General features: G+C 72.1%; 406 protein-coding genes, 7 tRNA genes, 3 rRNA genes, 2 pseudogenes and 1 riboswitch (2 of these 419 only partly in view). Of the genes and pseudogenes, 150 read left to right on the top strand and 268 right to left on the bottom strand.

Annotation, left to right across the window (positions count from 1 at the left end):
* From J2S55_RS33820 to J2S55_RS33805, 4 genes are all read left to right on the top strand, one after another.
* Positions 1-3,811: the 3' portion of a type I polyketide synthase gene (locus J2S55_RS33820; RefSeq protein ID WP_306869223.1), read on the top strand. Its footprint begins 722 nt before the window's first position; only the last 3,811 of its 4,533 coding nucleotides appear in the window; its start codon lies off the left edge, out of view; its stop codon occupies positions 3,809-3,811.
* Positions 3,808-4,572 (top strand): thioesterase II family protein, encoded by a 765-nt coding sequence (locus J2S55_RS33815; RefSeq protein ID WP_306869220.1) that lies wholly within the window; start codon positions 3,808-3,810, stop codon positions 4,570-4,572. Before J2S55_RS33820 ends, J2S55_RS33815 begins: the two co-directional genes overlap by 4 nt.
* A 47-nt stretch (positions 4,573-4,619) precedes the next feature.
* Positions 4,620-5,831: a cytochrome P450 gene (locus J2S55_RS33810; protein WP_306869217.1), complete on the top strand. Its 1,212-nt coding sequence runs from the start codon at positions 4,620-4,622 to the stop codon at positions 5,829-5,831.
* Between the two features lie 145 nt (positions 5,832-5,976).
* A complete protein-coding gene (locus J2S55_RS33805; protein WP_306869214.1) occupies positions 5,977-6,819 on the top strand; it encodes an SAM-dependent methyltransferase in 843 nt (280 codons plus the stop codon).
* Positions 6,820-7,150: 331 nt separating this feature from the next.
* Here J2S55_RS33805 and J2S55_RS33800 read toward each other — a convergent pair whose 3' ends face one another.
* The 7 genes from J2S55_RS33800 to J2S55_RS33770 all read right to left on the bottom strand — a co-directional run bounded on the left by J2S55_RS33800 (position 7,151) and on the right by J2S55_RS33770 (position 14,495).
* Positions 7,151-9,880, bottom strand: a complete 2,730-nt coding sequence (locus J2S55_RS33800) for a DEAD/DEAH box helicase (protein WP_306869212.1) — start codon at positions 9,878-9,880, stop codon at positions 7,151-7,153.
* A gap of 175 nt (positions 9,881-10,055) precedes the next feature.
* A complete protein-coding gene (locus J2S55_RS33795) occupies positions 10,056-10,931 on the bottom strand; it encodes a diacylglycerol kinase (protein WP_306869210.1) in 876 nt (291 codons plus the stop codon).
* 17 nt (positions 10,932-10,948) lie between these two features.
* Complete coding sequence (gene tatC / locus J2S55_RS33790) at positions 10,949-11,767, bottom strand: twin-arginine translocase subunit TatC (RefSeq protein ID WP_442480492.1); 819 nt, start codon at positions 11,765-11,767, stop codon at positions 10,949-10,951.
* 129 nt (positions 11,768-11,896) lie between these two features.
* The gene (gene tatA / locus J2S55_RS33785; RefSeq protein WP_306869206.1) at positions 11,897-12,223 is read right to left on the bottom strand and encodes a Sec-independent protein translocase subunit TatA; all 327 of its coding nucleotides are present in this window, start codon (positions 12,221-12,223) and stop codon (positions 11,897-11,899) included.
* 65 nt (positions 12,224-12,288) lie between these two features.
* Positions 12,289-12,477: a hypothetical protein gene (locus J2S55_RS33780; protein WP_306869203.1), complete on the bottom strand. Its 189-nt coding sequence runs from the start codon at positions 12,475-12,477 to the stop codon at positions 12,289-12,291.
* Between the two features lie 22 nt (positions 12,478-12,499).
* Complete coding sequence (locus tag J2S55_RS33775; RefSeq protein WP_306869201.1) at positions 12,500-13,456, bottom strand: helix-turn-helix transcriptional regulator; 957 nt, start codon at positions 13,454-13,456, stop codon at positions 12,500-12,502.
* A 79-nt stretch (positions 13,457-13,535) separates the two neighbouring features.
* Entirely contained in the window at positions 13,536-14,495 is a 960-nt protein-coding gene (locus J2S55_RS33770) for a helix-turn-helix transcriptional regulator (protein WP_306869198.1), read from the bottom strand.
* 57 nt (positions 14,496-14,552) lie between these two features.
* On the opposite strand from J2S55_RS33770, the gene J2S55_RS33765 reads away from it, so the two are divergent.
* Positions 14,553-15,674: a DUF3866 family protein gene (locus tag J2S55_RS33765; protein ID WP_306869195.1), complete on the top strand. Its 1,122-nt coding sequence runs from the start codon at positions 14,553-14,555 to the stop codon at positions 15,672-15,674.
* On the opposite strand, the gene J2S55_RS33760 is transcribed toward J2S55_RS33765, so the two are convergent.
* The 8 genes from J2S55_RS33760 to prcB all read right to left on the bottom strand — a co-directional run bounded on the left by J2S55_RS33760 (position 15,620) and on the right by prcB (position 22,682).
* Positions 15,620-16,096 (bottom strand): DUF3291 domain-containing protein, encoded by a 477-nt coding sequence (locus J2S55_RS33760; RefSeq protein ID WP_306869192.1) that lies wholly within the window; start codon positions 16,094-16,096, stop codon positions 15,620-15,622. The genes J2S55_RS33765 and J2S55_RS33760 overlap by 55 nt on opposite strands.
* Positions 16,097-16,145: 49 nt before the next feature.
* Positions 16,146-16,784: a helix-turn-helix transcriptional regulator gene (locus J2S55_RS33755; protein ID WP_306869190.1), complete on the bottom strand. Its 639-nt coding sequence runs from the start codon at positions 16,782-16,784 to the stop codon at positions 16,146-16,148.
* Between the two features lie 57 nt (positions 16,785-16,841).
* Positions 16,842-17,744: an FKBP-type peptidyl-prolyl cis-trans isomerase gene (locus J2S55_RS33750; protein WP_306869187.1), complete on the bottom strand. Its 903-nt coding sequence runs from the start codon at positions 17,742-17,744 to the stop codon at positions 16,842-16,844.
* Positions 17,745-17,873: 129 nt separating this feature from the next.
* On the bottom strand, positions 17,874-18,794 hold the full coding sequence (locus J2S55_RS33745) for an FKBP-type peptidyl-prolyl cis-trans isomerase (RefSeq protein ID WP_306869182.1): 921 nt from the start codon (positions 18,792-18,794) through the stop codon (positions 17,874-17,876).
* 129 nt (positions 18,795-18,923) lie between these two features.
* Positions 18,924-20,282: a Pup--protein ligase gene (gene pafA, locus J2S55_RS33740; protein WP_031161482.1), complete on the bottom strand. Its 1,359-nt coding sequence runs from the start codon at positions 20,280-20,282 to the stop codon at positions 18,924-18,926.
* 129 nt (positions 20,283-20,411) lie between these two features.
* Complete coding sequence (locus J2S55_RS33735) at positions 20,412-20,921, bottom strand: hypothetical protein (protein WP_306869178.1); 510 nt, start codon at positions 20,919-20,921, stop codon at positions 20,412-20,414.
* A 113-nt stretch (positions 20,922-21,034) separates the two neighbouring features.
* Positions 21,035-21,808, bottom strand: coding sequence for a proteasome subunit alpha (prcA, locus tag J2S55_RS33730; protein ID WP_306875687.1), 774 nt, complete (start codon positions 21,806-21,808; stop codon positions 21,035-21,037).
* A 25-nt stretch (positions 21,809-21,833) separates the two neighbouring features.
* Positions 21,834-22,682 carry a proteasome subunit beta gene (gene prcB / locus J2S55_RS33725; protein ID WP_370879724.1) on the bottom strand — a complete coding sequence of 283 codons (849 nt, stop codon included), beginning with the start codon at positions 22,680-22,682 and terminating at the stop codon, positions 21,834-21,836.
* Positions 22,683-22,867: 185 nt separating this feature from the next.
* On the opposite strand from prcB, the gene J2S55_RS33720 reads away from it, so the two are divergent.
* From J2S55_RS33720 to J2S55_RS33690, 7 genes are all read left to right on the top strand, one after another.
* Entirely contained in the window at positions 22,868-24,250 is a 1,383-nt protein-coding gene (locus J2S55_RS33720; protein WP_306869176.1) for an extracellular solute-binding protein, read from the top strand.
* 69 nt (positions 24,251-24,319) lie between these two features.
* A complete protein-coding gene (locus tag J2S55_RS33715) occupies positions 24,320-25,204 on the top strand; it encodes a carbohydrate ABC transporter permease (protein ID WP_306869173.1) in 885 nt (294 codons plus the stop codon).
* Entirely contained in the window at positions 25,201-26,025 is an 825-nt protein-coding gene (locus J2S55_RS33710) for a carbohydrate ABC transporter permease (RefSeq protein ID WP_306869170.1), read from the top strand. The genes J2S55_RS33715 and J2S55_RS33710 overlap by 4 nt, the downstream gene beginning before the upstream one ends.
* The gene (locus tag J2S55_RS33705) at positions 26,022-27,077 is read left to right on the top strand and encodes an ABC transporter ATP-binding protein (RefSeq protein WP_306869167.1); all 1,056 of its coding nucleotides are present in this window, start codon (positions 26,022-26,024) and stop codon (positions 27,075-27,077) included. The genes J2S55_RS33710 and J2S55_RS33705 overlap by 4 nt, the downstream gene beginning before the upstream one ends.
* Entirely contained in the window at positions 27,074-28,279 is a 1,206-nt protein-coding gene (locus tag J2S55_RS33700; RefSeq protein ID WP_306869164.1) for a CehA/McbA family metallohydrolase, read from the top strand. Before J2S55_RS33705 ends, J2S55_RS33700 begins: the two co-directional genes overlap by 4 nt.
* Positions 28,270-29,337, top strand: coding sequence for a Gfo/Idh/MocA family protein (locus J2S55_RS33695; protein ID WP_306869162.1), 1,068 nt, complete (start codon positions 28,270-28,272; stop codon positions 29,335-29,337). Before J2S55_RS33700 ends, J2S55_RS33695 begins: the two co-directional genes overlap by 10 nt.
* Positions 29,327-32,107, top strand: a complete 2,781-nt coding sequence (locus J2S55_RS33690; RefSeq protein WP_306869160.1) for a glycoside hydrolase family 38 N-terminal domain-containing protein — start codon at positions 29,327-29,329, stop codon at positions 32,105-32,107. The genes J2S55_RS33695 and J2S55_RS33690 overlap by 11 nt, the downstream gene beginning before the upstream one ends.
* Positions 32,108-32,496: 389 nt before the next feature.
* Here J2S55_RS33690 and J2S55_RS33685 read toward each other — a convergent pair whose 3' ends face one another.
* A complete protein-coding gene (locus tag J2S55_RS33685) occupies positions 32,497-32,706 on the bottom strand; it encodes a ubiquitin-like protein Pup (RefSeq protein ID WP_306869159.1) in 210 nt (69 codons plus the stop codon).
* 229 nt (positions 32,707-32,935) lie between these two features.
* On the opposite strand from J2S55_RS33685, the gene J2S55_RS33680 reads away from it, so the two are divergent.
* The 3 genes from J2S55_RS33680 (at position 32,936) to J2S55_RS33670 (ending at position 35,363) form a co-directional block, all read left to right on the top strand.
* The gene (locus J2S55_RS33680; protein WP_306869156.1) at positions 32,936-33,340 is read left to right on the top strand and encodes a hypothetical protein; all 405 of its coding nucleotides are present in this window, start codon (positions 32,936-32,938) and stop codon (positions 33,338-33,340) included.
* Positions 33,341-33,440: 100 nt separating this feature from the next.
* Complete coding sequence (locus J2S55_RS33675; RefSeq protein WP_306869153.1) at positions 33,441-34,262, top strand: serine/threonine-protein kinase; 822 nt, start codon at positions 33,441-33,443, stop codon at positions 34,260-34,262.
* Between the two features lie 216 nt (positions 34,263-34,478).
* On the top strand, positions 34,479-35,363 hold the full coding sequence (locus J2S55_RS33670; protein ID WP_306869150.1) for a serine/threonine-protein kinase: 885 nt from the start codon (positions 34,479-34,481) through the stop codon (positions 35,361-35,363).
* Positions 35,364-35,435: 72 nt separating this feature from the next.
* Here J2S55_RS33670 and J2S55_RS33665 read toward each other — a convergent pair whose 3' ends face one another.
* The 10 genes from J2S55_RS33665 to J2S55_RS33620 form a co-directional block, all read right to left on the bottom strand.
* Complete coding sequence (locus J2S55_RS33665; protein WP_306869147.1) at positions 35,436-36,788, bottom strand: cobyrinic acid a,c-diamide synthase CobB; 1,353 nt, start codon at positions 36,786-36,788, stop codon at positions 35,436-35,438.
* Positions 36,782-37,384: a cob(I)yrinic acid a,c-diamide adenosyltransferase gene (gene cobO / locus J2S55_RS33660; protein ID WP_306869144.1), complete on the bottom strand. Its 603-nt coding sequence runs from the start codon at positions 37,382-37,384 to the stop codon at positions 36,782-36,784. The genes J2S55_RS33665 and cobO overlap by 7 nt, the downstream gene beginning before the upstream one ends.
* A gap of 33 nt (positions 37,385-37,417) precedes the next feature.
* Complete coding sequence (locus J2S55_RS33655) at positions 37,418-39,523, bottom strand: putative cobaltochelatase (protein ID WP_306869143.1); 2,106 nt, start codon at positions 39,521-39,523, stop codon at positions 37,418-37,420.
* The gene (locus J2S55_RS33650; protein ID WP_306869140.1) at positions 39,520-40,083 is read right to left on the bottom strand and encodes a histidine phosphatase family protein; all 564 of its coding nucleotides are present in this window, start codon (positions 40,081-40,083) and stop codon (positions 39,520-39,522) included. The genes J2S55_RS33655 and J2S55_RS33650 overlap by 4 nt, the downstream gene beginning before the upstream one ends.
* Positions 40,080-40,829 carry a CbtA family protein gene (locus J2S55_RS33645; protein WP_306869137.1) on the bottom strand — a complete coding sequence of 250 codons (750 nt, stop codon included), beginning with the start codon at positions 40,827-40,829 and terminating at the stop codon, positions 40,080-40,082. Before J2S55_RS33645 ends, J2S55_RS33650 begins: the two co-directional genes overlap by 4 nt.
* 7 nt (positions 40,830-40,836) lie before the next feature.
* Positions 40,837-41,031: a CbtB domain-containing protein gene (locus J2S55_RS33640; protein ID WP_306869134.1), complete on the bottom strand. Its 195-nt coding sequence runs from the start codon at positions 41,029-41,031 to the stop codon at positions 40,837-40,839.
* A gap of 30 nt (positions 41,032-41,061) precedes the next feature.
* A riboswitch (cobalamin riboswitch) is annotated at positions 41,062-41,178 on the bottom strand.
* Between the two features lie 138 nt (positions 41,179-41,316).
* A complete protein-coding gene (dop, locus tag J2S55_RS33635; protein ID WP_306869132.1) occupies positions 41,317-42,831 on the bottom strand; it encodes a depupylase/deamidase Dop in 1,515 nt (504 codons plus the stop codon).
* Positions 42,832-42,918: 87 nt separating this feature from the next.
* Entirely contained in the window at positions 42,919-44,100 is a 1,182-nt protein-coding gene (locus J2S55_RS33630; RefSeq protein ID WP_306869130.1) for an acyltransferase family protein, read from the bottom strand.
* A gap of 311 nt (positions 44,101-44,411) precedes the next feature.
* Positions 44,412-46,175 carry a proteasome ATPase gene (gene arc, locus J2S55_RS33625; RefSeq protein WP_306869126.1) on the bottom strand — a complete coding sequence of 588 codons (1,764 nt, stop codon included), beginning with the start codon at positions 46,173-46,175 and terminating at the stop codon, positions 44,412-44,414.
* Positions 46,176-46,380: 205 nt separating this feature from the next.
* Positions 46,381-47,250 carry a tRNA (adenine-N1)-methyltransferase gene (locus J2S55_RS33620; RefSeq protein ID WP_306869123.1) on the bottom strand — a complete coding sequence of 290 codons (870 nt, stop codon included), beginning with the start codon at positions 47,248-47,250 and terminating at the stop codon, positions 46,381-46,383.
* Positions 47,251-47,369: 119 nt separating this feature from the next.
* Here J2S55_RS33620 and J2S55_RS33615 point away from each other — a divergent pair, with 119 nt between their 5' ends.
* Positions 47,370-48,473, top strand: a complete 1,104-nt coding sequence (locus J2S55_RS33615; RefSeq protein ID WP_306869121.1) for a GNAT family N-acetyltransferase — start codon at positions 47,370-47,372, stop codon at positions 48,471-48,473.
* Positions 48,474-48,491: 18 nt separating this feature from the next.
* Here J2S55_RS33615 and J2S55_RS33610 read toward each other — a convergent pair whose 3' ends face one another.
* Complete coding sequence (locus J2S55_RS33610; protein ID WP_306869117.1) at positions 48,492-49,715, bottom strand: aminotransferase class III-fold pyridoxal phosphate-dependent enzyme; 1,224 nt, start codon at positions 49,713-49,715, stop codon at positions 48,492-48,494.
* A gap of 73 nt (positions 49,716-49,788) precedes the next feature.
* Positions 49,789-50,703, bottom strand: a complete 915-nt coding sequence (locus J2S55_RS33605) for a carbohydrate kinase family protein (protein ID WP_306869114.1) — start codon at positions 50,701-50,703, stop codon at positions 49,789-49,791.
* 81 nt (positions 50,704-50,784) lie between these two features.
* Between J2S55_RS33605 and J2S55_RS33600 the strand changes: the two genes are divergently transcribed.
* Complete coding sequence (locus tag J2S55_RS33600; protein ID WP_306869112.1) at positions 50,785-51,384, top strand: TetR/AcrR family transcriptional regulator; 600 nt, start codon at positions 50,785-50,787, stop codon at positions 51,382-51,384.
* On the opposite strand, the gene J2S55_RS33595 is transcribed toward J2S55_RS33600, so the two are convergent.
* Positions 51,366-52,154, bottom strand: coding sequence for a serine/threonine-protein kinase (locus J2S55_RS33595; RefSeq protein WP_306869110.1), 789 nt, complete (start codon positions 52,152-52,154; stop codon positions 51,366-51,368). The genes J2S55_RS33600 and J2S55_RS33595 overlap by 19 nt on opposite strands.
* A 112-nt stretch (positions 52,155-52,266) precedes the next feature.
* Between J2S55_RS33595 and J2S55_RS33590 the strand changes: the two genes are divergently transcribed.
* Both J2S55_RS33590 and helR read left to right on the top strand, forming a co-directional pair.
* Complete coding sequence (locus J2S55_RS33590; protein WP_306869108.1) at positions 52,267-54,432, top strand: cation:proton antiporter domain-containing protein; 2,166 nt, start codon at positions 52,267-52,269, stop codon at positions 54,430-54,432.
* Between the two features lie 746 nt (positions 54,433-55,178).
* Entirely contained in the window at positions 55,179-57,326 is a 2,148-nt protein-coding gene (helR, locus tag J2S55_RS33585) for an RNA polymerase recycling motor ATPase HelR (protein ID WP_306869106.1), read from the top strand.
* Between the two features lie 284 nt (positions 57,327-57,610).
* Here the strand turns inward: helR and J2S55_RS33580 are convergent, their stop codons facing one another.
* The 4 genes from J2S55_RS33580 to J2S55_RS33565 form a co-directional block, all read right to left on the bottom strand.
* Entirely contained in the window at positions 57,611-59,044 is a 1,434-nt protein-coding gene (locus J2S55_RS33580; protein ID WP_306869103.1) for an FHA domain-containing protein, read from the bottom strand.
* Entirely contained in the window at positions 59,041-59,478 is a 438-nt protein-coding gene (locus tag J2S55_RS33575; protein ID WP_306869101.1) for a hypothetical protein, read from the bottom strand. Before J2S55_RS33575 ends, J2S55_RS33580 begins: the two co-directional genes overlap by 4 nt.
* 13 nt (positions 59,479-59,491) lie before the next feature.
* Positions 59,492-61,027 (bottom strand): hypothetical protein, encoded by a 1,536-nt coding sequence (locus J2S55_RS33570; protein ID WP_306869099.1) that lies wholly within the window; start codon positions 61,025-61,027, stop codon positions 59,492-59,494.
* 162 nt (positions 61,028-61,189) lie between these two features.
* Positions 61,190-62,278: a site-2 protease family protein gene (locus J2S55_RS33565; RefSeq protein WP_306875682.1), complete on the bottom strand. Its 1,089-nt coding sequence runs from the start codon at positions 62,276-62,278 to the stop codon at positions 61,190-61,192.
* Positions 62,279-62,445: 167 nt separating this feature from the next.
* Here J2S55_RS33565 and J2S55_RS33560 point away from each other — a divergent pair, with 167 nt between their 5' ends.
* The 3 genes from J2S55_RS33560 (at position 62,446) to J2S55_RS33550 (ending at position 65,357) form a co-directional block, all read left to right on the top strand.
* On the top strand, positions 62,446-63,315 hold the full coding sequence (locus tag J2S55_RS33560) for a RecB family exonuclease (RefSeq protein ID WP_306869096.1): 870 nt from the start codon (positions 62,446-62,448) through the stop codon (positions 63,313-63,315).
* 159 nt (positions 63,316-63,474) lie between these two features.
* The gene (locus J2S55_RS33555; RefSeq protein ID WP_306869093.1) at positions 63,475-64,674 is read left to right on the top strand and encodes a sensor histidine kinase; all 1,200 of its coding nucleotides are present in this window, start codon (positions 63,475-63,477) and stop codon (positions 64,672-64,674) included.
* On the top strand, positions 64,674-65,357 hold the full coding sequence (locus J2S55_RS33550) for a response regulator (protein ID WP_306869091.1): 684 nt from the start codon (positions 64,674-64,676) through the stop codon (positions 65,355-65,357). The genes J2S55_RS33555 and J2S55_RS33550 overlap by 1 nt, the downstream gene beginning before the upstream one ends.
* On the opposite strand, the gene J2S55_RS33545 is transcribed toward J2S55_RS33550, so the two are convergent.
* Positions 65,354-66,238, bottom strand: a complete 885-nt coding sequence (locus tag J2S55_RS33545; RefSeq protein WP_306869089.1) for a LysR family transcriptional regulator — start codon at positions 66,236-66,238, stop codon at positions 65,354-65,356. The genes J2S55_RS33550 and J2S55_RS33545 overlap by 4 nt on opposite strands.
* A 376-nt stretch (positions 66,239-66,614) precedes the next feature.
* Here J2S55_RS33545 and J2S55_RS33540 point away from each other — a divergent pair, with 376 nt between their 5' ends.
* The 3 genes from J2S55_RS33540 to J2S55_RS33530 all read left to right on the top strand — a co-directional run bounded on the left by J2S55_RS33540 (position 66,615) and on the right by J2S55_RS33530 (position 68,635).
* A complete protein-coding gene (locus tag J2S55_RS33540; protein WP_306869087.1) occupies positions 66,615-67,337 on the top strand; it encodes an AzlC family ABC transporter permease in 723 nt (240 codons plus the stop codon).
* A gap of 174 nt (positions 67,338-67,511) precedes the next feature.
* Positions 67,512-67,814, top strand: a complete 303-nt coding sequence (locus J2S55_RS33535; protein WP_306869085.1) for an AzlD domain-containing protein — start codon at positions 67,512-67,514, stop codon at positions 67,812-67,814.
* Positions 67,814-68,635: a GNAT family N-acetyltransferase gene (locus J2S55_RS33530; protein WP_306869083.1), complete on the top strand. Its 822-nt coding sequence runs from the start codon at positions 67,814-67,816 to the stop codon at positions 68,633-68,635. The genes J2S55_RS33535 and J2S55_RS33530 overlap by 1 nt, the downstream gene beginning before the upstream one ends.
* Positions 68,636-68,796: 161 nt before the next feature.
* Here J2S55_RS33530 and J2S55_RS33525 read toward each other — a convergent pair whose 3' ends face one another.
* The 13 genes from J2S55_RS33525 to metH all read right to left on the bottom strand — a co-directional run bounded on the left by J2S55_RS33525 (position 68,797) and on the right by metH (position 85,890).
* Positions 68,797-69,864, bottom strand: a complete 1,068-nt coding sequence (locus tag J2S55_RS33525) for an ABC transporter ATP-binding protein (protein ID WP_306869081.1) — start codon at positions 69,862-69,864, stop codon at positions 68,797-68,799.
* Positions 69,861-70,841, bottom strand: a complete 981-nt coding sequence (locus tag J2S55_RS33520) for an ABC transporter ATP-binding protein (RefSeq protein ID WP_306869078.1) — start codon at positions 70,839-70,841, stop codon at positions 69,861-69,863. Before J2S55_RS33520 ends, J2S55_RS33525 begins: the two co-directional genes overlap by 4 nt.
* 3 nt (positions 70,842-70,844) lie before the next feature.
* Positions 70,845-71,744, bottom strand: coding sequence for an ABC transporter permease (locus tag J2S55_RS33515; protein WP_306869076.1), 900 nt, complete (start codon positions 71,742-71,744; stop codon positions 70,845-70,847).
* 31 nt (positions 71,745-71,775) lie between these two features.
* Complete coding sequence (locus tag J2S55_RS33510; RefSeq protein WP_306869075.1) at positions 71,776-72,780, bottom strand: ABC transporter permease; 1,005 nt, start codon at positions 72,778-72,780, stop codon at positions 71,776-71,778.
* A 3-nt stretch (positions 72,781-72,783) separates the two neighbouring features.
* On the bottom strand, positions 72,784-74,463 hold the full coding sequence (locus J2S55_RS33505; RefSeq protein WP_306869072.1) for an ABC transporter substrate-binding protein: 1,680 nt from the start codon (positions 74,461-74,463) through the stop codon (positions 72,784-72,786).
* A 259-nt stretch (positions 74,464-74,722) separates the two neighbouring features.
* Positions 74,723-75,772 carry an ABC transporter ATP-binding protein gene (locus J2S55_RS33500; protein ID WP_306869069.1) on the bottom strand — a complete coding sequence of 350 codons (1,050 nt, stop codon included), beginning with the start codon at positions 75,770-75,772 and terminating at the stop codon, positions 74,723-74,725.
* Entirely contained in the window at positions 75,769-76,809 is a 1,041-nt protein-coding gene (locus tag J2S55_RS33495) for an ABC transporter ATP-binding protein (RefSeq protein ID WP_306869066.1), read from the bottom strand. The genes J2S55_RS33500 and J2S55_RS33495 overlap by 4 nt, the downstream gene beginning before the upstream one ends.
* Complete coding sequence (locus J2S55_RS33490; RefSeq protein ID WP_306869063.1) at positions 76,806-77,819, bottom strand: ABC transporter permease; 1,014 nt, start codon at positions 77,817-77,819, stop codon at positions 76,806-76,808. Before J2S55_RS33490 ends, J2S55_RS33495 begins: the two co-directional genes overlap by 4 nt.
* An 81-nt stretch (positions 77,820-77,900) precedes the next feature.
* Positions 77,901-79,679 carry an ABC transporter substrate-binding protein gene (locus J2S55_RS33485; protein WP_306869060.1) on the bottom strand — a complete coding sequence of 593 codons (1,779 nt, stop codon included), beginning with the start codon at positions 79,677-79,679 and terminating at the stop codon, positions 77,901-77,903.
* Positions 79,680-79,738: 59 nt separating this feature from the next.
* Complete coding sequence (locus J2S55_RS33480; RefSeq protein ID WP_306869057.1) at positions 79,739-80,749, bottom strand: ABC transporter permease; 1,011 nt, start codon at positions 80,747-80,749, stop codon at positions 79,739-79,741.
* Positions 80,750-81,014: 265 nt separating this feature from the next.
* The gene (locus tag J2S55_RS33475; RefSeq protein ID WP_306869054.1) at positions 81,015-81,527 is read right to left on the bottom strand and encodes a cellulose synthase; all 513 of its coding nucleotides are present in this window, start codon (positions 81,525-81,527) and stop codon (positions 81,015-81,017) included.
* 226 nt (positions 81,528-81,753) lie between these two features.
* Positions 81,754-82,404: an HAD family hydrolase gene (locus tag J2S55_RS33470; protein ID WP_306869052.1), complete on the bottom strand. Its 651-nt coding sequence runs from the start codon at positions 82,402-82,404 to the stop codon at positions 81,754-81,756.
* A gap of 21 nt (positions 82,405-82,425) precedes the next feature.
* A complete protein-coding gene (metH, locus tag J2S55_RS33465) occupies positions 82,426-85,890 on the bottom strand; it encodes a methionine synthase (protein ID WP_306869049.1) in 3,465 nt (1,154 codons plus the stop codon).
* Positions 85,891-85,985: 95 nt separating this feature from the next.
* Here metH and J2S55_RS33460 point away from each other — a divergent pair, with 95 nt between their 5' ends.
* The 3 genes from J2S55_RS33460 (at position 85,986) to J2S55_RS33450 (ending at position 88,173) form a co-directional block, all read left to right on the top strand.
* On the top strand, positions 85,986-86,444 hold the full coding sequence (locus J2S55_RS33460) for a universal stress protein (RefSeq protein ID WP_306869047.1): 459 nt from the start codon (positions 85,986-85,988) through the stop codon (positions 86,442-86,444).
* 65 nt (positions 86,445-86,509) lie between these two features.
* The gene (locus J2S55_RS33455) at positions 86,510-87,364 is read left to right on the top strand and encodes a PAC2 family protein (protein ID WP_306869044.1); all 855 of its coding nucleotides are present in this window, start codon (positions 86,510-86,512) and stop codon (positions 87,362-87,364) included.
* A 287-nt stretch (positions 87,365-87,651) separates the two neighbouring features.
* Positions 87,652-88,173 (top strand): hypothetical protein, encoded by a 522-nt coding sequence (locus J2S55_RS33450; protein ID WP_306869040.1) that lies wholly within the window; start codon positions 87,652-87,654, stop codon positions 88,171-88,173.
* On the opposite strand, the gene J2S55_RS33445 is transcribed toward J2S55_RS33450, so the two are convergent.
* The 7 genes from J2S55_RS33445 to J2S55_RS33415 form a co-directional block, all read right to left on the bottom strand.
* Positions 88,077-88,829: a sirohydrochlorin chelatase gene (locus J2S55_RS33445; RefSeq protein WP_306869037.1), complete on the bottom strand. Its 753-nt coding sequence runs from the start codon at positions 88,827-88,829 to the stop codon at positions 88,077-88,079. The genes J2S55_RS33450 and J2S55_RS33445 overlap by 97 nt on opposite strands.
* Before the next feature lie 49 nt (positions 88,830-88,878).
* Positions 88,879-90,048 carry a uroporphyrinogen-III synthase gene (locus J2S55_RS33440; protein WP_306869035.1) on the bottom strand — a complete coding sequence of 390 codons (1,170 nt, stop codon included), beginning with the start codon at positions 90,046-90,048 and terminating at the stop codon, positions 88,879-88,881.
* Between the two features lie 121 nt (positions 90,049-90,169).
* Positions 90,170-90,523, bottom strand: a complete 354-nt coding sequence (gene nirD / locus J2S55_RS33435; protein ID WP_306869032.1) for a nitrite reductase small subunit NirD — start codon at positions 90,521-90,523, stop codon at positions 90,170-90,172.
* Positions 90,524-90,646: 123 nt separating this feature from the next.
* Positions 90,647-93,100 (bottom strand): nitrite reductase large subunit NirB, encoded by a 2,454-nt coding sequence (nirB, locus tag J2S55_RS33430; RefSeq protein WP_306869030.1) that lies wholly within the window; start codon positions 93,098-93,100, stop codon positions 90,647-90,649.
* Positions 93,097-94,500 carry an FAD-dependent oxidoreductase gene (locus J2S55_RS33425; protein ID WP_306869027.1) on the bottom strand — a complete coding sequence of 468 codons (1,404 nt, stop codon included), beginning with the start codon at positions 94,498-94,500 and terminating at the stop codon, positions 93,097-93,099. Before J2S55_RS33425 ends, nirB begins: the two co-directional genes overlap by 4 nt.
* Entirely contained in the window at positions 94,497-96,572 is a 2,076-nt protein-coding gene (locus J2S55_RS33420; RefSeq protein WP_370879722.1) for a molybdopterin oxidoreductase family protein, read from the bottom strand. Before J2S55_RS33420 ends, J2S55_RS33425 begins: the two co-directional genes overlap by 4 nt.
* Before the next feature lie 108 nt (positions 96,573-96,680).
* Positions 96,681-98,003: an MFS transporter gene (locus J2S55_RS33415; RefSeq protein ID WP_306869024.1), complete on the bottom strand. Its 1,323-nt coding sequence runs from the start codon at positions 98,001-98,003 to the stop codon at positions 96,681-96,683.
* Positions 98,004-98,205: 202 nt separating this feature from the next.
* Here J2S55_RS33415 and def point away from each other — a divergent pair, with 202 nt between their 5' ends.
* Together def and J2S55_RS33405 are read left to right on the top strand one after the other, a co-directional pair.
* The gene (gene def, locus J2S55_RS33410; protein ID WP_306869023.1) at positions 98,206-98,718 is read left to right on the top strand and encodes a peptide deformylase; all 513 of its coding nucleotides are present in this window, start codon (positions 98,206-98,208) and stop codon (positions 98,716-98,718) included.
* A 253-nt stretch (positions 98,719-98,971) separates the two neighbouring features.
* Complete coding sequence (locus J2S55_RS33405; protein ID WP_306869021.1) at positions 98,972-99,175, top strand: cold-shock protein; 204 nt, start codon at positions 98,972-98,974, stop codon at positions 99,173-99,175.
* Positions 99,176-99,325: 150 nt separating this feature from the next.
* Here the strand turns inward: J2S55_RS33405 and J2S55_RS33400 are convergent, their stop codons facing one another.
* Positions 99,326-101,437: an alpha-galactosidase gene (locus J2S55_RS33400; RefSeq protein WP_306869018.1), complete on the bottom strand. Its 2,112-nt coding sequence runs from the start codon at positions 101,435-101,437 to the stop codon at positions 99,326-99,328.
* An 80-nt stretch (positions 101,438-101,517) separates the two neighbouring features.
* Here J2S55_RS33400 and J2S55_RS33395 point away from each other — a divergent pair, with 80 nt between their 5' ends.
* On the top strand, positions 101,518-102,114 hold the full coding sequence (locus J2S55_RS33395) for an ROK family protein (RefSeq protein WP_306869015.1): 597 nt from the start codon (positions 101,518-101,520) through the stop codon (positions 102,112-102,114).
* A 233-nt stretch (positions 102,115-102,347) separates the two neighbouring features.
* Here J2S55_RS33395 and mshC read toward each other — a convergent pair whose 3' ends face one another.
* The 5 genes from mshC to J2S55_RS33370 all read right to left on the bottom strand — a co-directional run bounded on the left by mshC (position 102,348) and on the right by J2S55_RS33370 (position 106,472).
* Positions 102,348-103,571 carry a cysteine--1-D-myo-inosityl 2-amino-2-deoxy-alpha-D-glucopyranoside ligase gene (mshC, locus tag J2S55_RS33390; RefSeq protein WP_306869012.1) on the bottom strand — a complete coding sequence of 408 codons (1,224 nt, stop codon included), beginning with the start codon at positions 103,569-103,571 and terminating at the stop codon, positions 102,348-102,350.
* Positions 103,572-103,662: 91 nt separating this feature from the next.
* Complete coding sequence (locus J2S55_RS33385) at positions 103,663-104,379, bottom strand: NRDE family protein (protein ID WP_306869008.1); 717 nt, start codon at positions 104,377-104,379, stop codon at positions 103,663-103,665.
* A gap of 33 nt (positions 104,380-104,412) precedes the next feature.
* The gene (locus tag J2S55_RS33380) at positions 104,413-105,174 is read right to left on the bottom strand and encodes an SCO1664 family protein (RefSeq protein WP_306869005.1); all 762 of its coding nucleotides are present in this window, start codon (positions 105,172-105,174) and stop codon (positions 104,413-104,415) included.
* On the bottom strand, positions 105,171-105,764 hold the full coding sequence (locus J2S55_RS33375; protein ID WP_306869003.1) for a DUF3090 domain-containing protein: 594 nt from the start codon (positions 105,762-105,764) through the stop codon (positions 105,171-105,173). Before J2S55_RS33375 ends, J2S55_RS33380 begins: the two co-directional genes overlap by 4 nt.
* A 9-nt stretch (positions 105,765-105,773) precedes the next feature.
* Positions 105,774-106,472 (bottom strand): histidine phosphatase family protein, encoded by a 699-nt coding sequence (locus tag J2S55_RS33370; protein ID WP_306869000.1) that lies wholly within the window; start codon positions 106,470-106,472, stop codon positions 105,774-105,776.
* Between the two features lie 65 nt (positions 106,473-106,537).
* On the opposite strand from J2S55_RS33370, the gene J2S55_RS33365 reads away from it, so the two are divergent.
* Both J2S55_RS33365 and J2S55_RS33360 read left to right on the top strand, forming a co-directional pair.
* Positions 106,538-107,482, top strand: coding sequence for an aldo/keto reductase (locus J2S55_RS33365; RefSeq protein WP_306868997.1), 945 nt, complete (start codon positions 106,538-106,540; stop codon positions 107,480-107,482).
* A 214-nt stretch (positions 107,483-107,696) separates the two neighbouring features.
* Entirely contained in the window at positions 107,697-108,590 is an 894-nt protein-coding gene (locus J2S55_RS33360; protein WP_306868993.1) for a hypothetical protein, read from the top strand.
* Between the two features lie 37 nt (positions 108,591-108,627).
* Here the strand turns inward: J2S55_RS33360 and fabI are convergent, their stop codons facing one another.
* Positions 108,628-109,392, bottom strand: coding sequence for an enoyl-ACP reductase FabI (gene fabI / locus J2S55_RS33355; protein ID WP_306868990.1), 765 nt, complete (start codon positions 109,390-109,392; stop codon positions 108,628-108,630).
* Position 109,393: 1 nt separating this feature from the next.
* Positions 109,394-110,098, bottom strand: a complete 705-nt coding sequence (locus J2S55_RS33350) for a beta-ketoacyl-ACP reductase (RefSeq protein WP_306868987.1) — start codon at positions 110,096-110,098, stop codon at positions 109,394-109,396.
* 77 nt (positions 110,099-110,175) lie between these two features.
* On the opposite strand from J2S55_RS33350, the gene J2S55_RS33345 reads away from it, so the two are divergent.
* Together J2S55_RS33345 and J2S55_RS33340 are read left to right on the top strand one after the other, a co-directional pair.
* Positions 110,176-111,675, top strand: a complete 1,500-nt coding sequence (locus J2S55_RS33345; protein WP_306868984.1) for a TldD/PmbA family protein — start codon at positions 110,176-110,178, stop codon at positions 111,673-111,675.
* A gap of 130 nt (positions 111,676-111,805) precedes the next feature.
* Positions 111,806-113,173: a metallopeptidase TldD-related protein gene (locus J2S55_RS33340; protein ID WP_306875678.1), complete on the top strand. Its 1,368-nt coding sequence runs from the start codon at positions 111,806-111,808 to the stop codon at positions 113,171-113,173.
* Here the strand turns inward: J2S55_RS33340 and J2S55_RS33335 are convergent.
* Both J2S55_RS33335 and J2S55_RS33330 read right to left on the bottom strand, forming a co-directional pair.
* Complete coding sequence (locus tag J2S55_RS33335; RefSeq protein ID WP_306868981.1) at positions 113,170-114,222, bottom strand: linear amide C-N hydrolase; 1,053 nt, start codon at positions 114,220-114,222, stop codon at positions 113,170-113,172. The genes J2S55_RS33340 and J2S55_RS33335 overlap by 4 nt on opposite strands.
* A gap of 52 nt (positions 114,223-114,274) precedes the next feature.
* Complete coding sequence (locus J2S55_RS33330) at positions 114,275-114,487, bottom strand: dodecin (RefSeq protein WP_306868978.1); 213 nt, start codon at positions 114,485-114,487, stop codon at positions 114,275-114,277.
* A gap of 119 nt (positions 114,488-114,606) precedes the next feature.
* Between J2S55_RS33330 and J2S55_RS33325 the strand changes: the two genes are divergently transcribed.
* The gene (locus tag J2S55_RS33325; protein ID WP_306868977.1) at positions 114,607-114,918 is read left to right on the top strand and encodes a DUF3099 domain-containing protein; all 312 of its coding nucleotides are present in this window, start codon (positions 114,607-114,609) and stop codon (positions 114,916-114,918) included.
* A 243-nt stretch (positions 114,919-115,161) separates the two neighbouring features.
* Here the strand turns inward: J2S55_RS33325 and J2S55_RS33320 are convergent, their stop codons facing one another.
* The 5 genes from J2S55_RS33320 to J2S55_RS33300 all read right to left on the bottom strand — a co-directional run bounded on the left by J2S55_RS33320 (position 115,162) and on the right by J2S55_RS33300 (position 119,473).
* Positions 115,162-115,401: a DUF6457 domain-containing protein gene (locus tag J2S55_RS33320; protein WP_306875676.1), complete on the bottom strand. Its 240-nt coding sequence runs from the start codon at positions 115,399-115,401 to the stop codon at positions 115,162-115,164.
* Positions 115,402-115,476: 75 nt separating this feature from the next.
* Positions 115,477-116,046 carry a molybdenum cofactor guanylyltransferase gene (mobA, locus tag J2S55_RS33315; RefSeq protein ID WP_306868973.1) on the bottom strand — a complete coding sequence of 190 codons (570 nt, stop codon included), beginning with the start codon at positions 116,044-116,046 and terminating at the stop codon, positions 115,477-115,479.
* On the bottom strand, positions 116,043-117,032 hold the full coding sequence (gene moaA / locus J2S55_RS33310; protein ID WP_306868972.1) for a GTP 3',8-cyclase MoaA: 990 nt from the start codon (positions 117,030-117,032) through the stop codon (positions 116,043-116,045). The genes mobA and moaA overlap by 4 nt, the downstream gene beginning before the upstream one ends.
* A gap of 153 nt (positions 117,033-117,185) precedes the next feature.
* Positions 117,186-118,373, bottom strand: coding sequence for an RtcB family protein (locus tag J2S55_RS33305; RefSeq protein WP_306868970.1), 1,188 nt, complete (start codon positions 118,371-118,373; stop codon positions 117,186-117,188).
* A 74-nt stretch (positions 118,374-118,447) separates the two neighbouring features.
* Positions 118,448-119,473 carry a UbiA family prenyltransferase gene (locus tag J2S55_RS33300; protein WP_306868968.1) on the bottom strand — a complete coding sequence of 342 codons (1,026 nt, stop codon included), beginning with the start codon at positions 119,471-119,473 and terminating at the stop codon, positions 118,448-118,450.
* A gap of 117 nt (positions 119,474-119,590) precedes the next feature.
* Here J2S55_RS33300 and J2S55_RS33295 point away from each other — a divergent pair, with 117 nt between their 5' ends.
* Genes J2S55_RS33295 through J2S55_RS33285 form a run of 3 tightly spaced genes read left to right on the top strand, consistent with a single transcriptional unit; the run spans position 119,591 to position 122,223 of the window.
* Positions 119,591-120,646, top strand: a complete 1,056-nt coding sequence (locus tag J2S55_RS33295) for a type III polyketide synthase (protein ID WP_306868966.1) — start codon at positions 119,591-119,593, stop codon at positions 120,644-120,646.
* A 6-nt stretch (positions 120,647-120,652) separates the two neighbouring features.
* Positions 120,653-121,213 carry an isoprenylcysteine carboxyl methyltransferase family protein gene (locus tag J2S55_RS33290; RefSeq protein ID WP_306868963.1) on the top strand — a complete coding sequence of 187 codons (561 nt, stop codon included), beginning with the start codon at positions 120,653-120,655 and terminating at the stop codon, positions 121,211-121,213.
* On the top strand, positions 121,210-122,223 hold the full coding sequence (locus tag J2S55_RS33285) for an NAD(P)/FAD-dependent oxidoreductase (protein WP_306868961.1): 1,014 nt from the start codon (positions 121,210-121,212) through the stop codon (positions 122,221-122,223). The genes J2S55_RS33290 and J2S55_RS33285 overlap by 4 nt, the downstream gene beginning before the upstream one ends.
* Positions 122,224-122,259: 36 nt before the next feature.
* Here the strand turns inward: J2S55_RS33285 and J2S55_RS33280 are convergent, their stop codons facing one another.
* Positions 122,260-122,922 (bottom strand): TetR/AcrR family transcriptional regulator, encoded by a 663-nt coding sequence (locus tag J2S55_RS33280; RefSeq protein WP_306868958.1) that lies wholly within the window; start codon positions 122,920-122,922, stop codon positions 122,260-122,262.
* Between the two features lie 94 nt (positions 122,923-123,016).
* On the opposite strand from J2S55_RS33280, the gene J2S55_RS33275 reads away from it, so the two are divergent.
* Positions 123,017-124,570, top strand: a complete 1,554-nt coding sequence (locus J2S55_RS33275) for an FAD-dependent monooxygenase (RefSeq protein ID WP_306868956.1) — start codon at positions 123,017-123,019, stop codon at positions 124,568-124,570.
* 19 nt (positions 124,571-124,589) lie between these two features.
* Here the strand turns inward: J2S55_RS33275 and J2S55_RS33270 are convergent, their stop codons facing one another.
* Together J2S55_RS33270 and J2S55_RS33265 are read right to left on the bottom strand one after the other, a co-directional pair.
* On the bottom strand, positions 124,590-125,492 hold the full coding sequence (locus J2S55_RS33270) for a COG1361 family protein (protein ID WP_306868955.1): 903 nt from the start codon (positions 125,490-125,492) through the stop codon (positions 124,590-124,592).
* A gap of 131 nt (positions 125,493-125,623) precedes the next feature.
* On the bottom strand, positions 125,624-127,459 hold the full coding sequence (locus tag J2S55_RS33265) for an AMP-dependent synthetase/ligase (RefSeq protein WP_306868953.1): 1,836 nt from the start codon (positions 127,457-127,459) through the stop codon (positions 125,624-125,626).
* A 178-nt stretch (positions 127,460-127,637) separates the two neighbouring features.
* Between J2S55_RS33265 and J2S55_RS33260 the strand changes: the two genes are divergently transcribed.
* A complete protein-coding gene (locus tag J2S55_RS33260) occupies positions 127,638-129,149 on the top strand; it encodes a peptide MFS transporter (protein WP_306868951.1) in 1,512 nt (503 codons plus the stop codon).
* Between the two features lie 33 nt (positions 129,150-129,182).
* Positions 129,183-129,794 (top strand): trimeric intracellular cation channel family protein, encoded by a 612-nt coding sequence (locus J2S55_RS33255; protein WP_306868950.1) that lies wholly within the window; start codon positions 129,183-129,185, stop codon positions 129,792-129,794.
* A gap of 3 nt (positions 129,795-129,797) precedes the next feature.
* Here the strand turns inward: J2S55_RS33255 and yczR are convergent, their stop codons facing one another.
* Entirely contained in the window at positions 129,798-131,231 is a 1,434-nt protein-coding gene (yczR, locus tag J2S55_RS33250; protein WP_306868947.1) for a MocR-like transcription factor YczR, read from the bottom strand.
* Between the two features lie 75 nt (positions 131,232-131,306).
* Between yczR and yczE the strand changes: the two genes are divergently transcribed.
* The 4 genes from yczE to J2S55_RS33230 all read left to right on the top strand — a co-directional run bounded on the left by yczE (position 131,307) and on the right by J2S55_RS33230 (position 135,222).
* Positions 131,307-131,912 (top strand): membrane protein YczE, encoded by a 606-nt coding sequence (gene yczE, locus J2S55_RS33245; RefSeq protein WP_306868945.1) that lies wholly within the window; start codon positions 131,307-131,309, stop codon positions 131,910-131,912.
* A 41-nt stretch (positions 131,913-131,953) separates the two neighbouring features.
* Complete coding sequence (locus J2S55_RS33240; protein WP_306868942.1) at positions 131,954-133,714, top strand: glycoside hydrolase family 15 protein; 1,761 nt, start codon at positions 131,954-131,956, stop codon at positions 133,712-133,714.
* A gap of 116 nt (positions 133,715-133,830) precedes the next feature.
* Entirely contained in the window at positions 133,831-134,085 is a 255-nt protein-coding gene (locus J2S55_RS33235; RefSeq protein WP_306868940.1) for a hypothetical protein, read from the top strand.
* A gap of 87 nt (positions 134,086-134,172) precedes the next feature.
* Positions 134,173-135,222: a nucleotide exchange factor GrpE gene (locus tag J2S55_RS33230; protein WP_306868938.1), complete on the top strand. Its 1,050-nt coding sequence runs from the start codon at positions 134,173-134,175 to the stop codon at positions 135,220-135,222.
* A gap of 5 nt (positions 135,223-135,227) precedes the next feature.
* Here J2S55_RS33230 and J2S55_RS33225 read toward each other — a convergent pair whose 3' ends face one another.
* A complete protein-coding gene (locus J2S55_RS33225) occupies positions 135,228-135,776 on the bottom strand; it encodes an RNA polymerase sigma factor (protein WP_306868937.1) in 549 nt (182 codons plus the stop codon).
* A gap of 200 nt (positions 135,777-135,976) precedes the next feature.
* On the opposite strand from J2S55_RS33225, the gene J2S55_RS33220 reads away from it, so the two are divergent.
* From J2S55_RS33220 to J2S55_RS33210, 3 genes are all read left to right on the top strand, one after another.
* Positions 135,977-136,240, top strand: coding sequence for a hypothetical protein (locus tag J2S55_RS33220; RefSeq protein WP_306868934.1), 264 nt, complete (start codon positions 135,977-135,979; stop codon positions 136,238-136,240).
* Positions 136,237-138,081 (top strand): dynamin family protein, encoded by a 1,845-nt coding sequence (locus tag J2S55_RS33215; protein WP_306868932.1) that lies wholly within the window; start codon positions 136,237-136,239, stop codon positions 138,079-138,081. Before J2S55_RS33220 ends, J2S55_RS33215 begins: the two co-directional genes overlap by 4 nt.
* 64 nt (positions 138,082-138,145) lie before the next feature.
* Complete coding sequence (locus tag J2S55_RS33210; RefSeq protein WP_306868930.1) at positions 138,146-140,074, top strand: dynamin family protein; 1,929 nt, start codon at positions 138,146-138,148, stop codon at positions 140,072-140,074.
* A 313-nt stretch (positions 140,075-140,387) separates the two neighbouring features.
* On the opposite strand, the gene J2S55_RS33205 is transcribed toward J2S55_RS33210, so the two are convergent.
* From J2S55_RS33205 to J2S55_RS33195, 3 genes are all read right to left on the bottom strand, one after another.
* Positions 140,388-143,156: an Hsp70 family protein gene (locus tag J2S55_RS33205; RefSeq protein WP_306868928.1), complete on the bottom strand. Its 2,769-nt coding sequence runs from the start codon at positions 143,154-143,156 to the stop codon at positions 140,388-140,390.
* 185 nt (positions 143,157-143,341) lie between these two features.
* Positions 143,342-144,298: a hypothetical protein gene (locus J2S55_RS33200; RefSeq protein WP_306868925.1), complete on the bottom strand. Its 957-nt coding sequence runs from the start codon at positions 144,296-144,298 to the stop codon at positions 143,342-143,344.
* 39 nt (positions 144,299-144,337) lie between these two features.
* On the bottom strand, positions 144,338-145,285 hold the full coding sequence (locus tag J2S55_RS33195) for a S66 peptidase family protein (RefSeq protein WP_306868923.1): 948 nt from the start codon (positions 145,283-145,285) through the stop codon (positions 144,338-144,340).
* Positions 145,286-145,315: 30 nt separating this feature from the next.
* Between J2S55_RS33195 and J2S55_RS33190 the strand changes: the two genes are divergently transcribed.
* Positions 145,316-146,197: a sulfotransferase family protein gene (locus tag J2S55_RS33190; RefSeq protein WP_306868922.1), complete on the top strand. Its 882-nt coding sequence runs from the start codon at positions 145,316-145,318 to the stop codon at positions 146,195-146,197.
* A gap of 10 nt (positions 146,198-146,207) precedes the next feature.
* Here J2S55_RS33190 and J2S55_RS33185 read toward each other — a convergent pair whose 3' ends face one another.
* The 5 genes from J2S55_RS33185 to J2S55_RS33165 all read right to left on the bottom strand — a co-directional run bounded on the left by J2S55_RS33185 (position 146,208) and on the right by J2S55_RS33165 (position 151,829).
* On the bottom strand, positions 146,208-148,079 hold the full coding sequence (locus J2S55_RS33185) for an ABC transporter ATP-binding protein (protein ID WP_306868921.1): 1,872 nt from the start codon (positions 148,077-148,079) through the stop codon (positions 146,208-146,210).
* Positions 148,080-148,130: 51 nt separating this feature from the next.
* Entirely contained in the window at positions 148,131-148,940 is an 810-nt protein-coding gene (locus tag J2S55_RS33180; RefSeq protein WP_306868919.1) for an enoyl-CoA hydratase/isomerase family protein, read from the bottom strand.
* A 131-nt stretch (positions 148,941-149,071) separates the two neighbouring features.
* The gene (locus J2S55_RS33175) at positions 149,072-149,287 is read right to left on the bottom strand and encodes a helix-turn-helix domain-containing protein (protein ID WP_012892441.1); all 216 of its coding nucleotides are present in this window, start codon (positions 149,285-149,287) and stop codon (positions 149,072-149,074) included.
* A 114-nt stretch (positions 149,288-149,401) separates the two neighbouring features.
* Positions 149,402-151,000, bottom strand: coding sequence for an ABC-F family ATP-binding cassette domain-containing protein (locus J2S55_RS33170; protein ID WP_306868918.1), 1,599 nt, complete (start codon positions 150,998-151,000; stop codon positions 149,402-149,404).
* Between the two features lie 172 nt (positions 151,001-151,172).
* Complete coding sequence (locus J2S55_RS33165; protein WP_306868916.1) at positions 151,173-151,829, bottom strand: acVLRF1 family peptidyl-tRNA hydrolase; 657 nt, start codon at positions 151,827-151,829, stop codon at positions 151,173-151,175.
* Positions 151,830-151,962: 133 nt separating this feature from the next.
* Between J2S55_RS33165 and J2S55_RS33160 the strand changes: the two genes are divergently transcribed.
* Entirely contained in the window at positions 151,963-153,057 is a 1,095-nt protein-coding gene (locus J2S55_RS33160) for an EAL domain-containing protein (RefSeq protein ID WP_306868915.1), read from the top strand.
* Positions 153,058-153,289: 232 nt separating this feature from the next.
* On the opposite strand, the gene J2S55_RS33155 is transcribed toward J2S55_RS33160, so the two are convergent.
* A complete protein-coding gene (locus tag J2S55_RS33155; RefSeq protein ID WP_306868912.1) occupies positions 153,290-153,874 on the bottom strand; it encodes a TetR/AcrR family transcriptional regulator in 585 nt (194 codons plus the stop codon).
* 152 nt (positions 153,875-154,026) lie between these two features.
* On the opposite strand from J2S55_RS33155, the gene J2S55_RS33150 reads away from it, so the two are divergent.
* Positions 154,027-154,875 (top strand): siderophore-interacting protein, encoded by an 849-nt coding sequence (locus J2S55_RS33150; RefSeq protein ID WP_306868910.1) that lies wholly within the window; start codon positions 154,027-154,029, stop codon positions 154,873-154,875.
* A gap of 64 nt (positions 154,876-154,939) precedes the next feature.
* On the opposite strand, the gene J2S55_RS33145 is transcribed toward J2S55_RS33150, so the two are convergent.
* The 6 genes from J2S55_RS33145 to J2S55_RS33120 all read right to left on the bottom strand — a co-directional run bounded on the left by J2S55_RS33145 (position 154,940) and on the right by J2S55_RS33120 (position 159,552).
* Entirely contained in the window at positions 154,940-155,545 is a 606-nt protein-coding gene (locus J2S55_RS33145; protein WP_306868908.1) for a response regulator transcription factor, read from the bottom strand.
* Positions 155,542-156,687 (bottom strand): sensor histidine kinase, encoded by a 1,146-nt coding sequence (locus J2S55_RS33140; RefSeq protein WP_306868905.1) that lies wholly within the window; start codon positions 156,685-156,687, stop codon positions 155,542-155,544. Before J2S55_RS33140 ends, J2S55_RS33145 begins: the two co-directional genes overlap by 4 nt.
* Positions 156,684-157,406 carry an ABC transporter permease gene (locus tag J2S55_RS33135; protein ID WP_306868903.1) on the bottom strand — a complete coding sequence of 241 codons (723 nt, stop codon included), beginning with the start codon at positions 157,404-157,406 and terminating at the stop codon, positions 156,684-156,686. Before J2S55_RS33135 ends, J2S55_RS33140 begins: the two co-directional genes overlap by 4 nt.
* Positions 157,406-158,290, bottom strand: coding sequence for an ABC transporter ATP-binding protein (locus J2S55_RS33130; RefSeq protein ID WP_306868902.1), 885 nt, complete (start codon positions 158,288-158,290; stop codon positions 157,406-157,408). The genes J2S55_RS33135 and J2S55_RS33130 overlap by 1 nt, the downstream gene beginning before the upstream one ends.
* A 92-nt stretch (positions 158,291-158,382) precedes the next feature.
* Positions 158,383-159,228, bottom strand: coding sequence for an ATP phosphoribosyltransferase (gene hisG, locus J2S55_RS33125; protein WP_306868900.1), 846 nt, complete (start codon positions 159,226-159,228; stop codon positions 158,383-158,385).
* A 60-nt stretch (positions 159,229-159,288) separates the two neighbouring features.
* Entirely contained in the window at positions 159,289-159,552 is a 264-nt protein-coding gene (locus tag J2S55_RS33120; RefSeq protein WP_012892448.1) for a phosphoribosyl-ATP diphosphatase, read from the bottom strand.
* Positions 159,553-160,012: 460 nt separating this feature from the next.
* Here J2S55_RS33120 and J2S55_RS33115 point away from each other — a divergent pair, with 460 nt between their 5' ends.
* The gene (locus tag J2S55_RS33115) at positions 160,013-160,321 is read left to right on the top strand and encodes a hypothetical protein (RefSeq protein WP_306868897.1); all 309 of its coding nucleotides are present in this window, start codon (positions 160,013-160,015) and stop codon (positions 160,319-160,321) included.
* Positions 160,322-160,538: 217 nt separating this feature from the next.
* Here the strand turns inward: J2S55_RS33115 and J2S55_RS33110 are convergent, their stop codons facing one another.
* On the bottom strand, positions 160,539-161,036 hold the full coding sequence (locus J2S55_RS33110; RefSeq protein WP_306868896.1) for a MarR family winged helix-turn-helix transcriptional regulator: 498 nt from the start codon (positions 161,034-161,036) through the stop codon (positions 160,539-160,541).
* 293 nt (positions 161,037-161,329) lie between these two features.
* On the opposite strand from J2S55_RS33110, the gene J2S55_RS33105 reads away from it, so the two are divergent.
* A complete protein-coding gene (locus J2S55_RS33105) occupies positions 161,330-162,244 on the top strand; it encodes a slipin family protein (protein ID WP_306868895.1) in 915 nt (304 codons plus the stop codon).
* 142 nt (positions 162,245-162,386) lie between these two features.
* On the opposite strand, the gene J2S55_RS33100 is transcribed toward J2S55_RS33105, so the two are convergent.
* The 11 genes from J2S55_RS33100 to J2S55_RS33050 form a co-directional block, all read right to left on the bottom strand.
* Positions 162,387-164,081, bottom strand: coding sequence for a DEAD/DEAH box helicase (locus J2S55_RS33100; RefSeq protein WP_306868893.1), 1,695 nt, complete (start codon positions 164,079-164,081; stop codon positions 162,387-162,389).
* Positions 164,082-164,451: 370 nt separating this feature from the next.
* A complete protein-coding gene (locus J2S55_RS33095) occupies positions 164,452-164,817 on the bottom strand; it encodes a metal-sulfur cluster assembly factor (RefSeq protein ID WP_306868891.1) in 366 nt (121 codons plus the stop codon).
* Positions 164,814-165,251: a Fe-S cluster assembly sulfur transfer protein SufU gene (gene sufU, locus J2S55_RS33090; protein WP_306868889.1), complete on the bottom strand. Its 438-nt coding sequence runs from the start codon at positions 165,249-165,251 to the stop codon at positions 164,814-164,816. The genes J2S55_RS33095 and sufU overlap by 4 nt, the downstream gene beginning before the upstream one ends.
* A 19-nt stretch (positions 165,252-165,270) precedes the next feature.
* Positions 165,271-166,530: a cysteine desulfurase gene (locus tag J2S55_RS33085; RefSeq protein ID WP_306868888.1), complete on the bottom strand. Its 1,260-nt coding sequence runs from the start codon at positions 166,528-166,530 to the stop codon at positions 165,271-165,273.
* Positions 166,530-167,261, bottom strand: coding sequence for a Fe-S cluster assembly ATPase SufC (sufC, locus tag J2S55_RS33080; protein ID WP_306875674.1), 732 nt, complete (start codon positions 167,259-167,261; stop codon positions 166,530-166,532). The genes J2S55_RS33085 and sufC overlap by 1 nt, the downstream gene beginning before the upstream one ends.
* A 44-nt stretch (positions 167,262-167,305) precedes the next feature.
* Positions 167,306-167,623 carry a non-heme iron oxygenase ferredoxin subunit gene (locus J2S55_RS33075; RefSeq protein WP_306868887.1) on the bottom strand — a complete coding sequence of 106 codons (318 nt, stop codon included), beginning with the start codon at positions 167,621-167,623 and terminating at the stop codon, positions 167,306-167,308.
* Positions 167,620-168,738, bottom strand: coding sequence for a Fe-S cluster assembly protein SufD (gene sufD / locus J2S55_RS33070; RefSeq protein WP_306868886.1), 1,119 nt, complete (start codon positions 168,736-168,738; stop codon positions 167,620-167,622). Before sufD ends, J2S55_RS33075 begins: the two co-directional genes overlap by 4 nt.
* The gene (gene sufB / locus J2S55_RS33065) at positions 168,738-170,150 is read right to left on the bottom strand and encodes a Fe-S cluster assembly protein SufB (protein ID WP_306868883.1); all 1,413 of its coding nucleotides are present in this window, start codon (positions 170,148-170,150) and stop codon (positions 168,738-168,740) included. Before sufB ends, sufD begins: the two co-directional genes overlap by 1 nt.
* Positions 170,147-170,941: a helix-turn-helix transcriptional regulator gene (locus J2S55_RS33060; protein ID WP_306875671.1), complete on the bottom strand. Its 795-nt coding sequence runs from the start codon at positions 170,939-170,941 to the stop codon at positions 170,147-170,149. The genes sufB and J2S55_RS33060 overlap by 4 nt, the downstream gene beginning before the upstream one ends.
* A gap of 104 nt (positions 170,942-171,045) precedes the next feature.
* The gene (locus J2S55_RS33055) at positions 171,046-172,281 is read right to left on the bottom strand and encodes a multidrug effflux MFS transporter (protein ID WP_306868882.1); all 1,236 of its coding nucleotides are present in this window, start codon (positions 172,279-172,281) and stop codon (positions 171,046-171,048) included.
* Positions 172,282-172,560: 279 nt separating this feature from the next.
* Positions 172,561-173,256, bottom strand: coding sequence for a VOC family protein (locus tag J2S55_RS33050; RefSeq protein ID WP_306868881.1), 696 nt, complete (start codon positions 173,254-173,256; stop codon positions 172,561-172,563).
* A 180-nt stretch (positions 173,257-173,436) separates the two neighbouring features.
* On the opposite strand from J2S55_RS33050, the gene J2S55_RS33045 reads away from it, so the two are divergent.
* From J2S55_RS33045 to J2S55_RS33030, 4 genes are all read left to right on the top strand, one after another.
* Complete coding sequence (locus tag J2S55_RS33045; protein ID WP_306868880.1) at positions 173,437-174,345, top strand: ABC transporter ATP-binding protein; 909 nt, start codon at positions 173,437-173,439, stop codon at positions 174,343-174,345.
* 43 nt (positions 174,346-174,388) lie between these two features.
* Positions 174,389-175,156, top strand: coding sequence for an ABC transporter permease (locus J2S55_RS33040; protein WP_370879721.1), 768 nt, complete (start codon positions 174,389-174,391; stop codon positions 175,154-175,156).
* 82 nt (positions 175,157-175,238) lie between these two features.
* Positions 175,239-176,735: a glycosyltransferase family 39 protein gene (locus tag J2S55_RS48730; protein WP_306868879.1), complete on the top strand. Its 1,497-nt coding sequence runs from the start codon at positions 175,239-175,241 to the stop codon at positions 176,733-176,735.
* Positions 176,736-176,775: 40 nt separating this feature from the next.
* Positions 176,776-177,693: an EamA family transporter gene (locus J2S55_RS33030; RefSeq protein WP_306868877.1), complete on the top strand. Its 918-nt coding sequence runs from the start codon at positions 176,776-176,778 to the stop codon at positions 177,691-177,693.
* Between the two features lie 208 nt (positions 177,694-177,901).
* On the opposite strand, the gene J2S55_RS33025 is transcribed toward J2S55_RS33030, so the two are convergent.
* The 14 genes from J2S55_RS33025 to J2S55_RS32960 form a co-directional block, all read right to left on the bottom strand.
* On the bottom strand, positions 177,902-178,582 hold the full coding sequence (locus J2S55_RS33025; RefSeq protein WP_306868876.1) for a GntR family transcriptional regulator: 681 nt from the start codon (positions 178,580-178,582) through the stop codon (positions 177,902-177,904).
* Positions 178,583-178,593: 11 nt separating this feature from the next.
* The gene (locus J2S55_RS33020) at positions 178,594-179,520 is read right to left on the bottom strand and encodes an ornithine cyclodeaminase family protein (protein ID WP_306868875.1); all 927 of its coding nucleotides are present in this window, start codon (positions 179,518-179,520) and stop codon (positions 178,594-178,596) included.
* Complete coding sequence (locus J2S55_RS33015; RefSeq protein ID WP_306868874.1) at positions 179,517-180,575, bottom strand: proline racemase family protein; 1,059 nt, start codon at positions 180,573-180,575, stop codon at positions 179,517-179,519. The genes J2S55_RS33020 and J2S55_RS33015 overlap by 4 nt, the downstream gene beginning before the upstream one ends.
* A gap of 13 nt (positions 180,576-180,588) precedes the next feature.
* Positions 180,589-181,296, bottom strand: coding sequence for an ABC transporter ATP-binding protein (locus J2S55_RS33010; RefSeq protein ID WP_370879720.1), 708 nt, complete (start codon positions 181,294-181,296; stop codon positions 180,589-180,591).
* Positions 181,289-182,056, bottom strand: coding sequence for an ABC transporter ATP-binding protein (locus J2S55_RS33005; protein WP_306868872.1), 768 nt, complete (start codon positions 182,054-182,056; stop codon positions 181,289-181,291). Before J2S55_RS33005 ends, J2S55_RS33010 begins: the two co-directional genes overlap by 8 nt.
* Complete coding sequence (locus tag J2S55_RS33000; RefSeq protein WP_306868871.1) at positions 182,053-183,021, bottom strand: branched-chain amino acid ABC transporter permease; 969 nt, start codon at positions 183,019-183,021, stop codon at positions 182,053-182,055. The genes J2S55_RS33005 and J2S55_RS33000 overlap by 4 nt, the downstream gene beginning before the upstream one ends.
* Entirely contained in the window at positions 183,018-183,911 is an 894-nt protein-coding gene (locus J2S55_RS32995) for a branched-chain amino acid ABC transporter permease (protein WP_306868870.1), read from the bottom strand. Before J2S55_RS32995 ends, J2S55_RS33000 begins: the two co-directional genes overlap by 4 nt.
* Positions 183,908-185,080 carry a branched-chain amino acid ABC transporter substrate-binding protein gene (locus J2S55_RS32990; protein WP_306868869.1) on the bottom strand — a complete coding sequence of 391 codons (1,173 nt, stop codon included), beginning with the start codon at positions 185,078-185,080 and terminating at the stop codon, positions 183,908-183,910. The genes J2S55_RS32995 and J2S55_RS32990 overlap by 4 nt, the downstream gene beginning before the upstream one ends.
* Positions 185,081-185,248: 168 nt before the next feature.
* Positions 185,249-186,631, bottom strand: a complete 1,383-nt coding sequence (locus J2S55_RS32985; RefSeq protein WP_306875666.1) for an aldehyde dehydrogenase family protein — start codon at positions 186,629-186,631, stop codon at positions 185,249-185,251.
* 5 nt (positions 186,632-186,636) lie between these two features.
* Positions 186,637-187,638 carry a proline racemase family protein gene (locus J2S55_RS32980; RefSeq protein WP_306868867.1) on the bottom strand — a complete coding sequence of 334 codons (1,002 nt, stop codon included), beginning with the start codon at positions 187,636-187,638 and terminating at the stop codon, positions 186,637-186,639.
* 99 nt (positions 187,639-187,737) lie between these two features.
* Positions 187,738-188,631, bottom strand: a complete 894-nt coding sequence (locus tag J2S55_RS32975) for a dihydrodipicolinate synthase family protein (RefSeq protein WP_306868866.1) — start codon at positions 188,629-188,631, stop codon at positions 187,738-187,740.
* A gap of 6 nt (positions 188,632-188,637) precedes the next feature.
* A complete protein-coding gene (locus J2S55_RS32970) occupies positions 188,638-190,011 on the bottom strand; it encodes an FAD/NAD(P)-dependent oxidoreductase (protein ID WP_306868864.1) in 1,374 nt (457 codons plus the stop codon).
* Positions 190,008-190,346, bottom strand: coding sequence for a (2Fe-2S)-binding protein (locus tag J2S55_RS32965; RefSeq protein ID WP_306868862.1), 339 nt, complete (start codon positions 190,344-190,346; stop codon positions 190,008-190,010). The genes J2S55_RS32970 and J2S55_RS32965 overlap by 4 nt, the downstream gene beginning before the upstream one ends.
* Positions 190,343-191,485 (bottom strand): NAD(P)/FAD-dependent oxidoreductase, encoded by a 1,143-nt coding sequence (locus J2S55_RS32960; protein WP_306868861.1) that lies wholly within the window; start codon positions 191,483-191,485, stop codon positions 190,343-190,345. The genes J2S55_RS32965 and J2S55_RS32960 overlap by 4 nt, the downstream gene beginning before the upstream one ends.
* A gap of 210 nt (positions 191,486-191,695) precedes the next feature.
* Between J2S55_RS32960 and J2S55_RS32955 the strand changes: the two genes are divergently transcribed.
* Both J2S55_RS32955 and J2S55_RS32950 read left to right on the top strand, forming a co-directional pair.
* The gene (locus J2S55_RS32955) at positions 191,696-192,685 is read left to right on the top strand and encodes a COX15/CtaA family protein (protein ID WP_306868859.1); all 990 of its coding nucleotides are present in this window, start codon (positions 191,696-191,698) and stop codon (positions 192,683-192,685) included.
* A gap of 68 nt (positions 192,686-192,753) precedes the next feature.
* Positions 192,754-193,434, top strand: a complete 681-nt coding sequence (locus J2S55_RS32950) for a SanA/YdcF family protein (RefSeq protein ID WP_306868857.1) — start codon at positions 192,754-192,756, stop codon at positions 193,432-193,434.
* Between the two features lie 79 nt (positions 193,435-193,513).
* Here the strand turns inward: J2S55_RS32950 and J2S55_RS32945 are convergent, their stop codons facing one another.
* Together J2S55_RS32945 and J2S55_RS32940 are read right to left on the bottom strand one after the other, a co-directional pair.
* The gene (locus J2S55_RS32945; protein ID WP_306868855.1) at positions 193,514-194,728 is read right to left on the bottom strand and encodes a PrsW family intramembrane metalloprotease; all 1,215 of its coding nucleotides are present in this window, start codon (positions 194,726-194,728) and stop codon (positions 193,514-193,516) included.
* 89 nt (positions 194,729-194,817) lie between these two features.
* Entirely contained in the window at positions 194,818-195,771 is a 954-nt protein-coding gene (locus J2S55_RS32940) for a heme o synthase (RefSeq protein ID WP_306868854.1), read from the bottom strand.
* 322 nt (positions 195,772-196,093) lie between these two features.
* Here J2S55_RS32940 and tkt point away from each other — a divergent pair, with 322 nt between their 5' ends.
* The 7 genes from tkt to J2S55_RS32905 all read left to right on the top strand — a co-directional run bounded on the left by tkt (position 196,094) and on the right by J2S55_RS32905 (position 205,250).
* Positions 196,094-198,190, top strand: coding sequence for a transketolase (tkt, locus tag J2S55_RS32935; RefSeq protein WP_306868852.1), 2,097 nt, complete (start codon positions 196,094-196,096; stop codon positions 198,188-198,190).
* A 2-nt stretch (positions 198,191-198,192) separates the two neighbouring features.
* The gene (gene tal, locus J2S55_RS32930) at positions 198,193-199,296 is read left to right on the top strand and encodes a transaldolase (protein ID WP_306868851.1); all 1,104 of its coding nucleotides are present in this window, start codon (positions 198,193-198,195) and stop codon (positions 199,294-199,296) included.
* Positions 199,297-199,301: 5 nt separating this feature from the next.
* Positions 199,302-200,930, top strand: coding sequence for a phosphoglucose isomerase-related protein (locus J2S55_RS32925; protein WP_306868850.1), 1,629 nt, complete (start codon positions 199,302-199,304; stop codon positions 200,928-200,930).
* On the top strand, positions 200,931-202,613 hold the full coding sequence (gene zwf / locus J2S55_RS32920) for a glucose-6-phosphate dehydrogenase (protein ID WP_306868849.1): 1,683 nt from the start codon (positions 200,931-200,933) through the stop codon (positions 202,611-202,613).
* On the top strand, positions 202,614-203,525 hold the full coding sequence (locus tag J2S55_RS32915) for a glucose-6-phosphate dehydrogenase assembly protein OpcA (RefSeq protein WP_306868846.1): 912 nt from the start codon (positions 202,614-202,616) through the stop codon (positions 203,523-203,525).
* Between the two features lie 69 nt (positions 203,526-203,594).
* Positions 203,595-204,368 (top strand): 6-phosphogluconolactonase, encoded by a 774-nt coding sequence (gene pgl, locus J2S55_RS32910; RefSeq protein WP_306868845.1) that lies wholly within the window; start codon positions 203,595-203,597, stop codon positions 204,366-204,368.
* A 222-nt stretch (positions 204,369-204,590) separates the two neighbouring features.
* Entirely contained in the window at positions 204,591-205,250 is a 660-nt protein-coding gene (locus J2S55_RS32905; protein WP_306868844.1) for a class I SAM-dependent DNA methyltransferase, read from the top strand.
* A gap of 252 nt (positions 205,251-205,502) precedes the next feature.
* Here J2S55_RS32905 and J2S55_RS32900 read toward each other — a convergent pair whose 3' ends face one another.
* From J2S55_RS32900 to add, 4 genes are all read right to left on the bottom strand, one after another.
* Positions 205,503-206,492: a BtrH N-terminal domain-containing protein gene (locus J2S55_RS32900; RefSeq protein WP_306868843.1), complete on the bottom strand. Its 990-nt coding sequence runs from the start codon at positions 206,490-206,492 to the stop codon at positions 205,503-205,505.
* Complete coding sequence (locus tag J2S55_RS32895; protein ID WP_306868841.1) at positions 206,489-206,818, bottom strand: MerR family transcriptional regulator; 330 nt, start codon at positions 206,816-206,818, stop codon at positions 206,489-206,491. Before J2S55_RS32895 ends, J2S55_RS32900 begins: the two co-directional genes overlap by 4 nt.
* 170 nt (positions 206,819-206,988) lie before the next feature.
* Positions 206,989-207,321: a YnfA family protein gene (locus J2S55_RS32890; protein ID WP_306868839.1), complete on the bottom strand. Its 333-nt coding sequence runs from the start codon at positions 207,319-207,321 to the stop codon at positions 206,989-206,991.
* Positions 207,322-207,542: 221 nt separating this feature from the next.
* The gene (gene add, locus J2S55_RS32885) at positions 207,543-208,565 is read right to left on the bottom strand and encodes an adenosine deaminase (RefSeq protein WP_306868838.1); all 1,023 of its coding nucleotides are present in this window, start codon (positions 208,563-208,565) and stop codon (positions 207,543-207,545) included.
* 248 nt (positions 208,566-208,813) lie between these two features.
* Between add and J2S55_RS32880 the strand changes: the two are divergent.
* Positions 208,814-209,269, top strand: a pseudogene (locus J2S55_RS32880) (Clp protease N-terminal domain-containing protein); the annotation flags it as partial.
* A gap of 192 nt (positions 209,270-209,461) precedes the next feature.
* Here the strand turns inward: J2S55_RS32880 and J2S55_RS32875 are convergent.
* On the bottom strand, positions 209,462-210,496 hold the full coding sequence (locus J2S55_RS32875; RefSeq protein ID WP_306868837.1) for a GNAT family N-acetyltransferase: 1,035 nt from the start codon (positions 210,494-210,496) through the stop codon (positions 209,462-209,464).
* A gap of 166 nt (positions 210,497-210,662) precedes the next feature.
* Here J2S55_RS32875 and J2S55_RS32870 point away from each other — a divergent pair, with 166 nt between their 5' ends.
* The 4 genes from J2S55_RS32870 to J2S55_RS32855 all read left to right on the top strand — a co-directional run bounded on the left by J2S55_RS32870 (position 210,663) and on the right by J2S55_RS32855 (position 215,524).
* Positions 210,663-212,063 carry an NAD(P)/FAD-dependent oxidoreductase gene (locus J2S55_RS32870; RefSeq protein WP_306868836.1) on the top strand — a complete coding sequence of 467 codons (1,401 nt, stop codon included), beginning with the start codon at positions 210,663-210,665 and terminating at the stop codon, positions 212,061-212,063.
* 55 nt (positions 212,064-212,118) lie between these two features.
* Complete coding sequence (locus J2S55_RS32865) at positions 212,119-213,732, top strand: amidohydrolase (protein WP_306868834.1); 1,614 nt, start codon at positions 212,119-212,121, stop codon at positions 213,730-213,732.
* A 128-nt stretch (positions 213,733-213,860) separates the two neighbouring features.
* Complete coding sequence (locus J2S55_RS32860) at positions 213,861-215,120, top strand: MFS transporter (protein ID WP_306868832.1); 1,260 nt, start codon at positions 213,861-213,863, stop codon at positions 215,118-215,120.
* Between the two features lie 41 nt (positions 215,121-215,161).
* Positions 215,162-215,524: a DUF488 domain-containing protein gene (locus tag J2S55_RS32855; RefSeq protein ID WP_306868831.1), complete on the top strand. Its 363-nt coding sequence runs from the start codon at positions 215,162-215,164 to the stop codon at positions 215,522-215,524.
* 45 nt (positions 215,525-215,569) lie between these two features.
* Here J2S55_RS32855 and J2S55_RS32850 read toward each other — a convergent pair whose 3' ends face one another.
* The 3 genes and pseudogenes from J2S55_RS32850 to J2S55_RS32840 form a co-directional block, all read right to left on the bottom strand.
* On the bottom strand, positions 215,570-216,736 hold the full coding sequence (locus tag J2S55_RS32850) for a UDP-N-acetylglucosamine--N-acetylmuramyl-(pentapeptide) pyrophosphoryl-undecaprenol N-acetylglucosamine transferase (RefSeq protein WP_306868829.1): 1,167 nt from the start codon (positions 216,734-216,736) through the stop codon (positions 215,570-215,572).
* Between the two features lie 449 nt (positions 216,737-217,185).
* Positions 217,186-218,142: pseudogene (locus J2S55_RS32845) on the bottom strand (RNA polymerase sigma factor); the annotation flags it as partial.
* 62 nt (positions 218,143-218,204) lie between these two features.
* Complete coding sequence (locus J2S55_RS32840; RefSeq protein ID WP_306868826.1) at positions 218,205-218,417, bottom strand: hypothetical protein; 213 nt, start codon at positions 218,415-218,417, stop codon at positions 218,205-218,207.
* A 116-nt stretch (positions 218,418-218,533) separates the two neighbouring features.
* Here J2S55_RS32840 and J2S55_RS32835 point away from each other — a divergent pair, with 116 nt between their 5' ends.
* Positions 218,534-219,181 carry a TetR/AcrR family transcriptional regulator gene (locus J2S55_RS32835; RefSeq protein ID WP_306868824.1) on the top strand — a complete coding sequence of 216 codons (648 nt, stop codon included), beginning with the start codon at positions 218,534-218,536 and terminating at the stop codon, positions 219,179-219,181.
* 250 nt (positions 219,182-219,431) lie between these two features.
* Here J2S55_RS32835 and J2S55_RS32830 read toward each other — a convergent pair whose 3' ends face one another.
* The 12 genes from J2S55_RS32830 to uvrA form a co-directional block, all read right to left on the bottom strand.
* Positions 219,432-219,779: an RNA polymerase-binding protein RbpA gene (locus J2S55_RS32830; protein WP_012892502.1), complete on the bottom strand. Its 348-nt coding sequence runs from the start codon at positions 219,777-219,779 to the stop codon at positions 219,432-219,434.
* A gap of 97 nt (positions 219,780-219,876) precedes the next feature.
* The gene (secG, locus tag J2S55_RS32825; RefSeq protein ID WP_306868819.1) at positions 219,877-220,107 is read right to left on the bottom strand and encodes a preprotein translocase subunit SecG; all 231 of its coding nucleotides are present in this window, start codon (positions 220,105-220,107) and stop codon (positions 219,877-219,879) included.
* Between the two features lie 135 nt (positions 220,108-220,242).
* On the bottom strand, positions 220,243-221,004 hold the full coding sequence (tpiA, locus tag J2S55_RS32820) for a triose-phosphate isomerase (protein ID WP_306875663.1): 762 nt from the start codon (positions 221,002-221,004) through the stop codon (positions 220,243-220,245).
* Positions 221,005-221,125: 121 nt separating this feature from the next.
* Positions 221,126-222,313, bottom strand: coding sequence for a phosphoglycerate kinase (locus tag J2S55_RS32815; RefSeq protein ID WP_306868817.1), 1,188 nt, complete (start codon positions 222,311-222,313; stop codon positions 221,126-221,128).
* On the bottom strand, positions 222,313-223,317 hold the full coding sequence (gene gap, locus J2S55_RS32810) for a type I glyceraldehyde-3-phosphate dehydrogenase (RefSeq protein ID WP_306875660.1): 1,005 nt from the start codon (positions 223,315-223,317) through the stop codon (positions 222,313-222,315). The genes J2S55_RS32815 and gap overlap by 1 nt, the downstream gene beginning before the upstream one ends.
* Before the next feature lie 484 nt (positions 223,318-223,801).
* Positions 223,802-224,782 (bottom strand): DNA-binding protein WhiA, encoded by a 981-nt coding sequence (gene whiA, locus J2S55_RS32805; protein ID WP_012892507.1) that lies wholly within the window; start codon positions 224,780-224,782, stop codon positions 223,802-223,804.
* A 92-nt stretch (positions 224,783-224,874) separates the two neighbouring features.
* A complete protein-coding gene (locus tag J2S55_RS32800; RefSeq protein ID WP_306868814.1) occupies positions 224,875-225,810 on the bottom strand; it encodes a gluconeogenesis factor YvcK family protein in 936 nt (311 codons plus the stop codon).
* Positions 225,807-226,682, bottom strand: coding sequence for an RNase adapter RapZ (gene rapZ / locus J2S55_RS32795; protein ID WP_306868812.1), 876 nt, complete (start codon positions 226,680-226,682; stop codon positions 225,807-225,809). Before rapZ ends, J2S55_RS32800 begins: the two co-directional genes overlap by 4 nt.
* The gene (gene uvrC, locus J2S55_RS32790) at positions 226,679-228,628 is read right to left on the bottom strand and encodes an excinuclease ABC subunit UvrC (RefSeq protein ID WP_306875656.1); all 1,950 of its coding nucleotides are present in this window, start codon (positions 228,626-228,628) and stop codon (positions 226,679-226,681) included. Before uvrC ends, rapZ begins: the two co-directional genes overlap by 4 nt.
* Positions 228,629-228,767: 139 nt before the next feature.
* Positions 228,768-229,223 carry a Rieske (2Fe-2S) protein gene (locus tag J2S55_RS32785; RefSeq protein WP_306868810.1) on the bottom strand — a complete coding sequence of 152 codons (456 nt, stop codon included), beginning with the start codon at positions 229,221-229,223 and terminating at the stop codon, positions 228,768-228,770.
* 122 nt (positions 229,224-229,345) lie between these two features.
* Entirely contained in the window at positions 229,346-229,753 is a 408-nt protein-coding gene (locus J2S55_RS32780; protein WP_306868809.1) for a Rieske (2Fe-2S) protein, read from the bottom strand.
* A 107-nt stretch (positions 229,754-229,860) separates the two neighbouring features.
* A complete protein-coding gene (gene uvrA / locus J2S55_RS32775) occupies positions 229,861-232,701 on the bottom strand; it encodes an excinuclease ABC subunit UvrA (protein ID WP_306868808.1) in 2,841 nt (946 codons plus the stop codon).
* A 230-nt stretch (positions 232,702-232,931) separates the two neighbouring features.
* On the opposite strand from uvrA, the gene J2S55_RS32770 reads away from it, so the two are divergent.
* Together J2S55_RS32770 and J2S55_RS32765 are read left to right on the top strand one after the other, a co-directional pair.
* Positions 232,932-233,738 (top strand): maleylpyruvate isomerase family mycothiol-dependent enzyme, encoded by an 807-nt coding sequence (locus J2S55_RS32770; protein ID WP_306868806.1) that lies wholly within the window; start codon positions 232,932-232,934, stop codon positions 233,736-233,738.
* Complete coding sequence (locus J2S55_RS32765; RefSeq protein WP_306868804.1) at positions 233,735-234,376, top strand: MBL fold metallo-hydrolase; 642 nt, start codon at positions 233,735-233,737, stop codon at positions 234,374-234,376. Before J2S55_RS32770 ends, J2S55_RS32765 begins: the two co-directional genes overlap by 4 nt.
* A gap of 298 nt (positions 234,377-234,674) precedes the next feature.
* On the opposite strand, the gene pssA is transcribed toward J2S55_RS32765, so the two are convergent.
* From pssA to J2S55_RS32700, 13 genes are all read right to left on the bottom strand, one after another.
* Positions 234,675-235,505, bottom strand: a complete 831-nt coding sequence (gene pssA / locus J2S55_RS32760) for a CDP-diacylglycerol--serine O-phosphatidyltransferase (RefSeq protein ID WP_306868802.1) — start codon at positions 235,503-235,505, stop codon at positions 234,675-234,677.
* Positions 235,492-236,139, bottom strand: a complete 648-nt coding sequence (locus J2S55_RS32755) for a phosphatidylserine decarboxylase (RefSeq protein ID WP_306868801.1) — start codon at positions 236,137-236,139, stop codon at positions 235,492-235,494. Before J2S55_RS32755 ends, pssA begins: the two co-directional genes overlap by 14 nt.
* 128 nt (positions 236,140-236,267) lie before the next feature.
* Complete coding sequence (locus J2S55_RS32750; protein WP_306868800.1) at positions 236,268-237,260, bottom strand: TerC family protein; 993 nt, start codon at positions 237,258-237,260, stop codon at positions 236,268-236,270.
* A 196-nt stretch (positions 237,261-237,456) separates the two neighbouring features.
* On the bottom strand, positions 237,457-238,578 hold the full coding sequence (locus tag J2S55_RS32745; protein WP_306868798.1) for a glycosyltransferase family 4 protein: 1,122 nt from the start codon (positions 238,576-238,578) through the stop codon (positions 237,457-237,459).
* Positions 238,571-240,220: a murein biosynthesis integral membrane protein MurJ gene (gene murJ / locus J2S55_RS32740; RefSeq protein ID WP_306868796.1), complete on the bottom strand. Its 1,650-nt coding sequence runs from the start codon at positions 240,218-240,220 to the stop codon at positions 238,571-238,573. The genes J2S55_RS32745 and murJ overlap by 8 nt, the downstream gene beginning before the upstream one ends.
* A complete protein-coding gene (locus J2S55_RS32735) occupies positions 240,217-241,083 on the bottom strand; it encodes a hypothetical protein (protein WP_306868795.1) in 867 nt (288 codons plus the stop codon). The genes murJ and J2S55_RS32735 overlap by 4 nt, the downstream gene beginning before the upstream one ends.
* Positions 241,084-241,087: 4 nt before the next feature.
* On the bottom strand, positions 241,088-242,059 hold the full coding sequence (locus tag J2S55_RS32730; RefSeq protein WP_306868793.1) for a copper transporter: 972 nt from the start codon (positions 242,057-242,059) through the stop codon (positions 241,088-241,090).
* A complete protein-coding gene (gene steA / locus J2S55_RS32725; RefSeq protein WP_306868792.1) occupies positions 242,056-243,267 on the bottom strand; it encodes a putative cytokinetic ring protein SteA in 1,212 nt (403 codons plus the stop codon). The genes J2S55_RS32730 and steA overlap by 4 nt, the downstream gene beginning before the upstream one ends.
* Positions 243,268-243,385: 118 nt before the next feature.
* Entirely contained in the window at positions 243,386-245,098 is a 1,713-nt protein-coding gene (recN, locus tag J2S55_RS32720) for a DNA repair protein RecN (protein ID WP_306868790.1), read from the bottom strand.
* Between the two features lie 90 nt (positions 245,099-245,188).
* Complete coding sequence (locus tag J2S55_RS32715; RefSeq protein WP_306868788.1) at positions 245,189-246,094, bottom strand: NAD kinase; 906 nt, start codon at positions 246,092-246,094, stop codon at positions 245,189-245,191.
* A 25-nt stretch (positions 246,095-246,119) separates the two neighbouring features.
* Positions 246,120-246,938, bottom strand: a complete 819-nt coding sequence (locus tag J2S55_RS32710; protein ID WP_306868785.1) for a TlyA family RNA methyltransferase — start codon at positions 246,936-246,938, stop codon at positions 246,120-246,122.
* Positions 246,935-247,108 carry a hypothetical protein gene (locus J2S55_RS32705; RefSeq protein ID WP_306868783.1) on the bottom strand — a complete coding sequence of 58 codons (174 nt, stop codon included), beginning with the start codon at positions 247,106-247,108 and terminating at the stop codon, positions 246,935-246,937. The genes J2S55_RS32710 and J2S55_RS32705 overlap by 4 nt, the downstream gene beginning before the upstream one ends.
* Before the next feature lie 413 nt (positions 247,109-247,521).
* The gene (locus tag J2S55_RS32700) at positions 247,522-247,713 is read right to left on the bottom strand and encodes a hypothetical protein (RefSeq protein ID WP_306868781.1); all 192 of its coding nucleotides are present in this window, start codon (positions 247,711-247,713) and stop codon (positions 247,522-247,524) included.
* A gap of 203 nt (positions 247,714-247,916) precedes the next feature.
* On the opposite strand from J2S55_RS32700, the gene J2S55_RS32695 reads away from it, so the two are divergent.
* Complete coding sequence (locus tag J2S55_RS32695) at positions 247,917-248,264, top strand: SCP2 sterol-binding domain-containing protein (RefSeq protein WP_306868779.1); 348 nt, start codon at positions 247,917-247,919, stop codon at positions 248,262-248,264.
* A gap of 99 nt (positions 248,265-248,363) precedes the next feature.
* On the opposite strand, the gene J2S55_RS32690 is transcribed toward J2S55_RS32695, so the two are convergent.
* Positions 248,364-249,380: an HAD-IIA family hydrolase gene (locus tag J2S55_RS32690; RefSeq protein WP_306868777.1), complete on the bottom strand. Its 1,017-nt coding sequence runs from the start codon at positions 249,378-249,380 to the stop codon at positions 248,364-248,366.
* A 25-nt stretch (positions 249,381-249,405) separates the two neighbouring features.
* Entirely contained in the window at positions 249,406-249,837 is a 432-nt protein-coding gene (locus tag J2S55_RS32685; protein WP_370879803.1) for a tetratricopeptide repeat protein, read from the bottom strand.
* A 119-nt stretch (positions 249,838-249,956) separates the two neighbouring features.
* On the opposite strand from J2S55_RS32685, the gene J2S55_RS32680 reads away from it, so the two are divergent.
* Positions 249,957-251,288, top strand: coding sequence for a DUF1015 family protein (locus tag J2S55_RS32680; RefSeq protein WP_306868774.1), 1,332 nt, complete (start codon positions 249,957-249,959; stop codon positions 251,286-251,288).
* Between the two features lie 166 nt (positions 251,289-251,454).
* Here the strand turns inward: J2S55_RS32680 and J2S55_RS32675 are convergent, their stop codons facing one another.
* Positions 251,455-251,970 carry a single-stranded DNA-binding protein gene (locus J2S55_RS32675; RefSeq protein ID WP_306868773.1) on the bottom strand — a complete coding sequence of 172 codons (516 nt, stop codon included), beginning with the start codon at positions 251,968-251,970 and terminating at the stop codon, positions 251,455-251,457.
* Between the two features lie 110 nt (positions 251,971-252,080).
* Between J2S55_RS32675 and J2S55_RS32670 the strand changes: the two genes are divergently transcribed.
* Positions 252,081-253,007: an MBL fold metallo-hydrolase gene (locus J2S55_RS32670; protein WP_306868772.1), complete on the top strand. Its 927-nt coding sequence runs from the start codon at positions 252,081-252,083 to the stop codon at positions 253,005-253,007.
* 51 nt (positions 253,008-253,058) lie between these two features.
* Here J2S55_RS32670 and J2S55_RS48725 read toward each other — a convergent pair whose 3' ends face one another.
* The 14 genes from J2S55_RS48725 to argC form a co-directional block, all read right to left on the bottom strand.
* The gene (locus tag J2S55_RS48725) at positions 253,059-255,794 is read right to left on the bottom strand and encodes a heme biosynthesis protein HemY (RefSeq protein WP_503167704.1); all 2,736 of its coding nucleotides are present in this window, start codon (positions 255,792-255,794) and stop codon (positions 253,059-253,061) included.
* 591 nt (positions 255,795-256,385) lie between these two features.
* Positions 256,386-256,502: ribosomal RNA gene (gene rrf / locus J2S55_RS32655) — 5S ribosomal RNA — on the bottom strand.
* A gap of 145 nt (positions 256,503-256,647) precedes the next feature.
* A 23S ribosomal RNA gene (locus tag J2S55_RS32650) occupies positions 256,648-259,771 on the bottom strand.
* 416 nt (positions 259,772-260,187) lie between these two features.
* Positions 260,188-261,710 (bottom strand): 16S ribosomal RNA (locus J2S55_RS32645).
* The 16S, 23S and 5S rRNA genes sit together here, the layout of an rRNA operon.
* 694 nt (positions 261,711-262,404) lie before the next feature.
* Positions 262,405-263,673 (bottom strand): tyrosine--tRNA ligase, encoded by a 1,269-nt coding sequence (gene tyrS / locus J2S55_RS32640; protein WP_306868768.1) that lies wholly within the window; start codon positions 263,671-263,673, stop codon positions 262,405-262,407.
* Positions 263,674-263,847: 174 nt separating this feature from the next.
* Positions 263,848-264,498 carry a DNA-3-methyladenine glycosylase gene (locus tag J2S55_RS32635; protein WP_306868765.1) on the bottom strand — a complete coding sequence of 217 codons (651 nt, stop codon included), beginning with the start codon at positions 264,496-264,498 and terminating at the stop codon, positions 263,848-263,850.
* Complete coding sequence (gene argH / locus J2S55_RS32630; RefSeq protein ID WP_306868763.1) at positions 264,498-265,916, bottom strand: argininosuccinate lyase; 1,419 nt, start codon at positions 265,914-265,916, stop codon at positions 264,498-264,500. Before argH ends, J2S55_RS32635 begins: the two co-directional genes overlap by 1 nt.
* A 40-nt stretch (positions 265,917-265,956) precedes the next feature.
* Entirely contained in the window at positions 265,957-267,156 is a 1,200-nt protein-coding gene (locus J2S55_RS32625; RefSeq protein WP_306868761.1) for an argininosuccinate synthase, read from the bottom strand.
* A 70-nt stretch (positions 267,157-267,226) separates the two neighbouring features.
* Positions 267,227-267,730 carry an arginine repressor gene (locus tag J2S55_RS32620; protein WP_306868760.1) on the bottom strand — a complete coding sequence of 168 codons (504 nt, stop codon included), beginning with the start codon at positions 267,728-267,730 and terminating at the stop codon, positions 267,227-267,229.
* The gene (argF, locus tag J2S55_RS32615) at positions 267,727-268,740 is read right to left on the bottom strand and encodes an ornithine carbamoyltransferase (RefSeq protein ID WP_306868758.1); all 1,014 of its coding nucleotides are present in this window, start codon (positions 268,738-268,740) and stop codon (positions 267,727-267,729) included. The genes J2S55_RS32620 and argF overlap by 4 nt, the downstream gene beginning before the upstream one ends.
* The gene (locus J2S55_RS32610; RefSeq protein ID WP_306875654.1) at positions 268,733-269,881 is read right to left on the bottom strand and encodes an acetylornithine transaminase; all 1,149 of its coding nucleotides are present in this window, start codon (positions 269,879-269,881) and stop codon (positions 268,733-268,735) included. The genes argF and J2S55_RS32610 overlap by 8 nt, the downstream gene beginning before the upstream one ends.
* Before the next feature lie 56 nt (positions 269,882-269,937).
* Positions 269,938-270,906 carry an acetylglutamate kinase gene (argB, locus tag J2S55_RS32605; RefSeq protein WP_306868756.1) on the bottom strand — a complete coding sequence of 323 codons (969 nt, stop codon included), beginning with the start codon at positions 270,904-270,906 and terminating at the stop codon, positions 269,938-269,940.
* Complete coding sequence (gene argJ, locus J2S55_RS32600; RefSeq protein WP_306868755.1) at positions 270,903-272,057, bottom strand: bifunctional glutamate N-acetyltransferase/amino-acid acetyltransferase ArgJ; 1,155 nt, start codon at positions 272,055-272,057, stop codon at positions 270,903-270,905. Before argJ ends, argB begins: the two co-directional genes overlap by 4 nt.
* Positions 272,054-273,076 (bottom strand): N-acetyl-gamma-glutamyl-phosphate reductase, encoded by a 1,023-nt coding sequence (argC, locus tag J2S55_RS32595; protein ID WP_306868753.1) that lies wholly within the window; start codon positions 273,074-273,076, stop codon positions 272,054-272,056. Before argC ends, argJ begins: the two co-directional genes overlap by 4 nt.
* 268 nt (positions 273,077-273,344) lie before the next feature.
* On the opposite strand from argC, the gene J2S55_RS32590 reads away from it, so the two are divergent.
* Together J2S55_RS32590 and J2S55_RS32585 are read left to right on the top strand one after the other, a co-directional pair.
* Positions 273,345-275,006, top strand: a complete 1,662-nt coding sequence (locus tag J2S55_RS32590; protein WP_306868752.1) for a class I adenylate-forming enzyme family protein — start codon at positions 273,345-273,347, stop codon at positions 275,004-275,006.
* 127 nt (positions 275,007-275,133) lie between these two features.
* The gene (locus tag J2S55_RS32585; RefSeq protein ID WP_306868750.1) at positions 275,134-276,441 is read left to right on the top strand and encodes an MFS transporter; all 1,308 of its coding nucleotides are present in this window, start codon (positions 275,134-275,136) and stop codon (positions 276,439-276,441) included.
* Positions 276,442-276,609: 168 nt separating this feature from the next.
* Here J2S55_RS32585 and J2S55_RS32580 read toward each other — a convergent pair whose 3' ends face one another.
* The 8 genes from J2S55_RS32580 to infC form a co-directional block, all read right to left on the bottom strand.
* Positions 276,610-276,855, bottom strand: coding sequence for a hypothetical protein (locus J2S55_RS32580; RefSeq protein WP_306868748.1), 246 nt, complete (start codon positions 276,853-276,855; stop codon positions 276,610-276,612).
* Positions 276,856-276,930: 75 nt separating this feature from the next.
* Positions 276,931-279,447 carry a phenylalanine--tRNA ligase subunit beta gene (gene pheT / locus J2S55_RS32575; RefSeq protein ID WP_306868746.1) on the bottom strand — a complete coding sequence of 839 codons (2,517 nt, stop codon included), beginning with the start codon at positions 279,445-279,447 and terminating at the stop codon, positions 276,931-276,933.
* Positions 279,447-280,496: a phenylalanine--tRNA ligase subunit alpha gene (pheS, locus tag J2S55_RS32570; protein ID WP_306875652.1), complete on the bottom strand. Its 1,050-nt coding sequence runs from the start codon at positions 280,494-280,496 to the stop codon at positions 279,447-279,449. The genes pheT and pheS overlap by 1 nt, the downstream gene beginning before the upstream one ends.
* A 119-nt stretch (positions 280,497-280,615) precedes the next feature.
* On the bottom strand, positions 280,616-281,698 hold the full coding sequence (locus J2S55_RS32565; protein ID WP_306868744.1) for a sensor histidine kinase: 1,083 nt from the start codon (positions 281,696-281,698) through the stop codon (positions 280,616-280,618).
* A gap of 51 nt (positions 281,699-281,749) precedes the next feature.
* Complete coding sequence (locus J2S55_RS32560; RefSeq protein ID WP_306868743.1) at positions 281,750-282,580, bottom strand: TrmH family RNA methyltransferase; 831 nt, start codon at positions 282,578-282,580, stop codon at positions 281,750-281,752.
* A 73-nt stretch (positions 282,581-282,653) separates the two neighbouring features.
* Positions 282,654-283,037, bottom strand: coding sequence for a 50S ribosomal protein L20 (rplT, locus tag J2S55_RS32555; protein WP_012892552.1), 384 nt, complete (start codon positions 283,035-283,037; stop codon positions 282,654-282,656).
* Positions 283,038-283,061: 24 nt separating this feature from the next.
* Positions 283,062-283,256 (bottom strand): 50S ribosomal protein L35, encoded by a 195-nt coding sequence (gene rpmI / locus J2S55_RS32550; RefSeq protein WP_306868740.1) that lies wholly within the window; start codon positions 283,254-283,256, stop codon positions 283,062-283,064.
* Positions 283,257-283,386: 130 nt separating this feature from the next.
* Positions 283,387-284,055, bottom strand: coding sequence for a translation initiation factor IF-3 (infC, locus tag J2S55_RS32545; protein WP_442480491.1), 669 nt, complete (start codon positions 284,053-284,055; stop codon positions 283,387-283,389).
* Between the two features lie 338 nt (positions 284,056-284,393).
* On the opposite strand from infC, the gene J2S55_RS32540 reads away from it, so the two are divergent.
* On the top strand, positions 284,394-284,762 hold the full coding sequence (locus J2S55_RS32540; protein ID WP_306868738.1) for a PadR family transcriptional regulator: 369 nt from the start codon (positions 284,394-284,396) through the stop codon (positions 284,760-284,762).
* Positions 284,759-285,727, top strand: coding sequence for a hypothetical protein (locus J2S55_RS32535; RefSeq protein ID WP_306868737.1), 969 nt, complete (start codon positions 284,759-284,761; stop codon positions 285,725-285,727). The genes J2S55_RS32540 and J2S55_RS32535 overlap by 4 nt, the downstream gene beginning before the upstream one ends.
* Here J2S55_RS32535 and J2S55_RS32530 read toward each other — a convergent pair.
* From J2S55_RS32530 to J2S55_RS32495, 8 genes are all read right to left on the bottom strand, one after another.
* Entirely contained in the window at positions 285,702-286,526 is an 825-nt protein-coding gene (locus tag J2S55_RS32530; RefSeq protein WP_306875646.1) for a shikimate dehydrogenase, read from the bottom strand. The genes J2S55_RS32535 and J2S55_RS32530 overlap by 26 nt on opposite strands.
* Entirely contained in the window at positions 286,526-287,686 is a 1,161-nt protein-coding gene (gene mltG / locus J2S55_RS32525; protein ID WP_306868736.1) for an endolytic transglycosylase MltG, read from the bottom strand. The genes J2S55_RS32530 and mltG overlap by 1 nt, the downstream gene beginning before the upstream one ends.
* 594 nt (positions 287,687-288,280) lie before the next feature.
* On the bottom strand, positions 288,281-288,784 hold the full coding sequence (ruvX, locus tag J2S55_RS32520; protein ID WP_306868734.1) for a Holliday junction resolvase RuvX: 504 nt from the start codon (positions 288,782-288,784) through the stop codon (positions 288,281-288,283).
* Positions 288,785-288,829: 45 nt separating this feature from the next.
* Complete coding sequence (gene alaS / locus J2S55_RS32515; RefSeq protein ID WP_306875645.1) at positions 288,830-291,502, bottom strand: alanine--tRNA ligase; 2,673 nt, start codon at positions 291,500-291,502, stop codon at positions 288,830-288,832.
* 1 nt (position 291,503) lies between these two features.
* The gene (locus tag J2S55_RS32510; protein WP_306868732.1) at positions 291,504-291,758 is read right to left on the bottom strand and encodes a hypothetical protein; all 255 of its coding nucleotides are present in this window, start codon (positions 291,756-291,758) and stop codon (positions 291,504-291,506) included.
* On the bottom strand, positions 291,755-292,141 hold the full coding sequence (locus J2S55_RS32505; RefSeq protein ID WP_306868731.1) for a DUF948 domain-containing protein: 387 nt from the start codon (positions 292,139-292,141) through the stop codon (positions 291,755-291,757). Before J2S55_RS32505 ends, J2S55_RS32510 begins: the two co-directional genes overlap by 4 nt.
* Before the next feature lie 274 nt (positions 292,142-292,415).
* Complete coding sequence (locus J2S55_RS32500) at positions 292,416-293,726, bottom strand: replication-associated recombination protein A (RefSeq protein WP_306868729.1); 1,311 nt, start codon at positions 293,724-293,726, stop codon at positions 292,416-292,418.
* Between the two features lie 219 nt (positions 293,727-293,945).
* On the bottom strand, positions 293,946-294,407 hold the full coding sequence (locus tag J2S55_RS32495; RefSeq protein WP_306868727.1) for a DUF2231 domain-containing protein: 462 nt from the start codon (positions 294,405-294,407) through the stop codon (positions 293,946-293,948).
* 202 nt (positions 294,408-294,609) lie between these two features.
* On the opposite strand from J2S55_RS32495, the gene J2S55_RS32490 reads away from it, so the two are divergent.
* On the top strand, positions 294,610-295,494 hold the full coding sequence (locus J2S55_RS32490; RefSeq protein WP_306868726.1) for a peptidylprolyl isomerase: 885 nt from the start codon (positions 294,610-294,612) through the stop codon (positions 295,492-295,494).
* Positions 295,495-295,778: 284 nt separating this feature from the next.
* Positions 295,779-296,987, top strand: coding sequence for a cytochrome P450 family protein (locus tag J2S55_RS32485; protein ID WP_306868724.1), 1,209 nt, complete (start codon positions 295,779-295,781; stop codon positions 296,985-296,987).
* A gap of 64 nt (positions 296,988-297,051) precedes the next feature.
* Here the strand turns inward: J2S55_RS32485 and aspS are convergent, their stop codons facing one another.
* From aspS to J2S55_RS32470, 3 genes are read right to left on the bottom strand one after another with little or no spacing between them, the layout of a single operon-like run.
* Positions 297,052-298,788, bottom strand: coding sequence for an aspartate--tRNA ligase (gene aspS, locus J2S55_RS32480; protein ID WP_306868722.1), 1,737 nt, complete (start codon positions 298,786-298,788; stop codon positions 297,052-297,054).
* The gene (gene hisS, locus J2S55_RS32475; RefSeq protein WP_306868721.1) at positions 298,785-300,050 is read right to left on the bottom strand and encodes a histidine--tRNA ligase; all 1,266 of its coding nucleotides are present in this window, start codon (positions 300,048-300,050) and stop codon (positions 298,785-298,787) included. The genes aspS and hisS overlap by 4 nt, the downstream gene beginning before the upstream one ends.
* Positions 300,051-300,052: 2 nt before the next feature.
* A complete protein-coding gene (locus J2S55_RS32470) occupies positions 300,053-300,748 on the bottom strand; it encodes an MBL fold metallo-hydrolase (protein ID WP_306868720.1) in 696 nt (231 codons plus the stop codon).
* 148 nt (positions 300,749-300,896) lie between these two features.
* Between J2S55_RS32470 and J2S55_RS32465 the strand changes: the two genes are divergently transcribed.
* On the top strand, positions 300,897-301,751 hold the full coding sequence (locus tag J2S55_RS32465; protein WP_306868718.1) for a peptidylprolyl isomerase: 855 nt from the start codon (positions 300,897-300,899) through the stop codon (positions 301,749-301,751).
* A gap of 38 nt (positions 301,752-301,789) precedes the next feature.
* Entirely contained in the window at positions 301,790-303,040 is a 1,251-nt protein-coding gene (locus J2S55_RS32460; RefSeq protein ID WP_306868716.1) for a DUF349 domain-containing protein, read from the top strand.
* A 240-nt stretch (positions 303,041-303,280) separates the two neighbouring features.
* Here the strand turns inward: J2S55_RS32460 and J2S55_RS32455 are convergent, their stop codons facing one another.
* From J2S55_RS32455 to pgsA, 21 genes are all read right to left on the bottom strand, one after another.
* Complete coding sequence (locus J2S55_RS32455) at positions 303,281-305,476, bottom strand: RelA/SpoT family protein (RefSeq protein ID WP_306868714.1); 2,196 nt, start codon at positions 305,474-305,476, stop codon at positions 303,281-303,283.
* Between the two features lie 239 nt (positions 305,477-305,715).
* Positions 305,716-306,234, bottom strand: coding sequence for an adenine phosphoribosyltransferase (locus tag J2S55_RS32450; RefSeq protein ID WP_306868713.1), 519 nt, complete (start codon positions 306,232-306,234; stop codon positions 305,716-305,718).
* 67 nt (positions 306,235-306,301) lie between these two features.
* A complete protein-coding gene (gene secF / locus J2S55_RS32445; protein ID WP_306868711.1) occupies positions 306,302-307,336 on the bottom strand; it encodes a protein translocase subunit SecF in 1,035 nt (344 codons plus the stop codon).
* Entirely contained in the window at positions 307,336-309,096 is a 1,761-nt protein-coding gene (gene secD / locus J2S55_RS32440; protein ID WP_306868709.1) for a protein translocase subunit SecD, read from the bottom strand. Before secD ends, secF begins: the two co-directional genes overlap by 1 nt.
* Before the next feature lie 87 nt (positions 309,097-309,183).
* Positions 309,184-309,540 (bottom strand): preprotein translocase subunit YajC, encoded by a 357-nt coding sequence (gene yajC, locus J2S55_RS32435; protein ID WP_306868707.1) that lies wholly within the window; start codon positions 309,538-309,540, stop codon positions 309,184-309,186.
* 226 nt (positions 309,541-309,766) lie between these two features.
* Positions 309,767-310,825: a Holliday junction branch migration DNA helicase RuvB gene (gene ruvB, locus J2S55_RS32430; protein WP_306868706.1), complete on the bottom strand. Its 1,059-nt coding sequence runs from the start codon at positions 310,823-310,825 to the stop codon at positions 309,767-309,769.
* A gap of 304 nt (positions 310,826-311,129) precedes the next feature.
* Complete coding sequence (gene ruvA, locus J2S55_RS32425; RefSeq protein WP_306868705.1) at positions 311,130-311,750, bottom strand: Holliday junction branch migration protein RuvA; 621 nt, start codon at positions 311,748-311,750, stop codon at positions 311,130-311,132.
* Positions 311,747-312,334 carry a crossover junction endodeoxyribonuclease RuvC gene (gene ruvC / locus J2S55_RS32420; RefSeq protein ID WP_306875643.1) on the bottom strand — a complete coding sequence of 196 codons (588 nt, stop codon included), beginning with the start codon at positions 312,332-312,334 and terminating at the stop codon, positions 311,747-311,749. Before ruvC ends, ruvA begins: the two co-directional genes overlap by 4 nt.
* A 102-nt stretch (positions 312,335-312,436) precedes the next feature.
* Positions 312,437-313,594, bottom strand: coding sequence for a GNAT family N-acetyltransferase (locus J2S55_RS32415; protein WP_306868703.1), 1,158 nt, complete (start codon positions 313,592-313,594; stop codon positions 312,437-312,439).
* A gap of 71 nt (positions 313,595-313,665) precedes the next feature.
* Positions 313,666-314,940: a cation:proton antiporter gene (locus tag J2S55_RS32410; RefSeq protein ID WP_306868701.1), complete on the bottom strand. Its 1,275-nt coding sequence runs from the start codon at positions 314,938-314,940 to the stop codon at positions 313,666-313,668.
* 131 nt (positions 314,941-315,071) lie between these two features.
* The gene (locus J2S55_RS32405) at positions 315,072-315,824 is read right to left on the bottom strand and encodes a YebC/PmpR family DNA-binding transcriptional regulator (protein WP_306868699.1); all 753 of its coding nucleotides are present in this window, start codon (positions 315,822-315,824) and stop codon (positions 315,072-315,074) included.
* Between the two features lie 3 nt (positions 315,825-315,827).
* On the bottom strand, positions 315,828-316,418 hold the full coding sequence (pdxT, locus tag J2S55_RS32400; RefSeq protein WP_306868697.1) for a pyridoxal 5'-phosphate synthase glutaminase subunit PdxT: 591 nt from the start codon (positions 316,416-316,418) through the stop codon (positions 315,828-315,830).
* A 70-nt stretch (positions 316,419-316,488) separates the two neighbouring features.
* The gene (locus J2S55_RS32395; protein WP_306868695.1) at positions 316,489-317,697 is read right to left on the bottom strand and encodes an MFS transporter; all 1,209 of its coding nucleotides are present in this window, start codon (positions 317,695-317,697) and stop codon (positions 316,489-316,491) included.
* Positions 317,698-317,894: 197 nt separating this feature from the next.
* The gene (locus tag J2S55_RS32390) at positions 317,895-318,311 is read right to left on the bottom strand and encodes a MarR family winged helix-turn-helix transcriptional regulator (RefSeq protein ID WP_306868694.1); all 417 of its coding nucleotides are present in this window, start codon (positions 318,309-318,311) and stop codon (positions 317,895-317,897) included.
* A gap of 81 nt (positions 318,312-318,392) precedes the next feature.
* Entirely contained in the window at positions 318,393-320,084 is a 1,692-nt protein-coding gene (locus J2S55_RS32385) for an alkaline phosphatase D family protein (RefSeq protein ID WP_306868693.1), read from the bottom strand.
* A 127-nt stretch (positions 320,085-320,211) separates the two neighbouring features.
* The gene (gene pdxS / locus J2S55_RS32380) at positions 320,212-321,126 is read right to left on the bottom strand and encodes a pyridoxal 5'-phosphate synthase lyase subunit PdxS (protein WP_306868691.1); all 915 of its coding nucleotides are present in this window, start codon (positions 321,124-321,126) and stop codon (positions 320,212-320,214) included.
* Between the two features lie 212 nt (positions 321,127-321,338).
* Positions 321,339-322,352: a DUF3048 domain-containing protein gene (locus J2S55_RS32375; protein ID WP_306868690.1), complete on the bottom strand. Its 1,014-nt coding sequence runs from the start codon at positions 322,350-322,352 to the stop codon at positions 321,339-321,341.
* A 119-nt stretch (positions 322,353-322,471) separates the two neighbouring features.
* Entirely contained in the window at positions 322,472-323,011 is a 540-nt protein-coding gene (locus J2S55_RS32370) for a LemA family protein (RefSeq protein WP_306868689.1), read from the bottom strand.
* Positions 323,008-324,135 (bottom strand): glycosyltransferase family 4 protein, encoded by a 1,128-nt coding sequence (locus J2S55_RS32365; RefSeq protein ID WP_306868687.1) that lies wholly within the window; start codon positions 324,133-324,135, stop codon positions 323,008-323,010. Before J2S55_RS32365 ends, J2S55_RS32370 begins: the two co-directional genes overlap by 4 nt.
* Positions 324,136-324,326: 191 nt before the next feature.
* On the bottom strand, positions 324,327-325,241 hold the full coding sequence (locus tag J2S55_RS32360; protein WP_306868685.1) for a phosphatidylinositol mannoside acyltransferase: 915 nt from the start codon (positions 325,239-325,241) through the stop codon (positions 324,327-324,329).
* 11 nt (positions 325,242-325,252) lie between these two features.
* Positions 325,253-325,870 (bottom strand): phosphatidylinositol phosphate synthase, encoded by a 618-nt coding sequence (gene pgsA, locus J2S55_RS32355; protein ID WP_306868684.1) that lies wholly within the window; start codon positions 325,868-325,870, stop codon positions 325,253-325,255.
* A gap of 196 nt (positions 325,871-326,066) precedes the next feature.
* Here pgsA and J2S55_RS32350 point away from each other — a divergent pair, with 196 nt between their 5' ends.
* From J2S55_RS32350 to J2S55_RS32340, 3 genes are all read left to right on the top strand, one after another.
* The gene (locus J2S55_RS32350) at positions 326,067-328,199 is read left to right on the top strand and encodes an elongation factor G-like protein EF-G2 (RefSeq protein ID WP_306868683.1); all 2,133 of its coding nucleotides are present in this window, start codon (positions 326,067-326,069) and stop codon (positions 328,197-328,199) included.
* Between the two features lie 129 nt (positions 328,200-328,328).
* On the top strand, positions 328,329-329,927 hold the full coding sequence (locus tag J2S55_RS32345) for a glycoside hydrolase family 10-like protein (protein ID WP_306868682.1): 1,599 nt from the start codon (positions 328,329-328,331) through the stop codon (positions 329,925-329,927).
* 119 nt (positions 329,928-330,046) lie between these two features.
* Positions 330,047-332,164, top strand: coding sequence for a hypothetical protein (locus tag J2S55_RS32340; RefSeq protein WP_306868680.1), 2,118 nt, complete (start codon positions 330,047-330,049; stop codon positions 332,162-332,164).
* Here J2S55_RS32340 and J2S55_RS32335 read toward each other — a convergent pair.
* Positions 332,107-332,658: an HIT family protein gene (locus J2S55_RS32335; protein ID WP_306868679.1), complete on the bottom strand. Its 552-nt coding sequence runs from the start codon at positions 332,656-332,658 to the stop codon at positions 332,107-332,109. The two genes, J2S55_RS32340 and J2S55_RS32335, sit on opposite strands and share 58 nt — an antisense overlap.
* Positions 332,659-332,896: 238 nt before the next feature.
* Here J2S55_RS32335 and J2S55_RS32330 point away from each other — a divergent pair, with 238 nt between their 5' ends.
* Positions 332,897-333,496, top strand: coding sequence for an Asp23/Gls24 family envelope stress response protein (locus J2S55_RS32330; RefSeq protein ID WP_306868678.1), 600 nt, complete (start codon positions 332,897-332,899; stop codon positions 333,494-333,496).
* A gap of 262 nt (positions 333,497-333,758) precedes the next feature.
* Here the strand turns inward: J2S55_RS32330 and thrS are convergent, their stop codons facing one another.
* Both thrS and J2S55_RS32320 read right to left on the bottom strand, forming a co-directional pair.
* Positions 333,759-335,732 (bottom strand): threonine--tRNA ligase, encoded by a 1,974-nt coding sequence (gene thrS, locus J2S55_RS32325; RefSeq protein ID WP_306868676.1) that lies wholly within the window; start codon positions 335,730-335,732, stop codon positions 333,759-333,761.
* Positions 335,733-335,801: 69 nt separating this feature from the next.
* Complete coding sequence (locus tag J2S55_RS32320; protein WP_306868675.1) at positions 335,802-336,407, bottom strand: glycoside hydrolase family 25 protein; 606 nt, start codon at positions 336,405-336,407, stop codon at positions 335,802-335,804.
* Positions 336,408-336,500: 93 nt separating this feature from the next.
* Between J2S55_RS32320 and dapD the strand changes: the two genes are divergently transcribed.
* Positions 336,501-337,478 (top strand): 2,3,4,5-tetrahydropyridine-2,6-dicarboxylate N-succinyltransferase, encoded by a 978-nt coding sequence (gene dapD, locus J2S55_RS32315; protein WP_306868672.1) that lies wholly within the window; start codon positions 336,501-336,503, stop codon positions 337,476-337,478.
* Between the two features lie 125 nt (positions 337,479-337,603).
* Entirely contained in the window at positions 337,604-338,206 is a 603-nt protein-coding gene (locus J2S55_RS32310; RefSeq protein WP_306868670.1) for a hypothetical protein, read from the top strand.
* A gap of 46 nt (positions 338,207-338,252) precedes the next feature.
* Here the strand turns inward: J2S55_RS32310 and J2S55_RS32305 are convergent, their stop codons facing one another.
* Positions 338,253-340,013, bottom strand: coding sequence for an acyl-CoA dehydrogenase family protein (locus tag J2S55_RS32305; protein ID WP_306868668.1), 1,761 nt, complete (start codon positions 340,011-340,013; stop codon positions 338,253-338,255).
* A 76-nt stretch (positions 340,014-340,089) separates the two neighbouring features.
* On the opposite strand from J2S55_RS32305, the gene J2S55_RS32300 reads away from it, so the two are divergent.
* Both J2S55_RS32300 and J2S55_RS32295 read left to right on the top strand, forming a co-directional pair.
* Positions 340,090-340,827 (top strand): PaaX family transcriptional regulator C-terminal domain-containing protein, encoded by a 738-nt coding sequence (locus J2S55_RS32300; RefSeq protein WP_306868666.1) that lies wholly within the window; start codon positions 340,090-340,092, stop codon positions 340,825-340,827.
* Between the two features lie 50 nt (positions 340,828-340,877).
* Positions 340,878-341,261 (top strand): hypothetical protein, encoded by a 384-nt coding sequence (locus J2S55_RS32295; RefSeq protein ID WP_306868664.1) that lies wholly within the window; start codon positions 340,878-340,880, stop codon positions 341,259-341,261.
* Here the strand turns inward: J2S55_RS32295 and J2S55_RS32290 are convergent.
* The 3 genes from J2S55_RS32290 to J2S55_RS32280 form a co-directional block, all read right to left on the bottom strand.
* A complete protein-coding gene (locus J2S55_RS32290; protein WP_306868661.1) occupies positions 341,245-342,141 on the bottom strand; it encodes a TIGR03564 family F420-dependent LLM class oxidoreductase in 897 nt (298 codons plus the stop codon). The two genes, J2S55_RS32295 and J2S55_RS32290, sit on opposite strands and share 17 nt — an antisense overlap.
* 146 nt (positions 342,142-342,287) lie before the next feature.
* On the bottom strand, positions 342,288-342,950 hold the full coding sequence (locus J2S55_RS32285; RefSeq protein ID WP_306868658.1) for a potassium channel family protein: 663 nt from the start codon (positions 342,948-342,950) through the stop codon (positions 342,288-342,290).
* Positions 342,951-343,220: 270 nt separating this feature from the next.
* Positions 343,221-343,292 (bottom strand) — tRNA-Val (locus tag J2S55_RS32280).
* Between the two features lie 459 nt (positions 343,293-343,751).
* Here J2S55_RS32280 and J2S55_RS32275 point away from each other — a divergent pair.
* Positions 343,752-344,168, top strand: coding sequence for an SsgA family sporulation/cell division regulator (locus J2S55_RS32275; RefSeq protein WP_012892610.1), 417 nt, complete (start codon positions 343,752-343,754; stop codon positions 344,166-344,168).
* A gap of 159 nt (positions 344,169-344,327) precedes the next feature.
* Here J2S55_RS32275 and J2S55_RS32270 read toward each other — a convergent pair whose 3' ends face one another.
* Positions 344,328-344,936 (bottom strand): DUF305 domain-containing protein, encoded by a 609-nt coding sequence (locus tag J2S55_RS32270; RefSeq protein ID WP_306868651.1) that lies wholly within the window; start codon positions 344,934-344,936, stop codon positions 344,328-344,330.
* A gap of 211 nt (positions 344,937-345,147) precedes the next feature.
* On the opposite strand from J2S55_RS32270, the gene J2S55_RS32265 reads away from it, so the two are divergent.
* Positions 345,148-346,416, top strand: a complete 1,269-nt coding sequence (locus tag J2S55_RS32265; protein ID WP_306868648.1) for an LVIVD repeat-containing protein — start codon at positions 345,148-345,150, stop codon at positions 346,414-346,416.
* A 4-nt stretch (positions 346,417-346,420) separates the two neighbouring features.
* Here the strand turns inward: J2S55_RS32265 and J2S55_RS32260 are convergent, their stop codons facing one another.
* Genes J2S55_RS32260 through J2S55_RS32250 form a run of 3 tightly spaced genes read right to left on the bottom strand, consistent with a single transcriptional unit; the run spans position 346,421 to position 349,162 of the window.
* Positions 346,421-347,251 carry an aminotransferase class IV gene (locus tag J2S55_RS32260; RefSeq protein ID WP_306868645.1) on the bottom strand — a complete coding sequence of 277 codons (831 nt, stop codon included), beginning with the start codon at positions 347,249-347,251 and terminating at the stop codon, positions 346,421-346,423.
* A complete protein-coding gene (locus tag J2S55_RS32255) occupies positions 347,248-348,270 on the bottom strand; it encodes a chorismate-binding protein (protein ID WP_306868642.1) in 1,023 nt (340 codons plus the stop codon). The genes J2S55_RS32260 and J2S55_RS32255 overlap by 4 nt, the downstream gene beginning before the upstream one ends.
* 4 nt (positions 348,271-348,274) lie before the next feature.
* Complete coding sequence (locus tag J2S55_RS32250) at positions 348,275-349,162, bottom strand: LysR family transcriptional regulator (protein ID WP_306868639.1); 888 nt, start codon at positions 349,160-349,162, stop codon at positions 348,275-348,277.
* A gap of 73 nt (positions 349,163-349,235) precedes the next feature.
* On the opposite strand from J2S55_RS32250, the gene J2S55_RS32245 reads away from it, so the two are divergent.
* Positions 349,236-350,444, top strand: a complete 1,209-nt coding sequence (locus tag J2S55_RS32245) for an NAD(P)-binding domain-containing protein (RefSeq protein ID WP_306868636.1) — start codon at positions 349,236-349,238, stop codon at positions 350,442-350,444.
* Here the strand turns inward: J2S55_RS32245 and hutH are convergent.
* Positions 350,425-351,972: a histidine ammonia-lyase gene (gene hutH / locus J2S55_RS32240; RefSeq protein ID WP_306868633.1), complete on the bottom strand. Its 1,548-nt coding sequence runs from the start codon at positions 351,970-351,972 to the stop codon at positions 350,425-350,427. The genes J2S55_RS32245 and hutH overlap by 20 nt on opposite strands.
* A gap of 210 nt (positions 351,973-352,182) precedes the next feature.
* Here hutH and J2S55_RS32235 point away from each other — a divergent pair.
* The 5 genes from J2S55_RS32235 (at position 352,183) to J2S55_RS32215 (ending at position 353,764) form a co-directional block, all read left to right on the top strand.
* A tRNA-Gly gene (locus J2S55_RS32235) sits at positions 352,183-352,254 on the top strand.
* Between the two features lie 26 nt (positions 352,255-352,280).
* Positions 352,281-352,351 (top strand) — tRNA-Cys (locus tag J2S55_RS32230).
* 13 nt (positions 352,352-352,364) lie between these two features.
* Positions 352,365-352,439, top strand: a tRNA-Val gene (locus tag J2S55_RS32225).
* A 118-nt stretch (positions 352,440-352,557) separates the two neighbouring features.
* Positions 352,558-352,872: a VOC family protein gene (locus J2S55_RS32220; protein WP_306868632.1), complete on the top strand. Its 315-nt coding sequence runs from the start codon at positions 352,558-352,560 to the stop codon at positions 352,870-352,872.
* Between the two features lie 214 nt (positions 352,873-353,086).
* Complete coding sequence (locus J2S55_RS32215; RefSeq protein ID WP_306868629.1) at positions 353,087-353,764, top strand: pyridoxamine 5'-phosphate oxidase family protein; 678 nt, start codon at positions 353,087-353,089, stop codon at positions 353,762-353,764.
* Here the strand turns inward: J2S55_RS32215 and J2S55_RS32210 are convergent.
* The 5 genes from J2S55_RS32210 to J2S55_RS32195 all read right to left on the bottom strand — a co-directional run bounded on the left by J2S55_RS32210 (position 353,715) and on the right by J2S55_RS32195 (position 356,433).
* On the bottom strand, positions 353,715-354,056 hold the full coding sequence (locus J2S55_RS32210) for an ABC transporter permease family protein (RefSeq protein WP_306868626.1): 342 nt from the start codon (positions 354,054-354,056) through the stop codon (positions 353,715-353,717). The genes J2S55_RS32215 and J2S55_RS32210 overlap by 50 nt on opposite strands.
* Before the next feature lie 136 nt (positions 354,057-354,192).
* Positions 354,193-354,324: a hypothetical protein gene (locus J2S55_RS32205; RefSeq protein WP_306868624.1), complete on the bottom strand. Its 132-nt coding sequence runs from the start codon at positions 354,322-354,324 to the stop codon at positions 354,193-354,195.
* A complete protein-coding gene (locus tag J2S55_RS48400) occupies positions 354,272-354,484 on the bottom strand; it encodes a hypothetical protein (protein ID WP_370879719.1) in 213 nt (70 codons plus the stop codon). The genes J2S55_RS32205 and J2S55_RS48400 overlap by 53 nt, the downstream gene beginning before the upstream one ends.
* Before the next feature lie 81 nt (positions 354,485-354,565).
* Complete coding sequence (locus J2S55_RS32200) at positions 354,566-355,231, bottom strand: response regulator (RefSeq protein WP_306868622.1); 666 nt, start codon at positions 355,229-355,231, stop codon at positions 354,566-354,568.
* Positions 355,228-356,433 carry a sensor histidine kinase gene (locus J2S55_RS32195; protein WP_306868619.1) on the bottom strand — a complete coding sequence of 402 codons (1,206 nt, stop codon included), beginning with the start codon at positions 356,431-356,433 and terminating at the stop codon, positions 355,228-355,230. Before J2S55_RS32195 ends, J2S55_RS32200 begins: the two co-directional genes overlap by 4 nt.
* Positions 356,434-356,607: 174 nt before the next feature.
* Between J2S55_RS32195 and J2S55_RS32190 the strand changes: the two genes are divergently transcribed.
* The gene (locus tag J2S55_RS32190) at positions 356,608-359,694 is read left to right on the top strand and encodes an efflux RND transporter permease subunit (RefSeq protein WP_306868617.1); all 3,087 of its coding nucleotides are present in this window, start codon (positions 356,608-356,610) and stop codon (positions 359,692-359,694) included.
* Here J2S55_RS32190 and J2S55_RS32185 read toward each other — a convergent pair.
* Positions 359,682-360,407, bottom strand: a complete 726-nt coding sequence (locus J2S55_RS32185) for a CGNR zinc finger domain-containing protein (RefSeq protein ID WP_306868616.1) — start codon at positions 360,405-360,407, stop codon at positions 359,682-359,684. The genes J2S55_RS32190 and J2S55_RS32185 overlap by 13 nt on opposite strands.
* Before the next feature lie 24 nt (positions 360,408-360,431).
* Here J2S55_RS32185 and J2S55_RS32180 point away from each other — a divergent pair, with 24 nt between their 5' ends.
* Positions 360,432-361,667, top strand: coding sequence for an MFS transporter (locus J2S55_RS32180; RefSeq protein ID WP_306868615.1), 1,236 nt, complete (start codon positions 360,432-360,434; stop codon positions 361,665-361,667).
* Here the strand turns inward: J2S55_RS32180 and J2S55_RS32175 are convergent.
* Positions 361,587-362,180, bottom strand: coding sequence for a TetR/AcrR family transcriptional regulator (locus tag J2S55_RS32175; protein ID WP_306868614.1), 594 nt, complete (start codon positions 362,178-362,180; stop codon positions 361,587-361,589). The genes J2S55_RS32180 and J2S55_RS32175 overlap by 81 nt on opposite strands.
* A 65-nt stretch (positions 362,181-362,245) precedes the next feature.
* Between J2S55_RS32175 and ureA the strand changes: the two genes are divergently transcribed.
* From ureA to J2S55_RS32155, 4 genes are all read left to right on the top strand, one after another.
* Positions 362,246-362,974 carry an urease subunit gamma gene (ureA, locus tag J2S55_RS32170; protein ID WP_306868613.1) on the top strand — a complete coding sequence of 243 codons (729 nt, stop codon included), beginning with the start codon at positions 362,246-362,248 and terminating at the stop codon, positions 362,972-362,974.
* Positions 362,971-364,620 carry an urease subunit alpha gene (locus J2S55_RS32165; RefSeq protein ID WP_306868612.1) on the top strand — a complete coding sequence of 550 codons (1,650 nt, stop codon included), beginning with the start codon at positions 362,971-362,973 and terminating at the stop codon, positions 364,618-364,620. Before ureA ends, J2S55_RS32165 begins: the two co-directional genes overlap by 4 nt.
* 218 nt (positions 364,621-364,838) lie before the next feature.
* On the top strand, positions 364,839-365,825 hold the full coding sequence (locus J2S55_RS32160) for an agmatine deiminase family protein (RefSeq protein WP_306875642.1): 987 nt from the start codon (positions 364,839-364,841) through the stop codon (positions 365,823-365,825).
* 346 nt (positions 365,826-366,171) lie between these two features.
* Positions 366,172-367,965, top strand: coding sequence for a tetratricopeptide repeat protein (locus tag J2S55_RS32155; RefSeq protein ID WP_306868610.1), 1,794 nt, complete (start codon positions 366,172-366,174; stop codon positions 367,963-367,965).
* Between the two features lie 213 nt (positions 367,966-368,178).
* Here J2S55_RS32155 and J2S55_RS32150 read toward each other — a convergent pair whose 3' ends face one another.
* The gene (locus J2S55_RS32150; protein WP_306868609.1) at positions 368,179-368,679 is read right to left on the bottom strand and encodes a MarR family winged helix-turn-helix transcriptional regulator; all 501 of its coding nucleotides are present in this window, start codon (positions 368,677-368,679) and stop codon (positions 368,179-368,181) included.
* Between the two features lie 97 nt (positions 368,680-368,776).
* On the opposite strand from J2S55_RS32150, the gene J2S55_RS32145 reads away from it, so the two are divergent.
* Together J2S55_RS32145 and J2S55_RS32140 are read left to right on the top strand one after the other, a co-directional pair.
* Complete coding sequence (locus J2S55_RS32145; RefSeq protein ID WP_306868606.1) at positions 368,777-370,018, top strand: flavin-dependent oxidoreductase; 1,242 nt, start codon at positions 368,777-368,779, stop codon at positions 370,016-370,018.
* A complete protein-coding gene (locus tag J2S55_RS32140) occupies positions 370,015-370,470 on the top strand; it encodes a DUF3237 domain-containing protein (RefSeq protein ID WP_306868603.1) in 456 nt (151 codons plus the stop codon). Before J2S55_RS32145 ends, J2S55_RS32140 begins: the two co-directional genes overlap by 4 nt.
* Positions 370,471-370,491: 21 nt before the next feature.
* Here the strand turns inward: J2S55_RS32140 and J2S55_RS32135 are convergent, their stop codons facing one another.
* Positions 370,492-371,541, bottom strand: a complete 1,050-nt coding sequence (locus J2S55_RS32135; RefSeq protein WP_306868600.1) for a LacI family DNA-binding transcriptional regulator — start codon at positions 371,539-371,541, stop codon at positions 370,492-370,494.
* Positions 371,542-371,703: 162 nt separating this feature from the next.
* Between J2S55_RS32135 and J2S55_RS32130 the strand changes: the two genes are divergently transcribed.
* From J2S55_RS32130 to J2S55_RS32100, 7 genes are all read left to right on the top strand, one after another.
* Positions 371,704-373,329 (top strand): ABC transporter substrate-binding protein, encoded by a 1,626-nt coding sequence (locus J2S55_RS32130; RefSeq protein ID WP_306868598.1) that lies wholly within the window; start codon positions 371,704-371,706, stop codon positions 373,327-373,329.
* An 8-nt stretch (positions 373,330-373,337) separates the two neighbouring features.
* Positions 373,338-374,288, top strand: coding sequence for an ABC transporter permease (locus tag J2S55_RS32125; RefSeq protein ID WP_306868595.1), 951 nt, complete (start codon positions 373,338-373,340; stop codon positions 374,286-374,288).
* A complete protein-coding gene (locus J2S55_RS32120; protein ID WP_306868593.1) occupies positions 374,285-375,148 on the top strand; it encodes an ABC transporter permease in 864 nt (287 codons plus the stop codon). Before J2S55_RS32125 ends, J2S55_RS32120 begins: the two co-directional genes overlap by 4 nt.
* A complete protein-coding gene (locus tag J2S55_RS32115) occupies positions 375,145-376,116 on the top strand; it encodes an ABC transporter ATP-binding protein (RefSeq protein WP_306868590.1) in 972 nt (323 codons plus the stop codon). The genes J2S55_RS32120 and J2S55_RS32115 overlap by 4 nt, the downstream gene beginning before the upstream one ends.
* Positions 376,109-376,936: an ABC transporter ATP-binding protein gene (locus J2S55_RS32110; RefSeq protein WP_306868589.1), complete on the top strand. Its 828-nt coding sequence runs from the start codon at positions 376,109-376,111 to the stop codon at positions 376,934-376,936. The genes J2S55_RS32115 and J2S55_RS32110 overlap by 8 nt, the downstream gene beginning before the upstream one ends.
* On the top strand, positions 376,933-378,348 hold the full coding sequence (locus J2S55_RS32105; RefSeq protein WP_306868585.1) for an amidase: 1,416 nt from the start codon (positions 376,933-376,935) through the stop codon (positions 378,346-378,348). Before J2S55_RS32110 ends, J2S55_RS32105 begins: the two co-directional genes overlap by 4 nt.
* A 244-nt stretch (positions 378,349-378,592) precedes the next feature.
* Positions 378,593-380,221, top strand: a complete 1,629-nt coding sequence (locus J2S55_RS32100) for an amidohydrolase (RefSeq protein WP_306868583.1) — start codon at positions 378,593-378,595, stop codon at positions 380,219-380,221.
* A gap of 13 nt (positions 380,222-380,234) precedes the next feature.
* On the opposite strand, the gene J2S55_RS32095 is transcribed toward J2S55_RS32100, so the two are convergent.
* Together J2S55_RS32095 and J2S55_RS32090 are read right to left on the bottom strand one after the other, a co-directional pair.
* Complete coding sequence (locus J2S55_RS32095; protein ID WP_306868581.1) at positions 380,235-381,011, bottom strand: class I SAM-dependent methyltransferase; 777 nt, start codon at positions 381,009-381,011, stop codon at positions 380,235-380,237.
* A gap of 79 nt (positions 381,012-381,090) precedes the next feature.
* Positions 381,091-382,164, bottom strand: a complete 1,074-nt coding sequence (locus tag J2S55_RS32090) for a phosphotransferase enzyme family protein (protein ID WP_306868578.1) — start codon at positions 382,162-382,164, stop codon at positions 381,091-381,093.
* Positions 382,165-382,284: 120 nt separating this feature from the next.
* Here J2S55_RS32090 and J2S55_RS32085 point away from each other — a divergent pair, with 120 nt between their 5' ends.
* Together J2S55_RS32085 and J2S55_RS32080 are read left to right on the top strand one after the other, a co-directional pair.
* Entirely contained in the window at positions 382,285-382,686 is a 402-nt protein-coding gene (locus J2S55_RS32085; protein ID WP_306868574.1) for a GlcG/HbpS family heme-binding protein, read from the top strand.
* 270 nt (positions 382,687-382,956) lie between these two features.
* Complete coding sequence (locus tag J2S55_RS32080; RefSeq protein ID WP_306868572.1) at positions 382,957-383,100, top strand: hypothetical protein; 144 nt, start codon at positions 382,957-382,959, stop codon at positions 383,098-383,100.
* Here J2S55_RS32080 and J2S55_RS32075 read toward each other — a convergent pair.
* The 10 genes from J2S55_RS32075 to J2S55_RS32030 form a co-directional block, all read right to left on the bottom strand.
* Positions 383,097-384,257 carry a CaiB/BaiF CoA transferase family protein gene (locus J2S55_RS32075; protein ID WP_306868571.1) on the bottom strand — a complete coding sequence of 387 codons (1,161 nt, stop codon included), beginning with the start codon at positions 384,255-384,257 and terminating at the stop codon, positions 383,097-383,099. The two genes, J2S55_RS32080 and J2S55_RS32075, sit on opposite strands and share 4 nt — an antisense overlap.
* A 311-nt stretch (positions 384,258-384,568) precedes the next feature.
* Positions 384,569-385,468, bottom strand: a complete 900-nt coding sequence (rbsK, locus tag J2S55_RS32070; RefSeq protein ID WP_306868568.1) for a ribokinase — start codon at positions 385,466-385,468, stop codon at positions 384,569-384,571.
* Positions 385,465-386,862, bottom strand: a complete 1,398-nt coding sequence (locus J2S55_RS32065) for an ADP-ribosylglycohydrolase family protein (protein ID WP_306868566.1) — start codon at positions 386,860-386,862, stop codon at positions 385,465-385,467. Before J2S55_RS32065 ends, rbsK begins: the two co-directional genes overlap by 4 nt.
* On the bottom strand, positions 386,859-388,073 hold the full coding sequence (locus J2S55_RS32060) for an ADP-ribosylglycohydrolase family protein (protein ID WP_306868563.1): 1,215 nt from the start codon (positions 388,071-388,073) through the stop codon (positions 386,859-386,861). The genes J2S55_RS32065 and J2S55_RS32060 overlap by 4 nt, the downstream gene beginning before the upstream one ends.
* A complete protein-coding gene (locus J2S55_RS32055; protein WP_306868560.1) occupies positions 388,070-389,035 on the bottom strand; it encodes an ADP-ribosylglycohydrolase family protein in 966 nt (321 codons plus the stop codon). The genes J2S55_RS32060 and J2S55_RS32055 overlap by 4 nt, the downstream gene beginning before the upstream one ends.
* Positions 389,036-389,038: 3 nt before the next feature.
* On the bottom strand, positions 389,039-390,007 hold the full coding sequence (locus tag J2S55_RS32050) for an ADP-ribosylglycohydrolase family protein (protein ID WP_306868558.1): 969 nt from the start codon (positions 390,005-390,007) through the stop codon (positions 389,039-389,041).
* 2 nt (positions 390,008-390,009) lie between these two features.
* Complete coding sequence (locus J2S55_RS32045) at positions 390,010-391,302, bottom strand: ABC transporter substrate-binding protein (RefSeq protein WP_306868555.1); 1,293 nt, start codon at positions 391,300-391,302, stop codon at positions 390,010-390,012.
* 26 nt (positions 391,303-391,328) lie between these two features.
* Complete coding sequence (locus J2S55_RS32040) at positions 391,329-392,147, bottom strand: carbohydrate ABC transporter permease (RefSeq protein ID WP_306868551.1); 819 nt, start codon at positions 392,145-392,147, stop codon at positions 391,329-391,331.
* A gap of 1 nt (position 392,148) precedes the next feature.
* Positions 392,149-393,060 (bottom strand): carbohydrate ABC transporter permease, encoded by a 912-nt coding sequence (locus J2S55_RS32035; RefSeq protein ID WP_306868549.1) that lies wholly within the window; start codon positions 393,058-393,060, stop codon positions 392,149-392,151.
* Entirely contained in the window at positions 393,057-394,070 is a 1,014-nt protein-coding gene (locus J2S55_RS32030; protein ID WP_306868546.1) for a LacI family DNA-binding transcriptional regulator, read from the bottom strand. Before J2S55_RS32030 ends, J2S55_RS32035 begins: the two co-directional genes overlap by 4 nt.
* A 554-nt stretch (positions 394,071-394,624) precedes the next feature.
* On the opposite strand from J2S55_RS32030, the gene J2S55_RS32025 reads away from it, so the two are divergent.
* Positions 394,625-395,416, top strand: coding sequence for a TNT domain-containing protein (locus tag J2S55_RS32025; RefSeq protein ID WP_306868544.1), 792 nt, complete (start codon positions 394,625-394,627; stop codon positions 395,414-395,416).
* A gap of 167 nt (positions 395,417-395,583) precedes the next feature.
* On the opposite strand, the gene J2S55_RS32020 is transcribed toward J2S55_RS32025, so the two are convergent.
* On the bottom strand, positions 395,584-396,477 hold the full coding sequence (locus tag J2S55_RS32020; RefSeq protein WP_306868542.1) for a LysR family transcriptional regulator: 894 nt from the start codon (positions 396,475-396,477) through the stop codon (positions 395,584-395,586).
* An 80-nt stretch (positions 396,478-396,557) separates the two neighbouring features.
* On the opposite strand from J2S55_RS32020, the gene J2S55_RS32015 reads away from it, so the two are divergent.
* Complete coding sequence (locus J2S55_RS32015; protein WP_306868540.1) at positions 396,558-397,811, top strand: MFS transporter; 1,254 nt, start codon at positions 396,558-396,560, stop codon at positions 397,809-397,811.
* Between the two features lie 247 nt (positions 397,812-398,058).
* On the opposite strand, the gene J2S55_RS32010 is transcribed toward J2S55_RS32015, so the two are convergent.
* Positions 398,059-398,706: a response regulator transcription factor gene (locus tag J2S55_RS32010; protein WP_306868538.1), complete on the bottom strand. Its 648-nt coding sequence runs from the start codon at positions 398,704-398,706 to the stop codon at positions 398,059-398,061.
* Entirely contained in the window at positions 398,697-399,944 is a 1,248-nt protein-coding gene (locus tag J2S55_RS32005; protein WP_306868535.1) for a sensor histidine kinase, read from the bottom strand. The genes J2S55_RS32010 and J2S55_RS32005 overlap by 10 nt, the downstream gene beginning before the upstream one ends.
* Positions 399,945-400,128: 184 nt before the next feature.
* Between J2S55_RS32005 and J2S55_RS32000 the strand changes: the two genes are divergently transcribed.
* Both J2S55_RS32000 and J2S55_RS31995 read left to right on the top strand, forming a co-directional pair.
* Positions 400,129-401,460 carry an acyltransferase family protein gene (locus tag J2S55_RS32000; protein ID WP_306868533.1) on the top strand — a complete coding sequence of 444 codons (1,332 nt, stop codon included), beginning with the start codon at positions 400,129-400,131 and terminating at the stop codon, positions 401,458-401,460.
* Positions 401,461-401,557: 97 nt separating this feature from the next.
* Positions 401,558-404,050, top strand: a complete 2,493-nt coding sequence (locus J2S55_RS31995) for a DEAD/DEAH box helicase (RefSeq protein WP_306868532.1) — start codon at positions 401,558-401,560, stop codon at positions 404,048-404,050.
* Between the two features lie 65 nt (positions 404,051-404,115).
* Here J2S55_RS31995 and J2S55_RS31990 read toward each other — a convergent pair whose 3' ends face one another.
* Positions 404,116-404,796 carry a hypothetical protein gene (locus J2S55_RS31990; protein WP_306868529.1) on the bottom strand — a complete coding sequence of 227 codons (681 nt, stop codon included), beginning with the start codon at positions 404,794-404,796 and terminating at the stop codon, positions 404,116-404,118.
* Between the two features lie 123 nt (positions 404,797-404,919).
* Here J2S55_RS31990 and J2S55_RS31985 point away from each other — a divergent pair, with 123 nt between their 5' ends.
* Positions 404,920-405,435 (top strand): DUF2087 domain-containing protein, encoded by a 516-nt coding sequence (locus tag J2S55_RS31985; protein ID WP_306868526.1) that lies wholly within the window; start codon positions 404,920-404,922, stop codon positions 405,433-405,435.
* On the opposite strand, the gene J2S55_RS31980 is transcribed toward J2S55_RS31985, so the two are convergent.
* On the bottom strand, positions 405,402-406,358 hold the full coding sequence (locus J2S55_RS31980; RefSeq protein WP_306868523.1) for a helix-turn-helix transcriptional regulator: 957 nt from the start codon (positions 406,356-406,358) through the stop codon (positions 405,402-405,404). The genes J2S55_RS31985 and J2S55_RS31980 overlap by 34 nt on opposite strands.
* 63 nt (positions 406,359-406,421) lie before the next feature.
* Between J2S55_RS31980 and J2S55_RS31975 the strand changes: the two genes are divergently transcribed.
* Positions 406,422-408,674 (top strand): ATP-binding cassette domain-containing protein, encoded by a 2,253-nt coding sequence (locus tag J2S55_RS31975; RefSeq protein ID WP_306868521.1) that lies wholly within the window; start codon positions 406,422-406,424, stop codon positions 408,672-408,674.
* On the opposite strand, the gene J2S55_RS31970 is transcribed toward J2S55_RS31975, so the two are convergent.
* The 3 genes from J2S55_RS31970 to dusB all read right to left on the bottom strand — a co-directional run bounded on the left by J2S55_RS31970 (position 408,665) and on the right by dusB (position 412,803).
* Positions 408,665-409,633, bottom strand: a complete 969-nt coding sequence (locus tag J2S55_RS31970) for a TAXI family TRAP transporter solute-binding subunit (RefSeq protein ID WP_306868519.1) — start codon at positions 409,631-409,633, stop codon at positions 408,665-408,667. The two genes, J2S55_RS31975 and J2S55_RS31970, sit on opposite strands and share 10 nt — an antisense overlap.
* Positions 409,630-411,552, bottom strand: a complete 1,923-nt coding sequence (locus tag J2S55_RS31965) for a TRAP transporter permease (RefSeq protein WP_306868517.1) — start codon at positions 411,550-411,552, stop codon at positions 409,630-409,632. Before J2S55_RS31965 ends, J2S55_RS31970 begins: the two co-directional genes overlap by 4 nt.
* Positions 411,553-411,681: 129 nt before the next feature.
* Positions 411,682-412,803, bottom strand: coding sequence for a tRNA dihydrouridine synthase DusB (dusB, locus tag J2S55_RS31960; RefSeq protein WP_306868514.1), 1,122 nt, complete (start codon positions 412,801-412,803; stop codon positions 411,682-411,684).
* 93 nt (positions 412,804-412,896) lie between these two features.
* On the opposite strand from dusB, the gene J2S55_RS31955 reads away from it, so the two are divergent.
* The 4 genes from J2S55_RS31955 (at position 412,897) to J2S55_RS31940 (ending at position 413,881) form a co-directional block, all read left to right on the top strand.
* Positions 412,897-413,547 carry an ACT domain-containing protein gene (locus tag J2S55_RS31955; RefSeq protein ID WP_306868512.1) on the top strand — a complete coding sequence of 217 codons (651 nt, stop codon included), beginning with the start codon at positions 412,897-412,899 and terminating at the stop codon, positions 413,545-413,547.
* A gap of 76 nt (positions 413,548-413,623) precedes the next feature.
* Positions 413,624-413,695: transfer RNA gene (locus J2S55_RS31950), tRNA-Gly, on the top strand.
* 27 nt (positions 413,696-413,722) lie between these two features.
* Positions 413,723-413,793, top strand: a tRNA-Cys gene (locus tag J2S55_RS31945).
* Positions 413,794-413,806: 13 nt separating this feature from the next.
* Positions 413,807-413,881: transfer RNA gene (locus J2S55_RS31940), tRNA-Val, on the top strand.
* 171 nt (positions 413,882-414,052) lie between these two features.
* Here the strand turns inward: J2S55_RS31940 and J2S55_RS31935 are convergent.
* Positions 414,053-415,651: an ABC-F family ATP-binding cassette domain-containing protein gene (locus J2S55_RS31935; RefSeq protein WP_306868510.1), complete on the bottom strand. Its 1,599-nt coding sequence runs from the start codon at positions 415,649-415,651 to the stop codon at positions 414,053-414,055.
* A gap of 280 nt (positions 415,652-415,931) precedes the next feature.
* Here J2S55_RS31935 and J2S55_RS31930 point away from each other — a divergent pair, with 280 nt between their 5' ends.
* Positions 415,932-416,534: a DUF4291 domain-containing protein gene (locus tag J2S55_RS31930; protein WP_306868506.1), complete on the top strand. Its 603-nt coding sequence runs from the start codon at positions 415,932-415,934 to the stop codon at positions 416,532-416,534.
* A 73-nt stretch (positions 416,535-416,607) separates the two neighbouring features.
* Here the strand turns inward: J2S55_RS31930 and J2S55_RS31925 are convergent, their stop codons facing one another.
* Entirely contained in the window at positions 416,608-417,189 is a 582-nt protein-coding gene (locus tag J2S55_RS31925) for a hypothetical protein (RefSeq protein WP_306868504.1), read from the bottom strand.
* 115 nt (positions 417,190-417,304) lie between these two features.
* Positions 417,305-418,603, bottom strand: coding sequence for an NAD(P)/FAD-dependent oxidoreductase (locus tag J2S55_RS31920; protein ID WP_306868502.1), 1,299 nt, complete (start codon positions 418,601-418,603; stop codon positions 417,305-417,307).
* Between J2S55_RS31920 and J2S55_RS31915 the strand changes: the two genes are divergently transcribed.
* Positions 418,562-419,062 carry a hypothetical protein gene (locus tag J2S55_RS31915; RefSeq protein ID WP_306868501.1) on the top strand — a complete coding sequence of 167 codons (501 nt, stop codon included), beginning with the start codon at positions 418,562-418,564 and terminating at the stop codon, positions 419,060-419,062. The genes J2S55_RS31920 and J2S55_RS31915 overlap by 42 nt on opposite strands.
* Here the strand turns inward: J2S55_RS31915 and J2S55_RS31910 are convergent.
* The 3 genes from J2S55_RS31910 to J2S55_RS31900 all read right to left on the bottom strand — a co-directional run bounded on the left by J2S55_RS31910 (position 419,059) and on the right by J2S55_RS31900 (position 425,767).
* Complete coding sequence (locus J2S55_RS31910) at positions 419,059-423,201, bottom strand: hypothetical protein (protein WP_306868500.1); 4,143 nt, start codon at positions 423,199-423,201, stop codon at positions 419,059-419,061. The genes J2S55_RS31915 and J2S55_RS31910 overlap by 4 nt on opposite strands.
* 217 nt (positions 423,202-423,418) lie before the next feature.
* Entirely contained in the window at positions 423,419-423,919 is a 501-nt protein-coding gene (locus J2S55_RS31905; RefSeq protein ID WP_306868498.1) for a hypothetical protein, read from the bottom strand.
* Entirely contained in the window at positions 423,920-425,767 is a 1,848-nt protein-coding gene (locus J2S55_RS31900; RefSeq protein ID WP_306868496.1) for an alpha/beta hydrolase, read from the bottom strand.
* A 682-nt stretch (positions 425,768-426,449) separates the two neighbouring features.
* Here J2S55_RS31900 and J2S55_RS31895 point away from each other — a divergent pair.
* Positions 426,450-426,791 carry a hypothetical protein gene (locus tag J2S55_RS31895; protein ID WP_306868494.1) on the top strand — a complete coding sequence of 114 codons (342 nt, stop codon included), beginning with the start codon at positions 426,450-426,452 and terminating at the stop codon, positions 426,789-426,791.
* A 128-nt stretch (positions 426,792-426,919) separates the two neighbouring features.
* Here J2S55_RS31895 and J2S55_RS31890 read toward each other — a convergent pair whose 3' ends face one another.
* The 3 genes from J2S55_RS31890 to J2S55_RS31880 all read right to left on the bottom strand — a co-directional run bounded on the left by J2S55_RS31890 (position 426,920) and on the right by J2S55_RS31880 (position 428,570).
* The gene (locus J2S55_RS31890) at positions 426,920-427,294 is read right to left on the bottom strand and encodes a hypothetical protein (protein WP_306868492.1); all 375 of its coding nucleotides are present in this window, start codon (positions 427,292-427,294) and stop codon (positions 426,920-426,922) included.
* Between the two features lie 215 nt (positions 427,295-427,509).
* The gene (locus tag J2S55_RS31885; RefSeq protein ID WP_306868490.1) at positions 427,510-427,749 is read right to left on the bottom strand and encodes a DUF397 domain-containing protein; all 240 of its coding nucleotides are present in this window, start codon (positions 427,747-427,749) and stop codon (positions 427,510-427,512) included.
* Positions 427,740-428,570, bottom strand: coding sequence for a helix-turn-helix domain-containing protein (locus tag J2S55_RS31880; RefSeq protein ID WP_306868489.1), 831 nt, complete (start codon positions 428,568-428,570; stop codon positions 427,740-427,742). Before J2S55_RS31880 ends, J2S55_RS31885 begins: the two co-directional genes overlap by 10 nt.
* 81 nt (positions 428,571-428,651) lie before the next feature.
* On the opposite strand from J2S55_RS31880, the gene J2S55_RS31875 reads away from it, so the two are divergent.
* The 7 genes from J2S55_RS31875 to J2S55_RS31845 all read left to right on the top strand — a co-directional run bounded on the left by J2S55_RS31875 (position 428,652) and on the right by J2S55_RS31845 (position 437,657).
* A complete protein-coding gene (locus J2S55_RS31875) occupies positions 428,652-429,113 on the top strand; it encodes an ATP-binding protein (RefSeq protein WP_306868487.1) in 462 nt (153 codons plus the stop codon).
* A gap of 252 nt (positions 429,114-429,365) precedes the next feature.
* The gene (locus J2S55_RS31870; protein ID WP_306868485.1) at positions 429,366-430,442 is read left to right on the top strand and encodes a DUF2332 domain-containing protein; all 1,077 of its coding nucleotides are present in this window, start codon (positions 429,366-429,368) and stop codon (positions 430,440-430,442) included.
* A gap of 295 nt (positions 430,443-430,737) precedes the next feature.
* Positions 430,738-434,475, top strand: coding sequence for a Pls/PosA family non-ribosomal peptide synthetase (locus tag J2S55_RS31865; RefSeq protein ID WP_306868483.1), 3,738 nt, complete (start codon positions 430,738-430,740; stop codon positions 434,473-434,475).
* A gap of 44 nt (positions 434,476-434,519) precedes the next feature.
* Complete coding sequence (locus tag J2S55_RS31860) at positions 434,520-435,803, top strand: M1 family metallopeptidase (RefSeq protein ID WP_306868482.1); 1,284 nt, start codon at positions 434,520-434,522, stop codon at positions 435,801-435,803.
* 117 nt (positions 435,804-435,920) lie between these two features.
* Positions 435,921-436,235, top strand: a complete 315-nt coding sequence (locus J2S55_RS31855; protein WP_306868481.1) for an L-rhamnose mutarotase — start codon at positions 435,921-435,923, stop codon at positions 436,233-436,235.
* Positions 436,236-436,402: 167 nt separating this feature from the next.
* Positions 436,403-436,855, top strand: coding sequence for a ribosomal maturation YjgA family protein (locus J2S55_RS31850; RefSeq protein WP_306868479.1), 453 nt, complete (start codon positions 436,403-436,405; stop codon positions 436,853-436,855).
* Positions 436,848-437,657 (top strand): Fpg/Nei family DNA glycosylase, encoded by an 810-nt coding sequence (locus J2S55_RS31845; protein WP_306868478.1) that lies wholly within the window; start codon positions 436,848-436,850, stop codon positions 437,655-437,657. The genes J2S55_RS31850 and J2S55_RS31845 overlap by 8 nt, the downstream gene beginning before the upstream one ends.
* Here J2S55_RS31845 and J2S55_RS31840 read toward each other — a convergent pair whose 3' ends face one another.
* Entirely contained in the window at positions 437,658-438,524 is an 867-nt protein-coding gene (locus J2S55_RS31840) for a 4-hydroxy-tetrahydrodipicolinate synthase family protein (protein WP_306868476.1), read from the bottom strand.
* A 71-nt stretch (positions 438,525-438,595) separates the two neighbouring features.
* Here J2S55_RS31840 and J2S55_RS31835 point away from each other — a divergent pair, with 71 nt between their 5' ends.
* Entirely contained in the window at positions 438,596-439,534 is a 939-nt protein-coding gene (locus J2S55_RS31835) for a LysR family transcriptional regulator (RefSeq protein ID WP_306868474.1), read from the top strand.
* A 57-nt stretch (positions 439,535-439,591) separates the two neighbouring features.
* Here the strand turns inward: J2S55_RS31835 and J2S55_RS31830 are convergent, their stop codons facing one another.
* The gene (locus J2S55_RS31830) at positions 439,592-440,446 is read right to left on the bottom strand and encodes a tryptophan 2,3-dioxygenase (RefSeq protein WP_306868473.1); all 855 of its coding nucleotides are present in this window, start codon (positions 440,444-440,446) and stop codon (positions 439,592-439,594) included.
* Between the two features lie 141 nt (positions 440,447-440,587).
* On the opposite strand from J2S55_RS31830, the gene J2S55_RS31825 reads away from it, so the two are divergent.
* On the top strand, positions 440,588-441,022 hold the full coding sequence (locus J2S55_RS31825) for an Lrp/AsnC family transcriptional regulator (RefSeq protein WP_306868471.1): 435 nt from the start codon (positions 440,588-440,590) through the stop codon (positions 441,020-441,022).
* A 17-nt stretch (positions 441,023-441,039) separates the two neighbouring features.
* On the opposite strand, the gene J2S55_RS31820 is transcribed toward J2S55_RS31825, so the two are convergent.
* A complete protein-coding gene (locus J2S55_RS31820; RefSeq protein WP_306868469.1) occupies positions 441,040-441,582 on the bottom strand; it encodes a hypothetical protein in 543 nt (180 codons plus the stop codon).
* Positions 441,583-441,725: 143 nt separating this feature from the next.
* Positions 441,726-442,394, bottom strand: a complete 669-nt coding sequence (locus tag J2S55_RS31815) for a TetR/AcrR family transcriptional regulator (protein WP_306868467.1) — start codon at positions 442,392-442,394, stop codon at positions 441,726-441,728.
* 109 nt (positions 442,395-442,503) lie between these two features.
* Here J2S55_RS31815 and J2S55_RS31810 point away from each other — a divergent pair, with 109 nt between their 5' ends.
* Both J2S55_RS31810 and J2S55_RS31805 read left to right on the top strand, forming a co-directional pair.
* Positions 442,504-443,703: a cytochrome P450 gene (locus tag J2S55_RS31810; RefSeq protein WP_306868465.1), complete on the top strand. Its 1,200-nt coding sequence runs from the start codon at positions 442,504-442,506 to the stop codon at positions 443,701-443,703.
* An 11-nt stretch (positions 443,704-443,714) separates the two neighbouring features.
* A complete protein-coding gene (locus J2S55_RS31805) occupies positions 443,715-443,906 on the top strand; it encodes a ferredoxin (protein WP_306868463.1) in 192 nt (63 codons plus the stop codon).
* On the opposite strand, the gene J2S55_RS31800 is transcribed toward J2S55_RS31805, so the two are convergent.
* Positions 443,892-445,043: an alpha/beta hydrolase gene (locus tag J2S55_RS31800; RefSeq protein ID WP_306868461.1), complete on the bottom strand. Its 1,152-nt coding sequence runs from the start codon at positions 445,041-445,043 to the stop codon at positions 443,892-443,894. The two genes, J2S55_RS31805 and J2S55_RS31800, sit on opposite strands and share 15 nt — an antisense overlap.
* 268 nt (positions 445,044-445,311) lie before the next feature.
* On the opposite strand from J2S55_RS31800, the gene J2S55_RS31795 reads away from it, so the two are divergent.
* Complete coding sequence (locus J2S55_RS31795) at positions 445,312-445,869, top strand: GNAT family N-acetyltransferase (RefSeq protein WP_306868460.1); 558 nt, start codon at positions 445,312-445,314, stop codon at positions 445,867-445,869.
* 49 nt (positions 445,870-445,918) lie between these two features.
* Here the strand turns inward: J2S55_RS31795 and J2S55_RS31790 are convergent, their stop codons facing one another.
* The gene (locus J2S55_RS31790; RefSeq protein WP_306868458.1) at positions 445,919-446,302 is read right to left on the bottom strand and encodes a hypothetical protein; all 384 of its coding nucleotides are present in this window, start codon (positions 446,300-446,302) and stop codon (positions 445,919-445,921) included.
* Positions 446,303-446,623: 321 nt separating this feature from the next.
* On the opposite strand from J2S55_RS31790, the gene J2S55_RS31785 reads away from it, so the two are divergent.
* Positions 446,624-447,415, top strand: coding sequence for a sirohydrochlorin chelatase (locus J2S55_RS31785; protein WP_306868456.1), 792 nt, complete (start codon positions 446,624-446,626; stop codon positions 447,413-447,415).
* 140 nt (positions 447,416-447,555) lie between these two features.
* Here J2S55_RS31785 and pgeF read toward each other — a convergent pair whose 3' ends face one another.
* Complete coding sequence (gene pgeF / locus J2S55_RS31780; protein WP_306875641.1) at positions 447,556-448,242, bottom strand: peptidoglycan editing factor PgeF; 687 nt, start codon at positions 448,240-448,242, stop codon at positions 447,556-447,558.
* Positions 448,243-448,338: 96 nt separating this feature from the next.
* On the opposite strand from pgeF, the gene J2S55_RS31775 reads away from it, so the two are divergent.
* Positions 448,339-448,701, top strand: coding sequence for a PH domain-containing protein (locus tag J2S55_RS31775; RefSeq protein ID WP_306868455.1), 363 nt, complete (start codon positions 448,339-448,341; stop codon positions 448,699-448,701).
* A 53-nt stretch (positions 448,702-448,754) separates the two neighbouring features.
* Here the strand turns inward: J2S55_RS31775 and glgA are convergent, their stop codons facing one another.
* Positions 448,755-449,933 carry a glycogen synthase gene (gene glgA / locus J2S55_RS31770; RefSeq protein ID WP_306868453.1) on the bottom strand — a complete coding sequence of 393 codons (1,179 nt, stop codon included), beginning with the start codon at positions 449,931-449,933 and terminating at the stop codon, positions 448,755-448,757.
* Between the two features lie 48 nt (positions 449,934-449,981).
* Between glgA and glgC the strand changes: the two genes are divergently transcribed.
* From glgC to J2S55_RS31755, 3 genes are all read left to right on the top strand, one after another.
* The gene (gene glgC, locus J2S55_RS31765; protein ID WP_306868451.1) at positions 449,982-451,208 is read left to right on the top strand and encodes a glucose-1-phosphate adenylyltransferase; all 1,227 of its coding nucleotides are present in this window, start codon (positions 449,982-449,984) and stop codon (positions 451,206-451,208) included.
* 144 nt (positions 451,209-451,352) lie between these two features.
* Entirely contained in the window at positions 451,353-452,138 is a 786-nt protein-coding gene (locus J2S55_RS31760; RefSeq protein WP_306868450.1) for a TetR/AcrR family transcriptional regulator, read from the top strand.
* A gap of 10 nt (positions 452,139-452,148) precedes the next feature.
* A complete protein-coding gene (locus J2S55_RS31755) occupies positions 452,149-452,523 on the top strand; it encodes a VOC family protein (protein ID WP_306868448.1) in 375 nt (124 codons plus the stop codon).
* Between the two features lie 16 nt (positions 452,524-452,539).
* Here the strand turns inward: J2S55_RS31755 and J2S55_RS31750 are convergent, their stop codons facing one another.
* Positions 452,540-453,295: an enoyl-CoA hydratase/isomerase family protein gene (locus J2S55_RS31750; RefSeq protein ID WP_306868446.1), complete on the bottom strand. Its 756-nt coding sequence runs from the start codon at positions 453,293-453,295 to the stop codon at positions 452,540-452,542.
* A 187-nt stretch (positions 453,296-453,482) separates the two neighbouring features.
* Between J2S55_RS31750 and J2S55_RS31745 the strand changes: the two genes are divergently transcribed.
* On the top strand, positions 453,483-455,054 hold the full coding sequence (locus tag J2S55_RS31745; RefSeq protein WP_306868444.1) for a pentapeptide repeat-containing protein: 1,572 nt from the start codon (positions 453,483-453,485) through the stop codon (positions 455,052-455,054).
* A gap of 224 nt (positions 455,055-455,278) precedes the next feature.
* Here the strand turns inward: J2S55_RS31745 and J2S55_RS31740 are convergent, their stop codons facing one another.
* The gene (locus J2S55_RS31740) at positions 455,279-455,872 is read right to left on the bottom strand and encodes a hypothetical protein (protein WP_306868442.1); all 594 of its coding nucleotides are present in this window, start codon (positions 455,870-455,872) and stop codon (positions 455,279-455,281) included.
* A gap of 935 nt (positions 455,873-456,807) precedes the next feature.
* A protein-coding gene (locus J2S55_RS31735) for a mechanosensitive ion channel family protein (RefSeq protein ID WP_306868440.1) crosses the window boundary here: on the bottom strand, positions 456,808-457,525 show its 3' portion. It continues 338 nt past the right edge of the window; 718 of the gene's 1,056 nt are visible here — the last part of the coding sequence; its start codon lies beyond the right edge, outside the window; it ends in the stop codon at positions 456,808-456,810.

Raw genomic sequence — 457,525 nt, 5'->3', positions numbered from 1 at the left:
CGACCGGGACGCCTCGGGCTTCGTCCCCGCCGACGGCCTCGGAATCGTGGTCCTGCGCAGGCTCGCCGACGCGCTGGCCGACGGGGACCGCATCTACGCGGTGGTCAAGGGGAGCGCCGTCAACAACGACGGCTCGGACAAGCTCAGCTACGCGGCACCGGGCGTCCGTGGGCAGCAGGCGGTGGTGGAGGCGGCGCTCGCGGTCTCCGCCATCGGTCCGGACACCGTCTCCTACGTCGAGGCCCACGGGACGGCCACCGCGATCGGAGACGCGGTGGAGGTCGCCGCGCTCACCCGGGCATACCGGGCCACCGCCGCGGCGGGCCGGGGGTACTGCCGCGTGGGTTCGGTGAAGTCCAACATCGGGCACACCGACGCGGCGGCCGGAGTGGCGGGTCTCATCAAGGTCGCGTTGATGCTGTACCACGGCCGGATCCCGCCGAGCCCGCTCATGCCCCTGCGCCCCAACCCCGAGATCGACTTCGAGACGAGCCCGTTCCGCCCCGCGACCGAGGCCGAGGACTGGCCGGAAACCGGCGCCCCGCGCCGGGGAGCCGTCAGCTCCTTCGGCATCGGAGGCACCAACGCTCACGTGATCCTCGAACAGCCGCCGCCCCGCCCAGCCGGGCCTCCCGCCCGCCCGTGGCAGCTCATGGCCCTGTCGGCGCGCGACGAGGCGGCCCTGGCCGAGATGGCCCGCTCCTGCGCCGACGCGCTCCAGGACGCCTCCGACGCCGAGCTCGCCGATCTCGCCTACACCCTGGCGGACGGACGCCGCCGCTTCTCCCACCGGTACGCGGGAGTCTTCCGCGACCGGTCCCACGCCGTGGCGGCTCTGCGGGAGCGGGCGGCCGGAGCGCCGTTCTCGCGCGCCTGGGCGGCACGGGGCGATGTGGTGTTCATGTTCCCGGGAGGGGGGACGCAGTATCCCTCGATGGGGCGGGAGCTCTACCACGACGAACCGGTCTTCCGCGCGGCCGTGGACGAGTGCCTGGGCCTGCTGCCCGACCGCACCACCGCCGGGCGGCTCCACGCCCTGTGGGCCGTGCACGGTGAGAAGAGCACGGCTGAGGAGACCGACCCCTCGCTGGCGCTGCCGGCCGTGTTCGTCATGGAGATCGCGCTGAACCGGCTCGTCGAATCCTTCGGGGTCAGGCCCGCCCTGCTGATCGGGCACAGCCTCGGGGAGTACGCCGCGGCCTGCGTCGCCGGCGTGGTGTCGCTGCGCGACGCGCTGGCGATCGTGGTCAAACGCGGTGAGCTCCTGTCTCGGTTGCGCGACGGAGCGATGCTCTCGGTCTCGGCCCCGGCGCAGGAGATCGAGCCCTTCCTCGACGCCGAGGTCTGCCTGTCAGCCGTCAACGGACCGAACATCTGCGTGCTGGCCGGCCTGTCCGCCCGTATCGCCGAGGTCCACCGGTCCCTGGACCGGCAGGGGATCGTCTGCCGTCTGCTCCCGCTCGGCACCGCCGCCCACTCCCCCCTGGTCGACCCCGTCCTCGGCGAGTTCCGCGCCTTCCTGGACGGCATCGAACTGCGCGCCCCCTCGGTGCCCGTGGTGTCCAACGTGACGGGGGACGACAAGGCCGATCTCAGCGACCCCGAGTACTGGGTCGCCCACCTGCGCCGGACGGTCCGGTTCGACGCGGGGCTCGGCCACGTTTTGGCCCAGGGCCCGAAGGTCCTCGTCGAAGTGGGACCCGGAACCACGCTGACCACGCTGGCCGGGGCCCAGGCAGGGCAGGACTTCGTCGTCGTCAACACCACCCGCCACCCGCTGGACGAGCGCCCCGACAGGGAGGTCCTGCTGCGCGCGCTGGCCCGGCTGTGGGAGGCCGGCGTCGAGGTCGACCTGCCCGCGCTCTGGCCGCGGCCGCGCCGGCGACACCCCGCGGTCCCCTATCCCTTCACCCCCACCCTCCACCTGCCCGGACCGGCGCGCGCCACGGAACCCGCGCCCGCGGAGCGTTCACCTGAGGGGCTCTACGGGGTCACCTGGAAACGCGCCGTGGAAACGCGCCCGGCGGTTCTCGAAGCCACCGTGGAGGAGACGGGATGGGTCCTGTTCTCCGACTCCTCCCCCCTCGCCGATGCGATCACCGCCGTGCTGGAGAAACGGGGAGCCCCCGTCGCCGTCGTCACCCCGGGGCGGGAGTTCCGGCGCGGGTCCTCACCTCGGGTCACGGCCGTCCCGCGGCGTCCCGAACACTGCGAGATCGACCCTCGACGTCCCGAGCACTACGAGCGGCTGCTGAAAACGGCCCGGCCCGGGCCGGGCGGACCGCTGCGGATCATCTGCCTGTGGGGGGCGGCGCTCCCCGCGGACGTGTGCCCGCCGCTGAGCGAGGTCACCGGCCTGGCCCACGCCTTGGGCGGCCGCCTCGGGAGGACGGATCTCTGCCTGGTAACCAGAGGAGCGCTGGAGATCACCGGAGCCGAACGGCTCGATCCTCGGGCGGCTCTCACGATCGGGGCCGCCGGACCGCTCCGCTGCGAGCTGACCGATGTGCCCGTCCGGCTCGTGGACGTGGACGCCGACGACAGCGCGGACCAGAGGTGGCGGGCCGGGCAGATCCTCGGCGAATTCTCCCGTCCTCCGCGGCAGGACCCCGTCGGCCTCCGGGGGGGCCACCGGTGGCTGCGGGGATTCGACCCGCTGGAGACGCCGCCCGGCACGGTCCCCTCACTTCGCCCGGGCGGAACCTATGTGATCACCGGCGGCATGAGCGGGATCGGACTGCGGCTGGCCGGGCATCTGGCACGCGCCCACTCGGCGCGGCTCGCCCTCGTCGGGCGGGGCACGCGCGGCACGCCACCGGCGGACGGGCCCGGCGTGGACGGGGAGACGCTGCTCGCGGGGCGGGAGGGCGACATCCTGCTCCGCCACGCGGACGTCGCCGACCCGGCGGCCCTCGGAGAAGTCCTGGAAGAGGTCCGGTCGCGGTTCGGCGCGATCCACGGCGTGATCCACGCCGCCGGCGTGCCGGGCGGCGGCATGGCGCAGTTCCTGGACAGGGAGAGCATCGACGCCGCTCTGCGGGCGAAGACCACCGGAACCGCCGCGTTGCTCTCCGCCCTCGCCGAGACGGACACGCATCCCGACTTCATCATGTTGTGCTCCTCACTCGCCGCCTTCTCCGGCGCTCCCGGCCTGGCCTGCTACGGCGCGGCCAACGCCTTCCTGGACACCTTCGCGCTGCGCGCGCGGCGCGACGGAACACCGGTCCTGTCGGTCAACTGGGATCGCTGGAACGGCGTCGGGATGGCCCGCGAGGTGGAACGCCACCACCGCGAACTCACCGGCGAGGCGCTGAGCGGCGGACTGAGCCCCGACGAGGGAATCGCGGCCTTCGAAAGGTGCCTGACCGCCGTCTGCCTGGGCCAGGTCGTCGTGTCCGCCCGCCCTCCCGGGGCCGCCCACGTCCCGGACCCGGTGTCCGCCGCACCCCGGCCCGGACGCTCCTCCGCCCTCACCGGACCCGCCGCCGACGGCACCGGCGGGTCCGGTGAAACCGGCGGGTGGAGTCCCCGCGAGCTGGAACTCCTGGCGGTGTGGCAGGAGGTGCTCGGCGCCGGCGCCATCGGCAGACATGACGACTTCTTCAGCCTGGGCGGACATTCGCTGAGCGCGCTGCAGGTCGTCCAGCGCTGCAGGGAACGGCTCGGGGTGCGGCTCTCGGTGAAAGCGCTCTTCGGCGCCCCGACGATCGAGGGCCTGGCCAAGGAACTCGCCGAGGCCCCGGCGGCCGGCGAAGAGGAGCCGGGCGGAAGGCGGCTCCTGATGGATCTCGAAGGAAGTGACGACTCATGACCGAGACGATCCCGGACGGCTCCCGGCTCTGGCTCCGTCGACAGCGCCCGCTCCCCGGACCACGGCTGCGACTCATCTGCATGCCCCATGCCGGCGGCACCCCGGCCTTCTACCGAGGCTGGCAGGCCCGGCTCCCCGCCGACATCGAGTTCGCCACCGTGTGCTATCCGGGACGGCAGGACAGGATCGGTGAACCTCCGATCACCCGTATGGACCTCCTCTCCGACCGTATCTGCCAGGCACTGGCACCCCTGGCCGACCGGCCGCTCGCCCTGTTCGGGCACAGCATGGGGGCCGTGGTCGCCTACGAGGTCGCGGTCCGGCTCGCCACGCGGCAGGGCGTCACTCCGGCCGCGTTGCTGGTGTCCGCGCACATCGCGCCGCAGGTGCACGGCAGCGGCATAGGGAAGATCCCTCTCCGTGACGACGAGCTCGCGGCGCAGGCCCGCTCCGCCGATCCGCTGCTGCGGCGCTTCCCCGAGCTGATGAGCGTGGTGCTGCCCGCGCTACGGGCGGACCACGATCTCCTGTACGCCTACCGGCCCGCGTGCACTCCGCGGCTGCCCGTCCCGATCACCGCCTACCGGGGGGCGGACGACGAGCGGGTGAGCCAGGAGGACATGCGCGCCTGGAGCCCTGTCACGGATGCCGGCATCGAGTTCCGCACCTTCCCCGGAGGGCATTTCTACCTGTTGCAGGCGGAAGCGGACCTCGTCGCCGACATCGGCGACCGCCTCGGCTCGATTCCGGCAACCCGCTGAGGCCGTCCGACCGGTCAGTCCCATCCGAGAAACGAGGCCCCACGACCGTGACCCCGCCCCACCCGACCGCTCCGATCTTCGTCCGCCGGTCGAGCACCTGCCCGTTCGACCCGGCCGAAGAACTCACCCGCCTCCGGGCCCGGGAACCGGTGACCCGCATCACCCTGTCCACCGGGGCGAGCGCGTGGATGGTCACCCGCTACACCGACGTACGCCAGGTGATCTCCGACCAGGCCCGGTTCAGCTCCGAAGCGGCGATCGACGGCCCGATCCCCCCGCCCATGCCGCAAGGAGGCTTTCCCCCACCGCGTCCGGGGTTCTTCTCGACCTACGGTCCCCGCGAGCACGCCCGCGTCCGGCGGATCCTCAACGCCGAGTTCAGTGCGCGCCGGATGCGGGAGTTCCGCCCGCGGGTCGAGACCGTGGTCGACGAGGAGCTGGACGCGATCGACCGTCTGGGACCTCCCGCCGACCTGGTGGCGGACTTCGCGCTCGCCGTCCCGTCACGGCTGTTCTTCGAACTCCTCGGGATCCCGGAAGTGGATCGGTCCGGGCTCCTGCCGTACGTGGGCACGTTGCTCGACTTCACCGCGGCCCCGCAGGACCAGGCGGTCGCGTTCGGCGAACTGGACGGGTACATGCGCGGCTTCGTCGACGAGTGCCACCGCGCCCCGGGGCGCGGCCTCATCGGCAGGACGATCGCCTCGCACGGGGCGGAGCTGTCCGACGCCGAGATCGCCGGGATCGCCGCCCAGTTGCTGCTCGCGGGATACGCGACGACGTCCGGGACGATCGCCCTGGGCGTCCTGCTGCTGCTGCGCCACCCCGACCAGGCCGCGGCGCTGCGTGACGGCTCCGCCGACCCGCAGCGCGCCGTCGAGGAGCTGCTCCGTCACCTGTCGGTGGTCGCCTTCGGGAAGGTGTTCACCGCCGCCGGGGACACCGTGGTCGGCGGCAAGGAGGTCAAGGCCGGAGAGTACGTCCTGTGTCAGCTGCCCTCCGCCAACCGCGACAGCGACCTGAGCCCCGGCCTGGACCGGTTCGACATCACCCGCGAACCGCCGCCGCCCCATCTCGCCTTCGGGCACGGCGTGCGCCACTGCCTGGGCGCCGAGCTGGCCAGGATGGAACTGCGGATCGGCATCCCTCGTCTCCTGCGCCGCTTCCCCGGCCTGCGCCTGGCCGTCCCGTTCGACGGACTGCGGTTCACTCCGATGAACGCGGCATACAGCGTCGAATCGCTTCCGGTGTCGTGGTAGCGCCGCGCGGGAGACCGGAGCGCCATCCGGACCGGACAGCGGGCGGAGATCACTGAACGGAGCGGCAGGAGATCGTCACCGCGCGGAGAACCGGTGCGGTGCCGGACGGTCGCCTCAACGGACCCTTTGAAACGACGGAGGAGAAATGTCGAGCAGATCGCTCCCCAGGATCGAGGATGTCTCCAGCTCTTACGAGTACCTGGCCGCACTGACCGAAAAGGTCGGCGGCCCCGACCTGCACTACGGGTACTGGTCGGGGCCGGAGGACCGGTCCTCGATCGAGGAGGCCACCGCGCGGCTGACCCGCGTGGTGATCGAAAGGCTGAGAGCGGGCGTCGGTGAGCATGTGCTGGATGTCGGGTGCGGGAACGGACGCCCCGCCGTGGCGGTGGCCGAGACCACTGGAGCGCGGGTGACGGCGATCGACGTCAACGAGCACGCCCTGGAACGTGGAAGGGCCTGGGCGCGTGAACGGGGCGTGGGGTCGTCGGTGTCCTTCGAACGGTGCGACGCGCTGGCCATGCCCTACCCCGAAGCCTCGTTCGACGCGGCGCTGATCCTGGAGTCGACACCGCACTTCATGCCGGAACCGCTGTTCGCGGAGGTCGCCCGGGTGCTGCGGCCCGGCGGACGGGTCGTGGTGGAGACCCCGTGTCTGCGCGTCCCCCTCACCGAGGAGATGCGGTCCCGGTTGACGACGTACTTCGAGATGTTCCAGGTCCTGTCCATAGAGCCCGAGGAGGTCTACGTGGAGGCCCTGTGCGCCACGGGATTCGAGCTCGAAGCCGTGGCGGACCTCACCGAGCACACCGAGCCCTTCTACGGCCGGGTCCTTGAGCGGCTCGACCGCCACCGGGACGGACTCACCGCTGAGTACGGGGCCGAGGCCGTGGAACGAGTCGAGAGCGGGATCCTCAACTGCACCGAGATCTCCGGGATGGGCAGCATCCTCATCACCGGGTCCACGTCTGTTCTCCGGTCTCCCTGAGGCGGTGTTCGTCGCCGAGCACACGGCCTCGGCGGAGCCGCGCCGCGAGATCCACGAGGGCGCAGGCGGTGGAGGAGCCGGAACCCGGCCGACGCCGACCTGTTCCACGGCCGACCGGCACCGGCGGCGCCGCCCGGAAGAACCGGGAGGTGTCCGTGCTCGCCCTCCACCCGCCGCGGTCCGCGCCCGCGGGCCGGGCCCTGCCCTTGCGGGGGCTTCTCCCGGATGTGCTCGCGTCCGGGTTCCGCCGTTGCGGCGAAGGACGCGGACAGGGCCGCCGGCCGAGCAGACGCTCAGCTGAGCGGTGACGGGGCCGCCGGCCGGGCCGGCCTCAGCTGAGCGAGGAGTAGGCCACCACCCCGCGCCGGAGCGCGTCCATCGCCTTGCCCGCGTGCTGCTTGACCTTGCTGCCGCGCGGGGCGGCGTCGGAGATCTGGCCGAGCAGGTCGAGCAGTTGCTTGATCCAGCGGACGAAGTCACCGGCGGCCAGCTCGGTCCCGTTGATCCCCTCCGACAGCACGGCGTCCAGGTTGTGGCCCTTGGCCCAGCGGAAGGCCGCCCAGGCGAAGCCGAAGTCGGGTTCCCTGATGAAGGACAGGCCGTGATCGCCCTCGATCGACTCCAGCTCGCCCCAGAGGCGGACCATGTCCCCCAGCGCCTTCTGCACGCCGCCCGCCGGGATCCTCGGCTGGCGGGCGTCGTCGGCCTGCCTGGACTCGAAGACCAGCGAGGAGACCACCGCCGCCAGTTCGGCCGGGTCCAGCTCCTCCCAGAGCCCGGCCCGCAGGCACTCGGCGGTCAGCAGATCCAGCTCGGTGTAGAGCTGGGCCAGGCGGCGGCCCTCGGCGGTGACGCTCTCGCCTTCGAGGTAGCCGAGCTGGTCGAGCACGCCGCAGACCTTGTCGAAGGTGCGGGCGATGACATGGGAGCGGCCCTCGACCCGGCGGCGCAGCCCCTCGGTCTCGCGCAGCAGCTTGTAGTAGCGCTCGGCCCAGCGGGCGTGGTCCTCACGCTCGTCACAGCCGTGGCAGGGGTGCTGGCGGATCGCCCTGCGCAGGCTGTTGACCTCGTCGTCCTCGGCCGCGTGGTCACGTGCCCTGACCGGCTTGCCGAAGTCACGGTCACCGATCTTGGCGTGGACGGAGGCGACCAAGTTGGCCCGCTCCTTCGGCGAGCGCGCGTTGAAGTTCTTCGGGATGCGCAGGTGCTCGACCGGCTCCACCGGGACCGGGAAGTCGGCCGGCGAGAGCTTCTTGACCTGCTTGCCGATGGTCAGCACCAGCGGGGAGGGCCCCTCGCCCCGGGAGTTGAGCCCGGGGTCCAGGACGACCGCCAGTCCGGCGCGGCGCCCCCCGGGGACGCGGATGATGTCACCGGGCTTCAGCAGTTCCAGCGAGCGCAGCGCCTGCGCCCTGCGGGCCGCCCCGCGCCGGCGCGACAGCTCGGCCTCCCGGTCCGACAGCGCCCGGCGCAACGCGGCGTATTCTCCGAAGTCGCCCAGATGGCAGGTCATCGCCTCGCGGTAGCCCTCCAGGGCCTCCTCGGCACGGCGCACCTGCTTGGCGATGCCGACCACGGCCCGGTCGGCCTGGAACTGCGCGAAGGAGGATTCCAGGAGGGTCCGGGCACGTTCCCTGCCCACCTGGCCGACCAGGTTGACCGCCATGTTGTAGGAGGGGCGGAAGCTGGAGCGCAGCGGGTAGGTGCGGGTGCTGGCCAGGCCCGCGACCTGCAGCGGGTCCATGCCCGGCTGCCAGTGGACCACCGCGTGGCCCTCGACGTCGATGCCGCGCCGCCCGGCCCGGCCGGTGAGCTGGGTGTATTCGCCGGGCGTGAGGTCGGCGTGGGTCTCGCCGTTCCACTTGTCGAGCTTCTCGATGACCACGGAGCGGGCGGGCATGTTGATGCCCAGCGCGAGGGTCTCGGTGGCGAACACGGCCTTGACCAGGTTGCGGGTGAACAGCTCCTCGACGACCTCCTTGAAGGCCGGGAGCATGCCCGCGTGGTGGGCGGCCAGGCCGCGCTCCAGGCCGTCACGCCATTCGAGGTAACCGAGCACGGCCAGGTCCTCGTCCGGCAGGTGCGCGGTGCGCTCGTCGACGATCTGCCGGATCTGGTGGCGTTCGGCGTCGGTGGTGAGCCGGATCCCGGCGTACAGGCACTGCATGACGGCGGCGTCGCACCCGGCGCGGGAGAAGATGAAGGTGATCGCCGGCAGCAGGCCGCTGGCGTCGAGGCGCTCGATGGCCGCGGCCCGGTCGGGCGGTGCGGCCCGGCGCGGGCGGGAGTAGCCCCGGCGGCCCCTGCCGTAGGACTGGCGCTCCTCGTCCCTGGCGATCCGCATCAGGTTGGGGTTGACCTGCGGCCGGCGGCCGTCCTCGTCCGTCAGGAACAGGTCGTAGAGGCGGTGGCCGACGAGCATGTGCTGCCAGAGCGGGACCGGGCGGTGCTCGTCGACGATGACGCTGGTGTCGCCGCGGACCTCGCCCATCCACTCGCCGAACTCCTCGGCGTTGCTGACCGTGGCCGACAGGGCGACCAGCCGGACGGACTCGGGCAGGTGGATGATCACCTCTTCCCAGACCGCACCGCGGAACCGGTCGGCCAGGTAGTGCACCTCGTCCATCACGACGAATCCGAGCCCCGCCAGGGTGCCGGACCCGGCGTAGAGCATGTTGCGCAGGACCTCGGTCGTCATGACGACGATCGGGGCGTCGCCGTTGACGCTGTTGTCGCCGGTGAGCAGGCCGACCTTGGCCGCGCCGTAGCGCCTGACCAGGTCGTTGTACTTCTGGTTGGACAGCGCCTTGATGGGGGTGGTGTAGAAGCACTTGCGGCCCTGCTCCAGGGCCAGGTGCACCGCGAATTCGCCCACGACGGTCTTGCCCGAGCCGGTCGGAGCGGCCACGAGGACCCCGTCGCCGGCTTCCAGGGCCCGGCAGGCGTCCAGTTGGAAGTCGTCCAGCCCGAAGTCGTACAGACCGCGGAACGAGGTCAGCGCCGGCCCGCTCTCGGCCTGGCTCTGACGGAAAGCAGCGTAGCGTTCCGCTGGGGTCGTCATAGCTCCACCCTACCGATATCGGGATTCCGGTCCGCCCGCCGCGTCAAGTGACGGTCAAGTCCCGCCCCGGGACGCGGGGGGCGCACTCCGGGAGCGGCCCGGCCGCGGGCGGCGCCTCCGGCCGCTACGGAGCCGCCGCGGGGCCACCGCAGGGCCACCCTGGGGCGCCGTCGGACTAGGTGAGCACCCGCAGCGAGCCCGGGACGACCTCGCAGGTGAGCGGGACCGGCCCGACCCGCTCGCCGTCGGCGTAGGCGACCACGCCGGGGGCCTCCAGGGTGATCCGGCGGGCGCGACGCATCGTGACGGCGGGGTGGCCCGCGTGGGAGCCCTTGTAGACGCGGGGGAAGGTACGCAGGAACTCGCCCTTGGGCACCGCCCCGAGGATCGTCACGTCCAGCAGCCCGTCGTCGGGGACGGCGTCCGGGCAGACCCGCATGCCGGCGCCGTAGGAGCTGGTGTTGCCGACCGCGACCAGCATGGCCTCGCGCTCGATCACCTCTCCGTCGAGATCGAGCCGGAACGGGATCGGCCGGAAGGAGCGCAGCTCCTCGGCCAGCGCCACCAGATATTTGGCCATGCCGGGCGGCCAGGTCATCCGGTTGGCCCGCTCGTTGACGCGGGAGTCGAACCCGCAGCAGACCACCCCGGCGAACCACTCGTCCGGACCGATCCTCGCGGCGTCGATCACCCGGGGCGCGCCCTTGAGCACGATGTCGGCGGCGGCGAGGGTGTCCTTCTTCGGCAGGCCGAGCGCGCCCGCGATGTCGTTGCCGGTCCCGGCGGGGATGACGCCCAGCGGCACGTCGGTCCCGGCGACCGCCTGGACCGCCAGGTGGACCAGGCCGTCGCCGCCGAAGGCGACCAGCGCGTCGGGCCCCTCGGCGACGGCCGTGCAGGCGCGCTCCAGCGCGTCGTCGGCCGACTCCCCGACGATCACCGAGACCTCGGCGCCGTCCCGCCGGAGCCTGTTGAGCACGGGTTCGAGCAGGCCGCGCGAGCGGCCGCCACGGGCGGCGGGGTTGGCGAGGACAGCGATCTCTCCGGGCACAGACCGGAACTTATCGCCTACTTGGCCGGGTCGGTATCCGTCGTGCCCAAATCGAGAGGAGAGTCGTCGTCGTCGAGACGGGAGGCCTCGTCGTCGGACAGGTGGGAGAAGTCGTCGCCCTTCGGCGCTCTCCGCTCCCGTACGTACATGAACCCCTCGGCGAGGGCGAACAGCACGACCATGGGGATGGCCAGCGCGATCATCGAGAACGGGTCGGTGCTGGGGGTGGCGATCGCGGCGAACAGGAACATGATGAAGATGACCATGCGGCGGTGCTTGGCCACCGTGGCACGGGGCAGGACGCCGATCACGTTCAGGAACACCATCAGCAGCGGCAGCTCGAAGGAGACGCCGAAGATGATGAGCATCACCAGCGCGTAGCTGAGGTATTCGTCCATCTCCAGCAGCGGGATCGCGTTGGTGGGCGCGAAGCCGAGCAGGATCGCCAGGCCGGTGTCCATGATGAAGTAGGCCAGCGCGGCGCCGGCCAGGAACAGCGGGATCGCCAGGGCGAGGAACGAGATCGAGTAGCGCTTCTCGTTGCGGTAGAGGCCGGGGGTCACGAAGGCCCAGATCTGATACAGCCAGACGGGCGAGGAGACCACCAGCGCGAACATCGCCGCGACCTTCAGGTTGACGAAGAACGCCTCGAAGACCCCGCGGATGGCGAAGGTGCACTCGCCCTCCCGCAGCAGGTGCGAGGCGGGCAGGTCGCAGTAGGGCTCGGTGATGAAGGTCCAGATCGGGTCGAAGAAGATGAACCCGACGACGATGCCCGCGACCAACGCGAGCAGCGCGATGACCAGCCGGTTGCGCAGCTCACGGAGATGCTCCATGAGCGGCATGCGCCCCTCAGCCGAGTCCGTGGACGACACCGGCCCGTTCGAGCCCGGCTTGGGCCATTTCAGCAGCGCCATTGACGAATCCCGGTCCGAGGAGTGAGTGATCAGGGGCGGGCCGGAAGCCTACTGGGGCTTCGGGGCACCGGCCTGAGCGCGCAGCCTGGCGGCCTGCTCCTCCAGGGCGCGGGCCTGCTCCTCGGCCGACGGCGCCGGAGCCGGGGCCGTGGCGAGCGGCTGCGGGGCCGGGGCGGCGGGCTGGGGCTGTGCCTGGACGACCGTGGCCGTCGGGGCGTCGGCGTCGTCGTCGTCGCGGAGCTTGGAGGTCTCCGCCTTGAAAATGCGCAGCGACCGGCCCAGTCCTCGAGCGGCGTCCGGCAGCTTCTTGGCACCGAACAGCAGCACCAGGATCAACCCGATGATGATCAGCTCAGTGGGTCCCAGGTTGGGCATGACACATCCTTAAGCCGAGCGACATGCAATCTCTGCCCCGATCGTACGCTGCCCGGGACACAGACTCATCCCTTCGGGGCCCGGATTGTCCCGGTCTTCTCGCTGAACAGGACCTGTGCGGGCTCCAGTCTGCGGCGCGTCCTGGCCACCTCCCGGCCCAGTTCCCGCACCGCCAGCAGCACGCGGACGCCCAGGAAGGCGAGGACGACCAGTCCCGCGAAGGCCAGCGCGACCGCGGCGAAGATCCAGCTCATTCGTGAGATCTTAACCTGGACGTCAGGAGACCGACTCGTAACGGTTGAGCGCGGACGTCGCGGCCCGCCGCACGCTCTCGGCCAGCGAGTCCGGTGACAGCACCCGCCCGCTGTCGCCCAGGCGCAGCGCCAGCCGTACCAGCCAGCCCTGGTCGCGCGCCCGCAGCGCCACCCGCAGCCGGCCCCCGCCGAGCTCCTCCACCCGCTCGCACGGGTAGTATTCGGCGACCCAGCGGCCGGCCGGGGTCAGCTCCAGCTCCACCAGCTCGTCGGTCGGGGAGGGCCGGAAGACCCCGGGGGTGACCTCGTCGGGCACCGCGCCGGCCGGCGGGTCGGCGGCCACGTCGAGGATGTCGACGGTGAGCATCCGGTCCAGCCGGAACAGCCGCACCGCCTCGGCGCGGTAGCACCAGCCCGACAGGTAGGAGCGGCCGTCCACCACGACCAGGCGCATCGGGTCGACCTCGCGCGGGGTGATCTCGTCGCGGCCCGGCACGTAGTAGCGCAGCGACAGCCGCCTGCCGCGGCGCAGCGCCTCGTTCACGGTGGGCAGCGCGTCCGGTGTGGCGTCGACCTCGACCGCGACCTGGCTGCTGACCGCGGCCGCGCCCGCCACGGAGGCCTGCTCGAACTTGGCGATGACCCGCGTCAGCGCGTCGCGCTCGCCGAACTCGGGCATCTCGGCGAGCATCCGCAGGGCCACCAGCAGCGCGCTGGCCTCGTCCACGCCCAGCCGCAGCGGGCGGGCGATGGTGTCGGCGTTGTCGATGACGATCTCGCCGCCGTCCCACGACACGTCGATCAGGTCGCCGGGGGTGTGGCCGGGCAGCCCGCACATCCACACCAGTTGCAGGTCGTCGATGAGCTGCTTCTCGCTGAGCCCGAAGATCTTCGCCACCTCGGGCACCTGGGCCCCGGGGTGCGACATCAGGTAGGGCACCAGTGCCAGCAGTCTGGGCAACCGGTCGGCCGTGCTCATGCTCCGCTCCACTCCGCGTCCGCGACGCCCCGCTCGCTCACTCGCCACTCCCCCGTGCCCGGCACGGCCCCGTCCCGCCTCACGCCAGCGCACCCTTCAGGCGGCAGATCACGGCGTCGCGGGCCTCCGGCGGCCCGGTCACCTCGGCGTCGGCGGCGAAGCCGACGACCCACCCGGCCAGCCGCTCGGGGTCGGTGAAGTCGACCTCCAGCTCGTCCCATCCGCCGGAGCCCGGCCGGACGGCCTTGGCCACCTGGCGCAGCCCCTGGCAGGTGCCCTCGCGGACCCGGATGAGGGCGGTACGCTCCCGGACCGTCAGGTCGTCGCCGTAGCCGACCATCGCCTTGATGTCGACGCCCTCGGGCACCACCACCGCGCCGGGGCGGCCCACCGGGGCGACCGGGCCACTGATCCGGCTGAGCCGGAACACCCGGGGGGCGTCGCGGTCACGGTCGTGGCCCACCACGTACCATCGGCCGCGCCGGCTGACCACGCCCCACGGCTCCACCGTGCGGGTCAGCACGCTCTCGCTGGCCGCCGCCCGGTAGGCGAAGCGGACCGCGCGCCGGTCGCGCACGGCCTCCCAGAGCGCGGGGAAGGCCGGGTCCTGGGTGTCCACCCGCAGTTCCAGCGCGCCGCCGAGCATCCCGCCCGCCTCGTCGGTCTCCACTCCCCCGGCGCGCAGCTTCAGCAGCGCCCCGCTGGCCGCCTCGGCCAGACTGGCCCGCTGCCACACCTGGGCCGCCAGGCCCACCACGGCCGCCTCGTCGGGCTCCAGGGTGATCTCGGGCAGCTCGTAGGCCTGCGGGACGATCCGGTAGCCCGGATCCTCCTCCCAGGGGTCCTTGTGGACCTCGATCGGTATGCCGATCTCGCGCAGCTCGTTCTTGTCGCGTTCGAACATCCGCTGGAAGGCCTCGTCGTTGGCGGCGTCGTAGCCGGGCACCGCCTGGCGGATGTGCTCGGCGCTGAGCGGCCGCCGCGTGGCCAGCAGGCAGATCACAAGGTTCAGCAACCGCTCTGTCTTCCGGCGCGACATCCGGCCTCCCTCCCTGTTCGAATGACGCTGTGTTCAGGTGACGCTACTCTTCCCCGCGTGATCAGATGGCGCAGGGGCGAGGTAGTACGGATCCGGCGCGAGTGGCCGGGGGCGGTGGAACTCGACGTCACCACCGAGGATGGCAGCGCGCGTGCGCTGGCCTATCCCGCCCTGGTGGGACGCCCGGAGCCCGGCGACGTGGTGCTGCTCAACACGACCGCGCTCGCGATGGGTCTTGGTACGGGAGGTTACGCCATGGTGGTGGCACTCCCTGACCGTTTACCGGAAGATCCGCAAGGCCCCGGACACCTGGTGAAGGCACGCTACACCCCGTTGCAGACCACCGTGCTCGGCGCGGACGAGCAGGACTCCCCCTTCCACGAGGCGCTGCGCGAGGCCGACTCCCTGGACGGCATGCCGGTGATCGTCGCCGACCTGCACTCGGCGCTCCCGGCGATCCTCTGCGGCCTGTACGGCGCGCACCCCCCGGGCGGGCCGGCCGGGGCGGGAGAGGCCGGGCCCGGGACGGGGGAGCCGAGACCTCCCCGGGTCGCCTACGTGATGCTCGACGGCGGCGCGCTGCCCGCCTGGTTCTCCATGTCGTGCGCCCAGCTCAGGGAGGCGGGCTGGCTGGACGGGGTGGTCACGGTGGGCCAGGCCTTCGGCGGCGACGTGGAGGCCGTGACGGTGCACACGGGCCTGCTCGCGGCCCGGCACGTCCTGGGCGCCGACGTGGCGGTCGTCACCCAGGGGCCGGGCAACCTGGGCACCGGCACCCGCTGGGGCTTCTCGGGCGTGTCGGCCGGGGAGGCGGTCAACGCCGCCGCAGTCCTGCGGGGGCGCCCGGTGGCGGCGCTGCGGGTCAGCGAGGGCGACCTGCGCGAGCGCCACATCGGCGTGTCCCACCACTCGCTGACCGCCTATGGCCGGGTCGCCCTGGCCCCGGCCCAGGTCGTCGTGCCGGAGCTGCCGGGCGACTTCGGCAGGCGGGTGGCCGAGCAGTCGCAGCCGCTGGCCGAGCGGCACGAGCTGGTCGGGGTGGCCGTGGACGGGCTCCACGAGGCGCTGCGGGGCTCTCCGGTGCGGCTGTCGACGATGGGCCGGGGGCTGGAGGAGGACCTGGCCTATTTCCTGACCTCGGCCGCCGCCGGACGCCACGCCGCCTCGCTGCTGTCGTAGAAGTCCTTGAAGGTGAAGGCCCGCGGGGTCGGGCCTTCGGCCTTCAGCAGCTCCAGGCGCTCCATCCCCTCGGCCAGGGTCGGGACGTGGTCCCGGGGGATCCACCACATCACGCTGTAGGGCTCCGCCATGCGCAGGAACCACTCCCTGCGCCGCTGCAGGACGCCCAGGTGCGCGCTGCGGTAGGTGAAGTCCCACAGCGTGTCGCGCGACTCCCACACCGAGAAGTTGATCAGCAGATGGTCGCCGTAGTCGTGCTCGACGGTGTCCTGGGGGGCGTCGCCGCCCTTGAGCCGCCACACGAAACCGGGCGCCTCGTCGGAGAGCCGGTTGATGGGGTCGAGGGCCGCGACGAAGTCGGCGAGCTCGGGCGAGTCCTTGGGCGCGCGCATGTGGGCGATGTTCAGCTGGGCCAGGTGCATGACGGTCAGCAGACCACCCCGCCCCCTTCTATGTCAATTTTTATTATTTTTAGAGATCCTCCTTGGAGAAGGCGACACAGCACTCCCCCGGGCGCGGGTCCAGCCGGGCCGCCACGGCTTCCTCGCCGAGCCCCGCCAGCAGCCCCTGGCACAGCGCCAGGTTCACCGAGCAGACCAGCAGCGGATGCTCCTCGGCGAGCAGGTGGAAGGGGCAGTTGCGCAGCCGTAGCCGCCCCTCCTCCTCGTACGGCTCGTAGCCGCGCCGGCGCAGCACCTCGCCGAGGTCCTCCCCCGGCCCGGCGAGCCCGGCCCCGGCCCGGCGGGCCACCCGCTCGGCCTGCTCGTCCCCGCCCAGCAGGTCCACCACCTCGGCCAGCGTCCGCGCCAGCGTCCGGTAGTCCCTGGCCGGGACGCTGACCTGCCACTCCCCCGGCGCCCGGCGGTAGACCTTCGACGGACGGCCGCTGCCCGGGCCGGTCCTGTCCGTCAGCCGCTTGAACCCCGCCTCCAGCAGCCCGGCCTCGACCAGCTTGTCCAGGTGGAAGGCGGCCAGGGTCCGCTGCACCCCCACCGCCTCGGCGGCCTCGTTGCGCCCCACCTCGCACCCCCGGGAGGCGACGTAGTCGTAGACGGCCCGCCGTACCGGATCGTGCAGGGCCGCCACCGTGTCGAGGTCATCGCTGCTCACAGCCCGGATTCTAGGGCGGGGCCGGGGCCGCCGCGCCGTACGGGGAAGGCAGCCCGGTCAGTAGGCGGCGAGGACGTCGACGACGAAGACGAGGGTGTCGGACGGCTTGACCAGCGGCGGCAGGCCGTCGCGGTAGCCGAGCGCCGGGGGGACGACCATGGCGACGCGGCTGCCGACCGGGACGCCGACCAGGGCCTTGTCCCAGCCGGGGATGACGCTGCCGTCACCGATCCGCACGGCCTTGGGCTGCCCGTCGCCCCACGTGGACTCGGCCGCGCCCGTGCCCCAGACCCTGCACTCGTACTGGGTGACCAGGAGCTGCCCGGCCTGGATCCTGGGCCCGTCGCCCCGGATGAGGACCTTGCTCCGCAGCTCCGCGGGCGGCCTGGCGTCCGGCAGGCTGACGGCCGGGCGCTCGCCGGACCCCCCGCCGATCTCGACCCCGGCGAGGGCGCCGGGGCCGCCCCTGCCCCGGGCCGCGGCATCCGGCGAGAACGCGCCCAGGACGTCGACCACGTAGAACAGCTCGTCGTCGGCGGTCATCCCGCCGGGCGGGTTGGGGCCGTAGCCCTCCCCGGGCGGGATGGCGGCCACGACGCGGCTGCCGACCCGGCGCCCCTGCAGGGCCTTGCCCACCCCGGAGATGGACCGGCCCAGCGGGAAGGAGGCGGGCGCGCCCTGGTTGAAGCTGGAGGCCAGCAACCGGTTGTCGGCACCGTCCCACACGTGCGCGGTGTAGTGGGCGACGACCAGGTCACCCCCCTTGATCACGTTCCCGGTGCCGGCCATCTGCTCGCGGATCCGCAGGTCGCCGGCGGGCTCGCCCTCGGGGAAGACGACCTTGGGCCTGACGCCGAAGTCTCCGAGCACCTCGATGTCCGGGCCCGGCCGCCCGCCGGCGGAGGTGCAGGCGGCGGCCAGCACGAGCGAGAGCGCGGCGAGCAGTGGCGGGGTACGCATGCGACTCCCAGGGCCGGGGGATGAGCCAACCCTAACGCCCTATTGGGAGAATTGTCAGTAGAGCGCGGAGCCCGGCCGTGCGGGCGCACGGCCGGGCTCCGGCGAGATCCGCGGCTGTCCGCGGAGCCGTCAGTAGGCGGCGACGACGTCCACGAGGAAGACCAGGGTGTCGGTGCCCTTGATCTTCTCGCCGGAGCCCTGCTTGCCGTAGCCGAGGTCCGGCGGGATGCTCAGCAGCACCCGGCTGCCGACCGGGACGCCGACCAGCCCCTGGTCCCAGCCCTTGATGACCTTGCCGGTGCCGATCTGGAACATGATCGGCTCACCGCCGCGCGACCAGCTGCTGTCGAACTCCAGGTCCGAGCCCCAGATCTTCCCGGCGTACTGGACCAGGATCGACTGGCCGGACTTGACCTCCGGCCCGCTGCCCTTGATCACCGTCTTGGCGACGAGCTCCTTGGGCGCCTTCTCCTTGGTCTTGGTGGTCAGCTTGGGCGCGGCGTCGCCGCCCGGGTTGTCCACCTTCACGCCCTTGAGGCCCGGGTCGGTCGCCTCACCCTTGGCCGCCTTGCTCTCGGGGACGCCCACCACGTCGACCACGAAGACCTGCGACTGGCCCGCGGGCGCCTGCGCCTGCTGCGCGGCGGGCAGCGCGTCCTTGGCGACGACCGACAGGAAGCGGCCGCCCCCCTTGGTCTCGGCGAAACCCTTGCGCAGGATCTGCGGGACCTGCTCGTTCATCGTGATGAGCTGGGGGCCGCCCTCGTCGTAGGTCGAGCCGGCCAGCTTGTTCTCCTTGCCGTCCCAGGTGTAGACGGTGAAGTTGGCCACCACGCTGCCGCCCTCCTTGGCGGCGGCGCCGACGGTGCCGGGCGTGATCACCTGGTAGGAGGAGGTCTCGACGACTTTCGCGGGGAAGGCCACCGTCGGCTTGGCGTTCGCCGCACCCGTCACCTTCAGCTCTGAGACCGCGCCGGCGGGGCTGCCGGAGGCGGTGCCGGTGGCGGCACCGCCTCCGGAGCCGCAGGCTGCGGCGAACAACAGAGGCACTGAGGCCAGGACGGCCAGGCTGCGGCGGCGCATAGGTATCCCTCAAGCAGACGTCAGGTTCGCGCCACATTACCCGTCCGGGCATACGGAAGAGTTAAGCCAGGGACCGATCTTGCCGAAGCGTGACCATCACATTCCCGCGATCAGTTTGTCCACCCTTTCGTCCACGCTGCGGAAGGGGTCCTTGCACAGCACGGTGCGCTGCGCCTGGTCGTTGAGCTTCAGGTGCACCCAGTCGACGGTGAAGTCGCGGCGCTTCTCCTGCGCCTTGCGGATGAACTCCCCGCGCAGGCGCGCCCGGGTGGTCTGCGGCGGCACCGACTTGGCCTCGAAGATCTTCAGGTCGGAGGCCACCCGCTCCACCGCGCCGCGCTTCTGCAGCAGGTAGAACAGGCCGCGGCGGCGGTGCACGTCGTGGTATGCCAGGTCGAGCTGGGCGACCCGGGGGCTCGACAGGGGCAGGTCGTACTTCTTGCGGTAGCGCTCGATCAGCTGGTATTTCGTCACCCAGTCGATCTCGCGGGCCACCAGGTCCAGGTTGCCGGTCTCGACGGCGTTGAGCGTGCGCTCCCACAGCTCCAGCACCCGGTGGCTGGTCTCGTCGCCGCCGCGGCGGTCGACGAAGTCACGGGCCTTGGAGAGGTATTCCTGCTGGATCTCCAGCGAGGACGCCTCGCGGCCGTTGGCCAGCCGCACGCGCCGCCGCCCGGTCATGTCGTGGGAGACCTCCCGGATCGCCCGGATCGGGTTCTCCAGCGACAGGTCGCGCATCACCGTGCCCGCCTCGATCATGCGCAGCACCAGGTCGGTCGCGCCGACCTTGAGCAGCATGGTCGTCTCGCTCATGTTGGAGTCGCCGACGATGACGTGCAGGCGGCGGAAGCGCTCGGCGTCGGCGTGCGGCTCGTCGCGGGTGTTGATGATCGGGCGCGACCGGGTGGTCGCGCTGGAGACGCCCTCCCAGATGTGCTCGGCCCGCTGGGAGACGCAGTAGACCGCCCCACGGGGGGTCTGCAGCACCTTCCCGGCACCGCAGACGATCTGCCGGGTCACCAGGAAGGGGATCAGCACATCGGCCAGGCGGCCGAACTCGCCGTGCCGTCCCACCAGGTAGTTCTCGTGGCAGCCGTAGGAGTTTCCGGCCGAGTCGGTGTTGTTCTTGAACAGGTAGATGTCGCCGGCGATGCCCTCCTCGCGGAGCCGCTTCTCGGCGTCGACGAGGAGACCCTCCAGGATCCGCTCCCCCGCCTTGTCGTGGGTGACGAGCTCCACGACGTTGTCGCACTCGGGGGTGGCGTATTCGGGATGGCTGCCCACGTCCAGATAGAGACGGGCGCCGTTGCGCAGGAAGACGTTGCTCGATCGGCCCCATGAGACGACCCGGCGGAATAGATAACGCGCGACCTCGTCGGGTGACAGCCGCCGCTGCCCCCTGAACGTGCAGGTGACGCCGTACTCGTTCTCAAGCCCGAAGATGCGACGATCCATTGCCTCACACTATTCGCCGAACCCCTCTTGCGGGAGGGATCAATGAGGTTTTCGGTCGTACGGCTTATGCCCCGGGCGATGTAGTGCTAAGCACGGGCACGGCCGCGCGCGGCGGCCGTGCGGACGGGCTCAGGGGGTGTAGATCTCCTGGAGCTTGACGATCTCCCCCCGGTAGACGGTGATCAGCGACGGGCGCCGGTACTCCTTGACCCGGGCCAGCAGCGTCGCGCGGGAGCAGCGCTTGGCGCCCAGACCCTGCCTGTTCACGGTGAAGCCCGCCAGATCGGCCGAGCAGCCGAAGGCGCTGAGGAAGACGACTTTCTTGGCCACAGGCGAGGCGTAGGCGGCGACGTGGCCCTCCGACGGGCCCACGAAGTGGCCCTCGGTGTATTTGTCCTTCACCCACTTGATCGGCGTGTACTCCACCTGGCCGGTGCTCACGTGGGTGATCCAGCCTCGCAGGATGCCGTCCTTGCGGGGGCTGATGCGCTTGGTGAAGTCGTGGCCGGGGTCGGCCTGGAATGTCGTGCCGAAGATCTTCGGCACGGGGAAGTCGGGGACCGTCGCGGCCTCGGCGGGGACCGCCCCGGCCAGGGCGAGGGCGAACACGGCGGCGACAGTCGGCAGGGAGCGCTTCATGCCCGATACGACGACGGCTGCGGGGGTCCGGTTGCCCGGTGATCAGGTGATCCACATCACACGGCGAGCGCCGCGCCCCCCACGCGAGGGGCGCGGCGCTCGCCGTCGCGTGGTCAGCCGCCCGAGCCGGTGTCGATCTCCCCCTCGGGGGCGGTGGGCGGAGCGTCGGCCGCCCCGGGCTCGGGGGCCGGCGCGGCCGCCCCGGCCCCCTCGGCCAGCAGCCGCTCCAGCCTCGGGCCGGTGAGCCGCAGGAACTTGCGGTGCGGCCGGTTGCGGTCGAGCACCGCGACCTCGAGCTGGCTCGCCGGGGAGCGTTCGCCGCCCGGTTCGGTCAGCGCGAACAGCGCCGCCTCCAGCGCCTCGGCCAGCGGCAGGCCGTCGCGGTAGCGCTCCTTGAGCCGGCCCGCGACCGCCTCGGCCTGGCCGCCCATCGCCACCAGGCCGGTCTCGTCGAAGACCGAGCCGTCGAAGGTGAGGCGGTAGATGTGGTCCTCGTCGGAGGAGTCGCCGACCTCGGCGACCACGATCTCGACCTCGAAGGGCTTCATCGACTCGGTGAAGATCTGGCCGAGGTTCTGCGCGTAGAGGTTGGCCAGGCCCCGCGCGGTGACGTCGTCGCGGGCGTAGTTGTAGCCGTTGATGTCGGCGTAGCGGATGCCGCCGAGCCGCAGCGCCTCGAACTCGTTGTAGCGGCCGACCGCGGCGAACCCGATCCTGTCGTAGATCTCACTGATCTTGTGCAGGGCACGCGAGGGGTTGGGGGCGACGAACAGGATGCCGTGCTCGTACTGCAGAACGACGACGCTACGGCCCCGCGCGATCCCCTTGCGCGCGTAGTCCGCCTTGTCCCGCATCTGCTGCTCGGGCGAGACATATCCAAAAGGCATGGACACCTGGGGTGTTCCTCTCGTGTTAGCGCAGCGGGGCGGCGGGGCCGTCGGGGGAGCTCATCCGCTCGTCGATGACGGTCTGGACGTATCCGGCCACCTCGTCGTCGGACAGGCGGCGGAAGCCGTCGGCGGTGATCAGCGCGACGACGGGCCAGATCTTGCGGGTGACGTCGGGGCCGCCGGTCGCCGAGTCGTCGTCGGCGGCGTCGTAGAGCGAGTGGATGAGCGCCAGCACGGTGTCCTCCGGCGAGGCGTTCTCCCGGTAGAGCTTCTTCAGGGCGCCGCGCGCGAAGATCGAGCCGGAGCCGATCGAATGGTATTGCTGCTGTTCGTAGGGGCCGCCTCCGACGTCGTAGCCGAAGATCCGGCCGCCGTCGATCTCGGGGTCGTAGGCGGCGAACAGCGGCACCACGACCAGTCCCTGCATCGCCATGCCGAGGTTGCCGCGGATCATGGTGGCGAGCCGGTTGGCCTTGCCCGCCACCGAGAGCGTGCGGCCCTCCATCTTCTCGTAGTGCTCAAGCTCGACCCGGTAGAGCCGGGCCATCTCGATGCCGGTGCTCGCCGCCCCGGCGATGCCCATGCACGAGTAGTCGTCGGTCCGGAACACCTTCTCCATGTCCCGCTGGGAGATGATGTTGCCCGAGGTCGCCCGGCGGTCACCGGCCATCACCACACCGCCCGCGCAGGTCGCCGCGACGATCGTGGTGGCATGGGGAATCCGGTCGCCGACCGGCGCCGCCAGGGCCTCGTTCCGGCCGGGCAACAAGTCCGGCGCGTAGGAGCCGACGAACTCGGTGAACGAGGAAATGCCGCTGTTCGTGAAGATGTGATTCACCATGCCGGCGGGCAGGTCCCTGTGCGATCCCACGCGACTCCCTCCAAAGGTGCGGTCCTTTAAGGCCCGACCTTACTCATCTTGCCGTGCTGCTTGCACTTCCCTGGATCAGCTCAGCGCGAACCACCTCCGATCGGATCTTTGAATCTTTACGCCCGGGTAAGCCCGTGTAATTGTCGAGTTGTCGTGACATGCCTAACCCTCAAGAAGAGGTCACCGTGAGACTCTTCCGCCGACCGGTCCTGATTGCGACACTTACCGCCGCCGTCCTCACGCTGCCCGCCTGCGGCTCCGGCGCCCCCGCCGGGGAAGGCGGCACCACCCTGACCATCACCGCCAACTCCATCTCCGGCGGCAAGAACGCGGCCGGCGCCGACTGGATCAAGCAGTGGGTCATCCCCCGGTTCGAGGCCGCGCAGAAGGCCGCCGGACACGAGGTCCGCGTCCTGTTCCAGCCGAACGGCGTGGACGACGAGCAGTACAAGACGAAGGTCGCGCTGGATCTGAAGTCGAGGACCGGCGCCGACGTGATCGACCTCGACGGGATCTGGGTGGGCGAGTTCGCCCAGGCCGGATACGTCAAGCCGCTCGCCGAGGTGGGCGGGGCGGCCGTGGAGACGTGGGAGGGGTGGAGGCAGATCCCCCAGGCCGTGCAGGGGCTGGGCATCTTCGACGGCAAGAAGTACGGGCTGCCGCAGGGGACCGACGGGCGGGTCCTCTACTACAACAGGGAGCTGTTCCGGAAGGCCGGCCTGCCGGAGCGGTGGCAGCCGGGCAGCTGGCAGGAGATCCTCGACGCGGGGGCCGCGCTGAAGAAGATCCCCGGCGTGACGCCGATCCAGCTCAACGCGGGCACCGCGATGGGCGAGGCGACCGCGATGCAGGGCGCGCTGCCCCTGCTGGCCGGCGCCGGCGCGGAGATCTACGCCGGCGGCAAGTGGGCCGGCTCCTCCCAGGCGGTCAAGGACGTGCTGGGGTTCTACCGGCAGATCTACGCGGGCGGGCTGGGCGACCCGAAGCTCCAGCAGGAGGCCAAGGGCCGCGACAAGTCCTTCGCCGAGTTCGCCGACGGCAGGATCGGCATCCTCGCCGAGGGTGACTACTTCTGGCGGGCGGTGATCGACCCCAAGGTGGGCGTGGCCCCGATGGCCGACCGCGACCGGGTGGTGGGCTACGCCAAGATCCCCGCCATACGGCCCGGCGCCGGGATCCGCGGCCAGGACTTCGTCAGCATGTCCGGCGGAGCCGTACGGGTGCTGAACCCCTTCTCCAGGAACCCCCGGCAGGCGTGGGAGCTGCTGTCGTTCATGCACTCGGCCGAGGCGGTCAAGGCCGAGCTCGCCGGGGCCGCCCGCGTCACCTCCCGCTCCGACGTCAACGCCGACGTCCTCGCCGCCGACCCGATGCTGAAGTTCATCTCCGAGGAGGTCCTGCCGATCACCGCCTACCGCCCCGGCCTGGCCGTCTACCCCCAGGTGTCGGCCGCCCTGCAGGAGGCGACGGCGGACGTCGTCGCCGGCCGGACCGCCGAGCAGGCCGCCACCGCCTACCGGGCCAAAGTGGAAGGACTGGTCGGTGGCTCCGGCAACCTCGCCGACTGACCCCAAGGCCGTACCGGCCGACCGGACCGAGGAGCGAGGGAGCCCGCGTGGGCACTCCGTGAGCACGCCGTGAGCACCGACGCGGCGGGGCTGGGCCGGGCGCGGGCGGTCGGGTTCGTGCTGCCCGCGCTCGTGCTCATCGGGGTTTTCCTGATGTTCCCGGCTGTCTGGACGATCTATCTCGGGCTCACGGACTACCGGCTGACCGGCCTGGCGGCGGCGGAGCCCCGGCTGGTGGGGGCCGACAACTACGTCACGGCCCTCGGCGACGGGCGGTTCCGGAACTCGCTCCAGCTGACCGTGCAGTACGTGCTGGGGTCGGCGATCATCGGGCAGGCGGGGCTGGGGTTCGCCCTCGCGTGGATCATGCGCGACCGGCGCGGGCCCGTGCGGCGGCTCGTCGAGGGGCTGGTGCTGCTGTCGTGGATCCTGCCGGGATCGGTGGTGGCGTTCCTGTGGATCGCCCTGCTGGACCGGGACGGCGGCACGCTCAACGCCCTGCTCGGCACCCCCGGCGCGGCCTGGCTGCTCGACCACCCGATGCTGTCGATCATCGTGTTCAACACCTGGCGGGGCACCGCCTTCTCGATGATGCTCTACGCGGCGGCGCTGGAGAACGTGCCCCCGTCCCACCTGGAGACCGCCCGCCTGGCCGGGGCGTCGACCTTCCAGCAGCTGCGCGACGTGGTCCTGCCCCGGATCAAGGGACACGTGCTCACCAACGTGCTGCTGACCAGCCTGTGGACCTTCAACGACTTCACCCCGTTCCTCATCACCGCGGGCGGGCCCGAGGGCCGGTCGGAGATCCTGCCGTTCTACGTCTACAGCACCGCCCTGCGCGGCGGGCAACTCGGCTTCGGCGCCGCCGTCTCCTTCCTCATCCTCCTGATCAACCTCGTCTTCGCCCTGGCCTACCTGCGCCTGCTGCGCGACCGGCGGGAGGTCTCCGGGTGAACCTCGTCGGGCACGTGCTGGGCCGGCTCGCCTCGGCCGCCTTCCTCGCGGTCGTCGCCGCCTTCTTCGCGCTGCCGATGCTCTGGCTGGCCTCGGCGCCCTTCGACGCGCACCCCTCCGTCACGGTGTCGCCGCCGGAGTTCACGCTGGACAACTTCCGCGCCATCCTCGACAACCCCTACGCGCTCGGCTCCATCGGCAACTCCGTGATCCAGGCGGGCGGCGCGGCGGTCACCGTGGTCGTCCTGGCCGCGCTGGCCGCCTACGCCCTGTCCCGGGTCCGGGTGCCCGGCCGCGACGCCCTGCTGTACGTACTGTTGCTGCTCTCGTCGGTCGTCACGGGCACCGCCGCGATGGTGCCGATCTTCGAGCTGGCCACCCGGCTCGGCCTCGTCGACACCCACCTCGGGGTCGTCCTCGTCGTCTCCGGCGGTCTGCTCCCGGCGGCGATCTTCATCCTCAAGGACTTCATGGACGCCACCCCCACCTCCTACGAGGAGTCCGCGCGGGTCTTCGGCGCCTCCCCGCTGCAGATCCTGCGGCACATCGTGGTCCCCCTCGTGCGGCCCGGCCTGGCCACGGTCGCGGTGTGGGCGGTGGCCAGCGTGTGGGGCGGCTTCCTGATGCAGTACATCCTGCTGCGCGACCCCGGCAAGTCCCCCAGCGCGGTCGTCCTCTACACCCTCTACACCGAGGGCGGCCAGCCCGACCTCGCCCTCATCTCGACGTTCTCGCTGCTCTACTCGCTGCCGGTGGTACTGATGTATCTGTTCGTCAGCAGCAGGTACGGCTTCCGCTTCCATGGAGGGATCAAGCGGTGATCTCCGTGCAGGGTCTGACCAAGGTGTTCCCCGGGGGAGCGCGGGCGCTCGACTCCCTCGACCTCGACGTCGGGGAGGGGGAGTTCTTCGCGCTGCTGGGCCCGTCGGGCTGCGGCAAGACCACGCTGCTGCGGAGCATCGCCGGCCTGGAGACCCCCACCTCCGGAAGGATCGCCATCGGCGGGAGCGACGTGACGGCGCTGCCGCCCGGCCGCCGCGACGTCGCCATGGTCTTCCAGGACTACGCCCTCTTCCCCCACATGGACGTCACCGCCAACATCGCCTACCCTCTGCGGATCAAGAAGACGCCCCGCGCCCGGCGGGAGGCCAGGGCCGCCGAGGTCGCCGCCAGGCTCAGCCTGACCGAGCTGCTCGGCAGGCGTCCCGGGCAGCTGTCGGGCGGACAGCAGCAGCGGGTCGCGCTCGCCCGGGCCATCGCCTGCCGTCCCCGGGCCTTCCTGTTCGACGAGCCCCTGTCCAACCTCGACGCCCGGCTCCGCCTGGAGGCCCGCACCTTCCTCAAGCGCCTGCAGGACGAGCTCGGCGTCACCACCGTGTTCGTCACCCACGACCAGAGCGAGGCCCTCGCCCTGGCCCACCGGATCGCGGTGATGGACGCCGGGCGGATCGCCCAGGTCGGCACCCCGGCCGAGATCTTCCACCGGCCCGCCACCACCTTCGTCGCCTCCTTCATCGGCGCCACCCCGATGAACCTGCTGCCCGGCGAGGCCGGCGGCGGCGCGCTCCACGTGGCGGGGGCGGTGCTGCCCGCGCCCGAGGGGCTGCCCGACGGCGAGCGGGTCGTGTACGGCGTGCGCCCGGAGTACACCGACCTGTCGGCCACCAGGAGGGACGACGGGTTCGCCGGGGAGGTCGCCGTGCTGGAGAACCTCGGCACCGCGACCCTCGTCACCCTGGAGGGCGCCGGCCACCTCGTCCAGGCCGTCGTCCCCGAAGGTCACGAGCCCGCCGTCGGCGCGGCCGCCTGGGCGGTCCCCCGGCGCGGGCGCGCCCTGGTCTACCGCGACGACCGACTGGCCGGACAGGCATGAGGGCGCTGCGCGTAACCGGCCGGTGGACGTTGGAGGACCGGCTGGCCGCCCCCGTCCACGACGTCCCGTTCGAGCTGCCCGCCGACGCCCGGGGCTTCACCGTCCGGCTGTCCTACGACCGCTCGGCGGGTGTGCTGGACCTCGGCTGCCACGGGCCGCTGGGCTTCCGCGGCTGGTCCGGCGGCGCCCGCTCCGAATACACGATCACCCCCGCCTGGGCCACTCCCGGCTACCTGTCCGGCGAGCCCGAGCCCGGCCTCTGGCGGGTCCTCCTCGGCCTCCACCGCGTCCCGCCGGGCGGCCTGCCGTACGAGCTGAGGGTCATCCCGCATCTGTCCCCGCCCCTCACCCCGCCCGCCCGGCCCGGCCTGCGGCCCCCTCCCCCGCCCCGCGAGCCGGCCGCGACCCGGCGCGGCCTGCCCTCGCTCGGCGGGCTGCGCTGGCTGGCCGGGGACCTGCACGCCCACACCGTCCACTCCGACGGCTCGCTCAGCGTCTCCGAGCTGGCCTGCCTGGCCGCCGACCGGGGCCTGGACTTCCTCGCGGTCACCGACCACAACACCGTCAGCCACCACGCCGAGCTGCCCGCCGCCGCCACCTTCGCCTCCATCACCCTCGTCCCCGGCCAGGAGGTCACCACCGATCTCGGCCACGCCAACGCCTTCGGCGACATCGGCTGGATCGACTTCCGCCAGAGCCCGGACCGGTGGGCCCGGGAGGTGCGCGACAGGGGCGGGGTGCTGTCGATCAACCACCCCGTCGCCGGCGACTGCGCCTGGCGCCACCCCATGACCGCGCGGCCGCCCGCCGTCGAGGTGTGGCACTGGAGCTGGTGGGACCGGACCTGGGGCGCGCCGCTGGCCTGGACCCAGATCTGGTCGGCGGGGGCGGCGATGGTCGGCGGCAGCGACTACCACCGGCCCGAGGAGGGCCATCCGCCCGGCGACCCCACCACCTGGGTGCTCGGCGGCGACCCCCTGGAGGGGCTGCGCGCCGGCGCCACCGCCGTGTCCGCCACCCCCGACGGGCCGCTGCTGCTCCGCCACGGCGACGACTTCCTGGTCGTCGGCGGCGACGGGCTGGTGCTGTGGGGGCCGGACATGCGGCGGGCCGTCGTCGGCGACCGGGTCACCGTCCCGGCCCGGCCCGGCCCCCACCGGCTGGAGACCTTCCGCAACGAGGTGATGGCACTGTGCACGTGAGGATCGCGGTCGCCGGGCTCGGCGTCGCCGCGCAGGTCATATACCTGCCGCTGCTGGCCAGGCGCCGGGAGTTGTTCGAGGTGACCGACGTGTGCGACCTCGACCCCGCGCAGGCGGAGTCCGTCGGGCGGCGGCTCGGGGCGCGCTGGTGCGCCGACCCCATGGCGATGCTCGACCGGGGCGGCTTCGACGCGCTCGTCGTGCTCACCGCCGGGACCCACGGGGCCCTCGTCGCCGCCGCCCTGGAGCGCGGCCTCGCCGTACTGTGCGAGAAGCCCCTGGCCTACAGCCAGGCCGAGGCGCGCGCGCTGAAGAACGAGACGCGGCTGATGGTGGGCTACATGAAACAGTACGACCCGGCCGTGCGGCGGGCGGTGGCGCTCCTGGAGGGGCGCACCGTCCGGCACCTGGACGTCACCGTGCTGCACCCCACCGGCGAGGCCCAGCTCGCCTTCGCCCGCGTCCGGCCCTCGCGGCCGTCCCCGACGGCCCTCGGACCGTGGATCAGGGCCGACGAGGAGGCCCTGGACACCGCCCTCGGGGCCGCGCCCGCACCGATCAGGTCGCTGTATTCGGGGGTCGTGCTCGGCAGCCTCTGCCACGACCTCGCGCTCATGCGCACCTTCAGCGGCCCGCCCGCCACCGTCGAGCACACCGCCGTGTGGGAGGGGCCCTCCATCGAGGTCGGCGGAGCCCTGCGGCAGGGCCGCTACAGCCTGCGCTGGCACTACCTGCCCGGCCACCCCGCCTACCGGGAGACCGTCAGCGTCCACCACGAGGAGGGCACGCTGGAGCTGGTCTTCCCCTCCCCCTATCTGATGAACGCCCCCACGGTCCTGACCGCCAGCTCCCTGGACGGGACGACGGAGGTCAGGACCGTCCACCGCGACGTGTCCGAGGCGTTCGAACGCCAGCTCGAGGCCTTCCACGCCCTCGCCACCGAGGGCACCGCCCCACTCACCGGGCTCGCCGGCGGCCTGGCCGACATCGTGACAGCCCAGAGAATCATCAGGTCGGTCGCCGGACCGGCGATCGGAGGCGAGGCGCATGACGCCTGACATCGTGGTCGTCCCGCACACCCACTGGGACCGCGAGTGGTACCTGCCGTTCCAGCGGTTCCGGCTCGGCCTGGTCCGCATGCTCGACGAGGTCCTCGACACCATGGCCGCCGACCCCGACTACCGGTTCACCATGGACGGCCAGCTCGCCGCCCTGGAGGACTATCTGGAGATCCGCCCCGAACGGCTCCCCGAGGTGAGGGGGCTCATCGCGCAGGGCCGCTTCGCCGCCGGACCGTGGCTCATCCTCGCCGACGAGTTCCTCTGCGCCGGGGAGACGCTGATCCGCAACCTCGAGTACGGCATGCGCGGCGCCGCCGAGCTCGGCGGCGTCATGCGGGTCGGGTATCTGCCCGACCAGTTCGGGCACTGCGCCCAGATGCCGCAGATCCTGCGCCAGGCCGGCCTCGGGCACGCCTGCCTGTGGCGCGGCGTGCCCGCCTCCGTCGACCGCGACGCCTTCGCCTGGGTCGGCGCCGACGGCACCGCGATCCGCACCCAGTATCTCCCCGGCGGGTACGGCAACGCCGTCGCCCTGTTCAGCGGCCCTCCGGAGGCGCTCGCCGACCGCCTCGCCGCCTTCACCGAGACCATGCGCCCCTGGCGCCCCACCGGCCCCCTGCTGGCCATGTACGGCGCCGACCACAGCGCCCCGGCCGCCGACATCACCGCCGCCGGGCTGCGCGTCGCCACCCTCCACGACTACGTCACCGCCCAGGACCCCGCCGTCACGGGCCTGCCGGCCGTCCACGGCGAGCTGCGCTCCCACGCCCGGGCCAACATCCTGCCCGGCGTCCTCTCGGCCCGAATGCCCGCCAAACAGGCCATGGCCCGCGCCGAGCGCGTCGTCACCCGCTACGCCGAACCCCTGGCGGCGCTCTGGCTGCCCGGCAGCACGGCCGCCTCGAAACTGCTCGACATGGCCTGGCGCCGCCTCATCGCCTGCAGCGGCCACGACTCCATCACCGGCTGCGGCGCCGACGAGACCGCCCAGCAGGTCGCCGCCCGCATCGCCGAGGCCGAGCAGATCGGCCAGGCCGTCGTCGACATGGTCAGCGCCTCCCTCGCCGACCGGGCCGGCCGCGACGACCTCGTGGTCGTCAACCCCTCGCCCTTCCCGCGCACCGCCCTGGTCCTGGCCGACCTGCCCGACAGCCGGGCCGCCCTGTCGGCCCCGGACGGCGGCCGGGTGCCGTCGCAGCGGCTGGAGCTGGCCCCCACCCTCCTCGACGAGACCGTCATGGACGACCTCACCCGGCTCCTCGGCCGGGTTCACGAGCGCGAGCTGTTCGGCCTGCAGATCGTCTCCTGGTCCGCCTCCGCGGAAGGACTCCCGGAGGGCCCCACGGCCGGCTCCGTGGACGGACCCGTGGGCCCCGGCGCGGACGGGCCGGCAGGCCGCTCCACGGACGCCTCCGGGAACGTCTTCACCATCGTCGTCGGCCGCCACGCCACCCCCGGCTACGACTACGCCGACCTCCGGGCCGCGGTGCTGCGCGGCGCCGCGGCCCGGCCGGGCCCCTGGCGGGTGCGCACCCTCGCCGAGCCCGTCGTCACCGTCGCCGCCCACGTCACCGTCGCGCCGCTGGGCCGTACCGTGCTGACCTCCGCACCCGCGCGGGCCGCCGCGCCGGACCCGCCCGGCTGGGAGCGCCCGGCCGACGGCACGCTCGACAACGGCCTGCTCCGCGTCACCGTCGCCGCCGACGGGACCCTGTCGCTGTCGTCGGCCGGCGCCGAGGCCCACGGCGTGGGCCGCGTCGTCGACGGCGGCGACGCCGGCGACACCTACAACCACGCCCCGCCCCGCGCCGACGCCCTCGTCGACACCCCCGTCAGGGTCGAGGTGGAGAGCGTCTGCGCCGGACCGCTGGTGTCGGTGCTGGAGATCCGCCGCGAGTACGCCTGGCCGGCCGGCAGCACGCTGCAGGCCCGCTCGGAGACCACCGAGAACGTCACCGTCACCACCCGGGCCGAGCTCCGGGCGGGCGAACCCTACCTGCGCCTGGAGATCTCCTTCGACAACCGCTGCCGCGACCACCGGGTCCGCTGGCACGCGCCGCTCCCCCGGCCGGCGGCGGAGTCCTTCTCCGAGGGGCAGCTCGCGGTGGTGCGGCGCGGCCTGACGGGTGAGGGCGGCTGCGGCGAGACCCCCCTGCCCACCTTCCCCGCCGAGGGCTTCGTCACCGCCGGCGGCCTGGCGGTCCTGCTGGACCAGGTGACCGAGTACGAGCTGACCGGCGGCGAGCTGGCGCTCACCCTGATCCGCTCGGTGGGGCTGCTGTCGAGGGACCGCAACGCCTACCGCGACGAGCCCGCCGGCCCCCAGCTCCCCACCCCCGCCGCCCAGTGCCCCGGGCCGGTCACGACGCGCTTGGCCGTACTGCCCCACGCGGGCGCCTGGCACGAGGCGGGACTGCCGCGCCTGGCGGAGGAGTATCGGCACGCGCTGCTGGCCGTGCCGGGGTCGGGCCGCCTCCCCGCCGCCTCCCCGGGCGCGTCCGCCGGGAGCGCCGGCGCGCCCATCGCCGTCGAGGGCGCGGGAGTGGTGCTCACGGCGCTGCGCGAGCGCGGCGACGTGCTGGAGATCCGTCTCGTGGCCGAGCACCCCTCGGCCACCGAGGCCGTCATCCGCGGCCCGTTCGCCACCGCCCGCCACGCCGACGTGCTCGGCGTGGCGGGCGGGCGGTTGGAGGTCGCCGGCGGCGTGGTGCGGCTGCCGCTGCGCCCCTTCGAGATCGCGACCGTTCACCTGACGAGATCGGGCTGAGCGCGTCCCTTCTCACCCTGCGGCATGGCCGGTGATCCCACCGGAGCGTGTCAGGTGGGTGCGGCCGGGCCCCCGACAAGTGGCATGCCCGTCAGACTGTGATTGATTACGGCTGAAATTCGGTGTGCGAACCGGCGCTTCTGTGTTTCGGACAGTATTCGTCCCTTCGGAAACCCCGGGCCGCACCCGGAGAGTCTTCCCCCGCTCAGCCCTCCGTTTACGGCGGTCCGAGGTGGAGCCCCTTCGGGAAGTGCTCCTCGCAATGGCGGGCGCGGCCGTCCGCCATCCGCGTGCCGGCCCGGACCCGGCGACCGGCCCGCGGCCGGGACGGGTTTCCGGACTGACCGTTGAATCCACCTCACCCCTGACCGTTTGTCCGGACCCGTTTTCTACTCGCCGCCCTTTTGGACGTAACTCCTCACGAACTCCTCGGCGTTCTCCTCAAGGACCTCGTCGATCTCGTCGAGGATCGAGTCGACGTCGTCCGAGAGCTTCTCGTTGCGCTCCTGGACGTCGGAGGTGTCCACCGTGGTGGTCTCCTCCACGTCCTTGTCGCTCCGGCTGCCGTGCTTCTGCCCGCCGGTCTCCTTGCTCGCCATCTGTGGCACCTCCGCTTGGGGGACGCTTGTGCTTCATATCTTCCCCGAACCGGGAGACATTTCGCGCGGATCGTCCCGCGATCTTCGCGAGAACACGTCGCGGCCGCTCCGAGGTCCTGCCTGTCAGAGAACCCGCTCCCGCCCCTCCGAGGCAAATCCTTCCCCACTTGACTGGATAGCGGTCCTATCCAATAATTGGCTAGCGCAGCTATCCAATGGAAGGACCCCCATGTCACCCGCATCGCTGAGCACCGCCGGAGTGCTCCTGATCACCGTTCCCACCATCGCCTTCGGCGGCGTCTCCCTGCTCGCGCACATCATGCGCGGCATCCCCGGCTACCTGGACAACCCGGTACGGCGGGGCCTGTGGCGGGCTGGGCACGCGCACGCGGGCATCCTGGTGCTCTTCGCGCTCGTCGCGATGGTCTACGTCGACCAGGCCGACCTGTCCGACGGCCTGAAGACCCTCACCCGCGTCCTGATCGTCGCGGCACCGATCCTGATGCCGATCGGCTTCTTCCTGTCAGTCGTCCGCCCCTCCGACACCAAGCCGAACAGGCTGATCTGGCTGACGGTCCTGGGCGGGGTATCCCTGGGCACCGGGACGTTGCTACTGGGCATCGGCCTCGTCTGACCGCCTTTACTATGTAGATTCATATATTTCCGTGTTCTTACTGACACGCCCGGACCGCTCCGGTTAGGCCCGAGGGGGGCGAAACTGCGATCATTGGCAGGTGAGCACCATCGTCGCCAGCCGGTACAAACTCGTCTCCCCCGTCGGCCGTGGAGCGACCGGCGTCGTCTGGCGCGCCTACGACCTGCTGCTGGAACGAGAGGTGGCGCTCAAGGAGATCGTCCTCCCACCCGGCCCCGAGGCGGCCGAGCGGCGGCGCCTGGTGGTGCGCGAGGCGCGGATGGCGGCGCGGCTGAGCCACCGGGGCATCGTCACGGTGCACAACCTGGCCGAGGAGGCCGAGCGGCTCTGGATCATCATGGAGTTCCTGGAGGCGCTGACCCTGCACGACACGCTGGTCCAGGCCGGACCGCTCCCGGCGGACCTGGTGGCCGCGATGGGCCGCCGCCTGCTGGAGGCGCTGCGGCACGCGCACGACGGCGGGGTGATCCACCGCGACATCAAACCGGCCAACATCATGCTGACCGGCGACCGGGTGGTGCTGGCCGACTTCGGCTTCGCCGCGCCCGAGGGGGCGACCAACACCTCGATGCGGGGCACGCCGGCGTTCATCGCGCCGGAGGCGCTGCACGGCCGGGGCGGCACCCGTGAGGCGGACATGTGGTCGTTCGGGGCGACCCTCTACATGGCGGTGGAGGGCCGGACCCCGTTCCGCACGGTCAACTCGATGGCCGCTCTGGTGGAGGCGCTGCGGGAGCCGGCGCGCGCGCCGCGCCGGGCGGGCCCCCTGGAGCCGGTCCTGCGCGGGCTGCTGCGCAAGGACCCCAGGGCGCGGCTGAGCGCCGAGCAGACCTCGGCCATGCTGGCCAACGTGGCCGTCCCGGCGCGGCCTGGTCTGGTGCGGCCGGACAGCGCGGCCTGACCCGGTGCGGCCCGGCCGCACCGCCGGACCGCACCGATCACCGATTGCCGCCGGAATTAAGAAGGCAATCAAAACTCCGCCGCATCCCTTCAATACTCGGCTATCCGTGCTACTCAATCGTTATGCGCGATCGCCTATGGCGGCGGCGGGGTGCACCGTTCCAGATGTAAACATGAATCAGCTGAGGGGCCCGGCTTCTACTGCAACGGATGGTTCATGGGAACGGGAACGGGAAAGACACGGCTACTGGGTGGCCGTTATCAGCTGATTTCACCGATCGGGCGGGACGGCGTGGGCATCATGTGGCGTGCCCACGATTCACGGCTCCGCCGGAATGTGGCCATCAAGGAAATTCAGCCGCTGTTCCGGGAACACGGGGCGGACCTGCAGGAGGCGCGACACAGGGCGCTGCGCGAGGCGCGCTCGGCCGGGCGGCTGAACCACCCGGCGGTGGTCTCGGTGCACGATCTGCTGGAGGAGGGCGGGCGGCTCTGGATCGTGATGGAGCTGCTGGAGGCCCTCACGCTGAAGGAGACCGTGCGGCACCTGGGCCACCTGCCGGTCCACTGGGCGGCCTGGATCGGCTTCCAGCTGCTGTCGGGACTACGGCACGCCCACGGGGCGGGTGTGCTGCACCGCGACATCAACCCGGGCAACGTCCTGCTGACCGGCGACCGGGTGGTGCTGTCGGACTTCGGGATCGCGGCGCTGAGCGGGGAGGCGAGCGCGTCGACGACCGTGCCGATCGGCTGCGCGCCCGGCTACCTGGCGCCGGAGCGGCTGTGGGGAAGGCCGGCGACCCCGGCGGCCGATCTGTGGTCGTTCGGGGCGAGCCTGTATTTCGCGGTGGAGGGGCGCGCACCGTATCCGGGCTCCGACTCCCCGGCGGTGCTGGGCACGGCGATGACCAGGAATCCGGACCCGCCGGCGAAGGCCGGACCGCTCCGGGCGGTCCTGGAGGGGCTGCTCCGGCGCGATCCGGCGGCCCGCATGAGCGCCGGGCAGGCCGCGCGCCTGCTGTCGGAGGTCCTCCGGCTGGAGGGGGTGGCGGTCGCGTCTCCGAGGTTGCCCACGGCCCGGCCCCAGCACTTCACATCGTAGATCAGCCTGCCCTCGCGAGAGACGCGCGACCGGTACCGGCCGGGGCCGGCCCGCCCGAGGAGGGACCGGGCGCTAGCGGCACGCCGCCACGAACCGGGTGGCCAGGTGGGGACCGCCGGCCCAGTGCAGGTGCAGGTAGGAGGCGACCACCCGGCCGTCGGCGAACCCGTCGCCGCCGCCCCGCCAGCGGAACAGGGGCCGCTCCGGCACGGGCCGGACGGTGGTGCGGTGGAACTCGTGACCGCGGTACCGCTCGCCCTCCCTGGTCAGCACCGAGTCCCGGACGGCCACCGCGTCCCGGTATCCGAGGGTGAGCGCGCCGGTCATCCCGGCCTCGACGTCCAGGACCCCGCACATCGGCCTGCCGTCCAGCTCCCGGGCGAGATACAGCAGGCCCGCGCACTCGGCTGAGATCGGCCCGTCGAAGGCGGCGACCTCCTTGCGCAGCGGCTCGTTGGCCGACAGCTCGGCCGCGTAGACCTCGGGGAAGCCGCCGCCGATGACGATCCCCCGGCTCCCCTCGGGCAGGGCCTCGTCGGTGAGGGGGTCGAAGGTGACGACCTCCGCTCCGGCGGCCGTCAGGAGTTCGGCCTGTTCGGTGTAGCCGAAGGTGAACGCCTGGCCGCCGGCGACCGCGATCCTCGTCGTGGCCGGCGCGGTCCCCGTGGCCGCCGTCCCCGGTGCGTCCGCCACGACGGGCCCGGCCGGGCCGGGGCTCCACGGGCGGGCGCGCAGCGGCGGCGCGGTGCGCGCCAGCCGTACCAGCTCCTCCAGGTCGCAGGAGCCGGCGACGAGGGCGGCGACGGCGTCGACGGCCTGGGTGGCCTGCGTCCGGCGTTCGGCGGCGGGGACGAGGCCGAGATGCCGGGAGGGGACGGAGACGGCGTCGCTGCGGCGGATCGCGCCCAGCACCGGGACGCCGCTCTCGGCGAGGGCCTCGCGGCAGAGGTCCTCGTGCCGGGCCGAGCCGATCCGGTTGAGGATCACCCCGCCGAACCTGAGCCGGGTGTCGTAGGAGGCGAACCCGTGCACGAGCGCGGCCACGGACCGGCTCTGTTTCGCCGCGTCCACGACCAGGACCACGGGGGCGTCGAGCAGCCTGGCGACGTGCGCGGTGGAGGCGTATTCGCTCGCGCCCGCCCCGTCGTACAGGCCCATCACCCCCTCGACCACCGCGAGGTCGGCCCCGGCCGCGCCGTGCAGGAACAGCGGGGCGACGAGCTCCTCCCCCACCAGCCACGGGTCGAGGTTGCGCCCGGGACGGCCGGTGGCCACGGCGTGGTATCCGGGATCGATGTAGTCGGGCCCCACCTTGTGCGGGGAGACCGCCATCCCCCGGCGGGCCAGCGCGGCCATCAGGCCGGTGGCCACGGTGGTCTTCCCGGCCCCCGAGGCCGGGGCGGCGATGACCAGGCGGGCTACCATTCGATGCCCTTCTGGCCTTTCTGTCCGGCGTCCATGGGGTGCTTGACCTTGCCCATCTCCGTCACCAGGTCGGCGGCGGCGACCAGGCGCGGGTCGGCGTCGCGTCCGGTGACGACGACGTGCTGGCCGCCGGGCCGCCGGGCCAGGGTGTCGACCACCTCGCCGGCGTCGATCCAGCCCCACTTCATCGGATAGGTGAACTCGTCGAGCACGTACAGGCGGAACGTCTCGGCGGCGAGGTCGCGTTTGATCTGTTCCCAGCCCTCGCGGGCGTCGGCGGCGTGGTCCTCCTCGGTGCCGGGCCGCTGGATCCAGGACCAGCCCTCCCCCATCTTGTGCCAGGAGACCGGCCCGCCCTCCCCCGAGTCGCCGAGCACCCGCAGGGCGCGTTCCTCGCCGATGCGCCATTTGGCGGACTTGACGAACTGGAACACCCCGATCGGCCAGCCCTGGTTCCAGGCGCGCAGGGCCAGGCCGAAGGCGGCGGTGGACTTGCCCTTGCCGGGGCCGGTGTGCACGATCAGCAGCGGCCGGGTGCGGCGCTGCCTGGTGGTCAGGCCGTCGTCGGGCACGCTGACCGGTCTGCCCTGAGGCATCGTTGATCACCTTTCATCGTCGTGCGGGCGCCGTCATGCGGCGCTCCGGCGCTCACGGATCATCCCGGCGAGGTCGGTGAGGTCGTCCAGGCGCACGGTCTCGGCGCCCATCCGCTCCGCCAGGGAACGGGCCAGGCCGAGGCGGACGTGCCCGCCCTCGCAGTCCACCACCACGCCCGTCACCCCGGCCAGCAGCCCGGCGGCGCGGTGGGAGTCCTCGACGGTGCCGGAGGTGGCCCGCCCGTCGGTGACCAGGACCACCAGCGGGCGTCTGGCCGGGTCGCGCAGGCGCTCCACCCGCAGCACCTCGGCGGCCCGCAGCAGCCCCGCGGCGAGGGGCGTGCGCCCGCCGGTGGGCAGCTCGCGCAGCCGGGCGGCGCCCACCTCGACAGAGGAGGTGGGCGGCAGCACGAGGTCGGCGCGGCTGCCGCGGAAGGTGACCAGCCCGACCTTGTCGCGCCGCTGGTAGGCGTCGAGCAGCAGGCCCAGTACGGCCGTCTTGACCGCGCGCATGCGCTGCCGGGCGGCCATGGACCCGCTCGCGTCCACGACGAACAGCACCAGGTTGCCCTCGCGGCCCTCGCGGACGGCCTCCCTGAGGTCGTCGCGCCGCAGCAGCAGGCCGGGCCCGCTCCGGCCCCGGCTGATCTGGTACGGCGCGGCCGCGCCGACGGTCGCCTTCAGGTGCAGGGAGGCGGGGCGGCCCCGGGGGACCCGGGCGCCGGTGGTCCGGCCGAGGGGGGTCGTGGCCCGTGACCGCCGTCCGGGGGCGCCGGCTCCCACGCCGGGGACGGTGAACAGCCTGGCGGGCCGCGCCGGGTCGGCGTCGAAGGCGTCGAAGGTCTGGTCGCGGCGGGCGTCGCCGGGCCGCGCGGGGCCGGCGGCCGGCGTGCCGGGCTGGGCGTGGTCGGCACCGGCGGCGTCCCGGCCGGAGCGGTCCGCCGGGCCGTCCTCCCCGCGGCCGTCGTCCACCGAGGCGTCCCGGCCGGGGCCGTCCCCCGCGGGACCCCCCTCCCCCGGACCGTCCCCGCCCGAGCCGCCCCCGCCCGAGCCGTCTGAGCCGCCGGGGTCCGGGCCGTCCGGATCGTCGTCGGGGCCGTCTGGGAACCGGTCGAGGATCTCCTCCAGTTTGGACTCGTCCAGGCCGGGGGCGTCGAAGGGGTCGCGGCGGCGGCGGTGCGGGAGGGCGAGCCTGGCGGCCTCCCGCACGTCGTCGGCGGTGACGGCGGTACGGCCCTGCCAGGCGGCGTGGGCGATCGCCGCGTTCGCGGTGACCAGGTCGGCCCGGAGGCCGTCCACCTCGAACGCCGCGCAGACCGTGGCGATCTGCCGGAGCGCGGAGTCCGGCAGGACCACCTCCGCCACCCGGGCCCGCGCCTCGGCGATGCGTGCCGCCAGCGCCCGCTCCTGCCCGGACCAGCGGGCGGCGAACGCGGCCGGTCCGGCCTCGAACTCCAGACGCCGCCGCACCACCTCCGCCCGCTGCGACGGCTCCCGCGACGCCCGGACCTCCACGGTCAGCCCGAAACGGTCGAGGAGCTGCGGGCGCAGCTCTCCCTCCTCCGGGTTCATGGTGCCCACCAGCAGGAACCGGGCGGCGTGCCGTACCGACACCCCTTCGCGCTCGACGTAGCAGGTGCCGAGCGCGGCGGCGTCGAGCAGCAGGTCGACCAGGTGGTCGTGGAGCAGGTTGACCTCGTCGACGTAGAGGACGCCCCGGTGGGCGGCGGCCAGCAGGCCCGGTTCGAACGCCTTCACCCCCTCGGTGAGCGCGCGTTCGAGGTCGAGGGAGCCGGCCAGGCGGTCCTCGGAGGCGCCGACCGGCAGCTCGACCAGGCGCGCGGGCCGCGCGGCCGCCGTCCGGTCCCGGTGCGGCCCGTCCGGGCACTCGGGGTCCGGCGCGGCGGGGTCGCAGGAGAAGCGGCAGCCGTCCACCGCCTCGACGGCGGGCAGGAGCGCCGCCAGCGCCCGCACGATCGTGGACTTGGCGGTCCCCTTCTCGCCCCGGACCAGCACCCCGCCGACGCGGGGGGAGACGGCGTTGAGGATGAGCGCGAGTTTCAGCTCCTCCGACCCCACGATCGCGGTGAAGGGATAGCGCGGGTCACGCACTTTCGGGATCTCCTTGGATGTCGTCACGCCGGGTAGCTCAGCCGCCAGCGCCCGCCGCGCCCGGTGAGCGCGACGCGGGCCAGCGGCGCGACGTCGACGCGCCAGAAGGCGGGGGCGGGGGCGCCGAGGGCGTGGACGACCGCGGCGCGGATGAACGAGGGGTGGGTGATCGCGACGGTCCGGCCGGGGGCCCGGTTGGAGAGCCAGCCGGCCACCCGGCCGAGGAGCCCGGCCACCGACTCCCCTCCATGGGGCGCGGCGCCGGGGTCGGTGAGCCAGGCGGCGAGGGCCTCGGGTTCGGCGGCCTCGACCTCCTCCAGCGTCCGGCCGCTCCAGCGTCCGTGGTCGCAGTCGGCCAGCAGCGGGTCGGGGTCGATCCGCAGGCCGAGCGCCGTGGCCGTCTGTGTGCAGCGCAGCTCCGCGGCGCAGGCCGCCGGGCCGTGGCCGAAGTGCCCGGCCAGGCCGGCGGCCTGGCGCAGGCCGCGTCCGTCGAGTGGTTCGTCGCTCGGGAACGCGGCCCGCACCGTCGCCTGGGTCGAGGCGTGGCAGACCAGCAGCAGCCGCGTGACCCCCGAGGGGGCCGTCACACCGGGCTGCGCCTGCGCGCGGCGAAGGCGAACAGGGCGCCGACGCCGAGCCAGAAGACCGCCTGGGTGCCGATGGAGGCGATCCGGAAGTCCCACAGCAGGTCGGCGGGGAAGCCCTGGGGCACCTCGCTGATCTCCGGCAGGAGGATCCAGGCCGCCGCGACCGGTATCAGGACCGCGGCGCCGGCCGCCGTCCAGCGCAGCCACGGCTCGCTCCGGTCGGCGTAGCGGTGGGTGGCCGCGCCCGCGGCGACGGAGAGGATCCCGATGGCCACGGCGACCAGGTAGAGCACGGTGCGCTGGTTGATGGTCTCGGGGTCGCCGACGGCGGGTGGGTTGGCGGGATACTTCAGGAAGGGCACCAGGACGATCGCGGTGAACGCGGCGGCCGCGAGGGTGACCGCGAGCGCCGGTTCCGACCTGGGCCCGGCCCGGCCGCGCAGGGCCGCGTAGGCGAGGGCGAACAGCCCGCCGACGGCCAGCCCGTACAGGCCGAGGGCGAGGAAGAGTCCGAAGCGCTGGCCGTCCCTGCTGACCAGCGCCTCGTCCTCGCCGTGGGAGTGCCCCGCGGGCGCTGCCTCGCCGTGGGAGTGGGATCCGGTGGCCGGGGCGGCGGCCGCGGCCGCCTCCTCCAGCGCGATGGCCCGGTCGATGCGCGGCTCGCCCACGGTGTAGGCGAAGGCGGCCGCGATCAACCCGGCGAGCAGCCCGACGAGCATGCCCCGGACGATGAGTTTGATGATCACTTGCGGCTCAGTGGCACGGGACGCCGAGCAGATGGCGCCCGTCGTGCATGAGTTCGTGCAGGTAGTTCCCGGCCTGCGAGATCGCTCCCTGGTCGAAGGCGACCAGGTAGGCGATGAGCAGCAGCACCGGTACGGCGAGCAGCCAGCGGGTGAGGGAGATCCATGGGATGGGCTGGGCGTGCGGAGCCGAGATCTGGCTCACGGCCACCTCCTTCGGGATTGACGCGTCCCTTTTCGTAGGTCGGTGGCGGCCGAGTGACCTGGCTCCCGGCCCCTGGGCCGGTTACAGTGGCGCGACCGCACCGGAATCTCACCGGATTTCCCTCGCACCGCCACAAAACACCCGGAACGTACCCCGGTTCTCCACCGCCCGTCAATCCGGGCGGCGCCGGGGACCCGGGTGGGACACGCCGTCCGCGCCCTCGGCGGGCACGGGCCGGGGGGGGCGGCGGCCCGCTCCGGCCGGCGCCCCGCGACAGGATCGGCCCTACTCGCCGGTGAGCGCGTTCACCAGGTCGGCGGCCGTGCGGCAGCGGTCGAACAGCTCGCCCACGTGGGCCTTGGTGCCGCGCAGCGGCTCCAAGGTCGGGACGCGCTGCAGGGACTCGCGGCCGGGGATGTCGAAGATGACCGAGTCCCAGGAGGCGGCCGCGACCGACTCGCTGAACTGGCTCAGGCAGCGGCCCCGGAAGTAGGCCCGCGTGTCGCCGGGCGGCGCCTCGATGGCCCGCTGGACCTCCTCCTCGGTGACCAGGCGCTGCATCCGGCCCCGGGCGACCAGCCGGTTGTACAGACCGCGGTCGGGGCGGATGTCGGAGTATTGCAGGTCGACGAGCTGCAGGCGCGGGTGGGACCAGGCCAGGCCGTCGCGGGTGCGGTAGCCCTCCAGCAGCTCCAGCTTGGCCACCCAGTCCAGCTCCCTGGACAGCTGCATCGGGTCTTCGGCCAGGCGGGTCAGGACCGACTCCCAGCGGTCCAGGACGTCCTTGGTGAGCTCGTCCACGCCGTTGCCGCTGCGCTCCTCGGCGTATTTGCGGGCCAGCTCCAGATACTCCATCTGGAGCTGGACGGCGGTGAGCTTGCGGCCGTCGCGCATCGCGATCTCGTATCGGAGCGTCGGGTCGTGGGAGACCGCGCGCAGCGCCTGGACGGGGTTCTCCACCGCGAGGTCGCGGGTGAAGTAGCCGTCCTCGATCATGGCCAGCACCAGCGCGGTGGAGCCGAGCTTCAGGTAGGTCGAGATCTCCGACATGTTGGCGTCGCCGATGATGACGTGCAGGCGGCGGTATTTCTCCGGGTCGGCGTGCGGCTCGTCCCGGGTGTTGATGATCGGCCGCTTGAGCGTGGTCTCCAGGCCCACCTCGACCTCGAAGAAGTCGGCCCGCTGGCTGATCTGGAAGCCCTCGCCCCGCGAGTCCTGGCCGATGCCGACCTTGCCGGCGCCGGTGACGACCTGCCGGGAGACGAAGAACGGCGTCAGGTGCCTGACGATGTCGGCGAACGGCGTGGCCCGCCGCATCAGGTAGTTCTCGTGGCAGCCGTAGGAGGCGCCCTTGTTGTCGGTGTTGTTCTTGTAGAGCTGGATCGGGGCGTTGGTCGGGATCGCCGACGCGCGGACCGCGGCGTCGTGCATGACCCGCTCCCCCGCCTTGTCCCAGATCACCGCGGCCCGCGGGTTGGTGCACTCGGGAGTGGAGTATTCGGGATGGGCGTGGTCGACGTAGAGCCGAGCGCCGTTGGTGAGGATCACGTTGGCCAGGCCCAGGTCCTCGTCGGTGAGCTGGCTCTGGTCGGCCACCTCCCTGGACAGGTCGAAGCCCCGGGCGTCGCGCAGCGGGTTCTCCTCCTCGAAGTCCCACCGTGCCCGCCGCGCCCTGGCGGCCGAGGCGGCCAGATAGGCGTTGACGACCTGGGAGGAGGTCACCATCGCGTTGGCCCCCGGCTGTCCGGGCACGGAGATGCCGTATTCCGTCTCGATGCCCATCACCCGCCGTACCGTCATGCGCACCCTCTGTTCATCCGGGACTTGACTTCTCCGCCGTATATATCCCCGACCCTAGACCCTTCACTATGCCCGGTGACCAGACAGTTATGGCACCGAGGCCGTTTCGCCCGTCGCGAAGGGCGTCCGGAAGGGCGGGGAGGGCGGTGCGGACGGCGGTGCGGACGGCGGTGCGGACGGCGGTGCGGACGGCGGTGCGGCCCCGCGGCGGCGCCTGGCCTTGACGAACTCCTGAACGGGCCGTTCGACCAGCCGGTACACCAGATAGGAGAAGGCCATCGCGGCCAACGTGGTGACCACGGCGGTCAGCCAGGGCGGCAGCGTGTCCCGCAGGGCGGGGATGATCAGGACGGCGGCCGTGGTGTGGAACAGGTAGAGCGGGTAGGTCAGGGCGCCCAGGACGACCAGGCCGCGCCAGCGCAGCCGGCTCAGCCAGCCGAGCGCCACCATCGCCATGAGCACGTAGAAACCGATCACGGTGGCCGCGACGGCCCACTCCGGCACGGGCATGGCGGCGTAGCCGACCTTCTCGATCCGCCCGGCGACCCGGTCGAGCGCCGAGTTGACCGCCAGGCCGGCGCTGATCCCGGCCAGGCACCACAGGACCAGCTTGGGCCCGTGCTTGGTCATCAGGAAGAAGGCCATGCCGCCGACGAAGTACGCCGCGTACTTGGGCATCACCACGAGGTCGACCCACTTGTCCTCGCTGCCGGTGAAGAACCCGGCCGCCAGCAGCCAGACCCCCATGAAGACGAGGCAGCGGTTGAACGTCACCCCGACGAGCACCAGGACCGAGATCAGCACGTAGAAGCGGAGCTCGGCCCAGAGCGACCAGTAGACGCCGTTGGCGTCGTAGACGCCGAAGGCGCGCTGGAGCATCGTGAGGTTGACCCCGTACTCCCCGGCGCTGAGCTTGGGGTCCAGCGCGGTGGCGGCGCTCAGGCCGTAGACCGCGGCCGTGGCGCCGACGCTGACCCAGTAGGCGGGGAACAGCCGCACCAGCCGGGACAGGGCGAAGGCGCCCAGCCCCCGGCCCCAGATGCTCATCAGGATGACGAATCCGCTGATCATGAAGAACAGCTCGACGCCCAGGATGCCGAGGCCGGACAGCGTGGAGATCGCCGGGAACAGCTCCGACGGGCGCTCCCCCCACACCGAGGCGAAGGCGATGAAGTAGTGGAAGGCGAGCACCGCCATGGCGGCGACGAAACGCAGGAGGTCGAGTTCGGCGAGGCGGCCGCTCCCCCGAGCCGCTCCACGGGACCCCACGCCGGTCACCTGACGACCGGGCCGAAATGTTCACGCACGCCACTTGGACGGCGTTTAGATCATTTGGGTTCCATGTGACGCCGCTTGACTTGCGGGACGGACGGGACGGCGCCCCCGCGGCGGGCCGGGTGCGGGCAGCGGGCTCCGGACCCCGGACGGCGCGGCCCTCCGGAGGGGCGCCGCGCCGGCGCGGGCGCCGCCGGGAACGCCGACGGCGCGGCTCTCCGGAAGGAGCGCCGCGCCGCCGTGGGTGGTGCCGGGAACGCCGGTGGCGCGGCCATCTCGGGGAACGCCGCGCCGCCGTGGGTGGGTCAGAGGTATTGGCCGGTGTTGGCCACCGTGTCGATGGACCGGCCGGCCTCGGTGCCCTGCTTGCCCGTCACGAGGGTGCGGATGTAGACGATCCGCTCGCCCTTCTTGCCGGAGATGCGGGCCCAGTCGTCGGGGTTGGTGGTGTTGGGCAGGTCCTCGTTCTCGGAGAACTCGTCCACGCAGGCCGCCAGCAGATGCTGGATCCGCAGGCCCTTCTGCCCGGACTCGAGGAACTGCTTGATCGCCATCTTCTTGCTGCGGTCGACGATGTTCTGGATCATGGCGCCGGAGTTGAAGTCCTTGAAGTACAGGACCTCCTTGTCGCCGTTGGCGTAGGTCACCTCGAGGAAGCGGTTCTCCTCGCTCTCGGTGTACATCCGCTCGACCACCCGCTGGATCATGCCCGAGATGGTGCCCTCGCGACTTCCGCCGTGCTCGGCGAGGTCCTCGGGGTGGAGGGGGAGGTCTTCGATGAGGTACTTCGAGAAGATGTCCTTGGCCGCCTCGGCGTCCGGCCGCTCGATCTTGATCTTGACGTCCAGGCGGCCGGGCCGCAGGATCGCCGGGTCGATCATGTCCTCGCGGTTGGAGGCGCCGATCACGATCACGTTCTCCAGGCCCTCGACGCCGTCGATCTCCGACAGGAGCTGGGGAACGATGGTGTTCTCGACGTCGGAGGAGACGCCCGAGCCGCGGGTCCGGAAGATCGAGTCCATCTCGTCGAAGAACACGATCACCGGGGTGCCCTCGGAGGCCTTCTCACGGGCCCGCTGGAAGACCAGGCGGATGTGCCGCTCGGTCTCACCGACGTATTTGTTGAGAAGCTCGGGACCCTTGATGTTGAGGAAGAAACTCTTTCCGGACTGGCCGGTCTTCTCCGCGACCTGCTTGGCCAGGGAGTTGGCGACGGCCTTGGCGATGAGCGTCTTGCCGCAGCCGGGCGGGCCGTACAGCAGCACACCCTTGGGCGGACGCAGTTTGTGCTCGCGGAAGAGGTCGGCGTGCAGGTAGGGAAGCTCGATCGCGTCCCGGATCTGCTCGATCTGCCGCATGAGCCCGCCGATCTCCTCGTAGGAGATGTCGGGCACCTCCTCCAGGACGAGCTCCTCGACCTCGGACTTGGGGATGCGCTCGTAGACGTAGCCCGAGCGCGGCTCCAGCAGCAGTGAGTCGCCGGCCCGGACCGGCTGGCCCAGCAGCGACTCGGCGAGCTTCACCACCCGCTCCTCGTCGGCGTGCGAGATCACCAGCGCGCGCTGGCCGTCCTCAAGGAGCTCCTTGAGCATCACGATCTCGCCGATGTCCTCGTATCCGAGGGCCTCGACCACGTTGAGCGCCTCGTTGAGCATGACCTCCTGGCCACGCTTCAGCGAGTCGGCGTCCACCGCTGGACTGACGTTCACCCGAAGTTTGCGGCCACCGGTGAAGACCTCCACCGTGCCGTCTTCCCTGCTTTCGAGGAACACGCCGAATCCGGATGGCGGCTGCGCCAACCGGTCGACCTCCTCCTTCAGCGCGACGATCTGGTCTCTGGCCTCCTTGAGGGTGGCCACCAGACGCTCGTTCTGGCCGGTGACGGCCGCCAGATTCGCCTGCACTTCATGGAGACGCTCTTCGATGACCCTGGCCTGCCGGGGAGACTCCGTCAGCTTCCGACGTAGCGCGGTGAGCTCCTCCTGCAGGAAGGAGACCTGTGTTGTGAGGTCAGCGACCTCCCGTTCGCGCTGCGCGGCTCGAGCCTCAGCGTCGTCGCGAGCTGCCACGGCGTCACCTCCTTCCCAGTCGAGACCGACTACTCAAAACCCTACCCATCTGGGGGCTGTCCGTTACCTGGTAGAGCAGTGTTCGTATGGCTACATTAAGTGGGCAATGATTAATCCCTTATGGTGCGTTTAGCCCTGGGAGCATGAGAACACGTCGATCTGTTCCCTTGTCACGGGTAAACGTACCGTCGTGGCCGAATCGTCATCATCTGGTGGAAGAACCGGGCTCTTCGCCATGTGCCCCCTTTGCCGGACGCCTACGACGGGGTGGTGGCGTCACCCCGTCCGCCATGCGGCGGGCGGTGACGAGGAAGCCGGTGTGCCCGACCATCCGGTGATCGGGCCGTACGGCCAGGCCCTCGACATGCCAGTCGCGAACCAGGGTCTCCCACGCATGGGGCTCGGTGAAACTCCCGTGTTCGCGGAGAGTTTCGACCGTGCGCGACAGCTGGGTGGTGGTCGCCACGTAGCAGCAGATGACACCGCCCGGCGTGAGCGCCTTGGCGGCGGCGTCGACGCACTCCCACGGAGCGAGCATGTCCAGGATGATCCGGTCGACGTCGCTCTCGTCGAGCGCCTCCACGAAGTCGCCCACCACCAGGCGCCACTGGTCCATCGGACCGCCGTAGAACTTCTCCACGTTCTTGGTGGCGATCTCGGCGAAGTCCGCACGCCGCTCGTAGGAGGTGACGCTGCCCTCGCCGCCGACGGCGCGCAGCAGGAAGCACGTGAGCGCCCCGGAGCCGACGCCCGCCTCGACGACGCGCGCGCCGGGGAAGATGTCGGCCATGGCGACGATCTGCGCCGAGTCCTTCGGATAGATGACCGCCGCGCCGCGGGGCATGGACAGCGTGTAGTCCTGGAGCAGGTGCCTGAACGCGAGATACTGGGTGCCGCCGGAGGAGCGCACCACCGACCCCTCGGGCTGGCCGATCAGCTCGCTGTGCGGGATCCCGCCCTTGTGCGTGTGGAAGACCCCGTCTTCCTTCAGCGTCACCGTGTGACGCTTGTTCTTGGGGTCGGTGAGCTGAACCTGATCCCCGGCCTGAAACGGCCCATGCCTGCGAAAACCCATGCCCGCAAGGTTATCGGCGTACGGCCGCCGCCCGGTCCGGCCCGGAGCCGCGCGCCCCCTGTTCAGGGGGGATCGGAAATGATTCGCCCACGATAGGGGTAGCTGATAGCACTTGAAGGGTGTTTCCTCGAGACGTGATCCCCGCCGGCCCGGTCGTCATGCGGGCACTCAGCACCGACGACGTGGAGCTGATCGCCCGCGCCTGCGCCGACCCGCAGATCCGGCGCTTCATCCCGACCGTGCCGGTGCCCTACACCCACGACGACGCGGTCTCCTACCTGAAGGTCGCCGAGCAGCTGTGGGAGAGCGGCGGCGCCTCCTTCGCCGTGGCGGACGCCGGCACGGGCGAGTGGCTGGGCAACATCGGGCTCAAGCCCCTCGACTCGCGCGGCAACGGCGAGATCGGCTACCTGATCGCGCCGTGGGCGCGGGGCCGCGGAACCGCCACGGCGGCCACCAGGGCGCTGACCGAGTGGGCCTTCGCCCACGGGGTGCGGCGCATGGAGCTGCTGGCCGACGTGGAGAACCTGCCCAGCCAGCGGGTCGCGCTGGCCGCCGGCTTCCACCGCGAGGGCGTGCAGCGCTCGGCCGAGGACCGGCGCGACGGCACCCGCGGCGACCTGGTCTCCTTCGCCAGGCTCTCGGACGACTCCGGTGACCGCACGCGGCCGTATCTGCCCCCCTTCCCCGGCGGCTCGCTGTCCGACGGCGTGGTACGGCTGACGCCGCTGGCCGAGGCCGACGCCGACGACTACCACGCGCTGCAGAACCTGCCGGAGGTCGTGGCCTACAGCGTGCCCCCGCAGGCCCCCGATCCGGTCGAGAGCGAGACGGCCTGCCGGGAGGCGGGCATGCGCTGGCTGGCGGGCGACCGGGTCGAGGTGGCCGTCCGCGACGCCGGGACCGGCGTCTTCACCGGGCACATCCAGCTCACCTCGGTCATCCCGCCGCTGGGCCAGGCCATGGTGGGCTACAGCACGCTGCCGGAGTTCCGCGGCCGGGGTTTCACCACCCGGGCGGTGAGCCTGCTGGTGGAGTGGGCCTTCGAGCACACGCCCCTGGCCCGGATCGTCGCGGGCACCTCCCCGGACAACGTCGCCTCGCACCGGGTGCTGGAGGGCGCGGGCTTCCACCGGGAGGCCCTCCTGCACGGGCTGCTGCCGGGTCCCGACGGCACGCGCCTGGACGACCTGCAGTGGTACCGCCTGCGCCCCCCGGGGTAGCCACGCGGCGAGGGGCCCTCAGTCGGCGCCGAACTCCGTCCTGAGCCTGGCGAAGGCCGCGTCGGTGCCCTGCAGGGCGCGGTCGATGTCGGCGTCGGTGTGGGCGGCCGACAGGAACCAGTTGTGCCAGGGGTGGAGGTAGACCCCCTCCCGCAGGCAGGCGGCCGACCAGAACATGCCCTTCTCCAAGGTGGCGTCGCCCTCGAAGGAGAGCCACGGGATCTGCGCCGGGCCGGTCTGGTTGACCACGAAGCCGTGGGCGGCGGCCTGCGCGGCCAGTCCCTCGCGCAGGCGGGTGCCCGCCCGCTCCATCAGGGCCACTCCGCCGATGTCGCGCAGGGTCTCGATGGTGGCCTTGGCCGCGGCCATCGGCGCCGCGTTGAACCAGAACGAGCCGGTGGAGTAGATGGTCTGGGCCGGGCCCCGCAGGGAGTCCACGCCCGTGACGGCGGCGATCGGGTGGCCGTTGGCCATGGCCTTGCTGAAGGCGTACAGATCGGGGCGGACCCCCAGGGTCTCCCACGAGCCGCCGAGGTCGAGCCGCCAGCCGCCGCGCACGTCATCGATCACCAGCGCCGCGCCGATCCGGTCGGCCAGGGCCCGCAGGCCCCGGGCGAACTCGGCGGCGGCGAGCTCCTGGTCCTCGAAGGAGTCGTGCTTGAAGGGCGTCACGATGATCGCCGCGACGTCGCCCTCCGCCCGGGCCGCGGCCTCCTCCGCGCTCGCCAGGTCGTTGTAGGCGTATTCGATCAGGTCGGCGCGCTCGTTGGGGGTGGTGCCCGACGGGCTGGGCGTGCACCAGGGGTCGGCCCCGTGGTAGGAGCCGTGGGCCATGAGCACCTTGGTCCGGCCGGTGGCGGCCCGGGCGACCATCAGCGCCTGGGTGGTGGCGTCGGTGCCGTTCTTGGAGAACATCACCCAGTCGGCCTGCGGGATCGTCTCCACCATGAGCTCGGCGAGCTCCACGTAGACCGGGCCGGGCCCGTTGAGGCAGTCGCCGGCGGCGAGCTGGGCGGCGACGGCGGCCTCCACGGCGGGGTGGCGGTGGCCGAGCACGACAGGGCCCCAGGAGCACATGAGGTCGATGTACTCGCGGCCGTCCGCGTCGAGCTGGCGGCATCCCTGGCCGCCGACGAAGAACTGCGGGTAGCCGGGGCCGTGCAGGGCCGCGTTGAGGTGGCCGTACATGCCGCCCGGGACGACCCTGGCGGCCCGCTCACGGAGGTTGGCGTCGATGGACATGTGTCGTCCTTTCACAGTTGGGACGGTCGCGGCCGGACGGCCGGGGCCGCGCAGGCGGCCGGCACCGGCCGGCTCATCGGCTCTCCCGTAGTTCCTGTGCCCCGTCGAGGCCGGCGTCCGAGCCGAGCCCTCCGGCGACCCGGGCGGCCACCGCGGTGCCGAGTTCCGCGGCGCCGGTCACGTCGCGGCCGTCGACCAGGCCGGCGATGAACCCGGCGCAGTAGGCGTCGCCGCAGCCGGTGGTGTCCACCACGGGGACGTCGAGGGCGGGCAGCCGGGTGAGGCCCGACGCGGTGGCGATCAGGCTGCCCTCGCCGCCCAGTGTGACCAGCACCGCCCTGGGCCCCTCGTCCAGCAGCGCGAGCGCGGCCTCCTCCACGCCGGCCGCGCCGCTCATCATGAGCGCCTGCTCCTCGTTGGGCAGCAGGTAGTCCACATACGGCAGAAAGCTCCGTGCGCCCGGCATCAGATCGGCCATATTGGACAGTAGGTCCATCGTGATGACCGTGCCCGCCCCCCGCGCCTCGGCCAGCAGGGCGAAGAAGTCCGGGTCGTGCAGGCCCCAGGTCGCGTCCATGCCGCCCAGGTGCACGACCCGCGCGCCGCTGACGCGCCCGCGGTCGAGGTCGGCGAGGGACAGGCCGAGGTTGGCGCCGGGCACGTGGAAGGAGGGGCGCCCCCCGTCGGGCCTGATGGGCAGGATCGAGGCGGCGGTCTGCTCGCCGTCCTTGCGGACGACGCCGGTGACGTCCACCCCGCGCCGCTCCATGATCATGAGGAGGAGATCGCCGAGCTCGTCGCCACCGACCGCCCCCATCGAGGCGACCGGGACGCCGAGCCCGGCCAGGCAGACGGCGGTCCCGGCGGCGGCGCCCGCCGCGGTGACGCGGATCTGCTCCAGCAGGTGGGTGTCCTGCCCGGCCGGGATCGACTCCACCGGCCGGGCGAGCACGTCCACGATGTGCACCCCGAGGGTGACGACAGTCATAGTGAGCCCTCCTCATGTCTTCAGCGGATAATAGACGGGCGCCCGAATACCGTGTCAACGAGGGAAACCAGGGAGGGCCGGATGCCGAAGATCGTCGACCACGGGGAACGCCGGGAGGAGGTCGTCGAGGCCGCCCGCCGCATCATCCTGCGCGAGGGTATCGAGGCGGCCACGACCAGGGCCATCGCCAAGGAGGCCGGTTACTCCAACGGCGTGCTCACCCACTACTTCGCCGACAAGGACGACATCATGCTGTCGGCGCTGCGCTCCTCGCACCGGCGCATCGTGGAACGGCTGCACGGCAAGCTCTCCGGCCGCGGCGGGCTGGCCGCGCTCCGCGAGCTCCTGCTCGACAACCTGCCGCTGGACGACGAGCGCGCCCGGGAGAGCGGGCTGGAGATCGGCTTCTGGAGCCGGAGCCTGACCAGCCCGGCGATGCTGGAGGCGCAGCGCGCCGAGGCCGAGGAGCTGCGCTATCTGGTGCGCAGCCTGCTCGGCGCGGCGGCCGAGGCCGGGGAGATCTCCACCGGGGAGGATCTCGGCGACGTCACCGAGCGGCTGCTGGCCCTGGTGGACGGGCTGAGCGTGCGCAGCCTGCTCTACCCCGACCGGCTCGGCGCGCAACGCCTGGAGAGGCTGCTCGGCGCCGAGCTGGACCGGCTTCAGGCCACCAGCGCGTAGAGCCGGTCGGCCAGCCCCCCGGCGGTGGGCCGCCCGGCCACGTCCCCGATACAGGCGTGCACCAGCTCGGCCAGCTCGGGCCCCAGGCCGGGGTGGAGCGACGGCGGCGTGCTGTAGACCTTGCGCAGGGTCAGCAGCGGGTCGTGGACGGGCAGCTCGCCGTACAGGCCGGTGCGGGTCACCGCCCAGTGCAGCGTCGCGCCGAGCGACCACACGTCCCCGGCGGGAGCGGGCCTGTCGCCCTGCAGCAGCGCCGGGTCGGTGAACTCCACCGAGCCGATGCCGCCCATCCCGGTCACCGTCGCCCCCGGCATCAGCACCTGCGACAGCCCCAGGTCCGAGAGCTTGCCCCCCTCGTCGGTGAGCAGCACGTTGCCGGGGCGGATGTCGCGGTGCACGATGCCCTCCTCGTGCAGCGCCTGCGCGGCGTGGGCCACGCAGGCGACCGAGCGCAGCGCCCGCTCCCGCGACGGCGGCTCGGCGGGCCTGCCCAGCGAGCCGCCGGGCAGATACTCCATCGAGTAGTAGAAGACCCCGCCCTGCTGGCCCGCGTCGTAGAGCGTCACCAGGTACGGCGAGCGCACCGCGGCGAAGGCCTTCAGCTCGCGCGTGGCCCGCCGGAAGGCGTCGCCGCCGGTACCCCCCACCACCTTCACCGCGACGTACTCGGCCTCGACCGGCAGGCGGCCTGGCCTCCTCGCCAGATAGAACTCGCCATGGTTGCCCGCCCCCAGCGAGCGGACGAACTCGTAGTCGGCGATGCCGTCCACCGATATCTCCCCTCCGCGCCTCACGCGCCCCTCGCGGCCACGTCCCGCACACGGTAACGTCGCCATGGTCATTCTCGGGGCTTTTCATTACGTACGGGAAGCGTGTTCGCAAGTGCTCCACGTGGATCTGCTCCTGCTCGACCTGGTGATCGTCCTGGCCGCCGCGCGACTGCTGGGGGCGCTCGCCAGACGGCTCGGCCAGCCTCCGGTCGTCGGTGAGATCGTGGCGGGCATCCTGCTCGGCCCCACGCTCCTCGGCCCGCTCATCGGCGAGAAGCTGTTCGGCGCGGAGATGCGCCCCCCGCTCCAGGCGCTGGCGAACGTCGGCCTGGTGCTGTTCATGTTCGTCGTCGGCCTGGAGCTGGACCAGAAACTGGTCAGGGGCAAGGGCCGGATCGCGGTGACCGTGGCGCTCGGTTCCACCGTGCTGCCGTTCGTCCTGGGCTGCGCGCTCGCGCTCGGCATCGCCGGCGACCACGTGGGCGGCGCCAAGACGCTCGCGTTCGTGCTGTTCATGGGCGCGGCGATGGCCGCCACCGCCTTCCCGGTGCTGGCGCGCATCCTCACCGACCGCGGCATGCAGCGCATCGCGCTCGGCGGCCTGTCGCTGGCCGCCGCCGCGGTGATCGACGTGCTCGCCTGGACGGTGCTCGCCGTGGTGGTGGGCATCGCCGGGGCCGGCGACGCCGAGGGGCAGTGGAAGGTCCTGCTCGCCGTGCCGTACGCGCTGGTGATGTTCCTGGTGGTCCGGCCGCTGCTGGCCCGGCTGGTGCCGGCCCACGAGAAGGCGGGGCGGCTGACGCCGAGCCTGCTGTCGCTGGTGCTCATCGGCCTCATCGGCTCGGCCTGGGCCACCGAGTGGATGCACGTGCACTTCATCTTCGGGGCGTTCATGTTCGGCGCGGTGATGCCCCGCGAGGGCGCCGAGCGCCTCAACCACGAGATCCTGGAACGGCTGGAGCAGCTCGCGGTGCTGTTGCTGCTGCCGATGTTCTTCGTGGTGGCGGGGCTCAACGTCGACCTCCGCGCGCTGGACCTGTCCAGCCTCGGCACGCTGGCCGCGATCCTGGCGGTGGCGGTCGGCGGCAAGCTGCTCGGCTCCTACGCGGCGGCGCGGGCGCAGCGGCTGCCCAACCGGCAGTCCTGGGCGATGGCCACCCTGCTCAACACCCGCGGCCTGACCGAGATCGTCATTCTCACCGTCGGCCTGCAGAAGGGCGTGCTCGACAACGAGCTCTACTCGCTGATGGTGGTGATGGCCCTCGTCACCACCGCGATGACCGGCCCGCTGCTGCGCTGGGTGTATCCCGAGCGGCGGGTGGCCCGCGACATCGCCGAGGCCGAGCGGGCCGCCCTCGGCGAGAGCGCCGCCCACCGGGTGCTGGCCGTCGTCCCGGGCTCCCCCGCCGAGCAGGGGCCGCTGGCGGACCTGGCGGCCACCCTGGCCCGGGCCGCCTCCCCGTCGGAGGTGGTCCTCGCCCACCTGCGCCCCTACCCGCGGGGCCGCCTGGAGGTCGGCAACGGCCTGTCCTTCGAGCTCGCCGAGCTGGCCGAGACCCTCCACGAACTGGAGAGCCTCGCCGCCACGGCCCGCCGCCACGGCTCCGAGGCCAAGGTCGTGAGCCGGTTCAGCGGCGACGTGGCGGCCGAGCTGCCCGAGCTGGTCGGCGGCGCGCAGCCCGATCTGGTGGTGCTGCCGGCCGGCGCCCCCGGCTACGCCGGGATCCGCGCCGCCGCCGTCTGCCGCGTGGTGACGGTCTCCGCGCTCCCGGAGGCTCCCGGCCCCCAGGATGGCCCCCTGGGCTCTGCGGCCTCCCCGGACGTCCCCGGCCGCCCCCAGGCGCCCCTGGACGGTCCCGGCCACCAGACAGCCGCGGGGCCGCCGGCCTCCGCCGGTCTCCGGACCTCCCCGGACGGCCCCGGCGCCCCGGGCTCCCCGGACCCCTCCGGCCAGGTCCTGGCCGCGGCGGGGCCGATCGCGGTGCACCACGGCGCCGGCGACGCCGCGGCCCACGTGGCGCTCACCCTCGCCCTCCTGCAGGGGCGCCCGCTGGTCGTCGCCGGCGGCGGCCGGGCCTCGGCCCTGGCCCAGCGGCTGGCCAGACTCGGGGTGGCGGCCACCTCCGGCCCGGTCCCGGCCGGCGCGCTCGTCGTGGCCCCCGACACCGGGACAGCCGTGGACGGCGCCCACCTGCTGGTCCGCGCCGAGCAGGACGCCGACCCGGTGGACTGGGCCGCGGCCGTCTCCGCCGTGCGCGCCCCCGCGGACCGGCCCTGACCGGGGCGACGGCCGCTCCTGCTCCCGCTGCTGCTCCCGTTCCGGCGAGCGGGAGCGGGAGCACGGGCATCACCCGGGTCACGCCGCGCCGGGACACCCCCGCAAGGTCTTGTCACGGGCTCCGAGGAGGGTGAGGGACCTCTCGTCCGGCGGCCGCGTCCGCAGGCCCGTGGGAGATCCTCCTGGGCCGGCGGCACCTCCGTACGCGGCGCGCCGTCGCTCTGCGAGGAGGAGGTCGTCCGACCGCGGCGGACGGTGAGGGAAAGGGGAGTGCCCGCTCCTTTCCACTCTTAACGTATAGCGCACCGGGGGGCTTGCCACAAGACCCGGGTCGTGCCGCAGAATCATCGGCCGAGGCCGGAACCTGCGGAAATCGGGAGTCACGGAGTGCGTGTGTTGTCGTCGACGTATGGGTCGCGCGGGGGACGTCGAACCGCTGGCGGGACTCGCGGTGAGTTTGCGGGAACCCCGCGCGGAGGTGCGGGTGTGCGCGCCGCCGGACAGGGAGTCCGCGGTGCCGCCGGCCGGTGCCGGCGTGCCGCCGGTGCCCGCGTGAGCCACGCGGGGCCGCCGAGCCAGGACCCAGAACACCAGAACCCGCAGGACCCTGGCGGCCTGAACCGGCAACGGCCACGGGGCCACCTCAGGCGGAGCGCCGCCCGTCATGGCCACCAGGTCCGTCACGCCGGTCCGGACGCCTTGCCACGCGTAACGGCCGCAAGCCACCTCTAATCGGAGCTGATACCGTGAACCCGCTGACCACCAGCGCGTTTGACCTTCCCGACCATCTCTCCCCCAAGGCCGACCCGGCGCTGATCGCCGGCGACGAGCAGCACTTCGCGGCCATCGCGGAGAGCCTTGAGCAGTCGATAGCCGACCTGTCCGACCGCCTCGACACCGAGCGCAGGGCGCCCGGCGGCATCGGCCGGCAGGCGATGGACCGGGACTTGGAGATCCACCGGCTGACCGCTCGCCTGCGAGCCCTGCGCCGCTTCGGTCTGGACCTGTGCCTCGGGCGCATCGTCGGCGCGGACGACCCCGAGCCCGTGTACATCGGACGGCTCGGCCTCACCGACAGCGCGGGCCGCCGGCTGCTGCTCGACTGGCGCTCCCCCGCGGCTGAGCCGTTCTTCGGCGCCACCCACGCCAACCCGATGGGGCTGGCGAGCCGCCGCAGGTACCGCTGGACCCGCGGCCGGATCAGCGACTACTGGGACGAGGTGTTCACCTCGGACGGGTTCGAGGGGCACGCCGCGCTCGACGACCAGTCCGCCTTCATCGCCAGCCTGGGCGGCAACCGGTCGGCCCGGATGCGAGACGTGCTCGGCACCATCCAGGCCGACCAGGACGCCATCATCCGCGCGGGATCCCGCGGCGCTCTCGTCGTCGACGGCGGTCCGGGTACGGGGAAGACCGTCGTCGCGCTGCACCGCTCCGCCTACCTCCTCTACTCCGACCCCCGCCTCGGTCACCGCCGGGGCGGCGTGCTGTTCGTCGGTCCGCACCAGCCCTACCTGGCCTACGTCGCCGACGTCCTCCCCAGCCTCGGAGAGGAGGGCGTGCAGACCTGCACCCTGCGGGACCTCGTCACCGAGGGAGCCGCGGCGGCGATCGAGACCGACCCGGAGGTGGCTCTCCTGAAGTCGTCGGCGGACCTGCTGAAGGCGATCGAGCCGGCCGTCAGGTTCTACGAGAACCCGCCCACCAAGGGGATGACGGTCACGACCCCCTGGTCCGACATCTGGCTGAGCGCCGACGATTGGGCCGAGGCGTTCGAGGCACCGGAACCCGGTACTCCGCACAACGAGGCGCGTGACCGGATCTGGGAGGAACTGCTCACGATCCTGATGGACAAGCACGACGACGACGTCTCGGCCGACCTGCTCCGGAAGTCGCTGCTGCAGGACAGGGAGCTGCTCACGACCTTCAACAGGGCGTGGCCGCTGATCGAAGCGGCTGACCTCGTCGGAGACCTGTGGTCGGTACCCGCCTACCTGCGGAAGTGCGCTCCCTGGCTCAGCCCCGACGAGGTCCGGAAGCTGCAGCGCGGGGACGCCCAGGCCTGGACGGTGTCCGACCTGCCGCTCCTGGACGCGGCACGGCAGCGGCTCGGCGACCCGGAGGCGTCACGGCGCAAGCGCCGGCAGGAAGCCGCTCTCGCCGCCCAGCGCGAGCACATGGCCCAGGTCGTCGAGAACCTGATCGAGGCCGACGACGACGGCGAAGGGCTCGTGACGCAGCTGCGCCGAGCGGACCTCCAGCGGAATCTGGTCGACGAGTCCGAGCTGCCCACCCTCGACCCGGACCTGCTCGCCGGCCCGTTCGCGCACATCGTCGTGGACGAGGCCCAGGAGCTGACCGACGCGGAGTGGCAGATGTTGCTGCTCCGGTGCCCGTCCCGGAGCTTCACCATCGTCGGGGACCGCGCCCAGGCCAGGCACGGGTTCACGGAGTCGTGGCAGGAACGGCTCGACCGGATCGGGCTCGACCGGGTCGACCTGGCCTCCCTGAGCATCAACTACCGGACGCCGGAAGAGGTCATGGCGGAGGCCGAGCCGGTCATCCGGGCCGCGCTCCCGGACGCCAACGTGCCGACCTCCATCCGCAGCAGCGGTGTCCCCGTCGTGCACGGATCCACTTCGGACCTGGGCTCGGTCCTCGACGCCTGGCTCGCCGCGCATGCCGACGGGATCGCCTGCGTCATCGGTGATCCCACGTTCCGGGCGACGTCCCACGTCCGGTCGCTGAGCCCGGAGCTGTCGAAGGGGCTCGAGTTCGACCTGGTCGTCCTCATCGACCCGGAGGCGTTCGGCGAGGGCATCGAAGGAGCGGTCGACCGCTATGTCGCGATGACCCGGGCGACCCAGCGGCTCGTCATCCTCACGAGCTCCTGACGTCGGCCGGACGGCCCCCGCTCCCGGTGTGGACCTCGGCGTGCTCATCCGCGCCGGAGCTGTCGTGGTGCGCGGCGACGGCGGTGGCGCGGGTGCGTGCGGGCTACGCGTCCCTGGTGTTCCACCATCGCAGTCCGCGGGACGTGGGCGGCCCGTGGTCGTGGGGCCACGCGCTGGAGGACACGGCGGCGGTCGTGGCCGGACTGCGCGACATGGAGGCGGCCGGCGACTCGTGGCGGCCGGCCGGGCGGCACGGCGTGGGCCGTGCCGCCCGGCCGGACCGGCTAGCGGTTGCGGTGCGACTCGTAGCGCATGGTGCGGGAGACGCCGATCCGCACGGTCGTGCCGGGCAGGATCGCCACCGCCTCGTTCGGCGGGATGTCGTAGAAGTTGGGGTCGCCCGGCGGCTGGATCTGGGTGCCGTTGACCGACCCCAGGTCGACCAGGTTGACGTCCCAGCCGTCCAGCGCCACCCGCAGGTGACGGCGGGACACCGAGCCGTCGGGACTGGTGACCTTGGCGGGGCGGACGGAGCCGTCGGCGACCTCGGGGGCCCGCTCGGGGTCGCGGCCGACCAGGTAGTCGGTGTCGAGGCGGAGCGTCATGCCGTCGTCGAGGAGCAGCACGCCCAGCGGCGGGCGCGGCCCCTTGTAGGGGACGAGCGTGCGCTGCACCAGCGCGATGCCGCAGACCGCGCAGTATGGCACCCGGGGGTCGTTGAAGTGGTCGTTCTTGCAGTCGACCCCGTAGACCAGCGGCCGCGACTCCGGCTCGGCCGGCTCCGGCCCGGACGGCTGGGGCTCGGGCGCGGCCTGCGGACCGCCCGGGGTCAGCAGTTCGTACTCGAACGGCTGGTCGCGGACGTCGACGGGGTCGCCGCCGATCCCGCTCACCCTGGCGGCCTCCCCCTCCTCCTGCTGCGGGACGGCGGCCGGCAGGGGCCCGGACGGCGGACCCGGGACGGGGTCGGGCTGCCAGGCCGCCGGGGGCGCGGAGAACTGCGGCTCCGGCGCGGGCTGCGGGGCGGGGGCCGGAGGGTAGTGCTCGGGAGAGCTCATCGGATAGGGCGCCGGAGGCGGACCGTCGGCCGCCGGAGCCGGCCGCTCGGGATACGCCGCGGCCTGCGGCGCCTCCGTCTGAGGGACGGCCTCCACGGGGACGACCTCCACCGGTACGGCCGGCGGCCGGGCGGCCGGCGCGGCGGCCTCCGCCCGGGACGCGGAGCGCTGGGCGGCCGGTGGCGCCCCGGCCTCGGTCAGGTCGCACGAGACCCCGCCGGCGACGATCACACCGCTGTCCAGCCGGGCGAGCGGGTGCGCCGCGCCGGCGTCGGGCAGGCGCAGCTCCACCCGGGTCACCGGGCCGGGCACCAGCCGATCGGACCAGGTGAGCGCGTCACGGCCGGCCAGCTGGACCTCTCCACCGGAACCGGTGACCGACGCGTACGCCGGGCCGCTGACCAGCACGGCCACTCCCCCGGCGACGGGACCGGCGACGGCGCACGCCACGGGCTCGCCCATCATGACGGCCAGCACCTGGGCGATCCGGCGGGCGAGCGCGCGGCCGTCCCCGCCGGAGGCCGCGGTCTCCCGCAGCGCCCCCAGCAGATCGTCCACGACGGCCTCGGCCGCGTCACACACCAGCAGCAGGCCATCCACGTGGGCGACCAGCCCGTTGCCCGGAAGCGGACGCACCACCCCGAAGCCCTCGTCGGTCACAGAACTCTCCCTCCCCGAAAACGCCATCGGATGAACGGCACGCGCATCGGACCGTTCGCCACCAGCCAGACGCATACCCAGACGACCGTGAAATGCGTCCAGAACGCGGCCGGCGGGACCGGGTCGATGAAATCGGCTGCATCGGACCGTAGCAAAAAGTACAGCAGAAGACCTTCGGGAACGAGCGTCAGCAAACCGAACAGCGTCGGCCAGTCCTTCTCCCATCGGAACTGCATGAGGAAGTGGTAGACCAGCTCCCAGCCGATCCCCAGCACGGCGACCGCGGCCAGGACCACGAAGCCGGTGGCGTAGCGGTCGCCGAGCGGCCCGGAGAGGCTGGGCAGCACCGGCACGATCAGCAGCGTGATGATCGCGCCCACGGTGGCGAGCAGGAAGAGGCGCGTCTGGATGCGCCCCATCAGAGTCGGAACCACGGGGGATTACTCCTTACACCGGCGAGTTGAAGGCCCATTTGAACCACTGCGAGGTCGACCGCAGCGGTCCCATCTTGCGGACGAACCCCCGTCTGGCCAGGTCGTCGGCGATCTCCTGGGCCGCGATCTGCAGCCCGAGGAAGGTGTCGACACCGGGGAAGTAGCCGCCCAGCGTCGCCGATCCGGAGGCGTACAGGGCGCCGTCGCCGCTGGCCGTACCCTTCACCTCGAAGTGGCGCTCCACCTCCAGCCGTCCGACCGGGTTGCGGTAGGCCCCGCCGTGCCGGAGCAGGTCCTCGTAGATCCGGTGCTCGGCGATGTCGGCCTCGAGACCCGTGCAGTCGATGATGTAGTCGGCCACCGGCTCGCGGACGATGCCGTCGCTGCTGCGCACGTAGCTGACCAGCCGCCCGTCGGGGGCGCGCTCCACCCGGTCCACGGTGCCCTGCACCGGGTGGTAGTAGCCGCCGCTGCGGCCCGCCCGCATCTGCTCCTGCCAGCGCCGGCGGTAGGGGGTGTTGGTGCCGCCCATCTCCTTGTACTTGGCGGCCCGCTCGGCCCCCTCCAGCTTGCGCATCTGCGCCTTGAGCTGGCCGCCCCAGACCGACTTGGGGTAGTTGAAGCCCTGGTAGGCCCAGCCGTCGCCGCCCTTGCGGCGCGCCCAGATGTGCGGGCCGTGGGAGCCGCTGACGAAGGTCCGGAAGATGTGCACGATCTGGGTCTGCAGCCGGAACTTCTCCCGGTCGTCGAACAGGCGCTGCAGCACGCGGGAGGCCACGATGCCGCCGCCCCGGATGACCACCGTGCCGGGCCGGGTCTTGAGGAACTCGTAGACCTGCTCGTGCGGCTCGTAGGCGTTCACCACGTGCTGGTAGTCACCGTGCTTGGTACGGAACTCCTGCAGGTCGGGCAGGAACTTCAGACCCGGGTAACCGATCGCGATGTGCACGAAGCGCGAGCGGAAGATGATCCGCTTGGTCGGCGCCGTGCCCTCCGGCGGGGTGACCACGGTGAAGTAGCCGCCGCCAGCCCGGCGGCGGACCATCCGGACCTGGCCCTTGACCAGCATGTCCCAGTAGTTGATGCGCTTGGCCTCGCGTTCGAGGCTCTCGAAGACCGTGCCGGCGCGCGGCGTCCAGTAGTCGTTCAGGAGCGGCTCGGTCAGCAGCTGCCACAGGTAGGCCGGGGTCTTGTCGGTCCAGGTCTCCTGCAGGGCGTAGGAGGGGAAGCCCCAGAGGTTGTCGGGGCGCGAGGAGGAGTCGGAGCGGATCCGCTCGGAGCGGGGGATCTGCGAGCACCTGGTCAGGAACTCGTAGGTCTGCCACGGATGGTCGATGTTGGAGACCACCCGCATCTGGGAGGTGGGCACGCCGTAGACGCGCAGGTAGTCCAGCGTCACGAAGGAGCCCATGCCGCCGCCGACCGTCAGGAAGGGGATGTCGTACATGGGGATCCCGGCTGCCGCGACCAGCTGGTCGCTCCACTCGGGCGTGTTGATCAGCTCCGGAGTGAGGTCACCGGCCGACGCCGGCGTGTTGGGGGGTGCCAATTGTGCGTCCCTTAGCTACATGGCCAACCGGTCAGGTCGTCCAGAACACTAGTCGTGGTGCGCACCGAAAACGAGAGGACGGACGGTGCGTTCTTCCCCCCGCACCGCCGCCTCGTCACAGCACGCAACCAGTGAGACGCCCGAAGTCCCCCGATGGTTCGCTCAGACCCCGCTGAACACCCGGTTCACATCCGACGTGGCCAGCACTCCGAAGATCTCGCCGCCGCGTTCCACGAGGAGGTATTCCCCCGCCGGGGCCTCGCGCATGGCGTCGATCAGGGACTCCCCCGACAGGTCGGCGGCCAGCACCAGCGACGGTTCGAGGCTGCGCGCCAGCGAGCCGGCCGTCACCCAGGGACGGCGGTTCTCCGGGGTGGACTCCACCGCGACCTCGTTGACGATCCCCGTCGGACGGCCCTCGTGGTCGACCACCACCATCGCGCCCGCCTGGGCCTCCGCGGCCCGGCGCAGGGCCTCGGCCAGCGGCACGTCGCCGGTCACCGCGATGGCCCGCCGGGCCAGGGCGCGGGCGTTGACCTGCGGGATGCGGGCGCGGACCCGGGCCCCGCGCAGCGCCTGGGTGGCGCCGAGCCAGATGAAGGAGGCCAGCAGCACCGACCAGATGAGCTCCCAGCCCGGCGTCTGCCCGCTCATCAGCGCCAGACCGACGGGCACCGCGACCAGGACGACGGCCAGCACACGGCCCACCCAGGCGGCGGCGATCGTGCCCGAGCCGGGGTTGCGGGTGGCCTTCCAGACCCCGGCGCGGAGCATGCGCCCGCCGTCGAGCGGCAGCCCCGGCAGGAGGTTGAAGATGCCGACGATCAGGTTGGCGAACCAGAGCTGGAAGGTCAGCACCCCGAGGATGGTGCCCGGGTCGATGACCTGGTAGGCGGCGAACCCGATCCCGGCCAGCCCGAGCGAGAGCAGCGGCCCGGCGAAGGCCACCATGAACTCCCGGCCCGGGGTCTCCGGCTCGCGCTCGATCTCCGAGACGCCGCCGAGCAGGTAGAGCGTGATGCGGCGGACCGGCAGGCCGTACATCCTGGCGACCACGCAGTGCGCCAGCTCGTGCAGCAGCACCGACACGTACAGCAGCACCGCGAACAGCAGCGCCACGGCATATGTCGTCGGGACGGCCAGCTCGGGCAGTTGGGCGATCACGATGGGCTGGTAGGTGAAGGTGATGAACGCCGCCACGATGAGCCAGGTCGGCGAGACGTAGACCGGGATGCCGAACGGCCGGCCCATCCGCAGCCCTGGGCTGTTCTGACGCGGGCTCTCGCTGCTCACCGCTGGCTCACCACTCCTCGTTCGCTGCGCCTTCGGCCTTGATGCTACGCGCCATCGGGCCGTCCGCAGACGTCGCGAGGCCACCTTGAGCACAAACTGTCGTCAGTGTGACCTACAGTGCGGACATGTCACTGACCGAGCCCACGATCATCGGAGCGCTGTCGCCCTCCCGCGCCGGTGACTTCATGACGTGCCCGTTGCTCTACCGCTTCCGGGTGATCGACCGGCTGCCCGAGCCGCCGTCGCCCGCCGCGGTGCGCGGCACGATGGTCCACTCGGTGCTGGAGCGCCTCTACGACCTCCCCGCCCCCGGGCGCACGGTCGCCGCGGCCCTGGAGCTGCTGGAGCCGCAGTGGCGCAGGCTGCTGGCCGAGGACCCCTCCTACGGCGGCATGTTCGCCGACGAGCGGGAGCAGGCCCAGTGGCTGTCCCAGGCCCGCTCCATGCTGGAGCGCTACTTCACCCTTGAGGACCCCACCTGCCTGGAGCCCGCCGAGCGCGAGCTGTACGTGGAGGCGGTGCTCGACAGCGGCCTGATGCTGCGCGGCTACATCGACCGGCTGGACGTCGCGCCGACCGGCGAGGTGCGCGTGGTCGACTACAAGACCGGCAGCGCTCCCGGACCGGCCTTCGAGGCCAAGGCGCTGTTCCAGATGAAGTTCTACGCGCTGACGCTGTGGCGGTTGCACGGCTCGGTGCCCCGCCTGCTGCAGCTGATGTATCTGGGGGGCGGCGGCGAGGTGCTGCGCTACGCCCCCGACGAGGCCGACCTGCGCGCCACCGAGCGCAAGGTGCAGGCCCTGTGGACGGCCATCGAGCGGGCGATGGAGACCGGCGAGTGGCCCCCCAGGCCCGGCCGCCTGTGCGACTGGTGCAGCTACAAGGAGCTGTGCCCGGAGTTCGGCGGCACTCCCCCGCCGCTGCCCGAGCGGCAGCCGGGCGACACCGTGCGCAGCACCCGCGGCGCGCCCAGGGCCGCCACCGACGAGCTCTGAGCGGCACGGGCCGGCGCGCGAGGGCGTGAGAGGCCCCGGGGACGGCGCCCGGCGCCGGACCGGTCCGCAGTACGGATCCCCGCGGGTCATCCGTGGGGATGAGGGCGATATCCCCCTGCAGCAGGGTGGCTGTGAGAGTGGGACGCCTAAATTGATTGTGTGCGCAACACCCCGGACGGCCTGCGGGCCTGGCTCCACCGACACCCGCTGATCCCCGACGCCGTCCTGGCCGGGATGCTGGCGGCCGCCGCGGTGCCCTGCGCCTACGCCCCCTCCCTGGCCGGCTTCGACGCCCCGGCCGGGCTCCGGGAGCCCGGCGCGCTGAGCCTCGCCCTGACCCTGGCCGGCTGCCTGTCCACGGCGCTGCGCCGCAGCCGGCCGTTCGCGATGCTCTTCCTGGTCGTCCTCGCCGAGGTGACGCTGGCGTCGCTGGACCAGAGCGGCTCCCTGCTGTGGGTGGCCGCGCTGGTGCTGGTCTACACGGTCGCCGCCCACCGCGGCCTGGCGCTCAGCCTGTGCGCGCTGGCGCTGAGCCTGACCTGCCGCGCCCTCCTGGCGGTGACGGTCACCGGGCCCGCCGACCGCACGGCCCACCTGTTCGTGGCCGTGCTGACCATGACCCTGTGGATCGCCGGCCGGGGCGCCCGGCTGCGCCGGGCCTACCTCGCCGAGCTGCGCGAGCGGGCCGCCCGGACGGAACGGGCCCGGGAGTCCGACACGCGGGCGGCCAGGGCCGAGGAGCGCTCCCGCATCGCCCGCGAGCTGCACGACGTGGTCGCCCACCACGTGAGCGTGATGACCGTCCAGGCGTCCGCGGCGCGCCGGGTGCTGGCCACCAACCCCGACGGCGCCCGGGAGGCGCTGTCGGCGATCGAGGAGATGGGCCGGACCGCGATGGCCGAGATGCGCAACATCGTGGGCGTGCTCAGGACCGACGCGGCGCCCGCCGAGCGCAGCCCCCAGCCGGGGGTGCAGGAGATCCCCACGCTGGTCGACCAGATGCGCGAGGCGGGCCTGCGGACGCAGCTGTGGATCGAGGCCGAGGGAGGTCCGCTGCCGCCCGGTGTCGATCTGGCCGCCTACCGGCTGGTCCAGGAGGCGCTGACCAACAGCCTGCGGCACGCGGGGCCCCGGGCCCGCGCCTGGGTGACGGTCCGGCAGGGCCCGGGCGAGCTGGCCGTACAGGTCGAGGACGACGGCCGCGGCGCCGAGCCGCCCGCCCCCGCCACCGACCGGACCGGGCACGGGCTGGTCGGCATCCGCGAGCGTGTGGCCCTCTATGGTGGAATCCTGAGGATCGGCCCGCGTCCGGAGGGCGGATTCGAGGTCAATGCCCGGTTCCCCCTCAAGGACGTGTGATGACGATCAGAGTGTTACTGGTGGACGACCAGCCACTGCTGCGTACCGGCTTCCGGCTCATCCTGGAGGCCGAGCCGGACGTCACCGTGGTGGGCGAGGCCGGGGACGGCAAGGCCGCCCAGGACCAGTCGCGCGCGCTGATGCCCGACGTGGTGCTGATGGACATCCGGATGCCGGGCGTGGACGGCATAGAGGCGACCCGCCGGATCGTCCGGGAGGCCACCGGCGGGGCCCACGTGCCGAGGGTGCTGGTGCTGACGACCTTCGACCTGGACGAATACATCGTGGAGGCGCTGCGCGCCGGGGCCAGCGGCTTCCTGCTCAAGGACGTCCCGCCCGACGAGCTGGTGCAGGCCATCCGGGTGGTCGCGGCGGGCGACGCCATCGTCGCGCCGAGCGTGACCCGGCGGCTGCTGGACAGGTTCGGGGCGCGCCTGCCCTCGGCGCACCAGCAGTCCACCCCGGCCCGCCTGGACCGGCTCACCGAGCGTGAGATGGAGGTGCTGCGGCTGATCGCCCGGGGCATGTCGAACGCGGAGATCGCCGCCGAGCTCGTGGTGAGCGAGACGACGGTCAAGACCCACGTCGGCAACGTGCTCACCAAGCTCGGCCTGCGCGACCGCGTCCAGGCGGTGGTCCTGGCCTACGAGACCGGTCTGATCACCCCGGGCGCCATCCCCTAGCCTCCCTGCGGGAGGAGGGCCTCGGAGCGGAGCCCGGCGAGGATCCGGGCGAGCACCGGCCGGGTGTCGGCACGCCGCCAGGCGACGGCGGTGGTGCAGCGGCAATCCTCGGCCAGCAGGACGAACACCACTCCGGCGCGGGCGTAGTGCTCGTCGGTGCCCTCCGAGAGCAGGGCGACGCCCTGGCCGGACGCGACCAGCTCCAGGGTCTCCTCGATCGCCGAGGAGCCGACCTCCCCCGCGATGTCCGTCACCCCGATGAAGGCCGGGTGGCGGAAGGCCCGCCAGACCGGGTCGGGGCTGCGGGGCACCACCCAGACGCGGCCGGCCAGGTCGGCGGGGCCGGCCACGGGCAGCCGGGCGAGCGGGTCGCCGACCGGCACCGCGACGGCCCGCCGGTCGCTGCCGAGGATCAGTGTGTCCAGGGCGTCGCCGGTGGTCAGCGGCGGCCACACCACGGCCAGGTCGCTGGCCCCGGTCAGCAGGCCGCAGGCCGGGTCGTCGAAGTCGAAACGGCGCAGCCGGACCTGCCCGCCGGAGGCGCGCCGCACGCCGTCGAGGAGCCGGGAGGTGCTCGCGCCGGCCGCCTCGCCCATGAAGCCCACGGTCAGCTCGGTGCCGCCCCCGGCCAGCAGAGCCGTGAGCTCGTCGGCGGCGGCCGTCACCGCCGCCGCGTGGGCCAGCACCCGGCCGCCCAGCTCGGTCAGGCGCACGCCGTCGCGGTCGCGGACCAGCAACCGCCGCCCGGCGGTGGCCTCCAGCCGCTTCACGGCGGTGCTCACGGTGGGCTGGCTGACCCCGAGCGAGATGGCCGCCTCCCGGAACGATCCGGTGCGGGCCACCGCGACGAACGCCCGCACGGCCGGCAATGTGACGTCCATCCCGCAAGGATAGCCATCGGCTATCGGCATAGCCGCAAACTATTAACCCGGGTCGAGCTACCCGGCCGACGATTGACCCATGACAGACCAGCCGGGCGCACGGACGTCCGAGACCGGGCGGCGGAGTCAGGCCGATCCGGCCACCGCCCCTCCGGCGCCGCCCGGCGCCCCCATGCCGGACGCTGAGTCCCGGCGGGGTGACACGCGACCGGCCCCCGGATCCGCACCGGACACGCGGACCCCGCAAGGGGACACGCGACGGGACCTCGGATCCGTGCCGGACGTGGAGACCCCACAGGAGGACACGCGACCGGACCTCGGGCCCCTCCCGGGCACGCAGACCCCGCAAGGGGACACGCGACGGGACCTCGGATCCGTGCCGGACGTGGAGACCCCGCAGGGGGACACGCGGTCGGACCTCGGGCTCGCGCTGGGCGCGGCGGCGGGGGCGGCCACCTACTCGGCGGTGTTCGGCGCGGCGGCGGTGGAGCAGGGCTGGTCCTCGTGGGAGGCGGTGCTGGCCAGCGCCGTGGTGCACGCCGGGGGCAGCCAGATCGTCGGGCTGACCGCACTGGGCGGCGGCGCCCCCGAGGCGCTGGGCGGCGCGGCGGGGGCCGCCGGGCCGGGCGGCGGCGCGGTGGCCGCGGCGGTGGTCGCCGCGTCGCTGGTCAACCTGCGGCTGACCGCGTTCGGGCTGGCGCTGGGCGACGTCTTCCGGACCAGGTGGGGCCGGTGGCTGGCCGCACATCTGGTCTCCGACGAGTCAGTGGCGGCCGCGGTGTCACGCGGGGCCCCGGCCGCGCGCAGGCGGACGTTCCTGCTGGTCGGGACGGTGCTGTTCACCGGCTGGGTGGGTGGCACGGCCGCCGGGGCGGTGCTCGGCTCGGTGCTGCCGGCCGGAGCCCGGGGAGCGGTGGACGGGGCCGCCGCGGCGGCCTTCGCCGCGCTGCTCGTCCCCCTGCTCCGCACCCGTCGCCAGACGGCGGTCGCCGCGGGGGCCGCGGCCCTGGCGCTGGTGGCATCGTGGTGGCTGCCACCGGGCCTGCCGATCCTCGTCGCCGCGCTGGCCGCCGTCCCGGCCGTGGTGAGGTCCGCGTGAACACCGCCCCGCCCGCCCACAGCCCTGTCCGCAGCCCCGTCCGCGCCCCTGCTCACAGCACCACCCCGCCCCCCATGGAGACCACCTGAACGCCGTCCCACCCATCCACGGCCCTGCCCGCACCCCTGCTCACAGCAGGGCCCGACCGGCCACCCCGACCCCCATGGAGACCATGTGAGCGCCGTTCTGCTGTTCGTCGCGGGGCTGGCCGCCGTGACCTACCTGCTCCGGCTGGCCGGGGTGAGCACGGCCGCCCGGGCCGGGATGGACGGGCGCTGGAGCCTGTTCACCGCCCTGCTGCCGGTGGCGCTGCTGGCCGCCGTCGTGACCGTCCAGGCGGCGCCCGCCGGCCGTCCGGCGGTCCACCTGGCCGTCGCCGCCGTCGTGGCGGGGGTGGCCGCCCGGCGCCTCGGATTCCTGCCCGCCATGCTCCTCGGCACCGCCGCCGGAGCACTCGTGAGCCTTGGAGGCTTTTGATGATCATACGTGAACTGGACCCTGACGACCTCGGCGCCTGCCTGCGGCTCGCGGAGGACCGGCAGTGGTCGCGAGAGGAGCGCAAATGGCTCTTCCTGCTCCAGGGCGGGGAGGGCTACGGGATCGTCGACCCGGACGGGGAACTGGTGGCCTCCGCCGTACTGACCCGCTACGGCACGCGCACCGCGGCGGTCAGCATGGTGCTGGTGGCCTCGCGTCACGGGGGGCGGGGGCTGGGCAGACGCCTGATCGGCCATGTGCTGGAGCAGGCGCGCGGCGCGACCGTCTTCCTGAACGCGACCGAGATGGGCCGCCCCCTCTACGAGCGGCTCGGCTTCCGGGTGACGGGTGGGGTCGCCATGCATCTGGGGACCTTCACCGGGCAGGCGTCCGGCGCGTCCCGCGCCGCCTCCCCCGAGGATCTGAAGGCGATCGCCGACCTCGACGCCGAGGTCGTCGGCGCTGACAGGTCCGCCCTCCTGGCGAGGTACGCGGGCTTCGCCGAGCAGCTCCGGGTGATCGAGAACGGGCGGGGGATCTCGGGGTACGCCGGGATGTGGCGCAACGTGGGCAGCACGGTCGTCGGGCCGGTGATCGCGGCGAGCCCCGCCGACGCCCGGTCCCTGATCGCCGATCTCGCCTCCCAGGTCGACGGCCCGGTCCGGCTGGAGATCGAGGACCGTAACGCGCCGCTGGCGCGGTGGCTGGCCGGGCACGGGGTGGTCGCGGGGATGCGGACCTCGGACATGGTCGCCGGCGGGGAGTCCCTGCCCGGCGACCGGAGCCGGTTCTTCGCGCCGGTCATGTCCGCGCTGGGCTGACGGACCCGCCTCACAGGCCACCCGGCCGGACCCCCACCCGGTCACGCCCACACTGAACCGACGGACCCACCCCACTAGCCACCCGGCCGCCCCCCACCCGGTCACGCCCGTCGGACGGCGGGCACGGGCCCGTGCCGGGATGCCGGGCCGACCCCGTCCGGTCAGGTCCAGGCCGAGGTGACGGGGGTGCCCACCTCCGTCGCGGTGGGGTCGTGGGCGCTCGCGGCGGCCTGGATGCTCCCCGCCGCGATCTCCTCGGCCCAGTGGCAGGCGACCTTCCGGCCGGGACGTATCTCCCGCAGCTCGGGTGGCTCGTCGGCGCACCGCTCCGGCCGGCGGAACGGGCAGCGGGTGTGGAAGCGGCAGCCGGCCGGGACGTCCACCGGGGACGGCAGGTCCCCGGTGAGCAGGATCCGCCGCCTGCGCTCCTCGACCTCGGGGTCCGGGATCGGGATCGCCGACATCAGCGCGATCGTGTAGGGGTGCAGCGGCTCGGCGTACAGCTCGTCGGAGGAGGCCTCCTCCACCAGCGCGCCGAGATACATCACGCCGATGACGTCGCTGACGTGGCGCACCACCGCCAGGTCGTGGGCGACCACGATGTAGGTGAGGCCGAGCTGCTCCTGCAGGTCCTCCAGCAGGTTGACGATCTGGGCCTGGATCGAGACGTCCAGGGCGGAGACCGGCTCGTCGGCGATGATCAGGGCGGGGTTGAGGGCGATCGCCCTGGCGATGCCGACGCGCTGGCGCTGGCCGCCGGAGAACTCGTGGGGGTAGCGGCCGGCGGCCGCGGCCGGGAGTCCCACCAGGTCGAGCAGCTCGCGCACCCGCCGTGGCCTGCTGCCGGTGAAGCCGTGGGCCCGTAGCGGCTCGGTGAGCACCGACTCCACGCTCTGGCGGGGGTCGAGGCTGGCCAGGGGGTCCTGAAAGATCATCTGCATGTGCCGCCGGAGCAGGCGCATCCGCTCCGGGCCCAGCGTCCCGACGTCGGCGCCGTCGAACAGGACGGTCCCGGCCGTGGGCTCCACCAGCCTGAGCACGGCCTTGCCGAGCGTGCTCTTGCCGCAGCCCGACTCCCCCACCAGGCCGTAGGTCATGCCGCGCCGTACGTCGAGGTCGACGCCGTCGACAGCCCGGACGTGGCCCGCGACCCGTTGCAGCAGGACGCCTTTCCTGACCGGGAAGTGGACCTTCAGCCCCCGGACGGACAGCAGCGGCTCCGGGCTCATGGGGTGACCACCTCGGCCTCCAGCGGGTTGAAACAGCGCAGGCCGTGAGGGTCTCCGCGCAGCTGGGGGGCCGCGGTGGCGCACTCGGCGATCCGGTTGCGGCAGCGGGGGGCGAAGGCGCAGCCCCGCGCCCAGGGGATGGTGTCGCGGGGCGAGCCCTGGATGGGTTCGAGGCGTGTGCCGCGCGGCCGGTCGAGACGGGGGACGGAGGCGAGCAGGCCGCCGGTGTAGGGGTGGCGGGGGCGGCGGAAGAGCTCGTGGCGGGGGGCCCGCTCGACGATCCGGCCGGAGTACATCACGTGCACCGTGTCGCACATCCCGGCGACCACCCCGAGATCGTGAGTGATCAGCACGAGGGCGGTGCCGGTGTCGGAGACCAGGGCCTTGAGCAGTTCGAGGATCTGCGCCTGGATGGTGGCGTCCAGCGCCGTGGTGGGTTCGTCGGCGATGAGGAGCCGGGGGCGGCAGGCCAGCGCGGTCGCGATCAGCGCGCGCTGGCGCATGCCTCCGGAGAGCTGGTGGGGATACTCCCGCAGCCGCCGCGAAGGGTCGGGGATGCCCACCCGGCGCAGCAGCCCGGCGGCCTCCTGCCGTGCCTCGCCCGAGCTCATCGCGCGGTGGCGGACGAGCACCTCGGCCACCTGGACCCCGATGGGCACCACCGGGTTGAGCGAGGTCATCGGGTCCTGGAACACCACGGCCAGGTCCCGCCCGCGCAGGGTGCGCAGCTTGTCGGCGGGCAGGGAGAGCAGCTGGGTCCCGTCGAAGGCGACGCCGCCCTCCACCAGGACGCCGCGCCGCGGCAGCAGGCCCATGACCGCCAGGGAGGTGACGGACTTGCCGCAGCCCGACTCCCCCACCAGGCCGACGGTCTCACCCGGGGCCACCGTGAAGCTGACACCGTCCACGGCGCGCACGTCGGCGCGGCCCCGCTGCCGGAAGACCACGTTCAGGTCCTCGACCTTGAGCAGACTCACACGTCACCGCCGATACTTGGGGTCGAGGGCCTCGCGCAGCGACTCCCCGAGCAGGGTGAAGCCGAGCGCCGCGAAGACGATCGCCAGCCCGGGGAAGACCGCGAGCAGCGGCGCGCTGGACAGGTAGCGCTGGGTGTCGGCCAGCATCCGGCCCCATTCGGGGATGCCGGGGTCGTTGCTGGACAGGCCCAGGAAGGCCAGGCCGGCCGCGTCCACGATCGCGGTGGCCAGGGTCAGCGTGCCCTGCACGATGACCGGGGTCAGCGAGTTGGGCAGGATGTGGCCGAGCACGATCCGCCGCCGCCGCACGCCGACCGCCCTGGCCGCCAGCACGTAGTCGGACTGGCGCTGGGCCAGCATCTGGCCGCGCAGCAGGCGGGCGAAGATCGGCATGTTCACCACCGCGATGGCGATCATCACGGCGTCCAGCCCCGCCCCCAGCATGGCCGCGACGCCGATGGCGAACAGCAGGCCGGGGACCGACAGCACCATGTCGACCAGGCGCATCACGACGGTGTCGACCACGCCTCCGAAGGTCCCGGCGAGCAGCCCGAGCAGCAGCCCGCCCGCCATGCCGAGCAGCAGCGAGACCACGCCGATGACCAGGGACCAGCGGGCCCCCCACAGGACGCGGGTGAGCTCGTCGCGGCCCAGGTCGTCCAGGCCGAACCAGTGCTCGGCCGACGGGCCCGGGATGGAGGTGGGGGTGACCTGGCCGACCGGCCGGTCCGGCGGGAAGGGCGCCAGCCACGGGGCGAGCAGGGCGACCGCGACGAACAGGAACACCAGGAGCGCGCCGGTGATCGCGACGGGGTTGCGCCGCAGCCGGCGCCAGGCGTGCCCGCCGAGGCCGCCGCCGGCCTCCTCCGGCGCGATGGCCGCCTCGGCCTGGGACAGGCTCATGCCGCCCACCTCGCCAGGACGCCTCGACCGTTCACGCCACCCTCACTCTCGGGTCGATGAGCCCGTAGGCGATGTCGACCAGCAGGTTGACCAGTACGAAGACCACGGCGGTGAACAGGATGAAGCCCTGCAGCACGGCGTAGTCCCTGGCGGCGATCGAGTCGGCCGTGAACTTGCCGAAACCCGGGAAGGCGAAGACGGTCTCGGTCAGCACGGCGCCGCCGAGCAGCAGCCCGACCTGCAGGCCGACGATCGTGGTGACCGGGAGCATGGCGTTGCGCAGCACGTGCCGCCCCCGGATCGTGGACCGCCTGAGCCCCTTGGCCTCGGCGGTGCGCACGTAGTCCTCGTGGAGCACGTCCAGCACGGAGGCGCGGGTGATGCGCACCACGATCGCCAGTGGGATGGTCCCGAGCGCGACACCGGGCAGGACCAGGTGCGCCAGCGCGTCCCAGAACGCCTCCGGGTTGCCGGTGACCAGCCCGTCCAGCACGTAGAACCCGGAGGGGTGCGCGGTGTCGAGCAGCGGGTCCTGGCGGCCGTCGGTGGGCAGGATCCCGAGCTTCTCGGCGAAGACGAACTTGAGCATGTAGCCGAGGAAGAAGACCGGGATCGTGATGCCGAACAGCGATCCGGCGACCGAGACGTGGTCGAGCCAGGTGCCGTGGCGGCGGGCGGCGAAGTAGCCGAGGGGGATGCCCACCCCCACCGCGAAGATCATCGCGGTGAGGGAGAGCTCCACCGTGGCGGGGAAGGTCCGCAGCAGTTCCTCCAGGACCGGGTGCTGGGTCCGGCTGGACACGCCCAGGTCTCCGCGCAGGGCGTTGCCCGCCCAGGTGAGGTACTGCTCGTACCAGGGGCGGTCCAGGCCGTAGAGCCTCTTGACCCGCTCGACGGCCTCCGGTGTGGCCCGCTCCCCGAGCAGCGCCTCCGCGGGCCCGCCCGGCAGCGCCCTGACCCACAGGAACAGCAGGATCGACAGTCCCAGCAGGATCGGGACGAGCAGTGCCAGCCGCCTGACGACGAACCTGAGCATCTGTCAGGACAGCGAGATCGCGGCGAAGACGTCGTTGAGCACCGGGCTCGGCACCCAACCCTGGACGTTCTTGGCCGCGGCCGAGAACGAGGGGCTCTGCGCGTACGGCACGCCCGGCACAAACTCGGCGATCAGCGCGTTCGCCCGCTTGTACAGCTCCTCGCGCTTGGCCTGGTCCGGCTCCCGTTCGGCGTCGTCCAGCACCTTGAAGATCGCCTCGTTCCTGAACGACCACTGGCTGGAGAAGGACTGGAACAGGGTGCCGAGGAAGTTGTCGGGGTCGCCGTAGTCGCCGTTCCAGCCGAGCATGTACAGCGGGCAGTCGCCGGCCTGGGAGATGTTCAGGTAGTCGGGGCTCCACGGCGAGGTCTTCGGGGTGACCTTGAAGCCGGCGGCCTCCAGGTCGGCCTTCATCAGCTGGAAGTTGCCGGCCGGGTCGACCATGTAGGCGCGGCTGACGCCGCTCGGGTAGCAGAACTCCAGCGTCGGGTTCTTCTCCCCGGACTCGGCGATGAGCTGCCGGGCCTTGTCCACGTTGTAGTCGTATCGGGTGAAGTCCTCGGTGTAGCTCCACAGGCTGTCCGGCATGAACGCGTTGGCGACCTTGGCCCCCGCGCCGTACTTGGTCTTCACCACGTTCTCGCGGTTGATCGCGTGGGCGATCGCCTGCCGGATCTTCTGGTTCTGCATGATCTTGGTCCGCTGGCTGAACCCGAGGTAGCCCAGGTTGAACGGGGCCCGCTCGATCACCTGCACCCCGGCGCTCTTGAGCGACTCCAGGTCCGCCGGGTCGGCGTAGTCGAAGGCGTGGACCGAGCCCGCGCGCAGCGCCTGCGCCCGGTCGGCGGCCTTCTCGATGGGACGGAATATGATCTTGCTGAGCTTGGCCTTCTCGCCCCAGTAGTCGTCGTTGCGGACCAGCTCCAGCTTGTCGCCGCGGGTCCAACTGGAGAATTTGAACGGCCCGGTGCCGACCGGGTGCTCGGTGCCGAAGGTCCCGGTGAACTGCGGCGACTCGGCGGTCCCGCTCACCTCGTCGGCCTTGTAGTCCTTCAGCGCCTTGGGGCTGGCGATGCCGAAGGACGACAGCGTCAGCGCCGACAGCACCGCGGCGGAGGGCTCGGTGAGCTTGAGCTCCACGGTGCCGTCGCCCTTGGCCGCGCACCCGCCGTACAGGCTCTTGCCGAGGCTGTCGGACTCGTTCTTGGCGAAGCCCCGGAAGACGGTCACCCAGTAGTAGGAGACCGAGTCGGACTGCGAGAGCCCCGTGAAGTTGTACCAGCGCTCGAAGTTGGCGCACACGGCCGCGGCGTCGAAGGGCTCGCCGTCGTGGAACCTGACCCCCTTGCGGAGCGTGAAGGTGTAGGTTTTGGCGTCCTTGCTGACCTTCCAGCTCTCCGCCAGGCCGGGCACGATGCCGGTGCCTCCCTTCTCGGTCGCCACCAGCGTCTCGAAGATCTGGTTGGTCACCCGGGAGGACTCCCCGTCACTGTGGTAGGCCGGATCGAGGATGCTGGGATCGGCCGACGAGGCGAAGATGAGGGTCGAGCCCTTCGCCGCGTCGGTCGCGGTGGCTCCCGGCTCCGCACCGCCTCCACCGCCACAGGCCGCCGTGGAGACGGCCAGGGCCGTCCCCACGATCACCGCCGCCGTACCGCGCAGGGGCACACCGTCTCGTCGCATGCTGCACCTCATCGCCGTCTCGCGGCCGGGTCGCGGCCGTCATGCGGACCTACCTTGATCGCAGGATCCACGGGGAGGCCGGGGCTGACCAGCCCCGGCGAGAGGCTGTGGCGCAAATGTGACAGTCGCCGGTCAAGAGCGGCAATGGAGCGTTGCAAAACGCCTGAACGCCTCCGCCGTACGGCATGCCGTACGGCGGAGGCGTTCAGCGGGCGCTCAGGTCGCGCGGTTCACCGGCCGGACCGGCGCGGCCGGCCGCTCAGGCGGTCGTGGCCTCCACGGTCTGCTGGGCCGCCGGCGCGTTCTCCGGGAAGTGGCAGGCCACCTGGTGGCCGGCGGCGAGCTCGACCAGCGGCGGCTCCACCGTCTTGCAGACCGCCTGGGCCTTCCAGCACCGGGTGTGGAAGCGGCAGGCGGGCGGCGGGTTGAGCGGGCTCGGCACGTCGCCCTGGAGCCGGATGCGCTCGCGGTCCTTGCGCCGGGCCGGGTCGGGGACGGGCACCGCCGACATCAGGGCGTTGGTGTAGGGGTGCATGGGCGATTCGTACAGGGCCTTGCGGTCGGCCAGCTCGACGATCTTGCCCAGGTACATGACCGCGACCCGGTCGCTGATGTGCCGGATGACCGACAGGTCGTGCGCGACGATGACGTAGGTCAGGTCGAGCTCGTTCTGCAGGTCCTCCAGGAGGTTGACCACCTGGGCCTGGATCGACACGTCCAGGGCGGAGACCGGCTCGTCGGCGATGATGAGCTTGGGCTTGAGGGCCAGCGTGCGGGCGATGCCGATGCGCTGGCGCTGGCCGCCGGAGAACTCGTGCGGGTAGCGGTTGTAGTGCTCGGGGTTGAGCCCGACCAGCTCCAGGATCTCCTGGACCGCCTTCTTGGTGCCCTGCTCGGTCTGGATGCCCTGGATCCGGTACGGCGCGCCGACGATGGCGCCCACCGTGTGGCGGGGGTTGAGCGACGAGTAGGGGTCCTGGAAGATCATCTGCATGTCGCGGCGGAGCGGCCGGATGGCCGACTGCGACATGTGCGTGATGTCGTGGCCCTCGAAGACGACCTTGCCGCCGGTGGGCTCCAGCAGGCGGGTGATCAGGCGGCCGGTGGTGCTCTTGCCGCAGCCCGACTCGCCCACCAGGCCGAGCGTCTCGCCCTTGCGGACGTCGAAGCTGACGCCGTCGACGGCCTTCACCGCGCCGATCTGACGCTTGAGCAGGCCCTTGGTCACCGGGAAGTGCTTCTGCAGCCCCTGGACGGACAGCAGCGCCTCGGGATCGGTCACAGCCGCGCCCTTGTCATCAACCGTCACGTGCTCTCCATCATCGGCTTGATCTCGTTTTCCCAGATGGCCCGCCGTTCCGCGCGCGGCAGGTGGCAGCGGACCAGGTGACCGCCCTCGGTCTCCAGGAGCTCGGGCACCTCGGTGGTGGCCTTGCCACCGGTGCGGTCGTCGTAGGCGCACCGGGGGTTGAAGGCGCACCCGGCCGGCACGTTGATCAGGGAGGGCGGGGTGCCCTTGATCGGGAGCAGCCGCTCGGTGGGCTCGCGGTCCAGGCGGGGCATCGACCCCAGCAGACCCCAGGTGTAGGGGTGCTCGGGCCGGTAGAAGATGTCCTCGGCGGAGCCGTACTCGATGCACTTGCCGCCGTACATCACCAGGATGTCGTCCGACAGCTCGGCGACCACGCCGAGGTCGTGGGTGATGATGATCAGCGCGGAGTTGAACTCGCGCTGCAGGTCCAGCATCAGGTCCAGGATCTGTGCCTGGACCGTCACGTCGAGGGCGGTGGTCGGCTCGTCGGCGATCAGCAGCTCGGGGTCGCACGACAGCGCCATGGCGATCATGGCGCGCTGGCGCATGCCGCCGGAGAACTCGTGGGGGTAGCTGTCGACGCGCTTGTCGGGCTGCGGGATGCCCACCCGGCCGAGCATGTCGATCGCGTGCTTGCGCGCGACCGCCTTGCTGACGTTGTGGTGGATCCGGTACGCCTCGATGATCTGGGCGCCGACGGTGTAGAAGGGGTGCATCGACGACAGCGGATCCTGGAAGATCATCGCCATCTTCTTGCCGCGCAGCGTGCGCACGTGGTCGCCGCTCGCGCCGACGAGCTCCTCGCCGTCGAGCCAGATCTCACCGGAGATCCTGGCCCGGCCGCCCTTGTGCAGCCCCAGGATGCCGAGGCTGGTCACGCTCTTGCCGGACCCCGACTCGCCCACGATGCCCAGGGTCTTGCCCCGGTCGAGCTTGAAGGACAGGCCGTCGACGGACTTGACCAGGCCGTCTTCGGTCGGGAAGTGGATGCGCAGGTCGCGCAGCTCCAGGAAGGAGTCGGGCGCAGTCGTCATGACAGCCTCACCCTCGGGTCGACCACCGCGTACAGGACGTCCACGATGAGGTTGGCCAGGACGATGAAGAAGGCGGCGAACAGGGTCACACCCAGCACGATGGGCAGGTCGTTGCCCCGGATCGCGTCGATGACCAGCTTACCGATGCCGGGGATGGAGAAGGTGCTCTCGGTGAGCACCGCGCCGCCCAGCAGCAGGCCGAGGTCGAGGCCGAAGATCGTGAGGATCGGGGTCAGCGTGGCGCGCAGGGCGTGCTTGGTGACCACCGTGCGCTCCTTGAGGCCCTTGGCGCGAGCGGTGCGGATGTAGTCCTCGCCCATCGTCTCCAGCATGCCCGCCCGGGTGAGCCGGGCGTAGAGGGCCGCGTAGAGGAAGGCCAGGGTGATCCAGGGGAGCACGAGCGACTGGAACCACATGATCGGATTCTCGGTGAGCCCGATGTAACTGCCTCCGCCGGGGAAGATCCCGAGCGTGTAGGCGAACACCGACAGCGAGACCAGGCCGGTGAAGTAGATCGGCAACGACACCCCGGCCAGCGCCACCGTCATTGCCGCGCGGTCGAGCGCGGTGCCGCGTCTCAGCGCGGAGACGACGCCGATGCTGACTCCGACGGCGAGCCAGGTGATGGCCGCGCCCAGGGCGAGCGACAGGGTCGCCGGGAGCCGGTCGAGCAGCGTCGGCCAGACCGGCTGGTTGTTGTTGAAGGAGAAGCCAAAGCAGGGCGCCGGGCACTCGGCCTTCTTCGGACCGAGCGAGTAGTCCTGGCCGACGACGATGCCCTGGGCGAACCGGCCGTACTGCACGATGAGCGGGTCGTCCAGGTGGAGTCTCTTGACAGCGCCCTGGATCGCCTCGGGCGTGGCATCCCGCCCGACGTAACGCGACGCCATGCCCTCAGGGGTCTGTCCCAGGGCACGCGGGATGAGAAAGAAGATCGCGAAAGTGGCCACGCTGACGATGACGAGCATCAGCACGGCCGCGATCACGCGGCGGACGATGAAAGCGACCACGATCGTTCGGCCGGGGCGCCCGGGAGGATCGCTCCCGGGCGCCGTCAGGCCTTCACCTGCCTTTGGCTAGCTAGAGAAGGACTACTGCTTGACGCCGAGCCACGTGTAGTCGTACATGCCGTAGGCGGGGTGCACGTACACGTTGGTCAGGTTCGCGGGACGGAAGATGAGGGTCTTCTCGTAGACGAACGACATGAACGCCGCCGACTCCATGACCTTCTTGTCCACCTCGGCCCAGATCTCGTTGCGGGCCGCGGTGTCGGTGGTCTGGATGCCCTTGTCGAGCAGCTCGTTCACCGACTGGTCGTTCAGCTCCATCATGTTGTAGTTGCCGGAGGCCTTGATGAAGCGGCCGTCGACGATCTGCGACAGGAAGCCGAAGCCGGACGGCCAGTCGGCGCCCCAGCCCGCGATCATGATGCCCAGGTTGTTCTTGTGCACGAACTCCGGCTTGCCGGCGTACTGCGCGCTCCAGTCACCCGAGGGGTACTTCTTGATCGTGGCCTTGATGCCGACCCGGTCGAGCGAAGCCTGCAGGGCCTCGGCGACCTGGACCTCCTTGGTCCGGTCACCGCGGACCGCGATGTTGGCCGTGAAGCCGTTCGGCTGGCCACAGGCCGCCAGGTGCTCCTTGGCCTTGGCCAGGTCGCCCTTGTGGTCGGCGCCGTTGGGGTAGAGGTCGAACTGCTTGTAGCCGACCGTGGTCGGGGTCATCGCGGTGGTGCCGATCTCACCGCCGAGCGGGCCACCCCACGGCGCCTGGGTGGCGACCTTGTCGGTGGCGTACTGGACGGCCTTGCGGCAGTCGATGTTGTCGAACGGCTTGACGGCCGTCGACATCATCGCGTAGCGGTTGAAGGGCGTGAACGGGTTGTCCGTCGAGTCCTTCAGCTTGGGGTCGGCGACGATCTTGGCGCGGGCCGCGGTCTGGACACCGGTGCCGGCCAGGTCGACCTGGATCTGCCCGGCGAGCAGACGCTGGTCGATGTCCTCGGCGTTCTGCTTGAACTGCACCTCGATGCGGTCCGGCAGCTGCTTGCGGGTGGTGTCGGTGGCCGGGTCCCAGTTCTCGTTCTTCACGAGGTTGAACTGCTTGCCGACCTCGTGGCTCTCGATCTTGTAGGGACCGGTGGAGGCCACGGTCTTCTCGTAGTCGAGACCGGTGTCCTTGGCCTGCGGCACCGGCGCGGACTGCGGGTTGGCCGTCAGGAAGTCGAACTCGGCGAACGGGTCCTTGAGCTTGAAGACGACGGTGTAGTCGTCCGGCGTCTCGACACCCTTGAAGTCATCGAGGTTCTTGTCCTTGTAGGGACCCTTGTAGTCACCGGCGTCGAGGTACTGGGCGAAGTACTTCGGGCCGTCGGTGAGCTCGGAGGTGAAGTTGCTGCGGGCGATGGCGTACTTGACGTCCGCGGCCTTGACCTCGGTGCCGTCGTCGTACTTGATGCCCTTCTTGATCTTGTAGGTCCAGGTCTTGCCGTCTTCGCTCGGCACACCGGGGCCCTCGGCCAGGTCCGGGACGAGCTTGAGGCCCGCCTCGCCCGGCGCGGCGGCGTAGGTCATCAGCGGACGGGAGTACAGACGCGAGAAGTTCCAGTTCCACGCGTAGTAGGTGTTACCCGGGTCCATGGAGTCGGGCTCGTCCGACAGGGCGAACTTGAGCGTGCCGCCCTTGGCGTCGGAGGCGTTGACGACCTTGGTGTAGCCGTCGTTGTGCTTGGCGCCCGATCCGGCGGCACCGGCGCCCTTGTCCCCGGAGCTCGTGTTGCCACCGCCACCGGCCGTGCCGCCGCAGGCGGCCAGACCCATGGTCAGCGCAGTGCCCAGCGCGGCGAGCGCCAGAGCGTTGGTCTTCCTCATCGTGGTTGTACACCCCTTGTCATGAGTGACGGTGATATAGAGGAGCGGAAGCGTTGCCGCTACCGGGCTCGAGGGTCGAGGGCGTCCCGGAGCCCGTCGCCCAGCAGGTTGAAGGCCATCACGGTGATGAAGATCGCGAGGCCCGGGACGATCATGAAGTGCGGGGCTATCTGGTAGTAGTCCACCGCGCGGGTCAGCATGCCGCCCCAGGACGCCTGCGGCTCGGCCACGCCCACGCCCAGGAACGACAGCGCGGCCTCGAACAGGATGTTCGTGGGGATGAGCAGCGTGGCGTAGACGAGGATCGGCGCGATGAGGTTCGGGAACATCTCGCGGAAGATGATGTAGCGGCTGCCCGCCCCCAGGGAGCGCGCCGCGTCCACGAACTCGCGCTCGCGCAGCGACAGGGTCTGGCCACGCACGATGCGCGCAATGTAGGGCCAGTTGAAGAAACCGATGATGAACACGATCACCGCGATCCGCAGGCCGTTGCCCTCCAGGCCGAGCGCCTGGTCGGGGACGGCGCCGACGATGGCGATCGCGAACAGCAGCAGCGGGAAGGCCAGGAAGATGTCCATCAGGCGGCTGATGACGGTGTCGGTCCAGCCGCCGAAGTATCCCGCGAGCACGCCCAGCAGCGAGCCGAGCACCACCGAGACCAGCGTGGCGAGGAAGGCCACCAGCAGCGAGATCTGCGCGCCGGACAGGATCCTGGCGAAGATGTCGCGGCCGTTGACCGGCTCGAGGCCGAACGGGTGCTCCAGGCTGATGCCGCCCGCGGCCGCGGTCGGAGCGCTGGTCAGCGGGTCGATGAGGTCGTTGTTCGGGATGTTCGGCAGGTCGCCGAACAGCGCGATCAGGCCGCCGAAGGGACGCTCGGCGAAGATCGCCACCAGCGTCAGGAAGACCACGACGAAAGCGCCGATAATCGCCGCCTTGTCGCGTTTGAGGCGCATCCAGGCGATCTGGCCGAGCGAACGGCCTTCGATGGCCTTTCCGCCCGCCCCTTGAAGCACGGCCTCCGGCTGGGCCTCCATGGCCTGCCCGGAGACGTCAAGCGGTGCGGTCATACAGTGGCCCCCTGGATCCCAGACGACGTTGTCCGATGGACGCGCCCCCCGGGTCGGGGGCCCGCGTCCTGAGTCTACGAGTCCGTTTCACGGTCTCGTGACGCAGAATCTATGGGCTGATCTGCGCTGACTAGTCCCCTGGGGCGCTATGTGGCTCAACTGTGATTCACGTGCAATTCATTTGTTTTGATCTTCAAGCGAATGTCCGCAAGCCGTCCCGCTTCTGTCTCGGATTTGTGACATTGCACTGGAAGGTGACTGAGCGTCACCCGATCCCGCGGCGCTTGAGAATCGCTTCGATGTCGGAGAAGTCATCGTCCGCGGCCGGCTTGCGGGCAGGCTCGGACTGCTTGCCGGCGGGCGCGGCCGGGCGCTTGGGGAGCGGCTGCGTGGCGGCCTGTCCAGCCGTCACGGACCTGCCCGGCGCGGCGGGAGGCGCCGCCGCGGGGGCCGCGGGCGCGGCGGAGGCGGCCGTACGGCGGCCCCGCAGCACGCCGGTGACCAGGAACAGCACCAGGGAGAGCCCGGTCACGGCCACCCCGGCCCACACCATGGGGCTGAACACCGCTCCGGCGAAGAATCCGACGACCGCCGTGCCGATCTGCCACAGGGTGGGCAGCGCACCGGTCAGATAGGCCGCCAGCGGCAGCAGCGACCAGGCCACGCCGCGCAGCCCCGCCACGACCCCCCGGCGGCGCATCGACAGGAAACTCAGCACCAGCCCCACCCCGGTCACCCCGGCGCAGAGCGGCAACCACGCGATCTGGTCGAACGACATAGTGGACCGCCCCCTCGTATCGGCTTACCGGTTCCATCCTGGCACGCCCCGCCGGGACGGTCCCTCCTCCTTGGGGAGGGATCATCCCTTAGGACCCGGCGGGACCGTCCCCTAGGGGACCCCAGGCGCCCAACCCCGGAGGGAGCGTGGGCGCCCGGCCCTGAAGACCCTCGGGCGCCCCACAGCCTCGCCGTGGAGCGGCACCGGGCACCGCCCCGGCGTCCGGTCAGGGTTCCCGGGCCGACAGCTCCCGCAGGACGTCGACGTCGATCTCGCGCAGGGAGTCGACGACGAGGCGGCCGGGCGCGGACGGGATCGGCAGCACGCTCGGCACCGCCACCACCCGGCAGCCCGCGGCGGTGGCCGAGGTCACCCCGTTCGGGGAGTCCTCCAGCGCGACGCAGCGGGCCGCGGCCACGCCCAGCAGCCGGGCCGCCGTCAGGTAGGGCTCCGGGTCGGGTTTGGTCCGCGCGACGTCGTCGCCGGTCACCACGTGGTCGAAGTTGTCCCTGCCGATGCCCTTCAGGCACGCCTCGGCGATCGGCCGCACCGAGGAGGTGACCAGGGCGGTGCGCAGGCCCGCCCCCCGTACGGCCGCCAGCAGCTCGGCGGCGCCGGGCATCAGCTCCACGCCGTCGGCGAGCCTGCCGGTCATGCCCTCCAGCATCCAGGTCGCCACCTCCTCCGGGTGGGCGCTCGCCCCGGAGACCCTGAGCATGTAGGCCACGGCGGACGGCATCGAGCCGCCCACCAGGTGCTCCTGGTCGGCGGGCCCCCAGCCGCCGCCGAGCCGTTCCATCACCTCGGTCTCGACCTGGAACCAGATCTTCTCGCTGTCGACGAGGAGCCCGTCCATGTCGAAGAGAACCGCGTCCATACCCCGGAGAACCCCTTACGGTCAGACGTTGAAGTAGTTGGCCTCGGGGTGGTGGACGACCAGTGCGGACGTCGACTGCTCGGGGTGGAGCTGGAACTCCTCCGACAGGTTCACCCCGATCCGGGAGGGGTCGAGCAGCTCCATGAGCTGGACCTGGTCCTCCAGGTTGGGGCAGGCGGGGTAGCCGAAGGAGTAGCGGCAGCCGGTGACGTTGACCTTCAGCATGTCCTCCAGCGACTCGTCACCGCCGATCTCCAGCTCGCTGCGGACCCGCGCGTGCCAGTATTCCGCGAGCGCCTCGGTGAGCTGCACCGACAGGCCGTGCAGTTCGAGATAGTCGCGGTAGGCGTCCTTGGCGAACAGCTCGGCGGCGGCCTCGGAGACCCGGTTGCCCATGGTGGCCACCTGGAAGGCGACCACGTCGACCTCGCCGGAGTCCTTGGACCGGAAGAAGTCCGACAGGCACAGGTGACGGTCACGGCGCTGGCGCGGGAAGGTGAACCTGGTCCGCTCGTTGCCCGCGTCGTCGAGGATGATCAGCGAGTCGCCGTCGCTGACGCACGGGAAGTAGCCGTAGGCGACGGCCGCCTCCAGCAGGCCCTCGGTCTGCATCCGCTCCAGCCACATCCGCAGGCGCGGCCGGCCCTCGGTCTCGACGAGCTCCTCGTAGGAGGGCCCGTCGCCGCCGCGCGCGGCCTTGAGGCCCCACTGGCCCATGAACGTCGCCCGCTCGTCCAGGAACGCGGCGTAGTCGGCCAGCGGGATGCCCTTGACGATCCGCTCCCCCAGGAAGGGGGCCTTCGGGACGGGATTGTCGGCGGCCACGTCGGAGCGGGCGGGTAGCTCCGCCTCCGGGGTCCGCACCAGCGTCGCGCCGGTCCTGACCCGCCGCTCGCGCAGCGGCGGCAGGCTCGCGCCGGCCTCGCCGCGCTTCACGGCCATGAAGGCGTCCATCAGGCGCAGCCCCTCGAAGGCGTCGCGGGCGTAGCGGACGTCGCCCTGGAACAGCTCGGCGAGGTCCTGCTCCACGTAGGCGCGGGTCAGGGCGGCGCCGCCGAGCAGGACGGGGAAGCGCTGGGAGATGCCCCGGGAGTTCATCTCCTCGAGATTCTCCTTCATGATGACCGTGGACTTCACCAGCAGCCCGGACATGCCGATGACGTCGGCGTTCTTCTCCTCGGCCGCCTCCAGGATCGTCGACACCGGCTGCTTGATGCCGAGGTTGACGACCTCGTAGCCGTTGTTGGACAGGATGATGTCGACCAGGTTCTTGCCGATGTCGTGCACGTCGCCCTTGACGGTCGCCAGCACGATGCGGCCCTTGGTCTCCCCCTCGACCCGGTCCATGTGCGGCTCCAGGTAGGCCACGGAGGTCTTCATGACCTCGGCGGACTGGAGCACGAACGGCAGCTGCATCTGCCCGGAGCCGAACAGCTCGCCGACGGTCTTCATGCCGTCGAGGAGCACGTCGTTGACGATCTCCAGAGCCGGCCGCCGGGCCAGCGCCTCGTCGAGGTCGGCCTCCAGGCCCTTGCGCTCACCGTCGACGATGCGGCGCTTGAGCCGCTCCCACAGCGGCAGGCCGAGCAGCTCGGCGGCCCGGTCGGCCTTGACCGAGGCGGCGTCCACGCCCTCGAACAGCTCCATGAACCGCTGCAGCGGGTCGTAGCCCTCCCGGCGGCGGTCGTAGACCATGTCCAGGGCCACCTGGCGCTGCTCGTCGGGGATGCGCGCCATCGGCAGGATCTTGGAGGCGTGCACGATGGCCGAGTCGAGGCCCGCGTTGACGCACTCGTTGAGGAAGACGCTGTTGAGGACGATGCGCGCGGCCGGGTTGAGGCCGAAGGAGATGTTGGACAGGCCGAGCACGGTCTGCACGCCCGGGTAGCGCCGCTTGAGCTCGCGGATGGCCTCGATCGTCTCCACGCCGTCGCGGCGGGTCTCCTCCTGGCCGGTGGCGATGGGGAAGGTGAGGGTGTCGATGAGGATGTCCTCGACGTTCATGCCCCAGTTGGCCGTCAGGTCCTCGATGATGCGGGTGGCGACCCTGACCTTCCACTCGGCGGTGCGGGCCTGGCCCTCCTCGTCGATGGTCAGCGCCATGACGGCCGCGCCGTGCGCCCGGACCAGCTTCATGATCTTGGTGAAGCGCGAGTCGGGGCCGTCGCCGTCCTCGTAGTTGACCGAGTTGATGATCGCCCGGCCGCCGATCATCTCCAGGCCGGCCTCCAGGACCGCGGGCTCGGTGGAGTCGAGCACGATCGGCAGCGTGGAGGCGGTGGCGAAGCGGAAGGCCAGCTCCTTCATGTCCTTGACGCCGTCGCGGCCCACGTAGTCGACGCAGAGGTCGAGCATGTGCGCGCCGTCGCGGGCCTGGGAGCGGGCGATCTCGACGCACTCCTCCCAGTTCTCGGCGAGCATCGCCTCACGGAAGGCCTTGGAGCCGTTGGCGTTGGTCCGCTCGCCGATCGCCAGGTAGGAGGTGTCCTGGCGGAAGGACACGTGCTGGTAGAGCGAGGCGGCCCCGGACTCGGGACGCGGGCGGCGGGGGGCGTGCTCGTTGCCGCGCACCCGCTCGACCACCTGGCGCAGGTGCTCGGGGGTGGTGCCGCAGCAGCCGCCGACCAGCGACAGCCCGAAGGACCGGGTGAAGTTCTCGTGGGCGTCGGCGAGCTCGCCGGGGGTGAGCGGGTAGTAGGCGCCGTCGGCGGTCAGCTGGGGCAGGCCCGCGTTGGGCATGCAGGACAGCTGCAGGCGGGCGTGCCTGGACAGGTGGCGCAGGTGCTCGCTCATCTCGGCGGGGCCGGTGGCGCAGTTGAGGCCGATGACGTCGACGCCGAGCGGCTCGATCGCGGTGAGCGCGGCGCCGATCTCCGAGCCGAGCAGCATCGCGCCGTTGGTCTCCACGGTGACCTGGGCGATGACCGGCACGTCGCGGCCGGAGTCGGCGATGGCCCGCTTGGCCCCGATGACGGCGGCCTTGACCTGGAGCAGGTCCTGGCAGGTCTCGATGATCAGCGCGTCGGCGCCGCCGGCGATGAGGCCGGCCGCGTTGTCGTAGTAGGCGTCGCGCAGCACGCCGTACGGCTTGTGCCCGAGGGTGGGCAGCTTGGTGCCGGGACCGATCGAGCCGAGCACGTAGCGGGGGTGGCTGGTGGCGGACCAGTGGTCGGCGGCCTCGCGGGCGACCCGGGCGCCGGCCTCCGACAGCTCGTAGGTCCGCTGGGAGATGTCGTATTCGCCGAGGGCGGCGAGGTTGGCGCCGAAGGTGTTGGTCTCGACGCAGTCGACGCCGACCTCGAAGTAGGCGTCGTGCACGGCCCGCACGATGTCGGGACGGGTGACGTTGAGCACTTCGTTGCAGCCCTCGTGACCTTCGAAGTCGTCCAGGGTGACGTCGTGCGCCTGCAGCATCGTTCCCATGGCCCCGTCGGCGACCATCACGCGCTCGGCCAGGACTTCACGGAAAGACGGTCTGCTAGTCATGAGAGAAAGCTTACTGGGAAGCGCCCAGACGTTATTCTTCCTGATTGTTCTTGTAGTAATTGCACTAACGGTCCAATTACCCTGCGAGGCGATCGATGGCGTCCTACCGCACCGTTGTCGTCGGCACCGACGGCTCCCCCTCCTCCTTCCGCGCGGTCACCTCCGCCGCCTCCCTGGCCGCCGCGACCGGCGCCACCCTGGTCCTGGCCTGCGCCTACGCCCCCATGCGCGAGCGTGAGCGCAGCGCGGCCGCCGACGCCCTGGGCGAGCTGTCCTACAAAGTGAGCGGCTCCACGCCCGCCGACGACGCCCTGCGCGCCGCCCGGGAGCACGCGGTGGCCGCCGGCGCCCGGACGGTCGAGCTGGCCGCCGAGGAGGGCGACGCGGTGGACGTTCTCGTCTCCCTCGCCGAGCGGCGCGGGGCCGATCTGCTCGTCGTCGGCAACCGGGGGCTCAACAGCCTCGCCGGGCGGCTGCTGGGCTCGGTGCCCTCCAGCGTCTCGCAGCGGGCGGGCTGTGACGTGCTGATCGTTCACACCACTTCCGGAAGGTGACGTAAAGGCCTCCTCAGCGCATAGGCTTAGCCGGATAGTAAGGCGAGCCCAGAAGGAGGCGGCGCGTGATCGAACTCGAAGGTCTACCCGAGCTCGTCGACCCGGTGCTGATCGCCGCGTTCGAGGGGTGGAACGACGCGGGCGAGGCCTCGAGCGGAGTCATCGCCCACCTGGAGGACGAGTGGAAGGCCACCCCGCTGGTCTCCCTCGACCCCGAGGAATACTACGACTTCCAGGTCACCCGTCCCATCGTCGAGATGGGTGAGGGGCTGACCCGCTCCATCACCTGGCCGACCACCAAGCTGTCGGTGGCCCGGCCGCCGGGGCTGGACCGCGACGTGGTGCTGCTGCGCGGCATCGAGCCCAACATGCGGTGGCGCGCCTTCTGCGAAGAGATCATCGTGGTCTGCCGCGAGCTGGGGGTGGAGCTGGCGGTGCTGCTCGGCGCGCTCCTCAACGACTCCCCCCACACCCGCCCGGTGCCGATCGTGGGCTCGGCGACCGACGAGGGCCTGGCCCGGGCGATCAACCTGGAGCTGAGCCGTTACGAGGGGCCGACCGGCATCGTCGGCGTCCTCCAGCACGCCCTGGGCACCGCCGGGATCCACGCGGTGTCGCTGTGGGCGTCGGTGCCGCACTACGTCGCCCAGCCGCCCAACCCCAAGGCCACCCTGGCGCTGCTCAGCCGGATGGAGGACCTCCTCGACATCCCGATGCCGCTGGGCGCCCTGGCCGAGGAGTCACGGGCCTGGGAGCACGGCGTGGACGAGTTGGCGTCACAGGACAGCGAGGTCGCCGAATACGTCAAGGAGCTGGAGGAGCGCAAGGACGCCGCCGAGCTGCCGGAGGCGAGCGGCGACGCCATCGCCGCGGAGTTCGAGCGCTACCTGCGCCGCCGTGACCGTGACGGCGACAGCTGAAACACACAGCACACAGTTATCTCTGTTCGCTCCCTTTTCCAGCGGTTCCCGGCAATAATCGGTCCCCACCCGGTCCGCCCGGGTCGCACCGAGTTGGAAGACCGGCCGGCAACAATTGCACACCCAGGAGAAACACGGCTCTGTAAACATCGGTGATCCGCGCCATCACCATGACGCACATTGTCCATGTGACTGCGCACGTTAGGGCAACCATGGCGACTCCACAGCTCGACCCTTACCAGAAAGCTCAGGAGACGCGACGCCGCGTTCTTGAGATGGCCGTATTCATGAAACGCGAGGAGGGCGAGAGCTCCGCCCCATACGCATACCTGCGGGGCAGCCAGCCCGGACATGCGGTCGACATGTTCCTCGCCCTGCTCCAGGACCGGCTCCCGGTCTGGCTCCGCATCCTCGACGACCTGATGCACCTGGTCGGCAAGGGACGGGTCAGCGACAACCTGCTGCCCATCGCCCGCGCCGGCATCGACTACTACGCCGAGGTCCAGGCGGCGGCACTGCCCGCCTTCAGCTCCCCCTCGGTCACCGTCCGCTTCCGCGAGGCGCTGCGCGACACCGAGATCGGCCCGATGTCGGAGGTCGTCCCGCTGACCGAGTATCTGGCGGCCGAGCAGCGGGCGGGCCGGGTCTCGCCCGAGGTCGACCCCATCGCCAGCGCCCGGCTGCTGCTGGCCGGATGCCTGCGCCACGCCTACTACGAGATGCTCGTCGGCGCCGACAGCCTGCCCTCGCGGGACACCAGCGCCGAGGAGATCGTCCGCGAGCTGCGGCTGGACCTCCAGCGGACCTGATCGTACCGGGCCCAGATCAGCGCGGCCAGGTCGGCGTCCACCCCCAGCGGGGCGCTGACCAGGTCAGCGCCGGAGGACTCCAGGCGGTCCTGGAAGAAGCCGGGGGCCATCAGGTAGGAGGCCACCGCGATCCGGGGCGCCGGGCCGGAGCGCAGGCGTCGCAGCGCCTCCCTGACGGAGGGGGCGCCCGTCGCGGCGAAGGCCGCCGTGACCGGGCGCGACAGCCGTACCGCGAGCAGCCGGGCCGCGGCCCGCACGTCGGCCAGCGCGGCCGGGTCGGAGGAGCCCGCCGCGCCCAGCACGACCGAGTCGGTGGGCCGCAGCCCGCCGCCCGCCAGCCTCCTGGCCAGGACGGCGGCCAGCAGCGGGTCCGGCCCGAGCGGGGCCGCCACCAGCGCGTCGGGCCTGGCCTCGGCGACCACCGAGGGCAGGTCGATGTGGACGTGATAGCCGCCCGCCAGCAGCAGCGGGACCACGACCACCGGGCCCGGCAGGCCGGGGAGCGTCTCGGCCAGCAGGGGTGGGCTGATCTCCAGGAAGGCCGTTTCGACCCGGCTGCCCGGGCGGGCCCGCCGTACGAGGTCCCGCAGCCCGGCGATCGTCTCCTCCCCCCGCGCGCTGCGGGTCCCGTGCCCGGCGAGGACCAGCGTCGTCACGTCCCCTCCCGGCCGGTCCGGGGGCGGCCGGGCGGTGCGGCGCGCCCTCTCACACGGCCCCGTCGCGGTCGCAGGCCAGCCGGTAGCCGCGCTTGACGACCGTCTCGACGATGCCGGAGGGGCCGAGGGCGCGGCGCAGGCGGGTGACGGCCATCTCGACGGCGTGCTCCGCCGAGTCGCGCGCCGGGCCGCCGGGGAGCACGGTGCGCAGCTCGGCGCGGGCCACCACGTGGCCCGGCTTCTCGGCCAGGCGCTTGAGCACCGCCATCGGGGCGGGCGGCAGCGGCTTGAGCTCGCCGTCCACGGCGACGGCGTGGCCGCGGATCTCCAGCGGGTGGCCGCCGGCGACCAGGCGGGTGACGCTGTGCTCGGGCAGGTGCCGGGCGAGCGTCCTGGCCAGCGCGCCGAGCCGGGCACGCTCGGGCTGCAGGGCGGGCACCTCGCGCGCCAGCAGCGGTCCGGCCGTGACCGGGCCCACGCAGGCCGCGACGACCGGCCCGGCGAAGGCCGCGAGCAGGGCCTCCTCCAGACCGTCGGCACGGGCCGCGCCGAGCATGGCCAGCACCGCCGGGGCGCTGGTGAAGGCCACCGCGTCCACCCCGCCGGAGATCGCCTGGCTGATCAGGCGGCGCAGCGGCGAGGTGTCGCGGTAGGGCAGCCACCGGTAGACCGGGACCTCGATGACCTCGGCCCCCGCCTCCCGCAGCGCGGCCACGAACCCGGTCAGCGGCTCCCCGTGCAGCTGCACGGCGATGCGGCGGCCCCGCAGGTCCTGGGCGAGGAGATACTGCTTGACCTCCTCGCACGACTCGGTGGGCGGCGTCCAGTGGTCGTTCAGCCCGGCGGCCCGGACCGCGCCGCGCGCCTTGGGCCCGCGGGTCAGCAGCCGGGCGGCGGTCAGCCGCGCCACCAGCTCCCCCGACAGCCCCCAGCCCTCGGCCGCGGCCATCCAGCCCCGGAACCCGACCCCGGTGGTGACCACCACGTCGTCGATCGGGCCCGCCAGGCCGGCCCGGGTCGCGGCCAGCAGGTCGGCGTCCTCGGCCAGCGGCACCAGCCGGATCGCCGGGGCGCGCACCACTCTGGCGCCCCGCCGCTCCAGCAGCGCGCAGAACTCCTCACCGCGCCGGGTCGCGGTGACCCCGATCGTGAATCCGGCCAGCGCGTCGGGCGCGGTCTCCGGAGACCCCCCGAGGTCGTCCGCAAGGGCGATGCTCATCTGTCGTCCACCACTCCTCGTCCGGCACGCGGGCGGCCCGTCCCCCGCCGGCCGCTCCGCTCGCCGCGCCGGACCGCCGGCGCGCTCGTCTGTCGCCCGCCCCGTCGGGCTGTCTGCGGGGTCACCTCACGCTCACCTCCACCGTGCCGTCGGCGACGCGGACGGGATAGGTCTGTACGGCCGCCGCCGGATCGTCCAGGCACACACCGGTGACCAGGGAGAACACCTGCTTGTGCATGGGCGAGGCGACGCTGGGCTCACCCGCCCGGGTGCCGACGATCCCCCGGGAGAGGACCTGGGCGCCGCTGAAGGGGTCCCGGTTGCCGATGGCGAACAGCTCGCCGTCGAAGGTCCGGAACAGCGCGATCTGATGGCCGCCGACGAGCGCGCAGGCACCGCGCTCGGGCAGCAGGTCGGTGTAGGCGCAGACCGGGATCCAGCCGGTCTGCGTCACGGTCTCGCTCAGGACGGTCATGGTGGAGAGCTCCCTCCCATTCGGGTTCCGTCGGTGGGTCCGGGCGTCGGGTCTCGTCGGCGGGTCCGGGCGCCGGGCCGGGACGGGGCGGGGCGGACCCCGGCCCCGGGCGCGGACGGGGTGTCAGGAACCGACCACCTCCAGCGGGATGAGGACGGGCTTGATCTGGTCCCGCTCGGCCGTGAAGGCGATCGACGGGTCCGGGGTCCCCGGCGCGTTGACGAAGGAGACGAAGCGCCGCAGCTTGTCGGGGTCCTCGATGGCGTCCCGCCACTCGTCGGCGTAGGCGGCCACGTGCCGGGCCATCTGGGCGTCCAGGTCGGCGCAGATCCCGAGCGAGTCCTCCAGGACCACCTGCTTGACGTAGTCCAGGCCCTGGCCCTCCAGCCAGGCCGAGGTGCGCTGCAGGCGGTCGGCGGTGCGGACGTAGAACATCAGGAACCGGTCGATGGTCCGGATCAGCTCCTCGGTGCTCAGGTCCGCCGCGAACAGGTCGGCGTGCCGTGGGGTGAACCCGCCGTTGCCGCCCACGTAGAGGTTCCAGCCCTGCTCGGTGGCGATGACGCCGAAGTCCTTGCCCCGGGCCTCGGCGCACTCGCGGGCGCAGCCGGAGACGGCCGACTTCAGCTTGTGCGGCGAGCGCAGGCCCCGGTAGCGCAGCTCCAGGACGATGGCCATGCCGACGGCGTCCTGCACGCCGTAGCGGCACCAGGTGGAGCCCACACAGGACTTCACCGTGCGCAGCGCCTTGCCGTAGGCGTGGCCGGACTCGAAGCCGGCGTCCACCAGCCGCTTCCAGATCAGCGGGAGCTGCTCCACCCGCGCCCCGAACAGGTCGATCCGCTGCCCTCCGGTGATCTTGGTGTAGAGGCCGAAGTCGCGGGCCACCTCGCCGATCACGATCAGCTTCTCGGGAGTGATCTCCCCGCCGGGGATGCGCGGCACCACCGAGTAGGTGCCGTTGCGCTGGATGTTGGCCAGGAAGTGGTCGTTGGTGTCCTGCAGGGCGGCCTGCTCGCCGTCCAGGATGTGCCCGTTGCCGAGGGATGCCAGGATCGAGGCGACGACGGGCTTGCACACGTCGCAGCCGCGCCCGGTGCCGTGCTCGGCGATGAGCTGGGAGAACGTCGTGATGCCGCGCACCCGGACGATGTCGAACAGCTCGGCCCTGCTGTGCGTGAAGTGCTCGCACAGTGCCTTGGAGAGCTCGACGCCGGACTTGACCAGGATCTGCTTGAGCATCGGGACGCAGCTGCCGCAGGTGGTACCGGCGCGGGTGCAGTCCTTGATCCCGGCCACGTCGGTCAGGCCCTTGTCCGCGATGGCCGCGCACACCTGGCCCTTGGTGACGTTGTTGCAGGAGCAGACCTGCGCGTCGTCGGGAAGGTCCATGCTCGCCGGGCCGCCGGTGAACAGCAGTTCGCTGGGCGCGCCCGGCAGGTCCCGGCCGACGAAGGGCTTGAGGGTGTTGTACGGCGTGGCGTCGCCGACGCAGATGCCGCCGAGCAGGGTGCGGGCGTCGTCGCTGACGAACAGCTTCTGGTAGACCCCGCCCACCGGGTCCATGAAGGTCACGTCGAGGGCGCCGCCCATGGCGCCGAACTGGGCGACCTCCACGCCGAGCAGCTTGAGCTTGGTGGACAGGTCCGCGCGGGCGAAGGCCGCCCCGCCGCCGAGGACCCGGTCCGCGGCGACCTCGGCCATCGTGAAGCACGGCCCGACCAGCCCGTAGACCACGCCCTCGTGCAGGGCGCACTCCCCCACCGCGTAGATCGCCGGATCGCTGGTGCGCATCCCGTCGTCCACGACGATCCCACCGCGCTCGCCGACCTCCAACCCGGCCTGCCTGGCCAGCTCGTCGCGCGGCCGGACGCCCGCCGAGAAGACCACGATCTGCGCGTCGATCGTCTCCCCGTCCGGCTTGACCAGGCCCGCGACCCGCCCGTCCGGCCCGGCGACGATCTCCTTGGCCCCGGCCTCGGTGTGCACGCTCAGGCCGAGGGACTCGATGTGGCCCCGCAGGACGGAGCCGCCGCCCTCGTCCACCTGCCGGGGCATGAGCCAGCCGCCCATCTCCACGACATGGGTCGACAGGCCCAGCCCGCGCAGCGCGTCGGCGGCCTCCAGCCCCAGCAGGCCGCCGCCGATGACGACGCCGCTGCCGGCGTGCGCCGCGGCCTCCCTGATCGCGTCCAGGTCGTCGATCGTCCGGTAGACGAAACAGCCCGGAAGCTCCCTGCCGGGCACCGGCGGCACGAACGGGCTGGACCCGGTGGCCAGCACCAGCACGTCGTACGGCTCCACGTGACCGTCGGCGGTGGTCACCTTCCGGCCGGCCCTGTCGATCCCGGTGACCCGGGAGGCCAGCCGCAGCACGACGCCCTCCGGGACCGGGTAGGTGAGGTCCTCGGCGCTCTTGCCGGTGAGATAGGAGGTCAGCGCGACCCGGTCGTAGGCGGGCCGGGGCTCCTCCCCCAGAACGGTGATCCGGCCCTCGAACCCCTTGGCGACCAGCGCCTCGACCAGCCGGCTGGACGTCGGCCCATGTCCCACCACCACAACTCGCCGCTCCGTCATACCGAGATGCCCTCCTGCTCGCACAGCCAGCCGACGATGCCCTCGACCGCGTCGCGGCAGCCGCCGCAGCCGGTCGTGGCACGCGTGGCGGCGGCCACCGCCGCCACGTCCCGGGCGCCGGACTCCCAGCAGGCCCGGATCTGTCCCTTGGTCACGTTGTTGCACCGGCAGACCTTCGCCGCGTCCGGCATCCTGACCGGGCTCTCGGCGACCGTGCTGCCGGACAGGCCGGGGAACAGCAGCCCGGCCGGGTCCGCGGGGACCGGGGAGCCCCGGTCGAAGAGCTGGGTGAGGGTGCCCACCGCGGCCGTCTCGCCGAGGAGGATCGCGCCGACCAGACGGCCGTCGCGGATGACGAGCTTGCGGTAGGTGCCCCGCGCCCGGTGGCTGAAGCGCACCACCTCGGCTTCGTCCTCGGTCAACTGGGTCTCGCCCATCGCCGCCAGCTCCACGCTCCTGGCCTTCAACCGGGTCACCAGCCGCGATCCCCGGTACCGGGAGGTCTTGTCCGCCCCGGTGACCAGGTCGGCGACCACGGCTGCCTGCTCCCAGGCGGGAGCCACCAGGCCGTAGACCATGCCGTCGTGCTCGGCGCACTCACCGATCGCGAAGATCGACGGGTCGTCGGTCCGCATCTCGTCGTCGACGACGATCCCGCGCCGCACCTCCAGCCCCGCGTCCCCGGCCAGCCCCGTCACCGGCCGGACCCCGCAGGCCAGCACCACCAGATCCGCCTCGACCCTCTCGCCCGCGGCGAGCCGTACGCCGTCGTCGAGGATCTCCTCCACGACCACGCCGGTCCGCACCTCCACGCCCAGCTCCGCGAGGGTCTCCCCCAGCAGCAGTCCCGCCTCGGCGTCGAGCTGCCGGTCCATCAGGTGCCCGGCCAGGTGGAGCAGCGTGACCGGCAGCCCGCGCCCGGCCAGGCCGCGGGCTGCCTCGATGCCGAGCAGGCCGCCGCCGACCACCACGGCGCGCTGTGCCGTGCCGGCCGCGGCGAGGATCGCCTGGCAGTCGTCCATCGTCCGGAACGCCATCGCCCGGGCCGCTCCGGGCACCGGCGGCACCACGGCGTCGCTGCCGGTCGCCAGCACCAGCACGTCGTACGGCTCGCGCCTGCCGTCCGCGGTGAGCACGGCCTGAGTGTCCCGGTCGACCGCGGTCACCTCGACGCCGAGCAGGGCCGTCACCGAATGGTCGCCGTACCAGGCCGGGTCCAGCAGCCGCACCTGGTCCGGCAGCATCGTCCCGGCCACCACGTTCGACAGCAGCACCCGGTTGTAGGGCTGCCACGTCTCGGCGCCGAACACGGTCACCCTGACGTCCTTGTCCCGGGCGCGGACCTCGCTGACGAGGCGGGCCCCCGCCATCCCGTTCCCCACGATCACCAACCGGGTCATCCGACACGCTCCAGCCTCACGGCGCAGACCTTGAACTCCGGCATTCCCGACACCGGGTCGAGCGCGGGATTGGTGAGCAGATTGGCCCCGGTCCAGTGGAAGGGCATGAACACGCTGTCCGGCCGGATCGCCGGGTTGACCCGGGCCACGCCCTCTGCCGTGCCCCGGCGGCCGACGACCCGCAGCCGCTCGCCCGGCGCCACCTCCAGACGCTCGGCGAGATCGGGGTGGAGCTCCACGAAGACCTCCGGGACCACCGCGTTCAGGGCGGGGATCCGCCGGGTCTGGGCGCCGCTCTGGTAGTGCGCGAGCACCCGGCCGGTCGTCAGGTAGAGGGGGTATTCGCGGTCGATGTCCTCTTCGGGCGGGCGGTGCTCGACGGGCACGAACCTGGCGCGGCCGTCGGGGGTGGCGAAACGGTCCAGGAAGGGCCGGGGGGTGCCGGGGTGGTCCTCGGCCGGGCAGGGCCAGAACACGCCGGTCTCGGCGGCGATCCGCTCGTAGGTGATGCCCGCGTAGTCGGCGACGCCCCCGGCGGAGGCCCGCCGCAGTTCGTCGAAGACCTCGCGAGGGTCGGTCGGGAACCCCTGCGCGCCGCGCAGCCGTACGGCCAGGCCCCGGAGGATCTCCAGGTCGCTGCGGACTCCCTCGGGCGGGTCGGTGGCCTGGCGGCGCAGCAGCACCCGGCCTTCGAGGTTGGTCATCGTGCCGCTCTCCTCGGCCCACTGGGTCGTGGGCAGCACGACGTCGGCCAGCGCGGCCGTCTCCGACATGACGAGGTCGGAGACCACGAGCAGGTCCAGCGAGCGCAGCCGCCCGGCGATGTGCCCGGCCCGGGGGGCGGAGACCACCGGGTTGGAGCCGAACAGCAGCAGCGCCCGCGGGCCGCCGTCGGTCCCGAGCGCGTCGAGCAGCTCGTAGGCGGAGCGGCCCGGCCCGGGCAGGTCCTCGGGCTCGATCCCCCACACGGCGGCCACGTGGGCGCGTGCGGCGGGATCGTCGATCTTGCGGTATCCCGGGAGCTGGTCGGCCTTCTGGCCGTGCTCGCGGCCGCCCTGCCCGTTGCCCTGCCCGGTGACGCAGCCGTAGCCGGACCCCGCACGGCCCGGCAGCCCGAGGGCGAGCGCGAGGTTGATGAACGCGCTCACCGTGTCGGTGCCCTTGGCGTGCTGCTCGGCGCCGCGGCCGGTGAGGATCACCGCGCGGCCGGCGGCGGCGAGGATCTCCGCGGCCAGGCGCATCCGGGCGACCGGGACACCGGTGATCCGCTCCACCCGCTCGGGCCACCAGGCGGCGACCGAGGTGCGGACCGCGTCGAACCCGCCGGTGCGGCCGGCCACGTAGTCCTCGTCCACGTGCCCCTCGGCGATCACGATGTGCAGCAGGCCCAGGGCGAGCGCCAGATCGGTGCCGGGGGTCGGCTGGAGGTGGAGGTCGGCCTGCCGCACGGTCGCGGTGGCCCTGGGGTCGATGACGATCAGCCGGCCGCCCCGGTCGCGCATCGCCTGCAGGTGGCGGACGAACGGCGGCATGGTCTCGGCCACGTTGCCGCCCGCGATCAGGATCGCGTCGGCCCCGGCGAGGTCGGTGATCGGGAAGGGCAGGCCGCGGTCCATGCCGAAGGCCCGGTTGGCGGCGGCGGCGGCCGAGGACATGCAGAACCGGCCGTTGTAGTCGATCTGGCTGGTCCGCAGCACCATCCGGGCGAACTTGCCGAGCTGGTAGGCCTTCTCGTTGGTGAGCCCGCCCCCTCCGAACACGGCCACACCGTTGGGGCCGTGCTCTCCCTGGACGGCGCGGATCCGGGCGGCGACGAAGTCGAGCGCCTCGTCCCAGCCGACCGGCTCGCCGTACAGGAGCGGGGTGGTGAGCCGCTCGCCGCTGGTCAGCAGCTCACCGGCGGTCCAGCCCTTCTGGCACAGGCCGCCCGCGTTGGCGGGGATGTCCTCCCTCGGAGTGATCGTGACAGTCTCTCCGGCGGCCACGTTCATGCCGCACTGCAGGGCGCAGTAGGGGCAGTGGGTCGCCGCCCCCGCCTTCACAGGCGGCTGGGTGGGAAGTGAGATCGGCACATGTCCGATGGTGCTTTCGAGCGGTTTCACCGCTGGGTCCCCTCTGTTACCGGTGTGCTACAAGCCGCTAACGACGTTCACATTCGCGACGAGCCGGATGTGAGCCGTTCAGACGCGGGCGGCCGCCAGACCCGGCACCGGGCCGGCGGTCCGCAGGTAGCAGGCCCAGGTCACCAGCGCGCACATCGCGTAGAAGCCGGCGAAGGCGGCCAGCGCGGCGCCCGCGCCCCCGGTGGCGGCGATGGAGCTGCCGAACCCCCGGTTGATGAAGAAGCCGCCGAACGCGCCGATGGCGGAGATGATCCCGACCGCGGCGGAGGCGTCGCGCTTGCCGGTGGCCAGGGCGCTGTCGTAGGCGGGCGTGCCGGGGGCGATCCCCGCGGTGGCCTTGGCCCGGAAGATGGCCGGGATCATCCGGTAGGTGGAGCCGTTGCCGACGCCGGTGGTGGCGATCAGGAGCATGTAGGCCCCGAAGAAGAGCCCGAAGCCGTGCTGGGCCACGCCCTGCCAGACCAGCGCCGCCGCGCCCGCCATGGCGGCGAAGTTGACGAGCGTCACCCGGGCCCCGCCGAGCCGGTCGGACAGCCAGCCTCCGACCGGGCGGATCAGCGAGCCGAGGAGCGGGCCGACGAAGGCCAGCCCGATCAGGGAGGTCTGCTCGGGGAACTGGCTCTTGATGAGCAGCGGGAAGGCGGTGGAGTAGCCGATGAAGGAGCCGAAGGTGCCGATGTAGAGGACGGACATGATCCAGGTCTGGGCCCGTCCGGCGATCTTCAGCTGGTCTCTCGGGCCGGCCTTGGCGGAGGTCAGGTTGTCCATGAAGAAGTAGGCGCCGGCCGCGGCGGCCACGATGAACGGGATCCAGAACAGCCCGGCGGCGGCCAGCCCGAAGGCGCCGATCACCAGTGGCATGACGAGCTGGACGGAGCTGACGCCGATGTTGCCGCCGGCCGCGTTGAGGCCGAGCGCCGCCCCCTGCTTGGACTGGGGATAGAAGTAGGTGATGTTGGCCATGCTGGAGGCGAAGTTGCCGCCGCCCAGGCCGGCGGTGGCGGCGATCAGCAGGAACACCCAGTACGGCGTGCCCGGGTCGCTCACCGCCACGGCCAGCAGCACCGCGGGGACGAGCAGGAGCAGCGCGCTGATCACGGTGAAGTTCCGGCCGCCGAACCTGGCCGGGGCGAAGGTGTAGGGGATGCGCAGCGCCGAGCCGATCAGATTGGGCAGCGAGACGATCCAGAAGAGCTGGTCGGTGGAGAACTCGTAGGAGCCGAGCTGCACGGTCACGATGCTCCACACCGTCCAGAGGGTGAAGCCGAGATGCTCGGCGAAGACCGAGAAGATCAGGTTGCGCCGGGCGACCTTCCGTCCCTCCCGGTCCCAGAATGCCGGGTCGTCGGGCCGCCACTCGCTGATCCAGCGCTTCGCCATCGTTCCTCCTGGGTCCTCAAAAAAGGAAGGTCTTCGAAAACCTAGAAGTGAGGCGTTACGCACATTCACGCTCTGTGATGGTGCACGGGTTACGTGTGACTAACCTCCGAAATGTGCAATGCACAGGCCGCACATACGTAACGTCCTGGAAACATGCCGATCCCGCCGGTCACGGTTGAGGCAATGCGACAATGGGAATCGTGTGCGTGTCAGTCCGTCGCCTCGGGGAGTGCGTGTGGCCGTCCAGCCGATCCGACCCTTCGCAGATCCAGTGCTACGGACCGTAGCCGAACCCGTGACCGTCTTCGACCGCGAGCTGCGCGGCCTGGTCAAGTCCCTCCAGGCGACCATGCGCGCCGGAGCCGGCCGCGCGGGGCTGGCCGCCCCGCAGATCGGCGTCCCGCTGCGTGTCCTCGTCTACGCGGTGGAGGGCAGGTCGGGCCATCTGATCAACCCGCGCCTGGAGCCCTCGGAGCGGACGGTCGTGGCCGACGAGGCCTGCCTGTCGGCGCCCGGCCTGTGGTGGCCGCTGGAACGCTCCTACATGGTCACCGCCCGCGGCCGCGACATGTTCGGCAGGCCCGTCACCATCCGTGCCCTGGGCATGCTCGCCCGGGTCCTCCAGCACGAGGCCGACCACCTCGACGGAGTCCTGTTCGCCGACCGCCTCCCCGCCGACGAGCGCGAGCGATTCCTGCAGGCCGTCCCCTCCTGACCGGCGCCGCCGGCCCCGCGCGCCGACCCGCCGCCGAGACATTTGCCCATCATGCCGCTGACCTGTAGCCTTTGATAGTTGCAGTCGAAGTTCTCGATGGTGCTTGTCATCACAGGCACTCACAGGAAGACCGCCGACAGCGGGCGTTACAGTTTCTCCGGATGGTTTCCGCGGATGCTTGGTAGGGTCCGCAACGCAGCCCCGGACCGTCGACCTGATGGTTCGGTGAGGCTCCCAATGAGGAGAAGTAGTTTTGTCTGAGGGCACTGTTAAGTGGTTCAACGCCGAAAAGGGCTTCGGGTTCATCGCGCCGGATGACGGCAGCGCCGATGTCTTCGTGCACTACTCGGCGATCAACTCCGGTGGTTACCGCACCCTGGAGGAGAACCAGCGTGTCAGTTTCACCACCACGCAGGGCCAGAAGGGCCCGCAGGCCGACCAGGTTCAGGTCATCTGACCTGTTCTAAAAGGCTTCCATCCAGGCCCGCACCGCTCCGGCGGTGCGGGCCTGGATCTTTTTTTACCGATTCTTTCGGCCCGCCACCCGGCCCGTGCGCCGAGCTCCGGAACGGCTCTCCGCGGGTGCCGGGCAGCGCCGGGTGTCGGGTCAGGGGATGCGCGAGAGCCGGATCAGCGTGCTGGCGTGGTCGGTCGTCAGGTCGAGGCTGAGACCGTGCTGGAGCAGGACTGCGCCGTGGTGGAGACCGCCGCTGTCGTCGTCGCGGTAGACGGCGGCCGGGTCGAGACCCAGCAGGCGGACCGGCAGGACCGGTCCGGCCGCCCGGCGGGGCTGCTGCCAGCCGAGGACCACGGTCTGCGCGCCGTCGCGGCTGACGTACTGGACGGCGGTGCGGCCGGCGTGGGTGCCGAGCCGGTACTGCACTCCGTGCTGGACGGTTCCGCGGATCTCCTTGTACAGGGTGACGAGCTCGGTGGCTTCGACGAGTTCGGCGGCCGACCATTCCAGCAGGTTGCCGCCGATGCCGAGGACGCCCGCCATGGCGACGTGGAAGCGGAAGCGCAGCGGCAGGGCGCGGCGGGTGAGGTAGTTGGGGCTGTCGGTGACCCAGGCGGCCATGGTGCGGGCGGGGTAGAGCTGGCTGTAGCCGTCCTGGATGGCGATGCGGTCGACGGCGTCGGTGTTGTCGGAGACCCAGGCCTCGTCGGTGCGGGCGAGCATGCCGAGGTCGGCCCGGCCGCCGCCGCCCGCGCAGGTCTGGACGCGCAGGTGGGGGTGGTCCTCACGGAGGCGGTCGATGACGGAGTGGACGCCGTGGACGTGGTCGAACCACAGGCGGGTGGCGTCCGGGCCGGCGTCGGGCCATCCGGCTTCGGTGAACGCGCGGTTCATGTCCCATTTGAGGTAGTCGATGGCGTGGTCGCGGAGCAGCGCGTCGAGCCATTCGTGCGCCCAGCTCACGACATCGGGGCGGGCGAAGTTGAGGACCAGCTGGTTGCGCAGGGTGGTGCGGGCGCGGTGCGGCATGTGCAGCACCCAGTCGGGGTGGGCACGGTAGAGATCGCTGTCGGGGTTGACCATCTCCGGTTCGACCCACAGGCCGAAGCGCATGCCGAGCCGGTGCACCTCGTCGATGAGCGGGGTCAGGCCGGACGGGAAGGCGATGGGGTTGACGTGCCAGTCGCCGAGGCCGGCGTCGTCGCTGTCGCGGGCGCCGAACCAGCCGTCGTCCATCACGAACAGCTCGGCGCCGACGGCGGCGGCCCGGGCGGCGAGGTCCTTCTGGTTGGTCTCGGTGACTGCCCAGCCGGTGGCCTCCCAGGAGTTGTAGACGACCGGGCGGACGGTGTCGGGGTCGGGCAGGACGTGCCGGGCGATGTGGTCGTGCCAGGCGCGGCTGGTGCTCCCGAACCCACCCGCCTGGTAGAGGCCGAGGAACGGCGGGGTCTGCCGGCTCTGGCCGGCGGGCAGCCGCCAGGACAGCCCCTCATGGCCGAAGCCGCCGGTCCAGGTCAGCCGTCCGGTGGGCGAGTGGTCGACGGTGACGCGCCAGCTTCCGCTCCAGGCCAGGGCCGTGCTCCAGACGTCGCCGTGCTCCTCGGTGGCCGTCCCGTCGTCGATCATCAGCCAGGGGTGGGCCTGGTGGCTGGACAGGCCGCGCCTGCTGGTCAGGACCGTCTCGCCGATCGGCAGCGCGACGCGTTCCAGCTGGAACTCGCCGGCCCACGCGCCGGTGATGTGGCTGAGGCGGTAGCCGGCGCGCAACGGCGCGGTCCAGGCCGCGGAGTCGGCGCGGGCCAGAACCAGGGGATCCTCGCCCTCCTGACCGGTGTGGCGCAGCGTCAGCCGGCGTTCGATCACGTCGCTGCCCTCGTGCAGCCGGTAGTGCAGCTCGACCTCCAGCGGATGGCGGCGGTCGCGCAGGTGCAGCACCAGGCCGTCGTCCGAGATCACATGCCCGGCGAAACGCCATTCGGCCTTCGACGTCCCGTCGGGGAAGACCGGCAGGAGGCTCTGCGGGCCGAAGCCGTCGGTGACCAGCTCACCGCCCTCGCCGGCCGGGCTCTCGAAACTGCTGTCGGCTGGCCGGAGCCGGTCGGGGACGCTCCCCGCCTGGGCGAGCGTGAGCGGCGGCCCCCAGTACACGTGCCTGGGCACGTCCTCGCCGTCGAGCCGGACCGCGTAGGCGGAGCCGGGGGTGCGCAGCAGCCACAGCCGATGTGCGGGGTCGAACTGGACGGAGGGAGGCGTGGCAGGCAACAGGACTCCAAGGATCAAGGGGTTTGCCCGTAGCGTAGGCCGGAGTCAGGCAGAAATACATTCTTGACGAAGTTAATTTATTGACCGTACTGTTCCGGCATGCCGCGCATCGCACCCTCCAGGGCGCCCATCACCAGCCCGGCGGCCGCGACCGTCTTCGAGCTGGTGCTGACATCGGCTCGGGGCTGGTCGTCAACGGAGGTCTGGTCTCCGGCGCGTACGGCGTCGCCGGGGAGATCGGGCACGTGCCGGTCGCCGAGTCCGGCCCGCCATGCCACTGCGGCGGGACCGGCTGCGTGGAGGCGATCGCTTCGACCGAGGCGATCGTCACCCGGACGAGGCACGTCACCGGCGAGGCGGAACTGACCATGGCACAGGCCGTGGAGCGGGCCCGCGCCGGTGACCCGGCCGTCCGCGAGGTGTTCGCCCGCGCCGGTCACGCCATCGGACGAGGTCTGGCGGCCCTGGTCAACCTGTTCGGCCCGGAACGGGTGGTCGTGTCGGGCGAGGGCCTGGAGGCCTTCGGCCTCTTCGAGGACCGGCTCCGGCGGACCTTCGCCGCGCAGGCCTTCGGCAGCGCGGCCCGCTGCGAGCTCCTGCTGCGCCCGCTCCCCTTCGAGGAATGGGCCCGCGGCGCCGCAGCGGTCGCCGTGCGGAGCCTGTTCACCCCCGCCTGACCCTCACATACCCGTTCACGGTCACCGGCCCTGCCCGTCCTTTGAGTCACCCTGTCCTTCAGTCCGGCAACTACTACATCCCTCCATGAGCGTGGGGGTGGCCGTCTCGATGGCCACCCCCACACCCATGCGCCCTTGCCGCCCCGGGTCCGGTGAGGGCCGCCGGCCGGCTCGGGGCCCGTCTCCGGGCGCCCTCCGTCGCCGGCGGGCGCCGTCGCCGCGGGGACGGGCCGTCAGAGCCTGACGCCGAGCAGCGCGTCCACGATGTCCGTCACGAGCGCGGGCGCCCCGGGGTCGGCGCCACCCCCGGCCAGCGCCCGGTCGGCCCAGGCGTCGACGACCGCGAGCGCTCCGGGGGTGTCCAGGTCGTCGGTCATGCGGGCGCGGATCTCCGCGAGCACGGTCTCCGCCTCCGGGCCGGCCGGCAGGCCGGTGGCGGCGCGCCAGCGCGCCAGCCGTGCCTCGGCGGAGGCGAGCTGGTCGGCGGTCCACTCCCAGTCGCTGCGGTAGTGGTGCGCCAGCAGGGACAGCCGGATGGCCATCGGGTCGGTCTCCTGGCGGAGCCGGGAGACGAAGACCAGGTTGCCCTTGGACTTGGACATCTTCTCGCCGTCGAGGGCGACCATGCCCGCGTGCACGTAGGCCCTGGCGAAGGGCCACTCGTTGCAGGCGACGTGGCCCTCGTGGGCGCCGCACTCGTGGTGGGGGAAGATCAGGTCGGAGCCGCCGCCCGCGACGTCGAACCCGCTGCCCAGGTTGGCCAGCGCGATCGCGGTGCACTCGATGTGCCAGCCGGGCCTGCCCCGGCCGAACGGCGAGGGCCAGGACGGCTCACCGGGGCGCTCGGCGCGCCAGAGCACCCAGTCGAGCGGGTGCTTCTTGCCGGGCCTGTCGGGGTCGCCGCCGCGCTGGCCGGCCAGGTCGATCATCCGCTCCTCGGAGTATCCCGAGACGGCGCCGAACTTCGGCGCCGCGGAGACGTCGAAGTAGACGTCCCCGTCGAGGACGTAGGTGGCCCCCTTGTCGCGCAGGAGCTCGATCAGCTCGGCGACCTGGTCGATCACCTCGGTGACGCCGACGTATTCGCGCGGGGGGAGGATCCGCAGCGCCTCCATGTCGGTGCGGAACAGCTCGATCTCCCGCTCGGCGAGCTCCCGCCAGTCCTGCCCGGTCTGTTCGGCACGTTCCAGGAGCGGATCGTCCACGTCGGTGGTGTTCTGGGTGAAGTGGACGTCATGACCGGCGTCCTGCCAGACCCGGTTGACCAGGTCGAAGGCGAGGTAGGTGTTGGCGTGCCCCAGATGGGTGGCGTCGTAGGGCGTGATGCCGCAGACGTACAGCCGCGCCGTGGGGCCGGGCTGGGTGGGGCCGACCTCTCCTGCGGCGGTGTCGAACAACCGCAGCGGAGCACCAACACCAGGGAGCCGAGGGACCTTCGGCGCAGACCACGATCTCATGTATTGAGCCTATCCAGCGGACGGACCGCCCCGATCAGCCCGGGGCGGTGGGGACACGGGGCACTCATGTCAACCGCCGGAGCTCGGCCCGTCATTCCGGCAGGACGCGACGGAAGGCCGCCGGATCGCGTGGATCATCGGTGAAGTCGTAGCGGACCCCGCCGGCGGCCAGCGCCAGCAGGGTGACCGACAGGGAGCCGTAGGCCCGCCCGTCGGGCAGCTCCTGATGGATGATCATGGTGCGGGGATCCTCGGGGGGCAGGCCCGCCCCGGTCGCGAGCTCCCGCCACTCCCCCCAGGGGGCGTCGAGGGCCGGGGGACGGCCGGCCTTGGCGAAGAGCGGGCGGAAGAACGCGACGCGCTCGTTGTCGTCGCCCTGCTCCCAGCCGCTGTTGACGATCATGTGGGTCCCGGCGGGGAGCTCGTCCACCCCCAGCTCCGTCCCGTTCCAGTGCCACACCCGGGCCCCACCGGGATCGGCCAGGACCAGGTGGAAGGGGTCGTAGCGGGTCAGGTCCAGGTCCGGCAGGCGGCCTGCGGCCGCCGCCCGCAGCGGCAGCTCGCCCCGGGAACGGCGCGTGTCCTCCGGCGCGAGCAGGCCGCGGCCGTTGAGCAGCGCGCCCACCCGCCTGGCCGCGGGGTCGACGGCCAGCCAGGTGCCTCCCGCCTGGAGGTCGCGCCCGCCGATCAGGCCCGGCCAGTGCTCGGCCGGAGGGAGCCAGGGCCGGGTGGTGAACTCATCGCGCACCCCGACGAGGATCAGGGGGATCTCGGCGCTCGGATCGATGCTGACGACAACCGTGCACATGCCCGGCAGGGTACGCCCCCGCCGGGGACCGCCTCAGATCGGGGGCCAGGGGATCGCGGGCCAGTCCTGGGAGGGCAGCGGGTGCAGGCCGGTGTCGAGCAGCCTGCGGACCCGGGACCAGGTGGCCTCGACCTCGGCCAGGGTGAGCAGCTCGCGGAGCCGGCGGCCCAGGCGCCCCTGCTCCAGGTCCCGCTCAAGGCGGGCCAGGACGTTCATGGCCTCCCGGGACAGGGGCTTGCCGCGCCACTGCCAGAGCACGGTGCGGAGCTTGTCGTCGGCGGAGAAGGAGACGCCGTGGTCGACCCCGTGGATGTGGCCGTCGACCAGCGGGAGCAGATGGCCGCCCTTGCGGTCGGCGTTGTTGACGACGGCGTCGAAGACGGCCATCCGGCGCAGCGCGGGCAGCCGGCTGCGGATGAGCGCCATCAGGTCGACCTCGGGGTCGGTGTCGATCCAGAGCTGGCACATGCCGGGGCCGAAGGGGCCGTCGCGGTAGACGGTCGGCGGGACGATCCGCCAGCCGGTCGCCGCCGAGACCTCGAAGGCGGCCACCTCCCGGGCGGCCAGGGTGCCGTCGGGGAAGTCCCAGAGCGGGCGCTCCCCGCGTACGGGCTTGTAGACGCAGGCCGCCACGTGCCCGCCGAGCCGTACGGAACAGTAGAGCGTCATGTTGCTCGCTTCGATCAGCCGGCCCTCGACCTCCAGCCGACCGTCGCGGAGCAGACGCAGAGCGGTCTCGTCGTCCAACCCCCTCGCGGGCGCCGCGCTCAGCGTGGGCTCGCTTTCGGCACTCATTCGCCTCCCTCGACCGATGAAGCGCTACTACCCCGGTAACCATTGAGACGCACGCAGATATGCCCGTCGGCATCGAGCGGCTGGCCGCAGAGCGGACAGGGTGGACGGCCCGCCGCGACGAGGGCCATGGCGCGTTTGGTGAAGGCCCGGGCCACGCCGGGACTGATGTGCACGCGCAGCACCGCGGGCTCGGCGGCCTCGGTGAGCCCGGCCAGCGAGGACTCCTCGAACTCCTCGTCCTCGGCGACGATCTCCTGGGCCTCGATCACCACCTGCGCGGTGTCGGCGTCCCAGGCCAGGGCCATCGTGCCGACTTTGAAGTCCTCGCTGATCGGCACGTCGAGCGGGCCGTTGTCGGTCAGCCCGGCGGGGGCGGCGGCCGGGACCTGGGCGGTCCCGCCGCTGCGCCGCAGGACCTCGTCGAGGAGCTCGTCCAGCCGGTCGGCCAGCGCGGCGACCTGGAACTTCTCCAGCCCCACGGTGGTCAACCGGCCCTGTCCCCGGGCCTGCAGGAAGAAGGCTCGTGATCCCGGTTGCCCAACGGCACCGGCCACAAACCTCTCGGGTGGGTCATAGTCGAAGACCGGCATAGCCCGACCTTACGTGGTCCCGGCTCCGCCGCCGACTGCGGCATCGCTCCCGGTGAGATTTTCTCCCCCGTCGCCATCCTCCGAACCCTCCGGGGGACGCAGTCCTGTCACATCTCCGCCGACGTCGTTGAGCCTGAGCACGAAGGGACGCAAGGGGGTGTAGCGGATCGCGGTGAGCGAGGCGGGATCGGCCGCTATCCGCTGGAACTGGTCCAGATGGAGCCCCATCGCGTCGGCCACGATGGCCTTGATCACGTCTCCGTGACTGCAGACGAGATAGACCGCCTCCGGGCCCAGGCGCTCGTTCCACTCCCTGACGGCGGTCACCGCCCGGTGCTGGACGGCGGGCAGGGATTCTCCCCCGGGGAAGGTCACGGCGCTCGGATGGGTCTGCACGACCTTCCAGAGGGGATCCTTGGCGAGCTCGCCGAGCGGGCGGCCCGTCCACTCGCCGTAGCGGCACTCGCCGAACCGCTCGTCGGTCTGCACCCGCGCCACCCGGCCGTCGGCGATCGCCTGGGCGGTCTCCTGGCAGCGCTCCAGCGGGCTGGAGACGATCGCGTCCAGCTCCAGCGTCGCCAGCCGCGCGGCCAGCGCCTCCGCCTGCGCCTGGCCCGCCGTGCTGAGATGGACATCCGGGGTCCAGCCGGCCAGCACCGGACCGGTCAGGTGGGTCAGGCCGTGTCTGGCCAGCAACAAGGTCGTCACGTGGCCAAGTCTTGCAGGCTTCACTCCACTACTTTTAACTGCCCGACCGGTAACCTGGCCGGATCATGGAGCAGCGCTATGTGGGCCGGAGCGGCCTGTCGGTATCCCGCCTCGGGCTGGGGACGATGACATGGGGACGTGACACCGGCGCCGAGGAGGCCGCGGCGCAGCTCCGCACGTTCGCCGAGGCCGGCGGCACCCTCATCGACACCGCGGACGTCTACACGGGCGGCGAGGCCGAGAGGCTGCTGGGCAGGCTGATCCGCGACGCGGTGCCGCGCTCGGAGCTGGTGCTGTCGACCAAGGCCGTGCTCACCCCCGCCGGGCGCCGGCCGCGCGACGCCTCCCGCCGGCACCTGATCGCCGCCATCGACGCCTCGCTGACCCGTCTCGGGGTCAACGAGGTGGAGCTGTGGCAGCTGCACGCCTTCGACCCGGACGTCCCCCTGGAGGAGACCCTGGCCGCGGTGGACGCCATCGTGTCCTCGGGCCGGGCGGCCTACGCCGGGGTGTGCGACTACACCGGCTGGCAGCTCGCGGCGGCCGCCGTCGGACAGCGGGCGGTCCCCGGCCGGGTGCCGATCGTCGCGGCCCAGGTCGAATACTCGCTGCTGGCCAGGGAGGCCGAGCGCGAGCTGGTCCCGGCCGCCGAGCACGTCGGCGCCGGGGTGCTCGCCTGGTCGCCGCTCGGCCGGGGGGTGCTGACCGGCAAATACCGCACGGGCATCCCCGCCGACTCGCGGGCCGCGACCCCGCACTTCGCCGACTTCGTCACGCCCTACCTGGACGAGAGGTGCCGGCGGGTCGTGGAGTCGGTGACGACCGCGGCCGAGGGGCTGGGCGTCTCACCTCTGTCGGTCGCCCTGTCCTGGGTCCGCGACCAGCCCGGGGTGACCTCGGCGATCGTCGGTGCCCGCACCCACGCCCAGCTCTCCGGCGTGCTCCAGGCCGAGGACCTCACCCTGCCGATGGAGATCAGGGAGGCGCTCGACGACGTCTCCGCGGACTGAGACCCGCGCGGACGTCCCCGCGGCCCGCGCAGGCGGAACGCCGTGGGGACGGGAGACGAGGAGAGAATGAGAATCCATCTCGCGTATCACTAGTCGATACCGAATCGCAACTTTACCTGGAAAACTCCGGCCTCCCCACAAAACTGTCAATGAGCGACGGGAGGGGGCGCCCGGATGTCGGCGAGGTCCGACCGTTGATGGGCAAGGGGGGCAATTGCGAACTGCGATCTCTGCCGGTGCGCTGGCGCTGGCGCTGAGCGGCGGGATCTTCACGGCCGCGGCCGCGGCCGCGAGCGCCGCGCAACCGGACTGCGACAACGGCGGGCTGCTCGGCGGGGTGACGGGCGGTCTGTGCAAGGCCGTGGACACCGTCGGCGACGTCGTGGAGGGGGTGACGGACGCCGTGGCGCCCCCGGCCGCCAAGAAGGAGGACGGCGCCCCCGGCGCCGCAGGCGCCTCCGAGGAGACGGAGGAGGCGTCCGTGAAGAGCGCCGAGGCCCCGCCGCCCGCCTCCGCCCCGTCCCCCTCCGCCTCCGACACCCGGGCCGCGCCGGAGCCGCCCGCCGACGACAGTCTGCTGCCCAAGGCCCTCGACGACGTCTGCCTGCCGCTGGTGGCCTCACCCGAGTGCACGAGCCCGTCGGCGATCTCCGCCCCGGAGAAGCCGGAGAAGACCGAGCAGCCACCTGCGCGGCCGAGCCCCCGCCCCTCACCGAGCGGCAGGAGCGAGCCGGCCGAGCGGAAGGCGGTGCCGCTGCCGGTGGAGCCGCTGCGCCCGTCGGAGACCCGCACGCGCGTCCCCGACGTCAGGGAGCCGGTGGCCCCCCGGCCCTCGCCCGTGGTCGACGCCGAGGCGCCCCGGGTCGAGCTGCTGTGGCCCCGCCCCGCCATGCAGGAGTTCCAGCGGCGCATGCAGGAGCTTCAGACGCGCAGGACCGACGGGCGGCCCCTGAGGCCCACCCGGTCGTCCGACACGCTGGGCACCGTGCTCACCACCGCCCTGCTGCTCGCGGCGATCCTCGCCGTCCGCCTGCTGTACGCCAGGCGGGCCGAGGAGGAGTCGATGCCGTTCGAGCCGCTCCGGATGGGCCGGCACCGGACGGCCTAGCCGTGTCGGCCGGGCCGTCCGGGCACGTGCGCGTCCCTCAGGCGCCGATCGCGTGCACGCCGCCGTCGACGTGGACGATCTCACCGGTCGTGGCCGGGAACCAGTCGGACATCAGCGCGAGGCAGGCCTTGGCCGCGGGCACGGTGTCGCCCAGGTCCCAGCCGAGCGGCGCCTTGTCCGGCCAGCTGTCCTCGAACTCCTTGAAGCCCGGGATGCTCTTGGCCGCCATCGTGCGCAGCGGCCCGGCCGCGACCAGGTTGACGCGGATGCCGTGCTTGCCCAGGTCGCGGGCCAGGTAGCGGGAGCACGACTCCAGGCCGGCCTTGGCCACGCCCATCCAGTCGTAGACGGGCCAGGCCTTGCTGGCGTCGAAGTCGAGGCCGACGACCGCGCCGCCCTCCTTCATCAGCGGCAGGCAGGCTACGGCCAGCGACTTGAACGAGTAGGTGGACACGTGCAGGGCGGTGGCCACGTCCTCCCACGAGGTGTTCAGGAAGTTTCCGCCCAGGCAGCTCTGCGGGGCGAAGCCGATGGAGTGCACCACGCCGTCGAGCCCGTCCAGGTGCTCGCCGACCCGGTCGGCCAGCGAGTCGAGGTGCTCGACGTTCTGCACGTCCAGCTCGATCACCGGCGGCGGCTCGGGGAGCCGTTTGGCGATGCGCTCGACCAGGCTGAGGCGGCCGAAACCGGTCAGCACGACCTTCGCGCCCTCCTCCTGGGCCAGCTTGGCGACGGAGAAGGCGATCGAGGCGTCGGTCAGGACGCCGGTGACCAGGATGCGCTTGCCTTCGAGGATTCCCATGTCAGTGCCCCATTCCCAGGCCGCCGTCCACGGGGATGACGGCCCCGGTGATGTAGGCGGCGTCCTCGCTCGCCAGGAACTTGACCACACGCGCGACCTCGTCGGCGCTGGCGTAGCGGCCCAGCGGGATGTTCTTGCGGATCTGCTCCTGGTACGCCTCGTCGAGCGCGGCGGTCATGTCGGTCTCCACGAAGCCCGGGGAGACCACGTTGACCGTGATGCCGCGCGAGCCGAGCTCCCGGGCCACCGACCGGGCGAAGCCGATCATCCCGGCCTTGGAGGCGGCGTAGTTGCTCTGCCCGGCCGAGCCGAGCATCGCCACCACCGAGGAGACCAGCACGATCCGGCCGCGCTTGAGCCGCAGCATGCCGCGCGTGGCGCGCTTGGCCACCCGGTAGGCACCGGTCAGGTTTGCGTCGATGACGTCGGTGAAGGCGTCCTCCTTCATCATCGGCAGCAGCGTGTCCTTGGTGATGCCCGCGTTGGCGACGAGCACCTCGACCGGGCCGTGCTCGGCCTCGACCTTCTCGAACGCCGCGTCGACGTCGGCCGTGCTGGTCACATCGCACCGCACGCCGAACAGCCCCTCGGGGGGCTCTCCGGAGCGGTAGGTCACGGCGACGGCGTCACCGGCCTGGGCGAGCTGGCGGGCGATCGCGAGGCCGATGCCGCGGTTGCCGCCGGTTACGAGAACAGATCGAGCCATAGAGCTGACGCTATCGGCTACCCGGGGGTAAACCTCTTGTCCGTGGGGGACAAGATCACAGGGCTAGGATCGTTGACATGCGCCAGATCGATCCCGATTTCCTCGCTCTGCCCATGAGGCGGCTGGCGGACGCGGCCCTGCAACGCGCCCGTGACCTCGGCGCCGAGCACGCCGACTTCCGGCTCGAGCGCGTCCGCTCGGAGACCCTGCGCCTGTCCGACGCCACGCTCGAAGGCTCCATCGACGCCGACGACCTCGGCTACGCCGTGCGGGTCGTCAAGAACGGCACCTGGGGGTTCGCCTCCGGCATCGAGCTCACCCCCGAGGCGGCCGTGCGGACCGCCGAGCAGGCGGTGGAGGTGGCGCTCATCTCCGCGGCGGTCAACCGCGAGCCCATCGAGCTGGCCCCCGAGCCGGTCCATTCCGACGTCACCTGGGTCTCGGCCTACGAGGTCGACCCGTTCGAGGTGCCGATGCGGGAGAAGGTCGCCCTGCTCGCCGGCTGGTCGGACGGCCTGCTGCGGGATCCGCGCGTGGACCACGTCCAGGCCTCGCTGAAGCAGGTCAAGGAGCAGAAGTTCTACGCCGACACCTCCGGCACCTCCACCACCCAGCAGCGGGTGCGGCTGCACCCGGAGCTGGAGGTGATGAAGGTCGACGGCGGGCGTTTCGAGTCGATGCGCACGCTGGCCCCGCCGGTCGGCCGGGGGTACGAATACCTCACCGGCACCGCCTGGGACTTCCCCGACGAGCTCGCCCGCCTCCCCGAACTGCTGGAGGAGAAGCTCAGGGCGCCGTCGGTCGAGGCCGGAAGCTACGACCTGGTCATCGACCCGTCCAACCTGTGGCTGACGATCCACGAGTCCATCGGGCACGCCACCGAGCTGGACCGGGCCCTCGGCTACGAGGCCGCCTACGCCGGCACCAGCTTCGCCACCTTCGACCAGCTCGGCAAGCTGGTCTACGGCTCGCAGGTGATGAACGTGGTCGGCGACCGCACCACCGAGCACGGCCTGTCCACGATCGGCTACGACGACGAGGGCGTGGCGGCCAAGCGCTTCGACATCGTCTCCGGCGGCGTCCTGGTCGGCTACCAGCTCGACCGGCGGATGGCGCGGCTGAAGGACCTCGGCGCCTCCAACGGCTGCGCCTTCGCCGACTCCCCCGGCAACATGCCGATCCAGCGCATGGCCAACGTCTCGCTGCTGCCGGCGCCCGACGGCCCCTCCACCGAGGGGCTGATCTCCGGGGTGGACCGCGGCATCTACGTCGTGGGCGACAAGAGCTGGTCCATCGACATGCAGCGATACAACTTCCAGTTCACCGGCCAGCGGTTCTACCGGATCGAGAACGGCAGGCTCGCCGGCCAGGTCCGCGACGTCGCCTACCAGGCCACCACCACCGACTTCTGGCGGTCGATGGCGGCCGTCGGCGGCCCGCAGACCTACGTGCTGGGCGGGGCGTTCAACTGCGGCAAGGGCCAGCCCGGCCAGGTCGCCCCGGTCAGCCACGGCTGCCCGTCGGCGCTCTTCCGCGACGTGCGCGTCCTCAACACCCTGCAGGAGAGCGGCAAATGAGCGGGCGCGGCGAGCGGGCCGGCGTCCGCGGCGGGCTCCGGGCCCCGGGCGGGGAGATCGTATGAGCGAGCGGATCGAAGGAAACGACATCTCGGCGAGCGCCTCGGCCGGCCGCCGGGAAGGGAGCGGGATGAGCCCTCAGGAGATGATCGAAAAGGCCCTGGACCTCTCCACGGCCGACGACGTCGTCGTGATCGTGGAAGAGGGCTCCAGCGCCAACCTGCGGTTCGCGGGGAACACTCTCACCACCAACGGCGTGGGCCGTTCCTCGCAGCTCACCGTGATCTCGATCGTGGGCCGGGGGGTCGGCGTGGTGTCGCGGGCGGCGGTCCGCCCCGAGCAGCTCGCCGACGTCGTCGCCGCGGCCGATCACGCCGCGGAGGACGCGACGCCGTCGGAGGACGCCCGGCCGCTGGTCGAGGGCCCTCGCTCGGCGGACTGGGACCTGCCCGCCGAGCCCACCTCCATCGGGGTTTTCGGCACCTTCGCCCCCGCCCTGGGCGAGGCCTTCGCCCGGGCCGAGGCGGGCGGGCGCAGGCTGTACGGCTTCGCCGAGCACATCGTCACCACCACCTTCGTGGGCACCTCGGCCGGGGCCCGGCTCCGGCACACCCAGCCCACCGGGCGCCTGGAGCTCAACGCCAAATCGCCGGACATGAAGCGCTCGGCGTGGACGGGCGTGGCCACCCGCGACTTCTCCGACGTGGACGTGGCGGCGCTGGACGCCTCGCTGGCCCAGCGGCTGGAGTGGGCCAAGAACCGGATCGACCTGCCGGCCGGACGGTACGAGACGCTGCTGCCGCCGACGGCCGTGGCCGACCTGATGATCTACCTGTACTGGACGGCCGGCGCCCGGGACGCTCTGGAGGGCCGTACGGTCTTCTCCAGGCCCGGCGGCGGGACCCGCGTCGGGGAGGCCCTCTCCCCGCTGCCGATCCGCCTGTACAGCGATCCGGCCGCGCCGGGCATCGAGTGCGCGCCGGCCGTGGTCGCGCACGCCTCCAGCCGGCAGCAGTCGGTGTTCGACAACACCCTGCCGCTGACGCCCACCGACTGGATCTCCGACGGCGCCCTGGCGAGCCTGATCCAGACCCGGCACTCGGCCGAGCTGACCGGCCTGCCGGTGACCCCGGCGATCGACAACCTGATCATGGAGGGGCCCGCGGGCGGCCGTTCGCTGGAGGAGATGATCGCCTCCACCGAGCGGGGCCTGCTGCTCACCTGCCTGTGGTACATCCGCGAGGTCGATCCGCAGAGCCTGCTGCTCACCGGGCTGACCCGGGACGGCGTCTATCTGGTGGAGAACGGTGAGGTCGTCGGCGAGGTGAACAACTTCCGCTTCAACGAGAGCCCGGTGGACCTGCTGGGCCGCCTCACCGAGGTCGGCGCCGCCGAGCAGACCCTGCCGCGCGAGTGGAACGACTACTTCACCCGCGCGGTCATGCCGCCGCTCCGGGTGCCCGACTTCAACATGTCGACGGTCAGCCAGGCCAGCTAGCGCTGGGTGAGCGGGATGGTGTGCACCCGCTCCCAGCGCTTGGCCGTCACCAGGCGGGCGGTGGCGTCGGTGAGGTCGTAGACGACCGACCAGCGGGTGTGCCCCTGGGCCACCCGCTGGAGCAGGTCCATCCCGTCCTGCCAGGTCCTGGCTGCCGGGAGGCCGTCGGCGAGCTCGCCGTAGCGGGTGTCGGTCATGCGCCGCTCACCGGTGGTGCCGGTCATGGCGAAGTTGGTCAGGATCCGGTCCTCGATGACGTTGAGCTTGCCGCCGGCGAACTCCACGACGGCCGACTTCCCGCCGGCGTCGGCGAGCAGGTAGTGGATCTGCGGACTGCCGGTGAAGTCGATGTCGTAGCGGCGCATGATCGCCACCGCCTCGTCCACGGTCGCGGCCTTGTCCAGCATCACCCGGATGATCCGCACGCTGCCGACGACCGGGCGGCCGGCGGTCCTGGGCGGCAGCTCGCCGTCGGGCACCGCGGCCATGCCGATCGCCAGCCCCTTCTCGTTCACTCCGTCGAAGGGGGTGAGCACGGCGTGGGCGAGCCTGCGGCGGACCCCTGGGTCGGCCGTGTCCGGCGTGGCGGCGCTGCCGAGCACGTAGGACAGGTCCGCCGTGGACACCGAGGCGTAGCCGTCGGGCGGGTCGGCGTGCACGACCATCGCCGGGTTGGGGTCCCAGTCGAAGTTGCGGCCGAACAGCGGCCGCTCCCCCGCCAGGTGGAACAGTGAGCAGGCCCAGCCGTCGGCGCGCCCGGCGAGGTCCTCCTCGCTGACGGCGGCCTCCCGGTCGTACAAGCCGTGGAAGGTCATCTCGTACAGCGGCAGGTCGTCCAGCCGGCGCAGGCTGCCGAGCGTCCGCCGGACGTCGGCGGCGCTCTGGTCGAGCGCGCCGCCGCGCACGGGCCCGGCGGACGGGGAGGCGGGTGGGGATGCGGACGGCGCGGCGGCCGGAGGGGCCGCGGAGCCGCCCACCGGGGCGGAGCATCCGGCGAGCAGCAGCGCCGCGGCCAGCGCGGCTCCCATGACGCGGTGGAGATCTCCCATCCCCGTAGTCTGCTCCGCCGGGGCCGCGCCGTACAAGATCAGGCGTCCGGGGTCAGGCGTCCTCCAGGCGGAATCCGACCTTCATGCCGACCTGGAAGTGGCCGACCTCGCCGTCGATGATGTGCCCCCTGACCTCGGTCACCTCGAACCAGTCGAGGTGACGCAGGGTCTGCGAGGCACGGCGGACGCCGTTGCGAATGGCCGCCTCAAGACTCTCCTCCGAAGTGCCGACTATCTCGGTCACCCGATATGTGCGATCCGTCATGCCGTCATCCTTACCCGGCGGCCATGATCGCACGCCCTCCGGCGCCGTCCCGATCCGCGGGCCCGGCCCGGTCCGAGGGCGGAGTTGGACCCGCCCCGTCCGAGGTCTAAGTTGGAGTGGTGAAGGTATGGCACAAGCGCCGGGTGGTCCACCAGGTAACCGATGCCCGGCCGTCGCTGAGCGAGGACATCGGGAAGCGGGAGAAGAACTATCTCATCAAGATGGGGATCCGGCTCGTCTGTCTCATTCTCGCCTTCACGGTGCCGGCTCCGCTGCCCGTCCGGCTCCTGCTGTTCGCCGGGGCGATCTTTTTACCATATGTTGCCGTCATCGGGGCCAACGCCCCGCAGCGCGGACCGATCAGCACCCCTGACATGGCGGAAAACGGCCAGAACGAGATCCCGCTCCACCGACGCGAGATCGGGTCGTGACTAAGTCTTGACGCATCTCAGGGGTAGTAGGTGTACGCTTTAGCCAAGTGCCCTGGTCCCCCGTCGGGGCACTGGTGCCGGCGTTCCGGGCCCCCGTCGGAACGCCGATGAAGCGGCGCCGGGTGGTTTGCCCCCGTAACCACCCGGCGTCGCCCTTTTTCCAGGGCCTCCAGCTCTTCCAGAGCCTCCGGTTCCGGAGTCTCCAGCTTCCCCGGATCGCCGGCCGCGCCTGTCGGCAGGACCCTAGCTGTCGCCCGCCGTCCGCTCCCACTCCTGTGCCAGCGCGGTCAGCCGCTCCACCGCGTCCGGTGGCGCCGTGCCCGCCCCCTGGGCCAGTCCCAGCAGATACGCCGTCAGCGGCGCGGCCGGACGCGTCACCCCGTGAGCGACCTCCTTGGTCAGGTCCAGCAGCGCGTCACGGTCGATCTCCGCGGGGTCGACGCCCAGCTCGCGGCAGACGATCGCGGTCCACTCCGTCAGCACGTTCAACTCTCACTCCTCGCAAGGGGGGCGCTCTCGCCCCGGGACATCACCGCTCCGGCGGCTCTCGCCGGGCGTTCAGACCTGTGTCGGCGGCCCCGGCTCGCCGCTCCGGGCCCGCCGCAGATCCGCCGGCGTGTCGCAATCGAACCACGGCTCCCCGGTGAGATGAAGCGTCACGGGGGCCAGCGGGGCGAGGAGCCCGTGCAGCGACCGACCCTCGTAGCGGGCGAGCGCCTCGCCGAGCTCCGCCGTACGCCAGACTCCGACGAGCCACTGCTCACGCCCGCCGTCGTCGACGAGCACCGCCCCCGTCCGCGCCGCCGCCAGCAGCGCCGAGACGTGCCCGGCGGTCAGGAACGGCAGGTCGGCGGCGAGCAGCGCCACCCACGGCGCGCTCACCTCGGCCAGCCCGGCCCGCAGCGCCGGGATAGGCCCGGCGCCGGGCGGATCCTCCCGTACGAAGATCCCCCGCGCGAGTCCGGGGCGGTGCGGCCCGACGACGACGAGCCTGCCGGCGTCCGGCACGGCCGCCGCCACCGTTTCGATCAGCGGCCGTCCGGCGACGCGCAGGCCCGGCTTGTCCTGCCCGCCGAGCCTTCTCGCGTGGCCACCCGCCAGGATGCACGCGTCGTAGCGCGCGCTCATCCGCCGATGGCGGACATCGGGCGGGACGGCTGCAGGAAGGACGGGTCGTCGATGCCGTGCCCGGCCTTCTTGATCCGGACCGCGGCCAGCCAGCGCTCGGCTATCTCGTCGTCGCCGGCTCCCGAGCGCATGGCGACGCGCAGGTCGGACTCGTCGGTGGCGAACAGGCAGTTGCGGATCTGGCCGTCGGCGGTGAGCCGTACGCGGTCGCAGCTGCCGCAGAACGGCCGGGTGACCGAGCCGATCACCCCGACCCTGGCCGGCCCGCCCCCGACGAGGAACAGCTCGGCCGGGGCGCTGCCGCGCTCCACCGGGTCGTCGTCGGTCAGGTCGTAGGACTCCTTCAGCCGGGCGAGGATCTCGTCGGCGGTGATCATGTTCTCCCGGCGCCAGCCGTGCTGGGCGTCCAGCGGCATCTGCTCGATGAAGCGGAGCTCGTAGCCCCGTTCGAGGCAGTAGCCCAGCAGCCCGGCGGCCTCGTGGTCGTTGATCCCGCGCATCAGCACCGTGTTGACCTTGACCGGGCGGAGCCCGGCGGCGTCGGCCGCGGCCAGGCCGTCGAGCACGTCGGTCAGCCGGTCGCGGTGGGCGAGCTTGGCGAAGGTCTCCCTGTCGAGGGTGTCGAGGGAGACGTTGACCCGGTCCAGGCCGGCCTCGGCGAGCGGGGCGGCCAGCCGGGCGAGCCCGATGCCGTTGGTGGTCAGCGAGACCTGGGGCCGGGGCCGGAGGGCGACGGTGCGGGCCACGATCTCCACCAGCTCGCGGCGGAGCAGGGGCTCGCCGCCGGTGTAGCGGACCTCGGTGATGCCCAGCCGCTCCACCCCGATGGTCACCAGCCGGACGATCTCGTCGGCGGTCAGCAGGTCGGGCTTGGGCAGCCAGTCGAGGCCCTCGGGGGGCATGCAGTAAGAACACCGCAGGTTGCAGCGGTCGGTGAGGGACACCCGTAGATCAGTCGCCACCCGGCCGAACGAGTCTCGCAGCATCGGGCGTCACCTCCTCACACCATTCATCCTCATCCAAGCAGGGGGCCAGCCTAAGGCCAGCCCCCTACTCACCCCAAAGCCAGGCCGTATCCGCGGCAACATCACCGGCGGCCGGTTCATTCCTGGAGGGCCGCCCCGGCGGCGGCCGGCGGGTCAGCCCTTGACGCAGACGAGCTGCCGGAGGTGGGCGACCACCTCGACGAGGTCGGTCTGCGCCGCCATGACCGACCGGATGTCCTTGTAGGCGCCGGGGATCTCGTCGATCACCCCGGTGTCCTTGCGGCACTCGACGCCGTCGGTCTGCGCCTTGAGGTCCGCCAGCGTGAAGGTCTTCCTCGCCTTCGTCCGGCTCATCCGGCGACCGGCACCATGTGAGGCCGAGTTGAACGCGTCGGCGTTCCCCAGGCCCTTCACGATGTAGGTGCCGGTCGCCATCGAGCCGGGGATGATACCGAACTCGCCCGATCCCGCGCGGATCGCGCCCTTGCGGGTGACGAGCACATCCACGTCGTCGTAACGCTCCTCGGCCACGTAGTTGTGGTGGCAGGTGATCGGCCGCTCGAAGGCGATGCCCGGCAGGTGGCGCCGGAGCACGTCGCAGACCAGGGCCGTCATGACCGCCCGGTTGCGCCGCGCGTAGTCCTGCGCCCAGAACAGGTCGCGCCGGTAGGCGTCCATCTCCGGCGTGCCCCCGACGAACACCGCGAGGTCCCGGTCGGGCAGGTCCTGGTTGTGCGGCAGCTTCTGGGCCTGCCCGATGTGGAACTCGGCCAGTTCCTTGCCGATGTTGCGCGACCCGGAGTGCAGCACGACCCACACGTTCTGCTCGTCGTCGGCGCAGATCTCCAGGAAGTGGTTGCCGCCGCCCAGGGTGCCCATCTGCACCTCGGCCCGCTCACGCCGCGCGTGCACGGCCGGGGCCAGGGCGTCGAAGTCCTTCCAGAAGCCCGCCCAGTCGGCGGTCTTCAGGCCGTGCAGCCTCGTCGGATCGACCGGCCGCTTGTGGTGCCCGAACCCGACCGGGACCGCCTGCTCCAGCTTCGAGCGCAGGTAGGCCAGGTTGTCGGGCAGGCCGGCGGCCTTGAAGGAGGTCTTCACCGCGGTCATCCCGCAGCCGATGTCCACGCCCACCGCCGCCGGGGAGACCGCGCCGCGCATCGCGACGACCGAACCCACCGTCGCGCCCATCCCGTGGTGCACGTCGGGCATCACCGCGACCCCGTGCACCCACGGCAGGTCCGCCACGTTGCGCAGTTGCCGCATCACCTCGGGCTCGACCCCGGCCGGATCGGCCCACATGCGGATCGGCGCGCGGCCCCCCAGGACCTCGTTGTACGTCATCCCGCATCGCCTCCCTCCGGCCGATCAGTCGATGACGACCATGACGCCAGAACCTCACCGTTCTGGCAACCGAATTAAAGGTTCATATCCTTGCTTACCAGCAAAAATGCTTTTAAAGCTTCAGGGCCGCCGGCGTCGCGGTGGACGAGCCGGCCGGCGGCCTGGATGTCGTCGCTGCCGCCGCCCAGGCCGTAGGAGCCGTCGACCCTCGCGTCGGCCACGGCGATCCCGGTGCCCCGGGCGAGCAGGAGCACGACGGCGACCGCGGCGACGGCGACGGCCGCCGCGAAGGGAGCCTTCGGGGATCGCCCTCCGAGCAGCAGTCCGCCCAGGGCGAAGGCCCCGGCTCCGACCAGCGCCGCCCAGCCCCCCGCGCCGGGAGGCCCCGGCGGGCCGAAGACCAGCAGGCCGGTGGCCAGCAGCAGCGGCACCGGGATCAGGGCGCGGACCCGGGCCGCGCCGATCCGCTGCGGCCAGCCGCGGACCCCGGTGGCGAGGTCGGCGGGGATGTCGGGCAGCACGTTGGCCAGGTGCGCGCCGCAGCCCAGGAGCGCCGCGGCGAGGACCGCCCACCACGCCGGCCACGGCCGGCCCGGCAGCCCGAGGGTCACGAACGGCGGCAGCGAGCCGAATCCCACCGCGTACGGCAGCCACGACAGCACGGTGGCCTTCAGCCTCAGGTCGTAGGCCCAGGCGGCGGCGACACCGGCGAGGTGGACGGCCCCGGCCGCCAGGCCGGAGGCCAGCGAGAGCGGCACGCAGAGCGCCAGAGCGGCGGCCGCGGCGGTCCACACCGCCCGGACGCTCACCGTGCCGTCGGCGACCGGTTTGCCGGTACGGCCCGCCGCGACGTCCCGCCCGGCGTCCACCGCGTCGTTGCACCAGCCGATGGACAACTGCCCGGCCAGCACGGCGGCGGCCACCAGGCCGCATCCCGCCGCGTCCCGCCCGGCCGCCGCGGCCAGCGCGGTGACCAGGACCGTGACCGCGGCGGTGGGTCCTGGATGGCAGGCCCGCGCCAGTCCCGGCACGGCCGCCAGGCCGGGCGGCCGCCCCGGGAGCCGGTCGCGGTCGCGGCGCGCATGCCCGCTCGTCGTCACGGACCGATCGTAGGCGGCTCCGGCGCCGCGCCGGCGTCTCGGGCCGCGAGGCATGCCGCACGCGCAGTTGGGCAAGATCCGGATGTCCGCTGTCGGCCGTCGGAAGGCATCCCATCAATGACGCGAATCGCGGCGGTGCGCGGCGCGCTCCCACCCAACCGCCACTCCCAGGCCGAGATCACCGACGCGTTCGCGCGGATGTGCCTGCCCGATGACGCCGACCGCCGGTTGCTGGAGCGCCTGCACGCCTCCGCACGGGTCGAGTTCCGCCATCTGGCGCTCCCCCTCGACCAGTACCCCAAGCTCGACGGCTTCGGGGCGGCCAACGACGTCTTCGTCGAGTCCGCCGTCGAACTGGGGGCCGAGGCGGTCGGCGGCGCGCTGGAGGAGGCCGGGTTCGCGCCGGAGGACGTGGACATGATCATGTTCACCTCGGTGACCGGCATCGCCGCGCCGTCCGTGGACGCCAGGCTGGCCGGCCGCCTCGGGCTGCGCCCCGACGTCAAGCGGGTGCCGGTGTTCGGGCTGGGCTGCGTGGCGGGGGCCGCCGGGATCTCCCGCCTCCACGACTACCTGCGCGGCTGGCCCGGCCACGTGGCCGTGCTGCTGTCGGTCGAGCTGTGCTCCCTGACCCTGCAACGCGGTGACGCCTCCCCCGCCAACCTGGTGGCCAGCGCGCTGTTCGGCGACGGGGCGACGGCGGTGGTGGCCTGCGGCGGCGAGCGGCGGCCCGAGCCCGGGGGGCCGTCGGTGCTGGCCACCCGGGGCCACCTGTATCCCGGCTCCGAGGGTGTGATGGGCTGGGACGTCCGCGACACCGGCTTCCAGGTGGTGCTCGACGCGAGCGTCCCGGACGTGGTGCGGACCTACCTGGCCGACGACGTGCACGGCTTCCTCGCCGACCACGGCCTGACGGCGGGGGATGTGACGGCCTGGGTGTGCCACCCCGGCGGCCCGAAGGTCCTGGAGGCGGTCGCCGAGACGCTCGGGCTGCCGGACGGCGCGCTGGAGCTCACCTGGCGCTCGCTGGCCGAGGTGGGCAACCTGTCGTCCTCCTCCGTGCTGCACGTCCTGCGCGACACCCTCGCGCTGCGGCCACCGCCGGGCACGCCGGGACTGCTGATCGCGATGGGGCCCGGCTTCTGTTCCGAACTCGTCCTGCTGCGCTGGTAGGGGCCGATGTCGGAGCATCTGTCGTCCTGGTACGTGCTGCTCGTGCTGCTCGTCGCGGCCGAGCGACTCGCCGAGCTGGTCGTCGCGCGCCGCAACACGCGCTGGAGCCTGGCCCGCGGCGGAGTGGTGTCCGGGCGCGGCCACTACCCGTGGATGGTCGCCCTGCACACCGGCCTGCTGGCCGGGTGCCTGCTGGAGGCGGGCCTGGCCGGCCGGCCCTCGGTTCCGGCGCTCGGCTGGCCCATGCTCGCCCTGGTGATCGCCGCGCAGGGGCTGCGCTGGTGGTGCATCGGCGCGCTGGGCCACCGCTGGAACACCCAGGTGATCGTGGTGCCCGGCATGCCGCCGGTGACGCGCGGCCCCTACCGCCTGCTCTGGCTGCGCCACCCCAACTACGTGGCGGTGGCCGTGGAGGGCCTGGCGCTGCCGCTGGTGCACGGCGCCTGGGTCACCGCGTTGACGTTCACCGTGCTGAACGCCGCGCTGATGGTGGTGCGGATCCGGTGCGAGGAGATCGCCCTGGCCTCACTCGCCCCGGTGCCGCCGCCCGGACGGGCCACGGCGTGATCGACGTGCTGGTCGCCGGCGGCGGGCCGGCGGGCCTGGCCACCGCCGTCCACGCGGCGCTGGCCGGGATGGAGGCGGTCGTCGTCGAGCCCCGGCCCGCGCCGGTGGACAAGGCGTGCGGCGAGGGACTGATGCCCAGCGGGGCCGCCGCGCTGCGGTCGCTGGGCGTGGAGGTGTCCGGCCGGCCGCTGCGGGGGATCCGCTACCTGGACGGGCGTCACGGGGCGCAGGCCGAGTTCCGCGACGGCCACGGTCTGGGCGTGCGGCGCACCGCGCTGCACGCCGCGCTGTCGCGGCGGGCGGCCGAGCTGGGGGTGCGGACCGTCCCCGGCAAGGTGGCCGGGGTGCGGCAGGACGGCGACGGGGTGGAGGCGGCGGGGCTGAGGGCCCGCTGGCTGGTGGCCGCCGACGGCCTGCACTCCCCGCTGCGCGCCCTGCTCGGGCTGGAGCTGCCCGACCGCCGCCCGCGCCGCTACGGCCTGCGGCGGCACTACAGGGTCGCGCCCTGGACGGACTTCGTCGAGGTCCACTGGGCCGCCGACGGCGAGGCGTACGTCACCCCGGTGGGCGACGATCTCGTCGGCGTGGCGGTGCTGAGCTCCCGGCGCCGCGGATACCGGGAGCACCTGGCGGATTTCCCGGACCTGCTGGCCCGGCTGGACGGGCCGGCCGCGACCCCGGTGCGCGGCGCCGGGCCGCTGCGCCAGCGGGTGCGCGCCCGGGTCGCCGGGCGGGTGCTGCTGGTCGGCGACGCGGCGGGATACACCGACGCGCTCACCGGCGAGGGGGTGTCGCTGGCACTGCTGTCGGCGCGTGCCCTGGTGCGCTGCCTGCGGGCCGGCGCCCCGCAGTCGTACGAGACGGCCTGGCTGAGGCTGTCACGGCGCCACCGGCTGCTCACCGGGGCCCTGCTGGAGACCCGCCGGCACCGGGCGTCCGCGCGGCTGATCGTCCCCGCGGCCCAGCGGCTGCCCGCCCTGTTCGGCGCGGCGGTGCACGCGCTGGCCTGAGCCCGAGGACCCGGGGTCCGGGCCGGAGCCGACGACCTAGCGATCCGGTCCCCGCACCGACCTCAGGCCCTGGATCAGCGTGTCCAGAGCCTGCTCGAAGTCAGCCTCCGGATCCACGAGGTCTTCGGTCGTCCAGGCCAGCAGCCTGCTGAAGTGCGGCAGGCGCGCCGGGTCGAGCCGGCGGATGTAGACCCCGACCTGTTCCTCGCCCGCGTGCACTCCGGGGGCGCCGGTGAACCCGCCCGTCGACAGCAGCAGCGCGCCGAACACCAGCCCGTTCACGGCCCCGAGCGCCCGCCAGGCGCCCAGTTCGTCGAACCCCGCCTCGAACAATGCTCCCACCAGGCCGTCCATCGTCCTCATCGCATGAGGCGAGGTCGGATTGGACCGGTCGGTGGCCAGCGCCAGCGGCACCACCGGGTGGCGGCTGAAGACCCGGTACAGGGCCAGCGCCGACGTCCGCACCCGCTCCGGCCAGGGCAGCGCCGGGTCGGGGGGCTCGACCTGCTCGAACACGCGCTCCACGATGCCGTCGATGAGATCCGCCTTGTTGGAGACGTGGTTGTACAGCGACATCGCCTCGACGCCGAGCGTCTTCGCCAGGCGCCGCATGGACAGCCCTTCCAAGCCCTCTCTGTCGGCCAGCTCCAGGGCGGCGTCGAGAACCTTCTCCCTGTTCAACGGCTCACGCCGGGCCATCGAGTGATCCTTCCCCTCCGGACTGTCCGACGAAGCTTACGCCGTATGTGCTCTACTTACGGCGTAAGCATACGACGTAAGCAAGGAGAGTCGGATGACTGATGTGATCATCGTGGGCGGCGGGCCGGTCGGCCTGCTGCTGGCCTGTGAGCTGACCCTGGCCGGGGCCGACGCGCTGGTCCTGGAAGCGGCCTCGGACGAGGACCGCAGGACCCGTAGCCTCGGCCTGCGCTCGCTCAACGCGCGCACCCTGCGGTCGCTGGCCCTGCGCGGCCTGACCGGGCCGCTGGCCGAGGCACAGCAGGCGATGTTCGACGAGCTGAGCGGGGACGGCGGATCGGGCGACGGCGTGGCGGGCGGCCCGTCCGCCCAGGCGGACGTGGTCGCCCTCATGGTCGAGGTGGTCCAGAAGGGCATGATCAGGGGGCACTTCAGCGGGCTGCCGCTGCTGGAGCCGGCCGGCGGCGCCGAATACCTCATGCTCAAGCAGCACCGGCTCGAAAGCGTGCTGGCCACGCGGGCCGCCGAGCTCGGGGTCACGGTCCGCCAGGGCTGCGGGGTGACGGAAGTGACGCAGGACGGGACGGGCGTCGCCGCCACCCTCGCCGACGGGCGCGTGGTACGCGGGTCATACCTGGTCGGCTGCGACGGCGGGCGGAGCGTCGTGCGCAAGCGGTCCGGGTTCGCCTTCTCCGGCACGCCCGCGACCATGACCGGGCGGACCGCGGAGGCCGAGCTGGCCGACCCCGGCGCCATCACCTCATCCTTGCGCGGCCCCGGCGGGCTGGTGAACCTGTCGCTGGTGCCGGGCGAGATCGCCACCGTCGAGTTCGACGGCGGGCCGGGTGATCGGGACGCGCCGGTGACGGCCCCGGAGCTGCAGGAGAGCCTGCGGCGCGTGACCGGCATCGACGTGGTCGTCACCCGGTTGGAGACCGGCATCCGCTACGGCGACAACACCCGGCACGCCGACACCTACCGCAAGGGCAGGGTCCTGCTGGCCGGGGACGCGGCGCACGTCCACTCGCCCATCGGCGGGCAGGGGCTCAACCTCGGCCTGCAGGACGCCCTCAACCTGGGATGGAAACTCGCCCTGGTGGCACGCGGGCTGGCCCCCGACAGCCTCCTCGACACCTATACCGCCGAGCGGCACCCGGTGGCCGCCCGGGTGCTGCGCGACACCCGGGCGCAGGTGGCACTCATGCGGCCGGGGGCCCAGGTGGACGCGCTGCGGGAGGTGCTGGCCGAGGTGCTGGAGCTGCCCGACGCCCGGCGGCACTTCGCGGCGATGGTCGAGGGCACGGACGTGGACTACGCGCCCGGCGCCGCCGGGCCCCTGGTCGGCCGCTTCGTCCCGCCGCTGGGAGAGACGGCGCCGGTGGGGCCGCTGGGCGGGCAGGCGCGGAGCGCGGCGGTCCCGGCCGACGGGCTGCTGACGGACGGCCGCGGGCTGCTCGTCGGGGCGCCCGGGGAGAGCTGGCCCGGCGAGGCCGTGGCGGGGCACCGGGACCGGGTGCGCGCGGTGGTCGCCCAGGCCGCGACGGACACCGGCGCCCTGCTGGTGCGGCCCGACGGATACGTGGCCTGGGCGGGCGGGCGCGACAGCCTCGGCGAGACGCTGGCCGCCTGGTTCGGCCCCGCGAGGTGATCCGGCCCCCGGACACGCCTCAGCCCGGGGAGGCTCCGTGGACGCGGCTGTGTCTGGCGGCGTAACGTCCCGTCCCGGTGAACCTGGCCCGCCACTCGCCCCCGCGGTGGCCCGCCACGTTCTGGGCGAAGTGGCCCTGCAGGTCGGTCGTGGCCTCGGCCGTCCTGGTCCACCTCTCCCGCGGCGCCGCCCGGTGCAGGATCTCGACGCTCTGGCCGGGGAAGGGGGCGTAGTCCAGATATCCCTGCGGGTCGACCCGGTTCAGCACGCCCTTGACCTCCACCTGCGCCCCCCTCCTGACCGCCTGGACGGCGCTGAACTTCGTCTCGCGCCTCAACCGGAACTCGGCGTACTCGGTGACCGTCTCGCCACCGGCTCCCTCGGCGGTCGCGGCGACGGTCCAGCGCCCGGCGGGATACCAGCGGCTCAGCCTCTTGTCCGGCCGGAACCGCCAGGTCTCCCACTCCGTCCCGGCCCGCCCGGCGGGCCCCGCCGCCGGCCCGGTCCGCCGGCCCCGGGCGGCGTGGCCCGGGACGACGAGATCGAGCACGGCGGGCGCCGGCCCGACCTCCTGCGGAGGGGGGACGTACGGCGGGGCGTCCGGCACGGGGATCCGGACGGTCTGTGGTGCCGGACCGGACTCGGCGTCGGCGGGAGCGTCCGTCCCCGGCTCGGGCGGCGCGCCCGGTTCGACGCGGACCGTCACCCCGTCCGGGCTCGCGACCCCGCGGGCCACCACCTCGATCACCAGGCGCACCGTGTCCGACGGCCCGACCACGGGGGCCCCGGGGGTCAGGGTGATGGAGTGGATCGCCAGATCCACGGCGGCGGGCGGCTCGGCCCACGCCGGCGGGACGACGGCCCCCGACGGCACGGCGCCGGCCCCCGCCGCCAGGATTGGAAGAAGGACTCTCATGGTCATGGACAGGACGCTAGGAAAGGCCCGGTAATGACCGAGGAGACGACACACGGCTGATTGGGCAAAGCGCCGCCCGCCCCGCCCGCCGGCTGGGCGGGGCGGGGGCGGGCGCCCTCGCCGGCCGTGCCGCGGATTCAGTCCTCGTACATGCCGTCGATCACCTCGGCGTACTTGGCGTGGATGATCCGGCGCTTGAGTTTCAGGCTCGGGGTGAGCTCCTGGGTCTCGGCCGTCCACTCCACCGGCAGCAGCCGCCAGCGCTTGACCTGCTGGACGCGGGCGAGTTTCCCGTTGGCCTCGGCGACCGCGTCCTCGACGGTCTTGAGGACGTCGGGGTGCTCGGCGAGCTCGGCCAGGGTGCCGAACTCGATGCCGCGCCCCTGCGCCCAGCCGGGGGCGACCTCGCCGTCGAGGGTGAGGACCGCCACCGGGTACGGCCTGCCGTCGCCGTAGGCGAGGGCCTGCCCGATGAGGGGGTGCTCCTTGAGGTAGTTCTCGATGTTGGCCGGTGAGATGTTCTCGCCGCCGGAGGTGATGATGAGCTCCTTCTTCCGGTCGACGATGCGCACGAAGCCGTCCTCGTCGATCGAGCCCACGTCGCCGGTGTGCAGCCAGCCGTCCTCGTCCAGCAGCTCGGCGGTCGCCTCGGGCCTGTTCAGGTAGCCGTGGGCGTTGGCGGGGCTGCGGGTGACGATCTCCCCGTCCTCGGCGATGCGGACCTCGACGCCCGGACCGGCCTGGCCGACCGTGCCGAGCTTGAAGCGGTCGGGGGCGTTGGCGGTGAAGGCGCCCGTCGTCTCGGTCATGCCGTACACGTCGATCACGCGCATGCCGAGGCCGGCGAAGAAGCGCTGGACCTCCAGCGGCATCGGCGCGGCGGCGCTGGCCAGCCAGGCCGCCCTGTCGAGGCCGATCATCGAGCGGATGATCGACAGCAGCGCGGCGTCGGCCTGCTCGTAGGCGGCCTGGACCTCGGGCGACGGCGTCCGCCCGTACTGGCTGGCCTCGACGTGGGCGAGACCGGCGGCCATGGCGGCGCGCACGCTCTCCTGCTGCTCCGGCGGCTGGGCGGCCAGCAGCGCCTGCAGGCGGGCCATCATCTTCTCCCACACGCGCGGGACCCCGAAGAACAGCACCGGCTTGACCTGTCCGAGGACGGCGCCGAGCTGGGCGATGTCGGTGCAGAAGTGGGTGTGGGAGATCTTGAACAGCGGCAGGTAGAGGCTGAGCACCCGCTCGGCGATGTGGGCGTAGGTGAGGTAGGAGATCTGGGTGCCCCTGTCGGGCAGCTCGACCATCCGGCTGGTGGCCACGACCTCGAAGAACACGTTGGCATGGGTCAGCGGCACGCCCTTGGGGTTGCCGGTGGTGCCCGAGGTGTACAGGACCGTCAGGACGTCGTCGGCGGTCACGGCCCGCCAGCGGGCGTCGACCGCGGCGGGGTCGGCGGCGAGCCGCTCGCGCCCCAGGGCGAGGAAGTCGTCCCAGGAGAGGAAGCGGTCACCGGACGGGGCGCCCTCCAGCATGATGACCTTGCCGATCTCGGGGAGCGCCTCCAGCACCGGCTCCCACCGGGCCAGCTCGGCCGGGCCGCCCAGCACCACGATCCTGGCGCCGACGTCTCCGGCGACGAAGGCCACCTGGTCGGGGGCGAAGGTGGAGTAGACCGAGCACGACATGCCGCCCGCGTGGACGGCGCCCAGGTCGGCCAGGACGTGCTCGCTGCGGTTGACCATCATCAGCGCGACCGCCTCACCCGGCCGCAGCCCGAGGGCGGCGAATCCGGCGGCGATCTCCAGGACCCGCTGCCGGGCCTCGGCGTAGGTCAGGGTGGTCCAGCCCTCGCCGGCCGGATCGGAATAGGCCGGGGCATCGGGGTTGTGCTCCGCCGCCTCCCTCAACTGCGCGCAGACGGTGCGGCCCGCGATCTCCCGCTCGATCGCCGCACGCTCTTCAAGGACACCGGCCATGACGCGCCTCCTGAAAGTGCTCACTTGCATGAGTGGCATGCATCGCACCACACGGCGTTGCCCGGGACAAGACCCTGCCCGTGAGAAGAAAGACCGCAATGCACAACCTGCCTCACCGCCGCCGCGGGGAGCGTACGTAAAGTTAGAACCCGATCACATGTTGACACCGGGGGGTCGCATGACATCGGGGACACAGGCACGTGAGAAGACTTTTTTCGGGCAGCCGCGGGGCCTCGCCACGCTGTTCGGCACCGAGATGTGGGAGCGCTTCAGCTGGTACGGCCTACGGGCCATCCTGGCCACCTTCATGGCCGCCTCCCCCGCCATGGGCGGCCTGGGCCTGACGCAGCAGACCGCCACCGCGATCGTCGGCATCTACGGCGCCCTCATCTATCTGGTGGCGCTGCCCGGCGGCTGGGTGGCCGACCGCGTCCTGGGCGCCCGCAGGGCGGTGCTGTGGGGCGGCTTCATCATCATGTGCGGCCACATCAGCATGGCCGTCCCCGTCAGGACGGGCGTCTTCGTCGCGCTCGGCCTGCTGCTCATCATCATCGGCACCGGGCTGCTGAAGCCGAACATCTCGGCGATGGTCGGCAAGCTCTATCCGGAGGACGACGACGCGCGCAGGGACGCGGGTTTCTCCATCTTCTATCTCGGCATCAACCTCGGCGCCTTCATCGCCCCCGTCGTCGTCGGCTGGCTCGCCGCCGACGGCCGGTGGCACCTGGGCTTCGGCGCTGCGGCGGTCGGCATGGCGCTGGGCCTGGCCCAGTACGTGCTGGGCCGGCCCCACCTCAGGGGCGTGGGCGAGGAGCCCGGCCACCGGCTGACCCCGCAGGAGCACCGGCACTTCGTCCTGGCCTCCCTGTCCGCCGCCGTCGTGGTCGCCGGCGCCCTGGCCGTCTGGATGGCGTCGGGCACCTTCGACCTCGACACCTTCGCGCTCGTGATGACGGTGATCATCGTCGTGGTCCCGGTGGTCTACTTCGCCTACGTGCTGTTCGGCAGCCACAGCCTGACCGAGGACGAGCGGATCCGGCTGAAGGCCTACATCTGGCTGTTCATCGCCGCCGCCGTCTTCTGGATGATCTACGACCTGGCCCCGACCGTGCTGCTGTTCTTCGCCCAGGACAAGACCGACCTGTCGCTGTTCGGCGTCCGGATCACGGCCGCGACCACGCAGTCGTTCAACCCGCTGTTCATCATGATCTTCGTGCCGGTCTTCGCCGCGCTCTGGATCAAGCTGGGCAACCGGGTGACCGCTCCGCAGAAGTTCGCCTTCGCGCTGTTCATGATCGCCCTGAGCTTCGTGGTCATGGCCCTGGCCGCCAGGTCCGCCGCGGGCGGGAGGATCTCGGTGTGGTGGCTGGTGCTGGTCTACCTCGTCCAGGTCTTCGGCGAGCTGTCGCTGAGCCCGGTCGGGCTCTCGGTCACCGCCAAGCTCGCCCCCCAGGCGTTCAAGGGGCAGATGCTCGGGGTGTGGTTCATCGCCGTCTCGGTGGGCGACGCCGTGGGCGGGCAGACCGCCCGGCTGAAGAACTACCTGTCGGATCCCGCGTACTTCCTGACGCTCGCGGCGATCGCCGTCGTGGCGGGCCTGGCGCTGCTGGCGGCCGTCGGCAGGCTCCGCGTCATGATGCGCGAGCACCACGACGCCGCGGGGGCCGGGCCCCCGTCACATCAAAGGTGAATCACATAGAGCCGGTCATGGGATGATTTACTCGTGAACCAGGTGCTCGACCTCGTCGGAATCTTCGTCTTCGCTCTCTCCGGTGCCCTCGTGGGCGTCCGCAAGCGGCTGGACGTGGTGGGCATGGCGGTGCTCGCCGAGATGACGGCGCTGGGCGGCGGGATCCTGCGCGACCTGATCCTCAACGTACGGCCGGCCGCCTTCTTCAGCATCGGCTACGTGCTCGTGCCGGTCGCCGCCACGGTGATCGTTTTCTTCTGGCATCCGCACGTGCAGCGGGTGATGCCCGCGGTGGACGTGCTCGACGCGGCGGGTCTGGGCCTGTTCTGCGCGGTCGGCACCGAGAAGGCGATGAACGTCGGGCTCAGCCCGCTGCACGGGGCCCTGCTCGGGGTCACCACGGCGGTCGGCGGCGGCGTCCTGCGCGACGTCCTCGCCGGCCAGATCCCGAGCCTGCTCTACGACCGCCAGCTCTACGCGGTGCCCGCCATGCTGGGCTCGGCGGTCATGGCCGCGCTCTACACCCTCGACCTGCACGGCTGGCCCGCGACGCTGGCCGCCGCCGTGCTCGCCTTCGGGCTGCGCATCGCGGCCATGCGGCTACGGCTGCGCGCCCCGCTGGCCAGGGGGGTCACCTCCGAGTAGACCTCACAGCGCGGGGGTGAGCGGCCGGGCGGGACGGGTGCCGTAGGGGCCTCTGACCCTGGCCTCGGCGATGCGGTCCACCGCTTCGGTGAGGATCTGCGGGGGCTGGGTGAAGGGCAGGCGGAGCCGGCTCTCCAGCGTGCCGTCCACGCCGAACCAGGTGCCGGGGGCGAGCCGTACGCCGTGACAGGCCGCCGCGTCGGCCAGCGAGGTGGCCGAGGGGCTCTCCAGCCGCACCCAGAGCGAGCCGCCGCCCTTGGGCACCGTGAAGCTCCACTCGGGCATCCGCTCCGTCACCGCGGCCACCAGGGCCTCCCTGGACGCGCGCAGGGTCCGGCGGCGCTCGGCCCTGGTCTCCTCGATGTCCTCGAACAGCCTCGTCACGACCAGCTGCTCGAAGATCGGGCTGGCGATGTCCACGCCCGCGCGGAGCACGGCCAGGCTGCGGACCATGGCGGCGGTGGCGCGGATCCAGCCGATGCGCAGCCCGCCCCACCACAGCTTGGACGCCGACCCGATGGTGATCACCCGCCCGTCGGTGTCGAATGCGGCCAGCGGCGGCGCCGCGGGCACGTCGTCGATCGCCAGCTCGTGCCAGGTCTCGTCCACGATGAGCGTGGCGCCGTACTTCCTGGCCGCGCCGGCCAGACCGGCCCGCGTGGCGTCGTCCATCAGGTGGCCGGTCGGGTTCTGGAAGTCGGGGATCACATAGGCGAGGCGGGCGGCCGACTGGCGCATCGCGCAGGTCAGCAGGTCCAGGTGCCAGCCGTCGTCGGGGACGCCGACCGGGACGATCCGGGCGCCGCGCGCCCTGGCCACGTCCATCGCGTGCGGGTAGGTGGGCGACTCCATCAGGAACGCGTCACCGGCCGGCAGCAGCATCTCGGCCACCAGGTGGAGCGCGTGCTGGGCGCCCGAGGTGACCAGGATCTGCTCGGGCCGGGTGGCCAGCCCCCGCTCGGTGTAGCGGGCCGCGATGGCCTGGCGCAGCGGCGCGATCCCGAGCGGGCCGTAGCCGATGCCGAGCGCGTGGCGCCGGTAGTGCTCGGCGGCGAAGTCGATCGCCGCGGGGAGCGCCGCGGGCGCGAGCGGGGCGGCGGCGTGCAGGGGCAGCAGCCCGTCGTCGTTGGCGGCGATCCACGGGTTCTCCGCGCCCATCGAGCCCGGGTCGGGCAGCGCGGTCCAGCTCCCCGCCCCCTGCCTGCTCTCCAGATATCCCTGCTCGCGCAGCCGGTCGTAGGCCGCCGTCACGGTCGTCCGGCTGACGCTCAGGGCCTCGGCGAGGTGTCGCTCGGCCGGCATGCGCATCCGCACCGGCAGCCGCCCGTCGAGGATCAGCGACCGCACGGCCTGGGCAAGCGCGCTGTAGTAGGGCCTGGTGTCGGGGGCGATCGCCACCAGGCGGGCGAGCTGGGGTCCGCTCAGATACCGGTCCATGCCAACCATTATAAGTCCACTTTTCATGATTGGCTCTTTTTTTGGCGGCCAATGGCCTGGACGATTAAGGCCATCATGAGTGAAATTTCCCTTCCCGCCCTCGGTTCCATCCCCAGCCGGCTCACGCGCCTGTACGCGGGCCTGGCGCTCTACGGCGTCGGAATCGGCCTGCAGATCGAGTCGCACCTCGGCGGCAGCCCCTGGGACGTCTTCCACCAGGGACTGTCCATCCACATGGGCCTGTCCATCGGCACCTGGATCATCCTGGTGGGGGCCCTGGTCATGCTGCTGTGGATCCCGCTCAAGCAGAAGCCGGGGATCGGCACCATCAGCAACGTCGTCTTCCTCGGCGTGTTCGCCGACGTCGCCATGTGGCTGGCCCCGACCCCGGAGCCGCTGGCCGTCCGCTGGGCCTACCTGCTGCTCGGCGTCGTCGCCACCGCCGCCGCGACCGGCCTCTACATCGGCGCGGGCCTCGGTCCGGGCCCGCGCGACGGCCTGATGACCGGCCTCAACCGCCTCGGCCTGTCCATCCGCGCGGCCCGCACGCTCATCGAGGTCACGGCGCTGGCCGTCGGCTGGCTGCTCGGCGGCACCGTGGGCGTCGGCACGGTGGTCTTCGCCCTCGCGATCGGGCCGCTGACCCAGTTCTTCATGCCCCGGATGCGGCCCGGAGGCTGATCGGCGGTCGGCGGAGGTATTGAGGTATTAGCGTCAAGCACATGCGGATCGAGGATTACGCTCTCATCGGAGACATGCAGTCAGCCGCCCTGATCGGGCGGGACGGCGCGATCGACTGGCTCTGCCTGCCCCGTTTCGACTCACCGGCGTGCTTCGCGGCGCTGCTCGGCGACAAGCAGAACGGGCAGTGGTGGCTCGGCCCGGCCGACGCCGGGCGGCCCGCCGCCACCCGGCGGCACTACAGGGGCGAGTCCCTGGTGCTGGAGAGCGAATGGGACACCCCGGGCGGCACCGTCCGGGTGATCGACTTCATGCCCGCGCGGCAGACCAACCCCGACCTGGTCAGGATCGTGGAAGGCGTGTCGGGCACGGTAGAGATGGCCACCGAGATCCGCATCCGCTTCGACTACGGCCGGATCGTGCCCTGGGTGCGCCGCAGCGACGGCCTGCTGCAGGCCATCGGCGGGCCCGACTCGGCGTGGCTGCACTCCCCCGTCCCCCTGCAGGGCGGCGACTACGCGCACCGGGCGAGGTTCCGGGTCTCGGCCGGCGAGCGCCTGGCGTTCGTGTTCACCTGGCACCCCTCGCACGAGCCCAGGCCGGTCGAGATCGACCCCCTGGAGCAGCTGACCGAGACCGAGTCGCTGTGGGCCGAGTGGGTGGCGGAGTGCACCTACCAGGGCCCGTGGCGCGAGGCCGTGGTCCGCTCCCTCATCACGCTCAAGGCGCTCACCTACGAGCCCACCGGCGGCATCGTCGCCGCCCCCACCACCTCCCTGCCCGAGGACCTCGGCGGAGTGCGCAACTGGGACTACCGCTTCTGCTGGCTGCGCGACGCCACCATGACACTTGAGGCCCTCATCGGCGGCGGGTTCCTGGGCGAGGCCCGCGCCTGGCGGGCGTGGCTGCTGCGGGCGATCGCGGGGCGCGCGCAGGACCTGCAGATCATGTACAGCGTGTCGGGTGAGCGCCGGCTGACGGAGCTGGAGCTCGACTGGCTTCCCGGCTACGAGGGCTCCGGACCGGTCCGGATCGGCAACGGCGCGGTCAACCAGCTCCAGCTGGACGTCTACGGGGAGGTGATGAACGCCCTGTACCTGTCGCGCGTGTCGGGCATGGAGCCGGACGAACGGGCCTGGACCATCCAACGCGAGCTCGTCGGATACGTGGAAGAGCACTGGGACGAGCCCGACGAGGGACTGTGGGAGGTCCGCGGCCCGCGCCGCCACTTCACCCACTCCAAGGTGATGTGCTGGGTGGCCCTGGACCGGGCGGTCAAGCAGATGGAGAGCTTCAGCCGCACCGGCCCGGTGGAGCGCTGGAAGGAGCTGCGCAACCGGATCCACGCCGAGGTCTGCGACAAGGGGTTCGACGGGGCGCGCAACACCTTCACCCAGTCGTACGGCTCACCGGAGCTGGACGCCTCCCTGCTGCTGATCCCGATCGTCGGCTTCCTGCCGCCGGACGACCCGCGCGTGGTCGGCACGGTGGAGGCGGTCCAGCGCGAGCTGCTGGTCGACGGCTTCCTGCTGCGCTACCCGGTGGCCGCCGACAACGACGTGGACGGCCTGCCCGGCGGTGAGGGCGCCTTCCTGGCGTGCAGCTTCTGGCTGGCCGAGGCGCTGGCGATGATCGGCCGCAAGGACGAGGCCGTGAAGCTGTTCGAGCGCCTGCTGAGCCTGCGCAACGACGTCGGCCTGCTCGCCGAGGAGTACGACCCCCGCTACGGCCGCATGGTCGGCAACTTCCCGCAGGCGTTCAGCCACGTGCCGCTGATCCACACCGCCCGCGCGCTGAGCTGAGGCGGCGCCGCGGGACCCGCCGGGCGCTGGCCCGGCGGGAAATCTCCGGTCCCGGTGTAACAATCCGTCGCGGCCGCCACTCTCCGCTGACGAACACCACTCGAAAGGATCGGACAATGAGCGATTTCGACGTGACCTCCACGGACCTGGTCGACTACGACGGCGACGGCGGCACCGACACCCAGCTGATCGACTACGACGGCGACGGCTACGCCGACGAGGAGCGTCACGACCTCGACGGTGACGGCGTGACCGACGTCGTCTACCTCGACAACGACGGCGACGGATACGTCGACGAGGCCCGGGTCGACATCAACGGCGACGGGGTCTCCGACTACACCCAGACCCAGGGCCCCTTCCCGACCGCCTGATCACACGTATCGGCAGGGCCCGTGTGATCTCACCAGGAGGGGAACCCGGACCAGGGTCACACGGGCCGCCGACGAGGAAGGCGACCGATGACAGACCGACGCGCGCTCCTGCCCCTGCTGCTCCTGGCCTGCCTGACGGTGACAGGCTGCGGCCAGGTGGCGGGGTCCGGCGGGCAGCCGGCCGGCGCCGTGGCGCCGCCGTCCCGGGCGGACGGCGGCGCGGACGGAGACGGCGGCCGGCTTCCGCGGACCGGAGATCAGCGGGTCGGCCCCGGCACGGCGAGGACCACGGGCGGCCTCGGCCCCGGCGGGGCATGGACGGTGGGCGGGCTCGGCCCGCTGCCGCTGGGGCTGGCGGCGGCCGGAGTCCTCGCCGCGACCGGCGCGGGGCTCCTCCTGTGGCGGCGGAGCAGACGCCCCGGCCCCGCTCAGGGACCGTGGCAGGGCGGGCCCGGCCTCCCGGAGCCCCCCGGCTCGGCGTTCCCGCCCGCCGGGAGCACTCCACCGGTGCCCCGGACACCCGCCATGCCGCCCGCCGTACCGTCGCCGCCCGTGGCGGCGCAGGCGCCGGCCATGCCGCCCGCAGCACCGCAGACGCCCGCGCAGACGCCGGGCGCCGTACCGTCGCCGCCCGTAGTGGCGCAGGCGCCGGCCGCCGGAGCGCACCCGCCGCCCGGGGATCCGGGGGCTTCCAGTGGGCCGCCGCGGGCCGCCCGGCCTCAGAGCGCCTCCGACCCGCTGGCGGACGCGCTGGCCGAGGTCGCCGGGAGCGGGATCAGCCAGGCGCTCACCCAGCAGGTGGAGCGCCTGTTCGCCGGGGGCCCTCCGGGGCGTGCCGCCCTGGTGGAGGCGTGCATCGGCTGCCGGGACCAGATCGCCGAGCGACATCCCCGGCTGGCCGGCACGCTGCTGGACGGGCTGAACCGGGCCGGCGTCCGGGAGATCGTCGCGGACGGGCAGCGCTTCGACCCGCGTGTCCACGAGGCGTTCGGCACCGAGCCGACCGAGCGGCCGGAGCTGCACGACGTCGTCGCGGAGACCGTCAAGCGCGGGTATGCCGACGGCGACCGGGTGATCCGCGTGCCGCAGGTCGCCGTCTACCGTCACGGGCCGCCCGGCGCGGGGACGGCGCCGTGAGGGGCTCAGCCGGCGGCCAGCCCCGTCTGGAGCCGCCGCCTGGCCCGCAGGATCCAGACTCTCACCGTGTTGAGCGGCACCTCCATCAAGGCCGCCACCTGTTCGTAGGTGAGCCCGCCCGCCCACAGCAGCAGCGCCTCCCGGTGGGAGGCCGGCAGCGTGTCCAGCGCCCGGCGCAGGTCGGCCAGCTGGGCGACGACGTCCTCGAAGGGGGCGGCGACCAACGACTCCTCGGTCACCTCGGCGAAGAACACCCCGGCGGGCGAGCGGCGCCGGACCACCGCGTGGGCGGCGTTGCGCGCGATGACGACGACCCAGGCCCGGAAGGACGCCCTGCCCTCGAAGGCGGCCAGTCCCCGCCAGGCGGCGAGCTGTGTCTCCTGCAGCGCGTCGAGCGCGTCGGCCCGGTTTCCGGTCAGGTGATAACAGACGCCGAAGGCCTGGCGCCGCACACTCGACCACAGCTCGGCGAAGGCGGGCTCGTCACCCGCCCGCGCGGCGGCGACGAGAAGACTTTCGTCCTCGACGGTACTGCTCAGCGACGCGCTCGTCATCGGTCACACATCCTCCCGGGGTGGAAATCAGCCAATGACACCACGTCGAACGATCACCCGGTATGAGGTAAGTCGTCATGATATTGGACCGTGACAATTCGGGGTCCGGACCGCTCGGGGAGGAGTCAGACGACCTGACTGAACTGCGTCGACTCCTCTTCGAGGCGGTCCCCGGCCCGACGGAGGAGGAACACCGGAACATGCTCGAACAGACGTTCTCGTCGGACAGGGCGGACCTCTCCCTGCTGCCCGGCCCGGGCGCCCTCGCCCACGGCGGATCCGGCCCGGCCGGCATGGACGCGCCACAGGACACCCCGGACGGTCCGGCCCTCGCGGACGCGCCGCAGGGCGCCCCGGACGGTCCGGACGGCTCAGGCGGCCCTGCGGACGGCTCAGGCAGCCCGGACGGTCCGGTGGACGGCGGCGAGGACGGCCGGACCCCGCGCTCCGGCGGTGACGCGTGACCGCCGGCCCGGTGGAGCTGCTGCGCCGCCTGTGCGAGACCACCTCGGCCAGGCTGGCCGGGGCGGAGCTGCGCGGACGGGTCGAGCAGGTGCGCGCCGGCCTCGACGCGCCACTGCGGGTGGCCGTGGCCGGCGCGGTGAGCAGCGGGAAGTCCACTCTGGTGAACGCGCTGCTGGGGCTGCCCGTCGCCCCGGTGGACGCCGGCGAGTGCACCTTCGTGGTCACCCAGTACGAGTACGGCGAGGACGACGGCCTCGTCACCGCCGAGCTCACCGACGGCGGGGTGGCCCACTCACGGCTGCTGCCCGGCCACCGGCTCCCCGCCGATCTCGGCGTGGACGTGGCCCGGATCCGGCGCCTGCGCGTCACCCTGGACCTGCCGTCGCTGCGCACGGTCACCATCATCGACACCCCCGGCATGAACACGGTGACGGCCGCCAACGAACAGGCCGCCCGGAGCATGCTGTTCGGCTCCGGCGAGGAGGACGACCGCGCGCAGGCGATGATCTATGTGCTGCGCTATGTCCAGAAATTTGATGACACCACCCTCGCGGAGTTCCGTGGCCTCACCGGCGCGTGCGGCATGAGCTGCGTCAACACCCTCGCCGTACTGGGCCAGGTCGACCGGCGCGGCGACGAGGACGACCCCTGGCCGACCGCCCGGCGGCTGGCCGCCAAGGGGTACCAGGACCTGCGCACCTCCGTCTTCGACGTGGTCCCGGTGATCGGCCTGCTGGCCGAGACCGCGCGCGCGTGCCCGCTGGAGGCCGACGAGTTCAAGGCCCTGTCGCGGCTGGCCGAACTCGACGAGGACGACCTGGAGGACTACCTCCTCGACCTGAACGACTTCCGCTCGGCGCCCGACCTGCCGATCCCGGCCGAAGTACGGCACCGCCTGGTGGAGCGGCTGCACCGCTACGGCATCGCCACAGCGGTCGGCGCGCTGCGGCGGGGCGAGGCCGCCGACCCCGCGGCGCTCTCGGCCCACCTGCTGGAACGTTCGGGATACTCCTCGGCGGGACGGGTCGCGACCGGCTCCGTGGCGGCGGGCCTCGCCCATTTCGCCCGCCGTGCCGACCAGCTGAAGGCGCTCGACGCCCTGACCCGGCTCCGCCGGATCGCCCGCTCGCCCGTGCTGGGCTCCGACCGCTCGGCCCTGGACGCGCTGGCGGCCCAGCTCGACGAGGACCGGCCGATCGCGACCGCCCTCGGCGGCCTGCGGATCTTCAGCGCGGCGGAGGCCCTCGGCCGGGGGACGCTGGTGCTGGACGAGGAGATGACCGCCGAGCTCCTCCGCCTGGCCCGCCACGACGACCCCGCCGGGCAGCTCGGCCTGCCCGCCGGAGCCTCCCGGGAGGAGATCGCCGCCGCGGCCACGGCGGCGGCGATGCGCTGGCGCAGGCTCGCCATGATGAGCGAGGGGCGCACCGCCGGGCATCGGGCCAGGGACGTGCTGACCGTGCTGGAGGACCTCGTCTCGGCCGCCCTGGACGCGGCCCCCGACGGCGAGCGGGGCCCGGCCGGCGCGGCGGGCGACGGCCCGCTCCCCCCGATCCCCGTGGACCCCGCCGTGGTCGAGGCGCTGTGCTCCTCCCCGATGGTCCCGGCCGGCGACCGGCGGGCCATGGAGCTCCTGCTCACCGGCGCCGAGCTGGCGACCCAGCTCGGCGCGCCCCCGGGCACCCCGGGCGCCGAGATCGCCGGCTACGCCGCCGCCCTGGGCGCCCGGTTCCGCGTCCTCACCCACCGGCCGCTCTCCCTGCGGCAGCGCCGGGCGGCGGAGGCCCTCTGCGACGCCTGTGAGGCCGTCTGGGCGCACCACCACCGGGACGGCCCCTGACAGGCACCTCATCGGCCCCTTCCCTCACTCATTCATCCCTTCGACCGGAGAGACGGCACATATCATGACGACCCCCGACCCGGACGGCCCGGTGGCCCGGCTGCTCCGCTACGCCAACGAGGTTCACGCGCTGGCCGGCCGGTGCGGCAGGCAGGACCTGGCGGAGGTGCTGGCCGCGTGCGCGGGCCGCTGGAAGGACGAGTGCACCGACATCGTGGTCGCCGGGGCGCAGAAACGGGGCAAGAGCCGCCTGCTGAACACGCTGGTGGGCCACCCCGACCTGCTGCCCGTCGACGCCGACGTCGCCACCAACTGCTTCCTGTCCCTGCGCCGCGGCCCGGCGCTGACCGCGGTCGTGCACCGCAGCACCGACAAGGGGCCGGTCCAGCTCCCGATCACCGTCGAGTCGATCCCCGACTACGCCTCGATGCGCGGCGACGCCGGCAAACGCCGTGACGTGGTCAGCGTGGACATCACCCTCGACAGCCCGCTCCTGGACGGCCTGCGGCTGCTCGACACCCCGGGGGTGGACAGCCTGACCGTGGGACACCGGCAGGTCACCGTCGCCATGCTCCAGCGGGCCGACGCCCTGCTCTTCACGCTCAGCGCGCAGGACCAGCCGGTGCTCCGGCACGAGCTGGAGTTCCTCGCCGAGGCCGCCGAGCGGGTCCAGGCGATCGCGTTCGTGCTGACCAAGGTCGAGGACTCGGCCAACTGGCAGAGCCTGCAGGAGGAGAACAAGGCCCGGCTGAGGGCCTTCGTGACCCAGGCCGTGGCGGACAACCCGGCCCGGGCGGCGACGCTGGGCCCGCTGCTCTCGGCGCCCTGGATCCCGGTGAGCGCCAAGCTCGCCGAGGCCGCCGCCGCCAAGCGGCGGGAGGGCCGGCCGGAGCGCGCGGACTCGCTGCGGGCACGGAGCGGCATGGACGCGCTGGAACGGCACCTGCGGGGCTTCGCCGAGGGCAGGGAGTCAGCGCGGGGCGCCACCGTGGTCGCCGCCGCCCTGTCGGTGCTGGGCGCGCTGACCGCCGGGGCCAAGGACGACCTCGCCGCGGGATCGGACGACGAGGGCGACGTCGCCGCCCGGCTCGCCGGGGTGGACGCCGAGCTGACCGAGCTCGCCGAGCTGACCGGCCGGCGCAGGGCGGGCGCGGTGGCCAACACCTTCCTCGGACGCGAGGTGGCCGGGATCGTGGCGGCGCGGGTGGCCGAGATCCGCCAGCCGTACGAGAACGCGATCGCCACCCTGAAGACCCAGGCCCAGCTGGAGAAATACATGGCGGAGCTGCCGGAGAGCGTCCAGCGCTCGCTGGAGGCCGTCTGGTCGCAGATCGTCTACGACGTGGAGAACCTGGCGAAGGGCACGCTGAACGCCTTCGCCCGCGATCTCGGCCTCGACCCGGTGGAGCTCGCCGCCGACGGCCGGGCGATGCCCAGCCTGACGCAGGTCCAGGTCAAGGGGGACCAGGCGGCCGACGATCCGGGCCACGTGGACCTGGTGCGGGACGTGCTGCCGTCGGCGTCGATGGGACTGTCCTTCGGCGGCCTCGCCGCCGCCCTGCTCGGCCCCGTGGGCTTCATCCTCGTCGCCCCGGCCATCGGGGCGGCCATCTTCATGGGACGGCGCTCCCTGGAGAAGGTCCAGCGCAGCCAGGCGGCGATCCGGGGGGCGCTCCGCGACCAGTTCGCGGTGGTCTCGCGGGAGATGACGCTCGACCTGGAGCGGATGGTGGCCGCCTGGCGGGTGAGCATCGAGCAGACCGCGGACGAGAGCCTCCTGCGGCGGCGCAAGGAGCTGGAGGGCAGGCGCGCCGACCTGAAGGCCGCGTCCGCGCGTTCGGCGGCCGACCGCCGCAAGTCCCGGCAGTCCGGCGAGGACCGGATGGCCGCCATCGGCTCCCTCACCGCGCGCGGCCACGAGCTGCGCGAGGAGCTCGCGGCCGCGGTGGCGGCCCTGGGGGCCGGTACGGCGATGCCCCCGGGCGGGAGCTGACCGGTCCGCGGTTCACCCGCCGGGCGGGTGGTCACCGGCCGGACCGCCCCTCGGCCCGCCAGACGGGTGGTCACCGGCCGGACCGCCCCTCGGCCCGCCAGACGGGTGGTCACCGGCCGGACCGCCCCTCGGCCCGCCAGGCGGGGGGCGGGGGCGAGCAGGTCCGGCGGGCGCGGCACCCGCCCGCGCGTCCGGTTCCCGGAGCTCCTGCCCGGCGGCCGGGCGCAGGCCAGGACGGAGCACGCCTGACCGTCCCCCTCGGGGGGCCGGCGGACGGTCACGCCCCGACGGGTCGGAGCGCGGACGTCGGCGGTCAGAGGGGCAGGTGCACCAGGGTGGCGGGCTGGTCGCGGGCGGTCCCGGTCACGTCCGCGGGGCGGTGCAGGCAGAGCAGGCCGGTGGGGACCCGGACGACCGGCTCGAACATCCCCGGCGTGCGGTGCACCTCCCGCGCCCCGCCCGGGGTGACGTGCAGGAGCCTGCTACGGCCGGCGTCCTGCATGGTCATCCACATCGAGTCGCCGTCGGCGACCAGCCTCGGGCGCTCCCACCGGTGCCGGGAGGTGAGATGACCGGCCAGGGTCGCCGACTGCTTGCCCATCAGGAACTCCAGCGTGTGGGAGCGCTGGTCGAAGATGCTGACCGACCAGCCCCGGGCGGGGCTCACCTGGTCGGTGCCGACCGCGTAGATCTGGCTCCCCGCCGGGAACCAGCGCAGCGCGCCGGCCACAGGACGCGGCCTGACGAGTTTGGTCCGGCCGTCGGCGGTGTCCGCCTCAAGCCCCGCCGAGCTGGAGGTGAACCATCTGCCCCGGTGCAGGACCACCTGGTGGAGCCAGCCGCGTCCCGGCTCCCGCACCGTCGGGCGCACCACGCCGCCGGGATCGACCAGGCACAGCACCTGCCACGGCCGGAAATCCTGGTGCCGGCTCTGGAACATCGGCTTGTTGCTGCTGAACTGGCCGAGCACCACCGTGCAGCCCGGCGCGCCCACGGAGGGCGACGGCTCGGTGCCGCTGGGCCCCTCCTGGTCGAGCAGGCGGCGGAGCCTGTTGTCCTCGTTCACGAACCACTGGGCGTACGGGCCCAGGTCGCGGGTCGGCGGGGCCTGGAAGACGAACCCCCCGCCCAGGTCGAGCTCGACCATCGCCAGGTGCCCGGTCTCCCCCCAGGGCAGGCCCACCGAGGTGTCGACCGCGACGGCCTGCCGGGGCTGGAAGAAGACCCACGCCGTACGGCCGTGCGCGATCACCGTCGGGTTGCCCCACATCTGCAGCGGGTGGGTGGCGCGGATGGCCAGGTCGGAGCTGAGCGTGCGGACCAGCACCTGTGCCGGCCCGACCTGCTCCACCGCCACGGCGCCCGCCCCCGACACGGCCCACTCCACCAGCCTGCCGAAGCCGAGCTCGCGGTCGTGGCGCCCCTCGATCCCGTCGAGCCTGCGCAGCAGGTGGCCGCTGTCGAACGCCTGGTGCACGAAGACCCGGCCGGCCTCGGCGCGCGCCTCCAGCACCCCGTCCAGCACCTTCTCGATCCCCTTGACCGTGGGGCCCTCCGTGCCGGGGGCGCCCCTCCCGCCGGGGACGGCCGCGTGGCCTCCGGTGCGCGCGCCCGGCGGCCCCCCGGCGCTGACCGGACCCGGGGCACTGACCGGACCCGGGGCGTTCCCGGCGCCCCCGGGCCCGGTGATCCCCGCCGGTCCCACGGCGGCACCGGGTCCGGTGAAGACCTGCTGCCCGCCGGCGGCACCCGCCGAACCCGTGAAAGCCCGGTGCCCGCCGGTCGAGCCCATCCGCCGGCCCGAGACGTCCTGTTGCCCGCCGGCGGCACCGGGTCCCGTGAAAGCCTGGTGCCCGCCGGTCGGACCCGTCTGCTGGCCGGACAGGCCCTGATGTCCCCCTGTCGGTCCCGTCCGGTGGTCCGGGAGCTCCTGGTGCCCCCCGGCCGGGCCCACCCGGTGGAGCGGGGCGGCCTGTCCCGGCCCCGGGGCGGGGTCGCGGTGCTCGACCTTGAGCTTCCAGGCGAGCTGCGCGGCACCGTAGGCGACGACGATCTTCGGGTCGTCGTAGGTCCGCACCCGGTCCCCGAGCCGCTCGCGCACGACCTTCTGCACCAGCGGCATCCGGCTGGCCCCGCCGGTCATGAACACCGCGCCCAGGTCGTCCTCCTGGATCCCGGCTCCGCGGATCGTCTCGTCCAGGATGTCGACCGTCTTGACGATCTCCCCTCCGATGAGGTCCTCCAGGTCGGCCCTGCTGATGTGCACGTCCTCGTTGATGCCGACCACGTAGTGGGAGGAGGTGTCGAACTTCGACAGGGCCTCCTTGGCCTCCCGGGCCATCTTGAGCAGGTCGGCCCCGTAGCTGACGTAGCGCCGCTCCGGGTTGGTGGTCACCTGCTGCCACCACTCGGGGTCGAGGCGCTCGATCTGCGCGCCGAGGAAGGCGAACACCCGCTCGTCGAACCCCTCCCCGCCGATCTCGTCGCTGCCGCCGGGCTCGCCGAGGACCTTGAAGTCGCTGCCCTCCACCGTGAGCACGGCGGCGTCGAAGGTGCCGCCGCCGAGGTCGTAGACGGCCAGGTGCGACCCGCCGGCCGCCCGGCCGGCCGAGGCGAAGTAGCGCGCCGAGGCGACGGGCTCGTCGATGAGCACGATCCGCACGCCGCGCACGACCTTCCTGGCCGCCGCCAGGAGGACGGCCTTGCGCTCGGCCCCCCAGGCCACCGGGTGGGTCAGCGCGACGCAGTCGGGCGCCGCCCCGTCGAAGCGCCGCCGCCCCTCGCTGACGAACAGCTCCAGCAGCGCCGCCATGGCGTCGGTCACGTCCACCGGGACCCCGCCGAGCAGCATCCTGCCGCGGCCGACGTAGCGCTTGGGGTTGCGCTCGACACGCTCGGGACTGATCGCGATCCCCCGCTGGGCGATCCGGCCGGCCACCAGCGTCCCGCGCTCGTCGAGCATGACGGCGGAGGGAATGCGCCGCTCCCCTTCGACCTCCAGGATGTCGAAGCGCCCTTCGGCGGCTATCACCCCGGCGGAGAAGCTCGTCCCGAGATCGACACCGAGGCACCACTGTGCCATTTCCACTTCCTCTCAGATGCGGACCCGATCATCCCGCATCCACGGGCCGTCCCGGACGCGGGCGGGCACACCGGGAACGGTCCAGGGACCGTATGAGGATCATCGGGGTGGGTGCGGGGCGGGAGACCGCGCTCCCGCGGACCGCGGGGACTGCGTGACCTCTCCGTCGGCCGGCGGCCCGGCCGTCAGGTGCCGCCGGTCCCGCTGTCGGGGCGGACGGCCAGGGCGGCGAGGACGCGGGCGAACTCCGGCGGCGGGGCCACCACCAGCCGGGTCTGGCCGTCCTGGCTGACCAGGTCGGCCCGGATCAGGCTGAGCCGGCCGTCGTGCCACCAGTAGACCTGCGGGCTGAGCGCGCCCTCGCCCCGGTCGTACTCGCGCTGGGCGAACAGCCGCAGCCGTTCGATCGCGCGGACCACGCCGATGCCCTCGACCGCGTGGACGACCAGCGCGGACGGCTCGGGCAGCGCGACGAGCACGCCGTCGGCGGGGACGGTCAGGTAGTCGTCCAGGCGGCGCAGGTGGGCGGCGGCGTCCGCGGCGGGGCCGCTCAGCCGCCGGATCGCCACACCGCCGAGGTCGGCCTCGATGAGCGAGAGCGGCTCGTCGCCGTGGACGTTGTCGGCCGCCAGATCCAGCGCCTGGGCGGCGGTGATCGGCCAGCAGCCGACCTCCTCGGGACGGAGCGGGCGGCCGGCGGCGCCGTGGCCGACGGTGAGCACCTCGACCAGGTCGGTGCTGATGTGACGGCCGACCACCCGGGCCGTGCCCAGATCGTCGTCGAGCCGGACGCGGGTGCGCAGCAGCGGGCGGACCTGGGCCAGGTCGCAGGCGTCGAACGGCTCGTCCACCGTGGCCAGGGCGTGGGACAGGTGCTCGGAGACGAGCATCGGCCAGTCCTCCCGCGAGCGCCGGCGCGCCTCCGCGTGCAGCCCGGCCAGCCGCACCACGATCCGGCGGGGGCCCGACATCGTCAGCGCGCCGCCGTCGGGGGCGAAGGAGCAGGTGTAGCCGAGGGTGTCGGCGACCAGCGCGAGCAGGGAGTCGAGGTCCACCTCTTCGACCGGGCGCGGCGGCCTGTCCGCCTGCCGGCCACGGTGCCGGTTGGCCTGCCGGTCACGATGCCGCCGGAACAGCCTCACGCGCGCATCCCCTCTGCCGGTTTCCTCCTAGGTCCGCACCTAGATTGCCCCCACGGGCTCTGTGGTTGAGCCGGTCAGAGAGCACGATTGTGCATCAATAGCACCAAGTGCCCCTAGCAGCACACTGAGCTGTGGTGATCCGTGTCCTACCGGGAGCCCCGCTATCACCGGCACTCCGAGCGGCGCGAGCCTCTCCTCCAACGTCGGATAGGGGTCGCCGCAGCCTTCCCAGGAACCCAGGACGAACCCGGCGGCCCCGTCCAGTGAACCCGACTGGAGGAGCTGGGTGAGCATCCGGTCGATCCGGTAGGGCTGCTCGGCGACATCCTCCAACAGTACGATCTGCCCGCGTGCCCGCAGCTCGTAGGGGGTGCCGCACAGCGCGGCCAGCAGACTGAGGTTGCCTCCGGTGACCGGGGCGACGGCCCTGCCGGAGACGATCACCCGGTCGCCGGTGATCGGCGCCGGGGTGCCGAACAGGGCGTCGGCGAAGTGGGCGAAGCCGGTGGGCTCGGGGCCCGCGGAATCGCTGATCGTGGCGCAGGCGGGCATGGGCCCGAACCAGGAGGCCACGCCCAGCTCGACGGCGAACGCCCGGTGCAGCGCGGTGACGTCGCTGGAGCCGACCAGCGTCTTGGGGCCGGCCGCCCGCAGCGCGTCCCAGTCGAGCAGGCCGAGGATCCGGGTGGCGCCGTAGCCACCCCGGGCGCAGACCACCGCGCTCACGGCGGGATCGCACCAGGCCGTCTGCAGGTCGGCGGCCCGGACGGCGTCGGATCCGGCCAGGTAGCGGTCGCGGTCGAGCACGTGGGCGCCGGTGACGACCTTCAGGCCGAGCTCCTCGAGAACGCGCACGCCGCGCGCCAGCCGTACCGGGTCGGGAGGGCCGCACGGGGTGACCACCGCCACCGTGTCGCCGGGGCGGAGCCGGGGCGGGACGACCATGCCCGCCGGCCGGACCGGGATCGAGGCGGCCGGTTCGTTCACTCCTCAAACGGTGCCACACTGGGCTCACATATGCGACCTCCGCCCCACATCCTCGTGGTCAACGGGATCAAGGTCCGCCAGCCGGTGTTCGTGCTCGCCGCCCCTCACTCCGGCGCGGATCTGCTGGCCCGTGCCCTGAAGCGTTCTCCCGGCTTCCACGTCACGATGGGGCGCCCCTCGGTGGCCCACGTCGTGTACGCCTTCGCCCGGCGCCCGTCCATCGCCGGCCGGGGCATGGGCGCCACCCGCGTGCTCCGCGACGCCATGGCCGAGGCCTGGCAGATCGTCCCGGGCGCGTGCCGTGACTGCCCGGCGCCGTGCCGGGAGGCGGGCGGGGTGACCGGGGAGGGCCCGTGCGCGGCCCCCGGCGCGGTCGCCCGGTTCGGCGACGCCAGCCCCGACCTGATCTACAGCGCCTCGGTGCTGCTGCAGGCCTTCCCCGACGCCCGGTTCATCCAGCTCATCAGGGACGGCCGCGACGTGGCCGCCGACATGCTGGCCGACCCGGCGGCCCTGTCGTGGTTCAAGCCGGTCATGCTGAGCGACGAGACGGAGTTCCCCAACCCCTTTCTCGGGGTCAACTCCGCCGAGCACCGCGACCGCTGGAAGGCGATGCCCACGGCCGGCAAGTGCGCGCTGCGCTGGCGCAGCGCGGTCCGGCTGTCGGCCACGCTCCACCGGGAGCTCCCCCGCGGGCAGCTGCTGACCCTGCGCTACGAGGACCTGGTCTCCTCGCCGGCCGAGACGGTGGAGGGACTCTCGGGCTTCCTGGAGACGCGGGTCTCCAAGGTCGCCCTGTACGGCAGGGACGCGCCGAAGGTGGGCGCCTGGCGCACCCGGCTCCGGGGCGAGGACGCCGGGCTGGTGGAGAAGGTCGCCCGCGAGGAGCTCGGCCGCCTGGGCTACCGATGAGCCGCCCGGCTCACTCCGAGCTGAACTGCGTGCGGTAGAGCTCGGCGTAGACCGCGCCCCTGGCCAGCAGCTCGTCGTGGCGGCCCCGCTCCACGATGCGGCCGTCGTGGACCACCAGGATCTGGTCCGCCTCCCGGATCGTGGACAGCCGGTGCGCGATGACCAGCGAGGTCCGCCCGGCCAGCGCGGTCTTCAGCGCCTGCTGCACCGCGGCCTCGGACTCGGAGTCCAGGTGCGCGGTGGCCTCGTCGAGCACCACCACCCGGGGCGCCTTGAGCAGCAGCCTGGCCAGGGCCAGGCGCTGCTTCTCCCCGCCGGACAGCCGGTAGCCCCGGTCGCCCACCACGGTCTGGAGCCCCTCGGGCAGCCCCTCGACCAGGTCGGCGATCTGCGCGGCGCGCAGCGCCTCCCAGATCTCCTCGTCGGTGGCCCCGGGCCTGGCGTAGGCGAGGTTGGCGCCGATGGTGTCGTGGAACATGTGGGCGTCCTGCATGACCACGCCCACGGTGTCGCGCAGGGAGTCGAGGGTGGCCTCGCGCACGTCCAGGCCGTTGATGCGGACCGCGCCCTCGTCGACGTCGTAGAGGCGGGAGACCAGGCTCGTGATGGTCGTCTTGCCCGCGCCGGAGTGGCCGACCAGCGCGACCATCTCGCCGGGGCGGGCGGTGAAGGTGATCCCGCGCAGCACCTCCTGGCCGGGCCCGGTGTCGGGCCGGGCCACCGCCTCCAGGGAGGCCAGCGACACCTCCGAGGCCGCCGGGTATCTGAACCGGACGTCGTCGAACTCGACGGAGGCCGCCCCGGACGGGACGGCGCGGGCGCCGGGCCGCTCGGCGACCATGGGCCGCAGGTCGAGCACCTCGAAGACCCGGTCGAAGCTGACCAGCGCGGTCATCACGTCGACATGCACGTTGGACAGGCTCGTCAGCGGGCCGTACAGGCGCATCAGGAGGGCGGCGAGCGCGACGAGGGTGCCGAGCTCGAAGACGCCGTCGACGGCCAGCAGGCCGCCCGCGCCGTACACCAGGGCGGTGGCCAGCGCCGCGACCAGGCCGAGCGCGACCCGGAAGACCGTCCCGTACATTCCGACGGTGACGCCGACGTCGCGCACCCGTCCGGCCCGGCGGCCGAAGGCGGCGGCCTCCTCGTCCGGCCGGCCGTACAGCTTGGCGACCATCGCGCCGGCGACGTTGAAGCGCTCGGTCATCATGGAGCTCATCTCGGCGTCGAGCTCCATCTGCTCGCGGGTGAGCCCGGACATCTTCCTGCCGACCCATTTGGCGGGGAAGATGAAGATCGGCAACAGCACCAGGGCGACGGCCGTGATCTGCCACGACAGCACCAGCATGGCGCCCAGCACCAGCACCAGCATGACCACGTTGGACACGACCGAGGACAGCGTGCTGGTCAGCGCCCGTTGCGCGCCGATCACGTCGGTGTTCAGCCGGGAGACCAGGGCGCCGGTCTGGGTCCGCATGAAGAAGGCCACGGGCATGCGCTGCACGTGGTCGAAGACCTCGGTGCGCAGGTTGTAGATCAGGCCCTCGCCGATCCGGGCCGAGAACCAGCGCTGGGCCAGGGTGAGCGCCGCGTCGGCCACCGCCAGGAGCGCGATGACCACCGCGAGGGCGACCACGACCCCGGGCCGTGCCGGGGTGATGCCGTTGTCGATGATCGCCTTCATCAGCAGCGGGTTGGCGATCACGATGCCCGAGCCGATCACGACCAGCGCCAGGAAGGCCGTGATGTGCCGGGAGAAAGGCCGCGCGTATCGCGCGATGCGCCTGACCGTGCCCGGCGCGAGGCGCTCCTTGGTCACGGAGCTGTCGCGCCGCAGCGAGCGCATCGCCTGCGGGCCGAACCCGCCACCCATCATCGCCATCTGGCCTCCTCTCCCGGTGCGAGCACCGGGAGAGGCATCTCCATTCCCCCGTCAGCTTCCGGCGAACAGCGCTTTGATCCGCACGACCTGCTCTTGCCGTTCGGCGGCGCACTGCTCCTCCAGTGTGCGCCCGGAGGCTCCCTGGAGCAGCCGCTTGGTAGCCGTCGCCGCGTCGCGGCCGGTGGCCAGCAGCGCGGCGGTCAGGTCGCGTACGGCTCCCGCCAGGTCCTCCGGTGCGACCACCAGCTCCGCCAGCCCGATCCTGGCCGCCTCCTGTGCTCCCACGGTCCGGGCCGTGAGGCAGATCTCGACGGCACGGGACAGGCCCACGAGGTCGACCAGCGGCTTGGTGCCGGTCAGGTCGGGGACCAGCCCGAGCGCGGGCTCTTTCATGCACAGTTGGGCGTCGTCGGCGAGAACACGCAGGTCACAGGCGAGAGCGAGCTGGAACCCGGCACCGATCGCGTGACCCTGGACGGCCGCGACGGAGACGATGTCCGGACGTCGCAGCCACAGGAAGCCCTGCTGCGCCTGCGCTATCCGCTGCTCGAAGGCCGAGCTGTCGAGTTTCGCGGAGGACGCGAACGAGCCCTGACCGGGAACCCCCTCGGGGGTGAACATCCGCAGGTCGATGCCTGCCGAGAAGGACGGCCCCTCACCTCTGACCACGACGACCCTGACCTGCTGCGGCAGGTTGTCACCGATCTGAGCCAGCGCCGACCAGGTCGCGAACGTCTGAGCGTTCCTCTTGTCCGGCCGGTCCAGCGTGATCGTCGCGATCTCACCGTCCACCTCGTAGCGCAGACCGACCTCCTCGAGGGAGATCTTCTCCGCACTCCCCCCGAACGCCACTTCCGCCATCGCTCGCTCTCCCACCTGTCGTCTTCCGTCTCGCCCGAGCCTATCGATTCTCTAGAATGAGGTTCTACAGGCCCGGGCGGGACGTCTCAGCGTAGGGACGAGCGGCTGCGGACGCGCGTTCCGAGGCGGGGTCAGCGCTTTGACTTACCTCGGGTGGCGCCGCCGCGCCCGCGCAGAGTCACACCGGACTCGCTCAGGATGCGGTGGATGAAGCCGTACGACCGGCCGGTCGAAGCGGCCAGCGCCCGGATGCTCTCACCGGCGCTGTAGCGCTTCTTTAGATCGGCGGCCAGTTTGTCGCGATCGGCCCCGGTGACCCGGGTGCCTTTCTTAAGAGTCTCGGCCACGAGTACCTCCTGTAGTGCCAGACTTCCGCAGCGTTACTCACGCCATGATCAGTCATTTCAGCGAGATCGGCTACCTACTCCATGGGAAAAGATCCGTACCCGCTCAAATTAAGATCAGGCAAGTGCCACAAGATCGGAAAATTCGTCGCTCCAAGCGTCTTCAACTCCGTCAGGCAGCAAGATCACCCTATCGGGTTGTAGAGCCTCGACAGCACCCTCATCGTGCGTGACGAGCACAATTGCCCCAGAATAGGACCTTAGCGCCGAAAGGACCTGCTCTCGACTGGCCGGATCGAGGTTGTTGGTGGGCTCGTCGAGGAGCAGGACGTTGGCCGCCGACAGCACCAGGGTGGCCAGGGCCAGCCGGGTCTTCTCGCCTCCGGACAGCACTCCGGCGGGCTTGTCGACGTCGTCGCCGGTGAACAGGAACGAGCCCAGGACCTTGCGGAGCTCCACGTCGGCGAGCATCCCCCCGGCCGAGCGCATGTTCTCCAGGACCGTCCGGTCCGGGTCGATCGTCTCGTGCTCCTGGGCGTAGTAGCCCAGCTTGAGTCCGTGGCCGGGCCGGACGGCGCCGGTGTCGGGCTCCTCGATGCCGCCCAGGATGCGCAGCAGGGTGGTCTTGCCCGCGCCGTTGAGGCCCAGGATGACGACCCTGGTCCCCTTGTCCACGGCCGCGTCCACGTCGGTGAAGACCTCCAGCGAGCCGTAGGACTTCGACAGGCCCTGGGCGGCGATGGGGGTCCGCCCGCACGGCGCGGGCTCGGGGAAGCGCAGCTTGGCGACCCTGTCGCCGCGCCGCTCGACCTCCAGGCCCGACAGCAGCCGCTCGGCGCGGCGCTGCATGTCCTGGGCGGCCTTGGCCTTGGTGGCCTTGGCCCGCATCTTGTCGGCCTGCGACATCAGCGCCGAGGCCTGCTTCTCGGCGTTGGCGCGCTCGCGCTTGCGGCGCTTCTCGTCGGTCTCCCGCTGGGCCAGGTAGGTCTTCCAGCCGACGTTGTAGGTGTCGATCGTCGCGCGGTTGGCGTCCAGGTGCAGAACCCTGTTTACCGTCGCTTCAAGAAGCCCGACATCATGGCTAATAATGATCAAGCCGCCCTGATGCGATCGTAAAAAATCACGAAGCCACCCGATTGAGTCTGCATCGAGGTGGTTTGTCGGCTCGTCAAGGAGGAGAGTCTCCGCCCCGCTGAAGAGGATCCGCGCCAGCTCCACCCGCCTGCGCTGCCCTCCCGACAGGGTCTCCAGCGGCTGGCCGAGCACCCGGTCGGGCAGCCCGAGGCTGGAGGCGATGGAGGCCGCCTCCGACTCGGCGGCGTATCCGCCCAGGACGTGCAGCCGGTCCTCCAGGCGCCCGTAGGCACGCACCGCGCGGTCCCGCCTGCGCTCGTCGGCGGAGGCCATGCCGAGCTCGGCCTCGCGCAGTTCGCGGAGCACCTCGTCCAGCCCGCGCGCGGACAGGATGCGGTCGCGGGCGAGCACCTGCAGGTCGCCGGTGCGCGGGTCCTGCGGGAGATAGCCGACGGCCCCGGTGGTGGAGACGGTGCCCGCCGCGGGCACCCCCTCACCCGCGAGCACCCTGGTCAGGGTGGTCTTGCCGGCGCCGTTGCGGCCGACGAGACCGATCTTGTCACCGGGGTTCACCCGGAACGACGCGCCCTCGATGAGCAGCCGGGCCCCGGCGCGCAATTCGATGTCAGAAGCTACGATCATGGTTGGAGAACACTCCCAGACTGGAAATCAACCGGCTCACCTCGCTGTGGCCGAACCGCCGCGCCCCGTCTCCCGGCTCCCGGCTCGGCTCTCTCGCCTCATCAGGGCGGCGTCAATCGGAAGTGCGCATACCGATCAGTGTACGGCGCACACATGGCCGCTCACTCCTTGATTAACCGGGGTCGGTCACCTTGATGCGGACGGCTCGGAACTGACCGGGGGTCTCACGCAGCACGGCCAGCCGGGGGTCGGGGACCGTCAGGAACGGCCCAGTCTCCAGTTCGAAGATCGGGGCGAGCCTGCGGTCGGGCCGCAGCGCGTCGACCGCACGCCGGTCGCCGCCCAGGACCACCGCCTCCAGCTCCGCCAGGTGCGGACCGAGGACGCGCAGCGCCACCTCGGCCGCCGCGTCGTGCGCCCGGCCGGCCTGGTTCTCCCTGCGCCGGGCGAAGCGCTGCTGCGACCAGCCCCCCGCCGCGCTGCGGCCGTGCACCGGCCGCGATCCCACCTTGGAGGAGACGAGTATGTCACCCTGGAATATTCCCGCCGCGTGACCGCCGAGCCGCACCAGCAGCACGCCGACCCGGCGCTCGCGGCGCGCGTGGGTGATGAGACGCGCCAGCGGCCCGCCACCGGAGGGGGTCAGCGGCGGGAACGGCACCTGGCACTCGGCCACCGCCCCGTCGGCGCCCAGCAGCCGCACGACCTCGTCGCCGGCCGTCACGCTCGGCGGCCCGTGCCGCTCGACGAAGCCGTCCACCCAGCGGCCGAGGCGCTCGGGGCCGACCGAGACCCAGCGACCCCCGCCCTTGGCGGGTCGTGACGTCATGGAAGGCGACACTACCGGGTGGCCGCCCCGCGGCACGGATCCGCCGGCGGCCGGCTCCAACGAACAGCGAAATATCGGTGAACATCACCGAACGTGGCTTATGCGATTGCTGAGCGTGCCGCATTCTCTGTACGTGGCGAGTCGAACGCACCTCCTCACGGCCTCCGCAGCGGCCACCGTGGACATCACACCGATCGTCGACCTCGACACGGGGGGCGTCATCGCCCTCCAGGCGGTCGGCGACCATCATGGGAGCGTCGCCTCCCTCGCTGGAACGCTCCTGGGCGCCGCCAGGAGCGAGCTCCTGCTCCCACTGGTCCTCGGCCTGCCCGCGGAGGCGGTGATCGGCGGTTCGGCCGCCCTGGCGCCGCTCCACGAGGCGCTGCGCGTGTCCGGCCGGCGCCCCCGCGAAGTGATCCTCATGCTCCGGGGCGGCTTCTCCGAGACCGAGCGCCGGGCCCTGATCACCGGGCTGGACGGGCTCCGCGCCATCGGCTACCTGATCGCGGTGGGCGACCTGGGAGCCGGTCACATCCCGATGGACCTGCTCACCGACGCCATGCCGTACCTGGCGGTGCTCTCCCCCGAGCTCATCGCGCGCGTCCCCGGCGATCCGCGCCGCACGGCGCTGGCCGAGGCCCTGGCCGGGCTCGCCCGGCAGGTGGGCGCCCACGTGCTGGCCCCGGGCGTGGCCGAGGAGGCGCAGCTCGCCACGGTCCGCGGCTGGGGGGTACGGCTGGCGCAGGGCCCGCTGCTGGTCCCGGGCCCCTCCGGCCGGGTCCACGTGCCGCTGCCGGTCCTCACCCGCGAGCCGGAGCGGGCCCTGCTCGGCCCCCGGGTCCAGGAGTTCCTCCTGCCCGCGGTGACCCTCCCCCACGAGGCCACCGCCGAGGAGGTGGTCCGGGCCTTCGGCGGCGAGCCCTCCATCACCAGCGTGATCCTGGTCGACGAGTACCAGCGCCCGAAGGGCAGCCTCGACCGCAGCCGCTTCCTGCTGTCCATCGCCAGCCGCTTCGGCCACGCCCTGCACGGCAAGAAGCCCGCCGGGCGCCTGGCGGACTCCGTCCGCGCGGTCCCCAAGACCACCCCCGCCGTCGCCGCCATGCAGGTCGCCGGACGCGACGCCGAGCGCGTCTACGACGACCTGGTCGTCGTGGACGAGGTCGGCCGGTGCATGGGGATCGTCCGGGTGGCCGACCTGATCCGCCAGATGGCCATGGAGCGGTAGGGGGCCCGGAGGTCCGGCGCGGCAGTCGGCCGCGCGGGACCTCCGGCCACGGCCTTTACGTTGTAGATTTCTCCGCGTGCGTCCCGGCCCGCTCCGCGGCGCCGGTGATCCGCGCGGAACCGGCGGTCAGGCCGTCCGCGGGCCCGGGTCGCGGGCGGAGCCGTCCGGCGGCCTCGACGGCGCCCTCCCCTGTCTCGGACATCGGCCCCGTCCCGGACATCGACCTCCGCGATCACCCGTCCAGCGCCGCCCTGGCGGCGAGCACCGCCAGGCGGCCCGCCGAGGCGGGTGGGGTACGGCCGGCGATCAGGTGCCTCCTGACGGCCGCGTACGGCACGTCCACCAGCGCGAAGGTGATCCGTTCCAGGTTCTCCGGGGTCTCCGCGCCGAAATAGCGCGCGCTCAGCGCCGAGAGCGCGGCGGCGAGGTCGGCGTTCAGGGCGGCCAGGTCCCCCGCCAGCTCCGCTGGCCAGGCGGCCAGCAGGTCCTCGTGCCGGTGGAGCAGGAGCAGCCGCGCCTCCCGGAGGTTGTCCGCCGACCAGCCGACCACGTACGAGACGGCCGACTCCGCCGCCGCGTGCGGGTCGGCCCGCCCCGCCGCGCGCAGGTAGCCCTCCTGGAAGCGGCGGGCGGCGCGCATCCACAGGTGCGCCACCAGCAGGTCCCGGGAGGCGTAGCGGTGGTAGATCGACCCGCTGGGCGCGCCCAGCCTCGCGGCGATCGCCGAGATCGTCACGGCCCCCTGCCCGCCCTCGGCCACGAGCTCCGCCGCGGCGTCGAGTATCTGGTCGTTGCTGAACTTCGCTGGTCGTCCCACCCGAGGCACGGTAGCGCCTGGCCGGGCGGCACCGTCCCGCGAGCGCACCGGCGGGCGGAAGCGACCACCGGGCCCACCAGGAGCGATGCCGCCCTGAATGCCCGTATGCTACGACTTAGGGTTACCTAAGGTGAGTTGATCGGGAGTGGCATATGGCAGATGACCGGCCCGCGCGCAAGACGACTCGCGGCGAGGTGAAGCGGGTGGAGTGGCTCACCCCGCACATGATCCGGGTGGTCCTGGGCGGCGACGGGCTCGCGGGGTTCGGCGCGGGCGAGTTCACCGACCACTACGTGAAACTGCTGTTCGCCCCGCACGGGGTGACCTACCCGGCGCCGTTCGACCTGGCGGCCGTCCAGCGCGACCTGCCCCGCGAGCAGTGGCCGACCACCCGGACCTACACCGTCCGTGCCTGGGACCCGGAGGCGGTCGAGCTGACGCTCGACTTCGTCTACCACGGCGACAGCGGTCTCGCCGGCCCCTGGGCGGCCCGGACGCGGCCCGGCGACGAGATCCACTTCTTCGGTCCCGGCGGCGCCTACGCGCCCGACCCGGAGGCCGGCTGGCACCTGATGGCGGGCGACGAGAGCGCGCTGCCCGCCATCGCCGCCTCCCTGGAGCGCCTGCCCGCCGGCGCCCTGGCCCATGTGTTCCTGGAGGTGGCCGGGCCCGAGGAGGAGCAGCCGCTGGACACCCCCGGCGACGCGAAGATCACCTGGCTGCACCGGGGCGGCTCGCCGGCCGGCGAGCCGCTGATCGCCGCCGTACGCGGGCTCGACTTCCCCCCGGGCGCCCTGCACGCCTTCGTCCACGGGGAGGCCGGCTCCGTCCGGGAGCTCCGCCGCCACCTGCGGACCGAGCGCGGCATCCCGCTGTCGCAGCTGTCCATCTCCGGCTACTGGCGGCTCGGCCGCGACGACGAGGCCTGGCGCTCCTCCAAGAAGGAGTGGAACCGGCAGATCGAGGAGGAGGAGGAGGAGGCCGCGGCGCTGTCGGCCTGAGGCGCGGCGCCGCCGTCCCGGCCCGCGCCGCCGTGCCCCGACGGCCCCGCGGAGCCGGTCCGGGTCAGAGCCAGCCCTGGGCCTGGGCGTGCTGGACGGCCTCCATGCGGTTGCGGGCACGGGTCTTCTGGATGGCCGAGGACAGGTAGTTGCGGACCGTCCCCTCCGACAGGTGCAGGCGCGCGGCGATGTCGCCGATGGTGGAGCCGCCGGCCGAGGCGGCCAGGACGTCGCGCTCGCGGGGGGACAGCGGGTTGGGCCCCGCGCTGAGCGCCATGGCGGCCAGTCCGGGGTCGACGACCCGCTCCCCGGCGCGGACCCGGCGGACGGCGGCGGCGAGCTCGCGCGCGGGACTGTCCTTGACCAGGAAGGCCGCCGCGCCCGCCTCCATCGCCCGGCGCAGGTAGCCCGGCCGGCCGAAGGTGGTCAGGATCACGATGTGGCAGCCGGGCAGGGCCTCGCGGATCCGCGCCCCGGCGGTGATGCCGTCGCCCCCGGGCATCTCGATGTCGAGCAGCGCGACGTCCGGCCTGGTGCGGAGCGCCACGGTGAGCGCCTCCGGCCCGGAGGCGGCCTCCCCGACCACCTCGATGTCGGGCTCCAGGCCCAGCAGCGAGGCGAGCGCCCCGCGGACCATCGCCTGGTCCTCGGCCAGCAGGACCCGGATCATGTCCCCGCCTCCCCGGCCGCCGGGACCGCGATCCTGAGCGCGAAGCCGTTCTCCCGCGGCCCGGCCGACACCGTCCCGCCCACCGCCTCCACCCGCTCGGTCAGCCCGTTCAGCCCGCTGCCCGGGCCGTACGGCGCCGCCCCGCGTCCGTTGTCCACGATCTCCAAGGTAGTGGCCCGCCCGTCATGGGTGATCGCGATCTCGCAGTGGGTCGCCCGCGCGTGCCGCATGACGTTGGTGGTCCCCTCGCGCACCGCCCAGCCGAGCAGCCCGTCCAGGACTCCGGGTGGCGGCGTCCCGGCGAGCCGGACCGTCACCTGCGTCCCCGCCGCCTCCAGCGCGGCGCGCGCCCCGTCCAGCTCCGTCGAGAGGTCCCGCTGCCGGTAGCCGCTGACGGCCTCGCGCACCTCGACCAGCGCCTGCCTGGCCACCGTCTCGATGTCGCGGATCTCCGCCACGGCGCGCTCGGAGCCGTTCTCGGCCAGCCGCCCGGCCAGCTCGCTCTTCAGCACGATCAGCGACAGGCTGTGGCCGAGCAGGTCGTGCAGGTCCCGGGCGATCCGCAGCCGTTCCTCGCCCGCGGCCAGCCGCGCTACCTCCTGCTGTGCCCGGCGGAGCCGGACCACCAGTATCCGGGTGCCGCGCACGCTCATGAACAGGACGCCGAGGGTGACGACCTGGAAGACGAGCACCAGGGTGCTGGCCGGGTCGTGCTCGTACAGCAGGCCGGCCAGCACGACGACGGTGCCCATCGCCAGCATGGCGAGCGTCGCCGGCAGGGGGCCCAGCGCCATGCTGTAGACGACGGTCGTGTAGACCGGCAGGCTCAGCCAGCTCCCGCCGAAGAGGAAGGGCAGGCAGACGGCCAGGACCGTGGTGGCGCCCATGAAGCCGTAGGTCAGCGGGGACAGCGCGCCGTACTCCCGCGGGGACAGCGCGGTGGTGAGGAAGCAGGCGACGTAGGCGGCCAGCCCGAGGGCGCCCCAGAACGCCTCCGCGCCGGTCAGCTCGCCGCTGACGATGTCCAGCACCGGGAAGCACAGATACACCAGGCCGACGGACATCCCCGCCAGCCGCCGCCGGCGGGACGGGCGCTCGTCCATCCCCGTCCCGCCGAACGTGAAGACCCGGTTGATCCTCATCCCCGCACGGTGGCCCGGCGGTAGGCGGCCAGCGCGACCGCGCCCAGCCCGACCGCCCAGGCGCCGACGGTCAGGGCGTCGGACAGCGGCACCCCGTGCCCGGCGATGACGCTCTGCCCCATGTCGGCGTAGCTGAAGGACGGCATCACGTGCGCGACGGCCCGCATCGTCGAGGGCAGGGCGTCCACCTGGAACCAGAGCCCGCCCAGGGCCGCCAGCCCGAACGTCCCGATCACCGCCACGGGCTGCCCGGTGTCGGGCGGCAGCAGCGATCCGATGGTCAGCCCCAGGGCGGCGAACGGGACGGCTCCTGCCCACATCACCAGGATCAGCGCGGCCCACCGCCCCGGCGGGAGCGAGACGCCCTGGGTGAGCACGGCGGCGGCGCAGACGAGCAGGATGGAGGGGAGCACCAGCAGCAGCGCGGTGACCAGCTTGGTCACGATGATCGTCCGGTTGGCGAGCGGGGTGACCTGCAACTGACGGAGCCAGCCGCTCCGCCGTTCCTGCGCCCACGGTACGGCGGTGCTCATCATCGAGGCGGCCAGCGCGCCGTAGGCGCTCATCGAGACCATGAGGGCGGCGCCCGCCCCCACTCCCCCGGCTCCGTAGAGGTTGGCGGACAGCAGGTAGAAGGCGACGGGGAAGGCCACCACGAAGATGACGTAGCGCTTGTTGCGCAGCATCCGCAGCGCCTCGACCTTGATGTAGCCGGGCATCACACCTCCTGGGTGAGCGTGAGGAAGGCGTCCTCGAGGTCGGCACCGGTGATCCGCAGGTCGCGGATGTCCAGCGAGGTGCCCCTGTAGAGGGCGGTCACGGTGGCGTCGGGGTCGGCGGTGCGCAGCGTGGCCAGGCCCGCGTCGAGCTCCACGGCGGTGACCCCGGGCAGCGCGTCCAGCCCGGCGGCGGCCTGCCCGCCCAGGGTGAAGCGGACCGTCTGCCCGCCGGCCCCCGCCTTGATCTGCGCGGCGGTGCCGTCGGCCACGACCCGGCCCCGGGCGATCACGATGACCCGGTCGGAGTGCTCGTCGGCCTCCTCCAGGTAGTGCGTGGCGAACAGCACGGTCCGGCCCCCGGCCGCGTAGGCGCGCATGCCCTCCCAGAACCGCAGCCGCGACTCCACGTCCATGGCCGCGGTGGGCTCGTCCAGCACCAGCACCCGGGGGGCTCCGGCGATGGACAGGGCGAACCTGACCCGCTGGGCCTGGCCGCCGGACAGCCTGTCGGCGCGCCGCCGCGCCAGGTCGGTGAGGTCGGCCGTCCGAAGGATCTCGTCGAGGCCGAGCGGCCGGGGGTAGAGCCGCCGGACGAAGTCCACCAGCTCGCGGACGGTGAGCTCGGGGATGAGCTCACCGCTCTGCAGCATGGCGCCGACCTCGCCCCGGGCCGCCGCCTCCTCCGGCGGGCTCCCGAGCACCTCGACCCGTCCCCGGGTCGGGCGGAGCAGGCCGAGCAGCATGCCGATCGAGGTGGACTTCCCGGCCCCGTTGGGGCCGAGCAGGGCGACGGTCCGGCCGGCCTCGACGGTGAGGTCGAGGCCGTCGACGGCGAGCACGTCCCCGTATCTCTTGCTCACGTCGGTGAAGGCGATGGCGTTCATGCGCTCAACGCTAGAAGCGCTCGGCCGCCGCCGTCAGTGTCTGTGATCCGGGTTCGGCGGTGACATTTGTCAGATCGGGGACGGGGCGCCGCTCAGAGGCGGCAGGCGAAGATCGCGGTGACCAGGATGGCCTTGGCGCCGATCTCCCAGAGCTGGTCCATCACCTGCTGGTGCCCCTTGCGCGGCACCATGGCGCGGACGGCGACCCAGCCCTCCCGGTGCAGGGGGGAGACCGTGGGGCCCTCCATGCCGGGGGTGAGGGCGATGGCCTCCTCGATCCGCTCGACCCGGATGTCGTAGTCCATCATCACGTAGTCGCGCGCCACCAGCACACCCTGCAGGCGGCGGACGAGCTGCTGCAGTCCCGGGCTCTGCGGGCCGTCGACCTGCCTGATCAGCACGGCCTCGGAGCGGGCGATCGGCTCGCCGAACACCTCCAGGCCCATGTTGCGCAGCGTGGTGCCGGTCTCCACGACGTCGGCCACGGCGTCGGCCACGCCCAGCCGGACCGCGGTCTCGACCGCGCCGTCCAGCTTGATCACCCGGGCCTCGATGTCCTGCTCGACGAGGTAGGACTCCAGCAGGCCGGCGTAGGCGGTGGCGATGCGCTTGCCCTTGAGGTCGGCGACGGAGGAGAACCCGCCCGGGTCGGCGGCGAAGCGGAAGGTCGACTTGCCGAAGCCGAGCGGCAGGATCTCCTCGACCTGCGCGCCGGAGTCGCGGAGCATGTCACGGCCGGTGATCCCGGCATCCAGGGTGCCCTCGCCGACGTAGACGGCGATGTCCTTGGGGCGCAGGAAGAACAGCTCGCAGGAGTTGTCGGGGTCGACGACCACGAGCTCCTTGGTGTCCTTGCGCGCGCGGTATCCGGCTTCTTTGAGTATCGTCTGGGCGGCCTCGGTGAGGGCGCCCTTGTTGGGGACGGCGAGACGCAGCATGGCGTGGAGATTCCTTACGTGGATGTTGGTTCCTACGAGGCTGGAGCCGGGCGCACCGGTTCACAGATGCTTGTAGACCTCGTCCAGCCCGATCCCTTTCGCAATCATGAGAACCTGCACGTGATAGAGGAGCTGGGAGATCTCCTCGGCGGCCCGCTCGTTCGACTCGTGCTCGGCCGCCATCCAGCTCTCGGCGGCCTCCTCCACGACCTTCTTGCCGATGGCATGGACCCCGGCGTCCAGCGCGGCCACGGTCCCCGAGCCCTCGGGACGGGTGCGCGCCTTGTCGGACAGCTCGGCGTACAGCTCTTCGAAGGTCTTCATGATCTCTCTCGGCATCGTCGGATGTGCCCTCCCAGACTAATGGGCCGCCGGGCCCGCGTGGATGCGCGTCCACGCTCTGGACATGGATTGGCGATCCACGGGTCATCCGTTGACGCGGCGGAGCACCGGGCGGGAAGGCGACCGCCGTCCAGGCCCCGCCGCACGAGCTCCAGCTCACCCGTCCACGGCTCCGTGCTGTCGCTGACGACGGCCGCGGCCCCGTCCTGGACCCGTGACAGCCGGTCGGCGTGGACGTGGCGCAGCGTGCACCACAGCGGCTTGCGGCGGCCGTCACCGTCGACCGCCGTCCAGGAGGTGACCGGCCGGCAGTCGTTGGCGGGACCCGGGCCGCACGCTCGACCGTGAGGTGCACCTCCATCCGCCCGTCAGAGCCGGAACGGCTTAGACTCCTGCGACGAGCCGATCATGCTCTCTCCTCCGTCCCCCCGCCCGAGGAACCATGAGAACCGTCTTCACGGCGACCGTCGCCACCGCCTGCCTCCTGCTGGTCACGCTTCCCCCCACAGCCGCCGCCGCGGGCACCGCGGGCACCGCCGCGCGGCCGTACTGCAACGAGAAACATCCGCCCAAGAACCGGTACTACTACAAGCACAGGAACCACTGGGACTGCGTCGGCGAGCATCTCACCTGCTCCAGGGAGCAGCGCGGGGCCTACGGCTACTCGATGAACCACGCCCCGCACAGTCGCAAGCTCAAGTGCGTCTTCTGGACGGACGCCTACCGCTGGAAGCCGGTCCGGACGGGCTAGGCGGCCCGGCCGGTGGTCAACGTCGCCGGCCTCGGCCGGGTGGTCACGGTGGCGCCGACCGCGCCGTGACCGCCCCGCCCGCAGCGTCACGGACGGACGGGCGCGGCCCTCACGCACCGACGACTCCTCGGGCGCCGCGGCGGGCCCGGCTCTCGCCGGCACCCCCACGGCACCGTGGGAAGGGCGCGGCCCTCACACGCCGGCGCGCCGGCCGGGATCACGGGGCGGGCGGGTGGCCCTCCCTGGGAGCGCTGTTCCAGACCGGGAGGGCGAGCGCCGCGTCCATGCGCCGCAGCTCGTCGCGGTGCAGCGCGCTCAGGCGCGCCAGGACCCGCTCCCCCTCCGCGGTCAACAGCACCCGGACCGCCCTGCCGTCGCTCGGATGCGCCTCCCGCGCCACGAGTCCCTGCCCCTGTGCCCGATCGACCAGTTCGACCACGCTGTGGTGGCGCAGCTGGAGCCGGTCGGCGAGCTCCCGCACGGTCGCCCACTCCCGGTCGGGGAACCCCTTCAAGACCAGCATCAGCTGATACTGCTGCGGGGTGAGGCCGTTCCTGCGCACCATCTCCTCGCCGAGACGCAGATAGCGGCGGATCCCGGAGCGGAAACGGGCCAGCGCCTCGAAATCCTGCTTCGTCAGGGGTTCGAACGCCGCGCTCTCGTCCTCGACCGCCTCCGCGACATGCCGCGGCTGCCCGGGCTCTCGATTCACCACGGCACAAGCGTATCGTGACACGACATATCGATGGCGCGGTGGCACTCCTGCCCGCCCCTCCGGGACGCGCCCCGCGACGTCCGCCGTCCGCGACGGCCCATCCCTATTCCACAAAAAGGACATATCGGATATTTATATCGGGCTACGATAGAAAAGTCCGGGTGGGCGGAGACGAGGGGACCCCGCCCGGCGGACGGACATCTCCGGGAGGTGTGCCGTTCATCGGTCCACGGTGCCTCCGGCCGCCGGGAGAGCTGGATCAGCGGGATCGGCGGCAGACATGGGAGGATGAAATGAGCACTTTCGTCATCTCCACGCTGGCGGCGATCCTCGCGCTGGGCGCGGTGGGGCTCAGGGCGAGCGTACGGATCGTCAAGCAGTTCGAGAAGGGCGTCGTCTTCCGGTTCGGGCAGGTCAGCTCCGGGACCCGCGGCCCCGGGCTCGTCCTGATCGCGCCGATCGCCGACCGTCTGCACAAGGTCAACATGCAGATCGTCACCATGCCGGTGCCTGCCCAGGACGGCATAACCCGTGACAACGTGACGGTTCACGTGGATGCCGTCATCTACTTCCGGGTCATCGACCCGGTGCGTGTGACCGTCGACGTCCAGGACTACGAAGCCGCCATCCGTCAGGTCGCGATGGCCTCGCTCCGTTCGATCATCGGCAAGAGCGACCTGGACGACCTGCTGTCCAACCGGGAGCGGCTCAACCAGGGGCTGGAACTGATGATCGACAGCCCTGCCGTGGGCTGGGGGGTGCACATCGACCGCGTCGAGATCAAGGACGTGGCGCTGCCCGACTCGATGAAGCGGTCCATGTCACGGCAGGCCGAAGCGGAACGTGAACGGCGCTCCCGCATCATCACCGCCGAGGGTGAGCTGCAGGCCTCGGAGAAGCTGGCCCAGGCCGCCGAGACGATGGCCGCGCACCCCGCCGCGCTGCAACTGCGCCTGCTCCAGACCGTCGTCGAAGTCGCCGCCGAGAAGAACTCCACCCTCGTGCTGCCCTTCCCCGTCGAGCTGCTCCGCTTCCTGGAACGGGCGACACCCGCGGAGACCGACCGGGCCGCCCCGGAGGTCACTCCCGACTCCGCCCCGGAGACCGCCCCGGAGCCCGCTCCGGCACTGCCGGCCGGCCTGTCGGCACCGGCCGGCCAGCAGTTCCTCGACCGGACCGCGCATGACGGCGTAGGAGCCGACCGGTAGGCTCCGCCACGCCCGCGCCACCCGGACGCCGCCCGGGGCGCGGGTCCCCGGGCATGACGGAGGGGCCGGCACGGCCACTGCCGTACCGGCCCCTCCGTCGGTCAACCGGTGGATCGGCCGCCGTGGCGGCCCGCAGACGTGATCAGCGGCCGTGACCGCCCGTGCCGTGCCCGCCCTGGCGCCCGCCGCGGAAGCCGCCGCGCGCGGCGCCGCGGCCGTCACCGCGGCCCTCGGAACGGCCCTCGGCACGGAACGGCTCGCCGCTGCGGTAGCCGCCGCCCTGGCGCTCGCCGGAGCGGTAGCCGCCGGAACGGTCGCCGCGGAACGGCTCGCGGTCGCCCGCGGGACGGTCGGAGCGGTAACCGCCGCCGGAACGGTCGCCGCGGTAGCCGCCGCCGGAGCGGTACTGGCCGCGCAGGTCGCTCACGTTGCCGCTGTTGCCGCGCTCGCCGCCGCGGCCCTCGTCGCCGTAGGAGCGCTCACGGGGCTGGTGGCCCTCGCCGCCGTGGCCGGGACGGTCACGGAAGCGGCGCGGACCCCGGCCGCCGCCGTTGCCGCCGAACCCACGGCGCTCGCGCTGCTTGGCGGCCGGAGCCGAGGGCTCCCAGACCGGGATCGGCTCGCCGCTGGGCTGGCGGGCGCCGGCGACCTCCTCCAGGCGCGGGTGGCCCGGGGTGGCCTTGAGGCGGAAGGGCTTGATGCCTGCGCGGCGGGTCATCGCGTCGGTGGAGCGGCGCTCGTTGGGGAGCACCAGCGTCATGACGGTGCCCTTCTCCCCGGCGCGGGCGGTACGGCCGCCGCGGTGCAGGTAGCTCTTGTGGTCCTGGGGCGGGTCGACGTGCAGCACCAAGCTGATGTTGTCGACGTGGATGCCGCGGGCCGCGACGTCGGTGCAGACCAGGACGTTGATCGCACCTTCCTTGAACTCGGCCAGGATGCGGGTGCGCTGGTTCTGGCGCTTGCCGCCGTGCAGGCCGCCGGCCTTGATGCCGACCTGGGCCAGCTGCTTGCACAGGCGGTCCACTCCGTGCTGGGTGCGCACGAAGATGATGGTCCGGCCCTCACGGTTGGCGATCTCGGCGGTCACCGGGAACTTGTCGTCGCGGTGCACCTCCAGCACGTGGTGCTCCATGGTGTCGACCGAGGAGGCGGCCGGGGCCATGGAGTGGGTCACCGGGTCGGTGAGGAAGCGGCGGACGAGCTTGTCCACGTCACCGTCGAGGGTGGCGGAGAACAGCAGGCGCTGGCTGTCGGCCGGGGTCTGCTGCAGGATCGCGCTGACGACCGGGAAGAAGCCCAGGTCGCACATGTGGTCGGCCTCGTCCAGGATGGTCACCTGGACCTCGTCCAGCGTGCACTCGCCCTGCTGGATCAGGTCGGTCAGCCGGCCCGGGGTGGCCACGACGACCTCGACGCCGCGGCGCAGCGCCTCGATCTGCCGGCCCATGGACATGCCGCCGACGACGGTCTTCATCCGCAGGGACAGGCCGCGGCCGAGCGGCTCCAGCGCGTCGGTCACCTGCATGGCCAGCTCACGGGTGGGCACCAGGACGACGGCGAGGGGGCGGCCCGGGCGGGCCTTGCCGCCGGCGATGCGGGCCATCATGGGCAGGCCGAAGGCCAGCGTCTTGCCCGAGCCGGTCTGGCCACGGCCCAGGACGTCGCTGCCGGCGAGGATGTCGGGGATCGTCGCGCGCTGGATGGGGAAGGGGCTGTCGATGCCCTGGCGGGAGAGCCCGGTCACCAGCGGCTTCGGCAGGCCGAGGAGGGTGAACTCGGACGGCCCGGCGGGAGCCTCGGGGATGCCGGTGATTTCGGGCAGGGCAGCGTCAAGCATGGTCACGAAGGTTCGTGCCTTTCGATAGAAGAACGGGGGCACGTCACTTCTGCGAAAGGACGAGCCTGGAACGCGCGGCCTGAGGCCGCGCTCGATCAACGCCCGATTAGGGGGCGGTGGTGCGGTGCAAGTCGAGGCGCACCGCACGGGGCGGGTCTAGCTTACCCGCACGCAGTCAAACCACGATCAAGCATACCCGGCCTTCGCAGCGCCAGGTGATCCGGGGCGTCCGACATGATGTGGACGCTTGTCCGTTGGTGGAGGCAACACTCCGAGCCGGGCTTTTCTTCCCGGCTCCGGGCATCCTCTCACACAATTCAGCACGGCCCGCACCAGTCAGGTGCGAGCCGTGCCGGAAAAAAAGGGGGGGTCAGACGTTGAAGCCGAGCATGCGCAGCTGCTCACGCCCGTCGTCAGTGATCTTGTCCGGACCCCACGGCGGGAGCCAGACCCAGTTGATCTTGACGTCGGAGACCATGCCGTCCAGGGCGGAGTGCGCCTGGTCCTCGATGACGTCGGTCAGCGGGCAGGCCGCGCTGGTCAGCGTCATGTCGATGGTGGCGATCGGCGGGGCACCGGCCTCGGCGGCGTCGAGGTTGACCCCGTAGATCAGCCCGAGGTCGACGACGTTGATGCCGAGCTCGGGGTCGACCACGTCCTTGAGGGCCTCCATGACCTCGTCAAGGGTGGTCTCCCCGTCATACGCCGCGGTCGGCGTCTCAACAGGCTTGCTCATGTAGAACTCCTCACAACCGCGTCCTTGTAGGCCATCCAGGCCAGCAGCGCGCACTTGACCCGGGCCGGGAACTTGGCGACCCCGGCGAACGCCACCGCGTCCCCGAGGACCTCCTCGTCCGCCTCGACCTGGCCCCTGCTCTGCATGAGCCGGGTGAACTCCTCCACCACCGCGAGCGTCTCGTCCACGGTCGAGCCGGCGGTCAGCTCGTGCAGCACCGAAGCCGCGGCCTGGCTGATGGAGCAGCCCTGGCCGTCGTAGGAGACGTCCTCGACCTTGCCGCCGTCACCCAGCTTCACGCGCATGGTGATCTCATCACCGCACGTCGGGTTCACGTGGTGGACCTCGGCGTCGTACGGGTCGCGCAGGCCCCGTCCCTGGGGGTGCTTGTAGTGCTCCAGGATCAACTCCTGGTACATGGACTCGGCGATCATCTCAACTGCTCCGGCATGGCTAGGCGAACACCTTCTGCACGTGGTGGAGGCCGCGGACCAGGGCGTCGATCTCGGCCGGGGTGTTGTAGAGATAGAAGGACGCCCGCGTGGTCGCGGGAATCCCGAACCTCAGGTGCAGCGGGCGGGCGCAGTGATGCCCCACGCGCACTGCCACGCCGAAGTTGTCATCCAGGATCTGCCCAACGTCGTGCGGGTGAATCCCCTCAAGGGTGAACGACACCGTGCCACCGCGCCGGTCCAGGCTCTCCGGGCCGATCACCTTCAGGCCGGGGATCTCACCCAGCGCGCCGAGCGCGTAACCGGTGAGCTCCCGCTCGTGCTGGACGACGGCGTCCATGCCGATCGCCGACAGGTAGTCCACCGCGGCGCCAAGCCCGATGGCCTCGACGATCGGCGGAGTGCCCGCCTCGAACTTGTGCGGCGCGGGGGCGTAGGTCGAGTGGTCCATCCAGACCGCCTCGATCATCTCCCCGCCGCCCATGAAGGGGGGCATGGCCTCGAGCAGCTCCCCGCGGCCCCACAGCACGCCGATCCCGGAGGGGCCGACGACCTTGTGCCCGGTGAAGGCCAGGAAGTCCACGCCGAGCGCGGCGACGTCCACCTGCTGGTGAGGCACCGACTGCGAGGCGTCCAGCATCATCAGCGCCCCGGCCTGGCGGGCCCTGGCGAGCACCTGGTCGACCGGGTTGACCGTGCCGAGCACGTTGGACTGGTGCACGATCGAAACGATCTTCGTGCGCTCGGTGATCAGCTCTTCCAGGTTCGACAGGTCCAGGCGGCCCTCGTCGGTGACCGAGAACCACTTCAGCGTGGCGCCGGTGCGCTGCGCGAGCAGCTGCCACGGCACGATGTTGGAGTGGTGCTCCATCTCCGAGATCACGATCTCGTCGCCGGGCCCCATGCGGAACCTGGGATCGTCGTTGCCGGGGTTGCCGAAGCCGTAGGCCACCAGGTTGAGCGCCTCGGAGGCGTTCTTGGTGAAGACGATCTCGTCGCGGCCCGGCGCGCCGATGAAGGCGGCGACCTTGTCGCGGGCGTTCTCGTACGCCTCGGTGGACTCGGCGCCCAGCGCGTGCATGGCACGGCCGACGTTGCTGTAGTGCATGGCCAGGTGCTCGCGCATGACCTCGATCACCTGGGCGGGCTTCTGCGCGGAGTTGCCCGAGTCGAGATAGACCAGCGGCCGTCCGCCGGGCAGCTCGCGGGAGAAGACCGGGAAGTCCTTCCTGATCCTCTCCACGTCAAAGCCGGTGTTCATCACACGGATGCCTTCGTGTATGCCTCGTAGCCCTCGGCCTCGAGCTTGTCGGCGAGCTCGTGCCCACCCTGCTCCACGATCCGGCCGCCCGCGAAGACGTGGACGAAGTCCGGCTTCACGTAGCGCAGGATGCGGGTGTAGTGGGTGATGAGCAGGACGCCGGTCTCGCCGGCGGCGCGGAAGCGGTTGATGCCCTCGGAGACCACGCGCAGCGCGTCGACGTCCAGACCGGAGTCGGTCTCGTCGAGCACGGCGATCTTCGGCTTGAGCAGCTCCAGCTGGAGGATCTCGTGGCGCTTCTTCTCACCGCCGGAGAAGCCCTCGTTCAGGTTGCGCTGGGCGAAGGCGGCGTCGATGGACAGGGCGTCCATGCCGGCCTTCAGGTCCTTGGCGAACTCGCGGAGCTTGGGGGCCTCGCCGCGCACGGAGGTGACCGCCGAGCGCAGGAAGTTGGAGACGCTGACGCCGGGGACCTCCACGGGGTACTGCATGGCGAGGAACAGGCCGGCGCGGGCGCGCTCGTCGACCGACAGCTCCAGCAGGTCGACGCCGTCCAGCAGGACCTGGCCGCCGGTGACGGTGTATTTCGGGTGACCGGCGATCGCGTAGGCGAGCGTGGACTTGCCCGAACCGTTGGGGCCCATGATGGCGTGGGTCTCGCCGGCCCTGACGGTCAGGTTGACGCCGCGCAGGATCTCCTTGTCCTCGACGGCGACGTGCAGGTCACGGATCTCAAGGGTGGATCCCGAGCGGACTCGGCTCGAATCAGACACTGTTATGACTCCTTCGAGAGCGAGACGAGGACGTCATCGCCGTCGATCTTGACGTGGTAAACGGGGACGGGCTTGGTGGCGGGCGGGCCGGTGGGCTTGCCGGAGCGCAGGTCGAAGCACGAGCCGTGCAGCCAGCACTCCAGGGTCTCGTCGTAGACCTCGCCCTCGCTGAGCCTCACCTCGGCGTGGGAGCAGACATCGTGCAGGGCGAAGACCTCCGCGCCCCGGCGGACCAGGGCGACCGGGGTCTCCCCCACCTCGAGTCCGATCACGCCGTCATCGGGGATGTCGGTGACCTTGCAGACCTTCTCGAACGTCACTTCTCCAACTCCGCCTCAACCTTGCCGAGCACCCGCTCACGCAGCTCGGGAAGCTCGATCTTCTCCAGCAGCTGCGCGAAGAAACCCCGGATGACCAGGCGGCGCGCCTCCTCGAACGGGATGCCGCGGGCCTGGAGGTAGAAGATGTGCTCGTCGTCCAGGCGGCCCGAGGCGCTGGCGTGCCCGGCCCCGGCGACCTCACCGGTGAGGATCTCCAGGTTCGGCACCGAGTCGGCGCGGGCGCCGTCGGTGAGCAGGAGGTTGCGGTTGAGCTCGTAGGTGTCGGTGCCCTCGGCCTCGACCCGGATGATGACGTCGCCGATCCAGACGGCGTGGGCGGCGTCGCCCTGCAGCGCGCCCTTGTAGACGACGTTGCTCTTGCAGTGGGGCTGGGAGTGGTCCACCAGCAGGCGGTGCTCCATGTGCTGGCCGGCGTCCACGAAGTAGAGGCCGGTCAGGTCGGCGTCGCCGCCGGGGCCGCTGTAGGAGACCGACGGCGACAGCCGCACCAGGTCGCCGCCGAGGGTGACCACGAAGCTGCGGAAGGTCGCGTCCTTGCCGAGCAGGGCGTGGTGGTGGGAGACGTGCACGGCGTCGTCGGCCCAGTCCTGCAGGCTGATGACCTTGAGCGTGGCGCCCTCGCCCACGACGAACTCGACGTTGTCGGCGTAGACCGCGCTGCCCTGGTGGTCCAGGACGAAGACGGCCTCGGCCATCGGCTCCAGCCTGACCAGGATGTGGCCGTAGGCGGCGCCCTCGCCGGAGCCGGTGAGGGTGATCACGGTCGGCTTGGAGGTGACGGCCTCGCGGGGGACCGTGATGACGGTCGCCTTCTCGAAGGTGGCGAAAGCCTGGGCGCTGACCCGGTCGGCGGGCACGTAGGCCTTGCCGATCCGCTGGTCGTCGCGGCCCACGGTCTCCACGGTGACCTCGGGGGCCGCCTCTACGTGGACCAGCACGGAGCCGCCGGCGGCGGCGCCGGTGTGCAGGCCCTTCAGGCGCGACAGCGGCGTGAAGCGCCACTCCTCCTCCCGGCCGGTGGGGACCGGGAAGTCCGCCACGTCGTAGGAGGCCTTCTCGTGGAGGGTCGACAGGGGCTTGGTTTCGAGACCCATCAGCCGACGGCCCCTTCCATCTGCAGCTCGATCAGGCGGTTCAGTTCGAGGGCGTACTCCATCGGGAGCTCGCGCGCGATCGGCTCGACGAAGCCGCGCACGATCATCGCCATCGCCTCGTCCTCGTTCAGGCCACGGCTCATCAGGTAGAAGAGCTGGTCGTCGGAGACCTTGGAGACGGTGGCCTCGTGCCCCATGGAGACGTCGTCCTCGCGCACGTCCACGTAGGGGTAGGTGTCGGAGCGGCTGATCTGGTCGACCAGCAGCGCGTCGCACTTGACGGTGCTGGCGCTGCCGTGCGCGCCCTCCTCGATCTGGACCAGACCGCGGTAGGAGGTGCGGCCGCCGCCCCGGGCGACGGACTTGGAGATCACGGTGGAGCTGGTGTTGGGCGCGAGGTGCACCATCTTGGCGCCGGCGTCCTGGTGCTGGCCCTCGCCGGCGAAGGCGACGCTCAGCGTCTCGCCCTTGGCGTGCTCGCCCATCAGGTAGACGGCCGGGTATTTCATGGTGACCTTGGAGCCGATGTTGCCGTCGATCCACTCCATGGTCGCGCCCTCGTAGGCCACGGCGCGCTTGGTGACCAGGTTGTAGACGTTGTTCGACCAGTTCTGGATGGTCGTGTAACGGCAGCGGGCGCCCTTCTTCACGATGATCTCCACGACCGCGCTGTGCAGCGAGTCGGAGGAGTAGATCGGCGCGGTGCAGCCCTCGACGTAGTGGACGTAGGAGTTCTCGTCCACGATGATCAGGGTCCGCTCGAACTGACCCATGTTCTCGGTGTTGATCCGGAAGTAGGCCTGCAGCGGGATCTCGACGTTGACGTTCGGCGGCACGTAGATGAAGCTGCCGCCGCTCCACGTGGCCGTGTTCAGCGCGGCGAACTTGTTGTCGCCGACCGGGATCACCGTGCCGAAGTATTCCTTGAAGAGCTCCTCGTGCTCCTTGAGCGCGGTGTCGGTGTCGACGAAGACGACACCCTTCTCCTCGAGGTCCTCACGGATCTTGTGGTAGACGACCTCGGATTCGTACTGGGCGGCCACGCCGGCGATCAGGCGCTGCTTCTCCGCCTCGGGGATGCCGAGCTTGTCGTAGGTGGCCTTGATGTCCTCGGGCAGCTCGTCCCAGGAGGCGGCCTGCTTCTCGGTGGAGCGCACGAAGTACTTGATGTTGTCGAAGTCGATCCCGCTGAGGTCGGAACCCCAGTTCGGCAGGGGCTTCTTGCCGAAAAGGCGCAGGCCCTTCAGGCGAAGGTCCAGCATCCACTCCGGCTCGTTCTTGAGCGCGGAGATATTACGGACGACTTCCTCGGACAGGCCGCGGCGGGCCGCCGATCCGGCAGCGTCCGAGTCGGCCCAGCCGAACTTGTAATTCCCGAGGCCTTCCAGCTCCGGGCGGTCGGTGACAGTCACCTTCCGGTCTCCTTGCTCGATGCGTCATCGATTGTTTCTTGGCGTATGGATGGTCGCGCTCGCTCGGGTGCCCGCGGGTCCGTGACCCGCTCCCGCGCACCCGGCTCGGCCGCTCTGCGCGGACTCACATGGGTGGTGCACACCCCGTCGCCGTGGGCGATGGTCGCCAGCCGCTGCACCGGAGTGCCGAGGATCTGCGCGAAGGCCTCCGTCTCGGCCTCGCAGAGCTGCGGGAACTCCGCCGCCACGTGCGCCACCGGGCAGTGGTGCTGGCACAGCTGCTCGCCGCCGAGGCTGGCCTTGCTCGCCGAGGCGGCGTAGCCGTCGACCGACAGGGCCTCGGCCAGGACGCGGACCCGCTGGTCGGCGGGGACCTTGCGCATCTCCGGCTGCAGCCGCCCGACGAGACCGGAGACCTGCGACCGGGCGAACTCGGCCACCGCGTCCTGGCCCACGCGCTCGGCGAGGAAACGCAGCGCGTTTCCGGCCAGGCCGTCGTAGGCGTGCTCGAAGGCGCTGCGCCCGGCGTCGGTTATGGCGAACAACTTCGCCGGCCGCCCTCTTCCCCGCTGACCGCGGGGCCGGGCCGTACGGGGCTCGATCATCCCGTCGGCCAGCAGCGCGTCCAGGTGGCGGCGGACGGCGGCCGGGGTGAGCCCGAGCCGTTCGCCGAGGGCCGCGGCGGTGATGGGGCCGTGTTCCAGGATGAGCCGGGCGACACGCGCGCGCGTGCTCCGCTCGGCGGACACGCCGGAGAGCCGCGCGGCGGCGGTCTCCTCGGTGCCCGGCATCTGGTTCACGTATTTCACAACATCAGTGTGGCGTAATTCCTTCCCCGCATACAAACCGATGCCGGGCCCATCGAGATGTCATTTGTCACGCAGGTAAGCCTTACCTAACCTGCGGAAACACCGCTCCGAGGCTTCCGCAGGCCGGCGAAGACGGCGAAGGAGGCGAGGGTGAGCCCGGCCAGGACGACGGCCATCGGCAGCGCCGAGCCCTCGCCGCCCAGCCCGACCAGCGGGGCCGCGACCGCGCCGATGGCGAACTGCAGCACGCCGGTCAGCGCCGAGGCGCTCCCGGCCACCTGCTGGGGCTGGCCGGCCAGCGCGAGCGCGCCGGTGCCCGGCAGGACGAACCCGGCCCCGCACATCATCACGAACAGCGCGGCGACCAGTACCGCCAGGGGCAGGCCGAGGAGCACCGCGGCCAGCAGCAGCCCCGCCCCGGCCAGGGAGACGGCCAGGCCGATGAGGATCAACCGTGCGGGGGCCACCGTGCGCCCGGCGAGGCGGCCGCCGATCTGCGCGGTGACGGTCAGGCCGATCGCGTTCAGTGCGAACACCAGCGAGAAGGTCTGCGGCGAGGCGCCGTACACCTGCTGGAGCACGAACGGCGAGCCGGAGATGTAGGCGAACATGCCGCCGAACCCGAAGCCGCCGGCCAGCGCGCTGGCCATGAAGGAGCGGTCGCGGAGCAGGTGCCCGAAGGTGACGAAGGTGCGGCCGAGGCCGCCGCTCTCGCGCCGGTCGCGGGGGAGCGTCTCGCGCACCCCGAACAGCGCGGCGGCCAGCAGGAGGAGCCCGGCGACGCTCAGCGAGACGAACACACCGCGCCAGGAGGTGTGGGCGAGCAGCTGGGCGCCCGCGATCGGAGCCAGGATCGGCGCGAGGCCGCTGACGAGCATGAGCGTGGCGAAGATGCGGGCGATGGCCGCGCCCTCGTACAGGTCCCGGACGACCGCGCGGACGATCACCAGCGCGGCGCCGCCCGCGACGCCCTGGAGCAGGCGGAGACCGATCAGACCGTAGACCGAGGGAGAGAACGCGCACAGCAGCGAGGCGGCGGCGTAGGCGGCGATGCCGATCAGCAGCGGCGCCCGCCGGCCGCGCACGTCGCTGAGCGGGCCGGCGACGACCTGCCCGACGGAGACACCGATGAGACAGGCGGTCAGGGTGAGCTGCACCTGCGACTGGCCGGTGCCCATCTCCGCGGCGATGGCCGGGAAGGCGGGCAGGTACATGTCGATCGAGAGCGGTCCGATCGCTGACAGCGCGCCCAGGATGAGCAGCAGCAGTCCTCTGCGCCGCGCGACCGGCGCGACCTCCGGCTCGACGACCGCCGTGGTCATATCAGCTCCCCCTCACCCTCACAGGCCGCAATGGGCCCGTGCGGGCCAGGGGTTCCCAACCGCGATCAGGTCATTCGAATTCCCATATTTGGGGAGTCACATAAAAAAGATTTACCCTCGCCCCCGGCGGGGCACCGGACGCGGATCGGCCCGGCGGACCGGCGCCCCGGCCGGCCCGCTGCCGCACCTTGGTCCCACACCGGTGGACCGTCCGGTCGCCGGTGCGCAGACCTCGCTCCGGCGGCTGCCCGGCCCGGCGGCCACCGGCCCCGTCGGGTCTTACACCGGCCGGCCGTCCCGCCCGACGACCGCGAAGACGGCGGACTGCGGGTCGGCCAGCACGGCCGCCGGTCCCCCGGGGGCCGGCGTCCGGGGCACGATCACGGTGGCGCCGAGTTCTTCGGCCCTCGCCACGGCGGCCTCGACGTCGGCGATCGCGAAGCAGGCCAGTCGGCGCGACGGCGCGCCCGGCGGCGGCCACGGGCCCGCCTGCGCCGTCCCGGCGACGGAGTGCCCGTCCACCTGCCACTCGGCGCGGTGCCCGTCCGCCTGCCACTCCGTACGGTGCCCGCCCGCCTGCCACTCCGTACGGTGCCCGCCCACCGCCTGCCACTCGGTGTGGCGCGCGCCCGAGGCGCCGCCGTCCCTGACCTCCCAGCCGAAGACGGCCGGGTGGAAGGACGCGCACGCGGCGGTGTCCTGGGGGACCGGCCCGTTCCAGGCGAGGGCGCCGGGCTCGGCGGCGGGGTGGACGCTCCAGGCCGAGAGCGCGCCGTCGCCGCGGCTCGGCCCGATCCCCGCGACGGCCTTCCCTCCCAGCGTGAACCGCCCGCGTCCGCCGGACTCCGGGCGGGGGTCGAACACCGCCTCCCAGCCGAAGATCTCCCGGTAGAACCTGACCGACAGGGTGACGTCGCCACTCGACAGTTCGGCCCAGCACGGGACGCCGGATCCACAGCCGCTCCGTTCGGACACGCCGAACCTCCTCAAGTCGTGATTCGGTATGGACTCAGCGTTACATGGGCGGCATGAGGCGCCTGGCGGCCGATCAGCGACCTTGGCGGGATCCGCCCGAAGCCTTTTACCGGGCATGGGGGGCTCCCAGGGGCCGGTCCGGGGATCTGACCGGCCGGTACAGTCCCTAAACTCGTGGCCATGGAATCCCCAGCCGTCGAGATCATCGATCTGGTCAAGAGATACGGCCGAACGACGGCGATCGACGGCCTCAGCCTCAGCGCGGCCCGTGGCGCGGTCACCGCGATCCTCGGGCCCAACGGCGCGGGCAAGACCTCGACCATCGAGATCTGCGAGGGGTTCCGCCGGGCCGACGACGGCACCGTGAACGTGCTCGGCCTGGCCCCCACCCACCCGGAGCTGCGGGCCAGGGTCGGGGTGATGCTCCAGGCCGGGGGCGTGCCCCCGGCGATGCGCTGCGGGGAGTGGCTGCGCCTGATGGCCCGCTTCCACGCCAACGCGCTGGACCCGGCGGCGCTGCTGGAGCGGCTCGGGCTGACCGAGCACGCCCGCACGCCCTACCGCAGGCTCTCCGGCGGCCAGCAGCAGCGGGTGTCGCTGGCCGCGGCCGTCATCGGCCGGCCCGAGCTGGTCTTCCTCGACGAGCCGACCGCGGGGCTGGACCCCCAGGCCCGGCACGCGTGCTGGGAGCTGGTCGGCGACCTGCGCGCCTGCGGGGTCGCGGTGGTGCTCACCACCCACCACATGGACGAGGCGGAGAAGCTCTCCGACCAGGTTGTGATCATCGACCACGGCAAGGTGGTGGCCGAGGGCACCCCGTCCTCCCTCACCGGCGCCGAGCGGCAGCTGCGCTTCCGCGCCCGGCCGGGGCTCACCCTCGACGAGCTGCTCACCGCCCTGCCCTCCGGCAGCGCGGCCAAGGAGTCGCCGTCCGGGCACTACATCATCGAGGGGCAGGTCGGCCCCGAGCTGCTGGCGACCGTGACGGCCTGGTGCGCCGCCGAGGGCGTCACCGCCGACGACCTCAGCATCGAGCGCCGCACTCTGGAGGACGTCTTCCTGGAGCTGACCGGCCGGGAGCTCCGATGACCCTTCGCCGAGCACGGCTCGCGCCAGACCGCAGGAGAGCACAGTGACGACCCTGGACCTGACCCCCGCCCCGGGGGCCGCGCCGCTGCCCCGGATGGTGCTGGCGCAGACGGGGGCGGAGATCCGGGCGATGCTCCGCAACGGCGAGCAGCTCCTGCTCACGATGATCATCCCGGTGCTGCTGCTCGTGGGGTTCTCGGCCGCGCCGCTGGTCGACGTCGGCGGCGGCTCCCGGATCGACTTCGTCACCCCCGGCGTGCTCGCGCTGGCCGTGATGTCCACGGCCTTCACCGGGCAGGCCATCGCGACCGGTTTCGAGCGCCGCTACGGCGTGCTGAAGCGGCTGGGCGCGACCCCGCTGTCGCGGACCGGGCTGATGCTGGCCAAGACGCTCGCGGTGGTCGCCGTGGAGGTCATCCAGGTGGCCGTCATCAGCGGGGTGGCGCTCGCCCTGGGCTGGAGCCCCGCGGGTTCTCCCCTGGCCGCACTCCTGCTGGTCCTGCTGGGCACCGCCGCCTTCAGCGGGCTCGGCCTGCTGATGGCGGGCACGCTCCGCGCCGAGGCGACCCTCGCCGGGGCCAACCTGGTCTTCCTGGTCCTGCTCGGCTGCGGCGGTGTGATCTTCCCTCTGTCGAAGTTCCCCGGCTCGGTGCAGCCGGTGCTCGAACTGCTGCCGATCTCCGCCCTGGCCGGCGGGCTCCGCTCGGTCCTGACCGGGGGCTCCGGCCTGCCGGTGGCCGCGGCGGCGATCCTGGCGGGGTGGGCCGCGATCTCGCTCCTCCTCACGTCGCGGACGTTCCGCTGGGAATGATCCCGGAACCTTTGGCATCTTCTGCGCAATCATTACCCGGACATCCCACCTGAAATGATCAATAGCCTCTAGCATCCTCCTAGTGATCATCACCGGAGTGCGGTCCTCGCGCGTGCCGGCGACACGACACCGGGGGCGGATCTGGCCGGGCCTGGTCATGGGGCTCGCCGCGACGGTCGTCGCCGTCGCCGGCTCGTCGGCTGCCTCCCAGTCCTCCGACGAACTGGCCACCCTCAGCGCGGCGCGGCGGAGCGCGGCGGGGCTGTGGGAGCTGGCCCAGCACATCGACGGGCACTTCCTGCCCTACTACGCCTTCATGCACCTGTGGCTGGAGTTCGGCCAGGCCGAGTGGTGGCTGCGGCTGCCCTCGGCGGTCGCGACGGGTGTGGCCGCGGCGCTCGTCACCGACCTGGGGCGGCGCCTGCACTCCCTGCCCGCCGGGGTGACGGCCGCCGCCGTCTACGGGCTGCTGCCGTCGGTCTCCTATCACGGGCAGAACATCCGCCCCTACGCCTTCGCGGCCGCCGCCGCGGTGCTGGCCGCCTGGGCGCTGCACCGCGCGGCCGGGGAGCCGGGGCGGCGCGGCGGCTGGCCGGGATACGCCGCGGCCGTCGCGCTGCTCGGCTGCACGCAGGTGCTCGCCCTTCTCGTGCTCGCCGCCCACCTGCTCGCCGTGGCGCTGTACGGCCGGGCCGTCCTGGCCAGGACGCTGGCCTGCACGGCCCTGGGATGCGTGCCGGGGGCCGTCTGGGCCGCGGTCGGCCTCGGTCAGCGGCACGCGATCAGCTGGATCGAACTGCCCGGACCGGCGGTCCTGCTGACCCTGCCCAGGGCGGCCGGGGGCACCGCGCTCGCGGGCTACGTCCTGCTGGCGCTGGCCTCGGCCGCGCTGCTCCTGCCGCGCCGGCACCGCGTCCCCCGGCTCTGGGTCACGCTGCTGGCCGGTTGGGCCCTGCTGCCGCCCGTCCTGCTGTTCGGCCTGTCCCACCTGCTCTCCCCCGTCTACGTCGAGCGCTACCTGTTCGCCACGGTGCCCGCCTACGCGCTGCTGGCCGGCCTCGCGCTCGCCTCGGCGCCCCGCCCGCTCGCCGCGCTCGCCCTGGCGGGCGCCCTGGTCGCGGGGCTGCCGGGGCAGCTGCGGCTCCGCCAGGAGAACGGCCACCAGGAGAACTTCCCGCGGGCCGCGCGGATCGTCTCGGGCAACGCCCGGCCCGGCGACGCGATCGTGTACGCGGGGTCATGGCTACGGGCGGGGATGCTCCGCTACGGTGGGCGGGGCCTGCCCGACGACGTGCTGCTCGCGGGCGCCGCCCCCCTGCCGGAGTCCTTCAACTACCCCGAGCACGCCGACGTCACCGCCGCCCTCGGCGGGCGGGAGCGGGTCTGGGCGCTCTGGCGGGGCACCGGTGCGGCGGCGGGCGCGGGCGGCGACAGGCTCGGCGCGCTGGCCCGGGAGGGGTTCACCCTGGGCCGGGCATGGCATGTGGGGCGGGTGCCCGGCATGACCGTGGCGCTCTACACCCGCCGGCCGATCTCGCATCGCGGACACCACTCGGAGAGACGGCCTCCGACTCGGTAAGGTGTGAAAGACTATTTGGCACCTGTCGCGAGGGAGTCTCATGACCGCCGAAGCCCTGCACGGGCCGGCCGAGCCGTACAAGCCGGGACTGCCCAGGCCGGGAGCGCTGCTGAGGGCCGCCTCCGACGCCATCCCGCCGTCCGGGCTGGTGCTGCTGGCCATCCTGTCGGTCCAGGTGGGTGCGGGATTCGCCAAGGACCTGTTCTCCCAACTGCCGCCGAGCGCGGTGGTGTTCCTGCGGATCGCGATGGGCGCGCTCATCATGGGGGTGGTCGCCCGGCCCCGGCTGAAGGGGCTGACCCGCGTCGACATCGGGCTGGGAGTGGCGTTCGGCGTGACGCTGGGCGTGATGAACCTGTCGTTCTACGAGGCGCTGGCCCGGCTGCCCATGGGCATCGCGGTGGCGATCGAGTTCCTCGGCCCGCTCGGGGTGGCGGTGGCCGCCTCGCGCCGCCGGCTGGACCTGCTCTGGGTCGCGCTGGCCGGGTCGGGTGTGGTGCTGCTGGCCCCCTGGGGGACGGCGGCGTCGCGGATCAGCTGGGCCGGGATCGCCTTCGCGCTGGTCGCGGCGGTCTGCTGGGCGGGCTACATCCTGCTGTCGGCCGCCGTCGGCCAGCGCTTCCCCGGCACGACCGGGCTCTCCTTCGCGATGATCGTGTCGTTCCTGCTGATCGCCCCCGTGGGGATCGGCACCGGCGGCGCCGACCTGCTCCGGCCCGAGCTGCTGCTGATCGGTCTGGGGGTGGGCCTGTTGTCGTCGGTCATCCCCTACTCGATCGAGCTGGAGGCCCTGCGCAGGATGCCGAAGCAGGTGTTCGGCATCCTGATGAGCCTGGAGCCGGCGGTGGCCGCGCTGGTCGGCCTGCTCGTCCTGGGCGAGGTGCTCCAGGTGCGCGAGTGGGCCGCCATCGGCTGCGTGGTCATCGCCAGCGTGGGCGCCACCCGCGGCTCCCGTTAAGGCGGTCCCGATCCCGCTGAGGCGGCCCCGCCGAAGCAGGCCGGGCCCGCCGAGGCGCGGGCCGGCCACCTGCGGGGACGGCGGGCGCCGGGACACGGGCGGCCCCGGCGGGGACGGCGGACGGCGGAGCGCGGCGGACCTCCCGCGAAGACCGGCACGCGCCGGGACACGGGCGGCCCCGGTGGGGACGGCGGGCACCGGGGGCGGACTACTCCGCCTTGCTGGCCCAGATCCCCCGCACGTGCTGGATGTGGTTGCGCATCAGCCGCTCGGAGCCGCCGGTGTCGCCCGCGGCGAGCAGCTCGAGCAGGTCGAGGTGCTCGCGGGCGGAGTCGACCAGGACGCCGCGCGCGTAGAGGGCCGACAGGCCGTACAGGCGGGCCCGGTTGCGCAGGTCGCGCACCACGTCCACCAGGTGGGCGTTGCCCGCCAGCGCCAGCAGCTCCACGTGGAAGCGGATGTCGGCGTCGACGTAGGCGAGCAGGTCGCCGCGCTCGGCCGCGTCGACGATCTGCTCGGCCAGCGGGCGGAGCGGCTCGAAGCTCTCGGCGCGGGCCCGGTCGGCCAGCCGCGCCACCGTGGGCACCTCGATGAGCTGGCGGATCTCGGTGAGCTCGTCCAGGTCGCGGTCGGACAGCTCGGTGACCCGGAAGCCCTTGTTGCGCACCGCCTCGACCAGGCCCTCCTTGGCCAGGTCGAGCATCGCCTCGCGCACCGGCGTCGCGGAGACCCCGAACTGGGCGGCCAGCACCGGTGCCGAGTAGACCACTCCCGGCCGCATCTCACCGGTGATCAGGGCGGCCCGCAGCGCGTGGGCCACCTGCTCCCGCAGGCTCTGCCGCTCGCCCACGACCGGCAGGTCGAGCCGGTCCTCCGCCGAAGGGACCATTCCCTCGCCTCTCATCTCACTCGCATCCACGCCTCGTAGGCGGCGGCCGCCACCACCAGGTCCTCCCACGCCATGCCGACGCTCTTGAACACCCGGGGCCCCGGGCCGTGGGGCACGTTGCCGGCGACGAGCTCCCCGAGGTTACCGGCGAGGTGACCAATGGTGATCGTACCGTTCCGCAAGGGGATGATCAGGTCTCCCGCTTCGGCGAGGGCGGCGCTGCGGGCTTCGACGACCACTGTGGCACGCGCGACGAGATCGTCGTCGATCTCCCGGGCGTCCGGCTCGTGGGAGCCGACCGCGACCACGGTCGCGTCCTCCCGAATGAGCCTACCGTCGAAGAGGGGGGTCCTGGCGGTCGTACAGCAGGCGATCAGGTCGGCCTGGCCGGGATCGGCCACCGTGTCGGCCCGCAGGCCCTCGGCGGCGCACCGGTCGGCCAGGGCGCGCGCCTTCGCGGCGTCCCTGGCGATCACGCTCACCCGCCGCACCGGCCGGACCGCGCGGAACGCCGCCACGTGCCCCCACGCCTGCGGCCCCGCGCCGAAGACCGTCATCTCCGAGGCGTCCGGCTCGGCCAGATGCCGTACGGCCAGCGCGGAGACCGCGGGGGTGCGCAGCGAGGTGAGCGCGACGCCGTCCAGCACGGCCAGCGGGGCCAGGCTCTCCCCGTCCATGAGCAGGTAGGTGCCCTGGATCCGCGGCAGCCCGCGCGAGGGGTTGCCGGGCACGACCCCGGCGATCTTGATCCCCGCGTAGCGGCCCCACGCCGCGGGCATCAGCAGCAACTGCCCGGCGGGGACCTCCACGACGGGCCGGCGCGGGGTCTCCTCGGGGTCGAGCCCGGCGCTCAGCGCGTCCTGGAGCACCTGTACGGCCCGCGCCATCGGCACCAGTCCGCGCAGGGTCTCCCCGTCCAGGTAGGGCGGCGCGCTCACCGGAGGGTGAACCCGGTGCCGACGGGGTCGCGCGGGTCCAGGCTGAAACTGTGCTCCCCGGTGCGGTAGGCCATGCCCTCCACCTCGGGGACGACCCCCTCCTCGGTCACCTCGGCCACCCAGGCGCGGAAGGAGGTCCCCACGATGCTGTCGTGGGTCAGGGTGCCGGTGAAGCCGTCGGCGTGCAGCAGGGCCAGCCGGGCGGCCGTGCCCGAGCCGCAGGGCGAGCGGTCCACCTCGCCGTCGGCGAAGACCGTGACGTTGCGCTGGTGGCCGGGGCCCAGGTCGTCGTAGAAGATGACGCCGTAGATCCCGGAGAGCCGGTCGTCGGCGGGGTGCCGGGAGGAGGGGTGACCGGCCAGGGCGGCCTTCACCGCCCGGCCGAGCGCGATCAGCTCGGTGAGGTGCTCGGGCGCCACGCTCAGCCCGAACGCCGCGGCCGGGACCGAGGCGTAGATGGCTCCGCCGTAGGAGATGTCGACCTTGACCCCGGCGAGCCGCTCCGGACCGGTCCCGGGGTGCGGAGCGGGACCGGCGCCCTCGGAGGAGGGGCCGGTACGGCCCGGCGCGTCCGGGCCGGTCCCGGACGGCGGGCCCAGCTCGACGTCCCGCGCGAGCACGTAGGACGGCACGTTCCGGAAGGTGACGGCCTCGATCCTGCCCGCCGCGCAGCGGACCCGGGCCGTCACCCGGCCGGAGGGGACGTCGACGACGACGTCGGTCTCCCCCTCCGGATCGGCCTTGACCAGGCCGCTGTCGACGGCGTAGACCCCGAGCGCGATGGTGCCGTGGCCGCAGGCGGTGGAGTAGCCGTCCTTGTGCCAGAACAGCACGCCGAGGTCGGCCCCGGCGTCGTCCGGCGGGACGAGGAAGCAGCCGTACATGTCGGCGTGCCCGCGCGGCTCGTGGCAGAGCAGCCGCCGCACGCCGTCGATGTCCGGGGCGCCCGCCGCCTGGCGGCGCTCCAGCACCGTGCCGCCGGGGATGTCGGGCACCCCGGCGGTGACGATCCGGAACGGCTCGCCGCCGGTGTGGTAGTCGATCGTGTGAATCATCTCTTCCGTCCTGTCAGACCCCGCCGAGATATGCCTCGACCACCCGGGCGTCCTCGCGCAGTTCGGCCGCGGGGCCGTCCAGCACGCACTCGCCGTTCTCGATCACGTAGCCCCGGTGGGCGATCTTGAGCGCGGCGGTGGCGTTCTGCTCGACCAGCAGCACCGAGGTGCCCTCGGCGTTGATGTCGGCGATCAGCTCCATCACCGAGGCGACCACCAGCGGGGCCAGGCCCATGGAGGGCTCGTCCAGCAGCAGCAGCCTGGGCCCGGTGACCAGCGCCCGGCCGATGGCGAGCATCTGCTGCTCGCCGCCGGACAGCGTGCCGCCCTGCTGGGCGCGTCGCTCGGCCAGCCGGGGCAGCAGCCCGTAGACGCGCTCGATCCGCTTGCGGATCTCCGCCTGGTCACGGACCAGGTAACCGCCGAGCTGCAGGTTCTCGTGCACGGTGAGGGTGCTGAAGACCCTGCGGCCCTCGGGGACGTGCACCAGGCCACGCGCGGCGATCTTGTGGGGCTTCTCCCGGGTGACCTCGCGCCCGTCGAAGACGACCTTTCCGGCGGTGGGGCGCACCAGGCCGGAGACCGCCGACAGCGTGGTGGTCTTGCCCGCGCCGTTGTTGCCCAGCAGGGCGACGATCTCCCCCGGCGAGATGGTCAGGGACAGGCCGCGCAGGGCGTGCACCCCGCCGTAGTGGACGTCCAGTCCGTTGATCTCAAGCATGGGCGTCACTCCCGAGATAGGCCTCGATGACGGCCGGGTCCCGGCGGACGTCCTCGGGGCGGCCGTCGGCGATCTCCTTGCCGAAGTTGAGCACGACCACGCGTTCGGAGACCTCCATGACCAGGCCCATGTCGTGTTCGATGAGCACGATGGCCACGCCCAGCGCCTGGATCCGGCGGATCAGGTCGAGCATCTCGGCCTTCTCGCCGTGGTTGAGCCCGGCGGCGGGCTCGTCCAGCAGGAGCAGGTCGGGGCGGCGGGCCAGGGCCCTGGCGATCTCCGCCAGCCGCTGCTCGCCGTAGGGCAGGTTGCGGGCCTCGCTGTAGCGGTCGCCGCGCAGGCCGACGAAGTCCAGCCAGTGGTGGGCCTGCTCGGTGCACTCGCGTTCGGAGCGGCGGTAGCGGGGGGTGTGCAGCAGGGCGTCGAAGACGCTCTGCTTGAGCCACAGGTGGGATCCGGCGCGCACGTTGTCCAGGACCGACAGTTCGCCGAACAGTCGCAGGTTCTGGAAGGTCCGCGCGATGCCGAGCCCCGCGATCGCCGACGGCTTCAGCCCCCGCAGGCTCTTGTCCCGCAGGGTGATCCGGCCCGAGGTGGGACGGTAGAAGCCGGTGACGCAGTTGAAGGCCGATGTCTTGCCCGCGCCGTTGGGCCCGATGACGGAGACGATCTCCGCCTCGCCCACCGAGAACGTGAGCCCGTCGATGGCCACCAGCCCGCCGAAGGACAGGCGCAGATCCTCCACGGTCAGCAGGCTCACGAGACCTCCTTGGAACGGGCGGGCCACAACCCCTGCGGGCGCAGGAGCATGACGATGATGAGGAGGACGCCGAACAGGAAGAACCGGTAGTCGGCGAGGTCGCGGAGGAATTCCGGCAGGAGGCTGATCACGACGGCGCCGATGACGACGCCGGGGATCGAGCCCATGCCGCCGAGGACGACGGCCATCAGGACCAGCGCGGACGAAAGGAAGGTGAAGCTGTTGGGAGAGATCGCCGACAGCTGGGCGGCGGACAGGACCCCCGCCAGGCCGCCCCAGACGGCTCCCGCGATGTAGGCGGCGAGCTTGACGCGGTAGGTGTTGACGCCCATGGCCTCGGCGGCGTCCTCGTCCTCGCGGACGAAGCGCCAGGCCCTGCCGATGCGGGAGCGGCCCAGCCGGGCCGCGCCGAGGACGGCCAGGGAGACGATCACCACGGTCACGTAGTAGAACGCCACCGGGCTGTCGGTCAGGGACGGGATGCCGTAGATGCCCGAGGGGCCGCCGGTGACGTCCAGGTTGTTGGCGGTGATCCGGATGATCTCACCGAAGCCGAGGGTCACGATGGCGAGGTAGTCGCTGCGCAGCCGCAGGGTCGGCGCGCCGATGATGATCCCGGCGATGACCGTGACCACGATGACGGCGGGCACGGTGACCAGCAGCGGCAGGTCCAGGCGGGTGGACAGCACCCCGCTGGTGTAGGCGCCGACCGCGAAGAAGGCCACGTAGCCGAGGTCGAGCAGGCCGCAGTAGCCCACCACGATGTTGAGGCCGGAGGCGAGCATCACGAAGATGGCCGCGGTGGTCATGACCGACAGCGCGTACGGCGTGGCGTCGACGAACGGTGCGAGCAGCGCGATCAGCAGCCCGCCGAGCCCGGCCCACCGGTTCTGCAGCAGCTTCGACGCCCGGGTCGGGGGCTTGTCGGTGCCCAGCCGTCGGGTCTTCGTCGTCGTGCCGGTCATACGCGCTCCGTCACACGTTCGCCGAGCAGGCCGGTGGGCCGCACGGTCAGGAACAGGATCAGCACGCCGAAGGTGAACACGTCGCGCCACTCGCCGCCCAGCCAGAACGTGCCGAACGACTCCAGCAGCCCGAGCAGCAGGCCGCCGAGCATGGTGCCGGGGATGTTGCCGATCCCGCCGATGACCGCGGCGGTGAAGGCCTTGAGCCCGATCAGGAAGCCCATCAGGAAGTCGATCTTCCCGTAGTAGGCGCCCGCCATCACCCCGGCGGCCCCGGCCAGGGCCGAGCCCAGGAAGAAGGTCCGGGAGATCACCGCGTTGACGTCGATGCCCATCAGCGAGCTGGTGCGCGGGTCGAGCGCGATGGCCCGCATGGCCCGGCCCTCGCGGGTCCGGGTGATCAGCAGGTTGAGCCCGATCATGAGGACCACGGCCACGCCGATCAGCACGAGCTGCTGGAGGGTCAGCCGGGCGCCCAGCACCTCCATCGAGGTGCCGCCCAGACGGACCGGGTAGACCCTCGGGTCGGCTCCGGCGGCGGCACGCATGCCGTACTCCAGGGCGAAGGAGGCGCCGACCGCGGTGATGAGCAGCGACAGCCGGGGCGCGCGGCGCAGCGGCCGGTAGGCGATCCGCTCCAGCGCCACCCCGGCCAGGCCGGTGAAGACCATGGTGGCCAGGAGCACCGCCAGCAGCAGGGGCAGCGCCATCGAGGAGGACACGCCACCGACCGCGCCGAGGACGGCGAAGCCGATGAACGCGCCGAGCATGTACAGGTCGCCGTGGGCGAAGTTGAGCAGTTTGATGATCCCGTAGACCATGCTGTAGCCCAGCGCGACCAGAGCGTAGAACGACCCGACGAACAGGCCGTTCCAGACGAGCTGTGTCATTTGAGGGAGTCCTGCAGGGCGAACTTGTCACCCTTGACGACGAGGACCTGGAAGCCGCCGCTGGACAGGGTGTGCTCGGGGGTGAACTTCAGCGGCCCGGAGAACATCGAGAACCCGTCCATCCCCTCCAGGGCGGCGATGACCTTGGCGCCGTCGGTGCCGCCCGCCTTGGTGACCGCCTCGGCGGCCAGCCGCACCGCGTCGTAGGCCTGGTTGGAGTAGGGGCCCGGCTCGGTGTCGTACTTCTTCTTGTAGGCCGAGATCCAGCCTTCGGCGCCTTCCAGCGTGTCGGGGGTCTGGGTCATCGTGGCGTAGACGCCCTCGGCGGCCTCGGCGCCGGCGATCTCGATCAGCTTGGGCGAGACCGAACCGTCGCCGACCATGATGGAGCCCTTGTAGCCGGCCTGGCGGAGCTGGCGGGCGATCAGGCCGCCCTCCTGGAAGTAGCCGGTCCAGTAGACGAAGTCGGGCTTCTTGGCCAGCACGTTGGTGACGTTGGCGCTGTAGTCGCTCTCCTTGGGCGTCACCGTCTCCACGAGCACGGACTCGGCGCCGCCGGGGGCGTCGAGCAGCGACTTGGTGCGCAGCGCGATGTCCTTGGAGTAGCTGGTGTTGTCGTGCATCAGCACGACGCTCTTGGCGCCCTGCTTGGCGATCCACTTGTCGGCCGCACCGGCCTGCTGGGAACCGGTGCCGTTGATCAGGAAGACGTGCTTGAGCTTCTGGTCGACCAGTTCCTGGGAGTTGGCCGCCGGAATGATCATCGGGATGTTAGCCTTGCCGAAGATGGGCAGGGTAGGCAGGGTCGCGCCGGAGCAGTATCCTCCGACCGAGATGTCCACACCCTCGGTGACCAGCTTGTTGGCTCCGGCCGCCGCGGACTGGGCGTCGCAGGCGTCGTCGGCGGTCTTCAGCTCCAGCTTGCGCCCGAGGACCCCGCCCTTGGCGTTGATCTCGTCGAGTGCGAGCTGGGCGGCGTTGCTCATATAGGGACCGATCGCGGCCTCGCTGCCCGACTGGGGGATCAGCATGCCGAGGACGATCGGGTCGTCTGCCTTGGCGGCCGTGTCGCCACCGTCACCGCCGCCGAGCAGTCCCTGGCCACATCCGGTGACCAGGAGGCCGACAACGGCCAGCGAAGTGAAGGACTTCAGGGGGATGGCACGCATCTGCGGCTCCTCACAGCTAATGATATGTGACATTGCATTAGGTGGGCAATGTTCACGTCAAGGCCCGAAACAAGACCGTTAACCTTCGCACACCTTTTCTTTGCCTAAGGTGCGGATACGGCAAAGGGGCACCCCCGGCCGGGGGTGCCCCTTGACGTACGGCGTGCCTCAGCCCGCCGGGCTGATGGTGATCGTGTGGGTCGAGGTGTAGAACTCCTGAGCCGCCTTGCCCTGCTCCCGGCCGCCGTAGCTGGAGTCCTTCTCCCCGCCGAACGGCAGGTAGAAGTCCACGCCGCTGGTCGGGGCGTTCACCTTGACCAGGCCGGTGTCCAGCCGGGCGCTGAGGTCCAGGGCCCGGTCCAGGTCGCTGGTGTAGACGGCCGAGGCCAGGCCGTAGCGGACGCCGTTGGCCAGCGCCACCGCCTCGTCCACCGAGGCCGCGTCCTGGACCACGCAGATCGGCCCGAAGACCTCCTCGCAGGCGAGCCGGTGGTCGGCGGGCAGGCCGTCCACGACCGTCGGCTCCACGTACCAGCCGCCGAGCCCGCCCTCCTGGAGGCTGTGCACGGCCCGGCCGCCGGTGAGGACGCGGCCGCCGGCGGCGACCGCGTCCGCCGCCGCGTCCACGACCCGGTCGCGGGCCGCCTCGTCGATCAGCGGGCCGACGGCGGTGCCGGGGTCGGAGGGGTCTCCGAACCCGAGCTTGGCCACGGCCGCGAGCACGGCCTCACGGACCTCCTCGCCGTTGCCGACCGTGATGATCCGCTTGGTGGCCGTGCACTTCTGCCCGGCGAAGCCCATCGCCGCCGCCGCGATCTGGGCGGCCGCGGCCTCCAGGTTGGCGTCCGGCAGCACGATGCTGGCGTTCTGCCCGCCCATCTCGGCCTGGACCGGCACGCCGCGCCGTACGGCCGCCTGGCGGACCAGGGCGCCCACGGAGGCCGATCCGGTGAAGGAGACCACGTCGGCGGCCTCCACCAGCGCGGCGCCCTCCTCCGCGTCGCCGGGCACGACCTGGAACTCGTTGAGGTCCAGCAGCTCGGCCAGGCGCAGCGCGCACGCCAGCGCCTGCGGGGCGGGCTTGAGCACGACCGTGTTGCCGAACGCCAGCGCGGGCGCGGCCTTCCACAGCGGAATGGCCAGCGGGAAGTTCCACGGCGTGATCAGCCCGGCGACGCCGAGCGGCCGCCGCCGGGTGAACAGCAGCCCGGCGCCCGACGGCTCGTGGAGCGCGCCGGCGGGGTCGAACACCTGCTGGGAGTAGTAGCGCAGGATCGACACCGAGCGGGCGACCTCGCCGCGCGCCTCGGTGATCGGCTTGCCGACCTCGCGGACCACCAGGGCGGCCAGCTCGTCGGCCGCCCCCTCCAGCGCGTCGGCGGCCCTGGCCAGCGCCGCGGCCCGCGCGGCGGCGTTCCTGGAGGCCCAGTCGTGCTGTACGGCCTGCGCCAGCCGCACGGCGGCCTGGACGCCCGCCTCCCCCGCCGCGGGGAAGGACGCGACGATGTCGGCCGGGGCGTGCGGGGAACGGCTCTCGATCAGACTGATCACGTTTGTCAAAGCAGGAAACCTTCGGGGAACGGGTCACGGGGGTCGAGGAAGTATTGAGCGGTGCCGGTTACCCATGCCCGCCCGGTGATGGTCGGAACCACCGCGGGCAGACCGGCGACCTCCGTCTCCTGGACGAGCCGCCCGACGAACCGGGTGCCGATGAACGACTCGTTCACGAAGTCGGCGCCGAGGGCCAGCTCGCCCCGGGCGTGGAGCTGGGCCATCCGGGCACTGGTGCCGGTGCCGCAGGGCGAGCGGTCGAACCAGCCGGGGTGGATGGCCATCGCGTGCCGCGAGTGCCGGGCGTCGGACCCGGGGGCGGTGAACTGCACGTGGTGGCAGCCGCGGATGCCCGCGTCCAGCGGGTGGACGGGCTCGTCCTGCTCGTTGATCGCGTCCATGACGGCCAGGCCCGCGTCGAGGATCTCCTGCTTGCGCGAGCGCTCGAAGGGCAGGCCGACCGCCTCGATCGGCAGGATCGCGTAGTAGTTGCCGCCGTAGGCCAGGTCGTAGGTGACCTGGCCGATGCCGGGCACCTTGACCGTGCGGTCCAGGCCGACGCTGAAGGAGGGGACGTTGGTGATGGTCACCGCGGTGGCGGCGCCGTCCTCGACCCGCACCTCGGCGACGACCAGCCCGGCCGGGGTGTCCAGCCGGATGGTGGTGACCGGCTCGACGACCTCGACCATCCCGGTCTCCACCAGGACGGTGGCCACGCCGATGGTGCCGTGACCGCACATCGGCAGGCAGCCGGAGACCTCGATGTAGAGCACACCGTAGTCGGCGTCGGGCCGGGTGGGCGGCTGCAGGATGGCCCCGCTCATCGCCGAGTGGCCGCGCGGCTCGTACATGAGCAGGGTCCGGATGTGGTCCATCTCGGCCAGGAAGTGTTCGCGGCGCTCGGCCATGGTCGAGCCGGGGATGACCCCGACCCCTCCGGTGATCACCCGGGTGGGCATGCCCTCGGTGTGGGAGTCCACCGCATGGAAGACCCGTTTCGTCCTCATTGATACTCCTTACGGGGGGTGCACTACCTTTCGAACCCGTGGCGGGGCGCACCCAGCGGTGCGCCCCCTGCGGGATGAAGACGGCCGGCCGCCGGGCGCCTACCGCAGACCCTCGGCCAGGACCTTCTCGGTGGCGGCGCGGACCGCGGCCTCCTCCTCCGGCACCAGCGGCAGCCGCGGCGGGCGGCACGGGCCGCCCCTGCGCCCGGCCAGGTCCATGGAGAGCTTGATGGCCTGCACGAACACGGTCTTGGAGTCCCAGCGCAGCAGCGGGTGCAGCGCGCGGTAGAGCGGGAGCGCGGTGGTCAGGTCCCCGGCCAGGGCCGCCCGGTACAGGGCCACGCACGACTCGGGCAGCGCGTTGGGGTAGCCGGCCACCCAGCCGACCGCGCCGGCCAGGGCCAGCTCCAGCAGCACGTCGTCGGAGCCGATCAGCAGGTCCAGGCCCGGGGCCAGCTCGGCGATCTCGTAGGCCCGGCGGACGTCGCCGGTGAACTCCTTGACCGCCACGATGAGGCCCTCGGCGTGCAGCCGGGCCAGCAGCTCGGGGGTGAGGTCGACCTTGGTGTCGTAGGGGTTGTTGTAGGCCACCACCGGCACGCCCGCCTTGGCCACCTCGCGGTAGTGCTCCACCACGGTCCGCTCGTCGGCCCGGTAGGCGTTCGGCGGGAGCAGCATCACCGCCTGGCATCCGGCGTCGCGGGCCTGCTCGGCCCAGCGGCGGGCCTCGGCCGCCCCGTAGGCGGCGATCCCCGGCATGACCCGGTCGCCGCCGACCGCGGCGACCGCGGTCTCCACGACCTTGGCCCGCTCCTCGGGCGTCAGCGTCTGGTACTCGCCCAGCGAGCCGTTGGGCACCACACCGTCGCAGCCGCCAGCGACCAGCCACCGGCAGTGCTCGGCGTAGCCGTCGAAGTCGGCCGAGAGGTCCTCGCCGAGGGGCAGCGCGGTGGCCACCATCACGCCGTGCCAGGGTTTCACGCGGGTCGTCATCACAGATCATCCTTCCAAGGGGGTTCGGGTCGGCGCGGCGAGGTCGCCGAGCCGGACGGGCTGGGCGATCGGGCGCCGGGGGGCCGTGGGCGCCTCGCCGGCGAGGCATGCCACGGCATAGCCGCACATGCGGCCCTGGCACCAGCCCATACCGGGGCGGGCCAGCAGTTTGACGGAGCGCGCGTCGGTGGCGCCCAGGTCCTGGGCCTGGCGCACGGCCGACAGGGGCACCTCCTCGCAGCGGCAGACCAGCGTGTCGTCGCGGAGCCACCCCTGCCAGCCGGGCCGTACCGGATAGGCCTCCAGCAGTGCCCGCGCGAAGGCGGCCAGGCGGTCCCTGCGCCGGGACAGGCCCGGCTGGGGCGGGACGCGGCGGCCCAGGTCCGCGGCGGCGCTGCGGCCCGCGATACGCCCCTCGACCTCGGCCAGCACGGCGCCGCCGACGCCGGTGGACTCCCCTGCCGCGTAGACGCCGGGCACGCTGGTGCGCAGGCCCCCGTCCACGGTTACGACGGGGCTGCCGTCCACGTCGGCGCGGGTCGCGCAGCCGAGCTGGACCGCCAGTTCGAGCTGGGGGACGAAGCCGTAGCCGTAGGCGAGGGTGTCGCACTCGACGGTCCTCGTCGAGACCGGCCGCCAGGCGGAGTCCAGTTTCGCCACGGTGACGTGGGTCAGCGCGTCCTCGCCGTGCGCCGCGATCACCGCCTGGCGGCCGTGGTAGGGCACCAGGTGGCGGGCCAGGCTGACGCCGTACCCGAGGGCCTCGCCGGCCTTGCCCGCGGCCAGCAGCGGGTGCCGGGCCAGCCCGAGCCGGCCGTTGGCCTCGTAGACGCCGCGCACGTCCGCGCCGGCCTCGGCCAGACCGGCCGCGACCGGGAGCAGGAAGGGGCCGGTCCCGGCGACGACGACCTTCCGGCCCGCGACGACGAGGTTGCCCTTGAGCAGGGCCTGCGCCCCGCCCGCGGTCAGCACGCCGGGCAGGTCCCAGCCGGGGAAGGGCAGGGGCCGGTCGTGGGCGCCGGTGGCGATCAGCAGCCTGCGCGCGGTGACCGTGCGGGGCCGTTCCTCGCGGTCACCCTCCAGGCACCGTACGGTGACCGTCGCCTCGGCGCGCTCCAGCGCCCAGACCCGGTGACCGAGCAGCGTCTCGGCGCGTCCGCGGAGCGTCTCCCACTGCCGGGTGAACCTGTCGAGGCCGTGGTGGAGGGCCCCGGGCGCCCCGGCGTTGAAACCCTCCGGCAGGTGCCGGAAGTACTGGCCGCCCGGTCTGGGCGCCGCGTCGATCAGCACGACGTCCAGCCCGGCGAGGGAGGCGGTGAGCGCGCCGGCCACCCCGGCCGGGCCCGCGCCGATGACGGCGAGGTCGTGGACGTGGCTCACCGCTCCCCCACCGTCTCCGGGTCGTCGCCGGGCCACTCGTCCGGGCCGTCGTCCGGACGGGTGCTCACCAGGTCTCCGGGCCGGGCCTCGGTCAGGCAGGCCCGCAGGGACGGCACGCCGTTGACCGTGACCAGGCAGTCGAAGCAGACGCCGATGCCGCAGAACAGCCCGCGGGGGCGGCCGCCGACCCTGGTGGTGCGCCAGGCCCGGATGCCCGCGCCGTGCAGGGCGGCGCCGATGGTCTGGCCGGGGACCACCGGGACGGGGGCGCCGTCCACGCTGATCTCGAACTCCGGCTCGGGCCGCGCCCGCACGAGACCGTACGGCTGCTTCATGCGCGTTCCTCCTTGAAGCGGTCCGGGCGGAAGGGGGTGAGGTCCAGGTCGGGGCGGAGGCCGGTCAGCGTCTGGGCGATCAGGTGGCCGGTGGCGGGGGCCAGGCCGATGCCCGCGCCTTCGTGGCCGCAGGCGTGGTGGAGCCCCGGAGCCCGGGGGTCCTCGCCGATCACCGGCAGGTGGTCGGGGCAGTAGGGCCGGAAGCCGCAGTAGGCCCGTATCGCCCTGCGCTCGGCCAGCGCCGGGAACAGCTCGACGGCCTGGCGGGCGAGGCGCTCCAGGACCGGCACGGAGACCGTGCGGTCGAAGCCGACGCGCTCGCGGCTGGCGCCGATGAGCACCGGCCCCGACGGGGTCCCCTCCACGACGGCGGAGGTCTCCAGGCCCTCCGAGTCGCTGGCCACGTTGGTGACGTAGGCGGCGGTGTAGACCTTATGCCTGACCAGCGGCTTCTCGAGCGGCTCGGTGACCAGGATGAAGCCGCGCCGGGGCAGGACCGGGACGTGCACCCCGGCCAGCGCGGCCACCTCGCCGCCCCAGGTCCCGGCGGCGTTGACGACGGCTCCGGCGAGGATGTCGCCGTGGTCGGTCGTGACGCCGGTGATCCGGTCGCCCGCGCGCAGGAAGCCGGTGACCGTGACACCGGTGCGCAGCATCAGGGCGCCGCCGCCGAACAGCTTGGCACCCCGCCGGATCAGCCTGGCCGCCGCCAGCATGGGCTGGACCTGAGCGTCCTGCGGGTAGAAGACCCCTCCGGCGAAGCCCTCCGCCAGATGGGGCTCGTAGTCGTTGAGCGCCTCGGGGGCGACCACCGCGTGCTCGACCGCCTGCTTGGCCGCCAGGCCGGTCAGCGCCTCCAGCACCGCGCCGGTCTCGGCGACCACCAGCCCGCCCTTGGGCTCGAACTCGAACCCGCCGGGCTCGGCCAGCTCGCGCCAGAGGCCGTTGGAGAGCAGGGCGAGGTCCAGCTCGGGGCCCGGCTCCTTGTCGGAGACCAGGACGTTTCCCTCCCCCGCGCCGGTCGTGCCGCCCGCCACCGGCCCGCGGTCGACGACGACCACGTCCAGCCCGGCCCGGGCCGCGTAGTACGCGCACGCGGCTCCGACGACTCCGGCGCCGATCACCACCACATCCGGCATGACTCACCTCGCTCCCCGCGACTTGATCCAGCAGTACTATGTCACATACTGTTAACCAGATCAATCGGGCCCCGCCCCCGTCCCTCCAGTTCAGCCCTCCCATACCCGGCGGCCTATGGGGCAAAGCCGGGCGTACACCGACAGATCATCATGGGTCAGGCGGATGGGCCACCGACGGGACCGCCACCACCGCCGCCTAACATGTGAGCCGTGAAGCACCTCCTTGACCAGGCCCGTCGGCATGCCGTGAACCTGTCGCAGACCCTGTGGTCCCCGACGCCCGTCACCCTGCGGCGCTGGGCGTGGGTCGCGGTGGCCGCCAACGCGGGCATCACCGTGACCGGCGCGGCGGTCCGGGTCTCCAAGTCGGGGCTGGGCTGCCCGACCTGGCCCAGGTGCACCCCCGACAGCCTGCTCCCGACCGCCCACGGCGAGATCTCGCCGATCAACATGGCCGTCGAGTTCGGCAACCGGCTGCTGACCTTCCTGGTCCTGGCCATCGGCCTGGCCTGCCTGGTCGCCGCGCTGAGGCTGCTGCCGCGCCGCCGTGACCTGGTCCGCCTGGCCTGGCTGCAGCCGATCGGCGTGGCCGCGCAGGCGCTCTGGGGCGGCCTGGTCGTGCGCAGCGTGCTCAACCCGATCACCGTGAGCGTGCACTTCCTGATCTCCATCGGCCTGATCGCCGCCTCCTTCGCCCTCTACGCCCGCGCCAAGGAGGGCGACGCCGCGCCGGAGCGGGTGGTCCACCGCGACATCCGCACGCTCGGCTACGCGCTCATCGCCGCGGTGGCCGTGCTGCTCGTCGTGGGCGTGGTGGTGACCGGCACCGGACCGCACTCCGGGGACGAGATGGCCTCCCGCTTCCCCTTCGACATCGAGACCGTGGCCAGGATCCACGCCGACGTCGTCTACGTCGTGGTCGGGCTCACCTTCGCCCTGCTGTTCGCGCTGCACGTGACCGACGCGCCCGCCGCCGCGCGGCGGGCGGCGCTGACGCTGCTGGCCGTGGAGCTGGCCCAGGGGGTCATCGGCTACGTCCAGTACTTCCTGGCCGTGCCCGCCTTCCTGGTCGGCCTGCACGTGTTCGGCGCGACCCTGGTGTGGATCGGCGCGCTGCGGACGGTGTACGCCCTGCGGTCGCGGGGCCCGCTGGGCGCGCCGACCGGCCGCCGGGACATCCGCGACTCCGTCGCCGCCTAGCCGTACCCCGCGCGACCGCGCGGCCGGGCGGGCTCGACCGCGCCCCGCGCAGCCGGGACAATGGCCCGATGCCGCTGTCACGTAGAGTCCTCCGGCGCTCCTACCAGGGAGCCGTGCTGCTGAGCGTGCTCGCGATCGCCCCGCTGACGTGGGCCTGGCTGGCCAGTTCCGGGCACCGGGCGGTCGCCGACTCCTCCCCCGGCTGGGTGCGCGAGGTCCCCCCGGCGCCGGTGGCGCTGGTCCTGGGGGCCGGGGCCTGGCGGAACACCCCCTCCCCCATGCTGGCCCGGCGGCTGGACATCGCCGCCGAGCTGTACCGGGCGGGCCGGGTGAAGGCGATCCTGCTGTCGGGTGACAACAGCCGGGCCGACTACGACGAGCCCACCGTGATGCGCGACTACCTGCTCGCCCGCCGCGTCCCCGCCGGCGCGCTCGTCCTGGACTACGCCGGCTTCGACACCTGGGACTCGTGCGTACGGGCCCGCGACGTGTTCGGGGCCACCCGGCTGACCGTGGTCACCCAGGTCTTCCACCTGCCCAGGGCCGTCACGCTGTGCCGTACGGCGGGCCTGGACGCCTTCGGCGTCGGCGACGACTCGGCCAGGCGGTGGGCCTCCACCTACCTCTACGCCTCCCGCGAGTTCTTCGCCTCGGCGAAGGGCCTCCTCGACTCGGTGGTCCTCGACTCCGCCCCCGTCTTCCCCGGACCGCGCGAGACCGCCCTCGACACCGCGCTCCGGCGGGGATGAGCCCCCGCCGCGCGGCGGGCGGTGCGCGGCCCGCCGGCGCGGCGGCCGGGTGAACGCCGCGGCGGCCCCCGCCGACGCGCTACCGGTGGGGCGGGTAGGGACCGCCCGGCGGCGGCTGGGGGACGTGTCCGGGCGGGGCGTGGCCCCCGGCGACCGGGGGCGCCTGCGGGGCCGGGACGGGGAAGTGGGCGCGGGCGGCCGCCATGCACTCCAGCAGCGCCTGCTGCTCCTCGTCGAACGTGCGCTCACCGATCATGCGGCGCCTGGCCCGCTCGTGGAGCAGGCCGAGCTCGGTGGCCGCGAGCTGGTAGTCGTTCATCGCCCGCAGCCCGGTCCGGCCGCCCTCCGTCCTGGCCCACTGCCTGGCCCCGCGGCGGCCCGGCAGCGAGGAGAGCATGGCCACGTCGTGGGGGCCCACCAGACCGGTCGCCTGGTAGGCGGGCAGGTAGGTCTGGATGAGCCCGATGATGCGCTTGCGGTCCCGGAAGACGATCGCGATCAGGACGAACAGCACGACCATCAGCAGCACGTAGGCGATGGCCAGGCCGCCGATGCCGACGTAGGAGGCGAAGCCGTTCCAGATGCCGTGCAGCAGCATCGCGCCGATCCAGCCCGCGGCGATCACGAAGATCCGCACCGGCCCCTGGCGCTGCGCGGCGTAGGCCACCGCGACACCGATCATCGAGGTGAACAGCGGATGCGCGAACGGCGACAGGATGCCCCGCAGCACGACTGTCACCGCCAGGCCCTGCGCGCCCATGTCGTCGAGCGCGGCCACGTAGTAGCTGACGTTCTCGCTCATCGCGAAGCCGAGGCCGACCATGCTGGCGTAGATGATGCCGTCGGTGGGCCCGTCGAGTTCGGCCCGCTTGAACCTGAGCAGGCCCAGCAGGACCAGCCCCTTCATCGTCTCCTCCACGACGGGCGCGCCGAAGGTCGCGGCGATGTTGCGGGAGCTGTCGTAGCCCAGCCGGACGGTGTTCTCGATGTAGATCAGGTTGAAGGAGTTGATCAGGCCCGCGACCAGGACCGCCACGCCCGCTCCCCAGGCGAACGCGAAGATCAGGTTGCTCCGCGGCTCCGGCTCCATGCGGTCCAGCGCGAGCACCGCGGCCAGCAGCACCGGGACCGGCGCCAGGGCCAGCGCGAGCGCGATGAAGAAGTAGACCGGATCGCCGTTCAGCACGTCGAAGGAGAACGACGCCAGCGCGCACAGCCCGGCCACGACAAGACCGGCGATCAGCGCGACAGACGGGCGGTCCTTGAACACCCACCGAGGATCACGGCTTGCCATGTGGCAACCGTAACCGCTGACGTCCTCGCCGTGCACGACGGCGGGGGATTCCCGGGAGCGCAGCGCCCGCCGCGGCCCGGCCGGGCCGCTCAGACAAGCATCGAGTCGACGGCGACGGCGAGGAACAGCAGCGCCAGATAGGCGTTGGACCAGTGGAAGAAGCGCATCGGGCGCAGGTCCACGCCGGTCTTGCCGGCATTGACGCGGCCGAGGAGGCGGTAGACCTCCCACAGGCAGGCGGCGCCGAGGACGACGGCCACGGCGGGGTAGAGCAGCGTGGTTCCGGCGATCGGCCACAGCAGCAGCGAGCACAGCACCGTCGCCCAGGTGTAGGCGATGCTCTCCAGCACCACGCGGCGCTCGGTGGCGACCACCGGGAGCATGGGGACCTTCGCGGCGGCGTAGTCCTCCTTGTAGCGCATGGCGAGGGTCCAGGTGTGCGGCGGGGTCCAGAAGAAGACCACGCCGAACAGCACCACCGGGGCCCAGTCGAGGCTGCCGGTGATGCCGGCCCAGCCGATCAGCACCGGCATGCACCCCGCCAGGCCCCCCCACACCACGTTCTGGGAGGTCCGCCGCTTCAGGATCATCGAGTAGACGAGGACGTAGAACAGGTTGGCCGCCAGCGACAGGCCGGCCGCGAGCCAATTCACCGTCAAGCCGAGGCCAAGAGTGGACAGCACGCCGAGGACGACCCCGAAAATCAGCGCGTTGCCCGGCGGGACCTGGTCGCGGGCCAGCGGCCGGCGCCGGGTGCGGCGCATCGCGGCGTCGATGTCACGGTCGATGTAGCAGTTCAGCGCGTTCGCGCTGCCCGCCGACAGGGTGCCGAACACCAGGGTGGACACGGCGATCCACAGCGGCGGCAGGCCACGGGCGGCCAGGAACATCACCGGCAGCGTCGTGATCAGCAGCAGCTCGATGATCCGCGGCTTGGTGAGGGCGACGTAGGCCTTCACGACGTCGCCGAGCGAACGCGGCGCGACGGCGTCCGTCGCGCCCGTCGCCGACGGGGCCGTCGATTGCTTGTCGGTCAGCACCATCTAAGGCGCTTCCTGCACGTGCGGGGTCAACGCGTAACCTCTGATTAGAGCGAATCCGTGAATGCGGGCACCAGCCAGCCTTGAAGACTCAACTGTAGTTGTTGGGGTGGCCGGTTCCGGCATGGGGTGCGGGGGCGGCACGACGGGATGCCTCGTGGGCGTTCCGTCCGCGCAGCTCACCACTCCTGTGGGCTCGCCCCGGATCGGCCTACGCAACGGTAGCGAGGCCGACCCGTTAGGGTCCGGTGTGGGCGGGAAAAGCCAAACCGGCGCCACCATCACACGACAAGATCCGGAGATCGAGCACTTGAGCAGCGAACTCGTGCCAGCCCTTGAATGGAGCGACCTGGACCGTCAGGCGGTCGACGTCGTCCGGGCCCTGGCAATGGACGCGGTAGAGAAGGCGGGTTCGGGCCACCCGGGCACCGCGATGAGCCTCGCGCCCGCCGCGTACCTGCTTTTCCAGCAGACGTTGCGGCACGACCCTTCCGACCCCACCTGGGTGGGCCGGGACCGTTTTGTTCTTTCCGCTGGACACACCAGTCTGACGCTTTACATCCAGCTCTTCCTTTCGGGCTACGGCCTGTCCCTGGACGATCTGAAGGGGCTGCGCCAGTGGGGCAGCCTGACCCCGGGCCACCCGGAGCACGGGCACACCGTCGGCGTGGAGACCACCACCGGCCCGCTGGGCCAGGGGCTGGGCAACGCGGTGGGCATGGCCATGGCCGCCCGCCGCGAGCGCGGCCTCTTCGACCCGGACGCGGCCCCGGGCACCAGCCCGTTCGACCACATGATCTGGTGCATCGCCTCCGAGGGTGACATCGAGGAGGGCGTCAGCCACGAGGTCAGCGCCATCGCCGGTCACCAGAAGCTGGGCAACCTGGTCGTCGTCTTCGACAGCAACCACATCTCGATCGAGGACGACACCCAGATCGCGCTGAGCGAGGACATCGCCAAGCGCTACGAGGCCTACGGTTGGCACGTCCAGACGGTCGACTGGACCAACGACGGCGAATACACCGAGGACGTCGAGGCGCTGCACCAGGCCCTGGAGGCCGCGCGCGCCGAGACCGACCGGCCGTCGTTCATCCGCCTGCGCACCGTCATCGGCTGGCCCGCCCCGAACAAGCAGAACACCGGCAAGGCCCACGGCTCGGCCCTGGGCGCCGAGGAGATCGCCGCCACCAAGACGGTCATGGGCCAGGACCCGGCCAAGAGCTTCGACGTCCCGGCCGAGGTGCTGGAGCACGCCCGCAAGGTCGTCGAGCGCGGCCGCGCGGCCCACTCCGAGTGGGAGAAGGCCTACCAGAACTGGCGCTCGGCCAACCCCGAGCGGGCGGCCGAGTTCGACCGGATCAGCGCGCGGCGGCTGCCGTCGGGCTGGGCCGAGGCGCTGCCGTCCTTCGAGCCCGGCGCCGCCGTCGCCACCCGCAAGGCCTCCGGCGAGGTGCTCAACAGCCTCGCGCCCGTGCTGCCCGAGCTGTGGGGCGGTTCGGCCGACCTGGCCGAGTCCAACAACACCACGATGAAGGGCGAGCCGTCCTTCATCCCGGAGGAATACCAGACCAAGGAGTTCCCGGGCAACCGCTACGGGCGCACCCTGCACTTCGGCATCCGCGAGCACGGCATGGGGTCGATCCTCAACGGCATCGCGCTGCACAACGGCACCCGCCCCTACGGCGGCACGTTCCTGGTCTTCAGCGACTACATGCGCCCCGCCGTACGGCTGGCGGCGCTGATGAAGCTGCCGGTCACCTACGTGTGGACGCACGACTCCATCGGCCTGGGCGAGGACGGCCCGACCCACCAGCCGGTCGAGCACCTGTGGGCGCTGCGCGCCATCCCGGGTCTGGACGTCGTCCGCCCGGCCGACGCCAACGAGACCGCCGCCGCCTGGCGGGTCGTGCTGGAGCACGGCGACCGCCCGGCCGCGCTGGCGCTGACCCGCCAGAACCTCCCGGTCTACGCGGGCACCGCCGACGCCACGAAGGTCGCCCGCGGCGCCTACGTCCTGGAGGACGCCTCCAACGGCCAGCCCGAGGTGATCCTGATCGGCACCGGCTCGGAGGTCCAGCTCGCCGTGGAGGCCCGCGCGATGCTGGAGGCCGAGGGCATCCCGGCCCGGGTCGTGTCGATGCCCTGCGTCGAGTGGTTCCAGGCCCAGGACGCGGCCTACCAGCAGACGGTGCTGCCCTCGGCGGTCCGCGCGCGCGTCGCCGTCGAAGCGGGAATCGCGCTGGGCTGGCGGCAGTTCGTGGGAGATGAAGGGGAAGTGGTCAGCCTGGAGCACTTCGGCGCCTCGGCTCCCTACAAGACCCTTTTCGAGCAGTTCGGACTGACCGCCGAGCGCGTGGCCGCCGCCGCCAAGGGGAGCCTCGCACGGACCGGGGCCGACAAGGGCGAGACGACGGGAAACTGATCATGAGTGAGATCCTTAAGAAGCTCTCCGAGCAGGGTGTCTCCATCTGGCTGGACGACATCAGCCGCGAGCGCCTGCGCACCGGCAACCTGGAGTCGCTGATCCGCGACAAGCACGTGGTCGGTGTCACCTCCAACCCGACGATCTTCGCCTCGGCGCTGAGCAAGGGTGACGCCTACGACAGCCAGCTCCACGACCTGTCGGTGCGCGGGGTGGACGTCGAGGAGGCGGTGCGCGCCATCACCACCTACGACATCCGCTGGGCCGCCGACGTGCTCAGGCCGGTCTACGACGCCACCGGCGGCGTGGACGGCCGGGTCTCCATCGAGGTGGACCCCCGCCTGGCCAGGGAGACCGACAAGACCGTCGCCGAGGCGCGCGCGCTGTGGTGGATGGTCGACCGTCCCAACCTGTTCATCAAGATCCCGGCCACGGTCGAGGGTCTGCCCGCGATCACCCAGGCGATCTCCGAGGGCATCAGCGTCAACGTCACGCTGATCTTCTCCCTGGAGCGCTACCGCGCCGTGATGGACGCCTGGCTGACGGGCCTGGAGCGCGCGCAGGCCAACGGCCTGGACCTGGCCCGCATCGAGTCGGTGGCCTCGTTCTTCGTCAGCCGCGTGGACAGCGAGATCGACAAGCGCCTGGAGAAGACCGGCACGCCCGAGGCCAAGGCGCTCAAGGGCAAGGCGGCCATCGCCAACGCCCGCCTCGCCTTCGCCGCCTTCGAGGATGTGGTCAACTCTCCGCGCTGGCAGGCGCTGGCCGCGGCCGGGGCCCGTCCGCAGCGCCCGCTGTGGGCCTCCACCGGCACCAAGGACCCGAGCTACCCCGACACCCTCTACGTCGACGAGCTCGTCACCTCGGGCACGGTCAACACGATGCCGGAGAAGACCCTCGACGCCGTGGCCGGCCACGGCCGGATCGACGGCGACACCATCCGTCCCTCCTACGAGGACGCCTGGAACACCATGGCCGCTCTCAAGGAGGTGGGCATCGACTACGACGACGTGGTGAGGGTGCTGGAGGAGGAGGGCGTGGAGAAGTTCGAAGCGTCCTGGAACGAGCTCCTGGCCACCGTCTCCGCCGAACTGCGGAAGGCGTGAACCATATGTCAGTGTCCGTGACGTTCAGCGAGGAGCGCCTGGCCGAACAGGCCGCTGAGACGGCCCGGCGGCTGGCCGCCGAAGGGGTGCCCGCGGCCCTGGCCGCCGGCGACCCCGCCCTGTGGGGTCCGGAGGCCCAGCCCGAGGCGGCGATCCGCCTCGGCTGGCTCGGCCTCCCGCGGACCAGCAGGGAGCTGCTGCCGGAGATCGGCAAGCTCGTCGAGCGGGTCCGCGCGGAGGGCCTGGACCACGTGGTCCTGGCGGGCATGGGCGGCTCCTCGCTCGCCCCGGAGGTCATCTGTGCCACCGCCGACGTGCCGCTGACCGTGCTCGACACCACCGACCCCGGTCAGGTGCGCAGGGCGCTGGAGGACCGCCTGGAGCGCACGATCGTGGTGGTCGCCAGCAAGAGCGGCGGCACGGTCGAGACCGACAGCCACCGGCGGATCTACGAGAAGGCCTTCCGCGAGGCGGGGATCGACCCGGCCGAGCGGATCGTCGTGGTCACCGACCCGGGCTCGCCGCTGGAGCAGACCGCCGCGGAGGCGGGCTACCGGGTCTTCCTGGCCGACCCCGACGTGGGCGGCCGCTACAGCGCCCTGTCGGCCTTCGGCCTGGTGCCCAGCGCGCTGGCCGGGGCCGACGTCCAGCAGTTGCTGGACGACGCGGCCGCGGTGCAGCCGCTGCTCGCGCAGGCCGAGGGCAACCCCGGCCTGGACCTCGGCGCCGCCCTGGGCGCCGCCGCGGTCGCCGGCCGCGACAAGCTCGTGCTGGAGGACAGCCTCTCGGAGATCAACGGTCTGCCCGACTGGATCGAGCAGCTGGTCGCCGAGTCCACCGGCAAGAACGGCAAGGGCATCCTGCCGATCGTCGGCGCCGACCCGGGCGAGGCCGAGGACGAGCTGGTCGCCGGGATCGACTCCGACGGCGCCGTGACCGTCAGCGGGCCGCTGGGCGCGCAGTTCCTCGTCTGGGAGTACGCCACGGCCGTCGCCGGCCGCGTCCTGGGCATCAACCCGTTCGACCAGCCGAACGTGGCCGAGTCCAAGGAGAACACCGGCGAGCTGCTGGACCGGACGGAGCTGCCGGTCGGCACCCCGATCCTGGTCGACGGCCCGGTCGAGGTCTACGGCGAGCTGCCCGGCCCGGAGGCCCCCAAGGACCTGTCCGAGGTGTTCACCCAGCTGCTGGAGGCCGTCCCCGGCGACGGCTATCTCGCGATCATGGCCTACCTCGACCGGGAGGCGGCCTTCGACGCCCCCCACGCCGAGGGCGCCTCGTTCGAGGAGATGACCGACGCGTGGAGCGCGGCCGACCCGGCCACGCTGCGCGCGCAGCTCGCGGTCCGGACCGAGCGGCCGATCACCTTCGGCTGGGGTCCCCGGTTCCTGCACTCCACCGGCCAGTACCACAAGGGTGGTCCGCAGAACGGCGTGTTCCTGCAGATCACCGGGGCCGTGGAGGAGGACGTCGAGGTGCCCGGCAGGCCCTACACCCTGGGCCGCCTCCAGCTCGCGCAGGCTCTGGGAGACCAGGGCGCGCTGGCCAAGCGCGGGCGTCCCACCGTACGGCTGCACCTGACCGATCGCGCGGCCGGTGTCGCGCGCCTGCTCGCGGCAGCGCGGGAGGTCTGAATGGCCAAGGAACGCTCGACGGCGCAGGCCGACACGGCCGAGCCCGAGACCACCCCGACGGACGCCGCGCAGGCCGACGGCCTGCCGGCGGCCGGGGCGCACGCCGAGGAGTCGGTGACCGTCGCCTCGGCGGCCGCGACCGCCGCCACCACCGAGGAGGTGGTGCGGACCAACCCGCTGCGCGACCCGCGCGACAAGCGGCTGCCGCGGGTGGCGGGGCCGTGCGTGCTGGTGCTGTTCGGCGTGACGGGCGACCTGGCGCGCAAGAAGCTGCTGCCGGCGATCTACGACCTGGCGAACCGGGGGCTGCTGCCCCCGGGCTTCTCCCTGGTCGGCTTCGCCCGCCGCGACTGGAAGGACCAGGACTTCGCGCAGCTCACCCATGACGCCGTCAAGGAGCACGCGCGCACGCCCTTCCGCGAGGAGGTCTGGAAGCAGCTGTCGGAGGGCATCTTCTTCTGCCCGGGCGAGTTCACCGACGACGGCGCGTTCGACGCGCTGGCCATGATGCTCAAGGAGATCGACCAGACCCGGGGCACCGGCGGCAACTACGGTTTCTACCTGTCGGTCCCGCCGAAGTTCTTCCCGGTCGTGGTCGAGCAGCTCAAGCGGACCGGGCTGGCGCACGGCCCCGAGGGGTCCTGGCGCCGGGTGGTGATCGAGAAGCCATTCGGGCACGACCTGAAGAGCGCCCAGGAGCTCAACGCGATCACCAGCGCGGTCTTCCCGGAGAGCTCGGTGTTCCGCATCGACCACTACCTGGGCAAGGAGACCGTCCAGAACATCCTGGCGCTGCGCTTCGCCAACAACCTGTTCGAGCCGATCTGGAACCGGAGCTACGTCGACCACGTCCAGATCACGATGGCCGAGGACATCGGCATCGGCGGCCGGGCGGGTTACTACGACGGCATCGGCGCGGCCCGGGACGTGATCCAGAACCACCTGCTCCAACTGCTGGCCCTGGTGGCCATGGAGGACCCGACGTCGTTCGAGGCCAACTCGCTGCGCCGGGAGAAGGAGAAGGTCCTCAAAGCCGTGCAGCTGCCGCACGACCTGGCGGAGGCCACCGCGCGCGGCCGCTACGCGTCGGGCTGGCAGGGGGGCGAGCCGGTCGTCGGCTACACCCAGGAGGAGGGCATCCCGCCGGACTCCATCACCGAGACCTACGCCGCCATCAAGCTGGAGATCGCCAACCGGCGCTGGGCCGGGGTGCCGTTCTACCTGCGCACCGGCAAGCGGCTGAGCCGCCGGGTGACGGAGGTCGCCGTGGTGTTCCAGCGCGCGCCGCACCTGCCCTTCAGCAAGGACGACACCGAGATCCTGGGGCAGAACGCCCTGGTCATCCGGGTCCAGCCGGATGAGGGCATCACGGTGCGGTTCGGCTCCAAGGTGCCCGGCACCGCCATGGAGGTCCGGGACGTCTCGATGGACTTCGCCTACGGCGAGTCGTTCATGGAGTCCTCCCCCGAGGCCTACGAGCGGCTGCTGCTGGACGTGCTGATCGGCGACCCGCCGCTCTTCCCGCACCAGCGCGAGGTCGAGCTGTCGTGGAAGATCCTCGACCCGATCGAGGAGTTCTGGGCCTCCCAGGGACCGCCGGAGGAGTATCCGGCGGGCACCTGGGGTCCCAAGTCGGCCGACGAGATGATGGCCCGCGACGGACGCGCGTGGAGGAGGTTGTAAATGGCGAGCTTCATGCTCAGCGACACGACCGCGTCGAAGATCTCCTCACAGCTCACCCAGCTGCGCCACCAGATGGGCACCCCCGCGGTCGGCATGGTGCTGACCCTGGTGGTGATCAGCGACGAGAGCAACCAGTACGACGCGGTCCGGGCCGCGACCGAGGCGGCCAGGGAGCACCCCTCCCGGATACTGGTCGTCATCCCCCGCGACCCGCAGGAGCCCAACCGGCTCGACGCCGAGCTGCGCTTCGGCGAGTCCACCCCGGGCGAGGTGATCCTGCTGCGCCTGTACGGCGAGCTCACCGAGCACGCCGAATCGGTGGTCGGGCCGCTGCTGCTCACCGACACCCCGGTGGTGGCCTGGTGGCCGGGCGACTGCCCGGAGGTGCCCGCCAAGGACCCGATCGGCATGCTCGCCCAGCGCCGCATCGTCGACGCCCGGTCGGCGGCCGACTCGGTGCAGGCGATCACCAGCCGGGCCCGCGGCTACGTCCCCGGCGACACCGACCTGGCCTGGACCCGGCTGACGTCGTGGCGGAGCCTGCTGGCCGCCGCGTTCGACCAGACGGTGGGCAAGGTCAAGAAGGGCGAGGTGGCGGCCGTGCCCGGCCACGCCAGCGCCCTTCTGCTGGGGGCCTGGCTCAGCGAGCGCCTGGGCGCCCAGGTGAAGGTCTCCGAGTCGGCGGGTCCCGGCCTGACCGCGGTCAAGCTGGCCACCCCCGACGGCGACATCTCCATCAACCGGGGCGACGGCCGCCTGGCCACCCTGTCCCGGCCGGGCCAGCCGGACCGGCGGGTCGCCCTGATCCGCCGCCCGACGTCGGAGCTGCTCGCCGAGGAGCTCCGGCGGCTGGACCCCGACGAGATCTACGCGGCCGCGATCCGGCGGCTCGCCCGGACGCACAGGTCCTGACCTGTGAGCGCCCCGCGGTCGTCCGCGGGGCGCTCCTTTTCATCGAAGCCCGTCGAGAGAGAAGTCCCCGTGAGCGTTCCCACCGTGATCATCCACCGCGACGCCGACATGCTCGCCAAGGCCGCCGCCGCCCGGGTGATCACCCGCACGGTCGACGTGCAGTCGGGCAAGGGCTCGGCCTCGCTGGTGCTGACCGGCGGCACCATCGGCATCGCCACGTTGGCCGAGATCGCCGCCAGCCCCGCCCGCGACGCCATCGACTGGCGCAACCTGGACATCTGGTGGGGCGACGAGCGCTTCCTGCCCTCCGGCCACCCCGAGCGCAACGAGACCGGCGCCCGCAAGGCCCTCCTCGACCACGTCGACGTCGACCCCGCCCGCGTCCACGTGATGCGCGGCCCCGATTCGGGCATGACCGCCGAGGAGTCCGCCGAGGCCTACGCCGAGGAGCTGCGCCGGGCCGCACGTCCGGAAGACCACGGCCCGGCGCCGTCGTTCGACGTCATGATGCTGGGCATGGGCCCGGACAGCCACGTGGCCTCGCTGTTCCCGGGCATGCCGGCCCTGTACGAGACGCGCCCGGTGGTGGCGGTGCACGGCGCTCCCAAGCCCCCGCCCACCCGCATCTCGCTCACGCTGCCGGTCATCCAGGGGGCGCGTGAGGTGTGGGTGATCGCCGCCGGCGAGGAGAAGGCGGGAGCCGTACGGCTGGCGCTGTCGGACTCGGGTCCGGTACAGGTCCCGGCGGCGGGTGCGCGCGGCCGGCAGGGGACGCTGTTCCTGCTGGACAGGGCGTCCGCCTCGAAGATCCCCTCGTCCCTGGGACGGCTCTCCTCCCCCTGAGCCCTCCCCGGCCTGCCCTGAGCCCCCCGGAGCCCTCCGAGCCGACCTGTCGTCGGTGAAGGCGCCGTGGACGGTCCCGGCGCCGGCGACGGCCGGACGCGTCAGGATCTGGATCAAGGTCCGTGAGGTGGTGACAGTGCGTGACGATCACCAGCGGGTGGGGAGCACGTGCTTCCGGAGAAGCGGTGTGCACCCTTGGCCACTTGAGCTATCTTGTCCGACATGATCACCGAGGGCTGGTTGGCAGACACCCGGGCGTCCTACGACACCGTCGCCGCAAGTTATGCGGACCGGGTTCGCGACCTGCTCGATCAAACGCCCTACGAACGCGCCTTCCTGGCGCTGTTCGCCGATCTGGTGCGGACCGCCGGCCGGGGGCCGGTTGCGGACGTGGGATGCGGGTCCGGGAGGATCACGGCCTACCTGCAAAAACTGGGCGTGGACGCGTTCGGGATCGACCTGTCGCCCGCGATGGTCGAGGTAGCTCGGCGCGATCACCCCGGCCTGCGGTTCGAGGTCGGTTCCATGACGGACCTCGAACTCGCCGACGCCTCGATGGCCGGTCTGGTCGCCTGGTACTCGCTGATCCACGTTCCCGACGACGAGATCGGCGCGGTCTTCACGCACTTCCAGCGAGTGTTGCGGCCCGACGGTCCACTGCTGCTCGGCTTCCACGTGGGCGATGAGTCCCGATTGATCACCAAAGGCTACGGGGAGCATCCGATGAGGGTCTACGTTCATCGCCGCCGGCCTGACCAAGTGGCCGCCTGGCTCAACGACGCCGGCTTCACGGTCGAGGCGCAGATGACTCTGAGCTCAGCCGAGAGCACGCTCGGGGGAGTTCTCATGGCGCGTCGGCGGCCCGATACCCAGCAGGGGTGAATCGCCCCGGCTTCGATGGGGACCGGGGGCATACCACCTCGACGGTTGATTCCGACGGGGTCCGTCGGGCTGGTGTCGAACGGAGCAGGGCTTCGAACTCCCCCGGCGTCGCGTGACGCCAGGAGGGTGCCGGAAATGATCCCCGCCCCCTCGGGGCCGTCGATGCTCGGAGCGGGCCAGGAGCTGCGCGAAGAGAGCTCTTCCGATAGTGAAGGTCTTTGAGGACCGTCAGAGCTGGATCCGCTCGGTGTCTCACTCCCGCAGGCGGCTCAGCGCCTGCATGGCCTCGCGCTCTATGCGTGAAAGATCGCACAGGACGGTGCCCGCCTGCGCGAGATACTGCGCCTCGCCTGATTCGCCGGCTTCTGTGATCAATGCTGCGGCTCCCGTCCACAGGGTGGCCGCCTCGGCGTACAGCCCGTGGCCGGTGCGCAGGTGGCTGCTGTCGAGCAGTTGGGTGCAGTCGGCGAGGAAGTCGCGGTAGAGATTACGGAACAGGGCGCCGCCGGTGCCGGCCTTCTCCATCAGGAGGGCGGCCTGAGGCAGGTCCCGTCGCGGGTTGTCGGTCCGCTGGAGCCAGGTGCGTACCAGCTTCCCGGCCCGCTCGATGCCACGGTGACCCAGGTTGGCGATGGGCGGGTTGAGGAAAGCGTCGGCACAGGCGGTGATGGCGGGAATGATCCGGTCCCGCGGGGAGGGCAGGCTCCTCGGAACGGTGAGGGTGAAGGACCGGTGCTTGGCGGTCATCGGGCCGCGCGCGGCCCTGGCCTGGGCGATGCTGGTCAGGCTGGTGGACACCGCTCCGCCCTGCTGGGCGGTGTCCACCAGGTAGGCGTCGTGGTCGTCATAGCCGTACATGGCGACGACATGACCGCCGAAGTGCACCTTCGACCCGAAGTAATCCAGGTGGTAGCTGTCGAGCTGCAGTCCGACGGGGCGGCCGGCGTCGATGGGGGCTGTCACGTTCTCCCATGCCCTGCGGGGGGAAGTGGTCTCCTGGACCAGGAGTTCCAGCCCGAGTCTGGTGGCCAGGTTCCTGGTGAGGTCGAAAGGCTTGACCCGTCCCCCGAGGAAGGGGAAGTCCATGTTCTTGCCGTCCCAGTAGATGAAGGACAGACCGGAGCCGAGGCCGAAGAGCATGGGCTCGGACAGATCGAGTCCTTGGTGCCGCAGCAGCACCCCCAGAGCCGTCGTCTCGCAGTGCTGCATGCCGCGGGCGTCGACGTCTTTCACCGTGGTCATGCCATGCTCTCCTGGACGGGGATGATCAGCCGGGTCATCGCTTCTTCTCGCGGTGCCGCTGCCGGCCCGACGAGACAGGCCTCACGTACGGGCGCTTGCGGGCGCGGTCCGCACTCGTGGACGGCGGCGGAGAGCGCGCGGTAGGCCGGCGGCTGGGCGAAGGTCAGGGCATCACGTGCCTGTTCAGGCGCGTGACAGCGGTAGCCGGAGCCGGCGTCCACACGAGCTGGAGCCGACAGCCCCGTCTCGTCGTGGTGCGGTAGCCGCTTGGCGCCGAGTCGGCACAGGCGGGCGGAGCGCCCGATGGTGAGAAGTCCGTCTTGCACGCCATCATGATGGACTCTCCCACGGGGGGAGAGTCCACCGCTGTGCCCATTGGCCCCAAGGTCGCCCTGCTCCTCTTCGCCGTCGTCATCGTTCGGGGCGTCCGGATGTGGAGCTGGGCGACCGCGCCGGAGCTGTGCGGCTGCTTGCTCACCTTCATGGGCCAAGGACATCAGCCCCGCGGCGCATACATGATCGTCAAGACTCCGGCCAGGCAGATCAGCGCCCCGAGCACGTCCCAGCGATCGGGCCGGAAGCCGTCGGCGACCATGCCCCACACCAGGGAGCCGGCCACGAACACACCGCCGTAAGCGGCCAGCACGCGGCCGAAGTTCGGGTCGCTCTGGAAGGTCGCGACGAACCCGTACAGGCCCAACGCGATCACGCCCCCGCCGATCCAGACCAGGCCGCGCTGCTCGCGCACGCCTTGCCAGACCAGCCAGGCGCCACCGATCTCGAACAGCGCGGCCAGGGCGAACAACAGCAGAGAGCGGACGATCGTCATGGCCGTTATTGCACCAGGCCGGACGGGAGCACACGACACCCGGGCCGCCGGCCGGTACTGGTCGGCGTCCGCCGCCGCGTCGGCAGGCCTGACCGCGTGCGGCAGCAGCCCTGCTGCGGCGCCGCCGGCGCCCCCACCACCACGCGGCACCGGCTCGCCGTCGACGTCATCCTTCTCGGCGGCAACCGCTGTTCCCGCCCCCCTCAGCCCCCCGGGGCGGGTCAGGAGCCGGCCCCGTCCAGCGCGTCGATCTCGTCGAGGATCGCCCGCTTGCCCGCCGGGTCCAGGCAGGAGGCGTTGACGGCGTTGCGGGCCAGCGCCGCCAGTGCCCGCCGGTCCAGGCCGAAGACCTCGGCGGCGACCCGGTACTCGTCGCTCAGGGTGGTGGCGAACATGGGCGGGTCGTCGCTGTTCAGGGTGACGTACAGGCCCTCCTCCAGCATGCGCGGCAGGGGATGGTCCTTGATGTGGGCGACCTGGCCGGTGCAGACGTTGGAGGTGGGGCAGACCTCCAGGGGGATCTGGGTGTCGCGGAGGTGGGCGACCAGGCGGGGGTCGTCCAGGCAGGCGATGCCGTGGCCGATCCGCTCGGCGCCCAGCCCGTCGAGGACCTCCCAGATGGTCTCCGGGCCGGTCATCTCCCCCGCGTGCGGGAGGCTGCGCAGCCCGGCGGCGGTGGCGGCGCGGAAGGCGTCTCTGAAGGCGTCCCGGTACGGCGGGCGCTTCTGCTCGATACCGGCCAGGCCAAAACCTACCAATTCCCGGGGAGGTTCCTGGAGGGCATGGTCCAGTGTCACCCGGGCGGCCTCGGCCCCGTACTCGCCGGGGATGTCGAAGATGTAGCCGACCCGGACGCCGTGTTCGGCGGCCGCGCGCCGGGCGGCCAGGTCGAGCGCCTCGGTGACCGCGCGCATGGGCATGCCCACCACGTGGTGGGCGTAGGGAGTGACGGTCAGCTCGACGTAGCGCGCGTTCTGCGCCGCCAGGTCCCCGGCCAGGCCGACCACCAGCGTCTCGACGTCCTCGGGCTCGCGGACCAGGGCGTTGACCGCCCCGTAGACCTCGGCGAAGTGCGGGAAGTCGCGGAAGGCGTAGAAGTCGCGCAGCTCCTCCTCCACGGTGGGCACCCGGCTGCCGGGGTGACGCCGGGACAGCTCCAGGACGGTGGGGACGGAGGCGGAGCCGATCAGGTGGACGTGGAGCTCGACCTTGGGGAGCAGGTCGATGAAGGCGTCGATCATCATGGGGCGACCCTACGCACGCCATGTCGGCACGCGGTAGAGATAGCGCCTTAATCTCACACAAAAATGTAAGACTATGGCGTCTTGCCTGGACAGCCCGGTCCGGACCGGCGAGCGCCGAGGAATCGGGCGGACCGGCGGGCACCCCGCCGGCGGGCGGAGCGGGATTCCGCACCGGGACGCCCCTCCCTTCACGGGAAACCTGGCGCATAGTGGGTGCTAGGAATCCGGCACCCCCACGGAGGCCACTCGTGTTCGAGCGCTTCACAGACCGTGCCCGCCGTGTCGTGGTCCTGGCCCAGGAGGAGGCCCGGCGGCTCGGCCACGACCACATCGGCACCGAGCACATCCTGCTCGGCCTGCTCGGGGAGGACGGCGCCGCCGACCGCGCGCTGCGGGCCGTCGGCATCAGCCGCGAGCAGGTCCGCGACGAGATCGAGGAGATCATCGGCCGAGGCGCCGACGCTCCGCCCGGCCACATCCCGTTCACCCCGCGGGCCAAGAAGGTGCTGGAGCTGTCCCTGCGGGAGGCCCTCGACCTGCACCACGGCCACATCGGCACCGAGCACATCCTGCTCGGCCTGATCCGCGAGGGCGAGGGCGTCGCGGCCCAGGTCCTCACCGGGCGGGGCGCCCGGCTGGAGGCCGTACGCGCCCAGGTGCTCACGCTCATCGGGCGGGGCGGCCCCGGCCGCCCGCCGGTCGCCGAGGAGGGCTTTCACGGCGACCGGCGGGCGGCCGACGCGCGGCTGGAGCGGATCCAGGAGAGCCTGGACCGCATCGAGCGCCGCCTGGACGCCATGGGAGCGCCCGCGGACCCGGGCCCGCGGGACGACGGCTAGCGTCCGCCCGGTCCGGGGCCCCTGAGCGATCCCGGACCGGGCGGACCTGTGACGGGTTCAGCTCGGGGATGCCGTCGCCATCACGCCCACGGCCAGCCTGGCTTCCACCACGCCGGGGTCCTCGGTGTGGCCCAGGGTCGCGCCCAGCGAGACCAGGAGCCTGCGCATGCGCGCGTTGTCCGACAGCAGGGTGGCCCTGACCTCGGCGAAACCCAGGTCACGGGCCTCAGCGACGATCATCCTGGCCAGCGCCGAGCCCAGGCCCCTGCCCTGCCAGCGGTCCTCGACCAGGAAGGCCATCTCGGCGATGCCGGGGTCGGGGGTGAACATCAGGTTGGCCAGCGCGATGACCTGGCCGTCGTGCCCGGCGACAAGGGAGTGGCCGCGGGTGCGGTCGCAGAGCCGGTCGAAGACGCGGGGCGGCAGCACGGGCATCGAGGTGAAGTAGCGGAACCGGCGCGCCTCGGGCGAGCAGCGGTCGTGCAGGTCGCGGACCGCCTCGCGGTAGAGCCGCGTCAGCGGGCGGATCTGCGTCCGGGTGCCGTCGGACAGCTTGACGGCCCGCTCGGTGCCCGCCGGCCGGTGGGGCGGGGGCTGCGCCAGCCGTACGAAGGCGGCGGCCCGGGCGGCCTCGGTCAGCGTGAAGGGCAGCTCCGCCCGGCGCAGCCGGATGGCGCGGCGCGGGGCCACCGGCACGGTCAGCAGCGTCGGGTCCGGCAGGTCGCTCATGTCCGCACCGTAGACCCACCGGGAGTCGTCGGCGCGCAGCAGCTCTCCCAGCAGCTCGGGCAGGCGCCAGGGCATCGCGCGCAGGCGGGAGGCGAGCAGGAGCGCGCGGGTGGGCTCGTCGGTGAGCTGGTGGGCGGTCGCGGCGACGACCTTGACCTGCCGGCCGCCGGCCGCCTCCAGCGCCTCGCGCACGGCCTCGGGCCCGGCGGGGATCTCGGCCACGAACTCGTCCACGGTGCCGTCCGCGTCGGACTGGACGCTCAGGCCCAGGATGTTGCCCCCCTTCTCGGCGAGTGCGGCGGCCAGTGACGCCAACCGTCCCGGACGCTCGTCAACCGTCGTACGTATCCTCAGAAACCCCATCGGAACGCTCCCTCCGTCAGGCACAGCCTGCCGGAGTCCTGTTACAGACCTGCTACACATGAGTGAGCCCGCCGTTACGTCAGAGATGATCACCCATGACGCGGTTCTACAACGGTTTCCGTCGGATGCTGCGTCGTAATTGACGGATATAGCAGGATATGTGGCCATGAGCACGCGTGTTCCCCGGTCTGGGGATTTTGTCAATGGAGATGTCTCCTTCTGGTACCGCTCCCTCGGCATCCCCACGGCCGGCGCTCCCCTCGACGGCGACCGCGACGCGGACGTGGTGATCGTCGGCGCCGGCTACACCGGCCTGTGGACCGCCTACTACCTGAAGAAGGCCAGCCCGAGCCTGCGGGTCTTGGTGCTGGAGAAGGAGTTCGCCGGGTACGGCGCGTCCGGGCGCAACGGCGGCTGGCTGGTGGGCGAGCTCGCGGGCACCCCGGAACGTTACGCCCGCACGCACGGCACGGACGCGGCCAAGCGGCTCCAGCGGGTGATGTTCGAGGCGATCGACGAGGTCATCGCGGTCGCCAAGGACGAGAACATCGACGCCGACATCGTCAAGGGCGGCGTCACCACGGTCGCCACCAACGCCGCCCAGGACCGGCGGCTGCGCCGGCTGCTCGCCCACGAGCGCCACTGGGGCTGGACCGAGGAGGACGTCCGGCTGCTGGACCCGGCCGAGCGGGAGAGCCGCCTGCGGGTCGACGGCGCGGTCAGCGCGATCTGGAGCCCGCACTGCGCCCGGATCCAGCCCGCCAAACTGGCCCGCGGCCTGGCCCGGGCCGTGCGCGACCTGGGGGTGGAGATCTTCGAGCGCACCCCGGTCACCGAGATCGCCCCGCGCGAGGCCCGCACGCCGTACGGCACGGTCCGCGCCGACCACGTCATCCGCGCGACCGAGGGGTTCACCGCCGAGCTGAAGCAGTATCACCGGACCTGGCTGCCGATGAACAGCTCGATGATCGTCACCGAGCCGCTGGGCGAGCTGTGGGACGCGATCGGCTGGGAGGGCTGCGAGCTGCTCGGCGACATGGCGCACTACTACATGTACGCCCAGCGCACCGCCGACGGCCGGATCGCCTTCGGCGGGCGCGGCAAGCCCTACCTGTACGGCTCCCGCGTGGACGACCGGGGCCACACCCACGAGTGGACCGTCGAGGCGCTGTGGGAGCTGCTGACCGGTATGTTCCCCGCGGTGAGGGCCTCCAAGGTCGCGCACGCCTGGTCCGGGGTGCTGGGCGTGCCGCGCGACTGGTGCGCCACCGTGCACCTCGACCGGGCCACCGGCATCGGCTGGGCGGGCGGCTACACCGGCCACGGGGTAACCACCGCCAACCTGGCCGGCCGCACCCTGCGCGACCTGATCCTGCGCGAGGACACGGAGCTGACCGCGCTGCCCTGGGTGGACCGCAAGGTGCGAGGCTGGGAGGTGGAACCACTGCGGTGGATCGGCGTGCACGCCATGTACGACCTGTACCGGCGGGCCGACGCGAGGGAGAAGGCCGGGCTCGGCCGGACCTCCGTCCTGGCGAGCGTCGCCGACTCCATCACCGGACGTTAAGGAGAGTCATGATCTATCTGCCCGACGCCTTTCCCCGCGTCTCGACGGTGACCGAGTGAGCGACATCCTGTTCCGCGGCGGACGGGCCTTCCTGGCCGCCGACGCCTTCGCCGAGGCGGTGCTGGTCCGCGACGGCCGGATCGCCGCGGTGGGCACGGAGGCCGACGTCGTACGGCGGGCGGCCCCCGGCCACGAGACCGTCGACCTCGGCGGCGGCCTGCTGACCCCCGGCTTCACCGACTCCCACATGCACCCGGTCCAGGCCGGGCTGGAGCGGGCCAAGTGCGACCTGGCCGAGGTCTACGGCCTTCCGGAGTATCTGGAGCGGATCGCCGCCTACGCCGGGGCCAACCCCGGCCACGAGTGGATCGACGGCGGCGGCTGGGACATGGCCGCCTTCCCGGGCGGCCTGCCGCACCGCTCCCAGCTCGACTCCGTCGACCGCCCGGTCTATCTGATCCAGCGCGACCACCACGCCGCCTGGGTCAACACCCGGGCGCTGGAGCTGGCCGGGATCACCCGCGACACCCCCGACCCTGCCGACGGCCGGATCGAGCGCGACGCGGACGGCACGCCGAGCGGCGTGCTGCACGAGGGCGCGATGGACCTGGTGGGCCTGCTCACCCCGCGCCCCACGGCGCGGGACCTGTCCGAGGCGCTGCTCTCGGCCCAGGCCCATCTGTTCTCCCAGGGCATCACCGGCTGGCAGGACGCCATCGTCGGCTCCTACGCGGGCTCCGACGACCAGCTGCCCACCTACATCGCGGCGGCGGCCTCCGGGCGGTTGAAGGCCCGCGTCGTGGGCGCGCTCTGGTGGGACCGCACGCGCGGCGCCGAGCAGATCCCCGAGCTCATCGAGCGCCGCCGGTCGGCCGAGGGCCTCGAACGCTTCCGCGCCACCTCGGTGAAGATCATGCAGGACGGGATCACCGAGAACTTCACCGCCGCGGTGATCGAGCCCTACTGCCGCTGCGGCGGCACCGGGCTGTCGTACGTGGACCCCGCGCTGCTGAAGGACTACGTCGCCGAGCTGGACCGGCACGGCTTCCAGGTGCACTTCCACGCGATCGGCGAGCGCGCCGTCCGCGAGGCGCTGGACAGCTTCGAGGGGACCGACCCGGCCAACCGGCACCACATCGCGCACCTGCAGATCATCGAGCCGTCCGACGTGCCGCGCTTCGCCGCCCTCGGCGTGACGGCCAACCTGCAGCCGCTGTGGGCCACCCACCACGCCCAGATGGACGAGCTGACGATCCCGTTCCTGGGCGACGAGCGCTCGGCCTGGCAGTATCCGTTCGCCGACCTGCTGAAGGCGGGCACCCGGTTCTGCGCGGGCAGCGACTGGCCGGTCTCCAACGCCGACCCGATCCAGGGGATGCACGTGGCGGTCAACCGCACCGAGCCGGGCAGCTCGGTGCACGCCGACTATCCGACGGCGCAGACGCCGTTCCTGCCCGGCCAGAGCCTGGACCTGGCCACCGCGCTGACCGCCTACACCGCTGGCTCGGCCTGGATCAACCACGACGACGACGCCGGGACGATCACCCCGGGCAACCGCGCCGACCTGGTGGTGCTGGACCGCGACCCGTTCACCGAACCGGCCGCCGACATCTGGCGGACCGAGGTGGCGATGACCTTCGTCGGCGGCGAGCAGGTCTACCGGCGCTGATCTACCGCTCCCGGTGAGCCCCCGTGCGCTCCGCCACCCGCCCGCCGGCGGCCGGGCGCACGGGGACGTCCCCGAGCGGGCGGGGAGAACGACTTTGATCATCGCCTGGAATGGGCGATAGTCACCCCGTGACGCAGACAGAGGGAAACGGCCACCGTACCGCCCGCCCGCTCTGGCGCGACCGCGACTTCGGCGTCTTCTGGGCCTCCCAGACGCTCTCCGTCGCGGGAGACTCCTTCGCCTACATCGCCATCCCGCTGCTGGTGCTGCACGTGACCGGGTCGGTCGCGCAGATGGGCCTGCTGACGGGCGTCGCGGGCGCGGCGTCGGTCTGCGCCGGGATCTTCGCGGGGGTCCTGGTGGACCGGCTCGACCGGCGGGCCTTGATGATCTTCTGTGATCTCACCCGGACCGTGCTGTACGGGCTCGTCCCGCTGGTCTGGGCGTTCGGCCCGCAGGTCTGGCTGCTGTACGTGGTGCTGCCGGTGGCCGAGGCCGTCGGGATGGTCTTCCAGGTCACCTACGTGACCGCGGTGCGCAACCTCGTCCCCGGCGAGCGCATCACCGAGGCCAACGGCCGGCTCTACGCGACCTCCGCCGCGGCCGGGATCGGCGGTCCCCTCCTCGCCGGCGTGGTCTCGGGACAGTACGGCCCGACCGCGGCGATCGCCATCAACGCGGCGAGCTTCGCGGTGTCGGCGGTGGGCATCTATTCCCTCCGGTTCTCCCGGGACGGGGACGCCGCGCCCGCGCCGCCGCGCCGGCGGCCCTGGCTGGAACTGCTGGCCGGGGTCCGCTTCCTCTGGGGCCACCCGGTGCTGCGCGCCCTGACCGTCCTGCTGTCCTTCTTCATCTTCCTGACGCTCGGCCTGACCGACGTCCTGATCTATCACCTCAAGCACGATCTCGGCCAGTCCGACGGCACCGTCGGCACGGTCCTCGCGGTCGCGGCGGTGGGCACGGTCGCCGGTTCGCTGATCGTGGCGCCCATCCGCCGCAGGCTGGGTTTCGGCACGTCGTGGATCGGCGCCCTGGCGGTGTCGGGGCTCGCCGTGGCGGCCGTCGGCGCCTCCCGCAGCGTCCCGGTGATCGCCACTCTGGTGGCCGTCTACCTCGGCGGCGTCAGCGTGGCCGGGATCTGCTCGATGTCACTGCGGCAGCAGGTCACCCCGGACCACCTGCTGGGCCGCGTCACCTCGGCGTTCTGGACCATCCACTTCTCCCTGGGCCCGGTGGGCGCGGCCGTCCTCACCTGGGGGGTGAGCCGCTACGGAGCCACCACGATCTACCCGCTCGCCGGCGTCGGCTGCCTGCTGATCGCGGTGGTCGCCCTGTTCACCCCCATCCGCCGCCCCGACCCCGAGCACACGGGACACGCCGTCCCCTGACGCGCCCGCTTCGGCGCCCCCGGGCGGGGTAGGCACCGAAGATGGGGGACATCGTCATCAGCCGGGTATACGACGCCGAGCCCGCCGAGGGGGCGGTGTTCCTCGTCGACGGGATGTGGCCGCGCGGCGTCCGCAAGGAGGATCTCAAGCTCGACGGGTGGGTCCGCGACCTCGCCCCCTCCGCCGAGCTGCGCCGCTGGTTCGGGCACCGACCGGAGCGCTTCGAGGAGTTCCGCCTCCGTTACCGGCAGGAGCTGGACCACGCCCCGGACGCCGTGCGCCCGCTGCTGGAGGCCGCCCGCCGGGGGCCGCTCACGCTCGTCTACGCGGCGAAGGACACCGAGCACAACAACGCCGTGGTGCTGCGGGACTACCTGCGGGACCGGCTCGCGGCGCCCGCCTAAGGAGGGCACGGCGAGCCGGGGACCGCACGGAGCGGGGACGGTTCATCAGAAACCGCCGGCGCCCGCCTCCTGGAGGATCAGCTGGGCCAGGGCGGCGGCGGCGTCGAGACGGCCGAGCGACCTGGCGGCCTTGGCCATGGTGACGCGGGCCTGCGGGTCGGCCAGCAGGGCGTCGAGCTCGGCGAGGAGTTGGCCGGCGTCGGGACCGGTCTCCAGCAGCGCCCGGGCCGCCCCCGCCTCGGCCAGGTAGCGGGCGTTCTGACGCTGCTCGTCCCCCGCCGACGGGACCAGGGGGATCAGCACGGACGGCTTGCCGACGGCGGTCAGCTCGGCGATGGTGCCCGCGCCGCTGCGGGAGACCACGATGTCGGCGGCGGCGTACACGTGGGCCAGTTCGTCGCCGACGTAGGGCACCGGCTGGTAGCGCCCGGCGAGCTCGGCGGGCAGGCCGGCCGCGGTCCGCGTGAACTGGTCGATCCAGCCGGGACCGCACTGGTGGAGCACCTGCGCCCGGGTGAGCAGCGCGGGCAGGACCGCCTCGACCATGGTGTTGATCTGCCGGCTCCCCTGGGCGCCGCCGGTGACGTAGACGAGGGGCAGCTCGGGTGAGAAGCGGAAGTGCCACCGGCCGGAGGGGGCGTTGCCGTTCAGCAGGTGGGGCCGGACGGGGTTGCCGGTGACCACGGCCCGCTCGCGCGCCGGGGCGGGCAGGTGCTCGACCGACGACGGGTGGGTGAGCGCGATCCGGGTGGCGAACCGCGCCAGGATGCGGTTGGCCAGGCCGAGCGCGGTGATCTGCTCGTGCATCACCAGCGGGCGGCCGAGCATCCGGGAGGCGACCCCCAGCGGCACGCACACATACCCTCCGGTGGACAGCACCACGTCGGGGCGGTAGCGGGCGGCGACGCCGAACGCCTGCATGACCCCGACCGGGATCCGGAACATGTCGGCGAGGTTGGTGAGCAGCTCGCGCGGGCTGGGCGAGCGCCGCAACTTGCCCGCCTTGATCGCCTGGAACGGGATGCCGTGCTCGACGGCGATGCGGGCCTCCAGGCCGGTGGCGGTGCCCACCCAGAGCACGTCGAGATCGAGCCCGCGGGCGGCGGCCTGCTCGCGGACGGCCGCGACGGTGGTCAGCGCGGGATAGGTGTGCCCGCCGGTCCCCCCTCCCGTGACGAGCATCCGCAGGGGGCGGTGGTCTCCGGCGTTCATGCGTGCGTGTCCTTCCAGGATTGCGATCATCCGTGCGACGTGGCCGCGCCGAAACCTCGACGGCCCCGGGCACGCTACCCGGAGTCGCGGGAAGATCCAATTTCCGGCGGACGGCGGGGGCGCGGAGCGCTGGACGACCGGCCCGCCCGGACCGCCGGCGCCGGTCTCCCGCCGCACCGCCGGCGGCGCCGAGACGACCGGTGTCGGAGTCTCGGGGCGGACGGGTCCGTCCAGCCTACCCGGTGTGCGGCCGTCGCCTGGATGAGTGGCCCCGCCGCCCCGCCGGGCCGCCTTCGGTGTCCGCGACTCCCGGATCTCCGGCCCGGGGCGCCGGGCGCCGCCCGGAGGCCGGGCCGCGACCGGAGAGGCGGGTCCCTGGGCTCGGCGGCTCCGCCCCGCCGTACCACGCAGGCGGTGCGGCCGGACCGGGGCGGCGGGGCGGGCCTTTCTCAGTCCAGGTAGTCACGCAGAGGCTCCGACCTGGAGGGGTGGCGGAGTTTGGACATGGCCTTGGCCTCGATCTGGCGGATCCGCTCACGGCTGACACTGTGGGCCCTGCCGATCTCGTCCAGGGTCCGGGGCCTGCCGTCGGCCAGCCCGAACCGCATGGAGATCACGTCCGCCTCGCGCCCGGCCAACGTGCCGAGCAGGGCGCGCACCTGCTCCTGGAGCAGGGTGAAGGCGGCCGCCGCCTCCGGGGTGACGGCCCCGGCGTCCTCGATCAGGTCGCCGAGCTCGCCGTCGCCCTCGTCGCCGAACGGCGTGTGCAGGGAGATCGGCTCGCGGCCGTACTCCTGGATCTCGGCGACCTTCTCCGGAGTCAGGCCGAGCTCGGCCGCCAGCTCCTCCGCGGCCGGCTCGCGGCCCAGGTCGCGCAGGAGCCGCTGCCGCGCCCGAGCCACCTTGTTGATCATTTCGACCATGTGGACCGGGACGCGGATGGTCCGCGCCTGGTCGGCCATGGCCCGGGTGATCGCCTGCTTGATCCACCAGGTGGCATAGGTGGAGAACTTGAACCCCAGCCTGTGGTCGAACTTCTCCACCGTGCGGATCAGGCCCAGGTTGCCCTCCTGGATCAGGTCGAGCAAGGGCATCCCGCGTCCGGCGTAGCGTTTGGCGATCGAGACCACCAGCCGCAGGTTGGCCTCCAGGAAGCGGTCCTTGGCGCGGCGGCCGTCCTCGGCGATGTGTTCCAGCTCGGCCCTCAGACCCGCGGGGAGCCGCCCGGCGTCGAGGCGCTCCTGGGCGAACAGGCCCGCCTCGACGCGCCGGGCCAGCTCGACCTCCTGCTCGGCGGAGAGCAGCGGGACCGTGCCGATCTGCTTGAGGTAGGCGCGGACCGGGTCGGCGGCGGCGCCCGCGCCGGTGGCCGTGGTGGCCGGAACTCCGTCGTCGGACCGGGTGAGGGTGGAGCTGAGGGACAAAGCGGATACCTCTCCGTGCGGGAGCGAGGGGACGGGGGTTTGGCTCAGTAGGTGCGCCGCGTCTGCTGGAGGGGGCGGCGGGAGGGGACCGTCCTGCCGGTGGAGCGCGCGCCGTCGCGCTCGCGACGGCGCGGCCGGTACGGCCCGGGCCCCTGGGCCACCGGACCACGGGCAGCCCCGATATCGAGGCCGTCGAGCTTGACCGTGGCGGCACCGGCGGCCGGGGAGTGGGAGGGGGCGAGCGGCTGGATGTTCACACGTTCTCCGTCCGTAAATCTTGGAACGGACATAAATTTAGGTCCAACCAAGACGGATGTCAACATAAAATCAGGTCCGACCTAAAAAAATGTCGGACCTATGAGAGGGTGGGGGCATGAGCACAGAGACACTGGGTCTGCGGGAGCTGAAGAAGCGCGAGACCCGCCAGGCCATCTCGGACCAGGCCACGCGGCTCTTCATCGAGCGCGGGTTCGACAGGACGACCATCGCCGACGTCGCGGCGGCGGCCAGGGTGGCCAAGATGACCGTGACCAACTACTTCCCGCGCAAGGAGGATCTGGCCCTCGACCACTACGAGGAGTTCGTCGCCGGTCCCGCCCGTACGGTCGCGAGCCGAGAGCCCGGCCAGTCGGCCCTCGCCGCGCTCGCCGGGGCGTTCCTCGCGGCGGTGGAGCGTCACGACCCCGTCATCGGCTTCTCCGGCGTCCAGTTCGCCCGCATGATCGCCGACAGTCCGACCCTGGTGGCCCGCATCCGCGATCTGCACGACCAGCGCGAGGACGCGCTGGCCGAGATCCTGGCCGCCGAGACGGGGGCCGGGCCGCACGACATCACCCCGCGCGCGGTGGCCACCCAGCTCGGCGGCGCCCACCGCGTGCTCTTCACCGAGGTCCAGCGCCGCACCCTCGACGGCCTGAGCAACGAGGAGATCGCCACAGCCGTCGCCGGATCGGCCCGCCGTGTCTTCGAACTGCTGGAGCCCTCCGTCGGCGGCTACGCCGTACGGCAGGCGGCCGGCTGACCGGCCGGCACGCCGGCGCGGCTCCCCCGGCGAGAGGGGTGCCCGCCCCGCACGGCGACGTGTCCGTACGGCGGTCCACCCCACGCGGCGACGTGTCCCTGCGGCGGTCCGCCCCGCACCGCGACGTGTCCGTACGGCGGTCCGCCCCGCACGGCGACGTGTCCACGTGGCGGGCGGGCCCGCGACGCCCACGCGGACATGACGAAGGCCCCCGTGGAGAAGTTCCACGGGGGCCTTCGGCGGGCAGTGCCTAGTAGATCGGGCGCGAGGAGGAGCGCAGGCGCTCCAGGGCCTCGGCCAGGATCTGGGCGCCGTCCTTGTCGCTGCGACGCTCCTTCACATAGGCGAGGTGCGTCTTGTAAGGCTCGTTACGCGGCGGCGCGGGCGGGTTGGCCTCGTCCTGACCGGCCGGGAGACCACATCGGGGGCAGTCCCAGAACTCCGGCACGGCCGCGTCGCTGGCGAAGCTGGGACGCGTCTCATGCATGTTGGCGCACCAGAACGGGACCCTCACACGGGGAGCCGCCTCGCCCCGCTCCGCCTCCCCCATCGGGCCCGCGCCGACACGGCTGCCACGGATCGCGTTGCCACTACCCACGGATGAACTCCTCGCTCGATGGCCCCGCCGCTCGGTTGGATGCGGGGGGCTGAACCACTGTCACGCTTCACGAAAGCCAGGTCAGGGCTTTCAGGGGTCAGGGCTTAAGGAGCAGGCCCAGCGCGATGATGCAGACGAACCAGACCACCCCGGTGATGATGGTGAGGCGGTCAAGGTTGCGCTCCACGACCGAGGAGCCTCCGAACGACGACGAGAACCCGCCACCGAACAGATCCGACAGGCCACCGCCCTTGCCCTTGTGAAGCAGCACAAGCAGTACCATCAGCATGCTCGCCAGAATGAGGGCGATGGAGATTCCGATTGTCACCGTTGACCTGTTCCCTGTTTACGCGCGGCCCCGCGTCCGGGGCGCGCCCCTTGTATGACGCCTGTGGCGTGACGATTCAAACTTGCTCTAAGAGGGTACGACGTGCTGTCAAGTCGTACCCTCCGAACAGCCTACTCAGACGGACATCTCGCCGAAGCGGCAGAGCTTGACGAACTCCCCCGGATCGAGGCTGGCACCGCCGACCAGGGCACCGTCGACATCGGGCTGGTCCATGATGCCGGCGATGTTGTCAGACTTGACCGAGCCACCGTAAAGGATACGGACCGCGGCGGCCACCTCACCGTCATACAGCTCGGCGAGTCGGGCACGCAGCGCCGAGCAGACCTCCTGCGCGTCGGCCGGGGTGGCCACCTCCCCGGTGCCGATCGCCCAGACCGGCTCGTAGGCCACCACGACGGACCGGGCCTGCTCGGCGGTGACCGTGCGCAGCGCCCCGTCGAGCTGCGAGACGCTGTGGGCCACCTGGCCGCCGGCCTGACGGACCGGCAGGCCCTCCCCCACGCACAGGATCGGCGTGAGCGAGTGCCGGTAGGCCGCCAGCACCTTGGCGTTGACCAGGTCGTCGTCCTCGTGGTGGTACTGGCGCCGCTCGGAGTGCCCGACCAGGACGAAGGTGCAGCCGAGCTTGGCGAGCATCGCCCCGGAGACGTCTCCGGTGTAGGCGCCGCCGTCGTGCCGCGACAGGTCCTGCCCGCCGTACACGATCCGCAGCTTGTCGCCGTCCACGAGCGTCTGCACGCTGCGCAGATCGGTGAACGGCGGCAGCAGCGCCACGTCGACCCTGTCGAAGTCCTTGTCGTTCAGTGCGAACGCCAGCTTCTGGGTGTGGGCGATGGCCTCCAGGTGGTTGAGGTTCATCTTCCAGTTACCGGCCATGAGCGGCCTGCGCGCCGTGGTCACCTGTCGCTCCTCGATCCTCGCTCGCTCGTCGGACGGCCCGCCCCTGCCGCCCCGGGACACCCCGGGACGGCACGGTGCTCGTTGCGTCGGTCCACTCCTAGGCCTCCAGCGCGACGAGTCCGGGCAGGGTCTTGCCTTCCAGGTATTCGAGGCTGGCACCGCCACCGGTGGAGATGTGCGAGAACCCGTCCTCGGGGAGGCCGAGCTTGCGCACGGCCGCGGCCGAGTCACCACCGCCGACGACGGTGAACGCCTCCGACCTGATCAACGCCTCGGCGACGGCCCGGGTTCCGCCGGAGAACGCCTCGAACTCGAAGACGCCCATCGGGCCGTTCCAGAACACGGTCGCGGCGTCGGCCAGCTTGGCCGCGAACAGCTCGCGGCTGCGCGGGCCGATGTCGAGCCCCTGCCGGTCGGCCGGGATCGCGGTGGCGTCGACCACCTCGTACTCGGCGTCCTCGGCGAAGTCCACGGCCGCCAGCACGTCGACCGGCAGGACGAGCTCCACGCCGCGCTTGGACGCCTCGTTGAGGAACTCGCGGACCTGGTCGAGCTGGTCCCGCTGGAGCAGCGACCGGCCCACCTCGTAGCCCTGGGCGGCCAGGAAGGTGTAGGCCATGCCACCGCCGATGATCAGCCTGTCGACCTTGGTGAGCAGGTTGCCGATGACCCCGAGCTTGTCGGAGACCTTGGCTCCGCCCAGCACCACGGCGTAGGGCCGGACCGGCTCGTCGGTCAGCTTCCTGAGCACCTCGACCTCGGCCACGACCAGCCTGCCCGCCGCGTGCGGCAGCAGCAGTGGGACGTCGTAGACGCTGGCGTGCTTGCGGTGCACGGCGCCGAAGCCGTCACCGACGTAGATCTCCGCCAGCGCGGCCAGCTTCTCGGCGAAGGCCGCCCGCTGTCCGTCGTCCTTGGACTCCTCGCCCGGCTCGAAGCGCAGGTTCTCCAGCAGGGCCACCTGGCCGTCCTGGAGCGCCGCCACGACGCTCTGCGCCGACTCCCCGACCACGTCGGTCGCGTGGGCGACCTCGGAGCCCAGCAGCTCACCCAGCCGCCTGGCCACCGGGGCCAGCGAGTATTTCGGGTCCGCCGTCCCCTTGGGGCGCCCCAGGTGGGCGCAGACGATCACGCGCGCGCCCTTGCCGGCGAGCTCCTGGATCGTCGGCACCGAGGCGCGGATGCGGCCGTCGTCGGTGATGACGTCCCCGTCGAGGGGGACGTTGAGGTCGGCGCGGACGAGGACGCGCCGACCCTTCACGTCGAACTCAGACAGGTCCTTCATCAGAGGCCGGTGCCGACCAGCTCGATGAGGTCGCCGAGGCGGTTGGAGTAGCCCCACTCGTTGTCGTACCAGCCGACGACCTTGACCTGGTTGCCGATCACCTTGGTCAGGCCCGCGTCGAAGATGCAGGAGGACGGGTCGGTGACGATGTCGGAGGAGACGATCGGGTCCTCGGTGTAGGTCAGGAAGCCCTTGAGGTCGCCCTCGGCGGCGGCCTTCATCGCGGCGTTGACCTCCTCGACGGTGGTCTCACGGCCGACCTCCACGGTCAGGTCGGTGGCCGAGCCGGTGGGGATCGGCACGCGCAGCGCGAACCCGTCGAGCTTGCCCTTGAGCTCGGGCAGCACCAGGCCGATCGCCTTGGCGGCGCCGGTCGAGGTGGGCACGATGTTCAGCGCGGCGGCGCGGGCGCGGCGCAGGTCGCTGTGCGGGCCGTCCTGCAGGTTCTGGTCCTGCGTGTAGGCGTGGATGGTGGTCATCAGACCCTTCTCGATGCCGAAGGTGTCGTTGAGGACCTTGGCCATCGGAGCCAGGCAGTTGGTGGTGCACGACGCGTTGGAGATGATCGTGTGGTTGGCCGGGTCGTACTTGTCGTGGTTGACGCCCATCACGATGGTGACGTCTTCGTTCTTGGCCGGGGCCGAGATGATGACCTTCTTGGCGCCGTTGTCGGCGTGCACCCGGGCCTTGTTGGCGTCGGTGAAGAAGCCGGTGGACTCCACCACGACGTCCACCCCGAGGTCGCCCCAGGGCAGCTTGGCGGGGTCGCGCTCGGCGAACGCCTTGATCGACTTGCCGTCGACGACGATCTCGTCGGCGGTGCTCCTCACCTCGTACGGCAGGCGGCCGAGGATGCTGTCGTACTTGAGCAGGTGGGCGAGCGTGGCGTTGTCGGTCAGGTCGTTGACCGCAACGATCTCGATGTCCTTGCCGCTGGCAGCGACCGCACGCCAGAAGTTGCGACCGATGCGGCCGAATCCGTTGACGCCTACGCGGATGGTCACGGTGCCGATCTCCTCGTACGTCGGTGCGCCGATCCACCGGACCGGCGACTTGGGGCGGGCTGAAACCTCAACCACGAACCCTATCGGACCCAAATTGGTGTAGACCACTGGTGGGGTGGGGTCCGTTCTCCGTTAACCCATGGGTAGGTATCGTGCCGTTCAAGTGAAGTGCCCGACTCGTCACTGTAAATACCCGTAATCCCCTCAGGACCAGCCATCATGCGGCTGATCCGCAGACCCGGGGACGGCCCCGTCCCGGTGCCGGGGCCGGGCCCGGCGGCCCCACCGCGCAGCCGGCCGGCCGGTGACGTCGTCTCCTCAGCGGCCCGAAGCCGACGGGGTGCTCGGCGCCTCCTCGGTGGCCCGGGGTCCACGGGGTGCTCGGCATCTGCCACCGCGGGCCGCGCCGGACAGGCGGCAGGCCACGCGGAAGGGGCCGGGCACCGGATGGCGGGGCCGGCTCCTTCCGTACGCCAAGGGGCGTCTACGGCGCCAGCATGTCCACCGTGAGGTTCGCCTCGGTGTTGGGGATGCCGATGTCCTGGGCGCGCTTGTCGGCCATGGCGAGCAGGCGCCGGATGCGGCCGGCGATGGCGTCCTTGGTCAGCGGCGGGTCGGCGAGCTGGCCGAGCTCCTCCAGGGAGGCCTGCTTGTGCTCGACCCGCAGGCGGCCGGCGATCACCAGGTGCTCCGGGGCCTCCTCGCCGAGGATCTCCAGGGCGCGCTGGACCCGGGCCCCGGCGGCGACCGCGGCACGGGCCGAGCGGCGCAGGTTGGCGTCGTCGAAGTTGGCCAGGCGGTTGGCCGTCGCCCGCACCTCGCGGCGCATCCGCCGCTCCTCCCAGGCCAGCACGCTGTCGTGGGCGCCCAGCCGGGTCAGCAGCGCGCTGATCGCGTCGCCGTCGCGGACCACGACCCGGTCCACGCCCCGGACCTCGCGGGCCTTGGCGTGGATCTTCAGCCGCCGGGCGGAGCCGACCAGCGCGAGCGCCGCCTCCGGCCCCGGGCAGGTGACCTCCAGCGACATGGAGCGGCCCGGCTCGGTCAGCGAGCCGTGCGCCAGGAAGGCCCCCCGCCAGGCGGCCTCGGCGTCACAGGTCGCCCCCGCGACGACCTGGCGCGGCAGGCCGCGGACCGGGCGGCCGTGGTTGTCGATCAACCCGGTCTGGCGGGCCAGGGCCTCCCCGTCGCGGTAGACCCGCACCACGTAACGTGAGCCCTTGCGCAGCCCCGCGGGGGCCAGGACGAGCACTTCCGCCTTGTGGCCGAACACCTCGCCGATGTCCTTGATGAGCCGCCTGGCCGTGACGTTGGTGTCGAGCTCCGCCTCGATCACGATCCGCCCGCCCACCAGGTGCAGTCCGCTCGCGAACCGCAGGAGCGTCGACACCTCGGCCTTACGGCAGCAAGGCTTCAGGACCGGCAGCCTGCTCAGCTCGTCCTTGACCACACCTGTCATCGCCATGTGCGTTCGTCCTCCCCCATACAGACCTCATGCGACCCGATAAAACCAGGCTCACAGAAGTTTCTCGCACTCCTGAGCACCGCTGACCAGGATCAACGCTTCTCACGGAAAATCTCGTCCAGGACGGAGGCAAGACGTTGCGCATCGTGCCGCGGCGAGCCGTCCTCGTCCGCCACGGCCGCCAGGACGAGCCGGCCGCCGAGCTCGGCGGCCGCCTTGGCCAGCTCCTCCCCGTCCTCGGCCACCCCGGTGTCGGCGAGCACCACGTCGACCTCCAGGGCGGGGGCGTGCTGGCGCAGCACCTCCAGGTGCTTCTGGGGGGAGAAACCGTCGGTCTCCCCCGGTTGCGGGGCGAGGTTCAGGGCGACCAGGCGGCGCGCCCGGGTGGAGTGCAGGGCCTGGGCCAGCTCGGGCACCTTGAGGTGGGGCAGCACGCTGGTGAACCACGAGCCGGGGCCGAAGACCACCCAGTCGGCGTCCAGGACCGCCTGGACCGCCTCAGGGCAGGCCGGCGGGTCCTCCGGGACCAGCGAGATGGCCTGGACCCGGCCGGGGGTGAGCGCGCAGGCCACCTGGCCGTGCACGGTGCTCACCTGACCGTCCAGCTCCACCTCCGCGGCGATGTCGAGCGGCACCGAGGACATGGGCAGCACCCGCCCGTGCGCGCCGAGCAGCCTGCCGACCCAGTCGAGGCCGGCGACCGTGTCTCCGAGCCTCTCCCACAGCGCCACGATCAGCAGGTTGCCGATCGCGTGACCGTGCAGTTCGCCCTCACTCCGGAAACGGTGCTGGACGACCTCGCTCCAGGTCCGCCCCCACTCGTCGTCACCGCAGAGCGCGGCCAGCGCCATCCGCAGGTCTCCCGGGGGCAGCACGCCGAGCTCCCGGCGGAGCCGGCCGCTCGACCCCCCGTCGTCGGCCACGGTGACCACCGCCGTCAGCCTGGAGGTGACCCTGCGCAGCGCCGACAGCGACGCGTACAGGCCATGCCCTCCACCCAGCGCGACGACCTTGAGACCTTCGATCACTCCCGGCCCACATCCCGATGACTTACCTGCACCTCCATGCCACCCCGGTCCCGCAGCCGGCCGCCGATCTGCTCGGCCATCGCGACACTGCGGTGCTTGCCGCCGGTGCAGCCGACGGCGAGCGTGGCATAGCTCTTGCCCTCGCGGGTGTAACCGGCCGCGATGATGCCGACCACCTCGTCGTAGGCGTCCAGGAGCTCCTTCGCCCCCGGCTGGTTGAGAACATACTCCCGGACGGGGGTGTCCAGCCCGTTCATCGGGCGCAGTTCCGGAACCCAGTGGGGATTGGGCAGGAAGCGGCAGTCGACGACCAGGTCGGCGTCGACGGGCAGGCCGTACTTGTAGCCGAAGGAGACGACGTTGACCCGCAGGCCGGGCCGGTCCTCGCCGCCGAAGAAGGCGACGATCTTGCCGCGGAGCTCGTGGACGTTGAGGTTGGAGGTGTCGATGACCAGGTCGGCGTTTGCCCGGACCTCGCGCAGGATGCCCCGCTCGCGGGCGATCCCGTCGACCAGCCGGCCCTCTCCCTGAAGCGGGTGCGGGCGGCGGACGTTCTCGAACCTGCGGACCAGCTCCTCGTCGCTGGCCTCCAGGAACACCACCCGGACGGCGACGCCGCGGCCGTCCAGCTCCTCGATGGCGGCGTTGAGGTCGGTGGTGAAGGCCAGGCTGCGCACGTCGACGACCGCGGCCACCTTGTCGGCGGCCAGCTTGACCCGCCCGGCCTCCTCCGCCATGGCGAACAGCAGGCCGGGCGGCAGGTTGTCGATGACGAACCAGCCGAGGTCCTCCAGGGCCTTGGCCGCGGTGCTCCGTCCCGCCCCCGACATACCGGTGACGATGACGAACGCCGGTTCTCTTCCGTTGTTCATGGGTTCTCCCCCTTCAAGGCCGACACGATCGTCTCGGCCGTGGCGGGGCCGATCCCGGGAATCTCGCAGATCTGGGCCGCGGTGGCCTCCCGCAGCCGTTTCACCGATCCGAAATGCTTGATCAGGGCCTGTCTGCGGGCCGGGCCGAGCCCGGGGACCTCGTCCAGGGCGCTTTCCTTGACGCTCTTCGACCGCTTCGAACGATGGTAGGCGATGGCGAATCTGTGGGCCTCGTCACGCACGCGCTGCAGGAGGTAAAGGGCCTCACTCGACCGGGGAAGGATCACCGGCAGGTCCTCACCCGGCAGCCAGACCTCCTCCAGCCGCTTGGCCAGCCCGCAGACCGCCACGTCGTCCACGCCCAGCTCGTCCAGCGCGCGCTGGGCCGCCGCCGCCTGGGCCGGGCCGCCGTCCACGACGACCAGGTTGGGCGGGTAGGCGAACTTGCGCGGCCGGCCGGTCTCCGGGTCGATGGGCGATCCGGCGCCGGGATCGAGGTCGGCGTCGGAGCCGAGGGCCGCGTCGGTCTCGGCGTCGAGCTCCCCGGTGGCCGAACGCTCCTCCAGATAGCGCTTGAACCGGCGTGAGATCACCTCGTGGATCGAGGCGACGTCGCCCTCGGTGGAGCGGACGGAGAACCTGCGGTATTCGCTCTTGCGGGCCAGGCCGTCCTCGAACACCACCATGGAGGCCACCACGTTGGTGCCCTGGGTGTGGGAGACGTCGTAGCACTCGATGCGTAGCGGCGCCTGGTCCAGGTCGAGCGCGTCGGCGACCTCCTGCAGCGCCCTGCTCCGGGTGGTCAGGTCGCTGGCCCGCTTGAGCTTGTGCTGCTTCAGAGCCTCCAGGGCGTTGCGCTCGACGGTCTCCATCAGCGCCTTCTTGTCCCCGCGCTGCGGGACGCGGATCTCCACCCGGGCCTTGCGGTGCTCGCCGAGCAGCTCGGTGACCGCCTCCACGTCAGGGGGGAGGGCGGGCACCAGCACCTCCCTGGGCAGCGCCTCGGGGGTCGCCTCGCCGTACATCTGCAGCAGGAACTGCTCGACCAGCTCGCCGGGCCCGGCCTCCTCGACCTTGTCGACCACCCAGCCGCGCTGCCCTCTGATGCGTCCGCCGCGGACGTAGAACACCTGCACCGCCGCCTCCAGCGGATCCTCCGCCAGTGCGATCACATCGCAGTCGGTGCCCTCCCCCAGCACCACGGCCTGCTTCTCCATCGCCCGCAGCAGCGCCTGGATGTCGTCGCGGAGCCGGGCGGCCCGCTCGTATTCCTGCTCGGCGGCCGCCTGACGCATCTCGCGCTCCAGCCGCTTGGTGAAGCGGCCGGTGTTGCCGGCCATGAAGTCGCAGAAGTCCTCGGCCAGCGTCCGGTGCTCCTCGGCGGTGACCCTGGCGACGCAGGGCGCCGAGCACTTGTCGATGTAGCCCAGCAGGCAGGGCCGGCCGATCTGCCCGGCGCGCCGGAACACCCCCGCCGAGCAGCTCCTGATCGGGAACACCCGCAGCAGCAGGTCGACCGTCTCCCGGATCGCCCAGGCGTGGGAGTAGGGCCCGAAGTAACGGGTGCCCTTGCGCTTGGCCCCGCGCATCACCTGGACCCGGGGGAACTCCTCGCCCATGGTGACCGCGAGGTAGGGATAGGACTTGTCGTCGCGGTATTTGACGTTGAACCGCGGGTCGTACTCCTTGATCCAGGAGTATTCGAGCTGGAGCGCCTCGACCTCGGTGCCGACGACCGTCCAGTCGACGTCGACGGCGGTCGTGAGCATGGTCTGGGTGCGCGGATGGAGCCCGGCGAAGTCGGCGAAGTAGGAGTTGAGCCGCTGGCGCAGGCTCTTGGCCTTGCCCACGTAGATGACCCGGCCGTCGGCGTCCCTGAACCGGTAGACGCCGGGGGATTCGGGGATCGACCCCGGACTCGGCCGGAAACTCGCCGGACCAACCACAGATCTCGCCACACCGGAAGCCTATCGGCCTTCACCGACAGGATCCCTTCTCCGGAACCCCTACCCGCCCCCGCTTCGCGGGGTGTCCGCGGCGCCGGCGCCGCTCTCCCGGCGTCGGCGCCGGCGCCGCGGACCTCGCTCAGACGAGGGTGATGGAGTCGCCCTCGACCTTGATCGCCTTCTCTGCCAGCGGCTTCTTGGCCGGGCCGCCGGCGACGGAGCCGTCCTCGATCTTGAACTTGCTGCCGTGGCACGGGCAGTTGATCGTGCCGCCCGAGACGCTCTCGACGTCACACCCCTGGTGGGTGCAGACGGAGGTGAAGGCCTTGAACTGCCCGGCGGCGGGCTGGGTCACCACCACCTTCTGGTCCTTGAAGACCTTGCCGCCGCCCTGGGGGATGTCAGCGGCCTTGGCCAGCGCCCCCGCCCCCGCCTCCGCGCCGACCGGGGCCGCGCCCGCCTCGGAGGCCGCCGGCGACGCCGGCGACGCGCCGTCGGCGGCCGATCCGCCGTAACCCGCGCACGCGGTCAGCACCGCCGCCATCCCGGCGCCTCCCGCCCCCAGCATCACCGCGCGACGTGTCGTGTCAGTCATGAGTCACCCTCCAAGATCCTCGTCCTCGGGTACGGCCGGTCCCGATGCCGGTCCAGCATGCCGTACCCGGCGTCAGAGAACTGTGAAGGATTCCACTTTCGGCGCGTCCCGGGCCGGAGGGCTCAGACCATCACGATGCCGTCGCCGTCGACCTTCAGCGCGAACTCCACCAGCGGGGCCTCCGCCGGGCCCTTGAGGCACTTGCCGGAGTCGGCGGCGAACTCACTGCCGTGGCAGGGGCAGCGGATGACGCCGTCGGCCACCCGGCCGACCGCGCAGCCCTTGTGCGGGCAGCTCGCGGTGAACGCCTTGAACACCCCGGCGGTGGGCTGGGTGATCACGATCTTCCACTTGCTGATGACCTTGCCGCCGCCCACCGGTATCTCGGCGGTCTGGGCGATGACCTTCCCCTTGATGCCCGGCGGCACGATGCCCGGGCCGGGCCCGCCCGCGCTCGCGCCGCAACCGGTGAGCGCCGCCCCGCACGCCACGGCCGCCGTGGCGCCGATCACATGTCTGCGCGTGGGCATGGCGGAACCTTCACTGCTGCTCATCGTGGCCCTTCTCACAACGTCCCCCGCATACCGGGCTCCCGCCTCAAGGGTATTGAGGTGGGAGCCCGGTCCTCCATCCGGCCTCAGGTCCCGAGGATCTTGCGCAGGAAACGGCCGGTGTGGCTCTCGTCGACCAGGGCGACCTCCTCGGGCGTGCCGGTGGCGAGCACGGTGCCGCCCTTGGAGCCGCCCTCGGGCCCCATGTCGATCAGCCAGTCGGCGGTCTTGATCACGTCGAGGTTGTGCTCGATGACGATGACCGTGTTGCCGCCGTCCACCAGCTTGCCGAGCACGCCCAGCAGCCGCCGGATGTCCTCGAAGTGCAGGCCGGTGGTCGGCTCGTCCAGCACGTAGATCGTCCGGCCGGTGGAGCGGCGCTGCAGCTCGGAGGCGAGCTTGACGCGCTGGGCCTCACCGCCCGACAGGGTCGTGGCCGGCTGGCCCAGCCGGACGTAGCCCAGGCCGACGTCGTTCAGCGTCTGGAGGTAGCGCTTGATGGACGGGATCGCGTCGAAGAAGCCGAGGGCCTCCTCGATCGGCATGTCGAGCACCTCGGAGATCGTCTTGCCCTTGTAGTGGACCTCCAGCGTCTCCCGGTTGTATCGCGCCCCGTGACAGATCTCACACGGCACGTAGACGTCCGGCAGGAAGTTCATCTCGATCTTGATGGTGCCGTCGCCCGAGCAGGCCTCACAGCGGCCGCCCTTGACGTTGAAGCTGAACCGGCCCTTCTGGTAGCCGCGGACCTTGGCCTCGGTGGTCTGCGCGAACAGGTCGCGCACCTTGTCGAAGACGCCGGTGTAGGTCGCCGGGTTCGAGCGGGGGGTGCGGCCGATCGGCGACTGGTCCACGTGCACGACCTTGTCGACGAGGTCCATGCCGTTGACCCGCGAGTGACGGCCGGGGACGGTGCGCGCGCCGTTCAGCTCCTTGGCCAGGGCGTTGTAGAGGATGTCGTTGACCAGCGTGGACTTGCCCGACCCCGAGACGCCGGTGACCGCGGTGAACACCCCGAGGGGGAACTCCACGTCCACGCCCTTGAGGTTGTGCTCGCGGGCGCCCTTCACCGTGATCTGCCGCTTGCGGTCACGCTTGCGGCGCTTGGCGGGGATGGCGATGCTCCTGCGCCCGGACAGGTAGGCGCCGGTCATCGAGCCCTCGGAGGCCAGCAGGTCGGCGACCGTGCCGGAGACGACGACCTGGCCGCCGTGCTCACCGGCGCCGGGGCCGATGTCCACCACCCAGTCGGCGGCGGCGATGGTGTCCTCGTCGTGCTCGACCACGATGAGGGTGTTGCCCATGTCCCGCAGCCGGATCAGGGTCTCCAACAGCCGCTGGTTGTCACGCTGGTGCAGGCCGATGGACGGCTCGTCGAGCACGTAGAGCACCCCGACCAGGCCCGAGCCGATCTGGGTGGCCAGCCGGATGCGCTGGGCCTCGCCGCCGGCGAGGGTGCCCGAGGCGCGGTCCATGGTCAGGTAGTCGAGACCCACGTCCAGCAGGAAGCCCATCCGGGCGTTGATCTCCTTGACGACCCGCTCGGCGATCTGCATGTCCCGGTCGGACAGCCTGAGCCCGGCCAGGAACTTCGCGCAGTCGCCGATCGACATCGCCGAGACCTCGGCGATCGAGCGGTCCTCCACCGTGACGGCCAGCGAGACCGGCTTGAGCCTGGCCCCCTTGCAGGCCGGGCACGGGATCTCCCGCATGTAGCCTTCGTATTTCTCCCGCATGCCGTCGCTCTCGGCCTCGGCGTGGCGGCGCTGCACCCAGGGGATGGCCCCCTCGAAGGTGGTGTAGTAGGAGCGCTCGCGGCCGTAGCGGTTGCTGTAGCGGACGTGGACCTGCTCGTCGTAGCCGTGCAGCAGGGCGTTGTGCGCCTTCTTCGGCAGCTTCTCCCACGGGGTGGTGAGCTTGAAGCCCATCGCGAGGCCGAGCGCCTCGACGAGGCGGATGAAGTAGTCGCTGGTGTGCCCGCCGGCCCACGGGGAGATCGCGCCCTCGCCCAGGGTCTTGTCCGGGTCGGGCACGACCAGGTCGGGGTCGACCTCCATCCGCACCCCGAGACCGGTGCACTCGGGGCAGGCGCCGAAGGGCGAGTTGAAGGAGAACGAGCGGGGCTCCAACTCCTCGAACGACAGGTCGTCGTAGGGGCAGTAGAGGTGCTCGGAGTAGAAGCGCTCACGGTTGGGGTCGTCCTCGGGGAGGTCGACGAACTCCAGCGTGATCGTGCCCCCCGAGAGCTGCAGTGCGGTCTCCACGGAGCCGGTGAGGCGGCTGCGCGCGCTCTCCTTCACCGCCAGCCGGTCGACGATCACCTCGATGTCGTGCTTCTCCTGCTTCTTCAGCGTCGGCGGCTCGTCCAGCCGGACCACCGTGCCGTCGACACGGGCCCGGGCGAAGCCCTTGACCTGAAGCTGGCTGAAGAGCTCGGCGTATTCGCCCTTGCGTCCGCGGATCACCGGGGCGAGGACCTGGAAGCGGGTCCCCTCCTCGAGCTCCATCACGCGGTCGACGATCTGCTCCGGGCTCTGCCGGGCGATCGTCCGGCCGCACCGGGGGCAGTGCGGCTTGCCGATGCGCGCCCAGAGCAGCCGGAGGTAGTCGTAGACCTCGGTGATCGTGCCGACCGTCGAACGCGGGTTGCGGCTCGTCGACTTCTGGTCGATCGACACCGCGGGCGAGAGCCCCTCGATGAAGTCGACGTCGGGCTTGTCCATCTGCCCGAGGAACTGGCGGGCGTAGGCCGACAGTGATTCGACATAGCGACGCTGACCTTCGGCGAAGATGGTGTCGAAGGCCAGGCTGGACTTGCCCGAGCCGGACAGGCCAGTGAAAACGATCAGAGAGTCTCGCGGCAGGTCCAGCGAGACGTCCTTGAGGTTGTGTTCGCGTGCGCCACGCACGATGAGGCGGTCAGCCACAGCAATCCCGACGTCGTTGTAGAGGGTTAAGAGCGGTCGCGGGAAGACTAGCGAGGGGGCCCGACAATTTCGGGGCGGCGCCTGGGGGCCGAACTTCCCGGCCCTCTCCAGACTACGGTCTTCCCGTGAGCCTTACCGGTCACTTGATGCATCGACCACATGTTCCAACCGCGGCGACACGGTGTTTTATGCCCTGGCCCACCTCCCCACCCGGGTGATGGAGTGAGGAGATGGATGTCGTAGAAGCTTTCCAGGCCGAGCTGGCCGCCTCTACCGGCCGGCTGCTGGCCACCGCCGCGAGACTGTCCGACGCCGACGTCTCGGCCCCCTCCCGGCTGCCCGGCTGGACCCGCGGGCACGTGCTCGCCCATGTCGCCCGCAACGCCGACAGCCACGTCAACCTGATGACGTGGGCCAGGACCGGCGTCGAGACCCCGCAGTACCCCGATGCGGGGGCGCGCGACGCCGGGATCGAGGCGGGAGCCGCACGGCCGGCGAAGGAGCAGCTGGCCGACCTGGAGGAGAGCGCGGCACGGCTGGCCAGGGCGGCCGCCGCGGTGCCCGCCGAGGGGTGGGCGACGATGGTCGGCGGCGCCCACCCGCCCAGCCACCCGGCCTGGTACGTGCTGGTCCGCCGGCTGCGCGAGGTCGAGATGCACCACGTGGACCTGGGGGCGGGCTACGAGTGCGCCGACTGGCCGGAGGCCTTCGTCCGCAGGGAGTTGCACGACGCGATGGTCTCCTGGCCGCATGAGCTCGGCACGGTCAGCGAGATCGTCGTCGAGGAGGTCAAGGACGGCGAGGAGCATCACCAGGTCTGGCCGGGCCTCGGGACCGGGCCGGTGCTGCAGGGCGACGCCTGGGCCCTGCTGGGCTGGCTGACCGGCCGCTCGCCGGGGGCGGGGCTTAGGGTGATGCCCGAGGGGACCAGCGGCAACCGGCCCGCCGGTGCCGGGCGGCCGCCCGCGCCGCCGCCGTGGCCGACCACGTCCGCGCCTCCTCATCTGCCCGCTACCCCGCCCGAGGAGTATCCGTGACGTACACAGGTGACGTGCAGGTCGGCGGCCCGGCCGACGTGCGCGAACTGCCCGCCCTGACGATCTCCAAACTGGCCGTCGGCCCCTTCGACAACAACGCCTACCTGCTGCGGTGCAACAAGACCGGGGACGGTGTGCTCATCGACGCCGCCGCCGAGCCGGACCGCCTGCTGGAGCTCATCGGCGACCGGCCGATCAGCAAGATCGTCACCACCCACCAGCACGGCGACCACTGGCAGGCCCTGGAACAGGTCGCCGCGGCGACGGGCGCGGCGGTGGTCGCCCACCCGCTCGACGCCGCCGCGCTGCCGGTGCCGGTGGACCTGGAGGTCGGCCACGGCGACGGGGTCACCGTCGGGGTGGTCACGCTGGAGGTGATCCACCTGCGCGGGCACACGCCGGGCTCGATCGCCCTGCACCATCCCGGTCACCTGTTCACCGGCGACTCGCTGTTCCCCGGCGGCGTCGGCAACACCAACAAGGACCCGGAGCGCTTCACCCAGCTCTTCACGGACGTGTCGGAGCGCGTCTTCGACCGGCTGCCCGACGAGACCTGGGTCTATCCGGGTCACGGCAGGGACACCACGCTGGGCGCCGAGCGCCCCTCCCTGCCGCAGTGGCGCGAGCGCGGCTGGTAGCCCTCACCCGGCCCACCCGGCGCCCTCCGGGCGGACGGGCGGAGCCTCGCCGCGCCCCAGGGAACGCGACCGGTGGGCGGGCGGAGCCTCCGGCCGCGCCCCGGGAGGGAACACGACCGCCGGGCGGACGGGCCGGGCTTCTGGGGGAACGCGACCGGCGGACGGAGGGGCCTCGGGCCGCGCCCCCAGGAGGAACACGACCGCCGGGCGGACAGGCCGGGCCCCGGCGGGAACGCGGCCGGCGGGCACGGAGACCGGCGCACGGCGGTCCTGGCCCGCGCGCCGGTGCCCGGAGCCCTCAGGTGATGCTGGCCGACTCCTTGCGCTCCTTGCGCTTCTCCCGCTTGAACATCAGGATGCGCAGCGGGATGGCGGCCACGATGGCCACCTGCATGATGGCGCCGACCTTGATCAGGGTGTCACCGCCGGGCAGGCCCGCGGCCCAGATGGTCAGGCAGGCGACGTTGATCATCATCCAGGCGAGCACGACGGCCGCCAGGTTGCCCTTGGGCTTGGGATACTCGATCCGGCTCACCATAAGGTAGGCCACGCCGAAGATCGGCAGCAGGGTCACCAGCGACGGCGGGAACAGCAGCACGATCGAGACCACCGTCATGGCGCCCATCGGGATGGGCAGGCCCATGAAGTCGCCGCTCTTGGTCTTCACGCAGGCGAAACGGGCCAGCCTGATGACGCCGGCCAGCAGCACCGACGCCGCGGCGACCATCACCAGCGGGAACGGCACCCGCTGGGTGAAACCGCCCCAGATGACCACCATGAAGGCGGGGGCGAAGCCGAAACTGATCACATCGGCCAGGTTGTCCAGCTCGGCCCCCATGGCCGAGGCACGGAACTTGCGGGCCACCAGGCCGTCGAACAGGTCGCAGGTGGCGCCGATCAGCAGCAGCACCACCGCGGTGCCGAAGAACTGGGGGACGGCCGCGAACTTCCCGCCCGCCTGGAGCTGGTTGATCGCCGACCAGGCCAGCACGCAGACCGCGAGGAAGCCGCACAGCGCGTTGCCGAGGGAGAGGGAGTCAGCCGCCGAGAGCCGGAACGCCTTGCCGACGGGCCCCCGGGGCTCGTCGTCCGTCTCGTCCAGCGGCCAGCTCGCGTCAGCCGTGGTCAAGAGCTGTCACCCCCGCGACGGTCCGCTGGCCGACCGACACGGCGGGTGCGATTCCCTCGGGGAGATAGAGGTCCACGCGCGAGCCGAGCCGGATGAGCCCGATCCTGTCGCCCTTGGCCACCTTCGCCCCGGCCGCCAGGTAGGGGATGATGCGGCGCGCGACCGCACCGGCGATCTGGACCAGCTCGATGTCGCCGAGCGCGGTGTCCAGGTGCCATACGACCCGCTCGTTCTTGTCGCTGTCCTTGTTGAAGGCGGGCAGGAACCCGCCTGCCACGTGCTCCACCGAGGTGACCGTACCGGCCAGCGGCGCACGGTTGACGTGCACGTCGAGGGGGCTCATGAAGATGGCCACCCTCGTGCGGCCGTCCGGCCAGGGGTCGATGCTCTGCACCACGCCGTCGGCGGGCGACAGGATCCGCGCGGAGCCCGGCGTGCGCTCCGGATCGCGGAAGAACCAGAGCATGCCACCGGTGAGCGCGGCCAGAGGCGCCGCCGCGAGCGCCCAGCGCCGGTCACGGCGGCTGAGCAGCGAGGTCACTGCGGCGGCGGTCACGGTCGGGAGCAACCACGGGGAGACGCCACGTGCCAGCCGTATCCGGCCTGGCTGGTGGCTTGCTGAATCGTGGGACACGGGGAACCTTTTGTGATGTCTTGCGGCATTAGACCGGTATGTCTACCCGCCCTGGGGCAGGATGCTACCCATCTCTCAGCCCTTATACGGCGCAACTAGACAAGCAAAGCTCCTCACGCCCCGATCCGCTAGCCCTGCTTGCCACTCGCGGAGGTGGTGATTTCCTTGCTTTCGCGTCCGTCGCGACGGGCCTTGATCAGGCTGGCCACAGTGGTGATCACCATGGTGACGCCGATGACCGACAACGACAGCCAGATCGGCACCTCGGGTGCCCAGGACACGCCACTGGAGTGCAGCGCCTCGAGAATCAGCTTAACCCCGATAAAACCAAGGATGAACGCCAGACCGTAGCTCAGGTAGACCAGACGCTGCAGCAGACCGCCCAGCAGGAAGTAGAGCTGACGCAGCCCCATCAGGGCGAACGCGTTGGCGCTGAAGACGATGAAGGCGTCGGTGGTGAGGCCGAAGATCGCGGGAATCGAGTCGAGGGCGAACAGCAGGTCGGTGGTGCCGATGGCGACCATCACGATCAGCAGCGGGGTGACCATGCGCTTGCCGTCGACCTTGACGACGACCTTGGAGCCCACGTAGTCGTCGGTGTGCGGCAGCACCCGCCGCGCCCAGCGCAGGACCGCGTTCTCGTTGAAGTCGTCCTCGTCCTGACCGTGCTGACGGACGAGCTGCACCGCGGTGTAGATCAGGAACAGGCCGAAGACGTAGAACAGCCAGCTGAAGCTCGCCAGCGCGGCGGCGCCGACGGCGATGAAGACGCCACGCATGACCAGGGCCAGCAGGATGCCGACCAGCAGCACCTTGTGCTGGTGGATCTTGGGCACCGCGAAGCGGGTCATGATGATGTAGAAGACGAAGAGGTTGTCGACGCTCAGGCTGTATTCGGTGATGTAGCCCGCGAAGAACTGGCCCGCCGAGGTCGGCCCGGCGAAGATCCACAATGTGATGCCGAACAGGACGGCGAGCGTGACGTAGAAGCCGACCCAGAAACCCGCCTGCTTCATGGAGAACTCTCGGGGCTCGCCCCGGTCGACGATCCAGAGATCAACGGCGAGGACGACCAGCAGACCGCCGATGACGGCGATCCATGCCCAGAAAGGAACAGTCACGATAGATAACCCTCCGGCGGCGTGCACGACTGACTGCCGGAGGTCTCTCCCGCCCGCGGAAGTCTGGCGCGGACCGACAGCCCCGGGGGCCTCGTGGAGCGAGGCAGCACCGTGATGACGAGACTGTCACGAAGGGATACTCCCCCCCTAACCAAGCCAGTATAGGTGTGCGGCTTGGCAGCACCTAACCGAACAATCAGGCCCCGCCCGCTGTTCCCCGCCGCGGCAGGCCCCCGTAGACCGCCAGCACGGCCTCCAGCGCCTGCTCCTGTCCAGGTAGGCCGCCGCCCCTCTGCGCGGCCGCCGCGGCCAGGGCGGCGGCGAGATCGTCGTCGGCGAGCACTCTCTCCACCGCCGCGCGCATCGCGGCGACGTCTCCGTACGGCACCAGCAGCCCGGCCTCGCCCACCATCGGCGGGATGCCGCCCACCGCGGTGGCGATCACCGGCGTCCCGGCCCGCAGCGCCTCCTGCACGGTCAGCGGCTGTCCCTCCCACCGGCTGGGCACCAGCAGGGCCCGCGCGATCCCGAGCAGATCCCCGACGTCGCCCCGGTCGCCCAGCAGGCGCACCGGCAGGTTCTCCCGGTCGACGCGTTTCTGGAGCTCCTGGCGGAGCGGCCCCTCCCCCGCGACCAGGAACACCGCCCGCGGCGCGGACGCCCGGCCGGAGCCGAAGGCCGCCGCGACGTCGAGCAGGGTCTCCAGGCCCTTCTGCTGGGCGAGCCTGGCGACCGTCAGGAAGACGGGCCGCTCCCCCGTGCCGAGCTCGGCCCGTACTTCCTGCGGCCCGCGCCCGGAGGGGGGCAGCTCGGGCGCCGGGACGACGGCGGCCTCGACATGCCGGGCGCCCAGTCCGGCCATCCGCTCCCCCAGGTCGGGAGAGACCACCAGGATCCGGTCGGCGCGCCGGGCGACGATCCGCTCCAGGACCCCGTAGACCGCGCCGACCACGCCGCCCGCGGTGGCGGCGTTGTGCAGGGTCACCACCAGGCCGGTCCGGGTCCCGGCCAGCGCCAGCGCGGCCAGGGCCCCGGCCCGCAGCCCGTGGGCGTGCACGGCGTGCGCCCCGCGCAGCGCCCGCAGCGCCCGCGCCGCCCGCAGATCATGGAGCGGGCGGGGCCGGTCCGAGATCGGCACCGGTACGAACCGCGCCCCGGACCGGCCGAACCCGAAGGTCTCCTCGGTCTCCGGCGGCCCGGCCACGACCACCTGGTGCCCCCTGCGCACCAGCCCCTCGGCCAGCATCGCCACATGCCGTCCGACCCCGCCCGCGCTGGTCCCCAGCACCAGCGCCAGCCGTGCGCCCGAGTCAGTCATCGCCACCGGTCCTTCCTGCAATGGGCATCCGCCTGAAGCGGCCCAGCAGCATCCTGGCGTCCGGTCCGTCGACCACCGCGGCCACGGCCGCGAACGCCGCCGCGCCGACCACCGCCGCCCCGGCCCCGACCGCCACGCACATCCACCTCGACACGCCGGCGGCCGCCGTGACGACGGCCAGCCCGGCCCCGTAGGCAGCGGCCCCGCCGAGCACGGCGGCGAGCACGGCCCGCCACGTGCCGGCCAGCCCGCCGGCGCCTCTGGCCCGGAAGACCGCCAGCGCCAGCAGCACCCCGCCCACGGTCATGCCGACGGTGCTGCCCAGCCCCAGCCGCCCCACCACCTCGGACGGGTCACCGGCGGCGCGGGCCAGCAGGATCTGGGCCAGCAGCGCCACCGTCCACCCGGTCACGGACGCGACCGCCGCCGACCGGCCCCGGCCGCAGGCGTACAGCACCCGCGCGAGATGGAGCATCAACCCATATCCCACCAGGCCAGGCGCGGACAGCAGGACGGCCCTGGCCATCTCCGGCGGGTCGCCGCCGTCGGTGCCCTCGAGGAAGATCCGGGACATCGGCATGGCCACCGCCGCCATCACCCCCGCCGCCAGCCCCGTCACCAGCAGGATCGCCCGCGTGGTGGAGGAGGCCAGGCTGTCGAAACCGGCCCGGTCCCCCTCCGCCGCCCGGGCGGACAGCACCGGGAACGAGCTGGTGGCGATCGGCACCACGAGCACCGCGAAGGGGAGCTGGTACAGCGCCCACGCGTAGGTGTAGACGCCCGTCGCCCCCGCCCCGCCCAGCTCGTTGGCCAGGCGGACCACGACGGTCAGGGCGACCTGCTGGGCGATGAGCACGGCGATGCCCGCGGTGGCCAGCTGCCGCGCGCGGGCCGCGACTCCGGGGGGGAAGGACAGCGACGGCCGCAGCCTCAGCCTGAGCCGGGCCACCGGGCCGGCCACGGTGAGCACCATCGCCGCGGCCGCGATCGTCGCACCGAGGGAGAGCGTCAGCATCCCGGCTGTCGTGAGATCCGACAGCTCGTCCGCGGCTCCGTCCGCGACCGGTGCGAACACCAGGTAGGAGGCGACGATGAGCAGGCTGGAGACCAGCGGCGCCAGAGCGGGCCCCATGAAGCGCCGGTGGGCCTGGAGCACGCCGTACAGGACCACCGCGAGTCCGAAGAAGATCATCCGGGGGGCGAACACGACGAGCATGTCCGTGCCGACCTCGATCACCAGGGAGACGTCGCAGTCCTTGACCTTCCCGACCAGCAGCGTGACGATGGGCCCGGCGAACGCGGTGATGAGCAGGGTCAGCGGCACCAGGGCGAGCATCGCCCAGGTGAGCAGGGCCGAGGTGGTCCGGCTGACCTCCGCCCTGGCCTCGGGGTCCTCGGCGGTCCGGGAGGCCGCCGAGGCCAGCACCGGCACCACCATCCCGGCCAGCGCGCCCCCCGCCACCAGCTCGAAGACGATGTTGGGCACGTAGTTGGCGGTGTTGTAGGCGGTGCTGAGGCAGAGGTTGCCCACGGTCTGCGACTGGACGAGATAGCGGCCGGACCCGACGAGCCGGGCCGCGACGGTCACGATCCCGATGAGGAGCGCCGCCCCGGCGACCCCCTGCCCGATCTTTCTGATCATCGGTCGCCGGGCGCCTGCTCCACGGGACGGCGGCCGAGCATGTCGATGCGGTTGAGCAGGGGGTTGCCCGCGATGACCCGGGTGAAGCTGATCTTCTCCGAGGCGGCGGTCAGCGCGACCACGGTGCCCAGCACGGCCAGGCGCCCGGGGCGGCCGAGGGTGACCGAGGCGGCCAGGCCGAGCAGCGCCCCCAGGGCGTTGGCCCCCGCGTCGCCCAGCATCGCCCGCTCCCCGAGGTCCTCGGGCAGGAGCGCGACGGCGGCGCCGATCGGCAGCGCGGCCAGGGTGGCCGGGACCGGGGTGTCCCGGCGCAGGCCCACGGCCAGCAGCGGCGCGCCGGCGAGCAGGCCGGCCTTGACGGCACGGCCCGGACGCAGGTCGAAGAGGTTGGCCAGGTTGGCGCCGCCGGCGACCAGCGCGCCGTTGACCGCGGTGTCGACGGGACCCCGGGAGGTCGCGGCGGCGGCGGCCAGGCCCGTCACGCCGATGCCCAGGAGCTTGACGGCGCCGCTGGTGACCTCGCCCTTGGCCAGGGCGCTCAGATGGCCCTTGAATCCCTTGGAGGACGTCGCGCCGTACAGGTCGTCGTAGGCGCCGAGGCCGCCGGCACCGGCCACGGCCAGCAGGACGGCCGCGCGGACCCGGGCGGGCAGGCCCGGGACCACCGCGGCGGCCACCCCCGCGCCCGCGACGACGGCCGGGCCCTCGAGCAGGGTGATCGGCTCGCCCCGGTGGTTGGTCCGCTCCCAGGTCTCCGCGTCGCCGACCGGCGGCCTGCGGGTGAAGGCGGCGTAGGCGGCGCGGGCGGCCGCCGCACCGAGAAAGGCGCCGGCCAGGGCGCCGAGAAAAGCACGACGGGCCATCGGGTCATCCTCCGGAGGTGGCCGTGGGGGTGGGGGCGGGGGGCGCACTGGGTTCGGTGCCCGAGACACCGGCACCTATGCCGTAATGCCCGGCGACCCCGGACAACTGCTCCCGCAGAGCGTAGACCACCACGATCCGGCCCGCGGGCATATCGATGTTGTCGACGCTGGAGACCTTCTCCGCGGCGGCGGTGTCCTCGCGCAGCGCGGCGATGGCCCCGCCGGCCGCGGCGCCGGTGGGCGGGCCGATCAGCACGGTGCCCCGGCCGGCCTCGTCCAGGCCCAGGGCCATCGACACGATCGCGCCCGCCTGCTGGGCGGCGCTCTCCCCGGTGTACGGCTCCGCGGGCGCGACCAGCACGGCCAGGTCGGCACGCTTGGCGGGCTGGTCGGTGACGGTGATCAGACCGGCGCGCTGGAAGGCTTCGAGGACTCCGGTCGCGGTCGGATCGACCTTGCCCAGCTGCGCGGGGTCACTGGTCACGATCGCTCCGGCGAGCAGCGCGGCGGCCCGGTCGTAGGTCGTGCCCTCGACCGGGAGGGTCATGTCGACGGGCTTGGCCTCGGTGACCAGCTTGTCGATGAGAGCCGACTGGCTGACGTCGACGTAGTCCTCGCCGAGGATGACGCGGCCGGTCACCGTGGCGCCGGACTTGGCGATCACCTCCTGCACCGCCTCACGCATGGCCGTCGTGGTGCCGGGGGCCTCCACGATCACGACGCGCTCGGTCGCGAGGGCGTCCTGGACGAGCCGCGGGGTGTCGGCGGTGACGAAGGCGTCGTTGGCCGCCTCACGCTTCTGCAGGGTCTCCAGCTCGGTGCGGTATTCGTCGTTCCTGATGCGGAGCTGGTTTGCGAAGGCCTCGGCCGTCTTGATGGCCGGGTCCTCCAGGAAGCTGGTGCCCAGCACGATGCCGACCGACAGCGCGAGGAAGATGGCGACGATGGAGACGAGGTGATAGCGGAAATCGATCACGAGAAGAGTCCGACCAGCCAGAAGATGAAGCCGTTCCAGACGTCGCGGACGCTGTCCAGCCAGATCTTGCCGACCGGGGAGACGATGATCGCCACCCCCATGGTGATCAGCGTGGTGGCGACGAGCAGGAGCAGGGACGGGGTGGAGATCCGGCTGCGGTAGAGCCGGCTGACGCCCTTCGCGTCGATGAGCTTGCTGCCCACCCGGAGCCGGGTGAGGAAGGTGCTGGCCATGCCCGAGCGCCCCTTGTCGAGGAACTCCACCAGGGTCGCGTGCGTGCCGACGGCGACGATCAGGTCGGCTCCCTTGTCGTCGGCCAGCAGCATCGCAATGTCCTCGCTGGTGCCGATCGCCGGGAAGATCACGGCGTCGCGGCCGAGCTGCTGGACCCGCTCCAGGCCCGGCGCCCGGCCGTCCCGGTAGGCGTGCACGACCAGCTCGGCGCCGGAGGTGAGCGCCTTGGTGGAGACCGAGTCGAAGTCGCCCACGATGATGTCGGGCAGGTAGCCGGCCTCCATGAGCGCGTCGGCGCCGCCGTCCACCCCGATCATGATCGGGCGGTATTCGCGGATGTAGGGGCGCAGCGCCGCGATGTCCTCCTTGTAGTGGTAACCGCGCACCACGATGAGGACGTGCCGCCCCTCCATGACGGTCCGGACGTCGGGCACGCCGACACCGTCGATGAGGAGGTCGCGCTCGCGCCGGACGTATTCCATGGTGTTCTCGGCGAACGCCTCGATCTGGACCGTCAGCCCGGCCCGCGCCTCGACCATCGCGGCCTCGACCGACTCGGCCGTCTGCACGTCGCCCTTGCCCACCACCTCGTCCTCGAGGTAGACCGCCCCCTCGTGGACCCGGACCAGATCGCCGTCCTTGATCCGCTCGAACAGCTCGGGGCTGGCGTTGTCGACGAACGGCACCCCGGCGTCGACGATGATCTGCGGACCCAGGTTGGGGTAGCGGCCGCTGATGCCCGCGGCAACGTTGACCACGCTCGCCGCGCCGCACGCGACAAGCGCCTCCGCGCTCACACGGTCGACGTCAACGTGATCGATAATCGCGATTTCCCCGGGCCGGAGGCGTTTGGTCAGCCCCTTGGTCCGCCGATCGATTCTCGCCACTGCCGTCACCCCGGGAAGGCCGGTGACCTTCCTGCGGCGGAGGTAACCGGTGAGCCTGCTCTGAAGCTCGTCAATCGGCACCTTCATCACGACCATCCTGCCAGAGCGAATGACCGGGCACGCCAAACCCACGGCAGCACGTCGGATTCGTCACAGAAGATCCTCACGTGCTCCTGCTCCCCCGAGCATCCGAAAACAGTCCTCCTCAGGCCTTGTCCGCCGCGGCGATCGCGAGGAGCTCCTCCGCGTGCGCGCGGCCCAGCTCGGAGTCCTCCAGCCCCGCCAGCATGCGGGACAGCTCCCGCGCCCGCCCGTCCTTGTCGAGCGCCACCACGCCGCTGCGGACCACGCTGCCGTCGCCTGCCTTCTCCACGACCAGGTGCTGGTCGGCGAAGGCCGCCACCTGGGGCAGATGAGTGACGACTATCACCTGGGCGGTGCGGGCCAGACGGGCCAGACGGCGGCCGATCTCCACCGCGGCCTTGCCGCCCACGCCCGCGTCGACCTCGTCGAACACGAAGGTCGGCACCGGGTCGGCACCGGCGAACACGACCTCGATGGCGAGCATCACCCGGCTGAGCTCACCGCCGGAGGCGCCCTTGTTCAGCGGCAGGGGCGGCGAGGCCGGATGCGGGGACATGCGCAGCTCGACCTCGTCGACGCCGTGCGGGCCGAAGTCGTCGGCGGCCGTCATGCCGACCACCACCCGGGCGTGCGGCATGGCCAGCGCGGTGAGCTCCTCGGTGACGGCCTGCCCGAACCGCTCGGCGGCGGCGGCCCGGATCCGGGTCAGCTCGGCGGCCAGCTCGGTGAGGCGCCCGGTGAGCTCCTCGTGCTCCCGGGTGAGGTCGCTGATCCGCTCGTCGTCGCCTTCGAGCTCGGTGACGCGCTGCGCCGCCTGGGCGGCCCAGGCGAGCACCGCCCCGGTGTCCTCGCCGTATTTGCGGACGAGATGGGCGAGCACGGCCTGGCGCTCCTGCACGACCGAGAGCCGGACCGGGTCGGCCTCGACCGACTCGGCGTAGGCGGCCAGTTCGGTGGCGACGTCGGAGATGAGATATCCCGCCTCGGCGAGCCGGTCGGCGATCCCGGCCAGCGTCGGGTCGAACTCCCGCACCGCCTCGACGGCCGTGCGGGCCTGACCGACCAGCGTGACGGCGTCCTGCATGACCTGCTCGCCGGACATCGGGTCCCCCAACAGCGCCCGGTGCGCCGTCTCGGCCGCGCTCCGGAGGGAGTCGGCGTGGGAGAGCCGCTCCACCTCCTCGCGGAGCTCGGCGTCCTCGCCCGCTCTGGGGTCGGCCTGCTCGACCTCGTCGAGCCCGAACCTGAGCAGGTCGGCCTCCTGCGCGCGCTCCCGGGCCCTGGCGGTCAGCTCCGCCAGCTGGTCGGCGACCTGCTTGTGCCGCTTGTAGGCGTGCTCGTAGGCGCGCAGCGGCTTGACCAGGTCCTCACCCGCGTAGCGGTCGAGGGCGGCCCGCTGGCGGCCCGGCTGGAGCAGCCGCTGCTGGTCCATCTGGCCGTGCACGGCCACCAGGTCCTCGGCCAGGTAGGTGAGCGTGCCCACCGGGACGGTGCGGCCGCCCAGCCAGGCGCGGCTGCGGCCCTCGGCGGAGACGGTGCGCGAGATGATCAGCTCTCCGTCTTCGATCTCGCCGCCCACATCCTGCACCTGCTGGGCCACCCGGCCCGCCGGGTCCACCATGAGCGTGCCCTCGACGGTGGCCTTGTCCGAGCCCGGACGGACGCGGGCGGGATCGGCCCTGCCGCCGAACAGCAGCCCCAGACCGGTCACCACCATGGTCTTTCCCGCACCGGTCTCGCCCGTGAGCACGGTGAACCCCGGCGACAGCACCAGGACGGCCTCGTCGATCACGCCGAGCCCTTGGATGCGGACCTCCTCGACCCTGGGTCGCACTGGTCCCTCCCGTCACATCGAATTCACCGAACATCAGTGCGGTGCGCGGGCACGATCCTACGCGCTCGGGACGACGATCGCCCGGACGCGCTACGACCGCACCCTGCCACGCCACCCCTGCACCGGGAGGTCGAATTTGGCGACCAGCCGGTCGGTGAAGGGCGCTCCGGTGTCCTCCACGCCGTGCAGCCGCGCCAGCCGTACCGGGACCGTGCCCCGGCGGACCTCGACCCGTGCGCCGGCGGGCAGGTCGAACCGGCGGCGGCCGTCGCACCACAGCACCGCCCCGGCCGTCTCCGGCTGCACCTCCAGCGCCACCGTGGAGCGAGGGGAGATCACCAGCGGCCGGGCGAACAGCGCGTGGGCGCTGATCGGCACCAGCAGCAGCGCCTCCACCTCCGGCCAGACCACCGGCCCGCCGGCCGAGAAGGCGTAGGCGGTGGAGCCGGTCGGCGTGGCGCAGATGATCCCGTCACAGCCCCAGCGCGACAGCGGGCGCCCGTCGATCTCGGCGACCGCCTCCAGCATCCGGTCGTTCTTCTCCACGGTGGCCTCGTTGAGCGCCCAGGTGTCGGCCAGCAGCTGCCCGTTGAGGCGGGCGGTGACCTCGACGGTCATCCGCTCCTCCACGTCGTAGCGGCCCTGGACCACGCAGTCCACCGTGACCGCCAGGTCTTCGACCTCGGCCTCGGCCAGGAACCCGACGTGCCCGAGGTTGACGCCCAGCAGCGGCACGCCCGCCGGACGGGCGAGCTCGGTGGCCCGCAGCAGGCTGCCGTCGCCACCGAGGACGATCATCATCTCGGCGTCCTGGACCGCCGCGGCGCTGGCGGGCACCACGTCGGCCCCCGCGCAGGCGATGGCCTCGGCCTCGGCGTTGAGGATGCGCACGGTCAGCCCGGCGTCCACCAGCCGGCCGATCACCGTCCGGGCGGCCTCGACGGCCGCCTCCCGTCCGGTGTGGGCGGTGACCAGCACGGTGCGCTTGGTAGTCATGTTCCACTCTTTCGGGGGATAACCACTACTGGGGGCCTTGCTCCACCGCGCGTTCGATCTCGGCGCCGAGGTCCTCGACCGGCGGCGCGCCCTCTCCCTTGCCCAGCCAGATGACGTACTCCACGTTGCCCGACGGACCCGGCAGCGGGCTGGCGGTGACGCCCCGCACGGTCAGGCCGAGTGCCTGCGCGGCCTCGGCCACATCCTGCACGGCCTGCGCCCGCAGTGCGGGGTCGCGCACCACCCCGCCGGCGCCGACCCGCTCCTTGCCGACCTCGAACTGCGGCTTGACCAGCATCGCGAAGTCGGCCCGGTCGGCGGCGCACCGCGCCAGGGCGGGCAGCACCAGGCGCAGCGAGATGAAGGAAAGGTCGCCGACGACCAGGGTGGGAGCCTCTCCGACCATGTCCGGCGTCAGGTCCCTGACGTTGACCCGCTCCATGACCGTGACCCGCTCGTCGGTCCGCAGCGACCAGGCGAGCTGGCCGTACCCGACGTCGACGGCGAGCACGTGCCCCGCGCCGGCGCGCAACAGCACGTCGGTGAAGCCGCCCGTCGAGGCCCCGGCGTCCAGGCAGCGGCGCCCCTCGACGGTCAGCCCCCGCGGGCCGAACGCCTCCAGGGCGCCGAGGAGTTTGTGCGCCCCCCGCGAGACGTAGTCAGGGCCCTCCGCGGCCTCGGTGACCACGATCGCGGAGGCGGTGTCGACCTGGGTCGCGGGCTTGGCCGCCACCCGGCCGCCGACACTGACCCTGCCCGCCTCGATGAGCTGGGCCGCCTGCTCCCGGGACCGGGCCAGCTTGCGGCGCACGAGCTCGCTGTCGAGACGCGTCCGCCGGCTCACCGCTGCTGGTCCACGGCGCCGTCCACCGAGGCGAGCGCCTGCTCCAGCCCGGTGAAGACCTCCTCGAACACGCTCACGTGCGCCGAGACGGGCACCGCGCCGAGCCGGGCGAGCCCGCCCAGCGCCGTGTCGACCCGCTTCTCGCCGGTCTCTTCCGGCAGGTCTGTCATGCGCCCCCTCCGGAGGTGCTCTTGGCCGTCTTGGTGGTCGTACGGGCGCGCGGCGCGCGGGCCGCCCCGCCCGTGGACGCCTTGACCGTATCGGAAGCCGCGACGCCCGTCGCCCCGGCACCCCCGGCGCCCGTCGCCCCGGCACCCCCGGCGCCCGTCGCCCCGGCACCCCCGGCCACGCCCTCGGTGCCCTTCCGCGCCCCCGGCGCCCTTCCCCGTCTCCGCCCCCGCTGCGACCTTACGCGCACCCTTGTCATCCGCCCCCTGCGGCCTTCCGGCCCCTGGGCGCCCTTCTCCCTCTCCGCGCCCTCGGCGGCCTTCTACACCTTCGCCCCCTGGGACCTTCCGGCCCCTTGGTTCCCTTCCCCCGCCTCCGTCCCTCTCCGCGGCCCTGCCCACGCGCCCGGCGGCTTTCACCGGGCCCGGGCCGTACGGCCCGGCGCGAGCGGGGAGTCCGCCTCGGCGGTGATGAAGCCCGGCCGGCCGGCCGCCGTACGGCCCCGCCCGCCGTGACGGGCCCGCGGCCCTCCAACCACCTGGCCGGGCATGCGGGACAGGCCGGTCTCCCCGGAAGCGGACATGTCGCTCTCCCCGGAAGCGGGCATGTCGCGAACTATCGAGGGGGTTCCGCTCGTTGTCACCTCATTGAGATTCTCCCGCCCCTCGAAAGACTCCGAACGCCATGGCGGAGGCCTCCCCCTCCGGCGCGTCCCCCGCGCGCCGGATCGCACGCTGTATTCATGTGGAACGCTACCGTCCGTAGGTTCAAGGGATTCGGGTCGGCCCGAACAGAAGGGAGCGCCGCGCGATGGCGACCGTCGACGAGTGCCGGGTGGCACTACGCAAACTCGCCGAGCAGTTCGACGAGGTTGACCAGGAGAGCCGTAGCAGGCACGTGGTCGAGCGCAGCATCAGCTGCCACATCCGCGATCTCGGCGTCACCTTCCACGGCCGCATCCACCACGGCGGCCTGGGTCCCTTCGACGACTCGCCCCCCGCCGACGGCAGGCCCGCCGAGGTGAAACTCACCATCGGCAGCGACGACCTGGTGTCCCTGGTGAACGGCGAGCTCGACATGGGGCGGGCGGTGTTCAGCGGCCGGGTCAAGATCGACGCGAGTTTCGGCGACCTTCTCCGTCTCCGCAAGCTCCTCTGAGCGGTCCGGCTCCGGAGAGTACGGACAGGACGCACCGGGTCTCCGCCCGGGGCGCTCCTCCCGCCCGGAGGCGGGCCGCCTATCCGGCGGGCGGGCGGCCTATCCGGCGGGCGTGTGACCGGACAGCGAGGAGTCGAGCACGGCCTTCACCGCGTCCTCGTCCGCCTGTCCCTCTCCGGCGGCCTCCCACGTGGCGGCGGCGGCCGCCCGGAGCCCGTCGAGAGGGTCCCCCCGCCCGTCGAGGCGGAGCCGGTCCGCCTCCCACCGGGCGGTCCACCCCTCGCAGGCCCAGCCGCTCCCGTTGCGCTCCACCCGCGGGTAGGGCCTGTGCAGGGCCGACAGGTCGGCGGCGACGTAGGTGGGCCGATGCCGGGGACCGGCGGTCAGCAGGTCGAGAGGGGTCGCCACCCCGGTCAGCACCAGCAGGCTGTCCACTCCCGCGTTGGTCGCCCCCTCGATGTCGGTGTCGAGGCGGTCGCCGACCACCAGCGGTCGCTCCGAGCCGGTCCGCAGCATCGACTCGCGGTGCAGCGGCGGCTCGGGCTTGCCCGCGACGATCGGCTCCACCCCGGTCGCCGTGGCGATCACCCGGACCATGGCGCCGTTCCCCGGCAGTTCGCCCCGATCGGTCGGCATGGTCGAGTCGGCGTTGGCGGCCACGAACAGCGCGCCCTGCCGTACGGCCAGCGCGCCCTCCGACAGCAGGCCGTAGGTGAGGCCGGGCGCGATGCCCTGCACCACCGCGGCCGGACCGTCCAGGGCGGTGCTGACCGGGCGCAGGCCATGCGCGCGCAGGGCGCTGCGCAGCCCCATCCCGCCGACCACCAGCACCGCCGCGCCCGGCCCGAACCGCTCGGCCACCAGCCGCGCGGCGGCCTGGGCCGAGGTGACCACGTCCTCGGGGGCCGCCGGGGCGCCGAGCGCGCTCAGGTGCTCGGCGATCGCCCCCGGGGTGCGCGAGGCGTTGTTGGTGACGTAGGCGAGCCGCACACCGCGCTCCGCCGCCTCGCGCAACGACTCTGGAGCCCCGGGCACGGCGTCGCGCCCGAGGTACACCACGCCGTCAAGGTCGAGAAGAAGGGTGTCATACGGGGTTATCAGCGTCTCTGTAGTCACCTGCCCATTTCATCACCCATGAGGATCACGTCCGGCGGGCGCGTAACGTGGCCCGGACGCTTTTCAACGCCGACACGTAGTGCCGCTGGTCGGGACGCATGGCCGCGGCGATGGCCAGCGGCTCCTGGGCCCCTTCCATGTCTCCGGTGCGCCACAGGGCGAGGCCGAGCCCGAAATAGGCGTAGTCCTCGGCCGGATTGGCATCGACGATCCAGCGGAAACTGTCAACCGCGTCGGAGTACTGCCGGGAGTTGAACTGGGCGCGGGCGAGCGCCTCGCGGATACTCCGTGATTCCGGCTCGGCGTCGGCGGCGCGCTCCAGCAGCGCGACAGCCGCCGCCGGACTTCCCTCCGCCAGAAGTTTCATCCCTCGCTGGAACCAGTCATAGACGTCCCCGGCCGGAGCGCCCGTCTCGGGGCTGGGGGAATCAGACGGACCGCTACGTCCTTGGACCATACGTGAGGCCTCCTTCATCGACAGACGACAGCTCTGGCCGATTTCCTGACGGCCCGGGCACCACCGCGCCATCGGAGCGGTCCCTGGACGTTTCAGGCCTTTATGGCAGCATGCCCCCTATGGCGAATCCTGAACTGCCGGTGCCGGACGGGCTGGTGCTACGCCCGTTTCACGGCGTGAGGTTCACGGTCGACGATCTGGCCAGGGTGACCTCTCCGCCCTACGACCTGGTCGGAGAAGCCGATGTGCGAAACTTGCTCGACTCCCATCCCAACAACGTGGTGCGGCTGATCCTTCCCGGAGCCGACCGCCACCGTTACGCCGAGGCCCGGGAGACCCTCCAAGCCTGGCTCTCCTCCGGTGTGCTGGTCCCCGACGAGACACCCGCCGTATACGTCTACGAGCAGATCGGCCCAGGGGTCGTGCAGCGCGGTCTCATCGGCGACGTGGGCCTGGCAGCCCCGGAGCAGCATGTCATCCTGCCGCACGAGGACGTCATGCCCGGACCGGTCGCCGACCGGCTGGCGCTCATGCGCACGACCGAGGCCAACCTGGAGCCCATCTTCCTTCTCTACGAAGGCGCCGGCGGCGCCGCCAGCCTCCTGGTGGACCAGGTCGCCCTCTCCCGGCAGCCGCTGGTCGAGGCGGAGACCCGTGACGGTCTCAGGCACCGGCTGTGGGCCATCACCGACCCCGACGAGCTCGCCTCCCTCAACGCCGATCTCCGCACCCGTCAGGCCCTCATCGCCGACGGCCACCACCGCTACGCCACCTACCTCGCCCTCCAGCGTGAGCACCACGCCCTCCAACGTGAGCACCACATCCTCCTGCGCGGGCAGCGGGACACGGACGGCACGGCCGTTCCCCAGCACCCGGCGGAGCCGGGCCCCCGGGACTTCGGCCTGGCGCTCCTGGTGGACTCCACCTCCTATCCGCCGGATCTGAAGGCCATCCACCGCGTCATTCCAGGACTGCCGCTGGAGGAGGCAGTGGCCAAGGCCAAGGGGGCCTGGCAGGTGCGCGAGCACGCCGACCTCGCCGAAGGACTGGCCGCGCTGCGGGAGGCCACCGGCCCGGCCTACCTGCTGTCGGCCGGAGGCCCGGCGTATCTCCTCACCGACCCGGACCCCGACCAGCTCGATCAGGCCATGCCCGTCCACCGCTCCGCCCGCTGGCGCGCGCTGAACACCTCCGTTCTCGCGGAGTTCCTGCTGCCGAAGGTCTGGGGGATGAACGACGACGAGCAGTCGGTCCGCATCGTGCACCACGACCCGGAGGCGGCGGTACGGCTGGCGCGGGAGTCGGGGGGGACCGCGGTGCTGCTGAACCCGCTGACGGTCGACGACGTGCTCGCGGTAGCGGCCCAGCAGGAGCGGGTGCCCCGCAAGTCCACCTCCTTCGGCCCAAAGCCCCGCACCGGACTGGTGCTGCGCACCTTCGCCTTCGACTGACCTCTTCCACTGTCTCCACCTTCCGGCCCGGACCGTCACGGAGCGGGCGCCCGGGGCAGGTGGCCAGGGGGGCGGTCATCCCAATGACGGCACCTCCACACTGTTTCCGCCCTCCGCCCCGGACCGTCACGGAGCGGGCGCCCGGGGCAGGTGGCCAGGGGGGCGGTCATCCCAATGACGGCACCTCCACATGCCGTAGGACGGACGCCGCCGGGGTGCTTTTCTCGACGGTGTGGGACGGCTCCGGGCAGGTGGCCCCGACTGCTATGGACTCCTCCACCGGAACGGCCTCGGCGCGCGTGAGCGAGCACACCGGCCTGGGCGGAGTGGGGGCCGGGATGCCCTCGTCACCGGTCAGGACCGTGGTGATCCGGCGTTCGAGGCGTCTCACCGAGCGGACCTCGACCTCGTAACCGGACGACTTGGCCCCCTCGCTCCCCCACCATCGACGGCGCAGGGAGCCCACCACCTCCACCATGTCGTCGGGCAGCCAGTCGGCCACGGCCACGGTGACCTCGGGCTCGAATGACACGCACGGAATGGTGTCCACCCGGGTCCCGCGGCCCCGCTGATGGCGTCGGACGATCAGCCTCCAGGCGCTGAGCGTGCTCCCGCTCTGCAGCGACCTGACCCGCACCACTTCGGGCAGGCGGCCCACCAGGGTGACCTCGTTGCGATCCATCGAATCCTCCTTCGATCTCTGCCGATCGAAGACGACTCTTTACGATATGGACTATGCCGGGACGGTCGAACGCCGTTCTGGGGACGCCGGTTCCAACTCTGAGGTGACCTGTGGACAACATCACCGCCCTCGGCGGAGACGTCTATGAGATCGACACAAGGATGGCCGGGCACTCCGGTATCACGGCGGGGTATCTCATCCTCGCAGACCGCCCCTGTCTCGTGGAGACGGGAACCTCCACCTCCGCTCCCGTGGTGCGCGACGCCCTGACCTCACTGGGTGTCGGCCCGGACGACCTCGCCACAGTCGTCGTCACGCACATCCATCTGGACCATGCTGGCGGAGTCGGCGACATCGCCGGTTTCTACCCGCAGGCGGAGATCGTGGTCCACGAGAAGGGGGCGAGACATCTCGCCGACCCGTCCCGGCTGATGGCCAGCGCCCGGATGGTCTGGGGCGACAAGCTGGACACCCTGTTCGGCGAGCTGTCCCCCACCGAATCGGCGCGCATCCGCGCGCTGGGCGACACGGGAGCCGTCGACCTCGGCAACGGGCGCACGCTGAACAGCCACTACTCTCCCGGCCACGCCAAGCACCACGTAGGGTTGATCGACTCGGGCACCGGCGACCTTTACGTCGGAGACGCCGCCGGGGTCTACCTTCCGGAGACAGGTGACCTGCGCCCCGCCACTCCGCCGCCGGACTTCGACCTGCAGGCCGCGCTGGACTCGATCGGCCTGTTCGAGGCCCTCGGCCCGCAGCGGCTGCTGTTCAGCCACTACGGGCCGGTCACTGACGTGGAGGAGACCCTGGGGCGCTCGGCGGAGGAGCTGCGCGTCTGGGTCGATCTGACCCGGCAGGCCCATTCGGAGGGAATGGACCTGGACCACGCGGTAGCCATGGTCATGGAACGCACCCGGGAACGCTACGCGGCGCTGAAGGCCGACGATGCGACCGCCGAGCAGTTCGAACTCCTCAGCGGCGCCCCGTCCAACGTGGCTGGAATCCTCCACTGGCTGAACCGGATACAGCCGTAGAGAATCGCCCGCCTCGGGCGGACGGTTCCGTTCACCCGAGGCGGGACCAGATCACTTCTTCTTCTCGACCTCGTCGACGTCGATCTCGGCGGGGTCGTCGGCCGGGTCGTCGAGAATGTCGCCGAAGTCCGGCTCGATGAAGGCCGGGCCGACACCGGTCTCGACCTTCTCGCCGGACCTGTCCCGGTCCGTCACCTCCGTGGCGCCGGCCCCGTTCTCGTCAGAATCGCCGATGATGAGTTCATCGTCCTCGAGGTCGTCCTCAGCCTCGATCTCCGCGTCGAGGGTGGCGACATCGTCGATTCTGACGTCAGCCTCCTCTTCGATGTCCTCGTCCTCGAGGTCCTCGTCGTCCTCCTCGGAGTCATCGTCCCCGAGGTCAGCGTCGATCTCCGTGTCCTCGAGATCGACGTCGAGCTCGTTGTCGAGGTCCTCGTCGTCCTCTTCGAGATCCTCGATGACCGCGCCGGTCAGCTCCGCGTAGCGCTCGGCCGCGTCGGTCTCTCCGTCCTCGTCGAAAGCCATGGCACGGCCGAACCACTCGGTGGCGGGCTCCTCATGGCCTGCGTCGGCGAGGGCGTCGGCATAGGCGAAGGCGAGACGGGCCGACCAGGGCTGCGGACGGGGGTCACGCAGTTCCGGCAGGCGCTGCAGCGTGATGACCGCGGCGTCCTTCTGGTCGAGGTCCCGGCGGGCGCCGGACTCCACGATGGCAAGCTCGATCTTGCCCATCCGGTCGAGGCGCTCGGCCTCCTTGGAGCGGACCAGGTCGAGGGCACGCTCGGGGCGGCCGAGACCGCGCTCGCAGTCCGCCATGATCGGCAGGAACGAGTCGGAGCCGGTCATGCGGCGCGCCGCGCGCAGGTCGCTCAGCGCCTCGGCGAAGTGCCCGGCACGGTAGGCGGCGATGCCCACGGCCTCGCGGATCACACCGATCCGGGCCGCGAAGCGACGGGCGACCTTGGTGTGCTCATAGGCGCGCTCGGCGTCCTCCTCGCCAAGAGCACGCTCGGCCGCCACGAGATGACGGGAGATCAGGTCGGCAAGATCGAGCGGGAGGGAGCGCAGCTCGTCCCGGATCTCCTTGTCGAGCTCCTCCGCGGTGATGTCCGGAGCGAGAGGAGGCAGCTCCTCACGTTCCCGGCTCGGAGCCTCGTCACGGAAGGCGGGACGGTCGTCCCGGCCGTAGCGGGCGCGGAAGCCATCGCCCTCACCACGGGATCCACCGTCACGGTCGTCACGGCTGAACGGCCGGCCGCCACGGTCGTCGCGGTTGAAGGAGGGACGGCCGCCGCGGTCGTCACGGTCGCCGTAGGGACGGCGCTCACCACCGCCACGGCTGTCGCGGAACCCACCAGCGGGACGGTCATCACGGTTGAACGGACGACGCTCACCCCGATCACGCTGACCGTACTGGGCACGCGCCTGGTCACGGTCACCGTACTGAGCCCGCGTCTGGTCGCGGTCGCCGTACTGGCTGCGCGCCTGGTCGCGGTCGCCGTAGGGACGGCGCTCACCACCACCGGGACGGTCATCACGGTTGAAGGGGGGACGCCCGCCGCGGTCATCGCGATTGAACGGAGGACGACCACCACGGTCGTCACGGTCGCCGTAGGGACGGCGCTCACCGCCGCCACGGCTGTCGCGGAACCCACCAGCGGGACGGTCATCACGGTTGAACGGACGACGCTCACCACGGTCATCACGGTTGAACGAGGGACGGCCGCCGCGGTCGTCACGGTCGCCGTAGGAACGGCGCTCACCACCACCGGGACGGTCATCACGGTTGAACGGAGGACGCCCGCCGCGATCGTCACGGTTGAACGGAGGACGGCCGCCGCGATCACGGTCACCGTACTGGCTGCGCGCCTGGTCGCGGTCACCGTAGGAGCGGCGCTCACCACCACCGGGACGGTCATCACGGTTGAACGGAGGACGCCCGCCGCGGTCATCGCGATTGAACGGAGGACGACCACCGCGATCGTCACGGTCGCCGTAGGGACGGCGCTCACCGCCGCCACGGCTGTCGCGGAACCCACCAGCGGGACGGTCATCACGGTTGAACGGACGACGCTCACCACGGTCATCACGGTTGAACGAGGGACGGCCGCCGCGGTCGTCACGGTCGCCGTAGGAACGGCGCTCACCACCACCGGGACGGTCATCACGGTTGAACGGAGGACGCCCGCCGCGATCGTCACGGTTGAACGGAGGACGGCCGCCGCGATCACGGTCACCGTACTGGCTGCGCGCCTGGTCGCGGTCACCGTAGGAGCGGCGCTCACCACCACCGGGACGGTCATCACGGTTGAACGGAGGACGCCCGCCGCGGTCATCGCGATTGAACGGAGGACGACCACCACGGTCGTCACGGTCGCCGTAGGGACGACGCTCACCACCGCCACGGCTGTCGCGGAACCCACCAGCGGGACGGTCATCACGATTGAACGGACGACGCTCACCCCGATCACGGTCACCGTACTGGCTGCGCGCCTGGTCGCGGTCACCGTAGGAACGGCGCTCACCACCACCGGGACGGTCATCACGGTTGAACGGAGGACGACCACCACGGTCATCACGGTTGTCCCGATAGCCACCGCCGGAACGGTCGCCTCCACGGGAGGCGTATGGACCACCCGAGCGTCCTTCACGGCGCTCACCGTATCGAGGGCCGTCGCCCGGACGCCCCCTGCCGCCACCGGCGCGGTAGCTTCCCTGACCGCCGGATCCGCGGTTCTCGCCTTCGTCGCGCCGGCCCGCGCCGTCACGCCCGTTATCACTGTTCACTTCTGGTCCATTCGTCTGCTCACTCGGCGAGCGCGTCCCGTCTCTTGGATGCCTGGGACGATTCGCTGTGCGGGCGGTCTCCGGCCGCGGGGTGCGCCCCGTTCGCTATCGCTGCCCCGCCCTATCATGGTCTGGCGCGACGAAGGCCACCCGCGGTGGGGGTGGCCCGGCCCCTCCAGCCTAGCAAGTCGCCCAAACTCCGTACGCCTTCTGGCCTCACCACCATGAACGATCATGCGTGCCGGCGGACGCGATCAGCCGAGTGTCAGCCGGAGACGACAGCGGCCAGTAACGCGTTGAGCTCGGTGGTCTCTGCTTCACCGAGCAGGCAGGCGAGCTCACGCTGTGCGCCGCCCTCCACCTTCAGCACCTCGGTGAGATATTCGTCGCCCTTTCGGGGCCAGCCGTAGCACGTCTCACGCCGGTCCGCTCAGGTAGCCGGCTACTGCTCGGCCTGGGCATCGGCGGTTACGACGAGGATTCATCCCCGTTGCTGACCCTGAACCCGGCGGTTGAACAACCCGAAAAAGTTAAAAGTCCCCGGAACGCAGGAAAGGCCACCCCCGAAGGGGTGGCCTTTCCTGAATGATTGTCCGGCGGCGACCTACTCTCCCACACCGTCCCCGGTGCAGTACCATCGGCGCTGAAGAGCTTAACTTCCGGGTTCGGAATGTAACCGGGTGTTTCCCCTTCGCCATAACCGCCGTAACACTATGAAACTGTCAAACACACACGTGTCGCGGTGTTCGCTGTTTCAGAATCGCATAGTGGACGCGGGCAACAACCCTGATCACGCGCTGCTCCGGACCCGGCGAAGGGACAGAGCGCTGCAGTGACCAACAAGGTATGCTTTGTGGTCAAGTCCTCGGCCTATTAGTACCGGTCAGCTCCACACATTACTGTGCTTCCACCTCCGGCCTATCAACCCAATCGTCTATTGGGAGCCTTACCCCTCACGGGTGGGAGACCTCATCTCAAGGCGAGCTTCCCGCTTAGATGCTTTCAGCGGTTATCCCTTCCGAACGTAGCCAACCAGCCGTGCTCCTGGCGGAACAACTGGCACACCAGAGGTTCGTCCGTCCCGGTCCTCTCGTACTAGGGACAGCTCCTTTCAAGTCTCCTGCGCGCGCAGCGGATAGGGACCGAACTGTCTCGCGACGTTCTAAACCCAGCTCGCGTACCGCTTTAATGGGCGAACAGCCCAACCCTTGGGACCTACTCCAGCCCCAGGATGCGACGAGCCGACATCGAGGTGCCAAACCATCCCGTCGATATGGACTCTTGGGGAAGATCAGCCTGTTATCCCCGGGGTACCTTTTAGCCGTTGAGCGACGGCGCTTCCACAAGCCACCGCCGGATCACTAGTCCCAGCTTTCGCTCCTGCTCGACCCGTCGGTCTCACAGTCAAGCTCCCTTGTGCACTTACACTCGACACCTGATTGCCAACCAGGCTGAGGGAACCTTTGGGCGCCTCCGTTACTCTTTAGGAGGCAACCGCCCCAGTTAAACTACCCACCAGACACTGTCCCTGATCCGGATCACGGACCGAAGTTAGACGTCCAAAACGACCAGAGTGGTATTTCACCAATGACTCCACCATCACTAGCGTGACAGCTTCACCGTCTCCCACCTATCCTACACAAACCGTTCCAAACGCCAATGTCAAGCTGTAGTGAAGGTCCCGGGGTCTTTCCGTCCTGCTGCGCGTAACGAGCATCTTTACTCGTAGTGCAATTTCGCCGGGTCTGCGGTTGAGACAGCGGGGAAGTCGTTACGCCATTCGTGCAGGTCGGAACTTACCCGACAAGGAATTTCGCTACCTTAGGATGGTTATAGTTACCACCGCCGTTTACTGGCGCTTAAGTTCTCAGCTTCGCCACATTACTGCAGCTAACCGGTCCCCTTAACGTTCCAGCACCGGGCAGGCGTCAGTCCGTATACATCGTCTTACGACTTCGCACGGACCTGTGTTTTTAGTAAACAGTCGCTTCCCCCTGGCCTCTGCGACCCCCACCAGCTCAGGGAGCAAGTCCCATCACCAGCGAAGGCCCCCCTTCTCCCGAAGTTACGGGGGCAATTTGCCGAGTTCCTTAACCGCAGTTCACCCGATCGCCTTGGTATTCTCTACCTGACCACCTGAGTCGGTTTCGGGTACGGGCCGCCACGACACTCACTAGAGGCTTTTCTCGGCAGCATAGGATCACCCACTTCGCCACAATCGGCTCGGCATCACATCTCAGGATACGCGGACCGCGGATTTGCCTACGGTCCTCCCTACATGCTTACCCCAGGACTACCATCGCCTGGGCTGGGCTACCTTCCTGCGTCACCCCATCGCTTACCTACTACCAGATCAGGCCAGGCGTTCACTCTGACGCCGCCCCCGAAGGGGCAACCGAGTTAAGGACCCTTAGTATCACTGGATTCAGTATTGGCGCATCGTAGCGGGTACGGGAATATCAACCCGTTGTCCATCGACTACGCCTGTCGGCCTCGCCTTAGGTCCCGACTTACCCTGGGCGGATTAGCCTGCCCCAGGAACCCTTGGTCATCCGGCGCAGAAGTTTCTCACTTCTGATTCGCTACTCATGCCTGCATTCTCACTCGCACGGCCTCCACAACTAGATCACTCTGCTGCTTCGCCGGCCGCACGACGCTCCCCTACCCATCCACACACCTAAACCACAAAGGCTCGGACACATGTGTGAATGCCACGACTTCGGCGGTGTACTTGAGCCCCGCTACATTGTCGGCGCGGAATCACTTGACCAGTGAGCTATTACGCACTCTTTCAAGGGTGGCTGCTTCTAAGCCAACCTCCTGGTTGTCACTGCGACTCCACATCCTTTCCCACTTAGCACACGCTTAGGGGCCTTAGTCGGTGGTCTGGGCTGTTTCCCTCTCGACTACGGAGCTTATCCCCCGCAGTCTCACTGCTACGCTCTCACTTACCGGCATTCGGAGTTTGGCTGACGTCAGTAACCTTGTCGGGCCCATCGGCCATCCAGTGCTCTACCTCCGGCAAGAAACACGTAACGCTGCACCTAAATGCATTTCGGGGAGAACCAGCTATCACGGAGTTTGATTGGCCTTTCACCCCTAAACACAGGTCATCCCCCAGGTTTTCAACCCTGGTGGGTTCGGTCCTCCACGCGGTCTTACCCGCGCTTCAACCTGCCCATGCCTAGATCACTCCGCTTCGGGTCTACAGCATGCGACTCAAACGCCCTATTCAGACTCGCTTTCGCTACGGCTCCCCCACACGGGTTAACCTCGCCACACACCATAACTCGCAGGCTCATTCTTCAAAAGGCACGCAGTCACATCACAGACGCCCGAAGACGTCTACGCTCCTACGGCTTGTAGGCACACGGTTTCAGGTACTATTTCACGACCCCTCACCGGGGCGCTTTTCACCTTTCCCTCACGGTACTTGTTCACTATCGGTCATCAGGGAGTATTTAGGCTTACCAGGTGGTCCTGGCAGATTCACACAGGATTTCTCGGGCCCCGTGCTACTTGGGATCCCCTCAAACAGTCGACAAGATTTCGCCTACCCGGCTCTCACGGTCTCCGGCGCAACTTCCCAGAAGCTTCGACTATCCCATCGATTTCTCACTGCCTGGAGGAGCGGCAGCTCCTCCCAGAGGGTCCCACAACCCCGCACACGCAACGCCTGCCGGCTATCACACGCATACGGTTTAGCCTCTTCCGCTTTCGCTCACCACTACTCACGGAATCACTAATTTGTTTTCTCTTCCTACGGGTACTGAGATGTTTCACTTCCCCGCGTTACCACCAACCGCCCTATACATTCAGGCGGAGGCAACACCACATGACTGGTGCTAGGTTTCCCCATTCGGACATCCCCGGATCAAAGTCAGGTTGGCGACTCCCCGGGGCTTAACGCAGCCTCCCACGTCCTTCATCGGCTCCTGATGCCAAGGCATCCACCGTGTGCCCTAAAAAACTTGGCCACAAAGATGCTCGCGTCCACTATGCAAATCTCAAACAACAAACAGCGACCGCACCCACCCCACCACCAAACACCCACACCAGAAGCTGAGGCAAAACCCCAACCCCGGCCAGGCCGGTATGACAGGAGGACAGTCCCGCACGAGGTCACACAGACCACGAAGCCCGCCACAGGCAGGCTCCGCATCCGGTCCGTTTCCTCAGGACCCAACAGTGTGTTCAATCCAGCCCAGCCCCGGCGACCAGCGTTCCCACTCCCGACCCCCGTAAGGAGGAAGGGCGGTACTAACGGCCCGGCGACCCGACCCGACTGATTAGCCAGTGCTCCACTAATGAGCGCGTCATGTGCAGAACACGCGCCTGCAGACATGACCTGGACCAGACCCTCAAAGCTGAGGATGTGGCCGATGCTCCTTAGAAAGGAGGTGATCCAGCCGCACCTTCCGGTACGGCTACCTTGTTACGACTTCGTCCCAATCGCCAGCCCCACCTTCGACCGCTCCCCCCACAAGTGGTTGGGCCACGGGCTTCGGGTGTTGCCGACTTTCGTGACGTGACGGGCGGTGTGTACAAGGCCCGGGAACGTATTCACCGCAGCGTTGCTGATCTGCGATTACTAGCGACTCCGACTTCATGGGGTCGAGTTGCAGACCCCAATCCGAACTGAGACCGGCTTTTTGGGATTCGCTCCACCTCACGGTATCGCAACCCTCTGTACCGGCCATTGTAGCATGTTTGCAGCCCAAGACATAAGGGGCATGATGACTTGACGTCATCCCCACCTTCCTCCGAGTTGACCCCGGCAGTCTCCAATGAGTCCCCACCACCCCACAAGGGAGCGTGCTGGCAACATTGAACAAGGGTTGCGCTCGTTGCGGGACTTAACCCAACATCTCACGACACGAGCTGACGACAGCCATGCACCACCTGTCACCCGATCCGAAGAGGCACCCATCTCTGAGTGTTTCCGGGCGATGTCAAGCCTTGGTAAGGTTCTTCGCGTTGCGTCGAATTAAGCAACATGCTCCGCCGCTTGTGCGGGCCCCCGTCAATTCCTTTGAGTTTTAGCCTTGCGGCCGTACTCCCCAGGCGGGGCGCTTAATGCGTTAGCTACGGCGCGGAAACCGTGGAAGGTCCCCACACCTAGCGCCCAACGTTTACAGCGTGGACTACCAGGGTATCTAATCCTGTTCGCTCCCCACGCTTTCGCTCCTCAGCGTCAGGTAAGGCCCAGAGAACCGCCTTCGCCACCGGTGTTCCTCCTGATATCTGCGCATTTCACCGCTACACCAGGAATTCCGTTCTCCCCTACCTACCTCTAGCCAGCCCGTATCGAATGCAGACCTGGAGTTAAGCCCCAAGCTTTCACACCCGACGTGACAAGCCACCTACGAGCTCTTTACGCCCAATAATTCCGGACAACGCTTGCGCCCTACGTATTACCGCGGCTGCTGGCACGTAGTTAGCCGGCGCTTCTTCTGCAGGTACACGTCAACTTCGTCCCTGCTGAAAGAGGTTTACAACCCGAAGGCCGTCATCCCCCACGCGGCGTCGCTGCGTCAGGCTTCCGCCCATTGCGCAATATTCCCCACTGCTGCCTCCCGTAGGAGTCTGGGCCGTGTCTCAGTCCCAGTGTGGCCGGTCGCCCTCTCAGGCCGGCTACCCGTCGTCGCCTTGGTAGGCCGTTACCCCACCAACAAGCTGATAGGCCGCGAGTCCATCCCCAACCGAAAAAACTTTCCACCACCATCCCATGCGGGAAGTGGTCGTATCCGGTATTAGACCCAGTTTCCCGGGCTTATCCCAGAGTCAGGGGCAGGTTACTCACGTGTTACTCACCCGTTCGCCGCTCGAGTACCCCGAAGGGCCTTTCCGCTCGACTTGCATGTGTTAAGCACGCCGCCAGCGTTCGTCCTGAGCCAGGATCAAACTCTCCAAACAATGTCTACAGAGTTGCTCCCGGCTGAAAGCACCCACCACCGGCAAGGGTGGCGGTGTCATCAACCAAAGGAATCCGTCCTCCCACCTGCGTGGGTGGGACGGGGTTGTGCTTCATGCACTGGCTTTTAACACACTGTTGAGTTCTCAAGAAACGGACGCGTTCTCCGTCGTCCAGGCCATCCGGCCCGGCTTCCAGGGCGTTCCATTCGGTATTTCGATCTTAGCTTGCCCGGCCTTTTCGTGTCAAACTGCTCATTTTGAGCTACTTGCCACGAGCCGGTCCAGCTTGACTAAAGTTTTGCGTGCCCCGTCTCCGAGGCAACCCTCTGAACTTACCTAGTCATCCAGGCCGCGTCAAATCATCTGGTTTTCCAGGTGATATGCGCAGACACCGAAGGGGAAGGTCCGTTCAGTGGGGGTCGGCCCTGGGGCCCGTCCGCCGATCCGGCGTCCGGCTCGCTCCCGGGGCATTGAGAACATTAGGCCGCCTCCGGAGCATCGTCAAATCCAGACGGCTGACTTCCCGCCCAACGACTGACGCCCCGGCCGGAGCCGGGGCGTCAGTGTCATGCGGGTCAGGGCCGTCGAGTGCGCCGACCGTGAGTGTCAGGGCCATCGGATGCGCGGACCCTGAGTGTCAGGGCCGTCGAGTGCGCGGACCCTGAGCGTCAGGGCGGCAGCCGTACGGAGAACGTCAGGCGGTGACCTCGACGCCTCCGATGGAGCGCTTGCCGCGGCGCAGCACCAGGAAGCGACCGTGCAGCAGGTCGCCGGCCGACGGCACGTAGGCCTCATCGGTGATCTTCACGTTGTTGAGGTAGGCGCCGCCCTCCTTGACCGCCCGGCGAGCGGCGGACTTCGACTCCACCAGCCCGCTCTCGGCCAGCAGGTCGACGAACGAGGATCCCAGCGCGGGCACCTCGGCCCGCGGCACCTCGGCCAGCGCCGAGCCGAGCGTCCGCGCGTCGAGCTCCTCCAGCGAGCCCTGGCCGAACAGCGCCCGCGACGCCGCCACCACCCGTGCCAGCTCGTCGGCTCCGTGGACGAGGGTGGTGACGTCCTCGGCCAGCGTCCGCTGCGCCTCACGGGCCGCGGGCCGGTCGGCGACCGCCTTCTCCAGCTCGGCGATCTCGTCGTGGGTGCGGAAAGTGAACACCTTCAGGAAGCGGACGACATCCCGGTCGTCGGCGTTCAGCCAGTATTGGTAGAAGGCGTACGGCGAGGTCAGCGCCGGGTCGAGCCAGATGGCGCCGCCGGCGGTCTTGCCGAACTTGGTGCCGTCCGCCTTGGTGATCAGCTTGCCGGTCAGGGCGTGGGCGTGCGCGCCCTCCACCCGGCGGATCAGGTCGACCCCGGCGGTGATGTTGCCCCACTGGTCGCTGCCGCCGAGCTGGAGCGTGCAGCCGTGCCGGCGGTAGAGCTCCAGGTAGTCGTTCGCCTGCAGGATCTGGTAGCTGAACTCGGTGTAGCTGAGCCCGTCGCCGCCCAGCCGCGCCGACACCGACTCCCGGGCGAGCATGCGGTTGACCGGGAAGTGCTTGCCGACGTCACGGAGGAAGTCGATCGCCGACATCTCCGCGGTCCAGTCGAGGTTGCTGACCAGGGTCGCGCCGGTGGGCCCGTCGTCGAAGGAGAGGAACTTCTCCACCTGGACGCGGATCCTCGCGACCCATTCCGCGACGACCTCGGAGGAGTTCAGCGAGCGCTCGGTGCTGCGGCCGCTGGGGTCGCCGATGAGGCCGGTGGCACCGCCGACCAAGCCGATCGGGCGGTGGCCGGCCCGCTGGAAGCGGGTGAGGATCAGCAGCGTGGCCAGGTTTCCGGCGTGCAGCGACGGAGCGGTCGGGTCGAAGCCCGCATAAACCGTGATCGGCCCCTCGGCGAGTGCCGTACGCAGCGCGTCGGCATCGGTGGTCTGCGCGATGACGTCGCGCCATTCGAGCTCATCGAGGATGTCGGTCACGATCCTTGCTTTCCAGTCGAAGGGACATTTACCGCTCTGTACAGCCTGCCCGATGGCGGCACCGCCGCGCCACTCGGAATCGCCCGTGGCCGGAGAACGGGCGCGTCCCCGGGGCCGCGGCCTCCGACGGGGACCGGCCGCCGCCCACCCGAGTCGACAGGCGGGCCGGCGCGGCTAGCGGCGGCGCGGGACATGCGCCCGGTAGGGCGAGACCGTGGAGTCGCCGTCGACCCAGAAGCGCCAGGGGGTCTCCCGGGCGGACGAGACCCCGGTGCGTGGTCCCGACCTGATCTCCCCCTCTCCGGGGGGATCGCCCCGCAGCACGTTCACCGGACCTGGCGGGCAGACGTCGAGCCCGTCGTCCTGCCGGGTGAAGCCGAGTGCCACCGCCAGGCGGGCGGGCCCGCGGGCGAGGTCGCGCGCGGTGACGGTGCGGCTCGCGCCCGCCGTCCGGCGCGCCCGGGCCACCTCGGCGCCGGCGACCACCTCACCGGCCCGTAGCAGCACGCCCGAGCCCACCCCTTCGGGGAGGCAGACGATGTTGGCGCAGTAGTGCATGCCGTAGGTGAAGTAGACGTACAGGTGCCCCGGCGGCCCGAACATCACCGCGTTGCGCGGTGTCCGGCCCCGGTAGGTGTGGGAGGCGGGGTCCTCCCCGGGGGTGCCGTAGGCCTCGACCTCGGTGAGCCGGACCGAGACCGGCCCGTGCACGATCACCCGCCCCAGCAGGTCCGGGGCGACCTCGTGGCCGGGCCGGTCGAAGAACTCCCGGGTCAGGGGCACGGATCCGGCGAGCACCTGCTCGCCGGGTCCGTCGGCCGGCATCAGTTGCCGCTCGCCCAGGCCGCCTGGGCGTCGACGACCTCGCGCAGCTCGGTGAGCTGGTCGCGGACCCGGTCGGGGGCCGTGCCGCCGTGCGCCTTGCGGGCCGCCAGCGCGCCCGGCACCGACAGGACCTCGCGCGAGTCGGGCGTGAAGTGCGGCGAGACCTTGGCCAGCTCCTCATCGGTGAGCTCGTCGAAGTCCTTGTCGTTGACCTGGCACCAGACCACCAGGTGGCCGACCGCCTCGTGCGCCTCGCGGAACGGGACACCCCGGCGGACCAGCAGCTCGGCCAGGTCGGTGGCCAGTGCGAACCCGTCGGGCGCCGAGGACTCCAGCTTGGCGGTGTTGACGCGCATGGTGGCGACCAGGCCGGCCACGGCCGGCAGGACCAGCAGCAGGGTGTCGACGGAGTCGAACACCGGCTCCTTGTCCTCCTGCAGGTCACGGTTGTAGGTCAGCGGCAGGCCCTTGAGCGTCGTCAGCAGCGACATGAGGTTGCCGATGAGACGGCCGCTCTTGCCCCGGGCGAGCTCGGCGACGTCCGGGTTCTTCTTCTGCGGCATGATCGACGAGCCGGTGGAGTAGGCGTCGTCCATCTCGATCCAGCGGAACTCCTGCGAGGCCCACAGGACGATCTCCTCGCCCAGCCGCGACAGGTGCATGCCGATCATCGCCGCGTCGAACAGGAACTCCGCGGCGAAGTCGCGGTCGGCGACCGCGTCCATCGAGTTGGGCGCGGCGGAGTCGAACCCGAGCTCCCTGGCCACGGCCTGCGGGTCCAGCGGCAGCGACGATCCGGCCAGCGCGCCGGAGCCGAGCGGGGAGACCGCCGCCCGCCGGTCCCAGTCGCGCAGCCGCTCGATGTCGCGGGCGAACGCGTGCACGTGGGCCAGGAGCTGGTGGCCGAAGGAGACCGGCTGGGCGTGCTGCAGGTGGGTCATGCCGGGGGCGGCCGTCTCGGCGTGCTCCTCGGCCTGGCTCATCAGCGCGGTCTCCAGCTCGACGAGCCGGGACACGATGTGCCGGACATGGTCGCGGAGGTAGAGGCGGAGGTCGGTGGCCACCTGGTCGTTGCGGCTGCGGCCGGCGCGGAGCTTGCCGCCGAGCGTGCCGAGGCGCTCCAGCAGGCCGCGCTCCAGGGCGGTGTGGACGTCCTCGTCGGCCACCGTGGGCCGGAACTCACCCGCCTTGCACGCCTGCTCCAGGTCGTCCAAGGCGCCGATCATGCGCCCCAGCTCCTCCTCGGTGAGCAGCCCGGCGCGGTGCAGCACCCGGGCGTGCGCGCGCGAGGCCAGCAGGTCGTACGGCACGAGCCGCCAGTCGAAGTGCACGCTCACCGAGAGCCTGGTCAGCGCGTCGGCCGGCCCCCCCTCGAACCGGCCGCCCCACAGCCGCATCGGCTTACCACCATCAGTCACCGTTGTTCTCCTCCCAGTTCAATCCGCGACCATAGCCCAATCAGGCCAGTCGGGCGTCCCGGGCGGCCGCGATCTTCGAGGGCAGGCTCCACAGCTCGACGAAGCCCTTGGCCAGCGACTGGTCGAAGGTGTCGCCGGTGTCGTAGGTGGCGAGGTTGAAGTCGTACAGCGAGGCCTCGGAGCGCCGGCCGGTGACCGTGGCCCGGCCGCCGTGCAGGGTCATCCGGATCTCGCCGGTGACGTGCTGCTGGGCCTCGGCGATGAAGACGTCCAGGGCCTTCTTGAGCGGGGAGAACCAGAGGCCGTCGTAGACGAGCTCGCCCCAGCGCTGGTCGACCGACCGCTTGAACCGGGCGAGGTCCCGCTCGACGGTGACGTTCTCCAGCTCCATGTGCGCGGTGATCAGCGCGATGGCGCCGGGCGCCTCGTAGACCTCGCGGGACTTGATGCCGACGAGCCGGTCCTCGACCATGTCGAGCCGGCCCACGCCCTGGGCGCCGGCGCGCTGGTTGAGCTCGGCGATGATCTGGAACGGGGTCAGGTGCCGCCCGTCGAGCGCCACCGGGACGCCCTTGACGAAGCTGATGATGACCTCGTCGGCCTCGCGCGGCTGGGCCGGGTCGGCGGTGTAGGAGTAGACGTCCTCGGTGGGGCCGTTCCAGACGTCCTCCAGGAAGCCGGTCTCGACGGCGCGGCCCCAGATGTTCTGGTCGATCGAGAAGGGGTTCTTCTTGGTGGTCTCGATCGGCAGGTTCTTCTCCTCGGCGTAGGCGATCGCCTTGTCCCGGGTCCACGCGTAGTCACGGGCCGGGGCGATGACCTTGAGCTCGGGGAAGAGCGCGGCCAGGCCGGCCTCGAAGCGGACCTGGTCGTTGCCCTTGCCGGTGCAGCCGTGCGAGACGTGGGTGCCGCCGAACTCCTTGGCCGCGGCGGCCAGGTGCTTGACGATCAGCGGCCGCGACAGCGCGGAGACCAGCGGGTAGCGGTCCATGTAGAGGGCGTTGGCCTGCAGGGCGGGCACGCAGAAGTCGGCGGCGAACTCCTCGCGGGCGTCCACGACGACGGACTCCACGGCGCCGCAGTCGATGGCCCGCTTCCGGATGACCTCCATGTCCTCGCCGCCCTGGCCGACGTCGACGGCCACGGCGATGACCTCGGCGCCGGTCTTCTCGGCGAGGAAGGGGATGGCAACAGATGTGTCGAGGCCGCCGGAGAAGGCGAGTACGACCCGGTCAGTCATGATCAGTTCTCCCAAAGTCTTTTCGTCACAGGTGGTGGGTGGAGCTGCTGGGGCGGCCCGCCGGAGCGGGCTAGGTACGTCGGTCGGCGTGCCGGAGCAGGGCCTCGGCGACCGCTTCCCCGCCCGTCGGATCCCGGCTGATGACGAGGATCGTGTCGTCTCCGGCCACCGTGCCGAGGATGGACTTCCAGTCGGCGTGGTCGATGGCGGAGGCGAGGAACTGCGCGGCCCCCGGCGGGGTGCGGACGATCACCAGGTTGGCGGACGCCTCGGCCGAGACGAGCAGTTCCTCGGCGAGCCGGCTCAGCCGGGCAGCCGGCGACTCGCCGGAGCCGAGCCTGGCCAGCGGGATCCGGCCGCCGCCCTCGCCCGGCAGGGCGTAGACCAGGGAACCGTCCTCCGCGCGCAGCTTGAGCGCGCCGAGCTCGTCCAGATCCCGGGAGAGGGTGGCCTGGGTGACCTCCACCCCGCTCTCCAGCAGGAGCTTGGCCAGGTCGGGCTGGGAGCGGACCGGCTGCCGCTCCAGCAGCTCGGCGATCCGCGCCTGGCGGGCGACCTTGGTCATGGGAATCATCGGACGGCCCCGTTCTCGGGCCTCATGCCAAGGGTGTCATGCCCGCCCGCGCCCGCCGCCTGCCGGGTCGCCGAGACCAGCCAGTGCAGCAGGGCCTTCTGCGCGTGCAGCCGGTTCTCCGCCTGGTCCCACACGACGCTCTGCGGTCCGTCGAGGACGTCGGCGGCGATCTCCAGGTCCCGGTAGGCGGGCAGGCAGTGCAGCACGATCGCGCCGGGGGCCGCCCGGCCCATCAGCTCGGCGTTGACCTGGAAGGGCGCCAGGTCGGCGACCCGCTGCTCCTTGCCGTCCTGGCCCATCGAGACCCAGGTGTCGGTGGCGATCACGTCGGCGCCGTCGGCGGCCACACCCGCGTCGGGCAGCACGGTGACCGATCCGCCGGTCCCGGCGGCGAGCTCACCGGCCCGCCGCAGGATCTCCGGGTCCGGCTGGTATCCGGCCGGGGAGGCGATCCGCACGTGCATGCCGGCCAGGACCCCGCCCAGCAGGTAGGAGTGGGCCATGTTGTTGGCGCCGTCTCCGAGGTAGGTCAGGGTGAGCCCGGCGGTCCTGCCGAGGTGCTCCCTGACGGTCTGCAGGTCGGCGAGGATCTGGCAGGGGTGGAACTCGTCGGTGAGGGCGTTCACGACGGGCACCGAGGACGCTGAGGCCATGGCCTCGATCCTCTCCTGTCCCGAGGTGCGCCACACGATGGCGCCGACCTGGCGCTCCAGGACCCGGGCGGTGTCCTCGATCGACTCGCCCCGGCCCATCTGCGAGGATCCGGCGTCGATGATCAGGGGGAGGCCGCCGAGCTCGCCGATGCCGACGGCGAAGGAGATCCGGGTCCGGGTGGACGGCTTGTCGAAGAGCACCGCGACGGTCTGCGGGCCCTCGAACGGCCGGTAGCCGTAGCGGTCCTTCTTCATGGCCTGGGCCAGGTCGAGCACCTCGGCCTGCTCGGCGGGCGACAGGTCGTCGTCGCGCAGGAAGTGCCTGGCCGGCGTGGAACCGGTGCGGTTGTCAGTCATCGGCGGCCTCGTCAAGGATTGCGGGGAGCGCGGCCACGAAGGCGGCGATCTGCTCGGAGGTGATCACCAGCGGGGGCGCGAGCCGTACCGCGTTGGGCTGCAGGGCGTTGACCAGGAATCCGGCCTCCTGGGCCGCCGCCTGGACCTGCGCGGAGCGGTCGGCGGTCAGCACCGCGGCCAGCCACAGGCCCCGGCCGCGGACGCCCGCCAGCAGCGGGTGGTCGATCGCGGCGATGCCCTCGGCGAGCTGCGCGCCGACCGTGCGGACGTGCTCCAGCAGGCCGTCCTTGTCGATCGTGTCGAGTACGGCGAGCGCGGCGGCGGCCGAGACGGGGTTCCCCCCGAAGGTGGAGCCGTGGTCGCCCTTGGCGAAGATCGTGCCGGCCGGGCCGAAGCCGATGCAGGCGCCGATCGGCATGCCACCGCCGAGCCCCTTGGCCAGGGTCAGCACGTCGGGCAGGACGCCGTCGTGCTGGTGGGCGAACCAGTGCCCGGTGCGGCCGATCGCGGACTGGATCTCGTCGGCGACCAGCAGGGCGCCGGTCGCGTCGCAGACCTCCCTGGCGGCCTTGAGGTAGCCGTCGGGCGGGGGGACGACTCCGGCCTCGCCCTGGGTGGGCTCGAGGAAGAGCGCGGCGCACTCCTGGGTGACGGCGTTCTTCAGCGCGTCGGCGTCACCGTAGGGGACGAACCGGACGTCGACCGGGAACGGGCCGAACTGGTCGCGGATCGACGGCTTGCCGGTCAGCGAGAGCGCGCCGAGGGTCCGGCCGTGGAAGGCGTTCTCGGCGGCCACGAAGTAGGGGCGGCCCTGTGCCTTGCCGTATTTGATGGCCAGCTTGAGCGCGGCCTCGTTGGCCTCGGTGCCCGAGTTGGTGAGGAAGACCCTGGCCGGGGCGCCGAGCAGGCCGAGCAGGCGTTCGGCGAGCAGGACCTCCGGCTCGTGCAGGAACAGGTTGCTGGTGTGGGCGAGCGTGGCGACCTGGCCGGAGACGGCCTCCACCAGCGCCGGATGGGCGTGGCCGAGCGAGCTGACGGCGATGCCGCCGATCAGGTCGAGGTATTCGCGGCCGTCGACGTCCCAGACCTTCGATCCCTCGCCGCGCGCCAGCGCCACGGGCGGCACACCGTAGTTCGGCATGAAGGCGGCCTCGAAGCGCTTGCTGAGCGCGTCTGTGGCGTGACGCTCGTGCGGGCTCACTTGTCGCTCCCGTTCAGCTTGATGGTGGCGGTCAGCCGCCGGTTGACCAGGCTCGGCACGGCCGGGGTCCTGGCGGCGTCCGGCAGCACCATGGTTCCGATGCCCTCGTCGGTGAAGATCTCCAGCAGCACCGAGTGGGGCACCCGGCCGTCGAGCACGTGCGCCTGGGGCACGCCGCCCTGGACGGCGGTCAGGCACGCCTCCATCTTGGGCACCATGCCGCTGGACAGGCCGGGCAGGAGCGTGCCGAGCTCGGTGGCCGACAGCTGCCTGATGACCTCGTTGCCGCCGTCCCCGGCGTCGGGGCGCCAGTCGCGGTAGAGGCCCTCGACGTCGGTCAGGACGATGAGCTTGGTCGCCTGGAGCGCCACCGCGAGCGCGGCGGCGGCGGTGTCGGCGTTGACGTTGTAGACGGTGCCGTCGTCGCCGCGTGCGATGGAGGAGATCACCGGGATCCGCCCGTCGTCCAGCAGCGCCTGCACGGCTCCGGCCTCGACGTTGACGATGTCCCCGACCTGGCCGATGTCCACCTGGGCGCCGTCGACGACGGCGTGCTTGCGGACGGCGGTGAACAGGTGGGCGTCCTCGCCCGACATGCCGATGGCGAACGGTCCGTGCCGGTTGATCAGGCCGACCACGTCGCGGTTGACCTGGCCGACCAGGACCATCCTGACGACCTGCATGGCCTCGGGGGTGGTGACCCGGAGCCCGGCGGTGAAGGTGGACTCGATGCCGAGCCTGTCGAGCTGGGCGTTGATCTGCGGCCCGCCGCCGTGCACGATCACCGGCTTGAGCCCGGCGTAGCGCAGGAAGACGACGTCGGCGGCGAACTTCTCCCGCAGGTGCTCCTCGGTCATCGCGTTGCCGCCGTATTTGATGACGACGGTCGCGCCGTTGAAGCGGGCGAGCCAGGGCAGCGCCTCGATCAGCGTGTGCGCCTTGGCCAGGGCGTCGTCGGTCCTCATGAGGAGTACGCCGAGTTCTCGTGGACGTAGGCCGCGGTGAGGTCGGTGGTGTGGACCGTCGCCGAGTGGGGGCCGGCCGACAGGTCGATGGTGATCGTCACGTCGCGGGGGCGCAGGTCCACCTTGGACCGGTCGTCCCCGGCGGCGCCGCCCCGGCAGATCCAGATGCCGTTGATGGCCACGTTGAGCCGGTCGGCCTCGAAGACGGCGTCGGTGGTGCCGACCGCCGACAGCACCCGTCCCCAGTTGGGGTCCTCCCCGTGGATGGCGCACTTGAGGAGGTTGGAGCGTGAGACGGTGCGGCCGACGAGCACCGCGTCGTCCTCCGACGCGGCGCCGACCACCTCGATGGCGATGGCCTTGGTGGCGCCCTCGGCGTCCACCAGGAGCTGGCGGGCGAGGTCGGCGCAGACGGAGCGGACCACCTGCTCGAACTCGCCGAGGTCCGGGGTGACGCCGGAGGCGCCGCTGGCCAGCAGCAGGACGGTGTCGTTGGTGGACATGCAGCCGTCGGCGTCGAGCCGGTCGAAGGTGACGCGGGTCGCCTCGCGGAGCACCGCGTCGAGCTGGTCGGCGGGCACGTCGGCGTCGGTGGTGATCACGCAGAGCATGGTGGCCAGGGCGGGGGCGAGCATGCCCGCCCCCTTGGCCATGCCGCCGACCATGTAGCCGCCCTCGCCCCGCCTGAAGGAGATCTTGGAGACGGTGTCGGTGGTGCGGATGGCGTCGGCGGCGGCCAGGCCGCCGTCCCTGCTGATCTGGGAGACCGCGAGGTCCACCCCGTCCAGCAGCGTCTCCATCGGCAGCCGCTCGCCGATCAGGCCGGTGGAGCAGACCGCGATCTCGCCGGCCGACTCCTTCAGCGCCTCGGCGACCTTCTCGGCGGTGGCGTGGGTGTCCTGGAAGCCGAGCGGGCCGGTGCAGGCGTTGGCGCCGCCGGAGTTGAGGACGACCGCGTGGACCCGGCCCCCGGCCAGCACCTGCTGGGACCAGAGCACCGGCGCGGCCTTGACGCGGTTGCCGGTGAAGACGCCCGCCGCCGCGCGCGACGGGCCGTCGTTGACGACGAGCGCGAGGTCGCGGGCGTCGCCGGACTTGATTCCGGCGGCGACACCCGCTGCCCGGAAGCCGAGGGGGGCGGTCACACTCATGGGGCAACTCCATTGAGAGGCAGGCCGAGCTCTTCTGGCAGGCCGAGGGCGAGGTTGGCGCTCTGGATCGCGCCTCCCGCGGTGCCCTTGGTCAGGTTGTCGATGGCGATGACGGCGACGATGCGTCCGGCGCGCTCGTCCAGGGTCACCTGGAGGGCGGCGACGTTGGCGCCGAGGGTCATCGAGGTCGCGGGCCACTGCCCCTCCGGGAGCAGCCGCAGGAACGGCTCGTCCTTGCTCGCGGCCTCGTACGCCTCGCGCAGGACCTGGGCGGTGACGCCGGGCCTGGCCGGGACCGTGCAGGTGGCGAGGATGCCGCGGCTCATCGGGGCCAGCATGGGGGTGAAGGAGACCTTCACCGGCTCGCCCGCCAGCGGGGAGAGGTTCTGCTCCATCTCCGGGGTGTGCCGGTGGACGCCGCCGACGCCGTAGGCGCTGACCGAGCCCATCACCTCGCTGCCCAGCAGGTGGGGCTTGAGCGACCTGCCCGCTCCGCTGGTGCCGGTGGCGGCCACCACGACCACGTCGGGCCCGGCCAGGCCCGCGGCGAAGGCGGGGAACAGGGCCAGGGTGACGGCCGTGGGGTAGCAGCCGGGGACGGCGATCCTCCTGGTGGCGCGGAGCCTGTCACGCTGGCCGGGCAGCTCGGGCAGGCCGTAGGGCCAGGCGCCCGCGTGGACGCCGCCGTAGAAGAGCTCCCAGGCCGCGGGGTCGGTTAGTCGGAAGTCGGCGCCGCAGTCGACGACGAGGGTGTCCTCGCCGAGCTGCTCGGCGACGGCCGCGGACTGGCCGTGCGGGAGGGCGAGGAAGACGAGGTCGTGGCCGCCGAGGGTGTCGGCCGTGGTGTCCAGCAGGATCCGGTCGGCCAGCGGGGTCAGGTGCGGCTGGTGGGCGCCGAGCGCGGCGCCGGCGTTGGAGCCCGCGGTCAGCGCGCCGATCTCGATCTGGGGGTGCGACAGCAGCAGGCGCAGCAGCTCGCCCCCGGCATAGCCGCTGGCACCGGCGATCGCCGCTCTCATCCGTCCCCCTAGGTTGCATAGTCATTCATTTTCACTCATGAACTTACTAGAGAGAGTATGCACTCCTGGGGATTGTCATGCAAGTGCCCGCTCCGGCCGCTCCGGAGGCATACCGTCCGCCAAACAGGCGATAAGCACCCAAAAACCCATATATCTACATGCATGATCATGCGGGGCTGAGGGAGGCGATATTTCGGCACTGTTGCACGTACCTACCGGTCGGTATCGTGACGTTTCCGGTCCCTCCACACCCGGGGAGTACGAACGCATGACTGTCACCCACGACCAGGTCCAGGCCCAGCTCACCGGTCCAGGACAGCTTTTCGAGATGGAGGAGGTCGCCGGTCACGGCGGCACCGTCCGGACGTGGAAGCACGCTCCGGGTCACTTCCGCGCGCTCCTCGAGACGAGCCGGTTCCACGGCGACAAGGTCTTCCTGGCCTACGAGGACGAGCACATCACCTACGAGGAGCACTTCCGGCGGGCGGCGACACTGGCACGGCGCCTGGTGGAGGAGTACGGCGTGGTCAAGGGCGACCGGGTCGCCATCGCCATGCGCAACTACCCGGAGTGGGTGATCGCCTTCTCCGCCGCGCTGGCCGCCGGGGCGGTGGCCGTGCCGCTCAACGCCTGGTGGACCGCGCAGGAGCTGGAGTACGGGCTGTCGGACTCCGGGGCGAAGGTGCTGATCGCCGACGGCGAGCGCGCCGCCAAGCTCGCCGGCCTGGCACAGTCCCTGATCGTGGCCCGGGGCGAGGTGCCCGAGGGCGCCCGCGCGTTCGAGGACGTGCTGGGCCCGGTGGAGGCCGGCGTGACGCTGCCGCCGGTCGAGCTCTCCCCGGAGGACCCGGCCACGATCTTCTACACCTCGGGCACCACCGGCCGCCCCAAAGGCGCCCTCGGCAGCCACCGCAACCTCGGCCAGTCCCCCATGACCGTCGCCTACAGCCTGCTGCGCAGCGTGGTGCGGGCGGGCCAGGACCCGGCGGAGTCGGCCGGCAGGCGCCGCGTCACCCTGCTCACCGTGCCGCTCTTCCACGTCACCGGCTGCTTCGCCGTGATGACCACCACCATGTTCACCGGCAGCGGCCTGGTGCTGATGTACAAGTGGGACGCCGGACGGGCCCTGGAGCTGATCGAGCGGGAGCGGGTCACCACGTTCAGCGGCGTGCCCACCAACGTGTGGCAGCTGCTGTCCCACCCCGACCTGGGCAAGTTCGACATCTCCAGCCTCAACTCCCTCGGGTACGGCGGCGCCCCGGCCCCGCCCAAGCTGCTGGAGCGCATCACCGAGCTGCTGCCCAGCCGCTCCCCCTCCAACGGGTACGGCCTGACCGAGACCACCGCGCTGACCATCAACAACGCCGGCGTGGACTACCTCGCCAAGCCCGACAGCATCGGCCTGCCGGTGCCCGTGGTCGAGGTGAGGATCGCCGACCCGCTCGGCGACGAGCTGCCGGTCGGCGAGGTCGGCGAGCTCTGCCTGCGCGGCCCGAACGTGATCCTCGGTTACTGGAACCGCCCCGAGGCCACCGCCGAGACCTTCATCGGCGGCTGGCTGCACACCGGCGACCTGGCGCGGGTGGACGAGGAGGGGTTCGTGTTCATCGTGGACCGGGCCAAGGACATGGTCATCCGCGGCGGTGAGAACGTCTACTGCGCCGAGGTGGAGGCCGCGCTGTTCGAGCATCCGGCGGTGGACGACGTCGCGGTGATCGGCATCCCCCACGACGAGCTGGGCGAGGAGGTCGGCGCGGTGGTACGGCTGGCGTCCCCGGCGAGCGCCGAGGAGCTGCAGGCCTTCCTGCGCGAGCGGATCGCGGCCTTCAAGGTCCCGGTCCGGTTCTGGGTCCGCGAGAGCGAACTCCCCCGCAACCCCGGCGGCAAGATCCTCAAGACCCACCTGCGCAAGGAGGTCCTGGGCTCCTGACACCCCCGGCGGCGGGCCGGACCGGTCCGCCGCGACGCGGGCCGCTCCGGGCCGCCCGGTCCGGCCCGGAGCGGCCCGGCCCAAAACCAGTTGCCCTGGCGCGGGCCGGCGCCGAGACTAGCTGTCCGTGCCTGAAACTGCCGATCGACCGCTCAGAACGCTGGCCCGCCGGCTGAAAATGGATCTGAGCCCGCTGCGCGACTCCCGTGACTTCCGGCTGCTGTTCGGCTCGGGGATGATCACGATGTTCGGCACCTTCCTCACCCTGGTCGCGGTCCCGCTGCAGATGAAGGAGCTCACCGACGACTCCTACCTGGCGGTCGGCCTGGTCAGCGTGGCCGAGTTCGTGCCGATGGTGGTCTGCGGCCTGTGGGGCGGGGCGATCGCGGACGCGCTGGACCGGCGCAAGATCATTCTCTACACCGAGGCGGGGCTCTGCGCCACGGTCGTGGTCCTGATGGTCAACGCGATGCTGCCCGAGCCGCAGGTCTGGGTGCTGTACGTGGTCGGCGCGCTCTCGGCGGGCCTGGGCAGCCTGCAGCGGCCCAGCCTGGAGTCGCTGATGCCGCGCGTGGTCAGGCACGACCAGCTCACCGCCGCCGCCGCGCTGACCAGCTTCCGCTGGAACCTCGGCGCCATCGTCGCCCCCGGTCTCAGCGGCCTGCTCGTCGTCTGGTCCGGCTTCGCCACCACCTACGGCGTCAACGTGGCGACGTTCCTGATCTCCCTGGCCCTGCTCTGGCCGGTGAAGGCCCCGCCGCAGTCCGAGGACGCTCCCCCGCCGTCGGTCAGGGCGCTGGTCGAGGGCGTCCGCTACGCCGTGGGCCGCCCCGACCTGATGGGCACCTACCTGGTGGACGTCGCCGCGATGGTCTTCGCCTTCTCCACCGCGCTCTATCCCTTCCTCGCCGACGAGCTCGGCGTCCCCGAGGCGCAGGGCCTGTTCTTCTCCGCCTCGGCCATCGGCTCGCTGGTCGCCTCGGTCACCTCCGGCTGGACCAACCACGTCCACCGCCACGGCCTGGGCGTCATCGTCGCGGCGATCGGATGGGGCGCCGCGGTGGCGCTGGCGGCCGTCATGCCGACCGCCTGGGGCGTCTTCGCCTGCCTGGCGCTGGCCGGGGCGGCCGACATGATCAGCGGAGTCTTCCGCTCCACGATCTGGAACCAGACCATCCCGGACGAGTTCCGCGGCCGGCTGGCCGGCATCGAGCTGCTCTCCTACACCAGCGGTCCGATGCTCGGCAACGCCAGGGCGAGCCTGATGGGCGATCTCGGCGGGACCCGCTTCTCCCTGGGCGCGGGCGGCCTGCTGTGCGTCGGCGCGGTGGTCGCGATGGCCGGGCTGCTGCCCAGGTTCCGTGACTACGACGCCCGCACCGACGAGCACGCGGTCAGGGAGCGCGCCCGCCGCGAGGCCGTCACCGAGATCTGAACCCCGGCGGCGGCCGGCCCCGCGCACCGGGCGGGGCCCGTCGCCCCTGCGGGGGCACGACGCGGCCCCACGCACCGGGCGGGCGTCGTCCCTGCGGGGGCACGACGGCCGGCGTACGGAGCCCGGGGACGGCGGCGTCCGCGCGGGGGCCGCCCGGCTCCGAGCCGGTCAGCCGGCCTCGCGCCAGCCGTCGTACTCCTCCGCCAGCGCCTCCAGCCACGCCAGGTGACCGGCCTCCAGCGTCCCGCCGGGATCCTCGACGACCACGACCCACTGGGCGTCCTCGGCGTCGTCCTCTCCCGCGAGGGTCTCCCGGACGACCGCGGGCACGCCGATCCGCGGGAACTCCTCGGCCACGCTCTCGGCGACCTCCTCGGCGTCGTCGCGCTCGGCGAACACCAGCAGGTGTCTCATCGTCCCTCCCGGAATCGTCCTCGCCGAAGGCCAGGGCCCCGGCGGCGGTGCCGCCGGGGCCCTCTCAGATGTGCCTCAGACGCCGCGGAGCTGGGCTCCGGTGCGCTCACCGGCGAGCGCCACGGCCGCGTCGCGGGCCGCGGTGGTCTCCTCGACGGTCAGCGTCCGGTCCGGCGCCCGGAACCGCAGGGTGTAGGCCAGGGACTTCCTGCCCTCACCGGCCTGGGCCCCGGTGTAGACGTCGAACAGCCGGACCGACTCCAGCAGCTCGCCCGCCCCCTCGCGCAGCGCCCGCTCCACCTCGGCCACCGGGGTGGCGGCCTCGACGACGAGCGCGACGTCCTGCGTGGCGACCGGGTAGGAGGAGACCGCGGGGGCCTGCGCCGGACCGGCCGACAGCGGCTCCAGCCTGGTCAGCTCCAGCTCCATCGCGCTGGTGCGCGCGGGCAGGCCGTAGGCCTCGATGACGCGCGGGTGCAGCTCACCGGCGTGACCGACGAGCACGTCCCCGGCGTACAGGGCCGCGCAGCGGCCCGGGTGCCAGGGCTCGTGCCGGTCGGCGCGGACCTCAAGGGTGACCCCGGCCTCGCGGGCCACCGTGCGGGCCGCCTCGACGGCGTCCGCCCAGGCGGCCGCCCGTCCCTGGCCCCACCACCCGGAGCCCTCGAACTCCCCGGCCAGCACGGCTGCCACCCGCAGCGGCTGGGCGGGCAGCGCGGACTCGATGGAGGCGAGCTCCTCCTCGCTCGGCCTGCGGTCCACCCCGAGCACCGGCGCGCGCTTGGCCGCGCCCTGGGACGGCCGGTAGACCAGACCCGTCTCGAACAGCGCGGTGTCGCCGAACCCCCGGCCCACGTTGCGGACCAGCGTCTTGAGCAGCCCCGGCAGCAGCGTGGTCCGCATCAGCGGCTCGTCCTCGCTGAGCGGGTTGGCCAGCCGTACGGCCCGGCGGCGCGCGTCGTCGGCGGGCAGCTGCAGGTTGTCGAAGTCACGCTCCCCGACGAAGGGGTAGGCCAGGATCTCGACGTAGCCGGAGGCGGCCAGCGCCCGGCCCACCCGGCGGCGCAGCCGCTGGCCCTCGCTGAGACCGGCGCCCGCCGGGGCGGCCGGCAGGATCGAGGGCAGGTTCTCGTAGCCTTCGAGCCGGATTACCTCCTCGGCGAGGTCGTTCGGGTCGGTGAGGTCGGGCCGCCAGGAGGGCGGGGTCACCGTCAGCATGTCGTCGCCGGTGACCGCGAGCTTGGCGGCGATCTCGTCGGCGGGGGCGACCGCGCCGCCGGTGACCGTGCAGCCGACCTGCTCAAGGCGGCGGATCACGGTCTCCCGGTCGTAGCCGATCCCGGCGACCTTGCCGGGGTGGCCGCTCGGGATGGAGATGCGGACCGGCTCGACCTCGGCCTCGGCATGGGTCACGCCCGGCTGGATCGTGCCGCCGCCGAGCTCCGCCAGGAGCTGGGCCGCGCGCCAGGAGGCGTACAGCGGCAGCTCCCGGTCCACGCCCCGCTCGAAGCGCTTGGACGCCTCGCTGACCAGGTTGTGGCGGCGGGACATCCGCGCCACGCCGCTGGCGGCGAAGTGCGCGGCCTCGATCACGATGTCGGTGGAGGCCTCGGAGATCTCGGTGTGCAGGCCACCCATGGTCCCGGCCATCGAGATCGCCCCCGACGCGTCGGTGATCAGGACGTCTTCCGGGTCGAGCTTGCGGACGACGTGGTCGAGCGTCTCCAGCGTCTCGCCCGGCTCGGCCCGGCGCACCACGATCCCTCCGGTCAGCCTGGCGGCGTCGAAGGCGTGCAGGGGCTGGCCGAGCTCCAGCATCACGTAGTTGGTGACGTCGACGGCCAGCGAGACCGGGCGCATGCCGGCGCGGGTGAGCCGTACGCGCAGCCACAGCGGGCTGGGCGCCGCCGGGTCGAAGCCCTGCACCTCGCGCAGCACGAAGCGGTCGCAGGCCGTCGGGTCGGCGATGGAGGCCGGATAGGACGGACCCGCGCCGGCGGGCGGGGAGACGTCGGCCGGGTCGAGGAAGGCCGAGCCGAAGGCGGTGGCCGCCTCGCGGGCCACACCGCGGATCGACAGCGCGTAGCCGATGTCCGGGGTGATCTCCAGCTCGATCACGTCGTCGCGCAGGCCGAGCAGCTCGACCACGTCGGCCCCGATCGGGGTGCCCTCGGCCAGCACCATGATGCCGCCGTGCTCGTCGCTCAGCCCGAGCTCGCGCTCGGAGCAGATCATGCCCTCGGACATCCGCCCGTAGGTCTTGCGGGCGCCGACCTCGAAGCCGCCGGGCAGCACTCCGCCGGGCAGCACGACCGGCACCCGGTCGCCGACGGCGAAGTTGGTCGCGCCGCAGACGATCTCACGCGGCGCGGCCTCTCCCACCTCGACCTGGCAGTGCCGGATGGGCTTCTTGAAGCCCTGCAGCTCCTCGATGGCGAGCACCTCGCCGACGACCACGTTCTTGACGTCGTGGCCGTAGGAGGTGACGGCCTCCAGCTTGAGGCCCGCGGCGGTGAGCCTGTCGGCGACCTCTTGGGCGGTGACGGCGGGGAGATCGACATACTCCCGCAGCCATGAAAGCGGGACCTTCATCAGACCTCCATCCCGAACGGGAGCGTGAAGCGGACGTCTCCCTCGACCATGTCGCGCATGTCCTCGACGTTGTGGCGGAACATCAGCGTGCGCTCGATGCCCATGCCGAAAGCGAAGCCGCTGTAGCGGCCGGGGTCGACGCCGCAGGCGATGAGCACCCGCGGGTTGACCATGCCGCAGCCGCCCCACTCGATCCAGCCCTCGGACTTGCAGGTGCGGCAGTGCGGGTTGCCGGGCACCGCGGAGGCGCCCCGGCAGACGAAGCACTTCAGGTCCATCTCGGCGGACGGCTCGGTGAACGGGAAGTAGTTCGGCCGGAACCTGGTCGTGATGCCCTCGCCGAACATGACCTCGGCGAACCGGTCGAGGGTGCCCTTGAGGTGGGCCATGGTCAGGCCCTCGTCGATCGCCAGCCCCTCGACCTGGTGGAAGACCGGGGTGTGGGTGGCGTCGAGCTCGTCGGTGCGGAACACCTTGCCGGGTGAGATCACATAGACCGGCAGGCTCCGGCTGAGCAGGGCCCGGATCTGCACCGGCGAGGTCTGCGTGCGCAGCACCATGCCGGAGTCGACCGACTCCACGAAGAAGGTGTCGTGCTCCGAGCGCGCCGGGTGGTCCGGCGAGATGTTCAGCGCGTCGAAGTTGAACCACTCGCCTTCCAGCTCGGGGCCCTCGGCCACCTCGTAGCCCATCGCGACGAACGCGTCGGCGACGCGCTCCTGCAGGGTGGTCAGAGGGTGCCGGGCGCCGCGCGGGGCGCGGTCCCAGGGCAGCGTGACGTCGACGGTCTCCTCGACGAGGACCCGCTCGTCACGCTCGGCCTCCAGCTGGGCCTGGCGCTCGGCGAGAGCCTCGGAGACGGCCTTGCGGGCACCGCCGATGCGCTTGCCCGCCTCGGCGCGGGCCGCCGGCGGCAGGGCGCCGATCTCACGGTTGGCCAGGGCGATCGGCGAGCGGTCACCGGCGTGCGCGAGCCGTACCTGCTTGAGTTCGTCGAGGTCGCGCGCCGCCTTGATGGCGTCGAGCGCGTCGGCCTGCATGCGCACCATCTCATCGGCGTGCAGCGGGGTCACCTCAACCGGGTCGTAGTTAGACAAGAGAGCTCCGAATCCAGGGCTTAAGCGGCAACGAGTCTAGTCGGGGAAGCCCACCGGGCCTGCATCCACGCTCAGGCGAAGTCAGGGGTGCCGGTGGGCACCATAAATCGGAACTCGGCCCCGCCCTCGGGCCCCCGCTGCACGGAGATGGTGCCACCATGGGCCTCGATCAGGCCCTTGACGATGAACAGGCCGAGCCCGGTGCCACCGCGGCGGCGGGCGTTGCCCCGCCAGAACTGCCGGAACACGCGCGTGGCCAGCTCGGGCGGGATGCCCTCTCCCTGGTCACGGACGGACACGGTCACTCCCCACTCGTTCGGCTCGATGGCTACTGTCACCGTACCGCGCCCGTGGCGGACCGCGTTTTCCAGCAGGTTGGCCAGGACCTGGTCGATCTTGTCCTGGTCGAGCCAGGTCTCGGGCAGCTCGCCCAGGACCTCCAGCCGGAAACGGTCTTCCGGCTCCCCCGCCGCGACCCGCCCGGCGATGACCTTGCGGGCCCTGGCCGGGATGTCGACCACCTGGCGGTGGATCTCCAGCCGCCCGGACTCGATGCGGGAGACGTCGAGCAGCTCGGTGATCAGCCGGGTCACCCGGTCGGCGTCGGCGTTGACCGTCTCCAGCATGACGAGCTTCTGGTTGTCGGTGAAGCGGGTCCACTTGGCCAGCAGGGTCGCGGTGAAGCCCTTGACGCTGGTGAGCGGGGAGCGGAGCTCGTGGGCCACGGTGGAGACCAGGTCGGCGCGGCTGCGCTCCAGGCGGGCGCGGGCGCCGGCGTCGCGCATCGTGATCACCACGCGGACGATCTCACCGCCCCGCTCGGGCCTGCGCACCAGACGGGCGGCCACGAGCATCTCCTGGCCGCCCGGGGTGCGCAGCGGGAGCTCGGGCTGGCGGCTGCGGGTGGGCAGCCCGCCATAGGTGTCGAACCACTTCCACCAGTCGCGCCCGTCGTGGTCGTGGAAGGAGAACACGTCCCGCAGGTGCCGTCCGGCGGCCTGGTCGCGGGTGACCCCGGTCAGGCGGGTCGCGGCCCGGTTGACGGCCAGCACGTGGCCGTCCCGGTCGGTGACGACGAGGCCGTCGGGGAGCTCGTCCACGTCGATCACACAGGCGGAATCAGCGCTCCGCTCGTCGGTGTGTTCGCCGTGCACGACCCCGCCTCCTCGACGCTACAACGCCGACAATAGCGGGTTTCCCGCGTTCTACGGCAGCCTCGGAGCGGGGGTCCGGGAACCGGCCCGCTGAGACCGGGCAGATGCGTACAGACACACCGCGGCGGCGGTCGCGAGGTTGAGACTCTCGGCCCGGCCGTAGATCGGCACGCGGACCACTTCGTCGGTCAGCCGCAGGATCTCCTCCGGCAGTCCCCACGCCTCGTTGCCGAAGACCCAGGCCGTCGGACCGGACAGGTCCACGTCGTCCAGGGTCCGCTCGCCGGCGCCGTCGGCGGCGAGCACCCGCAGCCCGGAGTCCTTCAGCCGCCGCACGGCCTGCGCCACCGGCGCCCCGGTGGTGACCGGGAGGTGGAACAGGCTGCCCGCGCTGGCCCGGACGCACTTGCCGTTGTAGGGGTCCACCGAGGCGTCGGTGAAGACGACCGCGTCGGCACCCGCCGCGTCGGCGGTGCGCAGCACGGTCCCGGCGTTCCCCGGGTCCCGGACGTGGGCGAGCACGGCCACCAGCCTGGCGTCGGCGGTGACGGCGCGGTCCAGGGCCACGTGCACGAACCGGCACACCGCCAGCAGCCCCTGCGGGGTGACGGTCTGGGCGAGCTCGGCCATGACCTCGCCGCTGGCCCGGTGGACGGGCACCCCCGCGGCGGTGGCGGCGGCGACGATGTCGGCGTGGCGCGTCCCGGCCTCGGCCGTGGCGAACAGCTCCACCACGACGCCGTCCAGCGCCAGCGCCTCGCGGACGGCCTGCGGCCCCTCGGCGAGGAAGGACCGGTCCCGGTCCCGGAAGGCCCGTTTGGTCAGCCGCCGCACGGCCTTGACCCTCGGCGACTTGATGTTGGTCAGCTCAGATCCCGCCATGCCCGTCCCCCCAAGAATGCGAATGCGGCCCACAGCGTGATCGCTGTGGGCCGCACGTTCGTCAGTGCCGGATTCAGCCGGCGACCGGCGCGTTCACGTCGGCCGGGAGCGCCTTCTTGGCGGCCTCGACCAGCGTCGCGAACGTGGCGGCGTCGTTGACCGCGAGGTCAGCGAGGATCTTGCGGTCGACCTCGATGGAGGCCAGGCGCAGACCCTGGATGAGCCGGTTGTAGGTGATGCCGTTCTGGCGGGCAGCGGCGTTGATGCGCTGGATCCAGAGACGGCGGAAGGTGCCCTTGCGGTCCTTGCGGTCGCGGTAGGCATAGGTCATCGAGTGGAGCATCTGCTCCTTGGCCTTGCGGTACAGCCTGGACCGCTGGCCCCGGTAGCCCTTCGCCCGCTCGAGAACGACCTTGCGCTTCTTCTTGGCGTTGATCGCCCGCTTCACGCGTGCCATGTGTATCTATCTCCCCGGGGGCCGTTACTTAGCGAGCAGCTTCTTGATCTTCTTGGCGTCGGCATCGGAGAGCACGACCTCGGACTTGAGACGACGCGTCAAGGTGGACGACTTCCACTCGTTGTAGTGCGCGCGGTTGGCCCGGCGGCGCTTGATCTTGCCGGAACCGGTGAGCCGGAATCGCTTCTTCGCACCGCTGTGCGTCTTCATCTTCGGCATCTCAGCCGTCTCTCCCTCGATCGTGCCGATGTCCCGGGCCGGTAACCCGAGTCAAGGGCATGCCTGACTGCGAGACCGGACCCGGTCTCGGCTTAATCTCGCGACTACCTGACGGTTCAGGCTATGCGAGTCACTCCTGCGGAGCGGCCACCTCGTCCTCGACGGGCGCCTGACCCTCCACGGAGTCCTCGTCACGCCGCGCCTTGGCCGCCGCCTTCTCGGCCTTGGCCTCGGCCTTCTTCTTGTGCGGGCCGATCACCATGATCATGTTTCGGCCGTCCTGCTTGGGCTGGGACTCCACGAAGCCGAGCTCCGTGACGTCCTCCGCCAGGCGCTGCAGGAGCCGGAAGCCCAGCTCGGGCCGGGACTGCTCCCGCCCGCGGAACATGATCGTGACCTTGACCTTGTCTCCCGCCTTGAGGAACCGCACCACGTGACCCTTCTTGGTCTCGTAGTCGTGCGGGTCGATCTTCGGCCGGAGCTTGATCTCCTTGATGATCGTGTACGCCTGGTTACGCCGCGCCTCACGTGCCTTCATCGCGGACTCGTACTTGAACTTGCCGTAGTCCATGAGCTTGCACACGGGCGGGCGGGCCGTGGCCGCGACCTCAACGAGGTCGAGGTCGGACTCCTGAGCCAGCTTCAGAGCATCGCCGATGGAGACGATGCCAACCTGTTCGCCGTTCGGGCCGACGAGGCGGACCTCGGGGACGCGAATACGGTCGTTGATGCGGGGCTCGGCGCTGATGGGGCCTCCTAGGTTGCGATCCGCAGCCGCCTTCGCAGGCGGCTGCCACATGCTCGATCGTGCCGGGAGGTCGTGGAACGCAGGCCGTTGGCAGGTCTGGAAGCACGAAATGCCCCGCACGTCGCGCATGCGGGGCCACATGAGCTCATCGGATCTGACACCTTGAGCTCTCCGGAGTTACCCGGTGTGATCCTTGACCTGCCGACCTTGCGGTCGACCAGGTGGGAGGTGAACCTCCGCTTGCGCGTCCAGCAGGCATGCCGGACCGATCGAGTAGTTACATTACCACAACCCCCCACGTCCACAGAATCATCCCGCGACATCCCCGTCAGGGGCGCGATCCCGAGAACTGTTGCACGATATACCGATGGTCGTTATATAACGACAGTATGAACGAGCGATCGATGCAGGAACCCACGTTCCTGATCCTCACGGCCCTGGCCGCCGGGCCCCAGCACGGCTACGGGGTGATCACCGACGTCCAGGAGATCTCCGACGGCCGGGTGCGCCTGCGCGCGGGCACCCTCTACGCCGCCCTCGACCGCCTCCAGTCCGAGGGTCTCGTCGCCGCCGACCGCGAGGAGGTCGTGGACGGCCGCCTGCGGCGCTACTACCGGCTGACCGGCGACGGCGCCGGCCGCCTGGCGGCAGAGGCCGAACGGCTGCGCCGCAACGCCGTGGCCGCCGCCACCCGCCTGCGCGCCCGGCCGGCCGGCGGCATGCTGTTCCGCGGCGGCCTCGCCGGAGGCGCCGCGTGAACCCTCTGGAGAGGCGCTACCGCAGGCTCATGGCCTGCTATCCCCGGGAGCACAGGGCGCGCCACGAGGAGGAGATGATCGGGGTGCTGCTGACCGGAGCCGAGCCGGGGCGCAGGCTGCCGGACCCACGCGACGCCCTCGACCTGGTCCGGGGCGGGGTGCAGATCCGCCTCCAGCGGTTCCTAGGGCCCGAGGCCGCCACGCACTGGCGCGACGCGCTGAACGTCGCCGCCGTCGTCGCCCCCGTCTACCTGCTCGTCGTCCAAGTCGCCGGGACGGTCGTGCTGCTGTGGCCGAGCGATCCGGGCCTGTCGGCCTACAACCTGCTGGGGCTCGTCGGCCTCCTGCCGAACGCGCTGATCGTGGGGCTCGCGCTGCGCGGCCTGCGCTGGACGGCGGCGGCCGCCGCGTGGATCCTCGGGCTCGCCGGTCCCGTCGTCACCGCCGTGGCCACCGCGGACCTGGTCGAGCGGACGGGTGGGCCGGGCGCCTACCCCCCGGTCGGCGTGCCCACCCTCGCCGAGCAGGCGCTCTGGGCGCTGCCCGTTCTGATCCCGGCTCTGCTGCTCACCGCCGCGCCGCGTCCCGCCGAGGGCGCCGAGCTCATCGGCCGCCGGAGACTGCTGCTGTGGGCCGCCGTCAGCACGGTGGCGCTGGCGGCGGCGACCGCGTTCTGGTACGGCTGGTCAGCCGACGACTACGCCAACGTCCTGCTCGGCCCAGCCCTGGCCGCCATGGCCTGCGGGGCCGGCAGCCGCACCCCGGCCGGCCGCCGGGCGATCCTGCTGCTGTCGCCGATGCTGCTCCTGATGTACGGCGACGGCCTGATCCGCAGAACCTTCGACGGCAGGTGGTTCCTGTCCCTGGTGGAGATCCTGCTCGTCGGCGTCCTGGCCGTCGTCGCCCGGCGCGGCTTCAGGCCCTACGGCACCGGGACGGTCAGCTCTCCGGAGCGGCTCGTCTGACGATCTCGGCCTTGCCCGCCGCCCGCATCGTCTCCACCGGCACGTCGGTCCGGCCGGTCATCAGCTCGACCTGCCGGACCGCCTGGTGCAGAAGCATGGGGAAGCCGCCGATCACCGCGCCGCCCCGCTCCGCCACGGCCGCGGCCAGGCGGGTGGGCCACGGCGCGTAGACCACGTCGAAGAGCGCGGGCACCCCGGAGACCCGGCCGGCGAGGTCGTCGGCGGCTCCGGCGGGCAGGGTCGAGACGACCAGGTCCACCTCCAAGGTCGCGTCGAGCTTGTCGAAGGTCCGCACCTTCAGGGCCATGCCCAGCCGTTCCGCCGCCTCCGCGGTCTCCCAGGCTCTGGCCGGCTCGCGGACCACCAGGGCCGCCTCGGCCAGGCCCAGCTCGCGCAGCGCGGCCAGCGCGGAGGCCGCCGTCGCTCCCCCGCCGAGAATCGTCGCCGCCCGGGGCCGGGTCACGCCCGCCTCGGCGAGCGCCTGCACGATGCCGTGGACGTCGGTGTTGTCACCGTGCCGGGCACCGTCGCGGAAGACCACGGTGTTGGCCCCGCCCACCTGGACCGCGAGCTCGGAGACCGTGTCGAGCAGCGGCAGCACGGCCCGCTTGAGCGGCATGGTCAGCGACAGCCCCGCCCACTCGGGGCCGGAGCCGCCGATCAGGGCGGGCAGCCCGGCCTCGTCGCACTCGATCGCCTCATAGCGCCAGTCGTACAGGCCCAGGGCCTCGTAGGCGGCACGGTGCAGGGAGGGGGAGAGCGAGTGCGCGATGGGGGACCCGAGCACCGCCGCCTTCATCATCCGCCCCTCTGGTTCTGTTCGAACTCCGCCTTGAACTGGAAGAACTCGGTCTCGGAGGAGGTGAACTTGGTGATGCCGCGCTTGGTGTCGGTGGTCACGAACCAGATCCAGTCGCCCTTGGTCGGGTGGAGCGCCGCCTGGATGGCGTGGTCGCCGGGGTTGGCGATCGGTCCCGGCGGCAGGCCCGGCCGCGCGTAGGTGTTGTAGGGCGAGTCGCTTTCAAGGTCGGCGTTGGTCGCCGCGACGCCGTACTTGTTCAGCCCGTACATCACCGTGCTGTCCATCTCCAGCTTGCGCGGGGGGTTGCCGCCGAGGCGGTTGTAGATGACCCGGGCCACCTTGCCCATGTCCTTGACGCTGCCGGACTCGGCCTGGACGATGCTGGCGATCGTCATGATCTCGTGCGGCGTGCGGCCGAGAGCCTTGGCCTCCTTCACCAGCCCGTCCTTGTCGGCGGTCTCGTGGAAGCGGTCGACCATCGCGGTCAGGATGTCGGCGGGCTCCATCTTGGGCGTGATCTCGTAGGTGGCCGGGAAGGCGTAGCCCTCCAGCCTGCCCTTGGCGTAGGAGGGCAGGCCCAGCGCCTTGACGTCCTTGGCGGCCCGCTGGAACTCCTTGAGCGGCTTGCCGGTCTGCTTGGCGAGCTGCTCCAGGGTGTCGGACAGGCGCAGGCCCTCCTTGAGGGTCACCCGCTCCAGCAGCCGCTTGGCCGGGTCGAGCAGCTCGACGGCGGCGGCGGCCGACATCTGCTTGCGCATGGTGTATTCGCCGGGCTGCAGGGAGGCGCTCTTGCCCGCCTTGGCGACGGCGTCGGCGAAGGCCCGGGCGCTCTTGACCACGCCCTTGTCCTGCAGGGTCTGGGCGACGTCCGAGGCGCTCTGGCCGCCCTTGATCTCCACGACGACCTCGCCGGTGCCCTGCCCCGTGTAGTCGTCGGGCGTCATCACGTCGCGCAGCCAGGTGTAGCCGTAGAAGCCTCCGGCGCCGATGCCGCCCAGCAGGACGATGACCGCGAGCATCGGGGCGAGGAACCCGCCCCGGTTGCGGCGGCGCTTACGGCGACGGCCGCGCCGCCCGCCGCCCGAGGACGCGCGGGACTTGCGCCGCGACCCACCGTCGTCGTCGGCGACCAGGAAGTCCATATCGAGATCGTTCATAGAGTCGCCGGCCAATCTCCCGGTAGGTGCGGCCTGGCGTCAAGCGGGTATGCCAAACCGAGGGGGGACACCGGGCCAAACGCCCCGGTTCGCCGGGCACCTTCTCCAGGCCTGCCGGTGCGCGTCGCCGCATGCGACGGAACGAGAGGTGTTCCGCCGGGCATCAACACGCCCCGAGGTAACGGTTCAGGTCTTCCCGGTCTCTCACGAACTCACTCTCCGTATCAGCGAATTTCGTGATTCTATGCTCCGGAGCGATTGTGACAAACCGGAAGCAATCACCTTGATATGGCCTGAGAGCCGTCCGCCGCGCCCTCTCCCCCGGCCACACAGGGGATCCGGGCCGCGGACAGAAGACGTGAGGCGGTCTCACCCGGGTGTCCTTCTCCGGCACCTCGGGGGTCCCGCGCCGCGGTGCGTAGCGCACCGTGACGTCGGACGGGAGCGGGGCCCGCGCCCTGATCCGGCCGCCGGTCGCTCCGGCGCCTCCGGGACGGCCTGGGCTCCGCCCGTCCTCGGCGTGGCGGACCCCCGCCACCGCGACGGCCGCCAGGGGGGACGGGACCGTGCCACCCGCAGGCGGCCGCAGTGGGCTCACCGAGCGGCCCCACCACTCGATCCTCCGCCGGGGGGCTGCCCCTCGCCCGGCGGGTCGAGCGCCCGGCCCGGCGGCGTGCCGGTGGCGCGCTCGGCGTCCAGAGCCGCCTGGAGCAGCACGACGGCCGCCGCCTGATCCACCACACCACGCTGGTTCTTGGCCTTCACCCCGCTGGCCCGCAGGCCCTGCTGGGCGGTGACCGTGGTCAGCCGCTCGTCGAACAGCCGGACCGGGATGTGCGCCAGCCGCTGCGCGATCCGGGCGGCGAAGTCGCGGGCGGCCTCGGCCGCCCGTCCCTCGCGCCCCGAGAGCGAGGTCGGCAGGCCGACCACGATCTCGACGACCTCGTACTCGGCCGCGATCTCCGCGAGCCGGTCCAGGTCGCCCCTGCCGCGCCGTACGGTCTCCACCGGCGTGGCCAGCAGCCCCGAGGGGTCACTGCGGGCCACGCCGATGCGGACCGAGCCGACGTCGACGCCCATCCGGATACCGCTTCTCATCATCGTCTCCGCCCCGAGCCGGATCCGGTCCGCAGGCGCCCGCCGTCAGACGAGCGTCTGGGCGATCGCCTGCTCGACGGCGCCGAGCGCCTCGCCGATCGCCTCGGGACGGACCCCTCCGCCCTGGGCGACGTCGTCCTTGCCTCCGCCGCCACCGCCGAGCGCCTTGGCGGCGACACCGACGAGCCGGCCCGCCTTCAGACCGCGCTCGCGCCCGGTCTCGTTCACCGTCGCGACGACCACCGGCCGGTCGCCGGGGACGCCGGCGACGACGACGACCGCGGGGCGCTCACCGGGGAAGCGGCCGCGCACGTCGAGGGCGAGCCTGCGCAGGTCGTCGGGGGAGGTCCCGTCAGGAGCGCGGTGCGTCACGACGGACACGCCGTGCAGGTCCCGGGCACCGGCGGCCAGCTCGCCCGCCATCGCGAGCACCTGGGCGGAGCGGAGCTTGTCCAGCTCCTTCTCCGCGGTGCGCAGCCGGGTGACGATGCCCTCGATCCGCTCGGGCAGCTCCTCACGACGGGCCTTGAGCTGCTCCGACAGCTGGGCGACGAGCACGCTCTCGCGGGCCAGGAAGCGGAAGGCGTCCAGGCCGACCAGGGCCTCCACCCGGCGCACGCCCGCGCCGATCGACGCCTCGCCCAGCACCTTGACCAGGCCGAGCTGGCCGGAGCTGGAGACGTGGGTGCCGCCGCAGAGCTCGCGGGAGTATTCGCCGACCTCGACGATGCGGACGGTCTCACCGTACTTCTCGCCGAACAGGGCCAGCGCGCCCATCGCCCGGGCCTCGGCCTGCGAGGTGTGGAAGGCGTTGACCTTGAGGTCGTTGATCAGGACGGCGTTGACCTCGTCCTCGACGTCACGGAGCATGCTGGGCGCCACGGCGCCGGCGGCGGTGAAGTCGAAGCGGAAGCGGCCGGGCGAGTTCTCCGAACCGGCCTGCGCCGCCGTCTCGCCCAGCGCGTTGCGGAAACCGCGGTGCACCAGGTGGGTGGCGGTGTGGCTGCGGGAGATGGCGCGGCGCCGCTCGACGTCGATCTCGGCCTGGGCCTGGTCGCCCACCCGGATCTCACCGGTGCGGACCTTTCCGCGGTGCACGACGACGCCGGCGACCGGGGACTGCACGTCCACGATCTCCACCTCGGCCCCGTCGGTGCGGATGACGCCCTGGTCGGCGAGCTGGCCGCCGCCCTCGGCGTAGAAGGGAGTGCGGCCCAGCACGACCTCGACCTCGGTGCCGGCGCCCGCGGCCGGGACCGAGAGCCCGCCGACGAGGACGCCGATGACCTCCGACTCGGCGCTGACCTGGTCGTAGCCGAGGAACTCGACCTTGCCGGTCTTCTCCAGGATCTGCCCGAACACCGAGATGTCGGCGTTGCCGGTCTTCTTGGCGGCGGCGTCGGCCTTGGCCCGGTCGCGCTGCTCCTTCATCAACCGGCGGAAGCCCTCTTCGTCGACCTTCAGCCCCTGCTCGGAGGCCATCTCCAGGGTCAGGTCGATCGGGAAGCCGTAGGTGTCGTGGAGCTGGAATGCCTGCTCCCCGCCGAGCGTGCCCTGCCCCTTGCGCTTGGTCTCCTCCACGGCCACGTCGAAGATCGCAGTGCCGGTGCGGAGGGTGCCCAGGAAGGAGGCCTCCTCGGCGTCGATGACACCGTGGATCTGCGGGGCGTCGACCTTGAGCTCGGAGTATTGGTCGCTCATCACGCCGATGGTCACCGCGGTGAGCTCGTGCATGTAGCGCTCCTCGCCCGCGCCGAGCAGGCGCAGGTTGCGGATGGCGCGGCGCAGGATCCGGCGCAGCACGTAGCCACGTCCCTCGTTGGAGGGCAGCACGCCGTCGGCGACGAGCATCACGCCGGTCCGGACGTGGTCGGCGATGACCCGCAGCGAGACGTCGGCGCGCTCGTCGCGGCCGTAGCGCGTCTTGGTGAGCTCGGCGGCCCGCTCCAGGATCTTGTAGGTGGTGTCGATCTCGTAGATGTTGTCGACGCCCTGCAGGATCGCCGCCATGCGCTCCAGGCCCATGCCGGTGTCGACGCTCTTGGCGGGCAGCTCGCCGAGGATCGGGTAGTCCTCCTTCACCCCGCCCGCGCCGCGCTCGAACTGCATGAAGACGTTGTTCCACACCTCGAGGTAGCGGTTCTCGTCGGCGATCGGGCCGCCGTCCTTGCCGTATTCGGGGCCGCGGTCGTAGTAGATCTCGGTGCACGGGCCGCACGGTCCGGGCACGCCCATCGACCAGTAGTTGTCGGCCATGCCGCGGCGCTGGATGCGCTCCTCCGGGACGCCGACCTTGTCGTGCCAGATGGCGTAGGACTCGTCGTCGTCGTAGTAGACGGTGACCCAGAGGCGCTCCTCGGGGAAGCCGAAGCCGCCCTCGGACTCCGGCTTGGTCAGCAGCTCCCACGCCAGCGGGATCGCCTGCTCCTTGAAGTAGTCGCCGAAGGAGAAGTTGCCCAGCATCTGGAAGAACGTGGCGTGCCTGGTGGTCTTGCCGACCTCTTCGATGTCGGGGGTGCGCACGCACTTCTGGGCGCTGGTGGCCCGGTTGAAGGGCGGCTTCTGCTGGCCCAGGAAGTAGGGCTTGAACGGCACCATGCCCGCGGGGACCAGCAGCAGCGTCGGGTCCTCGGCAATCAGGCTGGCCGAGGGCACTACGGCGTGCCCACGCTCCTCGAAGAAGCGCAGGAAGCGGCGGGCGATCTCTGCCGACTCCATGTCAGCGGCCATCCTTTACATCGTAGTGATAGGTGTTCTCAACAGTGTCGAGCCCGAACCTGGATCGCAACTCGGTTTCCCGCTTGGCCGCGCCCTCCAGGGCGTCGCCGGCGAAGTCCCGCATCTGCTCCAGGGCACCGGAGGCGCTGTGCACGGCGCGCCGGGCCAGGTGGTTCGGGTGCAGTGCCTGCAGCTTACGCATGGCCCACACCGCGCCGAACGCGCCCAGGGACATGTAGAACAGTCGCCGGATCATCGCCGCCGCCTCTCCAGCATCCGAAGGTTCGATCTGCCACGGACGTGCAGGGCCTGCCGGACGCCGTGAGCGAGTGCCGCGATCTTGATCAGCGGCCCGGTGACCAGGGTCTGGGCGACATCACTGACCTTGGCGACGTGCCCGCTGACCTGCTTGACGTCCACGGCGATCGCCTCGACGGCCACGAGCTGGCGGTTGGCCTCGCTGACGGTGGTCGTGACGTCCTCCAGCAGCGGCACCACCCGCTCGCCCAGCTCCGAGACCATCTTGGTGGTCTCGGTGAGCAGCCGGGCCAGCCTCACCAGGACCATGGCCAGGAAGCAGACCAGGACCACCCACGCCACGGCGACGATCAGTCCTGCGACCTCTCCGGCGGTAAGCATGCGCCGATCTCCTCACTCGACCCGGCTGGAACGGCAAAACCCTATCGCGTCCGGCACCACTCCCCCGGCACGCCGTCTCGGACGGGCCGTCCCGCATGGGCCGGGAGGCGTCGCGGGGCCGGACGTCGCCGTCGGGCCGTCCCCGCCCCGCGCGGGGCGCCTACCCAGGCTAGTCGCCGGAAACCCCGCCGCGGCAAGCTCGACGCCGCGGACGCCTGCGCGGGCGGGTCGCCGAGGACCTCCCTCCGGGCGGCCGCCGACCCCCTTCAGGAGGTCACTGGCCGCGGAGAAAGGAGCGGATCTTGGACCAGCGGTCGGCGAAGGCCGCCTCGGCCCCGTGGCGGGTGGGCTGGTAGTAGCGGCGCTCCCGGAGCTCCTGCGGGGCGTAGTCCTGGCGGACCAGACCGTGCTCGAAGTCGTGCGGGTATTTGTAGCCCTTGCCGTGGCCGAGCTTCCCGGCCCCGCCGTAGTGGGCGTCGCGCAGATGGTTGGGCACGTGGCCGATGCCGCCGCGCCGCACGTCCTCCGAGGCCGCGCCGATCGCGTTGGTCACCGCGTTGGACTTGGGGGCCAGCGCGCAGTGGATGACCGCCTGAGCCAGGTTGAGCCGTCCTTCGGGCAGGCCGATGAACTCCACCGCCTGGGCCGCGGCCACCGCGACCTGCAGGCACGTCGGGTCGGCCATGCCGACGTCCTCGGAGGCGAAGATGACGATCCGGCGCGCGATGAAGCGGGGATCCTCACCCGCCTCGATCATGCGGGCGAGGTAGTGCAGCGCCGCGTCGGCGTCCGAGCCGCGCATGCTCTTGATGAAGCCGCTGATCACGTCGTAGTGCTGGTCGCCCTGGCGGTCGTAGCGGACGGCCGCCTTGTCCACCGCGCGCTCCACCACCTCGACGGTGATCTCGCCGTCGGCGATCAGCGAGGCGGCCTCCAGGTAGGTCAGCGACCTGCGGGCGTCTCCCCCGGCCAGCCGCGTCAGGTGCTCGGCGGCCTCGGGCGCCAGCTTCGTGCTGCCGTCCAGGCCGCGCGGGTCGGCCACGGCGCGCTCCAGCACCGACCGGATGTCGTCCTCCGACAGCGACTCCAGGGTCAGCAGGAGCGAGCGGGACAGCAGCGGCGAGATGACGGAGAAGAACGGGTTCTCGGTGGTGGCGCCGATGAAGGTGACCCAGCGGTTCTCCACCGCGGGCAGCAGGGCGTCCTGCTGGGCCTTGTTGAAACGGTGCACCTCGTCCACGAACAGCACGGTCTGGCGGCCGGACATGCCCAGCTCGCGCCGGGCCTGCTCGATGGCCGCGCGGACCTCCTTGACGCCCGCGGACACGGCGGAGACCTCGACGAAGCGGCGCTTGGTGACCCCCGCCACCACATAGGCCAGGGTGGTCTTGCCGGTGCCGGGCGGGCCCCACAGGAACAGCGACATCGGCGCCTCGGCCTCGACGAGCCTGCGCAGCGGCGTGCCGGGACCCAGCAGGTGGCGCTGGCCGATCACCTCGTCGAGGCCGCGCGGGCGCATCCGCACCGCCAGGGGCTCATGGCCGCGATGGGCCTCCTCCGCCGCCGAATCGAACAGGCTGTCCACGCTCCGACAGTACCGGCAGGGCGCCGCTGCCGGATCCACGCGCCGGGCGCCCGGCCGGCGCGGGAGGGAGGCCCGCCGGCGCGGGAGGGAGGCCCGCCGGCGCGGCGGGGCTCCTTCCGCGGGCGCCCCCGCCGCGCGCGGAAGGAGCCACACCGTCTCGATGTGGTCCAGGCGGTCCCGCGGGCACCCCCGCCGCCCGTGGAAGGAGCTCCGGCCCGGTCAGCTCCCCCAGACGGCGACCGCCCCGCTGTGCCCGGCGCGCAGCACGTAGTAGAGCGCCGCGACGGCCACGAGCACGGTGAGCGCCGAGACGGCCGGCCCGCTCAGCCGTCCGTACCGCTCGCCCCACGAGAGGTGGACGAGGATCAGCGAGACCACGCCCAGGGCGAGGGTGGACAGCAGCAGCGGCGTGGCGAAGCCCTCGTGCTCGGCGATGCGCCGGCCGAGCCGGCCGTCGACCGAGGAGAACCGCCCGTCCTTCAGCGCCTCGCCGCTCTGCCTGGCCGCGAAGACGGCGATCGGGACGATCACCGCGAGCGCCGTCACCGGCCACTTCAGTACGGCCCGCGTGCGCGGTGCCAGCGCGTGGGCGGCGGCCAGCACCGCCAGGAGCGGCGTCAGGACCACGGCGGCGTGGATGATCAGGGGATGGGCGGGCAGACCCAGGATCTCGTCGAACATGCGGGGGCTCCGGTCATACGCGACTCTTCATCACCGAATACGGAATCTCACCACGAAAGGTTCTGAAATGCACCAGGGTGTCCGGTGAGTTCCCCACCTGTCCCATGCGCTGGATTACGTCACTTACATCCAGCACACGCCAAGGCCGGTACGCTTTCCGCCAGTCAATAGTCATGAAACGGTAATCGTGGAGGACATAGCGGTGAGCGGCGAGGACCGCCAGAGCCAGCTGGCGCGGGAGCACAAGGAGCGTCAGGCCCAGCGTGCTGAGCAGGCGACCAAGGCGAAGCGGAACACCTTCATCGGCGCCGGCGTCGCGGTCGTTGTCGTCGTCGGCGGCCTGGTCGCCGCGACGACCCTGCTCGGAGGCAACGACGGCGGCAAGCCCGCGGCCGCGAGCTCGCCGGCCCCCTCCGACACCGCGCAGCCGACGATCTCGGCCACGCCCAGCGCCCCGATCGATCCGTCCAAGGTGAGCTGCACCTACCGCAAGGACACCAGCGGCAGCCCGGCCAAGAAGGTGGGCATGCCGCCGCGCAAGCCCAACCTGAAGCTGAAGACCATGACGATCACCACCAACCAAGGTGTCGTCGTGATCGACCTGGCGACCCAGCAGGCTCCCTGCGCGGTGAACTCCCTCGCCTTCCTGGCCAGGAAGAACTTCTACGACAACACCAAGTGCCACCGCCTGGCCACCCCGGAGAACTCCGGTGTGCACATGCTTCAGTGCGGTGACCCGCAGGCCAAGGCCGACGGCGAGAACCCCACCGACGGCCAGGGCAGCTCGGGCTACGTCTTCGACGACGAGAACCTCGGTGGCATACCGTACGCCAAGGGCACGGTCGCGCTGGCCCAGCCCGCCGACGCGAGCAACCAGAACGGCAGCCAGTTCTGGTTCTCCCTCGGAGACGAGAACTCCCAGCTGGACCCGGCCTACACGCCTTTCGGGACCGTCTCCAAGGGCATGGACGTCCTTGAGAAGATCGCCGCGGGCGGGTGGATCGTCAACCCCGAGGACATCACCGGCGACGGCGGCTCCACCGCCCCCAAGCTCCCGGTGATCATCAAGGACATGAAGCTCGCCTGACGAGGTCCCGGGCGGGACGCCCCGGCGGTCGGTCGACCGCCGGGGCGTCCGCTTTTCTCCGGGCCCGCGCTCCGAGTTCTCTCCCGCCCGGTGCTCCGAGCGGGTCCTCCCGAGCCGGTTTTTCCGAGCCGTCCCTCCCCGGCGGGCCGGCGCCGCGGAGCTCCCGGATACTGCGGACGATCTATCCCATATCGTGTGATCCCGCTCATATAAGGTCGACATCCGGCGCCCCCGAGCGACACTTGAGGCGGAGACAGTGTGATCCATCTCACTGAGGGGCGCCGATGCCGGAGAAACTACCCGCCGAGTTCGTGTTCAGCCCGGAGTTCAGCAGGGATCCCCATTCCACCTACAGCGCGCTCCGGGACAGGGGCCCGGTCCACCCGATCGACTTCCCACCCGGTACCGACGCCTTCCTGGTGGTCGACTACGAGCACGGCCGCAAGGCCCTCAACGACCCCCGCCTGAGCATGAACCCGGCCCGGTGGCCGGAGCTGTTCCCCATGATCTTCGGGCAGGGCAACCCGGTGCTCGCGCACAACATGCTCAACAGCGACCCGCCCGACCACACCCGGCTGCGCCGCCTGGTCTCCAGGGCCTTCACCCCGCGGCGGACCGAGAGCCTGCGGCCCCGGGTCCAGGAGATCACCGACGAGCTCATCGACGCGATGACCGCCAGGGGCCACGCCGACCTGCTCGGCGACTTCGCCTTCCCGCTGCCGATCACGGTGATCTGCGAGCTGCTGGGCGTCCCGGTCGACGACCGCGACGCCTTCGGTGACTGGTCGACCTCCCTGATCACCCCGCCTCTCGACGAGGAGCAGGCCCGGCACCGCGCCGAGGCGAACGACGCCATGCGCGCCTACTTCGGCCGGATCATCGCCGAGCGCCGGGCCCGGCCCCGCGACGACATGGTCAGCGCGATGGTCGCCGCCCGCGACGAGGAGGATCTGCTCAGCGAGGAGGAGGTGCTGTCCACGCTCACGCTGCTGCTCATCGCCGGGCACGAGACCACGGTCAACCTGATCGGCAACGGCATGCTGGCCCTGCTCACCCACCCCGGCCAGCTCGCGCTGCTGCGGGAGCGGCCCGGACTGCTGCCGTCGGCGATCGAGGAGTTCCTGCGCTACGACGGCCCCGTGGAGCGGGCCTCCTTCCGCTTCTCCACCGACGACATGGAGATCGCCGGCGTCCCCGTCCCCAAAGGCAGCCTGGTCCACGTCTGTCTCGGCGCGGCGGGCCGTGACCCCGGGGCGTTCGACGATCCCGACACCCTCGACATCACCCGGACCGACAACCGCCACGTGGCCTTCGGCCACGGCATCCACTTCTGCCTGGGCGCGCCGCTGGCCCGCCTGGAGGCCCAGATCGCCTTCGAGACGCTGCTGCGCCGCCTGCCGGACCTCGCGCTCGCCTGCCCGCCCGGCGAGATCGCCTGGCACCGGAACGGCTCGCTGATCCGCGGGCTGCGGGCGCTGCCCGTCCGCTTCTAGCCCTTCCGGTCACGGCAAAGGCCCCCCGGGACGCGTCCGTCCCGGGGGCCTCCGGCCGGGGAGCTTAGACCTCCGCCTTCGGCTTGGCGTCCACGCCCGCCTCCTTGCGCTGCTCACCCGTGATCGGGGTGGGCGCGCCGGTCAGCGGGTCGAAGCCGGAAGCCGTCTTCGGGAAGGCGATGACGTCGCGGATCGAGTCGCCGCCCGCCAGGAGCATGCAGACGCGGTCCCAGCCGTAGGCGATGCCGCCGTGCGGGGGCGGGCCGTACTTGAACGCCTCCAGCAGGAAGCCGAACTTGCTCTCCGCCTCCTCCTTGGAGATGCCGAGCACGTCGAAGACGCGCTGCTGCATCTCGGCCCGGTGGATACGGATCGAGCCGCCGCCGATCTCCATGCCGTTGCAGACCATGTCGTAGGCGTAGGCCAGGGCCTCGCCGGGGTGGTCCTGGAAGTTGTCGGCCCACTCGGGCTTGGGCCCGGTGAACGGGTGGTGGACCGCGGTCCAGCCGCCCTCGCCGTCCTCCTCGAACATGGGGGCGTCGACGATCCAGAGGAAGTTCCACGCCGACTCGTCGATCAGCCCGCAGCGGCGGCCGATCTCCAGGCGGGCCGCGCCGAGCAGGTCGCGCGAGCCGGCGGCCGCGCCGGCCGCGAAGAAGATCGCGTCACCGGGCCTGGCGCCCGTCTTGGCGGCCAGCCCCGCGGCCTCGCTCTCCGAGAGGTTCTTGGCGACCGGGCCGCCGAGCGTGCCGTCCTCGCCGACGAGGACGTAGGCCAGGCCCCTGGCGCCGCGCGACTTGGCCCACTCCTGCCAGCCGTCCAGCTCCTTGCGGGTCTGGGAGGCGCCACCCGGCATGACCACGGCGCCCACGTAGGGGGCCTGGAAGACGCGGAAGGTGGTCTCGGCGAAGTATTCCGTCATCTCGACGAGCTCCTGGCCGAACCGCAGGTCCGGCTTGTCGGAGCCGTAGCGGGACATGGCCTCCCAGTAGGTCATCCGGGGCAGCGGCGTCGGCAGCTCGTAGCCGAGCGTCTCCTTCCAGACGCGGCTGATCAGAGCCTCGCCCAGGGCGATGACGTCGTCCTGGTCCACGAAGGACATCTCGATGTCGATCTGGGTGAACTCCGGCTGCCGGTCGGCGCGCAGGTCCTCGTCGCGGAAGCAGCGGGCGAGCTGGTAGTAGCGCTCCATGCCGGCGACCATGAGCAGCTGCTTGAACAGCTGCGGCGACTGGGGCAGCGCGTACCAGCTACCGGGCTGCAGGCGGACCGGGACCAGGAAGTCGCGGGCGCCCTCGGGGGTGGAACGGGTCAGCGTCGGGGTCTCGATGTAGTTGAACCCGTGCTCGTTCATCACCTCGTGGGCCAGGTAGGTGGCCTTGGAGCGGATCCGCATGGCCTGCGCGACCTGCTGGCGGCGGATGTCGAGGTAGCGGTATTTGAGCCGGGCCTCCTCCGACACCCCGGTGCTGCCCTCGATCGGGAACGGCAGCGGGGCGGACTCGCTGAGCACCTCGACCTCGGAGGCGACGACCTCGATCGCGCCGGTCGGCAGCTCGGGGTTCTCGTTGCCCTCCGGACGGACCCGCACCTCTCCGACGACCTTGACGCAGTATTCCGCGCGCAGGCCGTGCGCGTCGTCCTCCTCGCGGAAGACCACCTGGGAGGAGCCGGAGGCGTCACGCAGGTCGATGAAGACCACGCCGCCGTGGTCGCGGCGGCGCGCCACCCAGCCGGCCAGCGTCACCTGCTGCCCGGCGTGCTCCTTGCGCAGTGATCCCGCTTCGTGCGTGCGGATCATTTCTTCAGTCTCTCCTTCAAGGTCGTGACGATCTCAGCGAGCGGTACGGCGGCCTGGTCGCCGCTGACCAGGTCCTTGACCTGTGCGGCCCCCGCGGCGATATCTCGCTCGCCGAGGATCACCGCGTAGCTCGCCCCCGACCGGTCGGCGCCCTTCATGGCGCCCTTGACGCCCTTGCCGCCGAACGACATGTCGGCGTCGAGACCGGCCCGGCGCAGCTCGGTGATGAGCAGGAACATCCGGCGGCGCGCCTCCTCACCCAGCGGCACACCGTACACCTGGACGCGCGGGTCGGTGGTCTCGGCGCCCGCCAGGCCCTCGGCCTCCATGGCCAGGAGCGTCCGGTCGACGCCGAGCGCCCAGCCGACGCTGGGCAGGGCCGGGCCGCCGAGCATCTCGCTCAGTCCGTCGTAGCGGCCTCCGCCGCCGACCGCCGACTGGGAGCCCAGCCCGTCGTGGACGAACTCGAACGTGGTGCGCGTGTAGTAGTCGAGCCCGCGGACCAGCCTGGGGTCGTCGGTGTAGGTCACGCCGGAGGCGGTCAGCAGCGAGCGGACCTCCTCGTGGTAGGTCTTGCACGCCTCGCACAGGTGGTCGACGACCAGCGGGGCCCCGGCGAGCTGGGCCTGCACCTCGGGGCGCTTGTCGTCGAGCACGCGCAGCGGATTGATCTCGATCCGCTGCCGGGTGGCCTCGTCGAGGTCGAGGGTGCGCAGGAAGTCCTGGAGCGCGGCCCGGTAGACGGGGCGGCACTCCCGGTCGCCCAGCGTGTTGAGCAGCAGCCGGACCCCGGTGAGCCCCAGCCCGGCGTAGCCGTCGGCGGCCAGCACGATCAGCTCGGCGTCCAGCGCCGGGTCCTCCGCCCCCAGCGCCTCGGCGCCGACCTGCCAGAAGTGGCGGTAGCGGCCCTTCTGGGCACGCTCGTAGCGGAACTGGCTGCCGGAGTACCACAGCTTCACCGGGAGCTGGCCGTTGTGCAGGCCGTGCTGGAGGACCGAGCGCACGACCGAGGCGGTGCCCTCGGGGCGCAGCGTGAGGGAGCGCCCGCCCTTGTCCTCGAAGGTGTACATCTCCTTGGAGACGATGTCGGTCGATTCGCCGACCCCGCGGACGAACAGCGCGGTGTCCTCGAAGACCGGCGTCTCGATGTAGCCGTAGCCCGCGCGGCGGGCCGGGGCGGTCAGCGCCTCCCGCACGGCGAGCGCCTGCTCCGATCGCGGTGGGAGCCAGTCAAAGGTGCCCTTGGGCGCCTGCAAAGTCATCTTCAGAGTCCCCTGGTGGGAGCGGCGTACGGCGCGGCTTCCGCGAGATACGGGTTGGTGGCGCGCTCGTGGCCGATCGTGGTCTGTGGTCCGTGGCCGGGCAGGACCACCGTGTCCTCCGGCAGCGGCAGGCATTTGGTCGCCAGGCTGCGCAGGATGGTCGGGTAGTCGCCGCCCGGGAGGTCTGTGCGGCCGATGGAGCCGGCGAACAGCAGGTCGCCCGAGAACAGCACGTCCGGGATCTCTTCGGTGCTGGGCAGCCTGAACGTCACCGACCCCCTGGTATGGCCCGGGGTGTGGTCGACGGTGAGCTCCATGCCCGCCAGCCGCAGCACCTCGCCGTCGGCGAGCTCGCGCACGTCGTCGGGCTCGCTGAAGGCCAGCCCGCCGAACAGCTGCTGCCGGGTCGCCAGCGACAGCCCCTTGCCCGGATCCGAGAGCAGGTCGCGGTCCTCCGGGTGGATCCACGCGGGGACGTCGCGTGCCCCGCAGACCGGGGCGACCGACCACATGTGATCGATGTGCCCATGGGTGACCAGCACCGCGACCGGCTTGAGCCGATGCTCGCGCAGCACGTCGTCGAGGTCGCCGACGGCGTTCTGGCCCGGGTCGACGATGACGCACTCCTCGCCGGCGGCGGGAGCGACGACGTAGCAGTTGGTCTGAAACGACCCTGCGGGAAAGCCGGCGATGAGCATCTGCCTCAGCTGATCTCGTCAAGAATACGGATGGGAATGTAACCGAAGGGTACCGGTGCGGGTCGGCGGGCTGCGAACCATTACCCTTTGGCCGATACGATTCGCCCACCTCATTAAGTAATACTCCGGCACTCGGGAGGGCGAAGCGGTGAGCGGCAAGGACCGCCAGAAGCAGCTGGCGCGCGAGCACTACGAGCGGCAGACCCAGCGGCGCTTGGAGCGCGAGGCCAGGGCCAAGCGCAACGCGATCATCGGCACCAGCGTGGCCGTCGTGGTGGTCATCGGCGGCGTCGTCGCCGCGACGACCCTGCTCGGAGGCGGCGACTCACCGGCCACGGCCACCCCGGCGGCCTCGGCGAGCCCGTCGGAGACGGGCGCCGCCGCCGCCAAGCCGACGGCCTTCGACCCGGCCAGCGGCACCTGCGGCTACGTCGCCGACGCCGACGGCAGCCCCGCCAAGAACGTGGGCATGCCCCCGGCCAAGGTGGACACCAAGCCCAAGACGATGACCCTCAAGACCAACCAGGGCGACATCGTGATCGCCGTCTCGGCCGAGAAGACGCCGTGCACGGTCAACTCCTTCGCGTTCCTGGCGGAGAAGAAGTTCTTCGACGGCTCCAAGTGCCACCGCCTCGGCTCCGACGAGTTCCCGATGCTGCAGTGCGGCGACCCGCTGGCCAAGGCCGACGGCAAGAGCCAGACCGACGGCCAGGGCGGCCCGGGTTACCGTTTCGTCAACGAGAACCTCGAAGGCGCCAAGTACACCCGCGGTGTCGTGGCCATGGCCAACAGCGGCCCCGACACCAACGGCAGCCAGTTCTTCATCGTGTACGGCGACACCCAGCTGCCGCCGCAGTACACCCCGTTCGGTACGGTCACCAAGGGGATGGAGATCATCGACAAGGTGAACAAGGGCGGTGTCATCACCCCCGGGCCGGACCGGACCGGAGCCCCGAAGGAAACCGTCGAAATCAAAAACGTGACAATGTCCAACAAGAGCTGACGTAATACAACCAAGGGGCGGTTAGCCTCGAAAGGCTGATGAAAGTGCGGGAGGACACGGTGAGCACCGACCCGTGGGGCCGGGTAGACGACGACGGCACCGTCTACGTGCGTACGGCTGAGGGAGAACGGGCCGTCGGGTCCTGGCAGGCCGGCGAACCGGAAGAGGCACTCGCCTACTTCCATCGCAAGTTCGACGAGCTGGCCGGGCAGGTGACGCTGCTGGAGCAGCGGGTCCGCGGCACCGACCTGCCACCTGCCCAGGCCGAGGCGACCATCGTCAAGCTCCGCGAAGCGATCACCGACGCGCACGCGGTCGGCGACCTCGACGCGCTGCTGGGCCGGCTGACCGCCCTGACGGAGCTGGTCGCCCAGCGCCGCGAGGAGGTCAAGGCCGCCCGGGACGTGGCCCGCGCGGAGGCCAAGGACGTCAAGGAGCGGATCGTCGCCGAGGCCGAGCGCATCGCCGACGACACCACTCACTGGAAGACCGGCGGCGAGCGGCTGCGCCAGCTCGTCGAGGAGTGGAAGGCGGCCGAGCGCATCGACCGCGTCACCGAGGCCGCGCTCTGGAAGCGGCTGTCGGCGGCCCGCACGGCCTTCGCCAAGCGGCGCAAGGCCTACTTCGCGGGGCTGGACGAGCAGCGGGAGAGCGTGCGCTCCTCCAAGGAGCGCATCGTGGCCGAGGCCGAGGCGCTGGCCTCCTCCACCGACTGGGGCGCCACCGCCTCCGCCTACCGCGAGCTGATGCAGCAGTGGAAGTCGGCCGGCCGGGCCTCCCGTGAGGTCGAGGACGAGCTCTGGGCCCGCTTCAAGGGCGCTCAGGACCAGTTCTTCCAGGCCCGCTCCGCGGTCTTCGCCGAGCGCGACGCCTCGCTGGCGGCCAACGCCGAGGCCAAGGAGCAGCTCCTGGCCGAGGCCGAGAAGATCGTTCCGGTCTCCGACGCCCGCTCCGCCAGGACCGCGCTGCGCGGCATCCTGGAGCGGTGGGAGGCGGCCGGCCCGGTCCCGCGTGAGCAGCGCGACCGCCTTGAGGGTGGGCTGCGCAAGATCGACGACGCGGTCCGCAAGGCCGAGGAGGCGGAGTGGAAGCGCTCCAACCCCGAGGCCCGCGCCCGGGCCCAGAACACGGTCGACCAGCTCCACAAGTCGATCGAGCAGCTGGAGGCCCGCCTGGCCAAGGCGCAGGCGGCCGGCAAGGACAAGGACGTCAAGGACGCGCAGGAGGCCCTGAACGCCCGCCGTTCCTGGCTGGACGAGGCCGAGCGCACGCTCGCCGAGTTCTCCTGACCCACTGACACGCGCCGAGGGCGTGCTCCCCGCTCGGGGGGCACGCCCTCAGATTTTTCCGGCAGGTTTTTCCGGCTCCCCGCGGCGCCGGCCGCCGCCAAGACCCCCTGTGGCGCCCTCAGGCCCCCCTGAGGGGCCCGTACGGCGCGGCCGGAGCTCCCCCAGGCGGTCCGGGCTCCGGAGCGCGGAGCGGCCCTCCTGCCGGGCGGCGTGGGCCTGCCCGGCGGGAGGGCGGACGGGTCAGGCGCCGGCGCCGCTCACCCGGTAGACGTCGTAGACGCCCGGGATGTTGCGCACCGCCTTCAGGACGTGTCCCAGGTGCTTGGGATCGCCCATCTCGAAGGTGAACTTACTGATCGCCACCCGGTCCCGGGACGTCGTCACCGACGCCGACAGGATGTTGACGTGCTGGTCCGACAGGGTCCGGGTCACATCCGACAGCAGGCGCGGCCGGTCGAGCGCCTCGACCTGCAGGGCGACCAGGAACACCGAGCCGTCCGCGGCCGACCAGGCCACCTCCACCAGCCGGTCCGGCTCGGACTTCAGCTGCTCCACGTTGGGACAGTTGGTGCGGTGCACCGACACGCCGTGCCCGCGGGTGACGAACCCGATGATCTCGTCACCGGGCACGGGGGTGCAGCAGCGCGACAGCCGTACCCACACGTCCGAGTCGCCCGCCACCACCACGCCGGCGCCGCCGCTGCCCCGGGGACGGCCGCGCACCTTCGTCGGCACCGCCGCCTCGGCGATGTCCTCCTCGGCGCCCTCCACTCCCCCGAGGGAGTGCACCAGCTTCTGCACGACCGCCTGGGCGGCGATGTGGCCCTCCCCGACGGCCGCGTAGAGCGCGGAGACGTCGGGGTAGCGCAGGTCTCTGGCGAGGGTCAGGAGGGACTCTCCGGACATCATGCGCTGCAGGGGCAGGCCCTGCTTGCGCATGGCCCGGCCGATGGCCTCCTTGCCCGCCTCGATCGCGGTCTCGCGGCGCTCCTTGGAGAACCACTGGCGAATCTTGTTGCGGGCCCGGCCGGACTTGACGAACTTGAGCCAGTCGCGCGACGGGCCCGCGTCGGGCGACTTGGAGGTGAAGATCTCAACGGTGTCGCCGTTGCCCAGCCGCGACTCCAGCGGCACCAGGCGGCCGTTGACCCGGGCCCCGATGCAGCGGTGGCCGACCTCGGTGTGCACCGCGTAGGCGAAGTCGACGGGCGTCGCCCCCTCGGGGAGGGCGATCACCTGGCCCCGCGGCGTGAAGACGTAGACCTCCGAGACCGACAGGTCGAACCTGAGCGACTCCAGGAACTCCCCCGGGTCGGCGGTCTCCTTCTGCCAGTCCAGCAGCTGACGGAGCCAGGCCATGTCGCTGGCCGGCTTCAGCTTCCCGCCGGGCGGGCCGGAGGTGGTCATCTCCTCCTTGTACTTCCAGTGCGAGGCCACGCCGTACTCGGCCCTGTGATGCATGCCGTGGGTGCGGATCTGCAGCTCCACCGGCTTGCCCTCGGGGCCGATGACCGTCGTGTGCAGCGACTGGTACATGTTGAACTTGGGCATCGCGATGTAGTCCTTGAACCGGCCGGGCACCGGGTTCCATCGCGCGTGGATCGTTCCGAGGGCGGCATAGCAGTCGCGGACCGTGTCGACCAGCACCCGGATGCCGACCAGGTCGTAGATGTCGTCGAAGGCGACGTCCCTGGCGATCATCTTCTGGTAGACCGAGTAGTAGTGCTTGGGGCGTCCCTTGACCACCGCGCGGATCTTGGCCTCGCGCAGGTCGACGGAGACCTTCTCGATGACCTCCTGCAGGAACAGGTCCCTGCGCGGGGCGCGCTCGGAGACCATCCTGGCGATCTCGTCGTAGCGCTTGGGGTAGAGCATGGCGAACGCGAGGTCCTCCAGCTCCCACTTGATGGTGTTCATGCCCAGCCGGTGGGCGAGCGGCGCGAAGATCTCCAGCGTCTCGCGGGACTTCTGCTGCCGCTTGTGCTCGGGCAGGTAGCGCATGGTGCGCATGTTGTGCAGCCGGTCGGCAAGCTTGATCACCAGGACCCGGATGTCGCGGGACATCGCCACGACCATCTTGCGCACGGTCTCGGCCTGCGCGGCGTCACCGAACTTGACCTTGTCCAGCTTGGTGACGCCGTCGACCAGCAGCGCGATGTTCTCGCCGAAGTCCGAGCGCAGCTCCTCCAGGCCGTAGGCGGTGTCCTCGACGGTATCGTGCAGCAGCGCGGCGCACAGCGTCTCGTCGTCGGTGCCCAGCTCGGCCAGGATCGTCGCGACCGCCAGCGGATGAGTGATGTAGGGATCGCCGCTTTTGCGCTTCTGATCGCGGTGATGATAGGCGGCCACGTCGTAGGCACGCTCGATCAGCCGCAGGTCCGCCTTCGGATGGGTCGCGCGGACCGTCCTGAACAGAGGCTCCAGCACCGGATTCATGGCGCCACCCCATTGCCCCCCAAAGCGTGCGAGTCTGCGCCTTACCGCAGGCTTCTCTTCGGTGGCTCCGGACATGGCGGAACCGGCATCGCCGGCCGGGACGGCCGTCACGGGACCGCCACCGTCGGCGGTCACGTCGGGGACGACCACATCACGGGGCACTCAGACTCCTCACATTCGAGTCCAGATCCCCCAAGTGTATCCAGACCGGCTTAGATGCTTCCCCCGGCGGGGTGGAATCAGACGATCACGAGGGAGTGCAGCTCGACGCCGTCCAGCTGCTTGCGCCCCTCGAGGGAGGCCAATTCCATGAGCACGGCGATGGCGACGACCTCGGCACCCGCCCTGCGGACCAGCTCCACCGCCGCACGCGCCGTACCTCCGGTGGCGAGCACGTCGTCGACGATCAGGACGCGATCTCCTGGGGCGAAGGCGTCCCGATGGACCTCGATGGTGGCGGAACCGTACTCCAGATCGTAGGACGCCTCAAGCGTCTCGGAGGGCAGTTTGCCTTTCTTCCGTACCGGGACGAACCCGGCGCCGGCCCTGCAGGCGGCCGGAGCGGCCAGGATGAAGCCCCGCGCCTCGATGCCGACGATCTTGTCGACCTGGTGGAGCCCGGCGAACTCGTCCACCACCGCGGCGAACGCGTGCGGGTCTGCGAGCAGGGGGGTGATGTCCTTGAACAGCACTCCCGGCTGGGGGTAGTCGGGCACGTCGCGGATCCGGTCCAGGATCAGCCGGCGCAGGTCACTCATGGTCACATCCTTACGAAAACGCCTCCGCCCCCCTCTCGGAGGGAGCGGAGGCGTGATCTGCTGTTGCCTACTTCTTCTTGCCGCGCTTGTCGGTCTCGGGGACGGAGCCGTTGGCGGCTCCCGCCGTGACCGGCTGGCGGGTGCTCTTGGCCGCGCTGCCGTGGGCGGCGAGCCTGCGGGCGATGGCCTGGTAGCGCGACTCGCGCTCCTTCAACGTGACCAGCAGCGGCGTCGCCACGCACAGCGAGGAGTACGTGCCGACGATCATGCCGACGAACAGGGCCAGCGACAGGTCCTTCAGCGTACCGGCGCCGAACAGCGTGGTGCCGATGAACAGGATCGCCGCCACCGGCAGGATCGCCACCAGGGTGGTGTTCAGCGACCGGATCAGCGTGTGGTTCAGCGCGTTGTTGGCGGCCTGCGTGTAGGTCATCTTGGAGGTCGTGCCGAGCTTGGCGGTGACCTCCTTGATCATGTCGAACACGACGACCGCGTCGTACAGCGAGTATCCCAGGATCGTCAGGAAGCCCAGCAGGGTCGCCGGGGTGACCTCGAAGCCGGACCACGCGTAGACGCCGGCGGTGATCACCAGGTCGTGGAGCAGCGCCACGACGGCGGCCAGCGCCATCTTCCACTCGAAGGCGAGCGTCAGGTACAGGATGATCGCCAGCATGAAGACGATCAGGCCGATGACGGCCTTGTCGGCCACCTGACCGCCCCACGAGGCGCCGATCACCTGGAGGTTGACCTGGTTCTGCGGCAGGCCGAACTTCTGCGCGACCGACTTCTGGACCGTGGTCACCTCCTCGGGCGGCAGGCTCTCGGTGGTGACCCGCCAGCCGTTGTTGGTCGTCTGCGCGATGATCTGGTGCACGCCGGCGTCGCTGAAGGTGCCGCGCACCTCCTGGATGTCGGCGGCCGGGGCCTTGAAGGAGAAGACCGACCCGCCCTTGAACTCCACGCCCAGGTTGAGGCCGTGGAGGACCAGACCGGCGATGGAGATCACCAGAAGGACGGCGGAGAGGCCGTACCAGAGCTTCTTGCGCCCGACGAAGTCGACGTCGACCTCGCCGCGGTAGAGCCGGCGCGCGATGCCGGACATCAGGCCTCCTGCGGAGTGGACTTGGAGTCGGCCGTCGTCTGGGTGCTCATGCGCTCGGCGTCCAGACCGGAGAGCTTGTGGCCCTTGGCGAAGAACTTGTTCTTGGCGAGCAGGGCGACGAACGGCTTGGTGAACATGAACACCACGACGATGTCGATGAGAGTGGTCAGGCCCATCGCGAACGCGAATCCGGCCACACCGCCGACGGCCAGGAAGTAGAGCACCACGGCGGCGATGAACATGACCGCGTCGGCGATCAGGATCGTCCGCCGGGCACGGACCCAGGCGACCTCGACGGCCGTCCGCAGCGAGCGGCGGCCCTCCTTCATCTCGTCACGGATGCGTTCGAAGTAGACGATGAACGAGTCCGCGGTGATACCGATCGAGACGATCAGGCCGATGATGTGCGGCAGCGACAGGCGGAAGCCCGCGAACTCGCCGAGGAGCACCACCGCCTCGTAGGTCAGGACCGAGGCGACCACGAGGCTCAGCACCGAGACGATGCCCAGGCCCCGGTAGTAGAGCATCGAGTAGATCAGCACCAGGCCGAGGCCGATCGCACCGGCGATCAGACCGCCGCGGAGCTGGTCGGCGCCCAGGGTGGAGGAGACCTCGTCGATGGAGCTCTTCTCGAACTTCAGCGGCAGGGCGCCGAACTTGAGCTGGCTGGCCAGCTCGTCGGCCGTCACCTGGGTGAAGCTGCCGGAGATCTGGGCCCGGCCGCCGGTGATCGGCTCCTGGATGACCGGAGCGGAGATCACCACGCCGTCCAGGACCATGGCGACCTGGTTGCGCGGCGGCTGGGAGTTGAAGGCGGTGGTGGTGACCTTCGACCACTGGCTCGGGCCGTCGCCCTTGAAGGAGAGCTGGACGAGCCACTCTCCGGTGGTCTGGTCCACGCCGGAGGTCGCGGTGTCGATCGAGGTGCCGGTCACGGCCGCCTTGTCGAGCACGTATTTGGCGCTGCCGTCCTGGCTGCAGCCCACGAACTGCTTGTTGGGGTCGTCCTGGGCGCCCTGGCCCTTGTCCTTGGAGCAGTCGAGCGCCTCGAACTGCTTGAGCACCGCCGGATCGATCCCGGTCGTGTCGACGCCCGCCATCGGGTCGTCGGTCGGGAGGGGCGTCGGCTGGGCCGACGGGGCGGCGCTCTTGCTCGGCTCCGCCGACGGAGAGGCGTTCTTGCGCGGCTCCGCGGACGGGGAGGCGTTCTTGCGCGGCCGGTCCGAGGGGGCCGGCGTGGTGGCCGGGCTCGGGTTGGTCAGCGCCGAGGACAGGGCGCGGCCGGCCGGCGAGCCGGTGGGGCTCGGCGTGGCCGTCTGGGCCGGCTGCCGCGTCTTGGAGGTCTGCTTACCGGTGGCCGCGGGAGTGGGCGACGGCGTCGGCGCCTGGGTGGGCATCTGCCCGGGAGGCGGCGGCGACCCGGCCGTGACCGCCATCACCTGGCGGAAACGGAGCTCCGCGGTGGTGCCGACCAGCTTGACGACTTCCTCCTGGCCCGCTCCGGGGACGGAGATGACGATGTTGTCACCGGACTTGGCGACCTCGGCGTCGGAGATTCCGCTGCCGTTAACCCGGTTCCGGATGATGCTGACGGCGAGGTTGAGGCTCTCCTCGGTGGGAGCGCTGCCGTTCGGCGTGACGGGCTGCAGCGTCACTGTCGTGCCGCCGGCGAGGTCGAGGCCATATTCCGGGGTGAACGCCCTGTTCAGGAACATCACCCCGCCCATGGCGAGAATGATCGCCAGAAGCACCAGGAGCATACGCCCCGGTCTGCTCTGGCCGCTGGTCGGTCGGGCCACTGGTCGTCAGTTCTTTCGGCTATAGGGGATGGTCGGTTAGCCTGATCATCACTTCTTCGGCGAGTCCGGGTCGTCACCGTGCGGCTTCACGGTCTCCACCACATTGTCGTCCACAGTGTCGACGGACTTGACATCCTCGTCGTCGACCGGGGTCAGCACACGGCCGATCGCGGCCTTGACCCAGCGGGTCTCGACACCGGGGGCGATCTCCAGGATCACGTCGTCGGCATCGATCGCCACAACGGTCGCGAAGAGCCCCGTCGTGGTCATGATGCGGGTTCCAGGGGTCAGGGAGTTCTGCATCTGAGCCTGCTCCTGCTGCCGCTTGCGCTGCGGCCGGATGAGCAGGAAGTAGAACACCACGACCATCAGAGCGATCATGATAAGGCTTGAGTAGTCGCCCATAGGGCCGCTCCTTAGGCTTAAGAATGACCGGCCTGGCGCCGGACGTCGTATGCGGCCACGCCGCTCAGCACGTCAGCCTACACAGCCAGCCAAGCCACGGAGTTTAGGCGAGCTGTAAGAGCGCGGCAACGAAGTCACGGACAGGCACGCAGGGAAGTTCCCATTTCGATACCGTTGTCACCGATCTGTGATCAACTCTGTACGGTTTCCCCATCGAAACCCAACGTCAGACGGGGCCCGGATCATCCTCAAGGTCGACGATCATCGAGGCGCCGAAGGCGTCGGGCGGCGGGGTCAGGCCCAGGTGGAGCCAGGCGGCGGCGGTCGCGACCCGGCCCCGGGGGGTGCGCGCCAGCAGACCCTGACGGACCAGGAACGGCTCGGCGACCACCTCGACCGTCTCCGGCTCCTCCCCCACCGCGACCGCCAGCGTGGACAGCCCCACCGGACCGCCGCCGAACTTGCGCAGCAGCGCCCCGAGCACCGCCCGGTCGAGCCGGTCGAGGCCCTCGGCGTCGACCTCGTAGAGGTTCAGCGCCGCCGAGGCGACGTCTCTGGTGACCACCCCGCCGGAGCGCACCTCGGCGAAGTCGCGGACCCGGCGCAGCAGCCGGTTGGCGATGCGGGGCGTGCCCCGCGACCGCCCGGCGATCTCGTGCGCCGCGTCGCCGGGCAGCTCCAGGCCGAGCAGCCGCGAGGAGCGGTGCAGCACCTGCTCCAGCTCGGCCACCTCGTAGAAGTCCATGTGCGCGACGAACCCGAACCGGTCGCGCAGCGGCGCGGGCAGCAGCCCGGCCCGCGTGGTGGCCCCGACCAGGGTGAACGGCGCGACCTCCAGCGGGATAGCGGTCGCCCCGGGCCCCTTGCCCACCACGATGTCGACGCGGAAGTCCTCCATCGCGAGATAGAGCATCTCCTCCGCCGGACGGGCCATCCGGTGGATCTCGTCGATGAAGAGGACCTCTCCCTCCGAGAGGGTCGACAGGATCGCCGCGAGGTCGCCCGCCCGCTCCAGCGCGGGCCCGGAGGTGATCCGGAGCGGCACGGAGAGCTCCGTCGCGATGATCATGGAGAGGGTCGTCTTGCCCAGCCCGGGCCCACCGCTCATCAGCACGTGGTCCGGCGGCCGGTTACGTCGCAGCGCGCTCTGCAGCACCAGTGACAGCTGCTCGCGCACCCGCGCCTGGCCGATGAACTCATCCAGCCGCTTGGGCCGCAGCGCCGCCTCGATCAGGCGCTCGTCCCCTTCGGCGTCCGGCGCCACCAGATCCCGCTCGAAGCTCACGCCGGTCCGCCTTCACTCGCACGCGCGGTCGCCGGCCCACCGGCCCCGCCTCTGTCATCCCCGGTGTCGTCCCAGGCCACCCGGCCCGCTCCCGGCCCGCCGTCCCAGGGCCGGACCGCACGGCCAGCTCCCGGCCCACCGGCCCCGCCCCTGCCGTCCCGGCCCGCACCGACCGGCCCGGACCTGCCGACCCCGGCCCCCCGGGCCGCTCCGGACCCGCCGGCCCGGACCCGGTCCGCGTGGGCGGTCCACGCCTCGCCGGGACCGCCGCGGCCGTGAGAGGCCCGCATCGGGCGCGCCCCCCTCATCGGACGCTCAGCGCGCGGAGCGCGGCCTTGAGCAACGCCGCCACCTGCGGCGAGCGCCCCTCCGCCACCTCGGCGTCGGCCTGGGAGGTGACGGCGGCGACGGCCTCGTCGGCGTCCCTGGCCGAGTAGCCGAGGCCGACCAGACCGGAGTGGACCTGGTCGCGCCAGGCGGGCGCGGACGCGCCGCCGTTGAGCGCGGCGTTGACGGCCTGCTCGGGGGTGCCGAGCTTGTCCTTGAGGTCGACGATGATCCGCTGGGCCCCCTTGGGGCCGACGCCGGGGACCCTGGTCAGCGCCTTCACGTCGGCGCTCGCCACGGCCGTCCGGAGCGCGTTGGGGGTGTGTACGGCCAGCATCGCCAGGGCGACCTTGGGGCCGACCCCGTTGGCCGTCTGCAGCATCTCGAAGACGCCGCGCTCGTCGTCGCTGCCGAAGCCGAACAGCGTCAGCGACTCCTCCCGGACCACGAGCGAGGTGGCCAGCCGGGCCTCCTCGCCCACCCGGAGCGTCGCCAGCGTGCCCGGCGTGCAGTGGACCAGTATCCCCACCCCGCCGACCTCGACCACCGCGCCGTCAGGCGCGACCGCGGCCACCCGTCCCCGCACCGAGGCGATCACTGTGTGGTTCCTCTCGAATATCCGGCCCGGCCCCGCCCCCGGAAGTAGGCGGCGGCGGTCGTGCCCGGCCCGGTCCTGGTCCTGGCGACCGCCTCCGCCAGGCGGTTCTGTGCCCCGCCCCGCCACACGTGACAGATCGCCAGCGCCAGCGCGTCGGCGGCGTCGGCGGGCTTGGGCATCGCATCCAGCCGCAGCAGCCGGGTCACCATGGTCCCCACCTGCTGCTTGTCGGCCGTGCCGCTGCCGGTGATCGCGGCCTTGACCTCCGACGGCGTGTGCAGCGCCACCGGCAGCCCCCGGCGGGAGGCGCACAGGATCGCCACCGCGGAGGCCTGCGCGGTGCCCATCACGGTCCTGAGGTTGTGCTGGGCGAAGACCCGCTCCACGGCCACCGCGTCGGGCTCGACCTCGTCGAGCCACTGCTCGATGCCCGCCTCGATCGCCACCAGCCTGGCCCCGATCTCGTCGTCGGCCGGAGTCCGGACGACTCCGACCTTGACGAGGCTCAGCGGCGCCCCGGGCCGTCCCTCGACCGCCCCGAGTCCGCACCGGGTCAGCCCCGGGTCGACCCCCATCACCCGCAGCTCGGGCAACCGCACCGACACGCCTCCGCTCGCCGAACACCTGTTCGGTGCCCGACTCTACCGCGTGGGAGCGCCGCTCGCACGGCTACCCGGCGGCGCCCGTCAGAAGTGGTCCAGCATGTACGGCTTGGCGTGGAAGGCGGCGTCGAGGGCGTCGTCGGAGTCCGCCGGGCCGGTGAGGATCCCCGAGCGGCGCAGGGTCGCGGTCGGGATCCCGGCGTACAGGGCCGAGAAGCCGGCCGCGGTGAAGGTGGGGGTGAATCCCGGCAGGGTCGCGGCGGGCTCGGCCGTACCGGAGCCGCCGGAGACCGACAGCTGCCAGGGGCCGGAGTTGCCGGGGCGCTGGGGGTCGTCGACCTGGACCGCGGCGTCGAGGGTGACGCCCGCCGGGAAGCCCCGCCCGGCGACGGCCGCGACGAGGTCGACGACGCGGAACATCCAGCGGGTCAGCGCGACGTGGTCCTCGGGACGGTCGCCGATCAGCCAGAACACCGGGTCGTCGGGGGCGACGGCCGCCCGGACCGACTTGGCGACGGAGGCCGAGGTGCCGACCAGCGACCACAGCGCCCGCGCCGTGGCCTCCGAACCCGCGACGAGAGCGGAGACCCTGATGTCGCCGCCGTCCCAGTGGTAGGTCACGAAGCCGTCGTCGGCCAGATAGAGGAAGTCGTCCTTGTTCTCCAGCAGCACGCGCCAGGCGCTCTCACCCCGGCTCAGGGGGCCGGAGGCTCGGGTTGCGGCGTGGACGCGGCCGAGGAGCGCGACCACCTCGGGGGCGTCGCCGGGGCCCATCCGGCGGATCTTGACCTGCTCGGTGGACCTGATCGTGCGCAGCGCCTCGGCGGGCAGGGTCGCCACGTGCATGGCGCCGGCGTGCTCCCAGCCGAGGGAGCGGTAGATGTGGGTGGTGGCCGGGTAGAGCGCCGAGACCGGATGACCCAGGGCCGCGCAGCGGTCGACGGTGGCCTGCATCAGGGTGCGGCCGACGCCCCGCCCCCGGTCCTCGGGGGCGACGGTCACCGAGGCGACGCCGCCCATGGAGATCGGCCTGCCGTGCCACCACTGGGTGAAGTCGTTGGTCCGGCTGGTCGCCACCAGGCGGGCGCCGTCGACGACGCCGAGGTATCTGCCCTCCTCCAGCGCCGGGACGGCCAGCTTCCGCCAGAGCTCCTGCTGGCCCTCGGGGACGGGCCCGAAGGCGCGCTTGCGGTTGTCCAGCACCGCGTCGAGATCGTCGACGGTCAGATCACGTAGTTCCACAAGGCTCCAACCTAGGCAGAGAACGCGAGCGAAGGCGAATCGTCACCACAGGTGAATCGGTCCCTACAGGTCTACAGGTGACGCGTGGCGGGCTCGGCGTCCGCGGCCCCCGCCCTGTCGCGCAGGCGGTCCAGCCGCCGCATCACCGGCGTCGCCGTGACGCCGTGCAGGACGAGCGAGGCCAGCACGGTGAAGGCGACCACCGCCCAGAGCTCCTCGGCGGGCACGCCGAAGTCGGCCTGGCCGAGGGCGTAGGCGAGGTAGAACAGCGAGCCGATGCCGCGGATCCCGAAGAAGGCCGTCACGCCGCGCTCGCGCGGGCCCGCCGGGCCGCCGAGCTGGGCGGCCCAGCCGGCCAGCGGCCGGATCACCAGCAGCAGCGACAGCCCGACGGCCGCGCCCCGCCAGGTGAGGGCGGCCAGGCCGCCGGTCGCCACGAACCCGCCGAGCAGCAGGATCAGCCAGGCGGTCAGCAGCCGCTCGATCTGCTCGATGAAGCCGTGCAGCACGCCGTTGTAGCCGTGGGTGCGCTCGGCGGCCCTGATCGTGCACCCGGTCACGAACACCGCGATGAAGCCGTAGCCGTGCACCAGCTCGGTGAGGCCGTAGGCCAGGAACGTCGCGGCCAGCGCGACGAAGCCGTCCCGGTGCTCGGCCAGGCGCAGATCGGAGACCTGGGCGCGGAAGAAGAGCCGGCCCAGCAGCCTGCCGGTCAGCAGCCCGCAGACCAGGCCGGCCCCGCACCGGTAGAGCAGGTCGACCAGCGCCCAGCCGCCGACCCAGCCGAGGCCCCCGGTGGCCGTCATCGCGACGGCGGCGAACACCAGGGGGAAGGCGAGGCCGTCGTTGAGCCCCGCCTCGGAGGTGAGGGTGAAACGGACCTCGTCGTCGGCCTTCTCCGAGTCGACGGGCTCGCCGACCTGCACGTCGGAGGCGAGTACCGGGTCGGTCGGGGCGAGCACCGCGCCCAGCAGCAGCGCCGCCGCCGGGGGCCAGCCCAGCAGCGCGGAGGCCACGGCGGCCACCGCCACGACGGTCAGCGGGAGCGTCCACCCCAGCAGGCGCCAGGTGGAGGCCCAGCCGCGCGGCCCGAAGGGCCGGTTGATCGCGAGCCCGGCGCCCATGAGCGAGATCAGCACGCAGATCTCGGCGGCGTGCTCGACCAGGGCCCGGTGGGCCACCGGATCGGGTCTGGGCAGCTCCAGCGGCAGCAGGTAGAGCAGGGCCCCGCCGATCAGGCAGGCCAGCGGCAGCGAGAAGGGCCTGCGGTTGAGCAGCCGGGGCAGGACGGCCGCGAGCAGGGCGCCGGCGCCCGCCAGCGCGAAGATCAGATCAGGGTTTCCCATCGTCCGCGTGATCTGCCCCGCCCTTGGGGGACAAACATCCCCTGGGGGACAGACGTCGCGGACGACGTGGAGTCCGCATCAGACGGCGGAGCGCCCGCCTCTCCCCGGAGAGACGGGCGCCGCACCGGACCTCACGCGTCGAGCTTCTCCAGCACCTCGTCGGAGACGTCGAAGTTGGCCCAGACGTTCTGGACGTCGTCGCTGTCCTCCAGGGCGTCGATCAGCCTGAAGACCTTGCGCGCGCCGTCCTCGTCGAGCGGGACGTTCAGCGTCGGCAGGAAGCTGGACTCGGCCGAGTCGTAGTCGATCCCGGCCTCCTGCAGGGCCTTGCGGACCGGGACGAGGTCGGTGGCCTCGGAGACGACCTCGAACTGGTCGCCCAGGTCGTTGACCTCCTCGGCGCCCGCGTCGAGGACCGCGGTCAGCACGTCGTCCTCCGACAGCTCACCCTTGGGCACGAGCACGACGCCCTTGCGGTTGAACATGTAGGACACCGAGCCGGGGTCGGCCAGGGAGCCGCCGTTGCGGGTCAGGGCGACCCGGACCTCGGAGGCCGCGCGGTTGCGGTTGTCGGTCAGACACTCGATCAGCACCGCCACGCCGCCGGGGGCGTAGCCCTCGTACATGATGGTCTGCCAGTCGGCGCCACCGGCCTCCAGGCCGCCGCCGCGCTTGCGGGCACGCTCGATGTTGTCGATCGGGACCGAGCTCTTGCGCGCCTTGGTGATGGCGTCGTACAGCGTCGGGTTGCCGTCCGGGTCGGGGCCGCCGGTCCGGGCCGCGACCTCGATGTTCTTGATGAGCTTGGCGAACAGCTTGCCGCGCTTGGAGTCGAGCGCGGCCTTCTTGTGCTTCGTCGTCGCCCATTTGGAGTGGCCGGACATCGCCTAGAGCTCCCTCACCATCTCAACAAAATATGAATGCACGCCGACGTCCCCGGTAAGTTCCGGATGGAAGGACGTGGCGAGCAGCGGTCCTTGACGGACCGCGACGATCCTATCCCCAGCTTCGGCCCGGGCCAGCACTTCGACCCCGGAACCGACGGATTCCACCCACGGCGCCCGGATGAACACCGCACGCAACGGGCCCCGGCCGGCGAAGTCGACGTCGGCCTCGAAGGAGTCGACCTGGCGGCCGAAGGCGTTGCGGCGGACCACCATGTCGATGCCGCCGATCGTCTGCTGGCCGTCGATGCCGCCCTCGATCCGGTCGGCCAGCATGATCATGCCGGCGCAGGAGCCGTAGGCGGGCATGCCGCCCTTGATCCTCAGCCGGAGCGGTTCGAGCAGGTCGAAGGTCTCGGCGAGCTTCCACATCGTGGTGGACTCCCCGCCGGGGATGACCAGGGCGTCGACCGCCTCCAGCTCGCCGGGCCGCCGTACGGCTACCGCCTTCGCGCCCGCCGTCTCCAGGGAGTGCACGTGCTCGCGCACGTCACCCTGCAACGCGAACACACCGATCGTCGGGGCGATGGTCACAGTGGTCCTTTCAAGGTGCGTGGAATGCCCTCACAGCGTATGGCCACTCCGCGCATCGCCCCAAACCGGGTCAGGCCGCGGCGGGGGCCTCCTGGAGGGCGTGGCCGGCGTCCACCCGCTCCAGGCTCCTCATGTGGTGGCGCCTGCCGTACAGGACGGCCATGCCCGCCAGGCAGCAGAGCGCGCCGAGGAAGTACGGCAGGGTGGGGGCGACGTCCTCCCCCAGCTTGGTGGCGACGTACGGCGCCAGCGCCCCGCCCGTCCAGCGGACGAAGTTGTAGCCGGCGGAGGCGACGGGACGCGGCGCGTCGGAGACCTCCATGGCCGCCTCGGTGAACACCGTGTTGTTCAGGCCGATCGGGATGCCGGACAGGACGACGAAGACGATGATCCCGACGTGGCCGGACAGCGCGATGCAGACCTGCAGGGCGGCCAGCACCGCCAGGGACAGGTGGAGCACCCGGACCGAGCCGATCCTCCGCTGCAGGAAGGGTGCGCCGAAGACCGAGGAGAGCGCGACGCAGGCGCCCCAGCCGAAGAAGACCGCGCCGATGCCGTAGGGCGACATGCCGAGGATGAACGGGGTGAAGGCCAGGATGGTGAAGAAGGCGAAGTTGTAGAAGAACGCGGTGAAGGCGGTGGTGGACAGGCCGCCGTGGGCCAGCGCCCGGAGCGGGGCGGTCAGGCGGGTCTTCACCGCCGGCTTGGGGGTGGACCTCAGCAGGGTCGCGATGAGGACGAACCCGACGGCCATGAGGGAGGCGGTGCCGAAGAAGGGCGCGCGCCAGTTCCAGTCGCCGAGGGCGGCGCCGACCAGCGGGCCCATGGAGATGCCCAGGCCCAGGGCCGCCTCGTAGAGGATGATGGCCGATTCGGCGCCGCCGCTGGCCGCGCCGACGATGACGGCCAGGGCGGTGGCGACGAACAGGGCGTTGCCCAGCCCCCAGCCGGCGCGGAAGCCGACCAGCTCGCCGACGCTGCCGGAGGTGCCGGCCAGCGCGGCGAAGACCACGACCAGGGCCAGGCCGAGCAGCAGGGTCGACCTGCCGCCGATCCGGCTGGAGACCCACCCGGTGACGAGCATGGCCACGGCGGTGACCAGGAAGTAGCTGGTGAACAGCAGGGAGACCTGGCTGGGGCCGGCGTGCAGGCCCTGGGCGATGGAGGGCAGGATCGGGTCGACCAGGCCGATGCCCATGAAGGCGACGACCGCGGCGAAGGCGGTGGCCCAGACGGACATCGGCTGGCGCAGGATGCTGCCGCCGCTCTGTGCGGACATGGGGGTGAACTCCTTCTCGGGCGGGGCGGGCGCGGGCGCCGGACCGTCCGGTGATGCGGGTTTCTCCGTGACGCGGACCGTCCGGTGGCGCGGGTTTCTCCGTGACGCGGACCGTCCGGTGGCGCGGGTTTCTCCGTGACGCGGACCGTCCTCGCGCGGTCCGCGGCCGGCGGCGAGGGCGCCGGCCGCGGGTCCGGTCAGATGTCGCCGAGCTTGGCCAGAGCCGGGAGCGCGGCGGCGATCGCGGCGCGCTCCTCGGCCGTCAGCGCCGCGAGCTGCCCGGTCAGGTAGGCGATGCGGGCCTGGCGGACGGCGGCCAGGCGGGCGCGCCCCTCCTCGGTGAGCTCGACCGCGCGGACCCGGGCGTCGGCCGGGTCGGCGCCGCGCGTCACCAGGCCCGGCTCCTCCAGCCGGTTGATCTGCACGGTCATGGTGGGCAGCTGGACGCCGTGCTCCTCGGCCAGCTCGGTCATCCGGCGGGGGCCGCCCTCCAGCGAGCCCAGCACGGCGTACTGCTGGCTGGTGAGGGGCTGTCCGGCCGCCACACGGCGCAGCAGCAGCACCAGGTGGCGCAGCTCTCTCGAAAGGCTCTGGGCCAGATCGTCCGTCGTCATGGTCAGCCAGTCTAACTTAGCCTGGCTAAGTATTATTCCGGAGAGGGGGCGGCGCCCTCTCCGGACGCCGCCCCGGGACGGTCAGGGACGCTTGGTCTCCCAGTCCACGGTCTCCTGGATCTGGTCGGTCGCCGGCACCTCGGGCATCCGGCTGACCGAGGGGTCGAGCGGGCGCAGGTAGGTCTGCTGGACTCCCGGGACCCGGTCCTCGATCACGAAGGTCGCCTTGGTGTGCGCCGCCGCGCCCGCCCGGGTGACCTGCGGCAGCACCTTGAAGTCCGCGGCGAGCTGCTCGCGCCCGATCCGGGTCAGCACGTAGCCGCGCTGGTTGTTGTAGAACTTCAGGTGCGGGTTGATGGTCAGATACGGATGGGTCTTCGGGTCGGAGTCACGCCCGTCGCCGCCCGTGGTGATGGAGGAGGCGACCAGCTCCGAGCCGACCGTGCGCGTGGTGGGGTCGTCGTAGTCGAGCTTGAGGTCGCTGGCCCAGTGGGCGTGCACGTCACCGGTGAGCACCACGGGGTTGCGCACCCCGGCGTCCACCCATCCCCGGGTGACCCGCTGCCGTGAGGCGACGTAGCCGTCCCAGGCGTCCTGGCTGGTGATCTTGGCGGGCCCGGCGTTGTTGTCGCGCTGGGCGAAGAAGACCTGCTGGCCGAGGATGTCCCACTGCGCCCGCGACTGGCGGAAGCCGTCCAGCAGCCAGCGCTCCTGCGCGTCGCCGGTGATCGAGCGCGCGGGGTCGACGGCGGCCGGGCAGTCCCTGTAGCCGTCGCCGCAGCCCTGGTCGCTGCGGTACTGCCGGGTGTCGAGCATGTGGAAGGTGGCCAGCCTGCCCCACCGGATCCGCCGGTAGAGCTGCATGTCGACGCCCCGGGGGATCGAATCGCGGCGCAGGGGCATGTTCTCGTAGTAGGCCCGGAAGGCCGCCTCGCGCCGGGCCAGGAAGTTCGGCTGCGGGACCTCGGGCTTCTCCGGCACCTCGTCGGCCCAGTTGTTGTCCAGCTCGTGGTCGTCCCAGACGACCAGCCAGGACGCGGCGGCGTGCGCGGCCTGCAGGTCCGGGTCGGCCTTGTACTGGGCGTGCCGCTGGCGGTAGTTGGCCAGGCTCTCGGTCTCGGGCCCCTCGTGGTGGCGGACGTTGCCGCCGGGGATGGTGTAGGTGTCGCGCCGGTACTCGTACTGGTAGTCGCCCAGGTGCAGGATCAGGTCGGGGTGTTCCTCGGCCAGGCGCCGGTAGGCGGTGAAGTGACCGTGCTCGTACTGGGCGCAGGAGACGAAGGCCATCGCCAGGCCGGAGCCGTAGGACAGCGGGTGCGGAGCGGTTCTCGCCCGGCCCGTCGGCGACAGGTAGGGGCCCACCTTGAAGCGGTACCAGTATTCCCGGTCGGAGGCGAGCCCGCCCAGCTCGACGTGGACGCTGTGGCCCCACTCCGGGGTCGCCAGGGCCACACCCCGCCGCAGGACGCGGCTGCCGGCCTCGTCACCGTAGACCTGCCACTGGACCGGGAAGGGCCGGCCGGGCATGCCGCCCAGGCCGTCCTCGGCCAGCGGCTGGGGCGCCAGCCGCGTCCAGATGACGAAGCCGTCGGAGCCGGGGTCCCCGGAGGCGACGCCGAGGGTGAAGGGGTCGGCGTGCAGGCCGCGGGAGGCCAGGGACGCGGCGCTCTCCGCAGGGGGTTCGGGGTCGGCGTTCGCCACGGCGGGAACGCTCGCCACCGCTCCCGCCGCGATGCCGGTGACAAGGAAGGAACGTCGGCTGAGCCGGGACATGGGGGCCTCCGAGGGGGATCGGGCGCGTACGCCCGCCAGCCTCGCGGAGGATCATGGCCGCGGAGTGAACTTTTCCGGTCACAGAAAAGGCGACATCCTTCACGGATGTCGCCTTTCCCGAAATTTCTTACCAGCCGCGCTCGGCCAGGCGGTGCGGGGCCGGGATGTCGTCGACGTTGATGCCGACCATGGCCTCGCCCAGGCCGCGGGAGACCTTGGCGATGACGTCCGGGTCGTCGTAGAAGGTGGTGGCCTTGACGATCGCGGCGGCGCGCTGGGCCGGGTTGCCGGACTTGAAGATGCCCGAGCCGACGAACACGCCCTCGGCGCCGAGCTGCATCATCATCGCCGCGTCGGCCGGGGTGGCGATGCCGCCGGCGGTGAAGAGCACGACCGGCAGCTTGCCGGTCTTGGCGACCTCGGCCACCAGTTCGTACGGCGCCTGCAGCTCCTTGGCCGCCACGAACAGCTCGTCCTCGGGCAGCGAGGACAGGCGCTTGAGCTCGCCCCGGATCTTGCGCATGTGGGTGGTGGCGTTGGAGACGTCGCCGGTGCCGGCCTCACCCTTGGAGCGGATCATCGCCGCACCCTCGGTGATGCGGCGCAGCGCCTCGCCCAGGTTGGTCGCGCCGCAGACGAAGGGCACGGTGAACTGCCACTTGTCGATGTGGTTGGCGAAGTCGGCGGGGGTCAGCACCTCGGACTCGTCGATGTAGTCGACGCCGAGCGACTGGAGCACCTGGGCCTCGACGAAGTGGCCGATGCGGGCCTTGGCCATGACCGGGATCGAGACGGCGGAGATGATGCCGTCGATCATGTCGGGGTCGCTCATCCGGGAGACGCCGCCCTGGGCGCGGATGTCGGCGGGGACCCGCTCGAGCGCCATGACGGCGACGGCACCGGCGTCCTCGGCGATCTTGGCCTGCTCGGCGTTGACGACGTCCATGATGACGCCGCCCTTGAGCATCTCTGCCATGCCGCGCTTCACCCGGGCGGTTCCGGTGACGGCGGTCTCGGTGACTTCGGGCGTGCTGCTGGACACGGTCTCTACCTCACGACGGCTGGTTGCGGATCACGGGCCGCCCGCGAGGGCGGCCACCACACCTCCATGTTAGGTGCTGATCCACCTTCCCCTTACACGCCATCTTGTCCCCATTTACCCACCATCTTGCCGCTATTGGACAGAGTTCCTGGACGTTCCGGAGGGAGAAGCGGCGGCCGGAAGGGCCGCCGGACCGGGGCGCGGCCGGGAGATCAGGGGATGACCGGCCGGCGGGCGGCCAGGACGACCCACACCTGGCCGGGCGCGAAATTCATCGGATCCCCCGCCTCGGTGGTGAAGACGGTGCCGTCCTCCTCCGTCTCACGCGACCATCTGGCCTTGAACGCCTGGCCGTCGCGGAGCACGATCGCGCTCCCCTTGCCGGTGCTGTGCACCAGGGGCGTGTAGCTCTGGTTCTTGTCGTGGAACTCCGAGCGCTCGGTCTTGGTGTACTGCACGACGATCGTGGGCGCGCCGAGCTGGCCGCCCTCGGCCGCCATGTCCTTCTTGCCGTCCTGCCAGATCAGCCACTTGCCGGCCGGCTCCGACCAGGCGAAGGTGAAGCGGGCGGCCGGGTATTTCACGCTGAACGCCTTCTTGGGCACGCCCCCCTCGGGGGCGTCGCCGAAGGTGAAGCCGACGTCCTTGGCCCTGCTCGCCTTGGGCGCCTGGGCCAGCAGCCGCTTGGTGTCGGCGAACAGGTTGTAGGGGGCGTAGCGGCCGGGCTGGCGGAAGTAGGCGCCCGGGGCCCTGCTGTCGGAGACGTCGAACAGCGACGACTGCGCGATGATGGGGAGCATCTTGGTCTGCGCGCCCGAGTAGGCGAAGGCCGGCTTGCCGAACTGCGGCACGATGTGCAGGTCGGAGATCCGGGCGCTGCGGACCGGACCGATCTTGGGCGGGATCTTCGAGGAGAAGATCGCCATGAGACGCGTCAGACCCGCCTCGACCTGCTCGACGTAGACGATGTCGGCGCTCTTGAGCCCGAGCTGCGGCTTGCCGGCCGAGGTGTTCTCGATCTTCGCCGCGAGCACCGCCCTACGGGCCGCTCCGGGCAGGCCCGTGAAGGGGTGGGTCGGCTCCGGGGTGGGGGTCGCGGCCTCGGGCGGAGCGGTGGCCGCCTGCGCGTTCTTCCCAGGAGCGGGCTCGTCCGAGGAACAGGCCGCGGCCGGCGCGAGAACGGCCGCTCCCGCCAGCGTGACGGCGATCATCCGGGGCACCCGCACGGCTCATCTCCTCAAATCGGCCCTGAAACGCCCAAGAGCTTACCTCTGCCCGACTTGCCGGATACCCCACTTTGTGTGCGTCCTATTCACCTGCCGGACACCTGGCCCCGTTACGCACCCTATTCGGCGGCGAGGGACTGCGGGGGCGCGTCGTCGATCTCGAAGAAGTCCGGATACTCCGTGTGCCCGGCCAGCCGCAGGGTGCGGGCCAGCCAGCGGCGCTGGGCGGTGCGGGTCACGCCGACCGCGTTGTTGTAGAAACGGCGCGAGTAGAGCACCTTGGCCACCGCGGCGCCGAGCTCCTCCAGCAGATCGGGGCCGGCCGGGGTGGCGGCCAGCCGGTCGCGGAAACGCTCCTGGTCGGCCACCGCCCGCAGGGTGCGCGACAGGTCGCTCTCGGCGTGCTCGCGCTCCTCAGGCCCCGCCGTACGGGCCTCGTGGGCCGCCGCGGCCAGCACCAGGCTCGTCGCCGGGTCCAGGACACGGGAGGCCGCCAGCTCCAGGCAGACGGCGGTCCGCCGCACCAGGGCGGCGTCCAGGGTCTCGCGGGCCAGCTCCAGCCGGATGTGGAGCCGGTCCAGCCGGCCCGCCCGCCAGGAGATGTAGACGGCGGTGAGCAGCACGAGCGCGCCCACCAGCAGGATCAGCGTCGCGGTCACGGCGCGTCGTCCTCCTCCACCCCGGCCGTGCTGGCCACGGTCTCGTAGACACGCAGGACGTCGCGGGCGACCGTGGACCAGTCGTATTTCCGGACGGCCTGGCGGGCCTCCTGCGACAGCTTGGCCCGGCGTCCGGAGTCGTCGAGCAGCGCGGCGGCCTCGCGGGCGAGCGAGCCGGCGTCGCCGGTCTCGAACAGCGCCCCGGCCTGGCCGTCGTCGAGAACCTTGCGGAAGGCCGGGATGTCGCTGGCCAGGATCGCGGCGCCGGCCGACATCGCCTCGGTGAGCACGATGCCGAAGCTCTCCCCGCCCAGGTTGGGCGCGCAGAAGACGTCCACCGAGTGGTAGGCGCGGACCTTGTCCTCCTCGCTGACCATGCCGAGCAGGCCGATCCGGTCGTGGAAGCGGGCCGGGACCCGTCCCAGCACCTCCTGCTCATCGCCGGGCCCGGCGATGAGCAGGCGCAGCTCGGGCCGCTCGGCCGCCAGCAGGCTGAACGCCTCCAGCAGCACCGGCAGGCCCTTGCGGGGCTCGTCCATCCGGCCGAGGAAGCCGATCACCTCCCCGGTGTCCCAGCCGGGCAGCGGCTCGGCCTCGCTGTAGCGGCCGACCGTCACCCCGTTCGGGATGAGCACGGCGTCACCGCCGATGAACTCCACCAGGGTCTTCCTGGCCGCGTCGGACACGGCGATCCGGGCGGTGATCTTCTCCAGCGCGCTCGTGATCACCGGGGACGCGACCGAGAAGGCCCGGGAGCGCCCGTAGGAGGCGTGGAAGGTGCCCACGATCGGCCCCCTCGCCACCCAGCAGGCCAGCAGCCCCACCGAGGGGATGAACGGCTCGTGGACGTGGAGCACGTCGAAACGGCCCTCCCGCACCCAGCGGCGTACTCGGTTGGCCGACAGGAAACCGAACGACATCCTGGCCACCGACCCGTTGAAGGGGACGGGGACCGCGCGGCCCACCGAGGTCACGTAGGAGGGCAGCGACGCGTCGTCGCCGGCCGGCGCGATCACCTGGACCTGGTGACCGTCCTCCATCAGAGCCTCGGCGAGGTCGCGGATGTGCACCTGCACGCCGCCCGGAACGTCCCACATGTAGGGACAGACGATGCCGATCCTCATCGCTCCCTCACCACCCCTCGCCCGCTCCGCGGAGGGCGTGCTCCGCCGCGCTCGCCGCGCCGGGCCCGGTCGCGCCGCATCGTCCCCTCACCATTCTTCGCGCATGTCTCGCGGGTCTTCGCGCATGTCCCGCGGGTCTTCGCGCATGTCCCGCGGGTCTTCGCGCATGTCCCGCGGGGCCCGCCCGCGCCTCATCCGCGCGGCTCCAGATCCTCGAGCCAGAGCCGCTGGAGCATGTGCCAGTCCTGGGGGCGCTCGGCGATGCCCTTCTCGAAGACGGTGGCCAGATCCTGCGTGACGGCGGCCGCCTTCTCCTTCCGGGTGCCCTCGACGGGGACCGCGATCTCGTCGTGGAAGTGCAGCCCCCAGTCGCGCCCCTCGAAGTAGGGGATCACCGGGATCAGCGCGGCCCCGGTGTGCACCGCCAGCAGGCCGGGCCCGGCGGGCATGCGCGTGGCCGCGCCGAAGAACTGCACCTCGACCCCCTTGGCGGTCAGGTCGCGCTCGGCGGGCAGCGCGATCGGCCGGCCGGCCCGCAGCCGCTGCGACAGGACGCCGAAGGTGTGGCCGTCCCCGCCGGTGAGCGGCAGCACCTCCATGCCCAGCCCCTCGCGGAAGGCGGTGTAGCGGTGGAACAGCGACTCGGGCCTGAGCCGCTCGGCGACGGTGGTGAACGGGTGCCCCTTGGCGACGAACCAGGCGCCCGCGTGGTCCCAGTTGCCCATGTGCGGCAGGGCCAGGATCACGCCGCGTCCCTTGGCGAGGTTGTCGTAGACCGGCCCGTCGCCGACGACGTGCACGCGGGAGAGGATCTCCCCGGCGGACATGGAGGGCAGCCGGAACACCTCGTGGAAGTAGCGGAAGTAGGAGCGCATGCCCTCGCGGCTCAGCTCCCGGATCGCCGGATCGCCCGGCGAGGCGCCCTTGACCCGGGCGAGGTTGGCCTCCAGCCGGAGCACCGCCCCCCCGCGGCGCTTCCACAGCCGGTCGGCGGCCTCGCGGAAGGCCCAGGCGGTGAGGCGTTCGGGGAGGCGGGGCACGAGCGTCCAGCCGGCGCCGAACCCGGCCGCGACGAGACGATCCTGCAGGGACGGCTTGTCGGTCATCGCTCTCCCGATCAGCGGAGGGTCTGGGGCGGGACGGAGACGGCCTGGCGGCGGACGTGCAGCAGGCGCTGGGCGACGGTGACCGCGCTGGCGACGGCGAGCAGCCAGAGCCCCGCCGCCAGGATGTAGGGCACGCCGAGACCCGCGATGCCGGTGGCGACCAGCCCGACGACCAGGCGCTCGGGCCGTTCGGCGATGCCGACGTCGCACGTCATGCCCAGGCCCTCGGCCCTGGCCTTGACATAGGACACCAGCGCCCCGGTGACCAGGCAGAACAGTGCCACCCCCGCCAGCACCCACTGGCCGCTCACCGTGAGCCAGATCGCCAGCCCCGAGAAGATCCCGGCGTCGCCCACCCGGTCGAGGGTGGAGTCGAGGAAGGCGCCCCAGACGCTGCCGGGCCCCGTCATCCTGGCCATCACCCCGTCGAGAAGGTCGGCCAGCACGAAAAACGTGATCACAAGCGTGCCGGGGAACAAGTCTCCTCGGGGGTAGAAGAAGAGGGCCGCGGCGACGGTGCCGAGCGTGCCGACCGTGGTGACCACGTTGGGGCTGATCCCCCGGCGGGCAAGCGCCCTGCCCAGGGGGGTCAGAACTCGGGTGACGGCGGGGCGCAGAAGTTTCAGCATCGCGCTCCGATCGTAGGCCAAACGGCATGTGGGCGCGTATCCAACGCCCCGCAGGCGGATCGGCCTGGACCTCTTGTGATATCCGCCACATGGGTATTTGGTGAACAGACCGCGTCCTTGCGGTGTATGGACGCGGCAGCGGACCCGAGGGTGTGGCCGCACCTGGCCGCGCTCCGGCAACGACGCGGGAGGCGACGTGGCAGAGAAAGCAACCGGCGGGGCAGCGGGAGCCGCGGGGAGGGCGCCTGCGGCCGACCGGCCGGACATGGTGAGGAACGTCGTGCTGGTCGGCCATTCCGGTGCGGGGAAGACGACTCTGGTGGAGGCGCTCCTGGCCGCCACCCGGACCGTCCAGCGGCCCGGCCGGGTCGAGGACGGCAGCACCGTCAGCGACTTCGACGAGGTGGAGGTGCGCCAGCAGCGCTCGGTGAACCTGACCGTGGCCCCGCTGGTCCACAACGACATCAAGATCAACCTGCTCGACACCCCCGGCTACGCCGACTTCGTCGGCGACCTGCGCGCCGGGCTGCGCGCGGCCGACGCGGCGCTGTTCGTGGTCTCGGCGTCCGAGGGCGTGGACGGCCTGACCCGGATGCTGTGGGAGGAGTGCGCGACCGTCGGGATGCCGCGGGCGGTCGTGATCACGAAGATCGACCACCAGAGAGCCGACTTCGAGGAGGCCCTCGCCGCCTGCCAGGACCTCTTCGGCGAGGGCGTGGCCCCGCTGTATCTCCCGGTGGTCACCAACGGCCGGATGAACGGCCTGATCGGGCTGCTGACCCAGAAGTTCTACAACTACGCCACCGGCTCCCGCAGCGAGAACGCCCCTGGGCCCTCCTACCAGGACCAGATCGAGCAGTACCGCGGCGCCCTGATCGAGGGGATCATCCAGGAGAGCGAGGACGAGTCCCTGATGGACCGTTACCTCTCCGGGGAGGACATCGACACCAAGGTCCTCATCGACGACCTGGAGAAGGCGGTCGCGCGCGGCGGCTTCTACCCGGTGCTGGCCACCGGGGCCGGGGTGGGCGCGATGGAGGTCCTCGAACTCATCACCCAGGGATTCCCCTCTCCTCTGGAGCACCCGCTGCCGGAGATCACCTCGATCGACGGCGAACCGGTCGCCGGCATCACCTGCGACCCCGACGGACCGCTCGTCGCCGAGGTGGTCAAGACCACCAGCGACCCCTACGTGGGCCGGATCAGCCTGGTGCGGGTGTTCTCCGGGACGCTGCGCCCCGACATGACCGTGCACGTCTCGGGGCACGGGATGGCCGACCGCGGTCACGAGGACCACGACGTGGACGAGCGCATCGGCGCGCTGTCCTCCCCCCTGGGCAAGCTCCAGCGGACGACCGCCAAATGCGTGGCCGGCGACATCGTCGCGGTGGCCAAGCTGTCGCGCGCGGAGACCGGCGACACCCTCTCCGACAAGGACCGGCCACTGCTGATGACCTCCTGGACGATGCCCGATCCGCTGCTGCCGGTCGCGATCCAGGCCAGGTCCAAGGCCGACGACGACAAGCTGGGCCTGGCCCTGCAGCGGCTGGTCGCCGAGGACCCCACGCTCCGGCTGGAGAACAACGCCGAGACCCGGCAGCTCGTGCTGTGGTGCATGGGCGAGGCCCACGCCGACGTCCTGCTGGACCGGCTGAGCAAGCGGCACGGCGTCGAGGTGGAGAAGGTCGACCTGCGGGTCCCGCTCCGGGAGACCTTCGGCGGCCGCTGCCAGGCCCTGGGACGCAACGTCAAGCAGACCGGCGGCCACGGGCAGTACGCCATCTGCCACCTGGAGGTCGAGCCGCTGCCCTCGGGCGGAGGCTTCGAGTTCGTGGACAAGATCGTCGGCGGTGTGGTGCCGCGCCAGTTCATCCCCTCGGTGGAGAAGGGCGTGCGCACCCAGATGCAGCGCGGCGTGGTGGCCGGATACCCCATGGTGGACGTGCGGGTGACGCTGTACGACGGCAAGGCCCACTCGGTCGACTCATCCGACATGGCCTTCCAGATCGCCGGGGCGCTCGCGCTGAAGGAGGCCGCGGCGAAGGTGCCGACCCTGCTGCTGGAGCCGGTCGACGAGGTGGCCGTGCTGGTCTCCGACGACCACGTCGGCGCGGTGATGTCCGACCTGTCGTCGCGCCGGGGTCGGGTCCTGGGCACCGAGCAGGTCGGCGTCGGCCGCACCCTCGTCCGGGCCGAGGTGCCCGAGCTGGAGATCACCCGCTACGCCATCGACCTGAGATCGATGTCACACGGCACGGGGACCTTCCAGCGCACCTTCCTGCGTTACGAACCGCTCCCGCCCCATCTGGTGGACAAGGTCGCCGGTTGATCGTCCGTCGGGAGGCGTGAACCGTCCGGATCACGCCTCCCAAAAAGTTACCCAAGTAACGGTGACGTCACGAAACGATTTCTTTTTTCCGGCCGAAGCACCACGGTCCCGATGCCACACTGAGGAACCATGCGAACCGGACGCCCTTTGCTCGCCGCCGCCGTCCTCGCCGTCGCCACCACCGGCGCCGCCTACGCCTTCGGCCCGGACGCCGCGGTGACCAAGCCCACGGCCCACAAGCGCGTGCCCGCCGCGACCGCCGCGCCCTCCGACCGGGCCGCGACCGCCGCGCCCGCGTCGTGCAAGCCCAGGGCGGCCTATCCCAAGCGGCAGCTGCGCGGCGTCTGGATCGCCACGGTCAAGAACATCGACTGGCCCTCGCGGACCGGCCTGTCCGTCGCCAAGCAGCAGGCCGAATACACCAGGATCCTCGACAGCGCGGTCAAGCGCCGGCTCAACGCGGTGTTCGTCCAGGTCCGCCCGGCCTCCGACGCCGTCTACAAGTCGGCGCTGGAGCCCTGGTCGCAGTATCTGACCGGGCGGGCCGGCAAGGACCCCGGCTGGGACCCGCTGCCCTTCCTGGTCGCCGAGGCCCACAAGCGCGGGCTGGAGTTCCACGCCTGGTTCAACCCCTACCGCGCCTCCTACGACGGCGAGGTGAACAAGCTCCCGGCTGGCCACCCGGCCCGCGTCCACCCCGACTGGATCGTCAAGCACGCGGGCCTGGTCTACTACAACCCGGGCCTGCCCGCGGTCCGCGACCACGTCACCGCGGTCGTCAAGGACGTCGTCCAGCGCTACGACGTCGACGGCGTCCACTTCGACGACTACTTCTACCCCTACCCGGCCGGGAGCGCGCAGTTCGCCGACGGCGCCGCCTACCGCAAGTACGGCAAGGGCGAGAGCCTGGCCGACTGGCGGCGCGGCAACGTCAACAAGCTGATCGCCCAGGTCGACAAGGCCGTGCACGAGACCAAGCAGTACGTGAAGTTCGGCATCAGCCCGTTCGGGATCTGGCGCAACAAGTCCGAGGACCCCACCGGCTCGGCCACCGGCGGCATGTCCGCCTACGACGCCATCTACGCCGACGCCCGGCACTGGATCCGCAAGGGCACCGTCGACTACGTGGCGCCGCAGCTCTACTGGCCGCGCGGGTTCAAGGCCGCCGACTACGACGTGCTGATGCCGTGGTGGGCCAAGGAGGTCAAGGGCACCGGCGTGCAGCTCTACATCGGCCAGGCCCTCTACCGGGTGGGCAGCACCGACACCCCCGCCTGGACCGACCCCGGCGAGCTGCCCTCCCACCTCACGCAGAACCGCAAGCACAAGCAGGTCGAGGGCGACATCTACTTCAACGCCAAGCAACTGCTGACCAACCCGCTGGGCGTGCTGGACCGGATCGTCAAGAGCCACTACTCCCACCCGGCGCTGCTGCCCCTGATGAAGGACCTCGGCGGCCAGGCCCCCGCCCAGCCCGCCGAGGTAAGGCTCCAGGGCACCGAGCTCAGCTGGAAGTCCTCCGCCGGGGCCCGCTCCTACGCGGTCTACCAGATCCCCTCCGGCAAGGTCGGCGAGTGCGCCACCGCCGACGCCCGCAACCTGGTGGCGGTCGTGCCCGCGGCGGGCGGCGAGCGCCAGACCTTCGCCGCCGCGGGCGGCGGCGCCTATCTCGTCACCTCCCTCGACCGCCTGCACAACGAGAGCGCGCCGGTCAAGGCCGCCCCCTGAGGTGAGCCGGCGCCGGGCCCCGGCGCGCCCGGCACCGGGCCGATCATCGGATCCGCTGGACGGAGGGACAATGTTCCCCTACGGTGCCAGCATTTGGGCGAGGTCTGGGGAGGTCACCGGTGAGGCGGACGCTTGCCGCGTTTGCGCTGGTCCTGAGTGTGTTCTGGCCGGCGGCGGCGCAGGCCGACGCATCCGCGGGCGGGCGGGTGGCGCTGATCGGCGTCCCCGGCCTGCAGTGGAGCGACCTCAGCCCCGAGGGCACCCCCAACCTGTGGCGGCTGGCCGGCCAGAGCGCGCTCGGCTCGCTGTCGGTCCGCGCGGTCGGCCGGGTGACCTGCCCCTATGACGGGTGGCTGACGGTGTCGGCCGGGACCAGGTCGGCGGTCGGCTACGGCTGCGGGCTCCCGCCGGCGCCCGACCCCGGCACGGCCGGCGCGGTCATCCCCGGCTACGCCTACCTGCACGAGGTCGCCCGGCAGAAGAACGCCGGGACGCTCGGCGAGGCGGTGCACGCCGCCGGGCAGTGCACGCTCGCGGTCGGCCCCGGCGCCGCGCTGGCGCTGGCCGACCGGGCGGGGAAGGTGGACCACTACGCCCCCTCCCCCGCGCAGATCGCTCCGGGCGCGCTCACCGAGTGCCGGGTGATCGCCGTGGACGTCGACGACCTGATCACGCCGTACGTGGCCGGCGGGCGGCTGCCCGAGGCCGAGGAGGCGCTCACCGCCGGGCAGCGGGCGGACGCGCTGCGGCTGGCCGACGCCAAGGCCGGGGCGGTGCTGGACGCGCTGCCCGGGGACACCACCGTGCTGCTGGCGGGGCTGGCCGACCACGGGCCGGTGCCGCACCTGCGGGTGGCCATGATGCGCGCCGCCGACGCCTCGGGCCGGTCCCTGGGGGCGGCCTCCACGCACCGCGCGGACATCACGATCCTGCCGGACATCACCGCCACGATGCTCGCGGCGGCGGGCATCCCCACGCCGCCCTCCGTGGTCGGCGCGCCCTGGCAGGCGGGCGGGGACCGGACCGGCGGCACGGAGGCGGCCAAGGCCGGGCTGGTCGACGCCGACGTGGCCGGGCAGACGGTCAGGCGGGTGGGCGGGATCTTCTTCACCACCGTCGCGGTGCTCCAGGTCGTCTTCTACCTGACCGCGTTCCTGCTGATGCGCCGCAGGCGGGGGCTCGGCGGGATCCGGGTGGCCGCGCTGGCGCTCGCGTCCGTGCCCGTGTCGACCTACCTGGTCAACCTCACCCCCTGGCACCGCGGCGGGGCGCCGGTGGCCGCCCTGGTCGGCGGGATCGTCGTCCTGGCGCTCGCGCTGGCCGCGCTGGCCCTGGCCGGCCCCTGGCGGCGCCGCCCGCTCGGGCCGCTGGCCGTCGTGGCGGGGGTCACCGCGGCGGTGCTCGCCGGTGACCTGCTGACGGGGACCACCCTGCAGCTCAACAGCGTGATGGGCTACACCGCAGTGGTCGGCGCGCGCTACTACGGCCTGGGCAACATCCCCTTCGCCCTCTTCGCCACCTCGGTGCTGCTGCTGGCCACCACGATCGCGCACCGGCCGGCGGGCCGGGGCCGCAGGGCACTGGCGGTCGCCGTCGTGACGGTGATGGGCTGCTCGGCGATGATCCTGGGCGGCTGGCCGGGGGTGGGCAGCGACTTCGGCGGCGTGATCGCCTTCGTGCCCGGCATCGCGGTGACCGCGCTGCTGATCGCGGGCAGGCGGGTCTCGATCGTCAAGCTGGGCGCGTTCTGCGTGGTGGGCGGCGTCACCGTGATGGCCATCGCCTACCTCGACTACCGGCGCCCGCCCGGCTCCCAGACGCACCTGGGCCGTTTCGTCGGCCAGGTGTTCACCGGCGAGGCGATGGAGGTCATCGGCCGCAAGCTGGGCGCGATGCTGGGGACGCTGCTCAGCCCCAACCTGATGCCGATCGTGATCGCCGCGGTCGCGTTCCTGGTCTACGCGCTGCTGCGGCCCGGGGCGGCCAGCGCCGGGGTGCTGCCCGCCGCGTTCGCCCACTCCCCCGCCCTGCAGGCCGGCCTGATCGGCACCCTGGTCAGCGGGGTGGTGGGGATGCTGGTCAACGACTCGGGCGCGGCCGTGCTGTCGATGGCGCTGGCCCTGGGCGTGCCGCTCATGCTGTCGGTGGGCCTCAAGGCCCTACGCGACGGCACGGTGGGCTACGGCGAGGCGGGCCAGGAGTCGGCCAGCAGCTCCCTGGTGTCGCGGAGCAGCTGAGGCAGCACCTTGGTGTGGCCGACCACCGGCATGAAGTTGGTGTCCCCGCCCCAGCGGGGCACCACGTGCTGGTGCAGGTGGGCGGCGATGCCCGCGCCCGCCACGCCGCCGAGGTTCATGCCCACGTTGAAGCCCTGCGCGCCGCTGGCCTTGCGCAGGGCGGCCAGCGCCCGCTTGGTGAAGTCGGCGAGCTCGGCGGTCTCGCCGTCGTCCAGGTCGGCGTAGTCCGCGACGTGCCGGTAGGGGCAGACCATCAGGTGGCCGGAGTTGTACGGGTAGAGGTTGAGCACCGCGAAGACCGAGCCGCCGCGGGCGATGATCAGCCCCTCCTCGTCGCTCAGCTTGGGGATCTCGCAGAACGGGCAGCCGTCGCCCGGACCCGGGCCGGTCGGCTTGTTCGTCCCCTTGATGTAGGCCATCCGATGAGGAGTCCAGAGTCTTTCGAACGCGTCCGGCGTCCCTGCCCCGTGCTGCGCCGCTGGCTCTTCGTTCATGGCGATCAGCATATTGCCACGCGGATCCGTCCGCTCTGGCGCCTCCCGCCGCGGGCGCGCGGCCCCACCGGGCCGTCCGGCGCGGGGTGCCCGGGCCGGGGGGCGGCGCCCGGGACGGCCGGCCGCCCGCCGCCGCACGACCCCCCATAACGCCCTCTAATTGGCCTCAGCCGACAAATGGTGCGGATTTCCGGCAGAATCCCAGCGAGCGTGACCATCAACAGCCGAGGAGCACCCCATGACCGACGTCTCCATCGAGGACATCACCGAGGAGACCGACTCTCCCGCTGAGACGACCACCGTCCGCCCGTTCTCGCTGAGCCTGTCCACGCCCCCCATCTCCTCCGTCCCCCCGCTTCCCGACCCCGAGCCGGTCGTCGAGCCGGTCACTGAGCCGGTCGCCGTGGCCGAGCCGGTCGCCAAGCCGGTCGCCGTGGCCGAGCCGGTCGCCGCGGCCGTGGTCAAGGGGCGGATCAAGGTGGCCGACGAGGTCGTGGAGAAGGTCGCCGCCCTCGCCGCCCTCGAGGTGGCCGGCGTCGTCGGCCTGGGCACGGACCTGCCCGACGCGGTGGAGCCGGTGCGCGGGCGCGCCGGTGCCCGGGCCAGGCGCGGCACCCCGGGCGTGAGTGCCCATGTCCAGGACCGCACGGTCGCGGTGGACGTGGCGATCATCGCGGAGTACGGGCACGTGGTGATGGACGTGGCCAACGAGGTCAAGACCAACGTGGCCCGCACGGTCAGCCGCATGCTGGGCATGCGGGTCGTCGAGGTCAACGTCGACGTGGAGGACGTCCGCCTGCCCGGCGAGGACGTCCCGGAGGCGCCCGCCGAGTCCTGAGACGGGGCCGTCGGCCCCGGGGCGTGGCCCCGCGGCCGGGGCCGCCGCCCCCGGGAGCGGCCTGCGCGCGGCGCCACCGGTCCTTGAGCGAGCGGTCCCGGACCGCGCTCCGGGCGCCCGTCGGGTCCGGTGGCCGCCCGGCGGCCGTCCCGGGCGCCTGCCCGGCCGGCAGAGGCGCCGAAAGAGGCCGGAAGAGGTACGGCGGGCCACCTGTGGCGGCCCGCCGTACCATTCGCCGCGGAGCCCTGCCCGCGGCCGCGGGTCAGACCTGGACGCGGCGCTCGATCGCGTCGACGATCTCGTTGATCGCCTCGTCGACCGGCACGCCGTTCTTCTGCTCACCGTTGCGGAAGCGGAAGGAGACCGCGCCGTTGGCGATGTCTTCGTCGCCCGCCAGGAGCATGAAGGGCACCTTGGACTTCTGCGCGTTGCGGATCTTCTTCTGCATCCGGTCGTCGGAGGCGTCGACCTCGATCCGGACACCCCGCTCGCGGGCCTTCTTGGCCAGGTCCTGCAGGTAGGGCGCGTGGGCCTCGGCGATCGGGATGCCGACGACCTGCACCGGGGCGAGCCACGGAGGGAAGGCGCCGGCGTAGTGCTCGACCAGGACGCCGAAGAAGCGCTCGATCGAGCCGAACAGCGCCCGGTGGATCATGATGGGCCGCTGCCGCGAGCCGTCGGACGACTGGAACTCCAGCTCGAAGCGCTGCGGGAGGTTGAAGTCGAGCTGGATGGTCGACATCTGCCAGCTACGGCCGATGGCGTCGCGGGCCTGCACGGAGATCTTCGGCCCGTAGAACGCCGCCCCGCCCGGGTCCATGACGAGCTCCAACTTCTCCGACTCGGCGACCTCGCGCAGCGTCTCGGTGGCCTCCTCCCAGTCCTGGTCGGTGCCGACGAACTTGACCGGGTCCTTGGTCGACAGCTCGAGGTAGAAGTCGTCGAGGCCGTAGTCGCGCAGCAGGTCGAGGACGAACCTGAGCAGCGACTTGAGCTCGTCGCGCATCTGCTCACGGGTGCAGTAGATGTGCGCGTCGTCCTGGGTCAGGCCGCGGACACGGGTCAGGCCGTGGATGACGCCGGACTTCTCGTAGCGGTAGACGGTGCCGAACTCGAACAGCCGCAGCGGCAGCTCGCGGTAGGACCGCCCGCGCGCCCTGAAGATCAGGTTGTGCATCGGGCAGTTCATCGGCTTGAGGTAGTAGTTGGCGCCCTCGAGCTCCATGGGCGGGAACATGCCGTCGGCGTACCACTCCAGGTGGCCGGAGGTCTTGTAGAGGTTGTCCTTGGTGATGTGCGGGGTGTTGACGAAGGAGTAACCCGCCTCCTCGTGCCGGCGCCGCGAGTAGTCCTCCATGACCCGGCGGATCACGCCGCCCTTGGGGTGGAAGACCGGCAGGCCCGAACCCAGCTCGTCGGGGAAGGAGAACAGGTCGAGCTCGGCGCCCAGCTTGCGGTGGTCGCGCTTCTCGGCCTCCTCCAGCAGGTGGAGGTATTCGTCCTGGCGCTCGCGGGACTCCCAGGCGGTGCCGTAGATCCGCTGGAGCTGCGGGTTCTTCTCGCTGCCCCGCCAGTAGGCGCCACCGGAGCGCATCAGCTTGAAGGCCGGGATGGACCGGGTGGTCGGCACGTGCGGGCCGCGGCACAGGTCCTTCCAGCACAGGTCGCCGGTCTTCGGGTCGAGGTTGTCGTAGATGGTCAGCTCGGCGCCGCCGACCTCCACATCGGACCCGTCGTCGGCGTTCGCGCCGCCCTTGAGGCCGATCAGCTCCAGCTTGTAGGGCTCGTCCGCCAGCTCCTCGCGCGCGTCCTCGTCGGAGACGGGCCTGCGGGAGAAGCGCTGCCCCTGCTTGACGATCTCGCGCATGCGCTTCTCGACGCGCTTGAGGTCGTCGGGGGTGAAGGGGTTCTTGACGTCGAAGTCGTAGTAGAAGCCGTTCTCGACGGGCGGGCCGATGCCCAGCTTGGCCTCGGGGAACAGCTCCTGGACGGCCTGGGCCATGACGTGCGCGGTGGAATGGCGCACGATCGCCCGGCCGTCGGCGCTGTCGACCGCGACCGGCTCGACCACGTCGCCCTCGGCGACGGGGGCCGCGAGGTCCTTCAGCTCGCCGTTGGCGCGGGCGGCGACCACGGAGCGGCCGTCGGCCTGCAGCGCGTCGCCGTACGTCGTGCCCTCCGCCACCACACGCTCGGCTCCGGCGAGGGTGATACGTAGTTCTGGCGCGGCGGACACGGTTGCTCCCTGAGAGACGGTGACGTTTGGTCTAGCAACCGATGCTACCGGTGTCCGTCACGGGATATCTCAGGCATCACGCCGCCGGTGATAGCCCAGCGAGGTGAGTTCGGCCCGGGTGCCCCGGAAGACGTTGCGGTCCACAGGGGTGTTGGAGTGCTGGTGGATGGTCCATCTGTTCCACGGTCCCGGCACGTCCGGCCTGCCCTGCGGGTTGTTGGGCGCGGCGATCCAGAGGGGATAGCCCTCCAGCCCGGCGCAGTTGCCGTTCAGCGCGAACGTCAGGAAGGTGTAGATCACCGGCCGCACCCCGGCCCTGGCGGTGACGGCCTGGCACCAGCGGCGGGCGAAACCGGCCACCCGGCGTGGAGGCAGGTGGTCGTTGGTCTCCAGGTCGAGCGCGACCAGGTCGCCGCGGTGCAGGCCGCCCGCCCGCCGCACGGCCGCCAGGAAGTGCGCCGCCTGCTTCTCCGGGTCACCGGCGGGGCGGGCGAAGTGGTAGGCCCCGCAGACGAGCCAGTTCTCCCGCATCCCGGTCCAGTTCCGGGCGAACCACGCGTCGCTGAAGGTGCTCCCCTCCGTCGCCTTGGCGAAGGCGAAGGAGATCCCGTTGTTGGCATGGTGGTCCCAGTCGACGGCGCCCTGCCAGTTCGACACATCGATGCCGTGCAACATGGCGGCCACGCTAATGATCCCCGCGACACGGCACACGCCCAACGCTCCCTCGGCGTGCTGCCATTGCACCGGTTTTGACTAGGCTTGGTCGGCGTGAACACAGCAGCACAGAACTCAGGCGCTCACGGTGCCGGCATCGCGACCATCACCCCCGACGGGACCGTGCTCGACACCTGGTTCCCCTCCCCCCAGCTGGGGGAGCCGTCCTCGCCGGGCACCCGGCGGCTGACCCCGGAGGAGGCCGTCGAGGCGCTCGGCTCCGCGGTCGCCGCGCTGCTCGGCCCCGACGAGGACCGCGGGGTGGAGGTGGTCGCGGTGCACACCGGGATCGCCAAGCTGTCGGAGGCGCCCGCCGACGCCCACGACGCCTACCTCCGCCTCCACCTGCTCTCGACCCGCCTGGTCCAGCCGCACGGGCTGAACCTCGACGGCCTGTTCGGCGTGCTGAGCAACGTGGTGTGGACCAACCACGGCCCGTGCCCCGTCGAGGGCTTCGAGGCCGTACGGCTGCGCCTGCGCGCCCGCGGCCAGGTGACCGTCTACGGCGTGGACAAGTTCCCCCGGATGGTCGACTACGTGATGCCCTCCGGCGTCCGGATCGCCGAGGCCGACCGCGTCCGCCTCGGCGCGCACCTGGCCACCGGCACGACCGTGATGCACGAGGGCTTCGTCAACTTCAACGCCGGGACGCTCGGCGTCTCCATGGTCGAGGGCCGCATCTCGGCGGGCGTGGTCGTGGGCGACGGCTCCGACGTGGGCGGCGGCGCCTCGATCATGGGCACCCTGTCCGGCGGGGGCAAGCAGGTCATCGCCATCGGCGAGCGCTGCCTGCTGGGCGCCAACAGCGGCGTCGGCATCTCCCTCGGCGACGACTGCGTCGTGGAGGCCGGCCTCTACGTCACCGCCGGGACCAAGGTCGTCCTGCCGGACGGCCGGGTCGTCAAGGCCGCCGAGCTCTCCGGCTCCTCCGGCCTGCTGTTCCGCCGCAACTCCACCTCCGGCGCCGTCGAGGTCGTCGCCCGCAAGGGCACCGGTGTGGAGCTCAACAGCGCCCTGCACGCCAACGACTGATCCCGCCGGGCGCCACGCCCGCGAGCCGGGGCGCCGCCCGCCGGGCGCGGCGGCTCCCGGAGATCCCGCCTCCGGGCCGCCCGCCCGACGGTCCCGGCCGCGGACCTCGCATCGATGGGAGTGGCATGACCGGTCAGGGAACGGCGCACGGTGAGCGGGCCGCGCGGTGGGTCACCGGGCTGTTCGCGCCCCAGGTGCTGGTCATCGTGCTGCCCCCGGTCATCGGGCTGGTGGCGGACGGCTGGGTCGGCGCCGGATGGGGGCTGGTGGCCTCGGCGCTGTGCGGTGGGATCCCGGCGGGGGTGATCCTGGCCGGGGTCCGCTCCGGGCGGCTGGACTCCCACCACCTGGTCGACCGGGCGAGCCGGACGCGGCCGTTGCTGGTGGCGGTCGCGGCGGTGCTCGCCGCGCTGGTGCTGCTGGCCTCCCTCGGCGCGCCCCGGCTGCTGGTGGCCACGGTGACCGCGATGCTGGCCGCGCTCGCGCTGACGGTCCCGATCACGCTCAGGTGGAAGATCTCCTTCCACGCGGCGGTGTCGGCGGGCACCGTGGTGGTGCTCGCCCGGGTGCTGCCCGCCGTACCGGCCCTGGCGGCGGGCGCGCTGGTCGTGGCGGCGGTGTGCTGGGCCCGAGTACGGCTCAGCCACCACACGCCCGCCCAGGTCGCCGCCGGCGCCGTCGCCGGCGCCGGCTCGGCCTGGGCGACCCTGAGCGCCTTCGGCCTCTGAGCCGCAGGAGGGGACGGCGCCGGCGGGGCGGGCCGGCGGCGACCGGTCACGGCCGGTCGTCGGCGAGGGCCCCGTCCGCGAGGTCCTTGAACCGGTCGAGGTCCTCGGCGACGTGGTCGATGCCGCGCAGCGGGCCGTGGTCGGCGAGGTGGGCGCGGGCGTAGAGGCGGGCGACCAGCGCCTTGCGGTCGGTGCCGAGCTCGCGGCGCTCCCAGCCGGCCTGCTCCAGCAGCAGCGCGGCGGCGTAGACGTCGGCCATGAACTGCGCCAGCGGGAAGAGCCTGGCCTCGGCGGTGACCGGGTCGAGGCCGCGCCACAGGCCCACGGCCTCCCGCAGCCGGTCGATCCGGTCCGACACCAGCTGCGCGGTGGGGTCGTCGCCGGGCGGCGCGTGCCGTACGGCCTCCGCCAGCCGGTCGAAGAACGGCAGGTGCTGATCTCTTTCGACGGCCCGGCGCACGTCCAGGCAGAGGATGTTGTCACCGCCCTCCCACACCGGGTTGACCTGGGCGTCGCGCAGGATGCGGGCGACCGGCCACTGCTCGATGTAGCCGTTGCCGCCGTGCACCTCGATGGCGTCGCTGGCCGCGGTGACGCCGAGCCGGGCGGCCCTGAGCTTGATCAGGGCCGGGCCGAGGCGCAGCCTGTTGTGGAACCCGTCGAAGACCAGCGCCTGGGCCGCCTCCACCTCGACGATCAGCTCGGCCAGCTTGCGGCGCATGAGCGGCTGGTCGATGAGGGCCGCGCCGAAGGCCTCGCGGCCGCGGGCGTAGCAGAGCGACTCGACCAGCGCGCGCCGGGCGCAGCCCAGGCCCATCGTGGCGATCCCGAGCCGGGCCCCGTTGGTCAGCTCCATCATCCGGCCCAGGCCCTTGCCGTCGCCGGCGCCCCCGTCCCCGCTCCCCGGCGCCAGCAGGAACGCCTCGGCGTCGGTGAACTCGATCTCCGCCGAGGCCACCGACCTGGTGCCCAGCTTGTCCTTGAGCCTGCGGACACGGATGCCGTTGCGGCCGCCGTCACGGCGCTCGCGCAGCACGAGGAAGGGCGCCACGCCCCGGCTGCCGTCGGGGCCTCCCTCGGGCTTGGCCAGCACCACGAAGGCGGAGCCGTTGGCGTTGGAAGCGAACCACTTCAGGCCGTTCAGCCGCCAGGCGTCCCCCGCCGGGGTGGCGGTGGACTCCAGGGCGGCGAGATCGGAGCCGCCGGTGCGCTCGGTGAACATCTGCGCGGCCTCGCCGGAGAACATCCCGTCCGCGAAGATCTCCCTGACCCGTTCCTTGACGTCCTGGGGCGCGAACGCCTCGGCCATCAGCACCACCATGTCGCCGCCGGTGCCGAGCGCGCAGCCCATCCCGATGTCGGCCTGGTAGAGCAGGTAGTTCCAGGCCAGCCCCATGGTCACCGGATCGGCCCCGGCGGCCTTGGCCTCCCGGACGAACTCCGGACGGGTGAAGGCCCCGGCGACCAGGTCCCTGCGGGCCGCCTCGAAGGACGGCGGCATGACGATCCGGCCGACCTCATGGCCCCAGCGGTCGTATCTCTCCAGCCGGGGCGGGTTCCGGTCGGTCTCCTCGGCGTGCTCCAGGATGGGGCCGCTCATCAGCGCGCCCGCCCGTCGCAGGTGCGGCTCCGCCCATTCCAGGGCGTCGGCGCCGAGGTGGCGGCGCATCAGGAAGCGCAGCGTGGGGTCCGAACCGTACCAGTTGAGGCCGGCCGCGCCCGGGTAGCGCCCGGTGGCGTAGCGCCGGGCCTTGTCCGGGCCGCCGAAGGGCAGCCGGTCGACCGGCTCGATGAGGTAGGAAGCCATGCCTGGACATTACGCTTCCACGACACATGATGGAAGGATGTAATATCCGGGCGGATGAGTAAGCTCGGCGGTTGGCATGACGTACGAAGACGACCTGCTCGGGCTCCGGCCGATGACCGCGCGTTCGGTCATCCTCAGCACGCTGCTGGGCACCCATCCCCCGCGGCTGAGGGCCGGCCACCTGGTGCGGGTGGGCGCCCTGTTCGGCATCCCCGAGGGCACGGTCCGGGTCGCGCTGTCGCGGATGGTCGCCGCGGGCGACGTCGCGCAGCGGGAGGGCCACTACGAGCTCAGCGAGCGCCTGCGCCTGCGGCAGGCCCGCCAGGACGAGAGCCGCTCGCCCGGCACCCGCCGCTGGGACGGCGGCTGGGAGGTCGCGATCGTCACCGCCGAGCGGCGGCCCGCCGCCGAGCGGGCCGCGCTCCGGGAGGCCATGGCGGCGCTGCGCCTGGCCGAGATCCGCGAGGGCGTGTGGATGCGGCCGGACAACCTGCGCAGGGCCCGGCCCCCCGTCGTCGCCGGGCAGTGCGCCTTCCTGCGGGCGGTCCCGGAGGAGGACCCCGCCGCGCTGGCGGGATCCCTGTGGGATCTCCCCGGCTGGGCCCGGCACGCGCGGGCGCTGCAGGGGGCCTTCGACGCGGCGACCACCGTCGCCGACCGGTTCGCCCTGGCCGCCGCCGCCCTGCGCCACCTGCTGGCCGACCCGCTGCTGCCGGCCGGGCTGCTGCCCGGCGACTGGCCCGGCGACGGGCTCAGGCACCGCTACGACCTGTTCGAGACCGAGTTCGGGAGCCTCGTCCGCGACCATCTGTAGATCGCGCCCGGTGGGTCACAGCCGGCCGCGGATGGAGCATGATTGCCGTCATGCCGGAAAACGAGAACTCGCTGTGGTCCATCGGGTCGACGGGCTCGATCCTGTCCATCGGGTCGACTGGCTCGATCCTGTCCATCGGGTCCGCCGGCTCGATCCTGTCCGTCGGATCCTTCGGCTCCGCGGGCTCGGTGCTGTCGGTCGGATCCATCGGCTCGGCCGCCTCGGCCCTGTCCATCGGCTCGGTGCTGTCGGTCGGGTCCATCGGCTCGGCCGTCTCGGCCTTCTCCCTCGGCTCCGGGGGCTCGGTGCTGTCGGCCGGCCCGGTCCTGTGGGCGCTCGCCCGCTGGGCCCTCATGTCCCGGCGGCCGGGCGGGCCCGCCCCGGCGGCGGGCGGGGCGGGTCCTGCCCGGGCGGGTTCTACCGCAGGGTCCTGAGGAACTCCCTGGTCCGGCGGTCCGAGGCGTACTCGGCGGCCACGAAGTCGGTGACCCCGGCCTTGGCGAGCGACTCGATCTGGGCGGAGACCGCGTCCTCGTCGCCGACGACCGCCACATCGGCCGGGCTCTCGGCGCCCTCCCTGTCGAGCATCGCCCGGTAGGACGGCAGCCGGCCGTAGACCTCGAAGACCTCGGCGGCCCGCGCCCTGGCGGCCTCGACGTCGTCGGTGACGCAGACCGGGAGCGCGCAGACGATCCTCGGCGCGGGCCGCCCGGCGGCGCGGGCGGCCTCGGTGACGGCGGGCGCCACGTGCTCGGCCACGGTCTTGGGACCGGTCATCCACAGCACGGTGCCGTCGGCCAGCTCCCCGGCCAGCTTGAGCATGCGCGGGCCCAGCGCGGCCACGAGCACGGGCATGCCCCCGGCGCCCGGCGTGGTCAGCCCGAGCCGCGCCTTGAGGGTCTCGCCTTCGAAGGCCACCTGCTCCCCGCGCACCAGCGGCACCAGGACGGACAGGTATTCGCGCATGTGCCGGGCGGGCCTGTCGAAGCCGTAGCCGTACATGCCCTCGATGACGATCTGGTGCGACAGGCCGACGCCGAGCGCGAGCCGCCCGTCCAGGGCGGCGTTGGCCGTGAGCGCCTGCTGGGCGAGGGCCGCCGGGTGACGCGGGTAGGTGGGGACGACGGCGGTGCCGAGTTCGATCCCCGGCACCTGGCTGCCGGCCACGGCGAGCGCGGTCAGCGCGTCGAGGCCGAAGACGTTGGACATCCAGGCGGAGGAGAAGCCGTCGTCGGCCGCGCGGGCGATCCGCCCCCGCAGCCTGCCCAGCACGTCCGTGCCCTCGGGTTCGTTGAGTAACAGTCCGATCCGCATCGTTACCGAACTCCATTCTGGTCGTTGTGGCCAGTCTAGGCACGGGCGGCGGGATCACGTCGGAGCCGTGGGGTGTCGGCGGCGGGCGAGGGTGGTGTCCCAGGTGGCGGCCGGCGTGACGGGCGCGGGGAAGGCGGCCCCGCCGGTCACGGCAGCTCGGTGAAGCGCTCCACCTCTTCGACCCGGCCCGCGATGATGATCACGTCCCCGTAGCCCAGGACGGTGTCGGCCGCGGCGTAGGTGAACTCGTCGTGCTGGCCCTTGACGCAGACCACGGTCACCCCGTATTTGCGGCGCAGCCCGGAGTGGGCGAGGGGGACGCCGACGAACTCCCTGGGGGGCCGGGTCTTGACCAGCGCGTAGTCGCCGTCCACCCCCATGTAGTCGAGCATCCGGCCGTTCAGCAGGCGGGCCAGCCGTTCTCCCATGTCGTGCTCGGGAAGGATCACGTGATGGGCGCCGACCCGCTCCAGGATGCGTCCGTGGTCACGGCTGACCGCCTTGGCCCAGACGTCCTCGATCTCCAGCTCGACCAGCAGGGACGTGGTGAGGATGCTGGATTCGAGGTCGGTGCCGATGGCGACCACCGCCCGGTAGAAGTCGGGCACGCCGAGCTGGCGCAGGGCCTCGATGTCGGTGGAGTCGGCGGCGACGACGTGGGTGAGCCTGCCCGCCATGCTCTGCACCACCTTGGGCCGGCTGTCGATGGCCAGCACCTCGGTCCCCCGGCGGGCGAGCTCCACGGCGAGCGAGCTGCCGAACCTGCCGAGCCCGATCACCACCACGGGATCGTTCCCTCTGCCGGCCAACGGTCGTCTTCCCCCCGGGAGTCCGTAGCTGAAGAAGGACACGCTAACGCAAAAGCGCACCAAAGCAGGGCCGAACGATGACTCCAGAGCGGCGGCCGGCCCGGCCCCGGCGCCGCGGGGGGGCGGGACGTGCGGACGGCGGGACAGGCCGCGCCGCCGCCGGACGGTTTCCGTGATCATTGTCCGGGGACGGGCACCGGCCGGGCCCGGACAGCGGAAAGCCCCCCGGTCGATGTCAACCGGGGGGCTCCTGCCTGCGTCTACCTTCTGTGGGCGATACTGGGATCGAACCAGTGACCTCTTCGGTGTGAACGAAGCGCTCTCCCGCTGAGCTAATCGCCCGCCCTGTCCGGCTCCTCGCGGTGCCGACGTGGAAAACCATACCGCAATCCGGGACCGCTCGCGAAGCGACGGCGGCGACAGAGATGATCATGGGGTGCGACACGGTCATGGACCAAAGGTCTGGGGATACGTCCGGCGGGGGGCTACGGTGTCATAGCATCATCCTGATCCGCAGAAGCACCGAACGACCCGAGCTGGACCTCTATCGCCCGAGACGCCCCTACAGGGGAGTCGACGGTGACCAAAACGATACGCAAAACCCTTGCAAATACGGCCCTGTTGGCGATGTTTGGCCAGGTAGATGCCCAAATGTCGCGCTGTGATGTGTGTTACAGAAGGGCCTGGAGGCGGAATCTTTCCTACAGGTTTCTTTGTTCCGCGTCATAGCTCGGGACACAGTCCGTCAGAGCAGTGAAAGCCCCGAAGAGGGGACCGACGACGAAAAAGGTTTGGCTGACGATGAACAGCGCCACCGTCTCTGCCGAGCTTGGCCTTCGGCTTGTGGTCCCCGACCGTACCACCGTCCCCCTGCTCGCCGGACTCAGCTACACGGCCGATGATCCCTACGCGATCAGAATGGCATTCCATGTGGGGAACGACGAACCGGTCGAGTGGATCTTTGCCCGCGAACTGCTGACAGTCGGCATCGTGCGGCGTGTCGGCGACGGAGACGTCCAGGTGTGGCCCGCGCGCGCCGACGGCGAGCGCACCCTGCACATCAGTCTCACGTCACCGTTCGGACAGGCCCTGTTCGAGGTGCCGCTGGCTCCGCTGACGGAGTTCCTGCACCGCACCTACGAGCTGGTGCCGGCCGGTCGCGAGACCGACTTCATGGATCTCGACGCCGAGCTCAGCAACATGCTCTGGAGCTCCTGACCCCCCGCGCGGGCGCCCCGGCGCCCGCCCGTCCGCTCCGGACGCGCCCTCGTCCTCACCTCGGGGACCCCAGGGCCGTCCCTGAGCACTCACCCCGGGGATTGCAGGCCTGATCCCTGAGCACTCACCCCGGGGACCGCAGGCCTGATCCCTGAACACTCACCCCGGGGACCGCAGGGCCTGGTCCCTGAGCAGCCTCCGCATCCGGGCGATCTCGACCCCCTGCCCGGACAGGACGTCCTTGGCGGTGGCCAGCATGGTCCGGTCCGTGCCCGACCGGAGCTGCTGCCCGGCCATGGTCATCGCCTCCTCGTGGTGAGCGATCATCAGGTTCAGGAAGAGCTCGTCGAAGGCCGCCCCCCGGGCGGCCCTGAGCCGGTTCATCTGCTCCTGGGTGACCGTGTGGCCACCGTGCGGCCCCGGCGGCCGGCCCACCGACCTCAGCCACGAGGTCATGGCCGCGATCTCGGGCCGTTGCGCGGCGGTGATCCGGTCCGCGAGCGTCCGCAGGACCGCCGACGACGACCGGGGCGCGACCAGCGCCGCCATCTCCAGCGCCTGCGCGTGGTGCGGGATCATGCCCTCGGCGAACCGCACGTCGGCCGCCGTCACGTGGGCCTCGGACACGCCGAGGCGTTCGCCCGCCGCCGCCCTGCGGCCCGGGTCGCCCGGGCCGCCCGGGATGATCACCGGCGCGCCGGTGCCCGCCACCAGAGGGGCCCGCTCCCCGGAACCGTCCGCCGCGCAGCCCGCGAGGACCGATGTCATCGAGATCATGACGATAGCCCCATATGGCCAATACATTCCCCGCATACCTTCAATAATGAGGCAGGGCAATTGACGTGATGGGGGCACTGTGCGATCGAGGGTGGCATTCGGACTGGCGGCGCTGCTTGTTGTGGCCGGATGCGGCGCGGATGCCGAGCCACCGGTCCCACGGGCCGTTCCGGCTCCGGCGACCGCCTCGGCGGACGCCCCCGTGAGCGCGACGGCCTCGGGAGACGCCACGCACAGCGCCAACGTCACCCACGTGGCCAACGTGCCGCTGCAGGCGCCGCTCGACGGCCCCCAGTCCTGGGGCACCGACCTGGCCTTCCAGGGCGATCACGCCTTCGTCGGCAACTACGACGGCTTCAGCGTGTTCGACGTGTCCGACCCCGCCAAGCCCGCCGTGGTCAGCCGGGTGCTCTGCCCCGGCGAGCAGAACGACGTCTCGGTCAGCGGGAACCTGCTGTTCCTGTCCGTCGACTCGCCGCGCGGCGGCCCGGAGTGCGGTGCCGGGCCGGGCGGGACCGACGGGCGCGGGGGCTGGGAGGGCATCCGGATCTTCGACGTCGCCGACAAGGCCCACCCCAGGTTCGTGTCGGCGGTCCGCACCGACTGCGGCTCCCACACCCACACCCTCGTCCCCGGCAAGGACGGGGACCGGGTCTACCTCTACGTCTCCTCCCCCGGGCCGGAGCCCCAGTCCGCGACCTGCCCGGCCCCGCACAACAAGATCTCCGTGGTCGAGGTGCCGACCGCCGATCCGGCCGGGGCCCGGGTGGTCTCGGAGCCGGTGCTCTCCGAGGGGGGCGGCGAGGACGGCCTCGGCGGCTGCCACGACATCACGGCCTACCCGGAGAAGAACCTGGCCGCCGCCGCCTGCTACGGCGACGGGATCCTGCTGGACATCTCCGACAGGGTGCGTCCCAAGGTGCTCCAGCACGTGCGCGACGAGGAGAACTTCTCGATCTGGCACTCGGCCACGTTCAACAACGACGCCACCAAGGTGGTCTTCGGCGACGAGCTGGGCGGCGGCGCCAGCGCCACCTGTGACGCCGGCACGCCCAAGAACCACGGGGCGGACGCCGTCTACGACCTCACCGAGGACCGCACGCTCAGCCTCCGCGGCTATTTCAAGATCCCCAGGGGGCAGAAGCCCGACGAGAACTGCGTCGCGCACAACGGGTCACTGCTGCCGGTCCCCGGCAAGGACATCATGGTCCAGGCCTGGTATCAGGGCGGGGTGTCGATCTGGGACTTCACCGACTCCGACAACCCCCGTGAGATCGGCTTCTTCGAGCGCGACCGCGTCGAGGGGCTCGGCGGCTCGTGGTCGGCCTACTACTACAACGGCCACATCTACTCCAGCGACATCACCAGGGGCCTGGACGTGCTCCGGATCGACGACCCGCTGACCGATCCGGCCAAGAAGGTCACGACGGAGGAGCTGAACGCCCAGACCCAGGTGTCCTACCCGCGGTGAGCCGTCACGGGTCGAGGTCGGCGGCGCCGCGCTCGGCGAAGACCCGCATCGCCTTGGCGGTGATCGGGCCGGGCGCGGCCGGCAGCACGGTCTGGTCGACCGCGCGGATCGGCTGGATGTCGCGGGTGGTGGAGGTCAGGAACGCCTCCTCGGCCTCGTAGAGGGCCGACAGCGGGACGTCCTCCTCGGAGCCGCCGCACCACTCCAGCGTGAGCGCCCGGGTCACCCCGGCCAGGCAGCCGGAGGCCAGCGTGGGGGTGAGCAGCCGGCCGTCACGGACGATGAAGATGTTGCTGCCGGTGCCCTCGCAGAGGTCGCCCGCCAGGTTCTCGAAGATCGCCTCGCCGCCGCCCCGGGCCTTGGCGTAGAAGAGTGCCTTGGCGTTGTCGCCGTAGGAGGTGCTCTTCACCCCGGCGAGCGCGCCGCGCTCGTTACGCGGCCAGGGCACGACCGTGACGTCGGCGGTGGCCGGGAACGGCCGCTGCTCGTCGACGATCACCACCGTGGTGCAGCCCTGGTCCCCGCGGTCGGAGCCGAGCGGGCCGGGGCCGCTGGTGTAGGTGATGCGGATCCGGCCGAGCGGCCACTGGGGCGCCTCGGCCAGGCAGGCGCGGACGCCGGCGGCGATCGCCTCGACGTCCGGCTCGGGCAGGTCCATGCGCTGGGCCGACAGCCGGAGCCGGTCAAGGTGGCGGGTGAGGGCGAACGAGGCGCCGTTGACGCACTTGATGGTCTCGAAGACGCCGTCGCCGACCATCAGGCCGTGGTCGAACACCGAGACGGTGGCCTGCTCCGGGCTGATGAGCTCTCCGTTGACCCATACGGGCACCTTCATATGACTCCTCCTGAACCTGCTGGACCTGCCGTGGAAGCGAGCGCGATGAGCCGGGCGGCCTTCAACTCGGTCTCGCGCCACTCGCGCTCCGGATCGCTGCCCCAGGTTATGCCCGCGCCCGTGCCGAAGTGGATCTCCTCGGATGACAGCCAGAACGTGCGGATGCCCACAGCCAGCGACGCTCGGCGCCGGTCTGCGTCAACCCAGCCCACGGTCCCACAGTACGGCCCGCGCGGCCCGGGTTCGAGCTCATTGATGATGCGCAGAGCAGAAGATTTCGGGGCACCGGTCACCGATCCAGGAGGAAACGTCGCCGAGAACAGCTCCGGCCAACCGAATTCCGGCGCGAGCCGGGCCCGGACCGTGGAGACCAGGTGCACCAGGCCGGGGTGCTCCTCGACCTCGCACAGCGCCGGCACGCTCACCGACCCGACCTCGGCGACCCGGCCCAGGTCGTTGCGGACCAGGTCGACGATCATCACGTTCTCCGCGTGGTCCTTCTCCAGCAGGTCCTCGGCGGTGGCCCCGGTCCCCTTGATCGGTCTGGACTCGATCACCGCGCCGTCCCTGGCCAGGTAGAGCTCCGGGGAGGCCGACACCACGCCCAGCCCGGGCAGGCTCACCGTGGCGGCGTAGGGGGCGGGGTTGCCCTCGGCCAGCCGTACGGCCAGCGCCGGGAGGTCCGGCTCCCCGGGCAGCGGCGCGCTCAGCACCCGGCACAGGTTGGCCTGGTAGACCTCGCCCCGTTCGATGTGGGCGCGGATGCCGCGCACGCCGGCCTCGTAGGCGGCCCGATCCAGCGAACTGCGCCACGACGACGGGTGCGGCCCGCGCCAGGGGCCCCGGGGCGCGGGCAGCGGCGCGGACCGGACGTCGTCGAACCTGGCGCAGGTGACCTTGCCCTCGTAGTCGACCACGACGGCCCACCAGCCCGCGCCGTCGAGCGCGGCCAGGTCGGTGGTGACGTCGCGGAGCCGGGTGGCGAGCTGTCCCCCTGCATGCGCAAATGAGTCGTGCACCCCGCTATTGTCCCGCCGCCTCGCACAGGTGGCGCACCAGCGTGCGGGCCGCGGGCAGGGGTGTGGCCGGCAGGACGGTGTAGACGGTCCGGCGCGGGGCGAGGTCGCCGAGGGAGCGGAGCACGAGATCGGGCGGTACCGCCTGCGCGGCGATGGCGGGCACCAGCGTGATGCCGAGCCCCGCCGCGACGTAGCCGAACTTTCCCGTCCACTCGGCGATCCTGACCGTGGCGCGGGGCGCGAACCCGGCGCGGGCGCAGGCGGCGTCGAGCATCGTCGTCCGGCCGGGCGGAGGCGCCTCGATCCAGGTCTCCTCCCGCAGCTCGCGCAGGTCGACGCGGTCCTCCCCGGCCAGCCGGTGATCGCGCGGCAGCGCGACCATCAGCTCGTCCTCCACCAGCTCGGCGAACTCCAGCTCCTCGTCGTAGGGCAGGCCGGCCGGGTAGTCGCTGACCACGGCGGCGTCCAGGCCGCCCTCGCGCATCCGGCGCAGCAGGCCGCCGCTGGGCCCCTCGACCGGGGTGAGCTCGACCTCGGGGAACTCCCTCCGGAAAGCCCGCAGGGCGCCCGGGACCAGCGCGACGTTGGCGGTGGCGAACGCGCCGACACGCAGCCGCCCCCGGTAGCCGCCGTGGATGCCGGCCAGCTCCTCGGCCGCCCTGGCCAACCGGTTCAGGACGACCTGCGCGTGATGGTGGAGCGTCTCGCCGGCGGGGGTGAGCCGTACCCCGCGCGCGAGCCGGTCGAACAGGGGGCCGCCCGCCTGCTGTTCGAGGGAGGCGATGCGCCGGGAGACCGCGGACTGGGTGTAGTTGAGCTGGGCCGCCGCCCCGGTGAAGGACCCGGTGCGGGCCACCGCGTCCAACAGGCGCAGCGCGTCGACGTCGAACACATTCCTCCTTCGCATGGCTTGCATGCAATCTAGTCGCTGGTGGAATACCTCGGCCGTCCCTACCGTGAATCCCATGATTTCTTTCCTCGGACTGGGACATATGGGCGCCCCCATGGCGCGGCGGCTCGTGGCGGCCGGACACAAGGTGACGGTGTGGAACCGCACTCCCCGCGAGGTCGAGGGGGCCGTCGGCGCGGCCTCTCCCGCCGAGGCCGTGGCGGAGGCGGAGCTGGTGATCACCATGCTCAGCGACCCCGCGGCGGTCAGGCGGGTGCTCGCGGACGCGGCGCCCGGACTGCGCTCCGGGGCGCTGGTCGTGGAGATGTCGACGATCGGCCCCGAGGCGGTGGCCGAGCTCCGCGACAGACTCCCCTCACAGGTGGGGCTGGTGGACGCACCGGTGCTGGGCAGCGTGCAGCCCGCGCGGGAGGGCACGCTGACGGTGCTGGCCGGTGGCCTGCCGGAGGACCTGGCGCGCTGCCGGGAGGTGCTGGAGGTGTTCGGCCGGGTCCGGGAGGCCGGCGGGCCGGGCGCGGGCGCGGCGTTGAAGCTGGCGGTGATGAGCGCGCTGGTGCCCGCCCAGGTGCTGCTCGCCGAGACCGTCGCCTACGGCGAGGCGACCGGCGTGAACACCGCGGCGCTGCTGGACGTACTCGGTGAGACCCCGCTGGGGACGCTCGTCGAGCGGCTCCGCCCGGCCGTCGAGAACGGGCCGTCCGAGACGCGCTACGCCCTCGGCCTGGCGGCCAAGGACCTGGCGCTGGCCTCGCACGGGACGCAGACGCTCGCGGCGGCGGCCCGGGACAGGCTGCAGGAGGCGGCCGGGGCCGGGCTCGGCGGCGAGGACCTGACGGCCGTCTTCGGGCACGTCGCCACGGCCCGCCGGACCGGTGTGCCGAAGCTGAACCCGGCGTCGGTCCCGGCGACCAACGGCTACTACTCCCATGCCACCAGGGCCGGCGGCCTGCTGTTCGTCTCCGGCCAGGTGGCGCTGGACGAGGCGGGGCAGGTGGTCGGCGAGGGGGACATGCGGCGCCAGTCGGAATACGTGATGGAGCTGCTGGCGCGCATCCTCGCCGACCAGGGGTGCACCTTCGACGACGTGACCCACATCCGGACGCATCTGACCGACATGTCGCGGGTGTCCGAGTACGGGAGCGTCCGGAGCCGTTACTTCACCGGCGCGCCCCCGGCCAGCACGACCGTGGAGGTGTCACGGCTGTTCCGGCCGGGGCTGCTGCTGGAGGTGGAGGTGATCGCCGCTATGCCAGCGGGCCGGTGACCGACTCGGCGGCGGCGACGACCGTGTTGTCGGCCACCGACCGGACCACGGACTCGATCTCCGGGGCGAGGAAGCGGTCCGGGCCGGGGCCGGGGACCGTCTGGCGCAGGGCGGCCACCACGGCCCCGGTCGCGGGGGCGGGCCGGTGCGGTGCCCGCAGGTCGAGCGCCCGGGCGGCGGTGAGGATCTCCACCGCGAGCACCCGGGTGAGGCCGTCCACCGAGCGGCGCAGCTTGCGGGCGGCCGACCAGCCCATGGAGACGTGGTCCTCCTGCATGGCGGAGCTCGGGATGGAGTCCACGCTCGCGGGCACGGCCAGGCGCTTGAGCTCGGAGACGATCGCGGCCTGGGTGTACTGGGCGATCATGTGCCCGGAGTCCACCCCGGGGTCGTCGGCCAGGAAGGCGGGCAGGCCGTGGCTGCGGGCCACGTCGAGCATGCGGTCGGTGCGGCGCTCGGAGATGCTCGCCACGTCCGCGACCGCGATGGCCAGGAAGTCGAGCACGTAGCCCACGGGGGCGCCGTGGAAGTTGCCGTTGGACTCCACCCGGCCGTCGGCCAGCACCACCGGGTTGTCGATCGCCGAGGCCAGCTCCCGCATGGCGACCGAGGCGGCGTGCGCGAGGGTGTCGCGGGCGGCCCCGGCGACCTGCGGGGCGCAGCGCAGCGAGTAGGCGTCCTGGACACGGGTGCAGGTGCCGTCCCGGTGGGATTCCATGATCCCGGAGTCGGCCAGGAGGGCCCGGAGGTTGGCGGCGCTGGCGGCCTGGCCCGGGTGCGGGCGCAGGGCCTGCAGGTCGGCGGCGAAGACGCGGTCGGTGCCGAGCAGCGCCTCCACGCTCATCGCCGCGCCGATGTCGGCGGCCTTGAACAGGCGCTGCAGGTCGTCCATGGCCAGGATCAGCATGCCGAGCATGCCGTCGGTGCCGTTGATGAGCGCCAGGCCCTCCTTGGCGGCGAGCTCGACGGGCTCGATGCCCGCCTGCTTCAGCGCCTCGGCGGCGTCCACGCGCTCCCCGGACGCGTCGCGGACGACCCCCTCGCCCATGATCGTGAGGGCCACGTGGGAGAGCGGCGCGAGGTCGCCGGAGCAGCCGAGGCTGCCGTACTCGTGCACCACGGGGGTGATCGACGCGTTGAGCATGCCCTGGAGCACCTTGGCGGTCTTCGGGCGGACGCCGGTGTGGCCGGTGGCCAGGGTGTGCAGGCGCAGCAGCATCAGCGCCCGGACGACCTCGGTCTCCACCTCGGGGCCCGAGCCCGCCGCGTGCGAGCGGATCAGGGAGCGCTGCAGCTGGGCGCGGAGCGCGGGGTCGATGTGCCGGGTGGCCAGGGCGCCGAACCCGGTCGACACCCCGTACGCGGGGGTGGGGCTCTCGGCGAGCTCGTCGATGCGGGTGCGGGCGGCGGCCATGGCGGCCACGGCGTCGTCGGTGAGCCGTACGGCGGCGCCGTGCCGGGCCACCCTGACGACCTCGTCGAAGCTCAGCGGCTCCGGCCCGATGTTCACGACCTCGTTGTCGCGCATGGTGTCACTCTCTCGCACTAGGTAACTGGCGTATGCGATGTTAGCCCCTTACAGGCAGAGATCGCCGCTATGTCTTCCCTGTCCGGTCCCTGCCCGATCCGGCGGCCTCCACCGCCCGCGCGCCGGACGGCCGGCCGTCCTTCGGTTTGGGGAGTCGGCGACTATTCGCTAGAGTTCTATCCGTGAGCCGGGCCGGGCCCGGAGACACACGCGGAAGTGGCTCAGTGGTAGAGCATCACCTTGCCAAGGTGAGGGTCGCGGGTTCGAATCCCGTCTTCCGCTCGGAAGGGCTTTAGGGCTCTCACTCCGGTGGAGTGGCCGAGAGGCGAGGCAACGGCCTGCAAAGCCGTGTACACGGGTTCAAATCCCGTCTCCACCTCTGGTTTCAGCGAGGACGATTAGCTCAGCGGGAGAGCGCTTCCCTGACACGGAAGAGGTCACAGGTTCAATCCCTGTATCGTCCACCACCTGTATGGGCAGGTCAGGATCTCCTGACCTGCCCATACGCGTTCCCGGGCCCGATGCCGCGCCCCGGCGGGGCGAGCTCCGATGGCGGCGGGGATGGATGTGCCCCACAATGAGCCTGTGCGGCAGACCCTTGTGGTGATATACACCTCCCGGCTGGAGGAGTGCCGCGACTTCTACGCCTCCCTCGGCCTGGAGTTCCGTCCGGAACAGCACGGCGACGGGCCGCGGCACCACGCGGCCACGCTCCCGGACGGGACGGTGTTCGAGCTCTACCCGGCGGGCGAGGGCGGGGAGACCGGCAGGCTCCGGCTCGGCTTCGTGGCCGCCGGCGCCACCGAGGGAGCGGGGCGGCGCCTGCTGCGGGACCCCGACGGGCGTGTGGTCGAGCTCCAGGCCGGCGACTGGGCCGCCGCGGTCCCGACGGCGGAGTGATCTGCCGGCCCGCGGGGTACGGAGGTGTGCAGGAGCGGGACCGGGCCCGCCGGCGGGACGTGCGCCCGCCCGGCCGGGCCCTGCGAGCGAGGGTCACGGCTCCAGCCGTCACAGGACGTCCGGGGGGTGCCACCGCCGAGGCCGCCGGGCGCCACGGGTGCCACGCCGGTCCTCCGCGGCGCCGCCGCCTCGGGTCCGCGAGCAGGGGGATTCCATGACCGAACACATCCCGGCCCCGGGTGACCTGGGCCGCCGGGTCGCGCATCGCCGTAAGTCCCTCGGCATGTCCCGGGAGCAGCTGGCCGAACGGGCCAGGATCGATCCCGGCTATCTCGGCTACCTGGAGGAGAACGCCGCCTCGCCCGGCACCAGCACCGTCAACCAGCTGGCCGCGGCCCTGGGCACCAGCAGCGAGGAGCTGCTCGGCGGCACCATGGACCTGCCTCCGGGGCGCGGCCCGGCGGGCGGGCGGCCCCGGCTGGAGAAGCTGGAGGCCGACGAGTGCATGCGGCTGATCTCCCCGGGCGGCGTGGGGCGGGTCGCCTTCAACACCCCCGCCGGGCCGGTGGTGATGCCGGTCAACTACGTGATCCACCACGGGGCCGTGCTGCTGCGCACGGCCTTCGGGGGCCCGCTGGACGAGGACCTGCGCACCGGCGTCGAAGGGGTCGAGTTCAAGATCGCGTTCGAGGTCGACCGCATCGACGACCCCAACCGGCAGGGCTGGAGCGTGCTCGTCCGGGGCCCGGCCCATCACATCTCCTCCGAGGAGGAGCAGGCGGCCGTGGTGGGCGCGGGCGTCGAGCCGTGGGCGGGCGGCGAGCGCAAGCTCTACATCCGCATCACCCCCACCGAGATCTCCGGCCGCCGCATTCACCACGTCTCCGCGTAGTCCGCACCGGGCCGTGGCGTCGGTGCGTGGCGTCGGCGTGGCCGGCGACGATGACCGTGATGACCGCCGTGCTCCCCGAGATGACGACGGAGTTGATGATCGGAAGGTAGACGGTCTCCCAGTTCAGCACCTCGGCGAAGTTGCGGAAGGAGAACGCGGAGGTGGGCGTGGCCGACAGGCCGGCCCCGGGCTGCACCGAGGAGAGCAGCACCCACAGGAACGGGCCGAGGAAGGCCAGTGTGATCACCGCGAGGGAGACGAGCGCGGCGCCTCGGACGGCGTTCCGCGTCATCGGTCCTCCACCTTGATCAGCCGGAGGTAGAACAGGGAGAACAGCGCACCGACGACGAGCATCACCAGGGCCATGGCGCTGCCGTACCCGATCTCGAAGTAGCGGAAGGCCTACTCGTACATGTACAGCGGGGTGGTCACCCGGCCGCGGCCCCGCTGCCGCCATGGTCGCGCTCGGCCGGTCCCCAGCCGTTGCCCGCCGAGGTCCAGGGCAGGTCACCGAGCTGGGACAGCCCGGTGGAGGGCGGGACGAGACCGCTGGGCGTCACCCCGGGACATCACCGTGCCGTGGCCCGGCACGCTCGCGCTGACCGTCCCGGTGGCGGAGATCACCGCCTTCGACCACAGGTCCTTCAGCGAGCAGGACGACGCGCCTCCCATGCCCGCCTCGGCCCCGGTCGTGCTGATCGTCAACTCGACACAGTTCATCAGAAGAGACCAGGAATCAGCGGGAAACGGGGGTCGCAGTGACTGGACCCCCGACTTGACCGCTGTGATCCCGGCCGCCGGCTACGTCCGCCCTCCCCCCGCCCCGGGGAGCCCGGCCTCGGAGGCCAGCAGCCCCGCCCGGGTGCGGTTGGGCAGGCCCAGCTTGACCAGCATGCGCGAGACGTAGCTCTTGATCGTGGCCTCCGACAGGTGGAGCCTGCGGGCGATCTCGGCGTTGGACAGGCCCTCACCCAGGCAGCCGAGCACCTCCACCTCCCGGTCGGTGAGGTCCGCGATCCGGGCGAGCGCGCGCTCCCGGGCCGCGTCACGTCCGGCCGAGGCCGTGAGCAACCGCCGGGTGGCCGCCGGGGACAGCACGGTGTGCCCGTCGGCGGCCACCCGCACCAGCCCGATCAGGTCCTCCGGCGGGGTGTCCTTGAGCAGGAAACCGGCGGCGCCCAGGCTCATGGCCCGCAGCACGTAGCCGTCGCGGTCGAAGGTGGTCAGCACCACGACCTTCGGCGGCGCGGGGAAACGGGCGATGTGCTCGATCGCGGCCAGCCCGTCGACCCCGGGCATGTGCAGGTCCATCAGCACCACGTGCGGCCGGTGCCGCACGACGGCCTCCACGGCCTCGGCCCCGTCGTACGCCTCGCCGACCACCGTCAGGTCCTCGGCCACGGACAGGATGGTGCGCAGCTGGGCGCAGACCATGCGCTCGTCGTCGACGATCAGCACCCGGATCACGGGGACACCCGGACCCCGTCGGCGGCCTCCGTGGAGCCCGGCGCTGCCCTCTCGCGGGCCGCTCCCCCGCCTGGGGCGACCGGCAGCGAGGCCCGCACCTCGAAGCCTCCCTCCTCGGACGGCCCCGCCCACAGCGAGCCGTGCACGAGCTGCACGCGCTGGCGCAGGCCGCTGAGCCCGGTGCCGCCCTCCCCGGCCACCATCGCGGCGCCCCTGGCCCCTCCGGTGTCGCGCACGCAGACGTGGAGCAGACCGCCGGCGTAGCCCACCCGGACGGTCACCCGTGCCCCGGGCGCGTGCTTGTGCACGTTGGTCAGCGCCTCCTGGACCACCCGGTAGGCGGTGCGGCCCACGACGGGCGGGGCGGGGACCGGCTCGCCCTCGGTGGCGAGATCGACCTCGACCCCCGCCGCCCTGGACTCCTCGACCAGACCCGTCAGGTCCAGCACCACGGGCTCGGCGGTGCGCGCGGAACCGAAGGTCTCCTCCGAGCGCAGCACGCCGACCAGCTCACGCAGTTCCTCAAGGGCCTGGCAGCCGACCTGGCGCAGCTCCTCGGCCGCCTCGCGGACCACCTCGTCGCGGGCGATGGTGCGCAGCGCGCCGGCGCGCAGCACCATGAGGCTGACCCGGTGGGTGACGACGTCGTGCATCTCTCCGGCGAGCCGGGCCCGCTCCTCCGACCTGGCCTGCTCGGCCATCAGCCGCTGCTCGCGCTCGGCCCGCTCGGCCCGCTCGGCCAGCGCCTGCAGCAGCCGCCGCCGGGAGGCCAGCCACATGCCCAGCAGCGCCGGGGCGATCCCCACGAGCGAGATGGACGCGGTGTTCAGCAGGACCTCGGGGACCGGCCCGGAGATGTTCCAGGGCCGGGCGAACAACCCCGACAGCAGCAGGACGGCGGCCCATTCACGCGGGCGCCCCCGGCCGTGGACGCCGACCGCGTAGGTGGCGAACGGCACCGCCGACGGCGTGATGAAGGCGCACAGCGCCATGCACAGCAGGACCGGGAGGACCGGCGCCCGCCGCCTGAGGATCAGGGCCAGCCCGGCGGCGAGCTGCGCGGCGGCCGCGGCCCACGCGCTCCACGACAGCGACGCCTGCTGGGCGAGCGCCTGGTTGAGCGTCGCCGCGGCGCTCAGCCCGCCGACGGTGACGGCGAGGGCCGTGTCGGCCAGGACCGCGCGGGATGGCTTCCAGTTCACGCGGTCACGCTATCCACCGGCCCACGCCCGTGCCAGCGGCCGGCCGGCACTCGCAACCAAGGGGGTACGGCGCCGCAACTTTCGTCGATCCGGCCCGCAACCTTGTCCGCTACCGCGGGCCGGTGCGGAGGCCGAACCCTGGACGGGACAACCATTCCCGAGGGGAGACCCCCGTTGAACGTTCTTACCCGGATAAGCCTTGCGAACCGGGCACTGGTGGCACTTCTCGCGATCGGGGTGCTCATATTCGGAGCGATCGCCACCGTCTCGCTGAAACAGGAGCTGCTCCCACCGTTCTCCATGCCCGTGGCGAGCGTGACCGCGGTCTATCCCGGGGCCGCGCCGCAGATCGTCGAGCGCAACGTCACCGAGAGGATCGAGGAGGCCGTAAGCGGAGGCGTCGGCCAGAAGAAGGTCACCTCCTTCTCCAGCGACGGCCTGGCGGGCGTCTCCATCGAGTACGACTACGGCACCGACCTGGACCAGGCGATCCAGGACCTGCAGCAGCGGATCGGCCGGATCCAGCCGCAGCTGCCGCCCCGCGTGGTCCCGCAGGTCGCGCCGGGGATCTCCACCGAGTTCCCGGTCATCCACCTGGCGGCCTCCGGCGACGACGAACGGCTGCTGGGCCGGCGGCTGAGGGAGCTGGTCCCCGGCGAGCTGAGCGGCATCGACGGGGTGAGCCGGGTGGTGGTCGGCGGCGAGCGGGCCCAGAGCGTGGAGGTCCGCCTCGACCAGGACGAGTTGAGAGAACGGGGCCTCACCGTCGACGCGGTCGCCGCCCTGCTCGGCTCCAGCGGGTCGGTCGTGCCGGCCGGCACCCTCACCTCCGGCGGCGAGTCGTTCGCCCTGCAGATCGGAGAGGGCTTCGACTCCCTCGCGGACGTGCGCGGCCTCTACCTGGCCCCGAAGGTCACGCTCGCCGACGTCGCCGACGTCCGCGTCGTCGAGGAGCGGCCCGAGACGGTGACCCGCACCGACGGCAGGGCCAGCCTGAGCGTTGCGGTCATGGCCAAGCCCACGGGCAACACGGTGGCGATCGCCGAGGAGGTGAAGAAGCGGCTGCCGGCGCTCACCCGGTCCCTGGGCGCCGCGACCTTGCTGACCGTCTCCTTCGACCAGTCGGAGTTCATCCAGGAGTCCATCGGCGGCCTGGCCACCGAGGGTCTGCTCGGGCTGGGCTTCGCCGCGCTGGTCATCCTGGTCTTCCTGCTCTCCTTCCGCTCCACCGTCGTCACGGTGATCTCGATCCCCCTGTCACTGGTGGCCGCGCTCATCGGCCTGTGGGTCAACGGCTTCACGCTCAACATCCTGACGCTCGGCGCGCTGACCATCGCCGTCGGCCGGGTCGTCGACGACTCCATCGTGGTCGTCGAGAACATCAAACGCCATCTGGACCACGGCGAGGCCAAGCTGCACGCGGTCCGGACGGGCACCCGCGAGGTGGCCGGGGCGGTCACCGCCTCCACCCTGACCACGGTGGCGGTGTTCCTGCCGATCGCGTTCGCCGGCGGGATCACCGGGGCGCTGTTCTCCACCTTCGCGCTGACCGTCACCATCGCCCTGCTGGCGTCGCTGCTGGTGTCGCTGACGGTGATCCCCGTGCTCGCCTACTGGTTCCTCAGGGCGCCCAGGACCGCGGTGACCTGTGAGGCCGTGGAGGCCAAGGAGCGCGGCGGCCTGCTCCAGCGCGTCTACGTCCCGGTCATCGGGTTCGCCGTCCGGCGCCGGTGGGTGACGCTCCTGGCCTCCGCCGGGATCCTCGTGGTCACCGCGGGTATGGCGGGCCAGCTCAAGACCGACTTCCTCGGCAGCTCCGGGCAGAACACCTTCCAGATCCGCCAGGAGTCGGCCGCGGGGACGAGCCTGGCCGCGGCCGACCAGGCGGCCCGTGAGGTGGAGAAGGCGCTCAAGGGGGTGTCCGGCCTGGCGTCCTACCAGGTCACCGTCGGCCCCGACCGCAGCGAGGAGGGCGCGGCGCGCAACGTGGCGACCTTCTCCGTCACCGCGCGGAAGGGCACGGACATGAAGGCCCTGCGGGAGGCCGTGCGCGCCCGGGTCGACAGGCTGGCCGCCGCCGGCACCGGGATCGGCAAGGTGACCGTCCAGGAGGACCAGGGGGGCCTGACCGCCACCGACCTCGCGGTCACCGTGTCGGCGGCCGACGACGCGTCGCTGGCGCGCGCGGCGGAGCTGGTCGGCGACGCCGTACGGCAGACGCCCGGGACCTCCGAGGTCAAGGCCGGGCTCGCCGAGACGGCCAGGCAGATCGCCGTGCGGGTCGACCGCGGGGCCGCTGCCGCGCGCGGGCTCACCGAGGCCCGGATCGTCCAGGCGGTGGCCCGGGTCACCCAGGGCGAGCAGGTCGCCAAGGTCACCCTGGACGGCGCCGAGCGTGAGGTGTCCCTGCGGGTCGACGCCCCCGCGGGCGACCTGGCCGCGCTGCGGGACCTGCGCGTCCCCACCCCGCTGGGCCGGACCGTCAAGCTCGGCGACGTCGCCCGGGTCGAGACGGTGACGGCTCCCACCCGGCTGACCCGGATCGACGGGGAGCGCGCGACCACGGTCAGCGCCAAGTTCTCCGGCCAGGACCTCGGCGCGGCGAGCTCGGCGCTCAAGAGGCGCCTGGACGCGCTGCGGCTGCCCGCCGGCGCCACCGCCGAGATCGGCGGGGTCAGCGAGCAGCAGTCCAGCTCGTTCAACAGCCTGTTCGCGGCCCTCGCCGCGGCGGTCCTGATCGTCTACCTGATCATGGTGGCGACGTTCCGGAGCCTGGCGCACCCGCTCACGCTGCTGATCTCGATCCCGTTCGCGGCGACCGGCGCCCTCGGCCTGCTGGTGGCCACCGGGACCCCGCTGGGCCTGTCCAGCCTGATCGGCATGCTGATGCTGGTCGGCATCGTGGTCACCAACGCGATCGTGCTGCTCGACCTGGTCCGCCAGTATCGCGAGGGCGGCATGAACGCCCGTGAGGCGGTCGTGGAGGGCGGTCGGCACCGGGTCCGCCCGGTCGTCATGACCGCGGTCGCCACCGTCTGCGCGCTGACCCCGATGGCTCTGGGCCTGACCGGTGACGGCGGCTTCCTGTCCAGGCCCCTGGCCGTGGTCGTCATCGGCGGCCTGACCAGCTCGACGCTCCTGACCCTGATCCTGCTGCCCACCCTCTACACGATCGTGGAGGACGTCAAGGACCGCTTCCGGCGGCCCCGCCGCCCCGAGCCCGCCCCGAGCCCCGAGCCGGAGCCCGCTCACGCGGGCTGATCATCGGCGGTCCCGTCACCGGGGGCGGCGCCCGTGCGCCGCGCCCGGTGCTCGGCCACCCGGGCGCGGGTGGCGCACCGGGGGGAGCAGAAGCGCCGGGGGCTGCCGGCGGAGGAGTCGGCGAAGGGGCGGTCGCAGCCGCCGGCGGCGCAGATCCCGCCGGGGACCCGCTGGTGGTCGGCGAGGAGCACGGCGAGCGCCATGGCCGAGGAGGTCAGGAACCATTCGGCCCAGGGGGCGTCGTCGTGGCTGTCGACGTGCAGGTGCCAGGTGCTGCGGCCGTGGTGGGTGGTCAGCCGGGGCGGCCGGGCCCCCTCGGCCAGCATCCGGTTGAGCCGCGCGGCGGCCTCGTCGACGCCGGCCGCCGCGAAGACCTCGCGGAGCCGGGCCGCCACCACCCGCATGGCGGCGACATCCTCGGCGGTGAGCCCGAGATCACCCGACGGGCCGGGACGGCCCCGCTCGGTGGCGGGCGCGTCCGGACCGGGCCCGGGAGCGACGGGACCGTCCGGGCCAGAGGCGACAGAGCCGTCCGGAACAGGCACGGAGACGACGGGAGCGCCCGCGCCCGGACCGGGGGCTCCGGACCGCTCCGGTGCCCGCTCGCCATGGGCGCGCAGCACCGCGCTCACGCTCTCGACGGTCGGCGCGGCCAGCAGAACGGCGGTCAGGTCGGCCGCCCGGTCGGCCATATTCCTGCTGGAGTGACTCATAGCCATTACTGTAACGTCTTGCAGATGAGTAGACGTTACAGGCTCGGCGGCTATCTGGCCGGCGCCCTCGCGGCCCGGACCGGGGACGAGATATCCAGCCCCGCACTGCTCCTGCTGGGACTGTCGGTCACCGGATCGGCGACCGCCGCGTCATCTCTCCTGGCGGGGCTGACCATCTCCTCGGCGGTGGGCGGCCCGGTCTTCGGCGCGCTGCTGGACCGTTCCCCCCGCCCGGGCCGCCTGCTGGCCTGTGCCCTGGCGGCGTACGCGGCCGCGCTGCTGGTGATCCTGCTGGCGCTGGGGCACACGCCCGTCGTGCAGCTCGTCGGGGTGGCCGTGCTCGCCGGGCTCCTGGGCCCGGCGCTGGCCGGCGGCTGGACGGCCCAGCTTCCGCTGGTCGTCACCGGACGGGACATCCGGCGGGGCAGCATGCTGGACGGGCTGACCTACAACCTGGCGAGCCTGACCGGGCCCGCACTGGCCGGGGTGCTGGCCACGGCGGCCGGGGCCCCGGCCGCCGTCGTCGTCTCGGTCGTGCTGGTGCTGCTGGCCGCCCCGGCGGCCTGGCTGCTGCCCGCCCGGCCCGTCAGGGAGGGCGGCCGCCCGCTGCGGCGGGACCTGGCGGCGGGCTTCGCGGCGATCGCGCGGATCGCGGGCCTACGGAGAGCGACGGTCACCACCATGGTCTCCTTCGCCGGGGTGGGGATGATGGTGGTCTGCGCCCCGCTGCTGGGCGTCCGGCTCACCGGGGAGGCCGGGCACGGCGCCCTGCTGCTGTCGGCACTGGCGGCCAGCGCCCTCACCGCCAACGTGGTCATGGCCAGGCGGCCACCCGCCGTACCCGACAGGGTGCTGCTGATCAGCACGCTGTTGCTCGCCGCGGGTTCGGCGCTGGCCGCCGTGGCGGGCTCGCCGGCGGTGGCGGTGGCCGCCGCGGTCGTCGCCGGCCTCGGCCAGGGGCCCCAGCTCACGGCGGTGCTCGCGGTGCGGCACCGCGAGGCGCCCGAGCACCTCCGGGGCCAGATCTTCACCACCGCGGCCAGCCTGAAGATCAGCTCCTTCGCGGTCGGCTCGGCGATCGCCGGGCCGCTGGCCACCTGGTCGCTGCCCGGCGCCCTGTTCACGGCGGCCGGGATCCAGCTCCTCGCCGCCCTGACCTACCTGCTGACCGCGCGGCCCTCAGGGCAGCAGCTCCCGCCAGATCGCCCGCATGGCCTGCTCGTGGGCCCAGCCGGGGCCGCAGCCGGGCAGCCCGAGTAACACGTCGCCCGCGAGGCTGTCCATGATCCGGCACATCCGCCTCGCCTGGTCCTCCACGTCGTCCACCGGCCGGAACAGGCCCTCCCGCACGCCCCGGGCCACGATGGCGGCCAGCTCCTCCACCCACGTGCCGGTGAACCCGGCGATCCGGACGAGCGTCTCCTCGTCCCGCGGCGGGCGGGCGATGACCTGCGCCCACAACCGCCAGCGGACGTCGTGCGGACCGCCGGGCAGGTAGAGCTCGGCCAGCCGGGCGACCGCCTCGCGCGGGTCGGCGACGGCCGCGAGCTCCGCCGTGCGGCGCTCGGCCAGCTCGTCCTCGCTGAGCAGCAGCGTCGAGACGAGGATCCGGTCACGCTTGCCGAAGTAGTACATGACGTGACCGCTGCTCATGCCCGCCCGCTCGGCGATGTCCCGCACCCGTAACCGCTCGGGCCCCACCTCGTCGATCGCCAGCAGCGCCGCCCGCAGCACGTGCGCTCGCACGTCGGGGCGCTCCAGCTTCGCAGTCATGGGATATACCGTACAGGTTTAGAATGCTGCTCAAAGTTTGAAAACGGTTCTAAAAGGAGCGGGCTGTGCGGCTGACACCTGCGGAACGCGACCGGCTGCTGCTGTTCACCGCGGCCGGGCTGGCGCGGGCCAGGAAGGCGAGGGGTCTTCGGCTGAACGTGCCGGAGGCCACCGCCCTGATCGCGGACACGGTCTGCGAGGCCGCGCGCGACGGGGCGCGGCTGGCCGAGGCGGTCGAGGCGGGCCGCGGGGCCCTCGGCCCGGACGACGTGCTGCCCGGCGTGGCCGACGTCGTCACCGAGGTGATGGTCGAGGCGGTCTTCGACGACGGCACCCGGCTGGCCGTGGTGAGCGACCCGTTCGGCGGGGGCTCGCTCGGCGGCGAGGCGCCCGGCGCGGTGATCGGGGCGGCCGCCCCTCCCGCCGGGGAGGACCCCGGGGCGGAGGCCGTCGAGGTCGAGGTGCTCAACACCGCGACCGTGCCGATCAGCGTCACCTCGCACTTCCACTTCTTCGAGGTCAACCCCCGGCTCCGGTTCGACCGGGGCGCCGCCTACGGGCGCCGGCTGGCCGTCCCCGCGGGCTCCACCGTCCGGTTCGACCCGGGCCGCGGCCGTACCGTCAGGCTGGTCCCGATCGGCGGCGCGCGGGTGGCGATCGGCTTCGCCGGGCTGGTGGACGGGCCGCTGGACGCGCCGGGCGCGTTCGAGCGGGCCATGGAGAAGGCGCGGGCCTGCGGCTATCTGGGCAGCGGGCCGGCGGAGCGGGAGACGGCGGAGGGGAACGGGCGATGAGCGCGTACGGCCCGCGCAAGGGCGACCGGGTCAGGCTCGGCGACTCCGGCCTGGTGGTCGAGGTCGAGCACGACTCCCAGAAGGCCGGGGAGGAGTTCCTCGCCGGGTTCGGCAAGACCGCCCGCGACGGCCTGCACCTGAAGGCCGCCTCCATCAGGGAGACCTGCGACCTGGTGATCAGCAACGTGCTGATCCTCGACCCGTTCCTGGGCGTGCGGACCGCCTCGATCGGCGTGCGCGAGGGGCGGATCCACGCCGTCGGCCGGGCCGGCAACCCCGACACCCTGGACGGGGTGGACGTGGTGGTCGGCACCGGGACCACGATCGTGTCCGGCGAGGGGCTCATCGCCACCGCCGGGGCGATCGACACCCACGTGCACCTGCTCAGCCCGCGCATCATGGAGGCCTCCCTGGCCTCCGGCGTCACCACGATCATCGGCCAGGAGTTCGGGCCGGTCTGGGGCGTGGGGGTGAACTCGCCGTGGGCGCTGCGGCACGCCTTCAACGCCTTCGACGCCTGGCCGGTGAACATCGGCTTCCTGGCGCGTGGCTCGTCGTCGCACGAGGCCCCGCTGGTCGAGGCGCTGGTCGAGGGCGGCGCGAGCGGCTTCAAGGTGCACGAGGACATGGGGGCGCACACCCGCGCGCTGGACACCGCGCTGCGGGTCGCCGAGGAGCACGACGTGCAGGTGGCCCTGCACACCGACGGCCTCAACGAGTGCCTGTCGGTGGAGGACACCCTGGCGGTCCTGTCCGACCGGACGATCCACGCCTTCCACATCGAGGGCTGCGGCGGCGGCCACGTGCCCAACGTGCTCAAACTGGCCGGGGTGGCCAACGTCATCGGCTCCTCCACCAACCCGACGCTGCCCTTCGGCCGGGACGCCGTCGCCGAGCACCACGGGATGATCGTCTCGGTGCACGGGCTCCGGCCCGAGCTGCCGGGGGACGCCGCGCTGGCCAGGGACCGGATCCGGGCGGGCACCATGGGCGCCGAGGACGTGCTGCACGACCTCGGAGTCATCGGCATCACCTCCTCCGACGCGCAGGGCATGGGCCGGGCGGGCGAGACGGTCCGCCGGACGTTCGCCATGGCCGGGAAGATGAAGGGCGAGCTGGGCGCGCCGGAGCGCAACGACAACGAGCGGGTGCTTCGCTACCTGGCCAAGCTGACGATCAACCCGGCCATCGCGCACGGCCTGGCCCACGAGGTCGGCTCGCTGGAGCCGGGCAAGCTGGCCGACATCGTGCTGTGGCGGCCCGACCACTTCGGCGCCAAGCCCCAGCTCGTGCTGAAGGCCGGCTTCCCCGCCTACGGCGTGACCGGGGACCCGAACGCCTCCACCGACACCTGCGAGCCGCTGGTGCTGGGGCCGCAGTTCGGCGCCTACGGCGCGACCGCCGCGGACCTGTCGGTGGCCTTCGTCAGCGGGGCGGCCGCCGGCGCGGCGGGCGACCACATGACGACCCGGCGCCGCCGGGTCGGCGTGCGCGGCACCCGCGGCATCGGGCCCGGAGACCTGGTCCGCAACTCCCGGCTCGGGTCCGTCCAGGTGGACGCGCTCGGTCAGGTCACCCTCGACGGCGACCCGGTCCGCTCGGCCCCCGCCGACTCGGTCTCGCTCAGCCGCCTCTACTTCCTGTGACGACCCGTCTGCTTCCCGTTCCTATGGCGCCCCGTCTGCTTCCCGTTCCTGTGACGCCCGGTCCGCATCCCGTGACGCCCCGCCCCGTGCGCGCCCCCGCGACGTCTCCCCGGGGACACGGCCGTTCCCGCCTCTCCGGCGCCCCGCCCAGCCCCTTCATCTCTTGTCCCTGATCCTCTATGTCCCTGATCCACGAAAAGGAGCCCGCCGTGTTCTTCATGCCGCCGGAGTGGCACCCGCACACCCGCACCTGGATGTCCTGGCCGGTCTCCGGCTACGCGCTGGCCGACCCCGAGCCCTCCTACCGCGCGTGGTCGGCCGTGGCCAACACCATCGCCCGCTACGAGCCGGTCACCATGGTGGTCGACCCGAGCGAGCGCGGGTCGGCGGCCCGCTGGCTGGCCCCCGGCGTCGAGGTGGTGGAGCAGCCGCTGGACGACTGCTGGATGCGCGACAACGGCCCGACCTTCCTGGTGGACGGCAGGGGCGGCCTGGCGGGGGTGGACTGGACCTTCAACGGGTGGGGCTGGAACGTCCACGCAAAGGACGACCTGGTCGCCGCGGCCGTCCTGGAGCGGGCCGGGGCCGCCAGGTTCCGTTCGGAGATGGTCAACGAGGGCGGCGGCATCCACGTGGACGGCGAGGGCACGGTCATCGTCACCGAGACCGTGCAGCTCGGCGACAAGCGCAACCCCGGCTGGACCAGGGAGCGGGTCGAGGCCGAGCTCCGCGCCCGGATCGGCGTGGAGAAGGTGATCTGGCTGCCGCGCGGCCTCACCGCCGACTACGGCAGGTACGGCACCAGCGGCCATGTGGACCTGCTCGCCTCCTTCGCCCGGCCCGGCCTGGTGCTCTGCCACGTCCAGCCCGACCCGGACCACCCGGACCACGAGGTCACCCGGGAGAACCTGGCGATCCTGCGCTCCTCGACCGACGCCCGGGGACGCCGGCTGGAGGTCGTCGAGCTGGTCGCCCCGGAGACCCGCGAGGCGGACGGGGAGCTGGTCGACTACTCCTACATCAACCACTACCTGGCCAACGGCCTGGCCCTGCTCTGCTCCTTCGACGACCCGCGCGACGCGGCGGCGGCCGAGATCTTCGCCAGGCTCTTCCCGGAGCGGACCGTCGAGACGGTGGACGCCCGCGCCATCTTCGCCCTCGGCGGCGGGATCCACTGCATCACCCAGCAGCAGCCGCGCCCCTGACCGGCCCGCGGGCGGGACAGGTGGCGCCGGACCGCCCGGCGACCTGTCCGGATGAGGCCACTGTAAGAAGAAGATCTTGTCAATATGGGTGATTAATGCGAATACTTGCCGTTTGTTGTTATTCCGAGAGAGGCATCGCAATGAAGCGCGTCATTGTTCACAAGCCTGGCACCGTCACGCTCCGCGGGGCCGCCAGCCCCAAGCACGTCGGCTGAGACCGAAAAACACCGAACCGGCGCTCAGCGATGGGCGCCGGCCTCCAGAACGACATAGATAAAGGAGACTGGTGAGCCGGGGACCGCTCCCATCAGAAAACCCGCCCCTCCCTCCTCTGCTCCTGCCTCCCGTGGACGCCGACCGGCGCCTGCGGGGCCCCTACACCGCCGGGGGCGCGATCGCCTCGGCGCTGGCCTCGGCGGCCCGGCCGGATCTGGTCGCCCGCTACGACATAGAACTGCGCGCCATGGCTCCCGACCTGCACGGGCTGGTCCCCGCCAGGCGCCGGTCGGTGGCCGACCGGCTGCCCAGGGCGGAACGGATCCTGGTCCACGCGCCCCGCCGCACGCTCCGCCTGTCCAACGGGCTGACCGAGCTCGTCGGTGAACACCTGGCGGAGGTCGGGCCGCGGACCCTCGTGGTGGAGAACGCCCACCGGGCCGACCCCACCGACCGCGAGCTGCTGGCGGTGCTGCGGCGGCGGATCGCCCCGCGGCTGCTGACCGTCGTGGTCGGCGAGCAGGCCGTACCGGACGAGCCCCTCGCTCCGGAGGAGCACGACGCGCGGGCCGAGGAGCTGGAGCGGGAGGGGACGGTCGGCGCCCGGCTCGGAGCGATCCCCTACCACCGCGAGCACGGCACCGATCCGCACAGGGCGGTCGAGGCCCTCCGGTTCGCGGTCGAGTGGTGCCTGGACGCGGGCTACCACGACGCGGTGGTGGAGCTGGGGCAGCGCGCGCTGGCGCTGACCGACCCGGCGGCCGAGCCGGAGACCTGGTGGCGCTTCCTGCACAGCACCGCGACCGCGCTCGGCTCGCTGAACCGCGAGGACGAGGCCGAGGCGCTGTTCGACCTGGCCAGGCGTGAAAGCGTCTCCCCTCTCACGCACGCGGCCGCCGCCTACTCCACCGGGATGCTCAAGGTCCGCCACCACGACCCGGCCCGGCGCGATCTGGACGCCGCGCTGGCCTGGGTGAACCAGGCGATCGCCATCTCCACGCTGCTGCCCGACCCGCGCGAGCGCGCTTTCAAACTGGGTTTCGACCTCAACGGCCGGGCGCTGGTGGAGGTACGGCGGGGCGCCCCCGCCAGGGCGCTGGAGCTCGTCCAGGAGGCGGTGGAGCTGGCCGAGCGCGACCTGCCGCCGGGCGAGCACCCGATCCACCGGATGGTGCTGCTGGCCAACCGGGCGCAGCTCGCCGTCATGCTGGGCCGCCCCGAGGACGCCCTGGAGGACCTGGACGCGGTGATAGCGGCCGACCCCGGCTACCCCGACTACTACATCGACCGGGGCAACCTGCTGCACCGGCTGGGTCGGCGGGAGGCGGCGATCGCCGACTACGAGACGGCGATGCGGGCCGGCCCGCCCTTCCCCGAGCCGTACTACAACCGGGCCGAGATCCGCTTCTCCGCCGGCGACCACCAGGGGGCGCTCGTCGACCTGGACCACGCCCTGGAGCTGGATCCGGAGTTCGTGGACGGGCTGGCCAACCGGGCCGGGCTGCTGGCCGCGCTCGGCGACCACGGCAGGGCCAGGGCCGACGCGGAGGCCGGGCTCGCGCTGGATCCGGCCAACCCGTATCTGCTGTGCGCGCTGGGCCAGGTCGAGATGGCCGAGGGTCACCACAAGGAGGCCCGGGCCGCGTTCGACCGGGCGCTGGAGGGTGCCCCCTCGCTCGCGGCCGCCTGGGCCAGCCGGGGGATGCTGGCCTTCGAGACCGGCGACCCGGAGGGCGCGGTCGCCGACTTCACCCGCGCCCTGGAACCCGGCGCGGACCCCGCGCTGCTGTTCAACCGGGCGATGGCGCTGCGCGCCGCGGGGCGGGAGGAGGCGGCGGTGGCCGACCTCACCCGTGCGCTGGAGCTGGCACCGGACGACGACGACATCCGGCGGGAGCTGGCCGGCCGGCCGCCGGGGCCCTGACGGCGGGCTGACGGCAGGCTCCAGGGCCGACCGCGAGGGCCGTGTCAGCGGGCCCCGGGGGGCCGGCGGCCAGGGCCATGACGGCGGGCTCCAGGGCCGTGTCAGCGGGCCGCCGGGGGCCGGCGGCCAGGGCCATGACGGCGGGCTGCGGGGCCGGCGGCGAGGGCCGGCCCCGATCCTGCGTACCGTGCGGCACCGCAGGCCGGGCCGCCGTCAGTCCTGCGGCCGGGACTCGATCAGCTTCCGCATCATCGCGACGAACCGCGCCTGCTCGGTCTCGTCGAGCGCGGTGAACCAGGACCGCTCACGCCGGGTCTGGAGCTCGAATGCCTCGGTCACCATCGCCCGCCCCTTCTCGGTGAGATCGACGTAGACCAGCCTTCGATCGGCGACGGTCCGGCTGCGCTCCACCAGCCCCTCCCGCTCCAGCGTGTTGACCAGGTTCGACACCGCCGAGCGGGTCAGCACCGACATCTCGGCGAGCCGGGCCGACTGGGTGGGTCCCAGCAGCCACAGCTTGAACATCAGCCGGAAGCCCGGCAACGTGAGCCCGCGCGGCCGGTGCACCCGGGACTCCAGATCGTTGACCAGCATCTGGGAGAGCTGCAGCACGTTGTAGGAGAGCGTGAAGGCGCGGGAGTCCGCCGGCGTCCGCATGTCCGCCACCCGGTCTCTCGCGTGCGCCTCGTACCAGCTCTCGGCCGATTCGTTCATGCGTCCGATCTTCTCAGGGTCTTGCGCCGACGCCACTGACTCTAGATGATGAAGGACGAAATAGTTAAGGCCAAAACATTTACTCGGGAGAGTACGGATGTCAGTGGTCATCGTGGGTGCCGGCATCGGCGGGCTGGCCACGGCCCTGAGCCTGCACGCGGCGGGTATGACCGAGGTGGTGATCGCCGAGGCCGCCGCGGAGCTGCGCCCGCTGGGCGTGGGCATCAACCTGCTCCCTCACGCGGTCCGCGAACTGGCCGAGCTGGGCCTGTCCGACCAGCTCGCCGGGATCGGCGTGGCCACCGGGGAGCTCGCCTACCACAACCGCTACGGTTCGCCGATCTGGTCCGAGCCCCGCGGCCTGCGCGCCGGATACCGCTGGCCGCAGTTCTCGGTGCACCGGGGCCGGCTGCAGATGCTGCTGCTGGCGGAGGTGCGCAGGCGGCTGGGCGAGGCCGCGGTGCGGCCGGGTCACACGCTCACCGGCTTCCACCAGGAGGGCGGCACGGTATCGGCCCGGTTCGCGACCGCCGGTGGGGAGACCGAGCTGACCGGTGAGGTGCTCATCGGCGCCGACGGGATCCATTCGGCGCTCCGAGCCCTGCTCTACCCCGACGAGGGGCCACCGCCGTGGAACGGCCTGGTCCTGTGGCGCGGGGTGTCCCGCGCGCGGCCGTTCCTCTCCGGCCGCTCCATGATCATGGCTGGGGACGGCACCGCGAAGTTCGTCGCCTACCCGATCCAGGAGGCGGCCCCGAGCCTGGTCAACTGGATCGCCGAGCGCCCCATGGACGAGGCCGTCGCGCGCGGCGACTGGAACCGGCCCGTGGAGCCCGCCGAGGTCCTGCGCCACTTCGGCGACTGGCGGTTCGACTGGCTGGACGTGCCGGGACTGATCTCGGCGGCCGAGGCCGTCTACGAGTACCCGATGGTCGACCGGGACCCGCTCCCGCGCTGGTCGCACGGCCGGGTGACCCTGCTCGGCGACGCCGCCCACGCGATGTACCCCATCGGCTCCAACGGCGCCTCCCAGGCGGTGCTCGACGCCCGCGTGCTCGCCTACGAACTCGCCGTCGGCCGGTCCCCCGAGCAGGCTCTGTGCGCCTACGAGGAGCGGCGGCGGCCCGTGACGACCGCTCTGTGCCTGGCCAACCGGAGCATGGGGCCGGAGGTGGTGATGAGAATCGCCCACGAGCGCGCCCCCGGCGGGTTCACCGACATCGAGGACGTGATCCCGGCGGCCGAACGCGAGGGCATCGCGGCCGCCTACAAGCGCACCGCCGGCTTCGATCCCCGGCTGCTCAACGAGCGCCCCTCCTACGGCGTGGCGCCGGCATGAGACCCGAGCTGACCCCGCTGGCCGCCTTCCGGGTGGAGCTCGACCCGGTCCTGGAACTCGGCGACTCCCCCTGGGGCCGTCGCCGGATCATCAACATCGCCGGCGGCTCCTTCGAGGGCCCGCGGCTGTCCGGTGAGATCCTGCCGGGCGGAGCCGACTGGCAGGTCGTGCACCCGGACGCGAGCGCGAGCATCGACACCCGTTACACGCTGCGCACACGTGACGGCGCCCTGATCTACCTGCAGACCACCGGCGTCCGGCACGGTCCGCCCGAGGTGATGGCGCGGCTCGCCGGGGGCGAGGAGGTGAACCCCGCCGAGTACTACTTCCGGCTGTTCTGCCGTTTCGAGACCGGAGCGCCCGCATATCGCTGGCTCAACCGCTCGCTGGCCGTCGCGTCCGGCACGCGCACCCCCGACGCCGTGCTCTACGACGCCTACGAGGTGAGATGAGGCACGGGGCCCGCGCCGGGCCTACGCGGTGGCCGGGAAGGCCGAGGACGCGCGGATCCGGAGTTCGGCCGAGAAGAGCCGGCCGGGCTCTCCCGCGCGGCCTTCGACGCTGTCCACGAGCAGTTCCACCGCGGCCTCGGCCGTCTCGCCGGGCAGGAAGCTGAGCGTGCTGATCGGCGGATCCGTGTGCAGGGCCGTCGGGTCCTCCGTGGTGCAGACGAGCAGCAGGTCGTCGGGGACGGACCGGCCGCACCTGCGGACCGCCTCCAGCAGGAGCGGCGGGTTGACCTCGACCAGGATGAAGAGCGCGTCCGGCGGGGCCGGACCGTCGAGCAGTTCCTCGACGGCCTCGAGCGTCGGCTGCAGGCCGGGGCCGGGGAGGCAGACGATGGAGGGTTCACGGCCCCGCTCGGCGCACCAGTCCCGGTAGGCGGCGGCCGATTCCTGGTGGAAGCAGGCCGTGGTCGCGCCCGCGACGACCGCGATCCGCTCGGCGCCGGCGGCCTCCAGGTGGTCCAGGACCCGGCGCACGGCGCCCCCGTGGTCGAAGTCGATCCACCGGCCGACCGTCCCCGCCCCGCCCGTCGCCTCCGCCAGGGCCCGCCGGTCGGAGACCACCGGGATGCCCGCCGCGAGGAAGTCCCCGACCATCGGGTCCCCCTCGACCGGGTCGACGACGAACACGCCGTCCAGCGGCATGTCCAGCCAGCAGTCGTCCGGCCCGGAGGTGGGCAGCAGGACGACCCCGTATCCGTGGGTCAGGGCCGCCCGGGTCGCGGCGGTGACGAGCTGCCCGAAGTAGGCCAGCTCGGCGTAGACCCACGGCGTCTCGACGTACTCCCGCGCCGCGAAGCCGATCAGCCGGGTGTGCCCGGCGCGCAGCAGCCGCGCCGTGGCGTTCGGGCGATAGCCGAGACGGCGCGCCACCTGCCGTACGTGCTCGCGGGTGGCCGCGGGCAGGCGTCCGGCTCCGTTCAGCGCGTCCGACACGGTCGTCTTGGAGACCCCCGCGGCACGGGCCACGTCCACCAGGCGGACCCGTACGGCGGAGCTGCGGTCTGACTGGCTCATGGGCGTGATCCTGCCACCCGGCCTGCGCCGTCCGCTACCCCTGCCACCGTTGCAGAATCGTTCCTTCCATCCCTTGTGCAGGAACGTTCCTTCACCAATACTCGCTGGCACCTCAGCCGCACGGCGCAAAACGTCGCGGCCCGTTCAGAAAGAGGTGGTCTGATGCGCACCTCCCGTTTCGCCGCCGTGACCGCGCTGCTCGCGCTCGCGACCGCCGCGTGCGGCGGCACTCCACGCGCCGGCCTCGGTGGAGACTCCGCCGCTTTCGAGATCACCAAGGACACCCCGCCGGCCAAGGGCCCGGTGGACTCGGTCACCTGGTCGCTCTACGCCGAGCCGCAGTCCCTGGACTACGCCTACGCCTTCGACTACCCGCCCAACACCGTGCTCGCCAACGTGTGCGAGCAGCTCATGCGGATCACGCCCGACCTGAAGCTGCAGCCGGGCCTGGCCAGTTCCGTGGCCTCCCCCGACCCCAGGCGCTGGGTCTACACGATCCGCCCGGGGGTGCGCTTCCACGACGGCTCCACGCTCACCGCCGAGGACGTCGTCGCCAGCCTGCGCCGCCACCTGAACCCCAAGATCGGCTCCTACTGGGTCTCGGCCTTCCGCAACGTCGAGTCGGTCGAGAAGACCGGCCCGATGGAGGTCACGGTCCGTCTGAAGCGACCCGACCAGCTCTTCAACGAGGAGATGGGCACCTCCGCCGGGACCGTCGAGAGCGCCGCGTTCCTGGCCAAGGCCGGGCAGGGCTACGGCACCCCGGACGTCGGCGTCAACTGCACCGGCCCGTTCACCCTCGACACGTGGCAGAAGGGCCAGTCGATCACTCTCAAGAAGTTCGACGGCTACTGGGACCCGACCCTCGCCCCCAAGGTGAGCACGGTCAAGAACGTGTTCATCCAGGACCCCTCCGCCCGCATCAACACGATGCTCGCCGGCGAGGTCGACGGCGGCTACCTGCTGCCGCCCAGCGGCCTCGCCAGACTGCGCGCCGCCACCAACGGAAAGCTCTACTTCGGGCCCAGCACCACGGCCGTGAGCCTGATCCCCACCGACCTCAAGGGCACGCTCGGTGACGTCCGCGTCCGCAGGGCGCTGTCCATGGCGCTCGACCGCACGGGCATCATCAAGGCCGCCGCGGGCGGGGTCGCCACACCGGCGAAGGCGCCCGCCGCGACCGGCGCCTGGGGAATCGCCGTGGAGGCCGCCGAGGGCTACTACGCCAAGCTCGGGGCCCTCACCCAGGATCTCGCCGGGGCGAAGAAGCTGATCCAGGAGGCCGGCGCCACCGGAAAGAAGATCGTGATGGCGACCAGCACGCTCTCCCCGGAGATCGGCGTCATCGCCAACGCGGCGCAGGCGGCGGGGCGCGCCATCGGCCTGGAGGTCGAGCTGAAGGCGGTCGCCCCGGACGCCTACACGGCGCTGTTCTCCGACCCGAAGGCCCGCGAGGGACTCGACCTGATGATGACGAGCTGGTACGACTCCACCCCCGACCCGCTGGAGTTCTACGGGAACCTGCAGACGGGCAACTTCGCCAACTACGGCGGCTACTCCAACCCGGACTACGACGCCCTGCTCGACCGGGCGAGCGGCCAGAGCGACCCCGCCGCCCGCGCCGCGACGGTCGCCGAGCTGCAGGAGATCGCGGTCCGTGACCTGGTCTGGATCCCGCTGTACGAGGTGCCGCACACCATGTTCCTCAACAACCGGCTCACGGGCGCACCGACCAGCATCGCCCAGCTCCAATATCCCTGGGCCGCCCCGCTGGGTTCGGCCGGCTGAGCCCGGTCATGGCGCACTTCCTCCTCCGCCGGATCGCCGGAATCGTCGCGATGCTGGTCGCCACCTCGTTCGCGGTCTTCGGCTCGGTCCACCTCGCCCCCGGGGACCCGGCGGCCTTCCTCCTGGGAGGCCGCTCGGCGTCACCGGCGGCGATCGCGGCCATCAAGGCGCAGTACCACCTGAACGACCCGTTCCTGGTCCAGTACGTCAAGTGGGTCGGCGGCGTGGTCACCGGCGACTTCGGCCGGTCCGTGCAGTTCCGGCAGGACGTGGCCGGCCTGATCGCCGCCCGGCTGCCGACGACGCTCTGGCTCGTCGGCTACGCCGGCCTGCTCATCCTGGTCGGCGGACTGGCGCTCGGGGCGCTGGCCGCGCTGCGGCCGGGCGTCGTCGACCGGCTGGTCCTCATCGGCACGGGCGTCGCCACGGCCACCCCGGCCTTCGTCGCCGCGATCGGGCTGATCTCGCTGTTCTCCCTCCAGTTGGGCTGGTTCCCGGCCTTCGGCAACGGCACCGGCTTCGGCGACCGGATCACCCACCTGACGCTCCCGGCGGCGGCGCTCGCCCTGACCTTCGTCGGCCTGCTGGCCCGGGTGACCCGAGCGGCGATGCTGGAGGAGTTGGCGCGTGAGCACGTCGAGGTGGCCCGCTCGCGCGGCATCGCCGGCACGGAGGTGCTGCGCCGGCACGTGCTCCGCAACGCCCTCGGCCCGATCACGACCGTGACCGGGACCGTCGTGGCGGGCCTGCTGGTCAGCACCTCGATCGTGGAGACCGCCTTCGGCCTCTCGGGGGTTGGCCAGCTGCTCGTCGGCTCCGTCACCGTCAAGGACTTCCCGGTCGTGCAGGCCGTCAGCCTGCTGGTGGTGCTGGCCTTCGTCTCCGCCAACCTCCTCGTCGACATGATCCATCCCCTCATCGATCCCCGGCTGTCCCACGCGAAGGGAGACGCGTCGTGACCGTCCTGTCCGTCCACCGGCGCAAGATCCTGGCGCCGCTGACCCGCCTCGCCGGAGGCGACAAGCTCGTCACGGCCGCCCTAGCCGTCCTGGCCGTGCTGATCGTCGCGGCGGTCTCCGCCCCGCTGATCGCACCGCACGATCCCGACGGCATCGATCTGTCCGCCACCCTGAGCGGCTCCGGCGCCGACCACCTGCTGGGCACCGACCAGTCGGGCCGCGACATCCTGTCCCGGCTGATCTACGGCGCCCGGACCGGCCTGCTCGGACCGCTGGCGGTGGTCAGCGTGTCCACGGTCCTCGGCATGCTGGTCGGGGTGGCCGCCGCCTGGCACGGCGGGGCCGTCGACTCCCTGCTGTCGCGCGCCATGGAATTCGTCTTCTCCTTCCCCGCCCTGCTGCTGGCCATCATGCTGGTGGCGATGTTCGGCGCCGGACCGACGGCCCCGATCGTCGCGATGAGCGTCGCCTACACCCCCTATGTAGGCCGGCTGGTACGCGCCGTGGCCCTCCAGGAGAAGGCCCGCCCCTACATCCAGGCGTACCGGGTGCAGGGCTGGTCCGGCTGGGTGATCTGCCTGAGGCATCTGATCCCCAACATCGCTCCCCTGGTCCTCGCCCAGTCCGCGATCAACTTCGGTTACGCGCTCATGGACCTCGCGGCCCTGTCCTTCCTCGGCTTCGGTGTCCAGCCGCCCACCGCCGACTGGGGCGTGATGATCAACGATGGGTCCGCCGCCCTGCTCCAGGGCGCGGCGCTCCCGGCTCTCGCCCCCGGCTTCACCATCGTGATCGCGGTGGTCGCCTTCGGTGTCGTCGGCGAGGCCGTCGCCGACCGCGTCGCCGGGCGGGAGCGATGATGGCCCCCCCGCTGCTGGAGATGGAGGACCTGAACGTGCGGCTCCCGGCCGGCAGGGCCGCGCGCCCCATCCTCGCCGGGGTGTCACTCCATGTGGCACGGGGCGAGACCGTCGGGCTGGTCGGCGAGTCCGGGTCAGGCAAGTCCGTCACCTGCCGGTCGGTGCTGGGACTGCTCCCCGAAGGGGCGGAGGCCACCGGAAGCCTGCGGGTGGAGGGCGACGACGTCCTGACGATGTCTCCTGCCCGGCTCCGCGAGCTGCGCCGCCGCGGAATCTCCATGGTCTTCCAGGACCCCCGGGCCTCGATCAACCCGCTGCGCAGGATCGGCGATTTCATCACCGAAGGGATGCGGGCCGGCGGCGTGTCACGGGAAGCCGCGCTCAGGCGGGCCGGGGAGTTGCTGGAGTCGGTCGGGATCCGTGACCCCCGCGCCGCGCTGCGCAGGTATCCGCACGAGTTCTCCGGCGGCATGCTGCAGCGTGTGATGATCGCCGGTGCGCTCGCCGGAGAACCCCGGCTGCTGCTGGCCGACGAACCCACCACCGCGCTGGACGTCACCACCCAGGCCGAGGTCGTCTCGATCCTCACCGGCCTGCGGACCGAGCGTGCCATGGGGATGCTCTTCGTCACCCACGACCTGGAGCTGGCCGCGGCGATCTGTGACCGCATCTACGTGATGTACGCGGGACGGATCGTGGAGGCCCAGTCCGCCGACGGGCTCTTCGCCCGGCCCCGCCACCCCTACACCGCCGCGCTGCTGGCCTCGACCCCGCGGCTGGACTCCGACCTGCCGCCGCGCGGCGTCCCGGGGCGCCCGGTATCGCTCGCCGAGGCTCCGGCCGGATGCGCCTTCGCGGCCCGCTGCGCCCACGCACGGCCCCGATGCGCCGAGCACGAGCCGGTCCAACGGGAGGTCGACGGTGCTCACGTCGCCTGCCTGCGCGTGGAGGAGCTGGTCGATGAGTGAGTACGCGCTGCGGGTCGAGGGCCTGCGCAAGTCGTTCGGCGACCACGTGGCCGTCGACGACGTCTCCTTCTCGCTCCGGCCGGGCGGTTCCCTGGCCGTCGTGGGCGAGTCGGGATCGGGAAAGACGACGACGGCGCGGATGCTCGTCGGCCTGGAACGGCCGGATGCCGGCCGGATCCACGTCGGCGGACGGGACCGCTCGGACGCCACCCGCGGCAGGGCGACCAGGCTGGCCCGGGCCCGCGAGATCCAGATGGTCTTCCAGGACCCCTACCTCTCGCTCGACCCCCGCATCACCGTCGCCCGGTGCGTCGAGGAACCGCTGGGCCTGCACTTCGCGCTGAGCCCGCAGCAGCGGCGCTCCCGCCGGGACGAACTGCTGGCGCGGGTGGGCCTCGGCGAGCGGGAGGCGGACGCGCTCCCCAGGCGGCTGTCCGGCGGCCAGCGCCAGCGGGTCGCGCTCGCCCGCGCGCTGGCGACCGAGCCGAAGGTGCTGATCCTGGACGAGGCGACCGCCGCCCTCGACGTGTCCATCCAGGCGCAGATCCTCGACCTGCTGGCGGAGATCCGCCGGGACACCGGCGTCGGATACCTGTTCGTCACCCACAACCTGGCGCTCGTCCGGCACGTCGCCGACGACATCCTCGTGCTCTACCGGGGGCGCGTGGTCGAATCCGGCCCGACCCGGCAGGTGCTGTCCGACCCCCAACACCCCTACACCCGCCTGCTGCTGCACTCGGTGCCACGACACGGCTGGGACCCCGCCCAGATCGCGGCCGACCGGCGTGCCCTCGCGGCCACCCTGAAGGAGTTCCCGTGACCGACCTCGCCTACCTTCCCGCGACCGAGGCCCTGCGGCTGTTCCGGTCCCGCGAACTGTCGCCCGTCGAGCTGATGACCGCCGTCATCGAACGGGCCGAAGCCGTCGAAGCGCAGGTCAACGCATTGACCGAACGTACTTTCGAGGATGCCCTCACCCAGGCGGCAGAGGCCGAGCGCGCCTACCGCGACGGCGGCTCACCACGGCCGCTGGAAGGGCTCCCGGTGGCCGCGAAGGACGAGCAGCCGATCGCCGGGCGGCTCGCCACGGACGGCTCGCTCGCCTACCCCGACCAGGTGGCCGAGGAGACCCACCCGGTCCTCGAACGGGTGCTGGCCGCCGGCGGGATCATCCACGCCCGCACCACGACGCCCGAGTTCTGCTGCGCGGCCTTCACCCACTCCCGGCTCTGGGGGCTCACCCGCAACCCGTGGAACCTGGACTACTCCCCCGGCGGCTCCTCGGGCGGCTCGGGCGCGGCGCTCGCCTCCGGTACGGCCACGCTCGCCACCGGCTCCGACATCGGCGGCTCCATCCGCCTGCCCGCCGCGGCCACCGGAACGGTCGGCTACAAACCGCCCTACGGCCGGGTGCCGGCGATGCCCCCGTTCAACCTGGACCACTACTGCCATGACGGGCCGATGGCCCGCACCGTCGCCGACTGCGCACTGCTGCAGAACGTCATCGTCGGCCCGCACCCCGGCGACGTGGTCTCTCTCCGCCCGGCGGTCCGCATCCCCGACCGGCTCGGAGACGTCGTCGGCCTCCGCGTCGCCTACGCCCCCAACCTGGGCGACTGGGAGATCGAGCCCGATGTCGCAGCCAACACCCGGGCCGTCGCCGACGCCCTGGCCGCCGCCGGGGCGATCGTCGAGGAGGTGGAGGTCGGCCTGTGCCGCGCCGACGTCATGCGCGCCGCCTTCATCCACTTCGGCACCATCTTCGGCCCCATGGTGGCCAACGCCGCGGCCGAGCACGGTGACAGGCTGACCCGCTACGCTCTCACCTTCGCCGCGGAGTCCCGGGCGGCTGCCGAGCGGGACGGTTTCCTGGCCGGCCTGGAGCTGGAGGCCACGATCTACGCGGTCATCGGCGCGCTGCTGGACCGCTACGACGTGCTGATCTGCCCGACCGCCGGGGCACCCGCCCTGCGCGCGGGCGAGGACTACGTCGATGCCAAGCTGGTCGTGAACGGCGTCGAGCTCGGCCACTACATGGAGTACTCGCTGACGACCGTCTTCAATGTCGCCAGCCGCTGTCCGGTTCTCAACGTCCCGTCCGGTCGGGCGTCCAACGGAGTCCCGACCGGGGTGCAGATCGTCGGCCGCAGCTACGACGACGCGACCGTCTTCCGGGTCGGCGCCGCCGTCGAACGCGTCCGGCCCTGGGCCCTTCGCCCCGAAACGCTCTGATCCCCCGGCCCGGCGATCCCCTGCCCCGGCCACGCGCTCCGCTCCCCCGGCGCTCCGGTCCCTGCGCTCCGATCCTCTGGCGCACCGGTTCCCTGATGTTCCAGTGCCTGCGCTCCGCTCCCCTGATGCTCCGCTCCCCCGCGCTCCGGTCCCCCGCCCCATGCCCCGGAGCGCGCCGTCCCCCCTGTTCTCCATGCCCCCGAAGCACTCCGATCCCCCTGGTCTCACGTCGAGGAGAGTCCATATGCCCGCCCCCGCCGACCTCGTCTTCCACAACGGTCCGGTGCACACGCTCGGTCCCGCCCGGACCGCCGCCACGGCGGTCGCCGTCCGCGACGGCCTGATCGTCGCCGTCGGCCGGGACGCGGACGTGCGACCGCTGATCGGCGCGGCCACCGAGGTCGTCGACCTGGCCGGCCGGGCCCTGCTGCCCGGCTTCCAGGACGCCCACGTGCATCCGGTCCTCGCCGGCGCCACCATGATCCAGTGCGACCTGCACGACGCCCGTGACGCCGACGAGGCCCTCGCGGCCGTCCGGACCTACGCCGCGGCCAATCCCGAGGCGGAATGGATCGCCGGAGGCGGCTGGTCCATGGAATGGTTCTCCGGCGGCACGCCCAGCCGGCACCTGCTGGACGCGGTGGTCCCCGACCGGCCCGTGCATCTGATCAACCAGGACGGCCACGGTGCCTGGGTCAACACCAGGGCCCTGGAACGGTGCGGGATCGACGCGGGCACCCCGGACCCGATCGACGGGCGCATCGAGCGGGAGGCCGACGGCACCCCGCAGGGCACGCTCCACGAAGGCGCGTCGGACCTGGTCGCCCGGCACGTCCCCGAGCCGACCGCCGACATGATGCTCCGCGCTCTGCGGGCCGGCCAGCGGCGAATGCACTCGGTCGGCGTGACGGCCTGGCAGGACGCGATGGTCAGCCCCGAGGTCCAGCGGGCCTATCTGACCGCGGCCGAGTCCGGGCTGCTCACCGCCCGGGTGGTCGGCGCGCTCTGGTGGGACCGCGAAAGAGGTGAGGAGCAGATCCCCGAACTGCTCGCGCGCCGAGGCGGCGCGGGACGGTTCCGCGCCACCAGCGTCAAGATCATGCAGGACGGCGTGGCGGAGAACTTCACCGCCGCGATGACCTCCCCCTACCTGGACGGCTGCGGATGCCGTACCGGCAACCAGGGGCTCAGCTTCCTCGACCCGGAGAGGCTGCGCGCGCACGTCACCCGCCTGGACGCCGAAGGCTTCCAGGTCCACGTGCACGCCGTCGGCGACCGGGCGGCCCGCGAGGCCCTCGACGCGTTCGCGGCCGCGCGCGCCGCCAACGGCGTGAACGACCACCGCCACCACATCGCCCACCTGCAGGTCGTGCACCCCGCCGACGTGCCGCGGTTCGCCGCCCTGGGGATCGCCGCCAACGTCCAGCCGCTGTGGGCGGCGCACGAGCCGCAGATGGACGAGCTGACCATCCCGTTCCTCGGCCCGGAACGCGCCGGCTGGCAGTATCCCTTCGGGGACCTGGCCCGGACCGGCGCCCGGCTCGCGGCGGGGAGCGACTGGCCGGTCAGCAGCCCCGACCCGTTCTGGGGCATCCACGTCGCGGTCAACCGCACGGCTCCGGGCGGGGACCGGGAGGCGTTCCTGCCGCGGCAGCGGCTCGACCTGACGGCGGCGCTGGCCGCCTACACGATCGGCACGGCATGGGTGAACCACCTCGACACGCGGACCGGCACGATCGAGGAGGGCAAGCTCGCCGACCTGGTGGTCACCGACCGCGACCCCTGCTCGATCCCGGCCGGTGAGCTCGCCGAGACGTCGGTGCTGGCCACCTACGTCGAGGGCAGCCGGGTGCACACCGATCCGGCCTTCTGAGCCACCGCCCGGCTCACCCGTCGCCGGACGGTCTGAGCGTGATACGGATCTTGGACTGCTTGGAGGGGAGCTTCTCCCAGTCGTCCATGAAGGTCGCCTGGAGGCCGTGCTCGCCGGCCAGCGCGACCAGTGTCGCCGTGCGGTAGTAGAAGTCCTCGCCCAGGACCTGGTGCTCCTCGCCCTCCGTGCGGTCGAAGGTGAAGTCGAACCAGCCGGCCGGCTTCATGATCCGGCCGACGTGCTGGAAGCACTCCTCGATCACGTGGCGCGGGGAGTGGGAGAAGACGCTGTGGGCGTGGACCACGTCGAAGGCCCTGTCGGGCAGGGCGGCCAGGCGCAGGTCGCCGACCGGCATGAGATGCGGGAGCTTGTCGCGCAGGCCATGGCCGACGATCGTGTCCTGGGCGGCGATCAGGATGTCGGGAGAGATGTCGACGCCGTAGTAGTTGCCGGTGTCCAGATAGTCGATGAACAGGCGTCCGGCCCGCAGGTTGCCGCAGCCGATCTCCAGCAGGCGGTGGTCGGGCCGCAGGCCGTGCCGTACGAGGTAGTCGAACTGCAGCCGGCCCATGGCCAGCCAGCGCTCGTGCGACCTGCTGCCCACGGCCGACTCCGAGCCGCGGGCGGTGTCGGATCTCATCACGGCCCGGTAGTAGCCGATGTGGTCGCGGGTGCGCAGGCGCAGCCAGGTGTTCCTGGTCAGCCTTCTCAGGTGCGGCGAGATCCGGCCGGGGTGGCCGAGGGCATATCTGATCTGGTGGACGATGCTGGCGCGGTTGTTGTTGTGCATGTCTCCCCCGGGGCCAGGGCTGCGCTCCTGGTGATCTTGTCGGCGATGCGATGATAGCCGAGAGTGACAGAATTGTTACTCAAAGGGATGTCGCCGGGAGTGGCGGCCTGCGCCGTCCGCCGCCCCCGCCGCCCGACAGGAACCGCTCGGCCAGCTCGCAGGTGCCCTCGGTGTAGCCGGCGCCGAGCTCGGCGGCGATGTCGACGCCGGTGTGCGTGCCGATCCAGGCGACCAGCAGCAGGCGGCGGAACATGATGAAGGTCCAGATCTCGGCCTCGTCCTCGGCCGGCAGGTCGAGGACCGTACGGTAGCCCCGCACCCAGGAGTCGACCATCTCGGGGACCTGGGGATGGTGCTCGATGAAGCTGAGCGCGGCGGCCAGGTCGTAGAGGTACCAGCCGAAGCCGCAGTCGTCGAAGTCGATGACGCTGGGCGGCCCGTCGCCCACCACCAGCAGGTTGGCCAGGCGCAGGTCGGCGTGGATGAGGCCGTAGCGGCCTGCGCCCCGGCCGAAGCGGCGGAGCCGGGCGCGCAGTTCCCCGTCGAGCCGCTCCAGCACGGCCCGCGCCTGCGGGTCCATCCCCACGCCGTCCTGCCAGCGGCCCCACCGCGACCGGGCGCCGAGAGCGGCGTCGTAGTCCCAGTGGAAGCGGGTGAACCCCGTGGGGCGCGGCCAGCTCCGCGCGTGCCGGTGCATCCGGGCGGTGATCGCGCCGAGCCGCTCGAAGCCGGGCACCAGCCGGTCCTGCGGCGGCTCGGTCCCGGGCAGGAACTCGAACATCACGCAGTCACGGGGCTGCGGGCCCGGGACGGTCAGCACCCGGGACCCGTCCGGCGCCGGCAGCACCCGGGGCGTCCGGATCCCGGCCTCCTCGCGGAGCGCCTCCAGCCAGGCGAGCTCGGACAGGATCGCCGGGGTGGCGTGGTAGCCGAGGCGGTGCACCCGCAGGATGGACCGGGCCCCGGTGGCCGGGTCGTCCACCCGGTAGGTGGCGTTCTCCGACACGTTGACCAGCGTGACCTCGGCGTCCGGCAGCCCGTGGATCCGCACCGCCGCGCGGGCGGCCTCGTGCACGCGGGCCAGCACGTCACCCCCGGCGGACAGATCATGGGCCTGCACGTCGCCCCCGGCGGACAGATCGTGGGCCTGCATGAATTCTCCGTTCGCGTGGGCGGAACCCCGGATCTCATATGAGATCTTGCACCACCGGTCGGCGGCGGATACAAACCGAATTGTCCACTGCTAAGGCCCCAAAGGCTTAAAGGAGCCCGGTTGAACCTCGAACTCGCGCTGCGCATGTGTGAGGCCTCGGTGAAACAGGCCGGGCGTGAAGGGGCCCTCGTCTCGGTGGCGGTGGTCGACGCGGGCGGCCACCTGGTCGCCTTCCAGCGGATGGACGGCGCGGAGATCGCCGGGCCGGCGCTGGCCCCCGGCAAGGCCTACACCGCGGTGGCCCACCGGATGCCCACCGCCGACCTCGCGCCCCTGGTCGCGCCGGGCGGAGACCTGTACGGCCTGGCCGGTGACCGGTACGTGTGCTTCGGCGGCGGCATCCCGCTCTGGGACCGAGGCGAGGGCCGCAGGGTGGTGGGCGCGGTCGGGGTCAGCGGTGGCACCGTGGCCCAGGACGTGGCCTGCGCCGAGGCGGCCGCCGCGCTCTGGGACGGGGCGTAGGCCACCGACCGCCGCCCGGGAAGGCCCGGCGGCGGGCCACCGGGCTTACGGAAGCAGACCGCCGGGCTTACGGAAGCAGACCTCCGCCGGGCTCCGGAAACAGACCTCCGCCGGGCTCCGGAAACAGACCGGCGCCGGGCTCGGGGGCGGCCGCCGCGGCCCCGCCCCACCGGACCGGTGATCGCCGTGTTACCTCCGTTGCCGGTGGGGCAGAGGCGTCCCTGCCCCAGGCGGTGATCGCCTGACCGGTCCCACTCCGTGGAGGATCCCGTGAACGTTCTCGTGCTGCTCGCCCTGGTCTGCTTCCTGGCCGCCGCGATCTGGGCCGCCATCGGCCGGTCCTGGCCGGTGGCGCTGCTCGCGGCCGGCGCGTTCCTGATCACGCTGTCCGGCACGTCGCTGATCGACGGCTAGATGACCCCCTTGTCCCGCAGGGCGGCGAGGTCCTCGGCGGTCAGGCCGAGGGCGCCGAGGACCTCGCCGGTGTCCGCGCCGTGCGGGCGGCCGGTCCAGCGGATCTCACCGGGGGTGCCGGTGAGCCGGAACATGACGTTCTGCATCCGCACCGGGCCGAGCTCGGGGTCCTCGACGGTCGTGATCGCGTCCAGGGCCGCGAGCTGCGGGTCGGCCATGATGTCGCGCACGTCGTAGATGGGGGCGACGGCGGCCTGGGCCTGCTCGAAGGCGGCCAGGACCTCCTCGCGGGTGTGCTCGGCCACCCAGGCCGCCACGGCGCCGTCCAGCTCGTCGGCGTGCGCGACCCGGCCCGATCCGCTGGCGAACCACGGCTCGCCGATCACCTCCGGGCGGCCGACCAGGCGCATCACCCGCTCGGCGATGTTCTGGGCCGAGGTGGAGACCGCGACCCAGGAGCCGTCCTTGCAGCGGTAGGTGTTGCGGGGGGCATTGTTGACCGAGCGGTTGCCGGTGCGCGGCGGGACGGTGCCGAGCTGGTCGTAGATGGTGGGCTGGGCGCCGAGCACGGTCAGGATCGGCTCGATGATGGACAGGTCGACCACCTGTCCCCGGCCCGAGCGCAGCGCGGTCATCACCGCGAAGGCGGTGGCGAGGGCGCAGATGCCGTCGGCCAGGCCGAACGGCGGCAGCGTCGGCGGGCCGTCCGGCTCGCCGGTCATCGCCGCGAAGCCGCTCATCGCCTCGGCGAGCGTGCCGAACCCGGGCCGCTTCGCGTAGGGGCCGAACTGCCCGAACCCGGTCACCCTGGCCAGCACCAGGTCGGGGTTTGCCGCGCTGAGCCGCTCGTAGGAGAGGTTCCACCGCTCCAGCGTCCCCGGACGGAAGTTCTCGATCACCACGTCGGCCTCGCGCACCAGCTCCACCAGCAGGTCCTGGCCCTCGGCCGTGGACAGGTCGAGCGTGATCGCGCGCTTGTTGCGGCCGAGCATCTTCCACCACAACCCCTCCGGGCCGTGGCCGCGCGAGGGGTCGGGTTTGGCGGGGTGCTCGACCTTGATCACCTCGGCTCCGTAGTCGCCGAGCAGCATCGCCGCCATGGGACCGGCGAACAGGGTCGCCAGGTCCAGCACGCGGACACCGTCCAGGGCCTTCATATCTCCTCCATGCGGCGCGAGCCGATCGTCGGCGACCGTTCGAGGTCGGGGTGGGTGCACAGGGGCTTCACAGTGTGTCCGGGGGGCACGGGCCCCACGCCGGCGCACCGCTCGCACCCATGACATGACGTGGCCCCCCCCGCTCCGGCGGCACCGGGGCCGACGGGCCGACCGGCCGTGGCCCGGCCGCCGGCCGTCCGGCGCGCCGTTCATGCCTGGGGCTCCCCCGTGGCGCCGGTACGGCGGGCCGCCCGGCGCCGCCCGGCGCCGCCGGGCGGCGGGTGCGGGTCCGGCGGGCCGTACGGCGGCTGTCAGGCGTCGGAGCCGGCGAGGCTCCGGTCGATCTCGGCACGGGCGGGCATGGAGGTGCTGGCCCCCTCCCGCTGGACGGACAGGGCCGCGGCGGCGCCGGCGAACCGGACCGCCCGGTCGGGGAGCTGCCGCTCGACGAGGGCGGCGGCGAGCGCCCCCACGAACGTGTCGCCCGCCGCCGTGGTGTCCACCGCCCGCACCTTGGGCGCCTGGACGCGCAGGGCCGGGGCGGTGCCGGGTCCGGCGCTGAGCGCGCCGCGCGACCCCAGGGTGATGATCACCCAGTCGACCCTGGTCCGCAGCTCCCGCACCGCCTCCTCGTGGTCGGCGCGCCCGGTGATCGCCGCGGCCTCGTGCTCGTTGGCGACGAGCACGTCCACGGCCTCCAGCAGCTCGTCGGGGAGCGGCTGGACGGGGGCGGGGGTGAGGATCACCGTGGTCCCCGCGGCCCGCGCCGCGCGGGCCGCGGCGGTGACCGCCCCGATGGGGAGTTCGAGCTGCAGGAGCAGGACGTCGGAGCGGGCGATGACCTCCAGCTCGGCCTCGGAGGGCGCGCTCACCGCGCCGTTGGCGCCGGGGACCACGATGATGGAGTTGCCGCCCTGGTCGTCGACGACGATCTGGGCGATGCCGGAGGGGCCGGGCACGGTGCGCAGACCGCTGACGTCGACTCCGGCCCCGGCCAGCGTCCGGCGCAGCTCGGGGCCGAAGGCGTCGTCGCCGACGGCGCCGAGGAAGGCGACCTCGGCTCCGGCGCGGGCGGCGGCGATGGCCTGGTTGGCGCCCTTGCCACCGGGGACCGTGCGGAACGCGCGGCCGGTCACGGTCTCGCCGAGGCCGGGGGCGGCCTCGACGTAGGCCACCAGGTCCATGTTGACACTGCCGAATACCGAGATCATGGTTCCTCCGTCGCCAGGGCCAGTGTGCGGGCCGCCAGCTCGTCCAGGCCGATGCCGTCGAAGCCGGTGATACTGCTGGCCAGCCGGTTCTTCAACGACCACTGCGGCGGGATCGCGGACGCGCCGCGCAGCGCGCCGGCGATGGAGCCCACGGTCGCCCCCGCCGAGTCGGTGTCCCAGCCGCCCGCCACGGCCCCGGCGATCGAGGCGGTGAAGTCGCCCCGGCCGTGGACCAGCGCGGCCGTGATCAGCGCGGCGTTGTTGATCGTGTGGACCCAGTGCAGGGCCCCGTGGCGTCCGTGGAGGCGGTCGACGACCCGCTCGAAGTCCTCCTCCTCGCGCGCGTCCTCGGCGGCCAGCCGTACGGCGGCGGCCAGCCGGGACCGCGGCGGGATCACGGCGAGACCCGCGGCGACCACCTCCTCGGCGGAGGAGGCCACCAGTGCCGTGGCGCACATCGCGGCCACGAACATGGAGCCGTAGATCCCGTTGGCGGTGTGGCTGAGCCTGGCGTCGCGCCAGGCGAACTCGGCGGCCGTCGCCGGGTCGCCGGGGTTGGCCCAGCCGTAGACGTCAGCCCTGATCAGCGCCCCGATCCACTCCCTGAAGGGGTTGCGGAAGGTCGCCGTGGAGACGGGGGCGGCCCCGTCCGGCTCCGGCCCGCCCTCCGGGGAGGGCGGCTCCAGGCCCGTCAGCAGGTTGCGGTAGGCGGCGCGCTCGGCGGTGAACACCCGGCCGCCGGGCAGCTCGTCCAGCCAGAGCTGCGCGACGTCGTCGGTGGTGAAGGCGCGGCCCCGCCGTTCGAGCAGGGCCAGGGCCAGCAGCGCGAAGTTGAGGTCGTCGTCCTCGGGGACGCCGTCGATGTTCTCGGCGAGGCTGTTGACCGCGCTGCGCCGGTTCCACGGCCAGCGCGCGCCGATCTCGGCGGGCAGGCCCCGCGCGGTGAACCATCCCCGGATCGGCCAGTTCCCGGTCGCCTCGGCGATGGCCCTGATCCCCTCCCGGGGGATCTTCTCCACGGGCTTGCCCAGCACGCATCCCGCCGCCCGGCCGAGCCACGCCCCCAGCATCCGGTCCGTGGCCTGCGGGGACGGGGCGCCCGCCGGTCGCCGGGCGGCCGGCCACCGCGGGCAGGCCGCGACGATCCCGGCCAGGGTGGAGGGCTCGGGGAGCGGGGACGGGAGCGCGGCGAGCTCGTCGAGCAGCTCCTCGGCCAGGCCACGCAGCCGGGCCGGGGGGATCTCGGGCGAGGCCCCCGCCCGGGGCGGGGCGTCGTGTCCTCCCGCGGCGTGCCAGCGCGCGGCGATCTCCGTCACCTCGCGGCCGTCCTCGGCCGCCTGGCGCAGCTCGTGGCCGACCAGATCCTCCGGCTGCACCCAGGTCAGGCGGATCATCCGGCGTCCCCGAGGAGCGCGGCGAAGGCGGACTCGTGGGCCCGGCGGCGCTCCAGGTCGGCGGCGTGGATGCGGCGCGCGACGCGGGCCAGGTCCAGGCCGGGGGTGACGAGGTCGGTGCGGCTGGCGGTGGAGATCTGGTCGACCCAGTCGGCGGGGACGGCCTCGCGCCCGCCGAGGGCGCCGGCGATGGCGCCGCCCATGGAGGCGATGGAGTCGGCGTCGCGGCCGTAGTTGACGCCGCCGAGGACGGTGTCGCGGTAGTCGCCCTTGGCGATCAGCAGGAACGCCAGGGCGAGCGGGAGCTCCTCGATGCTGTGCAGGCGGCTCGGGCGGCGGGCGCCGAGCCCCTGGTCGCGGTAGGTGTCGGCGACGGTGTCGTAGGGCTTCATGGCGGCGCGCAGCCGCTCGAAGGAGCCGTCCCAGTGGCCGAGGCCGCGGGCCACCGAGCAGACCGCGTCGATGGCCGCCGCCGTGCCGTCCTTGGCGAGCCGGAGGCAGGTGGCCACCACCGAGTCGGCCGTCGCGCCCGGGCGCATGGCCTCGGCCACCGCGGCGGCGAGCACCCCGGCCGCCTCGCGGCCGTAGCTGGACTGGTGGGCGCCGGCCAGGTCGATCGCCTCGGCGTAGGCGGCGTCGGGGTCGGCGGCGTTCACCACGCCGACCGGCGCCATGTACATCGCCGCGCCGCAGTTGACGATGTTGCCCGTCCCGGCCTCACGCGGGTCGACGTGGCCGTAGTGCAGCCGCAGCACCAGCCACTTCTCCGCCAGGAAGACCCGGTGCAGCGGCAGCGCCTCGGTCTCCAGCTCCGGGATCCAGCGCTTCTCGCCCATCATCTCCGGGACCAGGTGCTCGGCCGCCGCGTAGGCGTCCAGGTGGCTCCCGGCCCGCTCGTAGACCCTGATCAGCGCGTGCGTCATCAGGGTGTCGTCGGTGATGTGGCCGTCGCCCTTGTGGTAGGGGGCGATGGGCCGGGCGTTGCGCCAGTCCTCGAAGAACGGCGGGACCAGGCCCTCGACGTGCCCGCCGTAACGCCCGTGGATCTGCTCGGGCGTCCAGCCCTCGGTGGCGCCGCCGAGGGCGTCGCCGACGGCGGCGCCCGTCACGCATCCGACGGCCCTGTCCTCCAGGGTCCCCCTGCCCGCGCTCACCGGAGCGTCCCCGCCCGTGCCCGACGGCCGGGCCGCCGCTTCACCTGCTGCGCTCATGAAATCCATCCCCTCGCGATGTCCAGTAGATCAGTGCCCGCCAGCTCCGGCAGGCAGCAGCCGGTCAGAACGGTGCTCCACCCGCGCGGCAGCGCGTCGTGGCCGGTGAAGGCGCCGGTCAGCGCGCCGGTCAGGGCCGGCGCGGAGTCCGCCGCGGCGCTCAGGCAGGCGGCGGCCGGCACGGCGGTGCGCGGCGAGCCGCCGGCGGCCTCGGCCAGCGCGAGCGCCACCGGGAACGTCTCGGCGGCGGCGACCCCGTAGCTGTAGACGTGGTCGAACAGCGCCGCGTCCAGGGCGGGCACCGCTTCGAACGGGTCGCCGGCCCCCCTCGTGACCGCGAGCGCGACACGGGTCGCGCGGCCGATGACGGTGTCCTCGGGGAGCGCCTCCAGCGCGGCCTCCACGGCCTCGCCCATCGCCCCGCCGCCCACCAGGACACTGATCGCCCGGGCCATCGCGACCGCCCCGAGCACGCCGTCACCGGCGTTGGTGACCTGGGCGTCGGCCGTGGGGTCCAGCCCCGCGGCGCCGAAGGCGACCGCCCGCACGACCGCGGCGTCGTCGAAGAAGTGCGGGTTGTCGTGGCCGCTGGCCGGCGGTCCGAGGCCGCGCGCGAGGTTGTCCAGCGCGGTCCGCACCGAGATCCGCGCCCTGATGTCGTCTCTTCCGGTCAGGGCGGCGAAGGCCGCCGCGCGCTCCTGGTCGACGGTGAGCACGGTCCAGGCGAGCCATTCGGCGTCGTCGGACGGGCCGACGGCCAGCGGCGCGACCGGCTGGTTGAGCGCGAACGGCACCGGCAGCGTGGTCACCCGGTGCTCCTCGGCGAAGGCGTCGAGCTCGCGGTGGAGCCGCCTGCTCCACGGCGCGTGCACCCCGGCCCGGTGCCGCGACGACGGCCAGCCCGCCGCGTCGCCGATCGCCAGCCCGGCGAACGCCCCCAGGATCCTGTCCCCCGACATCATCGCCTACGCCCCTTCCACGAGCTGATCGGCCACCTCTAGCACGTGCCGTCCCGCGGTCACCGGCAGGCAGCGCCCCTCGACCGGGCCGATCTGCCGTGCCCACCGCTCCGGCACCGCCGCCTCGCCGCGCCCCGCCCCGGCGAGGGCGCCCGCGATGGCAGCGGTGGTGTCGGCGTCGCGTCCCAGGTTCGCCGCGACCACCACGGACTCCTCGACCTCTCCCCCGCCCAGCAGGTAGGCGGCGAAGGCGAGGGCGACGGCCTCGGGGGCCAGGTCCGTCCACGGGTAGTGCCGGACCACGACCGCCCCGTGCAACCGCGCGGCGACCTCGTCCGGTCCGGAGGAGCCGGCGTGGCGGACGACGTCCCGGGCGCGGTTGAGGTTGCGGGCGGTCCAGGAGTCGTCGGGGATCACGCCGAGCCCGGCCGCGACCACCTCCTCCGGGGAGGCGCCCGTCATCGCGGCGGCCACCGCGCCGGCGACGGCGCGGCCGCCGAGGATGCCCTCGCCCGCGTTGCTCACGCTGCCGTCGACCTCCACCAGGCGGGCGGCCTCGCCGGGGTCTCCCGCGGCGAAGACGCCGTACGGCGCCGCGCGCATGGCCAGGCCGTCCGACCAGCCGTGCCGGTGCCACCGGCCGGTCAGCGGCGGTTCGAGGCCCTGCCTGAGCGCCTGGACGGCGCCGAGTTCGGAGAAGCCGGCGCCCTTCATCGGCCCCTCGGCCAGGGGGAGGATCTCCTCGCGGTAGGCCCGGGCGACGTCCTGCGGGGTCAGCGCGTGCCCGTGCCGTACGATCAGGGACGCCGCGAAGATGGTGTATTCGGTGTCGTCGGTGCCGCCGCCGTCGATCTCGGTCAGCCTGCCCCAGCGGGCGGCGATCTGTTCGGGCGAGAGGTTCTCCGCCGGGCGCCCGAGGGCGTCGCCGGCCGCGAGGCCGAGCAGACACCCCCGGGCGCGCCCCCGATGCGTCACGGTCACTGGTTGTACCGCTCCAGCACCTTGTTGCCCTCGTCGACCAGCTTCTTCGCCGCGTCGTCAAGGGTGATCTTGTTGGCGAAGAACTGCTGCAGCGTCGGCGTGGCCACCTTGCTCTTCCACTCGTCGAAGCCGTTGACCTTCAGGAAGGGCGCGACCACGAGGTTCTTGACCGAGGCGGTCGCCACGTTCCAGCCGTTCTCCTCGGTCGTCATGGCGGGGTCGCCCGCGGCCTTGACCGAGGTCGGCAGCAGCCAGTCGCCCTTGGCGAGCTTGACCTGGTTGGAGCCGTTCAGGAAGAAGGACATGAACTTCAGCGACTGCTCGGGATACTTGCTGTCGGCCGCGACCGACAGGGTCTGCGAGACCGCGCCCTGCTCGGCGGTGGCGCCCTTCAGCGGCGGCAGGGTGATCCACTCGAAGCCGTCCGGCGCCTGCTCCACGACCTGCTGGCGCAGGTAGACGCCGACGGGCAGCATCGCGTACTTGCCGGCGTAGAAGCCGGGCAGCGGGTCGGCGGCGCCCATGCCGAGCGCGGCCGGGTCGGCGGACTTGTCCTTGTAGAGCTGGTCGTGGATGCGCTGGAGCACCTCGCGCTCCCCCGCCTCGACCTTGACCGTCGTCTTGCCGCCGTCGGTCCGGAAGAAGGTGCCCCCGAAGTTGAGGCCCAGGTTGAGCACCTTGTTGACCGGCGACTTCATCGGCCAGGCGACGCCGTAGGAGTCGCCCTTGGTGAGCTTCTTGGAGACCTCGGCGAACTCGTCCCACGTCCACGGGCTGTCCGGGGTCGGGAGCCGCACGCCGGCCTTGTCGAGCAGCTTCTTGTTGCCGATGATGACCTGCGACTCCTGCAGGAACGGCACGCCGTACACGCCCTGCCCGCCCTTGCCGTCGGCGAAGGTGACGGTGTCCCAGGCCGCCTGGGGGATGTCGCTCTTCAGCTCGGCCGGGACCTTGTCCTTGAGGTCCAGCAGATAGCCGCGGCTGGCGAAGCCGGACAGGGCCGGGGAGTCGTCGTGGATGACGTCCGGCGGGTCACCCGCCTCGAAGGAGGTGACGAGCTGGTCGTTGACGTTGTCCCAGCTCCCCTGGACGTATTCGACCTGGATCTTGGGGTTGGCCTTGTTCCACTCGTCGACCAGCTCCTTGTTGGCCGCGATCGACTCCTTCTGCCAGGCGAGGCTCTGGAACTTGATCTTCACCGGTCCGTCGGGGGCGGCCGCGGGCGGCTCCGAGGCGCATCCGGCGGCCAGCACGAGGAGACCTGCGGCCAGCGCGACCTTCTTACGCATATGACTTCTCCTATCGGGGGGTGGGGCTATCCCTTGACGGCCCCGGCCATCAGGCCGGACCTCAGCCGCCGCTGGATGACTGCGAAGAACACGAGACTCGGGACCGTCGCCAGGAGCGAGGCGGCCGCCAGCGGCCCGAGCCGTACGACCCCCTCGGCGCCGGTGAACTTCACCAGCGTCAGCGGCAGGGTCGCCACGTCCGGGTCCTTCAGGACGATCAGGGCGAACAGGAACTCGTTCCAGGAGGAGATGAACGCGAACAGCAGCGTCGCCACCACTCCCGGGGCGAGCAGCGGGGCGACGACGCTCAGCAGCGAGCGCACCCGGCCTGCGCCGTCCACCGCCGCGGCCTCCTCCAGCTCACGGGGTACGGCGCGCACGTATCCCTGGAGCATCCACAGCGCGAACGGCAGCACGAAGGTGACGTGCACGAGGGTCAGGCCGGGCAGCGTGTTCGACAGCTCCAGCCTGCGCAGCACCATGAACAGCGGGATGATGATCAGGATGAACGGGAAGACCTGGCTGACCAGCACCCAGCCGAGCGCGATCCGGTTGATCATCGAGCGGTAGCGGGCGAGGGCGTAGGCCGCCGGCAGCGCCAGGACCACGGTGAGCACCGCCGTGGCCACCGCCACCACGAGGCTGCGCAGCCCGCTGCCGACCAGGTCCTGCTCGCCGAAGGCGTCGGCGAAGTTGGTCAGCGTCGGCGCGCGCGGGATCCACGTCGGGTGCAGGCTGGCCATCTCCTGCGGCGTCTTCAGCGCCGTGGACAGCAGCCAGAGCAGCGGGAACGCCAGGAAGACGACGTAGCCGGCCAGGGCCAGATAACGCAGTGCCTTGCCCATGTCAGCTCGCCTCCCGCATCTGCCGCCAGAGATAGACGCCGAGCACGGCCAGCACGACGATCACGATCGCCACGCCCAGGGTGGCCGCGTAGCCGAAGAAGCCGTAGCGGAAGGCCTCCTCGTAGGCGAAGAGCATGGGCAGGCGCGTCTGCCCGCCGGGGCCGCCCTGGGTCAGGACGTAGACCAGCCCGAACTGGTTGATGTTCCAGACGAAGTCCAGCGAGGTGATGGCCACGATGACCGGGCGGAGCTGGGGCAGGGTGATGTTCCAGAACTTGCGCCAGACGCCCGCGCCGTCCACCTCGACCGCCTCGTAGAGCTCCTTGGGGACGCTCTGCAGGCCGGCCAGCAGCACCACCGTGGTCTGCGGCATTCCGGTCCAGATCCCGACGACGATCACCGCGGGCAGCGCGACGGAGAAGTCGTTGAGCCAGTCGATCTCGGTGCCCAGCATGCCGTTGAGGATCCCGGCGTCCGGGTGGTAGACCAGCCGCCACATCAGTCCGATGACCACCGGTGGCATCGCCCAGGGCACCACCGCCAGCACCCGGGCGAACCCCCGGAAGCGCAGATCCTGGTTGAGCAGCAGCGCCAGCCCCAGCGAGGCCAGGAACTGCAGCACGGTCACCGAGACGGCCCAGATCATCCCGATCCGGAAGGAGGCCCAGAAGTCCCCGTCGGCCAGCAGGTCGCCGAAGTTCGACAGCCCGACGAACGAGGTGACCGCGTTGCGCCCGGAGCGCGCGTCGGTGAACGCCAGGAAGATCCCGTACAGCAGCGGCCCCACGCTGAAGACCAGCACGGGCACCAGGGCGGGCAGCATCAGCAGCAGCGTCTCGCGCCCCTGCCGCCCGCCCCTGCGGGGCCGGTTCGGCGTCACCGTCCTGGCCGGCCGGTCGGCGGTGAGGGTCACGGCGTCTCCTCTCCCACGGTCGATGCTCTGACCACCAGGCGGGGCGGAACGGTGATCACCTTGGGGTCCCGGTCGCCGTCGCCCAGCCGGTCCAGGAGCAGCTCCGCCGCCATCCGGCCGCGCTCGGCCGAGCCGAGGGAGATGCTGGTCAGGGCGGGCCAGGCGACGGCGGCCTGGTCGATGTCGTCCATGCCGACCACCGCCACGTCCTGCGGCACCCGCCTGCCCGCCCGGCGCAGGACGTCCAGGGCGCCGAGGGCGATCAGGTCGTTGGCGCACATGATCGCGTCCAGGTCGGGGACCCTGGACAGCAGCCGGCTCACGGCCCGCGCCCCCTCGGAGCGGGAGAAGTCCCCGATCTCCACCAGGTTCTCGTCGTAGGGCAGGCCGAGGTCGGCGAGGCCCTCGGCGTAGGCCGTGGAGCGGGCCGAGCCGGGGACGGTGTCCAGGGGGCCGTTGACGAACCCGATGCGGCGGCGTCCCAGGGAGTGGAGGTGGTCCAGCGCCAGCCGTACGCCGGTGCGCGAGTCGGTGCGGACGTTGTCCACCCGCGTGCTGTCGGGCACCGAGCCGATGATGACGACGGGGGCCCGGGCGGCCTCGACGGCCTTCAGGTGCGCCTCGCTCACCCGCAGCGGGATCATGATGAGCCCGTCCACGTAGCGCTCTCCGAGGCTGCGGAGCACGTCGATCTCCTCGGCCACGTCCGCGTCCGTGGAGTGCAGCACGAGGCGGTATCCCGCCGCCTTCAGCACCGGCTGGATCTCGCGGATCATCGTCAGGTAGACCGGGTTGCCGATGTCGGCCATCGCGAAGGCCACCTGGTTGGTCCGGCGCGACTTCAGCGACCGGGCCACCGAGTTGGGGACGTATCCCAGCTCGTCGGCGGCGCTGAGCACCCGGCGCACGGTGTCCTCGCGGGTCGGCAGCCCGTTGAGCACGCGGGAGACCGAGGCGATCGAGACACCCGCCCGCTCCGCGATCGTGGTGATCGTCGGCCCGTCGCTCACAGAGACCACACCTTTCTGTAAACGTTTACCGCGATCTTGGTGATTTACTGAAAACGTTTACGGGGTTAGGGACATGTAACTCGCCCGTAACTGGCAACGTCAAGTCACGATCGAGTAACAGCACGTTAAAGGGGCCGGCGGCGGGGCGCCCCGATCGGGCCGCGCCCGGAAGCCGCCCCGACGGGCGGGCGCGTCGCCCGCCGGACCGATGGGCTCAATCGTCGGATAAATGCCCTATATCGACAATGAATGTCGGTCGACCGCATTTCTGAACGCAATTAACGATGCGCACTTCCACGCCTTTTGTCGTTCCGTTTTTGTCATTCGATTAACTCTTTCCCGGTGGCACGGAAAAGAAGGCCGGGTACGCCTGGATCGGCAATTCCGTTTCCGGGCGGGCGGCGCTTCTCCCGCTTTCCGCCCTGGACCGACCGGATCCGTACGAGAACGCCCCGGGCGGAGAGGAGGCATCCGCCTCCGGGCCCGCCCACGCCGGTCCGCAGCTCGACCCCAGACATCCGATCCAGCTCCGCGTGAGTTCATCAGGAGGATCCGTGCGGCATTTTCGACGACGCGCACCACTGGCCGCCGTCGGCATCGTCACCGCTGCCTTCACCGGCGTCGCGGCCCAGGCCGGCACCGGCGCGTTCGCGGCCTCCGGTCCGCCCGAGCCGCCGGCCGCCGCCGCCCCTGCGGCCGGCGGAGCGGCGCCCCCCGCCACCCCGGCGGCGGCCACCGGGCGGACGGCCCCCACCGGGGACGACAAGCCCGGCAGGCAGGTCTGCGGGCCGCCCTACCTGGACGACGACCCGATCCTGGGTCCGAAGTACCTGCCGAAGGACGGGCCGCTCGGCAGGATCCTGCGTGACTACAGGCCGCTGAACGGGACCTCCCCGCAGGAGTTCGTCGACCGCTACTGGGACGAGGCCGCCGGCGGGTGGCGCTATCCGCCGGACTACGGCTTCGCCCACTCCGGCGGCTACTCCAACGGCAGGCCGCTGATCAGGACCGTGACGCTGCCGGTGGGCACGGCCCTCGACCGCTTCGGCGGCGAGAAGGGCTCCTTCGTCTCCCCGCTCGGCGCCTCCTACGTCGGGCGTGCCCTGCCCCCGAACAATCTCAACACCTTCCCGGCGGCTCCGAAATACATATGCAGCTACCACACCTACAAGGTGGTGAAGGAGTTCAAAGTGGACGGCGGTCCGGCCGCCGCGGCGTTCCAGCAGGAAGGCGAGGGACGGCAGTACCACCTGGTCAGCAAGCACATTCCCGAGGCGCCCCAGACCTCCGCGGAAGTGTCGGTGGAGTGGCTGGTCGCCAACGGATATCTGCAGCCGTCGAACTGAGCGGCCCCCGGCGTGAACGGCGCCGCCCTCCCACGGTCCGGCGGGCTGTGGAGGGGGCGGGCCGCCCCAGCGTGAGTCCCGGGAGTGAGTCCCGGGAGTGAAAGCCGGGATCAAGTCCCCGGCGCGAGTCCCCGGTGTGAGTCCCGTGCGGGCCGACCCCCCGGGGCTCACACCGGGGGGTCGGCCCGCACGCGCCCGTCCCCGCTCAGGTGCTCGACGAAGCGCGCGGTCGCCGCCGTGGGGACCGCCCTCGGATGCCAGGCCAGGCCGATCGGCCGCTGCTGGGCCGGGCCGAGCGGACGGTAGACGGGATCGTCGTGCTCCAGCACGGCCGGGCGGGGCAGGATGCCCACCCCGAGGCCGGCGCCGATCAGCCCCCGCACGGTGGCGATCTCCTCGCTCTCGAAGGCGATGACGGGTTCGAACCCGGCCTCGCGGCAGAGCCCGTCGATGACCCGGCGCAGGTCCGTGGTGCGGGCGAAGGCGATGAACGGCTCGTCCCGCACGTCCCCGAGCGCGAGCCCGGGCGTGCCGGCGAGCCGGTGGTCGGCGGCCAGCGCGATGCACAGCTGCTGCTCGCGCAGCCGGTGCCAGCGCGCGTCGGTCCCCTCCGGCGGCGGGGTGACCAGGGCGGCGTCGATGTCCCCGTGGTGCAGCCAGGTGAACAGCTCCCGGGCGAAACCCTGGTGCAGCTCGAACCTGATGCCCGGGGTGACGTTGCGGTAGTCGCGCAGCACCTCCGGGACGAGCCAGCGTCCCACGGAGTGCAGGAACCCCAGCCGGATCAGCCCGGTGTCGGGGTTGGCCAGGGCGTCGATGCGGCGGCGTGCCGCCTCCAGGTCGCCGACGGCCCGGCCCGCGTGGTCGCGGAACAGGGCGCCGAACCGGTTGACGGCGAGCCTGCGCCCGTGCCGGTGGAACAGCTCCACGCCGAGGTCGGCCTCCAGCCGCGCGAGCGAGCGCGACAGCGTCGACTGGTTGACTCCTTCGATCGCGGCCGTGTCCCGCATGTTCTCCGTCTCGCACAGCGAGAGGAACCAGCGCAGCGTCTGCAGGTCCATCCGGCGATGATGCGTTCTGTGCATCAATAGTGTCAATTACTGCATTTTGAGCATCACAGCCGGTGGAGCACCATCGGGTGATGACCTCGACCCTTCCTCACCCGGCCCCCCTCCCCGGAACCGCCCGGCCCCACGCCGGGCACCGGCCCGGTGAACCCGCCTACCGGCGGATCGTCTACGGGCTGGGACTCGGCGGGCTCGCGAACTTCATGGCGCTGTACTACGTCCAGCCGCTGCTGCCCGGCGTCGCCAGGCACTTCCAGGTGTCGGCGGCCGCGTCGACGGCGGTGCTGTCGCTGTCCACGGTCACCATGGCGGTCGCGCTGGTGTTCGTGGGGCCGATCTCGGACGCGGTCGGGCGCGTGGCGATCATGCGGATCTCCCTGGCCGGTACGGCGGTGCTGGGGATCGCCTCCGCCGCCGCGCCCACCTGGCACAGCCTGCTGGCCGTCAGGGGCCTCGAGGGCGTCGCGCTGGCCGGCCTGCCGGCGGTGGCCCTGGCCTACCTGCGCGAGGAGGTGCACCCCTCGGCGCACCTGCGCGCCAACGCCGCCTACATCACGGGCACGGCGCTGGGCGGGGCGGCCGGGCGGCTGCTCCCGGGGCCGCTCGACGCGCTGTGGGGCTGGCCGGGCGCCGCCCTGGTCACCGGCGGCCTCACCCTGGTCTGCGCGGCCGGCCTGTGGATCCTGGTGCCGCCGTCCCGGCGGTTCGCACGCTCCAGCCCCCGGCCGGGCAGCATCCTGCGCAACACCCGGCTGACCCTGCGGGATCCGGCCCTCGTCGCGCTCTGCCTGGTTGGGGCGGCCACCATGGGAGCGTTCGTCGGCCTGTACAACGCCATGGCCTTCCGCCTGGAGGCCGCCCCCTACCTGCTGGGCGGCGCGGCCGCCCTGGTGTTCCTGGCCTACCCGGTGGGCGTCTTCGCGCCGCTCGTCGCCGGGCGCGCCGCCGCCCGGGTCGGGCGCGGCTCCGGCGCGCTGATCGGCGTCGCGCTCCTGCTCGCCGGGGTGCTGCTGGCCGCCGCGCCCCAGCTGCCGCTGATCGTCACCGGCCTCGGCGTGCTCACCTTCGCGTTCCTGGGCACGCACTCGCTGGTCAGCGGCTGGGTGTCGGACCGGGCCCACCGGGTCGACGTCGGCGTCGGGCAGGCGTCCGGGCTGTATCTGCTGGCCTACTACCTGGGCAGCTCCGTGTTCGGCGCGATGGCGGCGCACCGGTGGCAGGTCGGGGGGTGGTCCGACGTGACCGTCGTCTCACTCGCCCTGACCGCCGGCGCCGGCGCCCTGCTGCTCCTGGCCCGCCGCTCCGACACAGCCGCCCGCAGGTCATGACCTCGCGGACCGGACCTCGCAGACCGTGACCTCGGGGACCGTGACCTCGGGGACCGTGACCTCGGGGACCGTGACCTCGCGGGCCTGGCACGCGCCGCCTCCGCGCCCCGCGCCGTCCGCGCGGCACCTGCCCGCCCCCGTCCCGCCGTCTCGGCCCCGCCCCGCCGTCCAGGCTCCGCCGTCCGCCCGACCCCGCCGTCTCGGCCCCGTCCAGGCCCCGCCGTCCGCCGGCCCCGCCGTACGGGCCTCAGGAGCGCAGGTAGGCGAGGACGGCCAGGACGCGGCGGTGCTGGTCGCCGTCCTCGGCGTACAGGCCGAGCTTGGCGAAGATGCTCCGGATGTGCTTCTCCACGGCGCCGTCGCTGACCACGAGCTGGCGGCCGATGGCCGGGTTGGACCTGCCCTCCGCCATCAGGCCGAGCACCTCCCGCTCCCGCGGGGTGAGCAGGGCCAGCGGATCGTCGCGGCGGCGCCGTACCATCAGCTGGGCCACCACCTGCGGGTCGAAGACCGTCCCGCCGGCCGCGACGGTGCGCAGGCCCCCCATGAAGTCGTCGACGTCCACGACCCGGTCCTTGAGCAGGTAGCCCACCGCGCCCCTGGCGTCGGCGAGCAGGTCGTCGGCATAGGAGACCTCCACATACTGCGACAGGATCAGCACCGGCGCGCCCGGCACCCGTCGGCGCGCCTCGACCGCCGCCCGCAGCCCCTCGTCGGTGAAGCTGGGCGGCATCCGGACGTCGACCACCGAGACGTCGGGCCGATGCTCGGCGACGGCCTCCACCAGGCTGTCGCCGTCCCCCACCGCCGCGACCACCTCGCAGCCGAACTCCTCGAGCAGCCGGATCAGGCCCTCTCTGATCAACACTGCGTCGTCGGCCACGACTACCCGCACGGCACCTCCGCCACGATCACCGTCGGCCCGCCCACCGGTGAGTCCACCGCGATCTCCCCGTCGACCGCCTTCAGGCGGTCGGCGAGGCCGGACAGGCCATGTCCCTTGGCGACGTGTGCGCCGCCGACCCCATCATCCCCGATCGTCAGCATGAGGACGCCGCCGGTCCTGCTCAGCGACACCGTGCAGACGGTGGCGTGGCTGTGCTTGGCGACGTTGGTCAGGCTCTCGGCGACCACGAAGTAGACGGTGTTCTCCACCGCCGCCGCGAAGCGGCCGGTGATCTGCACGTCCAGCTCGACGGGGACCGTGCAGCGGCTGGCCAGCGCGGCGAGCGCCGGGGCCAGGCCGCGGTCGGTCAGGATCGGCGGCGCGATGCCACGCGAGAGCGCGCGCAGCTCGTCCAGGGTGTCGCGGGTCGAGGTGATGGCCTGGCTGAGCATCTCCTCGACCATCTGCGGGTCGCGCTTGAGCTGGCGCTGGGCCCGCGACAGGTCCATCGCCAGGGAGACCAGGCGCTGCTGCGGCCCGTCGTGGATGTCGCGCTCCAGCCGCCGCAGCGCGTTGGCCTCGGCCGACACCGCGGCGGCCCGGCCCTCGGCCAGGTCGTCGATGCGCTCGTGCAGCTCGGCGACGCCGGTCAGCATGGCCCGGCCGAGCCCGGCCCGGATCAGCGCCCCGGCGCGCACGACCAGCGGCAGGGTGAGCGCGAACAGCACGCCGATGCAGGTGTTGACGAGGACGTCGATCCAGACCTTGTCGTCGAAACCGAGCAGGTAGGCCAGGCCGTGGTTGCCGGGGATCGCCGCGGTGATCCACCCGTAGATCGGGCTGGTCAGGCCCAGGATCGTCCCGGCCCACCAGGTCACCGTGAAGACGAACGTCAGGATGGAGATCGGGAAGGCCACGATCCCGTAGAGCAGGTCGAGCCACGACTGACCGCTGGTCAGGGGGTTCACCATGCGGCGCACCCAGCCGGCGGTCTCCGGCGCCGGCCGGTAGCGGGGCCGGGGCAGCGTGCGGCCGAGCACCTCGGGCAGCATCCGCCGTTCCACATCGGCCAGCCCCCGGGCCATCAGCAGCGTGGTCGCCAGGATCGGCAGGCCCACCCATACGATCGCCGTGCCGACCCCGGCGGCGAAACCGACCACCATCAGGACGAAGAAGACGACGGCGAGCGGGAAGCCGGCGATCAGGTAACGGCTGTCGGTGCCGATACGGCGCAGGAGGGATCTCATGCCGCCAACGCTATGAGCTCACGGGACCGGTTCTCGACCCTGCGTGCCGCCTTCCGGGGGTAGGGCTGGCCCTACCCCCGGTAAGGGTGCGGCCTTGACCGGAAGAGGGCCGCGGGCGTGACTGCGCCGGCCGGGGCGCGTGCGGGAGGGTCGGAACACCGCTCCCCGACGAATCGAGACCCCCATGACCGCCGTCCTGTCCCGCCCGGCAGCCCCCGCGACGCCCGCGCCACCGGGCCGTGACGTGTTCATCGACGCGCTGCGCCTGTTCGGCATGGCCCTGGTGGTGCTGCAGCACTGGAGCATGCCGGTGCTGTCCTTCGCCGGCGGGCGGATCTCCACCGGCAACGCGCTGGCGACCGGCGGCGCGTGGGTGATCACCTGGATCAGCCAGGTGATGCCGCTGGTCTTCTTCGCGGGCGGCGCGGCCAACGCGATCAGCTGGCGGGGGTCGGTACGGCGCGGCGGCGCGGCTCCCGCCTGGCTGGCGGCGCGGCTGCGCCGCCTGGTCTGGCCGGTGCTGCCGCTGGCGGCGGTGTGGGTGCCCCTGCCCCACCTGCTGACGGCCCTCGGCGTGCCCGAGCAGCCGGTGGTCACCGCCTCGCGCCTGGCCGGGCAGCTGCTGTGGTTCCTGGCCGTCTACCTGGCCGCGGTGGTGGTGACCCCGCCGATGCTCCGGCTCAACATGCGCTACGGCTGGCGGGTGCCCGCGGTGCTGACGGCGGGGGCCGTCGTGGTGGACGTCGCCCGCTTCACCAGCGGCCTGGAGGTCGTCGGCTTCCTCAACATCGCGCTGGTCTGGCTTGCGGTGCACCAGCTCGGCTTCCTGTACGCCGACGGCCGGCTGGGCCGCCCCTGGGCCATGGCCCTGGTCGGGTACGGCCTGGCCGCGGCGCTGGTGGCGGCCGGCCCCTACCCGGGCAGCATGATCGGGATGCCGGGCGCGGCCGTCTCCAACATGGCCCCGCCCACGATCGCGCTGCTGGCGGTGGCGATCGGCCAGATCGGGCTGGCGCTGGCGCTGCGCCGGTGGATCGTCGCCCTCGTGGGGTGGCCGGGGGTGTCGCGGCTGCTGGCCTGGGCCGCCCCCCGGATGATGACCGTCTACCTGTGGCACATGAGCGCCCTGGCGGCCGTCACCTCGGTGGTCGTGGTGGGGCTGGGCATCTCCACCCCGGAGCCGGGCAGCCAGGCATGGCTGTCGGGCTGGCCGCACTGGCTGCTGATGCTCGTGCTGGCCATGTTCCCGCTGATGCGCTGCTTCACCCGGTTCGAGACGCCGCCGCGGGCCGCGCCGTACGCCGGAGGCATGGCCCGGATCGTGGTGGCCCTGGCGCTGGCCGGGTCGGGCCTGCTCGTCCTCACGGCGATCGGTTTCGTCCCGGGGCGGGCGCCGGTGCTCGGCGCGGGGATGCTCCTGGCGGGGCTGGCGCTCACCTGGTCGCCCGCCCGGTCCCGGCCGGCGGCGCAGCCGTCCCCCAGTCCCCTTGATCATGGTTTGATGGGGTTTAGGTAGATATATTCGCGCCAGGTAATCTGTCCTGGGCACGATGCGATCACATCTGTCGCCCGAGCCGGTCCGACCACCACCAGTTCTTCGGCAGTATTGAACCGTGAGCCTTGTAGATCGCCTGCCAGAAGAGATCGACGCCGATCCAGATGCCATCTTCGACGCGTTCGTCGAGTGGAACTCCGAGCGAGGGCTCACTCTCTATCCTGCCCAGGAGGAGGCGCTGATCGAGGTCGTCTCCGGGAACAACCTGATCCTGGCCACCCCCACCGGGTCGGGCAAGAGCCTGGTCGCGGCCGGAGCCCACTTCACCGCGCTGACCCGGGACGTGCGCACCTTCTACACCGCGCCGATCAAGGCGCTGGTGTCGGAGAAGTTCTTCGACCTGTGCGCGCTGTTCGGCACCGAGAACGTCGGCATGATGACCGGTGACGCCAGCGTGAACCCCGGCGCGCCGATCATCTGCTGCACCGCCGAGATCCTCGCCAACGTCGCGCTGCGCGACGGCGCCCAGGCCGACATCGGCCAGGTCGTGATGGACGAGTTCCACTTCTACGCCGAGCCCGACCGGGGATGGGCCTGGCAGGTGCCGCTGCTGGAGCTGCCGAACGTGCAGTTCATCCTGATGTCGGCGACGTTGGGCGACGTGAGCCGGTTCGAGGAGGACCTGACCCGGCGCACCGGCAGGCCGACCGCCGTGGTCAAGAACGCCGAACGCCCCGTCCCGCTGGTCTACTCCTACCGCCTCACCCCCCTCCACGAGACCCTGGAGGAGATGCTCACCACCAACCAGGCGCCCGTCTACGTCGTCCACTTCACCCAGGCCGCGGCCATGGAGCGGGCCCAGGCGCTGATGAGCATCAACATGTCCACCAAGGCCGAGAAGGAGGCCATCGCCTCCCTCATCGGCAACTTCCGGTTCACCACCAGGTTCGGCCGGGCGCTGTCCCGCCTCGTACGGCACGGCATCGGCGTGCACCACGCCGGGATGCTCCCGAAATACCGCCGCCTGGTGGAGCGGCTGGCCCAGGCCGGCCTGCTGAAGGTCATCTGCGGCACCGACACGCTCGGCGTCGGCGTCAACGTGCCGATCAGGACCGTGCTGTTCACCGCGCTGTCGAAATACGACGGCAGCAAGGTCCGGCGGCTGCGCGCCCGCGAGTTCCACCAGATCGCCGGACGGGCCGGGCGGGCGGGCTTCGACACCATCGGCTACGTCGTCTGCCAGGCCCCCGACCACGTCGTCGAGAACGAGAAGGCGCTGGCCAAGATCGGCGACGACCCCAAGCGGCGGCGCGGTTACGCCCGCAAGAAGCCGCCGGAGGGCTTCGTCGGCTGGAGCGAGGAGACCTTCGAGAAGCTGCAGGGCGCCGAGCCCGAGCCGCTCAACTCCCGGTTCAAGGTCAGCAACGCGATGCTGCTCGCGGTGATCAACCGCCCCGGCGACTGCTACGCGGCGATGAAGCACCTGCTCACCGACAACCACGAGGACCGCAAGTGGCAGCGGCGGCACATCAGCCAGGCCATCGCGATCTACCGCTCGCTGCTGGCCGGCGGCGTGGTGGAGAAGCTCACCGAGCCCGACGAGCAGGGCCGGATGGCCCGCCTGACCGTCGACCTCCAGGAGGACTTCGCGCTCAACCAGGCGCTGTCCACCTTCGCGCTGGCCACCCTCGAACTGCTGGACATGGAGTCGCCGACCTACGCTCTCGACATGGTCTCGATCATCGAGTCCATCCTCGACGACCCCCGCCAGATCCTGTCCGCGCAGCTCAACAAGGCACGCGGCGAAGCCGTGGCGCAGATGAAGGCCGACGGCATCGAATACGAGGAGCGGATGGAGCTCCTCAACGAGATCACCTACCCGATGCCGCTGGCCGACCTGCTGCTGGGCGCCTACGAGACCTACCGCCGGGGTCACCCCTGGGTCGGCGACTACACCGTCAGTCCCAAGACCGTCGTCCGGGACATGTACGAACGGGCGATGACCTTCGCCGACTACGTCCAGTTCTACGAGCTGGCCCGGTCCGAGGGCACCGTCCTGCGCTACCTCGCCGACGCCTACCGCACCCTGTCGCGGACCATCCCCGAGCACCTCAAGACCGAAGACCTCATCGACCTCATCGAGTGGCTCGGCGAGCTGGTCCGACAGGTCGACTCCAGCCTCCTGGACGAGTGGGAGCAGCTGCAGAACCCGACCGGCGAGCTGGAGACGCCCTCCCTGGAGGAGAAGACCAAGCCGGTCACCGCCAACAGCCGCGCCTTCCGGGTGCTGGTCCGCAACGCGATGTTCCGCCTGGTCGAGCTCTCCTCCCTGGAGAAGGAGGAGGAGCTGGCCGAGCTGGCACCGGACGTGGACTGGGGCGCCGCCCTCGACGCCTACTACGACGACCACGAGGAGATCGGCACCGGCCCCGACGCCCGCGGGCCGGGACTGCTCCGCATCGAGGAGGAGAAGGAGTTCTGGAAGGTCCGCCAGGTCATCGCCGACCCGGCGGGCGACGGCGACTGGGGCATCGACGCCCAGGTGGATCTGGCCGCCTCCGACGAGGAGGGCCGCGCCGTGCTCCACGTCGTCGGCCTGAACCGCCTCTGACCCCGCCGGGGCCGGCCCGGACGCGCGATCATCCGCGGTCCGGGCCGGCCCCGCCCCCCCTGCCGCTACGAGGCGCAGGCGGCGATCTGGCAGATCTTGGCGAGCATCTGCCTGGTGTGCGCGAGCTGCTGGGTGTGGCTCCTGGCGGCCGGCTTGGCGGAGGCGGAGGCGAGGTAGACGGTGACCGCGTTGGCCCGGCGCGCGATCACGACGTCGTCCCCGGTGACGGGCCGGCCGTCCTCGTAGGCCCGGGCGCTGCTCTTCCACGCCTCGTCCCCGAGGGAGACCCTGGCCAGGCTCCGGTTGAAGGAGCCGTTCTTCCAGCCCTCCGACTGCCTGCACTTCTGCACGCCCGCCCGGAACTGCTGCAGGGCCGACCGCGCGGCCCGCTCCGAGCTGTAGAGGATCACCTGCTCGATGGTCTCGATCTCGCCCTCGACCTCGAAGTAGGCCGTCCGGGCCGCCGTCCGGCCGGCCTGGCCGACCTTGGGGTCCTTCCGCTGGGCGGCGGCCACCGCGCTGTGGGCGCAGGGGTCGGCGGCGAACCGCTCCCCGGCCTTGGCGCTGGCCCACCAGACGTTCTCGGCGTCGGCCGGCTCGTCCTTCTTGGCCTGGTCGGCGGCCACCTCCCTGTCGTGCAGCAGGAAGCCCTTGGGGACCGCGGGGGCGGCGGCCGAGGCGGGGGGCATCCCGGCGAGGGCCGTGCCGGCGACGAGCGTCGCGGCAAAAATGATCTTTCTGAGCATGCGCCCCATGATGCCAGGAAAGTCGGGACCGGCCGGTCCTGTCGCAGGAAGAGGCGGCCGGGCCCCGCGCCCTGGGCGTCCGCGGTGCGAGAAGCACCGGACAGGCCCGACAAAATAGAGGGCATGAACGACGACGCGATGCGGCAGGTGCTCGGCCTGCTCTATCAGGAGGACACGTTACGGGTGCTGGCGGCGCTGGTGCTGAGCGGTACGCCCGAGGGGGCCGGGCTTGAGCGGGACGCGACACGGCGGGCACTGGACCGGCTGGAGCGCGGCGGGCTGGCCGTACGGGACGACGACGGCCGGTGGCAGGCGCGGCGGGAGCGCTTCCGCGAGCTGCTGCACGCCACGGCCCGGCCCGCCGTCCCGGTCTCGCCGGAGGAGAAGGTGCTGCAGTCCTTCCTCGTCGAGGGGCGGCTGCGGGCGATCCCCACCAAGCGCGACAAGCAGCTGGTCGTGCTGAACTACATCGCCCAGGTCTTCGAGCCCGGGATCCGCTATCCGGAGAAGGAGGTCGACACCGCGCTGCGCGCCTTCCACGACGACTACGCGGCGCTCCGCCGTTATCTGGTCGACGACGGGCTGCTGAGCCGGGAGAACAACGTCTACTGGCGCAGCGGCGGCTCCGTCGACGCCTGAAGCCGGGTGACGAGCAGCCGGATGTGGTCGACCAGCTCGGGCGGCTCGTGGACGGTGAAGTCCAGGCCGAGCAGCCCGACGGAGAAGGCCAGCCACTCCAGCGAGTCACCGCCGGTGCGCAGCAGGCAGCTCCGCCCGTCCAGGTCCTCCAGGACCCAGCCGGGCCCGGAGAAGCGCTCGGCGACCACGGCCAGGGGCGCGTGCACGGTGACCACCGCCCGATACCGGCTGATGGGGGCGACCACGGACTCCTCGACGTAGCCGGGCGGCGGCTCGCGCGGGCCGGACCGGACGCCGGTGGCCAGCGGCGCGGCGAGCCGGTCCACCCGGAAGGTCCGCCAGTCCTCCCGCTCGACGTCCCATCCGACGAGATACCAGCGCCGCCCGGTGGAGGCCAGCCGGTACGGCTCGACCAGGCGGGCGCTCCGCGTGCCGTCGCGGCGGCGGTAGCCGAAGCGCAGCCGCTCGTGGTCCCGGCTCGCCTGCGCCAGCAGCGCCAGGGTGTCCGGGTCCACGGTCGGCCATCGGCCGCGCACCGTGACGGTCTGGGTCTGCAGGGTGTTGACCCGGCGGCGCAGCCGGGAGGGCAGGACCTGCTCCAGCTTGGCCAGGGCCCGCAGGGAGGTCTCCTCGATCCCGGTCACCGAGCCGGCGGCCGCCGTGCGCAGGCCCACCGCGATGGCCACGGCCTCCTCGTCGTCGAGCAGCAGCGGCGGCATCGCGGCCCCCGCCTCCAGCCGGTATCCCCCGGCCGGGCCGGTCGTCGCGTGGACCGGGTAGCCCAGCTCCCGGAGCCGGTCGATGTCGCGGCGGAGCGTGCGCGGGCTGACCTCCAGCCGCTCGGCGAGCTCGGGCCCCGGCCACTCCCGGTGCGCCTGGAGCAGCGACAGCAGCCGGAGCACCCGTGCCGTGGTGTCTGCCATGGCGTCCACGATGCCACCAATTGCGGCCGGAAACTGGCCTAAACCGAGGCTAGCGTCGGATTCATGAGCCACATCGAGATAACGGGCGCCCGTGAGAACAACCTCAAGAACATCTCACTGAAGATCCCGAAGAAACAGATCACGGTCTTCACCGGTGTCTCGGGGTCCGGCAAGTCGTCCATCGTGTTCGACACGATCGCCGCGGAGTCGCAGCGGCAGCTCAACGAGACCTTCACCACGTTCGTCCGCAACCGCCTGCCCAAGTACGGCCAGCCGGACGCCGACGGCGTCGAGAACCTCTCGGCCGCGGTCGTCATCGGGCAGCAGCGCATCGGCGGCAACTCCCGCTCCACCGTCGGCACGATCACCGACATCCACTCCCTGCTGCGGCTGCTCTACTCCCGGATCGGCACGCCGCCGGCCGGCTACTCCAACGCCTTCTCCTTCAACGACCCCGCCGGGATGTGCCCGGAGTGCGAGGGGGTCGGCAGGAAGATGACCCTGGACCTGGACCGGGCCCTGGACCGGTCGAAGTCGCTCAACGAGGGCGCGATGCTGCTGCCGAACTTCGGGGTCGGCACCTGGTTCTGGAAGACCTTCGCCCACTCGGGGCTGTTCGACAACGACAAGAAGCTGGCGGACTACACCGAGTCCGAGTGGGAGACGCTGCTGCGCGGCCAGGGGCCGGACGTCATGTTCGAGACGCAGGGCGGGACGGTCCCGCAGAAGTACGAGGGCCTGGTCGACAAGTTCGACCGGATCTACATCAGGAAGGACATCGACACCAAGGCCAACCGGGAGGCGCTGCTGGAGTTCGTCTCCACGCGGACCTGTCCGCTGTGCCGGGGGGCCAGGCTCAACCAGGCGGCGCTGGCCTGCCGGATCGACGGCCGTAACATCGCCGACCTGGCCGCGATGGAGGCCCGCCACCTGGTGGACGTGGTCGCCCGGATCGACCACCCGATCGCGGCGACGATGGTCGCGGCGGTCCTGGAGCGGCTGCGGCACCTGGTCTCCATCGGCCTGGGCTACCTCAGCCTGGACCGCGCGACGACCACCCTCTCCGGCGGGGAGTCACAGCGGATCAAGATGGTCCGCCACCTCGGCAGCAGCCTCACCGACATGACCTACATCTTCGACGAGCCGACCGTCGGCCTGCACCCGCGCGACGTGCGGCGCATGAACGGCCTGCTGCGCGAGCTGCGCGACAAGGGCAACACCGTGCTCGTGGTCGAGCACGACCGCGACGTCATCGAGATCGCCGACCACGTGGTCGACGTCGGGCCGCACGCGGGCGCGCACGGCGGCGAGATCGTCTACGAGGGCGGCGTCGCCGGCCTGCACCGGGCGGGCACCCTCACCGGGCGGCACATGCGCCACAACCGGCCGCTCAAGGCGGGCTTCCGTGAGCCGACCGGCACGCTGACCGTCACCGGCGCCACCGCGCACAACCTGAAGGACGTCACGGTCGGCTTCCCCACCGGGGTGCTCACCGTTGTCACGGGGGTGGCCGGGTCGGGCAAGAGCACACTCGTCAACGAGGTGTTCCTGGCCCGGCACCCGGACGCGGTCGTCATCGACCAGTCGGCGGTCAGCCGGTCGATCCGGTCGAACCCCGCCACCTACACCGGACTGATGGACGAGATCCGCAGGCTGTTCGCCAAGGCCGGCGGCGTCAGCCCGGCCCTGTTCAGCTTCAACTCCAAGGGCGCCTGCCCGCAGTGCCAGGGGCTGGGGATCATCTACACCGACCTGGCCTTCATGGACGCCGTCACCTCGACGTGCGAGGTCTGCCAGGGGCGGCGGTTCCGGGAGGAGGTGCTCCGGCACACCCTGCGCGGCAGGTCGATCTCCGACGTGCTGGAGATGACGGCGGGTGAGGCGGCGGAGTTCTTCACCGAGCCGAAGCCCGCCCGCGTCCTGCGGGCGGTCAACGAGGTGGGGCTGGGCTACCTCAAACTCGGCCAGCCCCTCAGCAGCCTGTCCGGCGGCGAGTGCCAGCGGATCAAGCTCGCCGGCGAGCTCCACAAGACCGGCAGCGTCTACGTGATGGACGAGCCGACCACGGGGCTGCACATGGCCGACGTCAGGCACCTGCTCACCATCATGGACAGCCTGGTGGACGCCGGTAACACGGTCATCGCCATCGAGCACAACCTCGACGTCGTCAAGCACGCCGACTGGATCGTCGACCTCGGCCCCGACGGCGGGGACCAGGGCGGCACCGTCGTGTTCGAGGGCACGCCCCGGCAGCTCCTGGAGGCGGCCGGCTCCTTCACCGCCGAGTATCTCCGCCGCGACCTGGGTCAGCCGTAGTACTTCCGGGCGCCGTCGTGGAGCGGGACCGGGTCGGTCTTCGGGGCGTTCTCGCGGGTGATGCCCCTGGCCGCGGGGTGGACCTTCGCCAGGTCCGCCTTGCGGTCGAAGATCAGCTTCGCGAGGTCGCCCGCGAGGGCGGGATCCATCTTCTCGTTCACCACCAGCAGGTTGGGCACCGCGATCGTGGGGACGTCGGCGGGGGTGGCGTAGACGTCCTTGGCGATCGTGCCCTCGGTGTAGACCTGGCCGTGCTCGCTCCGGACCTGGGCCAGCACCCCGTCCAGCGGGACGAAGGCGACCCCGCCCCGCAGCGAGGTCACCAGGTCGGTGATGCCCGGGGTGGGCAGCCCCCCGGACCAGACGAGGGCGTCGAGGTTGCCGTCCTTGATGCCCTGCACGCTCTCGGGCAGGCCCAGCGCCTGGCGGCTGACGTCCTTGTCCGGGTCGAGCCCGGCCGCCTTCAGCAGGCGCAGCGCGATGACCTCGGTGCCGGAGTTCGGCGACCCGGTGGAGACCCGCTTGCCCTTGAGGTCGGCGACGGACTTCACGCCCGACCCGGTGGTGGCCACCACCTGGGTGTAGTTGTCATACAGCCGGGCGACGGCGCGGATCGGCTGGGGCGCGGTGAAGGCGCCCTTGCCCGCGACGGCGTCGGCGGCGGAGTCGGCCAGGGTGAAGGCGAGGTCGGAGTCGCCCCTGACGACCCGCTGGATGTTCTCCACCGACGCGCCGGTCGCCTCGGCCGTCGCCTGGTAGCCGGGGATGTTCTTGCCGATCTGGTCGGCCAGGGCGCCGCCGAGGACGTAGTAGACGCCGGTGGTGTTGCCGGTGGCGATCGACAGCCGCTTGCCCGCGGAGCTCTGGCCCGCGCCCTGTCCGGCGGATCGGTCGCCGCCGCAGCCGGCGAGCAGCAGCGCCCCCGCCGCCAGCAGGACCGCCACGTGTCTGATGCTCATGATCGTGCCTCTCGTGTCCGCGTAACCAGATGCACCGCGATGGCCAGGGCCAGGACGCCCGCCCCGACGAGGACCGGGACGGGCGACAGGAACAGCAGCAGGACGGCGGCGGCGGCGCACAGCACCCGCTCGACCGCCCCCGCGGGAGCGAGCAGCCGGCCGCCGGTGGCGGCGGCGAGCGCCGCCACCGCGAGCGCCGAGACCGCCGTGGCCGCGAGGATCTCCCCCACCGGCCCCTGGGCGAGCAGCGCGGAGCCGGCGGGGGTCAGCACCAGGGCGAAGGGCACCAGGAACGCCGGCAGCGTGTATTTCCAGGTGGCCATCATGGTCCGGTAGGCGTTGCCGCCGGTGATGGCCGAGGCCGCGAAGGCCGACAGCGCCGTGGGCGGGCTGACCTCCGACAGCACCGCGTAGTAGAAGATGAACATGTACGCCTCGGCCTGGCTGACTCCCAGGTCGGTCAGCGCGGGCCCGATGATGACCGCCGCGATGACGAACGAGGCCGTCACGGGCACGGCGAGGCCCAGCAGCAGCACCGCCAGCGCGCACAGCAGCGCGGTGACGGGCAGGATCCCGCCCGAGGCCCCGACGATCAGCGAGCTCGCCTTCAGTCCCAGGCCGGTGAGGGTGACGACGGCGACGATCATTCCGGCGGCGGCGCAGGTGGCCGCGACCGGCAGCACCCCCGTCGTCCCCGCGGCCAGCGCCCGCACCGCCCGGCGGGGGGTGAGCCGGTGGGCGGGGTCGAGGAAGGACAGCGCGAAGGCCAGCAGCGTGGCGTAGACCACCGCCCGGAACGGCGACTGGCCCAGCGCCATCAGGATGACGATCACGAACAGCGAGCTGAAGTGGTAGCCGGACCGCCTGAGCAGCGGCCAGAACCTCGGCGCGTCCACCTCGACCGACCGCGTGCCGTACTTGCGGGCGTCGATCTCGATGGCCAGGAAGATGCCCAGGTAGTACAGGACCGTGGGGATCAGGGCGTAGACCAGCACGGTGAGGTATCCGACCCGCAGGTATTCGGCGATGATGAACGCCGCCGCGCCCAGCGTGGGGGGCGACAGGATCGCGCCGATGCCCGCCGCCGCCAGCACTCCCCCGCCCTGCTCACGGGGGTAGCCGGCCCGGCGCAGGATCGGCCAGGCGACGCTGCCCACGCTCACCGTCGTCGCGACGCCCGATCCGCTGACCGTGCCGAGGAGGAACCCGGCGAGGGTGACCGTACGGCCGGGCGCCGAACGCGAGCGGCGGAAGGCGGCCAGGGAGACGTCCACGAAGAACTTCCCGGCGCCGGAGTGGTCGAGGACCGCCCCGTAGACGGTGAACAGGATGATGTAGGTGGCCGCCACGTCGAGCGGCACGCCGTACACGCCGTCGGTGCCCATCACGAACGAGACCACGATCCGGCTGATGTCGTAGCCGCGGTGCCCGACGACCCAGTCGAAGGGCAGGTAGCCGCCGTAGTAGGCGTAAGCGACGAACACCAGGCAGACCGCGGGCAGGATCCAGCCGACGGTGCGCCGGCACGCCTCCAGCACCAGCAGGGAGATGACCACGCCGGCGGCCACGTCGAGGGCCGTCGGGTCGAACGCCCGCCGGATGAAGTCGTCGAAGACGGCCAGCGGGTAGAGGCACACCGCGAGCGACAGCCCGGCCAGCGCCCAGTCGGCGGCGCCCGGACGGTCGCCGCCCCGCCGCCCCGGCCTGTAGCAGACGAAGACCAGCGGCAGCACGACCGCCAGGAAGGTCATCCGGTACGGGAGCACGGGACCGGGGCGGAAGGCCCAGTAGAGCACGTAGAGGGAGAGCCCGAGGGCGACCAGGGTGACGGCCGCCGCCACCCGGCCCGACAGCCGCCGGGCGGGCCGCTCGGCGTCGAACTCCGCGATCAGATCATCGGGTGATGTGGTCTCCGTCAAACGCCGTCTCCACGTGTGAGCCGCCGGTCTCTGACGGGAAGTTACCCAGGAGGCTGACATCGTCCCGTCAGAAGGGGATCACATTCTGATCGCGATTGCGCGAGCCCGGCCCGCCCTCCGCCGGGCGCCTCAGCCGCCCGAGGTGTCGAGCTCGGCCTCGGCGCCGGGGACGGCGAGGTCGTAGGGGTCGTCCAGCCAGCCGGCGGGCAGGTGGACCCGGTCGCGCGGATGGGTCTTGCCGCGGGGCGCGTCGACGCCGTCGGGCCAGGGCTGGGCGGGATCGAGCTCGGCGAGCCCCTCCCGCAGGGAGGCCAGGTCGGCGGAGGTGGCCAGGCGGCGGCGGAGGTCGGCCCCGACGGTGAAGCCCTTGAGATACCAGCCGACGTGCTTGCGGAAGTCGGCCACGGCGTGCGGCTCGCTGCCGAAGCACTCCGTCAGCAGCGTGGCGTGCCGGTCCATGGTCGCGGCGACCTCCCCCAGCAACGGCCGGGCGCGCTCCGGGCTCCCCTCGCACGCGGCCGCCAGGTCCCTGAACAGCCATGGGCGCCCGAGGCAGCCCCGGCCCACGACGACGCCGTCGCATCCGGTCTCGTCCATCATCCGCAGCGCGTCGGCGGCGCTCCAGATGTCGCCGTTGCCGAGCACCGGGATCTCCGTCACCGCCTCCTTGAGGCGGGCGATGGCCTCCCAGTCGGCGGTGCCGCCGTAGTGCTGGACGGCCGTGCGGCCGTGCAGGGCGACCGCGGAGACGCCCTCCTCCACCGCGATCCGCCCCGCGTCGAGGTAGGTCAGGTGGTCGTCGTCGATGCCCTTGCGCATCTTCATGGTCACCGGCAGCGTCCCGGCGTTGCGCACCGCCTCGCGCAGGATGGCCCGGAGCAGGTTGCGCTTGTACGGCAGGGCGGAACCGCCGCCGCGCCGGGTCACCTTGGGCACCGGGCAGCCGAAGTTGAGGTCGACGTGGTCGGCCAGGTCCTCCTCGGCGATCATGCGGACGGCCCTGCCGACGGTCACCGGGTCGACCCCGTAGAGCTGGATGCTGCGGGGCTGCTCCGCCGGGTCGAACCGGATCATCTTCAGCGTCTTGGCGTTGCGCTCCACCAGCGCCCGCGTCGTGATCATCTCGCAGACGAACAGGCCGCCGCCCTGCTCGCGGCAGAGGGTCCGGAAGGGCGCGTTGGTGATCCCGGCCATGGGGGCGAGGACGACGGGCGGCCAGACCTCGAGCGATCCGAGTTTCAACGACTCCACCTGGTTGTTTCTACCGTACGGGGCGCGGCGGGACGAATCACCGCTGGGTAGGGTTGTCCTTGGCGTAGCCAGACGTGACACCGGAGGCCACGGATGCTTCTGCGACTGCGGATCACACTGCCCGACCAGCCGGGTTCCCTGGGCAGGATCACCCATGTCCTCGGCGCCGCCGGAGCCGACATCACCCAGCTCGTCGTGCTGGAGCGCGGCGAGGGCCGGGCGGTCGACGACATCACCGTCTACTGGCCCGACTCCGCTCCCCGGAAGCCGCTCGTCGAGAGCCTGCTGGACATCCCGGGGGTGAGCGTCGAGGGCGTGTGGGGCACGCGGGAGGCGCCGGGCACCTATCCGGAGCTGGAGATCCTCAAATACATCACCACGGCGGGAGACCGCGCGCTGGCCACGCTGCTCGACTCCATGCCGGTGCTGTTCAGCGCCGACTGGGCGGCGGCCGGGACGGAGGAGGACCCGCGCGCGGTCGTCCACTCCAGCTGGCGCGCCCCGGCCGAGATCCCCTTCCCCGCCGACACCCCGGGCCGGCCGACGGCCGTCACCCTCGACTCCGGCCTCCACGTGATCTCCGCGCCCCTCCCCCCGCTGGCCCTGACGCTCCTGCTGGCCCGCGCCGACGGCCCCGCCTTCCACCGCATCGAGGTGCACCGCCTCACCCGGATCCTGGAGATCTTCCTCACCCTGCCCGCGGTGGAACGCGGGGTCGCCCGCCGCCTCCGCCTCCCCGGCTGACCGACGGTTACGCAACCACTCGGAAAACCCGCTAGAGTTCTCTCGTTGCCGCAGGGAGAACACCCGGCGAAAACACGCGGAAGTGGCTCAGTGGTAGAGCATCACCTTGCCAAGGTGAGGGTCGCGGGTTCGAATCCCGTCTTCCGCTCGGAAGGGCTTTCAGGGCTCTCACTCCGGTGGAGTGGCCGAGAGGCGAGGCAACGGCCTGCAAAGCCGTGTACACGGGTTCAAATCCCGTCTCCACCTCTGGTTTCAGCGAGGACGATTAGCTCAGCGGGAGAGCGCTTCCCTGACACGGAAGAGGTCACAGGTTCAATCCCTGTATCGTCCACCACACAGTCCCCAGGTCAGTGACCTGGGGATTCTTTTTTCCATTTCTCGCCTTTCTCACCGCCGTTTCTCCCCCGCACTCCCGCGGCCGGGGCGCCCGCACGGCGTGAGCCGTGCGGGCGCCCCGTCACGCTGATCGGCGGGCCGGAGGCGGCGGATCCGCCGCCTCCGAGTCTCAGGCGAGCGGCACCAGGCCGGCGTAGCCGGGACTCCAGTGGTCCTCGACGCCGTCGGGCAGCAGCAGCACCCGGTCCGGCCGCAGCGCCTCGACCGCGCCCTCGTCGTGCGTGACCATCACCACCGCCCCCGGGTAGGCGCCCACCGCGGCGAGGACCTCACCGCGCGAGGCCGGGTCGAGGTTGTTGGTGGGCTCGTCGAGCAGGAGCACGTTGGCCCCGGAGCAGACCAGGGTCGCCAGCGCCAGGCGGGTCCGCTCACCGCCGGACAGCACCCCGGCAGGCTTGTCGGCGTCGTCGCCGGAGAACAGGAACGACCCGAGGATGGTCCGGGCCTCGCCGTCGGTCAGGTGCGGCGCGGCCGACGCCAGGTTCTGCCGGACCGTGCGGGCGCCGTCCAGCGTCTCGTGCTCCTGGGCGAAGTAGCCCAGCCGCAGCCCGTGCCCGGGCACGACCCGGCCCGCGTCGGGACGCTCATGCCCGGCGAGGGTCCGCAGCAGGGTGGTCTTGCCCGCGCCGTTGAGGCCGAGGACCACGATGCGGCTGCCCCGGTCGACGGCGAGGTCGACTCCGGTGAGCACCTTCAAGGGGCCGTACGACTTGGTGAGGCTGATCGCGGCCAGCGGGATCCGGCCGCACGGAGCCGGTTCGGGCAGCCGGATCCTGGCGACCTTGTCGGCGCGGCGGACGGGTTCCAGCTCGGCCAGCATGCGGTCGGCCCGGCGGGCCATGTTCTTGGCCGCGACGGCGGTCTTGACACGGGCCCGCATCTTGTCGGCCTGCGTCCGCAGCGCCTCGGCCTTGCGCTCGGCGCCGGCGCGCTCGCGGACGCGGCGCCGCTCGTCGGCCTCGCGCTGGGCGAGGTAGGCCTCCCATCCGGTGTTGTGGACGTCGATGGCCGCGCGGTGAGCGTCGAGGTGGAAGACCCGGTTGACGGTGGCCGCCAGCAGGTCGGTGTCGTGGCTGATCAGGACCAGGCCACCCTGGTGGGCGGTCAGGAAGACGCGCAGCCAGGCGACCGAGTCGGCGTCGAGATGGTTGGTGGGCTCGTCCAGCAGCAGGGTTCCGTGGTCGGCGAACAGGATGCGGGCCAGCTCGACACGGCGCCGCTGCCCGCCGGACAGGGTGCCCAGCGGCCGGGTCATGACCTGCTCGGGCAGGCCCAGCCCGGCGGCGACCCGCGCCGCCTCCGCCTCGGCGGCGTACCCGCCGCGGGCCAGGAACTCCGCCTCCGCGCGGGTGTAGGCGCGCATCGCCCGGTCCTGGGCCGCCCCGGCGGCCCCGGCCATCGCGGCCTCGGCGGCGCGCAGCGCGCGCACCGCGCGGTCCATGCCGCGGGCCGACAGGACGCGCTCGGTGGCGGTGGCGGCGGGATCGCCGGCCCGGGAGTCCTGCGGGAGGTAGCCGACCGGACCGGTACGGGTGACGGTGCCGGCCGCCGGCTGCGCCTGCCCGGCGAGGACGCTCAGCAGGGTGGTCTTGCCGGCGCCGTTACGGCCGACCAGGCCGACCCGGTGGCCCGGGGAGATGTGGAAGGAGATGTCGGACAGCAGCAGGCGGGCGCCGACGCGCACGTCGACACCACGGACAGTGATCATTTGATCGCACTCCGGATAGCTCAAGGACACAAGGGTGGCGTGGAAGCGGGTGTCCGAGCTAAGAGATCCGGGGTGTGGACATGCCGGGCAGCCTACCCGCCCCCCGCCACGGCGCGCACCGGCTTTTTCCGGCCGGTGCCCCGGGCTCGGCGTGCGGGTCCGCCACCGCCCTCCCGCCGGCGGCCTGTCACCGTGATCCGCAGGTCAGCGGCCGTCCCGCCCGCGTCCCACCCGGTTAATCCGGTTGCCCGGCAGGGCCCGGCCCGCCACCCTGGGCGTCATGAACGTGCCCTACCGGCAGATCCGTGCCACCTACACCGAGGAGTCGATCACCGTCTACCAGGCCTACGATCCGGTGATCGCCGGCCCCGCCGTCGCGGCCCAGCGGTTCGTCGCGCCGTTCAAACGGGAGCGGATGACCTGGATCAAACCGTCGTTCCGCTGGATGATGTACCGCTGCGGCTGGGCCACCAAGCCCGGCCAGACCCGCGTCCTGGCCGTCGACATCACCCGCGAGGGCTTCGAGTGGGCGCTGGCCCACTCCTGCCTCAGCCACCACGGGCCGGACGGCGACCGCGCCGGGTGGGCCGAGCGGCTGCGGCACAGCCCGGTCCGGATCCAGTGGGACCCCGAACGTGATCCGCACCACAACGCGCTGCCGCACCGGTCCATCCAGATCGGCCTGTCCGGCGAGGCCGTCGACCGCTATCTCGACGGGTGGACCCTGGCGATCACCGACATCACCGGCCGGGTCCGCGACCTCCACGCCGCCCTCCGGAGCGGCCGGGACGTGACCGGACTGCTCCCGGCCGAGCGCCCCTACCCGGTGCCGGCGGATCTCGCGCAGGTCATCGGCGCCACGGCCGGCGGCGACGCCGGCTGATCCCCCGGCCCACGCGCCCGCCGCGCCCGCCGGACCGGCCCGTCGAGACCTCCCGCCGGCCGGCGGATCCAGGTCAGCCGCCGGGGCCCACACCGTTGTCCGGCGCGCCGTCGCCGTTGGTCGGCAGGTCGCCGCGGTCCACCGGACCGGGCGGCGGCGAGGGCGTCCCGGGGCCCTCCCCGCTCACCGGCCGCGCCCCGGCCACGGCCGCCTTCAGCGCGGCCCGGTCCACCTCTCCGACGCGGCCGTTCAGCCGGACGTAGTGGTCACCGTTGAGCGCCGTGTATTCGTGACGGCCTCCTGCCGTGCGGTACCAGCCGACCTCGTCACGCTCGCACCGGACCGGCGCCGGCGGCTCGGCCCCGCTGAGGGGCGAGTCGGCGCACAGGGCGTCGCTGAACGTGCCGCGGTCGATCCGGAGCTCCACCTGCCGGCCCTCCGGCGAGACGTAGAAGGCCCCGAAGCCCTCCTCCCCGACCACGCCGACCGACTGCTCGGCCGGCTCGTATCCCGGCAGGTCGACCACGTAGATCAGGTCCGGGGCCACGCCCTGGGCCCGCGCCTGATCCAGCGCGGCCTGGCTGAGCGTGCCCTCGGAGCCGCAGCCGGACAGCAGGGCCACGGCCAGGAGCATCGGCGGGAGGCGACGTGTCACCCCATCACTCTGCTGCACGGCGGGGCCGGACGCGACCGGACCGGACGCGGCCCCGCGGCGGAGCCGGCGCCCCGCCCCCTCCCCGCGGGCCGTTCATCGGCACCGGACCGGCGCCTCATCCTCCCCTACCCCTTCCCCGCAGGCCGTTCAGCAGCCAGCGGCCGGCCACCGCGCACCCGAGCCCCAGCGGCACCGTGCCCGCGCCGAGCCCCACGTCGACGAGCAGGTCGAAGACCTCCTTGCGCCGGGCCGCGGTGCCGATCGCGGCGTCGATGAACCCGGGCGCCTGGGCGGCGCGGGCGAGCACGTCGGTGGTGCGCAGGTGCCGTCCGAGGGCCTTCCCCAGCGCGCGCCGGTAGGCGGGCAGCGGGTCGCCGGCGGCCTGGACGGCGGCGGCGCCGGCGAGCCGGCCGGACAGCAGGGCGTAGTAGATGCCCTCGCCGGTGAGCGGGTTGACGAGGCCGGCAGCGTCACCGGCGAGCATCACCCGCCCGGCTCCGGGCACCGGGCGGCCGGGCGACAGGGGCAGGTGGTGGGCGCGCAGGTCCCGGGCGGGCAGGTGGGGCAGCAGCGCGGCGAGCCGGCCGTGGAGCACCTCCCGGCCGGGCAGCCCGGTGGCGCGCAGCCGGGGCAGGAGCATCCCGAAGCCGACGTTGGCGGTGCCGTCGCCGATCGGGAACGACCACGCGTACGCGGGCCAGCCCTCCTTCTGCATGGCGATGAGCTGGACGTCGTCGTCGGCGGGCAGGTCGGCGTAGCCGCGGACGGCGATCGCGGTGTGCCTGTCGGGAGCGGGGGCGACACCGATGAGGCGGCGCACGGCCGAGTTGGCCCCGTCTGCGGCGACGACGGCGCGGGCGGTGACGGTGCCGTCGAGGACGACGTGGCCGGGGTGTACGGCGAGCGTGCGGACGCGGTGGCGGCGGACCTCGACGCCGCGGGCCCGGGCCGCGTCGACGAGCCGGGCGTCGAAGACCACGCGGGGGACGACGTGGTGGGGACGGGCGACGGTGGCGCAGACGTGCGCGCCTCCGGGTGAGATCACCGACAGACGCCGGGTCGGCCGGTAGTCGGCGATGAGGTCGGGGACGCCGAGCAGGGCGAGCTCGTCGCGGCCGTGGGCGGCGATGCCGTCGCCGCACGCCTTGTCACGGGGGAAGTCCGCCCTGTCGAGCAGGAGCACCCGCGCCTGCGGCCGGAGCTGCTTGGCGCGCAGCGCCGCCGCGGAGCCCGCGGGGCCGCCGCCGACGATCACCAGATCCCACACCTCGTCCACGCCGGTGAACTTTCCACCGCGGGCCCGGGTGAAACCGCCCGCCGGGGCCCATGCCGGGGCCCATGAGGTGTGGCCGCCGAGCGTGCCGTCCCTGGCGTGGCCGGAGGGGTTGGCCTCTTCGCTCTCTCGGCGCAGCACGGCACCCCGGTCACCGCCGACTTCGGCTACTTCGCCGTCAAGGCCGCGCAGGGGCAGCCGGTCGTCCCCTCCGGCCCCTTCACCCTGCGGGCCGACGGCGCCTGGCCGTACCTGTCCACCGGCGGCGACGGCGGCGTGCGCGCCTCGGCCACCCCGCCGGCGACCGGCCTCGCCGTCACCCCGGAGGACCGCGGCGACGGGCAGCTCGCGCTGAAGGACCCGGGCGGCGCGGGCTGCCTGCACGTCCACACCGACGGCTCGCTGCGCGTCGGCACCGCGGGCACCGGTCTGTTCCGGCTCACCGACGCGGGCGGCGGCAGGGTCCGCCCCGTCGAGCACCGCGGTCGCCCTCGTGGGGAGACCCGCGTAACCGTTCCGCCCGGCGACGCGCGAGGGCGCCGTCCCGCACAGCGGGCGGCGCCCCCCGCCGTGGGCGTCCGGACGCCGGGCCCGCCCTAGCAGCGGCCGGGGTCGACGGCGGAGATCTTCCAGTCCGCTCCGGGGAAGGGTGACATGAAGTGGGACAGCAGGTCGACGGCGTAGCCGGGCACCTGCCCTCCCTGGTCGAGCAGCGAGACCATCTGCGGGCCTGCGGCTCCGCGCAGGGTGATCGAGTCCCGTGCCCGCGCGGAGACGAGCCCCGGCCTGGTGCCGACCGTCACGCAGGCCAGCGGCAGATCGGCCGCCTTGATCGTCTGCCTGCCGCCGATGGGGCGCATCCGCTGGTCGTAGTGGCGGAACGCAAGTGACCTGACCGGTCCGAGCCGCACGTCCTGGTTGAAGACATCGGCCCCGACGCTCCTGCTGACCTTGACGTTCAGCTTCACGTCGGGACGCAGGTCGACCCCGTCCGCGCGCAGGTCGAGGCGGTCGTAGCCGCCCTCGAAGCCGGGCGTGAGATAGCCGAGCGCCTTCGGTGCCGCGATCCCGAACGGGATCCGGCCGGGACGGATCCTCAGCCACGACATCCGGTGCACGGTGAGCGACAGGTCCCCGATCCTGCTGCGCCCGAGCCCGAATTCGCCGCCCAGCCGGTATGCGAGGAATCCCCCGGTGCGTGGGACGTCCTTGCGGGCGGAGACCCGCTGGGCGGCGACCGGCGCCAGGGACAGGCCGGTGTGCACCTCCAGCAGCCTGGTCGGCGCCGGCCTGGACACGAGTTCGACGGACAGGTCGGGATTCACCTTGGCGGTGGTGTCGGCGGCCAGGTCCTCGACGGCGAAGGAGGTGTCGAGCAGCTCGCCCTCCCGCGGCCGGTAGACCCTCTCGATCAGCGCGCCCTCGACGGCGAAGAGCCCGTCGAGGGTGCCGGCGCCCGCCTTGTAGGTGAAGGCGGGCAGCTGGAGTCCGGTGTCCGCGGCGTCGGCGTCGATGCCGAACACGGCCGGCACGTCGGTGAACCGGAGCAGGCCGGTCCCGGGCCCGCGGTCGCCGCCCAGCGCGGTCACCTTCGCCTGCAGCCTCCGGACGGGGGTGGAGTTGTGGACCCGGATCCGCGTCCGCCTGCCGTACGCGCCGCTGACCGCGACGGCGGCGGGGACCGGGTCCAGGGCGACCTGGCCGCGCACGCGGCCGTATCCGCCTCCCGCGTCGGTCTCGGCCAGCACCTCCAGCGAACCGACCGTCGCGGCGGGCTCCAGCCTGTAGTTGGCGGTGACCACGCCGGTGTCGCGGCCTTCGTCGTCCTTGCCCCTGGCGATGCCGAACGGGCCGACGGACATGCGGGTGATCGACCGGGGCAGCCCGGTCAGGGTGGCGAGCGCCCTGACCGGCGCGGGGGCGAGGACGGTGCTGTCGAGGTACAGGCCGAGCCTGCCGGAGGCGGGCCGGTAGCCGGTGAAGGCGAACGTCTGCCTGGCGGGGTCCACCGTGACCTTGGACGGCAGGCCGGTGACGTCGACGGATCCCTTGAGGCCGAAGCAGCCGCGCTCCGCCGTGCAGAACGGGCCCTGGCCGGTGCCGCAGCCGTCGCAGCCGGCGTCGACCAGGGAGAGACCGCCGGGCACGTGCGGGACGGCCTTGATGGCGTCGAGGGCCGCGGCCTTGCCCAGCCAGACCTGGGCCCTCAGGTCCAGCCGCCGGCCGCCCGCGTCATAGGTGACGGGGCCGCCCGCCGCCGCGGAGACCGCGATGCCGCCCGGAACGGGCCCGAGGCGGCCGAGCACTCCGAACCGGAGATCCCCGGCCGGCCGGATGTCGGCGTCGAGGGCGACGGTCTGCCGCGCCGCCCGGACGTCGGCCTTGAACCCGCTGCCGGTGGGGGTGAACTCCGCGTGCTTGAGCCCGTCGATCCTGACGCTGGCGTCGAAGTCGCCGGTGGCCTCGACGTAGTGCGCGGCCAGGTGCGGCCCCGCGGGAGCCCGGGCGCCCGCGTGGTTGGTGACGGCGATCGCCGCCGAGCCGATCGGCCCGGACAGGCCGCGGAAGCGAGGGGTCCGCGCCGCCCATGAGGCGTCGAAGCGGGCGGGGACACCGGTCGCGCTCGCCGCCAGCCTGAAGGCGCGGCCCTGGACGCCGGCCCTGGCGACGGCGGTCACCGAGGCCACCGGGCGGTCGGCGGTCCAGTCCAGGCGGCTGTCCCGCGTGTCGACCACGGCGGTGACGTGCCCGCGCACGCCTTCCACGGCCGCCTGCACGTCCTCGCCGCCGGCCGGGCCGACCCGCGTCAGATAGCTCCTGGCGGCGTAGAGCCCGACCTTCTTGAGGTTCGACGTGGTCGCCACGTCGACGGCGGTCCGCTCGCCGAGCCGCCAGGACGCCCTGACGGTCGAGCGGAGGCCGTAGAGGCTGCCGTCGACCGTCGGGCCGGTCCTGGTGTGGGCGTAGGCGGCGCGCAGCCTGTCGATCACCCCGCTCGCCCCGTATTCGGCCCGGCCCGCGCCCGGATCAAGCTCCGCCCTGATCCTGGCGGGGGTGTTGGACAGCTCCAGCCGGACCAGATGGGTCCGGTCGATGCTGGCCGCGCCGAGGAACGGGCGGCCGCTCGGGCCGAGCTCCAACCGGATCCGCGGCACGCCGCCGTAGGTGACGTCGGCCCCGGCCACCTGGGACAGGCGGCCCGAGACACCGAGCCGGCCGCCGTCCTTGATCATGGTGACGTGGCCGCCCCGGGGGGTCGAGATCGCCCCCTCGTTGCGCTGGAGGATCACCTCGAGACCGCCGATCGCCGAGCTGGCCGTGTGCGTCACCCGGTGGGCGGCGAGGTCGTTGACAAGCCTGACCCGGGCCGGCAGGCCGGTGAGCGCGGCCTGGACGACGGTCCTGTCCGCCGCCCTGTCGAAGTAGAGCACGTCGGCGGCCTCCGCCCGGGGCGCCCCCGAGGTCACGGTCAGCGCCTGGGTGCCCGCCGCCGAGGCGTAGCGCGCGCGGAAGTCGGACGGCAGCCTCGTGATCGAGAGGCCGGCGGCCTTCGCCAGCAGCCCGTCACGGTAGACGTAGTCGTGGAACTGCGCTCTGCCGATCGGGGCGGGGCTGGTGAAGTGGACGTCGGCGACGCCTCCGGAGCGGGTCAGTTCCATGCTCAACCGGGTCCGCATCTCGTCGGCCAGCATCCGGGTGAACCTCCGCCGGTCGGTCACGACCAGCGCGTCGAGCTCGGCCGGCGCCGAGGACGTGACGCCCAGCCTGCTCCGCTCGCCGTCGGACCTGGCACGGGCGGTGAACCTCGCGGCCGCGGGGGCCTGTCTCAGGCTGATCAGCGTCTCGCCGTCGAGACCCGCCACCACCGCGGCCGAGGCTCCGGGGTCGGACCTCCGCACGTCCGCCCGCACGTCGACCACGCCTGCGGCCTGTGCGGCCAGGTCGACGGTGAAGACACCCCAGTCGAGCCCGGACAGCGAGGAACCGCGCCGGTATCCGTCGAAGCCGACCGACAGCCGCCTGACCTCGCCGTCCTTGCCGGGGATGTCGTACTGTGCCCACACCTGCGCCTTCAGCGGCCCGTCGTGGGTCTCGCTGCCGGGCAGCCTGGCGCTCGCCAGGCCGACCCCCACCGCGTCCGAGCCCTTCACCTTCTGCGGCACGAGGCTCGCGAGCACGTCGGCCGTGCCGTCGCCGGTCACATCGGCCTGCACCGGCGTGGCCGGCGGCTGCGGCGCCGAACAGGACGCCGGGCGGCCGGCGCTCTCCGCGCAGAGCCGGTAGGTGAGCAGCGGGACGCCCTTCGAGACGCCCGCGAGCTCCTTGATCCGGCCGAGCGCTCTCGCCGCCGGCCTGGAGACCTCCAGGATCGACGCCTGGTCGGCCGCGGGCAGCAGCTTCCGGACCGCAGGCGCCGTGCGCCCCGCCCCCTCCGCCGCCAACCGCCGCTCGGCGTCCGCGACGATCCCGTTGACCAGGGTGGGACCCGCCGGGGTGGTCACCGGGGGCGGTTCGGGGCCGACGGGCCGTTCCGGCACCGGCCGGGACGCCGGCGACGGCTCCAGCGGCACGCCGGCCGACCCGCTCGCCGGGACGGGGACCTCCGGCACAGGATCGATCCTCGGCCTGGACACCGCGGCGTGCCCACCGGCGTGCGCCGGCGCGGGGACCCCCACGAGCAGCGCGCCGGCCACGGAGACGGACAGACAGGTCAGAGCGTGCCGGTGACGCCGCGGCATGAGTGGCTTTCCCCCGGGGATCGGATCGCGTCGGCCGATAATCAAGAAAGCGCAAAGCCGACCACATCGGTGCACTACATGTCAAGGAATGATTTACCAGGACATGCGGCGGCGACCGCCCGGGCACCCCGCCCGGACACGCCCGTCACCTGCCCCGCCGGCACCTGCCGGCAGCAACGTCACCGGGGTGTGAGGAGCATCGGAAGGATGGTGCCGATCAGGTGGTGGTGGAGGGCCCCGGCGTCCCGTTCGGCCAGATACAGGGAGATGTAGCCTCCAGATTCAGCACATCGTTATCGCCGGTCGGCGCGAGCGAAAGCAGGAAATCATCAGGCCGAGAGCGTCCTGAGACATCAAGGCCATTCTTGGAGGTTACTTGAATGTAATGACCTTGCTGTTCCCAGTATTGCCTGACCTGCCTGGCCACTTCCCCGATTTGGTCCTTAGGAATATCACGTAGGTAGTAGGAGCGATTCACCACGACGCGGTCCTCGGAGCCACCGTCGGTGGGATCGAGGCAACTGTAGAGGTTGAGACTGGGGCGGTAGAGATCGAGACGGGGCTTCGGCGTGATCACCCCAGCTGTCTCTTTGATGAGCTGCTCGACACGGGCGAGCGCCTGTGCCTGAGTCATCGTGGGTCCGTCCACGCCTCTCCCTTCAGTACAGCCTGCGGCAACGGCGGCAAGCACAATGACCATCATGATGAAGCGCGACATCTATTCTCCAACCGGCATAGGCGAAGGCAACGGATGGGACGATGGGCTCCCGCTCGGCGCCGGTTGCGGCGATACGGAGGACAGAGCGGCAGGGAGCGGCCGAGTCGCCTCCGGTTTAGGAAATGGGTCCAAATTGACAAATTGGCCGTTGACCAGGCGTGCGATATTTTTGAGCGATACGGAGGCAGGGTCCCAGTAGCTTGAGTGAGCTTTGAAGGTGTACGCGGGATCTCCGGTATCTTCCACATGGAACTGCCGGGCGCCGAATTCAGCAGCGCTGGGGTCGATGCCGAGCGGGCCGCTCACTTCCGGGAGATAGGGCGCGTGGTCGTTGAGGGTCCCGGTGAGCTGGAGAGGGACGGAACCGACATCTCCCACCGGATCATTGGGCGCCTCCCCCACCCACACCGAGCCGACGCCCAGGTCCCCGGCTTTCACGGCGCCCACACCGGGGCTCCCCACGAAGATCACCTGATCGGCGAAGGCGCCCGGGCGCTGCTGGGCCGCCAGGCCGGTGACGGTCGATCCGTAGCTGTGCCCCAGCACGGTGAACCGGGCATCGGAGGCCGCCCGGTGCGCGGCGCGCAGGCCGTCGGCGAAGCCAGCCAGCATCGGAGCGCCCTCCTGGGCGGCGTTCATGTTGGCGACCGTCCTGGTCAGGCTCAGAGTCGCACCCCACTGCGGGGCCTCGTAGCCGAGCCAGGCAATGGAAGCGATCTTCTTGTCCGGCTGGAACTTGTGCGACTGGTCCCATATGACGGCCGCGCGGTTGGCGTCTCCGGCGAAACCTTCCAGCGTGGTGCCGGTGCCGGGGACGTAGGCGACCAGGTTGTCGGCCTCGTCGGGATCTCCGAACGAGATGGCGGTCTTGCCCGGACCGCCCAGCTCCAGTTGGAGCAGGAGCGCCGGAGGACGGCCGTTCTGCCCGCCGAGCGCCAGCCCCTTCTCCACCGCGGCGATCTGCCGCATCTTCAGTTCCAGTGCTTCGATCGCTTCCTCCGTGTCCGCCGATGATCCAAGCAGCCGCTCCAGCTCCGCGGTGACCCCGGTCGCCCGGCCGGTAAGGCCGCCGATCCTGCTCAGCTCCAGCCCTTTTATCAGTCTGTCCACCTCCGCCCAGCTTTTACGCAACCGCTCCAGCTCTGTGGAGGTCGCGGTCTTCTGGTCGGCCAGATGTCTCCGGTTCGCCTGGTCGCGGACTGTGGCCGGGAGGCCGTTCAGGCCGCCGACCAGGGCCGGGGAGACGGCGATCAAGCGATCCTGGGCGGCCGGGTCCAGTTGCCGCCACCATGCGTTGAGCCGGGCGGCCAGGGTCGCGTCCTTGCCGGCCCGTTGCAGGTCCAGCAGTGCCTTCAACGCCACGACATCCCCGCTGCCCGCGGCGGCCGTCAGCTGCCCGATCCCGACCGGATCAGGGGCGTGTCCACCGAACAGCCCGAAACCGGCCGTCGCCTGGGAGGCCGCGCCGAAATCGTGCTGCCGCCGGATCGTGACCAGCCGCCGCCGCAGGTCCCGCGCCTGCTCCTCCGCCCAGACCCCGGCGTCGGCGACCTGCCGTCCGGAGGGGGCGGGAAGGCAGAGCGCCGACAGTTCAGCGCTCAGCCGCCGGCCGGCCTCGGGCAACTCCTGCCCGGCCCGTTGCAGATCAGCGACCAGGCGGTCCATGGCGGCGACGTCAATCCCGGAGAAGGGGGCCGGCGTCGTGGCCATCACGCTGACCGACGTCGAGAACGACGGCACGTGTGCCTGACCGCCGAGCTGCCTGATCCGCTGCGCCATCAGCTCGGCCGCCGACTGGAAAGCCAGTTGCAGGGCCCCGCGCCGGTGCGCGAGCGCCTGGCTGAACATCGGGGCTCCCCCGCCGACCCACGCGTGCGCCACCATGCACCGCGCACACGGATCCAGTAATCCAGCATGGCCTTCCCCGAGCCGCGCGACCCGCGATAACGCCGCCTCTAATTCCGCCGTCGTATTCGCCGCCACAACGCGTCAGAATCTCACACGGATCATATAGCAGCAAGATCTAACGTTGAACTCGCGCCAATCCGGCATTACCGCCAGAGATTCGCCATGAATCGCGAGTTTTGTTTGGTAAACAAAAAAGAAGGCGGTATATGTGCGTCGATCAGCCACCGCCCCGGAATCCCGGACCATCCACCGAGAACATCGCCGGACCCCGCCCCATCCCCGGGCCGCAGCGGCAGGGCCCCACCCGCCCGAAGCCCAGGCAAGTGCCCCAAGAGGCACCCCACCCCTGCGCACAGAAGGGACGACACCGTTCAGAACTGGCGATAGGTCAGCGACTCAGAACTGGTGAGAGGTCAGCGACAACACGCTATTGCACAGGAAGGTTTCCTATTTAATACTGCGAGAAGCAGCTCCAGCCCTCCTGTTTTCCTTGGCCGATGCGGTGTAGGCACGCACCCAGCCGGCCCGGCTCCGCCTCAAGGTCGCTCATCCGTGCTGCCTTCGAGGTCACCGTCCGCATCAGACAGACCGTACGCACCCCCTGCTATCGAGGAGGTTCCCCATGCTCCGTCGCGCTCTCGTCCTGGCCGCCGGCGCGCTGCTGGCCGGCGCGCTCACAGCGGCTCCTGCACAGGCCACCCCAGTGAACGTCACGGCAGCGCCGAACAGCACCGTCGACATCGTCTACGGGCCGGTATCCGGGGCCGGCTACTGCATGACGCACATCGATCCGCGTACGGTCGTGGCTCTCTACAAGACCACGGGGTACGTCTGCATGCTGACCACAGGAGCGGTCATACCGGCGAACCCGCTCTCCGCGTGCGCCTACCACGAGCCGACGCGGGTGGTGGTCAGCGCCTTCCGCCATCCCACGGAGGCCCTGGTCTGCCGCTACGTCGCCTGACACGCGGCGCGGCACAGGGCCAGGCGCGACACAGGACCAAGGGTTCCTGGCCGAGTTCCGCGGGCTCGACCAACCGCTGGACCGGGGTGGCCGGCCTGCTCACGGCAGCCGGTGCCATCAGGTCGCCCTCATCGCCCGAACCAGCGGGTCGCGGCGGATCCGGACAGCTTGACGAGCACAATGACGGCCAGGACAAGGTTGAGCAGCGTGGGAATGCTCGGGCCGAGGACCGGCGCGAGCAGGCTGTAGCCGGACCCCAGGATCAGGATCGCCTCCGTCGCGATGCCCGCGATGCGCACCCACTGTCTCCGGGAGCCGAAGCCGGCCGCCAACGGGCTCATCAGCAGCACGGACGCGACGACGACGTAGAAGGGCCACGGCAGGACCCAGAGCCCGGGCATGCCGCTGAGGACAAGGGCGGCGAGAAAGGAGAGCAGTTCCAGCGTCGCGAGAGCCGCCTGTATCCACATGATCAGCCGGGCGGCCCTGACCTCACGGGGCATGCGACCGACCGTGTTCGGCTCTGACGGCGTGTGCGGAGCAGACACCTGGCCTCCGGGGGACGGGAAGGGAGTTCAATCCTCGCGGCGACCGTGCTCCCCTGTCGTCCCAATGGCCTTCAACGTCATCGCCGTGACTTCAAGCCGCCTTTTGAATCCGGGCCCGGGAAAGCAGCCGGCCGCCATGGATCGTCACCATGGCGGCCGGCCGCGTCGCTTCAGCCGCGGTCGAACTCGTCGGCCTTCACACCCTTGACGAAGGCGTCCCACTCGGCGGGGGTGAAGAACAGTTTGGGACCGTCGGGGTCCTTCGAATCGCGTACGGCGATCAGATCGGTGTGCCCGGCTTTGTGACCGGGGCTGTTGGTGACGTCTTTGAGCTCCGCGACCTCAACGCAGTCACCGCCGTTATCTCCGGAGAAACTCGACTTGAGCCACTCGGCGTTACTCAGGTCCATTTTTCCGCTACCGCCTTCTGGATGAGATCGATGGACATACTTATCGGCAACGCTTCGCTCCGAATGGCCTCGAAACGCTCCACGGCCACGGCGACGTCTTCTTGGTCACTTGTGGTGATACCTCGTACGGCCGTCTCCGCATACAGTACGTCGCTCCCTCCGTCCAGCGTGGCGATCGCGAACCCGCCCATCAAGCCCGAATGCATTCCGTGCGGGACCACCTGAACGCTCAGCCTGGGGTGAATCACCGAAACGAGGTGTTCCAGCTGCTTCCGCATCACTTTCGGGCCGCCGATCGGACGGTAGAGAACCGCCTCGTCGATCACACACCGGAAGGCCGGCGGGCGAGGATCCTCACGAGTAAGGATCGTCTGACGGTCCAGACGCCCCTCCACGGCCGCTTCGTTGCCGCGCAGCAGCACGCGGGCGTATTCCTCCGTCTGGAGCAGACCGGGAATCACCAGGGGCTGATACGTCCGAAGAGCGGTCGCCACCTGCTCCCTGTCCCGCCATTTGCCGAACCAGGAAGGGAAGACCTGCGCCCGCCTCCAGTCGAGGAGCCGGCGCAGGGCGCCGCCCGTATCGAGGGTCTCGTCACAGGTCTCCGCGAACTCCGGGCTGGCCGGAAGCTGGCCGGTCTCCACCCCGCTGATGAGTGACTCACTGAAGTGGATCCTCTGGGCGAGCTGCCCCTGGGTGAGGCCCGCCGCCTTCCGGTAGTGGCGCAGCTCCCTGCCCCATATCGCCTGAGGCGTGTAGAGGTTGGGCAAAATTCCCTCCTTGCCAGAATTCAACGACGGCGGCGTGAATTCCAGCGCCAAGCCCTGGTAACCGTTCCGCCACCAAGCGTAGTCACGCCTCGACACTCTGAGCGTATGAAATCCGCAGAAAAGCGAGATGGCGTGGAAGACCCTCTCCGAGGGGACGCGATGCCGGCCGAATATCGCCGCACGCCGGATCCCGCCCTTTCCGTGCTGGGCGAGAAGTGGATACGGCGGGCGGTGGAAAGCGTGGCGTCCGTCCGCCGATTCGTGCGCGACGTGGCCGCCGACTGGAACGCGGCCGAAGACGTCCCGGAAATCGCCGCGCTCCTGGTCTCGGAACTCGTCACCAATGCGATCGTGTACGGCGCGGCGGACGTTCCCGCCACGAGCGCCATCCGCGTCACGGTCGGCAGGGAGAAGGAGCTGATGACGGTGGAGGTCTACGATTCCTGCACGGCGATCCCCCGGATGCGGCGGGCGACCCACATGGAGACGTCCGGCAGAGGACTCGCCATCGTCAAGGACCTCTCCCACGACTGGGGCTGGACCCTCAACCCCCACGGCAAGTCCGTCTGGTTCCGGTTGACGGCATGGCCCTGAGCGCCAGGAGCGGTCGTCCACGGCTCCGGCGGGCGGAGCTCTCCGGCGTGGCCGAGCGCCCGTGGAGACCGCGCCGGCGATCCGGACCCTCAATGGATCGGCGCGGTCCTGCCGCCGTGGCCTGCCGCGCGGACGCCGGAGGGCGCGTGACGAGGCTCACCCGGCCCGCCCCTGCCGCGCGCGCCGCCGCGGGGGAAGGATCGTCGGTACCCAGGTCCAGCGGACCGCCGGTATCCGGACGAGGAGGACCCGATGTCCCGCGAGCGCGCCGCCGTCATGGTCGAGCATCAGGCACGGGGCTGCGCGGACCTCGGCTCCCCGCTCTACGCGTTCCTGCTGGAACGGGTCGCGGAGGACGTCCGCGCGGGAGGTCCCTGTATGGAGGCGCTCGCCGGGTACGAGGACGCCCCCGGGCCCGACGCCGTCGCGCTGCGACTGCTCGGCGGGGTGCACGCGCTGGCCCTCACCGGCCGCGCCCCCGAGCTGGCCGCCTGCTATCCCAGCACGGGCGGCGTCTTCGACCCGGAGCGGCCGGATGCCTGCTGGCACGCCTTCCGGGCCGCCGTCGCCTCCGCGATGGAGTGGGTCCGCGACTGGCTGACCCGGCCGCCGCAGACCAACGAGGTCGGCCGGGCCAATCTCCTGATCGCCGGCCTGCTGAAGGCCACGCACGCCGGCCCGCTGCCGGTCAGGCTGTTCGAGCTGGGCGCCAGCGCCGGGCTCAACCTGCGCGCCGACCACTTCCGCTACGCGTGCGAGGGGTTCGCCTGGGGCCCGGCCGACTCGCCGGTCTCGCTGCAGGACGCCTGGCTGGGCGCCCCGCCCGCGTGGCTGGCCGAGGCCGCCGCCGGGCGTCCGGCCCTGACCGTGGTCGAGCGGCGCGGCTGTGATCTGACGCCCGTCGATCCGCTGTCGCCCGGCGGGAAGCTGGCCCTGCGCGCCTATGTCTGGCCGGACCAGACCGCCCGCGCCGCGCGGCTGGACGGCGCCCTGCGGCTGGCCGCCCGGGTGCCGGCCGAGGTCGACGCCGTCGGCGCCGCCGACTTCCTCTCGGGTGTCCGGCTGGAGCCCGGCACGCTCACCGTCGTCTGGCACTCGATCATGCGCCAGTACGTCCCGGCCGCCGAATGGGCGCGGGTCGAGGGCGAGCTGGACCGGCTCGCGGCGGCCGGCACGGCGGAGGCGGCCTTCGCCCATGTCTCCTTCGAACCGCGCAGGGTCGGCGGGCGGCACCGCTTCCGGCTGGCCGTACGGCTCGGCACCGGGGCCGAGACGGTCCTGGCGGAGGCGCCCCCGCACGGCCTCCCGGCCCGCACCCTCACCTCCTGACGCCGACTGCCGCCGACCGGCTGCTGCCGACCGGCGACCAGCGACCAGCGACCAGCGACCGGACCCTGGCCGACTGACCAGGACATACGTGCAAGATTCACTAAACGTGCAGAGATTCTTCACAAAGGGTGTTCATTTCCGCCACGTAAGCTGTTCCGGTTTCAGGGTGACCTGATACGTGGGGGAAACCTGATACCCGGGGGGAAAAGTGAGCCCGTCACCAGCGGCTACCGCTCTGACATCGCGGGCGCTCCTGCCAGGGGGCTCCGCGCCGCGGGTCCGCACCCTGCTGGACGTGCTCGACCGGACGGCCCGGCGATATCCGCACGCCCCCGCCCTCGACGACGGGCGGACCCGCCTCGACTACACCGAGCTGCGGGCCGAGGCCGACCGGTTGGCCGCCGAGCTGAGGCAGGCCGGGGTCGGGCGCGGCGACCGCGTCGGGGTGCGGGTGCCCTCGGGCACCACCGGCCTGTACGTCGCGATCCTGGCCGTGCTGACCGCCGGCGCGGCCTACGTCCCTGTGGACGCCGACGACCCCGACGAGCGGGCCGAGCTGGTCTTCACCGAGGCCGGGGTGCGCGCCGTCATCGTCGACGGGGAGAAGATCATCGTTCCCGGCGGCCAGGGCGGGACGCCGGGAGCCGCCGGCCGGCCGGTACCGGACGACGACGCGTGGATCATCTTCACCTCCGGCTCCACCGGCAGGCCGAAGGGGGTCGCGGTGACCCACCGCAGCGCGGCGGCGTTCGTGGACGCCGAGGCGGGGCTGTTCCTGGCCCAGGAGCCGATCGGCCCCGGCGACCGGGTGCTGGCCGGGCTCTCGGTGGCCTTCGACGCCTCCTGCGAGGAGATGTGGCTGGCCTGGCGGCACGGCGCCTGCCTGGTCGCCGCGCCCCGGGCGCTGGTGCGCACCGGCATGGACCTGGGGCCGTGGCTGGTCGAGATGGGCATCACGGTCGTGTCGACGGTGCCGACGCTGGCGGCGCTCTGGCCGGTCGAGACGCTCGACGACGTGCGGCTGCTGATCTTCGGCGGCGAGGCGTGCCCGCCCGAGCTGGCCGAGCGGCTGGCCGTACCGGGGCGGGAGGTGTGGAACACCTACGGCCCGACCGAGGCGACGGTGGTCGCGTGCGCGGCGCCGCTGACCGGGGACGGGCCGGTGCGGATCGGGCTGCCGCTGGCCGGCTGGGACCTGGCCGTGGTGGACGCGGGCGGCGAGCCGGTCGCGATGGGCGAGACCGGCGAGCTGGTCATCGGCGGGGTCGGTCTGGCCCGCTACCTCGACCCGGTCAAGGACGCCGAGAAGTACGCCCCGCTCGGCTCGCTGGGCTGGGAGCGGGCCTACCGCAGCGGCGACCTCGTGCGGGCCGAGCCCGAGGGGCTGATCTTCGTCGGGCGGGCCGACGAGCAGATCAAGCTCGGCGGGCGCCGGATCGAGCTGGGCGAGGTGGACGCGGCCCTGCAGGCCCTGCCCGGGGTCGCCGGGGCGGCGGCCGCGGTGCGCACGACCGGCGGGGGGCACCAGCTCCTCGTCGGGTACGTCGTGCCCGGCGAGGGGTTCGACCCGGAGGAGGCCAAGGACCGGCTGCGGTACGCGCTGCCCGCCGCGTTGGTCCCGCGGATCGCCCTGGTGGACGGGCTGCCCACCCGCACGTCCGGGAAGATCGACAGGGACGCCCTGCCGTGGCCGCTGCCCGGCCGCGACGGGGCCGGGCGCCCCGGCGTCGACCCGTGGGTGGCCGGATGCTGGCAGGACGTCCTCGGCGACACCGAGGGCGACTTCTTCGCCGAGGGCGGCACCAGCCTCGCCGCGGCCCGGCTGGTGTCGGCGCTGCGGGCCCGGTATCCGGCGGTCACCGTCGGCGACGTCTACGAGCACCCGACGCTGCGCGGGCTCGCCGGCCACCTGGCCGCGCTGGACACGCCGGAGATCGTGACCACCGGCAGGGTCGTCACGCCGATGCCGCGCCGCGCGGCGATCGCGCAGGCGGTCCTCACCGTGCCGCTGCTCACCGCCGGCGCGCTGCGCTGGCTGGTGGGCCTGGCCGCTCTCAACAACGTGATCGGCCTGCCGGGGGCGCCCGCCGTCTCGTGGTGGTGGGTGCTGCTGGGCGCCGTGGTGTTCGTCTCCCCCGCCGGGCGGATCGCGCTGAGCGCGGGCGCGGCACGGCTGCTGCTGCGGGGGCTGGAGCCGGGCACCTACCCCCGGGGCGGCGCGACGCACCTGAGGCTGTGGACCGCCGAGCGGCTCGCCGAACGGCTCGGCGTGGCCGAGCTGTCCAGCGCCCCGTGGCTCACGCACTACGCCCGGGCGCTCGGCGCCCAGGTCGGCGCCGACGCCGATCTGCACTCGGCGCCGCCGATCACCGGGATGCTCAAGCTCGGCAGGAACGCCGCCGTCGAGCCCGAGGTCGACCTGAGCGGCTACTGGATCGACGGTGACCGGGTGCATGTCGGCGAGATCAAGATCGGCGCCTCCGCCACGGTCGGCGCCCGCGCCACCCTGTTCCCGGGCGCGTGGATAGGGAAGAACGCGCAGGTCGCGCCGGGGGCAGCGGTGGCCGGCGCGGTGCCGTCCGGGGAGCGCTGGGCGGGTGTGCCCGCCGTCAGGACGGGCAAGGCGCGCCCGCCGGCCGCCGACCGGCCACCGCGCTCACGGCGCTGGGCGGCCGTCTACGGGCTGTCCGCGCTGGCGCTCAGCCTCGTCCCGGCGATCGCCGCCGTCCCCGGCCTCGCCGTGCTCCTGCGCGGGGACACGACCTCCCTGCCCGGCCTCCTGTACGGCGTGCCGCTCGCCACCGTGACCTCGATGGCCGCCCTGGCCCTGGTGATCCTGGCGCTGGTGCGGCTGCTGGCGGTCGGCCTGCGCGCCGGCCACCACCCGGTGCACAGCCGCGGGGCCTGGCAGGCGTGGGCCACCGGGCACCTGATGTCGATGGCCCGGGTCTGGCTGTTCCCGCTGTACGCGAGCATGGTCACCCCCGTGTGGCTGCGCGCCCTGGGCATGCGGGTCGGCCGGGACGTGGAGCTGTCGACGGTGCTGGCGCTGCCGTCGATGACCTCCGTCGGGGACGGCGCGTTCCTCGCCGACGACACGATGGTCGCGCCGTACGAGCTGGACGGCGGGCGGTTCCGGGTGGACCACGTGCGGATCGGCAAGCGCGCCTTCCTCGGCAACTCCGGGATGACCGCGCCGGGCCGCAAGGTGCCCAAGGACGGCCTGGTCGCGGTGCTGTCGGCCGCGCCGAAGAAGGCTCGGGCGGGCTCGTCCTACCTGGGCATGCCGCCGGTGGAGCTGCGCCGCACGGCCGAGGAGGGCGACCGCAGCCGCACCTACGACCCGCCGCCGCGGCTGAAGGCGGCCCGCGCCGCCGTCGAGGTGTGCCGGGTCGTCCCCGCGATGTGCGCGGTCGCGCTCGCCGTGCTGGTGGCGGCCGCGCTGGAGTGGCTGGCCGGATCGTACGGCCTGGCCGCCGCGGTGCTGCTGAGCGGCGTGGTGCTGGCCGGGGCGGGGGTGCTGGCCGCGGCGGTCACCACCGTGGCCAAGTGGGCCCTGCTCGGCCGGATCTCGGCCGGCGACCGGCCGCTGTGGAGCTCGTTCGTGTGGCGCAACGAGCTGGCGGACAACTTCGTGGAGGTGCTGGCCGCCCCCTGGTTCGCCCAGCCGTGGCTGGGCACGGCGCCGCTGAACCTGTGGCTGCGCTCGCTCGGCGCGCGGATCGGCCGGGGGGTGTGGTGCGAGACCTACTGGCTGCCGGAGGTCGACCTGGTCACCCTGGGCACCGGGGTGTCGGTGAACCGGGGCTGCGTGCTGCAGACGCACCTGTTCCATGATCGGGTCATGAGCATCGATACTGTCGTCCTGCGGGACGGGTCGACGCTCGGCCCGCACGGGGTCGTCCTGCCCGCGGCGACGGTCGGGGAGAACACCACGGTCGGACCGGCGTCCCTGGTCATGCGGGGCGAGTCGGTGCCACCCGGCACGCGCTGGTTCGGCAATCCGATCGCGGCGTGGACCGGCGAGAGGTAGCGGGCCCGGCCCCACGAGACGTAGCAGAGGAAACGAGCGTGTTTGTGAGCACGACCCCCCGCCGGCCGTACTTCCCCGCGCACGGCGACGACGGCTACCGGGTGGAGCACTACGACCTGTCCCTCGACTACCGGGTCCCCGCCAACCGGCTCGACGGGATCGCCCGGCTGTCGGCGGTGGCGCCCGGGCCGCTCGACGGCCTCGCCCTCGACCTCGGCGCCTTCCGCGTGGGCGGGGTGCTGGTCAACGGCGAGGCGGTCCGTTTCACCCATCGCGGGGGCAGGCTCCATCTGGCGCCGGGGCGGCTGGCGGCCGGGCCGTTCACCGTCGAGGTCCGCTACTCCGGCAGCCCCCGGCCGGTGTCCAGCCACTGGGGCGGGCTGGGCTGGGAGCAGCTCACCGACGGCGTGATCGTGGCCAGCCAGCCGATCGGGGCCCCGTCGTGGTTCCCGTGCAACGACCGGCCGGACGACAAGGCCGGCTACCGGATCTCGGTGACCACCGCCTCGCCGTACACGGTGATCGCCAACGGGGAGCTGGTCTCCAGGCGGCAGGCGGCGTCGACGACCACGTGGGTGTACGAGCAGGCCGAGCCGATGGCCTCCTACCTGGCGAGCGTCCAGATCGGACGCTACCGGCAGGCCGACCTCGGACCGGGGACGCGGGTGGCCTTCCCCGCCAGGCTCGCCTCCCGGGTCCGGCACGACTTCGAGCGCCAGGACCGGATGATGGAGGTCTTCAGCGAGCGGTTCGGCCCCTACCCGTTCGGCTCCTACACCGCGGTGGTGGTCGACGACGAGCTGGAGATCCCGGTCGAGGCGCAGGGCATGTCGATCTTCGGGGTGAACCACGTGGACGGCCGGCGCGGACAGGAGCGGCTGGTCGCCCACGAGCTGGCGCACCAGTGGTTCGGCAACAGCCTGACCGCGGCCGGCTGGTGCGACATCTGGCTGCACGAGGGGTTCGCCGCCTACGCGGAGTGGATCTGGTCGGAGGTCTCCGGCGGCGCGACCGCCGATGACCTGGCGGTCCGCTGGCACCGCAGGCTCGCCGCCCTCCCCCAGGACTTCGTCCTCGCCGACCCGGGTGCCCCGCGCCTGTTCGACGACCGCGTCTACAAGCGTGGCGCGCTCACCCTGCACGCGCTCCGGCGCGCCATGGGCGACGCGCCGTTCTTCGCGCTGCTGCGCGAGTGGACGGCCGGCCACCGCCACGGTTCCGTCACCACCGGCCAGTTCACCGACCTGGTCGCGCGCCGCACGGCCGGCCCGCTGGAGGGGCTGCTGTCCGGCTGGCTGTACGGCTCCCGCCTCCCCGCACTGCCCTGACCCGCCTTTCATCGGAGCTTTCACCGATTGTCGGCGCGAGACGGACCCGACATCCGGATATTTTCTGAAATAGATCGGATCACTGCTATAACGGGCTACGACCATTGGAGGCACGGCATGCGCGTCGCGTTGCACACCCGGATCAGGCCGGGCAAGGAGTCGGAGTACGAGCGGGCGCACCGGGAGGTGCCCCCCGAACTGGTGGAGGCGATCAAGAAGGGCGGCGCGCGCGAGTGGACGATCTGGCGCAGCGGCCTGGAGCTCTTCCACGTGATCGACTGTGACGACTACGAGGCGCTGCTCGCGTCGCTGGCCGGCCTGCCGGTGAACATCGCCTGGCAGGCCCGGATGGACGAGCTGCTGGAGGTCGCGCACGACTACTCCGCCGACGGCGGCGGCAAGGGCCTCCCGGCGGTCTGGCGGCTCACCTGAGCCGTCGGCCGGCCGGCCCGGCGCTCCCGGCCGGTGTCACCGCGCCCCGGCCGGGCCGCTGCCGTCCCGTGCCGGCCGTACGGTGCCGCCGTGTCCCCGGCCGCGCGGTGTGCTCGTCATCGTGAGCGGATGTCCCCGGCGTGCGGTGCGCTCGTTATCGTGAGCGAGTGTCCCCCGCTCTCCAGACCCGCCTGTCCCCCGCTCTCCGCAGCCGTCTGCCGGCCGCGCTCGCGGCCGTCGCGACCGTCGCCGCGGGGCTCACGGTCCGCGCGGTCACCGGCGGCTGGTTCGCCAAATACGCCGGTGACGCCCTCTACACCGTGCTCGTCCACACGCTGATCGTGCTGGTGCTCCCCCGGGTCCCGCCGGTCCGCGCCGCGATCGGCGCCCTGGCGTTCAGCTGGGCGGTCGAGTTCGCCCAGCTCACTCCCGTCCCGGCCGCCCTCTCGGAGGCCAGCGTGCTGGCCAGGCTGGTGCTCGGCAGCACGTTCGGCGCCGCCGACCTGGCCGCCTACGCCGTCGGGGCCGCTCTCGCGGCGGCGGCGCACGCCCTCCTCCGCCCGGATCCGTCACGCCGGGCCGGTGCCCGGCCGGCCGTATCATTTCGAGACCATGCCTGAAGGACACACCATTCACCGCCTGGCCGCGCAGCATCGGCAGGTGTTCGGCGGCGGGGCCGTGCGCGCCGAGAGCCCGCAGGGCAGGTTCGCCGCCGGGGCCCGCCAGATCGACGGGCGGGTGCTCCAGGAGACGGACGCGCACGGCAAGCACCTGCTGCTCGGCTTCGACGACGACCGCTGGCTCCACGTGCACCTGGGCATCTACGGCAGATACCCCTTCGGCCCGGCTCCGGCGCCTCCGCCGACGGGTGCGGTACGGCTGCGCCTGAGCAACGCCGAGGAGTACGCCGACCTGCGCGGGCCCAACGTCTGCGAGCTGCTGGACCCCGCGGCCAAGAGGGCGTTGCACGACCGGCTCGGGCCCGACCCGCTGCGCGCCGACGCCGACCCGGAGGCGGCCTGGCGGCGGATCAGTCGTAGCCGCACCTCCATCGGCGTCCTGCTGATGGACCAGTCGGTGGTCGCGGGCGTGGGCAACATCTACCGCGCCGAGGCGCTGTTCCGGCAGGGTGTCGACCCGTCCCGGGCCGGCCGCGACCTCACCCGCGGGCAGTGGACGGCCATCTGGGCGGACCTGGTGGCGCTGATGGCCGACGGCGTGCGGGTGGGGCGGATCGACACGGTCAGGCCCGAGCACACGCCCGAGGCGATGGGGCGTCCGCCCCGGGTCGACGACCACGGCGGTGAGGTCTACGTCTACCGGCGCACGGGCATGCCGTGCCTGCTGTGCGGGACCGAGGTCCGCACCGAGGTGCTCGCCGGCCGCAATCTCTTCTGGTGCCCGGGCTGCCAGCCGGTGTGATCACAGCAGGCGTGCGGCCGCCTCGACCGAGGCTCGGCCCGCGGGGACCAGCGGGAGCCGGACCGACGCGGTGGGGATCAGGCCCCGGGAGTGCAGCACTCCCTTGATCACCGTTGGGTTGGGCTCGGCGAACAGGCTCGCCGACATGACCGAGAGCCGGTGGCCCAGCGCGCGGGCGTGGGCGACGTCGCCGGAGCGCCAGGCCTCCACCAGCTCGACGAACCGGCCGGTGTGCAGGTGGGCCGAGGCGAGGATGCCGCCGGAGGCGCCCAGCGCGAGCAGCGCGGAGAAGAAGGGGTCGTCCCCGGCGAGCACCGCGAAGCCCTCCGGCAGGTCGGCCAGCAGGGTGACGGTGTCCTGGTCGACGCCGCCGACCGCGTGCTTGACCCCGGCCACCATGGGCAGCTCTCCCAGTCGGCGCAGGGTGGCCGCGCCCACCGACTGCCCCGTCCGGTAGGGGATGTTGTAGACGATCAACGGCACCGGGCTCTGCTCGGCCAGCACGCCGAAGTGGGCGAGCACCCCGGCCTCGGACGGGCGGACGAAGGACGGCACCGTGACCAGCGCGGCGTCCGCCTGGTCCTTGAGCGCGCGCAGGGCCTCGACGGAGGAGCGGGTGTCACTGGACCCGGCACCGACGACCAGCGCCGTCCCCCGCTCCCGGCACACCTTCGCGCAGACCTCGACGACCGCCCGCCGTTCCTCCTCGGCGAGCATGGCGACCTCGGCGGTGGTGCCGAGCGCGACCAGCCCGGCCGCCCCCTCGTCGAGCACAGCGCGCGCCAGGCCCTCCAGCGCCTCCACGGCGACCTCGCCGTCCTCGCCGAACGGGGTGATCAGGGGAACGTAAACACCGCTGAATGTCATGCTCCAAGCCTTGCCGCCACCGACCGTGCAGGTCCAGTTCCCGTTTCTTCCGAAACCGTTAAGCTGAACTGATGCTCGATGTGCGACGCCTCCGGCTGCTCCGCGAACTGTCCTACCGGGGCACGATCGCCGCGGTCGCCGAGGCCATGACGTTCACCCCCTCGGCCGTCTCCCAGCAGCTCGCGGCGCTGGAGCGGGAGGCCGGGGTGGCGCTGCTGGAGCGGACCGGCCGCCGGGTGACGCTCACCCCCGCGGGGGTCGCGCTGGTCGGGCACGCCGAGGCCGTGCTCGAACGGCTGGAGCAGGCCTCGGCGGAGCTGGCGGCGGCGCACACGGGCCTGGTCGGGGCCATCAGGGTCGGCGCCTTCCCCACCGCCACCCGCACGATCCTGCCCGCCGCCCTGGCCGCTCTGGCCCGTGACCATCCCGGGCTGGAGCCGATGGTGGACGAGATCGACCCCGCCGAGGTGGCCCCCCGGCTCCGGACGGGCGACCTGGACGTCGCCCTCGTCCACGAGTACGACTTCGTCCCCGCCCTCCCCGACCTCGCCCTGGACACCGAGCCGCTGCTGGAGGAGCCCATGTATCTCGCATCCGGTGACGGCGGCGACTCCCCGTTGCCGCCCGGCGACCCCGGCGACTGCCTGGTCCGGCGGCGCGACGCGTCCTGGATCGTCGCCAAGCCCGGCACGCTCTGCCACGCGATGACGGTGCGGGCCTGCCAGGCCGCCGGGTTCGCCCCCAGGATCCGCCACCACATCGACGACTTCGCCACCGTGCTGGCGATGGTCGCGGTCGGCCAGGGCGTCGCGCTGGTGCCGGAGCTGGGGGCGGCCGACCCGCCCGGCGGCGTCCGGCTCACCGAGCTGCCGATGCGCCGCCGCACCCAGGTCGCCTTCCGCCGGGGGGCCGCCTCCCACCCGGCCGTCGCCGCCTTCACCGCCGCGCTGCGCTCCTCGCTGCCCGGCGGCCGTCATCCGCGGCCCACCGGCCGGGCGACGGCCGGGTAGCCGCAGGTGGAGCCTCCGCCGCCCGGCCGGGGAGGGGAGGCCGTCACGTCACCCACGTCACATCAGCGTGCGCGCGGTCCAGAGCTCGGGGAAGATCTCCCGCCGCATGCTCCGCTCCAGCCAGCTCAGGCCGCTCGACCCGCCGGAGCCCGGCTTGGCCCCCATCGACCGGCGCACCGCCATGAGGTGCCGGTAACGCCAGTCGGAGAACTGCTCGGCCAGGTCGGTCAGCGCGTCGGCCAGCGGCGCGAGCGGCCCGCCGTACACCTCGACCCAGACCGCCTCGACCTCGGAGCGGGGCTCGTAATCGGCGGCGTGGTCGCGCTCCAGCACCGCCCGCGGGATCGCGTGGCCCTGCCGGGCGAGGAAGGCGAGCACCGAGTCGTACAGGCTCGGCCGGGCCAGCGCCTCGACGAGCTCCCGGTGCGCCTCGGGGTTGCGGCGGTGCGGGCGGATGAGCGCCTCGGACTTGTTGCCGAGCAGGAACTCCACGTGCCGGTAGAGCGCCGACTGGAAGCCCGACGCCTCGCCGAGCGCGTCGCGGAACTGGTTGAACTGCGCGGGAGTGAGCCAGCTGAGCGAGGCCCACGCGGCGTTGAGCGCCTCGAAGTGGCGGACCGTACGCTTGATCGTCACGGTCGCCGCGGCGGCGTCGTCATCGTCGAGCTGGCGCTGGGCCAGCTGCCACTCCGAGCGGAGCAGGCCGAAGTAGAGCTCCATCACCTGGGTGGTGACCAGGAAGGCGAGCTCCTCGGGGGCGTCGGTGACGGTGCGCTGGAGCCGGTGGAGGGTGGCGGTGCCGACGTAGTCGTCGTACGGCGTGGCCGCGTCGAACCCGAGCGTGGGCAGTCCATCGTTGGCCGCGGCCCGTTCCTGCCGGTCTCGCTCGCTGAGCTGCCTGGTGCTGGTCATCGGTTACTCCTTGAGGTTGTTCACCTCCATGGTCGTCCGTATTGATAAGTCCGGAAATAATACGGACAAGGCGTTTATCGGCTCCAGCCTTCGGAACGGAAGGCGTTGGGCCGATCCGGTTATGGGATGACGGAGCGTGACATGGACGCTATGGACTGGGCACTGCTGGCCGAGCTGCAGGGTGACGCGCGGCTGTCCTACAGCGAGCTGTCTCGGCGGGTCCACATGTCGGCCCCGGCGGTGGCCGAGCGGGTGCGGCGGCTGGAGGAGACCGGAGTGATCACCGGCTACCACGCGCGGGTCGACCCGGCGCTGGCCGGGCGCGGGGTGGCGGCGCTGATCAGGATGTCGTGTTACGGGCCGCGCTGCGTGCTCCGCGACGAACAGGCGCTGGCCTGGCCGGAGATCCTGGAGGTCCACCGGGTGACCGGCGACACCTGCTGCCTGCTGCGGGTGGCCGCCTCCTCGATGACGGCCTTCGAGGAGCTGATCGACCGGCTCGCGCCGTACGGTCACCCGTCGAGCATGATGGTGCTCTCCAGCCCGGTCCCCTGGCGCCCGCTCTCCCCCGCCTAGCGATCCTCGGCACCGCCCTACTTGATCAGGGTGTTCGCGACGACGATGCACAGGCCCAGCAGCATGTCGACGCATCCCACCCGGCACGCGTTCGCCCAGGAGCCGCCTGCGGACCGGGAGGCCCACGCCCCCCAGCCGAAGAGCGTGAGCGCGTTGAACACCAGGATGACGTCGACCGCGGTGTACTCGTGCCACCAGCCCGCGTAGGCCGCCAGCAGCGCGCCGACGGTAGGCAGGGCGGCCATGACCAGCGGCCACTCCTTCAGCACCGACCGGACGGCGTAGACGGGGACCGCCTCGTCGGCGGCGGTGTGGCGGGCGATGGCGTGCGCGTAGCCGTGGGCGGCGGCCGCCGCGAGCGCCGAGATCAGCACCCACAGCGCGTCGTATCCGGGGTCGGGAGGGGTGGTGACCCGGTCCAGGGCGGCTGCCACGCTGCTGGCCAGGACCGTGCCGTAGACGCCGCCGAACAGCAGCCGCTCCGGCGGCCGGTAGCGGCGGATCAGGCGTAGGACGGCCCGCAGGTCGCGGGGGCCGGGACGGTCGCGGCTGTCAGGCATGCTCTCGCTCGCCGATGGGGACTGGGCACCACCAGACCTATCAGCTCCCCGGCCCTGGCGGGCGCACCCTCGCCGCCCGGACCAGCGGATTCATCCGCTGCCCGGACCGCCGGCGGGCTCCCGCGCGGCACCGGGGCGCCGGCTCACCCCGTGGCCCGGCTCTGCTCCCGGCCCGGTGCCGCGGCGCCCGCTCCGGCCGGCCGCACGCCCACCGACCCCAGGCCCAGCATGGCGATCTCGACGCCTCTGCGAGCCGCCGCCCATGTCCGGGCCGGCGGGTCGCCCCGGTCCAGGCCGACCATGATGGCGAGCTTCATCGCCCCGATGAGCGCGCCGACGGCGGCGGCGGCCTCGACGAGGTCGATGTCCTCGGGGTAGACCCGGTGGAGCGCCTCGGCCATCTGGAGCTGGGTGTCGAACAGCAGTCGCAGCGCGCGCGCCTGGAGCGCCGGGACCGACATGATCAGGCGGACGCGGAGGGGGTCGAGCTCCATGACCGCGTCGCGCTCCGCCATGCGCATGCCCATCTCGGCCACGCGGAGCAGGATCTCGACCACGCTCTCCTCGGCCCGCCGTTGCGCGATCATCTCGATGATCGCGTCGACCCGCGCCTGGCCGTCGAAGAAGAGCACGTCCTCCTTGCTGGCGAAGTAACTGAAGAACGTCCGCGTCGAGATGTCGGCCGCCGCGGCGATCTCGGCGACGGTGGTCTCCTCGTAGCCCTTCTCCTCGAACAGGCGCAGGGCCGCCTCGATCAGCGCGCGGCGGGTGCGCAGCTTCTTGCGTTCCCGCAACCCCAGACCATCCACCATGCACGTACTTTACTGCATCCGGAGTTTTTCTTCACCCATTGCAAATTTACATCTGATGTTGTTTGGTGGGGGATGGAAGAACAGTCGTCTACCTGCGAGGAGCTGCGCCATGACCGAGGCCCCATCCCGCCCGGTGACCTTTCCCCTCGTCCGCGAACACCCCTTCGACCCGCCCGGGGAGGCGCTGCGCTGGCAGCAGCAGGGCGCGCTCCACCGGATGACCTTCGCCGACGGGCATCTGGGCTGGCTGGTGACCGGCAACGCCGCCGCGCGGGCCGTGCTCGCCGACAACCGCTTCAGCAACCGCACCGAGCTCAACCATCCGCCGGTCGCCCACCCGCTGTTCCAGGAGGAGGACCGGCGGACGCTGCCGGGATTCTTCCTGCGGATGGACGCGCCCGAGCACACCCGCTACCGGCGGCTGCTGACCGGGCAGTTCACGGTGCGGCGGATGCGGCAGCTCGAACCCAGGATCGAGAAGATCACCTCCGACTGCCTGGACGCCATGGAGGGGAGCGCCCAGCCGGTCGACCTGGTGCAGTCCTTCGCCCTGCCGATCCCGTCCCTGGTGATCTGCGAGCTGCTCGGCGTGCCGTACGCCGACCGCGAGCAGTTCCAGCGGGATTCGGCGGCGCTGCTGAACCTCGACTCCTCGGCCGAGCAGATGGCCGCGGCGCTGGCCGACCTCATGGCCTACCTGCACGGGCTGGTGCTCCGCAAGCGGGCCGAACCGGCCGACGACCTGCTCGGCTCCCTCGCCGCGGGCGGGGAGCTCAACGACGAGGAGCTCACCGGCGTCGCGGTGCTCCTGCTCGTCGCCGGCCACGAGACGACCGCGAACATGCTCGCGCTCGGCACCTTCGCGCTGCTGCGCAACCCGGACCAGCTCGCCCTGGTCCGCGACGACCCGGCGGTGGCCGAGAGCGCCGTCGAGGAGCTCCTGCGCTATCTCACGATCATCCACATGGGCCCGGTCCGGACCGCGCTGGAGGACGTCGAGCTCGACGGCCGATTGATCAAGGCCGGGGAGTCGGTGGCGTTCTCGCTGCCGGCGGCCAACCGCGATCCCGAGCGGTTCGACGATCCCGGTACCCTCGACGTCACCCGGCCTCCGACGGGTCATCTCACCTTCGGCCACGGCATACACCAGTGTCTGGGCCAGCAACTCGCCCGGGTCGAGATGCGCATCGCCTATCCGGCGCTGCTGCGCCGCTTCCCGGGCCTGCGCCTGGCGGTGCCTCCGGAGGAGGTGCCCATGCGTTCCAATATGACCATCTACGGCGTGCACCGGCTCCCGGTCACCTGGTAGGAGAACGGATCATGAAGATCAACGCGGACACCGACCGCTGCGTCGGAGCCGGTATGTGCGCTCTCACCGTGCCGGAGGTCTTCGACCAGAGCGAGGAGGAGGGCACCGTGGTCCTGCTGCAGGCCGACCCGCCCGCCTCCATGGACGCGGCGGTCCGCCGCGCCGTGCACCTGTGCCCGTCGGGAGCCCTATCCCTGGCCTGACGGCGCGGGATCGGTGGCCTGCGCGGCGCGCGGGCCGTCCCCGGGCCCGCGGAGCGGGTCCGGGGACGTGCGGTCGGCGATCACTCCGGCCGTCGCGCGCCAGATCGGGGAGGCGGGATCGATGACGTCGAAGTGGTCACCCGACATTTCGAGGTAGGTCACCTCGTCACCCGAGGCCTGGGCGGCCCGCGCGTAGCGCCTGCCCAGGTCGACCAGGTCGAGGTCGTCGCCGCCGCCCTGCACGATGAGCTGGGGCACGCCCAGGGGGAGCCGCTCCATCGGGCTGGAACGCCGGTAGACCTCGGGCGCCTCGGCCGCGGACCCGCCGAGCGCCGCGGCGACCGCGCCGGAGCTGAGCTGCCTGCGGTCGCCCTCCACCAGGTCGAGCACTCCGGCCAGGGAGACGGCCAGTGTGATCCGGGGGTCGTCGGCGGCGGCGCGGAGGGCGAGCTGCCCGCCCGCCGAGTGGCCGATCGCCACGACCGGCCCCGGCGTGCTCCCGGCCGCGAGGGCGATCGCCCGGGCGACGTCCTCGGTGGTCGCGGCCCAGCCGTGCAGATCGGGACGGCGGTATTCGAGGTTCCAGGCGGCGAACCCCCGCTCGGCCAGGTCGACGCAGAGCGCGTCCATCAGGTCCGCGCCCCAGATCGAGCGCCAGTAGCCGCCGTGCAGCAGCACCGCGACGGGCGGAGCTGCGCCGTCCCCGTGCGGCGGCCGCACCTCCGCCCACTGGTCGGGGTGGTCGCCGTAGGCGATCCGCCGCGCCGGCCACCGCAGCCGGTGCACGGCATGCCTGATCGCCCACGTCAGCCCCCAGATCCCCCGTCCGTGCAGGTGGGCGCCCGCCGGGTCGCGGGCAGGAGGGCCGGGGGCGACGGATCTCTCCAGGTCCAGCCAGACCGCGCGGGGGTGCCCGGAGACCAGGCTCCGGGCCTCGGGTCCGGGGCCGGGGAGGACGACGAGGGCGCCGGGGAACTCCAGCGCCGCCCGCAGAGCGGGCAGGTCGGAGGCCGGGGAGACCTTCCCGTTGACACCGAGGGCGGCGAACTCGCGGTCGGCCACCTCCGTGAGGAGCCGGAGGTCGGCGACCAGGCCCGGGCCGGTGGTCACGAGCACGTTGGGGACCGGAGGGATCATTCACTTATTCTGCTCCATCCCTCACCGGATCCCTCACCGGCCATGACGGCGGCCGTGAGCACACGCCGGGGACCGTCCCCCGCCCGCCTCCGACCCGTCCCCGCCCTCGGTCCCGCCCGCCGTTCCGCCTGGCGGCACCACCCGCCGTTCCGCCTGACGGCACCACCCGCCCCCTGACCGGGAGTAAAGCGACATTTGCCGTCTTTGGCATAGTTGTCGGACAGAACGATCTCTAGCCCTGGGACTCCTGAGGCGTTAGCGTCTGCGCATGCGTCACGTTCAGATCTCCGGTAAGAGACTCGGGCTGAGAGAAGTCACGGCCGAGGACGTGGACGCGCTGCACGCCGTCTACGGCGACCCCACCGCCACCGAGCATCTGCCGTTCGACCCGCGCACCCACGAGGAGGTCGAGGAGATAGTCGCCCAGGCGCTGGAGGCGGCGCAGGCCGAGCCCCGGCGACTGTACGTGCTCGCGGTGATCGATCTGGACGGCGACGAGGCCATCGGCGTCGCCCGGCTGCACATCGAGGCCGACCACCCGCACAGCGCGGAGATCGGCCTCGGCCTCCGTCCCGACCACTGGGGCCGGGGCATGGGCACCGACCTGATCCGGCTGATGCTGATGTTCGGCTTCCGGCACCTGCGCCTGCACCGCATCTGGGGAGCCCGCTCCCCCGCCAACACCGCCGCCCAGCTCGCGATGCTGGTCGCCGGGATGGTCGAGGAGGGCAGGATCAGGCACCACGTGCGGGCCCGCGGCGCCTGGCGCGACTCCATCGTCCACTCGGCCCTGGAGGACGAGTGGGAAGGCCACCGGGACGTCTGACCCGGCAGGTTCCCCGGCACCCATCGGGACGGCGCCCCGGCCGGGAAGGTCATCCCCGGTGCCCGCCGAACGTCCACACCCAGACCGTCATGGCGACGACACCGCCGAACAGCGCCATGCCCAGCGGGACGTGCAGCGCGGTGCCGCCGGCGCCGCCGAGCGCGGACTGGGCGAAGCCGGCCAGCAGCAGGACCAGGCTGGCGAGCGCGGGCCGGCCCGGTCCCCGGCCCGGCCGCCAGAGCAGGACGGCGACCACGAGCTGGGCCAGGCCCAGCAGGTGCACGGCCGCCGCGCCGGCGCCGTGCGCCCCGGCGGCGCCGCCGCTCAGCAGCTGTCCGGCGGTCACCGCCTGGACCAGGACCGCCACCCCGTACAGCGCGCTGACGGCCCGCAGCACGACGACTGTGCGGTCCGCCTGAACGACCTCGGACACCACCGGAGCCACCTCTTCCTCGGGAACGATCTCGCCCCAGGGTCCCGTGCTCCCCCGGCCGTGGCATCCGACGCTCGTCGCAGACCCGGCTACTCCGCTCGGCGTACCCGCCCCTCGGGCGCGTACCCGGATGCCCGGCCCGTGCCCCAGCGGCCGGGGGACAGCCCGGCGGAGGGCGGTCCCGGACACCGCTCCGCCGCCCTGCGCGACGGGAATCCCCGCCTGCGGGGATGTCGTGACGGAATTGCGGCCATTTTTCACTACAAAGTGAGCAAAATGGGCCTAGAGTCCGCGCATGTGAGTGAGAGTTCCATCCTCCCAGTGCGCGGACGCGCCGTCCGGCCCTCCGGCCGGCACCGCAGGCCCGTGCCCTCCCAGCTCCCGCCCGAGGCACCCGCGCTGGTGCTGGCCGCCCTCGGTGACGCGACAGGCGCCGTCGCCGAGCTAGCGGCCCTGATACGGGGGGACAACCCGCAGATCGAGGTCCGCCTGGCCGGTCTCGGCGAGGACGGCAAAGCGCTGACCGCCGAGCTGGAGGCGGCCGCCCGCGAGCGCCCGGGGGACGGCGTCGCCGCCATCGTGGTGCCGATCCTGACCGGCCCGCACCCGGTCGCCGACCGGCTGATCGCCACCGCCGTCGAGACGAGCGGGGCGTCGGTGACGGTCACCGACCACCTCGGCCCGCACCCGCTGCTCGCCGAGGCCCTGCACATCCGGCTCGCGGAGAAGGACCTGGCCAGAGCCGACCGGATGCGGCTGCTCAACGTCTCCAGCCCGGTCGACGCGGTCATCCTCGTCACGGTCGGCGGCGAGAACGCGGCCTCGGCCGCGCAGCCGACGGCGGTGCTGCTGGCCTCCCGCCTGACGCTCCCCGTGGTGGTCGCCTCCCTGGACAGCGCGCCGAGCGTCGCCGAGGCGGCCGAGCGGATGCGCCAGATCGGCGCCCAGCGCATCGCCCTGTCCCCGTGCGCCGTCGGCCCGGAGATCGATCCCGGCCTGGTCGCGGGGGCGGCGGCGGAGATCGGGGCCGAGTGCGCCGATCTCCTCGGCGCGCACGACCTCATCGCCGACCTCGCCGCCCGTGCCTACGGGAGCGTCCTGGCCGAGGACTGACGTGGGGCTCCCTCTGGCGGGTGGCGGGGATCCGCGCCCCTCAGAGGGACCGGCCCGGGGCCCGGCGGCCGGGCCCGCCGCACGCCGTGCCCGGAGCACGGTGGACCGCGCTCCGGGCAGGACCCGTGCGCCGCCGGGCCTCAGCCCTCCAGCCAGACGTAGCCCGCGAAACGGCCGGTCCGGTGGTCCCTTCGGTGGGAGAACAGGTCGGGGGTCTCGATGGTGCAGCGGGTGTCGTGGGTGACCTCGCCGACGCCCGCCTTGGCGAGCTGCGAGGTGATCGCGGCGCGCAGGTCGAGGGCGGGGGTGTCCTGGCGGGTGATCGACCACGCCTCGGGGATGACCGCCGCGACCTCCGCGCGCAGCTCGGCGGGGACCTCGTAGCAGCTTCCGCAGGCCATCGGACCGATCAGGGCGGTCATCCCCGCCGGGTCGGCGCCGCGCCCGGCCATCGCCGCGACCAGCGCCGGGACCACTCCGAGGACGGTGCCGACCCGGCCGGAGTGCGCCGCCCCGACCAGACCGGCCCGCGGGTCGGCCAGCAGGACGGGGGCGCAGTCGGCGCAGAGCGCGGCCAGGCCGAGACCGGGCACGTCGGTGAAGACCCCGTCCAGCGGCGGCGGGTCGTCGCCGAACGGCTCACTCACGTATCGGACGTCGGCGCTGTGGACCTGCCGCATGAACACGACCCGCTCCAGGCCGAACTCGGCCGCGGTCCTGGCCCGGTTCGCGGCGACCGCCCCGGGGTCGTCGCCGCACAGGCCCCCGAGGTTGCGGCTGCCGTACGGCTCGGCGCTGACGCCGCCGTGGCGATCGGTGATCCTCATCTGAAAGCTCACGGCCCGACCCTACCCGCCCCAGGAACCGTCTTCTCGGGACGTACGTTGCATGAGTACGCAGATCCCCGAGAGATTGCGAGCGACATGGCACAGGTCGTGTACGACCGGAAGGAACAGCTCCAGCAGATCGAGAGCGGGCTGATGCCCGGTGAGCAGATCATCGCCGTCTACGACGCCATCGGCGCGGGGACCGGCTTCCTGGGCCTCACCGACAAGCGTGTGATCGTGCAGGACAAGTCCTTCGTGGGCAAGAAGATCGCCATCACGAGCATCCCCTACGGGAAGGTCTCAGCGGTCAGCGTGGTGAGCAACAAGTCCATCGCGGGCTCGTTCTTCTCCTCCGGTGCCATCGCCATCCACGTGGGCACCCACACCTACGAGGTGGAGTTCCGGGGCGACAACAAGGCCCACCACGTGCACAACGTGATCCTCCACTTCATCTCGTAGGCCCGGGCGGCCCCGTCCCGTGGGCCCGGACGGCGGCCCTCGCCGCCGCACGGTCAGGGCCGGGCGACCGACCGGTAGAGGTCCATGGTCCGCTCGGCGATCCGCGGCCAGGAGAAGTGCTCCACGGCACGGACCCGCCCGGCCCTGCCCATCTCCGCGGCCAGCGCCGGATCGGCCAGCAGCCGGTTGACCCGCCCGGCCAGGTCCGCGGCGAACCGCTCGGGGTCATCGGGGGTGCCGTCGGCCGCGGACTGGTCGATCGGGACCAGCAGGCCGGTCGAGCCGTCGGCGACGACCTCGGGGATGCCCCCGGTGGCGGTGGCCACGACGGCCGTCTCGCAGGCCATGGCCTCCAGGTTCACGATGCCCATCGGCTCGTAGATCGACGGGCAGACGAACACGGTCGCGTGGGTGAGGATCTGGATCACCTCGGGCCGCGGGAGCATCTCCGAGATCCAGACGACGCCGGCCCGGTCCAGCCCCTGGACGAGCGCGGTGACCTCGGCGGCGATCTCGGGGGTGTCGGGCGCGCCCGCGCAGAGCACCAGCTGGGCGTCGGGGTGGAAGTCCCGGGCCGCGTGGAGCAGGTGGACCAGGCCCTTCTGCCGGGTGATCCGCCCCACGAACACGACGTAGGGCCGGCCGGGGTCGATGCCGTGCCGCTCCAGGACGCCGGTGCCCCGGTCGGGGGCGTACTCGCCGGTGTCGATCCCGTTGTGGATGACCGTAACTTTTTCCGCCGGTATCTCCGGGTAACTGGTGAGCACGTCGCGCCGCATCCCCTCCGACACGGCGATGATCGCGTCCGCGCTCGCCAGCGCGCTCCGCTCGGCCCATGATGACAGTGTGTAACCGCCGCCGAGCTGCTCGGCCTTCCACGGCCGCAGCGGCTCCAGGCTGTGCGTGGTCACCACGTGCGGCGTGCCGTACAGCATCTTGGCCACGTGACCCGCGAAATTGGCGTACCACGTGTGGCTGTGCACCAGGTCGGCGCCCGCGCAGCCGGCGGCCATCTCCAGGTCCACGCCCAGGACCTGGAGCGCGGCGTTGGCCGTCGCCAGCCCGCCGGGCACCTGGTACGCCTCGACGCCCTGCTCGGACCGTAACGCTCCGAAGCAGCGGACCCGGGTGTCGGCCAGCCGGCGCAGCTCCCGGGCGAGGTATTCGACATGGACTCCGGCGCCGCCGTACACCTCGGGCGGGTACTCACGGCTCAGCAGATCAACGCGCATGTGATCAGCGTAGTGTTTCAGTCCTGCGCACCAGGTTAAGGTCCTGGTATGAGAGTCCTCGCGATCGTGCTCGCCGGCGGTGAAGGCAAGCGACTGATGCCGCTGACGGCTGACCGGGCCAAGCCCGCAGTGCCGTTCGGGGGGATATACCGGCTCGTCGACTTCGTGCTGTCGAACCTGGCCAACGGTCACTATCTGCAGATCGTCGTGCTGACACAGTACAAGAACCACAGCCTCGACCGGCACATCTCCCGAACCTGGCGGCTGTCGGCGATGCTGGGCAACTACGTCACGCCGGTCCCCGCCCAGCAACGGCTGGGGCCGCACTGGTTCTCCGGGTCGGCCGACGCCCTGTTCCAGAACCTGAACCTGATCTACGACGAGATGCCCGACCACGTCATCGTGTTCGGCGCCGACCACATCTACCGGATGGACCCCCGGCAGATGGTGGAGCAGCACGTCGAGTCCGGCGCAGATGTGACCGTGGCGGCGATCCGGCAGCCGCTGTCGCTGGCCGACCAGTTCGGGGTGATCGAGACCGACCCCGCGGGACGGCGGATCGTCGCCTTCCGCGAGAAGCCCAAGAACGCGGTGGGCCTGCCGGACGCCCCCGACCAGGTGTACGCCTCGATGGGCAACTACGTCTTCAAGACCCAGGCGATGCTCGACGCGCTCCGGGAGGACGCGCTCGACCCCACCAGCAAGCACGACCTGGGCGGCAACATCATCCCGATGATGGTGAAGGCGGGCAGCGCCGAGGTCTACGACTTCGCCGACAACATCGTGCCGGGCTCCACCGAGCGGGACCGGGGCTACTGGCGGGACGTCGGGACCCTGGACGCCTACTACGAGGCCCACATGGACCTCATCTCGGCGCACCCGGTCTTCAACCTCTACAACAGCCAGTGGCCGATCTACACCGGCCACGACCCGCTCCCGCCGGCGAAGTTCGTGCACAACGAGGGCGACCGGGTCGGCCGGGCGGTCGACTCGCTGGTCTCCGCCGGCGTGATCGTCTCCGGCGGCCTGGCCGAGCGCTCCATCCTCTCCCCGGGCGTGGTGATGCACTCCCACTCCGTGGTCGAGGACTCGGTGCTGATGGGCAACGTGAAGGTGGGCCGGGGCGCCATCGTCCGCAAGGCCATCATCGACAAGAACGTGATCATTCCGGACGGCGCCCGGATCGGCTTCGACCTCGAATACGACCGCAGCCGTTTCGCGGTGACCCGCAACGGCATCGTGGTCATCGGCAAGAACGAGATCGTCGAGCGGTGAGCCCCGTCCCCGCCCGGTGAGCCACCGGGCGGGGAGGTCTCCCCCCCCCCCCCCCCCCCCCCGACGGCCGGCGCGCATCCTCCGCCGTCGTCGACGTCCGCATAATCGATTGACGGAGTGAGTACTCACTCCGATGATGGACGCATGGAGACCCCACCCACCCGGCGGCGCGCGCCGGGAATGAGCCTGGAGCGGCGGCGGCACATGATCGTACGGGCCGCGCTCCCCCTCGTCGCCGAGTACGGCGGCGCCGTCACCACCAGCCAGATCGCACGGGCCGCCGGGATCGGCGAGGCCACGATCTTCCGGGCGTTCACCGACAAGGACGGACTGCTGGACGCCTGCGTGGTCGAGGCGCTCCGCCCCGACCACGTGCTGGACCAGCTCGCCGAGATCCCCCTGGACCAGCCGCTGGCCGCCCGCCTGACCGAGGCCGCCGACGCCCTGCAGGCGCACACGGCGCGGATCGGCACCGTCCTCGGCGCCCTGCACGCCTCGGGCCACCGCCGCTCCCGCGACCGTCGCACCCCGCCTCCCGCCGGCGCTCCCGCCGGGCCTGTCCCGGAGACCCCCGCCGGCCGTACGGCCGGCCCGCCGACCGACCCCACGGCCGGGACGCCCACGGCCGGGCAGGCCGCCGAAGGGACCGGGGCCGGCCAGGCGGCCGGACCCGGCCCGGCGGGCGAGAGCGCCTCCCCGGACCCGCGGGCCCGGGCCCATCCGCTGGACCGCGAGGAGTCGATGCGCCGGACCCACGAGGCGCTGACCGAGCTGTTCGAGCCCGAGCGCGACGCGCTGCGCCTCCCTCCGGAGCGCCTGGCGACGATCTTCCTCCACCTGCTGATGTCCAGCACCCGGCGCCCGCTGGGCGGCCCCCAGGTGAGCAACGACGACCTCGTGACCGTGTTCGTGCACGGCGCCCTGAACTGAGAGGAGCACCATGCCCGTCACCCTGAACCACACCATCGTCCCCGCCGTCGACAACGAGCGGGCCGCGCGGTTCTTCGCCGACGTCATGGGACTGGAGTGCCTGCCGCCCGCCGGCTCGCGCGGTCACTTCGCGCCCGTCCGGGTCAACCCCTCCCTCACCCTCGACTACCTGACCGTCGACGACCCCGAGGGGCACCACCTGGCCTTCGACGTCGACCCCGCCGCCTTCGACGGGATCCTCGCCCGTCTCCAGGAGGGCGGCGTGCCGTACGGCAGCAGCCCCGCCGACCCCGCCAACGGCCGGATCGACCACCCGCTCTGCCCCCGCGGCCTGTTCTTCGCCGACGAGACCGGCAATCTCTACGAGGTCATGTCCCCCGAGTGAGACGGCGCCCCGGCGGTCAGGGGGACCAGGTGAACCGGGGCGGGCGGCGCTCCAGGAAGGCGGCGACGCCCTCGGCGACCTCCTCGCGCGACTCCTTCTGCCACCGGCGCACGCGTGCCTCGTCGGCCCGGCCGTCCACGATCTCCTTGGTCGCGGCCAGGGTGAGCTGGGAGCGCCCGGCCAGGGTGCGGGCCAGGCCGTACACGCGCCCGGACAGCTCGGCGGAGGCGTGGACCTCGTCCACCAGACCAGTGCGCAGTGCCCGGCCGGCGTCGATGAGGTCGGCGGAGTAGAGCAGGAGCTTGGCGGCCGACGGGCCGACGAGGTCGACCAGGCGGCGGGTGGAGCTCAGCGGGTAGACGATGCCGAGCTTGGCCGGGGTGATGCCGAAGCGGGCGTCGTCGGCGGCCAGGCGCAGGTCGCAGGCGAGGGCGAGCTGGCAGCCGCCGCCGACGCAGAAGCCCTCGATCATCGCGATCACCGGCTTGGGGAACGTCGCGAGCGCCCGCTCCGCGGCGACGGTCAGCCCCGTGTCGTCACCGGCGTCGGAGAGCCCGGCGATCTCGGAGATGTCCGCCCCGGAGCAGAAGGTCCCGCCCGCGCCGGTCAGCACCAGGACGCGCACCCCGGGATCGCCCGCCAGCGGCACGAGCAGGCCGGGCAGCGCCCGCCACATGGCCGCGCTCATCGCGTTGCGCTTGTCGGGGCGGTTGATCCGCAACGTGGCGACGTGGCGGTCGACGGACAGCTCGAAACCATCAGAGATCTGCACGAGATAGATTCTCCCGGGACATCACCCAGACCGTGCGGGCAGATCACCCCCCAAGCCAGAGAGGCCGGATGTTCGCAGCCACCCATCCCCGCCGTGACCGTTCCCACCCGCCGTCCGGCCCTTGGCCGCGCCCGCCCCGGCGGGGGCGGCGGGCGCCGTGGGGAGCGCGGATCATGAGAGGGCCCCGATGCGACTGACGCGGCCGTTCGGCCGGCTGAGCCCCGCCGAGCGGCGGGTCTGGGAGGCCTACCCGGCAGGCACCTGGGTGGACCTGCGGACCGGGGACAAGGAGGCCGACGACCCGGCCGGCGGCCAGGAGTGGGGGCCGGAGCGGACGGTCCGGGCGGAGGTCGTCGCCGCGCTCCTGCTCGGCGCGCGCGAGCCCGAACCGGGCAGGACCGCCGGCCTGCGGCTGGCGGGCGCCCGGGTGACCGGAGTGCTCGACCTGTCCGACGCCACCCTCACCGGCAAGCTCCACATGCTCAACTGCTACCTCCCCGAGATCGTCTCCCTCACCGACGCCACCACCACGGGGGTGCGGTTCCGGGGGTGCGAGCTGGAGCGGGTCCGGGCCGCCAGGTGCACGGTCAACGGCCTGCTGGAGTTCGACGGCTCCACGGTCCGCAGCGGGATCCGGCTGGACAACGCGCACGTGACGGGCCAGTTCCGGCTCTCCAGATCGCGTCTGTACGCCCCCGGCGAGCAGTCCAGGGCGAGCGAGAGCCGGCTGGAGGACATCCGGCGGCCGTTCGCCGAGGCGGAGATGCTGGAGCGGGGCCACGACCAGAGCCGGTGGGCGGTGTGGGCCGGCGGACTGACCGTGGAGGGCGGGGCGTTCCTGCGTGACATGCGCGTCACCGGCGGGCTCAGGCTCATCGGCGCGAAGTTCAACGGCGGGATCTACCTGCAGCGGTCGGTCGTCACCGCGACCGGCCCGCACGCCGTGCACGCCGACTTCATGGAGGCCGGGGCGGCGGAGTTCAGCGCGGGGTTCACCGCGACGGGCACCATCCGGCTGCGCGGCGCGCGCGTCAACGGCGTGCTCTCCTTCGACGGGGCCACGCTGGAGGCCCCCGACCGGGTGCTCCACCTGAGCCACGCCCAGGTGGAGGAGCTGATCTTGAACCCGGCCTCCATCGAAGGGGAGGTCAACCTCGGCTACTCCCGGCTCGGCGTCCTGCTCGACAACCCCGCCGCCTATCCGGACCGGGTCCAGCTCACCGGGCTGACCTACGAGTCGCTACGGGGTGACTGGACGGTGGCCCAACGGCTCGACTGGCTCGGGCGGGACCCGGACGGCTACAAGCCGCAGCCGTACGAGCAGCTCGCCACCTGGTTCCGGCGGATCGGCCACGAGCCGGACGCCCGCCGGGTGCTGCTGGCCAAGCAGCGCCGCCGCCGCCGCACGCTCAGGCCCACCGGGAAGATCTGGGGCCGGCTGCTCGACCTCGTCGTCGGCTACGGCTACCGCCCCTGGCTGGCCGGGTTCTGGGTGGCGGTCCTGCTGACCACGGGCACCGCGGTCTTCGCCGCCGTGCCCCCGGCGCAGATCGACCCGGACGAGGTGCGGAGCTTCCAGCCGTTCGTCTACACGCTGGACCTGCTCGTCCCGGTGAGCGTCTTCGAGCAGCGGGCGGCGTGGGAGCCGGTCGGCTGGACCCAGTGGCTGGCCTGGACCCTGGTCGCCTCCGGCTGGATCCTGGCCACCGCCCTGATCGCCGGGGCCGCCCGGGTGCTGCGCCCGGCCGGCCCCTCCTAGCGTCCCGGGCCCGGATCCGGATCCGGGCCCCCGGCCGGACCGGAGCCGCCGGACTCCCCCGGCCCCGGCCCTCGGACCCGGGGCGGCCGGATCCGGATCCGGGGCGGGCGGATCCGGCGGAGGGCCTGGCGGTGGAGGGCGAGGCCGGGATCGGCGAGATCCGGCGGGTGACCGCGCCGGCGAGATGCGGGGCATGGGCTGCCCGCGAGATGCGGGGCATGGGCTCAGGAGATGCGGGTCACCTTCTCGGCTGTCCTGCGGAACTTCGTGCCGTTCCACGCGTAGGTCTGGCTGACGATCAGATCCGGGCAGCAGTTGGGGGCCTGACGGCTGACCGCCCTGCCGCGCAGGTGCACCCGCCCGTCGCCGATCGTGGCCGTAAGGGACTTGAAGTAGCGGTTCCCGCCGAGCCTCCCGAGCAGGTGGGGGGCCGAGCGGCCGGAGGCCCCGTCGTAGACGAAGGCGGTCAGGGGATTGCTCGACGTCGGGCTCGGGCACGACGACACGACGACGGTCTCGCGCCACCGGTCACGGGTGAGGTCGCCGACGGCAGCGACGCGGGCGCGCACGACGTACCAGGGGGCATCCGGCCCCGGCTCAGGACAGTTCAGCGCCGGCTCCACCACGGCCGCCCAGTCGACCCGGTCGAGCCGGCCGGTGGCCTGGCCGGTCTTCCCCGCGGTGGCGGTGGCCTGTGCCGGCGCGCTCTCCCCGGTGGCCGCGTCGGCGACGCCTGCGCCCGGGATCGTCGCCAGTGCGGCGGCGAGGGCGGCGGTGCTCACCCAGGCTCGGAATCGGCGGGCCCTCAAGCTGCTCATGCGTCCAGTGCGTGAGTTCATGACTACTTCGACGCGCGGAACCTCGGAGATGTTGCGCGCTGTCAGGTAAATACGACCGCTCCGGACGGCGTGCCGGCCGCGCCGTGTCATCACGTAGATCACGGCCGCTCACCCGCGCGGGTGACGCCAGGCCTGTCGCGGCCCATCAGAATCGAGGGCCATGAACACCAAGAAGATCACTTGGTCTGCGGTGGTACTCGCGCTGATCGCGGCCCTGACCGTCCTGGTCGGCCCATTGGGCTTGGCCGGTCCCGCGCAGGCGGCCCCGACCGCGTGCCCCTCACCCGTTCCGACGCCCGTCCCCTCACCTACCCCGAGCGCGTGCCCGACCCCCACCCCTCGCCCCACCGCGACCCCCACCACGTGCCCCTCACCCGCCCCGACACCCGTCCCCTCACCCACACCCACCCCGAACACCTGCCCCACTCCTCAACCCACCGCGACCCCCACCGCGTGCCCCTCACCCGTTCCGACACCCGTCCCCTCACCCACACCCACCCCGAACACCTGCCCCACTCCTCAACCCACCGCGACCCCCGCGCCGGAGACGACCTTCGATCCCAGGCCGACCTCGGACCCGCAATCCCTCACCGCCCCGCGCTCCGCGGCCGCGCCTGCCGGCCCGATCGCGGAGCAGACCTCCGCCGAGGACAAGGAGTCCCGGCGGTACGGGTGAGATTTCCGACGGATACGCGGGTCGGAGCCCTCGAAGGGCCTTCGAACACCACCCGGACGGCGGGCCGCTGGCCCGCGTATCCGCTGTTTCCCGCGGCGTTACCAGCGGACCCCTCAGGCGACGGTCTTCCACTCCTGGCTGGGGATGTACGGCCACAGGCAGTCCCGGATGAGGACGTTGCTCCCGTTGGCGGTGCCGGCCCCGGCGACGTCGAGGGGGCGGTCGAGCCGGACGGGCCTCAGTGCTCCCCCAGCCCGAGTCCGGACAGCGGCTCGCGCTGCTCCACCACCCGGAAGCGGGGCATCGACTCGGGGTATTTCTCCCGGACGAACTTCACCATGTGCTCGCGGATGTCGCACTTGAGGTCCCAGGCGCTGGGCGAGTCGGCGGCGCTCATCAGGGCGCGCAGCTCCAGCAGCCCGCCGGGGAGGGTGTCGACGACCTGGAGGACCCAGTCCTTCTGGTCCCAGAGCGGGTGCTCGCGCAGGGCACGGTAGAGCTCGGCGCGCAACTCCTCCACCGGGACCGACCAGTCCAGGCGGAGGATCACCGCACCGATCACCCGGCTGCCGTGCCGGGTCCAGTTCTCGAACGGGTTGGTCGTGAAGTAGGAGACCGGCAGCACCAGCCTGCGCTCGTCCCACAGGCGCAGCACCACGTAGGTGAGGGTGAGCTCCTCGATCCGGCCCCACTCGTCCTCGACCACGACGACGTCGTCCAGCCGGAGCGCGTCGCTGAAGGCCAGTTGCAGCCCGGCGAGCAGGTTGCCCAGGGTGGACTGGGCCGCGACGCCGACGACCACGCCGGCGATGCCGGCCGAGGCCAGCAGTCCGGCGCCGAGCGCGCGCACCTGCGGGAAGGTGAAGAGCATCGCGCCCATCGCCAGCACGACGACCACCGCCGTGGCCACCCGGCGGACCAGGGTGATCTGGGTGCGGATCCGGCGGGCCCGCCGG

It is taken from the genome of Streptosporangium brasiliense (assembly GCF_030811595.1).
GTDB lineage: Bacteria > Actinomycetota > Actinomycetes > Streptosporangiales > Streptosporangiaceae > Streptosporangium > Streptosporangium brasiliense.
The sequence above is the reverse complement of the archived record's forward strand: the minus strand, read 5'-3'. Positions and strand labels throughout refer to the sequence as shown.

Coding starts and splice junctions, on each gene's coding strand:
- J2S55_RS32310 (WP_306868670.1), top strand. CDS start 337,604: ATGACCGGTCAGGGAACGGCGCACGGTGAGCGGGCCGCGCGGTGGGTC.
- J2S55_RS33545 (WP_306869089.1), bottom strand. CDS start 66,238: ATGGACGTCACATTGCCGGCCGTGCGGGCGTTCGTCGCGGTGGCCCGC.
- J2S55_RS32040 (WP_306868551.1), bottom strand. CDS start 392,147: ATGGGCAAGGCACTGCGTTATCTGGCCCTGGCCGGCTACGTCGTCTTC.
- J2S55_RS33335 (WP_306868981.1), bottom strand. CDS start 114,222: ATGGGAGATCTCCACCGCGTCATGGGAGCCGCGCTGGCCGCGGCGCTG.
- hutH (WP_306868633.1), bottom strand. CDS start 351,972: ATGCGCGACAACGAGGTCGTGAACATCGGGCCGGAGCCGCTGAGCTTC.
- J2S55_RS33265 (WP_306868953.1), bottom strand. CDS start 127,459: ATGGCCGGTGTCCTTGAAGAGCGTGCGGCGATCGAGCGGGAGATCGCG.
- J2S55_RS33495 (WP_306869066.1), bottom strand. CDS start 76,809: ATGACGACTGCGCCCGACTCCTTCCTGGAGCTGCGCGACCTGCGCATC.
- J2S55_RS32165 (WP_306868612.1), top strand. CDS start 362,971: ATGAGCGCGTACGGCCCGCGCAAGGGCGACCGGGTCAGGCTCGGCGAC.
- J2S55_RS31895 (WP_306868494.1), top strand. CDS start 426,450: ATGCTCCGTCGCGCTCTCGTCCTGGCCGCCGGCGCGCTGCTGGCCGGC.
- pgeF (WP_306875641.1), bottom strand. CDS start 448,242: ATGAGGATCACCGATCGCCACGGCGGCGTCAGCGCCGAGCCGTACGGC.
- J2S55_RS32695 (WP_306868779.1), top strand. CDS start 247,917: ATGGCGACCGTCGACGAGTGCCGGGTGGCACTACGCAAACTCGCCGAG.
- J2S55_RS33190 (WP_306868922.1), top strand. CDS start 145,316: ATGCGACCTCCGCCCCACATCCTCGTGGTCAACGGGATCAAGGTCCGC.
- moaA (WP_306868972.1), bottom strand. CDS start 117,032: ATGCTGCGAGACTCGTTCGGCCGGGTGGCGACTGATCTACGGGTGTCC.
- J2S55_RS31800 (WP_306868461.1), bottom strand. CDS start 445,043: ATGATCCCTCCGGTCCCCAACGTGCTCGTGACCACCGGCCCGGGCCTG.
- dop (WP_306869132.1), bottom strand. CDS start 42,831: ATGACGGTACGGCGGGTGATGGGCATCGAGACGGAATACGGCATCTCC.
- J2S55_RS32890 (WP_306868839.1), bottom strand. CDS start 207,321: ATGACGATCGTCCGCTCTCTGCTGTTGTTCGCCCTGGCCGCGCTGTTC.
- tatA (WP_306869206.1), bottom strand. CDS start 12,223: ATGCCCAACCTGGGACCCACTGAGCTGATCATCATCGGGTTGATCCTG.
- J2S55_RS33760 (WP_306869192.1), bottom strand. CDS start 16,096: ATGCACCTGGCCCAGCTGAACATCGCCCACATGCGCGCGCCCAAGGAC.
- J2S55_RS31820 (WP_306868469.1), bottom strand. CDS start 441,582: ATGCCTGACAGCCGCGACCGTCCCGGCCCCCGCGACCTGCGGGCCGTC.
- J2S55_RS32390 (WP_306868694.1), bottom strand. CDS start 318,311: ATGACGACGGACGATCTGGCCCAGAGCCTTTCGAGAGAGCTGCGCCAC.
- J2S55_RS33605 (WP_306869114.1), bottom strand. CDS start 50,703: ATGACTGTCGTCACCCTCGGGGTGCACATCGTGGACGTGCTCGCCCGG.
- J2S55_RS33275 (WP_306868956.1), top strand. CDS start 123,017: ATGACTGATGTGATCATCGTGGGCGGCGGGCCGGTCGGCCTGCTGCTG.
- J2S55_RS33185 (WP_306868921.1), bottom strand. CDS start 148,079: ATGGCGATGATGGGTGGCGGGTTCGGCCCGCAGGCGATGCGCTCGCTG.
- J2S55_RS32455 (WP_306868714.1), bottom strand. CDS start 305,476: ATGAATCCGGTGCTGGAGCCTCTGTTCAGGACGGTCCGCGCGACCCAT.
- J2S55_RS33460 (WP_306869047.1), top strand. CDS start 85,986: ATGGCGTCCTACCGCACCGTTGTCGTCGGCACCGACGGCTCCCCCTCC.
- J2S55_RS32270 (WP_306868651.1), bottom strand. CDS start 344,936: ATGACATCGGTCCTCGCGGGCTGCGCGGCGGACGGTTCCGGGGAGCGG.
- J2S55_RS32180 (WP_306868615.1), top strand. CDS start 360,432: ATGAGTAGACGTTACAGGCTCGGCGGCTATCTGGCCGGCGCCCTCGCG.
- J2S55_RS32185 (WP_306868616.1), bottom strand. CDS start 360,407: ATGAGTCACTCCAGCAGGAATATGGCCGACCGGGCGGCCGACCTGACC.
- yajC (WP_306868707.1), bottom strand. CDS start 309,540: ATGGGCGACTACTCAAGCCTTATCATGATCGCTCTGATGGTCGTGGTG.
- zwf (WP_306868849.1), top strand. CDS start 200,931: ATGGCCAAGGAACGCTCGACGGCGCAGGCCGACACGGCCGAGCCCGAG.
- J2S55_RS33280 (WP_306868958.1), bottom strand. CDS start 122,922: ATGGCCCGGCGTGAGCCGTTGAACAGGGAGAAGGTTCTCGACGCCGCC.
- J2S55_RS32590 (WP_306868752.1), top strand. CDS start 273,345: ATGACTGTCACCCACGACCAGGTCCAGGCCCAGCTCACCGGTCCAGGA.
- J2S55_RS31825 (WP_306868471.1), top strand. CDS start 440,588: ATGGACGCTATGGACTGGGCACTGCTGGCCGAGCTGCAGGGTGACGCG.
- mobA (WP_306868973.1), bottom strand. CDS start 116,046: ATGAGCGCGCGCTACGACGCGTGCATCCTGGCGGGTGGCCACGCGAGA.
- J2S55_RS32770 (WP_306868806.1), top strand. CDS start 232,932: ATGGATGTCGTAGAAGCTTTCCAGGCCGAGCTGGCCGCCTCTACCGGC.
- J2S55_RS32015 (WP_306868540.1), top strand. CDS start 396,558: ATGACCTCGACCCTTCCTCACCCGGCCCCCCTCCCCGGAACCGCCCGG.
- J2S55_RS32130 (WP_306868598.1), top strand. CDS start 371,704: ATGCGCACCTCCCGTTTCGCCGCCGTGACCGCGCTGCTCGCGCTCGCG.
- J2S55_RS32705 (WP_306868783.1), bottom strand. CDS start 247,108: ATGACAGACCTGCCGGAAGAGACCGGCGAGAAGCGGGTCGACACGGCG.
- pheT (WP_306868746.1), bottom strand. CDS start 279,447: ATGAAGGTCCCGCTTTCATGGCTGCGGGAGTATGTCGATCTCCCCGCC.
- J2S55_RS33350 (WP_306868987.1), bottom strand. CDS start 110,098: ATGGCTCGATCTGTTCTCGTAACCGGCGGCAACCGCGGCATCGGCCTC.
- J2S55_RS32320 (WP_306868675.1), bottom strand. CDS start 336,407: ATGTTGCACGGCATCGATGTGTCGAACTGGCAGGGCGCCGTCGACTGG.
- J2S55_RS32090 (WP_306868578.1), bottom strand. CDS start 382,164: ATGCAGGCCCACGATCTGTCCGCCGGGGGCGACGTGCAGGCCCATGAT.
- J2S55_RS32210 (WP_306868626.1), bottom strand. CDS start 354,056: ATGACGCGGAACGCCGTCCGAGGCGCCGCGCTCGTCTCCCTCGCGGTG.
- J2S55_RS33120 (WP_012892448.1), bottom strand. CDS start 159,552: ATGAAGACCTTCGAAGAGCTGTACGCCGAGCTGTCCGACAAGGCGCGC.
- J2S55_RS32950 (WP_306868857.1), top strand. CDS start 192,754: ATGCCGCTGTCACGTAGAGTCCTCCGGCGCTCCTACCAGGGAGCCGTG.
- J2S55_RS32275 (WP_012892610.1), top strand. CDS start 343,752: ATGAACAGCGCCACCGTCTCTGCCGAGCTTGGCCTTCGGCTTGTGGTC.
- J2S55_RS31905 (WP_306868498.1), bottom strand. CDS start 423,919: ATGTCGCGCTTCATCATGATGGTCATTGTGCTTGCCGCCGTTGCCGCA.
- J2S55_RS33095 (WP_306868891.1), bottom strand. CDS start 164,817: ATGAGCAAGCCTGTTGAGACGCCGACCGCGGCGTATGACGGGGAGACC.
- add (WP_306868838.1), bottom strand. CDS start 208,565: ATGATGATCGACGCCTTCATCGACCTGCTCCCCAAGGTCGAGCTCCAC.
- J2S55_RS33475 (WP_306869054.1), bottom strand. CDS start 81,527: ATGTCGTTCGACCAGATCGCGTGGTTGCCGCTCTGCGCCGGGGTGACC.
- yczR (WP_306868947.1), bottom strand. CDS start 131,231: ATGGACCGGTATCTGAGCGGACCCCAGCTCGCCCGCCTGGTGGCGATC.
- J2S55_RS31740 (WP_306868442.1), bottom strand. CDS start 455,872: ATGAGCAGCTTGAGGGCCCGCCGATTCCGAGCCTGGGTGAGCACCGCC.
- J2S55_RS31810 (WP_306868465.1), top strand. CDS start 442,504: ATGACCGAGGCCCCATCCCGCCCGGTGACCTTTCCCCTCGTCCGCGAA.
- J2S55_RS32450 (WP_306868713.1), bottom strand. CDS start 306,234: ATGAGTGACCTGCGCCGGCTGATCCTGGACCGGATCCGCGACGTGCCC.
- J2S55_RS32160 (WP_306875642.1), top strand. CDS start 364,839: ATGCCGCCGGAGTGGCACCCGCACACCCGCACCTGGATGTCCTGGCCG.
- pgsA (WP_306868684.1), bottom strand. CDS start 325,870: ATGCTGAAACTTCTGCGCCCCGCCGTCACCCGAGTTCTGACCCCCCTG.
- J2S55_RS32135 (WP_306868600.1), bottom strand. CDS start 371,541: ATGAGCCAGTCAGACCGCAGCTCCGCCGTACGGGTCCGCCTGGTGGAC.
- J2S55_RS33240 (WP_306868942.1), top strand. CDS start 131,954: ATGCGGATCGAGGATTACGCTCTCATCGGAGACATGCAGTCAGCCGCC.
- J2S55_RS32410 (WP_306868701.1), bottom strand. CDS start 314,940: ATGGGAAACCCTGATCTGATCTTCGCGCTGGCGGGCGCCGGCGCCCTG.
- rapZ (WP_306868812.1), bottom strand. CDS start 226,682: ATGAACAACGGAAGAGAACCGGCGTTCGTCATCGTCACCGGTATGTCG.
- J2S55_RS32875 (WP_306868837.1), bottom strand. CDS start 210,496: ATGGGGTTTCTGAGGATACGTACGACGGTTGACGAGCGTCCGGGACGG.
- J2S55_RS32000 (WP_306868533.1), top strand. CDS start 400,129: ATGACCGCCGTCCTGTCCCGCCCGGCAGCCCCCGCGACGCCCGCGCCA.
- J2S55_RS32610 (WP_306875654.1), bottom strand. CDS start 269,881: ATGCCGAACTACGGTGTGCCGCCCGTGGCGCTGGCGCGCGGCGAGGGA.
- J2S55_RS32945 (WP_306868855.1), bottom strand. CDS start 194,728: ATGGCAAGCCGTGATCCTCGGTGGGTGTTCAAGGACCGCCCGTCTGTC.
- J2S55_RS33450 (WP_306869040.1), top strand. CDS start 87,652: ATGAAACGCGAGGAGGGCGAGAGCTCCGCCCCATACGCATACCTGCGG.
- J2S55_RS33690 (WP_306869160.1), top strand. CDS start 29,327: ATGACGCCTGACATCGTGGTCGTCCCGCACACCCACTGGGACCGCGAG.
- J2S55_RS32345 (WP_306868682.1), top strand. CDS start 328,329: ATGCGAACCGGACGCCCTTTGCTCGCCGCCGCCGTCCTCGCCGTCGCC.
- tal (WP_306868851.1), top strand. CDS start 198,193: ATGAGTGAGATCCTTAAGAAGCTCTCCGAGCAGGGTGTCTCCATCTGG.
- J2S55_RS32940 (WP_306868854.1), bottom strand. CDS start 195,771: ATGGTGCTGACCGACAAGCAATCGACGGCCCCGTCGGCGACGGGCGCG.
- J2S55_RS32005 (WP_306868535.1), bottom strand. CDS start 399,944: ATGAGATCCCTCCTGCGCCGTATCGGCACCGACAGCCGTTACCTGATC.
- J2S55_RS32295 (WP_306868664.1), top strand. CDS start 340,878: ATGCCGGAAAACGAGAACTCGCTGTGGTCCATCGGGTCGACGGGCTCG.
- sufD (WP_306868886.1), bottom strand. CDS start 168,738: ATGGGTCTCGAAACCAAGCCCCTGTCGACCCTCCACGAGAAGGCCTCC.
- J2S55_RS32680 (WP_306868774.1), top strand. CDS start 249,957: ATGGCGAATCCTGAACTGCCGGTGCCGGACGGGCTGGTGCTACGCCCG.
- J2S55_RS31975 (WP_306868521.1), top strand. CDS start 406,422: ATGAGCCACATCGAGATAACGGGCGCCCGTGAGAACAACCTCAAGAAC.
- secF (WP_306868711.1), bottom strand. CDS start 307,336: ATGTCCGGCATCGCGCGCCGGCTCTACCGCGGCGAGGTCGACGTCGAC.
- J2S55_RS32855 (WP_306868831.1), top strand. CDS start 215,162: ATGGGGGACATCGTCATCAGCCGGGTATACGACGCCGAGCCCGCCGAG.
- J2S55_RS33665 (WP_306869147.1), bottom strand. CDS start 36,788: ATGGTAGCCCGCCTGGTCATCGCCGCCCCGGCCTCGGGGGCCGGGAAG.
- J2S55_RS33140 (WP_306868905.1), bottom strand. CDS start 156,687: ATGAGGATCAACCGGGTCTTCACGTTCGGCGGGACGGGGATGGACGAG.
- J2S55_RS33750 (WP_306869187.1), bottom strand. CDS start 17,744: ATGCGTACCCCGCCACTGCTCGCCGCGCTCTCGCTCGTGCTGGCCGCC.
- J2S55_RS33030 (WP_306868877.1), top strand. CDS start 176,776: ATGACCGCCGAAGCCCTGCACGGGCCGGCCGAGCCGTACAAGCCGGGA.
- J2S55_RS33135 (WP_306868903.1), bottom strand. CDS start 157,406: ATGCCCGGCTACATCAAGGTCGAGGCGCTGCGGATGCTGCGCAACAAG.
- J2S55_RS31870 (WP_306868485.1), top strand. CDS start 429,366: ATGTCCCGCGAGCGCGCCGCCGTCATGGTCGAGCATCAGGCACGGGGC.
- J2S55_RS31890 (WP_306868492.1), bottom strand. CDS start 427,294: ATGCCCCGTGAGGTCAGGGCCGCCCGGCTGATCATGTGGATACAGGCG.
- J2S55_RS33170 (WP_306868918.1), bottom strand. CDS start 151,000: ATGATCGTAGCTTCTGACATCGAATTGCGCGCCGGGGCCCGGCTGCTC.
- J2S55_RS32305 (WP_306868668.1), bottom strand. CDS start 340,013: ATGGCTTCCTACCTCATCGAGCCGGTCGACCGGCTGCCCTTCGGCGGC.
- J2S55_RS32485 (WP_306868724.1), top strand. CDS start 295,779: ATGCCGGAGAAACTACCCGCCGAGTTCGTGTTCAGCCCGGAGTTCAGC.
- J2S55_RS31805 (WP_306868463.1), top strand. CDS start 443,715: ATGAAGATCAACGCGGACACCGACCGCTGCGTCGGAGCCGGTATGTGC.
- J2S55_RS33045 (WP_306868880.1), top strand. CDS start 173,437: ATGGAATCCCCAGCCGTCGAGATCATCGATCTGGTCAAGAGATACGGC.
- J2S55_RS33230 (WP_306868938.1), top strand. CDS start 134,173: ATGACAGACCGACGCGCGCTCCTGCCCCTGCTGCTCCTGGCCTGCCTG.
- J2S55_RS32835 (WP_306868824.1), top strand. CDS start 218,534: ATGAGCACAGAGACACTGGGTCTGCGGGAGCTGAAGAAGCGCGAGACC.
- J2S55_RS33735 (WP_306869178.1), bottom strand. CDS start 20,921: ATGAAGCGCTCCCTGCCGACTGTCGCCGCCGTGTTCGCCCTCGCCCTG.
- J2S55_RS32870 (WP_306868836.1), top strand. CDS start 210,663: ATGAGCACGCGTGTTCCCCGGTCTGGGGATTTTGTCAATGGAGATGTC.
- J2S55_RS32850 (WP_306868829.1), bottom strand. CDS start 216,736: ATGAACGCCGGAGACCACCGCCCCCTGCGGATGCTCGTCACGGGAGGG.
- J2S55_RS32100 (WP_306868583.1), top strand. CDS start 378,593: ATGCCCGCCCCCGCCGACCTCGTCTTCCACAACGGTCCGGTGCACACG.
- J2S55_RS33100 (WP_306868893.1), bottom strand. CDS start 164,081: ATGCTTGACGCTGCCCTGCCCGAAATCACCGGCATCCCCGAGGCTCCC.
- J2S55_RS32505 (WP_306868731.1), bottom strand. CDS start 292,141: ATGCTTACCGCCGGAGAGGTCGCAGGACTGATCGTCGCCGTGGCGTGG.
- J2S55_RS32510 (WP_306868732.1), bottom strand. CDS start 291,758: ATGATCCGGCGACTGTTCTACATGTCCCTGGGCGCGTTCGGCGCGGTG.
- J2S55_RS32020 (WP_306868542.1), bottom strand. CDS start 396,477: ATGGACCTGCAGACGCTGCGCTGGTTCCTCTCGCTGTGCGAGACGGAG.
- J2S55_RS33510 (WP_306869075.1), bottom strand. CDS start 72,780: ATGCTCAGGTTCGTCGTCAGGCGGCTGGCACTGCTCGTCCCGATCCTG.
- tatC (WP_442480492.1), bottom strand. CDS start 11,767: ATGGAGCATCTCCGTGAGCTGCGCAACCGGCTGGTCATCGCGCTGCTC.
- J2S55_RS32470 (WP_306868720.1), bottom strand. CDS start 300,748: ATGCTCATCGCCGGCTTTCCCGCAGGGTCGTTTCAGACCAACTGCTAC.
- J2S55_RS33365 (WP_306868997.1), top strand. CDS start 106,538: ATGGAGCAGCGCTATGTGGGCCGGAGCGGCCTGTCGGTATCCCGCCTC.
- mshC (WP_306869012.1), bottom strand. CDS start 103,571: ATGAGATCGTGGTCTGCGCCGAAGGTCCCTCGGCTCCCTGGTGTTGGT.
- J2S55_RS32055 (WP_306868560.1), bottom strand. CDS start 389,035: ATGATGTCGGGGGACAGGATCCTGGGGGCGTTCGCCGGGCTGGCGATC.
- J2S55_RS33670 (WP_306869150.1), top strand. CDS start 34,479: ATGGGAACGGGAACGGGAAAGACACGGCTACTGGGTGGCCGTTATCAG.
- J2S55_RS33380 (WP_306869005.1), bottom strand. CDS start 105,174: ATGAGTGCCGAAAGCGAGCCCACGCTGAGCGCGGCGCCCGCGAGGGGG.
- J2S55_RS33815 (WP_306869220.1), top strand. CDS start 3,808: ATGACCGAGACGATCCCGGACGGCTCCCGGCTCTGGCTCCGTCGACAG.
- J2S55_RS33015 (WP_306868874.1), bottom strand. CDS start 180,575: ATGATTCACACGATCGACTACCACACCGGCGGCGAGCCGTTCCGGATC.
- J2S55_RS33330 (WP_306868978.1), bottom strand. CDS start 114,487: ATGACGGATCGCACATATCGGGTGACCGAGATAGTCGGCACTTCGGAG.
- J2S55_RS33225 (WP_306868937.1), bottom strand. CDS start 135,776: ATGACGAGCGCGTCGCTGAGCAGTACCGTCGAGGACGAAAGTCTTCTC.
- J2S55_RS31970 (WP_306868519.1), bottom strand. CDS start 409,633: ATGAGCATCAGACACGTGGCGGTCCTGCTGGCGGCGGGGGCGCTGCTG.
- J2S55_RS31760 (WP_306868450.1), top strand. CDS start 451,353: ATGGAGACCCCACCCACCCGGCGGCGCGCGCCGGGAATGAGCCTGGAG.
- J2S55_RS33235 (WP_306868940.1), top strand. CDS start 133,831: ATGAGCGATTTCGACGTGACCTCCACGGACCTGGTCGACTACGACGGC.
- aspS (WP_306868722.1), bottom strand. CDS start 298,788: ATGATCCGCACGCACGAAGCGGGATCACTGCGCAAGGAGCACGCCGGG.
- argC (WP_306868753.1), bottom strand. CDS start 273,076: ATGAGAGCGGCGATCGCCGGTGCCAGCGGCTATGCCGGGGGCGAGCTG.
- J2S55_RS31855 (WP_306868481.1), top strand. CDS start 435,921: ATGCGCGTCGCGTTGCACACCCGGATCAGGCCGGGCAAGGAGTCGGAG.
- J2S55_RS32125 (WP_306868595.1), top strand. CDS start 373,338: ATGGCGCACTTCCTCCTCCGCCGGATCGCCGGAATCGTCGCGATGCTG.
- glgC (WP_306868451.1), top strand. CDS start 449,982: ATGAGAGTCCTCGCGATCGTGCTCGCCGGCGGTGAAGGCAAGCGACTG.
- argF (WP_306868758.1), bottom strand. CDS start 268,740: ATGACTGACAACCGCACCGGTTCCACGCCGGCCAGGCACTTCCTGCGC.
- J2S55_RS32460 (WP_306868716.1), top strand. CDS start 301,790: ATGAAAGTGCGGGAGGACACGGTGAGCACCGACCCGTGGGGCCGGGTA.
- J2S55_RS31795 (WP_306868460.1), top strand. CDS start 445,312: ATGCGTCACGTTCAGATCTCCGGTAAGAGACTCGGGCTGAGAGAAGTC.
- J2S55_RS33220 (WP_306868934.1), top strand. CDS start 135,977: ATGCTCGAACAGACGTTCTCGTCGGACAGGGCGGACCTCTCCCTGCTG.
- J2S55_RS33685 (WP_306869159.1), bottom strand. CDS start 32,706: ATGGCGAGCAAGGAGACCGGCGGGCAGAAGCACGGCAGCCGGAGCGAC.
- J2S55_RS33470 (WP_306869052.1), bottom strand. CDS start 82,404: ATGGACGCGGTTCTCTTCGACATGGACGGGCTCCTCGTCGACAGCGAG.
- rplT (WP_012892552.1), bottom strand. CDS start 283,037: ATGGCACGCGTGAAGCGGGCGATCAACGCCAAGAAGAAGCGCAAGGTC.
- J2S55_RS32620 (WP_306868760.1), bottom strand. CDS start 267,730: ATGATTCCCATGACCAAGGTCGCCCGCCAGGCGCGGATCGCCGAGCTG.
- pafA (WP_031161482.1), bottom strand. CDS start 20,282: ATGGATCGTCGCATCTTCGGGCTTGAGAACGAGTACGGCGTCACCTGC.
- J2S55_RS33480 (WP_306869057.1), bottom strand. CDS start 80,749: ATGACCGCACCGCTTGACGTCTCCGGGCAGGCCATGGAGGCCCAGCCG.
- J2S55_RS32290 (WP_306868661.1), bottom strand. CDS start 342,141: ATGCGGATCGGACTGTTACTCAACGAACCCGAGGGCACGGACGTGCTG.
- J2S55_RS32905 (WP_306868844.1), top strand. CDS start 204,591: ATGATCACCGAGGGCTGGTTGGCAGACACCCGGGCGTCCTACGACACC.
- J2S55_RS33055 (WP_306868882.1), bottom strand. CDS start 172,281: ATGACCACGGCGGTCGTCGAGCCGGAGGTCGCGCCGGTCGCGCGGCGC.
- J2S55_RS33345 (WP_306868984.1), top strand. CDS start 110,176: ATGCGCCAGATCGATCCCGATTTCCTCGCTCTGCCCATGAGGCGGCTG.
- prcA (WP_306875687.1), bottom strand. CDS start 21,808: ATGCCTTTTGGATATGTCTCGCCCGAGCAGCAGATGCGGGACAAGGCG.
- J2S55_RS32360 (WP_306868685.1), bottom strand. CDS start 325,241: ATGACCGACAAGCCGTCCCTGCAGGATCGTCTCGTCGCGGCCGGGTTC.
- J2S55_RS32975 (WP_306868866.1), bottom strand. CDS start 188,631: ATGACGACCCGCGTGAAACCCTGGCACGGCGTGATGGTGGCCACCGCG.
- J2S55_RS32365 (WP_306868687.1), bottom strand. CDS start 324,135: ATGAGGATCGGCATCGTCTGTCCCTACATGTGGGACGTTCCGGGCGGC.
- secD (WP_306868709.1), bottom strand. CDS start 309,096: ATGCTCCTGGTGCTTCTGGCGATCATTCTCGCCATGGGCGGGGTGATG.
- J2S55_RS32075 (WP_306868571.1), bottom strand. CDS start 384,257: ATGAAGGCCCTGGACGGTGTCCGCGTGCTGGACCTGGCGACCCTGTTC.
- J2S55_RS32915 (WP_306868846.1), top strand. CDS start 202,614: ATGGCGAGCTTCATGCTCAGCGACACGACCGCGTCGAAGATCTCCTCA.
- J2S55_RS32045 (WP_306868555.1), bottom strand. CDS start 391,302: ATGCGTAAGAAGGTCGCGCTGGCCGCAGGTCTCCTCGTGCTGGCCGCC.
- J2S55_RS31745 (WP_306868444.1), top strand. CDS start 453,483: ATGCGACTGACGCGGCCGTTCGGCCGGCTGAGCCCCGCCGAGCGGCGG.
- J2S55_RS33290 (WP_306868963.1), top strand. CDS start 120,653: ATGTCGGAGCATCTGTCGTCCTGGTACGTGCTGCTCGTGCTGCTCGTC.
- hisS (WP_306868721.1), bottom strand. CDS start 300,050: ATGACTTTGCAGGCGCCCAAGGGCACCTTTGACTGGCTCCCACCGCGA.
- J2S55_RS32150 (WP_306868609.1), bottom strand. CDS start 368,679: ATGAACGAATCGGCCGAGAGCTGGTACGAGGCGCACGCGAGAGACCGG.
- J2S55_RS33560 (WP_306869096.1), top strand. CDS start 62,446: ATGTCACTGACCGAGCCCACGATCATCGGAGCGCTGTCGCCCTCCCGC.
- J2S55_RS32095 (WP_306868581.1), bottom strand. CDS start 381,011: ATGCACAACAACAACCGCGCCAGCATCGTCCACCAGATCAGATATGCC.
- J2S55_RS33180 (WP_306868919.1), bottom strand. CDS start 148,940: ATGGCGGAAGTGGCGTTCGGGGGGAGTGCGGAGAAGATCTCCCTCGAG.
- J2S55_RS31835 (WP_306868474.1), top strand. CDS start 438,596: ATGCTCGATGTGCGACGCCTCCGGCTGCTCCGCGAACTGTCCTACCGG.
- cobO (WP_306869144.1), bottom strand. CDS start 37,384: ATGCCTCAGGGCAGACCGGTCAGCGTGCCCGACGACGGCCTGACCACC.
- J2S55_RS33550 (WP_306869091.1), top strand. CDS start 64,674: ATGACGATCAGAGTGTTACTGGTGGACGACCAGCCACTGCTGCGTACC.
- J2S55_RS31775 (WP_306868455.1), top strand. CDS start 448,339: ATGGCACAGGTCGTGTACGACCGGAAGGAACAGCTCCAGCAGATCGAG.
- J2S55_RS32385 (WP_306868693.1), bottom strand. CDS start 320,084: ATGTCCCGGCTCAGCCGACGTTCCTTCCTTGTCACCGGCATCGCGGCG.
- J2S55_RS32215 (WP_306868629.1), top strand. CDS start 353,087: ATGACCGAACACATCCCGGCCCCGGGTGACCTGGGCCGCCGGGTCGCG.
- alaS (WP_306875645.1), bottom strand. CDS start 291,502: ATGGAGTCGGCAGAGATCGCCCGCCGCTTCCTGCGCTTCTTCGAGGAG.
- J2S55_RS31885 (WP_306868490.1), bottom strand. CDS start 427,749: ATGGACCTGAGTAACGCCGAGTGGCTCAAGTCGAGTTTCTCCGGAGAT.
- metH (WP_306869049.1), bottom strand. CDS start 85,890: ATGACTAGCAGACCGTCTTTCCGTGAAGTCCTGGCCGAGCGCGTGATG.
- J2S55_RS33415 (WP_306869024.1), bottom strand. CDS start 98,003: ATGGCGAAGCGCTGGATCAGCGAGTGGCGGCCCGACGACCCGGCATTC.
- J2S55_RS32065 (WP_306868566.1), bottom strand. CDS start 386,862: ATGATCCGCCTGACCTGGGTGCAGCCGGAGGATCTGGTCGGCCACGAG.
- J2S55_RS32900 (WP_306868843.1), bottom strand. CDS start 206,492: ATGACCACGGTGAAAGACGTCGACGCCCGCGGCATGCAGCACTGCGAG.
- J2S55_RS33165 (WP_306868916.1), bottom strand. CDS start 151,829: ATGACGTCACGACCCGCCAAGGGCGGGGGTCGCTGGGTCTCGGTCGGC.
- J2S55_RS32735 (WP_306868795.1), bottom strand. CDS start 241,083: ATGGCCCGTCGTGCTTTTCTCGGCGCCCTGGCCGGCGCCTTTCTCGGT.
- J2S55_RS32300 (WP_306868666.1), top strand. CDS start 340,090: ATGACGTACGAAGACGACCTGCTCGGGCTCCGGCCGATGACCGCGCGT.
- J2S55_RS32140 (WP_306868603.1), top strand. CDS start 370,015: ATGAGACCCGAGCTGACCCCGCTGGCCGCCTTCCGGGTGGAGCTCGAC.
- J2S55_RS32175 (WP_306868614.1), bottom strand. CDS start 362,180: ATGACTGCGAAGCTGGAGCGCCCCGACGTGCGAGCGCACGTGCTGCGG.
- J2S55_RS32110 (WP_306868589.1), top strand. CDS start 376,109: ATGAGTGAGTACGCGCTGCGGGTCGAGGGCCTGCGCAAGTCGTTCGGC.
- J2S55_RS31845 (WP_306868478.1), top strand. CDS start 436,848: ATGCCTGAAGGACACACCATTCACCGCCTGGCCGCGCAGCATCGGCAG.
- J2S55_RS32245 (WP_306868636.1), top strand. CDS start 349,236: ATGATTTCTTTCCTCGGACTGGGACATATGGGCGCCCCCATGGCGCGG.
- J2S55_RS32715 (WP_306868788.1), bottom strand. CDS start 246,094: ATGACTACCAAGCGCACCGTGCTGGTCACCGCCCACACCGGACGGGAG.
- J2S55_RS33600 (WP_306869112.1), top strand. CDS start 50,785: ATGCCGAAGATCGTCGACCACGGGGAACGCCGGGAGGAGGTCGTCGAG.
- J2S55_RS32060 (WP_306868563.1), bottom strand. CDS start 388,073: ATGAGCGCAGCAGGTGAAGCGGCGGCCCGGCCGTCGGGCACGGGCGGG.
- J2S55_RS33565 (WP_306875682.1), bottom strand. CDS start 62,278: ATGGGCCGGCCGTTCGGCATCCCGGTCTACGTCTCGCCGACCTGGCTC.
- J2S55_RS33485 (WP_306869060.1), bottom strand. CDS start 79,679: ATGAGGAAGACCAACGCTCTGGCGCTCGCCGCGCTGGGCACTGCGCTG.
- rpmI (WP_306868740.1), bottom strand. CDS start 283,256: ATGCCGAAGATGAAGACGCACAGCGGTGCGAAGAAGCGATTCCGGCTC.
- J2S55_RS33295 (WP_306868966.1), top strand. CDS start 119,591: ATGACGCGAATCGCGGCGGTGCGCGGCGCGCTCCCACCCAACCGCCAC.
- J2S55_RS32815 (WP_306868817.1), bottom strand. CDS start 222,313: ATGAAGGACCTGTCTGAGTTCGACGTGAAGGGTCGGCGCGTCCTCGTC.
- J2S55_RS31755 (WP_306868448.1), top strand. CDS start 452,149: ATGCCCGTCACCCTGAACCACACCATCGTCCCCGCCGTCGACAACGAG.
- J2S55_RS31840 (WP_306868476.1), bottom strand. CDS start 438,524: ATGACATTCAGCGGTGTTTACGTTCCCCTGATCACCCCGTTCGGCGAG.
- J2S55_RS33800 (WP_306869212.1), bottom strand. CDS start 9,880: ATGACGACCCCAGCGGAACGCTACGCTGCTTTCCGTCAGAGCCAGGCC.
- J2S55_RS31900 (WP_306868496.1), bottom strand. CDS start 425,767: ATGTTCAGCCAGGCGCTCGCGCACCGGCGCGGGGCCCTGCAACTGGCT.
- steA (WP_306868792.1), bottom strand. CDS start 243,267: ATGAAGGTGCCGATTGACGAGCTTCAGAGCAGGCTCACCGGTTACCTC.
- J2S55_RS32675 (WP_306868773.1), bottom strand. CDS start 251,970: ATGGATCGCAACGAGGTCACCCTGGTGGGCCGCCTGCCCGAAGTGGTG.
- J2S55_RS33505 (WP_306869072.1), bottom strand. CDS start 74,463: ATGCGACGAGACGGTGTGCCCCTGCGCGGTACGGCGGCGGTGATCGTG.
- J2S55_RS33610 (WP_306869117.1), bottom strand. CDS start 49,715: ATGTCCATCGACGCCAACCTCCGTGAGCGGGCCGCCAGGGTCGTCCCG.
- infC (WP_442480491.1), bottom strand. CDS start 284,055: ATGTGGCAGCCGCCTGCGAAGGCGGCTGCGGATCGCAACCTAGGAGGC.
- J2S55_RS32625 (WP_306868761.1), bottom strand. CDS start 267,156: ATGACTGACCGGGTCGTACTCGCCTTCTCCGGCGGCCTCGACACATCT.
- J2S55_RS32580 (WP_306868748.1), bottom strand. CDS start 276,855: ATGAGACACCTGCTGGTGTTCGCCGAGCGCGACGACGCCGAGGAGGTC.
- J2S55_RS32560 (WP_306868743.1), bottom strand. CDS start 282,580: ATGGCGGGATCTGAGCTGACCAACATCAAGTCGCCGAGGGTCAAGGCC.
- J2S55_RS33525 (WP_306869081.1), bottom strand. CDS start 69,864: ATGAGCCCGGAGCCGCTGCTGTCCGTCCGGGGGCTGAAGGTCCACTTC.
- J2S55_RS32990 (WP_306868869.1), bottom strand. CDS start 185,080: ATGCGTGCCATCCCCCTGAAGTCCTTCACTTCGCTGGCCGTTGTCGGC.
- mltG (WP_306868736.1), bottom strand. CDS start 287,686: ATGAACGATCTCGATATGGACTTCCTGGTCGCCGACGACGACGGTGGG.
- whiA (WP_012892507.1), bottom strand. CDS start 224,782: ATGGCGATGACAGGTGTGGTCAAGGACGAGCTGAGCAGGCTGCCGGTC.
- J2S55_RS31910 (WP_306868500.1), bottom strand. CDS start 423,201: ATGCCGCGGCGTCACCGGCACGCTCTGACCTGTCTGTCCGTCTCCGTG.
- J2S55_RS32495 (WP_306868727.1), bottom strand. CDS start 294,407: ATGTTCGACGAGATCCTGGGTCTGCCCGCCCATCCCCTGATCATCCAC.
- ruvX (WP_306868734.1), bottom strand. CDS start 288,784: ATGAGAAGCGGTATCCGGATGGGCGTCGACGTCGGCTCGGTCCGCATC.
- J2S55_RS33150 (WP_306868910.1), top strand. CDS start 154,027: ATGGCAGATGACCGGCCCGCGCGCAAGACGACTCGCGGCGAGGTGAAG.
- J2S55_RS31955 (WP_306868512.1), top strand. CDS start 412,897: ATGCTTCTGCGACTGCGGATCACACTGCCCGACCAGCCGGGTTCCCTG.
- J2S55_RS32115 (WP_306868590.1), top strand. CDS start 375,145: ATGATGGCCCCCCCGCTGCTGGAGATGGAGGACCTGAACGTGCGGCTC.
- J2S55_RS33440 (WP_306869035.1), bottom strand. CDS start 90,048: ATGAGCATCGCCCTTGCGGACGACCTCGGGGGGTCTCCGGAGACCGCG.
- J2S55_RS33115 (WP_306868897.1), top strand. CDS start 160,013: ATGAGAACCGTCTTCACGGCGACCGTCGCCACCGCCTGCCTCCTGCTG.
- yczE (WP_306868945.1), top strand. CDS start 131,307: ATGAGTGAAATTTCCCTTCCCGCCCTCGGTTCCATCCCCAGCCGGCTC.
- tpiA (WP_306875663.1), bottom strand. CDS start 221,004: ATGGCCGGTAACTGGAAGATGAACCTCAACCACCTGGAGGCCATCGCC.
- J2S55_RS33270 (WP_306868955.1), bottom strand. CDS start 125,492: ATGACCATGAGAGTCCTTCTTCCAATCCTGGCGGCGGGGGCCGGCGCC.
- J2S55_RS31935 (WP_306868510.1), bottom strand. CDS start 415,651: ATGATCACTGTCCGTGGTGTCGACGTGCGCGTCGGCGCCCGCCTGCTG.
- J2S55_RS31815 (WP_306868467.1), bottom strand. CDS start 442,394: ATGGTGGATGGTCTGGGGTTGCGGGAACGCAAGAAGCTGCGCACCCGC.
- J2S55_RS33375 (WP_306869003.1), bottom strand. CDS start 105,764: ATGCCGGTCTTCGACTATGACCCACCCGAGAGGTTTGTGGCCGGTGCC.
- hisG (WP_306868900.1), bottom strand. CDS start 159,228: ATGCTGCGTCTCGCCGTCCCCAACAAGGGCGCCCTCACCGAGGCCGCC.
- J2S55_RS32745 (WP_306868798.1), bottom strand. CDS start 238,578: ATGACTGACTCGGGCGCACGGCTGGCGCTGGTGCTGGGGACCAGCGCG.
- sufU (WP_306868889.1), bottom strand. CDS start 165,251: ATGATCGCCGAGTCCATGTACCAGGAGTTGATCCTGGAGCACTACAAG.
- glgA (WP_306868453.1), bottom strand. CDS start 449,933: ATGCGCGTTGATCTGCTGAGCCGTGAGTACCCGCCCGAGGTGTACGGC.
- J2S55_RS33010 (WP_370879720.1), bottom strand. CDS start 181,296: ATGCTTGAGATCAACGGACTGGACGTCCACTACGGCGGGGTGCACGCC.
- J2S55_RS32540 (WP_306868738.1), top strand. CDS start 284,394: ATGAACGAGCGATCGATGCAGGAACCCACGTTCCTGATCCTCACGGCC.
- rbsK (WP_306868568.1), bottom strand. CDS start 385,468: ATGATCTCGGTATTCGGCAGTGTCAACATGGACCTGGTGGCCTACGTC.
- J2S55_RS33385 (WP_306869008.1), bottom strand. CDS start 104,379: ATGTGCACGGTTGTCGTCAGCATCGATCCGAGCGCCGAGATCCCCCTG.
- J2S55_RS33680 (WP_306869156.1), top strand. CDS start 32,936: ATGTCACCCGCATCGCTGAGCACCGCCGGAGTGCTCCTGATCACCGTT.
- J2S55_RS33210 (WP_306868930.1), top strand. CDS start 138,146: ATGACGACCCCCGACCCGGACGGCCCGGTGGCCCGGCTGCTCCGCTAC.
- J2S55_RS48400 (WP_370879719.1), bottom strand. CDS start 354,484: ATGAACTGTGTCGAGTTGACGATCAGCACGACCGGGGCCGAGGCGGGC.
- fabI (WP_306868990.1), bottom strand. CDS start 109,392: ATGGGAATCCTCGAAGGCAAGCGCATCCTGGTCACCGGCGTCCTGACC.
- J2S55_RS33305 (WP_306868970.1), bottom strand. CDS start 118,373: ATGACGTACAACGAGGTCCTGGGGGGCCGCGCGCCGATCCGCATGTGG.
- J2S55_RS33700 (WP_306869164.1), top strand. CDS start 27,074: ATGAGGGCGCTGCGCGTAACCGGCCGGTGGACGTTGGAGGACCGGCTG.
- argJ (WP_306868755.1), bottom strand. CDS start 272,057: ATGAGTGTGACCGCCCCCCTCGGCTTCCGGGCAGCGGGTGTCGCCGCC.
- J2S55_RS32995 (WP_306868870.1), bottom strand. CDS start 183,911: ATGACACAGCTCGTCTGGAACGGCCTGTTCGTCGGGTCGTTCTACGCT.
- J2S55_RS32335 (WP_306868679.1), bottom strand. CDS start 332,658: ATGAACGAAGAGCCAGCGGCGCAGCACGGGGCAGGGACGCCGGACGCG.
- J2S55_RS32330 (WP_306868678.1), top strand. CDS start 332,897: ATGACCGACGTCTCCATCGAGGACATCACCGAGGAGACCGACTCTCCC.
- J2S55_RS32925 (WP_306868850.1), top strand. CDS start 199,302: ATGTCAGTGTCCGTGACGTTCAGCGAGGAGCGCCTGGCCGAACAGGCC.
- J2S55_RS33340 (WP_306875678.1), top strand. CDS start 111,806: ATGAGCCCTCAGGAGATGATCGAAAAGGCCCTGGACCTCTCCACGGCC.
- J2S55_RS31990 (WP_306868529.1), bottom strand. CDS start 404,796: ATGCTCAGAAAGATCATTTTTGCCGCGACGCTCGTCGCCGGCACGGCC.
- pheS (WP_306875652.1), bottom strand. CDS start 280,496: ATGGTGCGCATGCAGGCCGACGCGCTCGACGCCATCAAGGCGGCGCGC.
- J2S55_RS32960 (WP_306868861.1), bottom strand. CDS start 191,485: ATGCCGGATGTGGTGGTGATCGGCGCCGGAGTCGTCGGAGCCGCGTGC.
- J2S55_RS33770 (WP_306869198.1), bottom strand. CDS start 14,495: ATGTCGCGCCGGAAGACAGAGCGGTTGCTGAACCTTGTGATCTGCCTG.
- J2S55_RS31985 (WP_306868526.1), top strand. CDS start 404,920: ATGAACGACGACGCGATGCGGCAGGTGCTCGGCCTGCTCTATCAGGAG.
- J2S55_RS32965 (WP_306868862.1), bottom strand. CDS start 190,346: ATGAAGCAGCCGTACGGTCTCGTGCGGGCGCGGCCCGAGCCGGAGTTC.
- J2S55_RS32980 (WP_306868867.1), bottom strand. CDS start 187,638: ATGAGGACGAAACGGGTCTTCCATGCGGTGGACTCCCACACCGAGGGC.
- J2S55_RS33515 (WP_306869076.1), bottom strand. CDS start 71,744: ATGAGCCTGTCCCAGGCCGAGGCGGCCATCGCGCCGGAGGAGGCCGGC.
- J2S55_RS33775 (WP_306869201.1), bottom strand. CDS start 13,456: ATGAGCACGGCCGACCGGTTGCCCAGACTGCTGGCACTGGTGCCCTAC.
- J2S55_RS33620 (WP_306869123.1), bottom strand. CDS start 47,250: ATGGGTTTTCGCAGGCATGGGCCGTTTCAGGCCGGGGATCAGGTTCAG.
- J2S55_RS33085 (WP_306868888.1), bottom strand. CDS start 166,530: ATGAACACCGGCTTTGACGTGGAGAGGATCAGGAAGGACTTCCCGGTC.
- J2S55_RS33000 (WP_306868871.1), bottom strand. CDS start 183,021: ATGACCGGCACGACGACGAAGACCCGACGGCTGGGCACCGACAAGCCC.
- J2S55_RS33530 (WP_306869083.1), top strand. CDS start 67,814: ATGATCATACGTGAACTGGACCCTGACGACCTCGGCGCCTGCCTGCGG.
- nirD (WP_306869032.1), bottom strand. CDS start 90,523: ATGACCGTCCTGAGCGAGACCGTGACGCAGACCGGCTGGATCCCGGTC.
- J2S55_RS32785 (WP_306868810.1), bottom strand. CDS start 229,223: ATGACTGACACGACACGTCGCGCGGTGATGCTGGGGGCGGGAGGCGCC.
- J2S55_RS33205 (WP_306868928.1), bottom strand. CDS start 143,156: ATGGCACAGTGGTGCCTCGGTGTCGATCTCGGGACGAGCTTCTCCGCC.
- J2S55_RS32145 (WP_306868606.1), top strand. CDS start 368,777: ATGTCAGTGGTCATCGTGGGTGCCGGCATCGGCGGGCTGGCCACGGCC.
- J2S55_RS32685 (WP_370879803.1), bottom strand. CDS start 249,837: ATGGTCCAAGGACGTAGCGGTCCGTCTGATTCCCCCAGCCCCGAGACG.
- J2S55_RS31980 (WP_306868523.1), bottom strand. CDS start 406,358: ATGGCAGACACCACGGCACGGGTGCTCCGGCTGCTGTCGCTGCTCCAG.
- J2S55_RS33260 (WP_306868951.1), top strand. CDS start 127,638: ATGACATCGGGGACACAGGCACGTGAGAAGACTTTTTTCGGGCAGCCG.
- J2S55_RS33060 (WP_306875671.1), bottom strand. CDS start 170,941: ATGCCGGGCACCGAGGAGACCGCCGCCGCGCGGCTCTCCGGCGTGTCC.
- murJ (WP_306868796.1), bottom strand. CDS start 240,220: ATGATCAGAAAGATCGGGCAGGGGGTCGCCGGGGCGGCGCTCCTCATC.
- J2S55_RS32260 (WP_306868645.1), bottom strand. CDS start 347,251: ATGAAGGTGCCCGTATGGGTCAACGGAGAGCTCATCAGCCCGGAGCAG.
- J2S55_RS32635 (WP_306868765.1), bottom strand. CDS start 264,498: ATGCCGGCCGACGGACCCGGCGAGCAGGTGCTCGCCGGATCCGTGCCC.
- J2S55_RS33425 (WP_306869027.1), bottom strand. CDS start 94,500: ATGACCCGGTTGGTGATCGTGGGGAACGGGATGGCGGGGGCCCGCCTC.
- J2S55_RS33130 (WP_306868902.1), bottom strand. CDS start 158,290: ATGAACGCCATCGCCTTCACCGACGTGAGCAAGAGATACGGGGACGTG.
- J2S55_RS32700 (WP_306868781.1), bottom strand. CDS start 247,713: ATGCCCGCTTCCGGGGAGAGCGACATGTCCGCTTCCGGGGAGACCGGC.
- J2S55_RS33105 (WP_306868895.1), top strand. CDS start 161,330: ATGAGCACTTTCGTCATCTCCACGCTGGCGGCGATCCTCGCGCTGGGC.
- J2S55_RS32395 (WP_306868695.1), bottom strand. CDS start 317,697: ATGTCCGCACAGAGCGGCGGCAGCATCCTGCGCCAGCCGATGTCCGTC.
- J2S55_RS33780 (WP_306869203.1), bottom strand. CDS start 12,477: ATGAGCTGGATCTTCGCCGCGGTCGCGCTGGCCTTCGCGGGACTGGTC.
- nirB (WP_306869030.1), bottom strand. CDS start 93,100: ATGACGGAGCGGCGAGTTGTGGTGGTGGGACATGGGCCGACGTCCAGC.
- J2S55_RS33145 (WP_306868908.1), bottom strand. CDS start 155,545: ATGATCCGGGTCCTGCTGGCCGAGGACCAGGCGATGGTCCGCGGGGCG.
- J2S55_RS32530 (WP_306875646.1), bottom strand. CDS start 286,526: ATGAAGGCGGCGGTGCTCGGGTCCCCCATCGCGCACTCGCTCTCCCCC.
- J2S55_RS33805 (WP_306869214.1), top strand. CDS start 5,977: ATGTCGAGCAGATCGCTCCCCAGGATCGAGGATGTCTCCAGCTCTTAC.
- J2S55_RS31930 (WP_306868506.1), top strand. CDS start 415,932: ATGAACGTGCCCTACCGGCAGATCCGTGCCACCTACACCGAGGAGTCG.
- argB (WP_306868756.1), bottom strand. CDS start 270,906: ATGAGGACCGACGACGCCCTGGCCAAGGCGCACACGCTGATCGAGGCG.
- J2S55_RS31830 (WP_306868473.1), bottom strand. CDS start 440,446: ATGACCAGCACCAGGCAGCTCAGCGAGCGAGACCGGCAGGAACGGGCC.
- J2S55_RS33025 (WP_306868876.1), bottom strand. CDS start 178,582: ATGGTCCCTTCGGCGGAGGACCGGCTCGACCTGCCGGTCGTGGGCGAG.
- J2S55_RS32780 (WP_306868809.1), bottom strand. CDS start 229,753: ATGCCCACGCGCAGACATGTGATCGGCGCCACGGCGGCCGTGGCGTGC.
- J2S55_RS32405 (WP_306868699.1), bottom strand. CDS start 315,824: ATGTCCGGCCACTCCAAATGGGCGACGACGAAGCACAAGAAGGCCGCG.